Genomic DNA, 446645 nt, shown 5'->3' with positions numbered 1-446645 from the left:
TCTAAGGATATTGTCTCTTTTGCATACTCGTCATCTTCATTCTGGAAGATTAATAACTCTAAATTTGTTGCATGTGGTGCTGCGATAGAGAAATTAACCCCGTCAAGAGTAACTGAGCTACCCAAAGGCCATGCTGAACCAACTTTTACTTTTCCCAATTGTGTTTGTCCTTTACAAAAATAATCAAGTAACTTTCCCTACAAGTTAGGTGGTTAGTTTGTTTTAACAAGTTATAAAAAACGAAATTCAATCTTAAAAGAAACTTGTATTAGGCATTTGATGCTTTTAAAAATGAATACTAAATAGTTTTGGCGAGAGAACTTCGTTAGTTTGATGCAATATGGTTTTTTAACGGAGTTCAAAGAGATTCTTACTCGAATTGAAAATCAAAATTTTAGAGCTTTTAGGGATTAACGCTTCAAAATGGATGTCCTAGAGCTAGAAAATAATCTGAATTTTCATTTATTATTCTCTTTTTTAGAGTAGGTATTATTTTGTAATACCAATAAATGTGCTGTTCTGCAGACCTTTGTTAATTCATGAGAATTTAATGAAATGTCTGATTTGTGGTAAGAAAAATAATTAATTTCACACTTCAGAGATCTTCTTCAGAATCAATGTGGAAATACATTATTCAAGAAGTCTTTCCCTGACAAGCTTCTGGAGGGAAATAGAAAACTTGCATCTTTCTTAAGCTATCTAGTTCGAATCTTTGAAAGATTATTTAATGAAACAAAAATGCAGATATATTTTTTAGAAAGCTTACTGTCACAAGCCCTTTGGGTTGCAGGTAAGTGATTTGGTCCATACGATTAGCAAGATTGAGTTTTTTGGAAACTAATTCCATATTGGTTTCCCTCCTCTTACTCCCTGCTACATACAATCCTTCCAATGAACAAAGCAGATTTAGTCAACCTGGTTGCTGCTCGTACAGAGCTAACTAAAACAGACGTCTCTCTGGTAGTTGATGCCGCCATAGATACAATTATTGATTCTGTAGTGGAGGGTAAGAAAGTCTCCATTCTGGGGTTTGGCTCGTTTGAGCCCCGCGATCGTTCTGCTCGTCAGGGACTAAACCCTAAAACTGGAGAAAAGATAGCAATACCTGCTAAGCGAGTCCCTGCCTTTACAGCTGGGAAATTGTTTAAGGACCGTGTTCAGGGATGAGTTTTTAAAAAGCTGTTTTGCTTACTTACCTTTTGCTTTTTTATTAGGGACTCTTTAAAAATGGGTCCCTTTTTTGTGAAAATCTAAGCTTTGTATGACTAATAAAATAAGCTTTCTTTTTATTCACTCAGGTATTGTTAGTAATACTCAAACAATTATCAACACATTTTATTGGAGATTATGTTTTGATTAGTTATACATTTAAAAAAATTAAATTCGTACTGCTTCTTTATATATATATATTTATTCCTTTAAATCCATTGATAGCAAAAGAATCGAAAGAATATCGGGAAATTGATTTTTTGGTATTGAGCTGTTATAAAGAAATTAAATCATGCAAGGAAGCATTATTTAAAATAAATGACTATCAAAAAAGTGCTGCAAAAAATAAAAAGTTTTCTTGTCAAACTAGATTACTGGGCTTAGAGGCGAATTTAATAATGGCTATGAATTCTAATTTCAAAAGAAAAGAAGCTAAAAGTATTATTGATTCTATCAAGAAATATTGCTAAATAAAATCAATAAATTCTTCACTTGATTATTGATTTCTGACTTAGTTAACAAACTAATGTGAAAAACTAGAACAAAACATGTTTTTATTTGATTTACCTAAGTAAGCTTAGAACTATAAAGATAAAGAAATTCTTCTAACTAAGAAAATGGGCTCCAAAGCTTTTAATTCCAAAAAAACTAATGATAAGGCAACTAAGACCAATAAGGTTAAGGAAAATAAGTTTAAGAAATCAACTTCTAATGATCCAGATGTATTAGTTAACCTGCCAGCTGGCATGAAATATAAAGTCCCAGGGAAGCGCCAGAGAGTTATTATTGGCTCGATAGTAATAGGTTTAAATGTCTTATTAGTTATTAGTGTACTTGTTTACTTTTACAATCCTGCATTTCAAGAGTTTGTTTATAATTTTGGACGATGATAGCGGTTTAATAAACCTAATATTTGAATAATTAGGAACAATTCAGTGAAATTTCTAAAAATAGGAAAATATTACTAATAAAAAATAAAAGTAAAGTTTGACTAAGAATTTGTTTTTGAGTTCTTCGATAGAATCTCTATATTTTAATGTTTTATTAGATAAATTTACTAGTAATGGTCCAAAAAAGAAGCCAGGAGAACAACGCGAAAAAGATCCCTCAACAGCGAAAGACAACTCTTAAATGGGGAACTAATGGAGAGCTTTCAGCACTCGATATGGTTCGGATATTGGATCGTTTAAATGATCAAGACTTAACTGAATGTGAGATATCTTCAGAAACAGTAAAAGAGAAAAAATTATAAATTCTTTTTTTTATCTACGAGAAAAGCTAATATATCATTAATGATTGATTAGCTTTTATGAAAATAAGTATTGCGTTAATTTCTTTAATTGCAATAATTCTTGGATATTTATATTTTTTTACTGGCTATAAATCCGCTTTTGAAGCTGATCAGCAATGTCATTATGAATTACGATTGCAATCTGTTGAACTAGAAGGCTTGGGTTGTGATCACGATCTAGAAACTAATCAATGGATTCTTTATCAGAAAGGAATCAATGAGAAGCCTGCTCAAGTAGTTGAACGTTATCGTTATTAACTTATGAATTTATTATTTATAGTCGGGAAAAAATATATGGCAATCATTGAAGAGAGAAAGGCTGTAATTATAAATGTTGCAAACTGCCCTAATGAACCTGGAAGATATGTATTTTGAAGGAAATAAAAATCAATAAGTGATCCAATTGTGCCCCAAATAATCACCCAAGCAGATACATATGAAACACCAACTAATGTTTTTTTATTCATAGCTTTTAAAAAGAAAGTAAATTAATGGAATAAATATAATATATAGATTTGGTTTCTAGCTGATTCCAAAAATTTTTAGCGTTGCTGGTTCGCCACCAAAAGCTAATTCAGTGAGTATGAGCATTAAAAAACCGATCATAGCGACTCTGGCATTAACGAGTTCCGCATTCTCATTAAACCCAAAAACTTGTTTTACCTCTTCACCTTTATTGTTTATCCATTTAGGGTATAAATTGAGGTTTTGAGTAGGATCAATCCGTTTTGGATCATTCTTGGTTTGGATTGTTTCTGTATCATCTAGATCTGAATTGATACTTTGATTATTGGTTTCTGAATCATTCTCGGACATTTTAGTTTAAGGCTTGTTCTATTATTTAATTATAATCTATTTTTATTTGAGTTTTGTCTTTTCGATATGTGGCCATATCTTTTAGATTTTTTGAAATCATTAACTTTAAGCATCATTTATGAAATAATCTAAATTTTTAATGAGAATCAGTAGAAATAATAATATTCTAATTATTAGAATATTATTATTTCTAAGTTATAAGTATTAGTAGTTTATATTCCTTAAAAAAAGAAAAGAGTTATTTAAATGTGAAAAAGATCTTATTTTATTCCTTATTAAGTTTTGTTTGACTATTAATAGATAGCTTGTTTTTGATTCATTTTTTTGCTAGAAAAATATTATATGGTTTTCCAAAATGAAAAGCACCACTCCGATTAGTATTATTTTAGATTCAGCTTGCTTTTTTCTTCTTTATTCTCAAGAACTAATAAAAGACCTTATGTTTGTATATAGAACCAGGCTTGTTTGATAACTATGTTGTTAAATCTCACTTGGCTCATTCCTGGGATACCATTAATTGCATCTTTTTTTATAGCTCTGCTCTTATTAAGTTTTAGCAAAACAATGAATAGGCTTACGAAGCCAGTTTCGTATTTTATTATTATCAGTTTAGCCTTTTCTGAGATATTTAATTTTATTTTATTCAAAAAAAATATAGTAGGAAACGATCTTATTTTTAGAAGTGATTTTCAATTAGTTGTTGATAGCTCAGCTTTACTTTTTTCCTTATTAATAGGTTTAATCTTCTTATTGATAATGCTTTTTTCAGTTACTAGATTAGAAAGAAGAAGTGGCTATGTTAGGTACTTTGTTTCTCTAGGCCTTTTAAGTGGATTAGCTTATTTATTCTCTTTTAGTGGCAGTTTATTTCACAACCTTTATGATCCGTTAATATCATCTATAGATAAGATAGATATTCCTTTTTAGGGAACTTATTTGATAAGCTATTGAGCTTAGGGAAAAAATAATTTAAGTATGAACAACTCAAGATTTTTTTCTATCTTGTCATAATTTCTAAGTTGTAATAAAATAAAAATAATTCTTGGATTTAAGGATTTTACTTTGAGCGTAAATTTATCTTTAGATCTTCCAAGAAATATTGCATTAGTTCATGAGTGGTTTACTCCAAGATCGACAGGAGGTGCTGAGAATGTTGTTCAGATAATTGATGATTTGTTAACTGAAATTGCATCACAGCCAGAATTGTTTTCTTTGGTTAATGAAGAGAGGTTAGAAAAAAATAGCTGGTTATTTAATCGAAAAGTAAAAACTAGTTTTATCCAAAAATTACCATTCGGGATCTCACATGTTCAGCAATATTTACCCCTTTTGCCTTTTGCAATTGAACAACTCGATTTAGAGGGATATCCATTGGTTTTAAGCAGTAATCATCTTGTCGCTAAGGGTATTTTGACATCGCCTGATCAACTTCATATTAGTTATGTCCATACACCTGTTAGATACGCTTGGGATCAAATGAATATATATTTGAAAAGATCTTTTTTAAGAAGAATTGGTTTAGGGCCGCTAATTAGATGGCAATTGCATACTCTGAGGCAATGGGATCAATTAAGTAGCTCAAGAGTAGATTACTTGCTGGCCAATTCTAATTTTACTGCAAAAAGGATTTGGAAGTATTGGAGAAGGCGTTCAGAGGTTCTTCATCCACCTGTAGATATAAATCGTTTTGAATGGAATAGGCCTAGGGAAGACTTCTATTTAAGTGTGTGTAGATTGGTTCCTAATAAAAGGGTTGATTTACTTGTTAGGGCTTTTAATAGGCTCAAACTACCTTTAATAGTTGTTGGCGACGGAGTGGAAAAGGAATATTTAAAAGAGCTTGCAGGTCCAACAGTTCAAATTATTGGTTTTCAAAGTAAAGAGAAGATTGAAAGTCTAATGAGCAGTTGTAGAGCCTTTGTTTATGGTGGTATTGAGGATTTTGGAATAGCTCCTGTGGAGGCGATGGCCTCAGGCGCTCCTGTGATTGCTTTTGGTAAGGGAGGGGTTTTAGATACGGTGAAATGTTTTCATTCTGATTCTGATAAAGGAGCAACTGGCCTTTTGTTCCCTTCTCAGACAGTAAAGTCCTTGGTTGAAGCAATCGAATTTTTCAAGGAAAAGCAACTTTGGAGAGATTTAAATCCTGAGTTAATTAGAGATTGGAGTAATTCTTTTTCTCAAGATTCTTTTAAAGATAAATTTACCAAAACCATAAATAGAGCTTGGAGGGAGCATGTCAATTCTTGTGACATTGCTACTAGTGACCTTAGTTCTTCATTATGAAAATCTAATTAAGTATGGTGTGAATTTATTCGAGTCTTGAGCTTACTACCTCAATAATTTGTGCAAACTAATCCTAGAAAATCTTTATTACGATGGTCTGAGTTCCGTAAAGGTTCTCCAACCATTCCGTATGAAGTCATCTCAAAAGAACCTTCTTCTTTGCCTGCTGTAGAAATAATAAGAAATCAAAGTCGATCTGGGCGCACATTGAAAAGGATAGGAGATATTGTTTTTTCTTTGATTGTTTTAACCTTAGGCTCACCAATATTTATCTTGATTGGAATATTAGTAAAGTTTAGTTCTCCCGGATCAGTTTTTTATATACAAAAAAGAGTAGGTAGAAACTATAGAGAATTTGGATGTATAAAGTTTCGTACTATGTATAAAGATGCTGATGATTTACTACCAAACTTATTAGAAAAATATCCGCTTATGAGAAAGGAATTTGAAAAAGATTTTAAATTACGTCAAGATCCAAGAATAACAAAATTAGGAAGATTTCTTCGACGATCTAGTTTAGATGAATTACCCCAATTCTTTAACGTTTTAAAAGGGGAAATGAGTGTTGTTGGGCCAAGACCAATAGTAAGTAATGAGATTATTAAATACAGTCTTTTTATGGAAGAGGTTATATCAGTTAGACCAGGACTTACTGGACTATGGCAGGTTAGTGGTAGAAATAATCTTAGTTACAAAAAAAGGGTTGAATTAGACTTGTTTTATGCAAGAAATAGAAATTTTATACTTGATTTAGAAATCATTATTCTTACGTTAGGCGTTTTACTCTTTCCGATGGATAGAGGTGCTTTTTGAATTTATAAATTTATAAGTTTTATTATCAAGTAAAAAGCTAGAAGCCAAAACAGCTCAAGTCTAAGACTCAGTCCAAGTATTTTTCTGACTGAATTAATACTTGCCATAGGATATGTTTCTGCAATTATTGGCTTTATTCTTTTTTTTCCTTTGTAATAGTTTACCCCCCCCATTTTTACTTCGGCACAATAAGCAAAAATTGCTTCAGAAATTCCTGAGTTTGGAGAAGTATCAACAATTCCATCTTTCCAGGAATCTTTTATTGTTTTAAAAATTGACTGCTTTGGTTTGCAGCAAAAAGGAAGCGTAATTAATACAATTCTTGAAGGTATCCATACCATTAGATCATCAAGCTTCGCACCAGTAAAGCCAAGCCACTTTAATTTACCCTCTTTGTAGCCAAGCATTGAATCAATGGTGCTAGATGCTTTAAAGATCCATGCCATCGCCAATGGGCCTGGCATGGATTTATTGAATTCCCAGAAAATAGTTCCTAAAAACATCCAAAACAATGGAGCAAATATTCCATCCACAGAATTTTCACTTGCTGTTTCAGCTAAAGCTCTAAGAATTTCATTGCTATCTAGATTCTCAACATCTCTACCAACTATAAGGCTTAATTTTTGTCTTGAATTACTTAAATTGTTTATAGTATTTTCTTTGCTTATTATATCTAAAATTTCAACAATACTTTTATTTAGACTCCTTGAAGCAAGAGAACTACTTATAATCAGACCAAAAATTAATGTACATAAAATAGGATTTTTTATTTCATAAAATAAAAATAATCTTTCTATAATCCATCCAGATATTCCACTTAATGATACAACTGTAAATGTAATTATTAAGCCTCCTATATATAACTTTGATTTATTTTCTTTCGCAATCTTCTCTGTTAATACTTTTGAAAAACTAATAACCACACCCATGAACTGGACAGGGTGTGGCAAGCTTCTTGGATCACCTATTAAGAGGTCAAGAATAACAGCAACTAAGATTAAGTGAATGATATTCAGTCTGATTTAAGCCAACTAAACATCGAGCGAAGTGTTTTGCCTACTTTTTCTATTGGGAGTTCTGAGTCTTTTTGGCGAATTCTCTTCATTTCAGGTTTTCCTGCATCACATTCTTTTACAAAGTTTTTAGCAAAAGTACCATCTTGAATATCGGCAAGAATATGTTTCATTTCTTCTTTCGTCTCTTTGGTTATTAATCTTGGACCGCTTACGTAATCTCCATATTCAGCTGTATTTGAAATTGAATCCCTCATTGCAGTTAAACCTCCTTTAACCATAAGGTCAACAATTAGCTTGACTTCGTGTAAGCATTCAAAGTAGGCCAATTCTGGTTGATATCCTGCTTCAACAAGAGTTTCAAAACCAGCTTTGACTAACTCTGAAAGGCCTCCACACAAAACAGCTTGTTCTCCAAAAAGATCTGTTTCGGTTTCTTCTTTAAAGTTCGTTTCTAAAATACCAGCGCGTGTTCCGCCTATACCTTTTGCATATGCCATCGCAAGTGCTCTTGCATTGCCTGAGGCATCTTGCTCAATAGCAAATAAAGCAGGAACCCCTTGACCATTTTGATACTCCCATCTGACAGTGTGACCTGGTCCTTTTGGGGCAATCATTACTACATCGACAAATTCAGGTGGTTTTATTAATTCAAAGCGAATATTGAAACCATGAGCAAAACTTAGTATTTTTCCAGCTTTTAAATGAGGTGCTATCTCTTTGGAGTAAACATCTTTTTGAAATTCATCAGGCAAAAGTATCATGATCCAATCTGCTCTTTCAGAAGCATCCGCCACGCTTAAAACTTCCAATCCATCTGATGTTGCTTTACTTGCTGATCGACTTCCTTCATAAAGCCCAACAACAACTTTGATGCCACTATCTTTTAAATTCAATGCATGAGCGTGGCCTTGCGATCCATAGCCAATAATTGCAACGGTTTTATTCTGAAGAAGACCTAGGTCTGCATCGGAGTCGTAAAAAAGTTTTGCCATGTGAGTGGGTATTTCAGAACTGAATTAAGGCTGAGCTTACGAAATAGAGTGCTACTGAAACCATTTTCATTGATATATTTTTTTGACTATCAAGACAATTTAATTGATAAGAACGTCGAACTTTTTAATTTGCACTTTCACTTGGATGTGTAATTACTCGATCAATTAGACCGTAATTTTTTGCCTCTTCCGCGCTCAAAAAGTAATCACGATCAGTGTCTTTCTCTATCTTTTCAAATGTTTGTCCCGTCATTTCTGCCATCGATTTATTGAGCATTTCTTTAATTCTAAGAATTTCACGTGCTTCAATCTCTATGTCACTCGCTTGTCTTTGCGCAGTACCGCCAAGTGGCTGGTGAATCATAATTCTGCTGTGGGGTAGTGCAAGCCTTTTCCCTTTTGTTCCTGCAGAAAGTAAAAAAGCACCCATCGAGGCCGCTAACCCAACACAAATAGTTACTAGATCGCTTTTTACATATTTCATTGTGTCATAGATTGCTAAGCCTGCGGTTACGGATCCTCCAGGACTATTGATATACAAATAGATCGGCTTGCTACTATCTTCAGAATCAAGATAAAGCATTTGTGCTACTAGGCTATTTGCAATTCCATCGTTTACTTCTTGACCAAGAAATAGAATTCTTTCCGCACCAAGTCTTGTGTAAATATCAACCCATCTTTCGAATTGACTTCCTGGAAGACGGTATGGAACGCTTGGAGTACCTATTGGCATGGTTAATTTGTGTTAGTAGTTGAGGGTAATGATTTTAAAAATTTGTAAAAATAATTTGTTTATGCAGGCAATACTTTTTCACCTGGCAAGTCTTTTCTACTAGTAAGAACGCGATCTATGATTCCATAATCAACTGCTTCATGAGGGTTCAAATAACTCATTCGATCTGAGTCTTTGGATAATTGATCTACTGATCTGCCAGTGTTATGACTAAGGATTTCTAGCATTGCTTTTTTATTGTGAATAACCTCATTCGCTCTGATTTGAATATCAGTTGCTTGGCCTTGCGCCCCACTTCTAGGCTGATGAAGGACAATAGATGCATGAGGTAATGCCGCGCGTTGCCCTTTCGTTCCTGCTGAGAGTATTACTGCTGCTGTTCCCATTGCTTGGCCTATGCAAATAGTATGCACGGGAGGCTTGACGTATCTGAGCGTATCGCAGATTGCAAAGGCTTCAGTTTCAAATCCGATGGCATCTCCTGTATACCAGCTCGTTCCAGTTGAGTTTATATAAAAATAAATAGGTTTTTCAGAATTATCAAATTCCAGAAAAAGAAGTTGGGCAATAATTAATTCAGTTACATCCATTCCGAGTTGCCTTTTGGCATCATCATCGGAAAATAAAGGCAAGCCTAAATAAACTATCCTTTCTTTTAGAAGCAGTGAGGGTAAATCAGGAGGCGGAGTTCTCATTACGGCAGAGTCGCCATAATATGGGGAAGATGCTGTCATATGGAGTTAAGTCTTCTTGGTTTCGAGCCTAGCTAGATCTGGCTTTAAGATGCTTTTGTTTTTTCATATTTGTTCGGGGGCTGATCATTTGAAGCTTTACTAAAAACCATTCGGCCCGTCGGTGTTTGTAATGCTCCAGTCACAACTACTTCTATTCTTTTACCGATCCATTGGAGACCCTGCTCGATAACTACCATTGTTCCATCTTCAAGATATGCAATACCTTGTGAGTTTTCCTTCCCTTCTCTAACTACTTTTAAACTTAACTTCTCACCAGGTTGAACTTCAGGCCTAACTGCAAGTACTAAATCACTTAAGTTAAGAACTTTTATTTCTTGGACTAGAGCTACTTGAGATAAGTTGTAATCGACAGTGATTAATATTCCTGAAATGTCTGAGGTTAATTTTAAAAGAATTTCATCAGTTCCTTCCCCTTCATATCTTGTACTGTTTATAACTAATCTTCTTCCATAACTTTCTCTTAATTGGTTAAGCAATTTTAGACCTCTTCTTCCTTTACCTCGTTTTTCGTTGTTACTTGAGTCAGATAGTTTTTGTAGCTCATCAATAACTGATTGGGCTACTATTATTTGCCCTTCAATAAGTCCAAATCTGAGGAGGGACTGAATACGACCATCAATGATTACACTGGTATCTAAAACTTTTGCACTGGCTGGAGTTAGAATCCCATCAGCCATTAATAAAGATTCAGTGCTATTGGGATTGAAAAGACGTAATACCGTTCGACCGTGAACATCAGCAAGGTTATATCCAAGTACTCCAAAAAAAATGTTGCTAAGTACAGCAAAAATAGGCTTTACAAAAAATAATTCAGCGGGTAACGGTAAAAGAAGTACAGGTACTAATAAAAGGCTTGCTATGACAAGTCCAAGAACTATGCCAACAGATCTACTAAATAGTAGATCCGTTGGCATAGTTCTTATTGTCTTAGTTAATTTATTTCTAAATTGTTGAAAAAGGAATGCTATTAAAAGGCCTAGAAGAGCGGTTAATCCTGATAAAGCAATTTCTAAATTTCTTAGATTAGTTATATGAGCTAAAGTCTCTTCAGGTAACCAATTCACTCCGATCCATCCGGTGATTGCACCTGATATAAGAAATAAAACCAGAATAACTAAGTCTGCCATATATTTAGGTTATGCTTGCTTTTTGCTTTTTACTAAAGCCTTATTTATTTTCAAAGATTTGGATTGTGAAAGTGACCATTTATTTGGGTTTGTATATCTAGAGCTCAAATGGTAGCCCCACCAAGAAGTGCATATTTGCATATACCTTTTTGCCATAAAAGATGTTTTTACTGTGATTTTTCCATTATCCCTTTAGGTGATAGCGCTCAAGCTCCGGATAGTCCAGGGATAAATTCTATTAACGCATATTTGGATTTACTTCATAGAGAGATTTCAATTGCACCCAAAGGTCCTGCCTTATCAACAATCTATTTTGGTGGTGGCACCCCTTCTTTATTAAAAATAAATGAGGTGGGTGATTTATTGAAGAACCTTCAAAGAAAATTTGGATTTCAAGATGGTGCCGAGATAACTATGGAGGTTGATCCAGCAACATTTTCTGAAAACGACCTGAATGGATACATAGGAATTGGAATTAATAGATTTAGCTTGGGAGCTCAGGCATTTGATGACATTACTTTGGCTTCAATTGGCAGAAAACATAATCGATCACAATTAATTGAGGCTTGTAATTGGATAAATAACTTATTTAAAAAAGGAATGCTAAGAAGCTGGAGTCTTGATTTGATTCAAAATCTTCCAGGATTAAATTTGTCCAAGTGGATTAAAGAGTTGGAACAAGCGGTTCTTACGGAGGCCCCTCATTTGTCAATTTATGATTTAACTATCGAACCAGATACTGTTTTTGGAAGACTACATAAAAAAGGGAAGTTGAATATCCCAATTGATTCTGAAGCTCAAAAAATAGATCTTGAAACCAATAGATTACTCAAAAGTAGAGGTTTCGCTAGATACGAGATTTCAAGTTATTCATTGCCTGGTCATGCATCAAGACATAATCGTATGTATTGGAGTGGTTCTGGTTGGTGGGGTTTTGGAATGGGGGCAACAAGTGCTCCTTGGGGGGAAAGATTCTCTAGACCAAGAACAATCGTTGGTTATAAAAAATGGCTTAAAAAGCAAGAGAGTCAGTTTTTAGAAAAAACATTGTCTAATGAAAAGTCAAACCCAATTCCATTGGATGAACTTCTGATGATTGGTCTCAGAAGACGTGAGGGTGTTCATCTGGAGGAACTTGCTAAAAATGCCGGATGGACACAAAAAGAATGCGATAAGAATTTAAAATCATTGGAGAAGTTTTGGCTAAATTCTATAAATGAAGGATCTCTATTAAGAAACAATGGTAGGTATTTTTTAAGTGATCCTAAGGGGATGCAACTTAGCAATCAGATTTTGATTCAGATGTTTTTGTGGTGGGATTCACTTTATAGGGATCAGTAGAATTAATCCATTCTTTTAGGGCATCGATAAAAAGTTCTCGTCCTGCAAGTAAAGGTTTTGCAAAAGGAGGCTGCGCAATTGAAAGACCAAGAATATCAGCTGTAACTCTTACTTGCCCATCACAATCACTGCCAGCTCCAATGCCAATTACAGGAATATCTATATGTTTTTTTAATCGACTAGCAATTTCTCCGGGGATATGTTCTATGACTATTGCAAAACATCCTGATTCTTGAAGCATTTTTGAATCTTTAAAAATTTTTTCTTGACTATCTTTATCCCTGGCTTGTGATTTATATCCAAGTTGATGAACTGACTGCGGAGTTAGGCCAAGATGACCCATCACTGGGATGCCCATTCTAATAAGTCTTTTAATTACTAACAAAGTCTCAGGTTCTGCTCCTTCAAGTTTCACGGCTGAAGCAGAGGAGTTTTTCAGGAGAGTACCAGCAGCTTCAACAGCCTTGTCTTCTCCGCATTGATAACTTAAAAAAGGGAGATCACAAACTACTAAGGGTTGTTTTGAAAGAGGTTTACAAAAACCTCTACAAACAGCCTTTGTGTGGTGAAGCATTTGATCAAGTGTTACAGGAAGTGTCGTTGAATGTCCCAAAACAACCATTCCAAGTGAATCTCCTACTAGCACAACATCAGCTCCTGCGGCCTCGACAATTGAGGATGAGATAGCATCCCAAGCAGTTAATACAGTTATCTGTTTGCCCAACTTTTTAAAACGAACCAATTCTGTGGTTTGCATTTAATTCTTAATAACGTGTTTATGTATTGCTAGAATATTAGAGACTCGGCCCCATGCGGCTGTGACGCTCAAACCTGGTCAGGACCGGAAGGTAGCAGCCATACGGGATGCTCAAAGCAGGCGTGGACTCCGGGTCACCTTAATCGAAGTAAGTTGATAAACCTCAACGATTTTGTCTTAGACGTAAAAACTCAGGAATTGAAGCACCTGCTTCCCTGGCTTCTGGTTGTTCGTAAAGTGATTGAGGAGAGAGTCTAGCTCTATTTCTTTCATTTGAATAAATTTGATTACTGTCGAATCCAGTAGCAATAACAGTTACCTGAATCTCCCCCTCAAGTTTTTCATCAACAACTGTACCTACAATGATATTTGCCTCTGGATCTACAACATCAGATATGACCTCAGATGCAGATGTCATATCTTCCAGAGTCATATCTTTCCCTCCAGTTATATTTATTACACATCCTTTTGCACCATCAATTCGAGCTGCTTCTAAAAGAGGACTATTGATTGCTGCTTGAGCTGCTTCAAGAGCTCTTGACCTTCCAGAACCTAAACCAATTCCTAGAAGCGCACTACCAGCTTCCGTCATAACAGAACGCACATCAGCAAAATCTACATTCACCAATCCAGGGAAAGTAATTATGTCGCTTATTCCTTGAACTCCTTTCATGAGAACATCATCAGCGCTTCTGAATGCTTCTTGCAAAGGTGCTCCTGAAATTACGTCTTTTAATCTGTCGTTTGGAATAACAATTAAGGTATCAACATTCTCTGCAAGCCTTGCTATACCTTCATCAGCTTGTCTTAAACGACGCTTGCCTTCAAAGCTAAATGGTTTGGTAACTATTCCTACTGTTAAAGCTCCACTTTCTTTCGCAACTTGAGCCACAACAGGGGCTGCTCCAGTTCCAGTTCCTCCTCCCATGCCAGCGGCGATAAACACTAGGTCAACGCCTTCTAAGGCTTGTTGAAGATCAGCTCTCGATTCTTCTGCAGCCTTTTGCCCAATACTTGGATTGCCCCCGGCCCCAAGACCTCTAGTTAGGCTTTGGCCAAGCTGGACTCTATGAGTAGCAGATGATTGGATAAGAGCTTGAGCGTCTGTGTTAAGCACCCGATATGTGACTCCATCAAGGTCACTATTAATCATTCGGTTGACGGCATTACTTCCACCACCCCCAACGCCAATTACCTCAATACGTGCAGATTGACTGGGTAGGATTCCTTCGTCCATGTTGAAACTAGATTTGTTTCCCATTCCCATCACCATATTCAGGATTAGAACTCGTTTTGGGCATTATGAACATCATCCATGAATTCTGTTGGCTTATAGGTTCAAATTGATTTACAAATTAATTTCCAGGATTGACCCACAATTGACCTGGATATATTGAAGATCTCTAAAGAGTCAAGTTATTGCAAGGGTTTCACCTCTCATCGTTCAATATTCTTTCTACTTTTAATTCTGGTTTGGTCGGATCTTTAAGATCCACGATTTTTACTTTTGTGTTGATTAAAAGATTTGGTAATGATTTTTGTAGCTGGTTGAGTTTGTTAATTTGCTCGATTAAGCGATCAGTTCCTGAGCCTATAAGGACTAAATCGAAGTGCTCCGTTTTTAGGCTGATTTCTTGAAGAGGATTTATTTTGATTTTTTGAAGAGGGCTTTGAAAAATAAATCTATTTTTTATTATTAGTAAGATTTCTTTTTTTTTATTTGGATTCCAGTTCTCAATAGATAATTTTATTTTATTTTGTTTTGATTTATTTACAAATTGAAGTGGTATCCAAGATCCTTCAATATCAATCATTCCTTTTTCAAAATTGTTTGAAAAAACTCGACTTGCAAATGCGATTGGCTCTCTTTCTAAAATATTTAGGTGAATTTCTGGAGGGAAAAATGTTCGGCTTACTGAAACTCCTTTAATAGGAAACTTTTTTAATAAATAAGATTCAACTTCTTTTGGATTTATTTCCAACAAATTTTTAGGATAAAAAATACTTGTGGTTTTTTTGATATCGTTTTTTGTTATTCCAGATAAACCTGTGATTTTAGTTTGATCAAAACTTATTGGTTTCCAAGCTTGGTTTAAAAATGTAAGAATTAGAAAAATTGAAGTGCTTGTAAAAAAAAGTAATTGCCAAAGTTCAGTTAAAAAGTTTTTATTTTGAGTAAAAAACGAGAATTTTTCAGTTGATATTCGATTGTTTTTATGTGATGTTCTTTTTTTTCTTGTATGAGATTTCAAAGGTCGCATCTTGCTCGGGACATAAGTTTTTCCATCCATTGACGAGCACGTTCAGCATCTGAAAAAGGGACATCTATTTCTCTCCCTGAACCAACAAGTCTTAATCGGCAACGTCCTTCAGATTCTTTTGTTAAAGGAGCTTCACCTGAACTGAGAGCCATCAGCTCAACCATTTCTAATTTCTTAACTTCGAAAGTTGCTTCCTCCTTAAAGCTTCCAGCCTCAAAGCTGCTCCAGCATAAAATGCCAGCTTTTAATCGAGCAGCTCCTGTGCCATCAAGCTTGGCCAGCTCAGAACCTTTAGCCCAAACCAAGTAGAGATTCTGTCGCCTTCTCTCTATCCATCCAAGGGAGGCTATGAGGATAAAAGCCATCAGTAATGGCAACCAAAGGAGACCGTGAATCATTTTTTGAGAAAGATATCTAAAAATGTCATGGTTAATTCATTCTTTAGCTGTTTCTATGAGACTAGCAACAAGTTTTTCTAGTTTTAATCCAGAAGCTTCCCACAATGTCGGATACATGCTTGTTTTAGTGAAGCCTGGCAAGGTATTAACTTCATTTATATAAATCTGTTGAGTACTCTCTTGATAAAAAAAATCGACTCTTGCTAAACCATAAGCATTAATAGCTTTGCAGGCCTCGATAGCTAGTTTTTGTATCTTATTAGCTATCTCTACATTTAAATCAGCTGGGATAATTGTACTGCTTAGATTCGCGTTATATTTAGACTCATATGTATACCAATCAGTTCGAAATTTAACTTCCCCAACAACAGATGATTTCATGATTGATTTCCCTAAAACTCCGCATTCAAGTTCTCTTCCTTCTATACTTTTTTCAACTATAATTCTCTCATCATATTTTGCAGCAACTTCTATTCCCATAATAAATTCTTCTTTTGAATAAGCTTTAGTTATGCCGACAGAAGAACCTAGATTTGCAGGCTTAATAAAACAAGGATAACTAATTATTTCATTTATTTTTTCATAAATAGATTTCATATACAAGTTATTTTGTATATCAGCTTTGTTTAAGCTTATATAAGGAACTTGAGGTAAATAATATGATTTAAATACTGATTTCATTGCTATTTTATCCATACCCAATGCGGACCCGAGAACACCCGAACCTACGAATGGTTTTCCAGTTGATTTAAACAGTCCTTGGATTACACCATCCTCTCCATTTGGTCCATGAAGACAAGGGAACCAGACATCAATATCTTCCATTCTTGATAAATTGGTGAGATTAACTCTTTTTTCTTCAAAGAATAAATGATCTTTTTTATCAAGTAAAATGGATTCTGAAAATATATAGTCATGCCAATAACCGGATTTATCTATGTAAATTGGTCTTGCTAAATAACGTTCCTTGTTACTTAAATGTCTTAACGCATTATAAATAGTTTTTGCGGATTTTATAGAGACTTCATGCTCACTAGATTTACCTCCAAAAACAACTCCTATAACAGGCTTATTGGATAACATATGTGATGAATTTATTTTGTTAATTTTGTATGATTTTTGATATGTAACATCTTTTCAAAGTAATTTGGCTGTTAAAGAAAAAGGACGAACATCAGTAATCTTTACTTTGATTAGTTCACCGGGTTTGTTTTCTACTCCATTTTCTGATGATCTTGGGAAGAAAGTAAGACGATTTGTACGTGTTCGACCCATTAATTGAAAACTATCTTTTGGATTAATATCCTCAATAAGTATTTCTTGAGATGTATTTTTATATCTTTGATTTCTTTCTTTAGCTATATTTTCAACCAAATTATTTATTTCTCTAAGTCTCTTTACTTTTATATCTTCGTTCAATTGTCTAGGCCACGTAGCTGCTGGCGTATTTGGTCTAGGAGAGTATGCGGCTGTATTGACATGATCAAATTTTATTTCATCAATTAATGATAAAGTTTGTTCATAATCCGTTTCACTTTCTCCTGGAAAAGCTACGATTGCATCCCCACTAATTGCTGCTTTAGGTATATGATCCTTGATGTAATTAATAATATTTTTATAGCTTTCAATTGTATAGCCCCGCCCCATATTCTTTAGAATCTTATCACTTCCACTTTGAAATGGGATATGAAAGTGTTCGCAGACTTTTGGCAGTTCTGAGCAAGTATCTATTAATTCCTTAGTAAAGTAGCGAGGATGACTCGTTGCAAATCTAATACGTTCAATCCCTTCAATATTATGAATATACTTTAATAAATAAGATAGTGTTATTTGTGTAGAACCTTCTTTCTTTGGACTTTGAAAGTCTCTGCCATAAGCATCTATATTCTGTCCCAAAAGAGTTATCTCTTTATAACCACTTTTGGCTAAATCTTCTATTTCTGATTTAATAGCTTCTGGTGTTCTTGATTGTTCTTTTCCTCTCACAGAAGGAACCACACAATATGTACAGCGTTCATTACATCCGTAAATAATATTTACCCATCCGCAAATAGAACTATCTCTTCTTGGAGTTGTTATGTCTTCAAGTATAAATTGTTCTTCAGTAGCAAGTACTTGTTGGCCACTATCAACTTGATTGAGCAAACTTTCTAGACGATTGCAATGTTGAGGTCCCATTAGAAGATCTATTTCCGGAACTCGTCTTAAAAGAGATTCTCCTTCTTGCTGTGCCAAGCAACCTGCAACGATAATTTTTAGATTTGGTAATGATCTTTTTCTTATTGCTTGTCTCCCTAGGTAGCTATAAACTTTTTGCTCAGCACTATCACGAATAGTACATGTGTTGTAAAGAACTAAATCTGCTTTAAGTTCTTCTTTTGCAGGGTAATAACCCATATATTCAAGTATCCCTGACATCCTTTCTGAGTCAGCTTTGTTCATTTGACATCCAAAAGTTGTAATCCAATAGCTACCTTTTGGGGCCTTATTTGGATGTTGATTTGTTTTTTGGAGTTGAACTGTTGTCATCGTTAAGCTATATATTTTTTCTTTGAACTAAGATTATTCTAAGAAATTTATTCAAAAGGAATTTAAATAAAAAAAGAATTTAAGGGCGGATGAGGGGATTCGAACCCCCGGATGGCGGCACCACAAGCCGCTGCCTTAACCACTTGGCGACACCCGCCTAGAAATGAGAATTTATCAAACTTTTGTCATTTTGAAATCTCAAAATGATTCAGCGGATATATTCTCTGAACATTCTAACTTGGAAGTTTCTAGAATTATCACTTTTTGTATGTTGATCACAACGCATTTCAAAGATATTGAAGTTACTCTGGATTTGTGTGGCCTTAAAAACAGGCTTTTGACTTGATGATCGTAATTATTAAGTGACTTTCGAAAAAGAAGAATCCAATTTATCTACAAAAGCATCAGGTCGTATTGATGTGTTGGTACCCAGATGCTTGATTGGAGAGGGTGCAAATATTTTGGGAGTAACAGTTGACTTTGAGGGGTTATGTTCGCTTCAAGTTGAGTGGAGACATGGGAAAATCTGCTCAATTAAAGGTTTAAAAGATGCTTCAAAAGTTCCTAATGAAATCCTTTTACCTAGATTTTCTGAACCTCATGCTCATTTAGATAAAGCATTTTCATGGTCTCGAGCTCCCAATTATAAAGGGAGTTATAAAGAAGCTTTAGTAGCCAATTTAAATGACTATAAAAGTAGGTCTCAAAGCCAATTGTTTTTTAGTGTTGAAAAATCTCTGAACCTAGCCCTTGTTAATGGTATCCGTGCAATTAGATCTCATATAGACAGCTTTGGAGTAAATGTAATGAATGATTGGGATCTATTAGATGATGTTAGGAAAAAATGGCGAGACAAAATTTTCTTACAATTTGTGGCTTTAGTCCCATTAGAATTTTGGCAAACGTATGAAGGTGAGCTTTTAGCGCAAAGAGTTGCTTTGAATGGAGATCTCCTGGGAGGAGTCATAGCGCCTCCTTTTAATAAAAAGAATACAATTAAGTCTTTATTACACTTAGTTCAACTTGCAAATAGACTTAATTGTGATATTGATCTTCATATTGATGAGTCTCAGTCTTGTCCTGCTGCAGGGGTGAAATTGCTTCTTGAAGTATTGGGCCGTATTAAAAATGAGATATCAATAACTTGTAGTCATTTGAGCAGTATGGCTTTACTAAGAGAAAAATCGATTTCAAATTTGGCAAAGGAAATGGCTGAAAACAAATTAAATGTTGTTGCTTTACCACTTACGAATTCTTGGCTGCTCGGTAGAAATGATCGATCTACTTTAATTAAAAGACCTCTAGCTCCAATATTTCAACTTCAAAAGGCTGGGGTTGTTGTATCTGTAGGAGGGGACAATGTAAATGATGCATGGTTTCCATGCTCTAATTTTGATCCAATAAATTTAATGGCTTTTTCAATGCCAATTGCTCATTTAGCTCCCTGGGACAGATTGGGCCTTTCTCCATTTACCTCCTCCGCATCAAGTATTCTTAAGCTTCAATGGGATGGCGTTTTACAGAAGGAAAGTCCTGCCGATTTTGTTTTGTTAGATTCAAATAGTTGGGTAAAAGCTTTGTCTGAAAGACCTAAAAGAAGAGTAGTAGTTAATGGCGAATTCTTAAATGAATTACCTAAAAACAAAAAATCAACATTCAACAATTCTCACCAATGACTAATACAGAGAAAGTAGAGTTACTTTTAAGTGAACTAAAATCAATACCCGATCTAGAGATCTATCAAAAAACTAGTGATTTAAAAAGGTTCTCTAAAGACTTCTTTGATTATTCTCCAATATTAATTGATGAATTAAAAGATTGTTTGGCTGACATAGTTGTTCGACCGCTTTCGGTAGATGCAATTATTGTTGTGGCTCAAATGTGTAATAAGTATTCAACTCCGTTGACTCTTAGAGGCTCTGGAACAGGAAATTATGGTCAGTGTGTTCCACTTAACGGTGGAGTCGTTATGGTTATGTCTGGTCTTAGGAAAATTAGAAATTTCGATTTAAAATCAGGTGAAATTACTGTTGAATCTGGTTGTTTACTTAGAGATATTAATGATGAGTTAGTCAAGCATGGCCGTCAGTTACGTTTGCTTCCGAGCACATGGAGAAGCGCTTCTATTGGTGGCTTTATTGCCGGCGGTTCAGGCGGAATAGGATCTGTTCGTTGGGGCTTCCTCAGAGATCCTGGGCATTTGCAGGCCTTAGAAGTAATAACGACTGAGGATTCACCAAGAAAACTTGAATTGAATGCAAACAATTCCGAAGCTTTAAATCATGCTTATGGAACCAACGGAATTATTACTGCATTGAAATTAACAACTGCTCCATATGTAGAATGGCAACAAATAGTAGTCGATTGTTTTGATTTGGATCAGGCGGTTGACTTGTTAAGCAAATTTAGTTGTGCAGCACTTGAGCTTTATTTAGGAACTTTGTTAGAGAAAGAAATTGTTACTTGCCTTCCCTCTGGGTCCGGTCAACCTTCAAGTAAACATAGGATTTTACTTTTGGTTTCACCTGATGGTGTTAGTACCATTGAGCGACTTGCGAAATCTGCTGGCGCAGATTTTGATGACTTAGGTCCAGAAAATCTTAAGGCAGGGACAGGCCTTCGAGAGCTTTCTTGGAACCACACGACTTTACATATGCGTGGCATCGATCCTAATTGGACATACTTGCAAATGCTTCTTCCTCAGCCTGAGTTAGAAATGATGAAAAAATTGAAATCCGATTGGGGATCAAATCTTTTATGGCATTTGGAATGTGTTCGTCAAAATGGAGTTCAAAGATTAGCTTCACTTCCTCTTGTTAAGTGGCAAGGTGAAGAAGCTATGAATCAATTAATCAGTCAATGCAGAGACCTTGGTGCAGTGATTTTTAATCCGCATACAATCACTGTTGAAGATGGAGGTCTAGGTGTGATTGATTCTGATCAAGTGCAAGCCAAGAGTAACTTTGATCCAAAAGGGATTCTCAACCCAGGTAAACTCAAAGGGTGGAATCTAAAATCCAATTGATTTAATTGCTACAGTTTTAATCAATTTAACTTGTCAATATGTTCCTTTGAAAAAGGTCACCTATTAAATATAGCGATCCTGAAATGATTGGTGGTGGAGATGGCCATCTATGTTGTTTTTTAAGTGTTGACAAAACTTCTTCTACACTAAATGCTTCTTTGATTTGGTCTTTGTATTCAGGGCAAAAACTTAAAATTTGATCTTTTGACCAGCTTTGTTGGCCAGGGACAGGAACTATCCAAGCTAAATCTTTCTCTCTGACTAGTTTATGCAAAATGCCTATCATGTCTTTTCTTTTTTGAATTCCTAGTATCCAAATAACTCCACTTTCTTGATTAGTCCATGTGTTCCTTTCAATTGATAATTGATTAGCCGCATGAGGATTATGTGCACCATCGACAACTATGGGCATCCCTTCCCATTTTGTTGTTTGAAGTCTTCCAGGCCATTTAGCAAGAGATAAGCCTTCTCGAAGTTGTCCTTCAGAAATATTCCAGCCAATATTTTTTAAGGATTCAATAACCCCTTTGGCTACAGCTGCATTTTCTTTCTGTATTACTCCTGATAGGCCGAGTTCCCAGTCTGATGGAATTGGATCTACCCAATGAATGACTGCTTGTTTCCTCTTGGCAGTCTCTTCTAAAACTCTTTTTACAATATTGTCTTGAGTAGCTGTAATGACAGTGCTCTTTGTCGTTATTACGGCTGCTTTTTCAATAGCTACTTTTTCTAGACTATTGCCTAAGTATTCACAATGATCAAGCCCAATAGCTCCAAATGCAATAATAGGTCTATATTGATGCGCGGTTGTCGCATCAAGTCTACCTCCAAGCCCTACTTCAAGGATAAGAAGTTCAACTTCCCTTAAAGTAAAATATTTAAGTGCTATTGCAATTACACATTCAAAAGGAGTCAAGCTATATTTTTTTGCAATTGGAGAAAGAGACAGGCTTAATGATTTAAATTTTTCTTTTGATATTGGAGTCTTATTGATACATATTCTCTCAACCCAATCAACCAAATGGGGAGAAGTGGTAACTCCAGTTTTGATATTTACTAAGCTAAGAACACTATTAATAAAAGCGCCAATAGAGCCTTTCCCATTTGTTCCTGCTATGTGAATAGCAGGTTTTTTTTTGCAGGGATCTCCCATGGCATTAATAGCCAATGACATACGATCTATGCCCAGATTCATATCTTTATATTCTTTGCTCTTGCTTTCAGAAATGAAATTCGATTGTGCTATGAAAGTTTCATCAGACATTTGTCTAGTCTCGATAAAAGCTCGTTGATTTCTTTTTTTGTAATAGTGAGAGGAGGGACTATTCTTAATACTTTTACACCAGCTGATACTAGAAGTAGTTTCTCTTCTAATGCGGATTTGACAATATCAAGAGATGTTGTTTTGATATTGTCTTTTATAACGAGACCTTGAATAAGCCCAACGCCTCTAGTGGAAATAAAAATGTCTGAATATTTATTTGATAGTTTAATCAATCCTTCTTTTAATTGAGCTCCTCTCTCAGTGACTTTATTTAGGAGGTCTCTTTTTTGTATTTCTTTCCCAACGGTTAGAGCTGCTCTGCAAGCGAAAGGATTCCCTCCAAAAGTGCTGGCATGATCACCGGGCTGAAAGACATCAGCCAATTGATTAACCAATAACGCTCCAATGGCATGACCTCCACCAAGTCCTTTGGCTAGTGTGAAAACATCAGGTTCAATACCTAGTTGTTCATATCCCCAAAGAGTACCTGTCCTCCCCATTCCAGTTTGTACTTCGTCAAATATCAATAAAACATTGCTGTGAGTACATTTTTTTCTTAAGAGTTCAAAAAATGATTTTTTTCCAATATTTATTCCTCCCTCACCTTGTATAGGTTCAATAAAGACAGCTGCAATTTGTGGACCTGTTTTTTCTAAAGTATCAAATAGATTTTCAAAAGATTCACTGTCATTATAAGAAAAAAACTGAAATCCCTGAACCATGGGCTCGAAACCTTTGTGGTATTTCGTTTGGCCTGTCGCACTTACAGCGGCGAGTGTTCTTCCGTGAAAGCTTTCCTTTGAGCAAAGAATGACTGGGTTGTCGATATTACGTTCAATATGCCCATATTTTCTTGCCAATTTAATTGCAGCTTCGTTTGCTTCAGCACCGCTATTGCAAAAAAATACACTCTTGGCAAAACTTTGTGAAGTTAACCATTGAGCTAATTCTTCTTGCTCTGGTATTCCGTAAAGGTTAGATACGTGTTGAAGTCTTTTTAATTGTTTTGATAAGGATTTGATTAATGCTTTATCACTGTGGCCTAGTGAACATGTTGCAATTCCAGCCACAGCATCAAGATATTTTCGGCCTTTTTTATCCCACACCCATGAGCCTTTACCCCTAATGAGATCTAAGGGAAAACGATTGTAAGTTTTCATCAATGAAGTGGGAGCGGTCGGACTTGAACCGACAAACCCGAAGGTGCCGCATTTTGAGTGCGGTGCGTCTACCAATTCCACCACGCTCCCATGTGTTTATTTTATGTCAAAACTAGCAAATATATGAAACTAAGCTGCATTTTTTTGAGTATCAATATTGTCTTCACTAATTATTTTGTTAGAGAAAGAACTATGAGATGTTATTTGATCAAATTTTCTAGAAATAATAGAACCTGCATTCGTTAATTTTTCTTCTAATTTTTCATAGCCTCTATCTAAGTGTTCGAGGCCCGTGAAAATACTATTTCCTTTAGCAGAGAGACATGCAAGGATAATGGCAGCAGAAGAACGTAAGTCTCCTCCCTCTACATTTGAACCTACAAGTTGTTTTACTCCTTTTATATAAGCAGTATTGTTTTCTAGATAAATACAGGCGCCCATTTTATTTAGCTCTAAAACATGTTGCATTCTCTTCTCAAAAACTCTTTCTTTGATTTTGCTTGACCCCTTAGCGGTGGCCATTAGTGACATAAATGGAGCCTGAAGATCAGTTGGGAAGCCAGGAAATGGACTTGTTGTTATGTCAACTCCTGAAATCTCTCTTGGAATGATTTTTAAATGATGAGTCCCATGTTGAGATATTGAACAGCCACATTCTTTTAATTTTGAAATAACAGCGCTCAAATGACTTGGGATTACTGGACCAATAATGAGAGGCGATCGTGTTATTGCTGCAGCAATAAGAAAAGTTCCTGCTTCTATCCTGTCGGGGATAACAGAATGAGAAGTCCCGCTTAAAGATTCAACTCCAAGGATTGTGATTCTTTTCGTTCCTGCTCCAAAAACTTTTGCTCCCATTGAATTAAGCATTTTTGCGAGATCCTGGATCTCTGGTTCTCTAGCTGGATTCGATATTGTTGTTTTGCCTAAAGCTAAGCAAGAAGCCATCAATATGGTTTCCGTGGCTCCAACGCTGGGATATTTAAGAGTAATATTCGCTCCAAGTAATCTTTTGTCTTTGGTTGAAACTTTAGCTTTTACAACATCATTTATAACTTCAACTTCCGCTCCTAAAGCTTTTAGACCATTGATATGTTCATCAACAGGTCTTGCTCCAATATTGCAACCACCAGGTAAAGGAATTTTTGCTTCTCCAAGTCTTGTAAGTAATGGGCCAACACAGAAAAAGCTTGCTCTCAAGCTATGAACTAATTCATACGGTAATTCAACATTATGAATGGACTCTGAATTAATTTCTATAGAATTATTTGTTTTAGTTAACTTTGCGCCCAAATTACTGAGAATCTCTGACATGACTTCAATGTCCGTAAGTTGTGGGACATTTTGTATGAGGAGTTTTTCTTTCGTAAGAAGCGCCGCAGCCATTAAAGCTAGTGAAGAGTTTTTTGCCCCACTAACTTTTAAGATCCCACCAAGCCGACGCCCTCCTTTTACCTCCAGATGTGGCGGAATAATATTCCTTTTAATTGTCGCCACACTACTCATATTGGAGCGAACTGCTTACCCAGCCATAATGCCAAGTGGATTTCAAATAGTCCAGTAAACCTTATTGAAAATTGATGGGTTCAAATTAAATTATTGATAATGTTGAAAGTTTGAATAAAATTTTTATATAGTTTTTATTGAATTTAATAAGAAAATAAGTGGTCTTTAATGCAATAAAAGTTTCTGCTTTTCAAAAATTAAATAATTTGAGGTTAGAAAATTAATAATTCATATTCGCCATTGATTACAAGTAAAAGAAACCCTTTGGTTCGAAAATTAAGGGGTCTTTTGAAGAAAACTGGACGTGAAGAGCATTCTTCTCTTTTGCTTGAGGGGTCTCATTTGTTAGAAGAGGCTTTGAAAACAAATTTTTTGCTAACAGAAGTTATTGCAACTCCTGAATGGTGTGATCAGCATGAGGAAATTTTAAAAAAAATAGCTTCAAGAACTTTATTAACCCTAGTAACCAAAAACGTTTTAGAAACATCTTTGTCAACAGTCACACCTGATGGTGTCGCAGCGATATTCCCAATGCAAGGGTTACCAAAATCGGGGAAAGCCCCTAAACATATTTTGGCTTTGGATAGGATTCAAGATCCAGGTAATTTGGGAAATTTATTTCGATCAGCTCTTGCTGGTGAATATGAAGTTATGTGGTTAGCTTCTGGAGCCGATCCACTTAATCAAAAGGTTTTAAGATCCTCCGCTGGCTCAGTTCTTCATATGCCTTTTGAACGGATTGTAGATTCATCCTCTTCAAGTATTGAAATGCTTGTTTCAAAACTCAATATTGCAATTGATGATAATTACCAAGTAGTAGGAACAATTTCACCGAATAAAATTACTGATAAGAAAGTGAAACCTTATTGGGAATTAGACTGGGATCTCCCTACAGTATTGGTTCTTGGTAATGAGGGTTCAGGTGTTCATGCTTCAATTGAAGCATGTTGTACAGACTTTGTTACGTTGCCTCATAGCTCATTAGTTGATTCACTTAATGTGGCATCTGCTGCAGTTCCTCTCTTGTTGGAGCGACAAAGAGTAAAAATGGTTAAGGGTATCCAAAAAAAATCGTGAGTGAAATTTCTTTTGACTTTGACTTGATTGTTGTCGGAGCTGGATATGGAGGTTTTGATGCGGCTAAACACGCGGCAGAGGCTGGCTTAAAAGTGGCGATTGTCGAATCAAGAGATATGGGTGGGACCTGTGTTAACAGAGGCTGTGTCCCCTCTAAAGCATTACTAGCTGCCAGTGGTAAAGTTCGTGAGCTTGCAGATGTTCCTCATCTTGCTGAATTTGGGATACATTCGGCTCCGGTTAGATTTGAACGTAAAAAAATAGCCGAACATGCAAAAAAATTAGTCGAGACAATTCGAAAAAATCTAACTAAAACATTGGAAAGATCTGGAGTTGAGATACTTAGAGGAGAAGGACGTTTAGAAGGCAATCAAAAGGTCGGTTTAAGAGAAACTAATGGAGTTGATAGAATTTTTTCTGCTAGAGATATTATCTTAGCTACAGGCTCAGACCCTTTTGTACCGCCTGGAATTGAAATTGATGGACGAACTGTTTTTACAAGTGATGAGGCTATTAATTTAGAATGGTTGCCAAGATGGATTGCAATAATTGGTAGTGGCTATATAGGTTTGGAATTCGCTGATATTTATACAGCTTTAGGTTGTGAGGTAACCATGATTGAAGCTCTTGATAAAGTAATGCCTACTTTTGATCCAGATATCACGAAAATTGCTTCAAGAAACCTAATTGATAAAAGAGATATTGAAACTCGAGCTGGTGTGTTCGCTACTAAAGTTAAGCCAGGTTGTCCCGTCGAGGTCGAGCTTACAGATGCAAAGAGTCGAGAAGTAATTGAGGAGTTGCAAGTTGACGCTGTTCTGGTCGCAACAGGCCGAGTACCGTCGACTGAAAATCTAAATCTACAATCCGTTGGAGTTGAAACAACTAGAGGTTTTATTCCAATTGATGATCAGATGAGAGTATTGGTAAATGAAACACCGGTTTCTAATCTATGGGCAGTCGGAGATGTTACGGGTAAGTTGATGTTGGCCCATACCGCTGCAGCACAAGGGAGTATTGCTGTAGAAAATATTTTAGGAAAAGCAATAGAAATTGACTACAGAAGTATTCCTGCAGCGACTTTTACTCACCCTGAGATAAGTTCCGTTGGACTCTCGGAAGAAGAAGCAAAAGATCTAGCGAAAAACCAAGGCTTTGAACTTGGAATTGTTAGAAGTTATTTTAAAGCGAACTCTAAGGCCTTGGCTGAATTAGAAAGTGATGGAATTATGAAGTTGATTTTCAATAAAGATACGGGAGAGGTCCTTGGGGCTCATATTTATGGATTACATGCGGCTGATCTCATACAAGAGGTTTCTAATGCAATTTCTAGAAGACAACGAGTTAATGACTTAGCAAAAGAAGTTCATACTCATCCAACATTAAGCGAAGTTGTAGAGGTTGCTTATAAGCAGGCATCTTTACAAATAAAGAAATAGTAAATCAAATTTTATCTTTATAGATCATTAATTATTTAAATTATGGAAATTAGAAGAAGACCTCCTAACCCAAGTATAAAAGTAGCTAATTTAGAGTATGCAATTCCTCACCCAGATTCAAAACCTAAAAATATTTTGGAGGAAATTGTTTGGGAAAAACATCTAGAAGTTGAGATTGCAAGAAAAAAAGTTTCGCTTGAAGATTTAAAGAGAAAGATCAAGGATTTACCAAAAACAAAAAATTTCATAGATGCATTAAGAAATAGTAATTCGAAACCAGCACTAATCTCAGAAATAAAAAAGGCTAGTCCAAGTAGAGGGATAATTAGAGAAGACTTTGACGCGAAAATGATAGGTAAAATGTATCAAGAGGGCGGTGCTAACTGCATATCGGTCTTAACAGATAAAAAATTTTTTCAAGGTGGTTTTGATGTCTTAGTTGAAGTTAGAAAGGAAATCATAATCCCAATCCTATGTAAGGACTTTATCCTTTACCCCTATCAACTTTACCAAGCAAGAGCTGCTGGTGCTGATGCTGCACTTTTGATAGCGGCAATCTTGACTGATTCTGATTTAAAGTACTTATCTAAGGTCGCTGAACATCTGGGACTTACAATATTAGTAGAGGTTCATGACTCAGAAGAACTTGAACGAGTACTAAATATTAATGTATTTAATTTAATAGGTATTAATAATAGAAATTTAAAGAGTTTTAAAACTGATCTTGAGGTTACAAAGAAATTGGCTAAGAATTATGCTAACGAAATCAAGGAAAATTCTATTACTTTGGTAAGCGAGTCAGGTTTATTTAATCGTGAGGATTTGGATTTAGTGAAGAGTTATGGAGCTGATGCTGTTTTGGTTGGTGAATCTCTTATGTCACAGGAAGATATATTAGCTGGAGTTAAAAAGTTAATTGGTAATTTATAAATTAGGGAAAATATCTTAGCTAATCTCATAAGCCTAGTTAGAGAAGATTTTGTCTACTTTCCCAATGATTAAATCTAATTCAAATAAACCCAATTCTCGACTATCAGTGCTTGACAATGAGTTGTCTCCCCTTAAATCAAATTTATTTTGATAAATCCTATGAATTCTTTTAATTATTAATTTATTTTTTGTTTTTGGATGAGAGGCAACGACGATATCGCCAATCTCTAAGTCAATATTTCTTGGGTTTAACTTTTTATATGTTACTAAATCGCCCTCTTTAAGAGTTCTTTCCATAGAAGTACCGACAACACGTAAATGTTGTCGGTAACCGATTATTAAAGTAAATAAAGTAAATAAGTCTGGCTTGTGGAAAAGACTTTTATCAGCTTGCGGTAACCCAGCTATCACTTCTACCTTTTGATGACCAAAACATCGAGTGAATCTTTTGTACAGCTGCTAATAATTCTTCTGCCTTGGTTTGATCAATATTTACCTTGCATGCACTACAAAGCTTTGCTGCTTTCCAAAAAGTGTCATGAAGATCTGGATATGTAGCTAAGTGCTCAGGCTTGAAGTAATCAGTCCAGAGGATTAGAAGTTCTTTTTTGGCCTTTTGTGATTCTTCTTCTTTAATCGCAACGAAGCGAGAAAAAGTATTGTTATAAGCTGAAATGGAAGCTTGATCGTTACCAGCTGGAGCTAGAGCAATAAGTTTTTTTGTCATAGACAAAACTGCTTCTGCGGCAACTCTTGCTGAAGCAGGGTCGTATACACCGCAAGGTCCGTCACAGTGAGCGTGAACAGATTTTGCTGGAAGCTTGTTAAAGATTGATGTAAGTGTTTCGCTCAACATCTGAGAATAATTTGTGAACATTTTTTTTTACATTTATGGCGTTTGTCAACAAACGCCATAACTTTATCTAGAGCTTTCTGAATAATTTAAGAAACTCACTTAACACCTAATAATTCCACTTCAAACGTTAAAACTGAATTAGGAGGGATTGGACCTATCCCTCTGCTGCCATACCCCAATTCTGGTGGAATGACTAATTTTCTTTTTCCTCCAACTTTCATTCCTGCGACTCCCTCATCCCAACCCTTTATCACCATCCCTGCACCTAACGAAAATTCAAAAGGACCTCTTCCATAACTGCTGTCAAATTCTTTCCCATCATCAAGAGTACCTTTGTAATTTACTGAGACACTTGTTCCTGGGGTAGCTTGTAGACCATCACCTAAAACTAATTCAGTAATTTTGAGCCCACTTGAAGTTACTTGTGATGCTCCTATCTCAGCTCCTCCTAGAGGAGCGTTACTTGCACTGGTTTTATCTGAAGCCATAGTAAAAAGTGATGGATTTGGGTCTTCTGGGTCTAATTCAAATGGATTAGTTACAGACTCGCTGGTTTTTGTGGATTGCCTTACATCCGCTTGGATTGGTTGGTCAATTTGTAAGGCATTCGTTGGGGTAGGTGAGATGATTTGGCTAATCACTGCAATCATCAAGCAGCTAAGGCAAACAGAAAAGCTAATTAAGATTTCTCTCACAGCAATATTACGTACTCGGAAATATTCTTGCAGATTAATACCCAAATTACATCTATTTAAAAGATAACTAACCAGAGAGCATGAATTTGGTCGGAGTATATTTAACTAAATTGGATTTATGAATAATATCTATTCTCTTTTTATTAAAGCTTTCGCTGGTGGAGCTCTAGCAGGAATCTCCCTAAGTGAAGGCAATTATATTTTCATGCTTTTGGGAATATCTTTACTTTGGCCGGCTAGTAAAAATCCATGGGGAGGCTTTTGTTGGGGTGCGATGGCTATTTTATGGAGTCATAAGTGGTTGCTATCGTTGCATCCAATTAGTTGGGTAGGGATAAGCTCAAATTTAAGTTTACCAATAACCATTTTTATATGGCTTTTTTGTGGAGCCTTTGGAGGCGGGCTGGTTTTTATTTGGTCAGCTTTGAATGGCTTTTTGGCTCCTGGAAGACTTCGGTTTTCTAAATTAGAAAATAAGTTTATTTATGCCGTCTTATTGTCAACAATATGGGGGCTTTCTGAAGAACTACTATCAAGAGGCCCTTTGTTTTGGATGGGTGTAGGGCCAAGCTTATTACCACAAGATAGATATTTGGCTGGATTAGCAAGATGGATAGGTTCGGGCGGCTTGGCCTCTATTCATCTTTTGGCGGGATGGTGGATATGGCAACTTTCAATTGCGTTTCAAGCTAGAAAAAAACTTAAGAAATTTATTATTCTTGGCGTTGCTTATTTTTCGTTAGCTCATTTAATTGGATTTATCTTGTTGTTGGATTCTCCAACTGATTCATTAGAAAAGGTTGCGATGTGGCAAACAAATATTCCAATAAGACAAAAATTTAGTCAGGAAGAGATAAATGCATTGCCCTCAAAAGTAAATAGAGCATTAACTAAAGCTTTTGAAATGAATGCATCTTTTTTAATTGCTCCAGAGGGAACGTTGCCTCTGGATAGATTAAAGATCCGAGATTTTTCTATTAAATTTCTCTCTGGAGGTTTCAGGAAAATAAATGGTTCTCTACGAAGTTCAATATTGGTTTTTAATCCTGGTGAAGAGTCTTTTTCGGATGTATTGGACAAATCTAGATTAGTTCCGTTGGGCGAATGGATTCCCGAATTGCCTAACTTTTTGAAAAATGGCCTCTCGGCAGTAGGTGGAATTGAAAGTGGAAATCCATCAAGATTTCTTGATTGGGAGGGGCCCTCTTTTGCAGGTGCTATTTGTTATGAATTGAGTAATGGAAAAGCTATAGCTAAAGCAGTAAATCAAGGGGCAAAATGGATTTTAGTGATTGCAAATTTAGATCCCTACCCTATTTCTTTGCAGAGACAATTTTTATCTATTGCTCAATTAAGAAGTATTGAAACATCAAAAAATTTAATATCTGTCTCTAATACTGGACCAACATCTTTGATTAAAAGTAATGGAAGAATTGATACCCTCCTCAAGCCAAATAAAGAATTAGTGCAACTAGCTGATCTGGAATTAAATGGAAAGAAAACACTGTATACATTAATTTATGATTCACCATTGATAGCAGTCAGTCTAATAAGTTTAATAGGTGTTTTGCGATTACGATAAGTATGGTTGATATTAATACTCTTTTGTAATAAGTCCCCCTCCTAATACATAATCACCCATGTAAAATACTGCTGCTTGCCCGGGAGTAATTGAAAATTGATCTTCTTCAAAATGAATGTGACATTTCTTGCAATAATTTTCTTTAGTACTATCAAAAATTGGTATTAACTTTGCTTTCACTGCTTTACTTCTATATCTAATTTGTACCTCAACTTCAATTGGATCTTGAGGTGCTTCAATTGATACCCAATTTAGATCTTTTACAGTACATTCTGACTTGCCAGAATCTTCTCTTGGGGCAACAATTACTCTGTTTAAAGAGGCATCAATTTCAACAACATGTAAAGGCACTTCCCAAGCAATACCTAATCCCTTTCGTTGTCCTATTGTGAAATGCTGAATTCCATTATGGGAGCCTATAATTTGACCATTTTTAAGTACAACATCTCCTTTATTTTGAGGTAAATACTTATCAATAAATGCATTCATTGATCCGTAATGTTCAGCAAGACAAAGGTCTTGGCTTTCTGGCTTTTCGGCAGTTTTTAATGAATGTTTAAAAGCTTCGATTCGTGTTATCTCTTTAGTTAATTCTCCAAGTGGGAAAATTGTTTTTCCTAAAATTTCTTGAGGGAGATCATATAAAAAATAGCTTTGATCTTTGTTGAGATCTTTACCTCTTAAAAGCTTATGTCTTTTAATTCCATCACTCGGAAGATCATTCTCATTGAAAGATTCGTTTGAGTATCTAATCCTTGCGTAATGCCCGGTTGCGATCTTTTCGATATTTTTATTTTCTTTTACCCATTTGAGCATTTCTGAAAACTTGACTGATTTGTTGCAGCGCGAGCAGGGCAAAGGGGTAATTCCTTCCTCATATCCTTTTAAGACATTATTGATAATTTCTTTTTGAAAGATTTCTTTTGAATCAACTATGTGATGCTTGATTCCAAGTTGATCACATATCCCTGCAGCATCAACTAAACCATCAGAGCAGCAAGAACCTTTTCCTTTCATTAGCCACAAAGTTAATCCCTGTACATCCCATCCAGCTTCACAGAGTAGAGCAGCCGTTAAGGAGCTATCTACCCCTCCGGAAAGCCCCACTACAACTGAATGATTCCCAGAAAGTGTTTGCAGCCTTTTTAATGTTTTCTCGACTGTTTCTTCTGAAGGCATATGATTTAAAACTTTTTTTGTTTCTCTTGTTTCCACATTCATGGGCATTAATAGTAGCTTCTGTTCATAGTGGGTTTGGTCGCTTTTTGATTTTGAATTGGCCTCAATCTGATTCGGAACATTTGATGGTTTCTTCAGAGCAGATGCAAAACATAGAAAAAGAAATGTTTTCTATGGGTATGCCTGTTGAAGCTCTGATGGAAAAAGTGGGGATTGGTATTTCTTCATGGATATTAGACAGACAAGGGTTGATTGAAAATGGTGCAATTGTTTTGGTAGGGCCCGGTCACAATGGAGGCGATGGACTTGTTGTTGCGAGAGAACTTTATATGGCAGGCGTTGATATCTCTATTTGGTGTCCATTTCCATTGAAAAAAGAATTAACACAAAAACATTTTGATTATGCAATGCAGATTGGGATTAAAAACTTGGAGCGTAAACCCGATTCAAATTCTGATTTATTATGGATTGAGGCTTTATTTGGATTAGGACAATCAAGAATTATTTCTGATGAAATACTTCGCCTATTGAATTCGAAGAAAACATTTAGTCCTGATAAGTTAATTAGTATTGATGTCCCAGCAGGATTAGACTCAGACAACGGAAATATAGTATCAAATACATCATGCAAAGCTAGTACTGCATTAACTTTGGGTTTATTTAAGTCGGGATTAATACAAGATTCAGCTATTGATTATGTAGGTAATTTAGAAAGAGTTGATATCGGAATTCCGGCTAAGATCTTAACTAGTTTTCCTGAAACCCAGCCTCTAAGGATTTCTTTTTCAGATTTATCTACTTTTGTTTGGCCCATGCCAAGTAAAAGTAAAAGTAAATACCAGAGAGGAAGAGTCCTGGTGATTGCTGGAAGTGATAAATACAGGGGAGCAGCATCCCTTGCTTTGAATGGAGCTTTGGCAAGTGGGGTAGGCAGTGTTAGCGCTTTTCTGCCTGATTCCATTTCATCTGCTCTTTGGACTACTCACCCTGAAGTCTTGTTACTTGGAAATCTAAATACTTTTCAGGACGGTTCTTCAGATTTTTCAAATGTTTTCAATGAAGTTGATTTAAATAGGTTTGATTCGATTTTGCTTGGACCTGGATTAGGAAATAAAGAAGAAAAAGATTGTTTTGGCTCTGACTTGCAGGATTTCAAAGGCCTACTTGTTCTTGATGCTGATGCAATCAATAGGCTGTCGATAACTTCGAAAGGTTGGGAATGGCTAAACGATAGAAAAGGACCTACTTGGCTTACTCCTCATCTTGAAGAATTTAAGAGGCTTTTTCCTCTAATTGATTGTTCCAACCCATTGAAGGCTGGAATTGAAGCTGCAAAAATTTGCAGTTCTTCTGTTTTATTGAAATGTGCTCATAGTGTTATTTCTGATCCAGAAGGGAAAACCTGGCAAATAGGGCAAGTGAATTCAAGTGTTGCAAGAACTGGCCTTGGAGATGTTTTGGCTGGGTTTGTTTCAGGGATTGGTGCTGCAGGACTCGCAAGTGATAAAAAACTGGACACAAGTTTGCTTGCTGCGTCAGCCTTGATTCATGCATATGCAGGGGCTTTTTGCATAAAAGGGAGCACAGCGAGCGCTATTTGCACTTTTCTTGGTGAAGTAATAAAAAAGGAAAGCTCTTGAAATGTTTTGAAACAACCATTTAAAGGGCCTTAGATGGTGGGTTTGGTGTCATTTGTTAACTAATCGTCAACAGAATCTGAAGCCTTCATGAAACCCAGGCATCTTTTATGATTTCTGTAGGAAAGTCTTATCACTTTGAAGTACGGGGCCAAGAAACAATGGTTTCAACTGCACCCAAGCCTGCTGAATCTCAGAAACGACGCAGCAGTGATCCAATTAGTTGGTATCTTTCCTCTATTGGAAGAGTTCCTCTCTTAACTCCTGCGGAGGAAATTGAACTTGGTAATCAGGTTCAAACGTTGATGAGTCTTACCGAGGATGGCCAGATTAAAGAGCAGAGCAAAAAATTTAATTCTCATCAAAGAAGATTGATTCGAATTGGAAGAAGGGCAAAGGAAAGAATGATGAAGGCCAATCTTCGATTAGTTGTAAGCGTTGCAAAGAAATATCAGGGAAAAGGTCTTGAACTTTTAGATTTAGTTCAGGAAGGTTCTCTTGGACTAGAAAGAGCTGTAGAAAAGTTTGATCCTACTCGTGGATACAAGTTTTCTACTTATGCCTTTTGGTGGATAAGGCAAAGCATGACTAGAGCTATTGCTTGTCAGTCAAGAACAATTCGATTACCTGTTCACTTAAGCGAGAGATTAGCAACCATAAGAAAAGTCAGCTTAGATTTGGCTCATAAGCTCGGTGCAATGCCTAGTCGTATTGAAATAGCTGAGGCAATGGAAATAGAGTTGGAAGAACTTGATTCGATTTTGAGACAAGCTCTTACTACAAGCAGTCTTGATGCACCCGTTAATGGAGATGAAGGTCGTAGCTTTTTAGGAGACTTAATAGCTGATGGTTCCGGAGAAGAGCCGCTTGATAAGGTTGAACAAAAAATTCATCAAGAGCAACTTGGAAGGTGGCTAAGTCATCTAAGCGAACAAGAACAACACGTTATTAGGCTAAGGTTTGGCCTAGAAGGTAATGAAAGACATACTCTTGCTGAGATAGGCAGATTATTACAGGTATCACGCGAGAGGGTCAGACAAGTTGAGCTAAAAGCTTTGAGGAAATTGAGAAATCTCACGAGGAAGCTTCCAAGTGGAATTTGATCTATTATCTGATTTTAGTTATCTGCCCAGATATATTTCGTCAACTCACTAGGCTCAGGCTCTGGGGCATTTAAAGCAAATTCAACAGCATCGTTAACTTCTAGATCAATTTCTTTCTCAATATTCTTTAATTCTTCATCAGAGATTAATCCAGAACTAGTTAAATCATTTTTTAGCTTTTTAATTGGATCTCTTTTAGCCCAGAATTCCTTCTCTTTTTCAGATCTAAGCTCGTCCGGGTCGGCCAATGAATGGCCTCTGAATCTGTAAGTGAGACATTCTATGAGAGTTGGCCCCTCTCCAGCCCTTGCCCTTTCTAGAGCCCTCTCGGCAGCACCTCTTACTGCTAAAACGTCCATGCCGTCAATCTCCTCTCCTGGCATGCCAAATGCTGAAGCTTTTCGCCATATTTCAGTCTCACTAGTTGCTCTGTCATGGGCCATTCCAATTGCCCATTTATTATTTTCGACTACAAATATGATCGGTAATTTCCATAACTGGGCCATATTTAAACATTCATAAAACTGACCAATGTTGCAAGTACCATCCCCAAAAAATGCTGCAGTTACAGAATCACTATTTTGTTTAAGGGCCTCTCTTTTGTATTTACTGCTGAAAGCTGCACCAAGGGCAACTGGAATACCTTCACCAATAAATGCATAACCTCCAAGTAAATGATGTTCTTTAGAAAACAGATGCATAGATCCACCTCTGCCTTTACTGCAGCCTGTCTCTTTACCAAATAGCTCGCTCATAACCTCTTTCGCAGGCACTCCAGCACTCAAGGCATGAACATGATCTCTATAGGTACTGCAAAACCAGTCATGTTTGCGTTGCATCGCCCCAATAACACCTGTACTTATTGCTTCTTGCCCGTTGTAAAGATGAACAAACCCAAACATCTTTCCTCTGTAATACATTTCAGCGCATTTATCCTCAAATCGTCTTCCCAAAGTCATATCTTTGAAAAGATTTAAACCAATTTCTCTATTAAGTAGAGCTGGTTTGGTGTTGCCAAGATTGCTTAGTCTATCGGCGTGTTCCCTGTGCTGAATAGGGTCTTGGCCTGTTTTGTCCTGGTTGTGAGACATGATTTCGTTCATATTCACTTATCAATCCTTTTTAGACTTTAAGCGTCAATGGATGCAAAATGGTTAAAACCCCTTACGATGCCTAGAGCTTTTTTTTCTGATTACCTAGTAGCGATTGGAATTACCTATTGATCATTTTCGCTTATTGGGGGTTAGCCCTTCTGCAAATGCTGAAGAAGTCCTAAGGGCTTTTCAGCTAAGGCTAGATCGTCCTCCCAAGCAAGGCTTTACTTTTGAAGTTTTAGCTCAGAGGTCTGAGCTGCTAAGGCTTTCTGCTGATCTTTTATCCAACCCTGCCGAAAGACAATCTTACGAACTTGCTCTTATTGAGGGTTCGTCTGGACTTGAATTATCTTCAAATAGGGAAGTTGCTGGTTTGCTTCTCTTGTGGGAATCAAATTCTTCTTTGCAAGCTTTTAAGCTTGCAAAAAAAGCGTTACAACCTCCACAAGCCCCAGCCTTGGGAAGTGGTAGAGAGTCAGATTTAACATTGATAGCAGCTTTAGCTTGTAGAGACGCTTCTATTGAGGAGCAAGCTTGCAGAAGATACGCTTCTGGGGCGGATTTGCTTCAGGAAGGCATACAGTTATTGCAGAGGATGGGTAAACTTGTTGAAGAAAGGAAAACCCTTGAATCTGATTTAGAGATTCTACTTCCGTATAGAATTCTTGATTTATTAAGTAGAGACAAAGAAGATGAACAACCTCATCAGGAAGGCCTGACGTTGTTGGAAGACTTTGTTAATAAAAGAGGAGGGCTCGAAGGAAAAAGAAATTCAGAGAAAATAGCAGGGTTAAATCAAAATGATTTTGAGCTATTTTTCCTCCAAATCAGAAAATTTTTAACTGCCAGAGAACAGTCAAAAATTTATGTAAATTGGTATCGACGGGGGTCAGAAGATGCTGGCTTTCTTGCTGCGTTTGCCTTGATTGCGTCTGGCTTTTCTTATCGGAAACCAGAACTCTTGCAAGAAGCTCGAAAATATCTTCGAAATATCAATATTCATGGCTTTGACCCTATGCCATTAATTGGGTGCCTAGATCTTTTGTTAGGGGATGTAACGCAAGCAGAGTCGCGTTTTCGAAGCAGTTCTGATGAAAAATTAAAAGACTGGTTAGATAATTACCCTGACGAGACATTAGGAGCTCTATGTGACTACTGTAGAAATTGGTTAAAAAAAGATGTATTGGTAGGTTTTAGCGATGTTGAGATACAAACTGTAAATCTTGATGATTGGTTCGCTAGTCAAGAAGTACAAGTTTATGTAGAGCAGTTGGAAGCGAAAGGGGCATTAGGTATTGCAAAAGCTGGATTCTCCTTCTTATCGTCATTGGCCCCTGAACAACAAATTGAGAAAAATTCATTAAGGAACCTGGAGGAACAGGCAGATTTGCCAATGCCAGGTGGGGCGTTAGATGAAAATATTAAAGAAAGGTCTTTAAAATCACGATTAATCACTAAAGAATTTTTCTTGAGATCTGATTTGGTTAAAAAGATAATTTCTAAATATTATTTAACATTTGAATTGATAAAAAACTCAGATTTCAAATCTTTCATATTAAAACGACCGATATATACAAGTTCTTTAGCATTTATTGGTTTATTTATTTTTGGAATCAGCTTAGGAATCCTGACTCAAAGAAAACCATCTCAAAATAATGATCTCAATAATATCTCAAAGTCTGAGTTCGCTAAACCAGAAGATATTAAAAATAGAGATAACAGATCAAGTAAAATAGAAGATGAAAAAGAAAAATTAGATTTCAATAAATTAATTCCTCTTACTTCAGTAGACCCCTCAAATCAAGAAATTAAATCTCTTGTTGAAGCATGGTTGGAGGGTAAAGCGGAAATTTTGAATGGCGCAGAAAGTCAGTTTCTTTCTTCTGTTGCGAGAACCTCTCTATTCAATAGAGTTATTGAACAGAGAAAGAAAGATAAACTATTAGGACAAAGACAGATTATTGATGCAAATATAACTTCAATCAATATTGTTCAAAAATCTGATAGGAGAATTGCAGCAGATGTTGAATTAAACTATCAAGATAAAAGGATTAGTTCTTCTGGTGAGATTTTATCTGAAACGGTTATTCCTTCTTTGAAAGTTAAATATATAATAGGTAAGAATAAAAAAAACTGGCTAATAGTTGACTATATTAGTGGAAATTAAAAAATAACTTTTTAAATTATTTCTGAAACTCTAAGAAAATGTTTGAGGAACTTACTAATCAATTTGAAGATGCTGTAAAGGCATTTAAAGGTGAAGCTAAAATTTCAGAGGAAAATGTTGATGGAGCACTTAAGCAGGTCAGACGAGCTTTGTTAGATGCAGATGTCAGCTTGTCTGTAGTAAAAGAATTTATCGATGAAGTAAGAGTAAAGGCCGTTGGAACAGAAGTTGTCAGAGGTATAGACCCTGGTCAGAAATTCATTCAAGTAGTTCATGAAGAACTTGTGAATGTTATGGGAGGAGAGAATGATCCCTTAGCAAATTCAGAGGAACAACCAACGGTCATTTTGATGGCTGGACTTCAGGGGGCTGGAAAGACAACCGCTACAGCTAAACTTGGATTGCTTCTTAAAGAAAAAAATAAAAAGCCATTACTTGTGGCTGCCGATACTTACAGACCAGCAGCTATTGATCAATTAGTAACTTTGGGAAACCAAATTGATGTAGAGGTTTTTAATTTAAGTTCTAATTTAAAGCCGGAGGAGATTGCTAAAAAAGGCTTAGAAAAAGCTAAAAACGAAGGGTTTGACACTGTTCTTGTTGATACGGCTGGGCGGCTTCAAATTGATACCGACATGATGGGAGAGATGGTTCGAATTAAAGAGGCCGTTCAACCAGATGAAGTTTTGTTGGTAGTTGATTCAATGATTGGTCAAGAGGCCGCAGACATTACCAGAAGTTTTCATGAAAAAGTAGGAATAACAGGCGCTGTACTTACGAAGCTAGATGGAGATTCGAGAGGTGGAGCTGCTCTTTCTATTAGAAAAATCAGTGGAAAACCAATCAAATTTATAGGTACCGGAGAAAAGGTTGAGGCATTGCAACCTTTTTATCCCGAGAGGATGGCTAGCAGAATCTTAGGGATGGGCGATGTATTAACTCTTGTCGAAAAAGCACAGAAAGAAGTTGAAATTGCTGATGCAGAAATTATGCAAAAGAAGCTTCAAGAAGCAACTTTTGATTTTTCAGATTTCGTAAAACAGATGAGGATGATAAAGCGAATGGGCTCGTTAGGGGGGCTGCTGAAAATGATTCCTGGGATGAATAAAATTGATGATGGAATGATTAAAAGTGGAGAAGATCAACTTAAAAAAATCGAGGCAATGATTGGTTCAATGTCAGCAGAGGAAAGGAAAAAACCTGAATTGTTGGCAGCGCAACCATCAAGACGTAGAAGAGTTGCAAGTGGGAGTGGACATAAGCCAGCAGACGTTGATAAGGTTCTCGCGGATTTTCAAAGGATGCGAGGCTTGATGAAACAAATGTCTACTGGAGGAGGCCTCCCTGGTATGGAGGGAGGTCTGCCTGGAATGGGTGGACTCCCTAGTATGCCTTCATCTGGTGCTAATCCATATCAGTCTAGAAAAGGAAAAGGAGGCCCCGGTTTGGCGCCACGAAGGCAGCGCCCAATTAAGAAAAAGAAAGGTTTTGGTGATCTTTAGAGATATCAAAAGGCTAAATTAATCATTCGTGGAGTATTATCAATATGAAGAACTTTTGAGTTCAATCCACTTACAAATAAATCGAAGATGATCAAGCTCCGCCTTAAGCGGTTTGGTAAAAAGCGTGAAACCAGTTTTCGTCTAGTTGCCTGTAATAGCACTTCAAGGCGAGATGGTCGCCCACTGCAAGAACTAGGCTTTTACAATCCAAGAACCAAAGAAACCAGATTAGATACAGAGGCTTTGAGAACTCGACTAGGACAAGGTGCTCAACCCACTGATGCCGTAAGAACTTTATTAGAAAAAGGAGGCCTCCTTGAAAAGAAAGTCCGACCAGCTGAAGTCCTAGGTAAGAAAAAACAAGAAAAAGAAAGATCAGCAAAGAAAAAAGATGCAGCGGCATCCGAAACTTCTGAATAAGAAGTTTTGATGAGTATCAATAACTTCAAAAAAATTTATGTCTGAAGCAACCACTGAAGGTCGCTTTTGTATAGATCTGCCTGATTCCGATGCTGCTACTGCCTTAGCAGGATCTGGTCAGTCAACACTTCATAGATTAGAAACCATTACAGGCGCTGCTTTTGCTTTAAGAGGATTGCAACTCGAAATAAAAGGAAATTCTAACCAATTAGAGAGAGCTGCAGCAATTGTTGAATTAGTTAGACCAATTTGGGAAGAAGGACAAATTGTCTCGCCTGTTGATTTACATGCCGCCGCTAAAGCATTGGATAATGGTAAAAAAAATGATCATGCCAAATCAACAAATAAAGTTTTAGCGAGAAGTCAAAGAGGAAATCTTTTAAGACCAAGAACAATTAGACAAAAATTTTATGTAGAAGCTATGGAAAAAAGTGATCTTACTTTTGCTTTAGGTCCAGCAGGAACAGGAAAAACTTTCTTGGCAACTTTATTAGCTGTGAGAAAGCTAACTGAGAGAAAAATTGAGAAAATTATTTTGACAAGACCTGCAGTTGAAGCTGGTGAAAGATTAGGATTTTTACCTGGGGACTTACAGCAAAAGGTTGATCCTTATTTAAGACCTTTATATGATTCTCTCCACTCTTTACTTGGACAAGAAAAAACTAATTTACTTATAGAAAAAAACGTAATTGAAGTTGCTCCTCTGGCTTATATGAGAGGAAGGACTTTGGAAGAATCTTTTGTCATACTTGATGAGGCTCAAAATACGACACCAGCGCAAATGAGGATGGTTCTCACTAGGTTAGGTGAGAGATCAAGGATGGTAGTAACTGGCGATGTAACCCAAGTTGACTTGCCATATGGACAAATGAGTGGACTTATTGAAGCTGCAGACTTACTCGAAAAGGTTGATGGAATTTCAGTTTGTAGGCTTACTTCAGCAGATGTAGTAAGACATCCACTTGTTCAAAGCGTAGTTGATGCTTATGCAGAACTTGATAAAAAAAGACGATAGGGTGATCCGCATTCACATTCATGAAGACTTATTTTTTTTGTGCCAGAATAGGTATTAATAATTACCTGGTGCGTTATGCCAGCAAACAGCAATTTTCAACAAGCTATTCGTGAAGCACAATCTAGTGCACTTATTGGCCCAAATGTAGTAAACAAAGCCTTGCCTTATGTAGGCGGAGGAATGGCATTAACAGGTTTAGGTGTTTTAGGTGGACTTTCTTTACAAGCAACTAACAATCCTTTATTCGGCCCTTTATTTATAGTCGCATTTATTGCGGAAATAGTTTTATTTTTTATGGCAAGTAGTGCTGCCAATAACGCAAATAACTCCAAAGCTCTTCCACTCTTAACTGGATTTAGCTTGCTTACTGGCTTCACTCTCAGTGGGATTGTTGGCTTAGCAATTCAAGTTGCAGGAATGGGCGCGATAGGAACTGCTGTATTTGCTACTGGAATTACCTTCGTAATTGCTTCTTCGGTTGGCAGAAAAATGAGTGATAACGTTGGCCAAGCTTTGCAAGGTGCAGTTGGTCTTGGATTGCTTGGTTTGATTATCGCTATGGTTTTCCAATTTGTTGGAGGTTTATTCGCTCCAGGAATGTTTGGAGGCAGTGGATTCGAATTGATGATTGCTGGTTTTGGGACTGTTCTTTTTGTTGCAATGTCTTTTGTAGATTTCTACACAATGCCAAGAAGATATAACGACGAGCAGTATTTAGCTGGAGCATTAGGTATGTACTTAACTTACATAAACTTATTTGTTTTCGTTCTTCGTCTGATCATTGCTCTTCAAGGTGGTGGAAGAAGAGATTAATTCCATAACCCAAACATAAAAAAAGAGCCGTAAGGCTCTTTTTTTATGTTGCAACTTCATAGATACTTTCTGATATTGCATTGATTTGTTTATCGTTAAAATCCCATTTGTTAAGAAACTTCAAGTCCGTTCCATTCCCTTTTGTTGCTTCAAGTAAAACATCTAAACGTTTTTTTACCTGATTTGAATCTAATAGTTTAAGTAACTCTATACATCGAATTTTTATTCTCTCTGACTGGATTTCTTGTGAATCATTATTATCGTGATGTGTTATTACCATTGCTGAACTCATTGCAAGATTTTTTACGGTTAAATCAACAATAATATCTCCAGAACTTCTTAATTGAAAAATCAAAGCATCTGGGAATCTATCCATTAATGGACAATCTATTGAGAGACTTACAACAAAAAATCCTCTTGCACCTTCCACCGTTTTAATAAGCTCGCCAATTCGATCAGAAATAACTTCGTCACTTATTTCATCATTTTCCCAACTTTTGCACCAAATCATTGTTGCTTCCATTGCTTCTTTAAAAGTTGGTTTCTGCTCATTCATGGTTTTATTGCACTTTTATAGTAAGGCTATAGATAATCGTAGAGAAAGGAAATGTCTTTGGGAGATTTGAGTAAAGAGGATTTTAAATCAGGGTTTATTGCATTAATCGGTAGACCCAATGTAGGCAAATCAACTTTCATAAACAAATTTATCGGTGAGAAAATAGCAATTACATCTCCAATTGCTCAAACCACTAGAAATCGCTTGAAAGTAATACTCACGAATGAAAAGTCTCAGATTATTTTTGTAGATACTCCTGGTATTCATAAGCCACATCATTTATTAGGTGAAAGACTTGTTCAGAGTGCCAAGAGGTCTATTGGAGATGTTGATGCAGTCTTAGTTATTTTTGAAGCCAGCTATTCTCCAGGGAGGGGGGACGCATTTATTTTGAATTTGATCAGGAATTTAAAAATCCCTGTCATTGTTGCCTTGAATAAATGGGATCTTATAGCGTTGAGTCAATCTAAAGAAAGAAAGAAAGAATATTTAGAATTTTTAGATGGTACTAATTGGCCAGTCTTTTGTTGTAGCGCTCTTACAGGTCAGGGATGTAATGAGTTAATTAGTGAAATAGAAGAAACACTACCTTTTGGACCTCAGCTATATCCAAGTGATATGACTTGTGACCATCCTGAGAAGTTTTTGATAGCTGAATTTATAAGAGAACAAGTTTTAATAAATACACGCGAAGAAGTACCTCATAGTGTTGCAGTCTCTATTGATAAAATTGAAGACATACCCTCGAAAAAAAAATCTGAACAGAGACCAAGAACTGGAATTCTTGCAACTATTTGTGTTGAGAAAAAAAGTCAGAAAGGAATTTTAATAGGTAAAGGGGGAAGCATGTTGAAGAAAATTGGCCAGGAATCAAGAATGCAAATTCAACCTTTAATTAATGGAAATGTCTATCTAGAACTGTTTGTTAAAGTTGTGCCTGACTGGAGAAGTAAATCTTCTCGGCTTAATGAGTTTGGTTATGAAGGTAGCTAATTTATATGAGTAAATTAAGATTCGATGTCGTAAGCCTTTTCCCAGAAGCTTTTAAAATTTTTTTTAATCATGGACTAATAAAAAAAGCATTTGAAGAGAAGATTGCATCAATTTATATACATAATCCTCGTGATCACGCTATGGATAATTATCGAAAAGTTGATGATGAACCATATGGCGGAGGCGCAGGAATGGTCTTAAAGCCAGAACCCTATTTTTCGGTTTTTGATCAAATTCCAAAGCTCAATAAAAAAAGAATACTTTTGATGACTCCACAAGGTAGAAAAATATCTCAATCTGATTTTTCTAGATGGTCAAAAGAAGATCAACTCATATTGATATGTGGTAGCTATGAGGGATTTGATGAAAGGATTAGGTCTTTAGCTGATGAAGAAATTTCAATTGGAGACTTTGTTCTTACGGGTGGAGAAATTCCTGCAATAACTCTTATTAATGGAGTTGTACGTCTATTACCGGGAACTTTAGGCAGTCCCGAATCATTAGAAGAAGAAAGTCATAATGAGTTTCTTTTAGAACATCCCCAATACACCCGACCCGCAGAATTTAGAGGTGTGAAAGTTCCTGATGTCCTTTTGAGTGGTAACCATAAATTAATTAGAGAATGGAGGCAGAAGCAAAGAGAAATCAGGACGCAGTCACGTAGACCCGATTTGTTCGAACTTTGGAAGCTCGACCAATTATCATTTATTAAAAGAAGTTCATTATTGAAAACTGAAGTGAACTTACGAATAGGCAACGGTTATGACATGCACCGATTGGTTTCTGGAAGACCTTTAATTCTTGGAGGGGTAGAGTTAAACCATCCAGAGGGTTTAGGCCTTGATGGGCATAGTGATGCAGATGTTCTTACTCATGCAATTATGGACGCAATATTAGGTGCGTTATCATTGGGCGATATTGGAAAGTATTTCCCTCCAGATGACCCGAAATGGAAAAATGCAGACAGTTTAATTCTGCTTGGACATGTCATCGAATTAATTGAGAAGAAAGGTTGGCAAATTCAAAATATTGATTCAGTTATTGTCGCTGAAAGGCCAAAATTAAAACCTTATATTGACTTAATGAAGGAGAAGATATCTAAGAAAGTAAGAGTGAACATTGATGATGTAGGAGTTAAAGCTACTACAAATGAGAAATTAGGTGCGGAGGGAAGAGAAGAGGGTATATGTTGTCATGCAGTTGTTTTAATGAAAAGGAATGAAAACTCTTAGAACTAAATTTTTTAGCGAAAAAATATATAGTTTCCTTTTATTAAGTGTGATTTTTATTTCAACTATTTTTGGAAACGTGAAAAATATTCAAGCTGAGTCTTTATTGAAAGTGAATTTTCCAAAGGAATCTATTGTTGAGCACCTTAAGCTTGATGTTCCGAAAAAATTTAAAAATGCTTGGTTAAAAGCTGAAGAAGGAAGTTGGGAGCCCTGGTTGTTAAAACAAGATGGTTTTTTAGGACGTCAACTTTTTTGGGATCCTAAAGAAGAGGAAGCAACCTTATTAATCGGGTGGGAGTCAAGAGCCGTTTGGAAAAGCATTTCGCAGACAGAAATAAATTTTGTCCAGCATGACTTTGAAAAGATTGCCAGAAAGGAAACAGGTGAACGAAGTGGAAATCCTTTTCCATTGATCTTTGAGGGGGAATTAAATCCAGAGTAAATAATGAATGAATCAATTATTGATTTTCAGAGGCGAACTCGACTCGGCGTAGTTGAGGCCATATGGGGGGAGCATAAAACAATTAAACAAATATCTGAAATATTGAAAAAATATCAACGTGAGTGTGAAACTGCTTTAGTGACAAGACTAACTAAAGAAAAGGGACAAAAACTTTTAGTTGAATTTCCTTCTGCAGAATTTCATGAAATATCTGGTTGTCTAACTTTGGGGGGATTTAAGGAATGTACTTCTTCTGAGGAAGAAGTAATTATTTTGACTGGAGGAACCAGTGATGTTGGAGTGGCATCAGAAGCAGAAATAGCTTTGAACTTGCATGGAATAAAAACTAAATTGTTGATTGATGTTGGCGTAGCAGGACTTCACAGGTTGCTAGACAGGCTTGAAGAAATAAAATTAGCAAAAGTAGTTATTGCATGTGCAGGGATGGAGGGGGCTTTGCCTACGGTGCTGGCTGGGTTAATCCCTCAGCCAATTATTGGACTTCCTGTCTCAGTTGGGTATGGGCTTAGTGGTGGTGGTAAAACTGCCTTGGAGGGAATGCTTGCAAGTTGTGCACCTGGATTAACAGTAGTGAATATTGATAATGGTTATGGAGCCGCGATGGCTGCTTTGAGAATTTTATCAACCTAATTTTGATTTTATTTTGTCAAGGATTTTTGTATGGATTTTTCGGAGTTTATTTCTAGAACCTGCTCTAACCATAGTTTCATTGAGTTAGGAAGTAGACCTTTCTCATAACGGAATATTGCTTCAGAAAGAACAGGTGTGTTTATCCATTGAATAGTCTTTCTTCTCATAAAACTCGCTTCTTTCTCTTAAGTTGAACTATTAACTTGAGGAGCGCAAGGGGGTATTTATAGTCTTAAGATTCTTCGTCATATTTGCTGCTAAGTCTTGTTAGCTCATCACTATTGTTGCTCGATTCAACATCTAGAAGACGAGTTACTAATTCTGATAAATCTCTTTGAGCTAACTCTCCCGAGCTTTCCCATTTCATTGAGCGAGGTTCTGGTTGTGAAGAGGCCGACACTACCGTAGTTGATAAATATGTGAGCGAATCCTAACTGCTATTTACGCAAGAATTGACTATTGTTTACGTAAATAAGATGAAAAAAATATAAAGAAATCCGTTTTTTGGTTATTTTGGACACTGACTTTATAAATGTTTAAGATTTGGGTATTGAATTATTAGTTCTTCTTCTCTCAGAGTCTCTCCTTCTCCGTCAGGTTGCCAAATAACTTCTAAGGCAATTAAGTCATTTGATGATATTGACCCTAAGATTCTTAATGCTTCTGTGATGACTTCGTTATTTACGGAATTTTGAAGTCTTAAATCCTTTTTTGTTGCTACGAGAATCGTTATGGCGATGTATTCATTTGTCGAATCAGAATCTCCAGGATTGGATTGTTTATTTGTTGAGCTAGATATTTGACCAGAATAGTTTGATGTGAGCTCAGCCTTTAGTTTGCTTCTTTCAGTTATTGATATCCGATTAAATGTTGATTCTGCTGAGGCATATGGAACAGAACCTGTTTCTATATTTGAATAGACCCATAATTCAGGCTGCCTAAGTAAGGACAGTGTTGTGTCTTGAAGAACTCTTTGAAGGCCAGATGAAGTTGAGGTATTTGAGGAGGCGGCAAGCTCCCTTAGACTCACTTGAATTTCTTTTGCACTTGCTAGTAAGCCAATTTGAAATTGAATTAAAGAAACTTTGGATGGGTTCGTTGATTGAGAAACTATTGAGTTATTGCTTGCGTTGGAGAAATTTGAAGAGCTTTTAAATGAATTAACAATCACACCAACGATTGACATAAGTATTAAAAACCCAAAGATCCCACCTCCGCCAAAGCCAAATATTGGCAATAAAAAAGGAAAACCAATACCACCACCTCTATATCCACTTCCATAACCTCGAAAGTTATTACCTCCATAGCCTCCGTAATTTTGTCTTCGTGGTGATGAAGAAGGCGCCTGAAAACTTCCTCCACCTATTCGTCCTCCACTAGCTGCTGATGCAGTGTTGGGACTGGTAAATAAAGAAAAAAAGATTATTGTTGAAACAACCAGAAAAGAAAAAATCTGTTTTCTTTTAATCCAACTTAAGCGAGTAGTTTTGAACACTTATCTATTCAGGATTAACTAACTGTAGGAACCTCCACCAACAATTGTCACAACTTCTAAGCAATCGCCATGATTGATTTTTGTATTTGTCCAAACTTTTGGGCTAATAATTTCACCATTTAATTCAACTACAACTAACTGAGGTTTGTAGCCTAAGTTTTCAAGCAAAGTTTCCATTAGTAATTCTTCATTGGAGTTGTTAATGGTTTTAATTTCGCCGTTAATTTTTAATTGCATTTTAGAAGTTGGATAAGTTCATCAGTTGTTGAAAAGGAATCATTTGAATTAATGATTGCATTGGATACAGCTATGCGAAGATTATGGATCTGATTTAATTTTGTGATATTTGATTTATTGATTCCCCCAATAGCAAAAGCAGGTAGAAGAGTTTCACTTAATCCTTTTTTTAGGTAGTCAATTCCAATGGGATTTAGTTGCTTTTTTGTTTCAGAGGAAAATATTGGTCCCATACCAATATAATCACAGCCTTCTCCTTCGGCGTTTTTGATGTCTTCAAGACAGTGCGTGCTTTTGCCAATGATTTTTTCAGCCCCTAGGAGCTCTCTCGCGATTTTTGTTGGCATATCTTCTTGTCCCAAATGAATCCCATCGGCGTCAACGGCGAGTGCAATATCAATGCGGTCATTGACTATAAATAGTGAATTGAATTTTTTACAAAGAGAGGCTAAAGATTTAGCTTGTGAAATTTTTTCATTATCATTTAGAAATTTCTCTCTGTATTGAACTATTTTTACACCAGCTTTTAGAGCATGAAGAACAACCTCTTCGAGATCTGTCCTATTTGAGGTTATTAAGTATAAGGAACAATCTTTTAAGGTTTGTCTTTTATTTATGCCTTCTGTCGAATTAAGCACCTTTACCTCGATCTCATAAGTTTCATATCTAATTTTGCTGGCTATTTCACAAAGATTTGGATCTGTTGTTCGAGTAAATTCCTCTATTACTCTTAGGGCTTCTTGAACTCTGGATGAGTTCGCAATAAATACAGCCTCTGGGGTTGATCTGCCTTTTTGTAACGGATGTGAAATGCCCATAGCTGGATCGTTGGATGTAAGCCTTTCTTTTCGATAAATATTGTGGTGATGTACTCCTAATTGTTGCCTCCAATCTTTGATTTGAATCGAAAAATCACTCCTCTTTAAACCAAATCTGCACCAATCTTCCATAACTCTAAGCCCTTCTCTTGCACGATCAAGGTTCGCGTCAATTAATTGAGCAATACGATTATCAGACGGAGGGGTGACAGGCATTGATTTCATGTCATCCTTTATTTGATGATGTGTATTTAAATTTTATTGTGGAAAATGATTCTGAGAACAATATGAATGTGCTTCTTTGGGGTGTTTTTTTGTTAGGAGGCATAGGTTTATTTGTAGTTTGGGGATTATCCAACGCTTATCCCACAATTAATTAGATCAAAGTTTTTTTGTCAGTATTTCTTTTGCCAATATTGCATCTAAACTTATTTGTTCGCTCAGCGCATCGATGTTCTCAAACTTTTTTTGTAGTCTAATTCTTTGCACTGGTTCGATAATTAATTCATGTCCTAATAGATTGATTTCTTTGTCTAGAAGGTGAACTTCTACTGCTGATAAAGAGTTTGGATCAATAGTTGGTTGAGGGCCCATATTCATAACTGCTAAGAAACGTTCTTTTTTGTTTGCTATGGAGGCCCAAGCGGCATAAACCCCCAATGATGGAAGGAATTTTCGCCCATCTATTTTTAAATTTGCAGTTGGCCATCCAATTTTTTTTCCTAAACCTCTTCCTTTCTCCACCGTCCCTCTAAAGGTGTAAGGACGCTTCAAAAGATATTTTGCATGCTTTAAATCACCGTCGCTGAGTGCTTTTCTTACTCTGCTACTACTAAGTCGACCATGATTGTCTTCAACAATAGGAACAATAGAAATTTTTATACCTAGAGAGGCACCTATCTTTTCTAAAGTAGAAGTGTCACCTTCTCGGTTGCGTCCAAACCTAAAATTCTCTCCAACCGCTATGTGTTTAGCATGAAGGGTTTTTGCTAGAACTTCTTCTACAAATGTTTCAGCACTTTTTGAGGCAAGATTTTTATTAAATGGAACCAAAACTAGTTGCTCTATTCCTAGAGGTTCAAGCAGGAATGTTTTTTCATTTGGTAAATCCAATCTTAATCTTGATTCTCCAAACAGAACCTCACGGGGATGAGGCCAAAAACTGACAACTGTAGGAACACCAATTGGCTCTTTTAATATGGCATTTATTACTTTTTTATGACCTAAGTGAAGACCGTCAAAACTACCTAAGGCTAGTGCTGTAGGTAGTTTTGCATTTTCAGGAGCACAGAGAGGAATCAAGATAAACGTGCAATTTTTGTGCTTTGATGGCAAGTTTGGTTTATCGCCTTATTCATCGTGATGGCAGATCAACGCGACTTTCAATTGCTTTCTCTGGGATTGAGAAGAATTGGTTGGCTTCGGTTTTGGATTCAAACAATTTTAGGTGTAGTGGTAGTGGGTGTTTTGTTGTTCAACAATGTTGGAAGTAGTTTAGCTAGAAACTCCGAGAGAGCATTGGGCTTAGGGCCAGGTTTGTCTCTCACGACATTGGCATTTATATTATTGCTATTTAGCCTTTGGCAAGGCTGGATGATAGTAAAGACTGGTAGAGCATTAGGCAGTGAGGCGCGCCCAAGTAGGGGTGAAACAAGTCGCTTACTAAAGAGAGGATTGATTGTCGATTTAGTTGGATTGGTTTTTTCGTCGATCGGATATCAATCTTTAGCAGGAGCTTTGTTCGTTCAGGCTTCAATGCAAGCTCCTGGCATTTCCATTGGAACAGGTATGAGAGCAATGGAAAATTATCCAATTACTTCTCTAGAAATGCTCTCTGTTTTGAGTAATACTCAAGTTTTGTTTGCCCATTTGATTGGTCTGATTTTTTCTTTATGGTTATTGCAAAGGATTTTTAGGAAAAACTAATTTTTATATTAAGCTTGGCAAATCATCTAAATTGCCTCTCCAAAAAAGATCAGGTTGAATTGGTGTTAATGAGGGAGAGCATAAAGCTATTTGAGAAACATCACTTGGCCATTCCTTAGGCCCTTCTCCAGCCGATTGAAGATCTTTTACTGCTTCCCCAGCCATCCAAAAATAGGTATTGCCTCTTGGATCGACTCTTCGAATGAATTGCTCCTCGTATTGTCTAATTGAAAGTCTTGTCCAAACCAAATCACCCATTTCTTTTTCTTCACAAGGAGGAATATTTAAATTTAGAAGTAAGTTCTTGGGCCAATTTTGTTGAATTGCTTTCTCTGCAATATCTAAGGAAAGTTTTCCAGCGAAATTAAAATTTTTCCATTGAAAACTTGCAATGCTTACAGCAATTGATGGAATCCCATCTAAGGTCCCCTCAAGTGCAGCAGCAACAGTTCCTGAGCAAAAAATATCCGTACCAAGATTAGGCCCATGATTAATTCCAGAAAGGATTAAGTCTGGCTTTTGATCAAGAAGTTCATTAAGTGCGAGTTTTACACAATCAGCGGGGGTTCCACTACATCCCCAAGCTTTAATACCTTCCCCAAATAATTCGTCAGCTTTTTCAGCGCGTATTGGCGAATGTAAAGTTAATCCATGACCAGTTGCTGATCTTTCTTGATCTGGACAAACAACAGTAACTTTATGTCCTCTGCTCGCTGCAGAAGTGGCAAGTGTTCTTATTCCTTCTGCAAAAACACCATCATCATTACTAATTAAAATTTTCAATGGGTTCATTTTTTTGCTATTGGTTTTTAGAACTGGGACAGGTTGCCGATTAAACTAGTACTCGAGATGGAAATTCATTGAGTTCAACATTATCCCTAAAACAGCTCATCGGTGAGCTTGAGATTCTAGAAAGCGATGCGGCAAAAGAAATTGCTTCTGCTGAAAATTCTGAATCAATTGAGAAATTAAGGTTAAGTTTCCTTGGAAAAAAAGGAAAACTCTCACTTCTTTTGGGAGGGATGAAAAATCTTTCAAATGAGGAAAGACCTTTAATTGGTCAAAGAGCGAACGTTTTAAAAACTCAATTGCAAGAATTAATCAAGGAAAAGCTTGAAGTTTTAAAAACTCAGGCTCTAAGTCAGATACTTATAAAGGAAACTATAGATGTTACAGCGCCTCCAACAGGTATTCCTCAAGGACATCGGCACCCCTTAATAACGACTACTGAACAAATAATTGATCTTTTCTTGGGTCTTGGATACCAAGTTTCTGAAGGTCCTGAGATAGAGAATGATTACTACAATTTTGAGGCACTAAATATTCCCCCTGATCATCCTGCAAGGGATATGCAAGATACTTTTTATCTTGGAGGTGAATACCTTTTAAGAACTCATACTTCGCCTGTTCAGATTCGATGCCTTGAAAACAAAAAACCTCCTGTAAGAATTGTCTCTCCTGGTCGGGTTTATCGAAGAGATGCAGTTGATGCAACTCACTCGCCGGTGTTCCACCAGGTTGAGGTCTTAGCAATTGATGAAAAACTTGACTTTAGTCATTTAAGAGGAACAGTAATGGCCTTTTTAAAAGCGTTTTTTGGAGATCTTCCTATTAGATTTAGAGCTAGTTATTTCCCATTTACGGAGCCATCAGCAGAAGTTGATGTGCAATGGAGAGGTAAGTGGTTAGAAGTTATGGGTTGCGGAATGGTAGACCCTGCTGTCTTAGAAGAATTAGGGATTGATCCAGAAAAATATAGTGGATTTGCGGCTGGACTTGGGGTTGAAAGATTTTGCATGGTTCGTCATGGTCTAGATGATATTAGAAAGCTATATACAAGTGATCTCAGATTTTTAGAACAATTTTAAAGTTGAATATTTTTGAATTAACTTTTAATTTATTAAACAAATAATATTGACAGTTAATTGCTAAGCTTGATAAATAGTTTGTGAAGTATGATCGGTGCCCCGAGTTGGACTGATCGTTAATGACGGGAAAGAGCTTGCTGTCAAGACAGCAAAAACTTTTCAAAAGAAACTCGAAGATTCTGGTTTTGAAGTCGTCAGAGTAAGTAGCGCAGGTGGTTTATTAGGTTTTACTAATCCTGATCAATATATGAGTTCACAAGGATACAACTCATGTATTCCTGATGGTTTTGATTCTTCGATTATGTTTGCCGTTGTATTGGGAGGGGATGGGACTGTCTTGTCTGCAGCAAGACAAACTGCACCATTGGGCATCCCCATACTCACTATAAATACTGGACATTTAGGCTTTTTAGCTGAGGCGTATCTTTCAGATATAGATAAAATTTTCAAACATTTAGTTGCAAGGCAATGGAATATTGAGGAGAGAACAAGTCTGGTGGTAAGCGTTATGAGAGGTGATCAATGTAGATGGGAAGCTCTTTGCCTCAATGAAATGGCATTGCATAGAGAACCTATGACAAGTATGTGTCATTTTGAAATTTCTGTTGGTCGGCATGCGCCCGTAGATATTTCTGCAGATGGTGTAATTCTCTCTACTCCTACTGGCTCAACTGCTTATTCACTCAGCGCAGGGGGGCCTGTAATTACTCCCGATTGTCCAGTCTTACAGCTTACCCCCTTATCTCCTCATTCATTAGCATCGAGAGCTCTTGTCTTTAGCAACGAAGAGCCAGTGACTGTTTTCCCTGCCACACCTGAAAGATTAATGATGGTGGTTGATGGTAGTGCAGGCTGTTATGTATGGCCAGAGGATAGAGTTTTAATCAGAAAAAGTGATCATCCAGTTAAATTCATTAGACTTTCAGATCATGAGTTCTTTCAAGTCCTAAGAAATAAATTAGGGTGGGGACTCCCTCACGTTGCGAAACCTGATAAAACATAAATATTATTTAATTTCACCCTTCAAAATGAAAACAGGATTTATGGGAGATAATCTTATATCTTCTCCAATACTTACACCTCTATACGATTGATGTTGACTGATAGATAAATTGTGGACTTTAGGCTTTAAAATCGACTCTAATTTTGATATGGATTTTAATGATATTAATGGTATTACTATTATACAATTACTATTTATTAGATTCAAAATTTCTGCAAGAATTAAATGTGAGTCTGAGCCACCACCTCCCATGATAACTCTATCTGGATGTAAAAGATTAGATGTTATTTTATTTTGTTTGAATATATTTAATGCTTCATCCTCTATTACCAATGATGCTTTAACACCAAGTCTTCTCGCGTTTTCCTCAATTATATTTTTACTGCCAACTCTTTTATCAATGGATACTAATTCTAGTTTAGGGGATATTCTTAATGCTTCTAAACCTATACTCCCAACTCCACTTCCAATGTCCCAAATTACTCCTTGCTTTGGGAGATTAAGTTCAGCAAGAAGTTGAACTCTAACTTCTCTTTTTGTTATTAGCCCAGGGCAGTCTTCATTTTGAAGAAAAACCGAATCAATAATTCCAAATAAAGGTAAATCTTTTGATTGTATTAGAGGCTTTTCTTTCTTAAAAAGAATAACAAGATGTAATGGATCTATGCTGGTTGGGAAATCCTCAATGGAATTAATTTCGATTATTTTTTCATTACTATATCCAAGCCTTTCAAAAATCCAAAATTCATATTTCCCTTCAAGTCCAAGTGAATGGATTAATTGATAAACCTCTTTAGCACCCCCTCTTTTTGAGTCAGTTAATACGACAAGTGAGGAAGGAAGCTTTTTAATTGCTTTTTCAAATGGAAGCGGGTCTCTTCCATGAAGACTAATCCATTGTGTATTTTGCCAAGGCTTGCCAAGTCTGGAAAAAGCTAGCTGGAAAGAGGTAGCGGCTGGCTCAAAATAAAGTTTTGATAAAGGAAAATTTTGAATTAATAATCTACCAATCCCAAACCAAAGAGGATCACCACCGGAAAACACTATTGTTTTTTTATCTCCTTTTTTTAATTGAGCTATAAAGTCATTTAGTTTGTCAGTTGCCATGAACTCAAACTTATGATTTTTTATATTTTTTTCCTTTAACCAATTTTTGAATGAATCTAAAATTCTTTGTGGACCAAAGATTCTTTCAGCTTTAAAAATTGGTTTTTTTTTAGCTTCAAAAAAACTTTCAATACTTGAAGTATCAATTCCTATTACGTGTATCTGCTTTGACTCGTCAGGCATGGTTTAAATGAATGGACTTAGAAAAATTTCTTTTTTATAGCTTTACTATTTTTTTGATGAAAATCAACTAAAACTTCAATAGTTAGTTTGAAAGTTTTGTGAATCTTAAAAAAAAGGAAGCGGAGGAATTCTTAACTAGAAGATCCCGCCTGCATGAAATTTTGATAGCGCTGATTAAGCAACAAAAAGATTTAGAATTAATGGACGATAATGTCCAGGTTTTTGAAAACCCTATTAATTATTCAGAAAAATATGACCCTTCTAAAATAGTTGAACGTAATCAACGTATCATTAAGAAATATCAGTCTCTCGTTCGCTCAGCAATTGCATTAGATGCACTACTTGAATCGGAAGATTACGATATTAGTGATGGAAAAATTGCGTAATTCATTTCGCCTGATAATTTCTTGTCTTTTGATTTGTTGTTGTTTTTTTACTAGTGCTAATAGAATTTATGCAGATTCAAAAGTCACTTTAAATGATCAGAAAAAAGAGATTAAAAGAAGCTTAGAGAGCCTCCAAGACTTGGATTACCAAACTTGGCAAATTATCGTTTATCCAAGTTCCAAAGAGTCCACGAATTTAATTTTAAGAATTGTGGGTTATCCAGGTTCATTAAGGATTGATCATCCAACTAGCTTGATAGTTAATTCGGGGAGAAAGACTTGGGCTTTAAAAGACATTTCAAAAAACAGTAAAATCGATTTTGAAACTTTGAATGACTCTGCAGCCGAATTTGACCTGAGAACTTTGATTGCTGAGTTGGATAAAAACAGACCTTTGAGAATAAGCTTGCCTGGATTGATAAATGATTTGCCAATCCCGCCTTACCTAGTAAGTGAATGGAGATCATTGGCTGAATTAAAATGATTAACTTGTCTGAAGATCAAAAAATATGGGTGCCATGGATGAGACGCTCAATCCAACTGGCGTTATTAGCAGAAGGTAGGACTAGCCCAAACCCTCTAGTAGGATCTATTGTTTTGGATTCGAACGGAAGACTTGTTGGAGAGGGATTTCATACAGGCGCAGGGAATCCTCATGCTGAAATAGAAGCACTTTCTCAGGCTGGAGAGAAGTCTGTTGATGGAACAATTATTGTAACTTTAGAACCCTGTTGCCATCAGGGCTTAACACCTCCCTGTACAGAAGCAATAATAAATGCAGGTCTAAAAAAAGTTGTTATTGGGATGGTCGATCCTGATCCAAGAGTTTCAGGTAATGGAATCTCAAGATTGAAAGACTCCGGACTTGAAGTCATCGAGGGGGTTTTGAGTCAAGAATGTGAATCAATTAATCGCGAATTTAGTTTTCGAGTTCGTCATGGACGTCCTTGGGGAATTCTTAAATGGGCAATGAGCTTAGATGGAAGAATTGGCTTGCCAAATGGTTGTAGTAAGTGGATTACAGATATTCCTGCAAGGCATTCGGTTCACAGAATTCGATCTAGGTGCGATGCAGTGATAGTAGGAGGAGGAACAGTTCGGGCCGATAATCCTTTTTTAACTTCAAGGGGTAAATCAAATTATGAGCCGTTAAGGGTTGTTTTTTCAAGAACTTTGAACTTGCCTAAATCTGCAAAACTTTGGGATACAAAAATCGCTAGAACATTAGTTGCATATGGACCAGAGGGTGATGAATCTTTCTTTTCTGAGTTGCCAGATGGTCCAGAGAAATTGAGATTAAGTTCGGACAATCCATCCGAATTGCTCTCCTCACTTGCCAAAAAAGGCTGCAATAAAATTCTTTGGGAATGCGGGCCCCAACTTGCTACAAGTGCAATTGAAGCAAATTGTGTTCAGGAATTAGTAGTTTTTGTCGCACCAAAACTCTTAGGAGGGATGTCTTCAATGAGTCCTTTGAGCGATTTTGGATTTGAAGCGATTCAGTCTACCTACAAATTGCAACATTCTTTTTTCGAAAGAAAAGGGGAAGATCTTTGCTGGAGACTACTTTTTTAAGAGGTTAATTTTTTAGGATTATATATTCGTTCGGATCTCCCTCCAGTTAAACAAGTCGATTTTGGTTAAAAGTTGATTACCTTGGTATGAATTCAGTTTTTGCTAATGCCAATACGACAGGATGAGAATCAACCTAATAGACGCTTTGGAGTTATAAATTTAATTTTAATTGGTTTTGGGGCACTTCTTCTATTTAGTAGTTTTTTTCCAAGCCAGAACACACAAGTTCCTAGAGTTCCTTATTCTCTCTTTATAAACCAAGTTGATGATGGTGAAGTTAAGCGTGCCTACATAACCCAAGATCAAATCAGATACGAACTCTCTACAGTAGAAGAAGGAGCTCCTTCAGTTCTGGCGACAACTCCCATCTTTGATATGGAGCTACCTCAAAGGCTTGAGAAAAAAGGTGTTGAGTTTGCAGCAGCACCGCCTAAGAAACCGAATATTTTTTCAACTATTCTTAGTTGGGTTGTACCACCCCTTATTTTCATCCTCGTTCTTCAGTTTTTCGCTCGAAGAAGCATGGGCGGCGGCGGCGCACAGGGAGCGCTCAGTTTTACCAAAAGTAAGGCTAAAGTTTATGTACCTGATGATGAATCCAAGGTTACTTTTGAAGATGTAGCAGGGGTTGATGAAGCAAAAGATGAACTTACCGAAATAGTCGATTTTCTCAAGAAACCTCAAAGATATACAGATATTGGCGCAAGAATTCCAAAAGGTGTTCTATTGGTTGGACCTCCAGGAACTGGTAAAACCCTTTTATCTAAAGCTGTAGCAGGTGAAGCAGAGGTTCCTTTCTTTATTATTTCAGGTTCTGAGTTCGTTGAATTATTTGTCGGTGCTGGTGCTGCAAGAGTTAGAGATTTATTTGAACAAGCTAAGAAGAAAGCTCCTTGCATAATATTTATAGATGAATTAGACGCCATTGGTAAAAGCAGATCAGGTTCAATGGGTGTAGTTGGTGGTAATGATGAACGAGAGCAAACTCTTAACCAATTACTCACAGAGATGGACGGATTTTCCTCAACTGATAAGCCAGTAATTGTACTTGCAGCCACAAACCAACCCGAAGTGCTTGATGCTGCTCTACTTCGTCCCGGTAGGTTTGATAGACAAGTCCTTGTGGATAGACCTGATCTTTCTGGAAGAAAGACTATTTTAGAAATTTATACAAAAAAAGTAAAACTTTCAGAAAAAATAGATCTTGATCGAATCGCTCAAGCTACTAGTGGATTTGCAGGGGCTGACATCGCAAACATGGTTAATGAAGCTGCTCTTTTAGCGGCAAGAGCTTACCGCCCTGAAGTTGAGCAGCAAGATTTAAATGAAGCTATTGAAAGAGTCGTTGCTGGTCTTGAGAAAAAAAGCAGAGTTCTGCAGGACGACGAGAAAAAGATAGTTGCCTATCACGAAGTAGGCCATGCAATTGTGGGACATTTAATGCCAGGTGGTAGCAAAGTTGCCAAAATTTCAATAGTACCAAGAGGTATGAGCGCTTTGGGTTATACCCTTCAACTTCCTACGGAGGAAAGATTTCTAAATTCCAAAGAGGAACTTCAAGGTCAGATTGCTACTCTCCTTGGGGGAAGATCTGCAGAAGAAATAATTTTTGGCAAAGTAACTACAGGTGCTTCTAATGACTTACAAAGAGCAACGGACATTGCTGAGCAAATGGTGGGTACTTACGGAATGAGTGATATCTTGGGTCCATTGGCATATGACAAGCAAGGAGGTGGGCAATTCCTTGGAGGCAACAATAATCCTAGAAGAGAATTAAGTGATGCTACTGCTCAAGCTATTGATAAAGAAGTAAGAAGTTTGGTAGATGATGCACATGAAAAAGCTCTGAATATTCTAAAAAATAATCTTTCATTACTTGAAGATATTTCTCAGAAAATTCTTGAGAAAGAAGTAATAGAAGGAGATGATCTAGTTAAAATGCTTTCAAATAGTGTAATGCCTGAAAAAATTTCTAATTAAATCACTTGACTTTATATCCTTTATCCACGATAAAGGATATTTGAGGCTTATTTATGGCTTCAGTATCTTCAAGCTTAGCTGCTAAATTATCTTCTTTTAGTAGATGCAACTTCCTTTCTTCCTCTGATTTAAATAGAAATCAAATTTTATCTTTATTTGAGTTAGCTAAACAGCTAAAAGCTGCTAACAGAAGAATTGACCTTGGGAATAGAGTTCTCGGATTGATATTCAAAAAATCCTCTACTAGGACAAGAGTAAGTTTTCAAGTGGCAATGGCAAGATTGGGAGGTCAAACTGTTGATTTGAATCCTCAAATCACACAACTAGGCAGGGGCGAACCTATTAAAGACACCGCAAGGGTTTTGAGTCGCTATTGTGACGCACTAGCAATTAGGACTTTTTCTCAGAAAGAAATAGAGGAGTATGCAGAATGGTCCTCTATACCTGTCATTAATGCATTAACTGACCTCGAACATCCTTGTCAGGCGCTTGCTGATTATTTAACAATTCAAGAAAAGTTTGGGGAGCTGAAAGGGATAAATCTTTCTTATGTTGGAGATGGCAATAATGTTGCCAACTCATTGATGATATGTGGTGCAATGTTGGGAGTTAATGTGAAAATTTGCTCTCCAAAAGGTTTTGAAGCGGATTCTCAAATTGTAGAGAAGGCGAAATCGCTCTCGGAATTTGGTTCGGAAATATCTATTTCTAATGATCCTTCAGAGGCTGTAAAGGAAGCTCAAGTTATTTATACAGATGTCTGGGCTTCTATGGGGCAAGAAGAAGAACATTTGAAGAGGAAAAAAATTTTTGAAAACTATAAAGTTGATCAAAAATTAATAGGACTTGCAGATGATGACGTAATCATTTTGCATTGTTTGCCTGCTCATAGAGGAGAAGAAATCACTGAAAAGGCTTTAGAGAGCGAAAACAGTCATATCTTTGATCAAGCTGAGAACAGGCTTCATGTTCAGCAAGCCTTGCTCGCCGTCCAACTGGGAGGTATCTAGGGTTGCGACTTTGAAATATATTAGGTACATATGTATTGAAGGACAAATGTACTTAATCCATCCGAATGCCAGAAGAAGCTCTCACTATTGCACAGCAAGAACTCTATGACTGGCTTGTAGATTTTATTGGAGATCATCATCACAGCCCTTCAATTAGGCAAATGATGCAAGCCATGGGATTGAGATCTCCCGCGCCAATCCAAAGCCGTTTAAGACATTTACAGCAAAAAGGGTGGATAAAATGGCAAGAAGGGCAGGCAAGAACACTCCAATTAATAGAGGAGAACATCTCAGGTGTTCCTGTTTTGGGATCGATCGCTGCAGGTGGGTTGGTTGAAACTTTTGATGATGTGCAGGAAACTCTAGACTTAAATTCAGTTCTTCAATTAAAGGGACTTTTTGCCTTGACGGTAAATGGAGATTCAATGATTGATTCTTTTATTGCAGACGGAGATATGGTTTTAATGGAGCCTGTGAATGATCCAGCTCGTCTGAGAAACGGCACTATAGTTAGCGCTATGGTTCCGGGACTGGGTACTACTTTGAAACATTTTTTTCGTGATGGAAGTTTAGTTCGTTTAGAGGCCGCTAATACATCTTATGAACCTATAGAAATTGATGCTGAACAAGTACATGTTCAGGGAAAATTAGCAGCTGTGTGGAGGAAAACTTAACGCTATTTCTAAAACTAATTAGAAATATTAATTCTTTTTGATTTCCAAGAGTTGAATAAAAAATTTCTATTTTTGTCTTCACTATGAACTAAATCGTCTGCTGCAGTCAATGGACTTTCAGTTGCTAATAAAGGTTTTCTTATGAGAACTCCCAGTCCTTTTGCTTCTATGTAAATACCACCTTCCATATGTACTATTTGAAAGGTCCAATTTTTATTCCAATAAATGGAGAAAGGATTATTCATACAATCACTATGAATCTAAATTATCTTCTGCTGGCTTCAAAGTCAGCAAAATAAATTAATTTATTAATTAAGCGGCTAGTTTTAAACTTTCAACATAAATAATTTTTATCAGGGCATAATTTTCTTTGAAAAACTCTTTATGTCATGACACCATCGAAGTTTTTGGCTTTAAAATAAGTAACGCTTTTGAAAAGGAATTAGAATTGTCAACTAAAGACTTAGAAGAAGAGAAAACTTGCTAGAGCTATAATGTATACATCTGCTATAAGCAAGTTATTTCTTTAGCTGAATTTTTTTCTTTTTGCCGTTAAAAAGAAAAACTATATCTAGAAATTATTTTGATGGTCTTTAAAAAAAAGATTAAGAATTACATGCATTCAATGCGGGTTTTCCACTTTTCCACAAAATTCATGATTTGAAAAAAAATCTCAATAGGGGGCATGTCAATTGAATAAGTGGATTAATTACAAAAAAATGATCGATCACCTCAATCATAGGTATTGCAGTAGCTCTCAAGGGTTTCGTATCTCTTGATACATTAAAAAGTTCTTGTCAAAAATCTCGGACAAAACTTTTTGTAATGTGAGGAAAAAGAGAAAATGTGGAAAAGTATCATTATGAACAACTATCTCTCGAAAGAGAACTTTTTACGTTAGATATCGATTGATTTTGACTTGTTTTAAGTTTGGTGATGCTTTTCTTTGTGAATTTTTGTGATGAATAATTTTTTTTACACAACTCCAAAAGAACCATTAAATTCTTTGTCTACTTGCGACTTTAACTCTGTTAATGAAGAAGCCTTTCACATCTAGAAAAACAAAACCATCTTTTGAAATTAACTGGAAGATTCGCGAAATTTTTTCAGAAGCTGCTAGGGCTAGTTTTTGTTATGAGATAGATAGTAAATACATTGCTATTAAGAAAACAAAGATTAACTCTTGACTTCAGTTAGGAGCTCGCAAACTATATTTTATATGACTTGTAATTATGAACTTATTAAGTTGGATTTATGCTGTGAACTACAATAAGTGCAATTAATGAGATTAACTGCATACCTTTTAATCTCAGCAATATTGGGGCCATAGCTCAGTTGGTAGAGCACCTGCATGGCATGCAGGGGGTCAGCGGTTCGAATCCGCTTGGCTCCATTGTTTTAAAGTTAGATATGTATAGATTTGGAGCCTATATCTGAAAGTTCTCATGCCCCATACCAGCTAAATTTAGTGCTTATAGATAGATGAATCTCAATCAAATTGTTAAAGATAGTTTATTAAAATATCTTTTCCACGAATCAATGAATGAGATTAATGATTTAGATAATGCACTAAGATTATTATCTAAATTGAGAAGTATTTTAATAACTAATACTTATATAGAGAATCAGCGGTGAAAAGTTTTTCGAAGACTTTTTAAAGGTATTAATTCTCTAGGATAATCCTCTGAGGCCTGTCATGTCGAAAAGTGATAAAGTACATATGAGCAACTACTGCATAAGAATTTAGAAAAAATAATTTCAATTAATTATAATTAATGTTGGTTCTAAGTAAGCGTATTATTCAGTTGGCTTGGCTAAGCATTCCAATGAGATTTAAATAATAGCTTTCGACATAAATAAAGAGGCTTAAAAGACTTGTAAAGATTTTGCTATTATTAATTACAAAAATTCTTATTTAAATAACTTTGATGGTAAGCTTATTATAACTTATATGAGATATTTTCAAAAATAAATGATATTATAATTACATTAATTACATCTAAATCTTATTTCTAAATCTATAAAACAATTTAATAATCTTTATTTCCTGATCTCTTTAATTTTGCTTTTTTAAAGATTCCTGGTCTTTTGATAGATAATAATTTTTAAATTCCGTAATCCCTTTTTCTCCTAAAAGGTTTATGGGATATCCACATTTTTCAACAACTGAAATAGCTATTTCTTCTGCTAGTAATTCTTTGTTAATATTATTAATCTCTTTTTTCTTCTTAAATACTTGTTTATTTTCTTCTAAGGAAAAGTTCATAGCACTTTCTTTTGAGAGTCCAAAACCAATTGCATTGCAAAATTTTTTAGTATAGGACTTTGAGACTTTTTTTATAAAAACAGAGGGATCAATTTCTGCAGCTGATAAGACTTCTGTATGAAAAACAATTAAGGATGAGCACAATAAAAGAAAAAAGGTAAAGAGTCTGAAAGTTATTTTCTTGAATTTCTCTTTCATCGTTTGTTTGAAATATCCTAAAATAGTCTACTAAATTAAATTATTGACAATTTTAAAAATATTTGTAATAGCCTCAACTTATTTCAATAGAATCCTATTAAGTAAGAGTTGTTTCAATTGAAATAGATTGGATCTTGTGTGATTCGATAATCATTTATTCCAATCAAGTTAATTCTTGTTCTCTAAGGGCTAAGCTTCACTAATCCCTCACTGTGATTTATGATTCTTAATAATGTATAGATTGATGAGGAAAGGTGATTTTGCTAGGACTAGTTTTTCCAGCTGATTTATTGCAGTCTGCTTCTGTTGCGTATATTCATTATTTGAGCTTTATGCTTTGTTTTGGAGCATTGGTATTTGAACGTATCTCATTAAAGATTAATCCAAATAGGAAAGAAGCAATATCTATGGTTGTTGCAGATATTATTTATGGAGTTGCTGGGATTGCTCTTTTGGTAAGTGGGATTTATAGAGTTATAAAGTTTGGACAGGGCTCTGAATTTTATACAGAAAATCCTATCTTTTGGACTAAAATAATAGTCTTTGCTTTAGTCGGTTCTTTATCTCTTTATCCGACAATTACATACGTCTTATGGGCAATCCCTCTTAGAAAGGGGAATCTTCCTCAAGTAACCGAGAATCTGGTTTCAAGATTAAGATTAATAATTAATATTGAACTAATTGGTTTTGCTTCGATACCTTTTTTAGCAACACTTATGGCTAGGGGAATAGGATTAATTCAGAATTAATTAGATTAACCATTAAATCATTTTGTATTTTGATATATCTATTCAATTAATTTCTACTATAGTAACTATTATTTAGTAATTTATAATTGTCTTAGATAAATTTTAATTAACTACGTTTAACCCAGAACTGGTACATAGAGATAAAAATATTTGGATATTTATTTTCAAAATCTTCCCAGTTGTTTAGATTTATCATTTTTCTATCATTTGGATAAATTTCTTTGTATTTGGCTTTTAGTTCAGAAGGTAAACTAAACCCTAGGAATTCAAGAGAGAATTTATTAATTATATTTTTGATTTCGGAAATACTAAATCTATGCTCCATTGCATGAAAGCAGAGATCTCTACACATTGAAAGAGAGTAAAAATCCTGGAATTGTAGTAATTTTTTTATTTCTTTAAACTTGTCTTCAAAGATCATTTTTCGGAAATATCTAATATCTTCAGGATTAGAAGAAAGATTATTTGAAGAAATTATATCTTTTGCTTTGACTATATCCTTTCTTGCTAATTCACTATATAAAGCTAATTTTATAAAACCACCTTCATTAGTAATATCAATTAAAGATTTTAATCCTTTTTCAAGATCTTCCATATGATGAAGTACACCACAGCATTCAACAATATGGTATTTTTTATTTAGTTTATGTAGATTTAAAATATCCATTTGAATTAATTTTATATTGCTAATGTTTAGCTCATCGAGTTTTCTTTTTGCGTATGATAAACTAGTTAAACTAATATCTATACCGGTTATATTTGACCCTTTATATTTTTGACATTGGATTAAGTGATATCCTGTCCCACACCCTGCTACAAGTATCTCCGTATTTTTAGTTTTTTGATAATTAATTCTATTTGGGAATATTTGATTATTTATTAAGTCATAGCTCGTTTGTTCTAGTTTTTTATCATATACTGAATAATTCCACCTAGGGTAAGGGTTGGACTCATATTGTGATTGTACTATTTTTGAAGTCTCATCAGAAATATCCCCGAACTTTTCTATTTTCTTTGATAGTTCGTATTCCTTTATTGGCTCTTTAATTTGGGAATTTAAAATATTATTAAATTCATTATCTTCTGTTTCGTAATCTAATAAAGAAGGTATTCTATTAATAATCTTTATTAATGGGTAATAGCAGGCAATAAGTGAAATTACTCTTTCATTTATTGCCTTTTCTTTAGATGAAGAGATTAAATTATCAATCATCTCTTCTTCATCCTCAGTATAGCAATAAATATATTCATTTAAAAAACACTGCTGTGCAAGTGCTTTAAGAAATGAAGAGGGATATTTACAATTATTGATTGATTCTGAACTAACAGTTTTACAAAATTCTTTCCTAATCCTTGTTAAAAGTTTTTCCCATTCTGCATTCTTGAATATTAGCTTTGGTAAAGAATTTATAATTACACTATCTTTCATAAAACTTATTAAGTGGTTGATATCTGTTGAAAAATCTGATTGATGAAGAAGGCGTCTGACTTTTTCTTTATTTATATTATTTATTATAATAAATAAGCTATTATGATCTATTTCTTTTTCTCCAAGAATTTTATTTAATAAATTATTTAATTTATCAATTGATATGCCACTCCCGTTTGTTCTTCCTATTATATTTATTAAAGCATGAGCAATAACACTATTTCCATTAACAAGCTCATAAGCCTTTTGAATACTAATTGATGCCTTCTCTAAGTTATTAGTTTGTTGATATAAAATGGCTAGATTATAATATCCTTCATATCTATTTTTATCTAGTTTGATTGATTTTTCATAAAAATAGATTGCTCTTTCGATCTTCCCCTCTGATAGATAGATATTCCCAAGGTTTGAATAAATGAATGGATCAACTGAATTTCTATTAATGGCTAAAATGTAGAGTTTTTTTGAATCTTCAGTATTCCCTGCTTTATGAAGACTGAGGGCTTTTTGTTCTAAATACTTTAAATTACTGATTTTTGAACTATGATTGTTCTCTATCTTTTTACTTTTTTTTCTTCCAAATCCAACCATAATAACTTAATTAAAAATAACTTTTTTGTGAGTGTCTATTTGTCAAGTTACTAGACACACTCTAATCTACCTTAATGGTTCATCGCGATGTAAGCATATTTAAAATAAATGTTATTTACCTATTCTTATAATTCGCGTTTATTTCTTTCGTATGATTTAGTTTGTAAATGATACTCGAATTTTAATTTCTTCGATACGTTCAACTTTTTACAGTAAAAATATAACTATATATTAGTTTTTTGAGTAAGTCTGATTTCTATCTTCTGTTTTTGAGTCTATATTCAATAGTATTTAGAAGATTAATACAATGATGCTGAAAATGATTGTCTAATAAATTTACATGTGCTTTCATCTATAATCAAAAGTTAAAAAGTGATTAATGTAGGCTTAGAAAAAATTATTTATCTTAAATCAAAAAGGAATAGAAGTGTTTTCTTAATGGATTTATTTTTTCCTTTTATTCTTTTAATATGTTTTACCGAAAGCAATGCTAGTGTTTCTTTCTTTTTTAAATTATTTAATTTAGTTTCTATTGTACTTATTAGGTTATGATCTTGATTAACCAAATTTTCTATTAATTGATTCTTTGATTAGCTCAGTCGCTTCATTGTTTTTTCTTTGTCTATATGAGATTAGTTTGTTAAATAATTCTTTATTATTTTCATATGTTTTTGACTCTGGACTTAATCTCAGAAAATTGCAAAGATAATTAAATTCAATTTCATGTATTGTTAGACTTTTGTTTGCGTTGATAATCTTTTCTTCTCCAATATCTAATTTATTTAGTTTGTTAACTGGTATTATTTTATTTAGGATTGTAAACCCTAAATACGGACTGATAAAATCTTCAAACTTAATAATAGATATATTAGATGAATGTTTTCTTTTGAAACGTTCAATTAGATTAATTAAGTCAAAAATATAAATATTACTATACCAATGATTAGATACTCTGTAATATCCATTTGTCATAATAATTTTATAAAGTTGATAAAATTCTAAAATTAATCCATATTTTGATAATTCTGAATAAAGAGACTTTAGATAATTAAATGAGTTTCTTTTTACAAATATCCATTCAATTTCGCTAAAACCGACTTCTTTTGAAATTGATTCAAAATAATTTGCCATATACTCGTCAACAAGTATATTCTCGAAATCTTCGGCACTTATTAGAATTGAATTGCATTTTTTTCTTTTTGCATTTACATAGGCATTAATCAGAAACTCTTTTATTTCGTCTATTTCTTTTAATTGTAGATACCAAGCCAAAAAGTTATGCTGAATGGAAAGATCATAAACTTTCATTCCTCTTGATTGAGCAAAATTGATTATTTTGCTCTTATCTTTAAATTCAGGAATGAACAATCCCTGTTCACATAAATCTTCCTTTTTTATAAAACATAATTTTTGAAAACTTGTTGTAGCAGTTTTATGTGTTCCGGCATGAATATATATTTTCATTTTTAGTAATGTTATTTCAACGAAGATAATAGGGACTTTGTATGTCTTTGGCTACTTCAACTATATGGTTTTTGTTTCCATATAGCAGCTATTTATCCCCATTTAGAGAAAGAGTTCTTTTGTTTACTATCCTCTTCAATTAATCAATTGCCTTTAAAATCTTAATCTGATTGGCTGTTTTCCACCCAAGATCCTACATTTAGGTAGATATTGGATTATAAGGCTCTAATACTTACTTTATCTTAATCGATACTTTGGTTTGGCCTCTTTTTTCTCTGAAGCTCACAATAGCTCTCAGCGAGAAAAAAATTAACATTTTTTTTTCAATAATTTTTATAATTTTTCGCAGATTGTCATAATATTAGCTTTCATTTTGTGCCCGCAATGCTTTTAGAGTTCACAAATTAGTAATATTTGAAATATTTAGCTATCTATAGATATTGAACGCTATGTAGCATTTTTTATTCAGAATTAATGTAATTACTTGATATAAATTGTGTTCGAATCCACTAGGGATAGTAATAAAACTAGTTATAAAAAGATTTAAAAACTAGCTGAATTTACTGACAATTTTAGATTAACCCGAATCACATATGTTTTATCTAGAGATTTATAAATTTATTAAAAAAAAGCAAAAAATAGATTCTTCAACTTAACAAAACAAAAAGTTTTGATAAAATTTCAATCAATTCAAAAGGACTCTATGATCAGTTTGAACTTTAAAGTTGGTCCCAACTAATTGCCATGGGATTAACATTGCGAATGCAACATCAGCGAACTGAAGTATCCGATCAGCAAAAGGAGTTGGATCAATAAGCATCGAACCTTTAACGTATCCGTTCCATGCTATTTCTTCTCTCTGCCTTTTAACTGGTTTAAATTCATCTAAGTAATCTACTAATTCTGTCTTTTTAATAAAGTTAATTAATTCATCTCTAAATAATTCAAAGTATTTAGGATCTATACTTTCTAATTCAGAAGCCAAACCTTTTAAAACATTTGATATATCAACTTTTGTTGAATAATTTTGTTTTTCCATCCAGTATTTATTAAAAAAATAAATACATAGTGTAATTGAATTAGGAACATATATATCTTTTGGACCACCCTCTAATGAACCAGCCTCTTTATACCAATTTTCCATGGCTTTAGTTTTTTTGAGATAATCTATACCTGCAGCACTATTAGATTTAGGACAAGATCCTAATATTGAAAAGGGACGTTCTAAAACAACAAATTTTTCGGTACATAAAAGAGCGTTATAACCCGCATCAAAATCAACCGTTTGTGCATCAAATAGCAAACCATTATTTAAGTCCTTAACCTTGTTTATTAAACTTCTTTTCCAAAGTCCATGATAAATACTTGGTCCACATCCCATTGTTCTTTTGGGCTTAGTCCAACTCAATATATTTTCTAAATAATTTTGAGATATAAGCCCTGTAATTTTACTTCCATCGATTGGAATACAGGATGGATTACGTCTTCCATTAATATCAACTCCCATCCAACTAAAACTTATTGCTCGCCATGAAAATGCTTCATATTCTAATGAATCTGGGAATTTTGCTAGGAAATTCCTAAGAAAAAAAATTAAATCAGGTGAAATAATATCATCGTCTCCAATAATTGAAACCCACTCCCCTTTTGTCTCTGCAACACCCCTTTCCCAATTATCTTTCATCGATAAAGTTGAATTTTGCGATGGAAGAATTTTCAATCTACTATCAAACAAAAAAAGTTTTAGAGCTTGAAATATTGAACGTTTATTATCTGAATTGTCAGCTATAATTATTTCTCCTAAGTCCTCAATATATTTTAAGTAATATGTAACTGCATCGACCACGAAATCTTGTCTATTACGAGTAGGAATTACCAAAGAATGAAAAACACTCATTGCATTAATTAAAAATTGAAGAGTAGAAAAGCCTATAAATAAAAACTGAAATCACATTCGCGAGGGCTGAAAAGTATATTAATTATATTTAGTATATACGAATGTCGAAAAGTGCTTTAAATCTAGAAAGAGGCAAAAGAGGGTATATAAATATCTAATAAGTCAGGGATGTCTTGCTTTGAGCCCTGTATTTCATACATAATAGATAGTGCTTACATCTGTTTCATCCTTACTACAACCTCCTTTCTAAGTTGTTGAAGAAGAAAGTTTCTAAGCTTACTTCTAATTTTTTGAACACTTATAACCTATTTGTACATTTCTATTATTTTTATTTTTTTATAAAGGAGATTAGACATTTGTCTTATGTCTCATTTCCTTTATAGGTATTTTCTTGTTCCATTTACTCTCGTTTAGATGTCATCCTTTTCGATGCCCAACAGCTTTAAGCAATTTGAAACTTCCTTGAGATCTCTCTCTCTCTCTCTCTCTGATGTTTTCTTCTTGTCTCAATTCAGAACCAATTAAGGCTTCCCTACCTGAAAAACTGTATTCACTTTCAACCCAAGCCGATAGCTTTTCCATAAAAGGATGTTCCATTTGAATCGAACTGATTTAAAGGTGCAAATAGTAAATTTTTAGCCTCAGTGAGAGATAAATTTCTCTCATTTACGAGCGGTTTTATGTCCTGAATTGAGTTCAAAATTTCAATATTATTGCCCTTTTTCACTCAATATCCAACATGCCGCTCGACCTAGGATTGTTCTCTCCTAATCCCTCTTGATGTCTCAAAGTGACTTGAGTTTTACCCCTTACGCTACGAATTTTGCAAGAGCTTCCTCGCTGTAAGAAATCAGCGTCTTTTCCAGAAATTTTCTAATTGTTTGCAGATTTGCTTTCCTAATCAGTCGCCATTTTGAGTTTGCGCTAGTAGAACCGTTCACAAAATAGCAATAATTAGTTATATCCTGCTATGGCAGCATAGGCAGTAGTTCTTCGTGGAATTGATGAAGTCTCCTGTTATTACTTGAGTTTGAATACGCTCCCTGCTGGATTCGAACCAGCGGCCCACTGCTTAGAAGGCAGTTGCTCTATCCAGCTGAGCTAAGGGAGCCAGAATAGATCTTTAAGATAAAGACGACAAAACACGCCTTGAGTTCAAAAATCAACTCTTTAAGAGTACATACTCATGTAGCCCACTACAAGCAGAATTAAGCAGACCAACAATAGATTGGCCAAGGCTTGCTTGATATGGAGTCTTTTTCAAAGATAAGAAAATTAAATTTATAGCGTAAGAATTAAGTAGATATTTAGAGTTTTAGTGATGATTTCTTTAGCTGGCTAAATTTTTGTAGGAGTTTTTATAGGTTGAGAATTTTTTTACTACTTCTTATGATTACGTCTTATCTTGGATAAATAGAAATAATAGAGATGATTTCAAGAAGATTGACCAAGACGCAAAAAGCTGAAATCCTTGAGTCTTATAGGGATGGAGATAATACCAATGCCCTAGCAGAAAAATATCATTGCACTCCAAATACTATAAATAGAACAGTCAAAAACCTTTTATCTGAAAGTGAATATACACTCTTAAAGAAAAAAAGATCAAAGATTAGCAATAAAAAAGTGAAATTGGTTCATAATGAAAAGGTTAAACCAAAAGAGGAAGATTTAGCTCAGACTAGCTCGTTAATCTCATTTAAAGAAAAAGTTAAAGAAGAAGATCAATCTGTAAAGGTAAATGAAGAATCTCATAAGTTTGATGTTGATGAAATTGCTTCTTTAGATCTTGAGGATACTGATGAATTTGTAGAAGATCAATATTCGGTTAGTCAAAAAATAAAAGATTATGATAAGGATAAAAATCATCAAAACTTTGATGAAAATTTCGAGGAAATAGCCCCCCTTGTTTCTGGATTTGATTTTGACATACAGAAGCAAGAATCAGATTTTGAGATACTTGATTATGAATGTCTTCCAGAGAGCGTTTATATGATTGTTGATAAGAAAGTCGAGCTAGAATTACAACTTATTTCTGATTTACCAGAATGGAGCTTTTTGCCAGAGAACGAATTGCAAAGAAAAGCAATTTTATTATTTGCCAATCAACGTTCAGCAAAAAGAATATGTTCTAGAAGTCAAAGGGTTATTAAGATCCCAAACACAAGTGTTTTTAAACTTTCAAAGTCATATTTAATCTCAAAGGGTATCACTAGATTAATTCTTGAAGACTCAATAATAGGATTGGATGATTAGTTATTAAATGAATTTTATCTTAGGTTAATCGTTATGATTATTTTTAATCATTAATACTGAAGTTAGGCCTCCAGAAAATAATCCTAAGGTAAATGATGTACCTATTAAGAAACCAATTGGAAGATCTACCGTTTTATTAATTAGCAGATCTAAACTATATTTTTTTCCTAGATTTTGAGATCCAAGGCAAAGAAACAAAATTAGTAATATTGCTGTGGAAATATTTAGAGTTAGAAGTTGTAATCTAAAAAACATTTAGAAAATTTCTCTAATTTAAATTTATCTTTTAAATAGCATCAAGTGAAAAAGTTTATTTGTCAAGCCTCTTATGTAATTTGGAGTAAAGCCATTTTTTTTTATATCCTGTTTCTTCCGCGACTTTTTGAGCTGCAATATTAGATTTTTCTCCTTGATTTATTAATGCATTGAGCTGATTTAATGCTTCAGATTCACTTATTTTATTCTGTTGCTTATTATTATTTCCTCCAAGTACTATGGTGAATTCTCCTTTTGGTTTATTTGTAATAAAATAGTTTGTTACCTCTTCTATTGTCTTTCCTATTGACTCTTCGTATCTTTTTGTAAGTTCTCTCGCGATTTGAATAGGGCGTTCTTTTCCGCATGAAATAGATAAATCCTCTAAAAGTTTGATTAATTGATGAGGTGACTCATAGATTACAGTTGTTCTTTGTTCTTGAGAAATATCTTCCAAACGTTTTTTTCTAAGGCTTTGTTTTTTCGGGAGAAATCCTTCAAAGCAAAATCTTTCTGAGGGTAATCCACTTATTACTAATGCTGTAGTTGCTGCGCAAGGTCCCGGTATGCAAATCACTTCATAACTATTAGACCTTGCAGCTTGAACAAGTTCTTCTCCTGGGTCATTTATCCCTGGCAAGCCAGCATCACTAATTAAGGCAAGACTCCCACCACTTTCTAGGATTCCTAGTAATTGTGATTGACGACTTTTGAAATTATGTTTGTGATAGCTAAGTAGTGGTACTTCAGATTTTATTATTTTCAACAATTGTCCACTTCTACGTGTATCTTCACATGCTATTCGTGAAACATTCTTAAGTATGGACTTTGCCCTTGGTGATAAATCGCCTAAGTTACCTATTGGCGTCCCTACTATGTAAAGAGTTCCTGGGCAGGGTTCTGATCTTTCTTGTTGAAGGTGTTGTTGTTCATCAATTAAATCCATTATGTCTATTGATCTTGTTGTGCCAAAAGAGGTCGAATTGCCGACTTTATTGGATGAGCTTAGAAAGCTTAGCTGGGCTTCCGCTGATGTTTTGATGGCATATGCAAGAGGTGAAGAACCTCCCTATGGCTACCCTAAGTCTTTAACTGTAGAGGAAGGTGGGGACGGCCCAGTATCTGCAGCTGACATGGCAGTGAATGAATTATTGATCTCTGGATTGAAGGATAATTTCACATTCAAACAATGGGATATTTTAAGCGAAGAAACTTCTAAGGAGAAAACTTTTCAGCAGAATAATTATAAAAATGATTGGTGTTGGATTCTTGATCCATTAGATGGGACAAAGGATTTTCTTCAAGGATCTGAAAACTATGCAGTTCATATTGCTTTGGCATACAAACAAAAGCCAAAAATTGGGATAGTTTTGATACCTGAAAAGGATGAATTATGGTTTGGAATTGTTGGCATTGGAGCATGGTTTGAAAATCGTGATGGGACTAAAAAACACTTTTCTTTTAGTGAGAGAGTAGATATCTCGAAATTGATACTAGTTTCAAGTAAAAATCATCAACAAGCAAAACTTAATAACCTTCTGTCAACTTTGTGCTTTGGTGAGACAAAAAAAATAGGCAGTGTCGGTTGTAAAGTTGCTTCGATTTTGAGGGGAGAAGCAGATGTTTATATCTCTCTATCTGGAAAAACTTCACCTAAGGATTGGGACATGGCTGCTCCACAGGCTCTTATCGAGGCGGCTGGTGGTATGTTCTCTCATGCAGATGGAAAAAATTTAATTTACCAAGAAACAAACTATTCTCAATCTGGTTGCTTAATTGCAAGCCATGGAAAATCTCATCAAGAAATTTGCCAAAAAGCTATGGAGTTTTTCTCTGTAAAAGAACCTAAATACTTCGTCTAATTATTAATTAAGGGGAGCAACAGGAGTAGGAGTTGGCTCAGGGTAGTTGTTCATTCCACCATTTTGAGAGACTCCTCTTAAGGTTAAATTAATGCGCCCACGATTATCAATTTCTCTTACCCTTACAGTTACTTGATCTCCAACTTTTACAACGTCTTCAACCTTTTCAACTCTTGCTTCAGATAATTGCGAAATATGGATCATTCCTTCTTTACCAGGAAGGATTTCAACAAAGGCACCAATTGGAATGATTCTTGTGATTGAGCCTGGGAAAATTTCTCCCTCATGTACTTTTCTCGTCAAACCTTCAATAATCCTCTGAGCTTCTTCTGCCGCTGCTCCATCATGAGATGCAATAGTGACAATTCCTCCATCTTCTATATCAATTTTTGTGTTAGTTCTCTCTGTGATCCCTTTTATTGTTCTTCCTCCAGGACCAATGACAGTTCCTATAAGCTCTGGATCAATTCTAAAGCTTAATAGTCTTGGGGCATGAGGAGATAAGTTGTCTTTTGGCGTTTCTATTGCCTCTAGCATTTTTCCTAATATGTGTGTTCTAGCAGGAAGTGCTTGATTAATAGCTTCTCCAATTGTCTCAATTGGAAGTCCAGTTATCTTCATATCCATTTGCAAGGCTGTAATGCCTTTTTCTGTACCTGCAACTTTAAAATCCATATCTCCTAGAAAGTCTTCAATGCCTTGTATGTCAGTTAGTATCCTTACTTCTTTCCCTTCTTTGATCAAACCCATGGCTGCCCCCCCTACTGGGGCTTTTAAGGGGACTCCCGCATCCATGAGTGCAAGGGTGCTTCCGCATACTGAAGCCATAGAAGTAGAGCCGTTTGAACTCAAGACTTCGCTAACAACTCTTAAAACATATGGGAAAGTATCTTTTGCCGGTAGTACAGGTATTAACGCCCGTTCTGCTAAAGCTCCATGACCAACTTCTCTTCTGCCCGGAGTCCTCATAGGTCGAGTCTCTCCAACTGAGTAAGGTGGGAAGTTGTAATGATGTATGTAGGTTTTATCAGTATTAGGGTTTAAATCATCCATTTCCTGAGCATCACTTGGAGTTCCCAATGTTGCAGTGGAGAGTACTTGAGTTAAACCTCTTTGGAATAAAGCTGATCCATGAACTCTGTTAGGTAAAACTGCCGCATCAGCATCAATTGCTCTTACTTCATTTAAATCTCTTCCATCGACCCTTTTTCCTTCTTTGATTATCTGATTTCTCATTAACTTTTTGGTTAAAGCCTTATAACTATTCTCTAGTAGTTTGTTATTTAAAGAAAGAGATTTTTTTACAGCATTATCATCTTTTAGGCCATCTATTTTTGCGGAAATAGTTATCTTTATTTCTTCAATTTTATTGTCTCTCTCTTCTTTTGTTTGATCAAAGTTTTTTAGGACTTCACTAATTGATTTTGTACAGTTTTTATCTAAATAGGTTGATATTGTGTCATCAATCTCAGGAGCTTTAGGCATCTCTTGCTTGATTCCGGATTCTTTTAAAACTTCTTTTTGAGCATTGATTAATTCAGTTATGGCTTCGTAGCCAAAATCAATGGCTTCAATAACGTCTTGTTCTGAAAGTTGATTGGCTCCTGCTTCAACCATCACTACACCATCTGGAGTCCCAGCAACTACCAGGTCAAGATCACCTCTTTCAATTTCTCTATAACTTGGATTAAGAACAAAGTCATCGCCTAAGAGCCCAACGCGAACAGCAGCCATAGGTCCTTGGAAAGGAATACCTGCCATTAATGTTGCCATTGAAGCTCCAGTAACAGCTAAAACATCTGCTGGAACTCTCTCATCTAAAGATAGGCATGTAGCAACTATTTGAATATCGTCTCTCATCCAACCAGGGAAAAGAGGTCTCATTGGACGATCAATAAGTCGTGAAATCAAAGTTGCTCTCTCAGGAGGACGCCCTTCACGACGCATGAAACTCCCTGGAATCCTTCCTGCCGCATATAGTCTTTCTTCGTACTCACACATTAAGGGTAGGAAATCAACCCCCTCTCTTCCTGTCGATGTTGTTGCAGTTACTAGGACGGAGGTGTCCCCACACTCAATCAATACTGAACCCCCAGCTTGTGGAGCAAACCTCCCTGTAGTGAGCTTTATCTCTCTACCATCGAAAGAAACGGATTTTGTCTGACCTTGCACGTGCCTTTATAGCTTTTTGTCTTTAGACATTCTTACACTTAATGGGACTAATTGAGTAGAAATTTCGATGGATTTGTTTCCTAGAGGAAACATTTACAACAATTATTGAAACTATAAAACTAAAAAAAGTGGGAGATATAATCTTTCCCACTTACCACACATAGGTATAAATGAATTTCCTGTTAGTTTTTATTAGTTTTTACCAACTGGATTTTACTACTCCAGGTAATTCTCCGTTATGAGCTCTTGATCTAAGTTGATTTCTGCAAAGTCCAAAATCTCTATATACTCCTCTCGGCTTCCCTGTCGCCCAACAGCGATTTCTCATTCTATTTGGAGCACAATTTCTAGGCAAAGCTTGAATTTTTCTATGAATTTCTAATCTTTCCATAGGATCTTTGGCTGATTTGAAAGCATCAATTAGAGTTTTACGCTTCGCTGCGTATCGTTCTACTAGTTTCTTGCGCTTTACATCACGCGCTATCATTGACTTTTTGGCCATTAAGGGGCTTATTTAGCTTGTCTGGGGAGTATTTTAACTCCTTGCATGATTGTTTTAAGAAATTGCTGTAAATTTATTTTCAAATTATTTTGTTAACTGAAAATAAAAAATAGTTTGAAGATATTATCTGTGAACAAACTGTTGAACTAAAGATAGCTGAGTAGTATCTCGGATTATCAAAACAACACTTAATCCTACAAGTAAAACAAAGCCTGATTGCATAAAAGCTAATTGAATTTTTTCAGGAACAGGTTTTCCTCTGATACTTTCGAGAATTAGAAGAAGAAGTTGTCCTCCATCTAGAAGTGGCAACGGTAACGAGTTAAGAACTGCAAGGTTAATTGAAACCAAAGCAGAAAAGAGTACAAGACCTGAACCCCCTTGCTCTGAAAGCTGAGCACCAATTTCAACAATTTTGACTGGTCCACTTAACTGCTGAGCCGTTGAAGAGAAATTAGTAATCAAGCTTTTATAACCAATAACTGTTCGACTTAGTAATTCATAAAATTGTGAATTTGAGCTATAAACTATTTCTCTAATATTTGTTGCTTTCGATACTTCATTAGGAAGATTAGGTTGCAATTGAGCTCCTATCCTTCCATTTCCTTCATTTTCAGATGGGATTATCGAAATTGTTTCGTTTCCTCCATCATTAACTCTCTCAAAAAGTAATTCTTTCCCCGATGAATTTTGAATGATATTGACTAAATTCATAATCCCTTCTTTACCGCTGCCTAATTCTTTACCGTTAACGCTCATTATTCGATCTCCAGCAACTAATCCCGAATTAAATGCAGGCTCATCTGGTTGGATCCCCATGATTATTACTCCTGGCTCAGGTTGATTGGGAATTCCTACAAAGCTTGCTTGACCAATAAGTACGATCCATGCAAGTAATAAATTTGCAATGACCCCAGCTGAAATAACTATTGCTCTTTGGTGAATTGGTCTATTCTTTAAAAGATCTGGGTCATTAGGTTGAACTAGTGAATCAGTTTCTTCATCAGGAAAAGAAACGAATCCACCTAAAGGAAGCGTTCTAAGTGAATAAGTAATCCCATTTATTTCCTTTTTCAAAAGAGCTGGTCCAAAACCAATTGAAAATCCACTGACTTTTATTTTTTGAAGTACTGCTGCTAAAAAATGACCAGACTCATGAAAAAAAATCAGAAGGCCAAGTACAGCTATGGATAAGAGAACGTTCATTAATTAGATTTTGATTGGGTTATTCTGGCTGTAATTTGTTCGAACCGAAGTAAGGTATTAAGGCTTTTGGTAAATTGATACTTCCATCACTTTGTTGACCATTTTCCAAAATCGCAGCCATAGTGCGACCTATAGCCAATCCACTTCCATTTAATGTATGCAAAAGTATATTTTTTTTATTGTTATCTTTTGTTCGTATTGATGAACGTCTAGCTTGAAAGTCTCCACAATTACTGCAGCTAGATATTTCTCTAAAAGTATTAGCACCTGGAAGCCAAACCTCCAAATCATAAGTTTTTTTTGCTGAGAAACCTAAGTCTCCTGTGCAGAGTTGAATTACTCGATAAGGTAGTTCAAGTTCTTGCAACACAGATTCTGCATCAGATGTGATTTGTTCTAGAGCTTCTTCAGATCTTTCTGGAGTAGAAAACCAATATAGTTCAACTTTATTGAATTGATGAAGTCTGATTAGACCTCTAGTATCCCTTCCGTAACTTCCCGCTTCTCTTCTGAAACAAGGGCTATAAGCAACGTACCTTAATGGTAACAAATCTCTAGGGATGATCTCTCCACGATGGAGAGATGTTATTGGAACTTCAGCAGTAGGAGTCAGCCACAAATCATCATCAGCACATCGAAAACTTTCTTCTGCAAATTTTGGTAACTGTCCAGAACCAGTAAGACTGGCTGTGTTAACAAGAGCTGGAGGAAGAACTTCTAAATAACCTTTTTTAATATGTAAATCAAGCATGAAATTTATAAGTGATCTCTCAAGTTTTGCAGCGTGCTTAAAAAGGGTTACAAATCGACTTTTTGCTATTACAGAAGATCTCTCACTATCCCAGAGGTTCAATTGATTAGCAATTTCCCAATGCTCTTTTAAAGTATTTCCTGAAATAGGTTCTCCCCATCTTCTTAGTTCCTTATTATCTTTTTCGTTTTTTCCTTCCAGAGAATTCTTCTCTGGAAGATTAGGTAAGCAAAGGATTTGTTCATTTAATTTATTTGAAATTGATTTCTCTTCCTCTTCAATTATTCCAACTTGTTTTTTGATTTGATTGCCCTTAACACGAAGATTTGAAATCTCCTCAGAATCATGAGGAAGTCCTTCTTTTATTTTTTGTCCAACCTCTTTTCCAATTGAATTCCCCTGTGCTTGTAGAGAATTTCTCTTTTCTTCTAGGTCTTTAAGATCTTTGCAGAATTTTTGTAGAGATCCTAAGTCAACATCCATTCCTCTTGATTTAAGCCCTTCCGAAATTAAGTTAGGATTTTCTCTTAGAAGTCTCTGATCTATCACTATCTAAATGAGGAAGTACTTTCAGCCTAATCGTTAATTGTTCCTAAATTAATCACACTTGTTAAATTCTTTCAAATCAAGGACTTTTTTAGATTAATTAAAATAAAAACAACAAGAAAATTCTAAAAAAGTTTTGGAGATGAAGCTCTTGCTCTTCCGCTAGAAGCCCATTCTCTTAGAGATTCAAGTTGTTCTCTTGCAGTTCTTGAAAGAGGAACTAGTTGACTTGTGGCGAGAATTAAATCACCTTCAACAAGCTCTCTTTTCTCTGCAAATGCAAAGTACATTGCCTCGATAACGGATTGTTCTAATTCTGCACCAGAGAATCCCTCTGTTCTATCCAAAGCAGCATTTAAATCAATTTTCAAATTAGGTCTTCGTTTTTGAAGATGAAGTTCAAGAATGCTATGTCTTTCATTCCTAGAGGGTAATTCCAGCATAAAAATTTCATCAAACCTTCCTTTCCTAAGTAGTTCAGGAGGAAGTTTATCTATTCCATTTGCAGTGGCTACAAGAAAAACAGAAGAAGTTTTTTCTGACATCCAAGTGAGAATATTTGCAAGCACTCTCTGACTGGTGCCTCCGTCACTCCTCCCATCTCCGCCAAAAGCTTTGTCAATTTCATCAATCCATAAAATGCAAGGTGCCATAGCTTCGGCTCGCTGAATGGTCTCCCTTGTCCGTGCTTCACTGGCTCCTACTAATCCAGCAAATAATCTGCCTACATCAAGTCTTAACAAGGGCATAGACCAGCTATTCGCTATTGCTTTCGCTACTAGAGTTTTTCCTGTCCCTTGAGGACCAACTAATAAAACACCTTTAGGTAAAGGCAATCCAAAATCTTTTGCTTCTTCGGAGAAGGCTTGTTTTCTTTGCTTCAACCAATCTTTCAATATTTGTAAACCACCAACGTCATTTGGCGACTTATTTGTTTTGCAATATTCCAGCACTTCACTACGCGCAATAGATTGGCGTTTTTCTTCCAGTACTTCTATTAAATCTTTTTTACTAATTTGACCTCTTTGCGCAAGAGCCCTAGCGGCTACTTTACGGATCCTTGATTCACTTAGACCCCCACATGCATTTGTAAGTTCCTTAAGAACGTTTTCGTCTAATTGAGAATTACTAGCTTGAGCAATATTTGATAAAAGAGTCTTGATTTCATTTTCCTTGGGTAGTGGAAGATCAAGAATCGTTAGATCTTCCTCTAAATCATTTGAGGGGCTCCATAATCCAGAACTTATAATTATTGAATGAGGCTTGGAACGAAGATTAATAGTTAAATTTTTTAGCATTCTTAGAATGCCTGGATCTTCGCAAAAATGATGAAAATCCTTAAGTAAAAGGATAGTAGGAGAACTTTCATCCAGTTTTTTAAGCCATTCAAGGACGGCCATTGGCTGCCTTGACCCAAGATTATTGGAATTAAGAACATTACTGATTCCATCAATGTAATCCCAAGTTGCAAGTCTTCTTGGAGAAAGCCTTTTAGTAGAATTTTGTAAAAGAGTTTCAACTCTTTCTTCTTCGTTACTCCTTATCCAAATAATTGGAGTTCTAGCTCGAATTAGTAGATCAAGTTGTTCGTCCCAATTAGACATCAGTTATTGATTTGATTCTCTATAATTCTGAATTTACATAATAAGTTGCTTTTAAAATTATTTATTACTTTTTGGTTCAAAGGGTAACCTATCGGAATCAGAAATTACTTCTGAAGCAATAGAAACAGTTGATTTATCTTGTTGGTTTAGTTGATCATCAAGTATTTTTTGCAAATTATCTGGTAGGGATTCTCTGCTAAGGAGAAATGTTTGTAACCCTTGAAAAATATTTGCAATGACCATATAAAGCAAAACACCAGCAGGCAAAGGGAAGAATAAAAACATTCCAGTAATCATTACCGGTGTGATTTTATTCGCTGTGGATTGTTGTTTATTTACAGGCATTCCTCTTCCAGAAAGCACTTGAGAAATAACGAGTGTTAAACCAAAACCTGCTACTAAAATTGCAATATCCCAATGAATGGCGCCATCTACATAAAAACCAACATTTCCTAATGCTTTTATAAACAAGAATCCGCTTTTCGCTGCTAAACCGGGGATCTTCGCTTCTACGGTCGCATCTCCAGGATTAAGTGCATTCACAGTCCCATCAGAAGAGACTTTTACAATATCTTCCCCTTTCGTGACTTTCCAAGAAGGAGAAAATTTCGATCCATTTTCATATTTCTGCAATTCGTTTACATATGAATCTCCATTCATGGTTTGCAGATTGATTTTAACTGAATCACCTGAACCGATTTTTGTACCACCAGGAAGAGCTGCGATAACAGGGAAATGATTCTTTTCAGTTATAAATATGGAGTGTTTTGCGGTCTTGAAAGGTTTGGGCTCTACAGCGGCTATTTGGTCTGATGGAAGAACTTTGATATTGACAAGATAAGGTACATCAGCAAAAGGTGATCCTCTTAGAGTTGCGAATAATGCGAATAATATTGGCATTTGAACAATTAGAGGAAGGCAACCAGCTAAGGGACTTCCAAATTCACCCATTAATTTTCCTAATTCTTCTTGTTGCTTTTGAGGATTGCTTGCATAGCGGCTTTTTATCTCAGCTTGTCTTTTTTGCATGACAGGTTGAGCTATCTTCATCCTTCTTGCACTTCTAATAGAGCCAGCGCTAAGAGGAAAAAGTGCTAAGCGGATAACTATGGTTAATGCGACAATCGCTAGTCCATAGCTTGGAACTAATCCGTAGAAAAAATCTAGGATCGGGATAAGTAGATTGTCAGAGATGAACCCGATCACGGTTTTAAAGGTAGAAAGTTTAAGGTTGTTAGGCCAGTTTGCCTTAGAAGATGTGTTCTTGTCTCACATTTTTGTGAGGGCTCATTAGTTTGAAAAGCCTTGAACCTCTTTATCGGGGTTATTAGTGGGTGATTTTTCTATTTTTTCAAGTATGTAGGATTCTGTTTCTCTAAAATTAGGAAGCGATCTCATCTCAAGGCGAGCTCCATCTTTAAGGACTAAAACCATATCACCATAAGATCCTAGACCTCTTGGAATAGCTCTTATCTCAGAAATTTGACTGTAAACAACTTGAGTTTTATCCCTACCTAGCCATCCACCAGTAACGGATATTCTACGAGTCGTTATTTTGTATCTAACCCACAGGGCTCTAACCAGGGCTCCAAAAGTAAAAGGGAGACCAATAAGTGTTATCCCAGCCATTAAATTTATTATTAGGTCGCTGCTCGCAGGACCACCTTCGTAAAAAATGTCTTCGTTGGGACTAATTGTCATTTTGTTATTCCAGCCTTAGTGAGTAGTTTGTCACACTCCTTAAGCAAAGTGCTGTCGGAATTTTTCATGCAAGAGGGCTTTAAAGAAATAAAAGCCCAAATCTCTTTATCACTGGTCATATTAGAAAGTCTTAATGACAAATGATGGTGGAATAACCGTCGAAGCTTATTTCTCGTAACTGATTTTTTACTTACTTTATTGCTTATTGATATGGCACATTTTATAGAGGGCCTTGTTTTTGATTTATTTCCTTTGACTTGAGGTTTTGTCTTTGCATTTGTAACTCTGAGAACCATTGAGGAACTGTAGAACCTTGAACCCTCCTTATAGATGAAGTCAAAGCATCTATGACCTTTGAGTCTCATATGTTTTGGCAAAACCATTAGAAGAAACTTTTGTTGTAAGTATCTTTATTTGAGAGCTTCTTTTTAGACAGTTAAACGTGATCTTCCACGTTTTCTTCGAGTCCTTACAACTCTCCTTCCAGTATGAGATCTCATTCTCACTCTGAAACCAGAAACTCTTTTTCTTTTTCTACTCGTTCCTCCAAAGGTCCTTTTTGTCATTTCTATTTATGCTCGTATTGGTTAGATATGAAGGTTAATTTATCAGTTCACTGTACGTCTATGTTCCAAGTCCCTAAATATGTTGAGATAGGAATTTCATCAGTATTTTGGGATAACGCTCGGAATTGAAACATACCTCTTTTTCTGGGATTGAAAATTTTCATTACTAAAGCGTAATTATCCTTATTGTATGGAATCGGTTTTTCTGGGAGGATTTCAATAATAGTTTGTTTATCATTAACTTTAAATATAGAAGGAATATTTTCAATGCAACGAGTCCTGGATGTATAGCCACCAACATTTACTTTGCAGAAATTTAATTTTTTTATCTTGATTTTTGCTTCAAAATAATCAGGAACTGCAATCGTCAATTTTTTAATATCTTCTTTTCTTTCTTGGCCTCTAAGGAAGAAGTAATAAGTAGATCTTTCATTTCTTTCAGAGGATGATTGATAATATTTAAGTCTTTTATATCCAGGCTCTGGATCCCATTGGTATTCAAAGAAACCTGGGGATGCCGAAGCTTGTGGAGCTAAAATAGAAGACCCTGTTCCAAATAAAAAAGCTGAAAATCCAATAAAAAAACTTTTCTTGACAGCGGATAATAATTTTTTCTTGTACATAACTTGAAGTTTTAGAAATATTAATCACTTGAAAGTTTTCAAGTGCATTTGCATGATCTTGAATGAATATAAATGGTTGTTGGAAAAAAATCTTGATTTATCTGTCTGGACGCAAATTTTTTGCTTTACCAAGATAAGGATTTTTGGGTATTTGCTCGTTTGGTAAAGAAACATAAGCAAGTAGACGAATACATTTTGGTAAGTCGTCTTTAACAAACATTTGCTGGCAGTCTAAAAGAGCGATTTTTTCCCAGCCAGTGTTTTTTCTAGCAATAGAAGCGGGGAAACAAGCATCTAAGTCTGATGTTACGGAGAAAGTAATAGAAATAATTTGATCTGGGATCAAATTATTTCTAGAAACTAATTCAACTAGCAATTCCTCTACCGCAGTAGTGATTGACTCAACAGAATTGTTTTCACAAGTCGTTGCACCCCTCAATGCACACAGATAAGTCAATTCATTTTGACAATTCATGGCTTAAAGAGCCAAAGGATCTGTCCATTCCCCTCCAACTCAAGGTTTAATGCATTTGCAAGATTGTGGATTATTTTTCCTCCAGGTAAAAACCCTAATAATTTCTTTTTGGTTTTACCAAATGTTATGGGTTTTGTTTTTTCATCTAGGTTTGCAATTTTTATAGCAAGTAGTTTTGCATCATTCTCATCACCTATTTCATCTACCAACCCAAATTCTTTAGCTTGCTCTCCAGTAAAAACTCTTCCATCGGCAAAACTCTTAACCACTTCTGGGGTTAAATTTCTTCCTTTTGAAACTGCTAAAACAAATTGTTCGTAACTGCTATCAATTAAAGATTGTAGAAGAGCTCTCTCTTCTGTTGATAAAGGGCGATCAGGGGAAAGAATGTCTTTATAGATTCCACTTTTTACAGTCTCGAATTTAATACCAACCTTTTCTAATAACTTTGATAGGTTGTTTCCTCTTAAAATCACACCAATAGATCCTGTTATTGTTCCTGGGTTTGCAACAATTTTTTCAGCACCTACACCTATATAGACTCCACCTGAAGCTGAGATATTGCCAAAACTAGCTACAACATGACAACCTTTCTCTCTTAGCCTCAAGAGAGCACTATGGATTTCTTGGCTATCACCAACTGTTCCCCCAGGGCTATCAATGCGAAGTAATAGTGCTGGAAACTCTCTTTCCTCAATTTGCTTTAATGCTTTTAGAACAATTTTCCGAGTTTCTGAATTGATAGGACCTTCAATACAGATTCGTGCCATCCTCTTTTTGGATTTTCGTCTCAAGGGCCAAATCATTCAATTTATGCATAACTTTATTGATCTTAAAAAGGAGATTGCTTTCTGACCTTATGTTTGTCATTTGGAATTGGTTTTTGATGATTTTGCCTTTCGCTCTTTGGGGGACCTCAATGGCGGCGATGGCACCTTTGGTTAATACCGCGGGACCTGAGATTGTAGCCTCACTAAGGCTTTTGCCTGCTGGTCTAGCAGTTTTAGCTTCAGTTCCTTTCTTGAAGAGGAGTTGGAATATTTCAAAAGATGATTTGGTGTGGTTTTTAGTATTTACTTTGATTGACGCAACCCTTTTTCAGATTTTTCTAGCCAAAGGGTTAATGGAAACTGGCGCAGGATTGGGTTCTGTTCTTATAGATTCCCAACCTTTGATGGTTGCTTTGTTAGCAAGAATTTTGTTTGGAGATGCAATTAATCCAATTGGATGGATTGGCTTGGTGCTTGGCTTGGTTGGAATAATTTGTCTTGGAGTACCTACTGAGTTACTAGGAAATTGGTTTTTACTTGGCAACTTTGAATCAGGAAGTAATTTTTTAAGCCATGGAGAAGTATGGATGATATGCGCAGCAACCTCGATGGCTTTAGGGACGGTGCTTATTCGATTTGCTTGCAGAAACAGTGATCCTGTTGCTGTAACTGGATGGCACATGGTTCTGGGAAGTGTTCCTCTTATCGTTTGGCATGTTTTCGATAAAAACTGGCCATTGTTTCCAGACTGGTCTGCTTTTGAATGGACTTTGATGTCTTATTCAAGTTTGTTTGGTAGCGCATTGGCCTATGGATTATTTTTTTGGTTTGCAAGTCGAAAAGAATTAACAAGCTTTAGCACCCTTGCATTTTTAACGCCTGTATTTGCCTTGATTACTGGCGGTATTTGGTTGGGAGAGAGACTTTTTCTCCTTCAATGGATTGGAGTAGTTTTGGTTTTAATATCAGTACTATTTGTAAGTCAGAGACGAAGATTCTGGGGGAATAAAAGTGATAATGAATTAATAAAAGAGGCTTAGTTTAAGTGATAAAAAAGCAATTAAAACTTATTCTTGTAAGTACACCTATAGGTTATCTGGGCAGTGGCAAAGGTGGAGGAGTTGAACTTACTATTGTTTCTCTTATAAAAGGATTAATTTCATTGGGTCATAAAATTATTTTAATTGCACCAAAAGGTTCAAAATTACCTTTCGAAAGTGAGTTGCTTGAAATAAGATTAATAGATGGAGTTGATCAACCTAGTTGGCAGCATCAGAATAGAGAAGATCCAGTTTTAATTCCTTCTAAAAGTGTCTTACCAAAATTATGGGAAGAGGTAATTGATATCGCAAATGAATCCGACGCAGTTATTAATTTTGCATATGATTGGCTTCCATTATGGTTAACAAAAACACAATCAATTAAAATATTTCACTTAATTAGTATGGGCGCTGAATCAATAGTAATGAAAGAAACTATTAGTGAAATAAGTGAATTATTTCCTTTTCGGCTGGCTTTTCATACTAAAAGACAATCTAAAGATTATTTTTTAAAAACTGATCCAATTATCGTTGGAAATGGTTTTGATACGGATGATTATTTATTCAATAAAAATGAGAATGGACCATTAGGTTGGGCTGGAAGAATCGCGCCAGAGAAAGGTTTAGAAGATGCAGTAAAAGTTGCGAATGATTTGGGTGAAAAATTATTAGTTTGGGGACTTATAGAAGATAAAGAATATGCATCAAAAATTGAAAATACCTTCACAAAAAAAATTATTGAATGGAAAGGATTTCTTCCAACGAAGAAATTTCAGGAACAACTAGGAGGATGTAGAGCGTTGATAAACACGCCTAAATGGAATGAAGCCTACGGCAATGTTATTGTTGAAGCGATGGCTTGTGGTGTTCCTGTAATTGCATATGATCTGGGAGGACCAGGAGAATTGATCGAAGATGGATTCAATGGCTTTTTGGTTAAACCCAATGATATTGAAGGATTGATGAAAGCAACAAAATCAATCTCAGAAATCAAAAGAAAAAATTGTAGAGCTTGGTTTGAAAAAAAAGCCACTAGCAAAGTCTTTGCAGAAAGAGTGGAGAATTGGCTTTATAAAGGCTTAAATAAGAAAATCTCAGCAGACTTTAAAGATTAATTGAAAAGCTTAACTAAACCTTTTTACCCAACTTCAATACAAAGAAGACGTGGTCTTCTTTGTATTTTATTTATTGGATTAATAATTTTTGTTTGGCAATTAGGGACAACAGGTTTAGTTGATGAGACACCACCTTTGTTTGCTGCAGCCAGTCGAGCCATGGCTGAAACGGGTAATTGGTTTACTCCTCAAGTAAATGGATTACCTCGATTTGACAAGCCTCCTTTGGTTTATTGGTTGATGGGACTGGGATTTTCAATCCCAGGGAATATTTCTTGGGACCCTTTAGGGACATGGGCTGCAAGGCTTCCTTCTGCATTATCAACAATTTTTTTAATGCTTGTTTTAGGGGACACAATGATGAAATATCCCCAAGAAGAAAATAATTTCAATAGAAGAACCGCAGTTATTACTGCGCTGGTATTTGCGTTGTCGCCTTTGGTAATAATTTGGGGAAGAATTGCTGTAAGTGATGCACTCCTTTGCAGCACTTTAGGAATTTGCTTAATTCTTAAATGGAGAAGATTCGCTAATCCAGAAGGAGAAGCTTGGTGGTTGTCTTGGATTTTTTTGTCATTTGCAGTTTTAACTAAAGGTCCTGTCGCTTTGGTTTTATCAGCATTAACAATTTTATTTTTTTCCTTATTTCAAAATAATTTGCTCGGAATTTTAAAAATATTGAAAGTAATTCCAGGACTTTTTCTTGTTTTTATTATTAGTTCTCCTTGGTATTTAATTGAATTATTAATAGAGGGAAAACCCTTCTTAAATAGTTTTTTTGGGTATCATAATCTTCAAAGATTCACATCAGTAGTAAATTCTCATGGGGAGCCTTGGTGGTTTTTTTTAATAGTTTTATGTATTGCTTCTTTACCACTTACTCCATTTTTATTAATAAGTATTTGGAAGAATTTTTACAATGTATCTAAATGGTCTAGAAGAGTTATTAAAAAACCAGAAAAGTCATTATTTGAGTTTTCATTTTTTTGGTTAATAGCTGTATTTGTTTTCTTTACTATTTCAGCTACCAAGCTACCGAGCTATTGGCTTCCTGCTACACCGGCAGCATCAGTTTTAATATCACTTTCCTTAACCAATAATGTTAAAGAGGAATTTTTAAAATCTTTGGCTTGGAAATTTACAATATTTTTATCAATACTCTTTTCCATATTTCTCTTCTCTTCAAAGCTATGGATTCAGCTTCTTAATGATCCTGAGATTCCAAACTTCTCAGAAGAATTAACCAATAGCTTTTTAATTGAAAAGTCTGGTTTTATTTTTCTTTTACTTGCTGTTCTAGGAATCATATTTTCCTCTAGAAAAATATATGGAAAACTATTAATTTTGCAAATCCCTATAGCTTTATCTCATTTCCTGATTGTGTTACCAACTTTTGATTTGGCAGATAGATTAAGACAACTCCCCTTAAGACAAGCTTCAGAATTACTTTTAAATTCCCAAAATAGAAACGAGCCTTTAGTAATGGTAGGAGCTATGAAGCCCTCAATTCATTTTTATACTAATCAAGTAATTGTTTTTGAAGGTAGATCTAAAAATGCTTTTGTAAATGTTTCAGATCGACTTAAAAACGAGAAGAGAAGAGGCTGGAAAGGAAGGCCAATATATGGATTCAATGGCTCAGAAACTACACTTTTACTTATTGATAAAAGATCAGTGGAAAAATCTTATTGGCAAGGACTTAATCCAGAAGTCTTAGGTAAGTTTGGTGTTTATAGCGTTTGGAGACTTGATAGAGAAATTATTGAAAGACGAGCTAACTTGTTGAAAACAGATGGTGTTAGATCTACTTGGAAAAATCCTAGACCAGAGAGATTTTAAAAAAAACGTCAAATACCTATTGAATCGAATTTATTAAATCTTGTTTGCTACATCTTTCAGGGATAATAACAATGTCTAGATCATCCTGAAGCCTCTCTAAATCAATTACCGAGTCTTCAGTTATCGAGCTTATTACATCCTCAAGACTTGCTCCCATATCATTTGCCATCTCTACCAACATTCGCAAAGTCTCATTTTTTAAAGAGAGATTTACGTTTATAGAAATGTTTTGGCCTGAGCAATTATTTGAGTTCATAAAGAAAACATTAAGATATTGTCGGGCTCTTTGGGGCATTTTCTTAAATAGCTTCAGAAAATGACTTTTTTAGGGATATTTTTAATTTAACTTTTCTGAATTTTTAATCTAATAAAAAATGAACAAAAAAATCTTCCTAAGCAATTACCTAGGAAGATCTAGCAGTTTATGTCTAAGGCTTAAAACATTTCGCCTTTTAGTTTTTCAGCCCATCCTGAAAGCCTTTCGTCAGTCATGTCTGATTCACTGTCTTCGTCAAGAGGTAACCCACAGAATTCTTCTCCAACTACACTTTTTGACTCGTCAAAAGTATAGTCAGTTTTTGCAGTGTATCCAACCATTGAAGCACCTGCTTGCTGGAAGTATCTATGAAGCTCTTCCATTGCATCGCAATAGTTTTCGGTGTAAGTAGAAGAATCTCCTAAACCAAAAATTGCAACTTTCTTACCACTGAGATCTAGCTCCCCAATGTCTTCAAGGATTGAGTCCCAAGCAGTTCCTGATCTCTCAGAGTCAGCACCTGTGTTCCATGTGGGGATGCCACAAATAACCCCATCATGTCCAGCTAATTCACTAAGGTCATCGACGTCTGAAATATCCTTTGGACCTTCAGCAGAGTCAAGTAATCCGTGCAGCCGTTCAGCTATATCTTCGGTTTTACCTGTTGTTGTAGCGAAGTAGATTCCTACAGTCATGGAGCAATTTAAAATCAAGGATATTTTAAAGCAGCTTTGCACATTTAGAGTGAATTTGGTTTTTTTTAAATTTTCTTGTCTATTCAATATTGATTTTTGATACACAAATAAGTCAATATTTATTGCTTTTCTCTCTAGAAAATTAATTTCTCAGATTGTTCTTAATCTCTATTACGATTCTTAAATCTAGTGCTCAAAAGGCTTTTAAAGGATAAACCTTCAAAAGTATTAGAACAAAAGATAAATTCCTATCGATTTTTAATTAACTTTAAAGAAAAGATTTGAAAATTATTCAAAAAGGGCGTTATTAAAGATCTTTATCTGAAAACATTTGTATTGGTTGTATTTAAGGCTCTTATGTACTTAGAAAAATTAAATTTTGCTGACTATTGCTGTCTTTTTTTTATTCAGATGGTTTATAAGTTTGGTCCCATCATTCCGAATCCACTTTGAAGTCCAAAGGAAATTATTACAAAGGTACTGATAGCCAAGCCAATTAAAACTGAAGTGTAAAGCCTATTAACTCCATAACCAGCTTCAACAGGATTGAAATCAGCAACTACAAAAGATTTCTTGCTGTATTTTCCTCTATCGCTAAGACCTATTGCTCCCATTGCTGTCTTAGGTGTAAGTGTGCCACCTTCGTCATCAAGGAACCAAGGCTTGTTGGGACTATTGTTCTCAGGGGCTGATTGAGCTTCTGAGATGACTGAAGTTGCTGAAGAAGCGCTATTGATTCGACTTGTATCTTCTCTGAAGAATCTTGGGAACATATAAGTATGCCAGAGGCCTATTACTCCAGCCCAAGCAATCATGCTTACACCAGCTAACCCAAAAAGAATTTCTTTAAAACCGAATTCCATAAATTAAACCAATTAATTTACGCCTGTTAGGGCAATGATTCCACCATATCAGAAGTAAAGCGAGTCAACTTAGAGAGTTATCAAAGCTTCTAAAATCGGACCAATTTGTTACAGAATTCATAAGGTCAATCAATCAATCAGCCTTTTTGGCTCTGATATGCCAAGATTTATTGGATAAATATATAGATGGATGATCAACCTCAAATTACTCTTGGTATTAACACCAGTCATTTTTTCAGTTGCCTTTACTGATTATTGGTTGAGAAGATGGGGAGTATTTGTATGGGATAACGGTCCTACTATTCAAAACCAGCAAGTTTGGGAAGATACTGCAATTGTTGCAGATAAAGGAAGACCCGGAGATGGATATCCTGTATTTACCGTTAGAACTTTGGCAGTGAATGCATTAGGTATACCGTCTGTATTCTTCCTAGGTGCAATTTTTGCAATGCAATTTATCCGCCGCGGAGTGATAAACGCATAAAAAATAATAGTTATCAAAATTTCTTTTTAAAAATTAACTGTAAAAAAGACCTAATTAATATTGGGTCTTTTTTTAATGGTCATTGTTACCAATAAATATTAAATTATTGCTTTAATACAAAAATAATCAATTCATCTTATAATTATTCCAAATTTTAAGTTTTTGATGGATTCTGAAAATACTGTAGTTGATTTTCCAACTGACCAAGAGCAAATAGCTTCAATTATCGAAGATTCATTCCCAAAGAAAAATAGTGATAAAGACCTGGGAAATCCACAATCTGATGCTAATAGATTAGGGTCTCGAATCTTTTTCTTATGGGTTTGGCCAATTATTGCGGTAAATAAATTTAGAAATTTATTTAGTAGAATGGATTTCTTGAAGCCTTATGAATCTGGTATTAATGATTCTTACAAGGTTAGCGATACTGAGACTGTTTATACAATGACTAAAGATGCTTTTGCCGGTAAAGGTGGAATGAAATTTATGGGAATTAGATTTATGTCTATTTGGGTTTTTCCTGTTGCAATAACAGGAGCTGTTATTGAGTTCCTTTTCGTTGGCCCAATAAAAGGTACCAATCCATTTGGTTAAAAGTTAATTCAAGAATATTCTTTAGGTTTTATAGCTGTTGAAAGTTAGATATATTTTTAGACGTTTCTAAAAGGAAAAAATGGAGTAACTTTTTTAGTGGGGTTGCTACTTGCAATAGCTTTTCCTCTAATGTACATAAATAGACCAAGTGTGATTATCATTACGGGTGGATGCAGAGCTAAAGATCTGCCAATAAGTTGAAGTTCCTCTCCTGACATTTAATTAGTTTAATTCTTAATTAACTATACACTGTATGGAAGGTGAAAAAAAATAATTTAATATATATAAAAGAAACTACTTATTATTTTTTTTATTATAACTAAGCTTTAAAATTAAGATCATAAAATTAAAAATAAAGGTAACAATATTAGCGACTAGAATAGGAATTGAATGGATTTTTAAACCGTAAATAATCCAACAAATAAGGCCTGTTATAAATAAAATCAACATAACTAATGAAACATCATCAGCTGATTTTGTTTCCCATGTCTTATATAGCTGGGGTAAGAAGGCGATAGTAGTTAGCAGAGCAGCTGAAAAACCAAATAAATCTATATAATTAAAGTGACTCATTCTTTTTTTATAAAAATAGTTATTGATAAAAACTATATAGTAAATTATTATATAGTTCTATCTTGCATTAATAATATCAAAATCTTATGAGTGATCAGTCTGAATTTAATGATGAGCTTTTAAAGGATAAATTGGAAATTTTATTAGATGAAGATAATGAGATTAAAAAATGGAATGAAGGCCTATTAATAAAATCACTTATAGTTTTGCCAATAATAATTTTTATAGTAGGTTTATTTATAGTGAATAGACCAGAAACACTAATAGATATATTATTTTTATTTCTTTACCCTTTAGCCCTAATATTGATAGGTTTGATACTCCTATTTGTTATGAGAAGCAAATTAAAATAGAAGATATTAATAGAATCTTTTTGCTTTAAATCTGTGTTTTCATGTAGCCAATAAGGTAGTCCCACTGTAAGCTATTAGTAATTAAACATTAATATCCAATGGCTGGCGGACCATTATTGCAACTTTGGGAAAACCTACTACCCTTTGCTAAGGATCTAAGAATTCGCTTTGCAATAGCAATGCTTGGTAATGTTCTAGCAATATTATTTATTTTTACCCTATGTAAAATGTTTATTCCAGGATTGGAAGAGCAACTATTTAGTTGATTTCCTAGACCAGAATTGATACATTTCTCTAAAAGAATTAGGATTTAATTTTTCAAATTTATCCCATAATTCTAAATTTTTTAAAGAGTCTTTATCTTTATTATCTATCTGATATTTATCTCTAATTTCTTTTGAAAGAGTAAAACCTAGGAATTCCAGATTAGATACTTTTAACATGTTTTTAATTTCGATTAGCGTGTAACAGTTTTCGTGGGTATGAAAGCAAAGATCTCTACACATTGAAGTTGAGTAGAAATCTGACCAATTACTTATCTCATTTACCTCTTTAATTTCTCCATTCAGAAGATCATTTCGGAAGTTTCTTATTCCATCAATGTTTGGTTTAATATCTTTTTCTTTGATTAGTTTTCTTGCTTTTAGGATTTCTTCTCTTGCATACTTGCTGTACAAACCTAACTTTAAAAAGCCTTCTGGTTCTAATACGTCAAATAGATTTGATAATCCCTTACTAGGCTCATTCATATGGTGAAGAACACCTGAACATTCTATTAAATCAAATTTTTTATTTAGCGATTTCAATTCAAGTAAATCCATTTCTATAAAATTGATATTTTTTAATCCATATTCATCGACCTTTCTCTTTGCATATGAGATACTCGAATTGCTTAGATCGATTGCTGTTATTTCACAATTACTATACCGAGATGCTTCAATTATTTGAATACCCGTTCCACAACCGGCTATAAGAATATTTATTTTTTTATTTGTTAATTGAAATGAATTAGGTTTAATTGTATTTGGTAAAATTTCAGAATTAATAACTGATAAAAAGTTCTGTTTGTTTTCTTTAGCGTATGAATTGTATCTCCATCTAGGATATGGGTTTAATTCATACTGGTTTTTCACTTCTTTAGATGTTGAATCTTTTATATTTCCTATCTTTTTAATTCCTTTTGAAATCTTTTTTTCAGCATTTAACTCTTTAAATTGTAAATTAAGAAGATTATTTAATTCTTTTTTATTTGGTTTATAAGTATTTAAATTAATTATTTGATCATTTATTGAAGATAGAGATTGGTAGCAAGAGATTATTGCTAATTCATAGTCTTGATTTTTATTATTATTGATTATCTTTTTAAGTTCTTTTAGTTTATCCTTTTCTTCTTTAGATATGTAATAGACATACTCATTTAAGAAACATTGTGATCCAAGCCCTATTATAAAGTTGAAAACACTATTACTTATTTTATCTTTGTCTGAATAGTTTAAAAGAATATTCTTGCGTATATTTCCTAAAACCTTTTCCCATAATGGAGAGCAAAATATTAGTAAAGAAAGTGCTTTTACTAATTCCTTATCCTTAATTAAAATATTAAATTTATTGTTTTCATACATCTTCGATTCTAAAATAGATAATTCTTCTAATATTTCTTTGGAGATAAGGCTGTTTATATTCCCAAATAGTTCTCGATGAGATATATCTTTTCTATTTAATAAATTTTTTAGTAATTCTCTATTATCTTTCTCCGATGTGTTTAATGCTTCTCCTTTTTTGATTAATTCACTTATAAGTTGATAACTTAACTCACTATGCTTATGCAATAAAAGTTCTTTTTTTGTAAGTGATAGTGATTTTTTATAATCTCCAATTTGGTTATATATTGTAGCTAGATTTAAATAACAGTTTTCTAATTTATTATCTATCTCTATTGCCATCTTTGTATGAAAAATTGCTTTATCTAGATCTTGTTTCTCTTTGTAGCATGCGCCTAGATTCAAATGAGCGATAGCAGATTTATTATTAATTTCTAATGCCTTCAAATAATATTCTTCGGCTTCATTATATTTATTAGAATCTTTGTTCAATAATCCTAGATTGATATAAGCATCAAAGTAATTCTTATCTAGTTCGATTGCTTTCTCAAGTGATAATCTTGATTCATCATATTTATCTAAACCTTTTAAAATCAATCCTCTAATACAATGCCCATTGGGCAGGCTTGGCTTTAATTGAATTGCTTCTTCAATTATTATTTCTGCTATTTCTAAATGATTTAATTTATAATATAAAAAAGATAAATTTAATTTTGAGTAAATATGATTTGGAAAACTTTTAGCACATTTTTCGTATAATCTTATTGCTTTCTCATTTTCTCCTTTTTCTTCACATATGAGAGCATAATTTGAAATTATATCTGCATCAGAATAACCATTTCTTAAAAAAGCTATATACCCTTTCTCAGCTTCATCTAAATTCCCTTTAATATGATTATTGATTGATTTTGCTTTCAGATCCTTTTCTGAAAGCTTTTGGAGTTTTTTAGAAGAGCCTTTATTCTCTTTTTTCTTTTCCCCGAAACCACTCAATGATTTTTATTTAATTAATATGATTATACAAAAAGTTAATAAACTAATTATTTTAGCTTAATAAATCTATAGTTTCCAAACTGTAGTTAATAGTAATTTATTTATAGATTATGGAGTTAATACACTTTTATTAATTCTTATTCCCTCCAATAAGCCCTAATTTTTTATATAATGTTTTTTATATATTTTAGGATGCAAATGCCTTTAAAGTTAGGTGATCAAATACCTGATTTCTCACTCTCTGATCAACTAGGAGTTTCTAGGACGAATAAACAAGCAAAAGGAAGGCCACTAGTTTTATTTTTTTATCCCAAAGACGATACGCCTGGTTGTACAGCTGAAAATTGTGGTTTTAGAGATAAATACGATCTTTTTAAACTATTTGGGGCTGAAGTTTGGGGGGTAAGTGGTGATGATGAAGCAAGTCATAGATCTTTTGCAGACAAAAATAAGCTACCATTTCCATTATTGTGTGACACAGAAAATTCTTTGAGAAGAGCGTTTGGCGTTCCTAAAGTTCTTGGTTTACTTGATGGTCGAGTAACTTACATTATTGATTCAAAAGGTGTTATTAGGCATATTTTCAATGATCTTTTAAATGGTCCTGCTCATGTTAATGAGGCACTTAGAGTATTAGGCGAGATAAGAAATTAACTTTTAAAACTGTTGATTATTTTTTTCTTAGTAATTATCTAAAAAATAATCAAGATATTAATTTACTACTAACTTCTTTTGCTTGTAGTTTTTCTACTACAGTCTCAGAAGAAATTTTTGCAACGTCATTTAATCCGTTTGCATCAAACCAAGGAGCTGTTGCCCAATCGAAGCCTTTCCCAAAAGTATTGTCTGGTGAGACAATGTACCAATGACATGCCGTGTCGGGGACGTCTACGGCGCATTTTGACCAATTATCGCTCCATTGAGGTACTTGAACCCAAAGTAGAGTGGAGAAAAACAATGAAAATATTGAACTAAACATTTCTTTAGATTTTTTTTATTTTAGCGCTATTAAAGCATGAATGAGGATTTTAATACTCTTTTTTTGCAAGAGAACCAAATAATAATTATAAGTTAAACTAATTATTCTTTCTATCATTTTTTAAGTACCTCAGGCATAGGATTTCCTGGCTCTCTTCATTCTCTCCAGAATTTAAAATCCATTCTTTGAATTCTTGATAAAGAACTGATCTATCTATTTTATTTATTTCAGTCATCCTAATTAGGGTACAGCTAAGAGTTACTGAAACAATTTCTTCAATAGAAGGGCTATTCTTCAATTTTTCTTTTTTATATTAATAAGTTAATTTAATTAAAAATCCATTCTGCCGAGTCTTTTGGTCAATAATTTTATATTCAATTTATCTATTGAATATAAATATGGAGAAATCACAGGGATTTAATAAATATTATTTTGAAACTTTTTATTGTTCGGATATACTACGTTTCTAATCTATTTTTCAATGGAAAGAGACAGTAGAAATAAATCTTTATTTATTTGGATTGAAGAGATTTGGGAAGAAATAGAGGTTCAATTTTATGGAATAATAGGTGCAATATTCTTCTTCGTTCTAATTTATTTTATTTTTCAACCTCTTTGGATGAGAACTGTAATTGATCTTTTTTTGAAAACTAAATTACTTGTAGGTTAAATCCTCAACTAATAGAGAATTTATTACCTATTAATCTCCATGCTGAATTATTAGTGATCTAAACTTTTCTCTTTGGCAACTAATTCTATAAATTTCCATACAAGGGCATGTTTATAGTCGTCCTTATTTGGACAAGCCGAAACTACTTCTTGCCATGAGAAATTATCTTGATCTTTATTATCATTTAGTGGTGAACCAAAATCTCTTGCAAGATTAGATAGAAAATTGTATCCGAGTCTTTCTGAAGTGTATTTGATGATCTCATCTGAGTAACTCATATAGAGCAAGAGAGTGTCAGCTTGATAGTTATGCCTTGTGCAGGCCCCCTCAGAGCAGCCACTACTGGCAATTTCTAAGCATGCTTTATGGTCGTAGGTTTCCTTGATTAACTCAACTAATGTTCCCATTTGATTCTTCCAGCAACACTTGTGTTATAGCTAATAAAAAAATTAATTACGTAATCAACTAAATAACCAAACAAAATTTAGAAAATGACTAAATATTATTTTTGCTTTGATTGCGATTAGGTAAATTTACTAGTTTTTTTATAGTTTCTCAAACGAAAGCAAAAAATGAAAATGCTTAGATTCTTGTTAGGGAATAAAGCAAACTCTTATGAAAGATAATCAAAGAAAGAGAAATGATTGGAAATTTCTCTATGATTTTTAAAAATAAAAATTATTTTAATCCACAAATCTTGAATATAACCATCTAAAAAATGTCCCTATGACTGGAATATTTCCAAATGTTCCAGAACAAAAATCAAAATAATCCCTATGTTCTTTAACCTTACCTTCTTCATCAAATATCAATCTTGTTGTCCCATCGTATAAAAATTCGAGACCTTTTATTTTTAACCCCATTGTCCATTCAACAAAAGCAATATTCTTATTGATGGCAATTGAGTGTGATTCTAGATAAATATCATCACATCTTTTGATTAATCCATCTTGGGCTTTGATATATGCATCAATTCCATTTTTTTCTTGGGTTGGATCTATGAATTTAACTTGTTGATTGTATAAGGATTCCCATTCTTCCCTAGATGGTGCTTTCTCTCCATAAGATAAATTGAAGAATTTTTTTAATTCTTTCTCTTTGATGAGCATTGGATATAATGTCAATGCTTGCAATTTAGATTATTTAAATAGACATCGCGTTAAAGGAGTGTGATGAAGATAACTCAGAAATAGCTTAGATTTAGAATCTATTCAATTAGCTCATATGAACAAGAAGAACATTCTTATTTCTATTGGTGTCCTTGGTATAGGAATAATCCTCTATAAATTGCTTTTAGGACTTGTCCTCCCAATAGCTTTGTTTGTCTCTCTTGGATATGTTTTGAAATTTTTACTTAAGGACTCCGAGTCTGATTCGGTTAAGGAGGTTTCTCAGATTTTTACAAGCAGCGAGTCTTCTTCGTTTTCGTCAATTGACAACATAGTTGAAATTAAACCGATAGAGGAAGATAAGCCTGTTGAGGAAGATAAGCCTATTGAGGAAGATAAGCCTATTGAGGAAGATAAGCCTGTTGAGGAAGATAAGCCTGTTGAGGAAGATAAGCCTGTTGAGGAAGATAAGCCTGTTGAGGAAGATAAGCCTGTTGAGGAAGATAAGCCTGTTGAGGAAGATAAGCCTGTTGAGGAAGATAAGCCTGAGGAAGATAAGCCTATTGAGGAAGATAAGCCTATTGAGGAAGATAAGCCTATTGAGGAAGATAAGCCTTCGTAAGCCGTTAGTATTGGATAGCTTTAATCATTTCTCATATTTCTTTAATGGATACAAATGCAAAAAAAAGTTTTTGGGATTCAAAGCCTTATTGGTGTCAACCTTGGTCAATTATTAGCTTTGGAGTTTTAGTTCTAATTTTCAGTTTTAAACTTTTAAATAACATTATAATCACTTCTGTTTTAGGTTTTTTTATTCTTGTTTGGTGGATAGTATTTTTAATCCTTGCTCCGAATTCGTATCAAGTAAATAATGATAAATGACAATCGTTATTTATTAATTTGTTTTTTGTAATAGCCTTAATAATAAATTATTTACTTAGATCAAAAAAAGGAAATTTTAAGTTCAGTTTTTATTTCTCCTGGTCTCTATTTATTTTTGAAGGGAAGCCTAAGTAACCTCCAGAAAATCGCTTTCGATTTGTCCAGTAAAATTCAACTAACTCTCTTGTGGAGCTTGTTATGAGCGCTTCTCTTCCAATTTCTAGTCCGCTTGAAAGCTTTAGGCTCTTTGTCGATACCCAGCTTGAAGTGCTTGAAGATTCCATTAGATACTCCAGTTGATTGGTTGATTAAATACGCGAAGATTTCCCTACCTCTGTTAGCTGTTTCATTACTCATGCTTAGTAAATTAAATGATTTTGTAAGAGTGGCTGAAAGAAAATCGAGATTCTTCGATACGATAGGAACGTTTCTTTATAGTACATTAGTACTGAATAATGTCAATTTTCTTTCCTTTATTGCTTAATGTGAACTTGGCTATTTGATTCAATTATAAAAAAAAGATTATTTTAACTTTAAAAAATAGTAACAAAAAATAAATAATAAATATAAATTTTTACTATTTTTTCAGCTAAATTTATAAATATAGAGAAAACTTTTTTTAAATTCTTAGATATTTTAAGTTTTAATCTATTATACTTGATTTATTAATCAAAAATATATTTCTTTATAGATTTTTTAGCTAAACTAAAATTTCTAGCTAAATGTAAACTTATCTATTACTAGAATCTCTTGCTTTGAGAAATCACTAGCAGATATGCAATTTATCCATTCTTTATACTCTTGGGCAATTGCTAATTGATCCCTTGGGCTTACCTCTACTGTTCTTTTTAAAATATGAGATAAACCTTTAACTAATAAATCTTCTATGCTATTTGGATCTTCTTGCATTTACTTTTTGCATGTATCCCAGCTTACCTTTAACAAATTTGTTTGTAAATAGAAAAAGGGTTTGCAATCAATTATTTAGTATAGATATTTATATATTAAAAATATATTATGCTGCATTAGTATTATTTTCCTTATCTATTGATGGTATAAATCCGAATTCTTCTATTTCTTCAACTAATGTAAGTTTGGTATCATCTTTACTTGATTTGATACTAACAATATTGGAATTTATTTCCTTATCGCTTTTATTTAACTCCTTAGGTTCTTTTATTGTATCCAAATTTTTAGTTAGAGATCTTTTGAGATTATTAATCATAGTAATATTTATTAAATATATTGACAATGTAATGCTAATTAGAACTAGAAAAATTTTATGTACAAAAAAATATGAGAGAATCAATGTCGGAGATAAATACTCTAGCACCTGATTTATTTTAGTTTTTTTCATAATTAGGCGACATCCTGTTGAGTTCTCTTGTTTTGTCTTTCTATTAAGGTCAGATCAAAGGAAGATTGTATTTGATTGTTGTAATCTAAATCATCAATGAATCTTGATATAGATGCTTTATTTTGCATCCATTTATGCCTTATTGTTTTAGGTAAATCAGGCAGGCTGACTTCTTGCTTGCTTAGTGACTTTATATATCTTTTTCTTTGTCCACTATCTATTGTAGATGTATAGCTTTCATCGTATTGAGAGAGATGCTTTTGGCTGTCTCTTGACTCTGTAATCGCCATTAGCTCCGAAAGGCTTCTGATAAATGGAATCATGCTGCATACCTCTCCTTATTTCTTTTGTTTAGATTATTTTTTAAACTTTCATTTTTTTTATAGGCGTTTATATAGTGTACATCGTAAGATCCTAATCCTTCTTCATGGGGGTTGTATAAATGGATGAATCCATTTCTTGATTTTAAATTCTTATTCATAATCTTAAGCTACCCCCCTTTGAACTTTCTTTTCGCTCAAAGTCTCTATGTTGCAAAGAACTTTAGGCTTGTATTTTTCTTGAAGTACCTTCGTTATTCCTTCCTCTAAGTTGTTGATTTCTTGATTTTTTGATTTTATTTGTTTATAGATTCTAGTACTGAATTTGATGCTTTTCATTTTTAATAATAGTAGTAGGAAATGCTTTTGGTGGCAATCACTAGACAAGTGACTCAATTTTCTCTCTATTTGATAGTAATTTACTTAATTTCTTGTTTTCATCTTGAAGGTTGTTGATGACTTTTTTGTAAGTCTCGATCTTTTCTTTTAGTGATTTGATCTTTTCGCTTTCACTTTTCTGGGATGATTTACTAGCTTTTTTCTTGCTTCCTTTTACTAAGCTTCTTACGGCCGCTTCTGTCATTCTTTCGCCGTTCCCTACGGCTTCGAATACCTTTTGTCGCTCCTTATCGGTCACTCCTTTGCTTCCCATTAACGCTAGCGATCTAGGTGTTAGCGATGCAAGCATGTTGTCGTCTATATCGGAACCACCTAGCCAGTTCGTGTATGCACTTACAAGGTCAATTGCAAACCTTTCTGAGCAGTTAATCGCTCCGGATTTCAAGAAGGCTCTCCAATTGCCAGGCTTGATGTTGCTCTTTATGTCGGAGAGGTTGGCCGCCACGGCTCTTAGCGATTGCCCAACGCAGCTCAGCTCTTCGTTGATTTCGACGACAGATTCTTTGACGTACTCCACCTGTGCAGGTACAAGTCCCTTTGTGACTTCGCTGTTGAGCGGAATATTTGCTAAGTCAACCACCTCCGTAGGCGATAGTTCCATAGGTTTAGCTAAATACGGATTTAATATACGTCTTGTGACGAATCGGAACAATGGATACTGGTGTACTATCTTTTTCGCTCTTGACTCTATAATGTCTTGTTATGCTCGAAGGCGTTTGACTTAGTATAAATTATAGCGAACGCAAGGTATAAAAATATTTTTTTGTAGAAAATAGGGTTTTATGTCTCTCAACTAATAGTTATCATGGTCTACCCCCTTAATATATATTAATACTTCAAATATTATCTATTGTTTTAATCATAATTTCGATAAATACTCTAATTGCTCCTTCTTCTGTGTCTCTAGTTTAGTAAGTGTATTTTTCCTTTCCTTGCCTAATGAGTGTATATACTTATTTTTTTTGGGTTTTTCCTCGTCTAAATACTCAGCTTTAAATGCTAGATAGTTGATTTAGAATCTAACTGATTTTCTCGGTTGAGCTAATTTAAGACGAGGGGTACTGGAGTTACTTCTTTGTTGTAAGCCCTGCCAAGTTAAGCTGATTACCTCTAACTCCAGTTATATCAACACTAATGTACTTTCAGCGCAGAAGCTTATAACGCAGTCATAGCAACTATTCTTGGCTCATGTTCTTTTCTTGTTCGTTAGAGTCTAAGAGGTTCCCTAGCGCTGTGAGGTCGCAACCTCATTCGTTCCATTGATAGAAGAACTCTGTTGAAAAACAAAGTTTCTCGATGTTCATTTATGTATCTTCTGGCCAATGGAATTAATTTTATTAAGGAGTATTTGTTTCATTTTCTAGATTTTATATTTTAGCTAGTTACCCTCTAGTATGTTGATTTCTTTGCAAATCATGGGAAGCTTTAAAGTAAGAATAATTTTACAAATAATACTTTTATCTTTGTTTTCATTATTTAATTTTCAAGAAATTAAGTCTGAAGAAACAAAGAAATTTAAAGTTAATTGTTCCTCTATAGTCCATAGAGATAAAGAATATTGTAAAGGCGAAAATGAATATAAAAGTAGAGAAAAAATAGATGAAAAAACAGGCTTAAAAGTAATTGAATTAGAGAAAGATATCGATTGGAAGGCCAAGAAAGTTAAACTTCCTTGGTCTAGGATAGTTAAGAATATTTCTCAGCTTGATGGCTCTTATGAATATGCAATATATGATAGAGATAAGAAATCAGATTTCAGTACAGGATATACCAAAGCTTTTTTTACTAAATGGACTACAGATTACCTTAAAGGTTATTTCTATACTTCAGGTGGTTGTGGGTTTTGGGTATGTTCATATGAGCCCTTAAGTGTTTATGACTTCCCAAACTTTATAGAGCTATATTTAGGGTCAAAGAGTTATAGAATTTATGGTAATAATGGAGAATTTGTTTTACCTCAGGGATTTATTAATAAGGTTAAAAATGCAGGAGATTCAACTACTTTAAGTCTAAGAATGAAAACTAATGCTGGCTATGAAACTGTTCCTATTGGCGAAGAGACACTACAATCTTTGAAAAGCCTATTCGGAAAAGTTATACAGACTTGGGATAAATTAAATATAAATATAAATATAAATCCTCAATTAGTATCTAAAGTTAATTTAGATGTCGAAATAATAGCTAAAAATACTTTACCTTCTGTTGTTAAACTTAGAAGTGATGAGGGCTCTGGAAGTGGTTTCTTTATTGATAACCAAGGACTTATTCTGACGAATAGACATGTGGTCTCTAGCGGCGATAAACAGTTTCAGGTGATTGCTAATGATGGTACAAAGGTACAAGGAAAAGTCGTATATGTAGATAAGAAATTAGATTTTGCATTAGTCAAAACTCAAAATTCAAGTAATACAAAACCTCTACCAATTTGTTATGCCAAATATCCAAACCATGGTCAGAGTGTTGTTGCACTAGGTTCACCTCTAGGTCTTGCTGGAACAGTTACAAGAGGGATAGTGAGTGCAATTCGTTATCCAAGCGGAGAGTTGCTTGAAGACATCGCTCCTAATTATGTGACCCTAATCCAAACTGATGCTTCCATCAGTCCAGGAAATAGTGGAGGTCCACTTGTGAATTTAAAAGGTGAAGTAATTGGAGTGAATACCTTTAATATTCCTGGAGGTGGAAATGCTCAGAACTTAAACTTTGCAGTTTCTATTGTCGATATTCTCAATGAGTTAGATGTAGATAAACCAGGAGAAATTAATTTTCCTAATGACTGTGGAAATAATCAAGGTTTTCTTTGATTCTAGTTTGCAAGTGTCGTGATCTGTTTGATTGTTCATTGATATTTGCGTGTCATTCATTACACAAATAGATAGGATTAGTTGAGTGAAAGAAATAGGAGAACAAATCCAAATTGATGATTATGTTCTCTCCTCGTTCTTCTGACACATCACTCATCTGTTCTCCTGAGTTCGTTTTGAATCCCTGTTCTCCTATTGTTCTCCTAAATCTGAGCTATGAAAACATTGGGAGGACTGAATAGTGTACTTTCAGGACATAATTTCTACCCTCAATAATTTCTGGAGTGAGAAAGGTTGTTTGCTGCTTCAGCCATATGATTTAGAGAAGGGCGCAGGGACGATGAGCCCTCATTCTTTTTTAAGAGCGATAGGTCCTGAACCTTGGGCTGTAGCTTACCCAGAACCTTGTCGGCGACCGACTGATGGTAGGTATGGAGACAATCCAAATAGAGCACAGCATTATTTTCAATATCAAGTTCTTATCAAGCCTTCTTTAGACGGTATACAAGAAATTTATTTATCTTCTCTCAAAAGCTTGGGGATTTCACCTGAAAACCATGATATCAGATTCGTTGAAGATAATTGGGAATCTCCAACCTTAGGCGCATGGGGAGTGGGTTGGGAAGTTTGGCTTGATGGGATGGAAGTTACCCAATTTACTTATTTTCAACAATGTGGAGGTCTTGATTGCAAGCCTGTTTCAATTGAGATCACTTATGGTTTGGAGAGATTGGCAATGTATCTACAAAATGTTGAAAGTATTTGGGACCTTTCCTGGAATAAAAAGACTAAATATGGTGATATCTGGCTTCCTTTTGAGAAAGGTCAATGTAAGTATAATTTTGAAGAATCTAACTCGGAAAATTTAAGGAAACTTTTTGAAATTTATGAGGAAGAGGCTCATCAATTAATCGCTAAAAAATTACCTGCACCTTGTCTTGATTACGTTTTAAAATGCAGTCATACATTTAACTTATTAGAAGCAAGAGGGGTTATTTCTGTTACTGAGAGAACTAAAATTATTGCAAGAATTCGATCTTTAGCTCGTAAGGTTGCTGAAGCTTGGCTAGAGGAAAGAGAGCACCTTGGCTTCCCTCTTTGTGCCGAAAATTAATTAACTCTAAGTAATAATTTTAGATTAATTCGCTAACAAATAGTTCGAATAATATAAAGCGAAGTATCAAAAGATACTTAAGAATGATTAGCCCCTTTAATGTCTTATTGAATACATTATTATTGGCTGGAAATATTTGTGTGAGGACACAATGAAGCTTTTTCAGCGTTTGCTGGTGGCTCCTGCTGCTTTAGGACTTATGGCTCCATTAGCGGCTAATGCCGATGTTAGTGGTATCTCAAAAGACTCAGCCCCTAATATTGAAGTCATCCAATTACAAGTTGATGAACTTAAATCTCGATTAAGCCAACTTGAGGACGCTTTGGATAAGGCGACTCCAGAAGGCAGTGTTAAGCAAGAAGTTATTCAAGCTCGTGTCGATGGCGTTGAAGCTCAACTCGGCGAAGTAATGGCTGGTCAATTCTCTTCATCTACAAAGATGAGCGGAAAGGCTGCTTTCATCACCGGTTACGTTGATGATGACAATGAGACTGATACAGACAGTATCACAATGGAATACATGTATCAGTTAAATCTGAATACAAGTTTCACTGGTGAAGATAACCTTTATACCCGTATCAAAACTGGTAACGTAAGTGACCATTTTGGTGATTCAAGACAAGGTACTTATTTATCAGCTGCTAATAAAAATGGCGGCACATTAAAGGTAGATAAGCTTTGGTACCAATTCCCTGTTGGAGATTCTCTTCAAGTTTGGGTTGGACCAAGAATTGAAAACTACTACATGCTAGCTAGTGCTGCTTCAATCTATAAGCCAATTACTAAGCAATTTGCTAATGGTCCTAATGGCTCTTCTTATGGTTCAAGCACAAGCCCAGGATTTGGTGTTGCATGGACACAGGAAGTTGATGATCCTTCTGCAGCTAGATGGGCTGTAAGTGCTAACTACACCGCAAAAGATGGAGCTACTTCATCAGGTGATAAAGGTATGTTTGGCGAAAACACCAGAAGTTTCTGGTTGACCAAAATTGAGTATGGCTCACCTCAGTGGCAAGTTTCTCTTGCAACTTCATTTAAAGAAGGAGCTGATACTTATGATGGTTACTATCACACAGCAGCAGCAGACGTTAATGCTGACGTGACAGCATATGGTCTAAGAGCTTACTGGAAGCCAGATACAACAGGAGCTATTCCTGAAGTTCAAATTGGTTATGAGTCAGCTACTATTGATAACGCTGCTGTTGGACAAGCTGAAGATACAGATGGTTGGATGGTAGGTTTTAATTGGAAAGATCTCTTTGTTGATGGCAACAGAGCCGGTGTTGCAATTGGTTCAAGACAGGCTGCATCTAGTATTAAAGGTGGTACATCTGATCCATCTGAGGACAATACAGTTTGGGAAGCTTATTACGAGTTCAGAGTTAACGACGGCGTAAGCGTAACTCCTGCTATTTTCGGCTCAACAGATGTTGAAGCAGAAGGCAAGGACATAAATGGTGCAGTACTTCTTACAGAATTTAGATTCTAAATTCTCAAGAATTACACCATTAAAAAACGCCCCTTTAGGGGCGTTTTTTTTTGTTCAATTTGAAAAAAAATCTTACCAGCAGTTTTCGCCTTCCCCAATAGGAATGCAAACGTCAGCTTTTTTAGCTTTATCAGCAGCTTTTTGAGCAGCCTCGTCAAGTTTTCCATCCTCGTCTGCTTCTTGATCTGTAGTCCATTCTTTTAAACCGCCCATATCACCATGATTATCTCCAGCGATTGAATGATCAGGAATAATTGCGTTGGTTGATAAAGCAGCAGCTGCAGCTAGGAATATTCCTACAGGAGATTTTTTAGGCATATGTAATTAAATTTTTTTGTATTTTGATACCTAAAGTCTATTAATGAAAGTTCTTTTTTTGCTTTTTCATGTATAAAGTGATTAGTTTAATCTCCTAGTCTCCTGAGGATATTGCTGTATGACTGGAAAATTAAATCTAATTCGTCCGATCTTCCATGTTTAGCTAGTAAACCTTTGGCTCCTGCATCTAGTCCGAATAAGAAGTTTCTATCTTCATTATTTTGTACATAGCTTTGAATCCAACCTACGCAAACAAAACGTTCTCCATCTTTAACTTCAGCAACAGAATGTAGTTGAGTGCTGGGATAAATTATCATTTCTCCAGCGGATAATTTGACCTTTTCAGTTTTATTGATCGTCTGTATACATAATTCACCACCTTGATAATCCTCTGGGTTGTTTAAAAATAATGTAAAAGATAGATCACTTCTTCCCGAGGGCATGTAAGGGTTGTCAATATGTGACCCATAGCGATGTCCAGCTAGGGATTGAGTAAACATGACTCCATGAATAAGACTAGGTAATGTAAAACTTTTTAGAAGAGGATTCGAAATTATTTTATTAACAATTATATCTCTAAGATTTATTGATAATTTTGAATTTTTATCTAATTGAAAATTAGATTTTATTTCTGCAGCATGACTTCCTGCAGTCTTTTTACCATCTTGCCAGGATGATTTCTCTGCTTTTAGCTTATTGACTATTTGAAGAGCTTCTGATTTATCTATTAGAGAATGAGTTAAATATTCCATCTTTGATATTTAGATTTAATTTCTATCATAAACTATAAATAAGATATCAATTTATACTTCAATACGTATCAAAGTTGCGAATCTATTTTTAGCAGTATCTTCTTGCCTAGTCTATGCAAAGTTATTAATCCCTTCCCTAGATAGGTTAATGAATTTAATTAAGCGTCTTTTTACTTCAGTAATAGCAGGTACTCTTTTAGTCTCTTCAAGTTTTAATCATGTAAAAGCCTCTGAGAGAGAAGTAAGAATTTATTCTGGCAGACATTACAACACCGATAAGCAGATATATAAGCAATTTGCAGAGGAGACTGGGATAAAAATCCGATTAATCGAGGCTACAGGAATTTCTCTAGTTGAAAGATTGAAAAGGGAAGGATCAAATTCTAAAGCCGATGTGATTCTTCTTGTTGATGCGGCTCGAATTAGCAATGCTGCTAAAAGTGGTCTTCTTCAGTCTTATAGGTCTTCTAACTTAGATAAAAATGTTCCAGTGGAATATCGAGATCCTCAAGCAAGATGGTATGCCTTAACAAGAAGGGTGAGAGTAATGGTTGCTAATCCGAAGAAAGTTGATATAAATTCAATCAAAGATTATTCAGATCTTGCTAATCCTTCTTTAGAAGGTCTTGTCTGTGTGAGAAAAAGGAGCAGTCCATACAATCAATCTTTAGTCGCTAATCAAATTGTCAATAAAGGAGAAGCCCAAACTAAAGAGTGGTTAAAAGGGATGATTTCAAATATCTCTCAGCCTTTTTTTCCTGGTGATATTGGTGTTATAAGAGCTGTTGCTCAGGGTAAATGTGGCGTAGGTATTGTTAATCACTACTATGTTTCAAGAATGCTTGCAGGTGTAAATGGTCGAAAAGATCAAAGGTTGGCTAAAAAAGTAAAGGTTCTTACTCCTAGTCCTGCTCATGTAAATGTCAGTGCAGGTGGAATTGCTAAATATGCTGAAAATAAAGAAGAAGCAATTCAACTCCTGGAGTATCTTGCTTCTCCTGCTGGGAGTAGTGGGTTAGCTGGCCCAACATTTGAACACCCTTTAGTTGGTTTTAATAAAACCAATGAGGTTGCTCAATTTGGAGGATTTACTCCTGACAGTGTGACCATTGATCAATTAGGAGCAAATAATAAAAAAGCAATACAGCTTATGAGAAATGAAGGTTGGGATTAAATATCTATGAATTAGATTTTTAATTCTGCTTATTCTTCAATGGAACTAGAAGATTGCCTTAAACTGACTTCTAGGGAGAGGTGGCTGAGTGGTCGAAAGCGAACGACTCGAAATCGTTTGATAGCTAAAACTATCCGTGGGTTCGAATCCCACCCTCTCCGTGTTCTCAGAAAGTGAATTTTTCCTACATATTTTCTTGAAGACTTTTAAACTGACTGTATTGAATGTGCTTAAAATAAAGAAGAGGTGTAAATCATTTGAAAAAATTACAAGAGCCTTCATCTTTTTATTATGAAGCAATTAATTTGATTGATTTAGATGATTATGATGGGGCTATTAACTCTATAAAAAAGAATATTGATAGTCTTGAAAATCCAGATGATATTGCTTTAGCATATTTAAATTGTGGTTTCTTGAATGATAAGTTAGGAGAAAATGTATCTGCTATTGATGACTTCTCAAAGTCAATTTTTTTTGAATCTAAAATAGATATTATTAAAGAAAGGTCTAAAGATATTTCATTTAGTGGTAGAAGTAACTCTAGATATAAAACTGGAGATTATCAAGGAGCAATAGATGATAAAAGAAAAGCTAAAAAAATTAGATTATTGGAAATTGATAAATCCAATGAATTAGGTAACACTAAAATAGATTATAAAAATATTTTGTTAGGTACATTTAAAAAAACGGATCTAGAACCTAAATATAATGCTCTGATTAAAGGTTCAGATATACGAAAAAGTAAATATGATTTAATATCAGATTATAAAAAAGTAATTAGTCAGAAAAGAAAAGAGGAGGTGATAGAAAAATTAGAGCTTATTAGCGAGTCAAAGTATAAAATAGGAGATTATAAAGGTTCTATTAAAGCTATTAGAAGAGCAGAGAAATATTATTGATTATCAAAAAGTTGGATTTATTTTTTTTACCAATAAGGATCACTAAAAAATCAACATTCAATTCTTTTTTGTTTGTCTGAATGATTCACTCTTTTATTTTATTGCAACTCAAATCTTATAGAGAAAAATAAGAGTGATAATATCTATTTTATTAGATACATCTTCATTTTGAATTCTGAACATTTATCTAGTAGTTTATGTAAGCAATTAATAGATTGATGAGCGGTAAATTTAATCCCAAGATAATATAGAAATTCTTTATAGCGAATAAATTAAATCAATAAAAAAAAATGATTTTTTAAAAATAGTTGAATCTTTATAATAAAAATTATAAAGATTCAACTATTTTTAATTCATAAAGATATAATCATCTCTCATAGTATAAGACAATCTTTTTAAGCTTTAAATCATATGCGATCTTCTCCTTGCCGAAATTTAGTAACTGGAGGAGCAGGTTTCTTAGGATCTCATTTGGTTGATCGTTTAATGAAATCAGGAGAGGAAGTTATATGCTTGGATAATTTTTTTACTGGTAGAAGAACAAATATTGCTCATTGGATTGGTCATCACTCCTTTGAATTGATTCGTCATGATGTTACTGAGCCAATAATGCTTGAGGTTGATAAGATATGGCACTTAGCCTGCCCTGCATCGCCGATTCATTATCAATTTAACCCTGTTAAAACATCTAAAACTTGTTTTCTTGGAACTTATAACATGCTTGGATTAGCAAGAAGAGTAGGGGCGAAAATATTGCTTGCAAGTACTAGTGAAGTTTATGGAGATCCTGATATACATCCTCAACCGGAATACTATAGAGGTAATGTTAACCCCATAGGGATTCGTAGTTGTTATGATGAAGGAAAACGTTTAGCTGAATCATTATGCTATGACTACATGAGAATGAATAATACAGAGATAAGAATAGCTAGAATATTTAATACTTATGGACCAAGAATGTTATTAGATGATGGTAGATTAATTAGTAATTTTCTTGTTCAATCAATTCTTGGAGAGGACTTAACAATATATGGAGATGGAACACAAACCAGAAGTTTTTGCTTTGTTGATGATTTGATAGAGGCTTTGATTCTATTTATGAACTCATCCAATTCTGGACCTTTGAACTTAGGTAATCCTGAAGAATTATCTATTATTGAAATAGCAAAAATGATTAAAGACAAATCGAAAAAAAATATTAGGTTAAAGTTTTTAGATCAACTGGAAGATGATCCAAAAAGAAGAAAACCTTTAATAGACCTTGCTAAGACTGAGTTGAATTGGGAACCAAAAATCCCTTTTAAAAAAGGATTAGAAATTACAAGAGATTATTTTAACGAAATTCTCAATTAAATTTTTATTTTATGTAGTAATATGTTCTTAGCTTTGCGTTTATTATTTTATTTATATGATGATTTTAGAGATTTAAACTTTTGAAGACTTCTATTGGTCTATATTTAGAATATCAAGCTATTGCAAGTATCGAGATTGGTACAACGAAACAAAAAAATCATATTAAAAGCGAATCTTAGTTGTAAGGATTTATTTTTTGTCCCTTTTTCTCTTGATAAAATAGCTGAAAATTCTGTTTTTTATACAAATAGTTCTATTAAATTTAATAAAGAAGAAATCATAACGCAGGCAAATAGCTCAATGATAAAAGGAAATTACTTAGAAGCTTCTAAATATTATCAATTATTTTTAGATCAAGGTTATTCCGATCCTAGTGTTTTCGCAAATTATGGAATTATTTTTCAGACGTCTGGTCAATTAAATAAGGCAATCGAGCTCTATCTAAAATCAATTAACTTATATCCCCAAAGCCCTCATGCATATTCTCATATAGGAACGATTTATAAAGATCTTGGCAAATTAAAAGAATCTGAAAGTGTATTAAAAAAAGCTATTGAATTAGATCCTTTTTTTACAGATGCATACTTTAATTTGGCAAATACTTTAAGGGCTTCAGGTGATTACCCTGAGGCAATATTCAATTATAAAAAAGCTTTAGAATTAAATCCTGATTTTGCAAAGGCAAAGTCCGTGTTAATTGAATGTAAAGCACAAATATGTGATTGGAGTGATTTAAATAATCAGAATTATTGGCTAAAAGATTTAGGTATAAAGGGTGGTTCAATTGAACCGATGAGTACAATGTATGCTGAAGATAACGCTTCTAAGCAATTACAAAGATCCCAAAATCTTTATAAAAAAAGATTTGCTCGACAAGAAAAACTTATTAAAAATAAAAAACATAAAAAAATTCGTATCGGTTATTTTTCTGCAGACTTTAAAGATCATCCTGTGATGCATTTGATATATAGGATTTTTGAATTACATGATAATTCTAGTTTCGATATATATATATATTCATTTAATGCTGAAGAAAATAAATTCACAAAAAGTTTAAAAAAATTTGTATTTTCATTAAAATATTTATATGGGATAAGTGATTTAGATGTAGTTAAATTAGTTCGAGATGATCAAATTGATATAGCTGTAGATCTCATGGGATATACAAATAATAATAGGATGTCTATTTTTTCTTATCGTATTGCTCCTATTCAAATTAATTATCTTGGTTATCCAGGTACACTAGGATCAAGTTCTATTGACTATATTATAGCTGACAATATTATAATTCCCAAAAAATATGAAAAATTCTATTCAGAAAAGATAATAAGAATGCCACATTGTTACCAATGCAATGATAATAAGAAAGTAATTTCTAAAGATAAATTTAAACGTACAGATTTTCAACTTCCTGAAAAAGGAATAGTATTTACTTGTTTTAATGCAACAAAAAAAATTACATTCAAAGAATTCGATATTTGGATGAGGCTTCTTAAAAAAGTAAAGGGAAGTGTTCTTTGGCTCTACAAATCTAATAAATGGTCTGTTGAAAATTTATATTTAGAGGCAAAAAAAAGGAATGTAGATCCTCAAAGTTTAGTATTCGCTGATAGGTTGCCTTTAGAAAAGCATCTTGCCAGGCATTCACTTGGAGATATTGGCTTAGATACATTTAACTATAACGGACACACAACAACATCCGATGCCCTTTGGTCAGGGCTGCCAGTCTTAACTAAAATTGGCGAGAGCTTTGCTGCAAGAGTATCTGCTAGCTTGCTTACATCTATTGGCTTACCAGAACTTATTACTCATAGTGAAGATGAATATGAACAATTAGCGCTAAATCTTGCAATGAATCCAGATAAAATTAAACTTTTAAAAGATAAACTAAGGAATCAAAGAGAATCATCAAATCTTTTTAATTCTAAATTATATACTAAAGAATTAGAACAGAAATTAAAAGAGTTACTGTCTTGAAACTATTAGGAAAGAATATTTTTGTACTTTCCTTATATATTTTTTTTAATCTTAATCCCAGATTATAAAAAAGTTATTAGTGAAATAAGAAGAGACGAGGTGATAAATGAATAAAGCTTATTAGTGAATTAAAGTATAAAATAGAAGATTATAAAGATTCTATTAGAGCTATTAGAAGAGCATAGAAATAATATTGATTATCAAAAAGTTGGATTTTTTTTTTACCAATAAGGATCACTAAAAAATTCAACATTTAGTTCTTTTTTGTTTGGAACATTAGCAATACATGCACGTACAACTTCTCCGTTGACTTCTATTTCGCAAGCACCGCAGCTTCCTCCTAGGCATCCAGTAGGAATCTCGATATCAGCTTCATAGGCAGCTTTTAACCAATCATCTCCAGGAGAACAATTGCTTGATTTCTTATTAGGCCAGTTAATTTTTACAGTATTCATTGTTTAAATCATTTGATTAAAATATCTATATTTATATTTTTTTCGAAGGCATCAGTTAATAAATCTAATAATTTTTCTCTTTTATCATTATTATTCTCTTCATCAATTCTTAAATGATTTAATCCCTTTTTCTGTCTTATTTTATTGATCCATTGCCTACGCCATTCATCATTTTCAAAAATGCCATGTAAATAAGTTCCTCCAATAAAACTTTTATCTTTTTTTTCAATTACCCACCCTAAAGAACTGTTTTTAAATAGTGAAATAATTTCGGAATCTTTATTATTGATCAACTTACTTTCCCCGTAATGCATTTCAAACCCCTTTATATTCTGAGAACCTGGCCATGAAACTTTTTCTTCTCTTTGAGAGGTGTGCTTGCTTTCTCCAAAAGTTGTTTTGATTGGCAAAAGGTTCATCCCCATATTTGAAGATGCACTTATTTCATTAATACTTTCCTGCTTGTGTGGGTCTTCCAATGTTTTTCCTAGCATTTGTAACCCTCCACATATGCCAAAAATATTTCCCCCTTTTTTGGCATAATTTTTTATTTGATTGCTCAAACCAGTTTTATTTAGACTTTCTAAATCTTTAATTGTTTGTTTGCTTCCAGGAATTATTAATACATCTGGATTACCTAGGTCTTGTCCAGGTTCTATCCATCGCATTTGAATACTTGAATCGCTAAAGAAAGGATCTAAATCAGAAAAATTGCTAATCCTAGGTAATTTTATTATTGCTATTTCTATTTCTGCACTTTGATTTATTTGTTTCCTTTCAAGTAAGTCAAGGGAATCTTCAGGTGGAAAAATCTCTTTTAGCCACGGTAATATTCCTAAAACTGGGATTCCTGTTTCTTTTTCTATCCATGTGACGCCTGATTCGAATAAGGCTTTGTCACCTCTGAATCTATTAATAATTATTCCTTTAATTAATTTTTTTTCATCAGGTTTCATCAATGCAATTGTTCCAATGATCTGAGCAAAAACGCCTCCTCTTTCAATATCTGCTACTAAAATACAATTTGCATTTAGAAATTTTGCTAATTTCAAATTTGTAAGATCTTTATGTTGCAAATTCACTTCTACGGGACTTCCAGCCCCTTCAATAATCAGTCTTCCGTCGGTTTTACTCTTTAATAATATTGCTAGGCCTTTTTTAATAGCCTCCCATCCTGAATCGAACCAGTCTTCGTAATAATTGATCGCTCTGCTAGTGCCGACACTTTTGCCTAGATGAATTACTTCACTTGTACAATCCCCTTTTGGCTTTAGAAGCACAGGATTCATTTCAGCACTTGGCTCTAAGCCTGCAGACCAGGATTGAAGGGCTTGAGAATATGCCATTTCTCTTCCCTTCGTATCAACCCAAGCGTTATTGCTCATGTTTTGGCCCTTAAAAGGTATTGGCTGTTCCCCTTTCCTTTTTAAGCATCGACAAATAGCAGTAGCTATGAGCGTTTTACCTGCGCCACTTGAGGTTCCTAAAACCATGAGTGGAGTCCTTTTGAGATCTATGTTCATCTCGGTGATAATTGATACTTTAGGCATTTAATTAATTTTTTTATAAGCGATAATCTTTTAGTAAATAAATCTGCATGGCTTTCTAGTACTTTTCTTCCTGTTGGTGTAATACGAACTTTTGAAGTAAGCCCTTGGCCATCAACTTCCCTTCTTAATACACCAATTTTAATTAATTTAAGAAATTCATTCTCGATGAATAAAGAACTATTGATAAACATAAATTCCTGTCTCAAATATTTTGATTTATTTTCAAAAACATCTTGAGCACTAAGACTCTCTTTTTGAAGACTTTGAAAAAGAAGTAAGTTAAAGGGACAATTCCTAATCCCTTTTTTTGCTCTTCTAAAGATTTTTTGGTCAATCAGCAACATTTAATTAAAAGGATTTATTTTTTAAATAGAAGATCAATAATGATCGTAAGTATTAAAAAATTTAGTTTTCTATGTTTGTGCTTGCCTCTGCATCCAAAGCACGTCAAAAATTACTTGATCAAATAGCTTTGAGGCACAAAGTTATTGTAAGTGATTTTGATGAGACACAGCTTCAGGAACCAGATCCAATTTTGAAGGTCAAATTATTAGCCAAGGGTAAAGCTGACAGTGCATTAAAAAAGTTGATAGAAGAAAATCATGTCTTAAATACTTATCAAGCTTTATTAGGTTGTGATTCTTTGTTTGAGTTTAAGGGGGAAATTTTCGAAAAGCCAATTAATAAAGAGCAATTGATATCTAGATGGCAAAGAATGTCTGGTCAATCTGGTTTCTTACATACTGGTCACTATTTGATTTCGTTGGATAATTCTAAATCTGATATGGAAAGTATTTCACAAAATAATAGTTGCGAGGGAGTTGTGAGCACAAAAATTGAATTTATGAATTTATCCAATTTTGAGATTAATAAATATGCCTCAACTTCAGAACCATACAATTGTGCAGGAGGCTTTGCCATTGAGGGAAATGGAGGACTTTTTATTAAAAAAATAGATGGATGTTTTAGCAACGTTATTGGTCTTAGCTTACCTTGGTTAAAAAATAATTTAGAAAAATTTGGTTTATCTCGCTTGCTTTTAGATAGATAAATAATTTTAAGGTCAAATATTTTTAACAATAAAAAAAGCCCTCTTATTAGAGGGCTTTTTTTATTTATTAAGAGATCTAATCTAGATCAGGCATTGAAAGAGCAGGCTCTTGTGAACGACTGATACCTTTTTCAAATCCAGCTGCAGCGGCTCTAGCACGACCAGCATGCCAAAGATGACCTACAAAAGTAAACCAACCAAGGAAGAATTGAGCACCTGCTAGCCATTGACGCAAGTTAACAAAGTTAACAGCATTAGGCTCAGTAATGATTCCACCAACTGAGTTGATAGAAGCGTTTGGAGCATGTGTCATGTATTCAGCAGCACGGCGAACCTGCCAAGGCTGAATATCATTTTGAATCTTCTCAAGGCTGAGACCATTTGGTCCTCTAAGAGGCTCAAGCCAAGGTCCTCGGAAATCCCAAAAACGCATAGTCTCTCCACCAAAGATGATTTCACCAGTAGGAGAACGCATTAGGTATTTACCTAAACCAGTCGGACCCATTGTTGAACCTACATTTGCTCCAATTCGTTGGTCGCGAACTAGGAATGTAAAACTTTGGGCCTGAGAAGCTTCAGCGTTTGTTGGACCGTAGAACTCAGATGGATAGGCAGTGTTGTTAAACCAGATGAAACATGAGGCAACAAAACTTGCGACACAGATTCCACCTAACGCATAACTTAGAAGTCCTTCACCGTTCCAGATAAAGGCTCTCCTTGCCCATCCATAAGGCTGAGTGAAGATATGGAAAAGACCACCAATTATTTCAATCACTCCCAGGTAAACATGTCCTCCGACAATATCTTCCATTGAGTTAACACCAACCATCCAACCACCACCACCCCAAGGGGTTGATAGTAAATATCCAAAAATAATTCTTGGATCGAGTGTTGGGTTGATCAACCTAACTTCTCCTCCACCAGGAGCCCAAGTGTCGTATGCACCACCTATGTACATCCAGTTAATGGACCATAGAAGAGCACCAACGCCTAGAACAACCAAATGAAAACCAAGAATGTTGGTCATTTGGTTTTTATCTCTCCAGTCAGTTGAGAAGAATGGGAAATCTTCTTCAAGTTTCTCTGGACCTGCGAGGGAGTGAAAAACACCACCAAAGCCAAGGATTCCAGATGCAACTAGGTGAATAACACCAGCAATGAAGAAAGGCCATACATCTGTGACTTCTCCACCTGGACCAATGCCGTATCCAAACATGGCTACGTGAGGCATACAAATTAAGCCTTGTTCCCACATGGGTTTATCCATGGTGAAGTGACTTACTTCGAAAAGCATCATCGCGCCTGCCCAGAACACAATTAGTCCTGCGTGAGCAATGTGAGCGCCTAAAAGTCTTCCTGAAAGATTGATTAGCCTTGCATTTCCTACATACCAGGCGTAACCAGTCTCTTCAAGACTTTGATTAGGAGCGTTGAGTAAACTATTAAAGGGCGTTTCCACGTGGGAGTACCTCCTCAGGGAATACAAAGTTTTCGTGTGGTTGGTCTACAGAAGACATCCATGCACGCATACCTTCATTAAGAAGGATATTTTTTGTGTAGAAAGTTTCGAATTCAGGATCTTCAGCAGCTCTGATTTCTTGGCTAACAAAGTCGTAAGCACGAAGGTTTAGAGCTAATCCAACGATTCCAATTGATGCAGCCCACATACCTGTTACTGGTACGAAGAGCATCAAGAAGTGAAGGAAACGCTTATTTGAGAAAGCAATTCCGAAAATCTGACTCCAGAAACGGTTTGCTGTAATAAATGAGTAAGTTTCTTCTTCTTGAACTGGATCGAAACCTCTAAATGTTGAACTCTGAGCTTTACCTTCAGAGTACTGACTTGAATCTTCATAAAGAGTGTTCTGAACTGTTGCACCGTGAATAGCACAAAGAAGAGCACCACCAAGAATTCCTGCTACTCCCATCATGTGGAATGGGTTAAGCGTAATGTTGTGGAATCCTTGAATGAAGAGGATGAAACGGAATATTGCTGCAACTCCAAAAGAAGGAGCGAAGAACCAACTGTGCTGTCCTAATGGATAGATAAGGAAGCAAGCAGTAAATACTGCAATAACTGCTGAGAAAGCAAGTGCGTTATATGGACGGATACCAACTAGTCTGGCAATTTCGAATTGACGAAGCATGAAGCCGATAAGACTAAACGCGCCGTGAAGAGCAACGAAATTCCAAAGGCCACCAAGTTGGAACCAACGTGTTAAATCGCCCTGAGCTTCTGGTCCCCAAAGGAATAGAAGACTGTGACCCATGGCATCGCCAGGAGTACTAACAGCGGCTGTGAGGAAATTGCATCCCTCAAGGTAAGAACTGGCTACACCATGGGTGTACCAGGAAGAAACGAAGGTTGTACCTGTAAACCATCCACCAATAGCTAGGAAAGCCGTAGGGAAGAGTAGTAGTCCAGACCAACCAACAAATACGAATCGGTCGCGCTTTAACCAGTCATCGAGGGCGTCAAACCAACCTCGTTCTGTTGCGCTTCCAACAGCGATCGTCATGGGAGGAGCGTTGCTGAGCTTTTGTATACGTCGAGGACTTTAACAACGATGACGGGGTTTGTGGGTAAATCTTTAACTTGATGAAATCCCTTGTATTGAAATGAGATAAAATCAATTTTTTTTATTGCTACTTATTAATAGTCAAAAACTTAGTCTCTATAATGTTTTGAAAGGGATGTTCTTCCCAATTTCATTAGATTATGTCATCTGAATCAAAGCTAAGCCAATCAGAAAAAGAGTTATCTGGTTTGGTTCTGGAACAGAAAATTAAAGGTTCGCGTAAGGTTTCGAACTATCTTGTTGCTTCGATGCTAACTATCGGCGGGGTTGGTTTTTTGTTGGCTTCATTCTCTAGTTATTTTGGAAGAGACTTTTTACCACTAGGAAATCCTTCTACCCTGATTTTTGTTCCTCAAGGATTGGTTATGGGTCTTTATGGTGTAGCGGCTTTCTTATTGGCTATTTATTTTTGGAGACTTATAAGCATCGATTATGGTTCTGGCATAAATAGATTTGATAAAAATAAAGGAGTTTTATCTTTGTCTCGGAGAGGTTTATTAAGGAATATCGAAATAGAAATCCCCATTGATGAGATTAAAGCTGTGAAATTAGAGGTAAGAGAAGGTTTTAATCCACTTAGGAGAGTATCTTTGAGAATTAAAGGTAGGAAGGATTTACCAATATCCAGAGTTGGATCTCCTAAACCATTATTAGATTTAGAGAATGAGGGTGCTGAAATTGCGAGGTTTTTAGAGGTTAATCTTGAAGGAATTTAAAAACAAAATTATAAGACTTTCAAATAATTCAATTTTAACTTATAAGATTTTTCAACCAGTTTATATCTTTCTAGTTGTCAATTTATTTTTAATATCAGGATGTTCAAGTATAAATAAAAGTGAAGATATAAATATATGTTCTAAGACAAAACTCCCATGCATAGATTCAAATGAATATGTTTTATTAATTACTAATAAAGGAAAGATAACGCTAGAACTATATGGAAAATCTGCTCCAATAACCGTTGGAAACTTTATAGATTTTGTAGAAAAAGGTGCCTATAATAAAACAATTTTTAATAGGGTTATTAACCAACCTTACCCTTTTATCGTAAGAGGCGGAGACAATACTTCAATAGGAAATCAAAATAAGTTTATAGATACTAAAACAGGAAGGAAAAGATATATTCCCTTGGAAATAAAACTAAAGACGAAAAATTTACCAATATATGGAAAAGAAATTGATGCGCCTAGTCAAATAAATAATATTGAACTTAAGCATAAAAGATCATATTTATCTATGGCGAGGTCTAAATCAGTAAATTCAGCAAATTTGCAGTTTTATATTTTACTAAAGTCTTTACCTGAACTTGATGGAAGGTATGCTGTCTTTGGAAAAGTGATTAATGGTATGAATGTAGTTGATATAATTCAAGAAGAAGATTTTATAATTGAAGCTAAAAGAGTTGAACCTTGAGGGAAACTATTAATTTTTAGCTTTTTAACATTTCTGTGTTTACACCTGAGGCCCTCTTAAGAGCAACTTTACCTGTTCTCGCGATTTCTAAAATTCCATAAGGCTTCAATAAATTTTCTAGAGCAACAAGTTTGCCTGGATCTCCAACAACTTCAAGTGTCAGAGCACTATCCGAAACATCTACAACTTTTGCTCTAAAGACTTGAACAAGATCTAATATTTTTCCTCTGTTTTGAGATGATGCCGAGACTTTCAAGAGCATTAACTCTCTTTCTACAGCAGGTAAAGTTGTTAAATCGAGAACTTCTAAAACATTTATTAATTTGTTGAGTTGTTTGGTCATTTGTTGAAGCGTCGATTCGTCACCTTGAACGACCATTGTTAATCTAGATATCCCTTTGGCTTCTGCAGGACCAACAGCAAGGCTGTCAATATTAAATCCTCTACGTGCAAAAAGGCCTGCAATCCTGCTTAATGCTCCAGACTCATCCTCAACTAAAACTGAAAGTGTGTGCTTCATATTTTTACTTAGAAGTTTTTAAGCTCTTAAGCCATCTCATAACAATTTGATTGAAATGTTCCGGTAATTCATCGTGGGGACAATGGCCTGATTCATTAATTACCGTTAATTTAATCCAAGGATGGAGCTTTATTAGTTTTTTTGCTAAAAATATAGGTATCAATTTATCCTGTTTGCCCCAAATTAATAAAATTGGTGGACGATTTGGTAGGTTTTGAATTTTGTCAATAATAGACGGACCTTTTGCAGAATTTGGTCTATTGCTCATTCCTATGCACATAGCTCTAAGAGCTTTGGAGGCATTGACTCTCCTGGCAGGGACTGTAACTATCCTTTTTAGTGCAGTGTCATTTGAAATTGTGCGAAAATAGGCGCTTTGAAGAGCAAAAGTAATTAATTTTGTTTTTGATATTAAATTTACTAAGGCTTTAAGTGGAAATAAATGAAATACAATCTTTATCAAAAAACTTTTAACTTTTAAAAGCCAATTTGGAAAATAAAATTTAATTGGATTAACAAAAACTGGCTCTGGTAGTGGTGCTGCAATTATTGTTTTTATTAACTCTGGTCTGTTAGAGAGAATTGTTATTGCTGTTAAAGCTCCCAATGAATTTCCAATCAATATAACCTTTCCGTTCTTTTGAATGTCTACAATTTCATCAAGAAAAGAAGCTAATTGATTTGCCCAAAATTGATTATCTAAATGATTTATTTTTCTTGGAAGATTTTGCTCTGATTTCCCAAAACCAATTAAATCTATTCCGAAGACCCTAAAACCTTCTGATGCAAATATTTCTGCATTATTTCTCCAGTGATCACAGCTAGCTCCAAACCCATGAACTAAAACTATGGGAGGATCAGATTCCTTTCCAGTCTCTCTGAAGTGAACCCTAAGATCTTTGTAGCTCCAATATTTAGACTCACCCCAATCTGGAGATCCCATTAAAGACTCTTTATTAAGAATATTTTGCTGCATTTAGATCAAAAATTACTTTAACTTTGTTTTTTATTATTTATAGTTTCATTTTAAGTTTATTTTAAAAATTTGCTCATGCCTTTCGATTGTGGCCTGAATGTAAGGTCTTTAGGTTTTAATAGTAATGAGTTAAGTTATCTGAATGGCATCAGAAATTTTTGGAATCGCTGCAGTCTTTTGGGTTTTGATACCCGTTGGGCTTTTAGGAGGAGTCCTTCTCTTGAAACTTCAAGGTGATTAATTTCCACAATCCATAGTTTGCCCATTTAAGCTCGATTCTTGTAATGAATTCAACTATGCAAGTTCTGGTGATTGGTGGCACAGGAACTCTTGGTCGCCAAATAGCCAAAAACGCCATAGATGCAGGGCATAAAGTGCGCTGTATGGTTAGAAAACCAAAAGCTGCTTCATTTCTTCAAGAGTGGGGATGCGAATTGACTCGTGGAAATTTAATAAATAAAGAAGATATTGAGTATGCACTTGATGGCGTTGATGCTGTTATTGATGCAGCAACCAGTAGACCTGATGATCCACGCAGCGTCTACGAAACGGATTGGGATGGAAAATTAAATCTATTTAATGCTTGCGAAGAAAAAAATGTAAAAAGAGTAGTCTTCTTATCATTGCTAGCAGCGGAGAAGTATAGAGAAATTCCATTAATGGATATCAAATACTGTACTGAAGAATTGCTGGTAAGTTCCTCCTTGGATTACACCATTCTTCAAGGTGTTGCTTTCATGCAAGGAGCCATAGGTCAATTTGCTATTCCCATATTAAATAATGAACCAGTTTGGATAAGTGGAAATCCTACTGATATTGCTTATATGAATACGCAGGATATTGCTCGATTTGCTGTTGCAGCCTTAGATAGGCCTCAAACCATAAAAGGAAGATTTCCAATAGTTGGACCGAAAGCATGGAGTGCTAAAGGATTAGTTGATTTATGCGAAAAGTTCAGTGAAAAAAAAGCAAGAGTATTAAAAGTTTCCCCAACAATAATTTCTATTGCTCAGTCAGTTGTATCGTTTTTCGAACCAACATTGAATGTTGCAGAGAGGCTCTCTTTCTCTGAATTGAGCGGCAGTGGAGGGAAGTTGGATGCTCCGATGGAAGATACTTATACAGCTTTTGGGTTGAATCAAGCTGATACAACAACAATGGAAGGTTATATAAAAGAGTATTACGGAGTCATATTGAAAAGGCTTAAAGATATAGGAGTTGATCTTGATATTGAAGAAAAAAAGAAATTCCCAATTTAAGCTATTGCAAAAAAATAGTTAATATGTACTATTAGAAAAACAACCTTCTGCGATGTCTATTAGTCAAATTAAGAACCTGAATAGAAGATTAGAAAATCTATCTAAAGAAGCGTCTTCGGAACTAGATAAGTTATGTGGTAATGAATTATGGAAAAGTATTGGTTTTGAAGCTTTTGATGGTTTAGCTGATGCAGGCTTAAGAGCTTCTGCGAATTATTATTATGGACAATTTCAAACTGCTAGAGAGTTGCAAGACATTTTTAGTTAAATATACATTTATTGGTTAATTAAAGACTTTTTAGAATACAATCATTTTAGTTAATTAGTGATGCAAAAAAAAACACATGATTGAAACATCCGGCGTTATTGAAAAAGAACAAGGCAATGGATTTTATCTTGTAACTCTTGAACAGCCCGCTGGACATCAATGCTTATGTAGGGCAGCAGGAAAATTAACAAAATTCAGAATAAAATTGCTTGCAGGAGATAAAGTTCTTGTTGAAATCAGTCCCTATGATTTAACACGTGGACGTATTACATATAGAGAAAGAAACATAGGCCCTGGAGGAGGAAGGCAAGGTGGCAATAGACCAGGAGGGCCACGAAAAAGATAGACCTTGAATTGCTAATTAATTAGTTCATCTAATGCGGCTTTATATTCACTTCTTGCTTTAACGCCTTTCCATTGTTTTTTTAATTCCTTATTTTTAAAAAGTTGAACCGTTGGAGTCCCGCTTACTTCCGCTTGTTTGGCAATATCTTGGTCATTTTCAATATCAATTTCAACACCTATAGCGTTCCCTTTTGACTCGTTAAGAACTCTATGAAGTTGGGGCTTGAGAATGTGACAAGGGCCACAACTGCTGGATGTATAAACTACGAAGAGAGGTTTTTCTGTCTCGTGATACAACTTTCTTAATGCATAACTTCCCTTTTGCCATGTCTTGTCGGGGTCAAAATTTACCTCGTTACTAATTTCTAAAGTTTTTGTTGTCTCAGCTTTTGAGGGCTCTAATTCAACTCTTTTTATAAGTGTTGCTAAGTTGTTTTTTGTGAGCCATCTTTCAGCAGCTAAAGCTGCTTTGCAACCGCTGCCTGCCGCAGTAACACCTTGTCGCCATTCAGAATCAGCAACATCTCCAGCGGCATAAACACCTTCTAATGAGGTTTCAGGTCTTCCAGGTTTTGTTAGTAAGTAACCTTTTGAGTCTGTTCTTAACTGGTTGGTAAATAAAGAGGTGTTGGGAGTATGGCCAATTGCATAAAAAAGTCCCTTAGCTAAAATTTCATCTTCTTGGTTAGAGTCTCTTCGTTTAACTTTTAATTTCTCCAGCCAATCATTACCGATAACATCTAAAAGCTCTGTCTCCCAATGAATCGTAATGTTGGGATTTGCTTCTACTCGATCGGCCATTGCAGCAGAAGCCCTTAGTTTTCTTGATCTGACTAACAAATGTACATGGCTTCCATATTTTGTTAAATATTCGGCTTCTTCACAAGCCGAGTCCCCTCCTCCAATTACGGCAAGTTCTTCGTTTCTAAATTGAGGGGTTGCTCCATCGCAAATTGCACAGGCACTAATACCTTTACTCCAGAATAATTTTTCATTTTTAAGACCTAGACGATTGGCGCTTGCTCCGGTGGAAATAATTAAGGAGTTTGTTTTGATTTTTTGGGTAGTAGTAACAATAGAAAAGGGTCTTTTGCTTAGGTCAATTGATATGGCATCTTCTTCAATTAGATTTGTTCCCCATCTCACAGCTTGTGCTTTTATTAAATCCATCAATTCTGGGCCTTGAACTCCATTTGGAAAGCCTGGGAAATTCTCTACAAATGTTGTTGTCATTAATTGACCACCTGGGATTCCACCTTTCTCAAACCCAGTAACAATAAGTGGTTGTAGATTCGCTCTAGCCGCATAGATGGCAGCTGTATACCCAGCGGGTCCTGAACCTATAATTACTAAATTCTCAGTTTTTAATTCTTTTTTCTCGGCTGGCATGCAATACCAAATCAGACAGAATTATACGATATTAGAAAAATCGTGAAAGTGTATTTAAAGCATTAATAAATCAGATTATTTTTTTAAATCTCAAATTTATTTAAAATCAACGTTCTAAAAGTTCATCAGCGTCAAAATTTTCTCTTTGGAAATCAGGAACCTTTAAAGTTGAGGCTTTTATTCCCTCAGGGTAAGTGTTTATACAAGTAATCCATTCACAAAATTCTTGGCTGATAGCGTAACTATCTTCATATCTTTCCACGCTATCAAGTAAAGCTATTCGGCTGGCAGCCCAACAGCTCGCAATACTTATTCTCTTATTGAAAGAAGCATTCATGATTAATCCCCAACGAGCACACCTTTACATGCCAATGGGTGGTTAACTTGTGTTTTTTGGTACAAATTAGCGTTTTGTCTGGAAAACGAAATTATCACTTAAGATTTTAGATTTCCTTAATAATTGAAAAATGATATAAATATGCCTCTATCGATAGAAGTATTGATAGTTAATCTAATAGGATATATTATACGAATTAAGGGCTGATTACACTGCCTCTGTATGATTTATCAATAATTTTTCAACATCGTTTATACCTTCAATAGCTGCATTTTTTGCTAATTCTAAGTCTCCGTTTGCTTCTTCTTCCAATGCCTTAGCAATCTTATTTGTTAATTCTTCTTTCTTTCCTTCGATCATTACTATTATTTCATTTTCTATTACTTTCCTAACCGCCTTAGATGGCAATTTGTCATCCTTTGCTTCAGCAAACGTTCCTTGTATAAGTTCTTGGATAAATAAGCGATGAACTTCACTGCTTCTCAAAAAACTTTCAGTAGCATTAATTATTCCCTCAACCAGCGCTTCATCAGGCTCAGATTCTTTATTCGCTAGCTTGAATTCCCAGTCAAGATGTTTTCTTTGCCATCCAGATGAATGAAGACTAGGCATGACTGTCTGAGAAAATGTGTCTACAGACATTTCATAAATTCGTTCTGCTAAGCGCTCGCACCACTCTTTCCCATGACTTTGAAGATTCTTTTGCATGGCTGTTCTTGGAACAGCATGGCCACCGTGATGGCTATGACACACACCATCTGGACATTCGATCGCGGTAAGACTCATTTTTTCTGATCGATAACTTTTTGCTCAATTACTTCATAGCCAAGAAAAACTATTACGAAAACCTTTCTTAACTAAAAATGCTGGTATTAAAACGTTTACTCCTCTAGTCGTTTACTCCCCTAATCTTTAAGAGGATAAATTTTTTTACCTTGGTCAGTTTCTTAATTCCATTTGAATCAGCTTTAGGAGAAACACGCGTTTCAGCTACTCCAGAGACCGTTAAAAAGTTTTTGGACTTAGGCTGTAAAGTGTTTTTTGAAAAAGGAGCAGGAAAGGCTGCAGGCTTTTTGGATGCTAGTTATGTAGACGCTGGGGCTGAATTAGTTGAAATAGACAATGATGAAGTAAAAAAACTTGTTGATATTGTTCTCTGTGTGCAGCCTCCTAATGAAAAATTTCTTTCGCATTTAAAACAGGGATGTTTTCTTGTTGGTCTTCTTAACCCTTACGGAAATATATTGTTAGCCGAAACATTAAAATCCAAAAAAATTACTGCAATAGCATTGGAGTTGCTCCCTCGAATTAGCAGAGCTCAATCATCTGATGCGTTGTCTTCTCAGGCAAATATTGCTGGATATAAATCTGTACTTTTAGCTGCGAGTGCTCTTGACCGATATTTTCCAATGTTGATGACTGCTGCCGGTACTATTCAGCCTTCGAAAATTGTTGTTTTAGGTGCTGGTGTTGCAGGGCTTCAAGCTATTGCAACAGCAAAAAGACTTGGTGCTGTTGTTTATGTGAGTGATATTCGTGAGGATGTAAAGGAGCAAGTTGAATCACTAGGAGCAAGATTTATTGAACTTCCCAAGATTGACGAAACCCCATCAGAGTCAGGTGGATACGCAAAACAAGTCTCTGATGAATTTATAATCGCGCAAAGAAAAGAATTGGCAAAGCAATTATCTGAAGCTGATGTAGCAATTTGCACTGCTCAGGTGCCTGGTAAAAAAGCCCCCAAACTAATTGATGAAAATATGTTGGATGAAATGCGTCCTGGTTCGGTAGTGGTTGATCTTGCTGTGCTTAGTGGTGGTAATTGTGCATGTTCAAAATCAGGAGAAACTATTGTTAGAAAGGGGGTCAAGATTGTGGGTGCTTCTAATCTCCCTTGCTCAATACCAAATCATGCAAGTTCTTTATATTCGAGAAATTTATTGTCTCTTCTTCAGCCAATGTTTAAAGAGGGTAAGTTTTTAATTGATAACGATGATGAGCTTATTGCTGGTTCTTTGATTAGTAAGGATGGAGTAATACTCAAATCAGAGATTATTGAGAATGGAGGAACTAGGTCATGAGTTTTTTTAGTGAAGCTCTTTGGGTGCTTCTCCTTGGAAGCCTTTTGGGATTAGAGCTTATAGGAAAAGTACCTCCAACTTTGCACACTCCACTAATGAGTGGGGCTAATGCAATTTCAGGCATCACGATGCTTGCCGCTTTAACTTTAATAATAAAATCTGGAGATAATTTACCTTTACTAATAATTGGATCAATATCTCTTGGATTTGCTTTGTTTAATGTGATTGGTGGCTTCCTTGTAACAGACAGGATGCTTGCAATGTTTAGTCGTAAAAAAACTCGTAAATAGGATTATCTCTTATGACTTTTATTGCCCCCGTTAAGTTTGCTATTGATCTCCTGGCAGTTTTATTGCTTGCTTTAGGTATCAAAGGCCTTTCAAAAGTTAGATCAGCAAGAGAGGCGAATAGGCTTGCCGCCATTGCAATGATATTGGCTGCTTTTGGAGTATTGCTTAACTCTCAAGGAACCATAGGCATTACTATTAACTCTTGGATTTGGATAATTTCTGGAACTTTAATCGGAGGTCTTTTAGGTGCCTTAACTGCTAAAAGGGTTCCAATGACTGCGATGCCTGAGATAGTAGCTTTGTTTAACGGTTGTGGGGGGATGTCATCGCTATTGGTGGCACTTGGTGTGGCTTTGTTCCCCTCGACAGATGGCTCAGATGGTGTGGTCGGTGAACTTATTAGAAATTTCTCCATAGTCGTTTCACTTTTTGTTGGAGCCATTACATTTTCTGGATCAATTGTGGCAATGGCCAAGCTTCAAGGTTGGCTTTCTACACCAACTTGGACCCAAAGCAAAGCTAGGCATTTTTTCAATATTCTTTGTGCTGTTATTGCTTTGATAGGTGGAATCTATCTTTCAATCGATGGACAAAATGGTCTATTTCTTATTGTAATTGCTTCAACCTTGCTGGGTATTGGAGTGACTCTTCCTATTGGAGGAGCCGATATGCCTGTAGTTATATCCTTGCTAAATAGCTACTCAGGAGTTGCAGCAGCAGCGGCAGGCTTTGTTGTAGGTAGTCAACTTTTGATTGTAGCCGGTGCAATGGTTGGAGCTGCTGGATTAATACTTACTCAAGTGATGTGCGATGGTATGAACAGATCTTTAGTTTCTGTATTATTTGGGGGTGCACTTGGAGCTAGTTCTGTTGCTTCAGGAGGTGGAGGGGGAGAATATACAAATATTACTAGTTGCAGTCCAGAAGAATGTGCACTTACTCTTGAGGCGGCAGAGAGAGTCGTGATTGTTCCTGGTTATGGTCTTGCTGTGGCTCAGGCTCAGCACACACTTAGAGAGGTCACCAGAGTTTTAGAAAACGCCGACATTGAAGTCGCATATGCTATTCATCCTGTTGCAGGAAGAATGCCTGGTCATATGAACGTTCTGTTAGCCGAAGCAGATGTTCCTTATGAGCAATTAAAAGAAATGGATGTAATCAATCCTGAATTTCCTGCGACGGATGTTGTATTGGTTTTAGGAGCGAATGATGTGGTTAATCCTCAGGCCAAGTATGATCAGACCTCACCTTTGTATGGAATGCCAGTTTTAGATGTTCAAGAAGCTAGAACTGTATTTGTTGTTAAGAGAGGAATGAGTGCTGGATATTCAGGAATAAAAAATGACCTTTTTGATTTGCAAAATACCTCTATGGTTTTTGGAGATGCAAAAAAGGTTCTTGGAGATCTTTTATTGGAATTAAAGGAGCTTGGAGTTGGGAGTAAAGGATAATTTAACAAAAGAAGATTTACTCTCAGAGCTAGGAATAAGCCCTTTTAAAGAGCGTCTCCCTTGGATCGGTCCTGACCTTCAGACACTAAGAGATACCTTTGCCTCAGATGAATTGCCTGATGCCTATTCATCTGAAATTCGTATAAAGGTCCCACCTCTAAAAAGTAGAAAGGAAGGAGGAGGCTTCTTGGTTGCCTACTTGGATAAGCCATCAAGTGTATCGAGCATTAATGGTTTAGTTCTTCTTCTCCATGGTCTTGGTGGTTCTACTCGCAGAAGAGGCTTGACTAGGATGGCGAGTGCTTTGGTGCAATCAAATTTCGCTGTATTGAAGCTTAATTTGAGAGGTTCAGATCCATGTAGGAATTTTGTTGATGGTACCTATGCTGCTGAATGCAATAGTGATTTGATTCCTGTATTAAGGCGTGCCAGAGAGATTTCATATCAATTAACTGAAGACTATCAATCTTCAAAAAATGTTCCTGTCTTTGGAGCTGGGATTTCTTTGGGTGGAACTATTCTTTTAAATGCTTGCATGTGTGATGAGTCTTTATTGGATGGATTGGTATGTATAAGTAGTCCTTTGGATTTGAATGAATGTAGTTCTTCTATTGAAAGGCCAAGAAATTTTATTTATCAAAAATGGTTGTTAAATCGTTTGATTAGGCAAACTTTAGAAGATCCTTTTGGAATAGAAGAGACGGAAAAGAATGCATTGTTAATAAATAGAAAGGATAAAGAAAGAAAGATAAATGATATTAGATCTTTTGATAATTTGATAACTGCTCCAAGGTGGGGATATAAAGATGTTGGAGAATATTATGCAAAAGCATCTCCCTTCTTCTCTCTTATAGAAAATAAAAAATCTCTTCCTAAAACATTATTTATTCAATCCAAAGATGATCCTTGGGTGCCTTTTTTAGCTGCTGAAAAGCTAATGGAAAAAATGAAATCTTCTAATAATCAAATAGATAATCAATTTATTTTTACTGAGAAAGGAGGACATAATGGATTTCATGGTGTTCAAGGTTGTTGGGGCGATCAAGTTGTTTCTAAATGGTTTTTATCTTTGAAAACTATTTAATCTAAAACTGCATCTTTGTAATATTTTTTTCTGAATAATCTAAAACTTCTTCTCTTGCCCAGTTGTCAATTTCAAGAATTTCACTGAGGCTTGGATTTAGATTTAGGTCGCATTTATGTTTCTCGCAAATCGCCTCAATTACTTTTGGAATATCGATAAATTTAAACCTTTCTTTTAGAAAAAGTTCTACTGCTTTTTCATTAGCTGCATTAAGCACTGCTGGCATTGTCCCCCCTAATTTTCCTGCGCTGTAAGCAAGTTCCATACATGGATATTTTTTAGTATCTGGTTCTGTAAAAGTTAAATTACCTATTTCAGTAAGCTTTAATCTTGGCCATGGTGTTTTAAGTCGACTAGGCCAACTTAAGCAATACAAAATAGGGAGCTTCATATCTGGCCATCCCAATTGAGCTAAAACTGATGAATCATCCAATTCAACCATCGAGTGAATGATGCTTTGTGGATGGATAATGATTTCGATTTGCTCATATGAAAGACCAAAAAGATAATGCGCTTCAATGACTTCGAGTCCCTTATTCATAAGGGTTGCAGAATCTACAGTTATTTTCTTTCCCATGCTCCAATTAGGATGGCTAGTCGCATCCTCGACAGTTGCTTTGACTAAATCTTCAGCTTTCCAATCTCTAAATGCTCCTCCTGATGCGGTTAATTGTATTGATTTAAATCCTGGAGTAGGCACTCCAGTTGAGAGTCTTGCATTGTCAGCCCATGGCGTTCCTTGGAGACATTGAAATATCGCTGAGTGTTCAGAATCTGCAGGCAAGAGTCTACTTCCACTTTTTTTTAAAGCAGGAATGACAACTGGTCCTGCTGCAATCAAAGTTTCTTTATTTGCTAGAGCTAGGTCCTTCCCTGCTTCAATAGCTGCAAGTGTTGGTAGGAGGCCTGCACAGCCAACTATTCCAGTTACAACAAGATCTGCACTTTCCCAAGCTGCTGCAGTATTAAGTCCTTCGGCTCCCGCCATTAATAAGGGCTTCTTTAATATTTTTGAATCTTCATTGAGACTATTTATTCTTCTAGACAGTTCTGGCAAAAGAGACTCATCGGCTAGTGAAACGACTTCAGGTTGATGAGTTTCAATTTGTTTGATTACTAAATCAAGATTCTTTCCTGCTGTTAGTGCAACAATTTTGAATTGATCAGGAAACTCTTCTGCAATTTGAAGGGTTTGAGTTCCAATAGATCCTGTTGATCCTAAAACGCTTATGGCTTTCACATTGTGAAGTCAAGTATGACCAGTCTCCCATTTAAAGGTATAACCCAGTTATATATTTACCAGTTTCTTCTGGATTTTAATAGAGATTTATTATGCAAGAAAGGGAACAATGGAGATCAGGACTGGGATTCGCGCTCGCTGCGGCCGGTAGTGCTGTAGGCCTTGGAAATCTTTGGGGCTTTGCTTATAGGTCATCTCAAGGCGGTGGACTTGCCTTTCTTATCCTATATGTATTGGTAGTTTTAGTTGTTTGCCTACCTGTCTTAGTTGCAGAGATGGTCTTGGGGAGAAGCACTGCAAGTAGTCCTTTTCTTGCTCCAATCAAAGCTGCTGGAGAGAATTGGAAGCCTCTAGGTTGGTTATTTGCAATAGCTTCTTGTGGAATTCTTTCTTATTACGCAGTGATAATGGGATGGACAATTGATACTTTTTTCCATTCCTTATTTATTGGCCTACCCTCAGATATGACTGAGGCGGGAGAATTTTTTGGTAAAATTAGCAGTGGCAATAGTGTATTTGTAGGTCAAATAATCAGCTTATTGTTAACTGCTTTTGTTGTGGTTGCAGGTGTTCGCGGAGGTATAGAAAAACTAACAAAATGGGCAATGCCATTTTTATTTGGACTCCTTTTGTTGTTAGCTATATGGGCTGCAACTTTATCTGGTGCATGGGAAGGATATACATCATTTTTACTTAAATGGGATTCATCTCAACTTTTTGATAAAAACACAATAAGTAATGCATTTAAACAAGCTTTCTTTTCTTTAAGTTTGGGTATTGGAATTATGGTTGCCTATTCCTCATATCTAAACCGTAAAAATCATCTTCCTAAAGAAGCTTTGAGAGTTGCAACTTTGGATACTGCTGTGGGCTTACTCGCAGGGCTGATTACATTCCCTGTAGTTATGAGTTTTGGTTTGAAAGATGTTATCAGTGAATCAACTGTTGGGACTTTATTTATCGCTCTTCCAACTGGATTTGCAAATCTTGGATTGTTTGGGAGATTGATTGCTGCCGTTTTCTTTGGATTGGCCTTTATAGCTGCTATTACTTCTTCTATTTCATTAATGGAAGTACCAGTATCTTCTTTAATGGACAGGCTGAATTGGAGTAGAAAGAAGGCCGTTTGGACTTCAACATTAGTGATCTTTTTGATTGGAATACCGTCTGCTATTTCTACAGACTTTTTAGGCAAGTCCGATGCTATCTGTAATACACTCTTGATATTAGGTGGTCTTCTAATTTCAATTCTTTTGGGCTGGATTGTTCCAAATCGTTATGATGAGGATCTTGCAAATTCTAATGCTAATTTAAGAGTTAGAAGGTATCTAAAGTTTATGCTGCGCTGGGTGTCTCCACCAGTTATTGCTATTGGACTTTATTTAACAGTCTTATCTACAATAGAAACATTTGCTTAATCTGAAAGTTGTTTCCATTCAGTAACCCCTTTAGGTTTATCAATCAAATCAATTCCAATATTTTTCAAATCAGCTCTTATCTTATCAGCGAGTAAAAAGTCTTTATTAGCTTTTGCTAAGGATCTATTCTTTATAAGTTCTTCAATTTTATTAGTGTCAAGTTCAGGATTGTTTTTTGGTTTTTCTTGATTTAAATTTACTTTTAAGCCCAGAACTCCTGCTAACTCAGTGAGTAGTTCCCATTTATTAAAAACTTCATTTAAAAGATCTTTGTCAATTTCACTGATATCTTTTCCTTTTAATAAATTTAGGCATTTTTTAATAGGTTGAGACAATTCAAAAAGTATAGATAAAGCTCCAGATGTATTTAGGTCGTCATCCATATAGTTTTCAAAGTCTGATAATAATTTAAATGAGTCTTTATCAAGTTTACTGTTGGCAGATCTTTTTATCGGATTATCCAGGTTGATTTCGTTTTTAACTTGATCTTTAATTTTATAAATATAACCAAAAGACAGGCAATTATTTAATCTATCCCACCCTTTTGAAGCAGCTTTTAGCGCTTCTTCAGTAAAATCTAGTGGCTTTCGGTAATTAGTTTGTAACACAAAAAATCTCAAAGTCATAGGTGAAATATCTTCATCTAATAAAGACCTAATGGTTGTAAAATTCCCTAGAGATTTACTCATTTTTTCACCCCCCACATTAACCATTCCATTGTGTAGCCAGTATTTTGCTAACTCTTTCCCATTACAGGCTTCAGATTGAGCTATTTCATTCTCATGATGAGGAAATATAAGGTCTGATCCGCCAAGGTGAATATCAATACTTTCTCCTAATTCTTCTTTAACCATTGCTGAACACTCAATATGCCAACCTGGCCTGCCATTTCCCCAAGGTGAAGAGTAACTAACCTCATCTGAGTTGGACTTTTTCCAGAGAGCAAAATCAAGCGAATTCTTTTTACTTTCTTTTTGATTTGTTTTTAATCTCCCGGCTGCATTATCTATCTGATTCTCAATTTCTCTTCCACTAAGTTTCCCGTAATTTTTATGTTTATCTACTGAAAAATAAACATCACCATTTGATGAATAAGCTACTTTTTTTTGTTCTAATTCTTTTATGAAATTAATAATTTGATGGAGGCATTTTGTTGCTCTTGGCATGCTAGTTGGTCTAAGAATGGAAAGAGTATCCATATCTTTGTGGAATTCATTAATATTTCTTTCACTTAATTCATCAGTAGAACATCCTTCTTTATTTGCTCGATTAATAATTTTGTCATCAATATCAGTGAAGTTTTGTACAAATTTAACTTCAAATCCTTTCCAAATTAAAAACCGTCTTAATACATCCCAATTAAGATAACTTCTTGCATGACCAAGATGACAAAGATCATAAACAGTTACACCACAACAATATATTTTAACTTGATTAGGATTTATAGAAATAAAATCCTCTTTCTTTTTGGATAAGGTGTTTGTGAATTTTAGGGACAATTTCTTAGATAAAAATGTGAGAAATTATTGAATTTGTCAGCAACTATTTTGCCTCCATCCAATTTACTCCAACGCCAGTTTCAACGATAAGAGGGACACTAAGCTTTACAGCATTTTCCATAGTGTTTTGGACAAGAAGTTTTGTTTCCTCCAAATCTTTGGGATTAACTTCTAGCACGAGTTCATCATGCACTTGAAGTAGAATTTTCGCTGCCAATCCAGTCTTTTTTAAAGTTGAATGCAACTTAATCATTGCTAGCTTAATTATGTCTGCACTTGAGCCTTGAATAGGTGCGTTTGCTGCGGCTCTTAATTGTTGTGCTTCCATCCCTGCTCTTCTGGCAGTAATTAAATCAATTTCATTTGGTGGTGTTCCCAGAAGTCTTCCAAGCCCATTTTTATTGAAATGAAAATATCGTCTTCTCCCTAGCAATGTTTCAACAAACCCTTGGCTTAGGGCAAGTCTTTCTTGATATTCTAAAAATTTAAAAATGGCTGGATAACGTTCTTTGAATTTAATTAAAAAATATTTTGCTTCTATTAATGAAACGCCCGTTGATCTTGCAAACCTCTGAGCCCCCATACCATAAATAACCCCAAAATTTATTGTTTTTCCTATTCTTCTTTCATCGGCGTCAATAGCATCTTTTTCAAATAAAATTTTTGCTGTTAAAGAGTGGACATCTTCATTTTTTAAATAAGCATTTTTTAGTACTTCCTCACCTGAAAGATGTGTGAGTATACGAAGTTCAATTTGTGAATAGTCTGCGCTTAGAAGTTTCCAATCTTTTTGCGGAAGAAAAGCTTTTCTTATTCGTCTACTAAATTCAGTTCTGACAGGGATATTTTGCAGATTTGGATTGCTGCTACTTAATCTTCCAGTAGCGGTTACGGCTTGATTAAAATCTGTATGTACTCTTCCCGTTTCTTTTTCAATAAGCTGAGGCAAAGCATCTACATAAGTATTAAGCAACTTGCTTATAGTGCGATGTTCAATGATCATTTTTACTATTGGATGGTCTGATTCCAGTTTTTCCAATACAGCTGCATCTGTACTCCACCCTGTTTTTGTTTTTCTTGATTTTTTCCTATCTAAATCAAGTTTCTCAAAAAGTAATTCACCTAACTGTTTAGGTGAAGAAAGGTTAAACTTATTTCCTGCAATATTATAAACTTCTTTCTCGATAGTATTTAATGTTTTTGTTAACTCTAAAGATAAATCTTTTAGATAAGGTGTATCAATAATGATTCCTGTGGATTCGATTTCTGCTAAAACCTGCTCAAGTGGTTGTTCAACTTCTTTGAGTAGGTTTATCAATTTTATACTTGTTTCTTTTAATCTATTAATATAAATAATTGCTAATTTTCTTGTTAAATAAACGTCCATCCCGCAGTACATACTGGCAGACTTAATGTCCACATAAGAGAAGTCTTCTCCTTTTTTGACAACATCAGAAAAACTTTTGGGCTTAAATCCAAATTCTCTATAAGCAATTTCATCTAAACTATGTTTAAGGGTTGCATCACAAATATAATCTGCAAGTAAAGTATCAATCACAACGCCATTTAATATAATTCCGTGTCTTAGCAAAATCAGTCTGTCGTATTTTGCATTCTGTAGGGTTTTAGGATTTTCATTGCTAGAGAACCAATCCTGAAGTGCAAAGATAACTTCTTCAATCTTTAATTGATTTAATTGATTAATTTCTATTAAATCGTCCTCTTTATTTTGATGTCCAATTGGTATATAAACTATATCTTTTAACGATTCGCCAAAACAAAAACCTAAGCCAACAAGTTCAGCTTTAAAAGGGTTTAAATTGGTTGTTTCGGTATCAATGGCTATTGGTTTTGTCGCATCAGTATGTTTCATTATTTGCGCAACAAAAATATTAAGTTCTTCCAGATTATCTATAATTTTAGGCTCTATCTGAGGAATGTCTTTTGTTTCATTAAGCCTAGTTAGTTCAATATTCTCAATCTTATTATTAACGATCTTAGTTTCTTTTAATGAGCCACTTTTGTCTTGCTCTAATAGTCCTTCTTTAGAAAATATAGCTTTAAAAGTTGAAACTTGTTTTAATAAACTATGCAACTCAAGTTTTTTAAGGTTTTCAGCTAGCTTTGATTCATTAATTCCTTCTAAATTATAGTTTACTTTTGGTTCAATGGGAATTTTAATTAATATCTCTGCAAGCTTTCTTGAGAGATAGGCATTGTCTTTATCTGCTTTTAATTTTAATCTAACTGCTCCTTTTATCGCTCCCCGTTTAGCTTTCTCACCTTCTTTTTCTAACTCTTGGAGTGATTTATAGACTCCATCAAGATCAAGGTTCTCATTTAAAAGATTTATTGCTGTTTTAGGACCAACTCCTTTAACACCTGGGATGTTGTCTGAGCTATCACCAGTTAAGGCTTTCAGATCAACAACTTTGTTTGGATTGACCCCAAGTTTCTCCCTTACGCCTTCTTCATTAATCAGTTTAGGACTTCCACTTTTTGCATAAGGACCTCCACCCATGTACAAGACAGCTATGTCTCTTTCATCATCCACTAATTGGAATAGGTCTCTATCTCCAGAAAGGATTCTGACACTCCATCCTTTTTTAGCTGCATCATTTGCGAGTGTTCCTAAGACATCATCTGCCTCATATCCTGGGGCTTTGCAGATTGAGAGATTCAAGCTTTCTTTGAGAATCTCTTCAAGTTGATCTAAATCTTGAAAAAATATATCTGGTGCGACATCTCGATTAGCTTTGTAGTTTGGATCTTCCTTGTGGCGAAATGTTGGCTCAGCAGTATCAAAAGCAATTGTGACTCCTTTCGGTTCGATAGATTTACAATTATCTAAAAGGCTTTTTAGAAAACCATAGGTAACACTTGTGGGGAATCCATCTTTTGTGGTAAGACCTCCTTCACCGCCTTTGCTAAAAGCATAAAAACTTCTAAAAGCTAATGAATGGCCATCAACCAATAATAAAGTTGGCTTTTTTATTTCTGTCATAAATCAGTCGAAGTGTGATTAATCTATTAACTCTTTCTTTTTTTAGCCCAAGAAGGAAGATCAATAAAAACTCTCTCTCCAGGTTCTAATCCAGATATTATGGCAGTCTTACTGCCACTGCTTGTACCTAATTCAACTTTTTTAAATTCTGGTTGATTGTTATTGCCTACTATTAGAACCCCTGTTCTACCTTCTTCAGTAACAATTGCCACTGTTGGGATAAGCGTGCTGATTTTGGTCGCTCCAGTTTGAAAGTTGATATCAGATGTCATGCCAAGGCGTAAATCTTCGGGCCTATTGTCCAACAACAACGTAACTTCAAATGAAGTTACGTTGTTGTTCTTGATTGCACTTGGAGAGATTTTGGAAACAACTGCTTTAAAACGCTTATCAGGAAAAGCATCTACTCTGATACGTGCTTCTTGACCTGTTTTTATTCTTCCAATATCACTCTCAGGAACTTTCGCAACTATTTCAAGACCTTGAGAAAGTCTGACTATTGATGAACTTGTGGCCCCACCTTCCCTTGTGGAAGAAGCAGAGGTCGTAGGAGTTACGAATGCGCCTGGGACTGCGTATCTGCTTGTTATGACTCCTCTGAATGGGGCTCTAATGCTTGTGTCATTTTCTTCGATTTCTATTTGTTTGAATTTGGCTTTGCTTTTTAAAAATCTATTTTTATATTCTTCATACTCTTCAGCACTTATGGCCCCTTCTTTAAAAAGCATCTCCCTTCTTTTAAAGCTTGCTTTTTGAGTCTCATAATTAGCTTTTAACTCGTCAATTCTAAATTCCAAATCTCCGAAATCCATTTTCGCAATTAGATCACCTTTCTTAACCTGATCTCCTTCCTCTACGAAAATTTCGTCAAGGATTCCTTGTCTTTTTGGGCTTACATTTACGCTTTTATTTGCTTTTAATTCACCACTTGCTGTTATTAAACCAGGCAAACTGCCGCTTTCAGCAGCAATAGTGAATTGATTTATGTCTTTGTTCGATGCATTGTCTTGTGAAATTTTAAAACTAATTCCACCAACACTTAAGACCGAAAAAGCAATAAGGCCTATAACTTTTTTCTTTTTCAAATTTTTCCAAATCATTTTGTAAAAATCAAGTACTCAAGAGTTTTAGAAGTTTTAACGATGTTAAGAAAAAGCTTAGAAACTTTCCTTAAGAGATTTATAACAATATTTTCGCTGTTAATGGGCATGATTGGGTTTAATTTAGTCAGATTAATCAGCTGGGTTCCTTTAAAGAACCATTTCAATGCTTAAGGCCGGAATTGTTGGACTCCCTAATGTTGGAAAGTCCACTTTGTTCAATGCTCTTGTTGCGAATGCTCAAGCTCAAGCAGCCAACTTTCCTTTTTGTACGATTGAACCCAATGTAGGCTCTGTTTCTGTACCTGATCAACGCTTGAATTTGCTTGGAGAACTTAGTAATAGTAAGCAAATTATTCCAACGAGAATGGAGTTTGTTGATATTGCTGGTCTTGTTAAGGGAGCAAGTAAAGGGGAGGGACTGGGTAACAAATTTTTAGCAAATATAAGGGAGGTGGATGCAATAGTTCATGTGATTAGGTGCTTTAGTGATGATGATGTTATCCATGTTTCTGGATCAGTAGACCCATCAAGAGATATTGAGATAATAAACTTAGAATTAGCGTTATCTGATTTAAATCAGATAGAAAAACGTAGAGCTCGCTTAAAAAAACAAATAAGTACTAATAAGGAAGCAAAGTTAGAAGATGATGTGTTGGAACAATTAACCGAGGCACTTGAGAATGAAAACGCAGTTAGGACTGTTTCATTAACTGATGAAGAAAAAAAATTAATTAAACCATTAGGCTTATTAACTGAAAAACCAATTATTTATGCAACTAACCTTGGGGAAGATGAACTTGCGAATGGTAATTCCTATTCAGAAGAAGTAAATACACTGGCAACGAAAGAAGGCTCTGAATGTGTGAAGATTTCAGCGCAAGTTGAGGCTGAGTTAATTGAATTGGGGGAGGAGGAAAGAGATGATTACCTTAATGGTTTGGGAGTTGAAGAAGGAGGCTTAATCAGCCTTATTAAGGCTACATATCGATTGTTGGGTTTAAGCACTTATTTCACCACTGGAGAAAAAGAAACTAAAGCTTGGACTATTTCTGATGGGATGACAGCTCCTCAAGCAGCTGGGGTAATACATACAGATTTTGAAAAGGGATTTATTCGAGCTCAAACAATCTCATACAAAAAACTACTTGAAGCAGGATCTTTAGTAGAAGCTCGAAATAAAGGGTGGCTAAGAAGTGAGGGTAAAGAATATGTAGTTAATGAAGGAGACGTTATGGAGTTTTTATTCAACGTCTAGAAAGTTAGTCATACCAAGGGTTCTCAGGGGTTAGAAGAGGTGCTATTCTAGCTTTTGCAGTCTATACTTTTCTATTAGCATGAGAAATTAAAAAGTTGAGGAGAATTTATTAATGTCCTCTTTGAGATTTCTCATGGTTTGGCCGAATAGCCTAATTGATTGTTATTTTTTGTTTTAAAGGATTATTAACTAATCAAGAACATCATTGATTTCATTTAATTTGATTTCGGCAAGTCCATAAAAAATGTGAGTTCCACCTCTTTCGATTAATTCTGGAGTATTGAATTGTCTATTGGCAACCGTGCTAACCATTCCAGGATCTCTACCTGGACTATCATTCCCTTCATATAAATTGAAGATTGTATATTCTTCTCCTTTTGATAAACCATCTGTATATTCTCCAGGTCCCCAGAAGTTATACAATTGTTCCTCTCCTGCAACGCTTACATAATTACCAGTATCGTTCAATTTTTGTCCCAGCCATACTGCTCCTCCTTTATCGGTCAGATTTGAACTTGCCTTATCATTTCCCCAAAGTTCATCTACTAACCAATCATTTTCTTCTTCATCATTAATGGTTGCTAATGTTCCTCCAAGTTTATTTGCGTTTTCAAGAGCTTTTTCCCAGGTATCACCTTCGACAATTACATATATAGAATCACCTCTTTGATAGTAATTGTTCTCCAATGTGATTCCATCAGAAACAGCTTGGTTAAATCTATTTTCAAATGTATTCATATCAATATTGAAAGCAGAGGTATCGCCGCAAATCACCCCCAAGCAATCTGTGAAGTTTGTACCTGTTCGCCCTCTAAAACTAAACGTCAACACATTATTATTAGTCGCCAATAAGAAAGTAGGCAATTGACTCGTATTATTAGGTATAGCACTAATAACGCCTGTACTTTGTACACCACTACAGCTGTTAGATCCATCGGATTGGATTTGATATGAGTTGAGATTACCTGTCAAAAAGGTACCTGAGCTTCCTGTACTTGTTGTATTAACAGCACATTCAGTTTGTATTTGTCTCATGGCAGCTAATGCTGTAGATGCTTTGGCTTTTCGTTGAATACAGGTAAATTGTGGAATCGCAATTGCGGATAAAGCAGAAAGAACAGCAATGACCACCACTAATTCAATCAGAGAAAACCCTTCCTCTTTTCCCTTAAGTAGTTTATTGATTAGTGGTAATCGACCTGAGCTTTGCATAAGGCTCAATAAACTTATGTTTTTTATAGTTTATTTAGAAAACTAGATCAAAACATCCATCTCCGCCGAATTGAGACCTAGTAGCTGCGTTCTAACTTCGTTCTACTCTTCTAACTTACGTCTAACCGTGATTTTTACTTGTAATCAATTGGCATCACTGGATGCTAAGGAGTTTTTATTCAACGTCTAGAAATTCATTCATACCAAGGATTCTCAGTATTCTCAATAAGCTTCTAATCTAACGTTTGTATTAATATGCTGCTTCCAAATGGTTTAGTTTTGTCAGGACTTTGACCTCTCAAGATTACAAAATAGTTTTTTCAAGTTATAAAAAATTACTTGTTAGTAGATTTTGATTGCAAAGCTTCCTGATCTTGATGAATGGAAAAAATACTTTTTACATAATGAAGGTAATTTTCAGAAGATAACATGGAGTGATAATCACTTTTTATCAAAAGAAGAAAAAGAGTGTATCTCAATCTCTATTGCTAAGTTTCAGCTAGGAGAGTATTCAGAAGGAAAAAAATTAATAGATTTTTGTGAGAATTACGCTCAAAGGTATAAAGATAAAACAATTAAAAAAATAACTAATCTTTTTATTAGAGAAGAGCAGGCTCATTCTTATATTTTAAAACGCTTTATGGACTCCAATAATATTGCAATCCTAGAAAAACATTGGACAGACAACTTATTTAGATCAATTAGAAGCCTGGCTGGTTATGAATTGTCAATTACAGTTCTCATAACTGCTGAAATCATTGCCTTAACCTATTACGACGCTCTGTCTAAAGCCACGCAGAGTAAGTTGTTAAAGAATATTTGCTTGAAAATAATTGAAGAGGAAAAAAAGCATGTTTTGTATGAGTCGATGCTGTTAAAAAGTTTGCGCAAGCAAAAACTACCGCTATATAAATTTGTCATTGAGCTTGGACATAAATGTTTATTCTTTTCCTCACTTTTGTTAGTGCTACTTGATCATAGAGCTGTCATTTTAAGAGGCGGATTTACTTCTTATTCTTTTTGGTCTCAAAACTGGGAAGAGTTTTATAAGGTTTTTGATTAGTTATGTGCTTTTATGATTGTCCATGATATTAGAGCTGAATTTGTTCTAACTTCATTCTTCTCTTCTAACTTAAGTCTAACCGCGATTTTTGCTTGTAATCGATTGGCATGACTGGACGTGATGGAGTTTTTGCTCAACGTCTAGAAAGTTAGTGATACCAACAGTTTTCACGAGTTAGACTAATGTCTAGTCTAACTATTTGAGAAGGAAACCTTGGGTTTTGAGACTGACTGGTTTTAAGAGTCCAGCTTCGATAAGATCAGCTTTGCCTAATGTTTTGCTTAAAACAATTTTTTGATTAGGAAATAACGCTAAATGATAACCAAACACAAAATTTCGATAACTAATCTATAATGAATTTTTATTTCTAAATGCCAAAAGTAGTCAATAAAGTAGTAACTGTAAACGTCAAGACAAGCAATCATATCTATAGCGATAAAGGTTCTGCAAAAGGCTATTTTATTAATGGAATAGAGTCTCCACGCCTAAACTTACTTTCAGATGTTACTTATAGATTTGATCAATCAGACATTAGTAATCTTGGTCATCAAATATTATTTTATAAGGATTCAGAAAAATTAACTCCCTTCAAAAGCAATGTAATTAATAATGGTATTGCAGGTTCTGAAGGAGCTTATACAGAGATAACTCTTCCTGCTAGTACTTCAATTAAGTTGTTTTATCAATGCAAAAATCATGCCTTTATGGGAAATTCTTTGCAGAAAATTAATAGCTCTTATGTAAGTGGAGATGTTGTCTCAACGAATGAAACATTTGGTGTATGGTCAAAATACATAGATGTATATGGCTTAAGAATATTTTGTTTAGGCTCGTTTAGCAGAATGCCTGCAGTGGATGATGAATTTATAAAGAAAACTGCAGAAACTGTTAAGTTAATGATGAATCCTAGTGGTGAGTTAATAGATAAACAAGCACAAGAGAATGCTATCAAATATATGAAATCAAAAAGTACTATTCAGAGGGTTGGTATTAATACCTTTGGTGCATATCAAAATCCCAGTTTAAACGATGCGCCTAAGGGTTATGATGAAATTAATAACTTATATAATTCAGTTGATTTCATATGGAAGCTTAATGACTCACCAATTCAAAGAAATCAAATAACACAACAATTAGAGCATTTACTTCATACTTTTACAGACTTTGCTTTGCCCGGAGCTTTTCCTTCACAATTTAACTTGATTGAAGGTAAAGGAATGCTTTGGGATGCGGCAAAAGAGGCAATTGATAATGGGGTTTATAACGATAAGGATTATATCAAATTCAAAGGTGATAATCATGAGATATATAGTGATTTATATAAGTCAATGGTTATGAGAGAGTATCTTTTTTGCCTTACTTATTCTATGTGGGGTTACATAACAAAATATACCCAAGATGGAAGCTTGGATGGTGAGTGGAGTGATAACTATCTAACTTCAGATAGTATAAAAGAAGCTAATCCACTAGGATATGATCTTTATACTAATTATATAACTAAAGTGATAACTAAGCCGGAAAGTTATAGACTTGAGGAAATATACAAAGATAACCATGAAGGAGTATCTGGATATCAATCTGATACCGATACTATCTCAATAGATGAGACAATAATATCGAGTAATACTAATAAGAATAATAAGCAGTTTAGAGGATCAAGTCTGAATTATAACTTTATAAACAAAGGAGATAATAACTATGAAATATTACCAAAGAATAACTTTGATGAAATAACTGGCCAATTAGTACAAAAAAAATATTTCTCAGAAAAAGATATCATTAATTCCAATGATCTTGAGTCATTTGCCTTGCAATTTACTGATAAAAAATTAGATTTAATTGATGATGTGAAAGGTGTTTTTGATCAAGTTACTGGTTTAAATACAGATTCTGGGAGAATGTTTCGGTTATATAATGCCGCTTTTAGACGTTTCCCTGATAGTAGTGGACTCAAGTATTGGATTGATCAATTTAGTTCAGGAGCGAATGATATTAGGACTGTTTCCTCTTCATTTTTGGTGAGTGATGAATTTAAATTGCGTTATGGAGAGAATATTTCTGATAATCAGTATGTGAAAACACTATATATAAATGTTTTGAATAGAGAACTAGATCAGAGTGGATACGACTACTGGGTAGGAAATCTGAGTAACGACATTGAGCAGAGACATGAAGTTCTTTTAGGGTTTGCAGAGTCAGCTGAGAACAAAGCACTCTTCACTGAGATGACGGGCTTCGGATAAGGAAAGAATTTTCTAAACAAAATACTTTTGTCTCTCGCGTTAAGAGAAGATCTATACGTTCTTGCATGTCTCAAAAATGGTCTAACATTTTGTTGTACAGGTCTAACACTGAATTTTGCTTAAAATCTATTGGTATTACTAGTCTGTATTGGGTTCCTATTCAACGTATAAAAAGCTTGTCATATCAATCATTTAATGTTCTATATAGATGTTTATTTAGTATTTTTCTTAGCTCTGGCTATCTTTTAACTAATCTATAAGAGTATGGATAGTTAAGGAGCTATTAGAGACTTTAAGTCTTTATTTATTGTCATACACAACCAAATCACATTGGACCAGGTATAAAATTCACATAATTAGGTTTTAATAGATTATTCGTAACTTGATATGGATAAGATAGGTGACAAGGAGCAAAGAAAAAAGGAAGTCATTGGAGAAAATATATTCTCAGTTCCATTTAATTTAGAAGAAATCCAAGAAAATCTTACTATTAATACAAATTCCTCTGATAAATTTTCTAAAGAGCAATTAATTAACAATGCAGTTAAATTGTATTCAGAAAGTAAAATAGAGGAAGCTGCAAAATGTTATCAGGATCTTCTAGATAAAGGCTTCACCGATCAAAAAATATTTTATAATTACGGAATAATTTTAAAAGAGCTTGGTAATTTAAGGAAAGCTGAAATATTGACTAGAAGAGCTATTGAATTAGAATCTAATTCGAGTAATTCTTATACTAATCTTGGAGCTATTTTAAGAGAAATTGGTAAGTTAGAAGAGGCTAAAACTTATACGCTTAAAGCTATCGATATTGATCCAATGGAAGCTATTTCGCATGTTAATTTAGGTGCGATTTTAAAAGATCTTGGTCAGTTAGAAGAGTCAGAATTATCATTTCGCAAGGCTATTAGTCTTGACTCTGATTTAGTAATAGCTTATTTTAATCTTGGAATAGTACTGAAAGATCTAGGTAAAATAGATGAAGCTGATAATTACATGAGAAAATCTATAGAAATTAATCCAAATCTAGTACAAGCTCATTACCATCTTAGTATATTACTTTCGAAAAATAACAAATACCAAGAAGCACTTTTTCAGATTAAAAAGGCAATAGAAAAAGATCCTACTAATCATGTTTATCAAGGTGAGAAAACACGTATTCAATTAATACTTAAGATATAACTATTAATAAGTTAAATTTGTTAATTATCATTCAGTTTTAAAATAAAATGATTTATTTTGCACATAAGTTTCTAAATGATGAAACTCATAAAGATTTGAGAAAGAGATTATTAATTTCAAGTGATTGGCAAGATGGTATTTATTCAGCTTTAGGTAATGCTAAGGAAACAAAGAGAAATTTGGAACTTGCTCCAGGAGAATCACATGAAAACTTTTCAAATGAGATAATTGAGGCGTTCATAAAAGATGATTTTTTACAATTTGAGGTTTTCCCTTCTAAAATATTTGGTCTTTTATTCTCAAGGACTGGACCAGGAATGTATTATAAACCTCATGTTGATGCAATATATCAATATGGAGGAGAAGGAAGGAGAGATCTTTCTTTCACAATTTTCCTAAATCAACCAGATGAATATAAGGGCGGGGAGTTAGTACTTAACATCCCTCCTGAAAAGAAGAATATAAAACTTAATGCAGGTGAAATGATTATTTATCCTACTAAATATCTGCATGAAGTAAAAGAAGTTATAGAAGGAGAGAGGATGGTTTGTGTTGGATGGATAGAAAGTCAAATTGCAGATAACGAAGATCGAGAAACCCTCTCAATGCTAAGAAAAGGTTTTAATGAGATAGTTCAAACCCACGGCATATCATCCTCAACAATGAAACTTATGATTGCAATAAATAATATTCATAAACGTTTTATTAGTTAAATATAAATAAATCAAAAATATCAATATAAAAGATAATTTGTTTTTTATATAATAAAATTTGCACTAAATATAGCCTCCTTGAATGAAGTGTTTTTATTTTTGAAACCAGAAAATTGATATTTGAGATAATAAAGTGGCTTATATTTAAAGAAGTAAAATTAAGAAATCATATAAGACCGATAAAAAAAAACCTTTAGATTTTAATTTAAGTTTCTGATGGCTTTTAGAAAATTAATAGTCGAAGGATGAAAAAGTTCATTATTTAATTTAACCTATGGGAATATTGGAATCTACATGACAGGATAAAATATAACTAATAAGAAAAATAAGTTAGAATAACCCCCTCTAATTTAACCATAAATGATATTAGTAATCCTGTATTATTTCAATTAATTCTTGCGCTCTTCTTTCCCAATTATTATTTAACAAAAAGTAATCAACTTGATTTCTTAATTTCCTATCTAAAAAACAATCATCACCTTTAAATAATTTATATGTTTTATCTATTTCATCTATGAAATTTTTTTTATATTGATCTGAACCTGGTTTGCCTTTTACTAAAGATGCAAAACCTGAACTTGTTTCAGGAAGAGCACCTAACTCACTTGTTACGACAGCACATCCACTGGCTAGTGCCTCCATGACAGATATACATGATGTTTCTTCAAATGAATTAGGATAAGCTAATATACTGGCTTTTTTTAAATGAGGTGCCAGTTCCGACTGAGATAAAGATCCTATGTATTCGACCCCATTCATTGCTTCACATTGCTTATAAAGATAAAGATAATTATCATTATCTTTATCTATTTGATATGTTTTTAAACAGGAAAATACTTTCAATTTAACCTTAGGTAATTTTTTTTTTATAGAAGGAAATACATCAATTAATATATCCAGACCTCGAAAAGGTGTACTACTATAAAAAATAGTATCTTCTAATTTTTTTGATTTAGAAATAGATTCTTTTTTATCAAATAAATTATAAATCAGAGGGGATATAGCATTTCTAAGTATAAAAGTCTTGTTTTTTTCTAAAGCGAATACAGAACAAAATTTATCCCTTTGCCAATTACTAACAAAAATATATCCATCCCATGATTTCTTTACTTCACTCGAATAAAGACTTTCTAGTACTGGCTGATTGTAGGAATGCTGACACCAAAGAAAGAATTTAACTTTACCAGTAAATAGAGATTTAAGTCCATTTACTAAAGATGGAAGAGCAATAACTATACAAATATCAGAACTATTAATAATCTCTTTTAAATATTCATCATTACTTCGAACATTTAGGCAATTAACACCATTTATCTCTTTGGAATTGCTAATATTGTTGATAAGATATACTTGATGTCCTAATTCTGAGAGAGCTGTTGACAAATAACATACAGCCGATTGTGTACCTCCTAAAGGCTTTTGGTATGGTGTAACAGGACTATAGTCCCAATGAACAGGATCAAAAAAAACTATTTTCATTGTCTGATAACTAACGAAGAATCTGATTGTGGATTTGGAAATCAGTAATTTAAAAAATAAAAAACTGAGCTAAGGTCCACAAAAGAAGTGACTTAATTATTGTTGCAGGAAGACCAGCAATGTGGAAAACTTTTGTCGTTCTGAATTTTGCAAAAAATGTAGCTCGACTGCATGATATTCTGATTTGTGTTTTTAGCCTAGAGATGAGTAAAGAATTCTTTGAGTGAATTAATCATGGATATATCTTCTCAATTATGTCTCTTTGAATTGCTCTAACTTTCGTTTAACCGCGATTTTTGCTCTTAAGCAATTGATATCAATTGACGTGCTGGCGTTTTTATTTAACGTATAGTGGGATATTTAGATCAAGGTTTCTCAGCTTTCTTAATAAGATTCTATCCTAACCTTCGAATTATTTTAGAAATCTTTTTTAGTTATTTTCTCTCTAAACATGCATAACCTTTAGTTCGATCAATGCTTCAGATCCTTGAGGAAATAAAGGAAGATCATGCAAGAACTGTACTTAAATATACTTAAATCATTAATTAGAGATATTTAAATTCTTTTTTGTATTTTTAGCTACCTGAATAATTGCTGGCTTGATTCATATTTAATTAACTAATTGGAGGTTGATATGTTTACAGATTATCAACCTAAAAAGGGATATGATGAATATTTTTCTTCTGAAGATTTTTCTCCTAGAAAATCCCTTGAGCCTCTTCTTTCATCTTTAAAAAAGATAGGTTTAGATCAGTTAAATGTAAGTCATGAAATTGCTAGAAAATTACTTCTACGTCATGGAGCAACTTTTCGTCTTAACGACTCCGGTAACAAAGGTTCTGAAAGGATTCTTCCTTTTGATCCTTTGCCGAGAGTAATTGGTGCCTCTGAATGGTTAGAGCTAGAAAGAGGACTTGTACAGAGACTTGAAGCGATAGATTTATTTTTATCTGATGTTTATGGCAAACAGCAAATAATAAAAGATCGGATTATCCCAATAGAATTTATAGAGAGTTCTGATGGTTGGCGGCCACAAATGCAGGGATTTGTGTTGCCATTAGGGAAATGGTGCCATGTGTCTGGCTTAGATTTAATTAGAGATGGAAAAGGAGACTGGCTCGTTCTAGAGGACAATCTTCGGTGCCCTTCAGGAGTTGCATATTTCTTGGAGAATAGATTAGTTATGAAAAGAATTTTTCCTAGCCTTTTTGCTGGCAGGATTGTTAGACCTATTGATGATTACCCATCATATTTATTGAAATCACTTCAGGAATTGGCAGTTTGGACTGATAATCCAAAAGTTGTTTTATTGACTCCTGGAGTTTTTAATAGTGCATATTTTGAGCATAGTTATTTGGCTCAACAGATGGGAGTTCAATTAGTTGAAGGAAGTGATTTAGTTTGTCAGAATGATAATGTTTATTTGAGAACCACCTCAGGGATAAAAAAAATTGATGTTATTTATCGTCGAATAGATGATGATTTTTTAGATCCTAAATTCTTTAGAAAAGACTCAATGCTTGGAGTCCCAGGTCTTCTTGATGTGATGAGTAAGGGTAGAGTGGCTGTCGCAAATGCTCCTGGTACAGGATTAGCAGATGATAAATTAATTTATACTTTTGTACCAGATATGATTAGATATTATTTAAAAGAGGAGCCAATAATAAATAATGTTAAAACATATGTATGTGCAAGGGAAAAAGATCTTGATTATGTAATTAAGAACCTCCGTTACCTAGTTGTTAAAAGCGTTTCTGAAGCAGGCGGATATGGAATGTTAATAGGTCCACATTCTTCTCAAATAGATATTGATAAATTTTCAGCTAAAATCAAAGCTAATCCAAGAAATTATATAGCTCAACCAACTCTAGATTTGTCTACGGTCCCATCACTAAGTGATGGTGAAGTATACCCATGTCATGTTGATTTAAGACCATATATTCTTAGAGGAAAGAATACTTGGGTAAGTCCTGGAGGCCTAACAAGGGTCGCTTTAAAACGTGATTCTTTGATCGTTAATTCTTCTCAAGGTGGAGGGTGTAAAGACACTTGGGTGGTAATCCAATAGTATAAATGTTACTTAGTAGAGTTGCTGAATCACTTTATTGGATTAATAGATATTTAGAACGTGCTGAAAATATTTCTAGATTTGTTGAAGTTAGCGAGTCTATGGCTCTAGACTGTCCGCCTGGTAGTGCAGAACCCTGGTTGCCTTTAATAGATGCTAGTGGTGATAGAAACGAATTCGATAAGAGTTATAAGAATAAAACTTCAAGTGATGTAATAAGTTTTCTTATTAAAGATAGAGAGAATCTAAATAGCATTGTTAGTTGCATTTATATGGCAAGAGAAAATGCGCGCCAAATTAGAGATGTTATCACTTCTGAGATGTGGGAACAAATAAATAGTTTATTTTGGAGTATTCAGGAAGGTGAGGTCATATGGCATCAACCTGCTCAAGAACAATTATTTGAAATAAGAAGAAGTTGCCAGTTATTTTATGGAGTTACAGATGCTACTTTTAGTCATGATATTGCATGGCATTTTAGTAAATTAGGAAGGTTGATTGAGAGAGCGGATAAAACTTCTAGAATATTAGATGTGAAATATTTTTTGCTTTTACCAAATCTAAATGAGCTTGGAGGAGCCTTAGATGAACTGCAATGGATTTCTTTATTACGCTCAGCGGGAGCTTATCAAATGTTTAGAAGATCTGAACAAGGATCAATAACTCCTAATGCAATTGCAAGTTTTTTACTATTAGATCCTATTTTTCCCAGATCTGTGAGATTTTGTCTTGAGGGCATTAAAGAATCTTTAGGTAAGATTCAAAATTCCCCTGTTTCTCAGAAGCCAAATGATCTAGAATGTTTAATAGGTTTATTACTATCAAAATGGAGTTTTGTAAGAATAGATAACTTAATTAAAAATGGTTTACATGAGGCTATTGATAGCCTTCAAATTGACTTAAATAAATTAAATGATCTTATACATAGCTTTTATTTTATAAATGAAAAGGGATTTGATTTTGATTCTTTAGAAGAATGAAAAAGAAAATAATTCACAAACTATTTTATTCTTATGAAGAACCCGTCTCTCTTCGCGAGCATTTGATTTGTATGAAACCCAGGTCTGGGGGTTTCCAGAAGTTAAATTATTTTAGTCTTGAAATTAATCCTTACCCTCATTTAATATTTCCTTTAATCTCTGAAAATGGAGATGATATTTTTAAGGTGTTTTTTAAAGATCCTACTAATTCTCTTCTTATTAAGGCAGAAAGTGAAATCGAGACGCAGATTCATCCAGATTTATATAAATTAAAAAATGATAATGACCTAAGTTTACCTATGAAAATAGAAGCAGAAAATAGCTCACTTAATGGATTTATTCAAGGTTGGTTGCTTAATGGACAACATGATCCAGCAGCAATTCAAATTGCTCAAGAGGCATTAGTAGGGATCGAAAATAATGTATTGGACTTTTTATATAAATTAATCGCTCTAATAAAAGATAGGGTTACATATACACCTAGACATCTTGGACCTGCATGGACTGCAGCAAGAACTCTTAGAGAGAGAGTTGGTTCTTGCAGGGATTTGGCAATTTTGTTAATGGAGACTTGTCGATCCGTTGGCATACCTAGTCGTTTCGTTAGCGGGTATCAATTTATGGACCAACCCCCAGAAAAATATGAACTTCATGCATGGACTGAGATTTTTATACCTGGTTTTGGATGGAGAGGATTTGATCCAAGCGGTTGTGGTTTGATTAATAGTAAATATATAACCCTAGCCTCTTCTTCTAAGTCTGAACTTGTAGCACCAGTAAGAGGAAGTTTTACTGGTGCTCCTGACTTGAAAAGTGAATTACATTGGAATATTGAAATTATCTGAATTGTATAGAAATTATTTGATGGACTCACTCTGAAGTGCTAGGAAAAACGCTTTCCTAACCAATTTTTGTAATGAAAATAATTCATCTCTGAAAACAAAGGCCTTTTTACTGTAATAACAGGTTTTGCTTAATGATTTTGCTTGATAAATTCAGGGGTTTTGGCTTATTAAGGAATGAAATGGGATTTTCTCCGAAGACAATTTGACTTTTAGGAGAGCTTCAATCTCGCAAAACTTTCTATCCTTTAACTTTATTCTCCAACCAAGATTTTGCTTTTAATGCATTGGTATGGCTATATTTTTATGAGTTATTATTCAACGCACAAAAAAAGCTGCAAATTAATTGCAGCTCAGACTAAGAAGTTTGATTTATTCGAATTTTGTCAAAATCACAGGATTTCAACAGTTAGCTAAATAAGGCTGAAGCAACACCAGCTACTGCTATTACTATCCCTCCCCATTTAATGATTGCCTGATCCTTGTCATAGGTGTTTGAAACAAGAATTGCAGCGAGAAGGATTTCTACAAGGTTCTCATTAATCATGGGTCGAAGCCAGAAATGTATTTGTTGATACTTTCTTTAGCTGACCTTTTTCCGATGGGCAACATATATTAAGTTATTTCTTAATCAAGTTAATATTTTTTTATAGGAATAATTAATCCTCGTAGATGTTTTCAATAATCCAAAATTGCAAAAAAAAAGCCCTCTAAAAGAGGGCTTTAAAAAATCAAGTTAAAGACTTAACCGATTGCAGGTGCAACAAGAGCTACAGAAGTAGACTCAGCAGCTGCTAGGTCAAGTGGGAAGTTGTGAGCATTACGCTCGTGCATTACTTCCATACCAAGGTTTGCACGGTTAAGTACGTCACCCCAGGTTGGTACAACCTTGCCTGAAGTATCAACTACAGACTGGTTGAAGTTGAAACCGTTCAAGTTGAACGCCATGGTGCAGATGCCCATAGATGTCAACCAAACACAAATCACTGGCCATGAAGCCAAGAAGAAGTGAAGGCTACGGCTGTTGTTGAAGCTTGCATATTGGAAGATCAAACGACCGAAGTAGCCATGAGCTGCAACGATGTTGTATGTCTCTTCTTCTTGTCCAAACTTGTAACCGTAGTTCTGTGAATCAAGTCCTGTGGTCTCACGGATAAGTGATGAAGTAACCAAAGAACCGTGCATTGCAGAGAACAAAGCACCACCGAACATACCTGCTACACCAGCCATATGGAATGGGTGCATCAAGATGTTGTGCTCAGCCTGGAAAACGAACATGAAGTTGAATGTTCCAGAGATTCCTAGAGGCATACCATCAGAGAATGAACCCTGACCGAATGGGTAAACAAGGAATACAGCGAAAGCTGCTGATACAGGTGCTGAGTAAGCAACACAGATCCATGGGCGCATACCTAAACGGTATGAAAGCTCCCACTGACGTCCCATGTATGCAGAGATACCAATAAGGAAGTGGAAGATTACAAGCTGGTAAGGGCCGCCGTTATATAGCCACTCATCAAGAGTTGCTGCTTCCCAGATTGGGTAGAAGTGAAGGCCGATAGCGTTACTTGAAGGAACAACAGCACCAGAAATGATGTTGTTTCCATACATGAATGAACCAGCTACTGGCTCACGGATACCGTCGATATCAACTGGAGGAGCAGCGATAAATGCAACGATGAAACAAGTTGTTGCCGCAAGAAGGCAAGGGATCATCAATACACCGAACCAACCGACATAGATACGGTTGTTGGTGGAAGTAACCCACTCGCAGAATTGTGGCCAACCTTTGAGCAACGAAGAACGCTGCTGCTGAATAGTGGTCATGAAAAGAGCGATAAGTATTTGCTCGAAAGAGCAATAAATAAGATCAGATAAAATCTGACAGACAGAATTTAGCTTCTAAATAAGATATCTAGGATGGGTAAACTCACCAAGATTTGGCAAATAGCAATCAGTAAATCTATTGGTATGAATAATTTGTTCTTATCTCATAAGTTGCTTTGCGAACTGGTCGATTAATCAATCAGTAATGAAGAAGCATTAATTACAATTTACTTCTACTATTCAAACTATTTTTACTAGTAGAAATAGTTTGAATAGTTTAAATAGTAGGTTCTTATTCTCGTGTTGGGATAATACTTTTTCTTTTTTCCTATTTTGCTATTATTAAACAAATCACTATAATTGGCTCAGTCATGACTGAGGAAAAATGACTAAAAGTCAGTTTAATATAAAAATCTCAAAAGACTTATTGACTAAAGTTAAGCGACAGGCGACTATGTCAGGCAAAAGTCTGACCGAACACATAACTGATTTAGTTTCAAAGTCATTGTCTGATAATGATATTCTAAATACCGATTTGTCTTCTGTTGATAAGATTAAGGCTTTAGAAGAAAGGATATTGTCTCTTGAATCAATAGTTTCTAATAGGGAATACTTAAGTCAAAAGCTAAAACCATTTACTAATTTGGAAGCAGTTAATTGTACAAAATTTATGAGAGGTGTTTTTGATAAAGAATTAGAAAAAAGAAATTATGAAGATAAATCCAAGGCATTTGATGATTTACTTCAGTCAGTACAAGTTTATGAGAGGTTAAGTAAGTCGTTTTCTGATCGATTTAAAGAAATAATGCTTGATGGTAAGGCAACTCCTTGGACAGGTGGTGAACTCAATGAATTAACTGGTGAGAATAAATGTAATTGTCCAATTAGAAAAGGCTTAATTCATTGGACTGGAAAAATAGAATGTCCTTCTCAACAAGAAATATGTGATAGAGGAGAAGAATTACTTCCTTTGCTTTGAGAGGATCTCAAACATCTTTTATTAGCGTTTCGCTTATTGCCCACAATTTTTTTCTTGAAGTTTGATTTAATGCCTCTGGAGCATTTTTACAGATTTTTGGGAACCCTCTAAAGTTAAATCTAGGTCCATATTGCTCTCCTCCAATAGCGTTAGATAATGTAGCGGCTGCTATTTGAGGCAATGCTCCCATTTTCGCGCTTTGAAACATGGGATCCATCAACTTGTAAGCAAGTCCTTCTTGCCATGATTGATTAGCCTCAACAGATTTTGGCTGCAAATTTGTTCGTGCAAATCCTGGATGAGCTAGTAGTGAAGAAGTTTTTGAATTGCTTTCTTTAAGTTTTGAATTAAGTTCCAAGCCAAACATTACGTTTGCAAGCTTGCTCTGCGCATAGGAAGCCCAACGATCGTATTTAAGATTTCCTTGTAAATCCGCCCACTGAATCTTTCCAAAATATTGGACACCTGAGGTTACTGTGACAACTCTAGAATTATTTTTTTCTTCAAGCATGGGTAATAGTTCTAACGTTAAAAACATATGTGCAAGATGATTAACTGCAAACTGTATTTCAAAACCTTGCTTGCTAAAAGTCTTTGGTGGAGCCATTATCCCAGCATTATTGATTAAAACATCTAAGTAATCAAATTTATTTTTTATAGATTCAGCAAATTTTTTAACGTTTATTAAATCGGATAAATCTAATTCAACTAGTTCGATCTTTCCAGAAAAATTAAATTTTAAAAGTTCTTGTTTGGCTTTCTCTCCTTTGATCATGTCTCTGCAAGACATGATTACTGTTGCCCCCCTTTCTAAAAGGAATTTTGATGTTTCATAGCCAAGACCACTATTGGCTCCGGTGATTAAGAATACTTTTCCGTCTTGCATCTTGATTTCATTTAATCTAACCATAACCCTTTGAAAATGTTTATTTACTATAATTATGATTTAATTTAATTGTGGTAGACGTGGATGATCTGTTTGTATTGACTTAATAAAATTAATAAGATTTTAGATCTTATTAATTCTATTAAATGAAGTCTTAAATTTGTAAAATCCTGAATTTGCATAATTCCAATATTTAAGGTCCTCTTTTCTATATATATAATTAAAAATGATTTGATTTTGATTAGCAAATTTATTTATTAGATCTAGATTATGCCCAACTCCTGGGTAGATAACATCAATAAAACTGTGACCAGACAAATTAATTCCTAGGTCAGTTGATTTTAATACTTCTGAGTTTGGGATTAACTTATTTATTTTATCAATTAAACCTCGTTTGAATTGAATCACGGTCTCACTTAGATCAAATTCATTATTTGTGGCTATATTATGCAATATATAAACCTTTGAGTATGAATTAAATAACGTATATCTGTTCATGATATTCATATCATTATCAAATATTATTAGAATATTACTATTAGGAAAACTTCTTTGAACTGGAAGTTTATTTGATTGATGTTGACTATCTTTTATGATATTAATTTTGCTCGAAATGCTAATGGGAGTATCTCTAAATCGATTAACTGTGTACTTATTGATGTTTTCTTTAGATGCTAAGTAAGGCTTCTTATTTGTGTGCATACCAGCCACCCATCTCCAGCTAAGGGTGTTCGATGCAGCATCCCCATCTAGTAGATGTTTCATGAACAGCCTCGCTCCTAATTGCCATGGAAGTCCTAGAGTGAAAATCCATATACTTGCGAACCACATCCTTGCGTGATTATGCAAATAGTTATTCTCTCTAAGCTCCTCTATCCATTTATCAAAGCAATCTATACCTGTCTTACCATTAATAGCAGAACTAATTAAGTATGAACTTTTTGAGTTTTCTTTGAAATTTATATATTCATACCATATGGATTTGTAATTTTCAAGGTAACCCCTCCAATAGATCCTCCAAAGGATTTCATCAGTGTACTTTTGTTTCTTATCATACTTTTTTAATTTTTCAATTATGTCAAATTCGTAAAGGATTCTATGTGATGTATATTTAGAAATTTGAGAGACATTAGTCCTGTTTTCGATACCATAATCGTAATTTCTTAGTTGATGGTATGAACTAAGGTGATTGAAAATGAAATTATCTAATAAATCATTAGCCTCATCAAAAATATTCACAAGAGTATTAAATTTATTATTGAAGTTTTTTTAATGCTTTTATAGCTTCTTTTATATGAGCTGGACCATTTAGAAGGTCTTCAAAAATATGTTTTATTACTCCTTCAGAATTTATTATGTAAGTTACTCTTCCTTCTATGAATCCTAGTTTTTTCGGTACTCCAAATTGATTTCTAAGAATATTGTTTTGGTCGCAAAGTAATGGATACTGAAGTTTATTTTTATTTGCAAATCCTAGATGACTTTGAGGACTACCATTACTTATTCCCCATACCTCAGCACCTAGAATTTTGAAAAGATCATATTTGTCTCGGAAGCCACAAGCTTCGACAGTGCAACCAGGTGTATCGTCTTTCGGGTAAAAAAACAAAACCAGAGACTTTTTCAAATTATTTGATGTTCTGATATTCCCCTTTTGATCTTTTAGAGAAAATGAAGGAATCTGATCACCAATTTTCAGCTTCACTCTAATTAATCAAATCACTATTATACTCAATTCACTTCCTCTCGAGAGTGCTCTTCTGGAGTAAAAACAACACCTAGACAAAGTTTATAGAAATTTTTTTGTTCTAAATATCTCAGTTTAAATTATTAATTTAGTTTAGACAAGAATTCATTAGCATTACGTCTGTGGTTCATTTTTTTATTAGGGTCCATTTTTTCTAAATTCCTTAAAATCATTGACAAACGATATTGGTCCTTGAACTTATTTTTATAATCATCTATAAATGTCCAAAAAAGACTATCCCAAGTTGAGCACCAATCTTCAGATTTATAGTTAGACATTTTTCGAATATAATTAGAGCCAGAAATATATGGTTTGGTTGTAAATAGTCCTCCATCTGAAAATTGACTCATTCCATAAACATTTGGAACCATAACCCAATCATATGAATCTATAAATAATTCCATAAACCATTTGTATACTTTATTTGGATGAAATCTGCATAGAAGCATTAAATTTCCAACTATCATTAGTCTTTCTATATGATGAGCATACCCTGTCTCTAAAATATTTTTTATTGAGTCATCTAAAGGCCTTATTCCTGTTTGACCAGTGTAAAAACTTAAGGGTATTGGTTTGTCCTCAAAATCCCAGAAATTTCCATTTCTTAGTTCTAAACTATTTCGTTTATACATTAATAGGATAAATTCACGCCAGCCAATAATTTGTCTAACAAATCCTTCATAGGAATTAATCCCAATATTGTTTGATTGATAAAACTCCCATGATTTATCTATTATTTGTCTCGGAGTAAGTAATCCGGAATTAATTAATGGAGAAAGAACACTATGCCAAAGTGTCCTATGATTTGAATGTATTGCATCTTCATAATCTCCAAATAAATTAAATCTTTCAATTAAAAAATTATCTAACCATTCTTCAGCATCTTTATGAGACAATGGATAATTAAAGTTTTCTGTGCTCCCGTAATAATCTTTATAATTTATAGAAACTTCTTTCTTAGCTTTATCTAGTAATCTGCTTGTTTTTATAGTTGTTATTCTAGGAACTTCAATTGAATTTGGAAGCTTCTTTCTATTCATTTTGTCAAAACTCCATGTCCCCCCTGTTGGCGAACCATCTTTTTCGATAAGTATATTTAGGCTTTTTCTTTGAATCTTATAAAATTTCTGCATTCCATAAATTTTTTTTTGATTAAGTATTTCTTCAGATATATCTTGACAAGTTAAAAACATATCATTTTTTCTTATTTTCAACTTTATATTCTTTTTCAAAGAGAAATCCTTAATTCTTTTTTCTAGCGACCAATCAAACGCTTCATAAGTGATGAAATAATTAAAACCTTTTTCTGAGAGATAATTGAGATTATCTTCTGTTCTGCTTTCTCTTTGATGTTTTAAATAAATTACATTGAACCCCTGAGATCTGAGATCTTCTTCGTAAGAGTCCATAGTAGCTTTGTGGAAAATTATTTTTTGACAATGAAACTTTTGTTGCCATTGAGAATCACAACCAAAAAATAAGCTATCTTGGATCAGAGCAATATGACTAACGTCACTAAATTGTTTTTTTATTTTGAATAATTGATTTGGAAAAATCAGGAAAATCTTTCTCAATTTAGTCGATTAATAAATTTATTACTTCTCAAAAAAATTTAAGAAGTTAATTTTATAAAATAACTGGATTCTTTTTTGAGTGCGAAAAAACTCAACATGGTTAATTTTGATTTTTCCTTCTTCTACATCTTTCTGAACAGTAAATGACTTTATCCCACTCTTTAGCCCATTTTTTTCTCCATTGAAAATCTCTCAAGCAAATCGGACAATTTTTTATCAATTTGAATTTCACTTTTGATTGGTTGACTTGAACCTTGTCTTCTTGTCAGGAAAGCCATGCTTAAGTTTCCTTCCAGTAACCCTCTTTCTCCACATTTTAAAAGAAGATGTTTTTAAATTAGACCTCATTAAATGAATAACTTCTTTCTCTTTGAGATTGAATTGAAATTCGATCGCATCAAAAGGTGTCCTGTCCTCCCAGGCCATTTCGATAATGCGATCAACCTCAGCTGAAGTTAGCCTTTTAAGTACGATTTGTATTGCCAAGAAACTGGACAAACCTTAGAAGAGATTTTCATTAGTATTGGTACGTATATCCCTAAGAATTTTCTTTGATTTATAAAACTCCATTGCCAATCAATTTGTTTTGGATATATGAAATGAATTATTTGTTCTCACACTCATGATTGATTTTTGTTATGACAGTCTCTGTTGATAGGAATTGAAGTCGAAGTTCGTTTCTCTGTCAACATTGGAAGGGCGCTTGCGCTCTTCCAACAGTAAAAACGGTATTAATAGTTAAGTAGAACTTATCTATTTATGTATTTTGAGACACTAAACTTATAGTGACTTTTTTGTATAATTAGTCACTAATCTTACTGTTAAGTTTTACTTATACACGAGTATAAAATGATGTTTGATTATTAATCAATGCTTGTTTGTTTTGGTTTTTTATAGTTAAAAAGTCTACTAACTTGTAGTCTGTAAAATATATATTCCCCCTGTTTTATATGCAGACCTATGGAAATCCAGATGTCACCTACGGGTGGTGGGCTGGTAATTCAAGGGTTACTAACCGCGCTGGAAAGTTCATTGCAGCCCATGCTGGTCATACTGGCCTAATTTCATTTGCTGCAGGAGCTAGCACTCTTTGGGAGCTAGCTAGGTTTGATCCTTCTATAGCCATGGGGCACCAAAGCTCTATCTTTCTCGCTCATCTTGCATCTATTGGAATTGGATTTGATGATGCAGGTGTTTGGACTGGAGCGAATGTTGCTTCAGTAGCAATTGTCCATATTATTGCTTCTCTTGTTTATGCAGGAGGAGCTCTTTCTCACTCTCTGCTCTTTGATGGGGATTTGGCTGATGGGCCAGGACCTACTACTCAAAAATTCAAGCTTGAATGGGACAATCCCGATAATTTGACATTTATTTTGGGTCACCATCTTATTTTCTTTGGGGTTGCTTGTATTGCTTTTGTTGAATGGGCCAGAATTCACGGAATTTATGACCCAGCAATAGGAGCTGTTCGACAAGTTGAGTACAACCTTAATTTGACCAATATTTGGAACCATCAGTTTGATTTCTTAGCTATAGATAATCTTGAAGATGTTTTGGGCGGCCATGCGTTTTTAGCATTTGTTGAGATAACTGGTGGTGCTTTCCATATCGCAACTAAGCAGGTAGGAGAATACACAGAATTCAAAGGAGCTGGGATCCTCTCTGCCGAGGCTGTTTTATCTTTCTCATTGGCAGGTATTGGTTGGATGGCGATTGTCGCAGCATTCTGGTGCGCAACAAATACAACTGTTTATCCTGAACCTTGGTTTGGAGAGCCTTTGGCTTTGAAATTTGGAATTTCTCCCTATTGGATCGATACTGTAGAGGTAAGTGAGAGCACTGCACTAGCAGGTCACACCACAAGAGCTGCTTTAACAAATGTCCATTATTATTTTGGATTCTTCTTCTTACAAGGTCATTTATGGCACGCTATTCGTGCATTAGGCTTTGACTTTAGGAGAGTTACAAATGCTGTAGCTGGTTTAGATAGGGCGCAAATCACTCTTAATGACTAACTAATTCAATTGATTGGATAATCTCTGAAGCCCCGTAATTTTTGCGGGGCTTTTTTTATTAAAATATTGACTGCTATTTAACTAGGATTCTCAAATCCCTTTTGATACTAGTTTTGTAAGCAAAATCAATGAATAATTAAAGCTCTTCTATTGATTATTTTTGTGCATTAAATAAAGACCTTTTACGATTTCAAGCAAATTTATTGCACTAAATGTAAGGTAGGTCGAATTTCGACTTCAATTTCCTCAATTATGCAGTCCTACGGAAACCCAGACGTCACCTACGGGTGGTGGGTTGGTAATTCTGTCGTAACAAATAAGTCAAGCCGATTTATTGGCTCGCATGTTGCTCATACAGGATTGATTTGTTTCGCAGCTGGTGCCAACACACTTTGGGAGCTCGCTAGATACAACCCAGATATTCCAATGGGACACCAAGGAATGGTGAGCATCCCACACCTTGCTTCTATTGGTATTGGATTTGATCCAACTGGAACAGTATTCGACGGAACATCAATTGCTTTTATCGGAGTATTCCATCTGATTTGTTCAATGGTTTATGCGGGTGCAGGTCTATTGCACTCACTGATTTTTAGCGAAGACACCCAAAATAGTTCAGGTTTGTTTGCTGATGATCGTCCTGAACATCGTCAGGCAGCAAGATACAAGCTTGAATGGGATAATCCAGATAATCAGACTTTTATTCTTGGTCACCATTTGATTTTCTTTGGTGTTGCATGTATTTGGTTTGTTGAGTGGGCTCGAATACATGGGATTTACGATCCTGCAATAGGAGCTGTTCGACAAGTTGAGTACAACTTAAACTTGACCAACATTTGGAATCATCAGTTTGATTTCTTGGCTATTGATAGTCTGGAGGATGTTATGGGTGGTCATGCATTCTTAGCATTTGTTGAGATCACAGGTGGTGCTTTCCATATCGCAACTAAGCAGGTAGGAGAATACACAGAATTCAAAGGGAAGAATATTCTTTCTGCTGAAGCCGTTCTTTCCTGGTCTCTTGCTGGTATTGGTTGGATGGCAATTATTGCCGCTTTCTGGTGTGCAACCAATACAACTGTTTATCCAGAGGCTTGGTACGGAGAAACATTAGCTCTTAAGTTTGGAATCTCTCCATATTGGATTGATACTGCTGATATGACTGGTGTCGTTAGTGGTCATACTTCAAGAGCTTGGCTTGCGAATGTTCATTACTATCTTGGTTTCTTCTTTATTCAAGGACACCTTTGGCATGCAATACGTGCTCTAGGCTTTGATTTCAAAAAGGTTACTGATGCAATTAGTAATCTTGATGGAGCAAGAGTTACTCTCACTGATTGATTTTCTGAGTCTTTCAGCATAAAAAAGAGTCTCGTCTTTTGACGAGACTCTTTTTTTATTGAAAAAAATTAAAGAGGTTTTAACTTTCTTTAGTTTTTGTAGTTGTCAGGCTTAGCCCAAGGATCGATCCTTTTTGAATCATCAGAATAGTAGAAGAATTGAGACGCTCCAAAAACTGCTCCAAGTCCACAAAGAGCTGCGGCTATATTAAATCCACCGGATGGTTTGATTAAACCAATATCTGATGGGTGTGGAAGCTGAGTGGCAAAATCAAGAAGGTGAGAAAAATCAATCATTGAATAAAAAAATTGTTTTTATAGTTAACCCAGGTGGCCACTATGCCAAACCCGTGTTTGAGGATATTACATTAATTTGAGAACTAACATTGAAAAACAAAATTTTCTTAGTCATTTAAAACCCTTTTGCACGAGATTTCTTCTCAGTGGGAGAAACCTCATCAACTTTTCTTTTGGATGCTGAATTTTTCTGAAAAAGATAAAAAACCACAGCTAAAAGAGAAACTCCAAGCAAAACAAACCAAATTATTGTTGCTATATAAGGAAGTCCATGAAGATCTTGTAATTCAAGTTGTAAAGCAGATTTCATTTTTGATATTTAAATTTTTCTTGAGTATTTCCATGAAAACCTAGTTTAGTTGGGGTTTGAGCCAATTTGAAGAAAAAAAACTTTACTACTTCTTTATACGCCTTATGACTATTGGTAGTTTTTGAATTCAGGTGCCTGTAAGGTGTGCTCACCGTATTACGCCAAAAAACTTAAATCATGCAGACCTACGGAAACCCGGATGTCACCTATGGTTGGTGGGCTGGAAATGCTGGGGTTACAAACAAATCAGGTAAATTCATTGCTGCACACATTGCTCATACTGGCTTGATAGCCTTTGCAGCAGGTGGAAGTACCCTTTGGGAACTAGCGAGATACAACCCTGAGATTCCAATGGGACATCAGAGTTCGATCTTTCTTGCTCATTTAGCTTCAATTGGTATCGGCTTTGATGAGGCTGGTGCTTGGACAGGGGCAGGAGTTGCCTCTATTGCAATCGTACATTTGGTTCTTTCCATGGTCTATGGAGCGGGTGGCTTATTGCACTCGGTGCTATTCGTTGGCGATATGCAAGATTCAGAGGTCCCTCAAGCAAGAAAGTTCAAACTTGAGTGGGACAACCCAGATAATCAGACTTTTATACTTGGTCACCATTTACTTTTCTTTGGTGTTGCATGTATTTGGTTCGTTGAATGGGCAAGAATCCACGGAATTTATGATCCTGCTATAGGAGCTGTTCGACAAGTTGAGTACAACCTTAACTTGACCAGTATTTGGAACCATCAGTTTGATTTCTTGGCTATTGATAGTCTTGAAGATGTTTTGGGAGGCCATGCTTTCTTGGCTTTCTTGGAAATAACAGGTGGAGCTTTCCATATCGCTACTAAGCAAGTTGGTGAATATACCAAGTTCAAAGGAGCTGGTCTTCTTTCTGCAGAAGCAATTCTTTCTTTCTCTTGTGCAGGTCTTGGTTGGATGGCTGTTGTTGCTGCTTTCTGGTGTGCACAGAACACAACCGTTTACCCAGAAGCTTGGTATGGCGAAGCATTGATCTTGAAGTTTGGTATTGCTCCTTATTGGATAGATAGTGTTGATCTTTCAGGAGGTCCAGCTTTCTTTGGTCATACGACTAGGGCGGCTCTAGCAAATGTTCATTATTACTTTGGATTTTTCTTCCTTCAAGGACATCTATGGCATGCTTTAAGAGCTATGGGATTTGATTTTAAGAGAATTCTTAAGGAGCCTCTTCCTGCTCAGCTTTACGAATAAACAATTAAAAACTTGTTTTTTTATAGAGAGGATTTAATCCTCTCTTTTTTTTGTTTTTTTTCACTTGGTGGAATAAATTCTTTCGAAGCATTGATTTGATAAAGCTAATAAGACTTGGCTTCTCTCTTAATTATCCGGAAAAAAGAATTTCAAACATAACGACCTTTAACTATTCTGCACATATCAATTGAACAGAGTGTAATCTGCACGCATATTTCCCTGATTCGCTTAGACATTATGCAGAGCTATGGAAATCCAGACGTTACTTACGAGTGGTGGGCTGGTAATTCTGTGGTCACAAGTCGTTCTGGTCGATTCATAGCCTCCCATATTGGGCATACAGGCTTGATCGCATTCGCGGCTGGAGGAAGTACCCTTTGGGAACTTGCTCGCTACAATCCAGAGATCCCCATGGGGCATCAAAGCTCCTTATTCTTGGGGCATCTTGCCGCTTTTGGCGTAGGTTTTGACGAGGCTGGAGCTTGGACTGGTGTTGGTGTAGCAGCCGTAGCCATTGTTCACTTGGTTTTGTCAATGGTTTACGGAGGTGGTGCTTTATTGCATGCAGTTTATTTTGAAGCTGATGTTGCAGATAGTGAGGTTCCAAGAGCTAGAAAGTTTAAATTGGAATGGAATAATCCAGATAATCAGACGTTTATCCTGGGCCATCATTTATTCTTCTTTGGAATGGCTTGCATAGCCTTTGTTGAATGGGCAAGAATCCACGGCATATATGATCCAGCTATTGGTGCGGTAAGACAGGTCAATTACAATCTTGATTTGACGATGATATGGAATCGTCAATTTGATTTCATCGGGATTGATAGTCTCGAAGATGTAATGGGTGGTCATGCATTTCTTGCTTTTGCAGAATTAACCGGCGCAACTATTCATATGGTTGCAGGTTCAACTCAATGGGAAAACAAGAGACTTGGTGAATGGAGTAAGTACAAAGGAGCTGAATTGCTTTCTGCAGAGGCAGTCCTTTCATGGTCTCTTGCAGGTATAGGTTGGATGGCAATTGTTGCTGCATTCTGGGCTGCTACCAATACAACCGTTTATCCAATTGAGTGGTTTGGTGAGCCTTTGAAGTTACAGTTCTCAGTTGCTCCATATTGGATTGATACAGCAGATAGCACTGGCATAACAGCTTTCTTTGGTCACACAACTAGGGCTGCTTTAGTTAATGTTCATTATTACTTTGGATTTTTCTTCTTACAGGGTCATTTCTGGCATGCTTTACGTGCGTTAGGATTTGACTTCAAGAAGGTTTCCGAAGCAATTGGTAATACTGAAGGGGCAACAGTCAGGGTTGAAGGCGCTGGTTTCAATGGAAGAGCTCCAAGATAGATTAAAAAAAAACAAAAATATCCCTCTATTATGGGGGGTATTTTTTTTGTCTATTTTTAAATAAATAGAGCTTTTTTGGTAAAAAATGGTAGAGACCTATAAAGACCTCTAACTATTCTGGTAAAAACAATTCCAAAAAGTGTAAGGTAGCCAAAATTTCGACTTTAATTCCTTAATTATGCAGACCTACGGAAACCCAGACGTCACCTACGGGTGGTGGGTTGGCAATTCTGTGGTGACCAATCGCGCTGGTCGATTCATAGGGTCACATATCGGACACACAGGCCTGATTTGCTTTGCAGCTGGTGGAAGTACCCTTTGGGAGCTTGCTCGCTACAACCCAGAAATACCAATGGGACATCAAAGTTCCATTTTTCTTGCTCATCTAGCATCTCTTGGCCTCGGCTTTGATGAAGCTGGAGTATGGACCGGAGCTGGTGTAGCAACAATTGCTATTTTCCATTTGATTTTTTCAGCTGTATATGGAACAGCTGGATTAGCTCATTCACTCTTATTTGATCCGGACTTGAAAGATGGTCCAATTCCTACCACCAAGAAATTCAAACTTGAATGGGACAACCCAGATAATTTGACATTCATTCTTGGACATCACTTGATTTTCTTTGGGGTTGCAAATATTTGGTTCGTAGAGTGGGCAAGATGGCATGGAATTTATGATCCAGCCATAGGTGAAATCAGAACAATCTTCCCTGGATATGGTGACTTTGGAATGGTTTACGGGCATCAGTTCGACTTCCTTACCATTGACAGCCTTGAAGAAGTAATGAGCGGTCATGCATTTTTAGCATTCGTTCAAATAAGTGGTGGTGCATGGCACATCGCTACAAAACAACTAGGCGAATACACTGAGTTCAAAGGTAAAGGATTGCTTTCAGCAGAAGCCGTTCTTTCCTGGTCTCTTGCTGGTATTGGTTGGATGGCAATTGTTGCTGCATTCTGGTGCGCACAAAATACAACTGTTTATCCAATTGACTGGTATGGAGAGCCTTTAGCTTTGAAATTTGGAATTTCTCCTTATTGGGTAGACACGGGAGATGTCTCAGATAGCACTGCGTTTTTAGGCCATACAACTAGAGCTGCATTGTCAAATGTTCATTATTACTTTGGATTTTTCTTTATTCAAGGTCATATTTGGCATGCTCTTAGAGCCATGGGCTTTGATTTCCGTCGTGTTGTTGGATCAGTAGCTTCTCTCGCAACAACTGAGAGTTAGTTGATTCAAACTTAAATTTCAATAAAAAAGCCTCATCAAATTTGATGAGGCTTTTTATTGGGAAAAAATCTAAAAAAATTACTCCGTTTTTATATCAATATTTTCGTCATCAATTGAATTTTCAGAAGTTGCCTCAGGTTCAGTAATTACCTCAGGTTCAGGCATTACCTCAGGTTCAGGAGTTGCCTCAGGTTCAGAAATTACCTCAGGTTCAGGAGTTGCCTCAGGTTCAGAAATTACCTCAGGTTCAGGAGTTGCCTCAGGTTCAGGAGTTGCCTCAGGTTCAGAAGTTACCTCAGGTTCAGAAGTTACCTCAGGTTCAGGAGTTCCTCAGGTTCAGGAGTTGCCTCAGGTTCAGGAGTTGCCTCAGGTTCAGGAGTTGCCTCAGGTTCAGGAGTTGCCTCAGGTTCAGGAGTTGCCTCAGGTTCAGGAGTTGCCTCAGGTTCAGAAATTACCTCAGGTTCAGGAATTACCTCAGGTTCAGGAATTACCTCAGGTTCAGGAGTTGCCTCAGGTTCAGGAGTTGCCTCAGGTTGCGACTCTGTTGATTCATCTTTCAGCTGAGTTGGTCCTTGATCTAATTTTGATTGAATTAGCTCTTTAACTATCAAAAAAAGCTTTTTAAAATTTGAGAAGAGTTCTTTAAAATTTTCATATATGTTTTTGAGAGTGCTTTTGATCTCTTGAGCTTTCTCCCCTTTATTGAAGAAAAGCAAGGCGGAAATTACTGATACTGAGATTAATATGAAAATAAATAGTGCACCCATTTTTTTTATCAGTTAGATATCATTAAGATCGCTCTTATTTGTGCTGCTATCAAGTGTTTATTTACATTGAACAACGAAGATATCCTTTATGTCTTAAATAAAGCTCTTAAAAATTTTGAAATTTTTTATGAATACAGCGAAGCTTACTATTTTTTTTGATGGAGGATGCCCCTTATGCAAAAGAGAGGTTGATTTCTTGCAATCAAGAAATCAAAAGGGATACCTAAGTTTTATTGATATAAATACTTCTGATTTTTATTTAGATCTTAAATATGGCATTACCTATAAACAAGCGATGGAGAGAATCCATGCTTTTAAAAGTGATGGTTCATTAATTAAGGATATTAAGGTTTTTCAAGAGGCTTATACGTTGATTGGATTGGGTTGGATTTATGCACCAACAAAATTGCCCATTTTTGATAAATTTATTGAGTTTATTTATGGGATATGGGCAAAATACAGATTAAAATTAACTTTTCGACCTTCTATTGAGAAATTATGTACTGAAAAGGGTTGTGAACTCTCTTAGTTAATGAATAGTTGGTTGATTCAATTAAGATATTTTCAACAATGATTAAAAAAGATAATAAATTTCCTATCCAAATGTTGAACCATTGAATCCCCAATTTGAGGCTTTAACGTCGAAAAATTCAATATAAATTCTATTTGTATTTATATTGGTTTTAGATGCAATTAACTCGCACAAAGCCTTGCTCATCGAGGATGGGTTTAGTGAGCCAATTGATTGAACCTTGATGAAACAGCATGGTTCATCGGATCCAGCAAATGTCATTTTGGCATCTTTTTGGATCATCGTCATTACGTAATTTTCCGGTTTTCCGGTTAAAACAGCAATCATTTTTGAAATATCTTTTTGGAGCAAATCATCATTTTCTACAACACTTTTTGAGGATGCGTTGATTTGAATGAATGGCATAAGTGAATCAGTCTTTGACAGATATTAATACTTGAATGGGAGATTGATTTTTAAAAAGATAGAAAGATCTAAGCCTCTTTTCTCCAAAATTATCAACAGAAATATTTTTCAAATCTTAAACAAATAGAAAGATCCTGTTAATTCTCCTGTTAGAGCCTCATTATTTCTTTTTTTCTAGTAACTTGGTCGGGTCTTATTGCGAAAAATGAACCAGAATTTTCAAGCCATTGTTCAAAACACAAGAGAAGATAATACTTCGAATGATCAGACCTTTTTACTTGGTGGTGTTTTGATAGTTTTTAATGTTTTTGTCATGTTATTTGTAGGTTTATATTGGATGAACCCAGTAATGCATGAGTTTATCTCTGGAAGACCTCTTTTGTAATAACCACTTGATAATCCCTTTTACATTAATTTGTCTTATCAATGTACTTAAAATTCTTTAATAGGAGAGATAATTGCATTAATCAGGTGGATTATCATTTTTACTCATGAAATTTGATCTTCTTTTTTCAAAAATTATCAAATATGTACTCAGCTTTTTAATCATATTTTTTGGGGTGACTCCTGTATTTGCTGGTGCCAATGTGGCAGTTAAGGGTGAAGGAGACGAAGTTCCAAGTTATGTTCGTTCTGATATCACAGGATTCGATTTTCATGGTGAAGACTTACATCTTTCCTCTATCGCTGGTGCAATGGCAAGAGATGCTGATTTCAGTAACGTCGATCTTCATGGAACAACACTAACTTTGTCAGACCTCAAAGGTTCCAACCTTAATGGTGTAGATCTTACTGATACACTTTCGGACAGGGTTAATTTTCAGAAGACCGATCTTAGAAATTCCATTTTAGTAAATATGATTGCATCAGGTAGTAGTTTTGCTGGTGCTCAAATTGAAGGAGCTGATTTTACATTTGCGATTCTTGACAGTGAAGATCAAAGAAATCTCTGTAAAATAGCTGACGGTGTGAATCCAACTACAGGAGTTTCTACTAGGGCTAGTCTTGAATGTAAAGGAGATAAACCTTCTATACCTGCAGCGTAAAATCTAAGAATCGATCGAAATTATTTGTTAATAAAAAAGAGGATTACTTGCAATTCTCTTTTTCTTAGTTTTCTTAAAAAAAGAGACTTTATTTATCGTGAAGAATTTTTGGCCACATCGATCTAGGGCAAAAGGCTTCTCAATTCAAAACCTTGCTCGTAAATATCGTTTAAATATCTCCAGCTCCAACGTTTCTTTAAATGAGCCTTCAAATCAACTTATTGATGAAAGTAATTTAATATCTATGAAAGAAGAATGTGAAAAGAACTCGATTGCTAATCTATCTATCAAAAAAATACATTGGGCTAATAGAGACTTTTCAGAATATAAGAAGGCAGCTTGAACTCTATTTTTTTGAAGAAATATTTTTTGTAAGAGGAATTGTTGATAAAACAAAAGATACTACGAATAATACTGTAATAGCAACAAGGCTCCAAAAAGTTAGATTAGATAGCTCTAATTCTCCAAATGAGACTGTTAGGTAAAAATTCAATTTACTCATGATTTATCTTTTTAAGTTTAGCAATAATTAGATTTTTTTTAATTATTAATTTTCGTCTTTCAAGATTTACACATATTTTTTCTTTCCATCTCCACTTATCTTGTAAATCCCTCCTTTTGGTCCAACATATAGCATTTCGCCATTAATTTTTGATTTACCAAATTTACTTAATCTAGATCTATGAATATCGGCTTTTTCTCTTAGCTCATCCTCTGAATACCATGTACCTAAAGGGATGTTTTTGTAAGGATCAAGTAAAAGAGAATTTGTAAATTCTTCAGATATCCTTTCTCGACGAACATTGATATTCTTGAACCTTTTCTTGAATCTTTCTATTAAAGTCTTTCTATTTGACAATTTTTTTCTCTTTTTTAAAGTTAAGAATATATAAAAAAAGAATACTATTATTAATATTGGAATCAATTTCACTATTGATTATTATGATCTTATCTAATTAAAGCAACTTCTAGGAATAAAGCCAGTCAAATGAAGATTGTCAAATTGAGTTCTCTTTCATTTGTTTCTTTATTTTCTCTTGATTATCAAGTCGAAGCCTAGATCTGTTTTCTTTGAAAGTATTTCTTTTTTTAAAATACCTTTTTTAAATAAACTGATAATGGTTATTATTGACTCAACAAAAAGAGAAATAGTTGAAATAATTAGGATTATAAAATTATATGTAATAGAATTATTATTGTTTTTTTTGGAATCTTTATACTCTCGCTTTTTCATTTTAGTAAGGCCCGTAATGAGTTGAGCATTCAGCACCGCAATATGCACCTATATTAATCGCTTGCTCTAAATTTAGCTTTGCTGAGAGAGCAGTAGTCACAGCCCCCGCGAAACTGTCCCCACAACCATAGGTGTCTATTTCTTTAGAACTAGGCGTAATGGGCTTGTATTTAATATTTTCAGGAAAAATTGTTCCACCTGAGTCTCCTTTTGTTGAAATGTATATGTCTGGTTTAGGTTCAAGTTCTTCGTAATTTATCTTTTCACCAGGATCAAGACCACTGCCAATCAATGCATTGAGTTTTACTTTTGAATCCTTTAGGGTTTGTTGACCTGTTCGGGGAGTTGCAGAGAGGAATCTAGCTTTCCTAGCGAATCTTATTCCTTCTTTGTCAGTAGCGGTAATGAAAACACCATCGTAATTTTTCAAGTCACTCCAAGGTAAATTATCAGAACCGATTGGCTGTAATCTTTCTCCAATAACTGTAATTGCTCTTTCTCCCTCTTTGCTGATTAGGCTAATACCTTTTCTGGTTGGTTTCTCTCGCCAAGCTACTTTTAAATTTAAACCAAGTTTAGTAAGTCTTTCGTAGCATTTTTCACCATAATTGTCTTTGCCCAATGATGTGATTAAGTCAACAGGGTTATTTATTAGCCTTGCCATCTGAACAGCTGCGACTGCCGCACCACCTGCTGCTTCTTCAAAGCAATCTTTTGCATGCGAAATTTGTCCCGCTAATGGGAGCTGATCAACCTTTAGGAATGTTACCCATTCGACATGACCGATCACCGCTAATTTAAGGTTAGGAAGGCTAAGTATTTCTTTAGGGGCATCAATTTTCATTCGCAATATATTATATTATTTCTAATATAGTAAGTTAGTTTCATATGTAGAACTATGATATTTTTTTATTCATAAAACAGACAAACTTTATAATTCTTCTGATATATTATTTCTTATTAAATTAAAAATTACTTATGGTAAGACAGATTAAATGGTTGAAATGGATTTATTTGTTTTTGGCTATATTAGGAGCCGTTTTGCCTACACTTGCAAATATTGAATTTGCAAAAAGCTATGGACCTGCTTTTGATATTCAATTATTTATAGAGTTAGCTAATAATAATCCAGCTTCTCAGTCATTATCTAGAGATCTTTTTATAGGGTCATCAGCTGTATTCGTTTGGATAATTTCTGAATCAAAGAGATTAGAGATGAAAAATCTATGGATTGTAATATTGACTACATTTACAATCGCATTTGCTTTTTCAGCTCCTCTTTTTCTATATCTAAGGGAATTAAGAATTGAAGAGATGAATAGGAATTAAATTAAATATTTTATTATTTAATATTTTTAGATATTGGTACTAAAAGTATACAAAGAATACTAACAATTAACCATAGTTGAAGGGCAGTGTCATAGGTGTCAATTAATTTTCCTGCCATCCAACGTACTGTTAAAGAACTAATGCCAAAACATTGTGAATATAAGGCTATGGCTGACCCTTGATATTTAATGGGAGCAGAATTTATAATTGCATCTGAAGCAGAGGGTAAAAATATACATAGAGATATTGTTAGTGGTATGAAAGCTATAAGTATTAATAGATATCCGTCAAGTAAGAAATTTGAAAGTGACAAAAAAATAAAACCTATGAGTAGAGATATTAAGCATAATCTGAATTTAAAAGGTGAATTTTCGTTTCTTAAAAAATAACCCACTGGCCATTGAAAAAAAGCAAGTAAAATGAGTTTAATTGTTAATAATGTAGCCACTTTTTGGTCTGTGAATGGTGGCCTTATTATACCTCCGTTCGCTAAATCTATAGGAAGGATGCTTTGTAATAAACTCATTATTCCTGTTACAAATAGAGTTATTAATAATAAAGGTAGTAAACTTATTATCCATTTAAGATTGTATTTTTTTTCAAGAGATTTATATTTAACATTTAAATCGTCTTTGATCTTGAAAGCAATTTGGTTTCTACTTGTGTCTAGCTTATTTAATAATATATTTAATATATATAACATGCATAAAATATCTATTAAATATATTATTCTTGGGAATTCAAAATAAGATCCTATAGTACCAAGTAAGACCCCTAATGTGACTCCAATTGCATCAGCACTTCTTGCAAGAGAATAACCTTCACTTGATTTTATTTTGGTATTGCAATTTGATGGAATAGCTAATTCCGCAGAAGGCCAATATATTCCAGCTGCAGCTCCTAAGAAAAACTGACCACAAAGGAAAGCTAAGAAATTTTGCGAATAAAAAAGTATAAAATCCGATAAAATTGCAAATAAACATGCAACTTTAATTGCTTTTATAGAGCTAAATTTTTTGTCAAGTAAATATCCCGTCCCAAATCTTGTCGTTATTCCAGCAAATGCAGCTGTGGTTATTCCTCTTCCGATTTGCTCTGCTGAAAAACCTAAACTATTGAATATTATCGGACTTAAATACAATACCCCTCCTGCTCCTATTGCTGTCCATAAACGAGCTTTTATGATTAGTCTTAGAGATACAGGGAATTTCTCCCAATAATTGCTAACACTAGAAGTTGAGAACAAATTCATTCATTAAAAAATTAGTTGTTCTTGGAACAGTTGGAAGCTTACTAGCTCCTTATTGTTTTTATCCAAAACTTCAAGCAGCAGAGAGATTTGAAATTCATTTCGATGGAATGTCCATCCCAATTTCGATAAAAGAATTGATTGATTGGAGTAATGGTGCAGAGGAAAAAAATTCTGAATTAGCTAGTTGGCTTAATTTACTTGGCTTTAAGGAAAGGAAAGGTTTGGCAAAGTTTTTAAGTACACCGTTGGTAAGAGATAAAAGTATGGCAAGACAAATTTTGAGAAGTTGGTCAGGACGAAAATTGCTTGATGAAGTAAGTGATCTAATACTTATGGATGAAGACAGCTCAGGCGAAAGTGTTCTCGATACTCTAGAAAAACTTTTAAATGAAAAAGATGAGGTGACAACTTTTGATCTTTTAAATGCTCTCTCTGTTAAAGCAATTCACATTGATTTGGATGGGTGGATTGAAGTAGCTAATAATTGGAGAAGTGAGTTAAAGAAACAACAGAAACTCATAACTGATTTAGTCTCAATTAATGATTTATCAGTTAAGAGAGAGACAATGAATGTTTTACCTCTTGAAATAAAAGAAACCGAATATGAATTAATTTCCTTAACTGTTTCTCATCGAAAAGAGCCTTTAATTTTAGAGGTTTGGAACCCATCTTTTAGGAAGAAAAATAGAAAAAATTGGGTTCTTTTAATGCCTGGTTTAGGAGGAGATCGTAATCATTTTAATTGGCTTGCAAGAAGTCTTAGTCACAATGGTTGGCCTGTTGTTGTCTTGGATCATCCAGGTAGTGACTCATTAGCATTGGAAGCCTTGGTGAGAGGAAGACTACCTTTACCAGGTGCTGAAACAATTCCTGAACGTTTGAACGATATCGATAGTATCCTCAAGGCAAAAAAATCAGGAACAATTGATTTATTGGCAGAGAATGTTGTCTTGATGGGGCATTCGTTAGGAGCCCTCACAGCTATTTTGGCTTCAGGAGTAAAAATAGATGATCAACTTGAAAATAGATGTCAGGAGGTACTTGATAATCTTTCTCTTTCTAATTTATCTTCACTTTTACAATGTCAACTAATAGATATTACTTTGTCAGATACTAATGGTATAGAAAATCTTTCAGCTATTGTTGGTATGAATAGTTTTGGGAGTTTTTTGTGGCCAAAAAATTTAGAAAATAAAATAAATATTCCTCTTTTCCTTACAGGAGGAACTTTTGATTTAGTTACTCCTTCTATTAGTGAACAACTAGGATTAATGCTTGCTTTGAGTTCAAGCCCATTAAGTAGAGTCCTTTTAATTGAGAGAGCTAGCCATTTTTCACCTATTAGAGTAGAGGGACAAATGAATCAGTCTAGAGGTAAGGATTTATTTAATCTAGGAGAATCAATAGTTGGATATCATCCACTTTCTGTTCAGAGCTTATTAGCTTTTGAGATCATCAACTTCCTAGAAAAATTAGAAGAGAATAAAACAGTCCCTTTGAACATGAATTTAACTAAAGGCGAGCTTAAGTTTCATATCTTAGACAGTAATATAATTGAACAACTTATCAATATTCAATAACTAACCCTTGGATCAATATATGCAATAGCGATATCTATACAAACACTAATCATTACAACAAGGCTAGATATTACAACAACTATTCCTTGTACAACAGGATAATCTCTTTGATTTATAGCTTCTTGAAGTCCAAGAGCTATTCCAGGCCATGAGAATGTTATTTCAATTAAAAGTGCTCCACCAACTAAAGAAGAAACTGTTAAGCCAGTAATTGTCAATATGGGGAGAAGAGTATTTGGTAAGGCATGTTTAACTAATACTCTGGAGTTATTTATACCTCTACTTTTGGCGGCTTCAATGTAATCTTTTTTTAAAACTTCTTCTAGATTTAATCTTAATGCTCGACTAAATATTCCGCTTAATAAGATCCCTAGAGTGACGGAGGGTAATATTAAATGTTGAATAGAACTAAAAATGATTTCAACGTTTTTATCTAAAATACTATCTAAAAGTAAGAAACCAGTGATTGGGGGCGGAGGAATAGCTCCAGGAGGTAATCTTCCACCAATGGGTAACCAACCTAAAAAAACAGCGAAGATAATTTGAATTAACATTGCTGCCCAGAAAGGGGGGAGAGCATAGGTTCCAATGCCAAAAATCCTTCCTGAAAAATCTATTTTGCTTTCTGGCTTAACTGCTCCTAAAAAACCAATTAAATAACCTACTAATGATGCTATTAATATTGAAAATATAGCTAATTCCAAACTTGCTGGAAGAGCCTTTGAAATAATTACTTTTACAGGTTCTTGTGTGTTTAATGAGATTCCTAAATTTCCATGAATTAATTGATTTAAATATTCAATATATTGATTAATTAGAGGCTTATCTAATCCAAGTTTAATTCTTAGGCTTTCCCTTGCAAATTCATTCGCTCGAGTGCCTAGAATTGCATCTACCGGATCGCCTGGAGCAATTCTTAATAATATAAAAACTAAGCTCGAAATGATCCAAAGCATTATTGGCAATAAAGTTAATCTTGAAAGAATATATTTGAAAAGTGACTTTTTAGTTGACAAAACTAGTCTCTTTCTAAGTTTTTCAGGATAATTACCCCATCTTTTGAAAATTCTGGTTGGCTTATATCTTTTAGAGACCAAGCTTTAGGATTAACGAGCCAAATTGGTAAGTAGGCACCTCCTTGTGCTGCAAGTTTTTCAACTTTTATTAAATTATTTAGTCTGTTTTCTCCATCTAGTTCTTCACTTTTCTCCAAGAGTTCTTGTAATTTTTTATCACCCCAAAAACTACCACTGAATACAGCTTCACCCTTGAGGCAAGAATTATTATTTAGTTCATTACAACTTAGTAAGGGAGTTAAATATGCTTCTGGGTCAGGATATGCCCCAGTCCAATCTAATATAACCGCTTCAAAAGCCCCTTCGGAAAGTTGTTTGTAGACTGTGGTTGACTCAATTCCATTTAAAGTTATTTCTAAACAATCAGATAAATCTCTTTTGATTTGATCTCTCCAAGTAAGGGCAAGTAATTTATCTGCAGGTACATTAGATCTAAATGTTAATGGAATAGAAAGAATCTCTGTTCCACAGTAGCCTTCTTTTTTTAATAAAGATCTTGCAGTATTAGGATTATATTTAGGCCATGGCTTAAATTCTTTTTTATGTAGTTGAGGAGGCACAATTGATCTTAGTGGTTCTCTTGTTCCGAAACTTACTTGTTGACTAATTAATTCTCTATCAATAGTGTAGGAAAGAGCCTTCCTAACTACTTTATTTTCTAAAGGTAATTTATTGCTTTTAAATGTAATGTATCCTATCTCTATTGGATCACCCTCTCCGGATTTTAGTTGATCTTTCTTAGCCATATTATTTAATGTTAATCGTTGCAAATCATCTATAGAATTTGAGATGAGGACGTCAACTTCCTTTGTTTTTATAGCTCCAAAAAGAGTACTAGAATTACTATAATTTATAAAGTTAATACCTTTATTTAGGGGTTTTTCTCCCCAATAATTTTTGAATGGCTTTATTATTTGTTGACTTGAGTTGAAACTTTCTAAGAAATAAGGTCCTGTCCCTACAAACTTTTTATTATTGAAACTATCTTTATAGTTTGAATATGAATCAGGAGAGACAGGAGTCAAATTTACTGATGTTAAAAGACTTGCTAATGAACTCGATGGTTTTTTTAATTTTATTCTTAAAAGAAATTTTCCTTTGACTTCAATATCCTCTATTTTGTCATTTAATAGGTAATTTAAAGTTCCAATTTTTCTGAATCGATTAAGACTAAATGCCATCGCTTCTGCATTGAAAATACTTCCATCGTGAAAAGAAATATTTTCTTTGAGTGGAATATCTATTAGCAAACCATTCTTACTTACTTTTGGTAAATCTTTAGCTAAGCTTGGTGATAGATTCCCTTCCTTATTTATTTTGTATAGAGTATCTCCAAGAGCGCTTAATATTTGTAATGTCCTGAGTGTATTTGCTTGAGCAGGATCAAGTGATTCAATTTTACCTGCACTTGCAACAATAATATTTTCTCTTTTCTTGTTTTGGGCACAAGATAACTGTAAAAGTATTAGGAGAATACTTGATATTTTTAAAATATTTTTTATACAATTTAACATTAACATTTAGTATGAGTTTTTATAATTAATTCTACATGAGTAAAATATTTATTGATTTGGAGATACTTGTTTAATTGATATCTCGAAGACAGGGGATCCATTAGGATTAAGTGGCCATTCTCTGACCCAACATTTTTCGTAGGCATTATCTATACCTAATACTTGAAAAAGTTCTTCTTGATTCTTTATATAAACACAATCTCCTTGATTAATATTTTTTTCTGTTTCTTTTCTGGTTTTCTCAATTACGTTTTTGGATGTTTTCATGGTTTAGTTTCGAAAAGAAATTTAAGTTAAAATTTCTTTTGTTCTTTTATATAATTAGCAACTTAATTTCGATTTGACTAGCTTTCGTTAGCTAAAGGCAACCCATCTTTGCTGCAATTCTCTTGACTTGTGGCAAGTTTTCTATATCTAAAAGAGCCTCTTCAAGTTTTCCTTGATTGATTTTGTGAGTAATGACTACTATCTCTGCTTTTTTATCTTTTGCGTCAAATTGCACAATTGATTCAATAGATATTTTCTTCTTTCCAAAAATAGTCCCGATTTCTCCAATTACACCTGGACTATCTTCTGCGATAAGCCGTATGTAATTCTTTTTAGTTATTTGTTCCTTTTCTGCTATGTGACAACTTCTCCAACCTTTTGCTGATAGAAGAGGATCTAAGCTAAAGATTTTGTCTTCACTCATAGACTGAATACCGGCAATGTTAAGTATGTCTGCAACAACAGCTGATGCCGTTGGGCCGGAACCTGCACCTGGTCCGAAAAACATTACTTGGCCAATGGGATTTCCTTCTACAAGAATTGCATTGTTAACTCCATTTACGCCTGCTAATGGATTGTCTTCAGGTACTAATGTTGGCTCAACCCAAACGGAGAGTGGTTGACTGTATTCTCTGCTTGGTTGAGTTTCTCCTTTCTCAGATATTGCTAAAAGCTTGATTCCATAACCTAACTTCCTAGCATAGCTAACATCTATATCCTCTAGTAGGTTTATTCCAGTTGTTGGTATTTTAGCTCTATTAATCGCTCCTCCAAAAGCAAGGCCACTAAGAATTGCAATTTTGTCAGCTGCGTCTGATCCCTCTACATCAGCCGCAGGATCACTTTCTGCATATCCAAGGACTTGGGCATCTTTTAAAACTTCAGAATAATTAACTCCTTCTTTATCCATTCTGGTGAGTATGTAATTAGTTGTTCCATTTATTATTCCGCTTACTTTTGTTATCTGATTCCCTCCTAAAGATTGTTTTAAAGGCTCAATTATTGGAATTCCTCCTCCAACTGCTGCTTCAATGAGGACATAAACCCCAGAGGCTTTTGCTTCATTTGAAATCTCTTCACCATGTCTTGCAATTACTGCTTTATTAGCAGTAACAACAGATTTACCTGCTCTTATCGCTTGGATAATTAATGATTTGGCTGGCTCTATACCGCCCATTACTTCAACAACTATTTGAATATTGGGATTATTAATTATTTCAGTTGGGTTTGTTGTAAGTATTGAATCTGGGATGGATATATTTCTTTTCTTTTTGAGGTTTCTTACTGCGACACTTACAAGTTCAAGTTCTCCAACCAAAGGATGTCTATCTTTTGGTTGGCTTATGATATTTGCGACACCCTGGCCAACAGTTCCTAGGCCAAGTAAACCGATACCAACTTTTTTCATGTTCTTATAGAGCGATAATTTTGTTTAAATCTTATTTATTCATTGTCAGAGCTAGGTATTGAGAGTTTTTTGGCTTGAGCTTTCATCTTAAGGAATATGTTGAGAAAACCATTCGCTCTCGATGGCGTTAAGCTTTTATTTAATCCTGTCATCTCAATAAATTTCTCATCTATAGAGAGTACTTCAAAAGGTGTTAGATCATTCAGACCTTTTATCAGAAAAGCTAGCAACCCTTTAGTTATGAGGGCATCAGAAAATCCTTTCCACTGGATTTTTCCATTTAAAAGAATTCCAAGAACATACACTTCTGAAATGCATCCTTTTACTTGAGTGGATGCTAGTTGAAGATCTTCATCTAGTAACGGCAAACTTTTTCCTAGCCATAAAATATATTCGTAGCGTCTTTTGGCATCTGAAGTTGATTGTAGACGCTCTATAAGATTGTCTAATGAATCACTCCCATAAGTATTGATGAAAGATTTTTCTTTGATTTCAGTCACCTCTTTAGATCAATCAATTTACTTATCCTAAAGCTTAACTAATTAATTAGTTGCTTCAATTTGATGTAGACCTTTTTCGCTAATCCAACCATTAAATGGCACGTCCCATTTTTCTCTGGGTAATGGTTTTTTAGATATGCAATTATTACTGATGACTAGAAATGATGGTATTGAAAACCACAAATCTTTCTGTCGAAGACGATCAAAGTATCCTCCCCCATAACCTAATCTGTAACCATCTCGATCTATCGCTATTGCGGGAACAAATAGGATAGACATATCATTAGGGTTAATGGCATTATTTTTCGTTGGTGCAGGAATACTGTTTGAATCTATTTCTAGTTGATTGTTTGACCAATGATGATAGCTTATACCACTGCTTTTAGCACTAGAGGGTAAAGCAACTTTTAAACTATTAATTTCTTTGATAAATCTTATATCCACTTCACCTTTTAATGGCCAATAAATTCCTATATATTTCCCTTCAACATGATATTTATTTAAAAGTATATTTAATGCTGATTTGACATTTAACTTTATTTCCTCATGAACTAAAGGTGGATTTGAGTTACGGATTAAATTATATTTCTTTCTTAAATTCTTTTTTCTTGATTTAACCTCATCATAAATATTTTTCATAAAAAGTATATTTTAACTACAAATTAAATTATTTAAGATAAATTCCGGTAAGAGCTATTGCTAGTGCATCTGCGGCATCATCTGGCTTTGGTGGTGAAGTGATACTGAGTTCATTCATAACAGAATTTAACACCTCATTCTTGTCGGAATGACCATAACCAGTGATAGCAAGTTTGATTTGCATTGGGGGGAATTCTTGAATCGAAAGCTTGTACTTTCCTAAAGTCATCATTATCACTCCGCGAGCCTGAACAACACTAATTGTTGTGCTAGAGCGGTAGAAAAAAAACTTTTCTACCGCTGCAGAATTGGGATTCCATTTTTTTATTATTGAGCTCAAATCATTTGAAATTTCTACAAGTCTTTCTTCTTCTTTTTGTGTTGATTTTGTCTCTATAATTCCGCAATCAATCATTATTTTTTTTCCTTCTATTTCGTCAATAATTCCGTAACCTACCCTTGCTAGCCCTGGATCGATTCCTATTATTCTCACTTAGTTAGCGGTGGCTAGTTCGAATTCAGATACATCATCACTTTCATTCCTTTCAAATACTTTGCAAAAAGCTTTTATTACTCTATCTCCAGAATCAACTTGTTCAAGAGGATCTTTTCGAAGCCTATGTCTTAAAGCTGTCGACACGACACGAGCAATATCTTCTTCAGTTACTTCTTTTCTCCCTTCAAAGGCAGCAAGGGCTCTAGCTGCTCTATTTGTTACGATATCTCCTCTAAGTCCATCAACGTCAAGTTCACCACAAACTGCTGAAATCCTTAGTCTGAGATCTTCATCGATAAAAACCTCGTTAAGTATATTTTGAGCATCAACAACTTTTTGTTGAAGTGATGCTTGTTTCTCCTGAACCGAATCGCTAAAAGATTCAGGATCATTATCAAAGGCTGTACGTTGATCAACTACTTGAACTCGAAGTTTTGCCTCCCTTACTGTTCTTACTTCTACACTCATCCCAAAACGATCAAGTAACTGAGGCCTTAATTCTCCTTCCTCAGGGTTGCCTGAACCAATAAGTACAAACCTTGCAGGATGTCGAACCGAAATACCTTCTCGTTCAACTGTATTCCACCCTGATGCGGCAGAGTCTAAAAGTACGTCAACAAGGTGATCATCTAGCAAGTTGACTTCATCAACATAAAGCAACCCTCTGTTTGCTTTGGCTAGCAGTCCTGGTTCAAAAGCTCTAACCCCCTCACTAAGGGCCTTTTCAATATCAATAGTTCCGCAAAGTCTATCCTCAGTGGCACCTAAGGGTAGATCAATCATCGGAACTTGTTTTTCACCTTTTTGAATGTCACTACCACTGTCTATTCGCTCCCTGACATCATTGCTTTGAAGGTCTGGATCCTCAAGAGAGCTGTTGTAGGGATCTCCTTCAACGACTTCAATCGCAGGTAATAGATCTGCAAGTGCTCTTATGGTTGTGGACTTTCCCGTACCTCTATCACCCATTATCATTACTCCGCCAATTCTCGGGTCAATAACATTTAAAAGAAGCGCTAGCTTCATTTCTTCTTGTCCAATCACTGAAGTGAATGGAAAAACTCTGCGTTTTCTAGTTGAACTCACTTTCTTATTACTGGTAAGAAGATTGTTTCATAAACAGGCCTCTTTAGATTGATAAAGTTCAAAAAAAAAAATGATAATGAATTGCAAAAGTTTTTTTTAAGTCGGTAAAAAATCTAATTTGGATTACTTGATTTCTGATCTAGGCTTAGAAAAGGAACTAACTCTGCCGATAAATTTCTTATCAACTCAGTTGATCTCGGATCATTAAATGGACCTTCAACTATAAAACTTGCGAAGGCTCTTGAATTATTAGGAGTTTGAATTAGAGCAGTATCTGAATATGAGATACCAATATCACCAGTTTTGTTGTGAACTAGATAACCTTTTAATGAAAGATGATAGTCTGTGTCTTTAGATTCTTTCCCAAGACCTCTTAAGATTCCTGAGGGTATTAATGTATTTGTTTTTGATTTGCGCATTATTTCTCTGAAAATATCTCTAGAACTAACATTAAGTAGATAACCATTATCAACAAGAGCCATTGCCAAAGATAGATCCTTCGTTGATGTGAGATTCGTGCCATCTAGATCAGGAAGATAGTTATTTATTTGTGTATTATTTAATCCAATTTCTTTCAATTTTTGATTCACTATTTTGATACCTCCCAATCGTTTTATTAGTAGATTAGTTGCTGTATTATCGCTAACTCTAATCATTTCTGAGGCTACTTCATAAACGGGGAAATTCTTACCAATTTCTTCATATGCCATCCAGCCTGATCCACCACCGATTAAATCTTCTGAAAGTATCAACTTTTCATTCCAAATTATTTCTTCACTCTCTAGCATTCTAAGTAAAACAATTAGAATAGGGACCTTAATACTGCTTGCCGCAGAACGCCTTATGTCAGATTTTATTTCTGCATAGACTTGATCATCTAATGATATAAAAAAAGCACTAACTTCTAAACCTGGGTTTTTGACTATATGGGTTTCCCATTTATTAATTAATATTTCTAGTCTTTCAAAATTTTCTAATTTATCATTGTAAAATGATAATAGATTGGATTTTCTAGTTAGTAATTCTTTTTTAACTGACCTTTTAGATTTCCCAGTTATATTGATTCCTTTGTTTATTTTATGGCTTTGATTAATGGGACCTAATATTCTTAGAAAACTACCAAGTAAAATTGATAAGCCTATGCTTGTTAAAAATATATTCGTTATTACTTTGAGCTGCCTTTTCACTTTAAAATGAAAGAATATAAATCTTTGCTATTTATTGTAGCTTGTTATTTTGATTAATCATTTTTATTTTTAATCTTCCATCTTACTTGGCTAATTATCCCTCTAATTAGTGCAACTTCATCATCTTTTATCTCACCTCTTAAGAGTAATTGTTTGATTTTCGTCATTTTAGCTTTGTAGGTATGTTTCATCAAGAAACCAATATCAAGCAAAAGAGTACCTGCGTCATTAATACAATCTTCTAATTTAATTAAATTCGCAGGAGTTCTTGTTTTGCTATTGTTTTTTAATAAATCAAGATCATTTAATTGATTGAATTGATGAAGAACAATTGCTACTGCATGTGAAAGATTTAATGATGGATAATGCTCACTTGTATTAAGACTAACTACTTTATTTGCTTTTAGAAGCTCTTCGTTAGATAAGCCCCTGTCTTCTCTTCCAAAAACTAAAGCTATTGTCTCTTCTCTTTCTGATCTAAGAGCCCAACTCAATGCATCTTTATTTGAATTAAGTGGGATTTCTCCATGTTCTTTTCTACCGCAAGTGGCAATAATTCTTGAGCAGTCTGAAAGTGCTGTATTTAGATCTTCATACACTTTTGCATTCTCTAATATCTTTAATCCTCTTACAGCCATCTTTTTTGCTTCTTGAGCTAAATAATCGCATTTAGGTGAAACTAGTCTTAATTCATGAACACTAAAGTTTTCACATAGTCTTGCAACACTGCCAACATTTATTGGCCCTGCTGTTTCTACAAGTATTACTTTTAGGTTTTTATTTATAGCCAAAATTAATTGAGTGAATGCATATACTCCAATAAATCAGCCATTGATTGAGGCTCGATTTCAAAACTTGGCATGGGTGGAGTCAATCCTCGAATAACTTGATTAATAATCTTTTTATCACTCATCTCTTGAGTAACTTCATGGAGGTCGGGCCCTACAAATCCTTGAGCTGAGATCCCATGGCATCCGACACAATTGATTTTAAATAATTTACTTCCTGATAAAGCTTCACCTTGAATAGATAAAGTTTCAGTTATGAAAGGATCTTGCTTGAAGTCCCCCATTCTCCAAAAAAGAATTAATAGTACGAGAGTGACAGTAGATAATAAAAATATTCTCCAAGAGCTGATTTCTTGGCCCTCCTTAATTAATGCTTTTGATGACGGAATATTCACTAAAACCTCTTTGACATGAAAGAATTGTTTTTAGTAATCATGAAGATGCGAGCCAATGATTGAGCCTCTGCTATGTGGGATTGTTCTTGGACTAGTTCCCATAACATTATTAGGCCTTTTTGTTAGTGCATGGAATCAGTATCGTCGTAGCAGTTCAATGCCTGATTGGGAATAAGAAAAATGAGAGAGGTGCTTCCATAAAATTTCTCTTTATTTAATCTCCACCCATTATGTATTCTTGGCATTGATTTTGACGAGCATTCGCATATCAAAGTAGATGATTCTTTAATCCATTCTTTAGACAATAAAAGTTCTTGAGTAATTTCATATAATTCTGATTCGTATGGAGGATCAAGAAAAACAAAATCAAACTTTTCAGGGTTTTGGCAATCTTTAACAAACTGAATTTTTCGATTTTTTGGACCCTTTTTGAGAAATGAGATCAATTCATTGCATAAGACTTCAATATGTATTGATTGATGCATAGTATTTGATACATCGATAAGGTTTTTTTTGCATATTTTTGCAGTTTCCCTCTGCTTTTCAATTGCAAGAACCCTCTTTACTCCTTTTTGTAGAGCCTCACATGCTACTGCTCCACTTCCACTACAAAGATCTAGCCAACTTGCTCCTCTAAGCTTGTTCCCAAGAATATTTATTAATGCCTCTCTTACTTTTGAGGAGGTCGGTCTTGTCTTTTGGCTTAAAGGACTTTCTATCCTTTTCCCAGACATTAGTTTCAATTTCCCTTTCAAACTAAAATTTGTTTTTTTTCAACCAATTAATCCAATTAAAAATAAGTTTTTGTCCTGCAACTCCTGATTTTTCAGGATGAAACTGACATGCACCAGTATTTTTATGCCAGACCATAGATGATACATCAGTTTTACCAAATTTTGTTATGGCTACTGTGTTTTTTGGTTCTAAAGGACATGCTGAGTAGGAATGGACGAAATACATCCAATTAGAATCAGGATAATTCTCTAGAATAGGACATTCATTTGTTTTATATATTGGAGACCAACCAATATGAGGAATCCTTTCATCTTTTTCTTGAGGTAATCTGCGAATATGACCCTTGATAACTCCTAATCCTTCTGAAGTCCCCTCGTCACTAGTCTCAAATAAAAGCTGTAATCCTAAACAAATACCAATAAGTGGTTTGCCATTATTTATCCAGTCAATGATTGAAGGTACTAGTTCAGTTTTTTTTAAATTCATCATGGCAGGATCATAAGCACCAACTCCGGGAAGAATTAAAGCATCACAAGACTGGAGTGTTTTGATATTAGAAATAATATCTAAAGGCTGATGAAACCTTTTAAATGCTTGTTGAACGGAAAAAAGATTACCCATTCCATAATCTATTAATCCAATTTTTGTCAAAAGATTTACCTTTGAATCATTTGAATTGGGCTCTAAAAATTCTAAATTATGAGTTTAGAGATGTTTGGAAATTGTTCCTGAGAGGGTGGCTTTTGGGACTGCTCCCACAACAGTATCTACTTTCTGACCTCCTTTGAAGATCATCAAAGTTGGTATGCTTCTGATCCCATACTGACTAGCAACATTAGGATTCTCATCGGTGTTCAATTTAAAAACTTTTATTTTCCCTTCAAAATCTTTTGAGATCTCTTCAACAATTGGAGCAACCATTCTGCATGGTCCGCACCAAGGGGCCCAGAAATCAACCAAAACAGGCACATCGCTCTGGAGGACTTCTTGTTCGAAAGAGGAATCAGTTACTGCAGAAGCTGTTGACATACCTTAGAAATCTTTAGAGCTTGATCATAACAATTGTATTTTGACTATAAAAAGTTTTGCTGCCATTTTTAAACGAAGTTTGAATATTGATTTGTTTCCTTTTGAAAGAAAAAACCCGAACAAGTCGGGCATTTTTAAGTGTGAGGAGTGTGAGAGTAAAGGCTCTCACTACCCAATTCTAGTCATTATTTTTAAATGTGAAATCTTTCGGTAGCTTTATTTTCCCATCCCAAGCTGTTGTGCTTTTTGGTAAACCTTTCCTTCTGTTAACAAAGAAGGTGCAATAACTACCTCAACATTTTGCATTTCCTTGATATTCCTAGCTCCTAGGGTCCCCATTGAGGTTTTTATAGCTCCTAATAAATTGTGGGTTCCGTCATCAAGAATTGCCGGTCCACAAAGAATACTTTTTAAAGAACCAGTTGTTCCAACTTGAATCCTAGTACCTCTTGGTAGAACAGGACTTGGAGTTGCCATACCCCAATGAAAACCTTTACCAGGAGCTTCCTCAGATCTTGCGATAGGGGAACCAATCATCACTGAGTCGGCACCACATGCAATGCATTTACAAATATCCCCACCAGTGATAATTCCACCATCAGCAATAATTGGAATGTATTTCCCGCTTTCTTTTTGAAAATCATCCCTTGCAGCAGCACAATCAGAAATAGCAGTTGCTTGAGGGATCCCAACCCCTAATACTCCTCTTGAAGTGCATGCGGCTCCAGGGCCAATTCCAACCATTACAGCTGCTGCTCCTGCTTTCATAAGCTTTAAAGAGACTTCATAAGTAACGCAATTACCTACAGCAACGGGTATACCAATGTTTTTGCAAAGATCATAAAGGTCAAGGTTTTGACTACCCTCTTCACCCAGATGTTCTGTTGAAACTACAGTCGCCTGAAGAAAAAATAAGTCTGCATCTGAAGCTTTGACTAAATTTTTATACTTAATAGCGGCTAATGGGGTCCCGCTTACAGCAGCAATACCCCCACTATTTTTTATTTCTTTAATTCTTTTTAAAATTAATTCTTCTTTGATCGGCTTCTTGTAAATTTCTTGCATTAGAGGAACAAATTCCTCTTTCCCGATTGATTGGATTTTTGTTAGGACTTCTTTTGGATCTTCATATCTTGTTTGTACGCCTTCTAGATTTAAAACACCTAGGGCTCCTAATTTTGACAGGCCTACTGCCATATTTACATCTACAACACCATCCATTGCACTTGCGATTATTGGAATATCTCTCTTGATTCCACCAATTTCCCAGTTGGTTTTTGTGATTCCAGGGTCAACTGTTCTTCCTCCTGGAACTAATGCAATTTCATCAATCCCGTAGGCTCTTCGAACAGTTTTGGTGCGTCCTAGTTGAATATTCACACCTAAATTTTGTAAGTTCTCGTCAAACTACCAACTGAAGTGCCAAATTGAGCAAATGTTGGGAATAGATAATCAAGATTTTGCTTGTTTTTCAAATTTACTAGATGATTTCGAAATGCTTTGATGGGCATTTATATCATTTTTATGTAATTGTTGATTTTGTTGGAGGTGATTTACTTTCAGATATATGGTTATTCACTTTAAAAGGTTTATTAATGCTCAGATGCTCTTATAATTGGTAAAACCTTTAAGTATGGCTGATCCATTGGGACCTAATAGTACTGGTCCTGGGGAATCCGACGATCGGATCATACAGACTGACTTGAGAAACGAAATGTCGCGTTCCTACTTGGAATACGCGATGAGTGTAATTGTTGGGAGAGCTTTACCTGATTCGAGGGATGGACTTAAACCAGTTCATAGAAGGATTCTCTATGCGATGTATGAACTTGGCCTAACTAGCGATAGGCCTTACAGGAAATGCGCACGTGTGGTTGGAGAAGTTTTAGGTAAATTCCATCCTCATGGTGATACAGCCGTTTATGACGCCTTAGTCCGAATGGCGCAAGATTTTTCCATGCAGATGCCTTTAATTGATGGGCATGGGAATTTTGGATCTGTGGATAATGATCCTCCTGCCGCAATGAGATATACAGAATCCAGATTACAATCTTTAACCACTGATAGCTTGCTTGAAGATATTGAATCTGAAACAGTTGATTTCGCCGATAACTTTGATGGATCTGTACAGGAACCAACAGTATTGCCGGCAAGAATTCCACAATTGTTATTAAATGGATCGTCAGGAATAGCTGTAGGTATGGCGACCAACATACCTCCACATAATTTGGTCGAATTGATTGATGGATTGATGGCTTTAATTTCTAATCCTGAGTTAGAAGAAATAGAGTTAATGAATATAATTAAAGGTCCAGATTTTCCTACTGGTGGGCAGATACTTGGCAGGAGTGGAATTAAGGAAACATATCTTTCTGGTAGAGGTTCAATCACCATGCGTGGAGTCGCTGAAATAGAAACAATTGAAAATCCAGGTAGACCAGATAGAGACGCAGTGGTAATTACTGAACTTCCGTATCAAACAAATAAAGCAGGATTAATTGAACGAATCGCTGATATGGTTAACGATAAAAAACTTGAAGGTATTGCAGACATTAGAGATGAAAGTGATAGAGATGGTATGAGAATTGTTGTTGAATTAAGAAGAGATTCTTATCCTCAAGTTGTTTTAAATAATTTGTTTAAACTTACTCCTTTACAGACTAATTTCAGTGCAAATATGCTTGCATTAGTTAATGGTGAGCCTGTTATATTGTCACTTAGAAAGATGTTGCAAGTGTTTTTAGATTTTAGAGTAGAAACTATTGAAAAAAGAACTAAATATCTCTTAAAGAAGGCAGAGAGCAGAGATCATATATTATTAGGATTATTATTAGCTTTAGATCAGCTGGATGAAATAATAAGTCTTATCAGATCAGCTTCAGATTCGGCTACTGCTAAACAGAAATTACAAGATTTGCATGGCTTAACAGATATTCAGTCTGATGCTATTTTGCAGATGCAGTTAAGAAGGCTGACCGCTTTAGAGGCAGATAAGATAAGACTTGAACATGAGGATTTAGTTAGAAAAATAATAGATTATAAAGATATTTTGAATAAAAAAGAAAGGGTACTTGAAATAACAAAAATAGAATTAAATGAAATAAAAGAAAAATATAATATCTCAAGAAGAACAGAGATTCTTGATCTTGGTGGAGGCCTTGAAGATATTGATTTAATTGCGAATGAAAGGTCAGTCGTCTTGTTGACCGAGACAGGATATTTAAAGAGGATGCCTGTTAATGAATTTGAAGCAACAAGTCGAGGGACTAGAGGTAAAGCAGGAACCCGAAGCCAAGGAGAGGAAGAGGTGAAAAAATTTATTAGTTGTAATGACCATGACAGCCTCCTCCTTTTTAGTGATAGAGGCATTTCCTATGCTCTACCTGCTTACAGAGTTCCTCAATGTAGTAGATCTGCAAAAGGTACTCCTATTGTTCAATTACTTCCAATTCCACGGGAAGAAGCTATTACTTCATTGCTTTCTGTGAGCTCATTTGATGATGAAAACTACTTATTGATGCTTACTAGGGGGGGGTATATAAAAAGAACACCTCTTTCAGCTTTCAGCAAGATCAGAGCAAATGGACTAATTGCAATAGGTTTAGAGGATGGTGATGCTTTGACTTGGGTTCGACTAGCTGAGTCTGGAGATAGTGTTTTGATTGGTTCCAAAAATGGAATGACAATTCATTTTAGATTAAATGACTCTGAATTACGCCCTTTAGGCAGATCAGCAAGAGGAGTTAAGTCAATGAATCTTAAGTCTGGAGATTCCCTTGTAAGTATGGATGTTTTGTCTACTGAGTTGGCTGATCACGTTGATAAAAGTGAAGAAGATGAACTACAGGATGAATCTTCTGAATCTGAAGGTCCTTGGGTACTTGTTGCTTCTGGAAGCGGACTAGGAAAAAGAGTTCCTATGACACAATTTCGCTTGCAAAAAAGAGCAGGAATGGGTTTAAGAGCCATAAAATTCAGAAAAGATGGAGATGAACTTGTAGGTTTAAGGGTTTTAGGCAAAGGAGAAGAATTATTATTAGTCAGTGAAAGAGGAGTAATTGTTAGAACTAGCGCAGATAAAATCTCACAACAATCTAGAGCTGCAACTGGAGTAAGAATACAGAAGCTTGATAATGGCGATAAGTTATCGGATGTTGTTTTAGTTCCTCCCGAACAAATTAATGATGATGATAATGAAAAAGAATCATCCACAACTAAGGAATCAATAAATACCGATCCAACGTCAAAAAATTGAAATTGAATAATGTCGCTGATGTATTAGTTTTGGGAGCAGGACCAGCTGCTCTTTGCATCGCTGCTGAATTGGTTCAACACGGACTTGATGTTCAGGCAATAGCTTCTAAGTCTCCTTTAGAACCTTGGCCAAATACCTATGGGATCTGGGCCTCTGAACTTGAGTCTTTAAATATGCAAGAATTATTGAAATATAGATGGAATGATACTGTTAGTTTTTTTGGAGATGGATTAAGTAAAAAGGGTAATAATTGTACAAATCATTATCTTGATTACGGCCTCTTTAATTCAATTAATTTTCAGGAGGCTCTTCTTGAGAGATGTAATGGACTTTCTTGGCAACTAGAAACAGTCAATAATATTGATTTTAGTGAAAGAGAGACAGTTGTTATTTGTACTTCTGGCAAAAAATATGTTGCTAGGCTCGTAATTGATGCAAGTGGTCATAAAACTCCTTTTATCAGGAGGCCGAAGCATGATCAAATAGCTAAGCAAGCGGCCTATGGGGTAGTTGGAAAATTTAGTTCTCCCCCTGTAGAGAAAAATCGTTTTGTGTTGATGGATTTTAGATCAGACCATTTAAATGGCAAGGAATTAGAAGAGCCACCTTCTTTTCTTTATGCTATGGACCTTGGAGATGGGAGTTATTTTGTAGAAGAAACATCTTTGGCGTGTGCCCCACCAATTTCATTTGAATCATTACAAGCCAGATTAAATTTACGACTTTCTAATAAAGGTATTCGAATTGACGAAATCTTCCATGAAGAACATTGTCTTTTCCCGATGAACTTGCCATTGCCCTATAGAGATCAACCTCTTTTGGCCTTTGGAGGCTCGGCCAGCATGGTTCATCCTGCTTCGGGATATCTTGTTGGATCCCTTTTAAGGAGAGCACCCTCATTAGCAAGCGAAATAGCAAAAGTAATTAAAAAAGACCCTCTTATGCCTACATCTCAGATAGCTAGAAGAGGATGGAAAACTCTATGGACATCTGAATTAATTCAAAGACATCGTCTTTATCAGTTTGGACTTCAAAGACTAATGAGCTTTGACGAAACCTTATTAAGGTCTTTTTTTGATACTTTTTTTAAATTACCCAAAAAAGATTGGTTCGGATATTTAACTAATACACTTCCTTTGCCAAGACTGTTTATTGTTATGCTTAGATTATTTTATATTGCCCCATCCAAAGTCAGATTGGGAATGATTGGTTTCCTCATAAACAAGCGATAAAAAATTTAGCTTTTCTTTTTCCAATCAATATGAGAAATTAAAGGAAATATACAATCCTCTTTTTCTATTTCCTTAAGAGTTTTTTCATTGATATTTTTATTATCTTTTATTGCATTGAATAACATCCAAAATCGTTTTAGATGCAAATTTATTCTTTCTCTTGCCAGTTCGGTAGTAGTTCCTGCCTTAAGAATGAAGCTCCAGTCTGAAGACTGACATAGTAAAAGTTCTCTTCCAGCTTGATTAATGATTCTGATATTTGATTCTTCTATTAAACCTTCTGAACAAATATCTACCATTGCTCTTCCAGCTTTACTCCATTCATTAACAATCCATGCATTTGATTTGTTTAACCAATAATTATGAAAACCACCTTGTCCCCAACTAGATGGAGAAGGATTGCATAATTGGATTTTGGGTGTCGATTGAAGAGACTCCTTTAAAGTAATTAATTTAATACCTTCTTTTTTGGATTTGATAAATAAATGGGATAGGAATTTCGGCCCCTCAAACCACCAATGACCAAAAAGTTCTGCATCAAAAGGAGCGATTAATAATGGCTCTATTTGAATTGATTTTTCAAGTTTTATAAGTTGTTTCTTTCTTTCCTTTAAATAATTATCTGCATCTTTTTCAACACTTACATTTGCAGCTTCTGGGTCATATTTTTGTTTATTTTCTAAAGATGTATTTTGAGATGTAATTTTAAATAATTTGATCCCTAAGGGTCTTTTATCCTTGATTCCTATCTTTTTTAGGTTTTCTATTGATAAATCCCAGCCCAGGTCCCTATGAAATTCCCTGTAATTTGGATTGCCTGGGTAGCCATCTCTTGCTGACCAGACTGGAAGAGTTGATTCACTATCTCTACCAAAAAAAGCTACTCCTTTTCTTGTGCAAATTGGAGCATACAGACCATATCTTGGCCTTGGATCTGCATTCAATAAGCCATGACCATCAAGAACTGCATATCTCAATCCTGATTCAGCCATTATTTCATCTAAGCCTTCATAATATGCACATTCAGGTAACCAAATACCAAATGGAGCGGTCATAAAAAGACGCTTATGTTCAGTTACTGCTGTTTTTAATTGAGCCCTTACTGCTTCAGGATTTTCTCTTAAAAGAGGTAGATATCCATGTGTAGCTGCACAAGTGAGAATATCAACCACGTCTGATATTTGTAGTTTTTTAAATCTTCCTATTAGATCTCCTTTACAACTCTTCCAGCTTTCTAGTTGGCGTTTTAAGTGGTCTTTGAGATGAAGAACTGCTTTTATGCAGTCTGTTTCTAATGTATTGAGAACTTCTAATCTTATAGTTACCCATTCTTCAAATCGATTTTTCAGTACTTCATCTCCCAAAAGCGAAAGTAATGTAGGAGATAATCCTATTGTTATCTTAGGTGCCTGATCTTTTGATCTAGAGGCATTTTCAAGTGTTTCTAAAAGTGGTAAATAACATTCCGCTAAAGCTTGAAAGAACCAGTCCTCCTCTAATGAACCAGGTTCTTCTGCTCTTACGTAAGGTAGATGGGCATGCAGGACTATGGCGAGATTGCCTTTAGTCATTAAAACTCCCAGATTGTTGGATTTGATCCTTGGATACTTATACTCTTCAAAAGCACAAGTAAAGAAAAACTTTAAGTTATAATTTAAAACTAGTAGAATTTTATACTTTAAATATTGTATTATTTGTAATTTTTATTTGAATTTTAAATTTAATAAACAGTTTCTGTAATTATCTAACTATAATAAGATGAACTAAATAGTTAAAAATCTAATAGTTTTTGTATAAAATTAAGAGAAATATACTACAATTAATTCAATTCATATAGATCCTAATCAGGTCTAGTTATCTTTATATATTTCATGCTATGGCCAAAGATCCGGGCCGAGTTTTAATTTTTGACACCACGTTAAGAGATGGTGAGCAATCTCCTGGCGCGAGTCTTAATTTAGAAGAAAAGTTAGCAATTGCTCAACAATTAGCAAGATTAGGAGTTGATGTTATTGAGGCAGGATTCCCTTTCGCTAGCCCTGGCGATTTCGCTGCAGTTCAGAAAATAGCTGAGAACGTAGGAGGAGAAGAAGGACCGATTATTTGCGGACTATCAAGAGCCTCTAAACCGGATATCAAAGCTTGTGCCGATGCGATTGCTCCAGCACCAAAAAAAAGGATTCATACCTTTATTGCAACTAGCGATATACATCTTGAATATAAATTAAGGAAATCCAGAAAAGAGGTGCTTGATATTGTTCCAGAGATGGTTGGCTATGCTAAAAGTTTTGTTGATGATGTTGAATTCTCCTGTGAAGATGCTGCAAGAAGTGATTTAGATTTTCTGTACGAAGTAATCGAATTAGCCATATCCTCAGGGGCTAACACAATAAATATTCCAGATACAGTTGGTTATACAACCCCTTCTGAATTTGGAGATTTGATATTAAATATCAACAAAAATGTTCCAAATATCAATGAGGCAGTTCTCTCCGTCCATGGTCACAACGACTTAGGACTCGCTGTCGCAAACTTCCTTGAGGCTGTCAAGAATGGAGCAAGACAACTTGAATGTACCATTAACGGAATAGGAGAGAGAGCAGGAAATGCTGCTTTAGAAGAATTAATTATGGCTCTTCATGTAAGAAGATCATATTTTAATCCGTTTTTTGGCAGGCCTCCTGAATCCCCTACTCCTTTAACAGCAGTTAGAACTGAGGAGATAACCAAGTCGTCTCGCTTGGTTTCCAATTTGACTGGGATGGCCGTACAACCGAACAAAGCAATTGTTGGAGCAAACGCTTTTGCTCATGAATCTGGAATACACCAAGATGGGGTATTGAAAAATAGGCTTACGTATGAAATTATCGATGCACAAACAGTAGGGTTGACCGACAATAAGATTTCTTTAGGAAAATTAAGTGGTAGGAGTGCTGTTCGATCAAGATTAGAAGACCTTGGATATGATTTAAATAGAGAAGATCTTAATGACGCTTTCGCTAGATTTAAAGATTTAGCCGATAGAAAAAGGGAGATAACAGATCGTGATCTAGAGGCCATTGTTAGCGAACAAGTTCAACTGCCAGAAGCATTGTTCCAATTGAAATTGGTCCAAGTAAGCTGTGGAACTTCTTTAGTGCCAACTGCAACAGTAACTGTTGTTGGAGAAGATGGAGAGGAGAAGACCGCCGTCTCCCTTGGTACAGGTCCTGTTGATGCAGTAGTACGGGCTTTGGATTCCCTAACAGAAGAACCTAATGAATTAATTGAGTTCTCAGTAAAGTCAGTTACTGAGGGGATAGATGCTTTGGGTGAAGTTACTATTAGAATAAGAAGAGATGGAAACCTCTTCTCTGGACATTCTGCAGATACTGATGTTGTTGTTGCAGCGGCTCAAGCATATATAAATGCGCTTAATAGATTAGTAGCTGCTCAGGGAAGGAAATCCATTCATTCTCAATTTGATTTGGCTAATGTAGATAAAAAATTGGTTCAATAAACTTAGCTTTCATAAAAAATCTTTTTAAAGGTTTCCGTAAATTTTTTTTAGTTAAATCGCTTTAATCTATAAATCAATGCTTAATATGTTGTGTGACAATTAGATATGTGCACATAAATGGCTTTAAAAAAAAATCTTTATCGACTTACAGGACTTGATGGATTCCCCCATCATGTCCTAGATGCACCATATGAAAGTATTGATGCAGCACTTAAAGCGGCGAAATTGTGGTGCACTGGTCAAGGGTTGAGTTGCACAATTAAAGAAAGAGGCATTGGTGTACAAGTTCTTGCAGGAAATGGAACTTGGAGAACCGTTTGTTATCCACCTAATTGTTTACAACATTCTCTCGCTTAAAATAAAATATTAATATAGATTTTATGATTTTTTTTGAGAGAATAATTTTTTAAGGAGATTCAGGAATGCGCGGTTACTGGACGCTTGCTTGGTTTGGTTTGATCTCAAATACACTTGCGATTCCTTTTATTGCATATGTTGTTGGATCAGGCCCTCCACTTCAAACAGCCAATATCACTCTTGCTATTAGTCTAGCTTGGCCATCTGCAGTGACTGGAATTGTTGCTTCAGCAGGTCTATTTGTTCAAAGAGGATGGGGTGTGATTTTATCAATAGTTGCTTTATCAATGACTCTTGCAGGAACTTTGCCCTATGGGATAATCAGGCTAATTAAAGTGAATGATATTTTTGGGATAAGTGGTTTGACATTGCTAATCGCGTTGCTTAATTTATTAGCCTTAATCTACTGGTGTAGAAGAGGTCATAGAAGAATAAGGCTCTAGCTAATATTGAAGATTCCAATAAGTCGTTTGATTTTTATCTTGCGTTGAAGCTGGGATATTTTAATCTTCTGTGACGCATTCTCCTCCATACAGAAACAAAAGCTCTAAGTATTATTTCTATTTCTGCTCTCGTTAAACTACTCTCTTTTAATTGGCCGTCAATCTGACGAGATTGAATTATTTTTCTAACTGTTTTGCAAGCATCTTTGTCTGAAGAGGAAGAGTCAAGAGCTCTTAATGCTGCTTCGCAACCATCTGCAAGCATGAGTATTCCAGTTTCTTTTGAATGAGGAATAGGTCCTTTGTATCTAAAACGTTTTTCAGAGGCTGAAGGATCACTTTCTCTAGCTTTGTGAAGAAAATATCCCATCTTTAAAGTACCTTGATGTTCTGGAATGAAATCAGCAATAGGTGATGGAAGTCGATATTTCCTAGCAAGCTTCAATCCTTCATCTACATGGGCTTGAAGAATATCGGCACTTTTGTATGGGTTTTTTATTTCATCGTGTGGGTTTAATCCATCTTTCTGATTTTCAATAAACCAATTAGGAGCATGCAATTTGCCTACATCATGGTAAAGAGCTCCAGTTCTTATTAAGTCAACATCAGCACCAATGACTCTTGCTCCTTCCTCGGCGAGGCTCAAAATTGTTAAAGTATGTTCAAATGTTCCTGGTGCTTCTCTAGATAATCTGCGAAGTAAAGGACGCTCTTGATCAGCAAGTTCCATTAATCTTGCTCTGGTAAGTAATCCAAATGTATTTTCTAAGATTGGAATAATTAATATTGTCACCATTAATATTGAACTAATAATAAGTGTCTCGTTAAAAAGAGAGTTAGGATCAATAGAAAGATTATTAAATTCTATATTCTGTTCTTTGATTACTTGATTGAGAATAAACCATTGCCCTAATAATGCACCAAAAGGTATAAGTAGAGCTATTTGAAGAACCTGTGCCCTGCTTCTCATCCTTCTGCCTAAAAATGCAATAAATGAACCAGCGATACATGCGATTAATAGCCTAACTTCACTTAATCCAGTAAGAGATGATGGCCAAATCAGGCTAGCAGCAGCCATCCAAGCTAATGATGTTACAGTCCCTATTCCTTGTGAAAGAAGCAATGTAGGAGGTAATATTAACTGCATAGGACTTGCTAACGGTCCAAGCCAATCTTTTGTTAATTGAACTACGAATAATAAGGTTAAAGACAGTAGTCCATGCCTAGCCTGAAGCCTAGGCCTTTCTCTTCTCATAATCATAAGAAGTAATCCACAACTTCCCATAGCTTCTGAGAAAGTAATTAACCATTTTAAGGGCTTTGGACTGCGACTTACTTTATTAAAATGTTCTAATATAGTAAACTCTTGTGATGTTATTATCGTCCCTTTTTTTGATATTATGCTGCCTTCTCTAACATTAATTGTATTTATGCCATTTTGGTTTATTAGATTTTCGAGTAATATATTGGTTTTTAGTTTATCAACTTTTAAATTACTTTTTTGATGAAAACTACTCGATAATATTTTTGCACCTAATGATCTGTTTGGTGAATCTTTTTCACCTAAATTTATTAATTGAAGTGAAGAAGCTTCGTTAAGTTGATCAAGTGCAAGTGTATTAATAATTCCCTGAGAAAGCATTTTTTTTGAAACATTTTTTATCTCTTCTTTCCATTCTTGCCATTCATTATCTTTAACATTGATTAGCCAAACTTTCTCTGAATTTGTTAAATTAAATTCGTTTAAATCTATTTGAAAATTTTTATTTTTTAGGGTGCCAAGTGTATTGATTTTCTTAAAAACAGTCTTTTCTAAATTATTTGATTTTTTCTTGTCCACTGATTGAACAAAACTTTCTTTTAAGCCTTTTTTCTTCTCTTTTAAATCAATTTTATCTATTACCTTTGCATCTCTAGGGGCTATTACATTGACTTGGGCAATATCTCCTGGTTTGAGATCGGGAACAGCAAGTAACTTATAACTTGAAAATATTGCTACTAATAGACAGACCATTAGTAGACCTAACTTGTCAGTGGCTGACCATCGAAGTATTGGACGTCTGGGAGATTGACTCCCTAACCATATCCTCCAAATTTTTTGTGGACTGGGTAATTTAGCCAAAGAGTTCCTCACCTAACCTGACGCTAGGTTTAATGGGTTGATTAATTGAAATTGTATTCATTTTATTTATGCCAAAAATTTTAGATGGAAAAAAACTAGCTAAGGAGATTGAACTCACACTCCAACAGGCTATCGAATCTGACATGAAAGTTGCGAAACGTCCTCCTGGTCTGGCTGTCCTTAGAGTTGGGAATGATCCTGCCAGTGAAGTTTATGTCAATTACAAGGAAAAAGCATGCGATCGAATAGGTGTTAGAAGTTTTGCAAAGCATTTAAAAGAAGATATTTCATTGGAGGAACTTACAGAAATCATTAAAAGTTTGAATGAAGAAAAGAATGTTGATGGAATTTTATTGCAATTACCATTACCTGCTCACCTTGATGAGGCTGTCTTGCTGAGGAGTATTGATCCTGATAAGGATGCCGATGGTCTACATCCTTTGAACCTAGGAAGATTAATAAAGGGAGAGAAAGGCCCAAGATCATGTACACCTGCTGGTGTTATGTCTCTGCTTGAACGAAACCAAATCAAAATCGAAGGGAAAAGAGCAGTAGTTGTTGGACGCAGTATTCTTGTTGGGAAGCCAATGGCTTTAATGCTTGAAGCTGCAAATGCCACCGTCACAGTTGCTCATTCAAGAACTAAAGATTTACCTTCTTTGACCAGGGAGGCAGATTTACTGGTAGTAGCAGCTGGCAAGCCATATTTGATTGGGGAAAATCATGTAAGTGAGAATTGTGTGGTTATTGATGTAGGAATTCATAGACTTCCGAATGATCAAGAAAATATGAAAGGACTCAAAAAGACTAAACTTTGTGGAGATGTAAAGATATTTGAAATTGAAGATAAAGTAGATGCTTATTCTCCTGTACCTGGCGGTGTAGGGCCTATGACAGTAACAATGCTTCTAGCAAATACCGTCGATAGGTGGCAGAAACATTGTGGATTACCTTTAACTATTAGTCATTTACTTCCATGAATCACAATGTCCTGAGAGAATTGGTAAGAATCGATTTTTTGCATGCAGGAAGCAATCGCTTCTTTTGACTTCGCTGAGTATCTAGAGAAAGCTAGAACTCGGGTTGAAGATGCGCTGGATGCGTCTCTGGGCCCTGAAAAGCCAGAAAAATTAAGAGAGTCTATGCGCTATTCCCTTTTGGCGGGAGGGAAGAGATTGAGACCAATACTTTGTCTTGCAGCCTGTGAACTTGCTGGGGGCGAAGTTGAAAAAGCATTGCCAACAGCAGTTGCTCTGGAAATGATTCATACAATGTCTCTTATCCATGACGATCTACCTTCAATGGATAATGATGATCTTCGTCGAGGGCGTCCAACTAATCACAAGGTTTATGGAGATGCTGTGGCCATACTCGCTGGAGATGCTCTTTTGACAAGAGCTTTTGAGATGGTCTCAATTCGAACAGAGGGAATACCGTCAGAGAGATTATTGAAAATAATCGGCGAGCTTTCTTTAGTGGCAGGGGCTCCTGGACTAGTCGGAGGACAAGTAGTTGATCTTGATTGTGAAGGGAAAGAGGTTGATTTAGAAACCTTGGAGTACATTCACCTTCATAAAACAGGAGCTTTGCTTAAGGCATGTGTCACTTGCGGGGCTTTGATTGGAGGAGCTGATGAGAATCTCCTTGAAGCACTAAGTGTTTATGCGAGAGGGATTGGCTTAGCATTCCAAATAATTGATGACATTCTTGATGTAACAGCAAGTAGTGAAGTATTGGGCAAAACAGCAGGAAAGGATTTAATTGCAGATAAGACTACTTATCCCAAATTACTTGGTCTTGATGAATCAAGAAGGAGAGCAGATCTGTTAGTCGCTAAAGCAAAAAATGCTCTTGATCCTTGGCCAGGAAAATCAAAACCTCTTCTTGCATTGGCTGATTACATTACAAGTAGAGATAGATGAATCCTAATCCAAGTTTAGAATTTCAATTCATTTATATTCTTGATAATGCTGTATTGGCCTGGGGGCTAGCAGCATGTGGACTTGCTCAGTTTTCTAAATTATTATTCGAATTAATTTTTAAGCAACGGTGGAGACCGTCAGTACTTATTGAAACAGGAGGCATGCCCTCCAGTCACTCGGCTTTAGTAACAGGAACCGCGGCAGGAGTTGGACTTCAGCTTGGCTTTAATGATCCAGTATTCGCTTTGGCTTCAACAATTGCTTTTGTTGTGATGTACGACGCTTCTGGAATAAGAAGGTCGGCAGGCTTAACAGCAGCAAAAGTCAATCAAATTTCAAAAAATAATTCTAATGAATTGTCTTCAGACACTACTTTAAAAGAATCTTTGGGGCACACAAAAATCGAGGTATTGGTAGGAAGTCTTCTTGGCCCAATTGTGGCTTTACCAGGTATTTTTTTCATTGGTTCCCCTTTGCATATTTTGCAAATGATTGGATTAGTTTCTTTGTGAAAGAAGTAAAAGCAAAAGAAGATTGTGTTGTTTTAACTAAGGATCAAGAAAAATCTCTTGAATTATTCTGTGAATGGCTTAATACCCCATATTCCTTTAAACCCTTTGTAATGAAAGGCTTTGCAGGTAGCGGAAAAACATATTTATCTATGAAATTATTAAAAAAGGTCGATGAGTTAGGTTTGTGTTGGACTGTAGTTGCACCAACTCATAAGGCTGTAGGTGTATTAAGGGAGGGTTTGAAAAGGGAAGCTATTCAACCAACATGGTTTCCATCGACCATTCACCGTTTGCTTCGACTTAAGTTGAAAAGACAGGCGGATGTAGAAATATGCGAAAAAACAGATCAAACCGAGAACTCTTTGGAGAACTTAGGACTCGTTTTAATTGATGAAGCATCAATGATTGATTCCAAATTATTGGAGATAACTCTTGAATGCGCAAGATCTACTTCGACTCGGTTGGTTTTTGTTGGTGATCCCGCCCAACTCCCACCAGTGGGAGAAAGTTCTAGCTCAGTCTTTTTAATGAAAAGAGCAGTGAATACTGAACTTAGGGAAGTCGTTCGTCATCATGGGCCTGTTCTCAAATTGGCAAATATAATTAGAGATGGGAAAATCCCTTGTAATCAGCCACCAATATTGCCAGTTATTAAATCTAAAAAAGGTAATGTTGGAATATTAGATAGAAATAGCTGGCTTGAAAGAGCTAAATCATCCTTGAGCTTATCTTCCTTAGAGGATGATCACGATAGAGCAAGAATTTTGTGCTACACGAATCGAATTGTTGATAATTTAGTTCCTCATGCAAGAAGAGCTATTCATGGTGAGATGGCAGATCAATATCAGGTTTTACCAGGAGAGGTTTTAATTAGCCGTAAAGCTGTCATGGCAAATGCGTCATTAAATGAGGATGAGCTTGGAGAAGAACCAGACATTCTAATTAGTTCCAATAGAGAGATGGTGGTAGAAGATGTAATTCCAAATAGCTTTGACTTGGCCTCTTTGGGGATTCACCAAGATTTTGAAAACCCTTTACCTGTTATTCAAACTCAGATAGCTAAAGTTGGCTGTGATGAAAAAGAATTTTCATTAAGGTTAATTCCTCAAATAGGTTCTAAATCTCGTGTTGACTTAGACCTTTCTTTGAATGTATTGAGCAATCTGGCAAGAGAGAGAGGAAAAAAAAATAGTGCTTCGATTTGGAAACTTTTCTTTTTCATTAGAGACTCATTCGCTTCTTTAGGTCCTGCTTCAGTCCTTACGATTCATAGGAGTCAAGGAAGTACGTTTGGAGAAGTGTTCATAACTTCTGATGTCTTTTGGCCTAAAGATCTTGCATTTAGAAGAAGACTTGTATACGTTGCTGTAAGCAGAGCGAGCAAAGGAGTATGGATTGTTGGTGATGATAAAAGCAAAACGAATCAAGCTCTTTTAGAGAAATTATTAAGAGAGTAATTTGGAAAATGTTATTTTTAAAAACAGATTTATTTAGGCATAGTTAATAATACTTCTTTTCCAATTTTCTACAATAAGAGGCGAACTTGCCCAATGCAAATGTATCCAACTTGCATGAATTAAATGATTACAAAAACCCTCATTTTTACTTTCCAAATTCCATCCTTTAATATCCCATAGAGGATTTATTTTTGAATTATAGCTTTCATAAATTATTTCCCAGCGATGAAATTCATGTCCAATTAGTTTATCACCAGGAGTGGTAATAGGACTTTTATTTTTACTTATAGCTTCTCTATAACCAATTTTCAGATTACCCTTTTTAGCTTTAAAAGGTAGTATTCCAGCCATTGAATATTCCCTCCCTTCAAGATCAAATATACTTTTACCTAATAGCATCATTCCTCCACATTCAGCATATATAGGAAACTTTTTCGAAAACAATTTTATTGAGTTAAGGCTTATTTTTGAATTACTCAATTGGTTAGCGTGTCGCTCCGGAAAACCTCCAGGTATAATTAATCCTTTTGCTTCTTTTGGTATCTGTTCGTTTTCAAGAGGTTTCCAAGTAATAATTGGCATTCCATTTTTCTCTAATAATTCTTTTGTTTCTTGATACCTAAAATGGAAGGCCTCATCCTCAGCGATAGCAATTGGATGAATAAATTCTGTTTCTTTCCTTGGGAAAAAGTTAATTATTTTGTTGTTAGATTCTGGAGGTGATAAAAGCTTTCTAAAACTTTCTATGTCTAGATAATCTTTGGCTATTGATGCCCACTTTTTAACTTTAATATCTAAGTCGAAAACTTCATGAGCAGGAGCTAAACCTAAATAACTTTCTGGAAGATATAAGTCTTTGCATGAAGGAAGAGAACCCAATAACTTCATATTGATTTGATCAAGAACCTCCAATAATATTTTTTCATGTCTAGGAGTTTGAACATTATTGAGAACAACGCCTGCAATTGTTAATTCCTTATCGTGCTCTCTAAATCCTTTTATTAAGGCTGCTAGTGATGCAGCCTTCCCTCTGGCATCAACAATAAGAACTACTGGCAGGCTTAAAACCTTAGCTAATTCAGCGGTGCTCCCTTTTGAACTACTGCCAATTCCATCGAATAATCCCATTACTCCTTCAACAAACGAATAATCTGTTAAGCCTCCGTGGTGATTAAAAGTTTCTTTAACCCAACTTTCACCAGAGAGAACTAAATCAAGATTGCGACAAGCTTTTTTTGAGACAGCAGTGAGTTGTTGAGGGTCTAAATAATCAGGTCCAACTTTAAAAGTTTGAACTGTTTTATTTATACTTTTTAACCAAGAAATTAAAAGAAGACTTAAAAGAGTTTTACCACTGTTACTCGATATTGCAGAGATTACGCATGCCATCTAATGACGATATTTATTTGGCTTGATTAACTAAATCAAGCATTTCTTTTGCTATTGGAGTCGCACTCGCAAGTAAAGGACTCGTATTACCTCTACTACTGGAAAGTAAACGAGCAACATCATTTTCTAAAGAGTTCTTTTGAATGGGAACGACTTGTTCAATAAGTTCCATTCTTGCCATACCTCCCGCTTCTAATCTCATGCATTCTCCAGATTCTGACGCGAGGATTACACAAATATCGCTTTTTTGTTTGTTCTTCGCTTTTGCAATTAATCTAAGACCAACTATTTGACCAGGATTTATGCTTGGCTTACCTATTGGTAGAGAAGTAATACCAACTTGAACAAGAGTTTTGTCAGGACTAATAAAATTTACTTTCAGTTGATCTTTTTTTGAGGAGATGCGGCATTCAAGTTTCCAGTTGAGACGATCGGCAATCCATGCAGCAAGTAAAAGACCTTGAACTGTTTGTGAACCCTCAATATCGATATCAATTTTTTGTAAATTATCAAGAGCATTTCTTCTTTGAAGAGGATCAAATACCATCGCTAAGGTTTCTCTCCAACCTCTAAGGCGAAGCCAATTCAGGTCGTTAACAGCTTGTCCAGATTGAATTCTTTGAAGCAATAAATTTAAGCAGACTATTGGTTCACCTAATGCAGTATCAATAATTAATCTTCGACTTGGTAGCGCTAGAGCATTGAGGAATTCGGGGGCCTCATCAATTCTTCCATTCCACCACAACCAAGAAGGAAGTTCATCAGGGACAAGAGTTTCAACAATTTCAAGCCCATCATTGATTGCGGTTTTATTACCTCTTAAAACAATTACGTCTCCACAAGCTGTTTTTCCTCCGCTCTCTTCAGGGAGGGGACAATAGGCTGCTACTAAAGTTTCTAAATTATTTTCTTTATCAATTGTGGGTGCAATTGTTATTAATCTTCGTGGTTGCAAATTACTAATTGAGGTGTCAATATTTTGCCCTCTGAGGTCTTCTACATTTTTAATTGATTCTTTACATTGAATTGAAGATTGAACTCTGAAATCAAGTGGTGAAGTACTGTTAGGCAGATCTCCTTTTAGAATAATTTCTCTTGCAGCTTCTATAAGATCATTCCTTTGACTCCCTACTACGGGCCCAGATATTTTTCCAGCTTTGACTAGTTTTTGTTCAATCCAAGCCGGTTGCCAGACAATTAAACAAAAAGTGTTAGCTCCTTTATCTCCTCGCTCATCATGAGACCATAGTTGCTCAAGATAGGTAGGAATTTCAGATGGAGGTAACTGAAGGGGGGTTTGTAGGGTTAATTGAGGAGACATTTAATTTTGTTCAAATAAAAGAATTGGATTCAATGTTTTCAAGGTCTTCTCCATAAAAGTTGATCTTTGCCAATCAGTAAGTCTGATTCAGTAGGCCCCCATGTCCTTGATTCATATGGATAAACAGGCAATTCCCAAGGAGAATCCTCAATCTTTTCAAGTAGTGGAGTATATAAACGCCAAGCAGCCTCTACTTCATCACTCCGAGTAAACAATGTGGGATCTCCAAGCATTGCATCAGCAAGGAGTCTCACATAGCCTTCATCTGATGGCTCCCCAAAGGATTCGTCATAGGAAAACTCCATATTTACAGGTCTACTTCTCATCCCAGACCCTGGAGATTTAACCTCAAAACTAAATTCAGCACCTTCGTTGGGTTGAATTCTAAGAATTAATTGGTTTGAAGTTGGGCATCCCCCTGCTGCATCAAAAAGGTGAACAGGTGCTTCTCTAAATGTGAGAACAACTTCACTAAGCCTTTTGGCTAATCGTTTCCCTGTCCTTACATAAAAAGGTACCCCCTGCCATCTCCAATTATCTATAAACAGCTTCATGGCTACATATGTTTCAGTTGTGCTGTTTGGATTAACACCTGGTTCATCTCTATAACCAAGGAGTGGATCTTCATCGCTACCTCCCTTTGAGTACTGACCTCTAACGCAACATTCCCAGGGCTTTTCTTCATTCGCAAGCTTAACTGCCTGAAGAACTTTAGCTTTTTCATTCCTTATGGCTTCTGGATCAAAATGCCCAGGTGGTTCCATTGCTGTTAGAGCAAGCATTTGAGTTAGATGATTTTGAACCATATCTCTTAAAGCTCCTGAAGATTCGTAATATCCAGCTCGGTCTTCAACTCCAACTGTTTCAGAACTAGTAATTTGAACACTCGATATATAATTTCTATTCCAAATAGGTTCAAAAATTGTGTTTGCAAATCTGAGAACAAGAATATTTTGAACAGTTTCTTTTCCTAAATAATGATCTATTCGAAATATTTGACTTTCTTGGGCACACCCCTGAACTAGAGAATTGAGTGACTGAGCGCTATTAAAATCTCTGCCAAAAGGTTTTTCGATTACGACCCTACTACGTTTTGGATCTTTCAATAATCCTGCTGCAGCTAAAGCTCTACATCCACTTCCATAGAACTTCGGAGATACTGAAAGGTAAAAAGTTCGATGACCGTGAGTTGCTCTTAGCTTGTCAATTATTTCAAGTCTTTCTCCAAGTTTTACTAGGTGTTCGGGTTGTTGGAGATCTACGGGCTCATAGAAAAGATTTTGAGAAAATAATTCCCATTCTTTTGGACTTTCGTTGATTTGAGAAGAAAGAGCTTCTTCCATTTTTTCTTTAAATATTTCATCAGTCCAAGGTCTTCTAGCGCAGCCTAAAATGGCAAACTCACTTGGTAATCTTCTTTGCTTAAAGAGCTCAAATAAAGCAGGAACAAGTTTTCTGTGAGTTAGATCCCCTGAAGCCCCGAAAATAACCAGACATTGAGGAGGAACTACTCTCTCTTGTCGAAGACCTATTCTTAATGGGTTTGTTACTGGCATGCTCATTGATAAATTCCTTGCCAATCAGATGAGAAATATTATCCAAGTTGCTTCTAATCATTCCGCCATTTTTGTCGGATGTCCAAAAACAAAATTGATATTGATTGATTAAATATAGAAAAAATATCTCTAAAGTAATTAATAATTATCGCTTTCCAGACTTTTTATTCTTTTTAGTAAGTCTCAGCATGCCATCTGCCTGCTTTTCTAAGCTTAGGTCTAAGTTCAGACCAATCTAAACCTTTTGCAGAAGCCGCTGTTGACATAGCCTCATCTATACCTGGTTCCATTCCTTTTAGTCCACATAAGTAAATGTGAGTTTTAGGATTCTCAATCATATCGAATATTTCTTCAGCATATTCAAGAACCCTGTCCTGGATATACATTCTTCCTCCTTTTGTATTCTTCTGCTCCCTGCTGATTGCTTTTGTATATCTAAGATTTTCTGGGAATTTGGATTTGTAGTGTTCAAAATCTGCATCGTATAGCAAATTTGCTGTCTTTGGTGCGCCCATAAATAACCAAGCTTTTCCTTTGAAATTCCATCGATGCTTTTCAATTTCTGTAGGCTCAAACATTCTTCTTAAATACGCTCTCATTGGAGCTATACCAGTACCTGTTGCGAGCATTATTATATTAGAATCCTCTTCCTCAGGAAGAAGCATCTCTTTGCCTACTGGTCCACTAATTTTTACTTTATCTCCAGGAGATAAGTTACATAAATAGGTGGAGCAAACACCATTAATGGTTTCACCATCTTTTTCATACTGAAGTTGTCGAACACATAATGAGAGTGTATTTCCTGCAAAGTTATCTCCGTATCTCGTGCTAGCAATTGAATAAAGTCTTGGCCTATGAGGCTTCCCTTTTGCATCTTCTCCTGCAGCAAGTATTCCGCAACTTTGACCTTCAACATATTTAAAGTCTGGGTCTCCTCCAGATAAATCAAAAGTTATGTGTTGAACTTTACCTATTGCTCCTTCTTTTAAGGCTGAATAATTTTCAGTTACTGTCCCTGTGAATGGTGCTTTTGGTTTGTAAGTATTTACGGGTACATCTGCATGAGGTTTAGGTTTCTTTGCAGCCGCAGCTTTGGAAGGTGCAGAGGGGGTGGATTCAGCCAAAGGCTTGATAGATTCAGGTTTTTTAGATGCAGCAGCAGGTTTAGCAGATCCAGCAGAAGTTTTAGCAGGTGCTGCTTTGACTTTGTCGCTTAAAGCATTTTTACTAGTTCTCAGCAAGGCACCAAATGAATATTGCCTTTTTATCAGGTAGAAAAAGCCAATTATTATGGGAATATGTGCAAGACCACCAAGTACTACTTTTGTCTCTGAGTAAGCCATAAAAACTTAAATTAGAAAGTGAGATTACCAAGAAGAGGTAACTTTTAGCTGTTTTATCTTGAGATTACTAATTTTTAAGTTCACCTTTTGAGACCGTCACAAGATCATTTTTTTTCTTAGATCCCAATACTCAAAAGAGTTTTAAGGGTTAGTTCTTCTTTTCTGATCAACAGAATATTATTTTTTTATGTAATGTTTCAAAGGAAAAAGCAATTATGAATAGCTGCTCATATATTTCAAGGGACAGTAAAAAATCAAATGTTTTTGCTCTAATAGAAAATTTTTAAATTTAAAAAAATTTTATTTATAGCCCCAAGGGGATTCGAACCCCTGTCGCCTCCGTGAAAGGGAGGTGTCCTAGGCCTCTAGACGATGGGGCCAGATGCAGTGATAAATCACTCAATAAGTAATCTTTATCACAGATAAAAGTTACGGGCCCGCCTTGCCACTCGTCAAGGCTTCTTGAACCTTATCTTGGCCACGCCATACAGGAACGGTGAAATAGAAACACGCTCCTTCAGTTGGTTTAGAAACTACCCAGATCTTGCCTCCATGAACTTCAACAATTCTTCTACAAACTGAAAGACCAATGCCAAAGCCAGTTGTCTCTTGAGAAGTTTGTGGAAGCCTCACTCGATCAACAAATATTCTTTGTTGCTCTTCTTGGGGGATACCAGGCCCATTATCTCGAACAATTACTTCAACCCATTGATTTGTTCTGTGAAGCATTGTTATAAAAATTTCACCTTCGTCTTCGGAAAATTTCAAAGCATTTTCAATAAGGTTCAACATAACCTGCATCATTCTTCTTTGATCTGCGAAAACTGATGGTAAATCAATTGGGATATCGGTGTTTATTTTTATTTTGCGACTAAGCCATTGCTTTTCAAGCTCGAGAATTGCTTCAGCAGATATGCTTGCAAGATCAACTTTTTGAGGATTAAATAACTTTTCCCAGCGAGTACTGCCAACCTCTAATAAGTCCTTAGAAAGTATTTCAATTTCTTCAAGCCTTCTCTTAAGGACGTCTTGAAACTTACGCATGCTGATTTGACCAAGTTTTTGGCTTTGAAGAGCTAAACCAGCGGCGGTTAATGGGGTTCTTAATTCATGAGCAACCATTCTCAGGAGGCTTTCTTGCGAATGTATTTTTTTAGTGAGAGTTTCGTTCTCTTGTCTAAGAACTAGAAGATCATCCTCTAGAAGAAGTTCTTTTTGTGTTTGATCAGATTCAATTGTTTTTCCTCTAAGACTTACTCCTGTGCTGTTGTTAAATCGTTCGTGTTGCCATCTTGGCACCCAAGTTTTAACTTGTTCAAAAATTGAACTCCCTGCAAATGTTTGTCTGGGCGAAGGTTCTAATTTTATTAGTGCAGGAAGAGCTACTAGTCTATAAAGTTCAAGTAATTCTGGATTATCAGTTGGATCTGAAAAATTTAGAGTGACATTAAATCCACAATCTTCTCTTTCTAAATATTCAATTAACGAACGAATATCTCTCCTTGAGAGATGGTGGCGAGATACCACAAGCAACAGTTTTAACTGCCGTCTGTCATTAGCTTCGGCACTATCCACAGTGTCGAGCAATCTTAATAATTACGCATACCTTAAGGTAATGAGACTCGTTTTAGGTATTAGCTAATAATAAAGAGATAACTTTTTAATTTTCTCAGTTCCAGAAAATGGCTATTTCTCATACATCTGGTATTGGAAGAACTACAAAATCTTCAGTAGGTATTGATAGACTTAGAATTGATTTTGATAGTAATCTAAGGCGATGGTTTGGTCGAAATATTGGGTTATGGCACTCTAAAAGACAATATTTTTTTGATGAAGAAAAGGCTATTAATTTGGAAATGTACATAAATATCAGCAAGTTAATTCCAAGTGATTTGGAATTTGAAAGCTATCGGTTTAATTGGTGGTGCAAAGATCAAAAAGATTTTTTTATTAAAAACCCAACCTATAAAAGTGAGGGAGAAATAACTGCTCGATTACAAGGCCATCAATTAATTCGTGATTGTTCTTATTTATCTAATTCTTCAGGTATATCAAATATTAGGCAAGTGGATGAACATGAGTTGATCTTTGAGTCTAATTACGATAATTGGCACATATTAGAACATACGCGCTTAATAGACCAAGATAAATTTAGATCCAGAACTATTTATAGTTGGTTTAATGATAAGTTGAAGATAGTTGAAAATCACCATGAAATAAGGATTAAGAATCCCAACTAATGGCTTTATAAAATCTATTTATATAGAGCTTAATGTATGATATATATATTATCTGCAAGTAAAGATTTTTTTAAAAATTTTTTTTTACATCAGATGTTTTTACGGACTAAAATTAATTGAGAAAAATGAAAAAATCTCCAAGAAAAACAATCTTAGCGATGTCTTTTTTTATCGCTTCAATACTTTTATCGAGTTGTAGTTCCTCAATAAAGTCAGAATCTAATCCAACTAAAATTAGCGCAGATAAGAATGAAGTTAGCTTTATTCCTGCTAGTGATGAAGATATCTTTTTATACAGACAAATAGGAATTAGCTATTTATGTATGGCAAGACAGATTGAAGTTGAATTTCCAAAGGCTATTTCCTTGGCAGCAAAAAATTATGCATTGCTTATTTCTAGTAGACATGGTGGGCTTATTAAAGAATTAGGCAAAGAAAAAATTCCAGATAAAAATATTTATAATGGAGCGGTTTTACAGCTTCTTGATGGAGCTATGAAAAATTGTCCTGATATGGTCCCAGAAGAAGATAAGAAAAAATTCTTAAGAACTGTTGAACAATTAAACCAAAATAAATAAACCTAATTTGAAAAAAAATTATTTAACATGTCAACTCAGAAATCTATTAAATTATCAGACTATGTTGAATATCCTTTTCTAATACCAAGTATATATTTAGATTTTGATATTGGTTCGGATTATGTTGTTGTTCAATCTTCAATGATAATTAAGCCAAAGAAGAAAGAATCTTCAAAGCTTATTCTCCAGGGTAATCAAATTAAATTATTATCAATATCAATAAATGGAAAAGAATTGAATCTGCCTGAATATTCTATTTCCGATAAAGTCTTGATTATAAATAGTACTCCAGTCTCAGAATTTGAATTAAAAATAATATCTCAAATAGATCCTTTTAGAAATACATCGCTAGAAGGATTATATCTAAGCTCAGGAATGTTAACTACACAATGTGAGGCTGAAGGATTTAGAAGAATCTGTTATCATCCTGATAGGCCAGATGTTTTAAGTAGATATACAGTAAGATTAGAGGCAGACAGGAATTTGTATCCTATATTATTGTCTAATGGGAATGAGAAATATTCAGGTAACTTAAATAATAATAGGCATGAAATTATATGGGAAGATCCCTTCCCAAAACCTTGCTATTTATTCGCTTTAGTTGCTGGTAAATTAAATTCAGTCTTAGATTCATATCTAACAAATACTGGAAGATTAATTGATATTAAAATTTATGTGGAAAAAGGAGACGAAAGATATATAAAACATGCTTTAAACTCTCTAAAAAAAGCAATGAAATGGGATGAGGTTAATTATGGTCTTGAATATGATTTAGATGAATATAAAATTGTTGCTGTGAGGCATTTTAATATGGGAGCGATGGAAAATAAGGGGCTAAATATTTTTAATTCAAAGTTGGTATTGGCTGACTCAAAGACTGCGACTGATGATGAATTAGAGAGAATAGAAAGTGTTATAGCTCACGAATATTTTCACAATTGGACTGGCAATAGAATTACATGTCGCGATTGGTTTCAGCTTTCATTAAAAGAAGGCCTGACAGTTTTTAGAGATCAATCTTTTACCTCAGATCTACATAGTAAAGGACTAAAAAGAATAGAAGATGTTTCCTTACTTAGGAATTTTCAATTTGCTGAAGATAAGGGTCCTACCTCTCATGCGGTGAAGCCTAAAGAGTATGTAGCTATCGATAACTTTTATACAACAACAATATATGAGAAGGGTGCTGAGTTGATAAGAATGCTTGAGCTATTGCTAGGGAAAGAAAAGTTCTTTAGAGGTATTAATCTCTATATTAAAACCTTTGATGGTAGTGCAGCTACAACTGAGGATTTTATTAATTCATTAATAAAAGGTGCTTATTTGGAAGAAAAAAACTGTCCTTTTGATTTAGAAAAATTTCTTAATTGGTATTATAAATCAGGTACTCCAAAAGTTCTGATAAATCAATCTTGGGATTCAAAACATTCAATTTTGAATGTCTCTTTTGAGCAGAAAATAGATAGCGAAATTAATAGTGGAAATACGGAAATGGTTATACCAATTCTTTATTCCTGTTATAGCAGAGAAAAAGGAACTACACCTATAGTTGAAGATAATTTATTTATTTTAGATAAAAATAAGAAGAATTTAAAAATAAATACTCCCCCAGGTGAGAAAGAAGCTCCGGTTTTATCACTTTTTAGAAGATTTTCTTCACCTGTTGTTTGGGAATCTGATTTGCTTTTAGATGACTATCTTTTCCTTTTCTTAAATGACAATGATTATTTTTCTAGGTGGGACTCTGGTCAGTATTTGATGCGTGAGATTTTGAAAACTAGGCTTAATAATGAAGCCAATTATTCTTTGGAAGATAGGTTTATTAATGCTATTAAACAAAACATTAAATCTTTAGAATTTAATGATCCTTTTTTCTTAGCAACTCTTTTAAAAATACCTGGTTTTGCAGAATTGGAATCCTTATTCAAAAAAGTGGATCCAATAAGAATTTATAGAGAGTCAATAGATTTCCAAGTTTTAATTGGTAATGAAATTATTCAAGAGCTGCGAATAATAGCTAAAAATTTATTAGTTAATATTGATCTTCAATGGCCAATGGGTAAAGGAGAGAGAAAACTATTAGGAACCATATGGTTTTATTTATCTCTTGCAGGCGATAGAAATGTGCAAAGAAATTGTGTTGAATCAATTAGTCATTCTTCAATGACAATATCAAGAGCGGCTTTAGGAGCATTAAAGCTACTCGATAACACTTTGACTGAAGAAGGTTCAAATTTGTTTTATAACCTTTGGAAAGAAAATCCAGTAGTCTTAGACTCCTGGTTTGCTTATGAGGCCTCAAGACCTCATAGGGTAGGAATTGATAGGATTGAAAAATTACTTTCACATCCTAAATTTGATTGGAAGGCTCCAAATGCCATTCGAGCTGTTCTCGGCGGATTTAGTAAAAATATTGATTTGTTTCATTCTCTAGATGGACAAGGTTATTTATTTATGGCTGATAAATTAATAGAGGTAGATAAAATTAATCCAATAACGGCTTCAAGAATGGTAAAAGTTTTTAGTAAATGGAAAACTTATATAGATAAAAATAAGAAAGGGATGTATGAATCACTATTAAAATTAAATAAAGCAAATTTATCTTCTAATACAAGAGAAGTCGTGGAACTGATTTTGAAGTAAATTTGAAAATTTATCTGAACATTGAGCTAACAGAACTTTCTTCATGAATTCTCCAGATAGCTTCTCCAAGCATATTCGCAACTGATAAGACCTTCAATTGTGAGAAATCTAAATTACTTGGAACAGGAATACTATTAGTAACAATAACTTGTTCAAAAAGGCCTTCTTTTGAAAGTCTCTCGTAAGCAGGTGGAGAGAAAACAGCATGAGATGCACATGCAATAACTTTTTTAGCCCCCTCTTTCCTAAGTAATTCAGCTCCTGCGCAAATAGTACCTCCAGTGTCAATCATGTCATCAATCAATATTGCAGTTTTGCCAGAAACTTCCCCAATCACTGTAAGGCTTTCGGCAACATTATGCCCTGAGCGACGTTTATCAATAATGGCTAGAGGTGAGTCCTTCATTTGCTTCGCAAAAGCTCTGGCTCTGGCTACACCACCTACATCCGGCGAGACGACTACGATTTCATCAAGCTTCATGGTTGATAAATAATCAACTAAAACAGGTGAACCATATATGTGATCGCAGGGGATATCGAAATAACCTTGAATTTGTGCGGAATGTAAGTCCATTGCGAGGACTCTATCTACTCCTGATTTGACAAGAATATTTGCGGTTAGCTTCGCAGTTATGGACTCTCTACCTGCTGTCTTTCTGTCTGCTCTGGCGTAACCAAAATATGGAATTACAGCTGTAATTTGTCTAGCAGATGCTCTTTTACAAGCATCCACCATGATCATAAGCTCCATTAAGCTGTCATTAACAGGAGCACAGGTTGGTTGTATTAGAAAAACATCACATCCTCTTATTGATTGCTGGATTTGAACATAGAGCTCTCCATCTGCGAACCTTTTTGAAACAAGAGGTACATTGTTTACCCCCATATAAGTCGCAATTTCTTTAGCTAATGCTGTATTGGATGTCCCACTAATTAATCTGAGTCTATTAGTGTCATGCTCGAAACTACTAGGCTCAGGATTCGCTGCAGTAATAAAACTGGTCACGGTTCCACAGCAAGCGATAAATGATATTTACTAATCTACCTTTATGTTGAGACATGATCATATAAAAGTTTTTTTATATTTTTTCTTTTAAGTGAAAAATCTAATGTTTTGAACTAGGAATCATTGGCCTGCCTTTTGTTTGAGCTGACCATGTGAAAGTAATCTAATCTGAAGAATTTTCTTTTGAAAACATATATAATTTGACTTCCGGTAAAGGCTTAAAGATTTCTAACGGTAATTTGGTCGAAAACACAAAGTTAGAGAGAGCTTGATTTATGTAATGAGGTCTTTAAAAGCAAGCTTTTGTTTAGAATGAAAAATATAAAGTCTCAAATTAAATTTTTCCTCGCTTGGATGGGTTACTTCAAAATCTTATTAAACCGTTTATCTAAATAATACTATTCTTGGAAAGAAATAATTTAAGGATCTTAATTTAACGCAAGAAAAAATCTGGCTTTTCTAAATTAAATTTTATATTGTTAATTAATTTGTTAATATAAAATTGCTAAAGTTATTTTTTTGATATTTAAGAAGAATATTTCCAATCTAAATGGAATTCATTTTGAATTTAATAAAAAAATAGCATTATTAGTATTTCTTTCCTATTTTTTATACATAACAAAAAGTGAAATTGGAAAGAAATTCAGGAATCCTTCTACATCCAACCTCATTACCTGATAGTCCTGTCTGCGGTAGTTTTGGTAAACCTGCTAGAGAATGGCTTAATGAACTTGCTGCCTCTGGAATAGGTGTGTGGCAATTTTTACCTCTTGCTCCTACTGATTCATTTGGATCTCCATATAGCTCTCCATCAAGTTTTGCTTTCAACCCGTGGTTCCTTGATCTAAATGATTTAGTGAGGGATGGATTCTTAGCTAGTAATCTAGAAGATTTTTCTTCTACAAATGATTGTTTTGAAAATAGAGTTGACTTTCATTTAGCAAACTCAAAAGTTAAGTCCTTACGTTTTTCTTTGGTTGATTATTGGGACAAACAGAATAAAACTATTCAAGAAGAATTTGAAATGTGGTGCTCCAAACAATTTTGGTTAGATGACCATTCCATATTTATGGAACTAAAGATTCAAAACAATGATCTTCCATGGTGGGAATGGCCAGACGAATATGCAGATCGAGACAAGAAAGAATTAGAAAATTGGAAAAAAAATAATCAAAGAGAATTATTAGGCCATAATCTTCTTCAGTGGCATTTAGATAGGCAGTGGAAATCAATAAGAGAGCTTGCTAAAAATCTAGAAATTTTTTTATTTGGAGATGTCCCTTTTTATGTATCAAAAGATAGCGCTGATGTATGGAGTAATCGGTCATTATTTTCTATTTTAACTAATTCAGATACATTCCTTCAAAGTGGTGTCCCGCCTGATTATTTTTCTGAAACCGGTCAGCTTTGGGGGAACCCTGTTTATCGTTGGAGTAGGCACAAAGCATGTAAATATAGATGGTGGAGAAAACGAATTTCAAGACATCTAGAACAGGTTGATTTTTTACGCCTTGATCATTTTCGAGCTCTCGAAGCTTTTTGGGCAATTCCCGGTAAAGATAAAACAGCTGAGAATGGAATTTGGTTACCTTCTCCAGGGAAAGAGATACTAAGTTTAATCAAAAAAGATTGCGGCGGCTCACTCCCTTTAGTTGCTGAAGATTTAGGGCTCATAAACTCAAAAGTTGAAAAGTTACGTGATGATTACCAATTAGCAGGAATGAAGATACTCCAATTTGCTTTTGATGGAAATTTAGAAAATCCTTATTTGCCTGAGAATATTAAAGAGGAGAATTGGATTGTTTATACGGGAACCCATGATAATTCAACTTCACTTGGCTGGTGGAAAGAAATGGATGAAGGTAGAAAAGAACAAATCAGAGAAAGGATTTTTGATTATGAGAATTTTACTTCTTGGGAATTGATTCGAATAGGAATGGAAACCAAAGCCAAATTATTTGTAGCACCTATGCAAGATATATTAAATCTCGATGATAGCTGTCGATTAAATAAACCTGGCACAGTAGAAAATAATTGGTCATGGAGATTACCGAAAAATGATTTAAATATTAGAGAAGCTTTAAAAAAATATGGTGATTTAGCTCAAGCAAATAAAAGATAAAGTTAATTTTCTTTTTGCTTATTAATTATATTTTTATCCTCTATAAAATTCTTTTCTATAATAATGGGTTCTGTGGAAATACTATTTATTTTTATAAGATATTTTTGCTGACTATTAAGAGCTAATATTGATAATAGCATAATAATGAGATAAAATAGGCTTCCAATCCAGCTATTAAGAAAGTCTATATTTATAAAATTAAATTTAAATCTAGAGACAGTATTAGTAGTGCCTTTTTTTGTTGATAAACCATTTAGACTACCTATTTCTAAATTGAGCTTAAGCTCAAGAGTTTTGATCATTGAAATTAAATAGGTTTTTTCTGGTAAATACTTTTCCCATCCATTTTCAATAGCTATTAATACATTCCTTGAAATTTTGGTCTCTTTTGCAAGTGTCTCTAATGAAATTCCAACTTTCATTCTTTGAGCTTTAAATAAATTAATTGCCTTATAAAATTCATTTTCAACGCGAGTTTTATCATGAGAATCAGATAAAACCGATGAGGATTTTTTAAAGGGAATGTTTAATGCCATAAAACACAAATGTTTTAATTAATAATTGAAATCCATTCCGTTGTCTTTAGTTCTCGCCACTTACCTTCTTGTAAGCCATTTAAATTTATATTTGAGATCGATATTCTTTGCAAATCTTGAACTGGATGTCCAAGAAGAGTTGCTATTTTGCGAATTTGTCGATTTCGTCCCTCTTTTATAATCACTTTAAGAAGAGTCTTTTGATTAACTCTATCCAAAACTTCTATTCTTGCTGGCATTGTCATTTTGTCATCAAGTAAAATGCCTCTTCTCCAATGATCTAATATTAATTGTTTTGGCTGACCACTTACCCAAACCAGATAAGTTTTTGTGTGGGAGTATTTGGGATGTGTAAGCCTTAAAGTTAAGTCTCCATTATTGGTAAGCAGAATGGCTCCTCTGCTATCAAAATCTAACCTCCCAACAGGATAAATCCCACAACGTAAATGTGATGGGAGAAAACTTAAAATTGTTTTTCTTCCATGATTATCTTGGCAGCTAGATATGACCCCATAAGGTTTGTTTAGTAGAAAAACTTTATGGTTTAGCTTCTTTGGTAAATCTCTCCCGTCGACTAAAATATGGTCAGAGTTAGGATCTGCTTTCTCTCCAATAATAGCTTGCCTTCCATTTAATGTTACTCTGCCTTGTTTTATTAGTAATTCAGCCTTCCGTCTTGATAAAAGACCAGATTGAGATATTATCTTTTGTAATCTATTAAGTGACATTATTTCTAAACTACATATTTAATATTATTTGAATTAGGTTTGAAAACAGTAGATAGGATCGAATTTAATTAGAAAAAATCATCTATTTCTTTAACTGTTCCAGCTTTTACTTGGATCAACAAATCTTTAATGGCTTTCCACATGCTGACGCCAAAAAGAATTGAGATTAATGAAGAAAATATTAGAGATTTTATAATAGAAAAGTTTATAATGCTTAAGGCGCTTACGAAAATAATTGTTAGACCCGTGAAAAATGAAAACCAACTAGATATTGTTCTAGGGTCCTCTAGCGGTAGGGGAGATATCTGTTTTGATGACCATTTATTTAGTTTTGATTTCATAATGTCTGCAAATATCAATCCAGACATTAGACAAATAAAAGCACCACACGAAAGCCAAAAAATTGGATCTTCAATTGGCTTTATTTGTTGATAATCGGAAATGAATTCATCTATACCTTGTAAATCTGCATCATCTAAACTGGCTGTCATTAATGTGATTATATTTTGAATACTAATATTTATCATGTTTTTAATCTTTATTATATTTTATGGAAATCATCTACGCAACTTGTGTCTTGTTTTGTTTTCTAAGACCTGAAGCCATTCTTAAAGGATTGAAGGTTTTCCGTACTAGTTTAATTAATTGTTTCATATCTTTAGTATCAATCCTTTCGTCTTTAATAATACTCATTAATAAATTTTTCCTTATTAATGAGCCTCTAGAGCTGGTTAGAAGCTTTAAACCTGCTCCTGCTACTGGTATTAGCTCTTTAGCTGGTGTGCTCGAGTCTTGGACTAGTACGTCAAATAGATTTTCTATTCGCTCAACTCTTAAGTGTCCATTCTGATCAAATATGACGTCTAATAGTATGTTTATCATCTCATTAGTATCTGAAGTTAATAATCTTTTAGCTACGTATGGATATGCCAAATCTATAATTTTAAAATCAGGATCTAATCGAATAGCAAGTCCTTCTTGGCTGATTACTGCTCTAATGATTAATGCAAATCTTGCGGGGACTCTAAAGGGATAATCAAACATTAATTCAGAGAATTTGTTGGTAATCTCTTTGAAATTAAAAGATGCAACATCTTTACCAATTGCACTCCCAAGCACTTCTTTTAATACAGGTACCAGAGGCTTAAGGTCTTCATCTTTACTTAGAAAACCTAGCTTTTGAAAATCTTTTGCAACAGAATGAAAATCATTGTTTATTAGGTGAACAATTGCACCAGTAAGAGTTAATCTATCTACCTCTGAAATTGAGTCCATCATTCCGAAATCTACATAGGCTATGTTTCCTAAGTCACCATTATGACCTTCCAAAGCAAACATATTTCCTGGATGAGGATCTGCATGAAAATATCCAAATTCCAATAATTGCTGTATGCCGCTGATAACACCAGTTCTTATAAGTTTTGATGGATTTAAATGATTTTGAATTAATTCATTTCTATCTTTTAGTTTTGTGCCATCAATCCAGCTTGTGGTTAGTACTTTTATAGTTGATAAATGTCTTTCTACTTTTGGTATAGTTACTGAATTATTGTTGTGGAAGAGGTTTGAAAATTTTTCAGCATTATTCGCTTCTTTTTTATAATCAATTTCGTCAAATAAACTTCTTCCAAACTCATCTATTATTTCACCTAATCCGAACCCAAGATTTAATGGAAGTATGGGCGCACTGAGGACACCAAGTATTTTTATAATTACTATATCTCTTCTAATGTTGAAAATCAGATTAGGCCTCTGAACTTTTACTGCTACCCAATAATTACTAAATAATTTTGCTTTATAAACCTGACCAAGACTAGCTGAGGCTATTGGTTTAGATGGGAAGTCTTCAAAAAGTTCATTTGCTGGTTTCCCTAGCTCATTTTCAATAATCTCAAGTGCTTTTTCATGAGAAAATGAGGGTAAATTATCTTGTAGGTTTGTTAATTCTTCCAGCCAATCTTTTCTTATTAGATCTGGCCTAGTTGAAAGTGCTTGCCCTACTTTTATAAAACAGGGGCCAAGATCAATAAGTGTTTTAAGTAGAAATTTAGCTAGTTTCTTTTGAGTTTTGTCTTCATTGCTTGAACCTTGAAATATGAGTCTTGCTAGTAGAAGTGATATTGCACCAACTATCTGAATAAATCTAGGGACCAATATCCATGGCCTTAAAATCAACCAGGTTAAATCTCTTTTGAAATCGTATTTCATGAATTCATCATAAGTTCTTTTAGCTACCCATCTAAAAAGTTCTTTTGATTTGCTTACTGATCAATTTAACTACATTGATTTTAGGTAAATGTTTTATTCTATGGGGCTTTTAAACTTGCTTTCTGCTAATAGAAACGAAAATCTTTTTTTACCAGCACATGGAAGAGGAAATGCTCTACCAAAAAACATAAAAACCTTATTGAGGCTTAGACCAGGTATTTGGGACTTGCCTGAGCTTTTTGAGATAGGTGGCCCGTTGATTAGTGAAGGAGCAATAGCCGAAAGTCAAAAGTCTTCTGCCTATGAAGTGGGTGTTGATAGATGTTGGTATGGAGTTAATGGTGCGACAGGTCTACTCCAAAGTTCATTGCTTGCTCTAGCTCGTCCTGGTCAAGCTGTTCTCATGCCAAGAAATATTCATAAAAGCTGTATTCAAGCATGCCTTTTTGGAGGCTTAACACCATTACTTTTCGATGTCCCTTATCTCACTGATAGGGGCCATGCCTCTGTTCTTGAGAGGAAATGGCTACAGAGGGTTTTAAAAAAAGCAAAAGAATTTGAAGAGGATATAGCAGCGGTAGTTTTAGTTAACCCCACATATCAAGGATATTGTGCAGATATAGAATCTTTGATTAAAGAGATTCATTCTCATTCCTTGCCAGTTTTGGTTGATGAAGCTCATGGAGCTTACTTAATCAGTCAAATAAGACCAGATTTACCTAAGTCAGCTCTATCTTTTGGTGCAGATCTTGTTGTTCACTCTCTTCATAAATCTGCATCAAGTTTAGTTCAATCTGCGGTTTTATGGTCGCAAGGCGACAAGGTAGATCCATTTAAAATAGAGAGAGCTATTGAGTTACTTCAAACTTCAAGCCCAAGTTCTCTCTTGTTAGCTTCTTGTGAAAGTTCAATAAAGGAACTTATTGAACCTAATGGGATAAAGAAACTGAGATCGCGTATAGATGAAGCTGAGGTATTGAAAGATTTTTTGATTAACAAAGAAGTTCCTCTCCTTGAGAACAATGATCCACTAAAAATAATTCTCCACACGTCAAAATTTGGTTTAAGTGGTATTGAAGTTGATAAAAGCTTTATGAAAAAAAGAATAATTGGAGAGTTGGCTGAGCCAGGAACTCTAACTTTTTGTCTTGGCCTCTCATCTCACAAGAGATTAGGCAAAAGATTTGTAAGAATTTGGAATCAAATCCTTTCATCTTATTGTAAACAAAAACCTTGTTTTTTCAAAAGACCTCCTTTCAGTATCGTCTCTAAGCCATACAAGCCATGTTCTGATTCTTGGGGATCAGATTTTGAGAAGGTAAATCTAAAAGATTCTATTGGAAGAATTTCTGTTGAGATGGTCTGCCCTTATCCTCCTGGAATACCTTTATTGATTCCTGGTGAGATTTTGGACGAAGCTCGTGTTGATTGGTTGATAGAGCAAAAAAGCTTTTGGCCTGAACAAATTTCTGATTTTGTAAGAGTTATTTCTTGATTAATAATATCTACTCATCAGCTATAATAAAATTTATTATTAATAACCCCTTTTAAGTATGTTTTATAAACGAAATCTATATTTTTTCACCTAATTTAATGTTTTTAGCTGTTTCGAAAAAGAGATTATTAAGTGGACTTATCGTTGGAGCTTTTGGTTTTTTAATAGTTTCTCTTGGAGATTGGTGGTTTTCTGTTGCAATAAGTTTAATTGTTCATTTGGCTCTTCTAGAGTTCTTTCGGATGGCAGAATTTACTGGGATAAGACCAGCTACTAAGACAACATTGTTAGCATGTCAAATATTACTTTTCTTCACTCAATTATCTTCTAAAGGATATATATCTATTGAAATATCAGATGCTATTTTGCCATTATCTGGTGCCGCTATTTGTGGTTGGTTATTACTCCAACCTGTTACTGGTTCCATTGCTGATGTAGCAGCATCAATATTCGGATTATTTTATTTAGGTTTCTTGCCAAGTCATTGGATTAAGTTAAGAAATCTTTTAGAGACTGATTTAACAAATAATTTTAACTTGATTCCCACTGATTGGTCATCATCTATTACTTTTGGGATGCTAATAACTTTTTCTACATGTTTTATGATAGTTGGATTTGATATAGGCTCTTATTTTGTTGGTAAGAAGTTTGGTAATCACTCATTATCACCAATTTCACCTTCTAAAACTATTGAGGGAGTTATTGGTGGATTATTATTCTCAATATTTATAGGAGCCTGTTTCGGCTATCTACTTAGATGGGAATTTGGAATATTAATAGGAATTTTTATTGGTGTTTTAGTAGCCTTATTTTCTCTAGTTGGAGACCTTACAGAATCAATGTTGAAGAGGAATGCAGGCTTAAAAGATTCAGGTGATTTTTTACCTGGTCATGGAGGCATTCTCGATAGAATAGATAGTTATTTATTTACTCCAGCCATTGTATTTTATATAGTGTTATTACTATCACCATTAATTATATCCTGAAATAACTAAAAACTAATAGAAGAACTTGCGAAAACATTAATTAAGTTATTTTCTATATTTATATTTTTAATATAAATTTTATCTTCAATCGGTATTTGAATTTTCTTATTATATGTTTTATTTTCTAAATAGACTTTACCTTTCTCTGTTTTAATGTTAATCTTCTCATCTTGATTTATATCAATATCCTTTTTAGAAGCTCTCATTAACAACTGAGCATTCTTTATTTTTATATCTATTAATTTTTCTTTGTTTAATATTTCCTTGCTAATGTTATCTCCAATCCAATTCCAATTTTTTGATAATAGAATTTTTTTAAGTGAGTCTTGAGACCATGAGATTTTGAATTCAATTAAAGGGTCATTTGTGAAAAATAGTTCTTTAGTTGTTAATTTAAAATTAATATTAAGATTATCTGATTCTAGGCGAAGTTCATCAAAAAAAACATCTTTATAATTAATATCCTCAGCGGAAATTTTAATTTTTTGTATTTCACCTTTAATGATTTGAGTGGAAGTGGACGTAATATCTATTTTAATGTTTCTAATCTTTTTACATTCTTTTATCAGTAAGATTTTTATACCCTGCTCTAATAATTTAGTAAAAACTCCTTTCTCTTTAGTCCATTTGGCTATCAATTTATTTCTAAAATTTTGCCCAAGCATCCGCAACTAATTTTGGTTCTTCCAAGTGTGGAAGATGTCCTGAATTTAAGGCTATTTCTATGTTTGAATGATAATTCCTGAAGGTTTCTTCCTTTTCGTTGTTAGGAATGATTCTGTCATATTTACCTAAAATTATTTTTAGTGCTTGAGTTGGTTTTGGGAGTCCACAGCCAGATACTCCACCATCTGCGGCGAAGTCTGCTAGTGATGATTGCCAACCAGGAACTTTTAAATGTATTGAGGCGATTTGTTCTTCTGCAGGACCAACACTATTTGTTGGATCAGCGAATGCCTGTTTACACAATCCTCTTCGGACAAAAGGTCGACTAAGGAAAAAGGCCCCCAAATGATTCAATGGCCATGGGATCTTTGGGTTTTTGCCTGCTAAGCCTGCTGGTGATAAAAGTAGTAATTTATTGATCCTCTTTGGGTTTTGTCTCGCTAGTTCTAGAGCTAAAGCTCCTCCCATTGAGGCACCTATTACTCCTATAGGTTGATTATTTGAAAAATAATTTAAAATAGAATTCAAGTGTTTCATTATATATTTAAACCCATACTTGTTACCACTAGATCTAGGGCAAAAACCAAATCCATATAGATCTGGAATGATTAATTTATTTTTCTTTTTTAGAATAGGTATTAGACGTCTATATTCAAGAAAGCAGCTATCAAAGCCATGAATAAGAATGATTTTCTTTCCTTTACCTGTTAAAACTGTTGGAAATAAATCAGATTTATTTGATGAAATATTCTCTAATTCTATCCATTTTAAATCTTCAAAAAGTTTTCTAGCTTGATTGTCTATAATTTTATTTCGTATTTCATTTATATATGCCTTTGTGGCATTTGATGCATCTATATTTTTCTTTACTTCTTGATTCAAAGCTCTTAAGTATTATTTATTTATATTTTGGAGCCTGTTGGCATGGATTTTAAACTTTGAATAGCCCCTAAAAGGTCTTTTTCATTTACTGGGAAAGGTAATTTATGAATATCAGAGTCATCATTACAGGTAAATTCACATGCTTTATATAAATCATTCGAGGTAATATTTCTAAAACAAATAGACTCAATTGAAATAGGAAGATTTAGTTGCGAGAAGAAATCTAAAAGTTGTGTCTTAGCTTGTTTTGGTAATTGGCTGTTTGAATTTTTTTCTTCTAGATGTAATTGTACGAGCAAGCCAAATCCAACAAGTTCTCCATGAAGTGGTTTGTTTGTGTATGTAAGTTGCGTTAATCCATTGTGTATAGGATGCGCTGCTGCTGTTCTGCATCTAGAGCCACCAAGCCCTCCTATTATCCCAGCAGTTAAAGCACATCCTTCTGCAACAGTTTCCCAAGAATTGCTTAATGGATCTAAGAAAGCTTTGTGACCGTTTAAAAATAATTGATCGCGTAAAACCCTAGCCATCTGAACTGCTTGCTGAACAAAACCATCTTGACTTGAACTACTTGTTAGGGATGACTCGTACCATTTCGCGACAGCATCTGCCATCCCGCTGGCAAGTGTTCTTGGTGGGGCGGCTCTAACAATTTTATGATCAAAGATCAATAAGTTTGGGCAGCTTTTTAAAGTTACATCTTTTACGAACTTTCCATCGGGAGTATAAATATTAGATAAAGCAGTCCATCCAGCACATGTGGATGCACTTAATGGAACAGTTATGCAATTAATGCCAAGTAAATCGGCTATTAGTTTCCCTGCATCAAGTACTTTCCCACCTCCTGCAGCAATAATCCCATCACAGTGATTGTTTTTTGAAATTAGATATGCATTTTGGATATCTATTTCACAGCAATCATACTCTAGATCGATAGAGATTGATTGAAGGCCTTTTAATAGAAGATCATTTTTGAATGAGGTTCTTATTTTTTTGGTAGAGCTACTTCTGCCAATTATTAAAGGCTTTTTGCATAATTTAGCTATTAGATCTAATGATTTAAGCCATGCACCCTCCCCTCTAATGACATTTGAAGGTGAAATGCTGTGCTTAGTTGTTAACATATTAATTTTCTGTTTAAAAGTTAAACAGCGGCGCTTGCTAATTCTGGTTTAGAACCATTTTTCCCAAGATGCTTAACAATTACTTTTTTACTTTCATCTATATCTACCTCAGCTTTGTCTCCGTCTTTTATCCTCCCAGATAACACTTCTTCAGCAAGGCTATCTTCCAATAGCCTCATCACTGCTCTTCTTAAAGGTCTTGCACCATAAGAAGGATTGTATCCTTCTTCAACTAATCTTTCTTTGAAATCCTCTGAAACAGTTAAAGATATACCTTTCTCTTTTATCCTTAAGAATACCTCTTTCAACATTATTTCTGCGATGTCTTTAACTTCGTCTCTGGAAAGCTGTCTGAATACAATTATTTCATCTAATCTATTGAGGAATTCAGGGCGGAAATATTGCTTTAATTCTTCATTTACCAGTGATTTAATTCGATTATATTGAGAATCTTCTAAGTTTTCACCAGAAAATTCAAATCCCAATCCGCCGCCACCTTTCTCTATAACTTTAGATCCAATATTAGAAGTCATTATTATTAAAGTATTTTTGAAATCAACAGTTCTTCCTTTTGAATCTGTTAATCTCCCCTCCTCCAGTAATTGAAGAAGAAGATTGAACACATCTGGATGAGCTTTTTCTATCTCATCGAACAAAACTACTGTATAAGGTCTTCTTCTTACAGCTTCTGTTAATTGTCCACCTTCATTAAAACCTACGTAACCAGGAGGAGATCCTATTAATTTACTAACAGTATGTCTTTCCATGAATTCAGACATATCTAGACGTATCATTGCTTCTTCACTACCAAAGAAATACGCTGCTAAAGCCTTTGTTAATTCAGTTTTCCCCACTCCCGTTGGACCAGAAAAAATGAAGCTGGCAATAGGTCTGTTTGGGTTCTTGAGGCCCACTCTTGCTCTCCTGATTGCTTTTGAAACAGCTTTTACAGCTTCGTCCTGACCTATCAGTCTTTGATGTAATGTTTCTTCCATATTTAGAAGTTTGACTGATTCACTCTCAGTTAATTTCTGAACAGGAACACCAGTCCATGAAGCAACAATATGAGCAATGTCTTCTTCATTAACTACTGGTTGAGAAACCTTTAAGTCTTCAGACTGAGTAATAGTTTGCTCGGATGCATCATTATTATCCTGTGGAATATTATTAGTATCGGGATTCTCATTTGATGAGGGTTTTTGTCTTATATTCTGCAATAGATTTCTTATTTTATCTCTAAGTTCAACTTCTTTTTCTCTTAGCTCTCCTGCTTGGGTGAAATTTTGATCTCTGACTGCTTCTTCTTTACTTTTTTGTATTTTTCTTAATTCTTTATCAACTTCTTTAGCTTCAGGAGGCAATTTGGAGTTGAGTAATCTGACTCGGCTTCCTGCTTCGTCTATGAGGTCTATAGCTTTATCAGGTAAAAAACGATCAGAAATATACCTATCACCAAGATTAGCAGCAGCATCGAGAGCTTCATCCGTAATCTTCAGTCTGTGATGTTGCTCATATCTCTCTCTTAAACCTTTAAGTATTTCGATTGTGTCTTTAATTGAAGGTTCTCCAATCATTACAGGTTGGAATCTTCGCTCTAATGCAGCATCTCTTTCAATATGCTTTCGATACTCATCAAGAGTTGTAGCTCCAATACATTGAAGTTCTCCCCTCGCTAGAGCAGGTTTTAATATGTTTGCAGCGTCAATTGCTCCTTCAGCAGCACCTGCTCCTATCAATGTATGAACTTCATCAATAACAAGAATTACGTTGCCAGCCGATTTAATTTCTTCCATTATTTTCTTTAATCTTTCTTCAAATTCGCCTCTATATTTTGTACCCGCTACAAGTAGACCAATATCAAGGGTCAATACTCTTTTTTCTTCAAGAATGTCAGGAATATTTCCTTGTTGAATTCTCTGTGCAAGTCCTTCAGCTATAGCTGTTTTACCTACTCCTGGTTCTCCTATTAAAACAGGATTATTTTTGGTTCTTCTTCCAAGTATTTGAATTACACGATCAATCTCTGAATGTCTTCCCACTACTGGGTCAAGCTTTGATTCACTAGCTAGCTGAGTAAGGTTTGTTCCAAATTCGTCAAGTGTTACCGTTTTCGTTGATCCTTTTGACGAGCCTGATCCTGTCGTAACTTCTGCGGTTTCACCAAGCATTCTGACAACTTGAGTCCTGACTTTTGTTAAATCAACACCAAGATTTTCAAGAACTCTTGCAGCTACTCCTTCTCCTTCTCTTATGAGACCAAGTAATAGATGTTCGGTACCTATATAGTTATGCCCTAGTTGACGAGCTTCTTCTAATGAAAGTTCAAGTACTCTTTTTGCTCTTGGTGTGAAGGGAATTTCTACTGCAACAAATCCTGAGCCTCTTCCTATTATCTTTTCAACTTCTACCCTTGAATCTTTTAGGTTGACCCCCATTGATTTGAGAACTTTAGCTGCTACACCAGTACCTTCACCTATCAACCCGAGAAGGATTTGTTCTGTTCCGACAAAATTATGCCCAAGGCGTCTTGCTTCTTCTTGGGCAAGCATAATAACTTTTATAGCCTTTTCTGTAAACCTCTCAAACATTTAGCTTTTACCTTTACTATTTAATCCAATTTATCAGGGTTAAGTGTGAAATGTGTACGGTTAAGTTTTTTTTTATAAAGGGTAAATATTAAGTGTTCGTTGAAAAATAATTAAAAGTATTAATTGATGCAAAGAAATCCCTTTTTATTTGTTTTTGTATTTCGGTAAACCGTACTTAAGCATTGATTTTATGATTTGATATTGGTTTCTTTTTTCAAAATAAGAGCATCTCTTCCATCTTTATAAAAATTAGATCTATTACCGACCATTTTGAAGCCCATGTATTTGTAAAAAGCTTTAGCTGGCTCGTTATTGTCTTTAACTTCTAAATGTATATGATTTGTTTGAAGTGATTTTGAACGTTTGATTAAGTTTGACAAGAGAAATTTTCCTAGTCCCTTTCTTTGCTTCCTGGGATCGACAGCTATAAAAGTTATTTGTAATTCGTCTATTACTAACCAAGCAGAACATAAACCTAAAAGTTTTTTAGTTTCGAACTCTATTACTCCTAGACAAATCCTTTTAGGGTCAGTAAGTTCTAGTTCCCATTGAGATTTTGTCCAAATACCATTTAATGATTTTTGGTCTAGATCCATGCAATCATTCAAATGCATTATCCCAAGTTGAATTATTGTGAGATTCATATCCAAGTATTACTAAATTAATTAATCTTTTTTTTTTTTATAATACTAATTTGTTGATTGATCTCTAGATTAGCTAAATATTAAAGTGAAAATTTCTATGGAAGGATCAGATGCTTTTGAACCCAATAAGGATATAGATAGTCCAAATCGAAATATAGCACCGATCTCTTCTGAAATTAATGAGAACAAAAAATTAGTTGTTGGGGGATGTCAACTTAGTGAACTCGCGAAAAAATATGGCACACCTCTTTATGTTTTTGATGAGTTGACCCTTAGGCGTGCATGCAAAACTTATATTTCTTCTTTAAAAAAACATTACCCAGGAGACTCACTTCCTTTATATGCTTCAAAAGCAAATAGCTCAATGGCTATTTGTGCGGTTATTGCTTCTGAAGGATTTGGACTTGACGCCGTCTCAGAAGGTGAATTGCTTACTGCCTTAAAGGGTGGAGTAAAAGGGAAAGATATCGTTTTCCATGGAAATAACAAATCTCAAGATGAATTGAATTTTGCCTACAAAAATAACGTAACGATTGTTTTAGATAATTATCACGATATTGAGTTGCTAAAAAATATTGCCTCTGAGAAAAAACCAGCAAAGTTAATGTTGAGGTTTACTCCTGGCATTGAATGTCATACTCATGAATATATTAGGACTGGACATTTAGATAGCAAATTTGGTTTTGACCCCGATGAGCTTAAGTCTGTTTTACTAGAATTAAAAACATATAACTGGGCAAATTTAACTGGTTTACATGCTCATATAGGATCTCAAATTTTTGAGGTTCAACCACATATTGATCTTGCTGGTGTTATGGCTGATGCTTTAAAACTTGCACAGGAAATTGGTCACTCAATAATTGATCTAAATATAGGTGGTGGTTTAGGGATTAAATATGTTCAAGAAGATAATCCCCCCTCTATTGAAAAATGGGTTGAGGTGATTGCTGGTGCTGTTGTTAAGGCCTGCAACGATAGAAATTTAGATTTGCCAAGATTGATGTGTGAACCTGGAAGATCTCTTGTCGCTAATTCGGGGCTCACTATTTACCAGATAGGATCTAAAAAAGTTGTTCCTGGTGTTAGAACTTATTTATCTGTTGATGGAGGTATGAGTGATAATCCTCGCCCAATAACTTATCAGTCTTTATATAGTGCCTGTTTAGTAGATAAACCATTAAATACAAATTTTGAGAAAGTTACTATCGCTGGTAAGCATTGTGAGTCCGGAGATGTTTTATTGAAAGATTTTCTTCTTCCGTCTTGTGAGAGTGGTGATTTTCTTGCTGTGTTTGGAACAGGTGCATACAACTATTCAATGAGTTCCAACTACAACAGAATACCTAGACCTGCGACAATTATGGTTGGGAAAGGTTCGGCCGAGTTGACTCAAAGAAGAGAACTCCCTGAAGATCTATTGCAATTAGATGTATTACCTGATCGCTTTATTCCCAAGAATTAGGTAAGTTTAAGTAACATCGGGGTGCAGGAGTGAATTTCTGGTGGATTATAAACTTTCGTGTTTTCCTTGATGTCTTGTTTGCTTCATCTCTTGGAGTGCTTCTTTTTACAAGAGTTAAAGAGCAACGGACATTATGGCTTTTGAGAGGTTACCTCTTTTTAGTTTCATTAGCGTGGTTCGTTCAGAGGTTTGCAAATTTACCAATCACTTCAAAGCTTGTTGATGCCTTGGTTTTAGCTTGCTCATTATCTTTAGCAATTTTATGGCAAGGAGAATTAAGGAGATTAATGGAATTATTAGGTACTGGACGATTAGCTGTGATTCTTGGAAATACTCAAAAAGAATTTCGGGCAAGTTCTAATACTTTCGCTCAATTAACTGAAGCCGCAGGTCGTTTATCGCAGAATAGAAAGGGAGCATTAATTGTTGTTGATATGGGAAGTGACTTGCGCCCAGAAGATTTCCTTTTCTCTGGAGTACCGATTGATGCTCATTTATCGTCTGAATTGCTATTAAATCTTTTTGCGGGTGACACCCCTTTGCATGATGGGGCCGTTTTAGTGAAGGGAAATAGAATTATTTCAGCAGGGGTAATTTTGCCCCTCTCAAGGCAAGGAATTAGTAGATACGGAACCAGGCATCTGGCAGCTCTTGGGATAACTGAACGATTTGATCGATGTATTTGTGTTGTAGTTTCAGAAGAATCAGGTACTTTATCCTTAGCCAATCAAGGACGACTTGAAAGACCTATTACAAGCAGTCGATTACTTGACCTTTTGAAGGAATTGTTGGATCCTGCAAATGCATCTGGATCTAAGTCCAACAGCATTAATTCTTCATTGAAAACAACTTCCTCTAATATTGAAACTAAAGTTGCTCAATCCAGAGTTAATCTTGTGAAAAATAATGACAGCAAGGAGTCTTTGAATTGACTTACCCTTCTGTAATAAGCACCGATAATTCTAGAAAGGTATCGCCATTACCTAAAGATTTGGACCGTCTTCGTATGCCTGATCATATTGCGGTAATTATGGATGGAAATGGTAGGTGGGCAAAAGAAAAGGGTTTACCAAGGACGATTGGACATACCGCTGGGGTTGAGGCTTTAAAAACTACTTTGCATCTATGTAGTAATTGGGGAATAGGCGCATTAACAGTTTATGCGTTCTCAACTGAAAATTGGTCCAGACCTAGTGAAGAAGTAAATTTTTTAATGACACTTTTTGAAAGTGTTCTTAAGCGGGAATTGACTAATTTAAAACTCGAAGAAGTAAAAATAAATTTCTTGGGTGATCTTGACCCATTGCCTATTGGCTTAAAGGACTTAATTAAAGAGTCGGTTGAATCAACTTCTAATAGTAAAGGTATTCATTTTAATGTTTGTACAAATTATGGGGGAAGACGGGAATTAGTACGAGCTGCTCAAAAGTTGGCAGAACGTTCGGTAAAAGGCGAATTAGATCCTTCATTGATAGATGAAAATGTATTTGCTTCTGAGTTGTTTACAGCTAGTGAGGTTGATCCAGACTTACTTATTAGAACTAGTGGAGAAAAAAGGATAAGTAATTTTCTTTTGTGGCAATTAGCTTATGCTGAAATCCATATCACAGACGTATTATGGCCAGATTTTAACGCCGATACTCTTACCAAGGCATTACTTGACTATCAATCTAGAAGAAGGAGATTTGGTGGTGTATAACTAAATTAATTGAATATCTTGAGTTATATGATTTTTTATAGATTATCGGCTAAAACTAAATAGCAATTAAATTTTTTCAGATACAAAATCTTTTATGACTCTAATTAATCCTAATATTCAGGAATCTAATAAACTCAATTTCAAAGACGAATCATATTTAGATTTTAATTTCATAAAGGGTGGAGATATTAGACATAATTGGTCTTTAGAGGAAATCAAAGAAATACTTGGTTTGCCGTTAATGGATTTGTTGTGGAGAGCTCAAATAGTTCATAGGTCTTTCAATCCCGGTTATAAAGTTCAGCTTGCTTCTCTTCTAAGTGTGAAGACAGGCGGATGCTCAGAAGACTGTGCATATTGTCCCCAATCTGTTCACAATGAAACAACGGTTCAACCTAATCCTGTAATTGAAGTTGAGTCAGTTCTTGATAGAGCAAGAGCGGCAAAAGATGCAGGAGCAGATAGATTTTGCATGGGTTGGGCTTGGCGTGAGATCAAAGACGGAAACGCATTTGATTCAATGCTTGAAATGGTAAGAGGTGTTAGAGAGCTTGGCCTTGAGGCATGTGTCACCGCTGGAATGATTACTGATTCTCAAGCCTCTAGATTGGCGGAAGCAGGTTTAACAGCCTATAACCACAATTTAGATACTAGTCCTGAGCATTATTCCAAAATCATTTCAACAAGAACATATCAAGATCGACTTGAAACATTGAGAAGAGTACGCATGGCTGGGATTACAGTGTGCTGTGGTGGGATTATTGGCATGGGAGAATCTGTTTCCGATAGAGCATCTTTACTTAAAGTTTTAGCAACTTTAGACCCGCATCCTGAAAGTGTACCTATTAATGCGTTGGTTGCAGTTGAGGGGACACCCATGGAGGATTTGTCTTCTATTGATCCATTAGAGATGGTTCGTATGGTCGCGACAGCAAGGATTGTGATGCCTAAAAGCAGAATAAGACTTAGTGCAGGAAGACAACAATTAGGTAGGGAAGCTCAGATTCTATGTCTACAATCTGGAGCTGATTCTATATTCTATGGAGATACCCTCTTGACTACAAGCAATCCGGAGGTGGAAGCAGATCGTAAACTTCTTGAAGATGCTGGAATTACGGCTAATTTCTCTCAAGAATAAGTAGGTATGAAAAAAGACGATAGCCTAAAGAAATTTAAATATAAAGTTGCTGCGTTTTACAATTTTATATCGATTATTGATCAAGAAATTCTTTTAATTAAAGAAGAATTAACGAATTTAGCAACGAATCAAAAAATAAAAGGCACAATTTTATTAGCTTCTGAAGGTGTTAACGGTACGATTTGTGGAACTGAAAATGCGATAGTTGAATTCATTGAAACATTAGTGAAACTTTTAAAGGTATCGGAAATTAATGTCAAATATAGTTGGTGCGAAAAACAGGCTTTTCGCCGCTTTAAAGCTCGTAAGAAAAAAGAAATAGTTACGATTGGACTTAGACAAATTAATCCTACTAAATCCGTTGGTAAATATATAAAAGCTAGTGAATGGAATCAGTTTTTAGAAGATCCTGATAGTGTCGTTATTGATACTCGTAATGAGTATGAAATAAAAATTGGAAATTTTGCAGGAGCTCTAAATCCTCAGACAAGCTCATTTCGTGAATTTCCTGCATGGGTGCAAAAGCATTTAAAACCTTTAATCGAAGAGAATCCTTCTTTAAAAATAGGAATGTATTGTACGGGTGGAATAAGATGCGAAAAAGCAACCTCTTATTTGATAGAAGAAGGCTTTTCCGATGTACATCATCTTGAGGGTGGAATACTAAAATATCTAGAAGATGTTTCCTCTGAGGATAGTTTATGGAATGGAGAGTGCTTTGTTTTTGATCAACGCGTCTCTTTAGATCATGAGCTATTACCTGGTTCACATCGGATGTGTCATGCTTGTGGATTACCCATCTCTCCGGAGGACTTGAAAAAGCCGACGTATATTAAAGGCTTGCAATGTGATGCTTGTGTTAACAAATTCACAGATAGCGATAGAGCTAGATTTGCAGAAAGACAACGTCAAATTGATGAAATAATGAAACGTCTACCTGAAAATTCTATATGGCCATCTTCATGACTAAACCTAATTTAACTTTATTAGAAAAAGAAGCATCTGAAAGAGGATTGTTGCTGCGAATACAAGTTCGGAGACCTCTAAATATTTGGTCGTTTAAGCTGGTTGTTGGCGAAATAATCAGTAATACTAAAATTCAGTTGTTGGGTGAAATGAAAGGATGGGCATATCAAAATACTAAAGGACTTCAGCTTGATACGATGAAGGTTGGCAAGAACGCCAGCTCTAGTGTAGGTGATTTAATATGGGCTTCAACTATGGCCTGGGCTTTAGAGGAGACTCCCTGTAGTAGTGCAAGATTATTGGCTATTTATGATGAAAATAATCAACATGAAATCTTGCAACGTTATTTCCGTAGGCGTGGATTTAATACTGTACGTAAAGTTGGATCTTCTCCCTTGGATTTACCTTTGAGACTTGTTTGGGGAGGTGCAGGTACGTTAATGGTAGGTAATTGTGAGAAAGTATTTGAGAGAAGTTATAGGGGTTGGTCGGAGTAGTTAGATTTTTTTAAGGAGGCTAATCTAAGCTCTCATTTGCATGGTAACTGCTTCTAACTAAAGGACCGCTGTTTACTTTCTTAAAACCTAATCCCTTTGCTATTTCTGCAAAATCATTAAATTTTGTTGGTGACCAATAATGAGAAACTGGAATGTGAGCAAGTGAAGGTCGTAAATATTGACCGATAGTCAAATATTGACAGTCTACTTTCCTAAGGTCTTTAAGGGTTTGAATTATTTCATGAAATTTTTCTCCCAATCCAAGCATGATTCCTGATTTTGTAGGAATTTTTGGATCGATTTCTCTAGCAAATTTGAGAAGATTGAGTGAGTGTTCGTAAGTAGCACCTCTCCTGACTTCTTTTTGAAGTCTTTTGACAGTCTCAAGATTATGGTTAAAACAAATAGGATTAGCAGAAAGAACTAGCTTAAGTCGCTCTCTTTGCTTTTCGACATTGTCCTTGTTGTTTCCACCCCAGAAATCTGGTGTTAATACTTCAATTGCGACACTAGGATTCAATGATCTAATTGCATGCATTGTTGTCGTGAATAGACTTGCACCGTGATCCGGCAAATCATCTCTTGCGACTGCTGTTAGTACCACATATTTGAGATTCAATACCTGAACAGCATTTGCTACTTTTTCTGCTTCAAAAATATTTACTTTCTCGGGCGACTTTCCTTTTTCTACTTGGCAAAAGGCACAGCTCCTTGTACATATTGAGCCGCCTAATAAAAAAGTAGCCGTTCCAGCGGCATAACATTCCCCTCTATTTGGGCATCTACCTTCCTCACAGATCGTATGTAATCTGTTCTCCTTTACGAGCTTTTGAACTTTCTCTAGTTGAGTTGCTTTACCTATTGATGGTTTGATCCAATTAGGTAAACGCTCTTCTGGGGGGAAGCCACTGTATTTTGTTGTTTTTCTTGTTGTTGTTGTCATATGCTTGATGGTTAATCTAAATCTCTACGACCTTCTAAAGCACGTGAGAGTGTTACTTCATCGGCATATTCCAACTCACTTCCCACAGGAAGTCCATAGGCAATACGAGTGACTTTTGTGAATGGTTTTAATAATCTACCTACATAAAGACTAGTCGTATCCCCTTCAATACTTGGTGTTAGTGCAAGGATGACTTCTTTTATGTTTGCTTTATCGACTCTTTTGATAAGACTTGATATTTCAAGCATTTCAGGTCCAATCCCATCCATCGGAGAAATTAACCCACCTATTACATGATAAAGGCCTTTGTACTCTCTAGTGCGCTCAAGAGCCAGTAAATCTCTTGACTCAGAAACAACGCAAATGAGTTCTTGATTTCTTTGTTTGTTTAAACAAATTTCGCATTGTTCTCCTGCGGTTAAATGAAAGCACGTCTTACATTGACCCACTTGACTTTTCGCATTAAGCAGAGCTTCTGAAAACAATCTAATTTTGTCTTCTGGCTGACGCAAAAGATGAAGAGCTAATCTTTGAGCAGTTCTAGGACCGATACCGGGCAATTGCTCAAACTGATCAATTAATTTTGATAATGGTTTAGTGAAGCCGCTCAGAGTTCAGAAGCAATTAACTTGAATGTAGTCAGAGTTTTATCTGGGTTGCACTAATTTAAAGAAGATTACCGTCAGTTAAATTAGAAATGTATCAAAATAGTGATGCTTGAGTCTTCAAAATGATCAAACTTTTTCGAACATCTTTTAAATCCCTTCTGGCTATAGCATTGGTCTTGACGCTCGGAGCTTGCTCTACAGGGGGAGCAGCAGGCTTGGAACCTTTTAAAAGTCAAGATGGACGCTATGGTTTTCTTTTTCCAACAGGGTGGACGAGAGTGGCCGTCGATAATGGACCAGAGGTCGTTTATCATGACTTGATTAACTCCGATGAAACTCTCAGTCTTGTTATTTCTAAGTTGGAAAATGAAGTGGATTTAGATGATTTGGGTGGAGCGGATGCTGTAGGGGAAAGACTATTCGGTGAGAAAAATAGTAATAATCCTATTCAATTGATTGATGCTTCAGAGAGAGAGGTTGATCAACGCAAATTCTATGACCTTGAATACTCTGTTGATTCAGAATTAAACGACAGGCACGAATTCGCTACTGTCGTAGTTGATAGAGGTTATCTATATACGCTTGCAGCTAGCACTAGTGAACAACGCTGGTCAAAAATGCAAGATACTTTTAAAAGAGTAGTTAGTTCTTTTACTTTCTTCATCTGATTTAAGTATTATTTCCACCAGCTTGAATTTTCCAAAGGTAGTAATAGAAATTTCTATTTTTTAGAAGAGATTGATGTGTGCCTTTCTCTATAATTTTACCTTTATCTAAAACTATGATTTCGTCAGCATCTATTACTGTGCTTATGCGATGTGCAATAACAATTGTTGTACAACTATCTGTTATCTTCTTTAGAGATCTTTGAATCGCGGCTTCAGTTTCATTGTCTACAGATGCTGTTGCCTCATCTAAAACTAAAATTGGGGCATTTTTTAAGATTGCTCTTGCGATAGCAATTCTTTGCCTTTGGCCACCAGATAGCTTTTGTCCTCTTTCTCCAACTATTGTGTTTAAGCCTTGTGGTAGTTGAGTAATAAATTCAGTTGCTTCAGCAATATCTGCAGCATTTTTAATTTTTGATATATCAATATTTTGTGATCCATAAGAAATATTTTCTTCGATTGTGCCTTGAAACAAATATGTTTCCTGGCTTACTAATGAAATACAACGTCGTAGACTTTTTAAATCCAATAATTCAATTGAATTTTTATCAATTTCTATGGAACCTTTACTAATTTTATACAGCCTTAATAATAGTTTTATAAGTGTACTTTTGCCAGAACCAGTAGCACCTACAATACCTATTTTTTTCCCAGGACTAATATCTAAACTAAAGTTTTTAATAACTTGAGAGCGTCCTTCATATGTAAAATCAATATTGTTAAATGTGATTGCACCTTTAACATTTTTTGGATCTAGTTTGACGTTCCCAGTTTTAATTTTAATTGGAGTATCTATTAAATCTAGAACTCTATTTGTTGAGGCCATTGACCTTTGATAGTCATCTAAGATATGACCTAATGTCGTTAAGGGCCATAATAATCTTTGAGTTATGAATACTAAAAAACTATAAGTTCCCACAGGCATTAATCCTTTCCAAGATTGAAAGCCTCCAGCAATTAATATTGCAAGGAATGCAAATAGTATCGCGAATCTAATTAAGGGGATAAATGCTGCTGATAACTTAATTGCCTTTCTATTACTTTCTTGATATGAATTGCTATCGAGTCTTATTCTTTCAAGTTCCCAATCTTCAGTAGCAAAACTTTTAATAGTAAGCATTCCACTGAGATTATTATTAAGTCTTGAGGCTAGATCTCCTGCCCTATCTCTGACTTCACGGTAACGAGGAGCGAGGTTTTTCTGGAATTTAATCGAGCCCCAAAGAATAAATGGAATAGGAATGAATGCTAGCAATGCAATCCCAGGAGCTAATAAAATCATTGCCCCTCCAACAATAAAAACAGTAATTATTAATTGAATAATTTTATTAGCTCCTTCATCCAAGAATCTTTCTAGTTGATTGATATCATCATTTAGTACAGTCATAAGCCTTCCTGTATTGTCTGATTCGAAGAATGTCATCTCTAATTTTTGCAAATGGTCATATGCTTTGATTCTTAAATAGTGCTGTGTTTTTTGAGCTAAATTTCTCCACATTAATCCATATAAATATTCAAAGAATGATTCAGCTGTCCAGATCAAAAAGGAAGCGATTGAGAGTGCAACTAACTGATCTGGGACAGTATTAAAGCCAATTGACCCAAGCCATGAACTTTCTTTTCGTACTACTACGTCAACAGATATTCCAATTAGCACAGGTGGTGCAAGATCAAAAAATTTATTTAATGTAGAGCAAATAATAGCTGAATAAATTAGACGCTTTTGACTTTTAAGATTACTTAAAAGTCTTGCTAATGGGCTTTTTTCTTTTTTTGATTTAGATTTATACATCTTATTTTTGAGTGTGATTCTTTTAGAGATTGTATTTATCTGCTGTTTTATGTTTGCAGTAAATACGAGATTCTTTTATGGAATTGCCAGAATTAAATTTTTCTAAAAAACACTCACAGGTGAAATGACTAATTTCATCTATCAATTGTGCATCATTAAAATCAAGTTTTGATTTTAATGATGCAATGCAGAATTTATTAATCAGAGTATTTTTATGCCCTGCTTGAGTCTCTGAGGAGTTACTCATCTCTAAGATAAGTAATGTAATTATGCTGCTTAATATTAAGTTATAGAGCATCTCTGGTGCTTTTAGTCTGCTCTATTTATCTGTAATTCTCTATTCATTACTTTGACTTTCTTTAGCGCTTGGAAAACTTTATCAGGCATTTGTTTTGGTAGATCTACTAGGCTGTAATTTTCAAATATTCTTATTCTTCCGATCGATCTCCCTTTTAGTCCGGCTTCGTTGGCAATTGCCCCAACTAGATTTCCAGGCTTAACTCTATCTCGGTGCCCAACTTCAACCCTGAATCTGTCCATTTCATCTTCAAGTCTGTTGTTATCAAAATCACCTCTTCGACGTTGCTTGAATTTATTATTATCCCTGCGATCATTTCTTGTATTCCTTTGAACTGATTGTCTTATCCAATCCTCATTGCCATTCTCAAGGAGTGCGTTAAAGCCAACTGCCAAATTTAATGCGGCAAGTGTTAAGTCTTTTGGATCTATATCTAATTCTTTTTCAACATTTTTTATTAATTCTTCTAAAATAATAGCCTCTTCAGGGTTGTCTCGCTTTGTTGAGGCGGCTTTTATTAATCTTGCTTGTAACTTCTTAATTCGGTTATTGTTGATAAGGTCATTGTCTGGAATATCCATTTTTTCAATTGGCTGACCTACAGCTCTTTCAAGATTACTTAAAAATGATCTTTCCCTTGGATTAACAAAAAGAATTGCTTCACCATTTCTTCCAGCACGACCAGTTCTGCCTATTCTATGAACATATGCTTCGCGATCAAATGGCATATCGTAATTTATTACTAAACCAATTCGATCTACATCAAGACCTCTTGCTGCGACATCTGTAGCTACTAAAATATTGATAGATCCCTGTCTTAATCTTTCAACAGTTCGTTCCCTTTGATTTTGAGGAATATCTCCATTTAAAACTGCTACGTTATATCCGTATGATTCTAATTTTTCAGCTACTACAATTGTAATAGCTTTTGTTCTAGCAAATATTATTACCCCTTCTTCTGATACAGCTTCAAGTACTCTTTGAAGTGCATTAACTTTATAAACATTTTGAACGCTTATATACCTTTGCCTGATAAGCCTTTCTTTTAATTCAGTTGCTTTTATAGTTATTTCAGCAGGGCTATTTAAATATTTTTTTGATAATCTTCTGATCTCAGATGGCATTGTAGCTGAGAATAAAACTAGTTGTCTCTCCTCTGGTAATTGTTCTAAAATCCACTCAACATCATCAATGAACCCCATCCTCAACATTTCATCAGCTTCGTCTAGAACTAAACAACTCAGATGACTAGTATTGAGAGTCTTTTGACGCATGTGATCCATGACTCGCCCCGGAGTCCCTACGACTACATCGACTCCCCTTCTGAGAGTGTTGATTTGATTTCGGAAATCAGAACCTCCATATATTGCAAGTACTTTGAAATGCGGATGACCTGCCGAATAGGTTCGAAATGATTCAGCCACTTGCATAGCCAACTCTCGGGTTGGAGCTAGTACTAAAACTTGTGGATGTCCAACATTCTTTTTCAGTCTTTCTAGGATTGGTAAAGCAAATGCAGCTGTTTTTCCTGTACCAGTTTGAGCTTGTCCTACTAAATCTCTACCAAGAAGTAATTCCGGAATCGCAGCTTTTTGAATCGGAGTAGGTGATGAGTAGCCTTTATCAGAGATTGTTTGAATTAGTTCTTCACTAAAGTTAAATTCAGAAAATCCATTTTCTGAATTTTGTTCACCTTCATCTAATATTTCCTCAGTAGATTCCTCGAGAACATCTTGTTCTACTGGACATGAGGAATCCTCATGTAGATTCTTATTTGTCATCTAATAATGGTTGCCTTTTTGTCCTTCAAATTAGGCAGACAACTTCCGATCGGTGTATAACCGTGCTTTGCTGACTCGCCTTGTTAAAGGGATATAAGATTTATTTTATCATTTCAAAAATCCTTTTAGGAATTAGTTGACCACATCTTTAAAAGTCTTCTTCTTTAGTGGTAATTACCAGTAATTGTTTTTTTGCACGAGTTATTGCTGTGTAAAGCATTCTTTTTTCATGATCATAAGAATAAAATTTATTGAAAGTCTTCTCGTGTGAAACTTTTGAGCTTGTTGGCCAAAGTAAAAGAACTTGATCTGCTTCACTCCCCTGTGCTTTATGAATTGTCATTGCATATGCCGCATCATATATATTTAACCTTGATGGATTTATTAATCGAGTTACTAGTGTTTGTTCCTCAGAAAAAACATTAAATAAAAAACGTCTTTTCTCGCCGTTGCCAATAATTATCCCAACGTCTCCATTTGCTAAACCTATTTCAGGTTGATTACTTTTTGCCATGATGGGTGTTCCCTCCTCCCACTTGTGCACTTCCTTCTCAAATCTCTTTCCTAAAAGGAACTCGTGGATTTTTTTTACACCCCAAGGTCCATATCTTTGCGGACAAAGTATAAGAAGATTATCTATGAATTTAAAGAGTTTTTGTATCTCAACTGTTTGATCTATCTCAATCATGCTTGATTGCCAGGCTTCTTCTGGAATATGAGTGATACAATTTTCTGTTAACTTTTTAAGCTTCTTTCTATAGCTTAGAAGAGTCCTTACTACCGGATCTGGAACACTTTTTAGGGATGAAAGGTAATTAAGTGTATTTGTTGAATCTTTTTTAATTGAAAGGAGCTGCCAAAAGGCATCTACTCCTTTATCTTTTAGTGTATTTCTTAATAAAGCGATATCTCCTTTATTTCGGTATGACTTTGTTAGTTTGACTGAGTTAGTTTGAAAGTTTGTTTTCGTTTCTTTCTCTTGTAAAATTTGCCATATACCACCACTTCCTATTGGTAATAATTGGTCAGGATCACCTACTAAGATTATTTGACATGATTTTGTTAATGCATCGAGCAATCCATTAATGGTTGATAAATCAACCATTGACATCTCATCTATGACTATTAGGTCTAATTTTAATAGACGTTGAGAGTTTCTTCTGAAGCCATTTGGTCCTGCTTCTAACCATTTATGTAATGTTTTAGAGGGAATGTTAGCAAGCTTATCCTTTATAGGATCATCAAAACCTTTAATTCCCGCCTGAATAGTATCTTTTAGTTTTTTTGCGGCTTTCCCTGTTGGAGCAGCCATTGCAATTCTAAGAGTTGGATTTCTTGTTAGTGCTTGTAAAAGCATTTGAAGGATGGTACTAGTCTTGCCTGTGCCTGGGCCACCACTTAATAAGATGATTTTTTCACTTTTAACAAGGTTAACAGCTTCTACTTGTTGAATATTTAGATGCTCTAAATTCTTAGCTTCAATTCGAACAGATAATTCTTTAGATAGGTTATTAATAGTTTGATTCCTTAAGTGTATTTTATTTATGGTCTCAACAATCTCATTATGTGTTCGACGCCAACTTATAAAATCCCCATTTAAAACTATTGGGGAGTTATCTTCTTTAGTCCAGCCACTCTCTAATAAGGCTTTCATATGAAAGCTGGGCCAATCTTTATATTTAAGTTCAAGATTTTTAGGGATTTCTTTCATGTCTATATAAACATCACCTCTTGATAATCCATCCATTAGTACATTTACAACATCAATTAAGGCTTCATTAAACTCTATGGGTGGAAAATAGCGAATTAGAGTAGCTAATAATGCTTTATTTAAATCAGTTGGAAATTTTTTTTTCAAGGGTTCTCTCGTTTAAATTCTTTTAATCAATAAATCTAATTTTTGAATTCTTTTAATAGGAGCAGGTTCTACGATTAAGCCTGGAGTCCTTTGAGAGAAACTCTTTTCTTCTAAATCTCCTTTATCTGGAAGTCCTCTCAAAAACACGTAAATGTAACCTCCAAGATGTTTTTGAGGTGAATACTCGGGGAGTCTCCAATTTAAAAATCTATGTAAAGCAAGTAAATATATATGAGCTTGAAGTGGATAGTGGTGATGGTACATTTCTTCATCCATTCTGGAAATTGAATAATTAGAGGGACCACAAAAAGATCCACCATCTTTTGATAGTGGACTTCCTATCCAGTTACTTTTCCAATCTAAAACCCACCATTTAGCAATTTCATGATTTGGGTTGTCTGCAAAAATGTGGTCTATGGATCCGGTTAGGAAACCGCTGCTATAGATATTTAGATTCATAAGTTTATTTATATAGTCTGTACCATATTTATTTTGGGGATCTTCTTTAAATATGGATGATAATTCTGAAGTATTAATTGGATTAGCTTTATGACAAATTGGAATATCAAATTTTAATTCTTTGATAGAGCTTTTAGAATTTAAATCTTTCATCTTTAATTTACCTAAAGGACCACCTAAAGGAATATTTGCAATTCTCTTTAATAAAATATTTATTGGTTCAATAAATGAATTACTTATATTAACTGTATTTAATTCTTCTTCTATTATAGCTGAAACTTTTAGTTGATTTTCAATATCATTGAAATCTATTTTTTCAAGTATTTTATGAAGACAAGTCCCTGCTATAGGACCTCGGGGGAAATCACCAATAGGACTTTCGATCGATAAAACCTGATCTTCTGATTTGTCAATACTTTGATCGTTCTCTATCAATAATTGATCAATTTTTTGGAGAGATACATCCTCAATTTCATCTTTAAATGCATGATCTTCATTTAACTCTTCTGAAAAGTCTTTCAGAATTAATTCGTCATCTTTTTGTGATATCCATTTTGAAAAACTATACCTTCCCCAACTATTCTCAAACTGATGTTTAGGAGTTTCTCCAAGTTGTAATTTGACTTCATTTTTCGGTTGAGTCCATGTTTTATTAGTTTCAATTGCTTTTATATCCTGAATATCAACTCTTAGTTCCCTTCTCTTGAATGACTTTTCCATCATTGCTTTTGTATGCTCTTCTATTTTTAAATTTATTGATTCAGATCCAAATAAAAATCCTGAAAGAGGGTTCCCTTCTTGATCAGCAGCCTTTGCCCACAGGACTATTAATTGTTGCTTGGCTCTTGTAAAAGCAACGTAAGCTAACCGCTCTGCTTCATTTAATGATTCTTTTCTAATGAAATTTTGATATGAACAATATTTTTTATGCCATTTATACTTTTTAGAAATTAATAGATTTTGATTATCTTTCCATAAATGACTTTTTTTATCTGGAGGTCTTTGCCATAAGTATGGACAGATTACTATTTTAAATTGAAGTCCTTTACTCTTATGGATTGTAATGATATTTACGGAGCTATTACTAATGGCACTATTAGGTTGATACTCTTCAGGTATTGACTCGATGGGCTGGAATCGTTGCGAGCTAAGCCATTGTGATGCTCTTAAAGCATTCAATTGCTGTCGATGGATCTGTTCGTCTACTAACTGAGAGCTTTGATATAAATCACCTAACAAAGTTCCTCTTTGAGAAAGGTCAGCTATTGATTTACCTTCTAGAAAGTTTGATAAACACCCTAACAATCCAATCTTTGGAAATAATTTGGCAAGTTCATTGAACTTCGAAGATAATGAATCAAAATCCCCATTAATTTTTGATTCAATAAGTTTTTTCTTTTTCCATTGCATTAGCTCAGAACAAGCCAAAATGGAAATTTTTTGTTGGTTGTATGGACTGACGATGCAGTTAATGAAAATCTGTAGAATTTGAGCACCCTCTCTAGTAAAAATATTTTCATTGCTTAGGAGTTGTGAAGGGATTTTTATTTTTGATAAATAGCTATTGATGTTGGTAGCTTGATCGTGTCTATTAACTAGTATGCAAATATCTGAGGGGTTTAAATCTTTAGGATTATTGCTTAATAGTTCTAACAGATAAGATCCAATAACTTTCGGAATTTTATCCTCGATTCTGCTTTTTGATTCTAAGTTTACTCTTTGTGCTTTTTCCTCTTGATTGTTATCTATTAGATTTATTATCTTAAATGGTTCTTTTATACCATTCAGTTTTAATAGCTCTTCTTGTGAACATGGATTAAGTTCTTGAGTCGATAGATTTGATCTAATTAAACCATCAAGAAATAATTTATTAAGAGTTAAGATTAGGGATTTTGTACTTCTATAATTAGCGTTCATCAAATCAATTCGATCACAAGCTTCTCGGGCTTTTAAGTATGTATTTAAACTCCCACCTCTGAAACTATAGATTGCTTGCTTTGGATCTCCAATCATTAGTAATAGATGCGTTGCACTGTTACCAAAGGCTTCTTTTAGTAATCTTAACTGGACTGGGTCAGTATCTTGAAACTCATCGATTAAGGCTACTTTATATCTAGATTTTAAGTTTTTATAGATATTATTAGGTTTATATTCATCTTTAATTTTTTTACTATTGAGTTTTTTAGGGTCTAATAATTTAAGTAGATCAGAATAATTTATCAGACCCTTCTTAGATTTTCTTTTCTCAAGCTCTCTCTTAGTAAATAACAAAGCATGTTCCCAAACTAATTCACCTGGACTATCGTATAAAGCTCCTATGATATCAAGTGTTTCCTTCATTTCTTTTGAACAAGAATTTATTTTATATTTCATATCTAATTTGTAAATATTTTTAGGATGAAAATATTTATTTATAAGGGTTTGATTTTGAATATCCTCATATGATGGTCGTTTTTTCTCTTTATATTCTTCAATCCAGTTACTTAAAAGCTGATAACGATTTTTCCTAGGCTTGGATGAGTATGGCTGTGTCCCTGTAATACCCTGAGATTTTAGATCTTTCGCAATTTCTATAAATCCCTCTTCAAGCTCTTGGCCCTTTTCTTTCCATATAGTTTTAAATTCTATCCATAATAAATCAATTAAGTTGTTTAATTGACTTGAAAGACTTTCTTCTATTTGTAAGTCATTAAATGTTTGTTTGAAAATATTATTTGGATCATTATCCAATGAACTAAGAACTTGAATTAAATTCTTACGATTAAAATTAGTTTTAAATATCCCTTTTAATTCTGAAATCTCTATTTCTAATATTTCTTTTATCCAATATTCTTCAACAATTTCATTTATTAGTGAATTTGAATCTTTTTCAATGGTTGGGTTTAAATTATTACCATTCTCTATAGCTTCTCTACGAAGAGTTTTACTGCAAAATCCATGAATTGTTGTGATATCTGCAGTGTCAATTCTTTCTAATGCTTCTAATAGCAGGGAAGCTATATATAAACCCCTTTCTTTGGATGTAATATTTAATTCAATCCATTCATTTAATACGTCGTCAATTTGATATGGTTTTACGTTTGTATTTATTGATTCAATTATTTTTAATGCTGAAATTAGTCTTTCAATGATTTTTGCTTTTATTTCTGATGCTGTAGCTTCTGTAAAGCTAACAACCAGTATTTCGTTTATCGAATACTCTTTTTCAGTCAATAACCTTAAGACAAGATGAGAAAGAGAGAATGTCTTGCCTGTACCAGCACTTGCTTCTATTAGGCGCATTCCATTAGTTAAAGGATATTTATTTGCTTGAAATAATTCAATATTATTCATATCTATTTCATATTTACAATCATAAAATAACAACTCATTAGTTCTCTCTTCTTTTCACCTTGATGCTGATGTTTTAAATTACTTATAATTATCATTTCAAGACCTCCAATCTAAATATTTTATTTTTTCGATAATAGCTGGTACTTCTTTGATATATTCTTTGTATTCAGGGAATTTAATTTTCAGTCTTTCTTCTTCCTTTAAAGCTTTTATTTTTAAGATGTAAGCTAATGATATGAGCAAACATAGATGTATTAGACTCAATAAAAAAATACATATTCCTAATGAAATAAATAATAATCCCTTATAAAGGGGATGTCTAACATTTTTGTATGATTTATTTTTTATCAGAATCGATTCATTCATTGGATAAGGAAGCGGTGTAAGATTTTCTCCTAAATCTAGGAATGCGTTGATAACAATGATTAGACCTTGAATTGAAATTGCTAATCCAATAATTTTAATAAAAATATTTATTGCAAATTCTGTATACTCTATTTTTGGGTAGGGAACTATAAAATGGAGGAGTATTAGTAGTATTTGAGAAAATAAATACCACTCCCCTTTTGAATTATTTAATAGTCCTTGCTTGCTAAATCCCCATCTTGATAAGACAGTTATAATTTTCTTAAAGTTTTTGTTTAGCCTCATTTTAGTAGATGTTTTTCAGTAGTGGTTCATAGAGACTCATTAATATATCGTTAAATGATTTAACGTCTAGAAAAGTAGAGGCTTTGCATTCTTTCCCAAAGCAAAGTTCCATTGATAGTGATTCTCTTTCTCCATTCCTATATAAATCACCTTCCCATTCCTTTTGAAATAAATCTTCCTCATTCTTATTCTTTTCGTTCATAGCAAGGGCATATGCCAGGCCACTTTCAGGTGGTATGGGCCAACAACTTTTTCTTCCTGCGGCTGCTAATAGGTGGATCTCTCTTAGTGTTTTAGTTGCTTCTTGGGTATTGATTGGTAATATTTCCTTGCTTATTTCAAAATTTATTTTTTTACTATAATCTATTTTTTTAGATATTATCAGAGTTTTGGAATTAAAAGAACTATTTGCAGATAAATATAAATGATTTAGCCACCCTTTCATAAGAGTTTTATATTTTAAAATTCCAATTTCAATCTGTATTAAATTCTTCCCGCTAAAGTAAAATTCACCTTCTAACTCTTGCATCTCAATACTTCTTTTCGTGATTTCACCGGTAGCGTATATTGCGGATATTAAATTATTCCATCGCTCTTCAAGAATATCTTCTTCTATTAATCCAGAGCCTTTTGGAGGAAAAACACCTTTGCCAGAAAAGTTTTCTTCCCAGTAGTTTGAATTGTTTTTTGTGTTGTTAATTTTGCTGAGATCACTATTCTCTAGTCGATATTTCAGCAGCTTATATTTTTCTAACTCTGAAAGCTCAAGTGAATCATTATCTTCAATAAGATTGACAAATTCTTTAGATTGGATTTCATTCTCTTTCAACCATGTTATTTGTGGATTTAGTAACCATTCTTTGGTTTCCTCGAAGGAAAAAGATTTTGATTCACTTTCGTTTATTCCGTTCCATTTTATCGGTAATGCTAGTGAGATATCTTTAGTCGGAATCGCTTTTTCAAGCCATTTTCTAGCTTCTAGATTCTTCATGTCAGAACTCATGATTTGTGAATTTTCGGTTTTTATAAAGTTGAAATGATCAAGAGGATTTGCTGGTGGCTCAATGAGAATATCTTGATAGGTGTTGGCTCCTAATTTGATTTTTAAGTAATTCAGCCATTGTTGAATAGGACTTGGAGGTTCAAGATCTTCTCCTGTCTTTTCATCTTTGGAATTCCAAGAAAGTAAAAGATTTTGACGAGTTGAGATTAAAGCTTCTAATAATGAATAGCGGTCTTTGTCATATTGGTTAGGGTCTCCAAGTTCTCTTTTTCTTTCTAAGAGATTAAAACTCCTTCTATTATCTATTCTTGGAAAAGTTCTACTTTCCAGTCCCATAACGATGATGACTTGATGAGGGATTGCTCTCATTGGTTCTAAGGCGCTGATCGTAATCTTGCCTGTCCTATGACCAAACTTGCCATTCGTAGAACTTAATGCTTTGGTAATAATGTCTTTGACTACTAAACAATCAATTTCTAATTCACAATCATCTGTTATGAGATGCCAACTATTAACAATAGTTAGTAGTTGTTGCTCTTCCCATGCCCATTCCCCACCATCCCCGAATAAATCCTTAACCAGCGATGTTATAAGTTTTATCCATTCTTTACATGAACGATTACTGCGAATCGCATCGATATAATTGCAGAGTTTTGAAAGTATCCCCCATGCTTTTATAAACTCTGTACTTGAAATATTCGCGGAATAAGGGGAGATATTGCTTATTCCATTAACTGGATTGTTTGGTAAAACAAGACCAAGTAGAAATCTTTCTAGACACCAACAGAGACTATGAGTTTCTTCCCCAAATCTTTCTGAAGAATCAAGTCCCCAAGTAAAGCCAGCGGATTGAAGACTTTTGATTATCTCACTCACCTCTTCAATACTTATATTCTGTTGTGTTTGGAGTGCTGGATTCGTTAATAAGTTTTCAAAAATTGAAGCGGTTAGACGAGAGGCCGAAATCTCTAACAGATCTAATACAAAATGTATTAAACCTACTTTATCTTCTTGACTTCTATCTGTTATTACCCAAGGTAGCTGAGTAGTATTATGATCGATATTGTTAAACACTGAGGCAATTATTGGTGCATAACTATCCACCTGTGGTGTCATTATTAGGATGTCTCTGGGTTGAAGTTCTTTGTTATTGGCGATGAGCTGTAATATATGGTCCCGTATTAATTCCACTTGCCGATACTTCCCTGGAGATTTAAGGAAAAGTAGTGATTTGTCAGATTTTTCTTTGGTTAAAATACTTTCACTTTTTGTTGATAATAATTCTTGTTGTAGTTGTTCTAATAAATTTGGTTTGTTCCCTTTGTTAGTGGCGATATCTGCTGTAAGAGAAAAAATATCTTCCTCATTTCTATTCCCCAATTGATATTCACCACTCCCCTCTAGCAACTGTTGAAATTCAGCCCCCATCCTCCCAAGGAAGGCTTCAAGTCTTGGAGATTCTAGTAACCATTGCTTGTCAGGTGGAGTATTCCATGTGTTTCTAAACTGCAGTCTTCTTGCTTCACATCTTTGCCAAAGATCATTGCAAGGGGAAATTAGATAAATTTTTATATTGATTACTTTTGAAAATGCTTGAATTAAATCTATTTGCAATGGTGCCAGACTGCTGATTCCATAGATGTATAGATTTTTGGGATAATCTAATTTAGAAATATCATCTTTCTTCAAACGTTTAATAGCTTTTTCGACTTGGATGCAAAAAGGATCTTTTTTTATCTTTTTATATAATAAATTAAATAATATTTCTTGCCAATGGATATTTTTATCAACACTAAATTCTCGAAAATCTTTCTTTGCTTTCTTGCTTAACCATTGCTTTATAATTTCTGGTCTATAAAGTATGTAATCGTCAAATATCTCTGCAATATTATTTGCTAGATCCCATGAATTAAGATTAATATTATCATTTTCTTTATCGCTTTTTTCTAGCCATGATTGAATTATCTCTGCTTCTTCTTCTTTCATTAATTCTGGCAATAATTCTAGAATATTCCAAACAAGATTATTCTTTTCCCATGGATCTTTTTCATTTGGATCAATACCAATAATTCTCTTTACTAACCTTTTTAAATATGTACCAGGGAATGGGTACTTAACTAATGCATTGATATTATTAATTATTGAAAGTCTTTCACTTAGCCATCTGCTTGATGGCCATGTATTTACGATAATGTTAACTTCTTCAGTTATTTCAGGAGGATTTAATCGAAGTTCCTGTCCTAGCAACTCTGCTAACCATTCAGCTTTATTACTTCGATAAATTGTTAGCAAGAGTCCAAATGCGATTTGCAGATATTTTCAAAGTTAGAAGTTGTCTTTTCTCGGATTGATAATTAGGCTTTTCATTTCTTTTACTGCCTGAGATAGACCTACTGAAAGGGCTCTAGATATAATTGTATGTCCAATATTTAATTCTTCAATCCCTTCAATAGCTGCAATCGGTTCAACGTTTTGATATGTCAATCCATGCCCTGCGTTTACTCTCAAACCATATGATTTTGCTTTAGCTGTGCTCTCTTTAAGAATAGATAATTCTAGATTTCTTGCCTGGTTTTTTGTGATTGCATATTTACCTGTATGCAGTTCAATCCATGCGGCCTTAACTTCAGCACAATTTTCTAATTGAGCTTGGACTGGATCAACAAAAAGACTAACCGGAATATCCGCATCTGAAAGACGTTGAATTATTTCCTTTAATTTGCTTTTGTTTTTAGTGACATCGAGTCCTCCCTCTGTCGTGACCTCTTCCCTTTTTTCAGGAACTAACGTAACCATATCTGGCTTGAGATTCAGTGCTATTGAAGTCATTTCTTCAGTCGCAGCCATTTCAAGATTTAGTCGAGTATGCACAGTCTCTTTTAGAAGATTTAGATCTCTATCTTGAATATGCCTTCTATCTTCTCTTAAATGAACTGTTATACCGTCAGCACCACCTAATTCCGCTAAAAGAACCATTTTTACTGGGTCAGGTTCAAATGTCTTACGAGCTTCTCGGACATTTGCTATGTGATCAATGTTTACGCCAAGACTTGCCATAGGTATTTAAAATGTACTTTGATTGTATTCATCAAAAGCAAAATAAGGTTTAGCCGCTGGAGTAACTGCCCAGTCCGACCGTTAATAATAAAGCTTTCGGAGTTAACTTCATTACATAGTTTGATAAAGAGGGATTTTTTGCCCCTTCTTCATAGAGAAAAAAAAATATGCCTCGGGGTTGACCCTTTCTGGAGTCGATTAGCGATGTTTGCTACCCAAGATTTTGCGTTGAACAATTTTTTTCGAAGAAGAATAGTTATGGGTGGAGAAAATTTACCTTTAAGTGGTTCTGTTGTACTTGCTCCCACTCATAGATCTAGATGGGATGCTTTGATGTTGACTATGGCTGCTGGGAGAAGGATTACAAATAGAGATTGTAGATACATGGTCACCAGATCAGAAATGAGAGGTTTACAAGGTTGGTTCTTAAACAGGTTGGGTTGTTTTCCAATTGATCAAGGAAGACCTTCTTTAACTACTCTTAGGTATGCAGTGGATTTGTTGATTTCAAGTCAGCAATTAGTTGTATTCCCAGAAGGAAAGATAAATCGATTTAGCGAGCCTGTGAAACTGAAAAAAGGCCTGATTCGTTTAGCTCAACTAGCCTCTAACAAAGGGTTGGAAATTAAAGTTGTTCCAGTAGGTTTGGCCTACAGCGATGTTATCCCAAAGTTTTATGGATCTGCATCAATTTGTTTCTCTAAACCAATAATTATTTCGAGGGATTTTAAGCAATCTACAAATGACTTCAATCTTGAACTTTCCAAAAGTATGAGAAGTGCTGAACAATCGGCTTTGTTAGCTGTTGGTAGAAGATAATATGATTTTGCTTAGTTAAATCCTTAGCCCTCACATTTAATTTATCCCTCTAAATTCACTTTAAATTTCTTATTTGCAAATGATTACAGCCAAAGAAGTTACTCTCCTAATAAAGCAATCACTTCCTGATGCTCAAATTGATGTTAAAGATATGGGAGGAGGTGATCACCTTGAAGTCAATGTAGTATCTGCAAAATTCTCCGGTTTATCTCTTGTACAGCAACATCAACTTGTTTATGGTTCGTTAAAAAATGAATTGAAAACCGAAACAATTCATGCATTGGCCTTGAAAACCTCAACACCTAATTAATTTTTCCATCATGGATCCTAACACTCGCTCAAAGATTGAATGCTTAATCAAGTCAAAACCAATATTTGTTTTTATGAAAGGCAATAAGTTAATGCCACAATGTGGTTTTTCTAACAATGTTGTTCAAATTTTAAATTCATTGGGAATGAGCTTTGAAACGTTTGATGTGCTTTCAGATATGGAAATTCGTGAGGGTATAAAAGAATATTCAAATTGGCCGACCATACCCCAAGTTTATTTAAAAGGAGAATTTATGGGTGGTTCAGATATATTGATAAGCATGTACAACTCTGGAGAATTGAAAGAAAAGTTAGAAATTGCACTAGCTTCATAACTTGTGACTTTTTGCTTTTTATCCAGGTTCTTTTTGAAAAAAGAGATTATTCATATCACCATCAGGACCAATAAAGCTTGAAGGATCCATAATCCATCTATCAATTAATGCTTCTAACTTCTCTTGATCCCTAGAGTCTAATCTCTTGCAATTCCTGAGAGAATGTAAATATCCATCTGCATAGATCCTCAACTCAGATGGACCGTAGTATCGACTTGTTAACTCTTGACAGGCATCACAAATTGATTGGAAGTGTTTTATTGCCTCTGGAGAATCAAAAGATGTCATGGTTTGCTAAGACAAGTACTAATCTTGATAGTGAGCGAACAGTTTGCTTTATTATCTTCTCCAGTCTAAGGGTCTACTTTTCTAAGTTGTGACATTAATACCTGCAGATCAGCTTGCTACTGAGCAAATCCAAGGATCCTCCTCAGGTTCTTCTCCTAATCAAGGAGCCACACAATCACCCTCCAAGGTGCTTGTTGTAGAACCACATCCAACTCTCAGAACTGTTTTGGTTCAGAGGCTCAGGCAAGATGGACAGCTGGCCGCAGCAGTGGGTTCTGCTGAGGAGGCAGTTGATCTTTGTCGAGACCAATCACCTGATTTATTAGTTAGTGCTGAGCTATTAGAAAAAAGCTCAGCGCTTCGACTTGCACAACAACTGGGATGTTCAGTGATTGTTCTGACTGCAAGAACAGGAGTTGAACCCGTTGTTGGACTTTTAGATGATGGAGCTGATGATGTTTTAAGGAAACCTTTTGGCTTAGAAGAATTAGCTGCTAGGTGTAGGACTTTACTTAAAAGGGGAAGAATTGGTTTACAGGAACGTGTCGCGGTTGGTCCTCTTGAAGTTCATCTCCTTCTCAGGCAGGTCACCTTGCGAGAGAAACCTGTAGAACTAAGTCCAAGGGAATTTGCTTTATTGTGCGCCTTGTTGATGCCACCTGGCATGGTAAGGAGCCGCCATGAGCTGCTTCGAATGGCCTGGCCACCATTTAGTGGCGGTCCTCGTTCAGTTGATACACAGGTTTTGACGCTTAGAAGAAAACTGGAACAAGCAGGGCTTGGTGATGGTGGAGGAATTACAACTGTTCGCCAGCAGGGTTATAGGTTTAGCCTTGATAACTTGCCTTCATGATTTAAAGCATTTTTTTTGTAGTTATTCTGGAAGCTCCCATTTGTTAATCCCAAGCTTTGTGCCGATTTTGTGAGCACAGGCATATCCGCTGAAAGCCACAGCATTTAAACCTTGACCGGGGAAGCACGAATCTCCAACACAATAAAGCCCATTAATCTTTGTAGTGTTAAATGGCATGGGTAGAAGTCCAGGCAATCTTATTGCTGGAATTGGTCCATAACTTCCTTTGTTTCTTGAAAGGAATCTTTTATGTGTTCTTGGGCTTCCTATCTCTTTGTGAAGGATATTTTGACTTAGGTTAGGAAATAAATTCTCTAACTTTGAAATAAGTTTATCCCCATCTTCTTTTTTCTTTGCAAGATATTCTTTATTGCTTAATCCATCCCAGTTATCCATTGAAGAAGGAGTAAAAGCATGAACTATATGGCTACCTGAAGGTGCCAATGCGGGATCTAAGAGAGTTGGTATTGATACGAAAGTAACTCCCTGTTCTTTCTCCATTTCTTCCCATTTGTCGAGAAGTAGATGATGGCAATGGGTGTTAGCAGGTATAGAGTCTTCATTTACTCCCAAGTGTAGAGATAAGAATGAAGGGGAGGGTCTGTATCTGTTTTCCCATTTTTTCTCAAACGTTGGTTTTCTCTCTGTTTCTACAAGTGGATTCTTAATCCCCTGACCACCAAATGTATCCCATCTTGTTGCATTAGAAACCACTGTTTTACTAAAAATTTCTTCATTATTTTCAAGGGAAACACCTATGGCATTTTCTTTATCAAAAATTATTTTTTTTACTCTTGATTTATATCTAATTTCTCCCCCCAGATTTTTAATTCCCTTCACTAGCTTTTCTGCAATAATTCCTACACCTCCTTTGGGATAGTTAATACCTCCGTAATGTCTATCAGAAAAGACCATTCCAGCATTTATCATAGGAGTCAAGTCGGCAGGCATAACTGACCAGCAGAAACATTCAATATCAATAAATTTCAATAGATCGGGATCTTTGATATATCGCCTAGCAACATCGCCGGCATTTACTGGCAACCATCTAGCCAGTCCAAGACAAGATAAAGGTGATTTAAAAAAAACTTTCATTAGATATGCAGGATCCTCTATTGAAAGTAAAGGCATTGAATCTAGACAATTAAAGACATCCCAACATTTTTCGTAAAAATGTTTTATTCCTTTCTCTTCATGGGGAAATAAATTTATTAGCTTAGTAATGAATTTCTGATAATCTCTATCAACTGAAATTTCTAATTGATTGGGTAGATGATATGCCAATTGTGTTGGGTCAGGAATCGTTTCACATTCTTGTCCAACATCTTTAAGAGCTCGCGTTAGTAAATTTGTGTATCCTTTATCACCAAATCCAAAGATCATTGATGCTCCAACATCAAAAGTAAAGCCTTTTCTTTTAAATGATCCCCCACTTCCACCAGGAATTTTATACTGTTCCAGCACAAGAACTTTTGCACCTTTGCTTGCTAGTTGACTTGCAGTTACTAATCCACCAAGACCGGAACCAATAACTATCGAATCCCAGTTGCAAGCATCTTTAGTTTTATTTGATAATTGAGTCATGATGTTCAAAAAAATTTAAATGGTCGTGGGGTAAGAGCTTTTATCCAATAAAGTTTCGCGTACCTTTTTTATTTGATTCAATGCTCTGTCTCGGTATTCTTTATACCTTTCGCGTTTGTCGTGAACTCTGTTATGGAGTTCAGGCAGTAATCCGAAATTAGCCGGCATTGGTTGAAAGTTTTTTTTATTTTTTACTCGTAAACTTGCTTGACTGTTGCTTATAAAATTTGTCAATGCTCCAATCATTGTAGACGATGGCAAAGTAATCGTATCTAATCCCTTTGCTAATAATGCTGCATTGGTTCCAGCTAACCAACCTCCCGCAATAGCCGCAGCATAACCTTCTGTGCCAGTGAGTTGTCCAGCAGCAAACAAAGTTTTTCTATTTATGAACTGAAGCGTTGGTTCTATGAGCTTTGGAGATTCAAGGAAAGTATTTCTATGCATAACTCCAAAACGAATAAACTCTGCTTTTGATAAGCCAGGAATCATCCTGAATATACGTTTTTGCTCGCCCCATTTTAAATTTGTTTGAAATCCAACGAGATTCCATAATTGACCAGACTTGTCTTCTTGTCTTAGTTGCACGACCGCATGGGCTCTCCTAAGCCTCCGGACACTTTTGTCGTTGACATCACCCCATCTTGGATCCCAAAGCCCTATCGGCTTTAACGGCCCATAACGCATAGTCTCTATTCCCCTTTTTGCAAGTTGCTCTATAGGAAGGCAACCTTCAAAAAATTGAGCAGATTCTTTTTCAAAATTCTTTAATTCAGCTTGTTCAGCTTTGATTAATTCAGAGTGAAACTTTAAATATGAATCTTCATTCAACGGACAATTAACGTAATCAGCATCGCCTTTGTCGTATCTACTTGCCCGAAATGCTGTTGAAAAATCAATACTTTCCCCAGTAATTATTGGACTAGCAGCATCAAAAAAATGACATTCTTTTTTACCTGTAAATTCTTTGATGTCTTCTGCAAGTAACTCGCTTGTTAAAGGACCTGTGGCTAAAACTGTTATTTGGTGGGCCTTCGGTAGAAAAGGACACTCATCTCTAATGATTGTTATTAGGGGATGAGAAGACAGTTCATTTGTTATGGAAAGACTGAATTGACTCCTATCGACTGCAAGCGCCCCTCCTGCAGGAACAGAGTGTTTATCAGCCTTGTTGATAACAATTGACTTTAATGTTCTTAACTCTTCTTGTAGAAGCCCTGCGGCTCTGTCGCTACTAAGCGCTCCAAAGCTATTACTGCAAACTAATTCTGCAAATTCTGATGAGTGGTGAGCTGGGGATTTCTTTTTTGGGCGCATTTCGAAGAGAGTTACATTTATTCCTGCGCTTGCTATTTGCCATGCTGCCTCTGACCCTGCCAGACCAGCGCCTATTACCGTTACCGATGGATATTCTTTCAAACTGTGGTTTTTTTTATACAAGCTTAATTAAATAGTATTCTCATGTCCCTCAGCTATTTATTAAGACTTCAGAAATATCTAAAAAATCAATGAGGAAGGAAAAAAATATCTTTAATATTGTTTTATAGTCCTCAAAAAGGAACATTAAGGTCATTAATGCTTCGCCAACGTGATATTTTTCATATTGGACTATTAATATTGGTCTGATAGGGGTCGCTAGCTCAGTGGTAGAGCATCCGGCTTTTAACCGGCTGGTCCTGAGTTCGAATCTCAGGCGACCCATTTTTTTTTAAGACTATTGCTATATAAGCTGTGGTGATAAGCACTTCTGGGTTTTTGAAGAACTATTTATTTCGAGCGCTCTTGATTTCCTGTATTACTACATCAGTAAATGCTGGGTTGAATAAGTTTACTAATTTGATCTTTGTTGAAGATTGGCTTGTCGAGAGAAAGGTTGATTTAACAATTAATGAAATACTATGCAGAGCCTCAATCCCTTCACATGCAACCTGGTTTGGAGCTCGCGTTAGACTTGGACCCAAAAATGAATTAATACAACCTATTTGGATCTCTGTAAAGGCCAACCAAGTACTTGAATCGAAATTAGTTAAAATCAGAGAACTTCTTGATGATTGCAGGTCAGGACTACTTTTCCTGCCTGAAAACCTATAAAGATTAAGGACTAATGTGTTGATGAGAATATAAATACTTTCTCAAAATTAAGTTTGTTGCTGAATTATAAATATAGTAATTTACTTTTGTATGAAAAAACTTACAGTAGGAGCTGCAATTGCAATTAATTTATCTTTGTATTTTTGGGCTTTAATGGATTTACCCTTTAAATTTTGATTAGGAAAGAAGGATAAAAATTTTATTTATATCTCTATTTTTTTTAATTTTTTAAGAACTTTATTTTTTAGATTTCAACATTTTTCTGATGATTGTAGTTAGATGATAATTTATTTTTAAAATAAGAAATTTGTTTTGATTATCAAGCACTTTTTTAACTTTCATTTTTTTTTTGCAATTTCAATCCTTTTTTCTTGCCTGTAGCGGTTAGGGTCTATGTGAGGCATCAAATGCCTCTTCGTTTTATGGGAATGGGGGTATGGTTAAGAAATCTTCTTCGATCACAAGATCCAATTCTAATTGGTTATGGAGGTGGGCAGAACCTGAAAGCGAACTCTCAGTTATTCCAAAATCAAAAACTAAACGTTTGGCCCAACAGGCAAAGTTGGCAAATGTTGATGCAGAGAGAGCCGTTGCAAGGGCCTACCAAATTGAATTATCAAGAACGAGGGCAATTGGAGAGGCAATGTTTAAGTCTGGAAAAGCTTTGAGGTTTACTCTTTCTAGTTCCGGAAGGCAGTTAATACTTAGAACACAGGCAGCACGAAGGCAGTTTGAACCTGGTTTTAGAGATAAAAAATAATTTTCAGATAGAATAAAAGTCCTACGAAAAATAAAAAATGCAGCTGTATATAGTTACTTGGAAATTCGAATCTTCTGAGGATCAAAATTATTCATCGGAAGCATTTGTAGATTATGTTGAAAGTGGAAAATCTGAAGATCTTATTGATGGCTATGAGAGAATTACTTGGGCACACACGCCACAAGACGGAACAGGAGTAATCATTTGCAGAGCTTCAAGTGCATCAATTTTATTTAAGGTTTTTGGATCCTGGAGAGATAAATTTGGAATGATTTGGGAGTATAAGCCTGCTTTAACTACTGAAGAGTTTGTCAGTTTAATAAAAGAAAAATAGATATAATTATGTTTTTATTCTTAGATTTAATTTATATAAAAAATAAACTTCTGTCTAAAAATCTTTCAAGATTGTCCTATTCAACTTAGTCTTTTTAAAAGTATCTTTGCATTTAATGATAACTCATTTATTCTTTGCTTTGACTGCTAGTGAAATGGGTCTCAATCCAACAATACTAGCTTTGATAGTAGTTTCATCTATCGTTTTTATTGTCGGCTTTGCAAAAAGCTCAAGAGAGAATGAATACAAAAAATTGATGGATTCATTTATTGAAAGGAAAGAGGAGTCTGATTAATCATTTATTTATTCATATTAGTAAGAAGATCTTCTTACTAATATGAATAAGCATGTCTAATAAGGCAGGATGGTAGAAGCGTAGTTTTGAAATTGAAAAATTTAATGGTAAAGGAGAGAATCGTCTCTCCTTCCCGCGATGTTATTGCTGGTCTTGTTGTTGCATTCGCAATGATCCCAGAGGCGATAGCTTTTTCTGGTATTGCAGGCGTTGATCCAAGAGTTGGGCTGTTTGGTGCTTTTTTGCTTTCTGTCACCCTTGCAATTTTTGGGGGCAGAATGGCCATGATTACCTCAGTGACTGGTTCAACTGCTCTTTTGATGACCGGGATTGTTCAACAGGGTGAAAATATTAGCCCTGGCCTTGGTCTGCAATATCTTTTGGCTGCTGGATTGCTTACGGGAGTTCTTCAGATTGCTTGGGGGTATTTAAGGCTTGCTCATCAGATGAGATTTGTACCTCAACCGGTTATGGATGGCTTTGTAAATGGTTTAGCAATATTGATCTTCCTTGCTCAATTGCCTCATTTAGGAATCGACCTAGCACATTCTGAGAAAGTTGTTGCTGCAGTCCAAGTACCTGCTGTTTGGGGCTTGACCATACTTACATTGTTAATTATCTATTTGCTACCTAAATTTACTAAGCTTTTGCCATCTGCATTGGTCGCGATTTTTATTTGTACAGCGATTTCAATTTTATTTAAATTAAATGTTCCAACTGTATCGAATTTAGGAATTCTCCCAAATGGATTGCCTAGCTTTGGTATTCCAAAAGTTCCATTTAATTTTGAAACACTTGGTTTGATACTTCCAACAGCACTAGCAATTTCTTTGGTTGGCCTTATGGAGACATTCCTGACTCAAGATATTCTTGATGATATGACTGATAAAAGTACTAATAAAAATGTTGAGGCTAGAGGGCAAGGTATGGGAAATATTGTTAGTTCGCTTTTTGGAGGGATGGCTGGATGCGCCTTGGTTGGACAATCGGTTATGAATGTGGGTTATGGGGGAAGAACTCGTCTTTCAACATTAAGCTCTGGCGTTTGTTTAATAGCGATGATTCTTGCGGCTAAGGATTGGGTAAATCAAATACCAATGGCAACATTGGTTGGGGTTATGATAATGATTGCTATAAATACTGCTAATTGGATATCAATTAAAGATATTCGCCGAATTCCTCGAAGCGATAGTTCAGTTATGATATTGACTGTATTCGTAACTGTTATTACACATAATTTAGCTCTTGGTCTTCTTTCCGGTGTTGGACTTGCAGCAATATTATTTAGTAGAAAGGTCGCAAAAGTTATTAAGGTTGAGTCTTCTTTGAATGGTGCAGATCACAGGATTTATAAAGTTTCAGGCCAATTATTTTTTGTTAGTAGCATTTACTTTAGACAAGGTTTTGAACTACATGAACATCCTAAAAAAATTACAATAGATATGGCAGAAGCCCATATTTGGGATCAAAGCGGCGTTACGGTTCTTGACCAAGTAATTAGAAGAATAAAATTAGGGGGGTCTGAGGTTGAAGTTATTAATTTAAATGATGAAAGCTTGAATTTATTTTCTCGAATAGGACAAGCATCAGAAGCTGGGGGAAGAGGTGGGGAATTTAAATCGGCACATTAACTGCACATTAAATTTTCCTGATCTATTACTTGAAGTTTTTGTAGATTTTTTTAAAAGCTTGTATCAAAGGCTTATAAGGATTCATTTCCATTTAATTAAACTTTGTAAATTAATTTATTAATAATTTATAAGTCAGAGCTGCAACTAATCAAGCCTCATAATAGACGATCATAGAAGCTATAAGTTTTACTAATCTATCTTACTATTTTGATTGTCTCTGTGAGGTCCCATTTTATCTATATTTTCATAGATTTTGTAATGGATTTTGAGGTATTTTTTGGCAAATGTATATAAAAAAATTCCACCAAGGTTAAAACTCTTGATGGAAGAAAGTTCTGTTAAAGAATTGGATTCCCTAGATAGATTTTTAAAATCTAAAAATATGTCTATTTGGGAAGCTTAGCAAAAGCTTTTTGAAATAATGGCTATCTCCCTAAGCTTCAGAATCAAATTTAGAAAGATTTGGCCCAGCAATTACACCAACAAGTCCAAAGAGAACTAGGGATCCAACACCGACAATTGTTGCTGAGAGGCTTCCCCCTCCTAAAGCAAAGGTTAAGAATGGCAAATGAAGCATTTTTTTTTAGATGCAGGTATATATATAAACCTAAAATTGCCCAAATTTAATGAAGTTGTAGCACCTTGATAAATTCGGACATTTTTAAAAGGCTTTTTAGAGAGTTAAGCGGTAGGGAAATCGTTTGGAAACATTGAATCCAAGTCGTCTTTAGTTGCCTTGGATTCCCACTTAAGCCAGTCCTTTACTCCGTTTGGCTTGACGGTCTGAGCGCTACGGGCAGCAAAAATAATTACATGAAATGGAATTACAATCGCAAAGAAGAAAAAATGAAGTAAGTACAAATCCCAGGGAATACCCTGATAACCATAATCAGGGAAAAATATTGCAGTAAGAAAAGGAAGCACCATGTTGTTCAAATTTTTTACTGTATTAATCATTATCCATAAAGCATGAATTCTTTCGACAAGGTCGGATATTTTAACTTCTAGAAATGCTATGGATTTTATGAATGAATAAAATTAGGTACTATTCTTGATTTTATGAAAATAATTTTTTGAATTCGTAATTGTCTGATTAGATTAGAATAAATTTATAATCGCCAAATAAATTAACTATCTATTCATAAAACATAATTCCTCAATAATCTTAAAAAAAGATATAAATATTTAATCAATAAGGCTTTCTATTAATTTAACTAACCTGAAACTGAAATAGATACTTAATATTATCCATGTAGGAAGAATTATATTCCATGCTTTTTGATGCTTTAAAAGGATAATCTTTTCTAACAAATAAGCTCCTGAGATAGGAATAGATATTAATAACGTCATTTTTAGAAAAATCTCAAGAAAAGCTAGCGCTGCTATTGGATTTATTAGCCATGCTATTAATATTCCACTAAGTAAGTAGCCACCATATTGTCCTAGCTTCCTTACCATCATCAACAGAATCTCTTTCTTATTAGATTAACTCATTATATCTAAAAAATACTTCTAATATTAAAAGATATATATTTGATGACTTTGCTTTAATATTAAAACAACATAAGTCACTTTACACAAAGATCTAATATTCTAAAAATCTGTTTATTTATAGTCTAAAATTTAATAAATACAATATCATTTTTTAGTTAATTAGAAGAATCTTTTGGATTTGGATATAGTTTATTAATAGCATCAGCTTGTCTCTTTTTAGTTTTCTTTATCTGTTTTAATTCATTAATCCTTCTAACTAAAATTCCTGGAATGAACCAAATAACTATTATGAGTGCAAAAATGAAAATAGGATTATTTATCGTCATATCAAGTAAAATATTCTTTATTAAAAGGAAATATATATTATTAATGAATAATAATTGATAGTACATTTTTAATTAAATTGAGAGTTTCTGTTTTTTTATAGTTTAATTTAATAGGTTTCACTCATAATCTTGACTTGATTGTTCGTCTAAAAAGCATTTTGACTCGTCAGCAATTATTTTTAGATAGTTATCATGCTTTTTTAATGCTGAAATTTCTTTTGATTTACTGTATTTTATTTTTATATCTTTGCTAAACCATTCCGCTTGATTCTTGAAAAGATTTCTCTTTGCCGAATAAAAAACTTTTTTGAAAACAAAAAAAACCGTTAAAAGGATTAAAGAAAGAAGCAGAAATATTTCCATTTTATTAGTTCTTTACTTTAATATTAACTTCTTTAAAGGCTTTTTTAGATTTATGAAAAAAAATACATATAAAGACATGTTAGACAAATACCTTATATTTCTGTACATACCTTGTATTTCCTATTATTGACTTCTGCCTTCTCTTAATAGGTTAGATTATTTATAGCTTATTCATTTACCCTTTAATGAGTTTTGACTTGAAAAATTGCCATTAGCTTAATTATTTGCTAAAGATAGATATATATTTATCTTAGAAAATGTCTTCTTGGCTAAATTATAGCAGAGTTATATATATTTTTTCTAATCTTCTGGTTTTGCCTGCTACATTTATTCCATTAATTGACTTGATTTCAAATATATCTTTTTTTATTGCCTTCATTTTATTTTTGAATGAGAATGTTTTGGTATCATTAGTTTTATGTGTCGTTCTTCTTGTTAAAAATAATTCAAATTATAGATTTAATCTTTTATTAATTCACAAAGGTGAAGAAGTCTCAAAGACAGATTATCAATGTGTATATTTATATGCTTGGTGTACATTGTTAAGATATTTTCTAATTGGATTAGCGGTAAATCGAATATTTCTATTTCTTGAATAAGTTTAGAGTTTGCTTATTTGCTAAAGAGGTTTAAAAATTTTTTCTTCTCCTGTTTTTCAGAGGGATTAATAATTCCAGTATCTGCGTTTAATCTTCTTTTGATGTCTTGAATTGTTTTTTGATGTTGCGCCTCATCTTTGTCTGGATCTAAAGAGTCAAACCAATTTTGTAAATCCCAAGACTGATGTCCATCTTTATTTACTTCTACTTTTACGAATCCCTCTTTGCCTGAAAAGAAATATATACCCTCAGGGAGCTTCTCGAAATCAAATTCTCCTTGCTTTTCCTTTTTGATGTAACCCATTGTTTTTTAAAGAGGTCTTTATCGTTAAATATTCTATTACAGGCTTTCATTTAAATTGATGTAATTCCTTGTTTTGCTACTTAATTATTCTATCTAAATATTTAGGAATTATAATATTCAGTTGCTTTTAGCCCTGGTAGTGTGAATGATTGAAAAAATTGCATAATCTCCATGTGCCCTTTTAGTAAGGAATTCTCTCTTCTTGCGAAAACATTTGAGTACTCAGATTACCTTGAAGATTCAGATTGGAAATTTCAAAAATATAACTTGGTAAATGCCTCTTGCTACTCTGATCTTTTGGAAGATACAGAGTGGGGAACGAGATCGGATGATTTAACTATTGCTTGAAACTTCTTTATATAAAGCTTTTCTATATTTTTAATCTGCGAATGTAAGTTCAGAAATGAATTCTTCGCTTATCCATTCAAGTTGGTGATCTTCATTTTTATTCCTGCCTAAAATAATTATTGGTATAAGAATTTCTTTGCTTTCAATAATATTTCTATATCCAGTTATAAGTTCAGCGTATTTTTTGAATGTCCATCCATTATTTCCTTTTAATTTCCACTCAGAAGAGTTTCTAAGGGATCGATGAAAATCTTCAATTCCAAATTCGTTCCAACATTCTTGAATTGCAAGTAAATGATCGTGACCATCATTGAGTAATTGTTGATATTGAATTATTTCAGGTGCTTCCTGTGAATTGTCTGGTTTAAGTTCTTTGGCTAAATCATAAAGGGTAATTTTTTTGAGCCTGAACCAATCTCTATCAAAAAGAAAAACTGGAAAGTTTAATGACCATATGTTTCCTCTTAAACTTTTGAAAGTGGTAATGAATTCATTCGTGTGCTTTTGGAGAAACTTATATTGTTTTTTCATAAATACCTCCCCTTATGTAATTACTTTTGGTTTTTAACTTTTAGAATTAACGTAAAGCTTTAGCAGCTAAGAGTCAAACCTTATATGTATAAGTATAATATATTGATAGTATATTAATTAGATTTAATGGCTACCGGTAATAAGCGGCCTGAGTGGCTTAATTGGGTTTACCTAGGGATATTTTTATACTCTTCGTATTTTCTATTTAATTATTGGTATGCAATTTTAGAGAAATAATATTAAAGTTAAATAAAAAAAATTTATTTAACTATATTCGTATTGAATTAAAATAAAGTTGAATACTATTTTCTTTTTTTTTCTTTATTTAAGTTAAAGGGCAATATCTTTTGTTTGGAGAGATTTTTGGTTTTGTTGTAATTATCCAGCAAATACTGGCAAACCAATTGTTGCTGTGCTTACTAGTGCTCCGGCGAAAATAAGGAAAGGAATCAAGGGATACTTATTAATCATGAAATTCAAATGTTTAATAACTCATAAGTAATTATACCATACCTAGGTATTTATACCCCGGCCTGGGCTGAAAATAGTCATAATTGCTTGTTCGTTCATACGAGGAGTTGTTCGTCTTTTCACGTCTTCAATTGCCTTTTTGTAGTATCGATATTTTTGTTGATGATCACTAAAGATTTTTATAACACGCCATTTGTCCACAGGGAATCTCTTTTTTACTTCTTCAGCAAGTTGTCTTTCTTCGTTATTTAAATTTTTTTTCTTCAGTTTGTACTCTAGGTTGATCCAATTGAAGAGTTTTTCTAAGTCGCATGTGAGTTCTCCTTTACTTATCAATTTCTCGATGTACTTTTCATCGCCTTCTTCAATAAAAAAGCATTTTTCAGCCGTTGGTAATTTTACGTCATGCAGCAATTCAGCAAAATTTGGTATCAGTTTCACTGACTAACTTAAATAGATACATTTATTATGAAAGGATTTTCCCTTTTCTGTGATTAAAAAAGGAGAGAAAAATGACTAATTTTTTAAATGTGTTTTAATGAATCTATAAAATTATCCTATTAAATATTTTTAGAGAAAAAACATTTTTAAAATCAAATAAATAACTTCATTTACTTATATTAATGCTATTACAATTAAAGGAGATATGAGCTTTTCCTACCTTTTGAGCAATTTTATTTATCAACTTCCTAAAAACTATTAAACTAATCTTTAATTAATACATCTGTTTCTCGAGTAAAAGTTTTTTATTTGTTCACTTTTCAGCTAAATATTTTACCTCTAATTTGATCTAGAGATGGACCCCTCTTTTTCTCCTCGTTATTCAAAGGAATCCAGTTCCAGTCACAACTAACAGTGAGAAGGTACCCTACAAGTAAGTGCCAAGTAAATACTAAGAAAGGGTGATCTAAATGAGGGGCCAAAGGATTCACTGTTAACAGTTTTAATCTTAGCTATTGGGAGGAATTACCACGAGTTCATAGTTTTTTGGGCTAAATTTAAATGTGTCAGGTTTTTTCTGATTTTTCTAACTGCAATGCTCAAACTTACCAAGAAGAGAACCTGACTAATGCTTTTTACACGGGTGTATTTGGTTGTGTTTTTTAATTCTTGTACTTAAGCATCATTGAAGCCTTAAGATCAATTTCGTAAGTTAGGCGTTGCGCAGCTTGGCAGCGCGGATGCTTTTGGAGAGCTAGACCGCATGTTTTAATCTTGTCCTTCTGATCATTCGGTTTTGATAAATTCGACAGATTGATTCCCAAATAACTTCATAAGTAAAAACTTAAAATAATTTTGCCAAGTTTTTAGGCTTTTAGGTGACAATAATTTAATGATTATATAATTTCTAGCTTAAATAGTTTAATTATTTAAATTTTTAGCCAGAATTAAAGTTAATAAATAAGTTTGATTATTTCCTAGTCCTAATGATTATGAAAAATGAATCAGAAAAAGGCTTTTCATTAATTGAGCTAGTAATTGTAGTTTCTGTGCTTTCTGTATTATCTGCAATTGCAGTACCTACTTTCAATTGTTTTCAGCGTAAGTCAAAAGCAACTGCTGCTTTAGCAGCGATTAAACAAATTCAAACTGAGTGTGAAATTAATAAAGCTGATACGGGTATCGAAGGTACGTTTACTTCAAGCAATTTAAATTCTTATCAGATTCAATCAGATGGAACTAGCAGTAACAGTTGCGGAGGTGTCTCGGAAACCGGACTGATTAGTGCAATACCAAACGATACAAACTTATTACCTACTTTCATATTGGCTATTAACAATAGTCAACTAACATATAGCTTTAAAGGGGAGACAGGAACTGATTTCTCGAAATGTTTAAGTATGATTTGTTTTAATGGAAATGCTGGGAGTACAACGGAATTTCAGACTGAATTAGAATCCTATGAATTTGTACAAAAAGACACTTTTTTCAAGAGAAATAATTCATGCTATGTCTTAGTTGACGGACCAAAGTGGAGTGATGCTCAGGCGAATGCAGTAGCAATTGGAGGTAATTTGGTCACAATTAATGATGAGGCAGAGGATAGATGGATAGCTGAAACCTATCTAGAGATTGGGCAAAATATCCCACAGGATTCATGGGGGGTTAGAAATATACATATTGGTCTCACAAGAAGCGGTGATACAGGCGAGAAGCTTCAAAATGCTGCAGGTCATTCAGACGGTTGGGTCTCAGGGGAAAGTTCTTCTTATCGCCCTGGCTTCTGGGGCATAGGTGAAGGAATGGACTGGGATGGTAATTTCAGCTCACTTGTAATACAACAAAACGGAGACATCACATGGAATGACTTCCCTGCTACAAGACATGATGGACAAGGAATGGTAGAGCTAGCATGTAATTAAAAGCCATATTTGATTTGCATAGGGAACGCTAGGTCGCAGTTCGAAATCACTATCTGTCAAATAAAGGATTTATTAACTTATTCACTGTTTTTAGTGCCCAAGGATTTCTTGATAGTTGATAGAGGCCAGAGTCTCTAGTTTGTAAAGCTATAAATAGAACACGTTTTGTATAGATATACTATAAATGTTAGTCGACATTTTTTTATTTAGCCAGAATTAAAAACAATACATTTAATGCCTTAGATCTATTATCCAATGGTTTTAAAGAATCACTTAAAAGAAGAAGGATTCTCTTTGATTGAACTAGTAGTTGTTGTTTCTGTACTGGCAGTCCTATCTGCGATTGCAATCCCCACGTTTAGCTGCTTCCAGAGAAAAGCTCAGGCGACTGCTGCATTGGCAGCAATGAAACAAATTCAAACTGAATGTGAAATTAATAGAATTGATACGGGTAACGCAGGTACATTTACTTCAAGCAATTTAAATTCTTATCAAATCCAATCTGATGGTTCAAATAGTTGTAGTGGTAATCAATCAAATGGATTAATTAGCGCTACCCCAAGCAATTCATCGGTTTTTCCTTCATTTATTCTTGAGGCTAGTACAAATCTTTTGTCATATTCATTTAAAGGGTTAAGTGGAATAAACTTTAATGCTTGTTTAAATGCAATTTGTGGTTCTTCTGATGACCAGTCTCTTGAAGGATTGATAATCAAAAATGCTGATGTCATAATGCCCGACTCTTTATCTAAAAGAGGGTGTTCGGCTTATGTTTTAATCAAAGGTTCATCATGGACCGAGGCTAATGATAACGCCCAGAAATTAGGTGGCTTTTTAACGACTCCAAATAACACAGATGAGAATCAGTATTTAATAGATACTTATACAGATAAGTTGTCTTCGCCTGATCCTAACTGGGGAGATGGACTTCGTGCAGGAGCTTGGATTGGATTGAGTTCAGATTCTGAAGGTGATTTTAATTGGGCTAATGGTAATGATTTAGATGAAGATTTTGAATCCCCCTATGGGGCAGGGCAAGGTGGCTGGAATAATCAATATCATCAGAGTGGACAAGCAGGAGGTTTCCATTTGTTAATGAAGGATCCCTCTGGTCATGCAGAAAGACATGGGGGATTAAATGGATGGTGGCAAGAACCAGTCAACCCTAAAGAATATTATGGATTAGAAGATGATGCTTATTGGCCTTACAATTGGGGTATTGCAGAAGTCCCTATATGTAATTGATCAGAATTTGTCTTAGTATTCCTCAAAAAATAGTTCTTGGAATCTAAAAAAAAACTATATTTTTTTAGATGTTTATAAATATTGTTTTGTAGGAAAGCTTGAAAAATAAGGTCAAAAAATCATTGCAAAATTGTAATTCATTATTATTAGTCAAAATTTTTGAGAATTTATTTTCTATTGGCAGCTATCAGTGGCTACGATCTTAATTGACAGGGCGTGGAGCAGCTCGGTAGAGCGGGTGCTTTGGGAGCGGAATTTTAGACAAGCAACAGCCCTGTAGTAGCAGGGCTTTTTTAATGCGACAAACCCTTAATGAGTGATAGCGAGTGATAAGGAAATATTAAAATGGGGTGCTTATAAGATATTCGGTTGCTTTCTTAGCACCCTCACTTCTGCATTACTTCGCTGAGCTTCTATAAGTGCTTCTTGCTTCTCTGGAGATGGATATTCGGTCAGCTTGGTCATTAGTTCCAAAGTTGTATGCTGGATGATTTCGGAGTAAATAAACGTCCTATCTGGTGTAGGTGGCATCTAAATCATTACGAATATACACTGAGGATAGTGTTACTGGATATCTTTGGTACATGATCTTTACATGAAAATCTGGAAATCCTTAAGCAGTTCCCTTCTCGAATGAACAGATGACTTTCATAGTCTATTTTTTATAAGAATATTCACGTTCATAGTCTCGCCGTTTTAATTCGTCTTTATTGGCTATTCATTAACTTTCTTTAGATAGATAGCGAGTGACAAAACTCTCTAAATGATTCTATTTGATCATTATTGAGTCAAGCTTTAGGGAATTTATATTTTCTTAGCAGCTATCAGGGGCTACAATCTTGGTTGACGGGGCGTGGCGCAGCTTGGTAGCGCGGGTGCTTTGGGAGCACTAGGTCGCAGGTTCGAATCCTGTCGCCCCGATCAGTCATAGACAGGTTTCCCAGCCTGTCTTTTTTAATGGGAAATTGTAGTTTGGGAAAAAATTGGGAAAAGCGTCTAGTGACAGCCTGAATTCTTCTAGTTTTTCCCAAGACTTTTAAATATGTTGTTGCAGATTGGAATTTATCAAGCTAGCTTTTGGCCAAGATTAGATTTCTAATTTCAAGCACCCCTACGTTTGGGTATCAAAAGGAGTTCACTCTCTTCCCAAGCAAAAACAAAAGATCAGGAGAAGCGGAAGTTCTGCCTGTGAACCAAGTGAAGGTAACTGACTTTCGTGTTTCTGGATTAGGTGTCGGATTAGCCCCAGAAGCTGGATTGACCAAATGATTTTAAAAAGAAGAGAGACTTCCAGATCTAATTAGATTTGGCTCCACGGAGGAAAAAGGGCGGGTCTCAAATAATCGGTACTACTTATTTAATAGTGATTTCTTGGTTTGGAAAATCTCAAGCATCAAAAATGCTGGGAATGTCTGAGGCAACTTTGTGGAGCCTCAAAAATACTTGTGAATTAGAAGCTGGCAAGCATTGGTTGTATAGCACTGGCAAAAAAGCTTCAACTGTTTTGTTCAATGTTGACGAAATTAGAAATTGGCAAATTGAGCAAACAAAAATTACTGAAGAGGCTCCTCTTACAGCAGCCGAAGGGATAGCCACCTATCAAAAAATGGGTGCTTGAAAATGACATCACAAAAAAAAGGCCCCTCGTCACAAGAAAACGAGAAGTCCGAATACCCTGCACCAATCCTAACCAATCTGACTGTTGAGGATTTAAAAAATTACTTAATGAAAAAGTGGAGCAAAGCTGATTTCAATTTCGTTATTGAGCATTTAGCCGAGACAACCGCTCAGAATTATTCGCTAGTTTCACAAATTCAAGAATTACAAACTGGTTATACAGCTCTAGCCGAAGCCAACCTCAACAGAAAGAAAGAGTTAATCAAGATCACTTTTGAACAGCACCGAATACACGAGCAATATGCAAAAAATCTTAGTGACGTAATTGATCGAATTGAAGCAGTGGGGTTGTAAAAATGATTGAAGAAATTCAAGTCTTTGGACAAGAAGAGTCAGAGATTTTCCCTGACCCAAATAGACCAACATATTCAACTAATCCAATTGTTGGTTGGATGTGGGGTTGGATATCTTTGGGAAAAAGAAGAAAGTTACACGCTGGTGATTTTTGTACTCTTCTCAATAAGCACTTTGGAGCGAGGCTGGCATGGAATGAATTATCAATGGAGCCAGAACTTGATGGACAGAGAATAGAACCAGTATTCAGCGATAAATTATCAACACATCTGTCTGATCGTGGTTTTAAAATTACCAGTGAAGCCGCTGTCGATGCTTTTATTGTTGCCTGTCAAAAAAATCCATATCATCCAATAAAAAAATACCTTCTTGATTTATTAGCTAACAATCACCTATTTGAAGCGGACATTAATACTCTTGCTGAAGAGTATTTGGCAATAGATAAAAATCACAAAAGCAAATCTTTGTACAACAGAATGTTGGCCAATTGTTTGGTAGGAGCAGTTTCAAGAGTTTTTAAACCTGGAATTAAATTCGATACCGCACTGATACTTCAGGGTCCGCAAGGTCTTAACAAATCTGCTTGTTTTAAAACTCTTGTTGGTGAAGATTGGTTCTCTGATACCACTATTGGTGAGGGGAAGGATGCTTACCTGCAACTTCATCGAGGATGGGTTCATGAAATTCAAGAACTAGATCACCTCACCAATAAAAAAGATGCGGGTAGCTTAAAAGGCTTACTTAGTAGTTCCTCAGATACATTCAGAGTTCCATATGGAAGAAATGTTCAACTTTTCCCAAGGCCCAGCATCCTTGTAGGCACATGCAACCGATTGGATTTTCTCGTTGATCCAACTGGTAATAGACGATTCAATATCATCAGCCTTCCAAACCAAAAGATTAATCTTGAAAAAATAGAACAAGATCGTGATCGAATTTGGAAAGCTGCTCACCTCGCTTATCTAAATGGCTACAAGTGTTATCTGTCTCCTGAAGAACATGCTCAATCAGAGTTGAATAATAGTGACTTTGAAGCTGAGCATCCTTTTTATTCAAGCTTGTATGAGTGGGTAAATAAGCAAGGATCAGATGGATTCTCTGCAGAAACAGCTCTCCACTTAAGTGGTTGCAGAGATCGTGGTCGTATAACAGCTCACGATTGTAAGGAAGCTGGTAACGCTCTAAGAGAATTAGGTTTCGTCCAAGATAAAAATCAAAAACGAATTAATGGAGTCAAGCAACCAAGACTATGGAGAAAGTCTGCCTCAGAAGCCTCAGTAGATTTGGCTTCTTCCGAGGCGGGGTAAACCTGTTCTGGTGGTTGGGCTTTAGCCCTTCCGCCTCAGTGTCTCAGATAATAAAGTTGAAGGTAGTAATTTATAGATAGATAACAATACTGGGAAAGGTATAGAAAATGCCGAGACACCTGAGGCACCGAGACAGCATTAATTATGTATCGAAATTGAAATATGTATTTAAGCTGTTTTAAGACATTTTTAGTCGTTTTAACATTAATTAAGAGTTATTAGTTGGCATATAATACTATTTAGTTTTTAATTTCATTTACCCACCAAAACAACAGCTATACCAATAGTTTTTACAGATAAAATATATTATTCGCAATATTTTATGACTCAGCTTTTAGTTGATGACGACACACCAAGAGTGTGCAAACACGTCCTAGATGATGCTCTTACTTCACCAATGAGAAGACGTTATCTGCAATTACAAAAAGAGGAAAGGAATGACTACAAAAACCGTTGAAATCAAAAGGAGATTTCTTCCCATGGATGCTCAAACAGAACGGGATAATCTCACTTTTTCATTTAGTAGTGAGCAACCAGTAGAAAGATATTTTGGAGAGGAAGTACTCGACCATGATGAGGAATCTGTTGATTTAACTCGTCTAAATACAGGTGCAGCTCCACTATTGTTCAACCATGATCCCAACCAAGTTTTGGGCAAAGTCACCAAAGCTTGGATCGAAGACAAGAGAGGCAAAGCCACTATTAAATGGGCGACTAATCCAAGAGCATTAGAGATTAGAAAAGATGTTGAAAATAATATTCTGGAAAATATTTCTGTTGGATATCAAGTCAATCAAGTAGAGCAAGACGAAGAAATAACAAGAGCTATTTCATGGCAACCAGTTGAGTTGAGCATCGTTTCAATCCCTGCTGATCCATCTATTGGCGTTAATCGTTCCACATCAATTCCTGCTAATCAAATGACAACAACTCCAGTTTCAAACTACGAACCAATCAACACATCTATTCCAGATGAGTTTGCAAGAGAATCAGATAATTTCTCTATTATTCAAGCTGCAAAAGGTATCGCATCTGGCAGAGGTTTATCTGGAAGAGAGTTAGAAATAAATACAGAACTTGAAAGAGTTAATGGCAAAAGAACTCAAGGCTTCTTCGTCCCTTCTAACGGTTGGTCTACAAGGGCTTATGTGGCTGGCACTGCTGCTTCTGGTGGCAATCTGATTGCGACTGAACATCTTGCAGATCGATTTGTAGATAGTCTCAGAAACAGCCTTGCTGTAGCTGAACTTGGAGCAACAATGCTTCCATCATTAGTGGGCAATGTCGATATTCCTACTCGTAGTGGATCAGCCAGTGCCTATTGGATTGGTGCAGACAATTCTGACTCAATTACTGAGTCAACTGGAGCTTTAGGCAGTATTGCAATGACACCCAAAACCATTGGTGCATATAGCAAATTCAGTCATTTAATGGATCTACAGGCAACACCAGAGATAGAGGGTTTAGTAAGAAGTGATTTCCTAGCTGTTATTGCAGAGGCAATTGATTTAGCTGCTATTACAGGAACAGGATCATCTAATCAACCTAGAGGAATTCTCAACACAAGTGGAATAGGTAGCGTTGCAGGTGGAACAAATGGTCTTGCACCAACAATTGATCATTTACTTGAGCTAAAAAAAGAAATCTCTATTGATAACGCTGATGTCTCAACGGCTGGCTATTTAACTAATACCAAAGTTGAAGCAGCACTATCACAACTTAAAGACGATCAAAGTAATTATCTATTAAATCCTTATGGTGCATCTTTAGGTGATTCAAGGATCAGCGGTAGACGTTTAGTTGTTAGCAACAATGTTCCAAGCAACTTATCTAAAGGCACTGGATCAAATTTAAGTGCAATTATTTATGGAAACTTTGCAGACTTAATGATTGGAATGTGGGGTAACTTAGAAATTCTTGTTGATCCATATACAGACTTTGCAAAAGGAACAACAGGTATTAGAGCCTTACAATCAATCGATATAGCTGTTAGGCACCCTCAATCATTTGCTGCAATGGTTGACGCCATTGCTACCTAATTCTTATTACTAAATAATAAATTGGGGGGAGTTTCAGGAGTGTTTCTCCCCCCCCTTATTATTGTCTATATATGGTGTGATGGATCTTCTCTGGCCGTTTTGATGAGGTTACTTTCGGGGCCCAAAATTCCAGTAAGCACAGGCCACTAAATATGGACACGGTTTTACACGGATCTTTAACAGAAAAGCCGAGAAGTATAGCATTAACTACTGTTTACGCAAATGTAAAAAACGTAAGATGAAACAACAAACAAGAACCTTCGAAGTTTTCACTATCTCCCAGACAGCACGATTATTAGGATATAAATCTACTAAAACCCTCTATAGATTGTTAAATAAGGGTAAACTTGATGATTATGTAGTCGAGTCAATTTCAGGAAGAGTATTCTTCCAACTCCAACCTCAAGGATGTATACCTTTAGAACAAAAAATTAGAAGAAATATTCAAAGAAGAGTTTATAACGTGCTTTAAAAAATACACGTCTCAACCAAAACCAGTCATCTCAGTAAAGAGTGCTTTGTTTTCTGCTGCTTCTGCAAAGCCTAAAAGGAGTTCATATCTTGTTTCAGTACCTGCATTTAAATTACCTAGCCAATAGTTATAACCATCTTGGTCATAGTCCCTACCAAGGACATTTGTATAAAGAGTCTCAACATACTTTGCATTAGAAACGTTCTCTCCGTATCGCTCCTTAAATTCTGCAGAAACTAAGAAAGAAGATGCAACTGCTCTTGAATCATTCTCTCCAGAACTATATTTACCAATCCAATACTTCAACCCATCAGGATCTGGAAGGCGTTTGAAAGAAGCGTTATATAAACGGAACATCTTTGCATCGTCTGTGTCTAAACCAGTGACTTGGTCAAATGTCCCTTTGATATCAACAATGGCACTTACATCACGGAAGGAGCTAGTTGTTGCTTCTCCTGTAAATGTTAGTAGAGGATAGCCAGTGATATCGTCATAGCCAGAATCAGTTTTGATCTCATATTTACCATTACCTTTGTTGTAGAACTTATAATCGCTAAAATTACCGCTATAGGTTTTAACTACGTCTACTTTTGATTCTTCTACTGTTTGATCAGTAAATTGAATGTATTCAATATTTTTAAGAGTATCGGTTCCATCGGTTGTACCTGTCGTACGTTGATCGGCTATTTGTAGGGTGTCTGTGCCACGGGTAAAGGAATAGTTGGAGAAGCTGGCGGTATAAGTAACTGTATCTGTACCACCTAGCCCATCGATTGAATCGTTACCACTCGTACTTTGTAAACTATCAGTGCTGGATGTTCCTGAAATGGTTGCGGTGAATTCATCGATATCATTAACAGAAAGCGTGAATGTTTTGGCGTAGGTTTCACCACTACTATCAGTTGTTTGTAAGCGAATGTTGTAGGAAGATTTTGTCTCGTAATCAGGAGAAGCTTTGATTTTTAAAGATGAACCATCAATGGTGAATGAATCATTATCGGTATCACCTGAGCCAGTTACTAAGGAGTAGGTATGCGTATCGGATGAATCAGCATCCGTCGTTGAGAGAGTTGCGACCGTAGAAGCTGCAGCAATATGCTCATTAAAGGAAGAAGATGAGAGGCTGATATTAGATGGAGTTTGATTAGTTAAAGAGGTGTCATTGATTGGAATGGTTATACTTTCTTCATCAATAGAAAAAATTAAATTTTCTATTCCTTCAGTGAGTGCATCAGATTTTAAGCCAAAAGTTATAGTTGTATCTCCATCTGAATCAACTGTGACCGATCCATTTGTTGAGCCAGAACTTAAATCTGAATCTGAAATACCAGAAATTGAATAATTATATGTAGCCCCACCAACAATATGATCAGTGTCTATATTTATGGTGATTGATTCGCCTTCATCGGCTCCAGTTGAAACGACATTATTATTTGCAGATAATCTGACAAATTTTTCAGCCCATTTGTAGATTTCCCATCCATAGTCTGCAAGAACAGCTAGGTCTAAATTTGTTATTTGATACTTCGCTCCCGATTTTCTTTCATACATAAGATTATGTTTTGAATCTCCTAATGCATGATGTGCTTGGGTCAGGTTCCAAGGCATTGAAGTGCCTAATACCTTATTGATATTGGTTCCAGTGACATAGCCATTGTCACCAATAATGTCGAAATCAAAGGGAGAGAAGGTAGGGTTATTTATTGCCCAGAATCCTAAGCCATGAAAAATTTCATGAACCATCACGGCGAAGAAATTCATTTCTCCTGAATTAGATATTGTTGGATTTTCCTCGACTGCATCAAGAGAGTAACTATAGTCATCAACTATGTATGCTGTTTCATCTCCATATCCTTTCCAAAGAACATCAGTTACCCAACTTGAAATCCATGTTCCCGCATCTATTTCCCTTCCATTACTAGCTGTTGTATCTATACCAGTTGTTGCTTCAACATATGCAGCTGTCCTGTATTCTCCTGATTTACTATCGAATACATGTCCTCCATGACAGGCATATGCATTGCCAGTTTCCTCCCAATTCTTAACTGTATTGTTGATATCAAATTCAATACCAATATCTAGTGTTCCCTGCCATTTGAGATATTCTCCAATATATTTAATTGCAGCTTCACCATTTAGGGCTAAAAGGGATTCGCTTACGTTTAAATTTGCAGGTCGATTGATAACTGAGACTGTATATTTGCTTCCAGATGCAGTAACACCACTCAGAGTCATATCAGTCCGATTAAGTGTATAGTTTTTATATTTTTACTATATCAACTTGTCTGAGCCTTTTAGTTCTTAATTGATAAACCCATATCAAAAGTTAAAAAATCTCTTAGTTGCTTCTTTATTTAATCAAGAGTTTTAGCTCAATGTTTTTTTAGTCAGACATCAATCCTTCAAAGCCAATGCCCAATTAGGTGCAACTGAATTAACACCAAGTCTTTGTTTGGCTGCTCCAGACGCAACTTTGACGACAATTCCGTCACAAGGAAGATTCTCAAATAATTCACCAGCCAACCATTCTTTATGCCATTTTTTAACTTGCTTTGGATCTGCAGTTCTATTTGTTGGCGGAATTTCAAAGAACCACGATTCTAATTTTTTAATATCATCAATTTCATTTTGAGTTGATCCAAGAATTTCATAAGCCACGAAAGAAAGCCCCATACCTGTGGGAACTCGCTTTCTTAAATGACCAGCTGCTAATGCTTGGCTTTTAGTTCTACTTAAATTTGGCCCATATAATTCGCCTCTAATTTCTACTGGACTTTCACTTACTGACTCACCAAGTTCAGGCAGCTCCAGAGGAATATTTGCAATAGTTCTAGCTGCCTCGGTTACATCTTTCCCACTCCTAGTAAAGGCTCCTACTAATGTTCCAGATTGGTATCTAAGGCCAAGAGCGCAGCCATCAAATTTAGGCTGAACAATCATGGTTTCATTTCTAGCTTTCTCAGCCCACCATTCGGAAAAGCAGCTATTACCAAGTGAAAGAAGTTTCATACCTTCTGGATTAATTGCAGGATGATTAGGATTTCTTGCTTTGAGTTGTTTAACTAGCTGATCAAATTCAACATCAGATATTTTGGCCTCTCCTTTCCTGTAGCAATCATCAAAATATTGAATTTTTTTGGCTAGGTCTTTGGTGTTCATGCTGCTATCCCTTCAAAGGCAGCTTTATACATTTCGGTAGTTCCATCTGGTTGAAATCTTGCATAATTTTCGAGGTGGACTTCGGCTGTGTGTCCCATTGCTTCAGCAATGTTTTTGATTGGAAAACCCAAAGCATGACTAGCTTTTGCGTATCGATGCCTAAACGTATAAGGGACGAGAACCTCATCGATTTTTGTTGCCTCCTCTCTGTATTGCTTCCATAATTTCCATCCTCTTAGATGGGTTCTAAGTGCCATAGCTGTCTCACCTTCACGCCCTAGAGGTGGCATTTCTTCACCAAGTTGGATTCTTTTTATAAGGTTGAATTCAATGGCTTTCCCATCAATATTTTTTAAAGGAATAGGTGATAGTTTTCTACGTTTTGTTTTCTTACCTTTCTTCCCACCCATGCTTTTCCCGTAAGTACACCAAAGTTCACCATCAATAATTCTTAGATATTTTAATTCTGCTGGCCTTAATCCAAATACCGCTAAAAGTTGGTAGACATATTTCCATTTATCATCCGGTTCGTTTTCTATTAACGAAAGAATCTGAATATCACTTAAGGCATAACCAATTCTTTTATCATCTCTGATCTCTGGAATAACAGCAGGCGGAGCGAAATTCGCGGTGAGCTTTGCATTTAATACTGCCCATTCAAGAAATCCTTTTAATACTCTTCTAGAAATTTGCCTTGCTCTTGATCCTTGTTCCCAAGGCTCCAACGCCTGCATCATTAATTCAGTTCCATTTGTAGGCTTTTTCTTTTTCGCCATCAATCTTTCCACTTGATTTAAAACAGGCGGTTTTATTGCTTTCTCTAATTGCTCAGATGTCTTGTAATAACTTTTTCCCCATGTTTTGGCAGAGGCTTGCGGTACAAATTTTTTATAAGCAGTAAATAGTTCTTCCCAGTTAGTCTCAATTGTTGAATTGGATGCACTGGTGATGTCACAAGCACCAGCAAGCGTTGTTGTTTTTCCAGTATGGAACCTTTTAAATATTTGCTTGATTTCCTCTACTCCAACAGCAAAGCCAGATTTGCTCCATTTATAAGGAAGAGTTCTACTTTCCTTTTTTCCATTAACAAGAACTTCTAATTTAATATTTCCAGCACTTTGCGATACATACCAACCAGAACCTTTGCCAAAGAATTCTTTTAGTTGGTCTTTGTAGTGCTTAACCCATTCTTCTTTTTGCTTGGTTTGTGGCACTTATCAAAACGTTGTAGGCACTAGGTATATTATTGGGAAAAACTTGGGAAAAAGCAACCATATTTTAGAAAGTATTAGAAAGTATTAGAAAGAAACTGTAGATATAATTAGAGTTATAGCTTTAAAGACAAGTTATAGCTTAATCAAACCTATCGCTTTGGGAGCACTAGGTCGCAGGTTCGAATCCTGTCGCCCCGATCAGTCAGAGACAGGTTCCCCAGCCTGTCTTTTTTAATGCAAAAATGAGACTGGGATCTCAGCGGGATCTCCCGAGTAGTTACTTGTCTTTAGTGGCAATGGTTTTGACCTCTCTGTGTTGGTTAGCCCTACCTCAACCGGCCTAGAGGAATAATGAATTTCTAGTTATGTTCCTTGAACATTGGTTATCAGTGAGCATTGATCCAATGAGAGTTAAGGAAGGTGTACTGCATAGCAACTTCCTTTTCTCGCTAAACCTTTTCTCTAATTAGAAATGACTTCAAGTAATAAGGCTGATAATCATTGGTCTGATTATTCCAGAGGATCAAAATTTGGAAAAATAATTGCATACGGCATTGGTGCAAAGCTAACTATTCTTGCAGGATTCCTTTTTTATATGATGGCCAACTAATAAAAAAGGACTGAGCTAAGTCAGTCCTGAGTATTCATCCAAAAATGATTTCAACTATAGATAAGTCAATTATTTAAGATGCGTAGATTTTTTTCGCAGTAGTAACAAATTGCTCGTCTGAGAACACAGCCTCTACTTCGCACATACATCCAAACCCTTTGATCCAAGGAGCAGCGTGTTCCCACATCTTGCTGATATCAGTTGCTTCAGCGACGAAGCTACCTGTTCCATTAAGTGGGTTGGTTACACGCCAAAGAATTTTAAAACCTTCAGTTTCGTCAGCTGGACCACCAGCTTCAAGATATTCAAGAAATTTTTCTCCTCCTGCAAATGATGATTCCTGAGTAGGAAATGCCCAGTCAAGTTTAAAAAGAGCCATTGAAGAAAAATATATTTGAATTTGATTTTTAACGAAAATCGAGATGAAAGATGCAAAAAGTCTTCCAATTAACATCAAGTAACTTTCGAGGTGGCCTCCCGACGGATGAATTTGTGTAGTATTTTCCGTCAACTACATTCTTATCTTCTGTGAGAATATTTAGTGAAATTTTTTAGTGATAATTATGGATGCTCCCGTTCAACACATAAATTTATTCAATGCAATGCTTGCTTTATATGTAATTGGTTATCAAATAACCATTTGCGTTGATTGGAGTTGGATTCCTATGAATAAAGAGGATTACCAACTTCCTTATCAAGATAAATGGAGTGTTAATCAATAATGACTCCTGATATTTTTAATCAAGCAGCAGCTGAATCAAAACAATTTGGCCTTTGGCTTCCGGTAATAGGAGTCATCATTGTTTTTTTAGGAATGAATATGAGAGTTGAAATTAAAATCCAGAAAGAAGAAGAATTTGATAATAAGGATTGACTGAGTCATTTCATTCCTGCGTTTTCGATAGCAATCGGCGGTCAAACGGTGGAGGAATAATCTTATTTGGGCCGTTTTTTAATACCAAACATCTCAGCCATTTTTCCAGTTAAAGCAAAGTATCCAATTGCTCCAAGAAACAAGCTAAAAGCAATAAGGTTCGGAACGATGCCACCAATGATCTGAGCTTCTCCAAAAGTTAGAAAAGTAATCACAACAAAAACCCTGGCCCAGTTATCAGCGAAACTCATTAGGAGGATCGAAATAAATTAAAAATGACTGAAAGAAGCAGGCTGATGGCAATACAGCTAACTACTGGAAAATAAAAAGATGAGTTTTCACTTCGAATAATGATGTCCCCAGGCAATCGTCCTAACCCTATTCGTTTTAAGTAAGGATATAGAACACCTATTGATGCGATCAGTAGTCCTACTGTGATTAGCATTTTTTGCATTAATAGTTCCTTGCAGTTAGGTCGACTGGTAAGAGAAATTCTTTTCTCATTAACCCTTAATCAAGTTCTCTTGTTGAAGTGATTGAGGTGTGATCCTCTAAATATTCTGCTAATTGCATGAAGTCAGTTCTTGGAGCACTTCTATTAGCAACAGATTTGAAAGCTAATTGAGGTGGAGATCCATCGACAAGGTGATACCCCCAATATCGAAGAGCTCTACTTTCTCTAATCTTCACATAATCAGGATGTATAAGTTGACATTTTGGATCGTTCTTTTGATATTCCTTGATTGGCTTTTCAACCAAGGCTAATAGATGTTTATTTCTTTCTTCGTATGATTGAGCTCCGCTATATGAGTTGATCAAACAAAACATTTCAGCCTTGTTATTCATTTTTCTAATATGTTTGAAAGTTCTTGTGATCACATCGCCATTCTTTGCGATACCAAGAGGATTAAGGGTTGTGGGTATTACGCAATAATCAAATTTTCTTATTAGATACTTAGGATTTTCGGAAAGGACAGGAGAGCAATCACAAATAACGACTTTTTCGGAATATGACCTTTCATCCCATTCGTCGGCATTTAAGACAGTGATTGTTGCTCCTGAAAAACCTTTTTTATTGGGGGGGATATACAAAGAAGCATCTTCATCAGAGTCCTGATCTTGAAGAAACAATTTCCTCAAATTCCTGTCAGGATCAAGATCTAGCAGGATTACGTCATAACCCATTATTGCGAATGCACCAGCCAGATGAGCTGCAACAGTCGTTTTCCCAACACCTCCTTTACAAGTGAAAATTCCAAAATATTTGACTGCTTCATCTTTTACATTCTTTTCCTCTATATCCTCTTCTTTCTCTTCTTCAGGGCTTTCTCCTGGGGCTAAATCAGGGTCATAATTCCATTTGATTCCTCTTTGTGAGGAAGTTCCTAGCTTTAGATTTGGCTCTCGATCTGCTTCAGCAAGAGCTAAAACATTTTTGCTATATCCACTTTGCGAGATAAACCATCCACTAGTGAAATTTGAAGCTATTGGAAGTTCTAAAAAAGCAACAAACTTTTTGTATTGACCTGTGTTTTGCTTTGCTTTATGACATTTAACTTGTACAGCGATTCTTTCTTTCCCTTTAATTAATTCAATGTCGTATCCGGGATTGTTTTTTGTTGGCATTACGACTTCGTAGCCCAAAGTCATACATTGTCTTGCTACGACTTTCTCGAAATCATCAGGATCAGTGATTCGTAAGTCTGGCTTCATTTAGGACTCTTTCTGTATGAGGAATATAGATCTCTATACCTTTCTAGCTGATCTAGTTAAAACAAATATCACATAAAAACTTATTCAATTTTCAAACCATACTCTTTAAGCCTCTCAAATAATTCTTTTTTCAAATTACGATCAATTCTTTCTTCAACCTCATTCCAGAGAGCTTGTTCTTCAGCAGATAATTCCTGAGATTTCATGTGAAGTTTTTGAAGGATTGTGGTATGTGTCCTTTGTGAATATTTTGGTTTTTAGCCTTTGCAAAAATAATTAAACAAAGCAGCGTTTTCCATTTGATCGACTTCTTTGCTGTTCCCGGGCAGATCAACTAATTTGCCTTTTTTGATCTCGTACTTTGTCATAAACCAGCCTGGACCAACTTTGTAATAGTTAGTTGGTCCCGTTGTTCTCCCTTTATAAGTTGTTGGACCATGCTGAACTATTTGATCTTTGCAATTGATTTTTCTTTCAAAAGGGTAGGAACCAGAGAGATAAACTTTTTGACCTGTTTTTTGAACGGTGACCTCGGCAAAGGTTGATAGGGCGTTTCTTATAGCTTTTACAGAAAACCAGTCTTCATCTTTTCTGATGGATTTATTTTCTATCATTAATCGATTTGTTTTTGGCTCTCTATTAGGTGACAATTCAGTTGTTACAGTGAGAGTAGTCCATTCTTTATTCCCTTTGTTAACTTGTATTTGACTGTAAGTTTCTCCATATTCAAATTCAAAAGGCGGGAATGGTCCTTCAATTGATTTTGGTGGTAATGGGAGATTCGCAAGTGTTTGTTTATTAATTGCCTCTTCATCAATAATTGGATTTTTTAAAAACTTTGTTATTTGCTTATTCCCGATAGCAAAGTTGAGTCCCTCTGTCCCTTCACCAGATTTGAAGGTAACAACACCAATCGCACATCCACCATTATTAAATACAGGACCACCGCTGTTGCCAGGATTTACAGGGGCATCAATTTGGACAAAATTCTCTCGATCTCTAATTTGACTAACAACACCTCTTGTCAGACTAAATTCGAGACCACTAGGTGCTCCAATCACGACGACATCAGAACCAACTTCTGGCGAATTTTTACTAAGTTTTATTGGTGTTCCTTTCGTTCCAGCGACTTTAATTAATGCAAGATCTCTCTCAAGTTTATCCCCCCCCAAGTTCCCAACTACTTCTGCTCGATCAACTTCTCCATCATTCCATTTAACGTCTACTCGTTTTTTATTACCGACAACATGAGCATTGGTAAGTATATAAGAATGACCTTTGCGTCTTTCAACTACAAATCCACTCCCTTGACTTCCTTCAGAGGTGATAACAACGACGGAATTTACTTTCGATTTAAATAATTCAGCTGGTGTGTATTTGTTCGCATTGCAGTTATCACTTAATACTCCAAAGGACTTAGCTTCTATGAAGAATATTGAGGGTAGAAGAGAAAGAAAGAGTAATAGCCTTAGTTGCATAAACATCATTACTTCTTTCTACCTTTCTAGCTTATCTAGGCCATTCAGACATTAATTATCTTTCCACCTTCAAGAGCATTTATAGAGTTTCTAATCTCTTTGAGTTGCTCAGCGTTCTCTCGATCTGTAATACCTCGATCAATAATCCTAAATAAACTCTCAACAGCTTGAACAACTACATAACCTCTATTGCCCTCGTCATTAATTACATCGATTAATCTTTGTGCCGCTGCAGGTGCTGCAGCAATGAGTTTGCTATGGCTTTGATCTAAAGCGTCTTGTGTTTGACGTTCCAGGAACTCATTTGCATCAGGATGATCTCTGACGTATTTCCTGAGTGTTCGATAATCCATCCCTACTGATTCAGCAGCATCTTTCCATGACGATCCATTGCCTCTGAGAACAAGTGCTCTTTGTACGTGAGGAGGCAGAGGTATCTCTTCTATAGAAGGTCTTCCTTTTCTTCTTGGTTCGAAATCAGTCAAAGTCATTTATTTACTCTCCACTGTTATGGGTAAATCCCATACGGTTAGATCTATTGGAATTATTTCATCTTTAATCATCACCATACGAAGAGTCGGTGGTGCTTGTTCAATCGATATCTGTTGTACCCGTTGACGTAGACGTTCCAGTTCTCTTTCGAATCTCACAGTGCTAGAAATTTTTCTGTAGTTATTTTAGGGTTTTTAAGTTAGAAAAAATCATTTAATTTATGTGTCTACACTTTTAATTTGTACGAACCAGCAAGCACTTGTGGGGTGTTAGTTTTTTGTCATTTATTATTATTGTATCTTTCTCTTCTATTGCACTGGAACGTATTTGGGGATGACATTTTTAATTTATGACATTAATCACACACCCCGCATATTGCAAAACGGTATTCATACTTGGGACGTCCAACGTGTCCTGATTCAATTGGTCTACGTTCTATACCTGTAGCAGCAGCATGAGTAAATAAATTTGCTAATTCTCTTTTTATTGATCTGTCATCTGCTTTAGGCGTAAAGGTTTTTAGAGTTGTAAATGGTAGCCATTCCCCTGCTTTTGATTTAAGTCCTGAATGAAGTTGACTACGAATAGTGTTACGAACGTCGAGCTCTTTAACTCCACCCTCGTCACCAAATAGAGAGTATCTATAGGATTCTTCAGATCCTAGTAGGTTCATAACAAAGCCATTTTCTATTAATCCAGAATTATCTTTGAGATACTTCAATCCATAGATGGGCGATCCATCAAGATGTTCTCCTTTTTTCCATAAACCCCAAGCATCTCTAATTCCATTAACGATGTATGACGAACCAAAGAAGTCTCCTAAAGATGGTTTCCATTTCGCTGCCTCCTTAGTATTCTTATGTGTCCTTTTTTTTAGATGATGATTTACCACAATTGCTGCTCCAGTATCCGCGGCAATACTGTTTAGTTCATACATGTAGAGTCCAATTTCAGCATCATTCATAGCCTCATTACCACCAAATAAAACTCCAAAAGAATCCATTTGGACAAGGCCAAAACCATTGTTATCAATCCACTGTCTTAGGTCTGGAAGTTGGCTTGCAGTCCATTTCCAACACAATTCCCATTGAGCTGGATCGGGTTGCAAGTTCATCCTTTTCCATTTTGTTTGTGCATTAACGTGACTCTCATCACCTTGGATTAATAGACATTTTCTTTTCTTAGTAGTGAGTCTTCCAAATAATGGCTTACCTGTCGTAACTGACTCTGCTGTTTGATAGAGCAACGAGGTTTTACCTGAGCCCCCGTCCCCTGCAAGCATGGATACTGTCCCGCTCATGATGAAATTATCTACAAGTGTCTTCTGGTTGAACTCACCTGACATGACAGCATTGAAGTTGTTTAGTTTTTGATTCTTAGATGACTTCTCCACTTGCAATTCATAAATAAGAGAGCTGAGCTCTTTGGGATTCATCTTCAACTCTTTTTGTAGCTGCTTTAGTCCTAAACGCCTTTGACTAGGTCTAGGGAGTAGTTTTATCTCATTCCAACCTTTCTCTAAGATCGTTAAAGAGTCTTCTGTTTTTGTTGTTATTGAGGGTGGATTTAGTGGAACGTGATTTGTTTTGAGCCACTTGATATGTTCCATGGGTGTTAAATAATCCTCTATATCTGGCTTGTCTTTTCCCTCAATAAGTCTATAAACCACACCAGCTTTCATTTTTATTAGAAGTAAGCGCGCTTCAAATTCTTCAATAGGCTCAATTTCTGCGACGTCGTTTAGATGAATCATCCTTTCGTAAATGGAATAATCTTCCCCAGACGCCTTTGCTTCTTGGATATTGCACTTCATTCGATAATTCCACTTATGAAAATAAGGGTCTTGATGAGTTTGTAGTGCTCCCCAAAGTAAACCAATTAGATTCCAATAATTTCCTAGATAGTCAGGGTGGTCTAAATCAAATAAATAATATTGAGATTCAAGTCGACAATATTTTTTATAGGCTGATCCAACTCTTGGTGGTTCGAAGTCATTTTCGAATAGTTTTTCAATACTTATGGGTTCAAGAATCTCTTCACCTTTAAATGCATCTAGATCTTCATAGTTTGATAGCACTAAGTATTCGGCTTCTCTACACCACTGCTTGAAATGACTAAAAGTACATTCTCTTTTGTTGGACCACTCTTTTGTAAAGTCGTCCGACTTCGCTTGTGTTGGTGCTTTATTGATAGATGTATTTTTCATTAGATGGACCTCTTAGGAGCTTTCCATTTGCTGAGTAATTCCTCAAGTGCATCTAATTTCCATAAATAAGAGCAATTCTTCGTTTGCCCTGTTCTTATGTAATGGATGTTGGGTTTTAAGAAACCATCTTTTTCTAGCTGTACTCTTTTTCGGAGAAGAGTTACAGGATTAAGTCCTAAGGCCTTTGCAGCATTAGAAGTCGATACCCATTGGGACGTGGACATTATTCATTAGTGGTAAAGATTATTATTTGGTGAGGGCTTTCCGCTAGCTCTGCTATTTGAGTTCGGTGTCTTAGTTAGCGTTGCAACTAAAAGCTTTGTCCGATTTAGCTCAAAAACGTGCCTTCTCTATTAGTGGGAGAGTATCCACATCTATAGAAAAGTGCAACCTATTATCTACAAATTATTTTTAGTTAGATTGTGCATGAGAAAGAAGTAGCTATGTCTCAATCGATCAAACTATGATTTTTGAAATGTGAATTGTTAAATAATTAATGTTTGTTGGAAGTCTTTTTCTCTAACCTCAAAAATAACTAATAAAAGGATTAAAGACATGACTATTCAAGTTACTCCTATCTATTCTCGAAGGTATTGGTCGGATCATGCGGACAAAGTTATTACTTCATATAACTCTAATATTGAATCACTGATCATTGAAGACTCTCAGGAAGGTAATTGGAAAATCAATGGGAGACTTGTTCCTTATCGGAAAGACCCTGCAGATGCACATACAACAATAAAAAAACAATGGGGAGTTTTAATCCATAATGACATCTTTCGTATTTGTAGTAGTAAATCTGAAGCTGAAGAATTTAAAGAAAAACTTCTTAGAACAATTGAACAAATTAAATCAATTGGAGATGAAGAATCTATTTCCTATGCGAATCTTTTTAAACTTAGTCAAGGACAACTAGAAGTAAAACCAACAGTTAAAAGAGTTGATTTAGATTAATTGACCACTTGCGAACCCTCGAGGATGTTCCTGAATTTTATAGCACGTTCCATTGATCTTTCTAGCATAGTTTCGGTGCTCCACTGAGCATAGCGAGCGTTATGTACAGGGACACTGTGACCCATAAAAGCTGCAACTTCTGTATCACTTAATTTGTAAATTTGATGTGCCCGCTTGCTATAGGAATGTCTAAAGCTGTAGGGCACAACACCTACATCTGATTTTAATTTTTTCCAGACCTCATTAAAACGTAGGTAATTCCTAAATGCATCACCTGCACCAGCTTTCATTCTTGGTAAAGGATCTCTCTTTTTAATACGTTCCAATAAATGCCATTTCTTCTCCCATTCGGGATGGATCGGCCATAGTCTGCGAGGCCTGGTAATACCTCCCCCAGACTTTTTGCAATAGGTGCAGAACATATATTCCTTGTCATTCTTTTTGATCGTTAGATGCTCATGTCGTACTTCCTCAGGACGTAGGCCATAAGTAATTGCAAGCTTTAGAGCAAAGTCCCACTCCATTGCACGATCTCTTAATCGATGCCTTTTCTCTTCTTTGTCTATGTCTATGGGTAGTGAGCCTAATAGCGCTAAAAGATCGTCATCTTCAATCGCAACTGTTGGACTAGAAGTTTCTTTCTTTTTCTTGGCTGACTTAACTCCTACGTAATCATCGATTGCATTCCTTGGTGGCGCAGACCAATTCTCTGGATTTAGTAAATAACCTGATTTTTTTGAAGTTGCCCATCTTAAAAAAGCTGCAACATGTTGAACTCTGATTTGCCTGCTACGACTTCCAGCTTCTAAAGGCTTAATAGGTTCGGGCTTTTTATTTTTATCTTCGTAGTCACCAATTTGGATTAATAGTTCATTAGCATTGGTAGCCGTTTTCACTATTTGCTTAAACCTTAAATATGTTTTCCCTTTGTCCTTTGGCCTTGGAGGGTTGATTTTTGTATTTGGTCTCCCTCCATATTCTTTATTCCAATTCGCTTGAGTGACATCCCCTTTTTGTTTCACCTTGTAGTGTTCGTATTTTTCCCATGCGGCAAGAAGAAGCATTGGATTTGCCCTGTCTGCTGCACTAGGAACTTCTGTATTGGCTTTGTTGATTCGATCAATAGCTTCGTCTAGTCCGCATATCTTTTTCTTGACCACTAATTCATGTACTTCAAGAACAAGCTCTTGGATCTTCGCTTGCTGTGCCCTCTCCCATAAGACAGGGAGATTTTTAAAGACTCTCGTTCCATCGTCAAACCTGACACCTAAACAAGCCCTTCTCCTGCCTTTTGTTGTGACCTGCCAGTTTGCTCCAACCTCCCCCCTAAGAAAGATCCTCATGCTTTGAACCCAATCTGGTGCTTCTGAACGAGCTTTCATTAAGGATGAAGTCTTTAAAGCGGGATCTCAGCGGGATCTCCTGAGTAAATACAAGTTAAAACAAATAGATATTCATTTCAATTGTTAGTCTCAAACTCATTACAATAGCTAGAATATTTTTAGTCAGGGATTAGATCTTTATACCAGTCTCATGTGTACAACCGATTGCTTTGGGAGCACTAGGTCGCAGGTTCGAATCCTGTCGCCCCGATCAGTCAGAGACAGGTTTCCCAGCCTGTCTTTTTTAATGGGAAATAATAGCGTGGGCAAAACGTGGGCAAAAGAACTTTCTGGCTTGGTCGAAAAGCTAGATGTGGCCTACAGATCGGGCAATGCTCAAGTAAGTGACAAGCAATTTGATCAGTTAGAAAATAGGCTTAAGGAAATTGATCCTCAGAATTCATATTTCCAGCAGAAAATGAAGTTACTTAGTTTGGATAATTATTGCTTTAGCGAATGGTGGGCAGAGAAAGCCAGAAATGAAACCATGATTGTTCAACCAAAATTTGATGGCTGTGCTTTAGGTCTTCGATACCAATCTGGAACCTTAGTAGCAGCATTCACTAGAAGTGGAAAAGATGTACTTGAAGCGGCTAGAACTATTTGCAATCTTCCTGTGGAACTTCCAGAAGATGGAATTGCAGTTTCAGAAGAACCACTTGAGATCCGTGGCGAACTCTATGGGCCAAATCTTTCTAGAACTAAATCCCAAGCTTTGGCTGGAGGACACCTAAGAAAGAAAAACCCAACTGGTGCTGGTCTTAGTTTTGTGGCGTATGAAATTCTTGGAAGTACTGCAGATGAAATTGAAGATATAAAAAAATTAGAATCATGGTTCTTTGAAATTCCGCCAACTAATAGAACTGCTGATCCTCTCCAAGTTAAGAGATGGCATAAAGAATGGCTTGCTGGTGAACTTTTCGAAAATCTCCCAACTGATGGAATAGTCGTCAAAGTTAATTTTGGGAAAACAAAGAAGAGACTTGGAGTAAATTCAAAAGCACCTAATTGGGCTATAGCGATGAAGAATTAGTTGAAGAGCCTTTATTTTTAAAAGTTAAATGCGGTGACGCTGTTCTTTATGAAAAGGACCAAATTGGAAAAGTTCTTACTTTTGTTGGAGGCTCTCGTGATACTGATGCACCCTCACTCTTTCAAATTGCCAACGTAGATTCTGGCGAAATTCGCTGGATTCATGGTGAGGAAGTTACCGAGATAGTTAGCAAATATCAAAAAAATACAATGCTGACTTAACTGCGAATTAAGTATTGCTTATCCAGTAATTAATCTTCCTTAGCCATAATCAAAAAGCAAGGTACCAATCTAAGCAGTGGTCACCAAGCTAAGCAAGGAGGAGTCGTTACTACGGGAAGTCCGGCTCTCTTTGCTTATTTTTCTCCATCACACATTGATTTCTGATACCAGAGATGATGAGACATCTTTTGATCTTTAGTTCTGATTATGTTTAATTGAATCTGAGCTAATACTTGTTGAAGATGATTACTGTCTGCAAGTGGTTTCATTATAAGAATTTAATTATGTTATTTTCTAGCATTTTTTCAGATTTTTTCGTGTAGTCGAAATCACCTATCCACTTTTAGCTATTGCAAGTAGTAAGGCTACAAGCTGGTAATCTGTTCACGCAAATCACCAGCCATTTTTAACTTATCAGAATATCTCAATAACCTGTGTAATCTTTAATACCTGAAGCTAATGAAACGAGTGCTATGTTCTGATGGATGGCTGATTAAATATTGATGACCCGTTTATTTTTATTAATCTTATTTATTGTTTTGATAAGTGCTTGTACAAAGACTTCAACAGAAGTAGGTACATATAAAGCAAAGCCCATTTCATCGACACAAAAACAAAGAGAGACTTGTCTTGATTGGTATGCCTATAGAATTGATACTGCTAAAACCATAGAATTACTCAATCTGAAGACAGAAAAAGAATCAGATTTAATGGTTTATTGTGAGTTCTTTAAGAATGTAGCCGATACGAATTAATTTCTTAAGGAAGTAGATGAATAGTCAGCCCTAAGCTTAGAAAAATCTCCTATTTAAATTCCAATAACTTGTAGCTGAAGAAAGAGCTTCTGCTGATCGTTCTATGCAAACTATTCTTTCTAGCTTAAGTTAAGGTTTGATTTCCATTTATTAACTTTCTCTTATCTTAGAGTTAACAATAGATTAATTTTAAGAAGTTCGACTTCACAAGCACATGTCAAAAAAAGCGAAAGTTTCCAAAAAGTTGAAAACATTATCAACAGTTGTTGGTGCAGTTAGCCTAGCTGTAATAGCTTTCTCTGGCTCTGCTGATGCTTTTTCTCCTACATCTATAAACTTAGAAATAGAAAATCAATTGCATGATTGATAGACACTTGTACTAAGATGTCTATTTTTTTATTCACTATTATTTGGAATAGTCCTCGGAATTTGAATTGAGGTCTTCATATCCATCAGCAATAGCTCTTAGCAAACCTGCGGCATACTCTTTAGGACAACCAAGCTCTTCAATCATTGCGTTCATATCTTCTCTAACACAAATCAAATAATCACTAATGATGTCAATCGCGTGATCATCAGTGGGTTTCCACTTCTCAGTTGGTAATTGTTTTTGGTAGCGTTTTGATTGAGCGCTTTGCAATGGGTCTTCTTTTAGAGAAATGCACCTATTGGTGGTGTCATCCATAGTATTAGTGATTCGAAAGCGTAGAACTTGTTGGTTCTCCATCGACATTATCAAGAATTTTTCAAAACTAAATGTGACCTCCTTTACATGCGCTTGGGCATAGCTTTGTGCTGTGCAAACAATTTTTTAGTTTGTTTTTGAAGGTCTTTTCAATAAAGAGATTCCAGTGCAAAGAAGTACCAAAGTTGACAGTCCTGTTAATGGTGAATAAATAGACTGCAAATTTATAAATCCAAAATTACCTGTATGTAATTTGATCAACCAAAAAGCATCTATACCAAAAGCTAATAAAATGGGGTACAGAGAACCACTTGAAATAGTTAAAAATAATGGAACCGCAAGAATTACTGCAAATCTTCTATGCCATTTCCGACTTGAATATAGTTTTTTCATTATTGATTCGCTCGACGTTTCTTATGTAGCTCTTTTTCGTTTTTACATGGAAGCCATTTATCTTGATTTTTATGTATTCCAATGCAACCAAGTTCAAATGATTCTTTTTCAGCTTCTTGCTCAGAATAAAATGTACCCTTCATATGAGCTTGAGAATAAAGATTGAAAGGAAGAGTTAAGAAAAAGAAAAAAGTGAGAATTTTTAACTTCCTAAGAACAAAACTCATTATTAACATAATAAGTACTTGTCTTAGGGATAAATTTTGTCGAATATTTTTGTTTTACCACTATTACTAAATGAAACTACTTTATAACTTTCATAATTATCGTGAGAATGTGATTCGTGTGAATGTAATTCCATTCCAGGAGAACCATGAGGCATACCAGGAACAGCTATCCCAGAGATACTTGGTTTCTCTTTGAAAAGTTTTTTGATTGATTCAATCGGCACATGTCCTTCAATCTTGTACTCACCTATTTGAGCAGAGTGGCATGATCTTAAATTATTGGGAATTTTATATTGTTTTTTTATTGCTGAGACATCTTCAATAACGTTATCAACAACTTCTAATCCATTATCGCGTAGATGGTTAACCCATTTCTTGCAACAACCGCATGATGCTGATCTGTAAGAAACAACTTTAGGAATATCTATGCTTTTTTGACTTTCAGCACTAATCCCTTGAGGGTTCAATGTATTTACGAAAAGAACACCAGAGAAAGCAAGAGAATTGAGTAAATTCTTCCTAGAAAATAATTTCTTAGATTCCATGCAGATAAAGAATTTTTACCTTCTAATATATTAATACTCTAATTAAATTTTTTTTAAATTGCGTCAAACAAAATCAAACTGCTCTTTATTGCCATTATTAAAAGATTCTCAATAAAACCACTTTCTATTATCCGTACAAACCCAGTATTACGCTAGCTTAACTATGAATTAAGTATTGATTATCCATTAATTAATCTTCCTTACCCATAATCAAAATGCAAAGTACCAATCTAAGCAGTGGTCACCAAGCCAAGCAAGGAAGAGTCGTTACTACGGGAAGTCCGGCTCTCTTTGCTTGTTTTTACTAGCTAATAATTAGATATTAGGTCGCAATATGTTAGGCGTTTGTATTAAGAGTCGCCAATCATATTTAGGCAGCATCATCATTAATTTGATCTTCAACTAATTCCCAACCATTGCTAATTAGCTCTCTCCAAGTTTCTTCTGCACTATTCAAATCTATTCGTCTTGTATTTTTTAACTTTGTTGGACTTCCTTCGATAGTGCAATACCAAAGTTGACTCAGCACACTTGGATAACCTACGGATGATTTGGGATCACGAATAAAGAACAAACAAAAATCTCTTGTTGGAGCAACTAACCAACCTGTAATTGTTGGCAATGCTTCTCTTTTTGGTTCTTTCATAGAACTTATGCATGATACCTATCTCATTGAAAAGATAAAACTATATTGAATGAATCAAACGTGCCTATAGAAACATCATTAGTTTTTCTAATTAAAAACAAAAAAACCGCCCAGTTCTGTTAGGGCGGTTTGATTGTGAGATCAGGCGCAAGTGTTTCCTTGTTTCCACTGCGGAGGATCTCTACTCCTCACAAATTAAAACTATTTGAAAAATCTAGATGTCTCAAGTATCAGTAGATGAGTCTCTTAACTGTCACATGTGCATACTTTTAAATAAGACATTAAAAAAGCACCCTGCCCTGCTTACTGAGTGGATGCTCTTTTGATACAGAACGATGTGCGAGGAGTACTTCCGTTCTGTATTTGATTTATACAACGATCTTTCCTTTGTTGTCTTCAAGAAATGGTTAAGAATCTAAACCTGATTCTTAACCTAATTGAGAAAAATTACATTAACGCCTTCAGGCGTTGGGAAATAGGTTAATTCCAAGTCGAGAGGTCTGTAGTTCCTTGAGATCTTTGCATCCAGGAAATTTTCCAAGTGCCATCAATTTTCTTGAAAATCAATGAATAACTAGATAAATCATTGTTTCGCTCACCTTTGTAGCTAAATGCTTCTTTCAATGTGAATGCAGCAAAGCCCCAATCAGAATTAGCTTCTAATCGATGAATCTTTACTAATTCGGAAAGCTCAATAACCAAATCTGCACTGTCATACATTCCTGCAAGATCCTCTGCGGTTATGGGGTTACCACTTGGCCTGATAGCCAAGAAATCATTTGTAGTGTTAGCGGGTAAAAATGTCTTGTTTTGAGCCCTATCGGTAAAGCCTTGAATAAGTGCTTCTAGTTGCTGTGAATCTGAGGACAATGTTCTTAATGTATTTCGCTAGAGCTTCTCATAATTAGAATAATCATGATGTTTTATTTGATTTATTTGAGCAAATCAGAAAAAGCTAAATCAGCTATAGCTTTTAGCTCTAGGAGGAAATAAATAATCATTATTGTTAACAATGCCAACCAAAGATAGCATTACTGGCACTTCAACTAAAACACCAACAACCGTCGCAGTTGCGGCACCTGAATTGACACCAAAAAGACTTATTGCGGTAGCAACAGCTAATTCAAAGAAATTGGAAGCCCCAATCATTGAAGCTGGACCTGCTATTGATTTTTCTTGATTAAATATTCTCAAAAGAATTGCTGTAATAAAAAAGATCAAAAAGGTCTGCATAATTAAAGGGATAGCTATTAATAAGATTTGGAATGGGTTATTGATAACCTCACTAGCTTGTACTAAAAATAAAAATAAAACAGTTAAAACCAAGCAAATCCCAGAAATTGGCTTCAAAAAATTATTTATCGTATAAATTTTTGCTGCATCATTAACAATTTTTTTGATCAATAAGCAGAATAAAAGTGGTGTAAATACATAAATCAAAACAGAGTTAAATATAGTCCATAAGGGTATTTTGATTTGATTAACACCAAGCAAGAAAGAAGCAATAGGTGCAAAAGCAAATAATAAAATAAGATCATTAATAATAACCTGGACCAAAGTATAGTTAGAGTTCCCTTTAACAAGATTACTCCAGACAAAAACCATTGCTGTGCAAGGAGCAACTCCTAATAGAATCATCCCAGAAATATATTCTGAAGCTTTACCAGCATCAATCCAAGTTGAAAATATATTATTTATAAATAATATAGCTATACCTGTCATAAGTATTGGTTTGATTAACCAATTCACTATTACCGTAATCAAAATCGCCTGTGGCCTATCCTTGATTTTGATAATAGAATTAAAATTTATTGATAACATCATTGGAATTATCATTCCCCATATCAAAAAAGCTATAGGTAGATTGATACCTGTTAGTTCTAAAGAGGAAATATAATTAGAAAAATTAGGAAAGATAGATCCAATAGAGACCCCTAGAATCATGGAAACAGCGATAAAATAACTTAGGTATCGATCTACAAAAGACATTCACAAATTCTAAAGTTAATACTACTGTAAACAACAGCATATAAAGTTTGTTTATGATAATAACTATTTGAAATCAATTTAGATATTTTTTGCATTAATTTCAATGTTAAATATAGTTTCTATATTTAAAAAATAAAATTAATAATAGAAAGTCTAGCAACAATCTTTTGTAGACCCTTGCGAGTTCTCCTTAAGAAGAACAATCCAATCTTGCAAAGAATTTAGAGCTTCAATATTTAAGTGATAATAAACCCATCTTCCGCTATGCCTATCAATTATCAATTCAGCCTCTTTCAAGACTTTTAAATGAAACGATATTTTTGACTGAGCAAGTCCCATCTCTTCAATAAGATCACATACACATTTTTCGCCTGAAGACAAAGCCTCAATGATTTGAAGCCTAAGAGGCTCTGAAAGAGCTTTTAGCAGTTTCTTTGTCTTGTCTGAAACAATTTCGCTGTCAACCGCCGAACTCACAGACAAAAGAGTAAAAATATGAACTCATAGTACAAGAATTTCCAAAACCAATCAACAATGGTTGATATATCAACCATTGTTGATATATGCTGTGTATGTGCTCTATTGTGCGGAGTTTTATGCGCATTGGTATTAATGGTTTTGGTCGTATAGGACGACTTGTTCTTAGGGCACTCTGGGGTAGAGAAAATATAGAGATTACGCATATCAACGATCCATTGGGTGATGCAAAGGGAGCTGCGCATTTACTTGAATATGACTCAGTTCATGGTCGTTGGAACAAAGCAATAAGCAACGATCAAAACAACCTGAATATTGAAGGTCACCCAATATCTTTTTCACAAGAAAGTGATTTCACAAAAGTGCCATGGAAGGAAAAAGGTACAGAGTTAATTCTCGAATGCTCAGGGAAATTCAAAACCCCTCAAACATTAAATCCTTATTTCGATACTCTTGGGATGAAAAGAGTTGTCGTTGCATGTCCAGTAAAAGGAGAAATCCAGGGAGAGGATGCTCTAAATATCGTCTACGGTATTAATCATGATTTATATGAGCCCAATAAACATCGCTTAGTAACAGCTGCATCCTGCACGACTAATTGCTTGGCTCCCGTTGTGAAAGTTGTTAATCAAGCTTTTGGTATCAAGCATGGAAGCATCACAACACTCCATGACCTAACAAATACACAGGTAATCGTTGATTCATTTAAATCAGATTTAAGAAGAGCAAGGAGCGGATCACAAAGCTTAATTCCAACAACAACAGGATCAGCAAAAGCGATAGGGATGATATTCCCTGAATTACAAGGTAAATTAAATGGTCATGCAGTTCGAGTTCCTCTCCTCAATGGATCTTTAACTGATGCTGTATTTGAATTAGAAAAAGAGGTCACGCAAGAAGAAGTCAATCATGTGTTCAAAGAAGCTTCAGAAGGAGAACTAAAAGGAATACTTGGTTACGAAGAAAAACCACTTGTATCAATCGATTATGTCAATGACTCGAGAAGTTCAATTATTGATGCGCCCTCAACCATGGTGATCAACAAAACTCAACTGAAAGTCTATATTTGGTATGACAATGAATGGGGGTATAGCTGTCGAATGGCTGATCTCGTATCACATGTAATCAAGCTAGAAAAAGAATAAAAATAAAAACATGCGATTAACGGCATTGCAACAATATGGAATCGTAACGACCAACTATTGGGCATTCACACTGACAGATGGTGCTCTAAGGATGCTAGTGATTTTTCACTTTCATAGCCTTGGATATACAACGTTAGAAATCGCATTCTTATTCCTTTTTTACGAGTTCTTTGGCGTTATCACTAATCTCTATGGTGGATGGATTGGAGCAAGATATGGATTACGTCTAACATTATGGGTCGGGACTCTTTTACAAATCGGTGCCTTATTGATGTTGATACCAGTTTCGAGTGGTTGGTCGAAACTTTTGAGTGTCATTTATGTCATGGTTGCTCAAGCGATTAGTGGTATAGCAAAAGATCTCAATAAGATGAGTGCTAAAAGTGCCATCAAAACTGTCGTTCCAGACTCCTCAGAAGAAGATGGTGGAAATAATCAATTATTTAAATGGGTAGCTATCTTAACTGGTTCAAAAAATGCACTCAAAGGAGTTGGCTTCTTTCTTGGTGGATTGTTGCTGACCAGTTTTGGTTTTAATAAAGCAGTTGAATTAATGGCTATCGGATTAGGTGTTTCGTTTCTATTGACATTGATTTTGCCTGGAGATATTGGAAAGATGAAAAGCAAACCCATCTTTAAAGACTTATTCTCTAAATCTCAAGGGATCAACGTCCTCTCTTTTGCACGTTTTTTTCTCTTTGGGGCAAGAGATGTATGGTTCGTCGTAGCACTTCCTGTTTTTCTTGAAACGTATCTAAATTGGAATTTTTCTGAGATTGGAGCGTTCCTAGGCTTGTGGGTTATTGGTTATGGCTTTATCCAAGCTTTTGCACCGTCTTTAAGAAATTTATGGGGAAAGAAAACAAGTCCAGGAGTTTCTTCTGTTCAATTTTGGAGTGCTGTCTTAACTGCGATACCTGCGCTAATAGCAATAGCACTATGGCGACAAAGCAATCCAGAAATAGCAATTACAGCTGGATTGATATTATTTGGGTTCATTTTTGCAATGAACTCATCAATACATTCCTATATGGTTCTTGCTTATACGGACAAGGAAAACGTGAGCCTAAACGTCGGCTTCTATTACATGGCAAATGCGGCAGGAAGACTGATTGGTACGCTCTTATCTGGTGTCCTATTTATGCTTGGAACTAATGCCTCTATAGGAATGCAACTATGTTTATGGTGTTCAAGCCTATTTGTATTTCTCTCATTGTTGACTAGTTTACGACTACCACCAGTTTCAAGTGCTATAGCTATTGAAAAAGCCTAATATTCTTATACCAAAAGATTACCTTATCTTTTTCTATAGGATATTTGTTTAGTGATAGTGAGCCCAACATTTTCTGAACTGAGTTCAACTTTTCTGAAAATAGGAGTCTTTAGTTTTGGCGGCCCATATGCGCATATTGCAATGTTTAAAGACGAGATCATCATTCAAAGGAATTGGGTTTCCGAGCAAGAGTTTGACGAAGGATTGGGTATTTGCGAAATACTACCTGGGCCGACATCAAGTCAATTAGCAATCTTTTTAGGGACAAAGATAAAGGGTTTTTATGGAGGATTAATAAGTGGGATATGTTTTTTATTGCCTGGATTTTTCATCATTTTACTTATGAGTCAACTTTGGAGACAAGGACAATCAATTGATAATTTTTCAGATTTTTTGTCTATTCCTCAAATAATTGTAATTTCAATAATTTGGGGGTTTGCTTTAAACCTATTAAAAAATCGTAGTCAAGTATGGCAATGGACAACGGCTAGTTTTGTATTTATTGGGTCAATTATTGATCGATCAACTTCACTACATCTACCTATCACATTGCTTTTATTGTTGGCTGGAATTTTCGGAATCTATCAAAGTAATTCTAAGAGATTCCTGAGCTTTTTCTTTATTCCTTATGGCTTTGAGCATTCTTATTTCGATCTAAAATTATTTGGTTTTCCAAGTTTTTTAACAGCTCCAATATTTCGAGAGGATATAGGCAATTTATTATCGAACTCTTTGAAGTTATTTTATGTATTCTTTAAAGCAGGTTTACTGGTTTTTGGTGGAGGGTTAGTAATTGTTCCACTCCTACAAACCCAAGTAATTGAGATGGGTTGGTTAGATAGTCGTAGTTTTATTGATGCTATAGCCATCGGTCAACTCTCTCCAGGGCCAGTAGTTCTTTCAAGTGCATTTATAGGCTTTCAAGTTGGAGCAAAAGAAGGAACTATTCTTTTAGGAACATTTTTCTCCCTCATCTCAACATTCGCGATATTTTTACCAAGTTTTATATTTATTCTTTTAGGGGAACCTTTAATAAAAAGAATCAAAAATAAAGTGATGATAGATAACTATATTAATGGAGTGTTATCAGGCATACCGGGTGCAATTCTTGCTGTAGTCATACCTATGACGGGTAAGGTTATCGTTGGCAAAGATATCTTTCAAACTTGTATTTATAGTCTAATCTTTTTTATAAGTCTAATCCTTAGTTTTAAACAATCCATAAAGCCTTATAAATTAGTTGCCATATCTATTGTTCTAGGGATGGCAATCCAAATTTTATTTTTGTAGGCATTTAAAATAGGGTAATTTTTTCGCTTTCATCCTATTTATACATTCATCAATTTTATCTAATTCTGTCTTTGATTGATTGGGCTCGTTTGATTTGAGTTTTGTGTTTGACTTAGTAAAACTCCCTTCCTTCTCTTTAACTGCAGTTGTAGTTGTTGGAGTTGATTTGGAATCAGTGGATTTTTTTAAATCTTTTCCACATTCTAAAATAGGCAAACCTTTAGCTTTTTGATCATTAATACATTGATCCAATTTCTCTAACTCTGTTTGATTCATATTTTTAAGTTGATCTTTTTCTGGACAACCCGTTAATAAGAAAAGAAATAACGGAGAAAGTAGAAGCAATCTTTTCATTTTTTCTCTTGTATCTAAAGTAAGATTATCAAATTGTTTTTAAGTTTAATTTAAGAAAAAGATTTTAAAAATTCGTTCAAACAACTGCTAAATAAAATAATCATCTCACCTCTGACTCTCGATCATATTCAAGACCAGCTTCATTCATCCAAGCTGCTTTTGTTTTGCAGTTTTTACCATGCTCCGCGAGATGTAAGCCCTCAATCGAACTAAATAAAACTAGCAGTGACACAGGTATCCACCAGATAGGTGATCCAACTATTTCTTTCCAATTATTTAGTTGCATACTAAAAACTTAGGTTAATAAAAACTTAAACTACTTTTTTTAAGTAGTGGTTAAGAGTGAACAGGAAATAAAAAAAGGAGACTTAAAGTCTCCTTTTCTGATTGTATTAAAAGCTAAGTTTTACTTACCAATACGCTTTACTGCAGCGCGTGATTTTTTAAGAATTTCACCTTTAAGAGGTACGAATCCAAGAGAAGGAGCCTTAGCCTGGGCTTTATCACTTAGCAAGTAGTTAAGTGATTTTTGAATAGCTTTAGTATTTCTACCATTGCCTTTTTCATAAGCAAGAATCCATGTCAACGTAGCGATTGGGTATGCACCCTTAGCTGTTGGGTTAGGGTTTTTACCTGCTAAGTTTTCATCTAAAGTAATTCCATTAAGAGCTTTAGCTCCTGACTCAGTAGATGGCTTTAAATACTCTCCAGATAAGTTTTGAAGAGCGGCAGCCTTGATTTCTCCTTTAATGTATGACTGGTTTACATAACCAATTGCACCAGGAGTATTACGAATTACGCCTGCAACACCTGCGTTACCTTTTCCACCAACACCAGCAGGCCAAGCAATAGATTTACCTGTTCCTAAATTCCATGTCTTAGAGAAAGCTTGCATGGAGTTTGAGAAAGCCTTGGTTGTACCGGAGCCATCAGAGCGATGTGCCCATGTCATTTTTCCTGCAGGACAACCAACTTCTTTCCAATTTGAGATTTTACCCATAGCAACGCGAACAGCTTGCTCTTGAGTCAGCTTAAGGTCGCAATCGTAGTTATAACCAAAGGCAATTGTGCCTCCAACCATTGGGATTTGAACTAATCCACGAGTAACTTTTGCAATATCCTTTGCTTTCATTGGATCATCAGAAGCACCGAAGTTAACGGTTTGGTCAATGAAAGCTTTACGGCCAGAACCTGAACCAACAGCTTGATAGTTGACTCGAGGTCCACCTTCTTTGGCTAAATCAGAAAACCAACGTGTGTAGATTTTAGCGGGAAAGGATGCACCTGCTCCACTAAGACGACTAGCTGCATTTGCGGACATGCCTGCGCCCACTGCAAGCAAAGAAGTATAGATGAGGGCCTTCTTGGCGAAGGTCATGAGGCCTAATAAAAAAACTGGCTCTTATTTCATAGCATTTAATTGATCTAAATATTTATCTTTAAAATTCAAATTAGCAATTCATCAATTTTCCTTGATCTGTTCTTAACCTTTTGATTATCCAAGTTTAATTTTTATTTTTTTTAAGCTCAAGAAATTTCAAAATGACGATTTTTACTCTAAAAAAAATTAATGTTTACTTCGTTGAACCTTAACCAAACCATTACGTAACTTTAGTCACTCCTAAACCTGCATCTTATACCTTTCATTTGGATGTTAAATCCATTACCTTTTTATCTTGTGTGAGGACACGATGAAATTTTTTAAGAGCTTATTAATAGCTCCTGCAGCATTAGGCCTTATGGCTCCTGTTGCTGTTAATGCAGATACTGCATTTAGCCCAACTACAAAATTAAAAAGCAGTGTAAATTTCACTGTTGGTTCTAATACAGATTCAGCAGATGGAGACGAGCTTCATTCTTCATATGAAATGAAGTGGAAAGCTACTACTAGTTTTACTGGTGAAGACAAGCTTGTTGGAAAATTTGAAATTGGAAGTGGTAAAACCTTAGCTGGGGGAATCGATCCTCAAAGCAGTAAGGGCGACGGTAAAACACCAACTCTTACTGATCTTTATTACCAATTCCCTCTTGCGGAAGATTTAACAATAAGCGTCGGACCAAAGATGGATGGAGATCAAGGTCTTGCTGGTACTACATCTATCTATGGTGAGCCAGTTCTATTGGCAGTTGATGGATACTATGCTCTTGCCGGTGAAGGTGGAACAGGTGCAACTATCGCTTATGCAGGAGATAATGGCTGGAATGCTTCTCTTAACATGACAGCTGCTGATGGTGATGATGCAAGTAAGGGAATCTTTGGTGACAATACTGAAGACTATGTAACTGCTCAGCTTGGTTTTGATGGAGATGGTTTTGGTGGAACATTTACATATAGTGATAGCAGTGATACATACACTGCATACGGTATTGGTGGCTATTTCCAGCCAGAATCAATCCCTGTTACCGTAAGTGCTTATTTTGATTCAATGGATCCTGAAACAGGTGAAGAAGATGAAAACTGGGTTGTTGGTGTAGAAGCTGATGCAGGTCCAGGTACACTTGGCGTAGGCGTAGGAACTCAAAAGGGAACTGATGAGAAGCTTACATACGAAGCTTGGTATGACTACAAGATTGCTGATGGCGTCAAGATCACTCCAATGATCTGGACATCAGAAGATGCTGGTGTCGGTGGAGAAGATCTATCTGGCGCAGCTGTTAACGTTAAGTACAAGTTCTAAACTTCTTACTTAAACTTTTCAAAAAGGCCCCTACATTAGGGGCCTTTTTTTATACATAGTTGTTAAACGCCTCTTAACTTGTTGCTAATCAAATTTTTAATTGAAAAAGTTTTTCTCTTAACTTCAGTCAGCTAATAATTAGATGTCTGATTTTTACTCAATGAAAAAAAGGGTTGTACTAGCATGTGGCTCAGCAGTGCTAGCTCTCTTAGCCTCCTCTAGCACAGCAAGTATTGCAGGTTGGCGGGATGCTTCAAATAAGAATTTCAATAGAGTTTCTTCTTTCGCTATCAATAGGAATCTTCCATCTGGTGTAAAGTCCACAACTAAAACATCTGCAGAGACCATCACAGCAACTAAGGATGGAAAAACACTTATCTACACTGATAGTGATCTTGGTGTTGTAGGAATAATAGATATTACCGATCCATCAGATCCTAAAGCTGAAGGGATTATCGAGTTAGACGCAGAACCAACATCAGTTATGGAGCGTAAAGGTAAAATCTTTGTAGGTATTAATACATCTGAAAGCTATACAAATCCATCAGGATCAATAACTTCATACGATCTAAAAACAGGTATTAAGTCAAAAGAATGCAACGTTGGTGGTCAACCTGATAGTGTCGCAATTGCCCCAAGCGGAAAATTTATCGCAGTTGCGATTGAGAATGAAAGAGATGAAGAATTTAATGATGGTGTGATTCCACAAATGCCTGCAGGTAATGTAGCTTTTGTAAAGCTAAAAGGAGGAGATCTTGATTGTGATTCAATGTTCTTCGCAGATGTCTCTGGTCTTTCTGAAATAGCACCAAGTGATCCTGAACCAGAATTTCTAACGATTAATAAAAAAGGTGAAACAGTTGTTTCACTGCAAGAAAATAATCACTTGGTGGTACTAAATAAAAAAGGTGAAGTTATCTCCCATTTTTCAGCAGGTCTAGTAAGTCAAATGGCAGGAATGGATACTAAAAAAGATGGAGCACATACATTCAAGAAAAAGCTAAAAAACGTTAGACGTGAACCAGACGGACTAACTTGGATTGATAACGATCATTTTGCGACAGCTAATGAGGGAGATTACAAGTTAAAGAAAGAAGGTCAGGCAAAAAGAGGAGGTTCTAGATCTTGGACGATTTGGAATAAAGATGGTTCTGTTGTTTATGAAGATGGAAACAGACTAGAAAGAGCTATTGCACAAATTGGTCATTTTCAAGACGATCGTGCTGGAAAGAAAGGAGTAGAACCTGAATCAGTGACTTATGCGAAAATCAAAGGTACTCCTTATATGTTTGTAGGAGCTGAAAGAGCTGGAGTTGTAGCTGTATATGATGTATCAGATTTAAGTCAGCCAACACTCCTTCAACTATTACCATCTGGTATTGGACCAGAAGGATTTGTCGCAATTCCTAAACGTGGTTTAATCGCATCTTCTAACGAAAAAGATTACAACAAGAAAGAACCTGGCTTGGCTTCACATGTAATGACTTACGAGCTCCAAAAGGCAGATGCAATTTATCCACACATCACTAATGAAGGTGGATATGACTTTGTTAGTTGGGGATCGATTAGCGGAATGGTTGATGGAGGCGATGGAAAGATTTATGCCGTTAACGACAGCACATTTTCGTCACAGCCAAGAATTTATGTGATCGATACGAATTACAGCCCTGCCATACTTGATACTGCAATAGACATCAAGTTAAAAGGAAAGACTGCTCCATTTATGGATATGGAGGGAATTACACTTGATGGTAAAGGTGGTTTTTATGTTTCCACAGAAGGATTCAAAGAGAAAGGTGGTCCAGGGATAGAACAAGCTCCAGCTGCTGTTTATCACATCAGCTCAGATGGTGAAATTCTTGAAAAAATAGATGTACCCTATTCCCTTATTCAATATCAAACGAAAGCTGGCTTTGAAGGGATAGCAAAAGTTGGAGATACTCTTTACATGGCACAACAAAAGCCATGGGCGGATGATCCATTTAATACAACAAAAATTGTTACTTACAACTTAGAAAGCAAAGAATGGGGAGCTGTTAACTATGTATTCGAAAAGCAAGGTAGAAAAGGTGGCGTAGGAATTTCCGAATTGACTCATCATGACGGATACCTTTATGCAATTGAAAGAGATAGCAATTACGGTGCAAAGGCTAAATTAAAGTCTATTTTCCGTATCAAAGTTTCTGATATCAATCCTGATCCAATTTCGAATGATACTTCTACACCAATTCTATATCCATTGGTTAAGAAAGAGTTCGTTAAGGATTTGAGATCAGATCTAACTTCAACAGGTGGATTTATTCTTGAAAAAGTTGAAGGCCTAGCTATCAAGAAAGATGGTACCGCTTACATATCAACTGACAATGATGGAACTTCAAAAAAATCAACTGGAGAAACCTTATTCCTAAATATAGGAAAGCTTTAAATCAATCAACTAAGAGAGAGGGTACAGCATATAGATGTTGTACCCTTTTTTTTTTATCCATTAAATTCGATGTATTTAAATTCATGAAGAGAAAATATCTTTTAGCTATTTTTAGTTATCTATTTTTTTGCTTGCTAGAAACATCAAAAGCAGAGGATAAATACTTTTGGCAAGCAGCAAGATACTACATACATAATGTAGAAGAAATGAATAAGGCATGTGATGATATGAGGTCTGAAAATGAATACGGTGTTTCAGCCTTTGTTGATTTTTATATGCCATCACTCCCAGATAGATTCTGGTCTGCAATTGGTAAAAGACAAACTTATTGGTACGAAGAAAATGATGGTAGTTATCTATTAACTGGTGATGCTGTTCGAGACTTGAAAAGACTTATAGCAAGAAAAAACTGTCCAGATATTTACTAAACAATCTGTTTTTGTAGAGGTAATTTGATTTTCATCAAAGTACCACCATTAGTATCATTAGAAGCTTCAATAGCCCCTTTGTGATTAACAACTATTTGTTGAGCTATTGAGAGACCTAAACCACTACCTATACGTTTGTTTTTATACCTAGATGGATCACCTCTATAAAAACGTTGAAACATATTTTTCAGATCATCTTTACTTAACCCTGGCCCTTCATCTTTGATACTTAAAATTAGATGTTTATCATCTTCATAAATTTGAGTATTGATGTTAGCTGAATCAGGGGAATATCTAATTGCATTATCAAGCAAATTAAAAACAACCCTATATAATTTCTCAGAATTACCCTCTATTAAAGAATTAGTTTTCGATGTATTAACTAAATTTAATTTTTTCTTATCTGCCAGCGGCTTAAGGGTATTCCATGAACTGAGTATAATTTCTTCCATATTAATTTTTTTTGTAAATTCATCCTCAACTGAAGATGCATTGACTAATCTCGACAACTCCAATAAATCATTCACCATCAACTTAAGTCTTAAAATTTCTTTTCTTAATCTCTTTATTAAAGGCCTATCCTTTTTCTTAACCAAATTATCCAATCTATCACCAAGTAACATGAGTGCAGTTAATGGGGTTTTCAATTCATGAGCGGCATCACCTAACATTCTCTCTTGTAATTGACGCTGATATTCTAGAGATCTTTTATTAGTTAAAAGTATTAGCGTAGTGGATTTTGAGCTTGGCATTATAGAAATCTCAAGCTCTTTTTCATTAAAGAAATAAGAAATACTTTTAAATGTCTTTGAGCTATTAAGCTTTTGAATTTCTCTTTTTATCTCGTCTGAGATTTTGAGTTTATAGAGGGATTTCCCTAATATTTTTGAATCCTTTTTAATAGACAATAATTTCTTAGCTTGCTTATTGATATACATGATTTTGTTCTTAGACGTAATAATAATCCAACCCTGATTAATATCATCTACCCAATTTAAAAGTTGAGTGACATCAACTTCTTGTTGACGATTAAACCATTTTAAAAAATTCTTTGTGGTCCTTCCAACTCTTCTAATACTTAGAATCTTTTTTATTAATCTAAATAGTTTTTTAAATGTTTTTTTTAACATAATTCGCCATTACCCAAATTTGTAGCCAAAACCTCTAACGGTTTTTATATAGCTTGGAGCCGATGCATCTTCCTCTATCTTTTCTCTAATCCACCTAATGTGTACATCTACAGTTTTAGAATCTCCCACATAATCAATCCCCCAAATTCGTTCTAAAAGTTGATCACGACTCCACACCCGCTTAGGATTCTGCAGAAACAACTCCATGATTTTGTATTCCTTTGGGGCAAGATTTATTTCCTTATTGTTTTTAGTGACTCGGTATTCCTGTTTATATAAGGAAATATTTTTAAAGCTAAGGACTTGGGAAGAATCTTGAGTTTGATCATGATTAGTTTCAGACCTTCTTAAAATTGCACGACACCTAGCAATTAATTCATTTAAGCCAAATGGCTTTATCAAATAATCGTCGGCTCCAACTTCTAAACCCAATACACGGTCTGATTCGCTGTCTTTTGCACTGACAATAAGAATTGGTGTTTTTATATTGTTTTTTCGGACTCTTCTACAAAGCTCAATCCCATTCAGGTTGGGTAACATCAAGTCTAAAACAACTAAATCAAGATTTTGGCTTGTGTCGAACTGAGAAAAAATTCTTGTCTGAGCTTCATCACCAGTCTTACAAACTTCGACTGCATAACCTTCTGCAACAAGAGCTTCACGGAGTGTTTCACGAATACTTTTATCGTCTTCAACAATAAGAAGCCTTTTTTTAGCCTTGGATAGCTTGTCAGAGACAGGACTGATCACAGGTATCAAACTAATATCCTTGATTATATCAAGTATAGTTGATTTATAAGGAAATTGAATGAAGCGAGCTGATCTTGAAAAGAATACTTATATAGTTGATCGCTGTGTTAGTACGTATTTGCTTCTTTCAAGTATTAACCATTTTGATTCTTTCAAATCACTCATTATTCTTGTAACTGTAACTCTAGTTGTTGATAATAAATTAGCTATTTCTTGATGTGTAAGGCGAATATCTATAACAATTCCATCTTTACATTCTCGTCCATATCTCTCAGCTAAAAATATAAACAAGGACTTAATTCGGTCTTCCATTCGTCTGATTGACTTGATGGATAAAAGCATTTCTGTTTGCTGATAAGTTTTCCTGAGTGCATTAAAGATGGATATAGATAATGTTGGGTTTTGTTCAATTTCAATCAAAGAAATTGGTAAAAGATCACAGTTGCCCATTGCATAAGCTTCGTATGGATTGGATGTGGATAATGTTTCGCCAAAAACATTATCACTACTGACTAAACCTAGTATTGATATTTCTCCATCTAGATTTAACGTTTGTATTTTTATAACACCTCTTACAACTAACCAAATATAACTTTTGCTTAATGATACTTTTTCTCCTGAAGGAATATTAACTATATGACTCGCATGATACATATTTTCTAAAACTTTTATAAATAATTGACTTTCTTTGGATAAGGATTCCTGATAAGATGAAGTCATCAACTTATAAAAATTTTTCCAAACCTAGCATCCGTTTGAATGTGACAATTAAAGGATTTATTTAATTTACTTTAAATTTTATTTAAGAATAGTTTAAGAAGAATCAATAATGTGAATATTAAGTATTCACATGAATTAATAAAAGATAATAACCGTTTCTTAAACTCTTCATAAACATACAACAGATGACATCGGCTAATATTTTTATGTGATTAATTTTTGTTATGTTAATTACTGAAGAATTATCAATAAAGTCAATATATTTAATCAGCTTAGGCTTAGCACTTTTACTTTTATTAAATATTTCTTTAAGTCTCATTAATGCTACCTCTGACATGAAAGAAAGTAACACTACAGATCATATGTTTCTGGATTGAAAATTTTATTAATTTACGAATAATATATGAAAATTCTATTTGTTACTATACCTCTTTTAGTTTTGATTAGTGGCGTAAGTAAGAGTTCGATAGAAGTAATAGAATCTAAATCAAAGACCGTATATGCTGAAAAATTAGCAAGAGAATTGTGTCTTGATTGGCATTCAATTTCAATGGAAGAACTGCCATTAAAAGTCCCAAAGAAAATGATAGAAATTGCTGCTAGTGTGGCTTGTTTTCACCAGAGTGTGAATTGATATAGTTAATATTTTTTAATTAAAATAAAATGACTAGAAAAAGCTCATGAATCAAGTAAAAGCTGTATTCCCATTTTTAGCGGCACTTGTTGTTTAGCGTCAACCTCTCAAACTTGTAGACAATTGACTTACACGTCCATATAGTTCATCTTTCTAATTGGGTTACTTGGCCTCCATTGCAAGATTCCTTTGAGATATTGATCTAATGGTTTGTGATTTCTTGGGTGCAAATCAAGATATTTTCTCCCTTCAATACTGACTTCATAAGGCTTTAACCAACCATCTTTGCGCACTTTATAGAGGGTTGACCTAGAAGAATAACCAAGGATTCGTGCGGTTTCGCTATAGGTGCAATACGGCATGGTTTGTAACTTGTAGACAAATAGAGAGAAGTTGTTACAACTTCTTCAAAAGCTTGTGCTAACTACTCTTATAACTTAAAAAAGCTGTTTAAAACCATTAACTGTCCATACTTTTTATTTGATAAGCCTAGGAGAATTTTGCGATCCGAAATTACCCATGAATCTCAACCCAAGAAGGACCCAATGAAACTCAGCAACTCAGTAACTCAGCAACTCAGCAACTCAGTAAATTCCTATAACTTACTTATGTAGTCAATATTATATTAATTAACCTTTTATAAATTATTAGTGAGTTAGTGAGTTAAAAATTCATAAGAGACTGCACTGACTGGCTTTTAGGGGAACTCACTGGATTTGGTTTGCTGAGTTGGTCTGAGTTGTTTTCTGGTTTAGTCCATAATCTAGAGCGATCACCTTTCTTGTTTTTCCAGCCGAACATTTCAGCCATTTTTCCGGTTGAAGCAAAGTATCCAATCGCTCCAAGAAACAAACCAAAAACAATCAGATTGGGAACGATATCTACAATGATCTGAGCTTCTCCAAACGTAAGAAACATAATCACAACAAATATTCTTACCCAGTTATCAGCGAAACTCATTATGACGATCGGAATAAGTTAAAAATGACTGTAAGTAGCAGACTAATGGCAATACAGCTGACCACTGGGAAATAAAATGTTGAATTCTGACCTCTAAGAATGATGTCCCCAGGTAATCTTCCCAAGCCTATTTGTTTTAAGTAAGGATATAGAACACCAATCGAAGCGATTACAAGTCCAAGTGTAATTAGTATCCTTTGCATTATTAGTTATTAATTAACCCAACTGTAGTAATACTTGGGTGATAGCAACATTTTCAATTATTACGTTTTCAATTAAACCTTTCCTAGGGTCTCTGCCTACACTTTGAGTACTGGCTCAGGCTTTAGGGAGGTTTAGATGCCTCCCGCAAAAAATGCAAGATAAAACAGTAATTTATACTGATTTGATTTTTAGATCACTTTGATTAGAAAAGAATTATCAGAACTTTTATTTTAAGACTCGGTTCTGATAGTAGAGGGGAAGGCATTCAAAGTCATATTGGATGGAATGCCTCCCCAACATTTTTAGGAGGACTTATTATGTCTTGTGGAAATCCATTTAATCATCTACTAAAGAATGTCAAAGGATCTTTTCTGAACCATGAGTTGTTTTCCACTTCCAAACCTAAATATGATGATGATGTGATTGAGTGCATGCAATTTGGTATTTGCTCCTCTAATCCTCCTCGTCTAAAAGATATTCCGTATTTTCATTTTTAACTAGTTATATTTAAATTTCAAAGAGCCTTTAAAAATAGGAGTAGCTATAAATCAAGTGGACGGCATATATTAGAAATTGATAGCGCATATTGTTTAAATTTAGTGTAGGGAACATCCAAGAATGAAACACTTACTACTTCCTTTTATTTCTGCTTTTGTATTGCCGCTCACTGTAAAGGCTGAAGTCTCAGAAGAGATTCACAAACGTTGCCTAGAAGCTAGAGATTACTCAGGTTGCGTAATGACTAACCGGGGGAAAACTCCAAGTATCAAAAGAGAAATAACTGGTATTGGTATAACGCTTTTTCTGAATAGTGATACAGCAGAATTAACAATTCAATCAGTTATTAATAGCTCTCCTGCCAGTGATGCCGATATGGAATCTGGTGATGTAATCCTAAAGATAGATGGAAAGTCTACGAAAGGAATGGGTTTAAAGGAGGCAATTAAATTAATCAAAGGTCCTAAAGATAAGCCAATTAAATTAGTCATTGGTAGAACTAACGAAAAAGGTAAAAGAAAAAAAATTGAGGTGAACTTGATTCGAGATACATTTGTTATTACTGAACGAGAAGCTTTGAATCAATTAAACATAAGAGAATTTTTTAAGTATGGTTTTCCACGGGATCTACAGCCAATGAATCCACAAGGTTACCCTCCTGAGTCAAATAAAGAATTATTCCCCAATAACCAAATCTAATTCAATTGCTAACTCCATTTTGCACTAATTAATAGTAAAGAGTTTTGTATAAGACTTATCTGTAATTTATCGGTATACCCAACCAGCTAGTAGTATCAACCGATCTTGGTCGTAGAGGCCGTATCAAATTCTTCGGTTTGCAACATTTTAAATTCCAAGTAGTCGAGTCAAAGTAGATATGTCCTTTGAAATGAATGTAATGTATTCCTCTTTATTTGATGCTGTATTCGCTGATTCTTTCTTCTCTCCAATGAGAACAGTTTATGTTGTCTCTGATAGTGAGCTAGAAGAAATCAAGAGAACTCAAAGAGAAGAAGAACTCGCAAATATCGAGGCTTCTCGTAAGAGACTCGAGGAAAGTTATCAATCTCGAGTCAAGGTTCTTGATGATCGAGAGCATGAACTACAAGAAGAGATCAAAGCTCTTGCTCCAGCGAAGAAGGAGAAAGAGAAAGTCACTGCTTCGTAAATATGGTCAGCGGATGAGAGACGATCATGAGGGGGCAATAAGCTCCCTTTTTTTTTATTGCTTTCTTTGTGTGATTGCTCTGAACGGCCCCTTAACGATTGAAAAGTCTGCAGATCAATGATTGATTCATTATTAAGCCCTAATAAACTGATATAAAAGGGATTCAGGATGAGACGAGGTTAAAGAGCCTTGATTTTTAGGCATTAAGACTCATTGATATTCTGTAGCCGTTGATACAAAAATAACATCCCTTTAGAAATGGAGCATTTGCGATGCCCCTTAGAAAACCACTCCACATAACACCTCAGGGTGGATCAATTCTTTGTTTAGAGGGCTTGTCTGGAAGAATTTTTAGAGCTTGTTCTTTGAATCAATGCACTTATACAGGTAATCTTCACGGTGCAAAATCGTTTTTAGACTTTATCGAAAACAAAACTAATAAATTTCTTCCTTCTAGAAAAAAGAACGAAAAGATCCCGTCTCAACGTAAAACAACTCTTAAATGGAATGAAGACGGAAGTCTATCTTCTATTGATATGGCAAGAATATTGAATCGTCTTGAAAAAACAAATTTGACCGAATGTGATCTTTCTTGCGAATGGGGAACTTCGAGTTTGTAGGTAATTAGCCTTTCTTTATCAATTAATCAACTAAAAGAATTTTAGTTGTAACTTCTAGTCATCATCACGGAGGTGCAAGTTATGTCCGTCAGAGACCCCTTCCCTACACGTTTTATTGTCGTAGGCAAAGAGGCGATAGCTCGAATTTACACCGCATGTTCAATAGGCGATGATGGCTTGCGATGCATCTTTCATACCGTTGAAACAAGCCTGCAAAGGAGGCGTTATGAAGATTTCCCAGAAGCTCGTTAAAAATCTGAAAAAAATATCGTGTCATCTTCTTGCTGTTTTTACATGCGTAATGGCATGGCTTTGTGCTGTGCTTATGTTTCCACTAATGCTATTTATCTGGGCATTAGATACTAAGAAAACAAGAATTAACAGATATAGAAGTTATGAGTGGACCTGGAACAAGATTGCTGGAATTTATGGATAAGTCCTACAACTGTGAGGCGGTGGTCAATGGCTTAAAAATTAGAGTTTTACCAAGTAGGAAATAAACCAAGCGGCAAAAATAACTTTTCCCAAAATGAGATATGGAACAAACTTAAAAGCCTTCTTTTCGAATGCTGCTTTATCAAATGCTGTTTTATCAGCTGAAGTCATGAGAAAGAAGCAACTGAATTTCTAGCGGGGTTAAATCACTATTTTCTATTCCCCAAAGCTCTCCTTTGTCTGAAGCTTCAAGGATAGATTCGTAAAAATCAGGTGAGAATTTTGAAGGCATTGTTCTAATTAAACGATTACGGAAGAAGCAACATCAAACGAGCCTGATGCAAGTAGTAGCGCAGGGATGCAAAAAAGAGCTAGGAACTTAACTGCTGAAGAATTATTGATTGAAGTCATGGCAAGTAGAGATTAAAAATTTACAGTGAAACTCAGTTCTGAATCACTGTGTGAAAAATATAAAAAGTATCCAGTTACTAATGACGTTCGGTTGGAGTAGGGCTAACCGTGGAATAAATTTTTCTTATGTATCATGCATCTCTTTTTGAACAGATTTAACTTTCAGGGTGTGGTCTATGGCTTAAACGACTAGGCAAAAGAAAACCTCCTTTTTAGGGGAGGCTCTCTATTTCTTAACCTGAGCTAGCAGTTGCTAGCAGAGCTAAGTCTTAACTTGATGAGTTGATTCTAACCTTTTTTCTTTTTATTACGTGAGCGTATTACACCGTCACTTTTGTAACCGGATGAACTATTTGAGTAATTTTATTCATTTACAAACGATTATCGTTTTCGCTTGAGTGGTTTATATATCCGTACTTCGACTATGGGTTCTTTTCCAAAAGCTACGCATAAATATGCTTTCGCAATGGTTGAGGCGGCTAGGAGAATGCCAGTAGATAAGGCAGAAAAACTAGATCACATAAAGCAATTAAGATTCGATGTTCAATTTAAAGCTCTTAAAAAAAGAATTAATAGAAGGATCACTTAGAAATTAACTTTTTATTAAACTTTTTGTAGTGTTCTCCTACTCCCAATAAGTAAACAGAAGGATTAGACCAAAGGTGTAGCAAGAGGAGGTCTTATGAGACTATTCACCCCCTTCACTATCCCCAAAAAAGATAACTGCGATCTTTGCAGGATTAGAAAGAATAATCATAAGAGGTGCAAATAGCCTCAATCTTCTCTGAACACAACAGTAAAGGAGGATTTGAAATGCGTTTAAATTTTGTTCCTACTCACGTTTTCCGTGAGACACCTCAAGTATCTTTCTTCGATGCAGGAGTAAAAGGATGTAATGGCTCTGATGTCGTCATTCATCACGGCAATGCAATTTCACCACCAGATGATGGAGATTTTGAACAGTATTACGTACATCGACATCAAATTGATCACAATTTAGTCATTGAAGGTAGTCGTGTTTTTACTTTGATCAATCCTGAATGGGATGAACCTCATCACATTATTTATTTAAATCGTGCCATGGGCGCACTTCAAATTACTGCCGGAACATATCATCGATCAATCTCTAATAAAGAAGGAAGTATTGTTCTAAACCAAGCCGTAAGAGATGAAAAATTTAATCCTGAAAATGAATTTATACCAGTTAGTTTAAGAGACAGAAAAGATCTGCAAGAAGCTCAAAAGAAAAATCCTGTTTACTGGGTTTGGGAAAAAGATCAGATTAAAAGGATTAAGCTCGATCCAATTAAATCTAAGAAAAAAGCTCTAAGTAAACTTTAGAAAAATCTAAGAGCAAATTTAAAATCCAAGATAAGTTCAACCCTTTGAAAGAAAGTAATATTATTTGACAGCCAATTACTCATCTAAACAACTAGGGGTGATTCAGGTCAGTCCTTTTATATGACTATTCTGTAGTTTTGCCAATTAATACATTTTTAGAACAAGTGTTTTCAAAGCTGAATATCTCCAGTTTTAGTTACTCATAGTCTATAAAGCACTAAAAAAGGCCTCTTCCGTAATGACAGAGAAGAGACCTTTTTTAATTTGATTTAAAAGCTAGTACTATACGATTCCTGGAATGATCCAGCCTGTTAATCCGTAGTTAATCACAGCAGCAAAGAAGCCCATCATCGCAAGGCGGCCATTCATTTGCTCGGCTGTTTTCCAGTAGTTAGTTTCTTTGTTCATTAAACAAAACCTGGAATGATTTGACCTGTTGTTAGGTATGCGCCAATAAGGGCTAAGCATCCAACAGAGGCAGCTAGACCATTGAGTCGTTCAGCAAACACTTTGCCTTCTTCTACTCTTGGTGTTTCAGTGGTTTGATTTTTCATTAAACGAAACCTGGAATAATTTGACCTGTTGTTGCATAAGCACCAACCAAAGCAATGCATCCAAACAAAGCTGCATAACCGTTAAGTCTTTCAGCAGTTACCTTTTCAGGATCGATATTTCTGCTGTTGTTGTTGTTTTCAGTAGTCATTAAACAACACCTGGGATAAGTTGACCGGTTGTTAGGTAAACACCTGTTAGTAGAACGAATGCCATCATGGCTGGTCTGCCGATGCTTCTTTCTAGGATTGTTTTGTTAGATGGTTGCATTGTTATTAGTAGTTATTGGTTTAAAAAATTCCAGGAATGATTTGACCTGTTGTTGCATATGCACCGAAGGCTGCTACGAAGCCAAGCATTGCTGCCCAACCGTTAAACTTTTCTGCTTCTGGAGTCATTACTTGAATTGCGTTGTTGCCATAAACATAAAGTATTAACTTTGTTGATCAAAGATACGGTCAGGTACGGCTTCTTCTAATACTTCATAGAAATATGTCTAAAACCCTAATGACAGAAACTAATTAGAGAGATCTTGATCCAATGATTAGATCTATTGATAACCCTTATAAGTATAAATAGCCCGAACTGGTTAGCCCTACTTCAACAGTCCTACTGCAATTGAGAGCCTCTATTCATATTTGTCAAATATTTATAAACCAACTAGATCCAAACTTTTAGTCATGCTTGCACTCAACAAATCTACAGCTGCAAAACTAATTGTTCTCTGGAATCTTCCTGCGCTTTTTTTATTAGCTGGTGCTTATGAAGTTGGTACTACCGTATTTGCTTAACTAACAATGACATCATCTGATAACAGCCCAAAGAATTGGTCCGAGTGGAACAACACAAAGCATTTCACTGATTATTCAAGAGATTCAGGTACAGGCAAATTTGTTCGCTTTACCATTGCTGCCTTACTCTTCGTTCCAGTTGGCTTTCTTGCTTACATGACTACTATCTAAGAAAAAATTCAGCCGGAAAATATTAATCTAATACTATTTGGGATGCTTTTTATAGGCCTACAACTTTGGTTGCTTATTCCAATTACAATTAAGAGCAACGAGTTAAAGAAATACAATTTTAATCTGCAAGAAGAAAGGAGTCAACTTGAAAAACTATATAGAAAATAAATATTTAACATCAAACAAATTTAAGAAGAATAAAAATAAAATAAGCAAACCTAATCACGTATTAATCCCTATATGTTTTTTATTAAGATAGGAGTAAAAACAATATTCATAAGTAGGATTATTTATGTCTTGCGGAAAACCGTTAAAACATGCACAAGAAAAAGCAAAGCCAATAACTAGTAATTTCAATTCATTTCCTTTCGAGAAAGAGGGAATAGTATCTTTTTACCAAGATCCATTTAATTCTATCGATTGCAAAAATGAGGTCCTGCAACTTGGCAAGGCTAAGCCGATTGATTAGATCATAAGAATTCATTGATTTGCATAATCAATTTAAAAGTAAATACCTACAACAAGCTAAGCATGCAAGAAATATTTTTTATAACCATTACTAATTCTCATTCTTGAGATGAACCTCAACACATCTTGTTGTACATTCAACCCCCTCATCATCAAGTGAGCAAGCTGTCACACAGGCGAAGTACAACTCAATTGCATCTCTTTCTTCTATGCTTTGACTATTAACAGAAGAACTAGAAGACATATCTCACCTCATGCATAGAACTTACAACTATTTAGCACCAATGTTCGTCTTATTTGCACTTCACTACTTTATATAAATACCTATTTTATACATCCAATTGAATATTGATTACTTGCTAATTATAAAATCTAAATAAGTAAATAAAGCTGTGTGGTTATAAAAAGAAAAAAGTAACAATAAAGCTTTTGATTGCACAATATTCGCAAAACTTCTAATAATTCTTTAATTATGAACTCGGTTTTTTAATGGGAAGACGTCAAAGGTACCGCAGTGCTCCCTTTTGAGTATCGCTACTTAGTGATTGTGGCTTTTATTTCCTGACCCAGCAGAACATTTAAGCCATTTCCCCAGTTGAAGCAAAGTATCCAATCGCTCCAAGGAACAAACCAAAAGCAATCAGGTTGGGAACGATCCCACCAAAAATTTGAGCTTTAGCTAAAAGAATTATTTTTATTGATGATGAGGTACTTTCTCACCTCGCCTGACTTTTGCTTTTCTGGTTTGATCGAAATAAATAATCACCCCACAAAAAAATGCTAATCCAACCAAGTTTGGAATAATCCCACCAATAATTTCGAACTCATCAAAGAACTCCATTTATCTGATCAGCTATTGAGCGAGAAACCCCACTGTAAAACTAATAAAAATAAAGCAGTGGTTACAAAGGGTGCAGCCGGGTATTGACTCTTTAATTTGTTAATCGAAAATTGTGACCATGAGAACTGACTATCGTTAGTTCTTGTTTTCTTTTCTTTTTTGGCTTTTGGAGGTAAACCAAGTTCTCTTCTTCTTTTTGCTTCTCCCATTCTGATCTAGTAAAAGCAAGATAATAAAAGGTGCTTTTTCTTACTGTGATTTTAATAGATCATTCTTTTTTAAGGGCTGTACTGAGTTCCCCCCCCCCCCTTTTAACTTCGATAGCAATCAGAAACGACAATAGTAAATACTTAAGTGGTCTCCATATAGATTTTTAATAGCTTCGGGAGTAGAAATGAATTATGGATCTTCAGGAGGTTTAGTTATGACCTGCGGAAACCCCTTCAACCATATGCTTAAAAATATTATGGTTGAAATGTTCGATTCACCTTATTTGTGGAAGATCAGGGACGATAAAGAGTTGGAGTGCCTAACGTATGGTTTTTGCTCTAGGCCTGAATCCTTCCCACGGCCTAGAAGAGTAGTCCTTTAGGAGGTTTTAAATGAAATTTACTGAACTGCTTTTGATTTTCTCATCATTGTCTATGACGTTCTTAGGCTTTTCATTCTTATAGACTAAAAGCTTGGTTGACAGTCGATTTATTTGGGGGGCATTGGCCCCCATTTTTTTTACGAGCAAATACAACAACAACAGCAGCAATAAAAAAATAGAAAGGTTTTGTCCTTTAATAGAAAATCAGCCGATTCAAGGAAATGAAAAAACTTTTCTCTTTTGTTCTTGGTCTTCTTTTGTTTTTCTGCCCTCTTTCAGTTCAAGCGGAAGATGATGAGCTAATACCCCAAGAGGAAATAGCTGAAGCACCTGCTCTTGAACCAATGACGGAAGAGCAACTAAACGATTTACTGGGTGAGGAAATGTATTTAGGTACTCTTGATTTGCGAGGCAACAAGGTTGATACCAAGCGTGATTACAGCAAGAAAAAGAAAGAATAGATAGGAAAGCCCTACTTCATATGACTGAACCTGAAGTCCATCCAAAGAAATATTTTGATCAAATAGAGGTGTTTGGCTCCATGGAGAAGCGTTCATGGATCCATGGTCCAAAGTCTCCAAAGAGATTCTTTATAAATGAACCCAAATGCCCTGTAAGAAACCCCTTCGACAGAATCGATGGAGTTGTAAGGGAAGAGGGAATAAAACTATTCGATAATTTAGTTTGGCAGCAATGGCATGAAGATCGACAAATGCCTAAGAGTGCAAAAAAGTGGTTTGAAGCACGAGTGAGAGAGTTTAAATCTAGAACAGATATTGATCTTGTTTGTAATTGTCGAAGATTTAGAGGTCAAGATGATGCTGTATGTCTACAAGCTAAATACCCTTGCGATTGTCATGGCTATACATTAAAAAAATATATTGAATTTTTAGCTAACAATTAGGAACACTATTTTCTCTTGCCTAGTCTTCAAGCCATAGACCACCGCCTAACAGAAGATAGTAAAAAAGACTGGAAAGCCCTACCTAAACCGAACAGCACTAGTGGAGAAGTTCTTTTTATGTTTATCTAACGCAAGAGCGAGTATCGAATTGATGCTTTAGCTCTAGTCAGAGAAGGGGACAGTCGCTGAAATCCTGTTCCTTTGCTCGCAAATCACAAAAAGTTCATTAGGTCTGCACTTTTTTTGGTAAACAAAAACTTAGGTTAAGCCTTGCATTTCCTACATACCCAGCATGACCAGTCTCCTCAAGATATTGATTAGGCGCTTTGAGTAACTATTAAAGCTTGAAAACCCTCCCTCAGAAGAGGTTTTTTTGTGTTTAGCCTTCAAGTCATAGAACACCGCCTAAAAGTTAAATCCGTTCAAAAAGAGAAGCATGATACATAAGAAAAATTTATCCCACGGTTAGCCCTACCCCAACCGTACGTCATTAGTAACGTGATACTTTTTATATTTAATTCATCAGTGACTTACGTCTGAGTTTCGCTGAAATTTTTTTAATCTTTACTTGCCATGACTTCAATCAATAATTCTTCAGCAGCTAAGTTCCTTGCTCTTTTTTGCATACCTGCTCTAATCCTTGCATCAGGTTCATTTGATGTTGCTACTTCAGTAATCGTTTAGGACTAAAAATGGACATGAATCCTTTTAAGCCGTTAATTCAACATTGCGAAGATTTCTACGGAAAAATTCTTTCTATTAAAGATCCAATAAACAACTTTTATTTAAAACTACGTCTTAGCAAAGCCAACGCTTAAAACTTATGCACGGAGTAAACGTAATCATCATCATTGCAAGCTTGGCTATACCTGCTGGTTTGTTCATTGGCTTTTCAACAATTCTTGTTAAAAGACTTCGCCAGTGTTTGTAATGACCATATCTACTCAAGCACAACCAAAGAAAAAGTCATGGTTCGGACTAGGTGAGTTTATTGGTGGGATTCTGTTTGATCTTTACGCTCGTTACTAATCAATAGACCAACGCCTAGCAGTAGTTGGACTCACTCCATAAATCCCACAATTTTTAACTCCAGCCGTAATTTCTATATATGTTATTTCTTGTTTTTTTAGCCAAACATCTCAGCCATTTTCCCAGTTAAAGCAAAATATCCAATCGCTCCAAGAAACAAGTTTAAAGCAATCAGATTTGGAATGATATCTCCAATGATCTGAGTTTCTCCAAACGTAAGAAACATAATTACAACAAATATCCTTGCCCAGTTATCAGCGAAACTCATTATGACGATCGGAATAAGTTAAAAATGACTGTCAGTAGCAGACTAATGGCAATACAGCTGACTACTGGGAAATAAAATGTTGAATTCTGACCTCTAAGAATGACGTCCCCAGGTAATCTTCCCAAGCCTATTTGTTTTAAGTAAGGATATAGAACACCAATCGAAGCGATTACAAGTCCAAGTGTAATTAGTATCCTTTGCATTATTAGTTATTAATTAACCCAACTGTAGTAATACTTGGGTGATAGCACCATTTTCAATTGAACCTTTCCCAGGGTCTTTGCCTACACTTTGATTACTGGCTCAGGCTTTAGGGAGGTTTAGATGCCTCCCGCAAAAAATGCAAGATAAAACAGTAATTTATACTGATTTGATTTTTAGATCACTTTGATTAGAAAAGAATTTAGAGCAGAATTAAATTAATGTTTTGATATTCCATGATGTTTTGTCAATAACCTTATCTGTAATTTTTTCTCTATATGAGAATGTTGCCCATTCAAGTTCTTCAACAGTAAGAAATAAAAAAATAAAGGCCAAAATAGAATTAACAATAATAAATCTGATTCCTTCTATTAAAGTCTTAAGATCAAAAATTTGTCTGTCGCTATAGCTATATGCCGTCGCAAAAGTCATCTTTTAAAAATCATCAAAAACTATAGAAAAAGAATAAGAAATTCATATTAAATGTCAAGAGAAATGAAGCCAATCATCACCGACTAACAGTGGTAGGACTAACCACATATATTTCTGCGATCTTTTTCCAACTCCACCCTTAAGAGCGAAATCTATTGATCCTTGTCCGTTTAGTTTCTAATGTCCAGACAAAAAGCATTATTGGAATTAACAGCAGGGCTACTCAATATTTAAAGACATTTATGTAAATTCAATCTAGATTGACTAGATGGAGCAAAGTTTAAAGCTAAAACTCTTCAGGAAGCTCTTGAGTAAGCAAGGTGAGGAAGGTTTTTCTTTAATTGAACTTGTAGTTGTTGTGTCAGTGCTTGCAGTCCTGTCTGCGATTGCAATTCCCACGTTTAGCTGCTTCCAGAGAAAAGCTCAAGCGACTGCTGCATTGGCAGCCATAAAACAAATTCATACTGAATGTGAAATTAATAAATCTGATACAGGTAACGTAGGTACATTTACTCCAAGCAATTTAAATTCTTATCAAATCCAATCAGATGGATCTAATAGTTGTGGTGGAGCATCAGGAACAGGATTAATTAGTGCAATACCTACCGATACAAATATATTGCCTACTTTTATATTGGCGACTAATAGTAGTGAATTAACGTATAGCTTTAAAGGTCAGACAGGGACAAACTTAACAGATTGCCTAGGGTTTATATGTCAAACAAGACAAGGGAATGAACTACAAGCGAGAATTGAGTCAGAAGAGTTTGTGGTAGAAGGCTCATATCTTGAACGTGGTTGCTCTGCTTATGCTGTTGTTGAAGGACCAACTTGGGAAGAATCTGAGTCTAACGCTCAAAAACTTAATGGCCATTTAGTAACCTTAAATGACTTGGAAGAAAGTGAGTGGATTGTTCAAAATATAAAATGGGTACATCCTGAAAATAATACAGCTGGTGCTACAGCATATTGGGTTGGCCTGACTGATGCTGATAATGAAGGTGATTTAAAATGGGCAGATGGATCGGAGGTTAATATACCTGTTCAATCTAGTGATAATAATGGAAGTGAAGATTATTTCTCTTTAGTAGATAGTGGGGGGTTGAATGACCTAACACAAAACCCAGGGGATTGGAGTATGGGGCATTGGCAAATGCAATATGGAATAGCAGAAATATCAATTTGTAACTAGAAAAGTTTAATGAATCGTTTCTATATTTAAAGCACTAATTCGGTTGTCAACGTTTTGAGGGTGATATTTATTGAACCAAATTAGTTCTATGTGTCATAATAAATAATAATTTGTTGGAACCTTTTAAATGGGGAGAGGTCCTACTGATAAACGAGCCTTCGAATTTTTTCTTATTGAAAAAGGGTTAAGTGCGAAAGATATTGGATGGATACTATCTAAATTAGATAGTCAGGAATATGTTTTGGATGATTGCCATTATATGGCACGAATACTTAGCAAAGAGTCTGAAATTAAGGCAAAAGAAATTTTTATTAATCGTTATTTTGTTTTAAATGTGAGAGGTGTTATTAGTGAAAATAATCCTAATGACCTCTTCCAAGAATGTATAGATAAAAAGAAAATGTGGGTATTGCTTGAAAAGAACTTCGGCGCTACTTGTATAAAGCTTCCAGATGCAAGTGTTGATGTGGATACATATTTATTTGTTTGTGGCCCTAATAAAAAATGTCGAGAGGTAAGCAATGCTCAGTCATTAATGTTCTTTTCTCCGAATGAGATTAAAGAACCCAAAAAGCCTAATCCATTAGAAATGAGCTCACTTCGATTGGCTGGATAAAGTAGACAAATGAATCTTAGGATTAATACTAAGCTTGAAATACCAGGTAATGAAATAAAGTGGAGATTCTCTAGATCATCAGGAGCTGGTGGACAGAACGTAAATAAGACAGACAGTCGAGCTGAAATTGTATTTAACGTATCTGAATCAAAAACTTTAACTCCATACCAGAAATATAGAATCTCAATTCAGGATGAAGTCAAGCTTTCTAATGGTTGTATTTGCATAGCTGTTCAAGATAAAAGAACACAATATCAAAATAGACAATTAGCTTTAATTAGACTTACTTCAACCTTACGAGAGCTTTTAAAGCCACCTCCAAAGAAAAGAAGGGAGACAATCCCTACTCGCTCATCACAGAGGAGGAGAATTGAGTCAAAGAAGAAAAGAGGTGAATTAAAAAGGAATAGGCAATCAAAAATAGATTATTAAAACCTTAGGAAGGAAAATAACAAAATCGTTTAAAATAACAGTTATAGATGAAATTCAGGAATAGATAAGATTTTCAACTTAGTCCTTATATCGGTTTAGTCTGATTCACCATTTATACATATAATTGTTTTTAGTCCTTACTTCTGTATTCGAAGGTTTGTTTCTTTGCCTTTTTTATAGGGAGAAGAAAAAGTTTATCAATAGATAAATAGATAGAGATTTATATCTGCTAACCGATAGGTTTGGATATCATCTTTTGTAGGTGATAAGTGTCCTGAGCTTGCGAAGCCTAAATTACAGAAGAGACATATCTTGCACTGTTCAACGCCTATTCAATTCATGTCTCTTGTTAATAAAAGTAGAGTTTCTTATTGTTTTTATGCTTAGTTTGACAGTTGAATTATCTTGAAGCATCAGACCTTTTTTTACTAAATATGGGAGAAGCCAAAAGAAGAAAAGTTTTGGGATTACCTCCTAGAGAAAAGAAGATAAAGCAAAAGGAAAAGAAAGCTGGTTTTATAAGCAATCTCTCAGCCAAATATCCTTTTTTGCCCTTTATTCTTGGAGGTGTTCTTTTAGCTGTTCTTATTGTTGATCTTGTGAATTACTACAAATAAATGGATAGATTGAATGGTCTCTTGCAGTTTGTTGACCGAGTGTGATCAAAAGCTTCGAAACTTTTTCAGCACAGAACTGCAAAAATAAATATTTAACGGTTAAATATTTAGAGCAAATAAGTTCATACAGAACTGACTAGGAATTTGGTGATATTGACTGGAATGACTGATTGAGCATTAAGACTTATTGTTTTTTTGTAATGGTTGATACAAAAATGCTTGTCATTCTAGGAATGGAGTATTAGCTATGTCACTTAGAAAGCCATTCCATGTAACTGTTAATGGTGGATCAATTCATTGCTTGGATGGATTGTCGGGACGAATCTTTAGAGCTTGTTCTGCAAATCAATGCACTTACACTGGGGACCTACACAGTGCTAAATCGTTTTTAGATTTTATCGAAAACAACACTATCAAATTTCTTCCTTCTGGACAATCGAAGGACAACATTCCATTTCAGCGTAAAACTACTCTCAAATGGAATACTGATGGAAGTCTCTCCTCTGTAGACATGGCTAGGATATTAAGTCGTCTTGAACAAACAAATTTGACTGAATGTGAACTCTCTTGTCAATGGGGAACCGCCTAAACAAAGAGATTTAAACAGTTTATGAACGTTTTCTTTTAAATAGTAATTAAATCCTTATCTGTTACGACTAGTGCAAATAATGTGAATTCGAATAAAAAACTAGTCCCAATAATATAAATCAATTGATCTAGGTGAGCTAACTAATAACCTAGATAGTAGTCATGTAAGCGAGGAATCCAACTGGAACGAAGAGTAAGGCAGCAATGGTAAAGCGAACAAATTTGCCTGTTCCTGAATCTCTTGAATAATCAGTGAAATGCTTTGTGTTGTTCCACTCGGACCAATTCTTTGGACTGTTATCAGATGATGTCATTGTAAGTTAAGCAAATACGGTAGAACCAACTTCATAAGCACCAATTAATAGAAGTAGTGCAGGAAGATTCCAGAGAACGATTAGTTTTGCAGCAGTAGTTTTGTTGATTGCAAGCATGACTCAAAGTTTGATCTGGTTGGTATAAAAAGATGATTTAAATATAAAAGAAGCCCTCAATACGAGTAGGACGGTTGAAGTAGTGCTAACCAGTTCGGGCTATTTATACTTATTAGAGTCATCAATAGATCTAATCATTGGATAAATATCTCTCTAATTAGTTGTTGTATTTAGTGTTTGAGGTTTAGAGCTATTAAGGATGAGAAGAAGCCGTACCCGACCGTATCTTTGATCAACAAAGTTAATACTTTATGTTCATTCACATCAACGCAATTTCAGTAATGACAAGTTCATCTTCTTCTCAGGTAATCACTGAGTACGGCAAGCAAAACATCTTTGGCCGTGAAACACAGCCACAGCTTGTAGAGGACTACACCAGCTATCCAGAAGAAGCAGAAAAGACAAATGGCCGTTGGGCAATGATCGGAATGGTCAGTCTTTTGGTTTCATACTTCACAACAGGTCAAATCATTCCTGGAATTTTCTAAACCAATAACTACTAATAACAATGCAACCATCTAACAAAACAATCCTAGAAAGAAGCATCGGCAGACCAGCCATGATGGCATTCGTTCTACTAACAGGTATCTACCTAACAACCGGTCAACTTATCCCAGGTGTTGTTTAATGAAAAAACAAACGACTGAAACTCCAAGAGTAGAAGAAGGCAAAGTAATTGCTGAAAGACTCAATGGTTACGCAGCATTTGTTGGATGCTGGGCACTCATCGGTGCATATCTAACAACAGGTCAAATCATTCCAGGTGTTGTGTAATGAACAAAGAAACTAACTACTGGAAAACAGCCGAGCAAATGAATGGCCGCCTTGCGATGATGGGCTTCTTTGCAGCTGTGATTAACTACGGAATAACAGGCTGGATCATTCCAGGAATAGTTTAATTCTGATTCTTAAGATCTAATCAAAAAGGACCTCTTCTCTGTCATTACAGAAGAGGTCTTTTTGATTTCATTAGGTTGATTTATTTTTTTACAATATTCCCTCTTTCAAATTTCTTATAAATCAAATAACCAATAAGAAATAGAACAATAAGAGAAAAATTCTGATTAAAGATCTCAATTATTAGATAAGCAAATACTGGGATTAATAAAAATCTTTTGGCCGATAGCCTTTCTTCAGATGTTAAATGTTTCCACTCCAAATACCTTCTCCATTGAAAGACTCTTTTCATCTCTCTTCCTTCAGGTTTTGCTCTATTGAAGAAGCTATTAAGCAAAGTTCTTAGATCATCTAAACGGTTCATGAACTCATCATGCCACTTTTTTTTCGATACATCAGATTGGCTGTGATTATTGGTGATTTTAACTATATATTTTAAAATAGTTTACAGATCTAATACTTTTGGATTCCTTGGTTTGTCCCATATATCAATTGACTTTTTGTCAAAACTATTCGCATCTTCATCTCCTAGGGACAAATGAGCATCTCTCATAAGTTGCACATACTTGAGCTTAAGTTCATCCATCCTTATCTCTTGATCTACATTATTTACAGAAGCTTTTTTCTTGTAAGGTCCCCGAGAGAAATATCACTCGCTGTTATGCTCGCTGTGCATTCAAAATAATTCTAAAATAGTTGTATCGAGAAGTGAGAGGGTGTTATGCAGGAGTCCCCTTCAATCTCTATTAGGAGTTAAACCGACTCTTGTCTAATCTGTCTTGAAGGTTTCAAGAGTGTGTTTGATGTTTTTTCGATTTTAGGAATTATGTGATTTTTTTTGGTCATCTCGAGTTGTTTATGATTGTTTATCAGTTGTGATGAAATTTGTTAATTTCAAATCTATAAAATAAATATGAGAATAGGGGTAATCCACTTGAACCTCAATTAATTGCTTCCAATCAAAAGATTGGTCTAGGTAAGACAACATAAATGCTGATAAAAGTTCTAATTTTGAAAGGATTAGATACTTGTTATTATCACAATAACTTTGAGTATTATTAGAGTTGACTGGATTATCTCATGATTAGAGTGTAAAATAAATAATATGGGGTTTAATTTTTTAAAATGCCATTAAAGAAAAAGTCAGCATCAGTTCCATGGGAGCTGAAAGAGGGGGAAGATAATTATTTAAAAGAGCCTTGGATTCTTAAGAAAGGAAAAGAGATTATTACCATCGAGACAAATAACAATAATAGAGGAAATTTTTATCTTCAGAAAGATGATGAAAAACGTCTCTCTTTAAGCGCTTTGCAAGCTAAATTGACATATCATCAACTCATTGAGTTTGGTTATAAGCTTAAAAAAACAAAGAGGAAAATTATAAAAACGAAAGAGGTTACTGATGAATCATTCTAGATGAACAACTATTCTGTTTAAGCAAGAAATACTGATTTTTAGATTAGATTTATTAGCTACTAAAGCTATCTTTACTTTTAACGAAAATTTCTTTAAAGTTTTTTCATATCTATTAGAAGATGTAGATCAAGCTTTTAGTAAAAATATTAAGGTGATTTGAATGAATATTGCAAAAGCAGTTATTACTAACCAAAGAAATAGTAAATCTCAACTCTTTTGAAAATGAGGTTGGTTTATCTTCTTATGACTTAGCCTTGATTTCAATTAAAAAATCACAACAAAACCAAATCATATTTTATTGATTCTTCAAAAACTTTTTTTGATCTAAGGCAGAGTTCAAATCGTCTACTTTATGGTGGTATGAAGGCAAGCAATTATAAAGTAGCTATTTATTTGTGTATAGCTGTAAGAACTAATACTAACCTTATCAATATAAGTCTCGTAATTTAATTCAAATAATTGGTTGTTAATCTTTATTTAATTGCTTAACTAATGAAAGAAACAATTACTGAATTGTCCTCTATATTCAATTCAGACAAAGCTCAAAATATGACGGCCGTGTTGCCATGATTTGAGTCATCTATGGCATCTGTGCAGGTGCAATTATCGACAATTTATTCCCATTGTGTTCTGGTTCAAGTAAATACATTCCTTGCGATGAGAAGAGGTTGTGATAATTTTTACTAAGTAATGAATAAAATTAATAGAATGGCCTTATATGCTTCGGATTAATCGATGAGAATTTATGCTAACTAATTTATTTGCTTCTGCATTCCCATGGCTCTGGCTTGCTGGAACAGATCTTGGGATAAATCATTTCACTACTGACTTAATCCTTGTTGTTTCATTTGCAATTTTGACAGCTCTACCCATGTCATTCCTAAGACCAACAATTAAAAAGTGGGAACAAGCTGGAGTAAAGAGTTCTCTTTTTACAAAGTAGATTTTTGAAATTAAAAGCTGATTTCTCTAGGGGGCATTAGCCCCTTTTTTTTTGAGCTAATACAACGGGTTGAATTTTTTCTCTCATTCGATTTAATTGAAACAAACTTTTCGATTTTTGTTCCATCACAGCTTTCTTGAAGAAAAGATTTCTAAAATTAAAAAAGATTTGATGTTCAAAAAATTCCAATGAGGATGGAGAAAAAACGGGAAACAATGGCTTATTTGAACAAGATTTAAAACGAAATAATCAAGTTATAAGCCTAATTTATTAATAAGAAAGTAGGGTGGTTTTAGTTAAGGTTGCCGTTATGACTGCTACTGCTGCTCTAAGAGTAAAAGATCAGGAATTAATGCCATTTGGATCGGTTGAATCAGCAAGAGTAAATTCATTCGGAGATTTTGTTCCATCAATTTTGAACGAAACGGAAGCAAATGAAGAAAAGGCAAAAAATGATTTTGTAAATATTTTCATTTGTCATTTAATTTTTTATGCAGTTTTTTGCATTTCTCTTGTTTTGCACATCCTTATTGATCTTGGCCTTGGATCGTTCGTAAAAAATCAATTTCTTCAGTTGATTGAAAATTCAAATAATAAATTTTTTGAGAAAAATCCTGCTTTCGCTTGATTAAAGAATGTTTATAAATTAACTATGCTCTGCAGTTAATTCGAGGTGTGTTTTTAGATTTTTGGCAAACTATTTGATGCCATATGAGATTGGCTTCTTTTGCTAAATCCATATATTCATTTCTGCCTTCAGCATTCTTCATTCTCAATAATGTGAATGCGTACCTATAGGTTAGTTTTTTGGTCATAATCATCAAGTCGATAGATAGAAGGATGTATCCAAGGATCAAAATTGATTGTATTTAATGTAACAGAATGAACTTTTTATCTCGTAACACCAATCATTGGAACTATTTATCTAGCCAGTTACTTTTTATCTCATCTTCTTGTTTATATGGTATGTGAGACAAAATGACAGATTTCATTCTGGAATTTTTTGAATTAAGATTTGAAAAATTTGAAATAAGTCGCCTTGGCTGAAGGCTATTAAACTTTTCCATATTAAAGGCGGAGATAAAAGGAGAACAGATCATATGTTGCCTCTTAGGACAATTAAAAAAGGAGGAATTGCCAAAACATCATCCAAAAAACATGTCTAGAAATTAGACATAGTCTATTTTTGTGGTTGTTGAGGTGACTGTTTTTTGATTTTTTATTGGTTGAGTATTACAACCAATAAAAATTGAATTCAACTTATTTATTAAAGTGTTTTGCCTATTTCTGATAAAGTTGGAATCCCAAGAAGACAAATTACCATCTATTAAAATCAAAGAATAAATTTCAACTCTTATGGGAGATAAGAAGAAAAAGAAGAAATGCAAAAAGAAGAAATGCTCTGCTTGGAAGGGGGGTAAATGTATTTGTCATGGTCAATAAAGACAATCATCAATAATCCGGCCGAGTTGTTCGACACACCCTTTTAGGATAGTCAAAATCTTAATTTGTGGAATGTATGTCTAGGTAGGCCACTACCTCGCCCAAGCAATGTTGAGAGGAATGTTGCCTTTAAGTTGTTATGGCAGGCTAACTAGATGGAAATCATTTTAACCATAATTGTTCAACCAACTTAATTAGTTAAAAATGACATCGTCTATGAGCCAAACAAGTGAATCTGATCGCTTTACGATTTCTGTCTTGCTGCTTTTTCCTGTTGGTTTTCTCTCTTAAATGACAACTATCTATATTTTTGATATTTCTTACTGGTTTTTAAGGTCAATTATCATTTTCTTTCTAGTTTTTCAACCTAGTTGTAAATGCATCACCTTCAACAAAAATCTTTTTTCGATTAATACCTGCTGGCAAAGCAAAAATCAGTACTATAGACAGGAAAACAATTAAATCTAGTGGGAACCTACCAATTCCCCACTCTGAGAAAGCCAATGCTAGAGGTGTGATTTGCATCTTTAGTTTTTGTTAGTCACCCAAAATTTATATGAAGTTATTAAATTTTAAATATCGGCTTAGCAAAAGTTATTGATAGAGATTGGAATCATTAATAACTACGTCACAACAGTCACTGACATATGTCAGTGTTTTTGAGAATCCGCAGCAAGGTATTGGAAAAGTCCCAATTACTCCAATAAACTTGCTAAAAACTTTGACCACCATATCCTTGTGAATCGTAAGTTAATTTTAATTGTGTAATTATTTATTCAGGTTCAAATACTACGTCAACTCATGGGCATAAATAAATAGTCAGGTAAATAGCTATTTAAACCAATAAGGATGACTGCAGTGCTTGAAAGCCATAGTGTTGCAAGAACAGGTGCGGATCTAAACCATTTTGTACGAAAGATTTTAAACATTGAAAATTTGAGTGTATGTAAGACAAAGTTTTTGAGTTTTTCGAAAGCATTTGAGTTAAACAATATCTTTCCTTGTGTAAGGAAAGGAGTAAAACTTAATGACAACTCTTAATTATGTGTAGTTATAAATCCTCTAATTAACTAGTGGGGGTAGGAAAACACTACTTTGATAGTTTAATAAGTTTTGGTGCTCGAATTAAATCCGTTGGGTAATATCAAAAAGTAACTAAAAAATATCGTGACTTCGACTCACGTACTAAATGGTTAAACTGTTAATCTCACCTCTGCTAATCGTAGGATTATTGTCTCCAGTTGCTACAAAGGCAGAAGTATATAATGCCTTATGTGATATTGACCAATCCACTTCAAGTAATGACGACTCAAGTATTGAGGTTTCTAATTGTCAAATAACTCTTTCAGAGGAGGGGTTTTTAGGACCAACCGATTTTATCCCTAAAGATAATATTTCGCAGTGGTACTCGGTCCGACAAGAAGATAATCTTCTCCTCGGTGTTGCTGGTGCCGCTGGCGGGACCTATACAGGAGCATTTGTGGGCATTGCAGTATGTGGTGCAAGTGCAGGAATTTTATGTATACCAGCTCTCCTTGGAGGTGTTTATGGAGGAGGTCGTCTAGGATCTCAAGTAGGAAAAGGTAAAAATTTCTTATTTTCAGTCATTGGTCAGAATTCTGAAGGGAGTACCGTTGCTCAGAATTTTAGAATGCTTAAAAGGAAAACTTCCAAAAAGCTTAAAAAGGATTTATATGAAATTACTGGTTTAAAAATGGGGCAAGTCAAAATTGTTGGCAAATGAAGTGTATTTTTCTAAAACCATTAATTCTCAAATAATATTGGTATTAGAAGAAATGGTGGGTGCTATGAAAAGTTGTGTCTATATATAGTTTCAGTTCATCAAATAAATAACTCTAAAGCTGATGAGTAAGAAAAAGAAGGCAAAAAAAACAAATACCAAAAATGTTCAAAAAGTTCTTGAACAACAACCTGAAAAAAACAATACTCTTGTTTTTGGTGGGATTCTACTTGCAATGAGTTCCATAGGTCTTTTGATTTTTGTACTTAGCGATAAGGTGTTTCATCTGAGTTAAGCCTTTCTGTGTTCATTAATAATTACTTTTGAGAGAAATATCTTTTAATTTTTTGCTTCCAGTGCAAATTATCAAGGGGTTCAGACCCCTCTAACTTTTAAGACTTTGATTGCTAATCCAACTCTTTATGAACAGCAAGATATTCACTATCAGTAAGAACAGGAATGACCTCAACATCATTCCCAAATCCTTTACACCAAGGCTGGCACCATTTCCAAACTGCTTTGTGATCTGATGCTTTGACAATCGCCCATCCACTAGCTCCTTCAGGATTTACGACTCTGTTTATGACCTCAAAACCTTCAAACTTGTCTGATTCGCAACCACTTTCAACATATTGAGCAAAGACGTCAGCCCCTTTCATATGTGCTTCTTGATCAGGAAATTGCCAATGAATTAAATAAGTTTGCATTAACTACTAAGAAAAAATCATTACTACTCATTTTTAATAAAAAAATGTTAGCTGATCACTAATCATGTTGATAAGCTAATTAGCTTCATTAAAGCTATCTCTTGGTCTGGCTGAAGGTAAAAATGTATAGCAATGAATAAATCAAACCGAACCATGTAAACCGAATATCACTCCCGCACACTTTTGTTTGAAGTACCACATAATAAAAAATTAAACATTTAGCAATGACTTACTTCAATAGGGTCTCATTAGAAGAAGTATTAGAAGAGGATATTTTCTTCAACTACGAACAATATTCAAATTTTTTAGAAGATTCTGAGTGGTAATGAAAACAACTGAATTACTTTTGATTTTTTTCTCATTGTCTTTTTCTTTTTTAGGAATATCTTTGCTTGTTTTTTATTAGATATTATTCATCCTTTTTTACACGGCTGACTTTTATCGGATTAATTACTTATGTTCATTAGATTTAAAAAGTGCTTTTATATTGAATAAGTAATCACAATCTTAGCTTTCGATTTTACCTGATGGAAGATCAAATTATTGCTGCCGAAAAAAGCACATCTATTTCCGCCGAAATATGCCATTGGTCAGGAGCTGTATTTGGTGTTTTGTTTGGTTTAGGTTTCTTCTTGGCTGAAATTCAAAAGAATGACTTAAAGTCTTTACCTTGGTGGAAGCCAATCTCTGCCCTTGTGGCTGGAGCAGCAGTTTCAGCTCACGGTAACAATGTTGCTAATAATAAAAGGACAGCAGAATTAACGGCTTTGTTGGTGAGATCAACAAATAGCGCGTCCGAGTTGCCGATAGCAAAGTCTTCAGAATATTCTGATCTTTTGGAGGACTCTGATAATCAATGACTTACTAATCTATTCAGCGATAGAATTGTCAGTCTAATATTTTATAAGGTTTCTTCTTTGTTAAATAGCGAGAAAAGAGAAACCTAAAAACGTCAATGACAATGATGAAAATATTAAAAGTAGTTCAGTGTATTTCATTTGATGACCTCTAGAAATTTACTCTTTGTGGTTGAACTTGATAAGAACAGATACCAAATTGCAAACACTCCATTTCTTCATCGTTATTTGATGGATGTTTTGAAAAGCTGAGTCTTTCAGATAGTTGACTAAGAACAAGACGAGCAGCATTTTCAGCAGCCTCTGTAGTCAATTGAGCAAATCGATTTCCGTAGGACATAAACACGCTCGAAGATCCACGTTTTATTTCTACTCCTATTGGGTGAATGATACCTAGAGAATAAACACTTAAGTATTTATTCTGTTTCAATAATCAATAGTTTTTTCTATCAAGATTTTTAAATTTTAGCAACTTGTTTTTCTTGAAATTATTTGAAGATTTCAAATTAGGTATACAACATTTTAATAGCTGTAGGGATTGGCTTTTTTAGATTATTAGGTTTAATAGATTTAAAATTTAGTTGAAATTGATTGATGAGCGGTGATACCCTGCTTTCTCATTTGCCAGTAAAATTTTATTCTGATGAAATGACTGAAACCAAAAAGATCATTTATTTAGAACGAAAATTTCATGAATTAGATGAATTTATTGAAAATATTCCTGAAGTGGCATGATGTTGGATTTATTTTTATCCAAAATACAACTCCTCTGGTCTAGGTGAATGGGCTTGAACAGCACAAATCCCAAACTGTAAACATTCCTGTTCATCGTCCTTTCGTTGCTTTTCAGTTTGAATATTACTGATGAATATTGCTTGGATGTTGTGAATTAGAGGTTTGAATGGATTAAAAGACATAATTAAACTCCTTAATTACTCTTTACATTTCTACTCTAATCATGACTCAAAAACTAGAGAGTAAACCCCAAAGTATTTATACGCCTTTACAGGGTGTGAAGAGGCCGTTTTAAGTATCAAATGATGTGCCTAGATTTAACAATATCTAAATTTACCGAATGATCAAAACAATAATAAGAGCGATGTATTCTGCTTTTATTTCTATTGTCTTAATCTCAATTATTCTGGCTGGCTGGATTTGTTTTGCATTTATTGCCCAACCCACAAAATCTGGGGAAATAATTAATTTGATACAAGATATGTATGAAGGTCAGAAGTCGGTAATCATAAACGTTGTTGATCTTTCGAAATTACTAATAAAGGATAATAGTGAAAGAATAGCGAGCGAAGATAATAATCTTTTAAAAGAATCAGAATTACTGATTGATCAAGAAGACAAGTCACTATTAGATGAGCCCTCAATTCTAGAAGACAGTGGTGATAATCCTCTCGGGATAGTTATTGAACCATCTTTACCTGAAGTAATCGAAGAAAATTTGCCTGAAATTAGTGAAGGACCATTAGATAATGATCAGAGTGAGGTTTCTATGAATGAAATGGAAATAGAAATGGATATGAATTAACTTAGTTAAACGAACTTTCTGAAAAGGGTTTAATATTGATTTGTTTCTTATTTGTACTTATGAATAAAATTCTTCCTTTAATATTAGTCTTTTCTTTTACGACAGCTCCTGTTTTGGCATGGGGTGAAGGTGGATGCTCATTATCAAATAAGAATAAAGCAAGTCAAGATGAGACTGTTGAGCAAGTTGATAGTTCCGATTCTTCCGATAGGTGATTTCATGAGAATGAATGACTCATTGCTATTCAGACTTGTTTCTTGCTCTCTTGGTCTTCTTTTGATTGTCTGTCCTGTTGCTCTTAATGCAGTTGAAATAGATTTATCGCTTAAAGAGTCAGATTCAAGTGAAATTGTTCAAGCTCCTAGCCAAATGACAGAAATGCAGATGAATGATCTTTTTGGTGAAGATCCTTATTTAGGTCAAACTTCATACCTTCAATCCCCTGATGGCTTTACTCAAAGAGATAAATCAAAATAGTGGAACTTTTTATTTATTGAGAAAGCTAGAGTAAAGCGTGGAGAAAAAATGACTTCGCATCAATAAAACATTTTTTTTTAAACAAAGCACTAGATAATTGACCTCCATATATTGAATTAGTTTTCCTTGATTGTATAAATACTTGAGTGTTCCTTCCTATAGATTTCTTAAACCAAAATGAGTAGAAATTAAAAAGGATGTTTAGATGTCTAATCATGCCATTTTCAAAGCAATTGTTTGATAATTTTTCTGGAGCTCCTATCCAGGAGAATGAAATGTCTGAGTTGTTTTCTAATTACAAGCCAAAATATGATGATGATGTGATGGAGTGTTTGCAATTTGGGATCTGTTCTATACGTTCAGCTCCTCCTAGAGAAATACCTTATTTTCATTTTTGAATAATTTACATTGGTTATATAAGTTTTCACTTGTTCTAGTAATTAATTAAGCTAGTGGGCTAGTGTTAGCCAGCGTAAAATTATTAAAATCAAAACAGTCGTAACTAAAGGGAATGCTGGGTAACGAGTTTTAAAATTAGCAGGAGGCCAAGGAGACCATGAGATAAGCCTTCCTTTTGGTTCTTTGAGTAACTCCTTCTTTTCTGAAGTCTTAGAGGTCTTTGGGATGAATCCAAGTTTTTTGTTTCTCTTTGCTTCTCCCATCGTTAATTTATTTAAATCAAAATATTAAAAGGTCAATTTTGAGAGTGTGACTTTGAGGAGAACTATGTTGGTCTTATTTTTTGATTTTTTTAATATAATTTGTCCACGAACATATCCTGAGTTTGACTAGTATTTTAATAGTTGTTTTGGTGCACTCTTCACTAAAGAAGCCTTAGCCTTAAGAATTTCTCGTGCAATGTTTAATGAGAGAAGAAGTATTGAAAGTTTTAATGCTTATCAATGTATTCGTAGCTATCTCGTTGATTTATCAATGCAAGAGTTGATTGAACTTGCTAAAGACTATGGAATCGAAGTAAGTAAAGCTTCTAATTTGAAAAATATTGGAGGTTAACCCTACACGCGGTTGATAATATCCCTTCGCAGAATAATTATTCATAAATCAGAAACCAAGATTTAGTTAAATGAGTAGACACAATGTTCGGGTGAAAGTTAGATCTACGCATGGCTTCATAAAGAATGTAGTCAATAGCAAAGTAGACGATCAACATGAAAAGCTTCATATGTTTACCAAAGTTGTCATGGAAAAGCAGGCATTGAGAGAGAGGTACATTAAGTTAATGAATGATGCAGAAAAAGCGGTTGGAAGAAAAGAGGCTATCTATCTCCTCAGAGATGCCGAAATTATTTGGGATAAAATTAATAGTTAAATGATTGCTTTTTGACTTTCGGAAGTATCATTTAATTATTTGTGTTTTGTCATACCTACAATCCTAATTACCTAAATTCATAGAAATAAATTAGAGTTTCGAGGTTAATTATTGCTCTTGAGTTTTTTCTGCCATTAAATCAACAAGGTCATCAATTATCTCATCTTCATCCTGGCCGATAATTGTCTGTGTCCCTAGGTCAAAGGTAGATTTTAAATCAGAAAGTAATTCTCTATCTTTATGGTTTAGAGGATTTATTTTATCGAAGTCTTGCATTATTTATAAACAGAAGGATCGAAGTTGATCTCAAGTTGATTAGTGTTATTGGAAAATTGATCAAGTCCCCACAACTCACCTCTCTTTGAAGCCTCAACTATTGATTCATAGAACTCAGGGATATGTGATGACATAGTACTAAATGGATATTGGTGAGATACCAGCTGAGAGTTGATGAAAATTGATCACTCCAAAAGAAATAAGAGCTGGGATGAACCAACTAAATGGAAGAAAAATTCTGATTTTAGACTTTGTTTCTTCAGACATAGTTTTACCTCAATCAATTAATGATGTTTCAATTATTTATTTAGCGAGAGCTTGTTTTGTTCGGTTATCTATATAAAAAAGCCATCAAAAGAATCTTTTTATGCTTGCTTTTCCTATTGAGGATAATTAAGCTTTTTTTTAATTCACAACCCTTGCTACGTAGAATTTGAATTTTGGTTTTATTTCATGATGAACAGCTGTAATGGGAAACCCCCCCAGCTCCAAAGAATTTCTTGGGCTTAAGTCTGTCATATTTTTTCTGTATTTCTAATGATTGCTCCTCGTAAGGTTCATCTAAAACAGCTTGTAGCTCTTTTATGAGGCCATAATCGCCTTCCTCTGCCTTTTCGTATGCTGGTGTAATGAGCCATTCCCGCCAAGTGTATTTAGGATTAATGCTTTTCATCTTTGCCGAAATTTCATTTTGATCACCTTTGCTTATTACTTGCTCCCGCCATCTTTGTAGCCAACTGATCCACTTGCTCTCAGTCTCTTCTGAAATTGGTAGATAGAAACTATCTTTTAAGTCCGTAAGTTTGTTTGGAATACTTGAAAGTTTTCGGAAAAAGATTGTGTAGTCCACCTTTGTGTGAACCATGAGCCGTAGCATTTCATTTACTAAAGGTGCGTCATAGGTGACTAGGCCTAGTTTCTTTGCCCACATGTTCTCCATTTTTTGATTCATGACTGTAGTAAATCCATCACGGATACTATCGAGCCTTTCCAGTGACTCTGCGTTGCCATTAAGCAGAGGTCGAAGAGCCCCCCAAAACATTTGATAATTTGCTTCGGCAGCAACTTGTTGGTTAAAGAATGCAAAATGTTCCCCACCTCCTGTCCAAGGTTGGAATCTCGGATCGAAGAGTTCGCAAAATCCAAATGGACCGTAATCGAGGGTGAAACCACCTGCAGCACAGTTGTCACTGTTGAAATTACCTTGGCAATAGCCGATCCGCATCCAATTAGCTACTAATGATGTGAGTCGTTCTCGGAATGAATTTGCAAGCTCAACGACTTGATTGCTAAAGCTAAGAGTCGGATCAATTTCTTTCTTATAATTTCTTATGATTAAGTGCTTCACAATCATCTCGAGCTCTTTCATTGCATCTTGATGCTCATTGTTGCGTACTCGACGTGCAAAGAGTTCTATCTGACCAACCCGTAAAAATGATGGTGCAACTCGTGTTGAGATTGCGGCTGGGGTCTCTACCAATATGTCTGGATTGATTGAATTTGAGTCTTTTGTATACCAAGGCCTGCGGACTGTTTCAGATCTAGAGGCATATAGTGTGAGAGATCGTGATGTTGGTACTCCAAGTGACTGCATATAATCCTGCGCCAAAAACTCACGAACACTTGAACGTAGCACTGCTCGTCCGTCAGCTCCTCTGCAGTATGGTGTAGGCCCTCCTCCCTTAAGTTGCATCTCCCATCTTTTGCCATTAAATATACCTTCAAATACTGAAATTGCTCTACCATCTCCATAGCCGTTACCTGTCCCAAATGGACACTGTTGAGTATATTCAGTTCCATAGATCGATAGTGCGTAACCAGTAGCCCAACCAACTGGTCGCATGGGTGCTGTTGCAACACTTATATCGCCTGAAAATAGACGACGAAAAAGTTCATCTAGAGCAAGTTCTTGACTCAGGCCTAATTCGTTAAATAATGTTTTACTGTGCGTGACATATTCTGGCTTTGAAATCGCTGTTGGAGTGACAGGTACATAGTGACCAGAAAAGACTTCTCGTGTTAGGTGGTCGTCACCATCCTCAGTTGCCTGAGGGTCAGCTTCGAGTGAATCCATGAGTGAGTAGTCAGCCTGTTTCGCAAACTCAGAAAAAGTTCTTGTTTTCGGCATAGCTTCAGTACTGCTCATTCAGACCTATTGGTGGTTAGTTAAGTCTTTAAATTTGATGATTCTTTCATTTATATTTCTAGCATAGATCCGTAGCTTTAATGCTGAAAAATTTTATTTGAACCAGTAGATAAGACTTAAAAAATTTGGAGTGTAATATTGTTGATTCAGTTATGTCGATGAGAAAGTTGCAAGACATAAAAGTAGATGGCCAATATAATTCGTTTTAAAAATTAATTCGTATCAGCTACATTTTTAAAAAACTCACAATAAACCATTAAATCAGATTCTTTTTCTGTCTTGAGATTTAGGTCTGAGATTGCTTTTTCCGTTTCAATTCTGTAGGCATACCAATCTAGGCAAAGATTTCTTTGCCTTTGAGTTTCAGAGATTAAATTTGTTTTTAAGGAACTGACTGGAGATGTGTTCTTGGTACAGCCACTCATAAATGCAGCAAATACAATAATAGAAAGAAAGTGTTTCATCTTTTAATTAATTTTTGAGTAACTTGTGATGACGGTTGAATCATAAATGAAGCCGACTTCATTAATTAAAGGTCTTCCTTCATGATTAGAAAACATTGTGATTGATTTACTTTCTCCAGCTTGCTCTAATAAATTGGCAGTACAACGATACTCTTTCTTTATATCTCTATAAAGACAAATATTTTTTTCTTCTTTCATAAGTTTTGTTCTATTCACTTTCATAGACTGCTGTCTATTCTTTAGACGGAACATAAATCTCGAAGCTGAATAAGCTTGTCTCAAGAGACTCTTATTAGATCGAATAATTAGAAATTAAAAAGATTTTTCCATATTCTTATTTAGAATTCTGTCGCATTAGTCATATCTTCAGCCTCTTTTTACAGAACTAAGTTATTTGAAATATAAGTACTTCTCATTTTGCGAATTGGTTGCTTATCTAAAAAGACCTGTTTTTTTCTTTTGAGTTTTTGCCTCTAGTTGTTCTTCTACGGCTAATGTTGCTTTCTTATGAGCAATTTTAGCCTCAATCATTGTGGTGATTGAAATCAAAAATAAGCCTCCTATCCCAATTAATTGTTGAGATTTTGTTGGCTCTGTATCACCATTCAAAATGGCACCTAAAACGAACCAAGCTGTAGCGGCTCCTCCAGTTGCAAAGTAAGGAATCCAGCGACGTTGGTAAAGGTATCCAGCACCTAATCCTGGAAGAAAATTTAATGTTGTAGCTACCCATCCACTGGATGATGCAAGAATTTGTTCCTTCGAGGGATTATCCATGGAAATCTTAAAAAATTAATTATGTCTATATCAGTTGTTTTCTGTGGACTGAACTTGCAGTTGTGAGTTACACCACACAATTAGAATCCCTTTTTTTTGTTTTAAGCGGATGACCAGACTCGAACTGGCGACATTCAGCTTGGGAAGCTGACGTTCTACCACTGAACTACACCCGCAGATGTTTAAGTTAGCGAAGTTGAGGAGCCTATTCCTATCTTTAGACACTTTCTGAAATGAGAGCCTAATCAGTTCTTTGAATGCCTATATGTCTGTTTTTACTGTCTGCTTCAATTTCTTTCTTGATCATTTCGTAAAGGGCCAATTCTTCTGGATCATCTGAACCAAGTCCATAGCCCATCGTTGCAGCAAGATAAATTTTGTGTTGTCTATGAGAACTTAGACTCATTAGCTTTTAAACAATAAACTAAGTTAGGGGTTGAATCATCTTATCTAAGAAGATAACTGCAAATGTAATTTAAATAAATCACAGTGATCTAGAAGTTGATCAATATCTGATTAAGCAGAAATGATTTCTTTTTTTCTTGATCTCTTTAAAACTGCGTAAAAAGTTAAAACACTTATCGTTCCAGATGGACCTATAAATACATGCCATATTTGTTCACCTGAACTTGAAAGTAGAATTCCGAAAAAAGTAGTAAAGATTACTCCCGTGATCGGATAAATAAGGAAGACCCAATCTTTAAAGCAGCTCCACCATTGCGATATAAGTAGAATACTTATCAATACTTGAATTAAAATAGTTGTTGACTTGCCTAGAAACCAATAAGAAAAAACCGCGGCAATTATTAACAAAATATTACTAGTTATGATCGACTTGTTTTTAGCTACTGAAATAGTAAAGAACGATAATCCAATAGAAAGAAATGAATAAAACAGCCAATTGTATATTGATGAGTGATCTACATATATCCAATCCGTAGTCGTATGATCGAACATCTCAAACATTGAGGCAAGACCTAGTGAGATAAAGGCAAAAGGGGTTAGCAAAGGAAATCTAATTTGCTTGAATTTGTTCCTGGACTTAATTCCAATAATGATTGGGATGAGAAAAGCTTGTAGATGTGCTAATAACAATAATGATCTGAAGGTCAATTAAATTAATTTTGAGCTAATACGAAATTAGCAACTTTATTGAAATCTTCCTAACACGATAGCTAATGTTTTTTAAAGAAACTTACTAGAGATTGAAACTGGGTTTGTTGTTTAGCAGAGAAAATCCGAGGACGGACAATTCGAATATTTGGACGTTGACCGCACATTCAAAAAATATTAAAGAGAATATTCATATTCAAGCTAATACTAAGATAAAAGCAACAAGTAAAGCTGCCAGAAGATATGCACTTTATTTCTCCAAATTCACTATCAAGATTATTTGCTGTAATGGCGGTGACAGTTTATGAGATGATGGGTTTTTTTGCGGTTTTAGATCCTTTAATTAAAGGCTTTATCCAAGTTGCTCTTGTAATTGGACCATTGAGTCTTGTCGGTGTGATTTTGTTACTTAGAAAAATTGAAAAAGATCATCCAGAACGTATACGCTGGAAGTAATGAGAAAAGAAGACGAATTCAACTCTGATTCGAATTATCCAGAAAACTTTTGGCCGAAGATATTAACTCTTCTTTGTATTGGGGTTTTTATTTATTGGGTTATGACTTCTCAAAATGCTGATAAAAATCTGGATAAATATCTTTTTGACCCAATACACAGACTTTTTGACAGAATAAAAATAAATGAGTTTTTCGTAAATGATTAACAGACTTATTTCAAGTGAAAGATCAAAATGGATTTTTGTGATTGGAGTGGTTGCAATTGGTGCAGGATTCACGGCAAAGAATGTGATCTCCTATCCAACTGAATGTATGAGTGAAGAAGTTGTACAAAAGTTTGTTACACCTAAAGGAATTACTAGGAATTTCACCATTTTCTAGTTTTTTTCCTCGATAAGTCCAAAAAGCCTCTACATTTGAAGAAAGAAATTTTAAAATGTTTTTTTTTAATCCTTTTTGGCCTTTAACAGCTTTAAGAATCGCTTCGTTAAAAGCAACTTCAACATTACTTTTACTTCTTTTAATTAAATCAAACCTTCTTCGTTTGAAAGGTGGCCTCATAGGAGGACTTGTTGCACTCACACTTATTTCTGGATTGATTGTCTCCACTACAGTTGCAGGCGGAGCTGCTTACTATATTTTTCAAAATAAAAAATCAAATGATGATGACGTAAACATGTCTGACGATGATGTAATTAATGCTGAAGCAGTCTCAGTTTGATATTGTTTTGCAGTTACGTCTCAAAGATTGATAACTACTCAAAACTAACCAATTGTTTTAACTACCTTTCTGACATATTCAATTTAGAAATTTTATATAAATATTTTTTTTGGACAATTGAGAAATTGTAAGAATTAAAAAATTGAATTATTTAATTATCTATTGGTTTATGAACAAATTTAGGGTTTCATTTTTTAAATTGTCCATCGATTTAATTATCAAGTCTGCACCTGCTTTTTTTAACTCTGCCTCATATCTGAGACGTTTCTCTCTACTTGAATCTACATGTAAGTGTGGGGGGGCAATCGCGAGACTGATAAATTTCTGATCAGGGATCTTAATTCGAGCATTTATAACTGTTTTAACGTCTGCAACAGTATCTCCAATATATGCAATTGGGGGATTGGAAAAACCTAAGGGCTTTTTTGAAAGTTTTGATGATAATGAAATAAAACCTGTTGGATCAGGTTTTTCTGGTGCTTCACCCATTGCAATCAAGGGAGCAGAGGCTAAGCCGAGCCTTTGCTCTAAAACAAATTTCGCTGATGGTAATTCAGCTCCACTTACGAAACCCCAACCAATTCTTCGCTGAGTTAATTCCTCAAAAAATGTTTTTTTGACTAATAACGTCTCATCTTTAATAAAGCCTGACCATTCACTAGAGTCATGATTTGGATCTCCACCAAAATAAAAGTTTTCAAAGCATTCAATTAAAATTTTTCTAGACGGAGCTGAAAAAGAAAGATTGTTTTTTTGTACATGTCTGTTAATCATTTCTAGGCTCAAATCCCAATCGTTGTTCCAACAGCCTTCACTTTTTATAGAATCAATATCTTCTATTGAGGGTCTCCACCCACTAAAAAAATTTACAGTTTCTTGGATAGCTAATCGATAGCTGTTGGTCACGTCACGAATAACCCCATCTATATCAAGTAAAATTAGGCCAATATTATTCATCATTGAGTTTTCTCTCTAATTACAAAAGTTCAATGGAATTTATTGTTTAGGTGAAGCTTAAGTTCTAACTCACGATCTTTGAGTACTTTTTCATTTTTAATAATTCGATTACCAAGCCACGCAATACCCACACCAATTACCGCAGGTAAACCAATTGCCGAAAATCTTGTAATACTATTCATTGGTTTAATAAAAATGCAAGAGATTTTGTTTCAGTCTTCTTTGAAGTTACCAAGCAATTTTAAAAATTAAAAATTTAAGTTAATTTCAACTTGTTTTGGTTCTTCTTAAATCCCTCCATAAACAAGCCATCAAATAGAAATAACCTGCCATGGAAATTATGAAAAATGATGTCATCAGCTTTGTTCTGCTGTGGACATTTGAAAAATTGAAGCAGAACTAACTACTAAAAGTATCGCGAACAAAATTATGTGATAAGGAGTAAGCATGAATAATTCAAAAAGACTCTATGAATTTAAACAACTGTTAATGCCGTTGTTGTAGTGCAATGCGAAGTTTTTTAGGGTGGTTACACCAATATTTGAGAAAATGAGGTAAAACCATATTGAACAAATTGTATGCAATGGTTAGTTTCCTTTTCTTAATACTTAAGCCAGTGCTCTTTTTGATGTTGAAAAAATTTTTTAAGAAGCAAATGAAAGCTTTTATTATCAGCGCAATTGAATGGCTCGTTCTTCAAACAGATAATGATCTAGACGATAAGATTCTTGCGAAGGTGAAAAGTGGAATGAAATTAGGTGTCGTTTGAGCAAATGCTTGAACATGTGGTAAATGGATTTAATACATTGACTCTATGGAAAATACATTTATGGTCTTGTTGTTGGTGACTGCAAACTATGACTGAAAAATGTGAAACGAAGTGGTCACCCACTGAAGATCAAATCGATAAAATCATTATTCCAGCAATGCAGGGAACTGCTCAGCAATACGCTAAGTATGCTAGTGAGCTCCAATGTCCTCCTGCTTTTATCGCGCTAATGCTTCGAGATATTGCTGATACTTTTGAAGAAAATGCAATTACATCCGAAAAAGGTTGTGATTGTTGTTAAAACACCTCAATTCGTTTCCAAATCAAAAGTCAGTTAGTTAATTATCCAGTTACCCCTATTAGGCATTGGTTTTGATACTTTTCCTTATTTGCCAATTAAGCACAAGTAACGAGGAATACCCGAACTTTTTTTGTACTCCTTACCTTGTTCCTCGCATTGCGACATGTTTTTCATTTCTATTTTTTCTATACCGTAGGTGCTGTTTTGAAGGATCAACCAAAAACTTTCAGCTTGTGCATTCTTAGCTGTAAAAAATAAAGCTGATGTGAAAAACAGCAAATAGTGTTTCATAAATCTTCTTCTCATAACTAACTCTATCTAGAATTAAGCCCTGCTTGAGGAGGGATTTCCTCTTTTCACCCGTACTGGTTAGCCCTACCAGAACCGACCTGTAGTAATGGATAATTCTTGTTAGTTTCTTACCAATTTCTCGATTTAAACCAAAAAGATTTTAGCTATGCCAGCAATTAACAAAATTACTGCAGCTAAACTATTAGTCTTAATAAACCTTCCCGTTTTTCTTTTAATAGCAGGTGTTTACCAAATTGGCTCTGCGGTAATAGTTTAGATAACTACTTTACATAATATTTTTTATTAGTTATGGGCAAATGGACTCCGTCACAAAAGCAAAAGTCAGGTTTAATTAGCAGAACATTCGATTTCTTTATTGATGAATTAGCTGAATTGCAGGAGGAACTCGATTGCCCAGATGAATTCATATGTGATTTTCTTGAAATTGTCAAAAATCGTTGGTCACCAGATAGTTGTCATTCAAAGGCAAGACAGCATAAAAGAGATAATCCAAGCTCCTACTAAAAATGCAACATGAAAGTTGGCTTGTGAAGAAAGATCGTGTCTGGGCAATGAGGTTTTTTCAAGACAAACACTCTGATGAAGACGGAACTACATATATGAGGGTTCACTACGCTAGCTGTAGGCTTGGATTCCTACACGGTATTACTCCTCATGTTGAGTTACATGAAAGTGAGAAATTAACTTATGAAAAAGCAAGAGACCTATGGAGGTCTTCAGTGGAAACAGAGTGGGAAGTTTCTGAGAAACCTTTATGGAAGACCCTTTAGAACTGATGAAAAAATATTTTTAGTCTAATTCTCCGTTAATTTAGATATGCACAAAAAAATTAATGAGAAATTTGAGTACATACCACTAGATGGTTTTGTATCGTGATGAACTACATGGGCCATCTATACGTAACATAATATTTTTTGTAGCAACCGCTACCAAAACGTTCAACTCGCTACATTGCGAGCCGCATCTCGATTTAAGCCAAGGAACGGGGACTTAAATCAACATTCGGAGTATGGATGATGACAACTCTTCTTTATCGTGGACAAAACTATGTCCAGCACAAAGAGCATAAAGCACAAAAAGATTGTGTTGAGCTCACTTACAGGCGTAATCACTACAACACATGCAGAAGTGATGCTAGATCTGAGCTGAATTCCCAATTGTCTTATCGTGGTCACCGATATCAGCATTAGCTAGAAAACTATTTTTATGAGGCCCTGTTTCGCAGGGCCTTTTTTTTTGCCTAAATGAATCTTCTTTCGATCTAACAGCTATTAACTTTTACAGCGTTTCCTTTTTGTTAGCCCTCATAAAATTTGCAAGTGGATGCTGTTGGATGGCTTATACATTCTTTGTCCCAGAACTCTTCTCTCGTTTCATTGGGAACCGTGTAAGAGAAGTCATGCATTGTACGAATATCACTTAAAGCATTTATGATCATGTTGATAGGAGTTTTAAGTTTCATAATCCTCCATGTGGATAAATACGTTCTAACCTACCTTGCTGATTTTATACACTTCGGCTTTTACTCAAGTTGAATTTACAGGTATTTAATTAGTGAATTTAAGATGAATTTTGCATCAAAGGATATGCTCATAGATTTACTAAGTTGTTGATCTGTACTGCACGCTTCATATCACTCAAAATAATCAATTAATTGCCTTATCGTCTATGGAGTTGCGATGAAATGAAAACCTTGGTCTTTTTCTTGCTCTAGTAAATGAAACCATCGAACATTAGTCCTAATAATTAGAGGCAACTGATTAGCTCTCTACATTGTTTAGAACTTTGAAAAAGACATTAACTATTACATGTGTTTTGAGAACGAGATCAGGAAAAAAACGAATGTAATGTAATTGCACTAATTACATTTTTAAGATGGGTGAATCATTATGGAAAGCATTTTTCGGTTTCATTGCTCTGGGTATCTCTCGTATAGCTATTGTTTTGATGAGTTTCTCTTATTATAAGTAACTTGATTTCATACTCTTTAGTTGGCAAATGAATTTTATTACTTTAATAACTAAAACAAATCGTTGTATTAATTGAGATGGCTTAGTAAATAATCAAAAAAGTGACTTCTTTTTAAAACATAAAAATTTCTAAGATGCTTCTTTTTTGAAATCAGAGTGATAGTATATATTAATAGACATAAAGGTGGTGAAGAAGTCACATTCATAATTATGAAAGCTATCAAAAAAATACTCACCTTGAAAATAAAAAAGTAATAGTGCAAATATTTCTAGTTCCATTATGTGCTGGGAAGATTAAAGAAAATTCTTCTTTTTCTACCAGTAATTCAAATCAAAAAATAAAAGAGCAAGCTATTCTTTTCCATAAAAAAGGGGAAATTATAAAAGCAATTAAGTATTATCAATATCTTATTGATTCAAATTTTAAAGATCCACGTGTATTTTCTAATTATGCAATTATATTGTACGATATTGGTAAATTAAAAGAAGCTGAAGAATTAGTTCTTTCAGCTATTGAAATTAAGCCGGATTTGGCTGAGGCTCATAATACTTTAGGAAATATATTCAGAGATCAATCCAAATTAATTGAAGCTGAAAGATCATTTAGAAAAGCTATTGAAATCAAGCCAAGTCTTGGTGGTGCTTATAGTAATTTAGGCAATGTATTGAGCGATCTGGGGAAACTAAAAGAAGCAGAATTAAATACAAGAAAAGCTATTGATTTAAATCCTAATTCTCATACCGCACTTTCCAATCTGGGAAGTACCTTGATTGATCTTGGCAAATTAAATGAAGCAGAAAAATCTCTTCGAAAAGCTATTAAAATTGAACCTAGGTTTGCAGAAGCTTATTTCAATCTTTCTTTTATTGAACTACTAAAAGGTGATTATAAATCAGGTCAAGAACACTATGAATTTAGATTCAAAAAAAAGAATCCTTCCTATCTATACGCTAATCCGATAATTAAAAGATTAGATGATACAAATTTTAAAAAAGAAGAAAAACTTCTAGTTGTTAGTGAACAAGGTTTAGGAGATACACTTCAATATATGCGATATATTCCCTATCTTAGAAAATCAGGCTTTGAGATTAGTTTTTGTGCTCAACCAAAACTTCATACATTGATTAAAGCATCAAATATTGACGCCAATCCATTATCCCCTGAGGAAGCAAATAAGGTTTCAGAAGGATATTGGCTACCTTTATTATCAATACCAATGTATTTGAAAGTAAGCCCAAAAAATCCAATCATTTCTAAGCCATATATCTATCCTAATGATGAATTAATAGAAAAATGGAGAAATCTAATTAATACAGAAACAAAACCAATAATTGGTATTAACTGGCAAGGCAATACAGAAACAGAAAAAACTTATCATGGACGTTCAATCCCTTTAGAGTTTTTCTCGAGTTTGCTTAATAATAATGATATTTTAATGCTTTCTTTGCAAAAAGGATTTGGATCAGAACAAATAAAAGATTGTTCCTTTAAAGATAAGTTTGTAAAGTGTCAAAAATTAATCGACTCAACTTGGGATTTCCTCGAAAATGCTGCAATTATTTCTAATTGTGATTTAATAATTACATGTGACACTTCAATTGCTCATTTGGCTGGAGGGATGGGTAAGAAAGTATGGCTTCTTCTCAGAGAGCGACCTTTTTGGACTTGGGGGTTACGTGGAGATAGAACTTTCTGGTATCCTTCCATGAAATTGTTTCGACAAAAACAAATGCATAATTGGCCTGAATTAATGTTGAGAGTTTCAAAAGAGTTGAAGAAAGAAATTGAGGAAAGAATTTGATTTCAAAAGATAAAGATTTTTTTAATTTGTTTATTCCTGCCTCTGTGGGAGAACTAATAGACAAAATAACAATTCTAGAAATTAAAAGAGATCATATGACTGGGATAAAGCTTAAGAATGTAAATAGAGAACTGGAGTTGCTTAGATTTATTCTTAAAGATAAAGATATTTCTATTGCTAGTGAACTAGTTTCTAATCTCAAGAGTGTTAATAAAAAACTTTGGGATATAGAAGATAGAATTAGACTTAAAGAAAAAAGACAAGAATTCGATAAAGAATTTATAGAAATAGCTAGATCTGTTTATAAAGAAAATGATATTAGGTCATCTATAAAAAAAGACATCAATAGAAAGTTTAATTCTGAAATTATTGAGGAAAAATCTTATAAATATTAATAACTAAAAATTAAAATTATAATATAAATACAAGAATAATATGCTTAAGAAATTGATGCATATCTACTTTTAAATAGTCACGGGAGCAACCATATTTTTTTTCAGCTAACAGATCAAAAGCAATTTGTTTTTTTTGAGTAACCTTGCAAGTAACTATCTGATCGGCAACGACCTTTCTGATAGGACGCTCAACATCAAGTAATGGCATAGATCATGATGTAGTTCTTTATATTGTTATTCAGCTCTATAAGCCATGCTATCAATGGGTTATTTGGATCTAGCTATTTAGGTAAAAAAGGGTATTCTAAATCATCTCCTTCTTGCTCTTCATAGAATTTACCTACTTCATTTCCATATAGATATTTTGATATCTTGGTGAAGAAATTTTGCATTGAAAATAAAAAACGGTCTGTGCAGACTCAGACCGTTGGTGTATTTCTTCTTATCTATTTAAATACATTATTCAAGTTAGTGCGATTGTAAGGAATACCCAAATAAATGATTTAAAGACTAACTTAGTTTGTATTAATGGGAAAGAGAACTGATAAGGAAGGTATTTCAATTTTTTTTTGGACTTTCAACCATCTATTCACTTTATTTTTTAAAAAGAAACCAAAACCTAGATCAATAAAAACATATAGACATAGGGAATAGCAGAAAATCACATAAAAAATTGAGTGACATATAAATGCATCTATAAGCTTGGATTTTTTTTCATCAGTTCTTAGTTCTACAACACTTTCCTTGGGTGACTTGAAATCACTTATTGAATTAGTCGCTATTGACTCCACCCATCCAAACTGAGCTAGTTCTTGATCGATTATTTGTTGCGCTGAAGTCATAAAAAGGGATAATTTTCAATTACTACCCTTTTTATCGCTTAGAAATTTAAGTTCTAGTTTAATGTTACATTTTTTGGTTTTTATCTTATTTTGCTTGAAGACGAACACAATGATACAAGTTAATTTTTGCCATTGCATCTTTGAACTGCAAGCATATTTGCTTCCGCATGATTTTTTTCTAATTTCCAAATCTTATTTGAAGTTTGTCCAATACAAACAACTTCAGCTGCATTTTTTATTCCAACTGGTACTTGAGTTAAAGCTAAGACCATTAAGGCAAAACCAGTTCCAGGGGCATGTATATTCAACCGAAAGCTTTTGAGCCAATTTTTCTTAGGCATTAATCAATTCCTTATTGATAATCCTTTATAGCTAATTTTGTTATGTATGCTTGAGTTGAATGACACAGCGTATTAGTAAAAGACGAGTATTTAATTAAAAATGTTATTTCCGGAAATAGAAACTAACGAACAAGGGATATTAAATGTCAGTCCCCTACACTCCATCTACTGGGAAAGAAGTGGTAATCCAAATGGTTTGTCTGTCTTGATTATTCATGGTGGCCCGGGAGGAGGTAGCAGTCCTTCCTATCGAAGATATTTTGATCCAAAAAAATTTAATATTGTTCAATTTGATCAAAGAGGATGTGGTAGATCTACTCCTCATTCTGAGTTAGAAGAAAACACCACTCATCATTTAATTGAAGATATTGAAAAGTTAAGAAAGCTTTTAAAAATTGAATCATGGCATGTCTTTGGGGGCTCATGGGGGTCCACCTTAAGCTTAATTTATGCCATTCAACACACAGGAAAAGTTTTAAGTCTTACTCTTAGGGGTATATTTTTGTGCAGAAAAAACGAATTAAGTTGGTTCTATCAAAAAGGTGCAAGTGAGATTTTCCCTGAAGAATTCGATCTTTATCAATCTGTTATTCCGCCAGATGAGAGAGGGGATTTGATTAATGCTTTCCATAAGAGATTAACAAGTCAAGATAGATCTGAGAGAGCTAAGGCGGCATATGCTTGGACTAGATGGGAAATGTCAACTAGCTTTCTCACGCCAAGAGAACTATCAATTAATAAATCTACTAATGATAATTTCTCCGACTCTTTTGCGCGTATCGAATGTCATTATTTTATTAATAATATTTTTTTAGAGGAGGATTATATTCTAAAAAATATTACTAAGCTAAAAGGTATTCCTGTTTCGATTGTTCAGGGAAGATATGACGTTGTTTGTCCAATGAGAAGTGCATGGGACCTTAGTAATTCATTACCCATGTCGAAACTTTATGTAATCGATAATGCAGGACACTCAATGAAAGAAATTGGAATTTCTAAAACATTAATTGAATTGACGAATAAGTTAGCCAATTCTTTCTCAAATCTCTAAGGTTTAGTAGCTGTTATTAGCCCTTGATAATATTTATAAAATTCTTCAAGCATTAAAAATTTAAGAATATTTTTTTTTAATTCCCTTCATTAATTTAATCTTGCTTGTTCTTTTGATTAATATCGCCAATAGCTTTTACTTGGAACTTTTTAGCCTGTCTCCATACAGCTACTATTATTAAAGCAATGAAGGCAATTACTGGTAAAAATCTCAGGACTTCCATCGTGGAAGGTTCCACAACTAAAGATTTAAAGGGATCACTAAGAGATACTGGAACGACTTCGTACGAATTTACTAGCTCATTTAGATCTACTTGCATTTTCTTAGAAAGTTATGTTTAACTCTATAAAAAAAATGTGCATATTTTTATATGACTCATTCGTTTGTGACTCGTATGTATAAAATAAACTTATAGCAGTAAATAACGTTAATCCTTTAAGTGATTTAAGTTACCTCTCTCGCTTTCCTTGATTCACTAACATTCGGATTTGTTCCATATATGAACCTCTCATTTTTTGAGACGATTATTTGTTCAAGACTTAATAGGATTAACCAAGAAGGAAAATCCTATTAAGTCCACCTGTTTAAGATATTGCGATAGCTTTAAAATATCTCAAACTTTTAAAATGTTTTATTTAGTCTTGTTATTTTATGTGGTTTCTTTGTAAGAGACTCCTAATTTACTCTTTCAGCAAAGTCTTAGGAAGGAGAACTGTCATATTCCTTTCCCTTAATCACATGAAGTCATCTTTTGATACGGCTTTTATTCTTTCTCAAAAGGTTAAAGCAAATCATGGGCTATTTTAGAGATTTCTTTACTAGTAGTGGGCGCGTTTGCATTTTTACGGATTAATAAATTGTTTGGTATAAATTTGAGTAATAGGTATTTAGGTGATTCGCTTTCTTTGAATAAGATTTTAAAGTTCTATACTTCGTACCATTTTCAACTATCTATCTAATACTACAGTGGTTTTGCGATATGAAAGCTCTGCGGATTTATTTTTATTAAGTTTGTATGTTTTGTACTTGATTGGATGTCAATGGATTTATTTACCGATTGATAAAACTTTTTCAGAAGCTAAAAAAGTATAGTTACATGTTTTTATGACGAGAGCTCAATTTGCAGCGCTACCTTTACCCAAATGCTCGACTGAAGTGAAAATCATTGAACGAAGTTGGGGGATTGAAAGGTGCTTCGTAACACCAGATGGTGAAAAGGTATGTACACCTGCTCCTTTTTTGACAAATCATCGAAACCTAGATTGGACTTGCTTAGCTTAAATAGCTTCTAGTCAAAAATAATTTAATAACTGTTTAAATCAAATTTAGATTTTGATACCTTTGTTTGATTTTTGCTTAATCTGTTTTGTCCTTCTGACATATGAAAAATCGATGCAGAACTGGTTATCAGTAAAATTCCAAACATGATGGCATGATAAGGAGTAAACATTTTTTAGATACAAATGTCATTAAACTAGCTACTTCTACTAATAGTATTTGGTAGTGCAATGCGAATGTTTTTAGGGTAGTTTCACCCATGCATTGTCTCTCTGAGCGACCTAAAACTTATACATGTATTTGACTAATCCAAATTATGAAATTGTTTACCCCATTCAGTATTCCGAAGGCAGGTATGACAGCCCTTCCTAAACGAAATAATAAAGCTTCATCCAAAAAGACACACTAGAATTATCAGCAATATCCAATAGAGTTGTATTATTCAACTATTACCTCGGGCGATAATATGAAGCGTGAAGCTTTGATTAGCGAATCAAGTGAGCTATAAATACTTTGGTTTCGGTATGATAGGGAGAGTTAAGGTCTAAACCTAAATGTTTGGAACGAGAGGGAAAGGCTTGAATCAAATGGATTCCAAATTCTAATGAATAGCAATAGGATAAATAGAGCATTGGCAAAAAAGATATTCAGGTAATGATTGTTAACCGGATAGAGCCGTGTAGACCCACAGTAAGATTAAAATCAAATTAATAAATTTTTAATAGGATCTAAGTTGATTTTGTTTAATTTCGTTTTTAAGCTCAAAAATAAAAGATAATCAAACTGTGAGTTTTTAGACTACTTAATGTATAGATTTTGAACATCTTTCACTATTTAAAAGTAATTTAATTAGATTAGATTCTTAAATAAGAAAGTAAGCATGACATCAGACATTGAATACTATAAGCAACTTTCTAAAAAGGTAAGTACGAATCAAGATAAAATTAGTTTCTTTGATCAAAATCAAAAGGCATTTTACGTAGACATTTATTCTGATAGTTGGTCAAAGATGATGGAGGCATATGCTAAAGCAGAGAACTTAAGTTCAGAGCAATTAAATAAAATTGAGGAAATGAAATGGAATGAGATGCCTGAAATTTTGAAGATTTTTGCTTATGATTATTGTATTCTTAATGGTTTTGTTTTTACTGGAGTTGGGAAGTGAATGATATTGATCAATCCACTATTAAAAAATATTTTAGGCACTTATTCATGTGAATAATTTACCTCTTTATGTTCTTAGTAGATTAATTTTTTTATTTTTATTTCTTTAGTAACTCGTCATATGCTTGTCGCCTCTGGGCTCGTTGATTTCTAATTGCTATATGTACAACTTGATTTATATAGGGTGCAATTTAGTTTTTCTTTTTAGTCCTTTTGCTTTTGGACGCAAAACCATCTTTAAAGTCAGAACCGGATTTGTTAAACCAAGCCAAGAAGGCTGCAATAGATGTTCCAATTAAAGCAGCAATTCCCCATTGAGATATTTCATCCATCAGCAAAAGATTTTCCTTCCAGTGGCAGAGTAATAGTAGCAACTACCATCAGCCCCAATATAGAACATACGGTTTTTGTATTTTGATTTAGAAAAGTGGTCAAGTCTTCTTTCATGCATATCAAAGTTTTTTGTATTTAACTCTGGATTCTTTTCTCTTTGTTCATTTGTTCCCTCTTCTGCATTCCATGCCAATTTTCTTATGAGCCAAATTGTGGCAATAATAAAAACAATAACTAATACATTCATTTATTTAGTAGACAAAAAAAATTTAGCAATAGTCCCTCAACTCTCTCCATTTATCAAGTCCTGCTTGAAGATTCTTCATTTGACTTGCGGATCCATTTGTTTTAAATGCTTTAATTAAAGACTCTGTAGCTTCTATTCCATAGCTAGCAGCTTCCCTTTGCCTTGCACAAACTCTGTCTCTGGATCCGTCTTTTAGGTCTATTTCGATTTCTTTCAGTATTTTGCTTGCTTTCTCTTGTTTTTGATAAAAATCACTCAAATATAGTTCAAATTCAGACTCAGCACTGACAGGTATGACTGACGAAAACAAGAGAACAACAAATATCAGTGATAGAAAAAATAAGCTTTTCATATTTTTATAATGGCGAACTTACTAACCTTTACAACTTATTTATATGCAATGTCATATGGGAACTCCAAGCCGGAGTATGCATAAAAATTTAGAAAATTTAAACATGAATACACGCATTCTTAAGGTTTTGTTTTCACATGAAAAATATTGAAAATCTTGCTTTTTTAATTGTGTTTCTTTGGAATGCCATGCAAGTTGATATTTATCTATATCAAAGTACCTACTGAACTATTCCCAAGCCCTTAAAAATGACATCTGCATTTGTGGTTTGTACTTTCATCACTGATTCGGTGTTGGGCAGTTAAGAAAGAAGACGCCTTCGATAAGTATTAAGAGAGGAATATAAATATTTGATTGAAGCTTGTGAAGGAAAAACACAGGCTCCTGTTATTTATATGAATAAGATAAAATCTATTACCTAAAAACATTCATTAAAAAGGGGGCATTAATTACCCCTTGATAATTAGTCTGACAATCAGAAATTTACTGGCTGTTTTTGATCTCTCAAGCAGCCAATAGTTCATCATCAGTTGGTAATAATTCAAGTGATGACTCGTCTAATTCATCACTTCCTTTTATCTCTAAAGAAATAACCTCTCCTGATTCTGGAATTAGTCCGATATTTTGCTCGGATACTACTTCGAGATTGGGTTCTAGTTTTGCTGACGATGTGACTTCAGATAGAACAACTTGTGCTACCTCAGCTTCTTTAACAAATTGAGCCCATGGGTTTACTGTTGCTGCAAGGAAGTGCCGATTAGCTTCTGTTTTGTCTCCACGAGTGATAAGTATTAAAGGAAGTGCAACGGTAAACAGACAGAAAATGGCTAGCGAAAAGTTGGCGATGGCCATTTCTTTACCAGGTTCAAATGCTGCTAGAAGCATAAAAAGAAAAGCAATTTGTATAAAAAATCACTTACTTTTTATTCTTAAGCCATACCTTCGCAAACAAACTTAATCGAAAAATTTAGTATGTTCAAAATCAATGACTTTACCTAGGTGCTTTGAGTCGTTGATTTTGATGATTTAGTTAGTGTTATCTCTTTCTGTCATTAGACGATAAGCAAAATCATCAACTCTCTTCTTGTTGACTCCATTATCTCCAATTCCAACTCTTGATTCTGATCTGACTTGAATAATACCTTTCTCTGGAATTGCTTTGAGGAGTAGATCATCGGTATATCTTCTCCATTTTGTCTTTGCTTCAGCATGAATATATGAATCAGTCTTCTCAATTATTTTTGTTCTTGGTGTTTCTGAAACTATCTTGTAGGCTTTTTTAAAAGCATTTTCTAAATCACTAACTTTAAAGTCTTCTCTCACGCAGTGAGTTAGAACAACACAATCAGGAAGATCATTTGTCATTGCATTTACTTTATAGGGAGTAAGTGTAACAACAAACAAAATTGAGAGAAAGCATGTGATAACTCTTTTAAGCATCAATAAAAAAATCTCGTAAAACTTATCCTATACAAATAAATATATCCTAAGAAAAAAATTGTGTGAATTAACTTTCGATTTTAATAATCTTTAGGATGGAAAGTTAGAGCTATAAAACTTATGAACAAAAATATGTATTAAAAAACTTTGCTAAACCTATTTGAACATACTTTTTAACTAGCTAATTCATTTCCCCATTCTTTATGTTTCCTATCTAAATCTATTATTGTGTTTTTTTGAGCATTAAGTATTAGCAAGTGATGAACTAGCTGGATTTTGGTTTCAGTCACCTCATCTGAGTAAAACTTTAGAGGTTGCTCTCCGAGCAAATTGTCGCCACTCATTACTTTAATCATTTTAAATCACTAGTTTTTTTAGGATGAAATAGGTCATAGGCATCGTTTTTTAACTTTTTTTTTCTTTTTGCTTTACATCACTCTTGCTGGTTCTCACTACCTTATCCATCCACTTGCCAAGAGTGGAAGTGGTTAAAATAACTATTAGTTTTCCTGTTAACGCTTGTTATTTACAAGCATATTACGGTGAAAATACTTTTACATAGGAATATTCTATCCTTTACCACTCTGGCTTGTTCCTTCCAAATTTGTTTTTCAATTTCTGTTTCAGTGACCAATGCACCCTGTTTTTCATTCTGAGTTTATAGGACTTGATTGGCCTGTCCTTTTTCTTGGTCACATCATTATGTTTTGGTCTTTAACCGTTAGATTTGACTGGTCTTGGATTCCTTTAACTGATCACGAGAAATTATGTGGTGATAAAGGAGATGCCTACAGAGCTCAAGTGAGTTCATTGGAGAGAACTTTTCAAAATAGCTGAAATTATAATGAAATTTCTAATTGTTTTGCCAGTAACTTTGACCTTTTTGTTCCCTACAAAAATGTATGCATCAAGATCTTCTCAGGTTAATGTTGTTTGCCAAAGTTTTGCGGCGGGCAAAATAGATGCCCTCAAAACCCTTGAAGCATTAGATTTGAACATTAATGATTACTCAATAGGTGTTACCAACACTGCAAAAATATTTTGCGCGTAGTTTCTGAGTTCTTTTATATATATCTAATAAATGTAGATAATTCTTGATCTTTAACTGAAAAAAATTATTCAGCTAATCATTTGATGTTTATTTGACAAATACGAATTTCGACACTAATGAGTATGCTATTTTTTCTTACTAAGTAATATTCTTAACTCGATGTGGGACAAATATCAATGAAAGAACAGCACTGCCATCTAATTTTAGATGGACCCCGCTTAATGAAGCAGATCTATACACTTGTGAAATAACACTTGAAAATGTAGAGCACTGGTGTGAAAATTGATAGTCTGATTTGTGTAATTGTTGATTATCTATTTCTCCTTAACTTTCGTTTCGTTAAATTCGCATGAATATCGCTCAATCATCACCCTTGTATGAATATTGGAATTCTGAGCAAGACGAGAATGATGAAAAGCAGAGACTGTTAAAGCTTAATCCAAAGGAACCTGCTTCTAATCTTTTTAGTAGTGAACCCTACAAGTGGGAGAATCTCTATCAAAGCGTTCTTAGAAACGTTATCAGTGGAGATGAATCATCATTAAAAGGATTGATGGTTTTATTATCTACAATCAGTAAAAAGGAGAAAGTTATAGTCCTTAAATCTCTAGAGACTTTTTTAAATAAGCATACAATTTATAAATTGAAAAATGAAAAATATCAGGATTTAAAGTCCAGTAAAAATTTTTATACTACCTTAAGAATATTGTTGACTATTTTTATCAATCCATATGATTTAGAATTAAAAAAAGAACCAAAACATCTTTATGAGAAAACTGGAATGTTTTTTTATAAATTTAGAAAGATGGTTTTATCAAATAAGTGAGATTTCAATTGCTGATGAAAGATTTTAAATCATAAAATATCAATTCCAGCGAAGGATAACTAATGGAGAGAAAATTTTTCTATTAATTTTTTAAGTTTTTCTGAGCGAGAGCTTTTTTGTGGTCTTGTGGCATCAAGTATTACTGCACAACATAATTGCCATGATGAACCATCTTTTAATTTCAATTCTTTTGAAATCTTAATTGGAGCAGAGGTTAAGGAAGTTACTTCATCAATATGCTCGAGTGTTTCCCAAAGTTCACTCTCTAAGAAATCTAGTTCCACTTTTGAGAGGAGTTTTGTTGCAATAAAATCTTTTACTATTTCTGTTAATTCTAATGACATTTTAATTTAATCTAATTGACAAATTCATAAGTTTAAAGGAAAAGCAGTTTGTAAAAAGTTAGTTTCTTTTGAGGTTAGCACTTATCTAAATTATTTATTTACGAACTGATTTTCAAATTTCATCCCTAAAGAGTTAATTCAGAAAACTATGATATGAGAAAGAAATAAATTATCGAAAAATAAATGAGCATGGAGATTACAACCGAATCCGCAAAAAAGGCACAAAAAGAAGCTGAATGGGCATATAACAAGGCGATGGAAAAGTTCTATTATTCAATGTTGGAGGTTGTTTTCTTAAAAATTAAAAGTCATCTATCTACGCAGGGGCTCCAGAAAGTGGTGGAGATAGATAAAAGAAGAGCTAACAACGAAAATCTGGGAGTTGAATTTAGTCAAAAAACTTGGTCGGTATTAGCTGAAGCATGGACAGGTGCAGAGGGCTTGGCGATGACAAAGATCGCTGAATTATATGGGCTGGAGATATCTGATTTGGACATATCCAAAATTCAATAGCTTGATGGAAATGATGGTTCTCCAAAATGCACTAAATCAAACTAACTTTGATGTACATTGAATCTGTCCTGAATATTTTCACTGATTGATTTGAAGTTGCAACAACTAAAAAAATTCTTGAAAGAAAGAAAAAAGCTACTTAAAAAGGAATATCTTAAGAAATTTGTTGAAAAAAACAAACAAGCTTTGACTTGAATTGGTGGTATTTATTCCTATGTCGTATTAGTCTAGGTATATGACATATTATGCAAAGCCAAATTATATTCAATATGATGAATGGTTTGATAACAATATTGATCCGTGCGAATTAGAGTATGAGAAGGAAAAAAAGTTTAGTGATTCTGTTCACGAGATGTTTTATAAAATGTCAAAACATAATTTAATTATCGGTGGATCGGAGTCTGTTGCAGATTTAAATAAACCTGAGAGATGTTCAGATGGCTTTTGCTCATTAACCGATGAAGAACTTAAGCAACTCTAATTAAATGACAAAAAAAAATTATGAATTTGGATGATCGGTTATTTATTTATTTAGAAGCTTTTACTTTCTTTCTTTTGTCTACAATGTTTTTTCTTTTGTATAAAAGCAATAAGTGGTTCCAACGCTCTAGAGCATTCTCTAAAAAAGATGATTGAATTATTCCTATGAAATATTTACTACTATTACCTGTATTTTTCGTACTAATCACTCCTTCGGAAGCTGTTACTACCAGAATGTTTAAAGTTCTAGATACTTGCGCAAGATATAGGCTGAAAGAGAAAACGGCTTTAGTCGCAATAAAAGATCTCAAACTCAAATATGATGGTAAAGATGAAAGTGAGGCAGAGCTATTCATCAAATTGTATTGCTCAGTTTTTACTCCAAATGAAAATGTAGATTTTTAATTTATTAATGAGTCGTTTACTTGTTCTCCAGCATTTAGCTCGCGAGCGACCTGGACTCTTTGTCAAAGTTGCGAAGGAAAGGGGGTTTACTGTTTGTACTTTTCGTTTGGACCTTGGAGACTCTCTTCCAGAACTTATGAATGGAGATTTGCTTTTGGTTTTGGGTGGACCTATGGGTATAAGTGATTTAGGAACTTCAACTTATCCATGGCTTATAGAAGAAGTTGGTCTAATAAAAGAAGCCTTAAATCAAAATATTGGGATAATAGGTGTATGCTTGGGAGCACAGCTTTTAGCTTATGCAGCTGGTGGTGATGTTGAAAGGCTTCAGGATGAGGTATCTAATGAACCATTAGCTGAAATTGGGTGGGATAATATCTTTCCTCAATCATTAGACAATAACTGCAATCTGAAAACTCTTTTAGGTCGCTCTTTCCCTGTCCTGCATTGGCATGGAGATAGAATCTTATTGCCTAATACTGCAGAGCTGATCGCTAGTAGTTGTAGATGTAAGGAGCAATTATTTAGTATTAATTCATTAGCTTATGGGATTCAATTTCACGTTGAGATAGACAATGAGATGGTTAATACCTGGATTACAGAAGATCAGAAATTTATTTCTTCCGCATTAGGGACTGATGGTCAATCCATTCTTAAACAACAACAAAAAGAATTTGGTCGTAAAACATTAGACTCCAGATTAGAATTTTTAAATATATTGTTTGACCTATTAAACTGATAGATTTTATTTAACTGCTTAAAATATTCTGAAATGATTGATGACTTCACATTGGAGCAGTGCAGAAAAGATAGAGAAATTCTTCAATTAAAAATTAAAAATCTTGAGCACGGTATCAATGAAGCTGAAAAGATGATAGCTGAGTCACATATGAATGATGAAGCATTAACTTTTTTAAGAAGAAAAGTCGCAGAATCTAACCAAGATTTAGCAATTCTATATTTGATCTAATAATTTCAAGTTAGTTGAAATTATTGTAGAAAGTAACTTTTAGATTTTAATAAAGTGAATTAGCCGTACCCGACCGTATCTTTGATCAACAAAGTTAATACTTTATGTTCATTCACATCAACGCAATTTCAGTAATGACAAGTTCATCTTCTTCTCAGGTAATCACTGAGTACGGCAAGCAAAACATCTTTGGCCGTGAAACAAAGCCACAGCTTGTAGAGGACTACACCAGCTATCCAGAAGCAGCAGAAAAGACAAATGGCCGTTGGGCAATGATCGGAATGGTCAGTCTTTTGGTTTCATACTTCACAACAGGTCAAATCATTCCAGGTTTCGTTTAATGAACAAAGAAACTAACTACTGGAAAACAGCCGAGCAAATGAATGGCCGCCTTGCGATGATGGGCTTCTTTGCAGCTGTGATTAACTACGGAATAACAGGCTGGATCATTCCAGGAATAGTTTAATTCTGATTCTTAAGATCTAATCAAAAAAGACCTCTTCTCTGTCATTACAGAAGAGGTCTTTTTTAGTGCTTTGGCAGCACTAGGTCGCATGTTCGAATCCTGTCGCCCCGATACGTTATAGACAGGTTTCCAGCCTGTCTTTTTTTATTGAAAATTCCCAAAGGTCCCTCACGGGTCCCTCTTAGGTATGTACTCGCTAGTTAAAGCTTTATTTCTTGTTTTTCCAGCCGAACATCTCAACCATTTTTCCTGTTGAAGCAAAGTTTCCAATCGCTCCAAGTAACAAACCAAAAGCAATCAGATTGGGACGATTCCACCAATTATTTCAGATTTAGCAAAGAGAATCATTTTTATTGTTGAGGGGGGACTTTTCTCCTCGTATAACTTTTGCTCTTCTCGTTTGATCGCAATAAATAATCACCCTACATAAAACTGCTAAGCCAATCAAGTTGGGAATGATGCCGCCAAAAAATTTGAACTCATCAAATAATTCCATATATATCTTTATCGACTCCAGATTGACTTATTTAGATTAGAGACTTAAAAAAGCAATTGCCTAGTCTTGCTTCTCTTCTTCTTGGTTAAATTTAAACCAATCGTTTTCTTTCATTCCCCTTTTAATAGCAGTAACAAGTGCTCCAAGGAAAAATGATCCTAATCCAGCAAATATTGCCAAAGTCAGTAGAGGCCTAACTCCGTATACGGCAGTATCTTGAAGAGCAGGATCTAACGGATCCATTAATTTTTTGTTTTATTAGTCGTCATAAACTTTGCATGTTGAAGAAGTTGGGTGAATTTCACATTCTTCTTTCCAAAACTCCTCTCTGGTTTTAACAGGGATTTCGTAATTGAAATCATGCATAACTCGAATATCACTCAACGCGTTTTTGATGACTGAAAATGGGGTTCTGATCTTCATAAACCTCCTGTTCGGATGAATATGTTCTACTTGATTTCTTGTGATTTAAACACCTCGGCTTTTACTTAAGTACTACTTCCTATTCATTCGATAGGGAACAAAGAAAGGGGCCGACCTAAGTCAGCCCCACTGGTTCCGATAGCAATCGGCTGTCAACCATTTTTATTTTGACAGGTTTAGGAGAAAACTCTTTGGTATGGAGTTTGTCCGTTCATTAATGATGTGTCTATTGGCTTGCAGATATTCATTAATGCATTCAGTCCAAAACCAGGCCCTGTTGGACCATCAATGAATTCCTGGAATTCTTCTATGGAAATCCCTTCTTTTGTTTCCCAAATACAGTAGACAGGACCATTTGCAGTAACAGCATTAGCTGAATGGTTGAAAAACCCTTTTTCTTTGTTGGCTGCTACAGCCTCATCCCATCCTCCACCAGGAGCCATTGCTGCATAAGCAGTTTCCCACCACTTAGAGGAAGTACCAGCCCTGAATTCGTGATGAACAATATAAAAGTTAGATGCCATTGAGAATTTATTTTGCAGGATATTTTTAACTTAAAAAACGATTTTTCAGTTGATTCATCCTGCTTTCATGACTTTTATGTTGTTAAAGGTAAAAATTAATACATGCATTAACTATCGCCTATGGATAGCTATAAACAAGGAGTAAATGATTGAAACCTATGTCTAAGAGAACATGGATGAGCGGTTTTAAATTAAATATTCATGCACCAGGGACTGGATTTGCACTGATGCTTTTAGCTATAACTCAAGTTCCAGTAGCAATTAAAACCACAGCGGAAATTTATTGTATGGAAAAGCTAGGTCAGAAATATAATTCAGCAGTCGTAGCGATTATTCAATGTAACGGTGGTAAATGAATCTATCTCAATAATTAATCCTGTTATTAGCTGTTTTTATTTTACTAATATCTACTTATTGGGTATTTAGAACACTTAATGAAGGGAGAAAAGTCGTCGTTCCATTTCGCTAGTAGCAAGTTTTCTTCTCGTTGCTCATGATCCGAACGCCTACCCATGCGAGTCCTAATCCAATCGCAGCTGGTAATCTGATAGTTGTGATCTTTATAAGGTTGTTCATTATATCTACTAAGTGGAAACTTATTCTTATACTTCAAAAAGAATCTATAAAGGCCCTTCTAGCCGATAAACAATATCTTTGCAGTTGTTAGCTTTGTCCCATTCCCTAGCGAAAGGATTATCGAGGATTTTTGCAAAAGCTTCTAAACTTGTGACGTTATAGAAAGAATGTGATTTATGCTCATTGATTTTGTTTAACTCATAGTCAATAACAACACCATTTCCATATTCTTTGACAAACTTTTCTATAGTTTCTTCGTAGTACTCAAACGAGCAGTCAAAAGTACATACAATAAATAGTTTTTCCATTTAATTAGACCCTGCTATAGCCAAGCTTGCTTTCAAAGATTTTTAATGGCAATTCAGTTGCTTCCATAGCTGCTTTACATTTATCTCCAACTGTTCCATAAACTTCCATAGTGAAATTATTGCCAAGTTCTGCATGACCTTGTAAATATTCTCCTACAGGTGGATTTGATAGATGAGCAAGGAAAGCCTCGTCATTTTTATAAACTTCGGACCAAACAAAACAAAGAGGATCTTCAGGATCTTGATCAAAAGTATGGTGAATCATTCCTGGTTCTGAATCTTCAACAGCCTTATCAGTTTTAGCTGCAAGTAATAAGTATTCTTGAACTTTATCTGGCTTAACTTGAATACGAGCAAGAAGAATAAAGGGTGTCTCAGCTCCGAATGACATTAATTTATTTCAGTTCAAGCTCACCATTGCATATTTCTCTTAAAGTTTCAGTACAGAAGGCCATCTCTTCAGGCTCTTCTGACAAAAGCATTTTTCAAACTAATGACACCTTTTACATGTGCTGAGTCAAGGTAAGCTATTGCTTACGGCATGATTGGTATATGGCTATTAGGAATGTTCTTCGAATTGGTCATCCTGCATTGCGTACACGCGCGGCGGAGATTCCTGATGATTGGTTCGGCAGTCAACGTCTGCAGCAGCTGATAGACGACCTGTTCGATACAAAATTGGCTTGCTCTGGGGCAGGGCTAGCGGCACCGCAGATCGATGAACCTTGGAGGATTTTTGTTGTCGGTATGGGGCATAACCCCCGATACCCCGATGCTGATCCTTTACCTGAACGTGCGCTGATCAATCCGGTTATCAAATCAATTGGAGATGAATTAAGTTCTGGTTGGGAAGGTTGCCTCAGCGTGCCTGACTTGCGTGGTGAGGTGGAGCGATGGCAACGTATTCACCTGAAATGGCAAGATTTAGAAGGGGCTTTTCATACAGAAGAGTTGCTAGATTTCCATTCACGAGTCGTTCAGCATGAAAACGATCACTTGGATGGTGTGCTTTTCCCTGATCGTCTTACCAGCCCACTAGCTTTTGGATTTCAGGATGAGCTACAGGCTCATGGACGGATTCCTTAGTTGTCTATTTATGGAAAGTTGATGCTAGATAGCAAATTCCCTTTCAGATTACCCACATCATCCCGTCAACCAAGGGCCCTGATGACAGCTTGTTATCTCAATGACTTTCCATTTTGCTGCAACATCGGGTCTAAGTCTGATGGTAACTCTCGATTAAACCATTCTCTTAGCTTCATTTGATTCAGATATTCGTTATTTGGAATTTCAAAAGTATCTCTAACCAAGCGAATTTTAATTTTTTTCCTTTTTCCTTTTTCGTTTGTTCTTTCAAGAACTAATTTTACTGTCTTATTTTTTGGTCCTTTTATTAATTCAATTGCTTCTTCTATGCCCATTCCTTTAGTTGACTTCCCATCTATCTCAAGAATTACATCACCTGATTCAATATCTGCATTAGAGGCAGGAGTTCCATTAATAATTGATTGTATTGTTATTTCAGAATTTTCAGTATTTAGGAAAAGATTAACGCCTATACCAGTAATTTCTTTTTTGAGCTTATGAATTGAACTCTGGTTTGTTCTTACGCAGCCTGAATAATCTCTAGCATCGAGACAGCGTTTATGAATTTCATTACTTATTTCAGCCTTTACCGAAATAGGTGAGAGAAGCCCAGTGCTTAGGGCGAGGAGTAAAAAGCGTTTCATTTTAATTCTCTTAAAACAGCTCGTGAGAAATCAAAAAAAACCTGAACGAGCACCTTTGAATAGACGGAAGTAATTGCTAATGTCCAATAAACCAATGGAATAATAAGGAGAATCCACCAAATCCTGAAAATATTTGACCAGATAAAATTTAAAGTTGGTATAACTCCAACAAATACCAAGCTTAAAAGAAAAGCAAATATCAATACAAATTTCTTACCACCTTTCGTCTTGATAAATGTCAGTAAAGGTCTTATATATTTTTCAGGTAGCAAATCTCCCCAACGAGATGGTCGATACTTTATCCAAAAGCCCATATCTTTTCTGATCTGTCTGTCATAGGCTGCAAGAATTTCTTTTAGTGTCTTCTTATTAGTCAAGCTGTTCATCACCAGAGTCTCCTTTTACCAGTCCAGTTATATAGCAACCAAATTACAAACCCCACCATAAATAAAGGCATAAAACTATCCAGTAATAAATAGGCTGAATAGACGATTAATGGAAAGAAGATGACACGTTTTATATTGAGACGTCTACCTCTAGATAGTTTTTTGAATGGCTTAAGGAAGAAGTTGTTCATTATTATCCTTTTAGTAATCCATAAGTACACAAAATTGGGTTTGCAATTAGAACAACCCAAAACGGTGGAGGTGGACCAGCATCAACAATAACTCCTGCATTAAGAGTATTGAATATTGCAACTATTAAGAGGCAAGACATTAATACCAATTCACCCAGTAAAACTTTCTTGGCAGATTCGTGATCTCTGATGGAACTAGAAATTATTAATAAGAAGCCAATACCTATATTTGTTGCTGCAACAACATCTGCTGTCCCTCTAATAAATAATAATGTTTCTACTGAGACTGATGTGGCAATGGTATCAATAGAAAAGATCAACAGGTTTATTAGCAGTACACCTAATAACAAGTGAAGAGAGCCAACAGTTTTTAGGATTGTTTTTATTTTCATTAATAGAATCCGAAAGTCGAAGTCGCAGGGCATGAACCCTCACTCGACATAAATGCATTCTTTCAAACTAATGATACCTTTCCATGTGTTTGGGTATGACTTTGCGCTGTGATCATGGTTCCTCTTATGATATTTTTTTGGCATTGGATATAAAAAAACAGAATCAAGAGATATAGAATTTACGGCTGGAGCTGGAAAACAATTGCTGGAATATATGGAGTTTCAGCAACAACAGTTAGAAGGTGATCAATCGCTTGAAAACTAGGCAAAAGTTAGAGTTGCAACAAGTAGGAAATAAACCAAGCGGCAAATATAATTTTTCCCAGAATAAGAAATGGAAGAAACTTAAAAGCCTTCTTTTCTAATGCTGCTTTATTAATGGAGTTCATATAAGAAATCCCTCTCAGCGGAGGGTTAACTAAAACTGTGTGAGAAAGCTTTGCGAAGAGAGGACAGGATTTCGGCGACTGTCCTCTGATCTAATTTGATCACGCTTCTTAGTACGCCATCAATCTAAAATTTAATCTAAAAGGAAATTTTCTTGAGCTGATGTTCGGTTCAGGTAGAGCTTTCCAGTCTTTTTTACTATTTTCTGTTAAGAGGTGGTCTATGGCTTGAGCAAGTGTTTTATGAGCGGAAAGGCTTCGACACTTTTGCGTAATTTATTTTTTCATCCTTTAGTCGCATTGCTGACTGCACTATTGGTGGTGGTGGGACTCTATCTGACGGATTCAAGATGCCAGGAACAGCAATGGAATATACCTGTGACGGAATAATACCATCAGCACATCATATACATTGTGATAGAGGTGAACACCCTGATCTCTGTAACTGCTAGGAGATTGGCAATTTAAGTAATTTTCTTCATAGACAAATGGTTATCGTTTTCGCTTGAGTGGCTGATATGTCCCTACTTCGACTATGGATTCTTTTCCCAAAGAGACTCATAGATATGCTTTCTCATTGGTTAAGGCAGTAAGGACCATGCCTGTTGATATAGCAGAAAAGCTTGATCACATAAAGCAATTAAGATTCAATGTTCAACTAAAGAAATTAAGAAAAAGAATTAATAGAAGGATCACTTAGAAATTAACTTTTTATTCAACTTTTTGTGGTGTTTTCCTTCTCCTATTTATGTAGAGCTGAATTTAAATAACGTTAAGGAGACGATGTAACCGATTCAACCTATTTAAATACTCTCTATCAGAATGTTCTAGGTCGTGATGCTGATACAGGAGGCTTAAACTATTGGCTAGGCCAATTGAATAGTGGAGCGGAAACAAGATATGAAGTACTCCTTGGACTTGCAGAATCAGCTGAGAATAAAGCACTCTTTACTGACATGACTGGGTTCGGTTGGTAGTCGTACTATGCACGAGTCCCTTTAAAAGAAACCTTTTACGGGTTTATTCGCACCGCGGTTTTTATTTTGCGTCACCGCTGATAAGTATGGAGATTTTTGCTTAACAAATCCAAATTAGCGAGGGATAGAAACAATTTAATTAAGTTAACTAGTCAACCAATGGTTATCAATTATGGCACTCTTAACTTATACACAAGCGAGCAAAAAGTTTGCTTATAGGAGTAGATCGACGCTATACAAACTCAAAAGAGATGGATTGTTAGACGATTATCTATGTGAGGTTAAGGGAAAAGATCAGCACCTTTTAAATTCCATTGGAAAGCCAAAATTAAAAGATTACTTAGGTTTAATATTGCAATAGCACGCTAACGGGGTAATAAATAATCATTTTTAAAGTATGCACTTTCTCTATTTTTAGCTGTCCATAGGAGATTTCTTAATCTCTCTAATCCACTGGTATTACTGCTATTTCTGCAATTAACCAGTGCCTACAACTATTAGGGCCAAAGGCTAGACCGAATCCGCGCCCTTTGGATGACCTGACCCATATGACACCCCCAGTAAGAACCTAGTTATTACATATTGGTATTTCTACAAGTCCCACTCCTTCGCCTTGCCAATTAGGAAAATCATTCCAATTTGCTGATGGATTTTGATCATTAAGATCTAAAATAAAAGAAGTATGATCTCCATCTGGATCAGTTCCCATCCCACACCATTCACTGTTACAAACCCCCCAAGTGGATGGTCTATAGAGTGAAGATTCCCCTGAGATCCAACCATTACCATATGGTGCGCCCTCATCAGCTTCGACAGTCTTTGTTAGACCGATATGTAAATTAAGATGACCTTGTTGTACGGGTATATGTTTCCTTCCCTCTTCATTGAAAATATTCATTAGAAAATCATTCTCTTCTTTATCGTTAATCGTTGCCAAATTGCCACCAAGCTTTTTAGCATTTGCTTGAGCTTCTAGCCAGCTTGGACCTCCAACCCATGCATAAGCAGAACAACCTCGCTCTATATAGGTTTCTTCAATAACAATGTCTTCAAATTGATCTGAAAGGACAAAGTCTCTTGTTTGTTGGCCTCTGAAAGTATTGCAAAGCATTCCCAAGCAATCTTGAAAGTTATTTCCAGTCTGTTTTTTAAAGCTATAAGTTAATTCATTACCACTAGAAGCCAATATAAAAGTAGGCAATATATTTGTATCAGTAGGTATTGCACTAATCAATCCAGTTCCTGATGCTCCACCACAACCATTAGATCCATCTGATTGGATTTGATAAGAATTTAAATTACTTAAAGTAAACGTACCTGCGCTACCCGTATCAGATTTATTAATTTCACACTCAGTTTGTATTTGTTTCATTGCTGCCAGTGCAGAAGTCGCCTGAGCTTTTCTCTGAAAGCAGCTAAACGTGGGGATTGCAATCGCAGACAGGACTGCAAGCACTGACACAACAACTACAAGTTCAATTAAAGAAAAACCTTCCTCACCTTGCTTACCCAAGAGCAGCTTGAAGAGTTTTAGCTTTATACTTTCCTCCATCTAGTCAATCTAGATTAAATTTATAAAGGTGTCTTCAAATATTGAGAAGCCCTGCTGTTAATTTCGCTAATGCTTTTTATCTGGGCGTTAGATACCAAGAAAACAAGAATTAACAGGTATAGAAAATACGGTTGGAACTGGAAGAAAATCTCACTTGTTTACGGGGTTTCTCCTAGCACTGTTAGGCGGTGGTCTATGGCTTAAAGAGTTAACTATTTATTCACATTTTTGTAGTGTTTTCCTACTCCCTACAGGCCAAAAGAAGGATTAGACCAAAGATGTATCAAGAGGAGGTCTTATGAGACTATTCACTCCCTTCACTATTCCTCAAAAGGAAAACTGCGACCTTTGCAGGATTAACAACAACAAGAAAAAAGCAGTTGAAAATCATCTATTAGATAACTTATTTAGAAACCTTTATAGGCAGAGATTCGATTTCGTTTTTGACTGAGTGAGGCTTATATATCGCCCTGTTCTTTTAATAGATCTTTTAAAGTTTTACCGCCCTTTGAGTGGACTAGCTCTTCAAAAGTTTTCTTTGCTCGGCGGTAATTTTTTGTTTTTTCTTCTGTTCCTTTGGTCGTCTTATATCTCTACCAACCTCTAGGCTCATTTCTTTGTATTAAGCATCTCTTCTTTCCATATCTTTTCTAACTTGTTTTGGATCCATTCCAAGGAGAACAGCATCATCTTGACCTCTAAATCTTCGACAATTACAAACAAGATCAATATCTGTTCCAGATTTAAACTCTTTCACTCTTGCTTCAAACCACTTATTAGCTGGTTTTGGAATGTTGCGATCTTCATGCCAACTCTGCTAAACCAAACTATCAAACATTTTTAGGCCCTCTTCCCTTACAACCCCATCAATTCTGTCAAAGGGGTTTCATAAAGGCATTATGGTTCATTTATAAAGAATCTCTTTGGTGACTTTGGACCATGGATACATGAGCTCTTTCCCATGGAGCTAAACACCTCTATTTGGTCAAAATATTTCTTTGGATGGACTTCAGGTTCAGTCATATGAGGTAGGGGTTTCAAAGCTTTGCTTGTTTTCTATGCTGATTTCACCTATAAATTTTATTGAGGCCAAACCTCATCAAGACATAAATTGACTTCATATAGTACGAGTCAATTTAATAACCCCTTTAGTTATTGGAATTTCTAGAGGGGTTTCTTGTTGGTTATTGCTGCTGTTGCTGTATTTGCTCGTAAAAGGAAGAGAGCTTTTTGATTGTTGTTCGATATTCACTAACTATCTCGATAACTTCCTCTCCATGAATCCAGCAATTTTCTCCAGAATCTACATTTGCGCTTTGGGAGAGAGTCTGTGCGTCTGGATATCTTGATCCACCAATAAAAGTAAGAATTTTTCCTATCTGATCTTTTTCATAGAGTACAGCGTCCCCAGGTCTAACTTTTAAAAATATAGGTTCATCCAAAAGTTCATTTTGTCCAAATCCATCAAGCAATGGAAGTATCCTTTTTGACCAATCATCAGAATTTATACAAATTGGGTATTTCTTTCAGCTAGTAAAAATATTTTCCTTGGCCAATCTAGTTGTATAGAAATTTAATTGTTGTCCCGACGATGCTTTTTGCGGTTTTTTCTGGAACTGGTAATTGGGTTCCATCTTCTTCCCTTCTCTATATTATTTTGATCTTGGGGGCGCTCCTTACAGCTGGTGTCGCTATGTCAGCCTTTTCATTTTACGATGATTACTATTGGGCTGATGAAGATTTTAGAGATCAGCTTAGATTTCAACCTTCAAATAGAAATTCATCCAATCAAAAGACTCGAAAGGTTTAAACAAGATTTATAAAGTGAGTTATAGAAAAATATGAAAGCTAACTATAGATTAATAATTAGATATTTTAAATGAATTTCTTACAAAATCTTTCTCCAATTAATCAACTCGTGATTTTAGTTGCTTTTATTGGACTTTTATTTGGTTTTCTGGTGGTTTACCTAGATAACAGCAAAGACTATGCATTGAAGCGAGATTGGCGAGACAAAGATAGTAAATAATCGCCTAACAAAGAGAAAATATGAAATATACATGACATGACTCCAAAATATTGTCGATGTCCGAGAGTTTGTCTTATTTATATTGTGTGATCGTAGGGGATAGTAATTAATTCATACCAACCAAGCCTGTCTTTTGATAAATCTCGTCAACTTTGGTCATTTCTTCATCATCTTCATGAAAAGAACAGGTATACATAAGATTTATCACACGGTCCAGGTCAATCTTTCTATCTGCAACATCCTGCCAAAGTCTCTTAGTTAATTCTTCATCACCTCGGGCAAATTGAGCCTGTACTAAATCTCTTACAACCTGAAAAACTGCTTGGCGGTCATTTCTTATTCTTGCCTCTTGGGTTCCTATTGGAACCTGCGATGACTTTGAAGTGAATTTGTTTTTTAGGTTCAATGGATTTTTCCTTAATGTTTGTATCTATTTTTACAAAAAATTGATTTGTGACAATCAGTATTTATTTTGATCTTTCAAAAATTGAAATAATGAACCTAACTTTAAATACCTGGTTTTCTTGTTAAGCACCTTTAACTAGGAGTGATGTTTCGTCAAAAGCACTAGCTTGATCTTTCGTTTGGAATCTGGAATAGATCAAAAGATGAGTATCTAATGAATGAGCCATTGCATCAGCAATTAGTTTTGGAGCTTTATAACTACCATCCGCTTTAGGTCGATTGTGACCGCAGTAGGGATATCTATGCCGGAATGAATAAGCAGTTAATTCTTGACTTTCTCTGGAAACTTCTGTTCTGATAGCCTCCCAAACTTTTCTGCGACTTAAATAAGTTCTAAAAGTATCGCCAGCATTACCCTCTTTACAAATCGGGGGAAAGTCGTTTAAAACCTTCCTTTTCACATATCGCTAATTGTTCTTTTAGATGCCAGTTAATTGGACCATCAATGTCATGGACCAGCAACGGATATAAACAAACGTCTAGCCCCTGGTTTTTCTCCTTTCTTACCACCTCTCGAGTTTTCGTAATTAGTCCAAATCTCTTGACCAAAATTGCGGGTGTGGATAGTTCGGAGGTCCTAAGGTCTTAGGCCATAAACAGCCATATATCGAAAAGCAAATCTCCATTTATTTCCAATTTCATCTAAGGGGAATGAATCTAATAATCGAAGAATTTGTTAATCAGTTAAGGGATAACCAATTCTTTTTTTAGTAGTGACTACATCTTTATCTGTTACGGCTGGGGGCAACTATGTGGACTCTAACTGCTGTTCCTGAACACAAAACCGAAGAAACCCAAAAAGGGCTAGGTGCATGTGTCTTCTTATTGGTGTTCCTTGTTGCCATTGTTTAAGTGCAAGCTTGCAAAGTACTGGCCCATTTAAAGGTGCTTTGGAAGTATTTCTAGTGGCCTTGATTAGGTTCTTAAAGACAGGGTGATATTTGCTACGCCTAGTCGAATCTTTTACACGATCTTTTTAAATTCCCTATAAGTCTCGATTGTTTTTTCCAAGTTAATTTCTGTCTCACTTGAAACTGTGTGAGCAATATTGAAGCAAGTTTTTATATCTAATCTTTGATTTGATTCTTCATAAGCTTTTGCTGCTGATCTAATTCTTAAAAGTGCACTAGACCAATCTGATTCTTTCCATGCGTATGGAATTGTTAAATCTACAATTTTTTTAGCATCCTTACGAATTTGATCCCTTGTTGATTCTTTATTACCTTGCATGACTAACCAACCTTTTGGGATAGAAGCTTTAACTGCTTTTCGAAATTCTTTTACCCAACTTGGTTGATCGACTGTTTTAGTCAATTCAGGAGCACTAGGTCGCAGGTATTACTCAGGGGGCTCTGTAGGGGGCGCTTGAAAATTCTAATCCCTTTGAATATGTTCTAATTTCCTGGCCTAAAAGGTGGAAGATAAAGAATTACTGATAAAGGTCGCAAGTCTTATGACTTGGAATAAATCAAACGCTGATAAATAGACCACCTCCTAACTGTTGTAGGACTCACGCCGTAAATATCAGCAATCTTTTCCAGATCCACCCATAAGAACGAAATCGATTGATCCTTGTCCGTTTAGTTTTTAATGCCCAGACAAAAAGCATTATTCGATCTAGATTGACTATATGGAGGAAACTTTAAAGCTAAAACTCTTCAGGCAGCTCTTGGGTAAGCAAGGTGAGGAAGGTTTTTCTTTAATTGAACTTGTAGTTGTTGTGTCAGTGCTTGCAGTCCTGTCTGCGATTGCAATTCCCACGTTTAGCTGCTTCCAGAGAAAAGCTCAAGCGACTGCTGCATTGGCAGCCATAAAACAAATTCATACTGAATGTGAAATTAATAAATCTGATACAGGTAACGTAGGTACATTTACTTCAAGCAATTTAAATTCTTATCAAATCCAATCTGATGGATCTAATAGTTGTGGTGGAGCATCAGGAACAGGATTAATTAGTGCAATACCTACCGATACAAATATATTGCCTACTTTCATATTGGCGACTAATAGTAGTGAATTAACGTATAGCTTTAAAGGTCAAACAGGAACTGATCTCTCCAAAGGATTGGGTTTGGTTTGCAATGTAGCCAATGGTTACACAGGAGGTAGTACATTTCAGGCGAATATAGAAGCTAATTCTTTTGTCAGAAAAGATACTTATATCGAAAAAGGTTGCTCGGCCTATGTTTTAGTTGACGGTCCTAATTGGACCGATGCAAATGCAAATGCAATTGCCTTAGGAGGCAATCTTGTTTCCGTTACAGACCTAGAGGAAAACATTTGGATAGGAGAAGAGTTTTCTAAAGCAAAATATCAGTACTCTGATGATAATCATTCCTGGGCACCAAATGAATGGTCAATCAATCATTTTTGGACAGGTGCAAAAAGGAATCCAAACGGTAGCTGGGAATGGTCCAATGGAGACAATTTTGATAATTCTTTTTCTAATCTAGTGTTAAACAACAACATTGAAGAAGGTCCGGATTCTAATTCTGATCGATTATTAGCAATATTCAATAATCCAAACGCTTCCAACCAGAATATGTATCTCGATGATATGACTAACACTCCTATTGAGGGTAGTTACCAGGGATTGGCAGAACTTTCAATCTGCAACTAATTTTAGAAGTATGTCTTTCTCCATGACATCAATTAAGATCCCATGGAATAACTAGCTTCCCTAGACGTTAAATAAAAGCTACATTATATCTGGTCATACTAGTCGATTACAGTCGTATTTCAGGATCAGGCTAAAACACAAAAGTTAGGCAATGTTAGATAACCACAGGAGCTTAATCTTTTGAGTGGAAATATTTCCTCTGATATGACAGTCATCTTTTCTTAGAGTTTTTGTCGATTAAGTCTTCTTGTTTAGGTCTAATTCTTTCTCTGTTGAAATCACAAATTTCAATGCCAGATGGAGTATGTAAAACTCTTTTGAATTGATATGAATTTGATGGCCAAGGGTTTTTGGGTAGTGATTATAACTGTAAAGGTCAAGGTGAATCCAATTTATTGAAGTAATTTTTTCTAGCGATCAACAAGGAAATGCAAATACCTAAAATAAGCAAATAAAACTGCCATTATTTTGAAAAATGCTTAAATAGTGAGGAGTAAGAACCGACAAGTTCAATGCGTTCGACTTGATTAGTTTTGCGCCGCTTTTTATTGCTCGTCCTAACAGCAGGGATTCTCAATAATTGAAGACACTTTTATAAATTCAAACTAGATTGACTAGATGGAGCAAATTTTAAAGCTTAAGCTGTTAAGGAAGCTCTTGCGTAAGCAAGGTGAGGAAGGTTTTTCTCTAATAGAACTTGTTGTTGTTGTTTCTGTACTGGCAGTCCTATCTGCGATTGCAATCCCCACGTTTACCTGCTTCCAGAGAAAAGCTCAAGCGACTGCTGCGTTGGCAGCCATGAAACAAATTCAAACTGAGTGTGAAATCAATAAAGCCGACACGGGCAAAGTAGGTACATTTACTTTAAGCAATTTAAATTTTTATCAAATCCAATCTGATGGATCTAATGGTTGTAGTGGAGCATCAGGAACTGGATTAATTAGTGCAATACCTACGGATACGAATATTTTGCCTACTTTTATATTGGCGTCTAATGGGAATGAATTAACTTATAGCTTTAAAGGGGAGACAGGAACTAACTTCTCAGAGTGTTTAGGATTACTTTGTATTAGTTCTAATTCTAGTGGTGGAGATATAGAGGACGCACTTGTTAAACTATCCTCAGGGAATGGCTCAAATAGCATTATTAGCTGTGATGGTAATTTTTATACTGAGCGAGGAGATTGGTCTACTGGTGATGAAGGCCACGTATTTCGTGTAGATATAAAATCTGGTGAAAAAGTTTTAATAGATTCGACAAAAGATGGTACCCCATCAACAGGAGACTCAGCATTTATACAGGATCTATCATGCAATGGTAGATATGCATTGCTAAGTATTGACGAATATGGCTCAGTTGACCTGGACGGTATTTCTGGTCCAAATAGTCAGGCTGGTAATAGTGAAGGACCACAACCTATATATAGAAAAGATCTAGTGACAGGTGAAATTACTAGAGTAGATACTCTTGATAATAATGAAAAAATCCAGACGAGTTGGGGCATTGATATGGCAAGAATGTCTTCAGACGGAAGATATGTTGTATTTGAAAGTATTGATACTAGATTTGCAGGTTTAGAAAGACAAGATGGAGGGAGAGGGTTGATTTATAGAAAGGATATGGAAACAGGGGAGCTTATTGTTGTCCCTACAAAAGCAGATGGTTCTCCAGGTAGTGGTAGGACACGAGGAGGTAGCTATGCGACTAGCCAAATTGGGATTAGTGATGATGGCTCAAAAATAAGTTTTGTTTATGAAGGCGATGATTTAATCCCAGGAGCAAGTGGAACGAACCTTTATGTACAAGATATTAATACTTCAGAAATTTCACTGGTATCCTCAAATAATCAAGGCGATCAATTGTATGGATTTGGAGGAGGTGGAGGAAGCTCTATCTCTTCAGATGGTTCAAAAGTAGTGTTCACAAGCAGGGGGGGGAATGGGAATACTCAAATCATGGTCAAAGATCTGAACTCTGGAGAGTTAAATGCTATTAGTGGGAGTTCATCTGGAAATGAGGGTGATGGATGGTCACAACAGCCATCTTTTTCAAGAGATGGTAACTACGTAGTTTTTCAATCATCGGCTACAAATATTGATGATAACGATACAAATGGAATAGCTGATATTTATGTCTACAATACTTCCACTGGTCAAACAAAAAGGATACTAGATGACAAAGCTAATCAGTTCGACAGTCATCTAAGGGAGCCAGTGATAACTAGTGATGGGAAGCACATTACTTTTAGATCTGATAGTAGTGGAATATCACCAGATGGTGAGAATCAAGGTTATGAAATTTATAAGGCACAGAACCCGTTCTTTTAATGCTCAAGAGGAACCCAAACTTCAAACTATTTGAAATGAAATTGGAGAAATCAATGTCAAGACTTTTTATATAGATAAATTTCTAATCCCTTGTGCTGTATTTGCTTTACCTCTCAATATGATCGCTGGTACATGGGTTGTGACAATTGTTTCGGGTTGAGGTTTTATTGCGATGTTTGGTTTTGCTTCTGCAGGTGGAGTCTATCAAGGTTTAATAAAGACAACGCTTGAAAACTATGCCTTTGCAAGAAAAACGAGGAAGGATAATAATAATGAGTCAAGCTGAAATTGATAAATGCTTTTTTTAGAAAAGAGAGATGAAATTATTAGAAAAACAATCCTCACTTAAGTCATTCAGAATGGTCTATAAAAATAACCAGACTGAACTTCTTCCACATTCGTTCAACTTAGTAATCTAGTTTAGATATCTCTACACATACGTTTTCAATACTCATAGGAAGTTCAAACATTTTTTTTATTTAATCAATTGTCTCTAAAAGAATAACAATATTTATTTTTACAAAATTTAAGCCTTTTGAAATATATAATTTAATAGGACCTTACCTAAATAATAAAAATGTCTGAAGGGGGAAGTAAGAAGAATGGAGTTAAAATATATACAGTCGCCTCTTCTATTAGTGATTTTAGCGATAATATAACTTTAAGTTCAGAAATTTCATTTAAAGAGTCTAAAGAACAAATTATTGGAAAAGCAATAAGTTTTCATTTGAATGGTAACATTTCAGAAGCTGTCAAACACTATCAATACTGTATAAAAAATGGTTTAATTGATTATAGAGTCTTTACTAATTATGGAGTCATTTTAAATGATATTGGTAAATCTAAAGAAGCAGAGATATTGTTTCGTAAAGCTATTGATCTAGATCCAACTAAGGAAAACGCATATTACAATTTAGCAAATGTATTTAGGAGCCTTAATAGATTAAAGGACGCTGAAATTTATATACGTAAGGCCATAGAAATTAGACCTAATTTTGCTGAGGCCCATCTTAGCCTTGCAAATATATTGAGAGACCTTGGTAAATTTAATGAATCAGAAATATCTTTATGTAGTGCTATTAAATTTAAACCTGACTTTGCTGAAGCTCATCTAAATCTTGGAAATATCATGAGAGATCTAGGAAAATTAGACGAAGCTCTAATATCAGTTCGTAAAAGTATTGATATTAAACCGGGATTTGCAGAAGCTCATTTAAATCTTGCAAATATATTGATGGATCTTGGCCAATTAAATAATTCAGAAATCTCTACTCGTAAAGCTATTCAATATAAACCTAACTATGCAGATGCATTTTGTAAGCTCGGAAATATCTTTAAAGAACAAGGAAAATATGATGAAGCAATATTGAGTTATAATAAAGCATCTAAGCTTGAACCTAAAAATCCAAAATATTATTCAATTCAGGGTCTTAAAGTTTCTGATTTTTACAGAGAGAATTTATTGGAAAATATTGACCTAATTAATATCATAGAAAATTGTGATTGGGAAAATTCTAAAAAACTTTTAGAAAAAATTTGTAGAAATATACCAAAATATACAAAGGATTATGTTAATGAATTCATTAAACTCTGGTGCGATTTTGGAAAAAAACTTGTTGATCAAAGTTTAACAGACAATCTATTACCAATTTTTATACAACTTATAATAATAAATGAAAGAAATGAAGATATAATTGATCTTAGTAAATATATATTTAAGAAATATGATTTAAATAAATTACTAGGATTATTAGATGAAAAAGACAAGTTTCTTCTCATATTAGGTTATTGTGAATATAAATATACTATAAACAAATTTTCAGAAGTAGAGAATTTATCCTGTACTAATATTCAGAAATCTATGATCCTAATAAGTGATAATGAGACAGAGGATATTGGCTGGCTTGTTACGCGAAGAAGTCTTGCCCTATTTAAAGAAAATAATTTAGCTAGAAAAGCTTTAATAAATTTAATTAATACTTTACCAATTTAGGTCATGAATGTAATTGTTGGAATCAATAATAGTCATAATGGGAGTGTAGCATTGTTATGCGATGGTGAAGTAAAAGTCGCTATTCAAGCTGAACGTATTTCGCGCTATAAACGTCAGAGTCTACCTCTTGGTGATGAATTAGAACTAGCACAAAGATGTTTAAACTATTGTTTAAACTATAGTGGATTAAAATTAGAAGATATAAATGCTATTGCACTTTCTACTCCATGGAAAGTAAAGAAGATTAGTAATGAATTATTGTTCAAATATATTGGAGGAGTTCCTAAAAATTACTTTGGTACATACTACGTACCTCATCATTTATCTCATATGGAATATATTCTTCATTATGGATTTAGCAAGCCAGGAATAGTATTAGTAATAGATGGAAGTGGTTCTTTAGTGGAAGATAAAAATCATTTTAATATTAAAGAAAAATATCACTCTAAAATTATTAACTTTTCGCATTTTTGTGGTAAAGAAGTTATTTCAGCATATTGGTTTGATGGGAAAGAATCTCACCTGATTTATAAATTCAGTCCATCTATAGCTGCTATTGAAAATTACAATTCAAATTCTAAAGGATTTCTCCAGAGCATCGGTCATTATTGGGATTGGGCATCATTATATTGTTGTGGCAAGCGAAGTTCTGCAGGAAAAGTAATGGGTTTAGCCGCCTATGGTGAAGATATAGATTCTAACGAAAATGATTTACTTAGTATTAGTGATTCTGGAAAAATCACTTTAGACTTTTCCAGAATCAATCAAATATATAACAAACCTAATATCTTTAGTTTAGATCTTTCTGATAGTATACATCATATTAATTTAGCAAATAGAGTACAGTCTGAGACAGAAAATGTAATTTTAAAGTTATTAGATCTTCTTAAGTCTAAATATCCATGTGAAAATCTATATCTTTCTGGAGGGGTTGCACTAAATGTTGTTGCAAACGAAAAAATAAAAAAGAGTAATTTATTTAAATCTATCATTTTAAATGGATCTGTCGAAGACAATGGCACTGCCATTGGTGCAGCCATAGCAGTGAATCAAAAAATGAGTTTTAATCGTAAGTTTTCAGTAATAAATGATTATTATGGCATAACTTATAATGAGCAAGAAACTATAAATGAATTATCAAACTTTGATTTAAAATATGAAGTTCTTTCTAATGATGATTTATTTGCAAAAGCGTCTAACCTTATTCATCAGGAAAAAGTTATTGCTTGGTTTCAAGGGAAAAGTGAATTTGGACCAAGAGCTTTAGGTAACCGAAGTATTTTAGCCAATCCATCTTGTAGATTCACAAAATATCTCTTAGATCACTATATGAAGTGCAGAGATAGATACCGTCCTTATGCTCCTGTTGTAATAGAAGAACGTGCCAATCTCTATTTTGATATGAATGATAGTTCTCCAGTTATGATGAGGAATGTAAAGGTTCTAGATAAAAGACTCATTGCTGTTCAACATATTGATGGCACAGCTAGAGTTCAAACTGTAAATGAAAAACAAAATAAAATTTTATATAAATTGCTTATAGAAGTAGAAAAGTTGACTGGTATTCCAATTCTATTGAATACTTCTTTTAATTTACCTGGAGAGCCAATAGTTGAGTCGCCTAAAGACGCTTTATCTTCTTTTTCCAGAGGAAATTTAGATTATTTGTTTATTGGTAATCTAATAATTTATAGAAATTAAATCTTTAATGACTTCAAATACAGAAATAATCTAATGATCTATACGATAATTATTATAACTTAATTGGGCTGCTAAAAAACAACTATTTAATGTATGATGATGTCAATATATTGTTTTAAATATTGGAAACAGACAAAAATGAAGAACTAAAAACTAAAAAAGCTGCTGGAGAAACCTCTAAGGTGAAGGTTTTTTTAGTTTCTCAGTCTTCAAAAGGAGATAAGGTTTCAAATACAATAAATCCAATTACTTTGAGTAATAATTTACATACTTCTAATAAGGAAGGTTTAATTCATAAAGCAGTTAAACTTCATTTAAAAGGTAACATTTCAGAAGCTGTTAAACACTATCAATACTGTATAAAAAATGGTTTAATTGATTATAGAGTTCTTACTAATTATGGAGTTATATTAAATGATATTGGTAAATCTAAAGAAGCAGAGATATTGTTTCGTAAAGCTATTGATCTAGATCCAACCAAGGAAAACGCATATTACAATTTAGCAAATGTATTTAGGAGCCTTAATAGATTAAAGGACGCTGAAATTTCTATACGTAAGGCTATAGAAATTAGACCTAATTTCGCTGAGGCTCATCTTAGCCTTGCAAATATATTAAGAGATTTTGGTCAATTAAATGAATCAGAAATATCTTTATGTAGAGCTATTAAATTGAAACCTGACTTTGCTGAAGCTCATCTAAACCTTGCAAATATATTGAAAGATCTTGGTAAATTAGATCATGCTGAATTAGCCGCAAGGAAAGCAACTAGTCTAAAGCCAGACTCTGCAGAATATTTGTTTAATTTGAGTAGAATTTTAGAAGATCTTGGAAAGATAAATGAAGCTAAGTTGTCAATTTGTCGAGCTATCGAATTGAAGCCTGATTATGCAGAGGCTCATAACTTTCTAGGGAATTTGTTAAGAGAGACTGGGGAAATAGATAAGGCTCTTAAAAGTTATTCTGAAGCAATATCTTTTAAACCAGGTTTTAATTCTGCATTAATGAATAGATGGCAATTATTTTTTGATAAAGGAAATTTTAATTTAGCTTTAAATGATGCAGATTCTTGTAATTCGCAAATATCTCGAGTATGTGCTTTAGAGACTCTTTATGCTTTAGGAAGAATTGATGAAATTTATGACAGAATTGAAAAAACTGCTAACTTGGATGAATCAAATATAAGATTAGCAGCATTTTCTTCTTTTATAGCAGCTCAGGAGAATAAATATACTGCTAATAACTTTTGTCCAAATCCCCTCTCTTTTTTACATATTAATAATTTAAATTTTTATAAAAGTAATTCTAAAAAATATATTAATGAAATCATTGATGAGCTACAAGGAGTAAAAACCATATGGGAACCTAAGGAGAATACTACTCGAAATGGATTTCACACTCCAAATAATATAAATTTATTTTCTTACTCAACGAAGGCAATTTCACAACTCAAGTCATTAATATTAACTGAATTAGATGAATATTATTCTAAATTTATGAATCATTCTTGTTCCTTTATTCAAGAATGGCCATCTAAAAAGAATCTTTTTGCATGGCATGTGATTTTGAAGAAGCAAGGTTATCAATCTGCGCATATTCATGAATCAGGTTGGTTAAGTGGCGTGATTTATTTGAAGGTTGTCCCCCCACTTGGTAAGGATGAAGGTTCAATAGAATTCAGTTTGAATTCAAATAATTATTCAAATTTAAACTCTCCTCAATTTACTTATCAACCAAAAATAGGTGATATAGTCCTATTCCCTTCTTCTTTACATCATAGGACAATACCTTTTAGTACAGATTCAGACAGAATGGTTATAGCTTTTGATTTAATGCCAAATTCCAAATCCTGAAAGTAAATGGACTGAAATACTCCCTTACAGAAAAGAGGGATCTAATGGTGATGGTCGATAAGAAAGATAAGTTTTATCTTTTCACGATCTATGATTTGAATCTGCAAGCTTTTTTCGCGGGAAAATTTCCTCACACAATCTTTAGTTACCCATCCACAATAAGGGTTTATTTTTTCCTAATATTCTTCTTAATCAGATTGCTGGAATGATTGATTCAATTGGGAATTTTATAATCTCTGCTGATGCATGGACTGGGAATATTCAAAACGAGATGGATGCAAAATATGTAGAACAGTCATCGCTGACAAATCTTTTTACAGAGCATAAGTTTTGGGGTTGGGCTGGACTTCTTTCAATCTTCGTAGCGATTGCCGCAATATTATATTTCCAATTTCAAGAATGGGAACAAGAAGATCAGCAACAAAAATGACGAATACAAACGAAGATTCTCAATATCTAATTGAATATTTCTCAGGCATTGAAAAGGGAGATTTCTATGAGGAACCAGTCCAAGACGAGTATCCAGATTGGTAATTAAAAATACTTCTCCTGTCATATGGATTTAGTTAGAAAGTATTTATGAACCTCTATTTTTTATAAGTCAGACCTGGGGACGTTATTTTCTATGAAAAAGATCAGATAGAAAAAATGGTTACTTTTTTTGGTGGTTCACGAGATCCAGAGGCAACCACACTTTTTCAGATCGCAAATGTCGATACTGGTGAAATCCGCTGGATTCATGTTGAGCAAGTTACCTAGATAGTTTGTAGATATCGGAAAACAATCAAAAATCCCTCTTCCTTTTACGAGTAAATACAACAACAACTGCAATAACCAAAAAGAAACCCCTCTGGAAATTTCATTAACTAAAGGGGTTATTAATCGACTCGTACTACATAAAGTCAATTATGTCATGATGAGGTTTTGCCTAAATTAAATATATAGGTGAAATCAAGCTAGTAAACAAGCAAAGATTGGAAAGCGCTATTTCAAACGAACATCAGGACTAAAGAAGTTCTTTTTAGATTTCTTCCGGAATGATGACGTAATAAGTAAGCATCATCAACCCAGATCGGGGGACGGTCGTCGAAATCCTGTCCTCTCATCGCAATTCAAGAAAGATCATTTTCTCTGCACTTTTTTTAGAACCCAATGAAGGGGAATGATCAATCTTTTTCCTTCCAAAATGTTCCTAACACAGTTTTAGTTAGCCCTGTCAAAGAGATTTCTCTTTTAGTAAATAAAAAAATTAAAATGTATTATATTTTGCAAACTCTTTCAAGCTCCGAAACAGTAGTTAATTGATTATAGATTAGTTGTTTACCGTACTCTCTTAGAGTTATCATTCCATCTTCTATTGCAATATCTTCTATTTCAAGATCCGTCATTCCCTTTAAAATAGCATTCTTTATTTTCCTATCAATAATTAGCAGCTCATAAACTCCAATTCTTCCTTTATAGCCTGTACCCATACATTCTTCACAATACATTGTATTATTAATATTTCTTTTTTCTTCTGGTAAGACTGAGGCATATCTAACTAATGTATTACATTTAATACCAGTTTTATTTGAATCTTCTTCCTTTATTTCTCGTAACTCACTACAGGACTTGCAAACACAACGCACTAGTCTTTGAGCTAAAACGCCCCTAACCGAAGCATTTAATTTATACTTTGGTATCTCCATATCTAGCAATCTGGTTAACGAACTTGCAGCACTATTTGCATGTAATGTTGTAAAAACTAGATGTCCTGTTTCTGATGCATCCATGGAGGCATTCGCAGTCTCCGGATCACGTGTTTCTCCAATCAATATAACATCAGGATCATGTCTCATAAATGTTCTGAGAAGATATGGAAATGTCTGATTTTTAGCTTTATTAACTTGTGTTTGAACGATGTCTCCGCCTAAAGCATATTCAATTGGATCCTCAGCTGTAACTATCTTTATCTCTCCATTGTCTATCTCTCTCAAAGCAGCAGCAAGAGTTGTGGATTTACCTGATCCAGTTGGACCACAAACAATAATAATTCCATTTTGTAAGCTAATTAAATCCCTAAAAGAGTTTCTTACATATGACAAATTAATTAAAGTGTCTAAATCTAGCAAAAACGAATCACTTTTCAAAAGTCTTAAAACCATAGACTCACCATTTCTCACCGGAACAGTCGAACATCTAAATTCAAGTTTTTTGCCTTTATATTTTTTATAAATTTTCCCATCTTGACTAGCTCTTTTTTCAGACACATCCATATCCGCTAAATTCTTTAAACATGCCATTAATTGAACTCCTTCTAAGCTTTTTATATATATCAAACTTTGAAGTATGCCATCTTTTCTAACACGTATTTTGTAATTATTTTCATTTGGTTCAATATGTATATCTGAATAATCTTTATCATATGATTCACTTAATATGAAATCAACTCTCTCCAAGACTTGGGAACCCATATCTATATTTAATAAATCAGAGTTGTCCTTCCTATCTTTTTTACTTGTCCTTTCCTTTTCAAACGAATTAATTTTTTTATTAGAAAATAAACCTAAGGGAGATTGAGAATCATAAACTTTTTTTTCATTCTGAATGTTTATATCTTTATACTTTATATTAGTTTTACTTTCTCTGTTATTCATTTTTTCAGATTTATCTGAGAAAGGTTCCCAAATTGAATAAAAGAAACCACGATCTGATTTATCTATCTCAAAACCTTTTTCTAATCCCTTAATAATAAGAATTAGCCAAGGTAAAGCACCGATAGCATTTTCACGCGCTAAAAAGGGGGCATTAGAAATATTATTTATAGAATCAAATATTAGTGGAATAAAATCTGTAATAATAAAAAGAAGTGCTGAATATGCAAAAGCTCGCCTTCGATAATAGCTTGATTTCTTTTTTTCACTATCATTCAAAAGCTGAATTAAAAACATACAGCTTGGAATTGCAAAACACAGAAGAATCTTAAATGTGCTTGAGAGGATTGCTTCTATCAAAAAAATTTATAGGGTCTTATATGATCCTAATGATTATTAAAATCTGAGCAAATCTTATTAAAAGACTTATAAAGATTTTTTCATAATTAAAAACAGACCGAAGCACACTCACTAAATTACCTAGATGGATGTGAGCTTAAGGCAAAAACTTATTAGAAAACTATTGAATCAAGGAGGAGAGAAAGGCTTCTCTTTAATTGAGTTATTAGTTGTCATAGCAGTGCTGGCAGTTTTAATCAGCACAAGTCTTATTAAAATCTTAGATATCACACGTAAGTCCGAAAAAGTAATCGCCCAAAATAGTATTTTAAGAATCAAGTCTGAATGTGAAGCAAATAAAGCTTTAAATGAGACTCTAAATTTCTCGCAAATCAATATCCGTGGCTATGACATAGATTCCGATTATTCAAATAGTTGTAATGGCAACCCAGTTCACGGCTTTATCAATTTAATACCTACTACATATAAATCTAACCCCTCGTTTCACTATCAATTTAACAAAGGTCAAATAACTTGCAGTATTGAAAAATCGGAACTCACACCATTTCCTGAATGCCATAAGATAATTCAACTGAAAAAGAAATATAAATGTGGTGATATTGGGGATTGGTCTAAAGCACAGCAATTATTAATTGAGGGGCATTCTTATTTAGATAGAGATAATGATGGAGAGGCATGTGAGACTTTGGGGCGAAAATCAAACAAACCTGAAATCGGTTCCGTAACCATTCAAAGCTGCTATGACGGTGATACTTGTACAACCTCACAAGGCGAAAAAATTAGACTTGCCTGTATTGATACTCCAGAAATCAGAGGAAGAAGGTCAGATCCTATCCCTGCGAAAGCTGCAAGAGACTATTTAAATAATTTAGTAAAAGGGAAAGAAGCCAATATTCGTAGAGTTACGGAGGATCGGTATGGAAGAACAGTGGCAGAGCTCACAATCGATGGAATAAACTTGCAGCAAAACTTGGTCAACGAAGGTCATGCAACTATTTATAGAAAATATTCAAAGCCCTGCTCTTGGGCTAATAAATAAAGAAGAACATGATTGAGGATCGAATATATCCTCAAATTATTTCTTAAAAAGGGAGCCGTGCGTAGTACGACTATCAACCAAACCCAGTCATGTCAGTAAAGAGTGCTTTATTCTCAGCTGATTCTGCAAATCCAAGGAGTACTTCATATCTTGTTTCCGCTCCACTATTCAATTGGCCTAGCCAATAGTTTAAGCCTCCTGTATCAGCATCACGACCTAGAACATTCTTATAGAGAGTATTTACATAGCTTGAATCGGTTACATCGTCTCCATAACGTTGTTTAAATTCAGCTGAACCTAAAAAGGAGGATGCAACGACTCTGATTGTATTTATACCAGAACTAAAATTATCAATCCAGTACTTTAATCCATCCGCATCAGGAAGGCGTTTGAAGGAAGCGTTATAGAGGCGGAACATACGACCTGAATCTGTGTTTAACCCTGTGACTTGATCAAATGTTCCTTTGATATCAACGATGGCACTCACATCACGGAAGGCGCTCGTACTTGCTTCTCCCGTAAATTGTAAGGATGGATAACCCGTGATGTCGTCATACCCAGAATCAGTTTTGATTTGATAGACTCCGTCTCTTTTATTATAGAACTTATAATCACTAAATTTACCGCTATAAGTTTTAATAACGTCTACTTTGGATTCTTCTACGGTTTGATCTGAGAACTGAATATATTCAATATTTGTGAGAGTATTTGTTCCATCATTAAACAAACCGTCTCTATCTGGAGTACTACGATTCGATCCTTTATCGGTAGTTTTAAGGGAGTTTGTTGACCGTGCAAAAATATACTCTTCAAATTTTCCCGTGAGCTTGACAGTATCAATTCCTAAACCTCCATCTATAAGATCATTGCCTCCATAGGAATATATTGCGTCAGCACCAGAGCCAGAATTAATATTATCGTTATATTGTGTGCCATATATAATGTCTGATGAGTTAGTTAGATAGTTGAAATAATCTTTAGAACTCTCGTCATTACTTGAAAATGAAAGGTTTCCTTTATATGAAATCTCCTCTCCATTAGATGATACGAAACTCAACTTAGATATATTTGAAGAAAGATCTACATTGTTAGTCACTGTATTGATGGAAAAACTTCCAATCAGGTTTGCTTTACATAATTGTGTGCCATTTAAATTTATATCTATATCAATCTCATTAAAAGATATCGAACCATTGACTTCTGTTCCTATGGAGCCAGTATTATTTTCAGAGTATTCTTTAAAAGCAATATTTGTATCATATCCTGATTCAGATACAGTTCTTAAGTTGAAATCATCGCCTATAGTAAGTGTAAATGAAAGTCGAGGTAAATCGCTTAAAGCTGAGGTGTAATCAATAGTATTTTTAGCTGAATCAATTTTCAACTGATTAGGACTTTCGTCAACTAAATTTATTTCCCTTTGAATATTTTGGATATGGCTGTTCATCCATTCTATTGAATCACCAATGGAATATTCACTAGGTGTAAAAGTTACTCCTGAATTTGAAAGTGTTTTGAATGAAATCTCAGACACTATGGTTTTTTACCTGAATCTGTTAGGTTGGCAGTCTAACTTACTGTATAGATAATCTAGTAAAGCTATTTTATTAATTAATATTAATTTTCGCTTGACTTATATATATAAAGCTGCCGATTGATTCAGTTTTTTCTTATCTCTCTTCTTTAGATTTCTTCCACCACTGCTCTGCAGGACCCTGACAAAGCAAACAAAATAGACTCTATCGTAATTGGAGTATATGAAAAAGGGCCTCAAATATGTGCTCAATTAAAATTGCATAATAGATTTTAGATGTTTGACTAAACTTATATAAAAATGCATCTATTGGTATAATTATTTGCATTTGATTTATTATATTAGAAGTAATACGAAAGATTTATTCTTGCAGTAGGAAATATAGGTGATAATTTTTGAATTTGTGAATTTGTTTCTTCAACTGCATCCTCTATTTCATCCCTTACAAAAAAAGGTAATACAGAATTAGAATTATACTCCCATTCTGCATTATTAATCTTAAGATATTGCACTCCAATAGATGAGTCCAATGATATATTTTTTGTTAATCTTTTTGTCCAGCCAAGAGATAGACTAGGTATTAATTTTATAGCTTTGGGTTTAATATGTAAATCAAGAGAACTACAAGATGGACATATAACGGTTAGATTTCCCATTTGGTATTCTAATTCAGATAAATTGATTCTGGAGTATAAAGAATAATGATTTAATTCTATTCCAACTTGTGTGAAGAACCCCTGATATCTTTTAGCCTGAAAATATTTTCTATAATTAAATTGTGCACCAAAAGATAAAAAATTTAACTTAATACTTTCAGACAAACCAATATCATATTTTCCTATTGGTATCTTAAGGTAATTTAGTCTAAAATCTAGCTGATCGTTATCATTTAAATTTGTAAATATCCCTAGATATGTTCCTTTTTCATATATACCTAAATTTAAACCATTTATTGGTAATCTTTCCTCTCCATGGACTGGTTTTAGATTACATGCAGATATAACCAAAAATAATGTAAGGAAAATATTCACTATATATAAATCAGCCTAGAACTGATCAATCTCATCTTAATGCAGCAAAGTCAGCTGCCTTCATAAAGAACTCAGCAGTTTTTTTTTCTATCATCTCTGCTTGTGCGGGTGAGGCAAGGAAAAGAAGTAAAGGTGAAAGGATAAGGCGTTTCACAAACCCTTTCTAGCTATTCTAGTCCAATCAATCATCACATGTAAAAGTAAGCACGTACCACCAAAGCCTATTGAGAAACTTTTTTAAAGAGAGCTTATTTCTATCACTAAAGAATTACTTGGGATCAAATTTTGGATTGATAAGCCTTTTGCTAGTTCATACGGCATCACATAAAAAAAAGACTGACCTAAGTCAGCCCCTTTTATACAAATATCAATTTGATGGAAATCGAAAATATTTATCCTTCAACATTGGTGAGAGTAGGAACTCCTTCAGCTGCAGCAACAGTTACCCACATGACTGCTGGTACTTTCCCATTATTCGCCATGGTATGAGGAGGAGTATCAGCTGACAATACAAAAGAATCTCCCTCACGAAAAGTTGTGCTCTTACCTTTCTTCGTCTTCAGCGTTAATTGACCCTCTTCGATATAGCTGGTTAATGGTGCCTCATGAAAATGAAGGGGAACGACACCACCTGGTTGAACATCAACTTTATAAAGACGCATTTCTCCTTTACCTTCGGGATATGTAAATGACTCTCCATAAATTGGCTTTGTGCTTGTGAAAAGTTCTTGTACATCCACAGGGGGTTTATCTTCAACTGCAATAGCAATAGGTGAAAAACTCATCAATGAAAAAGCCATAAAGGCTATGAGACTAATGATCTTTTGAAGCATTAATTTTAAATGTTTGAATCTAAATCATATCCCTTGTAGAGAATTCGGGAAGTCAGAATTAATACACGATTAGCTGAACTTTTTATTTGTTCTAAGTTTTAAGGCTTGTTTTTGATATTGAGTTCTTATTTCTTGAATATGAGGTTGTTTTTCAGCCCGATCAACTGGCATTGACCTTGCTGCTTTTACTAGCTCGAAAGCATACCTATGAGTTTCTTTATGAGAATCCATAGTCGAAGTAAGGACCTGTAAGAGCATTTTGATCGCATCTAACAGTATTTGTCTAAAAAAAATTGTAAGTTGAGTATTAACGCTGTCAGGTTATTTACTTATTGCTCAAGCCGAATAGTTGTAGGTCCAAAAAAGGATAAGATCTTATTATGAGAACAAAAATGTCCGTTAGAAGAGCATGCCTTACAGCATTAATCATGTCCATACCTCCAACTCTTCTATTCGTTATTAATTCAGGAAGATTTTCTACTTTTGGAGTTCTGTTTGCATCCATACTCATTAATTGGCCTCTTATTAGATGGCTTGATGATCGTCAATGGTACAGGGAGTGGAAAAGGGAAGAATAAAGAGAGCTTTTAAATGCTTAGACAACTACCTAAATGTTGAAGGATGTTTTGCACCTAACAGCAGCAACAGCTATGAAATTTTCAACCAATTCAACTACTACAGTCTTAGATCCAAAGACAATAAAAATAAAATATCCAGAAGCAAGGATAATAGTGCTTGATGATAATTTTAATACGTTTGAACATGTAGCAAATTGTCTAGTGACAATCATTCCAGGAATGAGTGAAAAAAGATCATGGCAACTTGCAGTCGAAGTAGATAGGGAAGGTTTGGCGGAAGTATGGAGAGGCCCCTTTGAACAGGCAGAGTTATATCACCAGCAATTGATCAGCAGAGGATTAACAATGGCGCCAATTGAAAAAACATGAAATTACTAATCAATATAGAACTCTCAGTAAAACAACAAAAAAATAGATAGGAAAGCCCTACCTCAACCGAACATCAAGGTGAGAAAAGTTCTTTTTACAGTTTTTTTATGATGGCGTGATACAGAAGCATCATCATTAGAACGGTGGACAGTTGGTGAAATCCTGTCCTCTCTTCCCAAAAATTTTCTAGGTATAACCATGAACGGAGTTAACGAAGCAGTAATTATTGCAAGCTTGGCAATACCAACTGGTTTATTTATTGGATTTTCAACAATCCTCGTTAAAAGACTTCGTCAGTGCATGTAACAACTACATCTACTCCAACCAAAACTAATAAAAAGCCTTTCTTCAGACTGGAGAAATTTATCGGTGATATATTTTCACCTTCTATGCTCGTTACTAAGCTATATTCATATATCACCTCCTAACTGTTGTAGTTACAACTGCATATATTTTCCAATCTTTTTACAACTCCACATGTCGGAGCGATAGTAATCAAATCTTGTTCTTCAAGCCTGCTAATGGCTTTAAAACAAAAAATTGAAAATAAAAAGCCAAGACTATAATCATCCATCACTTAAGAATTAAATATCCGTAAACAGTAATTATGAGAAAGATTGGAATTGCTAAATAGGTGATTAAGAACCACTTAAACGTATTGTCTTTTCCCAAGATGATTTAGAAAAAGAGAATTGCAATAGCTATTCCCATTACTAAACCGATTGACCAACTAAGGCAAAGCATTTGATAGTTGCTGAAATTTAATTTTTTTTGAATACGCTGAGCTAATCGTTTATCCACCTTAATCAATCTCATTAAGACCATGTCTACAAAAAGAATATTTTCATCATCATGCCTCTTTTTGTTGCTAGTTCAATGATGCATCACATAAAAGAAGAAGGGTTTCTCTAGAAAATCGGTACTGACTTGGCTAAGTCCTTTTTATTTTTTGTTTTGCCTGTTCTCTCTTGCAATTGAATCATTTTCTAATGTTGTATTGATCAACCCTTTGAAGTCGCCAAAGGCAGAAGCAATACCAAACATCACGACAAAACTTAAACCAGCAACAATCGTTACGATCCAAGTACCTGTACCCATATTGAGTGGTACTGCAAATAATGGGTTAGGCATCCAAAAATTAATTACTTATAAAAGCACCTTAGAGAATTTTTATATAAAAACAAAACGATAAAGTCTTTATGAATAACCACATCAACTAACGACTTTCTATAAAGAATCTAAAGTTTATCCTGAACGAGTATTTATCTCTACGCAGTTGAATAGCTTTAGTTCTTACTACTTTTGAGAAATCACAGGCCCACTCTTTTTATTACTGAGCTTTAAAGGGTGGATCTGTGAATTTAAAACGTTAGTGCTCCTCCCCAGAAGCCAACTAGTTATCGTCCTCAATTAACAGTTGTCTGACATATAACTATCTCAGATAAGTTAACCATTTGAACATCTAACTTATCCACAGCTTTTAGCTCTGGTTAACCGAATCTAACCAGCAAAATGTTTTGCGATATTTGTAAAAAGAACGGCCTAGTGCAATATCGAGTGGTCAATGCTCAACAAAAAGATTGGATCATTACTTGTAAGAATTGTTGGCAAGAATCTACTAACACTGAGGGATATAGATACGGCGGAACTCGAAAAGCAAATCGTAGAAGTAAAAAATAATTATCAGCTTAAACCATTACTTTAGATCCAACTTCACAAGCACTTGCCAATAGAAGAAGTACAGGAAGATTTCAGAGAACTAATATTTTAGGTGCGGTAGATTTGTTTAATGCAAGTATGGCTAAAAGTTGTTTCTGGATGATTTGTGAAGATGTGTACAACACAAGTGTTATGCCCATATTCTTACAGGCCGGTTCAGGTAGGGCTAACCAGTTCGGGTTTTTATGTCATCCCTTTTTTAATAGATGTCTGATTGACCTAGATCAGCTATAACGAGCTGGTATTTATATACCTTTATGCGACGCATTTTACTTCTTGCACTAACAGCAGGAATTTCTATCCCAATAGTTGCCTGTAGTCCAAAGAAGCAAACATCCCTTGAACCAGTAGTAGTAGAAACTCTTATCAGTGCAACTGAATCGTGGAATGGAGATTCTTTTAGGTACCCAAGAGGGAAAGCAGAAATGAAACTTGAAAAAATAACTGCTCAACCTGGTTTTAAAACATCTCTTCATTTACATCCACAGCCTGGGATTATTTATGTACAGAAAGGAAGCATTTATTGTGAAACTAGTGACGGACAATCACTGACATTAGGAGCTGGTGAAAGCTTCGCTTCATCCCAAGATACTCCTCATTATTGTCAAAACAATGGTGATGAAGAGATGGTGGTTTTTAGCGCCTCAGCGGGAGCTAAAGGTAAAAAGACCACTGTCCCGACTGAATAAATAACCCTTTCTGATTGAATAAAGAAGGTCGACAGTCGATGGCTCTCTATATAACTAGGGCTGATTTAGATCAGTCCTTTTCCAATTTTCGTTTACGGAAAAATAGGATTAATGGTTCCAATTTTTGCAACTTCTACACAAACCAACCTGCTGATTTATGTGGGTGGTGGTGGTTTTGTTTTATTAGGAGCTTTTTACTTTGGGCGAATAGTTACATTCTTTTTCCCAAACAATCCATTAATCAAAAAAGGGAAGAAAGAGAACGAGGAACTTACTCCAAAACAAAAAGAATTTGTCGAGTTTCTCGAGAAGGCCTCAAATCAATCAAAGGAGAATAACGATGCCTGACGTGAAATTAAATTCTGGTTCGAATGATGTTGGAATGAAATTCAAGATCATTGGGATTTCAGTGACCTTTGGCCTAAACGCAATCGTTTTCATTTGGTATTTTTTCTTTTCAGGTCTTAGCTAAAACTTGTCATTAATCAATTATTTGTTTAATGATATAGAAGGGTGATATGAAAATGTGGTCAAAGAAATTACTATCTACGAATCTTTTGACGGTACAAGATTTGACTCGCTTAATGATGCCAAGAACTACGAAGAAAGTTTAAAGAATCAGGCTATAAGAGCGTTATGCAATCACGACTATGATGCATGGGAAGATTATATGTTTACTCGATCAAAAGAAACTGACTGAAAAAGAAGTTTCATTACTCCACCGACTAACGGTAGTATCTCTTAAACAGTAATTATCAGCAACAAGACTAAAAAAGAAAGGCTATTTGCCCCTCTTAGTAGTAGTTTCCCCAACCCTGCAAAGGTTAACCAAACCTCGTCATTTCAATAAAAAGAGTTTTATTCTCTGCTGATTCAGAGAAGCCAAGTAAAACTTCAAATCTTGTTTCTGCTCCACTATTAAGTTTTCATAACTAATAGTTTAGGCCTCTTGTATCAGCATCTCTCTTTAAGACATTTTTGTAGAGAGTATTCACATAGGTGGAATCAGAAACGTTATCTCCAAATCACTCAACAAATTCAGCTGAACCTAGAAATGATGATGCAACGACTCTGATGGAGTTTGCTCTAGAGCTAAACTGATTAAACCAATATGCCATTCCATCAGCATTAGGTAAGCGTTTAAATGAAGCGTTATACAAACGAAACATACGTCCTGAGTCTGTATTTAAACCAGTTCGTTGATTATATAATCAGGCATCTGAATGTTATTTTCTTGGAGTCTAATTTTTAGAAAAAAATTGCCTAGTAAACTTAGTTATCAAGATGATTAAATGATTGAGGCTTTCTTACCTAAAATCAACAATTTTTCCGTTAGGCAAAAATGATTGTTGAGCGATTGTCAATCTAACTTGATCCAATCAATCTTAGACTTTCCACTGTTGGCTTGATCTTTATATCTTTACTCCTATATCCCGGAAGTAGGAAAAGTTTTTACAATATAAACATAAATAGGTCTACCTAATTTGATCGTCTGTTGATTCTTTTTCTTAATACCTTTAATTGAACATTAAATCTTAATTGCTTTATGTGATCGAGCTTTTCTGCAATATCAGCTGGCATTGACCTTGCGGCCTTAACCATTGCGAAAGCATATCTATGAATATCTTTGGTGCAAGAATCCATAGTCGAAGTAAGGATCTATATACCCTCGCTAAAACGATAATCATTGTCTATATACTAATGACTTGGGTTGTAACTTTGTAAGATTGGCTTAAGTCAACGCCTCACATTTGGAGGAGTAATTCGTATAGATCAGCTATTTACTTAGCACTATTAATGTGTCTATAGTATTTTGAGTGAATCAATTATTCCTTTTTGTCTAAAAGTTTTGCTTTTTTTTGAGTTGTCGATACTTCCTGAAATTAAGTATCTTATTGATCTTTTTTTATGAGCTAACTTTGTTCAATATTGATTTGGTTGGCATAAAGGACATGTGGCTGGTCTTTGCTGCCTTCACTTGCTTCAATCCATTCTTTGTACTCCTCTCTTAGTGCTTTTTCATTCAGTCCATCTAGCTCATTTATTCTTTTTACAGCATCATTCATTGTCACTTCAAGGACTCTTTTAAGGCTAATAGTTGGAATTTTCATACAAAACTACCTACCAAAGAATCAGCTAAATAAGTACAGACAACAAAAGCAAATGTCATTGCTATTGGCTTTTGAAATAAATCATTAGAAGAATTCATTTTATTTATTAGTAATGACCTATAGAACTAACGAAACAAGCTAATGCTCCGCAATAAACAAAAAACAAACTCATTTCGAGTGGTCTACGGGAAAAAAATGAGAGATAAAAGTCAGATGATTTCATGAAGCTGGATAAATGGTTTTGAACATGTTTGTATGCTTTTTCTTTGTCGGCTTTTGTTACGTCAAAGATCAGTCATTTTTGATTTAGGAATGCTGGAGAAAGTAAACATTTTCAAATTTTTCATACACGTTAACTTTCTAATCGATCTGTATGTCCTGTCGGTGTGTAGAACTCCCTAAAAAAAAGTCGTATTTTTACTACAACGCACTACCTCCTTAACTTCTTATCTTCACGCGGGGATCTGCACCATTATCTTTACTCCACATCACGCAATAATGTTTGGAATACTCTTAGTTATTAACTCTGCCTCGATCTTTCAAATGTCTACTCCAGAACAATATTAAATATAGATCAGTCAGTTAAAAAATTGCAATTAAGCTTCCTTATTGATACCAGTTTTCTCCTTGTGTAGACTATACAATTTTGACTAGCATATCTAAAAAGATACACTTTTTTGCTGGGCTGAACTGTTTTAATCTTAGTCTCATCAGCCGCAATATTTTTTGTCGATTTTCGATTATTGGAACAAGAAGATCAAGAACAAAACTATATATGATTTAGTTTATCCTCCCTGCTAGACCTTTGGTCTACTCCTCCTATCTGTGGAAGGGCGTGGAAAGCACTACCTCAACCGAACATCATCATTTCAAGAGTACTTTTTATACTCAACTCATCGGTGAATGTAATGTTCAATCCCTGTATTACCGAAAAATTATCTCCCTCTACCTGACATGACTTCAATCGATAATTCCTCAACAGCTAAGTTCCTAACTCTCTTCTGCATCCCTGCTCTTCTACTCGCATCAGGTTCATTTGATGTTGCTACTTCTGTAATCGTTTAATTAAAACAATGCCTTCAAATTTTTCACCTGATTTTTACGAATCCATTCTTGAAGCTTCCGACAATGGTGAGCTTTGGGGATTAGAAAATAGTGATTTAACTCCGCTTGAAGTTCAATTAATTCTTTCTCATGACTTCAGCTGATACCTCCAAAACAAGAGATGGTTCAAGTTTTGGAAAAATAATCGCTTTTGGCATCGCTGCAAAGCTATCTATACTTGCAATATTTGTTGCTTCTAAATTCGGCTAATTAATTTCTGTTTTAAGAACATCTCACGTTTTAAATAAATTAACTATATTTTTTTGTTATTGATTTTTCATATAAAGGTTTTTATTTTCTGGTCATTCTATAAGTGACATAAAGAAAAATTCCAAGGACTGCAAGATTTGTAATGGCATATAGTCTAACCCTTCAAAAAAATGATCGGCTTTAGCACTGTAAAATCTCTCTGCGTATTTATTTGCAATTATTATTTGGGATTTATCTAGGATCGATTCATTTTGAAAACCATGAACTTGTGATGAAAGTGCGATAAAGATAAAAAGAAATGCTATGGCATAACTAAAAAAAACTTTTCATACGTCTATCATGTCAACCTTGATGAGATGTAAACATTAGACCTTTGTCTATTCTTTACGAACTAATTCTTCATTTACTTCAAGGGTTACTTCAGGACCTGTAAACACAGCCCATAAAAACATAATAGTTACAGGGCATAGAACTATCTGAACTAGAGGAGCAAAGTATTTGAGCGACTTGAGTCTTTTTCCATATTTATGCGACCCTCGAGTTGCGCTTGGCATACAGATCAGCCGTACCGTTTGGAATGTATCTTGCATAACTTTGATGATTCACTTCTGTGGTGTGATCCATAACAGCCTCGATCTTACTTAGTGGAATCCCACCAGCATATGAAGCATTTACATCACGATGCCTTGATGTAATTAAGAAACAAGATTGTGTTTCATTTTTTCTAGACTGTCTTTAGGTATAGGAGCGAAAATGAAATATATATTTTTCAAGTCTGAGACAGTATATGTTCATGTCATCTGCTGATTGTATTTTCTTTAAGAGTCGAGCGGAGTGTTTTAGTAATAGTAAGCTTCATGCTTTAGATAGATATTGGAGTATTAACAATTCACACCCTATGCATGAGCAAATGCATGAAATCATAGAGGACATTTTAAATACCAGAGGTGAAAAGACTATCAAGGAGTCAAGATTAGATTTAGTTAGGAATTTTGAAAGATCTTTATCAATCTCAACTCCTATGGGACGCTTGAGTGCAAATATAATTTCTTTTATTTCATGTTTTGTTATGTCTATGGTTAATTCAACTAAACGATGAATATCCAAAATGACTAGACAATATAAATCTTTAATTGTAGCTAGAGATCAATGGCAGAGTGATATAAAAATGTACAAGGATTTTTTTAAAGGAGAAACTAAAACCTTTTAAGGAAGATACGGTGCAGAAGAATATATTTCTATGGCTAAAAATAGATTGCAAGATATAAACCTAAAGTTAAAGGATATTGAACAAGAAAGTTTGACGGATGCGTTATGACTTTTTATTTCCTATCCAGTCTTCAGGCTTTTTCATCATCCAATTCATAATTCCATCACTATCCATATTCTTTGAGCTAAGACCAAAGGCAACGATAAATAAAATGCTAAAGGAAATTATTATGGCGACTAATAAAGGACTTATTCCCATTTCTGAAAGAGTAAGACCAAAAAGATATTGCATGATTTGCTAAAAAAAGATTTTTTAAATTCTAAAACCCAACTGTGTGAGTTTGATTATCCATGCCATAAAAGCTCAGATAATTCACTTTTTTCCATTGAGATGAACTGCTGAAACATTGTCTCTTCGTACAACCTTCTAAGTTCATTTTCATTTGCTTTGTCTGCCATAGCCTTTGCTAAATTTCTCGCTATTTCTTGATGATTAAGCTCCTGCCCCATTTGCTCAGAATAGATTTAATTATCCCTTTCTAGAATTAATTATTTGTTTTACTTAGAGAGTATTCACATAATGTATTTCGCATGTATAAAATTTGCTAATTAAAAAAATGTTGGTGGCGCTGAAAATCTATACGAATTACCAATACCAATAAATTTGGATAAAGGAGAACTAGGTTGAGTGAATGCTTAGAAAATCAAAGAGATTGTCAATTCATATCACTAACCAGAGCACTATCTGCAAAAAAACCTCCTTTTTAGGGGAGGTCTTTTACTTCTTAGACCTGAGCTAGCAGTTGCTAGCAGAGCTAAGTCGTTAACTTGATGAGACTATTGTAGTCTTTTTTTAGCCCTCTTCGCTTTCTACTTTTTCAGCAAGTTCTCTAAGCATCTTGGCAATTACATCTTTTGACCAACTGAACTCTTCTTTCAGCCCATCCACGCAATCTAAAACAGATTCCCATACGGCCTCATATTCTTTTGGGTAAACTTTTTCAGTCATGCTTAATGAATGATTTTTTTTATTAAACCGTCTAAATCTTTTTAAGCCAAAGACCAACTCCGATTTATCTTTAGAGGATTACGTCCTCTTTTTTTATGGGAGAAGCTAAAAGAAGAAAAGAACTGGGACTCCCTCCAAGAGAAAAACCAGTTGAGTTAAAGTTGCCTGTACTTGATAAAGAAAATATTCAAAAAAAAGTTAGGTCTTTTTTGTATAAAAATCCAATAGTTCCATTTGTTTTTTATGGCCTTGTCCTTGGAGCTTTTGGATGGGGGCTATATAACCTCGTGAAAGGCTATCAATTAATTAAGTCATAGACAATTAACTAGCAATCACACATGTTGGGGTGTTCACCTGTCTCGCAATAGAATTCAGCATATTGGCAAGAAGCACCATCACAAGTGAAAGTTCCTGGTTGACCAGAAAAAGATGGATTCCAACCTGCTGGATAGCTTCCTCCAGTTCCACCTCTAGAAGTGATGCATCCTGTAAGTAATACTGTCAGAGAGAAAAAAGTAAATTATGTAAGAGTGTCGAAGCTCGCCCGCATATTTAAACACTCGTCTAACAAATAAACCATTGCATAAAAGTTGTTGGAAAACCTTAATCAGATTTTTGTGCTACCTAAATAAAACTTCTTTTCCGTATTAACCACTTGAAAGTATCGGGCTTGTGGTTATAACGAACACAACTTGAAAAGTTTTATGGCTTTCCTTTCTCGTTTGATTAACAAAAGCATCTCTATCTTAATTAATAAATTTAATGTTTCAACTAAAGTTGTTGAACAGTTTGAAAACGACTACCCACTTGATGGTATGGGGGATCATCATAGGTTTTTGCTTTAGAAATCACTATTGCTTTTAGAATCGAGGGTGAGTTCGACAGTCAGGCAAGATTTATCTCGTCCGGTAAAACTGATCTTTAATCCCATAAAAATTCAACAGGATAAGCAATATGATGGTTTTATGAAATATAACTGGAAGGATCTTTTAGTAGATGATTCGATTGTGGCTGTTGTTCTTGGAGTGATGGCTCTGATCATTGGATCATTTCCTGCAACCTTCAGCAAATTTCTTCCTTTTCTTAAATAGGAATGGATATCAACTATCACTTGCTTGTTGATATTGCCCTTGTCTTAGGGGCACTATCTTTTGTCTTGATCGCAAGGAAATTTAAAAAGAATGATATCAATCCTTGAAGTCTCTAAACAAGCAAACCAACTCATCTATGTTGGTGGAGGTTGATTCGTTTCACTAGGAAATTTTTTTGATCTATTAGTCACGTTCTTTTTTCCAAAGAAACCATTAATCAGAAACGGAACAAATGAAAAAGAGGGATGACCATAATTCTTAAAAGTTAAAATTGGAGATACTGTTCTTGTTGGAGAAGATGATATTGCGAAAGTTTTTTCATTTGTTGGAGGAGCTAGAGACCCAACTCCCCCCAAACCTTTTCAAGTCGCAAACCTTTATTCAGGCGAAATCAAATTTGTTCATGGTGAGGAAGTGATACAAATTCTGTCTGGGCATGAAAAGCGGCTAAAAATAATGTTTGAAGTTCTTTTTACCAAATGCCCCTAGATAAACCTATCCCTGATTCTGTGATTAATTATTGGAAAAATGTATTCAATAGTTTTTGGTTGAAATTCAGTGATACTAAAAAAGCCAACTAGTTATGGATCCAATACAAGTTTTAGGTCTCAAGGATCTTAGGAGGGAGGTTCAAGTTAAAGATGAAAATACTGCAGGACAGTTGTTAGTTAAAAATACACATGCAGAAGAACGGTATGTAAGAGGGATGTCTAAGACTGCGATAAAACACTATATAAATAGAAAAGATTGTCCTGTTAAAAATCATTTTCTTGGTCTACCAAAGTGGAGCAGAGAGGATGCTGTAAAAGCTTTTGATACTTATCTATGGTCTCAACATCAAAAAGATGCAATAGAGAAACCTCTCAAGGATTGGTTTAATGCCAGAGTGAAGGAGCTAATGGCGGGACATAATTTAGACCTTATTGATGATATTGATTTTGTAAAAGGTAATGATGATTCTCATGGTTTTACTTTGAAAAATTATATTGAATATTTAGCTAAATAAATTTATTGAAGACAGCTCCTTAAAATTCATTAGGAACTAATAAACTTTTATATGTGATCTATTTTTTGACTTGTAAATGCTTATTTATAAGTCAGAAAAAATAAAATTTTTAAGCTGCATGATCGGATTTATAAAGCTATTCTTTTTTAGGCTTGCATATATAAATTAAAAATAAAGGAAAAGAGCTTTTAAAGGATTCTTCTCAATGGGTCATTATTTTTGGAGAGCTTTGTTTGTTGGATTTTTTACAACTACGTTGAAGTGAAAGAGATTATGAATCATAAGTTTAACTAATTCTCGAAAACCCCACCTTTAAACTGTCACGTGTCTGGGTATTTGTTCTTAATTTTATAGTATCTTTCCACATTCACCTGCGAGTACAAGGTCAAATGGCTCAACGAATTAACGTTGCATTAAATTCAATCCCATCAGGATGCAGAGATTTAGCTGAATTTGTTTTCTTCTGCGGAGTTGGTTTCACTTTTGGGAGCTTAGGTCTTATATGACTTCAAATACGAAAGCATTAGCTGAAACAAGAATCAAAAAGTTTATTCCTTACTTTGTCGTCGGAAAACTTGCTATTTTCAGTGGATTTCTTGTTTATATGATGCAGGGTTAAAAAGTTTCAGATCCATAAGAAAAATTTATTCCACGGTTAGCCCTACCCCGCCCGAACCTCACTCAAACTAAGTATTTTCTTATGATTGGACTTTCAGAGATTCAGGTCTATCTTTCTCTGAAGTTATTCCTTCCCCAAGTCAAAATGACTGCAGCAACTTATAAAAAAACTGCTTTGAAAGTTCTAGTCCTTTGGAACCTTCCTGTATTACTGCTCTTGGCCGGTGCATTCCAAATTGGCACTTCAGTAATCGTTTAGTTATAGGACAATCCAATGGATATGAACCCTTTTAAGCCGCTGATTCAAAATTTTGATGAATTCTACGTGAAAATTCTTTCAGTAAAGGAGCCAATAAATAAGTTTTATCTAAAGCTGCGCTTAACTAAAGCCACTACTTAAATTTTTTTAAGTTAGTATTTCCAAAAATCTAATGGAGATCAAAGAATTTAATAATTATGGGTTAGATAGCCTAGGTATTCACTGGATGCAATATCTTTCAATGACATTAATTTCTTTATTGATATTTCTCATCGGGCTAGATAAGGCATCTCCAACCTTTCATCATTTTGTTTTATCTCTCTTATTCAAGCTTCAGTGCAGCGGCTTAAACTGTAATGGTGTGAAAATCAATTAGTCATAGCTTCTTAGCTATAACTGCAGAATCAAGAGTCAGCTAGAAATTTATAAAGTTAATCTGATATTTCCTTTGGAAAAAATTGAATTAATATTGAAAATCTTATTGATAAGTGGTTCCTACTCTTCTTTTTCTTATCTGGGAGTTGGATTACACGACTTGATTTGGTTTGAGCAATGAACTTTCAAATCATGATTGCTTTATGAAACGCTCGTTATTGCTCGTAATAGTCTTGATTCTTTTCTCTCCTCTGAATGCAGATACCTTTGATAAAATAGAGGCTAGAAAAGAATGTAATAAATGGGTTCATGAAGGAGGCACTTATCTCATTTGGAAAAAAGACTGGAAAAAAGTTGTTGGTGGTATGCAAAGGAAATGGAAAATAAAAAGAGTTTCCAAAAGAGTCTGTCAAATGGATCAGTTAAGCAATCAACTTTTTGGATTAGAGTACCAAGTCAGAAATGGAAAAGTTCTTTCAAAAAGCGAGATAATTGGGATGAAGCATCAATTAATAATTAAAAGGACTTTTCTCTTTAAGCCATAGATCGTTTTGAACAAATTAGATTAAAATCATTCAATCTAATGGAAGAAGAGTTTCACCTAGATGACTGAACAAATTGAAGTGCTTGGACAATTTGATGTCAGAAGAGATGATGTCGCTAATGAAAGTGAAACTGAACTGACTGTTCAGATATCAATCGATAAAGCGCGAATAACCAATACTTTTGGAGGAGATCAATTAAACGCTGCTTTGGACGCAGTAAATAATAAAAAAACATATGTTAGAGGCTATGAGAATCAAGCTAAAAAGTTTTATATCAGCAGAAAAGACTGTCCAGTAAGAAATTTTTGTGAGGAGCTGGCAGGGCCAAATAAAAGAGCAGAAGCAATACAAATGTTTGATGCACTGTTCTGGGGGTCATGGATTGCTTGTGATGAGATGCCAGAGCAAGCAAAAGAATGGTTAGATGCGAGAGTGAAGGATTATAAAGATGGAATAAAGATGGACTTTATATGTGATTGTCGAAAATTTAGAGGTAATGATGCTGATAAGACTCAGGCAAGCGAGATGACTAGGGCTGAATATCCATTTGATTGTCATGGTTATACCCTTAAAAAACACATTGAAGAAGAGGCAAATAAATAATTGACGTTCAATAATTTATTTTCTTTTAAAAGAATTCGATGTTTTAAGTTTCAATACTTTGCTGGTTTAAAGAATTAGCAAAATAGTTCTTTTTATTTTGGTGATTCCAATTAAATAAATTTCCCCATAACTATTAGCTTGTTTTTGGAGGACTTGATATCTAGTCCTAATCCTTCCGCCATAATCATTCAGAGATAGGTCTCTATTCTGCCTTGAAGTCAATGACCTAAGAAAACCAGAGTCCACCATTCTTGCTTGCTTCCAAGAAACACTTGTTTTGCTCGGCAATATCTGTAATCAGCTTTTTGGACTTGTTTAATTCAATTTCTTTATTTTTGATGGGCTTTTCTGTCACAGGCCATAGCCTTGAAAGCAATGATCTTGTTCTTGCTCTAGCAAATGAAACCATCGATCAACAGTCCTATAAATTAATTGAAGCTGTTTAGCCTCCTATGTTTTTTATAGCCCTAAAATTGAGATTACATATTACATTTGTTATGAGATAAAGATCAGCTAGAAAGGATTAATGAAATTCTATTTACCTATTTACCAAGACCTTAATGATTACTTTGCTGTAAGAACTAAGACCATATCCCGTATAGCTATCGCTGACATTATGGATAACAGTATGCTGATCAGGTGGTACAGCAAAATTTTTGATAGCTATTTACTCGTAAAAGACTTGAAAGGTTTTGGATATTTTGAATCTGATTACTCACATGGATATGTCCAAGCCACCTTTCGATTTAACAAGCTTGCATTGGAGGTAATACGTTTTCAATTAGACCTGCGTGGACTTACTAGAAGAAACACCAGAGAGATTTCTATCATCGAAGAGGCCATGAAATTCTAATGAAATTCACCAACCCATACTTGTAGAGCCGAAAGTATTAATTATCCTGATATGTCAGAAGAGCCTGAAGAGATATCATTCCCAACAGAAATTTCAAGGTAATTGTGCAACGCTATTATCAATAAGTTTTAATGAATACTTTTATCGTTTCTACCTTTAGCTGTACTTTTGATTCTTTTGAAAATGACGTTAGTAACTTATTTCTTGAAGATCTTTGTAGGGAGTTTGTGGATGCTTATGAGTTAGTGAAAGTTGACGAGCATAAATCACATTTACTTATGAATGTCTTAGATATGGAAAAACTTGGAGCGGCTATGACTTGTGATTTTGCTATCGAATGGGATAAAAGGAATAATTGTTAAGATACAGTTTATAAGATTGAGCTTGCCAAATAAAAATGAATCAACATCACTCAATTGATAATGAAATTAAAACTATTTCTGTTGAGGGATTCAAACCGAATGAATGAATTTGAAATTTCCATCTACAATCCAGAGGCGATAATTTTCTTCCTTTGTGATTGACACTAACGATTTAGAAGTAAAGTTCAAACTTTGTACAAGTTTTATAGTTAAGGAAGTTATCGCATTAGATCCACTGGCAAGGAGACAATGGCTTTTTACCTACAAAGGGATTATTCAATACGCTGATTCTCATGGAAGCGAACTTACTAAAGAACAGATAGTAGGAGCAAATATCTACAGAGACCTTATTAAGCAAGTAGAAGAGTTAATTAAAGAAGAAGATTTTGAAGGGCAAAATTACAACGCATATAAAAGCCGTGATCCAGATTACGAAACTATTTACAAAAAACGTTTAAAACAAATACGAGAAGATTTTCCAATACCTCATCAATTTAAAGAAAGAACTTCTTAAAGACTCCAAAGAAAAAAACAAGATGGCTATTACCTCCTTTCTCTGGGTTAATCCGTTGTAGGGTTAACCGTGATCTACTACCGTGAAAACCCCTGCCATATTATATTCAGATCTTTTAGAACATAATGGCAATCTTTAGGTTATTATGACTTCTATTCCTACCTATTCTTTCCCATCTTTTTCACCAATTTTAGTAGTTGGATTTTTAGGTATAGCTGTCTCTCTTTACACTCTTTATACCGTTAATAAAGCATACTATAACTCTCCTTTTAGAAGTTAGTTTTATCTAATAAGATCGGAAAAAGAGATCATGTCAAAAATAACCCTAAAAAAATTTCATACTTTCATTAGTTCAAGTAAAGCCAGTGAAAACTATTTCACCCTCTTTACTTCATAGAAGTAGATTTTGATCAACTTTATCTAATAATCAATTAATTAAATCATGAATAACACATCAAAATTAATAGAAACTCTTGAGCAATCGCCAAAATCAAAAAAAAATTTGAGAAGTTGATTAAACTATCTGAACAGGATTCTTCTCCAGACATAATTAAGCAATTGGGCCATCTTAGAGGCGTATGGGAATTGAGATGGAGTAATTCAAAATCTCCTGTTCTAAATTATTCACCGTTTTTACATAATCTTCAAATATTAGATTTAGAGAAAGGCAGAGGACTTAACTTCCTGAGTCTTAAGGGATTTCTTGGAAAAGCCTTATCGACGAATATTTTGGCAAAGTTGGATATTATTGATCAAAAACGAATAAACGTAACCTTTGAAAAAGCAGGGATAATAGGCCCTCAGTTGTTTGGAAAAAACATTGTCTTTTTATCAGAAATTAAAAATGACTCAAACGGGTTGGCTAGATACAACCGTATTGACTGATAAATTGCGAGTATGTAGAGGTTATAAGGGGACAACATTTGCTTTACTAAAAAGGAAGAATTTTTTGGTAGCCGATTTTTTTAAGCCAATCAATAATTAAGTATGTCTATCTTTTGATATACGTTCATCAAAAAACATGTTGCCTAAATTTTTATCGTTCGCCAATTGCTAAAAAACATTATCTGTAGGGTTTGCTTTTACCTCTTTCAATTTGACAGCTAGGGCAATAATCAACTTTCCTTTTCCCATACCATTTCCTTTCTATACGATCCTTGCAATTTAAACATTCATATTGGTGTCTCCTGAAAACCGCATGTCTATTGGATCTTCTTGGCTCTCCATTCTCTTTGTTTCTATCTGCTAATGATTTCGAGACTGTAAAACCTCCAGTTTTATACGCTAACTGTGAGATGTTTTTTATTGATTTTGCCCATTCGGTAATTCTCGTTTTATCAAGATCAAACGGTCTATCATCTGGATGTATTTTTGCATCGAATAAGATTTCTGAGCGAAGGTAGTTCCCTTATCCAGCAAAGACAGCCTGATCCAGCATCAAAGTTGAGGCTTTCTTTTTATGGAAACTTTTCGACGTTAATCTTTCTTCTATTAATTCTAAACTACATGATTCATTCAGGACATCGGACCCAATTTTTTTTAAGAATGAATGTTCACTTTCTTCATCGGTTGGAATAAGTTCAATATCTGTCGCTGACCACAATCTGACAGTATGTTTATTTGTTGTGAAAGCTACTCTAAGAGCTCTTCTTGATTTGATATTTGTTGTATTAGAATTGACTGTCCATCTTCCAAATAACTGATTATGTCTATACATTGACTAATCATTTATGAAACGAATAATCATTGCCTTTCCTCTAGTTGTTATCTCTTTGATATTTTTGTTTTTGACTTTCCCCTCTTTCTCTTTTATCCCTTCATAGTAAAAATTACTTTCAATAATTTCTTTGCCAATTAAAACTTTACTAATCCTATCTGCTGCGCGTCTTATCTCTGGTCCTTCGGGCATTTAAAATTCAATTGTAAGCAGTATTCAATTTAAATGCGTGCAAATAGAAGTTCATACAAAATTCATGAATGACTTTAGTGATTAATCTGAACTTCTTTACTTATGAATGCAATCTTTCAACCAAAGCACGACTTCACCTCCTTGACCTCTGGCTGAAAGTAATTCGTCGTTTTCTTCTAATGCAATCAAGGCAAAAAATGACTTCTCCTTTTCTTTCGGTTCTTTAAGAGATCTTTTCAATAAAATATTTGAACCTGATTTGAGTTCAATTAGATTTAAACAGAATGCTACTAAAGGTTGTTTTCCTTTTAAATAACCAGTTCCTGAAAAAACAATGCTGAAAATACCAAATTGAATTGAGGCGATAACAGAGAATTCAGTTGAATTTTCAGTTAAAAGGTCTCTTTTGAACTCTATTTTTGCATAGAAGACTCTAAGCAATGAACTAAATACAGGATCTTCCTCGTCGATGTCTTTTTTCCATATTGATATAAATTTCCAAATTCCAATAATTGAATCGCATTCAATTCCACTACCTTGTTTTTTTGCGAATTTTTCAAGTTCTATAAGCTTTTCTTTGTCAGGGAGTTTGCATGAGGCTTTTCTCAATAAATCTTCTTTACTTGAACTTCGTAAAAGTGGAGATTTTCTTTTGCCACCTGAAACAAAAAATAGAAGTGGGATTGCTGCAATTACTAATACAGCATCAATTAATAGGAATTTTGATATATTCATTTCGCGGAGCTACGTGAAGATAAGTAGTAAACAGTTGTTTCTTTATAAACCTCTAATAGGTTTTGCATAGAGGTTGAGATATAGGACTTAACAGTTACAACTCCATATAAAGAATTTCTTGTTGCCCTCCTTTTATTTTTATTAAATCCAAAATTGCAAAAAAAAAGCCCTCTAAAAGAGGGCTTTAAAAAATCAAGTTAAAGACTTAACCGATTGCAGGTGCAACAAGAGCTACAGAAGTAGACTCAGCAGCTGCTAGGTCAAGTGGGAAGTTGTGAGCATTACGCTCGTGCATTACTTCCATACCAAGGTTTGCACGGTTAAGTACGTCACCCCAGGTTGGTACAACCTTGCCTGAAGTATCAACTACAGACTGGTTGAAGTTGAAACCGTTCAAGTTGAACGCCATGGTGCAGATGCCCATAGATGTCAACCAAACACAAATCACTGGCCATGAAGCCAAGAAGAAGTGAAGGCTACGGCTGTTGTTGAAGCTTGCATATTGGAAGATCAAACGACCGAAGTAGCCATGAGCTGCAACGATGTTGTATGTCTCTTCTTCTTGTCCAAACTTGTAACCGTAGTTCTGTGAATCAAGTCCTGTGGTCTCACGGATAAGTGATGAAGTAACCAAAGAACCGTGCATTGCAGAGAACAAAGCACCACCGAACATACCTGCTACACCAGCCATATGGAATGGGTGCATCAAGATGTTGTGCTCAGCCTGGAAAACGAACATGAAGTTGAATGTTCCAGAGATTCCTAGAGGCATACCATCAGAGAATGAACCCTGACCGAATGGGTAAACAAGGAATACAGCGAAAGCTGCTGATACAGGTGCTGAGTAAGCAACACAGATCCATGGGCGCATACCTAAACGGTATGAAAGCTCCCACTGACGTCCCATGTATGCAGAGATACCAATAAGGAAGTGGAAGATTACAAGCTGGTAAGGGCCGCCGTTATATAGCCACTCATCAAGAGTTGCTGCTTCCCAGATTGGGTAGAAGTGAAGGCCGATAGCGTTACTTGAAGGAACAACAGCACCAGAAATGATGTTGTTTCCATACATGAATGAACCAGCTACTGGCTCACGGATACCGTCGATATCAACTGGAGGAGCAGCGATAAATGCAACGATGAAACAAGTTGTTGCCGCAAGAAGGCAAGGGATCATCAATACACCGAACCAACCGACATAGATACGGTTGTTGGTGGAAGTAACCCACTCGCAGAATTGTGGCCAACCTTTGAGCAACGAAGAACGCTGCTGCTGAATAGTGGTCATGAAAAGAGCGATAAGTATTTGCTCGAAAGAGCAATAAATAAGATCAGATAAAATCTGACAGACAGAATTTAGCTTCTAAATAAGATATCTAGGATGGGTAAACTCACCAAGATTTGGCAAATAGCAATCAGTAAATCTATTGGTATGAATAAAACCCTCTTATTCAATCAATGTTTTCTCTTTTTTTGAGCTAATTGATAAGATTGACCTATATTAGTCATCCTTATCATTTTTGTATGAAGCTTCTAATACTTTGAAAACAATAGGAGATTTTCTATTAACTTTGGATTAAGTATTATTTCTATTGTTACTTTTTTCTTTTTATAACCACACAGCTTTTTTACTTAGTTAGTTTTTGAAATTAGCAAGTAATCAATATTAAATTGAATGTATAAAATAGGTATTTATATAAAGTTTTGAAGGGTAAATATGACGAACATTGGTGCTAAATAGTTGTAAGTTCTATGTAATAGGTTAGAAATGTCTTCTTGTTCTTCTGTTAATAGTCAAAGCATAGAAGAAAGAGATGCAATTGAATTGTACTTCGCCTGTGTGACATCTTTTTCACTTGATGATGAGGGGGTTGAATGTACATCAAGATGTGTTGAAGTTCATCTCAAGAATGAGAATTAGTACTGGTTATAAAAAATATTTCTTGCATGCTTAGCTGGTTGTAGGTATTTACTTTTAACTTAGATTATGCAAATCAAGAATTATTATGATCTAATCAATCGGCTTAGCCTTGCCAAGTTGCAGGCCCTCATTTTTCCAATCGATAGAATTAAATGGATCTTTGTAAAAAGATAGCATTCCCTCTTTCTCGAAAGGAAATGAATTGAAATTATTAGTTATTGGCTTTACTTTTTCTTGTGCATGTTTTAACGGTTTTCCGCAAGACATAAATAATCCTACTTATGAATATTGTTTTTTACTCCTATTTTGATAAACAAAAAGAATTAATACGGGATTAGTTTTGCTTATTTTATTTTTATTCTTATTGAATTTGTTTGAGATTAAATATCTATCTTCTATATAGTTTTTTAAGTTGATTCCTTTCTTATTGCTGATTAATAATGTATTTGTTTAACTCGTTGCTTTTTCTTGTAATTGGAATAAACCACCAAACTTGCAGACCGATAAAAAGTATTAGATCAATACTTCCCGGCTGATTTTTTGCCTAGATAGTAGTCATGTAAGCGAGGAATCCAACTGGAACGAAGAGTAAGGCAGCAATGGTAAAGCGAACAAATTTGCCTGTTCCTGAATCTCTTGAATAATCAGTGAAATGCTTTGTGTTGTTCCACTCGGACCAATTCTTTGGACTGTTATCAGATGATGTCATTGTAAGTTAAGCAAATACGGTAGAACCAACTTCATAAGCACCAATTAATAGAAGTAGTGCAGGAAGATTCCAGAGAACGATTAGTTTTGCAGCAGTAGTTTTGTTGATTGCAAGCATGACTCAAAGTTTGATCTGGTTGGTATAAAAAGATGATTTAAATATAAAAGAAGCCCTCAATACGAGTAGGACGGTTGAAGTAGTGCTAACCAGTTCGGGCTATTTATACTTATTAGAGTCATCAATAGATCTAATCATTGGATAAATATCTCTCTAATTAGTTGTTGTATTTAGTGTTTGAGGTTTAGAGCTATTAAGGATGAGAAGAAGCCGTACCCGACCGTATCTTTGATCAACAAAGTTAATACTTTATGTTCATTCACATCAACGCAATTTCAGTAATGACAAGTTCATCTTCTTCTCAGGTAATCACTGAGTACGGCAAGCAAAACATCTTTGGCCGTGAAACACAGCCACAGCTTGTAGAGGACTACACCAGCTATCCAGAAGAAGCAGAAAAGACAAATGGCCGTTGGGCAATGATCGGAATGGTCAGTCTTTTGGTTTCATACTTCACAACAGGTCAAATCATTCCTGGAATTTTCTAAACCAATAACTACTAATAACAATGCAACCATCTAACAAAACAATCCTAGAAAGAAGCATCGGCAGACCAGCCATGATGGCATTCGTTCTACTAACAGGTATCTACCTAACAACCGGTCAACTTATCCCAGGTGTTGTTTAATGAAAAAACAAACGACTGAAACTCCAAGAGTAGAAGAAGGCAAAGTAATTGCTGAAAGACTCAATGGTTACGCAGCATTTGTTGGATGCTGGGCACTCATCGGTGCATATCTAACAACAGGTCAAATCATTCCAGGTGTTGTGTAATGAACAAAGAAACTAACTACTGGAAAACAGCCGAGCAAATGAATGGCCGCCTTGCGATGATGGGCTTCTTTGCAGCTGTGATTAACTACGGAATAACAGGCTGGATCATTCCAGGAATTGTATAGTCTTACCCTTTAAATTACTTTAAAGTGATTATTGGGTGAATAATTATTCAAATATTAATTAACTAACAGTGATAATTATCAACTTTATGTAGCTATTCTATTTAATTCTTGTATCTAGAATCAGTATATCTTCAATTTTGCAATTACCATTAAGCCATTCTCTGAATTCTTGAGTAATTGCCAACCTTTCTCTTTGAGGTAATTTTTCTGCTCTAATCAAGAGCATTACCATAGAATCTGCAATTAATTCTTCAACATTGGGTTTTTCTTGCATTTACGACAATTACTGTTTCTCTTTTAAATTATCTCTATGTTTGAATGATTACTTCAGGCGTAAGAATATAAATAGAATTTACGAATACTTAACCATTAAGAAGGAAATATAAATTATTCGTTCCATAATGAGATATCTGATTGACCTGAAACTCTTTGCATCCATGCTACTTTCCATTTTTCTTCAATTTTTTATAAATCGAAGTGTCTGTCAAAAGCTCATCGTTTTGAGTCCCTTCACAAGTAAATTTTGAGCCAAGAGCGAAAACGCATATTGCTGAAGTTCAACCTAAGAGTTCAAATTTGTCGACCTTTGTGATTTCGACGCTTTTCAATAGAAGATCTCCTGAGGACCACATGTCTAGAAAAACCTTTTGCATCTATAGGCATTTCCAGTTGGTGTTATAAACAGAAAGTCGGGCTTGGATTGTCTCTAGATATGAGTCAATTCTCTCTGTGGAGGAAAAGCTTTCCAATAGAAAGGATTTCATCTTTGGATGACATTGATAGTTTAAGTTCAGATTTCAATAAAACATATTTCAGTATGTAATGTTGCTTTGAAAGTAGCTTTTCTTTTTCTACTGAAGAAATACAAGATGATCCTATATTATGTTTTAACAGTTGAGTTTATTATATTTAATTAAATATTTTATTATGAAAATGATTAAGAAAACAATAGCTCCTTATTTACCATTGATTAGCCCATTTGGATTTAAAGTCTTAAATCCATTTGAGTCCATCATAATTTCTTATATATTTATCTTCAGTGATTTTATTTTAAACCCTTTTTTTGGTTTAAAAACAAACCAATTAATAGCTGGATTGTTATTTACTATAATAATTAATTCCAGTATAATCATATTAATATTAAATTCAATTCTGAGAATTAAGAAATTAAATATTTTTTTATGCATATTTGAGTTTGTTTTGATTGTCTATATACCATTCTCCTTAAAGAAAATTATTTTATGTTTAGCTAGTCTTTACTCTCTTTTTTAAGCATACTAGTCATTGATATATAATTTTAATATATTTTGATATCAATTTTCTATATAAATATCATGCATGGATTATTTGTATTAATTCTTGGAGCTTGTGTAGGAAGTTTTTTAAATGTTGTTATATTACGGCTCCCGAAATTAGAGCCTTATATTCTTAAAAGAAGTTATTGCCCTAAATGTGGAGAAAAACTTAGTTTTTTTGATTTATTTCCTATCCTTAGTTGGTTGTTTTTAAGATTTAAATGCCGATATTGCAACTTGTCTATTCCTTTTCGATATCCTTTGATTGAAATAATTACATCTTTTTTATTTCTATTATGCTTTTATGATCGAAATTTTTATAACAATCTTTCCTATGAATTATTTTTACTGGTTTCTAGCTGGATTCTAGTTTCTTACTTAATTGTTCTTACGGTAATTGATATTGATGAGATGATTCTTCCTGACTCATTAACTTTTTCTGGATCAATAATTGGTTTTTTACTAATTCTCATTACAAAGTTTTTCTATTTTGATTACAACAGTGTCAAACTAGAAGATCATTTTTTTGCCTATATTTTTTCAATAATTGGATTTTTTATTTTTAGTAAGGTAGTTTTCGTTGCCTTCAATAAACCTGCATTTGGAGGTGGTGATATTAAACTATTTGCAATGTGTGGAGCATGGCTTGGAACAATTGGTTTAGAATTAACTATTGTTTTATCATTTTTAATTAGTGCAGTTTATTCAGTAATAGCATTATGTTTAAATTTAATTAGAAGAGGAGATTATATTCCCTTTGGACCATTTATATGTGTTTCAACTTTTTTAGTATGGATTCTTGGTGACGAATTCTGGATTAAATCACTTGGAAATATTTTATGGTGGAAATATCTTTGAGAATATCTTTTTTTAACTAAAAATGTTTAAGTCTTTTTAACTAAATTACTAATATTTATAATATTCTGACAATTGAATATTTATTGGTAATATCAAATAAAGTTATCATTTTTATACTTGATTAAGGATTCTTCTATTATTAACAAGCATTATTTATTGCTTCTTTTCTTAACTATTCCTCTGATTAGCTCTTGCTCTTCAAACAATACAAATTTATCAGAGATAATAAAGCCACCTGTTTTTCCGAATGAATTTTCTTCTATTCCTGAAAAAACAGATGTTCCAGAATTAGAAAATCTAAAATCTTCTGAAGAATTAATAGACAATCTTTCAATAGGAAGAAATAATCCATTTCTACCTATTGATGTAATCGAGGGAAATGTACTGGTAATTCCAGAAAGCTTTAAATTTACTGGTCAAATAGCAGAGAATGACGTGATAAATGTTTTTGTTACTTACAATGATCAATCAGGAACAGTTCAGGTCGGAGATATAGGAGGAGAGAGTACTTCTTTATTGCCAAATGGTTGGGTAGTAGAAGGTATTGATATTGATACAAGAGTATTAAGACTCAAATATAAAGAGAATTCAGCTGAAATTAAACTTTTTGAAACTGAGAATATAAATGAATCATGATTCATTTCATTTAGTTGTCTAATGGGAAAGATATATATAAAGTATATGTAATATATCAATTTATTAGTTTCTAATGAATTTGTTGCAAAATTACCTTTCTAGCTCAAAAGTTAAAAAGGTTTTATCTTTGAAACCAGGTCAAAAAGGTTTTTCTCTAATTGAACTTGTTGTTGTTGTTGCTGTATTAGCTGTTTTGTCGGCTATTGCAATTCCACAGTTTACTAAAATTGCTAGTAAAGCAAGAGCTGCTGCTGCTGCTACTACTCTTGCTACAACTGTTAAAGAATGTGCAGCAAATATGGCTGACCAAGGTTCAGGAACTTACATTCCTTCGATAAGTTTGGATGGATATAGAGACGGTACCAAAAATGGAGCTGGTTGGTATCAAACTGTTTTCAACAATCAAGGCCAAGGAACTCTGACAAGATCAACATCTGTAACACCACTAACTTGTACTAGTTCTGGTTTAATGGAAATTCGTTCAGAGAATACTGCTGAATATCCAAGCTTTGTATACAACCTTGGCACTGGGGCTAAAACATGTACTGCTAGTGGTGATGCTGTGGAAAGAGGATGTAGAAATTCAGTTTGGTAGTTAGAAATTAGTTAATAATTTCTGATGAATTTAATACAAACTATTAATAAGAAACCCCCTCATCTGATTAGTTCAGAAGAGGGGTTTTCTATAATAGAATTAACTTTTGTAGTACTAATACTTGGAATTTTAGGTTCATTAGGTATAGGAAATATTACAAAATGGACAAAACTCGCAAAGATTGATGAGGCAATGACAATTATGAATAATTCTCTTATCGAATGTCTTGCTTCAACAAGAAGTGGAACTGACCCAGAGACAGTTAGTCCTCCCTCATCTGTAATAGATAACAATCGACTTTCACCAACAGGATATAAAGTTAAAACTGATAAAGATAAATGTTCAGAATTTTATATAACACCTATAAGTTCTGATGAAAAAATTCTGTTTGAAATGGGATATGAAATTACTTCCAATAATCAAGTTACAAAAATATCTGACCCAGCAGATAATCAAGCTAGCCTTAATAGATGTAAAAGATGGGGTGGTCCTAATTGTGGACCAAGTCAACTTCAAAAAGATAAGTGGGCGTATCAAAAAGAGTATGATAAAAAATCTAAAAAATGTGAAACGGACTTTAGTAATTTTAGATTAGGTCCTCCTAAAGGTTCAGGATTAAGAAATAGATGGGATGTAAGTATTGATACACAAGGATGTACTCTTGCCACATGCTCTACTGAATATTGCTCAGTTGAGACTTGGTTATACAAAGGAGATATTGTTTCTAATGAAGATGAATATAAACAAAAACAGGAAGAAGATTTAGGCAAGGAATGTAGTGCTGCAATCCTTGCACAGAAAGCCACTGAATTTTCTGGAGCAATGTCAAGTAGTCAGTTAAATAGTTGTGTCAGAGCAGGTCAACCCGAGGTAACATATTATTTTTGTTTAGGCGATAAAAAAAATGATGAAGATGACATGAATGCATGTATTAGTGCTAATGAAGCCAAAATAATTCAACAACAAGAAGATGAATGTTCCTTCAATAGAAATGAAGCAAGATTGGCCAACCCAAAAGCTCATGATGGGAAATATGGTCCTCATCCAGGTCCAGGCACTTGTGGAGAAACCTTCTGGATGTGCGATGAAATTCAATACACCACCGAAAGTGAATACAATAATTCTAATTGTGCTAATACTGGTGGAGGCAATGGTGGTGGAGGCAATGGTGGTGGAGGCAATGGTGGGGGAGGCAATAATTGTGCAGGCGATTGTCCGACGCATGCTCAATGTTTAGCTAAATCAGATGGACCGAAATTTCTTATTAATATGTGGTGTAAACAAGGTAGTGGTTTATCAAATGATCCACTCTGTCATGGAAGCGGGTATAGGTCCTGTATGGGCTTTTAAGATGTAGTTATATTTATGTCTGATACCTATCAAGTCACTCAAATAAGATCTCTTATTGATAAACATTTATCTCTTCAATGGTGTAGAGAAAATGTAGTTGTACCTTTAAAAATTGAGCCAAGTCTACCCCCTAAAGGTCAAGTAATAACAATAGCAGTTGGTAATATCTCATATCTTGGAACTATTGGAAATACAATTAAGCAAAGAATTGCAAGTAATGGATATGAATGTGCATTTATAGAACTAGCTCCCGACAAAATTCAATCTTTGTTGGATCAAGCCTCAGAAGAAAGGATATTTAATAGTGAAGGTTTAGAAAATTATGATTTTTCAGAAGACGATGTAATTCAAACTCTACTAGATGTTTCTGTAGATGATTCGTCTGATCAAGTTGTTGGTTTTGATTTTGATGATAGTGATGAAGATATAGAGATTGAGGAAATAGATTTATCTACGGAAATGCTTGGGAATAAAATTCAAAGAGCAGCTGCCACGGTTTTGATAGATGCCTGTAAGAAAGGAGCATCAGATATTCATATAGAGCCTCATGAAAAACAAATAAAAATTAGAATTAGAAGAGATGGAGTTCTTCAAAGTTATGTATCCATTCCTAAACTTCCTGGCTTAAAATTAACAGCTTGTCTAAAAAATATGGCCAAGATGGATATAGCTGAAAAAAGAGCTTCACAAGATGGAAAAATTCGAAGGACTTGGGAAGGTAATTCTCTTGATTTTAGGTGCTCAACGGCTCCAGGAAAATATGGTGAAAAAATGGTTCTTAGGTATCTAAATAACGATACTGATGTTCTTGATCTGGATATACTTATTCAAGATGAAAATGTTAGATCACAATTTAGAAAAATTATTAATCAAGCGAATGGGATTGTTATCGTTTCTGGTCCAACTGGATCAGGAAAATCAACTACTTTGGCTTCAGCTTTGAGAGAGAAAGATAATGGAGAATTAAATATAGTGACTGCTGAAGATCCGATTGAATATGATATGGGTGGAGATATTCAACAATTTCCTGTACTTAGAGCAAAAGGTCAAACATTTGCAAATCTGTTAAGAACTTTTCTTCGCCAAGACCCAGATGTAATTCTAATTGGTGAAACTAGAGATCCTGAAACAGCGGAATCTTCAATGGATGCTGCTGAAACAGGGCATTTAGTTTTTACTACTTTGCATGCAAATAGTGCTTCTACTTCTTTAACAAGATTATTAGATATGGAAGTTCCTCCATATAAGTTAACGGCTTCTCTAAGAGGTGTACTAGCTCAAAGACTACTAAGAAAAGTATGCCCAAGTTGTAGCGTTGAAAGACCATTATCTATTGAAGAAGCAGACTTTACAGGTTTAAATAGAGGTACTCCTGTAAGAGTTGCGACATGTTTAACAGCTGAAGAGAAAAGTCAAAGAAAAAAAGAAGGAATTCTTTGTAATAGATGTAATGGTATCGGCTACAAGGGACGAGTTGGTTCTTATGAGTTGTTAAGAATTACAAGACCTATTTCAAATGCTATAAAAAAACAACTTTCTACCCAAGAGATCGAAGAAATTGCTGTTTCAGAAGGAATGATTACTTTAAAGTCTTACGCTGTGAAGCTTATAGAGAACAAAATTACAACCGTTTCAGAATTAAGCAAAATCTGTAATGATGATCATAATTAAATTACATATATATATACTTAATTTACTATGTCTGTAGCAAGACAAATAGTTGCATATGCGATAAAACATGATTCTTCTGATATTCATCTTGAAGAAGATTCTCAAATTGCAATCAGAGTAAATTCCGATATTCAATTAGTAGATAAAATACTTGGTAAGAATGATATGGATCAACTCCTTAGTGAGCTTTTGGACAAGGAAAAATTAGATCAATACAATCAAACAGGAGATTTAGATACCTCAATTGGCCTAGACGGACTCTCAAGAATAAGAATTAATGCATATATTGCAAATGAAAAAAGATGTCTCACTTTGAGAATTCTCCCTGATCAATTACCAAAATGGCAAGACTTAGGTTTACCTAAACCATTCATTGAATTGACTACAAAACATAGAGGTTTAGTCCTATGTACTGGTCCCACTGGCTCTGGTAAATCTACTACTTTGGCATCATTTATTAATTGCATACTTGAAACACAAAAGAGACATATTCTTACTATTGAAGATCCTATAGAGTTTGAATTTAATCATTCTCAAAACTCAATAATTCATCAAAGAGAAGTTAAACGAGATACTAAAAGTTTTACTTCGGCTTTGAAAGCGGCATTAAGAGAAGATCCTGACATAATTTATATAGGTGAGATGAGAGATTTGGAAACAATACAACTTGCTATAACTGCAGCTGAGACTGGTCATTTAGTACTGGGAACTCTTCACACTTCCTCTGCCGCAAAAACAGTTGAGAGAATTGTAGACGTATTCCCAGCGGATCAGCAAGAACAAGCAAGACTCCAGGTTTCAACATCTCTATTAGGAATTATGTCTCAAACTCTTTGCAAAAATAATGTTGGAAAGAGATCTCTTGCATATGAATTACTTATCAATACTCCCGCGATTTCAAACCTTGTTAGAGAAAGAAAAGTGAGTCAAATATATTCACAATTACAAACAGGTAGTAAGGATGGTATGAATACATTAGAACAATGTCTTAAGGATTTGATTGATTCCAATATTATTTCGTTAGAGGAAGGTTTAAGTAAAGCATCAAATCCAAAAGCCCTAATTAACAATTAAACAACTATGCCTTCCTATGGTGAAAATCAGTTAAGTGATTATTCTCGATTGAATAATTCAAATATAAGATCACAAAAATCAAATGTTAAATTCAATCCAAAAGATTTCAAGGTCTCTCAGAATGATTTATTAGTTTTCTTTAGACAATTAGCTGTAATTATTCAAAGTGGTGTTCCTTTAGCTCAAGGTATTGAATTACTTTCTGAAAATACTAGAGATCAAAAATTTAGCTCTCTTCAAGTTCAGATATCTAAAAGATTGAGTGCTGGAGAAGAATTATCAACATGCTTTGCAAAATATCCAAAGGTTTTCCCTTCTTTAACAGTTGGATTAATTGAGGCAGGTGAAGCAGGAGGTATTCTTGATCAAATTTTAGACAGAATTGCTTCTCTTATTGAACAACAAGCTAAGATAAAAAGCCAAATACAAGGAGCATTGATTTACCCAGTAATTATTCTTGTATTAGCATTAACTGTTAGCCTTGGATTATTAATTTTTATTGTACCTACCTTTGATAAAATGTTTACTGATATGGGAGCAGAATTACCAGCAATAACAGAATTTATGCTAACATTATCTCAAATTGTAACTTCAATACAATTTTTTATATTTACGCCAATTATTCTAATAATAACATCTTATTTATTTAGTTCATATTATAAATCTAGATCAGGAAGATTTCGTGTTGATAGTTTAATTTTAAAAATCCCTCTTTTTGGCTCATTGATTCTACGTTCAGAAGTAGCCTCCTTATGTGAAACATTATCTACTTTAATTGCTTCTGGAATACCTCTTGTTGAAGCAATTCAAAGGTGCATTTCAGCGAGTTCAAATGATCGAATGAAGAGATGTCTTTCTAATGGCATTCAAAAAGTTAAAGAAGGGCAAGAGTTATCTTCCTCATTAGATAGTTATGATGTCTTTCCTAAATTAGTAAAGTCGATGTTGAAAATAGGGGAGGAAACTGGGAGATTAGGATTTATGACAGAAAATCTAGCTAATTTTTATAAAAGAGAGGTTGAAGAAGCTGTTTCATCTCTAACAAAAGCTATGGAACCAATGGTGATAATGGTTGTAGCTGGAATAGTTGGAACAATTGTAGTTTCTTTATATTTACCAATGTTCAAAATGATTAATGTGATGGGTTAATTAATTATTTAGATTTCAGGCATTTTAAAATCCGTATTATTATTTATATCTTCATTATTTTTTGATGGTAATGATTGCGATGTATTTTTGTTACTTTCTGAACTTTCTTTTAATTCTAATTCATTAGATTTATTATTCTTAAAATCTAATTCTTTGTTTATATCTTCTGAGGTTACTATTTCATTGAAACTATTAATTTCATTTTCGTTGTTTACTGGTTCTTTGGAATCTGATTTAGTTTTTATTTCTTTGTTGCTATCTAGTTTACTTGATTCTTCTAGAATAGTATTAATTTTTTCTGAATTATAGTTAATAGTATTATTTTTTATTTCTTGCTCTTCTTTTGTATTGATTTCTTTCTTAGGTTTATTTAATTCAGTCCTTTCTATTTTGCTATTATTAATATCTAATGAAGAATCTTTATTAATAAGAGTATCTATATTCTGAACCATAGTTTTGTTAATTACTTCATTGATATTTTCTTTAAGAACATCGTTGTTATTATTAAATTTTTTAGAAGCTTGTTCTAGAAAAGATTGATTAGTTTTATTTGATGATTTCTTCAATTCTAAAAATTCTTCAAATGATAATTTGTTAATATTTTTTCTATTAGTATCTTCAATATATTCCTCAAATGATTTATCACTTGCTCCCTTGTTTGTATTATTAGTTGAATTCTCTATATTTAATAAGTTTGGATTTGAAGTCAGTTTATTATTATTATCGATTTTTAATTTACTAATATCATTGTTAGATTTATTTAAATTTTTACTAATAGTCTGTATATCTATCTCTTTCAAGTTCGACTTAGGAAGATCACTATTTTCAGTTTGTATAATACTTAATCCAAGTCCTATCATTCTATTTAGATCTTGCATGCATATTGGTTTTGAGAGATTTATATCACCTATATCTTGAGATGTTAAGGATCTTAAAATACTAGTTGTAATTTTAAATTTTTTTTCAAAAAAATCTTTAATATTTGGATGACTACTATTTATACCAGAAAGTTTGATTTCGGATATTTCTAGTGAATATGCAGAACGAAAATTATCGATTTCTCTTTTTATTTCTGCAAAAAGAACCTTAAGATCCATTTCTGAAATTGGTAAATAATCTTTACTATTGATTATTGCCTCTTCGATAGAATCTTCACCCTCATAATTCTCAAGTAGATTAAAAGGTTTTATAGCAGCAAGCGAAGAAATATAAATTGGACCGCTTTTACAAATTATATGAAAATGACTACATTCATTTGTTAATTCTATAAGTATAAAAACTTCTTTTTCTTCTAAATTTTCTATTGTAGATAGAGCTAATCTCTCAAGTGATGATGATGCGATATCAAGAGAATGTAATTCCAGATTTGCTTTTTCTAATGTATTAATAACGTTGTCTATAAGCTTCTTTGGAATGCTACTAAGTGAATAAGCTCTACTATTATTTTTTATGTTCAGGGGAAGATTGTTAATGGGTATAAGATCAAAATCAGTTTGTTCTAAAGATATAGGAAATTGAAACCCAGATGATGAGCTGCTTACATATTCTTTAGCTCCCAAGTGGTTTAGTTCTGCTGGTAGGTAAATTAGCTTTGTTAAAGATGCCTCTGGTGGTAGTGTAATTGCTATACGACGAGCCCAAATTTTTTCTTCATCAATTATTTGTCTAAGAAATGATGCCATTTTTTCAGCATCCTTAGGTGTTCCTCTTTCAATGGCATCTTGATCTATAGAAATATGATTGATTTTTGTACAAAATACTTGATCATTTGTAACTCTTGCTTCACCATATTTTAAATAATTAGTTCCAAATTCAAGTAAGAAATACCTTTTAGATATTTCTCTCCTAAATGCGAAAAATTGTTTTTTAAAAATAGATATATCTAATCCAAAAAAAGTTTCATTTTCAGTAAGTTCTAATGCCATGATAATTAACAGAATGGATGTGGCCTACAGAATAGTTTTCGCATTGGTAATGCATTAAATGATACTTCATCTGGTAGGGCTAACAAGAAATATAAACCTGTTTGAGCATTAAGCATATTACCTTGTGATTTAGAGATTAAATCTTCTAAAGAACTTTCATTAATAGATGTTGATTTTAAGCAAATTACATAGCCAGCATTAGAAGGCTTCCAGTCAATTCCAGCTATCGGTTTTGTACTTACTGGTATATTCCATTCAATATTTGGAGATCTGCTACATCCAACAGGGAGCCCAGAAAATGTTTTATTTTTTATAATATCAATATCATTTGATGTTATACCTGGTTGAGATAGAAAATTAATATATTTGTCTAATGTCAATGACATATAGTGGTGATCTATTAGGAGTCCATTTGATTGATCTAAATTAGTTACCTGTTTATTTGTAAACCTGGATGCGACCTCAACGAAACCAGCATAAATCGTAAATAATAGTGATAATAATGTTATTGAAATAATAAATTCTACCAATGACATTCCTCTGCTCTTGTTAATAAAATTTATTCCATTTAATATATTTTGTTTTTTCTTTTTAAACATAACTGATCAATACTCTTTTGGAAGATTCTCAATATCTTTTTTTAAAAGATTTATATTCTCATCTGTATTTAAACCTGCTGTATTTATTATGTCAATTTCATATTTTGTTAATGAGTGTTTTCCAGCTCTTCTATAGGACTTTTCAATTGACTGAATTGACAATATAAGCGCAGTCATTGCCATTGATGATATTAATATGCCAATAAATGAGGTTATCATCAGTTTTTAATTAGATAATTCAAAAATACATTTAGGTTCTGTATTAATTATGCACGAATATAAGTTGTATGTATTTATATCTGTAGAGTTCGGGACTATAATAACTCGATGTGAATCTTTTACTAAGTCACACCCACCGATAAATCTTGAATGATTAGTATTTGATTCAATTCCAGGTTCATAAATATTCAATTCTGAGTATTTAGATAGAATAGTGTAATTGGTATCTAATTTATCTGTGAATCCATTTTTTATATTCTGACATATTTCATTACCCGAACCAAGTGATACACCACTCATTTCATTTAATAGTTGAAGAAATTTTTTATCATTTGGTTTCCTCAAATTGAATTCATTTGGATCTAACAATTTTTTATCATTTATATATACTTTTTTATTTAAAATCATTGAAGTTTGAAGCATTGCAAAAATTGTGGTGAACATTCCGAATCCAATACCAACATAGAAAAATAACATTTAATTATAAATTTTTATTATTTTGTTTAAAGCTATTTATTGATCCTTTTCTTGCATAAGTACTTAAGTCAAAACTCATTCTTAAATTAATAGTGTTTTTATCATTAATTTTATTTGTATTATCAGATGATACAAGTATATTAATATTATCTGAAATTACAATAGTCTGAAGTAGTTCTAAATCTTTAAGGAAATCAATTAGACCATTAAATGAACCTTCTAAATTAATTTTGAAGACATGTTTCTCTACTTTAGGGATTAAAAAAGGATCATTTTTATCTTTACTATTTGATTGGTTAACTATTTCTTGAGGAATAATAGAAAGTATATTTATATTATTTTTTATACAAAGTTTATTTATTTGAGCGAGTATTGTATCTAATTCATTTGGATCAGAAATTAAGTCAACTAATCTCTTTTGCTGATTGCTTACCTTATTTCTTACATTAGAGATATCTTTAATATATCTTTTGTAGATTGGTATGTATGAAACCTTAGTTTCATATGTTTTGATCTTTGCTTCTTCTACGTTTAATTTCTTTATTAAAGGCCTAAAGGCAAATGTCATTAGAGATACAAAAATAATTAAACCAACTAATATAGGCGTGAATAGTAGTGTTCTTTCAGGTGTAATAAACTTTCTTTTTAGTTTATTAGAGGATAAATTTGTCATTTTATTAGACCCTCTTGTTTTAATAACTGAACACGTTTAAGTAGTCCATAGGTTTTAAGACTTTCGTAATTATCTAATATTGTTGATGTAGATGGATTTGAGAATTTTGATGATATAAGGAAATTTAGGTTGTTTTTATTTTGATCTGATCTACTTATTCTTGACAAAAAAACTGATTGATCATTAATTAAGAACGAATTTGAAATTTGAACTTTAAATGAATTTATATGGTCAAGTCCATAAGGTTCTTTTACTTTGCCAGTCAATATTAGATTATTATCTTTTACTCTGATTGATGTTATCTGAGTGGTTTTTGGCAATATTCTTTGCAACTCTAATAATAATGATGAACCAGACCTAGTTCCAATAATACCTTTTGCGATTCGATTATTAATACTATAAATAATATTAACTTCCTTCTTTAATAATTCAAATTTGCTTTTTAATACTTGATATTCTTTTGATTCTAAAGCTAATTTTTCTTTAAATTTTATTCTTCTATAAGTATGAAATAAGCCTAATGAAAAAATTAATATTCCTATTCCTGCAATGAAACAACCACCATAATAACCCAATTTGCGAAGTTTTTTTGTATTGGTAAATGTAAGTTGAGTACTGCTACTTTTATTTCTTCTTTCCCATAGTAGATCTAATTTATAACGTGAATTGTATTTCATTTGTTTTTAAGGAAATTTTTTGATTCTTCATTACTTGGATCAAAGCCGACTTCTGATGTGTTTGATACTGAATCGTTTAGTATTCTAGGGGTAACAAGAATTATTAATTCCCCTTTTCTTTTACTACCTGCATTTGATCTAAATATTCTTCCAAGTATTGGAATGTCTCCTAATATGGGGGTTTTCGTTACGACCTTTGAATCTCTGTTTGATATAACACCTGTTAAAATTAATGTCTGAGAGTCTTTTACTCGTAAAGTTCCTGTATCTAAACGCCTCACACTTAGAATATTTATTGCACCACAACCAGGTATATTTATTATTTCTGAAATCGATGTTAATTCTGGACTTAATGAAAATGTAACGTAGCCATTATCGTCTATTTTAAATACTCTGGCACCAAATGTTAAACCCGCAGTAGAGAATGAAGCCTCACAACTTGTCGAGCCACCTTCTTTACTTGTAGACGTTTTGTAGTCAGTAATGACTTTTGTTCCAAGAGTGACAAATGATTCATTTGCATATGGTCTTCCTATTGTCGCTTGACCAAGTCCTTCATCTCCGGTTACTTCGGCTCCTCCTTTTATAGCCTCTGAATTTTCACTTAAAATCAAAGTTGGATTTGCTAGAACTTTAGTTGTTGATTTTTTTATTTGAGCTACTAAAAAATTATATAATTCATTAGCTGTATATTGAAATCCAGGGTTAGGTGTAACGCTAGTAGTTATAGCCTTAGCAATTGAAGATTCAGTAGATGTCATTCCATCTACTGTAGTCATTGTTTCAGTAACTGATTTAGATTGTGAGGGACTTGTCGTACTTAATTTTGGAGGGATAAAATTTCCAAATGCACTAAATAATTTGCCTGATTCATTTACAATAAATGTACTCCCAGATCTAAAGGCAAAATCATTATTCAGAGAGTCACTATCAGTAAACTCAACATCAAGTATTTTGACAGATAGCGCAACTTGTCTTTGCCTAAGATCAAGTTGCTTTAAATATTTTTCAGCTATAAAAATTAGTTCTGATGATCCTATTAAGGTTATTGTTTGTAATCTTGAATCAGTTGTACCTGTTAGTCCAATTAGTGGTCCTGTTGAAGCTGAGTATGTATCTATATATTTGAAAGATTTAGTATTGCTATCTGGACTTCCTTGTTTATTAGAAGCTCCAGCAATTGTATCAACCTTGCTAATTGATGCACCTAAGCTTGCTAAATAATCTGCTGCTGATGATGCTGATGACTGATTTAGTCTATAAACCTTAGACAATTGCGGACCAAAACTCTTTCCGATAACATTTTCACCAACAATAATAAGATTATTGCTTCGTTTAGCTTGCAATCCTGAAGCAAGTAAAATGCTATTAAAGGCTATGGAATAATCCTCGTTATCAAATGAAAGAGTTACTTTGGGTCCGGCATTTGCTTTATTTTCCGAATTGTTGATATTATTTTTTTTGCTCTCTTCATTATTAGTTAGAACCAATCCATATCCACCCATTTTTGCAAGCTTCATCAATGCATCTTTAGCTGATGAGTCGTTCAAAGTTAAACTTACTTCTGGACCCTCTAATTTTATAAATCCTCTGTTTTTAAGAACTACACTACCAACTGCAATATCACCAAGAGGTGGAGCCTTTGCTTCATTTTGTTCGTTAAATGGCGATTCTGTCCTTTTTAATCTATTGAAGAATGGAAATTTGAAGGAATTTTTATTTTTTAATGGAGATATTATAAATTTAAATTCTAATTTTTCCCCTTTATTTAATATTGGTTTATTAATCTTGTATTTTGAATTCTCGGCTAATTTTATTATGTAAAGTGACTTATTTAATTGATCTATTTTTATGTTTGAAAAATATTTACTTTTTTTATGAAACTTGGAGCGATCAATAATAATATCTTCTGGAAGGTTGATAATTATTTGCCAGCCTGATTCTAATTTCGAAATATCATAACTTTTTAGGTTTTCAATATTTATTAATTTTAGTGTTAGTTCTAAGTCTGATTCTGTTGCTACTAACCTACCTTTTTTTAACTCATTCTTATTTTTTATAATAAGTTCTTCGTTATTGAGATTTTTTTGATTCGTGATGAAATCTTGTTGTAAATTTCCTGACGATTCATTTATATATTTATTTGCTTCTTTTGTGCTAATTGCACCATTTTCATGCAGATGTTTTATGTTTTCATAATTAATATTAATTTTTTTTTCAGAAATTTGAGGGTAATTATTTACTCTATTAATTTTATTGTTGGATGCTAATACTGTGTTAGGTAAGAAATTTACTAGGATAATGCCAAATAATATACCTTGTTTAAATTTTAATTTGCTTTTCACTTCGATATTTTCTCTAGTAAAGATAGAATAGCTAGTTTTGCATATAACGCCACACAAAGTTAGCGCTATTGGAACATTTATGTTGAAAATTTAAGGATTTGTAAGATTGTTTATTGGATAATATAAATTAAAGGGCTTAATAGGTGCTTTATAATCAGATATATGTTGGGAAAATAAATAGAATTTTTATGAATCCAGCTTTTTTTCATCTTTATTGTCAATTTTTCTTACGCTGCTTCATTATTTTGATCATTTAGGCATAAGGATATGAGCTCTCCTCTTGGAGTTTTGTAGATCCTTTCAATAACGCTACCTCGACTTATAATCACCTTTGTGTTTACTGACCCACTAGGTAAAGTTCTGATTGCAGGAACTATTGCTGTTTTTAAATCGGGGTATTCATCTAAATTGACGAATTCTTTAATTTTCGTTCTTTTACTCATCTTTAGTTGTAGGTATATTTTTTTTAACGCATTTTTTTCTATAGTAAAGTCTTTTTTTGAATAATTAAGTTTAATTAAATACGCCCTATGAAATATATTCATATGATTTTGTTTGAAATTATTTTCTATTGGCTCTACTGAGCTTATTATCCATGATTTCTGATGCTTGTTAATTTCTTGCTTATGTTCTCTTTTTTTTGCACCAGAATTCACATTTTAGTTATAAAATAATTAATACTATTATCTTCCTGTAAATATCATTATGAATTTATTTCCAAAAAAAATAATGCTTTTAGGTAGTGGAGAATTAGGCAAAGAGGTTGCAATTGCAGCAAAAAGACTAGGATGTCATGTTATTGCATGTGATAGATATAATAATGCTCCAGCGATGCAGATAGCTGATCAATTCGAAGTGTTTAATATGAACAACGCTTCTGAATTAAAAGAAGTTATATATAAATTCAATCCTGATATTATTATTCCTGAAATAGAAGCTCTCGCAGTAGATGTATTAAAGGAAATCGAACAAAATATTACAGTAATACCAAACGCAAGAGCTACTGCAATAACAATGAATAGAGATAAAATTAGAGATTTAGCTTCCAATGATTTAAATATAAGAACTGCAAAATTTTGTTATGCAATGAATGAATCTGAGCTTGATTTTCGTGCAGAAACAATTGGTTATCCTATGTTAATCAAACCAGTTATGAGTTCTTCTGGTAAAGGACAAAGCTTAGTTAAAAATAAAAATGATTTAGCCCAGGCTTGGAATTTGGCTATTGAAAAATCTAGAGGTCAATCAAATAAAATTATATTAGAGGAATTTATTGATTTTGATTTTGAAATTACTTTATTAACTATTAGACAATCTAACGGAAAAACATTATTTTGCGCTCCCATAGGACACGAGCAAAAAAATGGTGATTATCAATGTAGTTGGCAACCGGCTGAATTATCTGAAAGTGTCTTAGATAATGCTCAAAAGATTGCCAAACGTGTTACTGATAATCTTGGTGGTGTAGGTTTGTTTGGAGTTGAATTTTTTATTAAGGGTGAAGAGGTGATTTTTTCAGAGCTATCACCAAGACCACATGACACAGGCTTAGTGACTTTGATTAGCCAAAATTTAAATGAGTTTGAATTACACGTTAGAGCTGTTTTAGGTATCCCAATTCCAGAGATAGTTTGCCACCATGCTTCTGCTAGCCGAGTTATTTTGGCCTCCAATGAAACTACTGACGTGGCTTATACGGGACTTGAGAAAGCCTTAAGTCAATCGGATACAAATTTATTTATGTTTGGTAAGCCGAGCTCAACGGAAGGTCGTCGAATGGGAGTAGCTGTAGCAAAGGCTAAAACAATCGATGAGGCAAGAAACAAAGTCGACCATGCAGCGCAATCAGTCCAATTCATAAATGAATAATATGAATTCAGATTGTTTATCTGATTTCAATAGGTGCAAGTCGATTTGGTTTCTATTTTTGACTGAGTTGAATTGGAATCCTAATGCAATCAACCCTCTCGAGTTAATCCCTGAATCCTTTTTGCCTGAAGTTACTGATCTGTTAATTGAAGCTCAATATATTGGTCAAAGCAGAAATTATTACCTCAGAGAGTCTGATAAATATATGGATTATTTAAGTAAGGGTGGTAGGCCTTTTAAAGGGGAATTAAAAAATTATTCATAAGACTGATAACTTCATATACATTCTTTTAGCTCTTATTTAAGTTCCTATAGATACTGGATTAATAGTTTTATTTCATTGGTTTTATTAAAAAAAACTAAATCAATAGATCATTGGAGATAGATGACCCAAAGCTTCTTTTGTCAGTTCTTCTTTTGATTAATCTAATAGTGATATTGTCTTTAGAAACTGCGCTCTTAATAACGAGGCTTTTGTTTGTTTACTAAATGGTCTACCTTCTTGAAGTGGTAAGGAATCATTTGACCCATTTTTTTAAATAACGTTAAATCTGAGTTTGGCACTTATTTACTCTGATCATTTTTGCTTTTTAGGGTTTTTTTCTTGGTGCTTGAATAATTTCTATAAAAATAGGAATCAAGGAGGCAGGTTGGTTTATGTTTAAGAATGAAAAAGAGGAGGAAAAATAGTTAACTTATCTTCCTGATTAAAGGCTCCTTTTTAGTAAGAAATGCAACTATTTCGGTAAATACTACAAAATTCACTGCTTATGTATCACAAGGAACATCATTTTAGGAAAATTTCTGTTAGTTTTAATACACGTTCAGCTAAAAACAAAGCTGCAGTAAGACTCGAGACATGGAACGGGGTCTTGGGCACTACGGGAAAGAGCAATGACTGTTCTTACTTACAGAGGAAAAGAGTATCTTCAGCATAAAGAAGTTACTCCAAAAGATGTTGTAGAACTTAGTTACAGAAGTAACGTCTACAAATCAAGGCAAGCAGATGCTAAAAAGCAGTTGCAAGCATCCTTAACTTACAGAGGTAATACATACCAAAAGTAATCTAAAGGAGATTAAAAAAGAGGGGGGCTTTAATGGCTTCCCTCTTTTTTGTGTTTATTTTTCTTCGAATATCCATCTGATAAAGAGTTTTGGTTGTATGTATTTTTGTCTGAGTTTTATTACTCTGGTTTTATGGGTGGTGTCCGATGTAGAAATAAAAATGACTCCGAAATAATCACGATGATTACTCAACAGTCATGGCCTAGCTGCAAGCTTCCTAAAACTCAAAAGGCGCTTGAAGCTATTTATTCAATGCTCTGGAAAAGGCCCAAAGTTTTTAGATGCTATTACAGGTCAAATTAATAGCTTTTATTCTAGGTAACCCGTACACGCAACTTACTTAAATGTTGTTGAGAATGTTATTCGAGCTATAAAAACTAATGCAACTATTATTTAGGCCCAAAAATACTTTGTTGGCTTTGTTTATGTTTTTACCTATTACACCGAGTATTGCTGCCATTACTGTTTTTACTCAGTCAGTATTAAATGATAGGAGTACTGAGGTAACGTCTATTTCTCATCATGCAAAGCGAGTAATTGATGCTACAAGAAACTAACAACTAGTTTTATTTATGAGCTAATGGTGAAGTTTCTTTAGTATGAAATTTCCATTATAGCTTTTATTTAAAGTCTCATTAATTTTTGTTTGATTTTAGTTTAAATACTCTTTACGACAAGAGTTTATTAGGTTACAAGTCGTACGTACAGTTATCTAATACTATGGTCTTAACGAGAAAGTTCAGGGCTTTTGATGACTCAATCTTAGAGCTGCACCCTGATTTAAAAGATGTTCTTAAACCTAATGATCAGTACCCAGAGCTAAAGCATATTCTAAAAAATAATTCTGTAAATGTACCTGTGGGATCCTTGAATACGAAATTAATTATGATTGATGGAGAAATTATCGAACGCGTGTTCAAGACACCTATGGGACAAGTGGTTTCCATATTTTCAAAACCTTCTAAATAATTATTGATCAATTTGCTTAACAAGTAATTCTTGTACAAAACATAGTTTTTTTAGAGCTAAGATCTAGTAGTCGTATATTAAACTTCTTTTGTTTTTTCATTTCTCTAGTCAGATTGCCATGAAAATCTCGTTATGGCGTACACCTCAGTTAATTTCTTCAAGAAAAAATCATGGAAATAGCTCAAGCAATTAAAAAACGAAGGACCATTCATATCTTTTCAAACAAAAGTGTGCCGAGAGAAGTAATTGAAAAGTCAATAGTTGCAGCTAATCAAGCGCCTTGTCATAGAAGCACTTTCCCTTGGCGCTTTACCAACATTGGGATGAAAAAACGGGAACTTTTATATCAACTACAGTTGACTCTTAAGTTTGGTGATAAGCCAATAGATGAATCTAATTTAAAAAAGATAAGAGACAAAATTTTAAACCCTTCCCATTTGCTTATTGCTACTCAAATATGTACGGATAATCAAGTTCAAAAACTCGAAGATTATGCGGCTTGTGCCTGCGCGATTCAAAATTTGTCGCTTTCACTAGTAGCTGATGGTGTTGGTTGCAAGTGGTCAACAGGAAAAATCACTACTGATCCTAATACCTATCAAATTGCAGAAATAAATCCCTTTGAAGAGGAAATTGTTGGTTTTATATGGATTGGATATGGAACTAAGCCGCCTCTGATCAAAAGGCCTTTAATTAGTACTATTTATAGAGAGAGGGATTAACTTGATTTAACTCATAGAAGAAAGATAATGAAACTGATAAGGAAGTGTCGATGCCACACTGAATACAATAAGCATCATCCCTGTTTTATCTAACCGTTTCATTCTGGAAATTTTTATACAAATATAATCTAAGAATATTTTTTGCGTGGGTATTTTATGTAGGGAGAACTAGACATCAGTGAGTAATAAATTTAGGAAAAACAAGACCACAGGGAGGTTAAACTTTTTGTCATGATCAATATGTGAACTCATAGGAAATATGACAGACACTAAATCAGGTCTTAGTCCATGTTTTAACCCTCTGAATTGTGTTTTCTTTCAGAAAGAATTTGAGGACGTTGACAGGACCTTTGATCAACTTGTCTCGATTGCTCAGAATTTTCCTAGAACCAATGTTTTAGAGAGTAATGAAAATTATTGGAAAGCGGTTTGTCGTAGTTTGATTTTCAGATTTCCAGATGACTTAGAGATTTTAAAAATCGGTAAGAAGATTCAAATCAAATCGGCATCAAGATATGGTGGTGGAGATCTAGGAGTTAATGGAACTAGAGTGGGAAAATTATTAACTGATTTAGAAATATTAAATAGTTAGCTAACAAAACTTTCATAAAACAATCAATTTGTTGTCGTTGAGAAATATCCTAGTTATTTTTAAATAGCTGCATTAATAAAATGAACAGAGCACAAAAATATTTTTTACATCTTCCAGAGGGGACTCATTTTGAAGAAATCGTTGATACAGAATATGGTAAAGAGAAAATCTATGTAAGCCCAGACGGCAAAAAACATTCAATACCTATGATTCCAGATACGATTTTATAAGAAATTTCAACACGGGGAAATTAGCAGTTTGGACTATTGTTTATCAATCTTATAATTTTTGTTCCTTCATAAATATGACAATAGGCTCCAACAATAGGCTTTGTTTCCGGACTGGGAAAAATATTATATAAAACATTCTCTGGTCCTTCAAACATAACCGTTGCTCTTTTAGGGCCTCCTATACATTCACCGATATAAAAAGTTTTAACAGCCATCTTGTTAAACATCGTCTGTTGCTCTGGGGCATTCATATGAGTGCAATACTCTGAATAAAAATTGCTAAGCTTGAAGTCTAAAACAGTGATTTCTGTTGACTTGGTGGGGTAAGTGAATATTAGAGGATGTATATGCCTACCATTTTAATTGACTTTCTAAAGCTTTGTTGTCTTCGATTACGTCGTACAAAGAGAATATTATCTTGTTTTTTTATCTATGCCGTTAGCATCTTGGATATCTTGTAAGAGACCTTTTGTAGCTTGGTGAAAACCATTTCTCACTAAAAAAGATTGAGCTTCATCAAACTTTTGTTGAATTTTTCTTATGTATGGAGTCATCTCATTTGGAGATAAAGTCATTTTTGTTTGATCCTCTATTTAGATAATGCTCTTTTTACAAAATGATATGAAGTGGCAATTACTACCAAAAATAATATTAGTAATAACTACTCACTCAATTAATCGAGAAAGTTAGTAGTTTTGCGTATTGCAATTGCAGCTTCTAACGATATAACTAACTCAAGTTGCATTGTGAAATTGTTTATCTTTAAACGCCTAAGCAACAGGTTCTCACTGAAAAAGATTGACAACAACAAATGTTATTCAAGATGCGTAATGGATCCTTTACCTTATGAGATTTATCAAGACATTGTTGATTTTCAATCCGATGTGAATAGACCTATAGATATTTCTATTTATAGGGAATTAAAAAAGGAAGCTGCATAAGCTCCTTTCTTTACCTTTTGCTTCTTGTTTTTTTGATTCCACTTATCTATTAACAGGGTACAATTTTTTTAATTTTCAATTTTGTTGATTAAAGCGTATTAATTTTTCCTTGAGTTATTGAATGACTGTAAGCTAGAGAGAAAGAAGTATTTAAATTTTTATTGATGGATAGCTTGAAAGCAAAGTCATTGGCTAGTGAATTAAATGAATTAGCGTGTAAAGGATGCACTGAGGGATGGCTAGAGAAACACGATGGACTATCTGATCCAATTCAAGACATTAATGAGTGTGAATCTCTCGGATTTATTACGCTTGAACGAAAACAGCGATTAATTAATGAAGTCAAAGAGATTAATTCTGAGAATTAAAAATATGGATAAAAATAAAGAAAATGGCCCGAGCAAGTTTGCTGTTCCTCCTTTCGCTTCAGATGATGAGATATGGATTAAAATCCTTGAAGTTTTGACACCATCTGAACAGTTAGAGGCTAGCCGGTCAAAATCCGAATTCAATGATCCATATGTCGGTGGTAAAGAGATTATTGTTAAACGCTCTGATTACTCCGACATAGCTGTTGCTTTACTTTCTGAAGTCAGTGATGTTGGTGATGAATGGGCAATATATAGAGAACTTTAAAATGGATGCTTATTCATTTATCGCATTGGGGACTCTTCTATTATCACTTTTGACTCTAGTTTTGCTTTCCCATTTAGTTAGAAATTTAATTAGAAAGCAAATTGATGATCAAATGAAAGATATGATTCCGATAAAATCTATTAGAGAAAGAATAGGAATAAAAATAAAGTTGAGAAAGTAGCAAAAATGTTATTTTAAATTTGATTGAGTTACCTCCAGACTTTTCTTGGTTTAATGCGGTGTATTTTTTATATCTATTATTGTGAGCTATTAATTCGATGATTTATCCCAATTCCGCCATTGGTTTTTTATTTGAATTTTGATTCATGCATCAGTATTTCTTATGCTTATAAGTTAGTAAGTAATACCGATAGAAAAAAATAAAAAGAAAGGATAGATTAACCCTAATTGTAGGAGACATTTATGAATACGATTGATGCTAAAAAAATGTCCCAAGCACAAGTTGATCCAATTGAAGATTATCTTGAGTGTGTTACATACTGTTCTATATCTAGCAGTGCTGAAGAGAACGACTGCCAAACAATATGCATGGAGAGACATTTGAAAAGCTCATATTTTTAGACCTTTTTAAAAAACAACACTAGAGAATCTTTTAGCTGTTGCAATGGTTCAATCAGTTTTTAGAATCTCGATATGAGGCCTAAATACACTCCTTTATCCTGTGAACAATTATGGTAGAAAAGTCTATGAATAATCTTGTAGGGATAAGTTCAATGGCTATGAGTGTCGCTTCATTTACTCCAAATCTTTCCATTTTTAATAAATAGGTCTAACTCCTCTAACTAATCCAACAATGTTATTGATGTAGTGAAATGAGTAATAATTTTGAATAATCTTCTCTGAAAATCTAATTTTATGTTGGGGTAATAACAAAAGGTTTAAATACTTATGAAAAAAACTGTCAAAATTGCCATCTTAAAATAGTTCATATTTAAAAATTTTGGCTCATCCCATATCTTGGTATTGGCTTGTTGGCTTTTTTCTGTGGATGGTTCATAACGTTTTAGTACTTAATCGAAAGGTCAACATTGATAAAGCACGTCATATCTCAAAGCGATTCAATGCGATCTCAAGACTTTATCCAGAAGGTACTTTCATTCCACATAGGCAATAAATAATTAGTTGATTTTAAATTAAGATCAGTCCTTCCTTAGTTGCTCTAATAATGAGGGGGCTTAGAAGTCTCTTGAGGGAAATATTCTTCAGATTCATTTTCATATTTATCACCTTTCTTTTGGAAGTATTCCTCTGATGGATCAATACCATCGTTATCTGGATTGAAGTTGTCTTTCATTATTTGAAATTCTTTCTTGGTATAAATGCTCTGGCAAGATTAGTTGATTTTTTAAAGTGCTTTATCCAGCCATCCCATTGCATATAATTCCTGCTTTGGCCATTGAAAGTAAGACAAATTGATGAAAGCTTGGAACAGCTTTGTCTAAGGCGATAAGAAATATAAGCAATGACATTGATGTCATTGAAAGATATTGCATCCAATGAATACCTGCTTTATCAAGTCCATTTTTATCAAAACTTGTACTAGTCATTTCATTAAAGCCTTGATCGGTGACATTAACGCAAAAATTTAATTTATGCTAGTTATTTCTTTTTTTTGATTGATGCCTTTACAAAATAAGTCAACTTTAGTTAGATCAAATTTATATGTTTCTAAGAACCTCTTTACCTTTTTCGAAGATCGTTTTAGCGTAATCAGTCCATTTCCCCTGTCCCCAATAACGAAAGCAGCTAGTTTCTAATAGCAAAAGGTATAGGAGTGCTTTTTGATAGCTATGGTTTTTTGTAAGGGATGGATTCTGAACTACTAAATGGTCAAATGTTTCGTGAAAATATGAACTAAGTTTAGAAATTGGTTCTAAAACATTATTGTATCCATCTTCCCAACTCAAGTCGTTAGTCCAGCTAGCTCCACTCAAAGAAAAAGATGGATCTTCCTCTTTTAATTCTTCAATTGCTTTTTTTAATGTTGTTGGTGTTATTGGTCCGGATATTTTTTCCCATATTTTGTGTTGATCGATTGCTTGTATCAATGGATAAGTATCTTCATCTACATTTAAAGTCTCTAGGTAGTTGAGGTATTCAGATCCATTCATAGCAATTGTTGGACTTATATTTGTTTTTGGGCCAATTCTTTTATACGCCTGAATAAAAGCTTTAGGAAATTCGTTCATCATAACTCCGCCATTTTCTCCATCAGCAATTTGGGAAACCAGCTTAGGAATAACATGTTGACCTAAATTTTGTTTACATAGACCAAGTGCCTCGTAATAAGGCTGCATTTGTCCAACAAGTTTAGTATCTGACCCTTGAGTTTTTATTAGTGAAAGTATAGAGATGGTGTCTCCATTACTTGCTTGAGCTTTGAGCATGTTGGGAATATATTTCTGATCGTCTCTGAGACTTGAGCCATCAGGATTTTGAACGCTGTGTTCTTGAACCATTACCCATCGATATCCGCATTCTTTAAGAGCTTTTATTAATTGAAAGAGAACATCAGGATGGTTTGGAAGATGCATCTCAGGAAGAGAAAATCCACTTACTCGACGTAATGCATCTTCTCCGAACAATGCTGAAAAGTGATGTTGCCAAGCCGTTATCTGTAATTTAAAGTCAGAAGGTGGTGTTGAAGAGGCTACAGCATGACTCCAAAAGGTTCCTAGCCATTCAACATGTGGATAAACTGTCTCATCACAGGTCAATAATTTCAACGAGGATAGAATATCCTCGCGACCCATCTGTTCAAATCCCCATAGAAGATTTCCGGAATAATCAAGCATTATTTTCGGATCATGACCATCTTTTATCAGGCTTGGAATGATTTCAGCTAGACGTTTATAGCATTGAGCAAATGGTTCGGCATTGTGATTATCTCCTTCTGAAGTGTGTTCAAACATATATTGCAAATGTGAAATGAGCTCTCCATTCTCACCTGCTGGGATTGTTGGTTGATGCATATGGAGGGCACATGCAAATCCTGAATTGACTTTCTCGAAATTTAAATTTTCATTGAATTGTCTACTATCTCTATCCCTATTTACTAATTCGTTAATTGCAAATTCATATCCACATATCGATGGTAAGTCTTTATTATTCATATTATTGTTGATATATTTAAGTTTTCCACCCTCCTGAAAGGGAAGTTATATAATTAATCAAATTATAAACAATAAAATATTTTTTTTAGCTTTAATTTGTTTTACTGTTCCTTTTCTTGAGAAATACTTTTAAACGTAAGTTGTCCAGTATGACCTTAGAAATAAGAAATATCTAAGTTTGTAAGCCTTCATGTTATTGCTAATAAACACTAATTGATTGCAATAGAAAACTTATCTTTCCAGGCTTAAAGCCAGGGTTAAGTTCACCTGGTCTACCGAATTTAGAATGTAGTAATTGAAATTGGCTTATAGAGTTTGATTTGAATTCAATTGGTAACGAGATTTTTTTTGCAAGGACAGTTGGTTCAAGACTCTCAAAAGGAACTTTGATAATAGTTGTGCCAAATCTTTTTGTATCTATTTCTGCTACCCATCTGAGCCCACCAGGTGACTTATTTAAGAAAAATTCTTTTAAGCCTAAAATTCCATACTTACAGGAAACCCCAAATTTTAAAGTTCGACCTTTACCTTCAATTTTTAATTCAAAACCTTGATAACGCGATAAATTTAGAGGAGGAGAAAATATTGGAGATTTGCAACTAACAAAACCCCCTTTTTCCTCAACTACAACACCTTCTACGGAGAGGCCTTTTGAGGAGGCTCTACAAACTGCCTTGCTTGAGCCACCCATAATAGTGTCGTTCAATGAAAACCAATCATCAAAGTCACTAGTTGAAACGACTTTTTCTAGCTCAGGCATTTTATCAACAAATTTTTGTAACTCTATAAAATTTTTTTATGAATCATGAGTTCGAAAATGTAGATTTCACCAAATAAAGAAACATATCTTTGAAGTGCTTTCAAATATTTTTAAGGCCCTTTGATACCTTTTTGCTTACCTACTAAGACTAATTGAGGAGTTTCTGATATTTAGTTATTCGCTTGAGTTGGCTTAGAGATTTAGCCAGTGATGGTTAATCATTAAAGAGAAGGCAACTCGGAGAGGATGGATTTATGGAGCATTCAGTGTCCCAAAAGCTGGCTACTTTGCCGCCTTCCAAAAGATTAATCATTGTTTCTAATTCCTTGATTCTTTCATTAGCAATATCAATTTTTCAAGGACATTTGATTAAGTTTCTTTCTTCTTTTGATTTTCCTCGCTACTAATACTATTTAACTACTTAATTGATCCTAAATCTACGATAGAATTACTGATATTTTTGTACCTATTAAAAATTGAATAAATTTTTTCAGGTCAACCCTTCTAATTTGTTTATTTAAAATCTATCTTTGGTTGAAATAGAACGAATTACAAAAATTACCAACATTGTTTGTCTCAGCTTTAAGACCTGTTTTATCAGCAATCACTTTGATCTTTTCGTTTTTTTCCTTTAATGAATAGTCATTCTGATTAAGGTACATTGTGTAGTATTCCCTGCATAAATTTGAAAGCTCTTTCTCTCTGGAAAAGGGGATACGACCTACAGCTATCACAATCAGAGCAAGAGCAATTACTCCTGTAAAAGCTTTATTGAGTGAGTTGGTCATTTGATTTGTATATTCACATTATCTAGTAACCATAGGCGTTTTTTATATGCCTAGCTCTTCAATTAGATCTCTTTGAAATTTGGATCCAAGAATTGTATTGGCGGCCACGGCACCACTGGCTGCTACAGGTGGTATTCCGATCCCTGGGAATGTACTTGAGCCACACAACAATAGATTTTTAATTGGAGTTTTATTTCCTGGAAAAAGCCCTTCTGCAGCTGATAAGGCTGGTCCATAACTTCCATTTTTTGTATTTAAAAAACGTTGATGTGTAAGTGGTGTCCCCAGCATTTTTACTTCGATTCTTTCTTCTATATCAGGTACCAATTTTTTTATTGGTTCCCAGAAGACAGAGCACCGTTTTTCTTTTGTACTTTCATATTCTTTTGTGCCAACTTTAAGGTCTTTCCATCTGTCCCACGGTTCATTCGCAGGTGTATACCCATGAAGTATGTGCTTATTTGGTGGAGACATTGTTGGATCTAATGCCGATGGAATAGAGAGAACTACAACATTTCTCTCGGCTGTAATACCCTTGGACCAATCATTAACCCATATTGAATGAAGTGGAATTTCTTCCAGTCCATCTGCATTAAACCCAAGATGTAGATGAAGAAATGACTTACATTTTGGAGTCCTTGACCTTTTCTCTCTCCACTGTTGGGATATCTCTTTTGGTATTAACTCAACAGTATTCCAAATATCTGCATTGCTAACAATATGATCTGCAAATATTTTCTCACCGTTTTTCAATTCAATTCCGATTGCTTTATTCCTTTTTATTATTATCTGAATAACTTTTGAATTTAGTTGAAGATCCCCTCCAAATGAATAAACCCCATTCAATAGTGCCTTAACGATTGATTCACTTCCTCCCTTTGGATATTCCAAGTAGGCATCGGGTTTAAACCAATCATCAAAAAGTGTTGCCATAGCTGCTGCATTTGTTTCGTCTTTAGATAAACCACTTATTAGAAAACAAAGTAATTCAACCCAATTTCTTAAAAATGGATCTTTAAGATGGTCATCAACTAAATTTCCAAAACCACCTCCAAGATATTTAAAAGATTTCAAGTGTGTGAGAAGTGTTTTACTACGTTTTAAGAGCTGAAAAACGGTTTCCTTGTTTTGACTTAGCGCTATTAAAGGAATTGCATTAGCTGCTGCACCAATAGGTTTAATAACTTGAATAAAATTTTCCCACTCTTTAATGGCATCTTTTCCGCTAATTGAATTGATCTGATCAAGAAAACGTCTATCTCCAACTCCACTTGTGTAGTCACCCTCAGGAATTTGAACATTCCAATCCTGATATTTAAATAAATCAACTTTTTGGTTAAGAGCTTTAAGGACCTGACCTAAAGGATTTGTCGTAGGCCAACTACCTATTCCACTCCAAAGAGATGGACCAGATTCAAATTTATAACCATTTTTCTCAAAACCATGAGCAGCACCTCCTGGCTTTGAGTGAGCTTCAAGAATTAGGACCTTTTTACCTGCTTTTGCAAGTAGTCCGCCGCAACATAAACCTCCAATACCACTTCCAATAACTATTACTTCAGGATTTCTCATTTATTTTTAAATTGAGAGTTTTTTTCTTCTTTAGAGTTTCTACAACAATTTCTTAGTGACTGCTTCAAACAATTGAATATTAAAAAAAATATTGACTAAATTGTTGTTTGTTTAAGAAGAGGTATTGATGGACGTATGTAAACAAACAATGCTCCGTGCATATCTCGGATGATTCTTAAATCCTTGTCCACATAGATCACGCTAATCTCACAATTTGGATTTTCTTTATTCCATGGTAGAAGTTTCCATACGGTCTTAACTGGATACCACCTTTCCATGAGAATGCTATCTAGAAAGGGGATTTTCCCCAGACCATCAACCTCTGACACCTTAGTCTTCTCTAACTCCATAGAAAGTATGTTGTCTTTTAACTGAAGTTTGTTAGCAAGCGTTATGACGCGCCCCCCAAAGGTAGGCAAAAGTTTGAACCAACCAAGGATAGGGATAGTTGTAAGACCAAAGATCGTAGTATCAAAGGTAGAGATCATTTCTCCTTTAGTAAAATTGAGATATTGACCTACTCGGCCTACTGTTGACAAACCAAATGATCCTACTTGTAAAAGATGAAGCTTGAAAAATAAATCGCTTTTTGATTTGTCGTCTAAGGCCTTTTCAATGGCTAAAAAGAATGGAGAGCTTCTAAATAACTCAACTGATGAGTAAATAAGCTCCCATTCACCTTCAATAGAACTCTGAGTTATTTCATCTGACAGTGGCTGTAGATCCTCAACCAGTTTCTTCATCTCTTCTAATTTATTTTGGTACATAGGAGCAATCATCGCGTTCATCCTTTGACCTCTATCTGTTGCTGCTGCGACTTGGTAAATAAGGGCTTTTAAATCCTTCCGGTCTTTCATTTTATTTAATTGGTTAATTCGTTCTCGAACTTCTTGACCTTAACTAAAATTTACGAAAGACTTTGTTTTTATACATAGCTTTAACAAGTAATATTTGTACGTTTCTAATTGATTTGGCTTATAACATTCATATGATTACTACCAAAACCTTACTACTGGCAATATTTGTTCCCTTGGCCTGTCTTAAACTGTTTGGCTTCTATAAAAAAATTCTCAAGGTCTCAGAACCGTCCTTAAAGCAAATTAAAGCAAAATTAGAAAGAACATTTACAATAGATAGCTAAGTTAATTGATCGATTTGTCATAAAGAATAAAGCATTAATACCTTCTTGATAGTCATTTTTGCTTTAAGTGAGACTTTTCTTTCTTTTATTTAAATAAGACTATGACTTGTTTTTTCATCTTACGCCTTATTTTGAACTTTTTTTATAGGAATTAGCAAGATGTGCATGCTATTTACATCTACATGTAAATAGATTGTTCGGTTTCGATACCCACAATGTGCTAGATGTTGTATATAGGTAATTCTTAATTCAATGTCTCAATTAAGTATCAAAGTGAGCGCTAAAGGCGAAGCCATGATCGCTACTCTTCAAAAGGAAATCTTTAACAGAAGAAGAAAAAAAGTAACAGCATCACAAGTTGTTGAAACTCTTGTAGAGAGTGGTGCTAAATCTCAATCGGATAAACGTTACGCAGCTTCTTGGAAAAACTTAATTAAGGATATTGAGAAAGCTGCAAAAGTTTCTGAAGTCCATGGTAATAAGCCTGCCAATGTTAGTGCTGATGAGTGGGCTTTGATTCTTTCTCACCGTACTCGTAAAACTACAAGAGCTAAGAAGGTTTCAGCAAAAACCTCTGCTAAAAAGACAGCTGTCAAAAAGCCGGTAGCTAAAAAAGCAATTGCTAAGAAGGCAGTAAGTAAACCTGCTCCAGCCAAGACTGCTGCTAAAGCAAAAGTTAAGACTTCTAAAGTTAAGACAGCTGTTAAGAATGTAGCTTCTGCTCAGGCAAAAAAGGCAACTTCAAGCGCTAAGTCAGTTTCAAAGGTAACATCTAAGGCTGTAGCAGGAAGACCTGCAAGGCGTGCAAGGAAAGCAAGTTCTAAAGCCGTCAAAGCTTAGTCCAAAAGCCAGATCCGTCAAAGCGGCGTGAAAAGTGCAATGTTTTTCTCTGGCTATTTTAGTAATTATGTTAATTAGTATCCCAAGCCTACATTACCTTTTGTGTAGCCTTGGCAGTAGTACTTGGCATGGTAGTAGTGATTAGTGATATTAGCTTTCTCTCCCTCTAGTCCATCGATTCTTTGCTTCCCTAATTTTAATCCTCTTGCAGCTTCTTCCCCCGTAATCAAATCAGCGCTAAGACGTCCGCAAATATCATTAACTTTGAAGTCTTTCGCTGAAGGACCTCTGACATAGCCAGCAAAAAACGCTAGAAATAATCCAAGGGTTACAAATCTTCGGTGGTTTCTCCACCATTCATAACTATTCAGATTTAGTTTCTTTTTTAATTCGATGTTCATCTATATCTAAAATAGCTTTGTTATACCCTAGGCTTTAGAACCTTATTTATTGATTTAGCTCTTGATAATCAAACATTTTAGCTTAATCACATAGTTAAAGAATTAACCTTTTCCCTTTTGTGTTGATCATATTCTCAAAGTACGATTGGATTAACGGCAACTCTTTTTTCGAATGATTGAGAAAATTTCAAAAGATGATTGGCAATATCTTGTCCCCTTTTTTGCTTGCACTATTTGCTTCATTGCAACAGATTTTTTAGGAATAATTGATAAGACTTACATTGCTTATTGGTCTGGTCGTTTGTTTTATGAGCCATACAGGATGATTACGTCCCATTTTTTTCACGGTGACCTAAATCATTTATTGGCAAATGTCTCTGGAATTATTGTGGCCAGATATTTTCTAAAATCACTAGGCCTTAAAAGTGACTATTTCTTTCTGGCTTTTGTTGCATTGATAATGCCTCTCCAAGCATTTATTTGTTGGTGCCTAGATATTTTAGTTTTAGGTAATCCTATGTCTCTAGCAATTGGCTTCAGTGGTGTTTTATTTGGTATCGACGCTTTTATTTTAATGACAACTATTTATGGAAAGAATAAATTTCTTTCAATCAGTTGCGAATTAAAGAAAGATCCAGGATTACTAAAATCTATTTCTTTACTCACAGGTGTTGGAATTATTTGGTCATTCCTCCCTGGAATTAGTCTATTTGGTCATATGTCTGGACTTTTGGCAGGATTTCTATTGTTTTGGCTCTGAATAATTAATTTTGTGTTATTGCTTGTTCAGAAAAACGTGAATATCTGATTGGTGAAAACTTCTAATTCAGCTTTAATTGAATTGCTCTCACTTCACTTGATAAACTTTTGACCTTCCATTACATTTACGTACAGCCCACTCTGTTGGGGATTTTAAACTTTCTTGTTCTACACAAATAGTTTGATAATTAGCCCATTTAGCTATTGGGCCTAATCTTATTGCAATTAGTGCAAGGCTAAACGCACATAAAAATGCACACAACAGCAAAGCAATTCCAGTAAATAGATCATTAAACTTGAACTTCATTTCAGTTAAATTAAAGTTTTTATTTTTCTGGGTTTCATTCATAGAACTAATTGGTTGAAATAAAATGTCTAAATATTGAAAGATTCATATACTGGTTTCTTTTTTATGGTGGCATAGGGAGTAAAAACTGAATGAATTTTATAGATGTATTTATTGATAGTTAACAGTTGATCGTTCTCTTAGGTTTCTTCATTTGTCTTTTCACCATTAAACATCCTGTTCTCCCCGATCACGATTGTTAACCATCCAAGTGCTAGAAGCCATCCAGCTTGATATTCTCCTTTTAGAAAATCAAATAGCGCTAGAGTACTTGCAGAAATAGCAAGAGTACGTACTGCAAACCTTCCAAAGGTAATTTTCTTTTTTTTAATAGGTTTATCCATATATCCATTTTGCAGGAACTAACTTCTTAAAACAAATTTTGCTCGGATGAGTTATTGAAATTTATTCTTTTGAAAACATCTTGTTAATAGGATTAAATCTATCATTTCTTCCTTGTCATAAGATGATTGATCCTCTTCTCTCACACCGCTTCCCTCTGTTAAACCTTGTAGTTCTAATTTCTTCCTAATCAATTTTTTTCTTTCTTCACTTGAAAGACTCCTAAAACGTTTTTTTCTCTCTTCACGGCTTTCATCATTGTTCATTCGATTCTTTTGATAATAATTTGAGTGATAAAAATGGATTAAAAATTGCTGCTCTTAGTTTAATTCATTAAATAATTGTTATGTAGAAGTGCATCAATGACTTTTGCTCCTCTTGATTTCTTACCTAGAGAGAGTGGATTAGACTTATCTAATATTGAGGCCAAGCATGTGATCCAACTACTACCTTCACATACTTGAGCAACTACGCAAATGTGTTTAGGAGCTTTTTCAGTGCAACCCTGAGTGCGAGAAAATTTAATAGATTCCAGTTGAGAATCAAGTTCTAATTCCAGCAATGATAACTCGTCTTTACTAATAGCTTCACCAAACGCATAGCTTTCGAGCAGAATTTGATAGTTCATTAATTGAAAAGTTGTTATTGATCTTGAAAATTAAGATCGAAAAAGTTTTTCTAAATCTTGCTTGGCTTTCTCTAATTCATTTAGTTTTTTGGAACTTGTTTTTTGCCCCCATTTATCTACTTCTCCAGTTCGACCATTTTTAATGGTCATCCTTATCCACCAAAATTGAAGACTCAAGAAAATTAGTCCAAAAAGAATTAGTTCAATAGTTCCTTGCTTCATCCCCAACTACAATTTTTTATAAATTTAACGTTTTTCTATAGTCAAGTTCATTTGTCATGTTTTTATTACTCATTAGGATCAACTTCAGTGATTCTAATATTTAAACCAACGTAAAGAAGAATACCTCCAATAAGTGGAGTCCAAAGACCCCATTGGTTTAAGTCATGTGATTGTAGAAATTCCATTTATTCTTCATCTCTTCTAATGGTGATTTGATTTGTTTTATATTCTGATATTACTTTATTGGCTATTTCAACAATAAATGAATTTGGACAGTGTAAAGCCTCTTGTAACTCAGCTAATTCATCAAAAATAAATTCTAGACTCCTTGCAATAATAGCTTGGTGTTCTTCTTTTGGTTCCCAATCATTAGCCATTAATTTCCTTAGTCATGGTCTGCTATTACGTTATGCATCTTTGAAATATATTTTCAGTTGGTGTTGTTTGTTCTTTTTTTATGCGGCTTTGACTTATATCCAAGCACTGTCGATCACTTCTAGTTCGTCATTTGTGGAATGCCTTCGTCAGGCACTTTAAATATGAGTTAAACCAAACATGATCCCCTTAGAGATTGCCCATCCAATACCAAGGCATATGACGACTGTAAAAAGTGTTTTTAAGAGGTCCATGTTCTTTTAGTCCCTTCCAAATGCAGTTCTTAAGTCACTTGAAAAATCGAATTGAACCCCATTATTAGATGAACCTAGGTTTTGTATTAACTTTGAACTGGCAAATCTAGATTGAGTTGATGAATAAATTGATTGAGACTTTACTGCTGATGATTTTACTGCCGCTGCTCTTTTTGTTGTTGCCTTTGTTGCTGTAGCTGAGGTCATTAAAAAAAATGTATTTCTTATAACTTAGACCGACTGAGTTAAAAGGCGATAGTTGTTAACTTTTTACAATCTTAAAATCAACAGCCAAGCTGGAATTGATATGAGTGCGATGATCGTACTAAAAACAACAAGAGAGGTTGCTTCCTTTTCATCTCTTGAGGCTGCTTGGGAGATTAATAAGATAGATATTGCTGTTGGCGCAGCTGCTTGCAGTACTAAGGCCTCTCGCATGACGCTGGGTAATCTTATTGCTGAGGAAATGATCAACATAATGACTGGCAATCCAACCAGTTTCATGATTAATGCATTTTTTAGCGATGTTATTTGGTTTTTTATTCTTGAAAGATTGGCTTTCCTTAGCCAACTTAGACGCATTCCAACAATTACCAGTGCTAGAACAATTACAACTCTTGATGGAATCCATAGTAAGTCTGTTATTTGTTCATCCCATGGAGATGAATGAATAATTAACGCGCCAATTAATCCCTTAACAGCAGGACTGCTAAATATTCCTTTTATGAAATTCTTCCAATATCTATTAGAACTTAAAACTTTTGAAGGATCTGTTAACAGTATTGGTCCGAGACTCCAAATCACTAATGTCGCACCGAGGTCAAATCCAATGCTGTAAATCAAAGCATGATCGGGAAGCAGTGCTAGTGAAACTGGTATTCCAAAATACCCTGTATTTCCAAATGCGCTCCCTAATTGAAGCGTTCTGTTTTGTATAAGGTTATTTACACTAGGAAGGCGATTTAATATAGTCATTAAAAAGCCAATAGCTACCAATGCTAATGCAGCAGATTCTATTAAGGGCAATTCTAGTCTAGACTTAAGTAATATCCCCATCAAGCTGATAGGAATTCCATAGCTAATTAGTGGACGAGAAATCGTTAGAGATAAATTTTCTTTAAATCGCCCGAGTAAATAGCCTATTAAAAGACATGGTATTAATTCAGATAAAAGAAGGATTATTTCCAACTGAGTAAAGCGAATAACATTAGTCTTGCTATGAAGTTAATAGTAGTTTTATTGATTTATTTCTTTATTTTAACTTAGGTTTATCTTTGTAAGTACTACCAATGATCTGGATATAAAGGTTTATTCTCTGGTTGAGAATTTTTTAATTTATAAGCTAGCTTATTTCTCCTTGTAAATACTTTTTTCTGAACAGCCTAATGTTTCTCCAAAAAGAATATCTGTGCACATTGCGTTGCATAAAAGATAAACGACCCAACTAGCAACAGGGACTCCAACTAAATAGCTAAATGGGTGTTTTACTTTGATGAACCCAACAATTGCAACGATTAGAACAACAATCAAGTTGATGATTCGTTTGAGGATTTTTCTTGGTATCTGCATTAGCTATTTCTAGCAGAACTTTTGCTTTTATATCTAGTTTTTACCACAACTATTAGTCAGTTTTGTTTTGTTTGGGTATTGTTTACTCATATTAAAAATCATCGATGTCTTCTACTGTCACTTCAGTTTTTACTTTTAAGGTTGAAAGCACCTTTGATGAGTGGGCTGCAATTTTCGACAGCGAAGAAGCTACCAGAAGGCATAGAGAGTTTAATATTCAGCCTTTGTACAGAGGCTGCAGTGATGATGATCCTCAAAAAATCATTGTTATCCATCAGCACCCAGAGGGAAACATTGAGAAATTTGTTGAAGCAAATGGTGACTGGATGGCGAGCCACAGAGTTGATCTATCTACAATGGAGAAGTCTGCTTGGACTTGGACTGACAACAGCAATGTGCAGTTTAAAGCTGCTTAATAAGAATACTTGCCCCGTACTTCAGGTATAACCAGATACTTTTTCCAGACTTTGATTATTATCAACCATTCAAGTCTATTAATAGCTTTAGCTATTTAAATTTCATGATTACCCTTATTGATTAAGCTATACTTAAAAGTAACTTTTTGCTTTTTAAGTAGTGATATTTCTTTTTTAAAAAATTGATGTTGAATTAGATATCTCTATGGGAATAGATATTATTCCAATAAACAAAATTAGAATCGGGAGATTCCACAATATAAGTAGCTGAATAAACTTAAATTTGGTGAATTTAAACATAGTTAGTAATCAGTACGCTTAAGTCCCCATAAATTCCCTTGCTCTGATGCTTTTACAATGGCTTTATAAGTATCTAAAGTCATGAATTTAATTAAACTAAAATAATTTTTCTAAAGTTACCTATTTACTTATTGATTGTATGTAGGGAGAAATACCAAATCTAGTTAGGAAAAATTATTTATGTAATTAGTTTTTCTAATAATTGACTTTTTAGGGCTTCGTTCTTTTTGAGTCTTTTAAAATTAATTTAAAGTATATAAAAAAGTAGTTTAAGTTACATTTTCTTGTACTTATATTCATTAAGAATTTTCTTCGGATATTCATTAAGATCTAATAAATCAAAATCTTTAACTGATTTAGATTCGGTTACCTATGCAAAAATTGTTCGGTAGATTTCTTTCGGCCCCATTTACTTATTTCTAGGATTGTGGCACAGAGTTTAAGGAAAAATGCCTTCAAGACCAATTACGTCCTGCAAACGATATGCAGTTAGCTACCGAGATTTAGCTAATAACAGACATGAGTTAGGATTTTATGCTATCGATGCTTTTGAAGCTAGGCAACTAGCAATTGAGTTCAACAAATTTGTTCGTGAGCATCCAAATTCCATTGATAGGATTTCACTCAGAAATAAAGTCATAGTTTAATGTCGTTACGTTTAACTGACTTTCTTCAAATTGCTAATATTTAGCTAGGGATCTCCCCTTTTTGAAAAATTATTCTGAAAACATATTATTCAATAACCTTGGATAATATGTTTTTTGTTTATTTATCTTGTATCCATAGAGCAAGTCCTCCGCCCTTACCTCTTGCTGACAACCATTTACCTTTTGGATCGATCGCTATTAGTGCGAAAAATGGTCTCTTCTTATGATCCGGTGTCGGTAAAGATCTCTTTAAGATAGTCAATGAAGCTACTTTTATTTGAATGCAATCGAAAGTAAATGGTAATAATGGCTGCTTTCTTTCTAAATTTGCGTACCCACTAAATCTCAGAGTTAGTAATCCAAATCTAATTGCGTTGGCAATAGTAAATTTCTCTTCTTCTGGATTCTGTGTATCCTTCTTCAACTCTAGGCTCGCTGAAAGAACCTGTAGCAAAGTGCTTGAAATTGAGTCTTCTGTATCTGATCCCTGTTTCCATACTGAATTAAATTTCCATAGTCCTAATAGAGAGTCAAATTCAATTCCACTCCCTTCTATTCTTGCGCTCTTTTCTAATTCTTTAAGTTTGTCTAGAGAAGGAAGATCCATTCTTTTTTCGTCCTTTATTTAGATAATCTTAATCAGATATCCGACGTCGAGTGGTTTTAGCCTTTATTATTTATTCAGCCATGAGAAGTTTTGAGTTAATACGTTGATTAATTGTACATTTTTTATTCATGTGTTTCCTTTCAATATTTAATTTTCATTATGTATTTTGTGAGACTTTTAAATTTTCAGGTCATAATTAGAAATCATTAAAAGATTGAGTCCTTAGTTTTGGTTAAAGAATTTAAACCAAGTACATCACTCATAACAGTTGGACTAAATTTATTTATGCTTATTTTTTTGCTTTTAGCTATTTAAGTCAGAATACTTATGATATGGACGGTGCTTATTCTTTTTGCTTTAATGGAGTGTTAATTAACTTCCCAAATGACTACTTTTAGAGAACGAATTAATTCACATCTCCCGATAGTTCTTCAATTGTTAAGCACTGCATCCTTGGTTGTGATCGCGTTGTCTGCTATTTGTGGATCTCAATCATTGAAGAGATTGTCTTCTGCCCATGAAATGCCTAGTTCGGCTGAAGTCCATCACGATCACTGATTTAGTGATTCTTGTACAACTGTCTCTAGGGCTTAGATAAGCCCTTTCTTTTTGTCTTTATTTCATAGGAACGACAATTGATTGGCATTAGGTTTGTTTATTGGCTCGGCTTCCCATTCTTCTGGGTCCCATTTAGTCATTAGTGGTTTTAAAGCTTTCAGGTCTTGAGCGTTTTTCACTGAAGCTATCCATTCTTCTTCAAGTCCATTTGGAATAATTACTGGCATACGGTTATGAAATTGTTTTACTAAATCATTTGGTTCGGTTGTTAGAACACAACAACTCTCTAGTTCACTTCCTTCTTGAGACATCCATCTATTCCAAAGTCCAGCCAACCAAAAAGTTTGAGAATCTTTTCTACGTATTAGGTGACCTTTTTCTAAAAATCCGCTTGCTGGTATTAAACATCTCTTATGCTTCCAACTAGCACGAAAAAGTTTCTTTTCTTCGACACTTTCGGATCTAGCATTAAATGGTTTTGGTCTTGTGTTGTCGAAAGGGTCTTTACTCCACTCAGAAATAAATCCCCAAAGCATTATTGATGTTTGTGTCTTGCCTTCATTTTTTAGAACAAGAATTGGAGAC

General features: G+C 34.6%; 558 protein-coding genes, 9 tRNA genes, 1 other RNA gene and 6 pseudogenes (2 of these 574 cut by a window edge). 266 read left to right on the top strand and 308 right to left on the bottom strand.

Annotated elements, in window-relative coordinates:
* Nucleotides 1-158, bottom strand: the beginning of a protein-coding gene (locus EW15_RS07965; protein ID WP_038653940.1) for a glycogen-debranching protein. Its footprint begins 1903 nt before the window's first position; only the first 158 of its 2061 coding nucleotides appear in the window; it begins with the start codon at nt 156-158; its stop codon lies off the left edge, out of view.
* A 733-nt stretch (nt 159-891) separates the two neighbouring features.
* On the opposite strand from EW15_RS07965, the gene EW15_RS07960 reads away from it, so the two are divergent.
* The 5 genes from EW15_RS07960 (at nt 892) to EW15_RS07940 (ending at nt 2758) form a co-directional block, all read left to right on the top strand.
* Entirely contained in the window at nt 892-1167 is a 276-nt protein-coding gene (locus EW15_RS07960) for an HU family DNA-binding protein (RefSeq protein ID WP_011295240.1), read from the top strand.
* A gap of 134 nt (nt 1168-1301) precedes the next feature.
* Nucleotides 1302-1679 (top strand): hypothetical protein, encoded by a 378-nt coding sequence (locus EW15_RS07955; protein WP_038653937.1) that lies wholly within the window; start codon nt 1302-1304, stop codon nt 1677-1679.
* A 147-nt stretch (nt 1680-1826) separates the two neighbouring features.
* Nucleotides 1827-2099 (top strand): hypothetical protein, encoded by a 273-nt coding sequence (locus EW15_RS07950; protein WP_038653935.1) that lies wholly within the window; start codon nt 1827-1829, stop codon nt 2097-2099.
* Between the two features lie 173 nt (nt 2100-2272).
* Nucleotides 2273-2461 carry a hypothetical protein gene (locus tag EW15_RS07945; RefSeq protein ID WP_038653933.1) on the top strand — a complete coding sequence of 63 codons (189 nt, stop codon included), beginning with the start codon at nt 2273-2275 and terminating at the stop codon, nt 2459-2461.
* A 57-nt stretch (nt 2462-2518) separates the two neighbouring features.
* Nucleotides 2519-2758, top strand: coding sequence for a hypothetical protein (locus EW15_RS07940; RefSeq protein ID WP_038653931.1), 240 nt, complete (start codon nt 2519-2521; stop codon nt 2756-2758).
* Here EW15_RS07940 and EW15_RS07935 read toward each other — a convergent pair.
* Nucleotides 2755-2967: a hypothetical protein gene (locus EW15_RS07935; RefSeq protein WP_038653929.1), complete on the bottom strand. Its 213-nt coding sequence runs from the start codon at nt 2965-2967 to the stop codon at nt 2755-2757. The two genes, EW15_RS07940 and EW15_RS07935, sit on opposite strands and share 4 nt — an antisense overlap.
* 55 nt (nt 2968-3022) lie before the next feature.
* On the bottom strand, nt 3023-3316 hold the full coding sequence (locus EW15_RS07930; protein WP_038653927.1) for a chlorophyll a/b-binding protein: 294 nt from the start codon (nt 3314-3316) through the stop codon (nt 3023-3025).
* 1062 nt (nt 3317-4378) lie between these two features.
* Here EW15_RS07930 and EW15_RS07920 point away from each other — a divergent pair.
* A complete protein-coding gene (locus tag EW15_RS07920) occupies nt 4379-5602 on the top strand; it encodes a glycosyltransferase (protein ID WP_038653923.1) in 1224 nt (407 codons plus the stop codon).
* A 60-nt stretch (nt 5603-5662) separates the two neighbouring features.
* On the top strand, nt 5663-6415 hold the full coding sequence (locus tag EW15_RS07915) for a sugar transferase (RefSeq protein ID WP_038653921.1): 753 nt from the start codon (nt 5663-5665) through the stop codon (nt 6413-6415).
* Between the two features lie 2 nt (nt 6416-6417).
* On the opposite strand, the gene cbiB is transcribed toward EW15_RS07915, so the two are convergent.
* The 5 genes from cbiB to EW15_RS07890 all read right to left on the bottom strand — a co-directional run bounded on the left by cbiB (nt 6418) and on the right by EW15_RS07890 (nt 11038).
* A complete protein-coding gene (gene cbiB / locus EW15_RS07910; RefSeq protein ID WP_071841069.1) occupies nt 6418-7413 on the bottom strand; it encodes an adenosylcobinamide-phosphate synthase CbiB in 996 nt (331 codons plus the stop codon).
* 14 nt (nt 7414-7427) lie between these two features.
* Complete coding sequence (gene ilvC / locus EW15_RS07905) at nt 7428-8423, bottom strand: ketol-acid reductoisomerase (RefSeq protein ID WP_038653917.1); 996 nt, start codon at nt 8421-8423, stop codon at nt 7428-7430.
* A 124-nt stretch (nt 8424-8547) separates the two neighbouring features.
* Complete coding sequence (locus EW15_RS07900; protein ID WP_038653916.1) at nt 8548-9156, bottom strand: ATP-dependent Clp protease proteolytic subunit; 609 nt, start codon at nt 9154-9156, stop codon at nt 8548-8550.
* 59 nt (nt 9157-9215) lie between these two features.
* Complete coding sequence (locus EW15_RS07895) at nt 9216-9890, bottom strand: ATP-dependent Clp protease proteolytic subunit (RefSeq protein WP_038653914.1); 675 nt, start codon at nt 9888-9890, stop codon at nt 9216-9218.
* 44 nt (nt 9891-9934) lie between these two features.
* Nucleotides 9935-11038, bottom strand: a complete 1104-nt coding sequence (locus EW15_RS07890) for a PIN/TRAM domain-containing protein (protein WP_038653912.1) — start codon at nt 11036-11038, stop codon at nt 9935-9937.
* 108 nt (nt 11039-11146) lie between these two features.
* Between EW15_RS07890 and hemW the strand changes: the two genes are divergently transcribed.
* A complete protein-coding gene (gene hemW, locus EW15_RS07885) occupies nt 11147-12379 on the top strand; it encodes a radical SAM family heme chaperone HemW (RefSeq protein ID WP_038653910.1) in 1233 nt (410 codons plus the stop codon).
* On the opposite strand, the gene panB is transcribed toward hemW, so the two are convergent.
* Nucleotides 12318-13136 carry a 3-methyl-2-oxobutanoate hydroxymethyltransferase gene (gene panB, locus EW15_RS07880; protein WP_038653908.1) on the bottom strand — a complete coding sequence of 273 codons (819 nt, stop codon included), beginning with the start codon at nt 13134-13136 and terminating at the stop codon, nt 12318-12320. The genes hemW and panB overlap by 62 nt on opposite strands.
* A gap of 42 nt (nt 13137-13178) precedes the next feature.
* Here panB and ffs point away from each other — a divergent pair.
* Nucleotides 13179-13275: signal recognition particle sRNA small type (ffs, locus tag EW15_RS10635), an RNA gene on the top strand.
* A gap of 24 nt (nt 13276-13299) precedes the next feature.
* Here ffs and ftsZ read toward each other — a convergent pair.
* The 6 genes from ftsZ to EW15_RS07850 all read right to left on the bottom strand — a co-directional run bounded on the left by ftsZ (nt 13300) and on the right by EW15_RS07850 (nt 18481).
* Nucleotides 13300-14397, bottom strand: a complete 1098-nt coding sequence (gene ftsZ, locus EW15_RS07875) for a cell division protein FtsZ (RefSeq protein ID WP_038655430.1) — start codon at nt 14395-14397, stop codon at nt 13300-13302.
* A 169-nt stretch (nt 14398-14566) separates the two neighbouring features.
* A complete protein-coding gene (locus EW15_RS07870) occupies nt 14567-15427 on the bottom strand; it encodes a cell division protein FtsQ/DivIB (protein WP_052041210.1) in 861 nt (286 codons plus the stop codon).
* Nucleotides 15385-15795 (bottom strand): hypothetical protein, encoded by a 411-nt coding sequence (locus tag EW15_RS07865; protein WP_011294961.1) that lies wholly within the window; start codon nt 15793-15795, stop codon nt 15385-15387. Before EW15_RS07865 ends, EW15_RS07870 begins: the two co-directional genes overlap by 43 nt.
* Before the next feature lie 36 nt (nt 15796-15831).
* Nucleotides 15832-16878 carry a D-alanine--D-alanine ligase family protein gene (locus EW15_RS07860; RefSeq protein WP_038653904.1) on the bottom strand — a complete coding sequence of 349 codons (1047 nt, stop codon included), beginning with the start codon at nt 16876-16878 and terminating at the stop codon, nt 15832-15834.
* Nucleotides 16879-16932: 54 nt separating this feature from the next.
* Nucleotides 16933-18324 carry a tRNA (N6-isopentenyl adenosine(37)-C2)-methylthiotransferase MiaB gene (gene miaB / locus EW15_RS07855; protein WP_038653902.1) on the bottom strand — a complete coding sequence of 464 codons (1392 nt, stop codon included), beginning with the start codon at nt 18322-18324 and terminating at the stop codon, nt 16933-16935.
* An 84-nt stretch (nt 18325-18408) separates the two neighbouring features.
* A tRNA-His gene (locus EW15_RS07850) sits at nt 18409-18481 on the bottom strand.
* Nucleotides 18482-18686: 205 nt separating this feature from the next.
* On the opposite strand from EW15_RS07850, the gene EW15_RS07840 reads away from it, so the two are divergent.
* Nucleotides 18687-20000, top strand: a complete 1314-nt coding sequence (locus EW15_RS07840; protein ID WP_052041209.1) for an amidohydrolase family protein — start codon at nt 18687-18689, stop codon at nt 19998-20000.
* Nucleotides 19997-21349 (top strand): FAD-binding oxidoreductase, encoded by a 1353-nt coding sequence (locus EW15_RS07835; RefSeq protein WP_038653899.1) that lies wholly within the window; start codon nt 19997-19999, stop codon nt 21347-21349. The genes EW15_RS07840 and EW15_RS07835 overlap by 4 nt, the downstream gene beginning before the upstream one ends.
* 25 nt (nt 21350-21374) lie before the next feature.
* Here the strand turns inward: EW15_RS07835 and EW15_RS07830 are convergent, their stop codons facing one another.
* The 4 genes from EW15_RS07830 to murA form a co-directional block, all read right to left on the bottom strand.
* Nucleotides 21375-22613 (bottom strand): folylpolyglutamate synthase/dihydrofolate synthase family protein, encoded by a 1239-nt coding sequence (locus EW15_RS07830; RefSeq protein ID WP_038653897.1) that lies wholly within the window; start codon nt 22611-22613, stop codon nt 21375-21377.
* A complete protein-coding gene (locus EW15_RS07825; RefSeq protein WP_071841068.1) occupies nt 22592-23773 on the bottom strand; it encodes an aspartate aminotransferase family protein in 1182 nt (393 codons plus the stop codon). The genes EW15_RS07830 and EW15_RS07825 overlap by 22 nt, the downstream gene beginning before the upstream one ends.
* An 8-nt stretch (nt 23774-23781) precedes the next feature.
* Nucleotides 23782-23863 (bottom strand) — tRNA-Leu (locus tag EW15_RS07820).
* Between the two features lie 39 nt (nt 23864-23902).
* Nucleotides 23903-25279 carry a UDP-N-acetylglucosamine 1-carboxyvinyltransferase gene (gene murA, locus EW15_RS07815; RefSeq protein ID WP_038653893.1) on the bottom strand — a complete coding sequence of 459 codons (1377 nt, stop codon included), beginning with the start codon at nt 25277-25279 and terminating at the stop codon, nt 23903-23905.
* Between the two features lie 240 nt (nt 25280-25519).
* Here murA and EW15_RS07810 point away from each other — a divergent pair, with 240 nt between their 5' ends.
* Genes EW15_RS07810 through trpC form a run of 3 tightly spaced genes read left to right on the top strand, consistent with a single transcriptional unit; the run spans nt 25520 to nt 28725 of the window.
* Nucleotides 25520-26356, top strand: coding sequence for an RNA methyltransferase (locus tag EW15_RS07810; protein WP_038653892.1), 837 nt, complete (start codon nt 25520-25522; stop codon nt 26354-26356).
* Nucleotides 26353-27795, top strand: a complete 1443-nt coding sequence (gene lpdA, locus EW15_RS07805) for a dihydrolipoyl dehydrogenase (RefSeq protein ID WP_038653890.1) — start codon at nt 26353-26355, stop codon at nt 27793-27795. Before EW15_RS07810 ends, lpdA begins: the two co-directional genes overlap by 4 nt.
* A gap of 42 nt (nt 27796-27837) precedes the next feature.
* Nucleotides 27838-28725, top strand: a complete 888-nt coding sequence (gene trpC / locus EW15_RS07800; RefSeq protein ID WP_038653888.1) for an indole-3-glycerol phosphate synthase TrpC — start codon at nt 27838-27840, stop codon at nt 28723-28725.
* A 33-nt stretch (nt 28726-28758) separates the two neighbouring features.
* Here the strand turns inward: trpC and sodX are convergent, their stop codons facing one another.
* The 3 genes from sodX to EW15_RS07785 form a co-directional block, all read right to left on the bottom strand.
* Nucleotides 28759-29136 carry a nickel-type superoxide dismutase maturation protease gene (gene sodX, locus EW15_RS07795; RefSeq protein WP_052041208.1) on the bottom strand — a complete coding sequence of 126 codons (378 nt, stop codon included), beginning with the start codon at nt 29134-29136 and terminating at the stop codon, nt 28759-28761.
* Nucleotides 29111-29602, bottom strand: a complete 492-nt coding sequence (sodN, locus tag EW15_RS07790; RefSeq protein WP_369793859.1) for a superoxide dismutase, Ni — start codon at nt 29600-29602, stop codon at nt 29111-29113. Before sodN ends, sodX begins: the two co-directional genes overlap by 26 nt.
* A gap of 74 nt (nt 29603-29676) precedes the next feature.
* A complete protein-coding gene (locus tag EW15_RS07785; RefSeq protein ID WP_038655420.1) occupies nt 29677-30276 on the bottom strand; it encodes an FKBP-type peptidyl-prolyl cis-trans isomerase in 600 nt (199 codons plus the stop codon).
* Nucleotides 30277-30394: 118 nt separating this feature from the next.
* Here EW15_RS07785 and EW15_RS07780 point away from each other — a divergent pair, with 118 nt between their 5' ends.
* On the top strand, nt 30395-31858 hold the full coding sequence (locus EW15_RS07780; protein WP_038653886.1) for an apolipoprotein N-acyltransferase: 1464 nt from the start codon (nt 30395-30397) through the stop codon (nt 31856-31858).
* Between the two features lie 12 nt (nt 31859-31870).
* Here the strand turns inward: EW15_RS07780 and mnmA are convergent, their stop codons facing one another.
* Nucleotides 31871-33085 (bottom strand): tRNA 2-thiouridine(34) synthase MnmA, encoded by a 1215-nt coding sequence (gene mnmA / locus EW15_RS07775; protein ID WP_071841067.1) that lies wholly within the window; start codon nt 33083-33085, stop codon nt 31871-31873.
* Here mnmA and EW15_RS07770 point away from each other — a divergent pair.
* Entirely contained in the window at nt 33064-34677 is a 1614-nt protein-coding gene (locus tag EW15_RS07770; protein WP_225866555.1) for an NAD(P)H-hydrate dehydratase, read from the top strand. The genes mnmA and EW15_RS07770 overlap by 22 nt on opposite strands.
* A gap of 158 nt (nt 34678-34835) precedes the next feature.
* Nucleotides 34836-35777, top strand: coding sequence for an RpoD/SigA family RNA polymerase sigma factor (locus EW15_RS07765; protein ID WP_038655411.1), 942 nt, complete (start codon nt 34836-34838; stop codon nt 35775-35777).
* A gap of 14 nt (nt 35778-35791) precedes the next feature.
* Here the strand turns inward: EW15_RS07765 and pdhA are convergent, their stop codons facing one another.
* Nucleotides 35792-36868: a pyruvate dehydrogenase (acetyl-transferring) E1 component subunit alpha gene (gene pdhA, locus EW15_RS07760; protein WP_225866554.1), complete on the bottom strand. Its 1077-nt coding sequence runs from the start codon at nt 36866-36868 to the stop codon at nt 35792-35794.
* Between the two features lie 115 nt (nt 36869-36983).
* On the opposite strand from pdhA, the gene EW15_RS07755 reads away from it, so the two are divergent.
* The 5 genes from EW15_RS07755 to EW15_RS07735 all read left to right on the top strand — a co-directional run bounded on the left by EW15_RS07755 (nt 36984) and on the right by EW15_RS07735 (nt 42788).
* The gene (locus tag EW15_RS07755) at nt 36984-39038 is read left to right on the top strand and encodes an IMS domain-containing protein (protein ID WP_038653882.1); all 2055 of its coding nucleotides are present in this window, start codon (nt 36984-36986) and stop codon (nt 39036-39038) included.
* Nucleotides 39039-39076: 38 nt separating this feature from the next.
* The gene (gene ffh / locus EW15_RS07750) at nt 39077-40540 is read left to right on the top strand and encodes a signal recognition particle protein (RefSeq protein ID WP_038653880.1); all 1464 of its coding nucleotides are present in this window, start codon (nt 39077-39079) and stop codon (nt 40538-40540) included.
* 87 nt (nt 40541-40627) lie between these two features.
* Nucleotides 40628-40960, top strand: a complete 333-nt coding sequence (rpsP, locus tag EW15_RS07745) for a 30S ribosomal protein S16 (protein ID WP_038653878.1) — start codon at nt 40628-40630, stop codon at nt 40958-40960.
* A gap of 37 nt (nt 40961-40997) precedes the next feature.
* Nucleotides 40998-41975 (top strand): PhoH family protein, encoded by a 978-nt coding sequence (locus tag EW15_RS07740; protein WP_038653876.1) that lies wholly within the window; start codon nt 40998-41000, stop codon nt 41973-41975.
* Between the two features lie 75 nt (nt 41976-42050).
* Entirely contained in the window at nt 42051-42788 is a 738-nt protein-coding gene (locus EW15_RS07735) for a Bax inhibitor-1 family protein (RefSeq protein ID WP_011294938.1), read from the top strand.
* 43 nt (nt 42789-42831) lie between these two features.
* Here the strand turns inward: EW15_RS07735 and EW15_RS07730 are convergent, their stop codons facing one another.
* Nucleotides 42832-43344, bottom strand: a complete 513-nt coding sequence (locus tag EW15_RS07730; RefSeq protein WP_038653874.1) for a hypothetical protein — start codon at nt 43342-43344, stop codon at nt 42832-42834.
* 51 nt (nt 43345-43395) lie between these two features.
* On the opposite strand from EW15_RS07730, the gene era reads away from it, so the two are divergent.
* From era to larB, 4 genes are read left to right on the top strand one after another with little or no spacing between them, the layout of a single operon-like run.
* A complete protein-coding gene (era, locus tag EW15_RS07725) occupies nt 43396-44337 on the top strand; it encodes a GTPase Era (protein WP_038653872.1) in 942 nt (313 codons plus the stop codon).
* 5 nt (nt 44338-44342) lie between these two features.
* A complete protein-coding gene (gene trmD, locus EW15_RS10630; RefSeq protein ID WP_071841066.1) occupies nt 44343-45569 on the top strand; it encodes a tRNA (guanosine(37)-N1)-methyltransferase TrmD in 1227 nt (408 codons plus the stop codon).
* Nucleotides 45556-46011: a TIGR03792 family protein gene (locus EW15_RS07715; protein ID WP_038653870.1), complete on the top strand. Its 456-nt coding sequence runs from the start codon at nt 45556-45558 to the stop codon at nt 46009-46011. Before trmD ends, EW15_RS07715 begins: the two co-directional genes overlap by 14 nt.
* Before the next feature lie 3 nt (nt 46012-46014).
* On the top strand, nt 46015-46662 hold the full coding sequence (larB, locus tag EW15_RS07710) for a nickel pincer cofactor biosynthesis protein LarB (protein ID WP_038653868.1): 648 nt from the start codon (nt 46015-46017) through the stop codon (nt 46660-46662).
* 8 nt (nt 46663-46670) lie between these two features.
* On the opposite strand, the gene EW15_RS11360 is transcribed toward larB, so the two are convergent.
* The 6 genes from EW15_RS11360 to EW15_RS07690 all read right to left on the bottom strand — a co-directional run bounded on the left by EW15_RS11360 (nt 46671) and on the right by EW15_RS07690 (nt 50514).
* A complete protein-coding gene (locus tag EW15_RS11360; RefSeq protein ID WP_197049671.1) occupies nt 46671-46829 on the bottom strand; it encodes a hypothetical protein in 159 nt (52 codons plus the stop codon).
* Nucleotides 46830-46894: 65 nt separating this feature from the next.
* Nucleotides 46895-47062 (bottom strand): hypothetical protein, encoded by a 168-nt coding sequence (locus EW15_RS10940; protein ID WP_156095773.1) that lies wholly within the window; start codon nt 47060-47062, stop codon nt 46895-46897.
* 126 nt (nt 47063-47188) lie between these two features.
* Nucleotides 47189-48157: a DUF1517 domain-containing protein gene (locus EW15_RS07705; protein WP_038653866.1), complete on the bottom strand. Its 969-nt coding sequence runs from the start codon at nt 48155-48157 to the stop codon at nt 47189-47191.
* Nucleotides 48158-48175: 18 nt separating this feature from the next.
* Nucleotides 48176-48394: a sulfur carrier protein ThiS gene (gene thiS / locus EW15_RS07700; protein ID WP_038653864.1), complete on the bottom strand. Its 219-nt coding sequence runs from the start codon at nt 48392-48394 to the stop codon at nt 48176-48178.
* Nucleotides 48385-49437: a thiamine phosphate synthase gene (locus EW15_RS07695; RefSeq protein WP_038653862.1), complete on the bottom strand. Its 1053-nt coding sequence runs from the start codon at nt 49435-49437 to the stop codon at nt 48385-48387. Before EW15_RS07695 ends, thiS begins: the two co-directional genes overlap by 10 nt.
* 156 nt (nt 49438-49593) lie before the next feature.
* Entirely contained in the window at nt 49594-50514 is a 921-nt protein-coding gene (locus tag EW15_RS07690; protein ID WP_225866552.1) for a bifunctional riboflavin kinase/FAD synthetase, read from the bottom strand.
* A gap of 60 nt (nt 50515-50574) precedes the next feature.
* Between EW15_RS07690 and EW15_RS07685 the strand changes: the two genes are divergently transcribed.
* Nucleotides 50575-51138, top strand: coding sequence for a DUF3611 family protein (locus EW15_RS07685; RefSeq protein ID WP_038653859.1), 564 nt, complete (start codon nt 50575-50577; stop codon nt 51136-51138).
* A gap of 3 nt (nt 51139-51141) precedes the next feature.
* On the opposite strand, the gene surE is transcribed toward EW15_RS07685, so the two are convergent.
* A complete protein-coding gene (gene surE, locus EW15_RS07680) occupies nt 51142-51930 on the bottom strand; it encodes a 5'/3'-nucleotidase SurE (protein ID WP_038653857.1) in 789 nt (262 codons plus the stop codon).
* Nucleotides 51931-51998: 68 nt separating this feature from the next.
* Between surE and pheS the strand changes: the two genes are divergently transcribed.
* Both pheS and EW15_RS07670 read left to right on the top strand, forming a co-directional pair.
* Nucleotides 51999-53006: a phenylalanine--tRNA ligase subunit alpha gene (pheS, locus tag EW15_RS07675; protein WP_038653855.1), complete on the top strand. Its 1008-nt coding sequence runs from the start codon at nt 51999-52001 to the stop codon at nt 53004-53006.
* A gap of 94 nt (nt 53007-53100) precedes the next feature.
* The gene (locus EW15_RS07670; protein ID WP_038653853.1) at nt 53101-54009 is read left to right on the top strand and encodes an NAD(+) kinase; all 909 of its coding nucleotides are present in this window, start codon (nt 53101-53103) and stop codon (nt 54007-54009) included.
* A gap of 3 nt (nt 54010-54012) precedes the next feature.
* On the opposite strand, the gene EW15_RS07665 is transcribed toward EW15_RS07670, so the two are convergent.
* A complete protein-coding gene (locus EW15_RS07665) occupies nt 54013-55299 on the bottom strand; it encodes a bifunctional cobalt-precorrin-7 (C(5))-methyltransferase/cobalt-precorrin-6B (C(15))-methyltransferase (protein WP_038653851.1) in 1287 nt (428 codons plus the stop codon).
* Nucleotides 55300-55397: 98 nt separating this feature from the next.
* On the opposite strand from EW15_RS07665, the gene EW15_RS07660 reads away from it, so the two are divergent.
* The 6 genes from EW15_RS07660 to lexA all read left to right on the top strand — a co-directional run bounded on the left by EW15_RS07660 (nt 55398) and on the right by lexA (nt 60924).
* Nucleotides 55398-55685 (top strand): hypothetical protein, encoded by a 288-nt coding sequence (locus tag EW15_RS07660; RefSeq protein WP_038653849.1) that lies wholly within the window; start codon nt 55398-55400, stop codon nt 55683-55685.
* The gene (locus tag EW15_RS07655) at nt 55669-56169 is read left to right on the top strand and encodes a DUF3122 domain-containing protein (protein WP_071841065.1); all 501 of its coding nucleotides are present in this window, start codon (nt 55669-55671) and stop codon (nt 56167-56169) included. The genes EW15_RS07660 and EW15_RS07655 overlap by 17 nt, the downstream gene beginning before the upstream one ends.
* Nucleotides 56166-57260 carry a bifunctional diaminohydroxyphosphoribosylaminopyrimidine deaminase/5-amino-6-(5-phosphoribosylamino)uracil reductase RibD gene (gene ribD, locus EW15_RS07650; RefSeq protein WP_038653847.1) on the top strand — a complete coding sequence of 365 codons (1095 nt, stop codon included), beginning with the start codon at nt 56166-56168 and terminating at the stop codon, nt 57258-57260. The genes EW15_RS07655 and ribD overlap by 4 nt, the downstream gene beginning before the upstream one ends.
* Before the next feature lie 105 nt (nt 57261-57365).
* A complete protein-coding gene (gene ftsH, locus EW15_RS07645) occupies nt 57366-59240 on the top strand; it encodes an ATP-dependent zinc metalloprotease FtsH (protein ID WP_038653845.1) in 1875 nt (624 codons plus the stop codon).
* A 53-nt stretch (nt 59241-59293) separates the two neighbouring features.
* Nucleotides 59294-60250 carry an ornithine carbamoyltransferase gene (gene argF, locus EW15_RS07640; protein WP_038653843.1) on the top strand — a complete coding sequence of 319 codons (957 nt, stop codon included), beginning with the start codon at nt 59294-59296 and terminating at the stop codon, nt 60248-60250.
* A 65-nt stretch (nt 60251-60315) separates the two neighbouring features.
* On the top strand, nt 60316-60924 hold the full coding sequence (lexA, locus tag EW15_RS07635; RefSeq protein ID WP_038653841.1) for a transcriptional repressor LexA: 609 nt from the start codon (nt 60316-60318) through the stop codon (nt 60922-60924).
* A 14-nt stretch (nt 60925-60938) separates the two neighbouring features.
* Here the strand turns inward: lexA and EW15_RS07630 are convergent, their stop codons facing one another.
* Nucleotides 60939-61169, bottom strand: coding sequence for a hypothetical protein (locus EW15_RS07630; protein WP_038653840.1), 231 nt, complete (start codon nt 61167-61169; stop codon nt 60939-60941).
* A 1075-nt stretch (nt 61170-62244) separates the two neighbouring features.
* Here EW15_RS07630 and EW15_RS07625 point away from each other — a divergent pair.
* Nucleotides 62245-62317: transfer RNA gene (locus EW15_RS07625), tRNA-Ala, on the top strand.
* A 663-nt stretch (nt 62318-62980) separates the two neighbouring features.
* Here the strand turns inward: EW15_RS07625 and EW15_RS07620 are convergent.
* The gene (locus EW15_RS07620) at nt 62981-63334 is read right to left on the bottom strand and encodes a hypothetical protein (RefSeq protein WP_225866551.1); all 354 of its coding nucleotides are present in this window, start codon (nt 63332-63334) and stop codon (nt 62981-62983) included.
* Nucleotides 63335-63645: 311 nt separating this feature from the next.
* Between EW15_RS07620 and EW15_RS07615 the strand changes: the two genes are divergently transcribed.
* Nucleotides 63646-64137, top strand: a complete 492-nt coding sequence (locus EW15_RS07615) for a DUF2214 family protein (RefSeq protein ID WP_038655402.1) — start codon at nt 63646-63648, stop codon at nt 64135-64137.
* A gap of 106 nt (nt 64138-64243) precedes the next feature.
* Here the strand turns inward: EW15_RS07615 and EW15_RS07610 are convergent, their stop codons facing one another.
* From EW15_RS07610 to EW15_RS07595, 5 genes are all read right to left on the bottom strand, one after another.
* Complete coding sequence (locus EW15_RS07610; protein ID WP_038653836.1) at nt 64244-66157, bottom strand: methyltransferase domain-containing protein; 1914 nt, start codon at nt 66155-66157, stop codon at nt 64244-64246.
* A gap of 558 nt (nt 66158-66715) precedes the next feature.
* The gene (locus tag EW15_RS07605) at nt 66716-67621 is read right to left on the bottom strand and encodes a hypothetical protein (RefSeq protein WP_038653834.1); all 906 of its coding nucleotides are present in this window, start codon (nt 67619-67621) and stop codon (nt 66716-66718) included.
* Between the two features lie 685 nt (nt 67622-68306).
* Entirely contained in the window at nt 68307-69518 is a 1212-nt protein-coding gene (locus EW15_RS07600; protein WP_038653832.1) for a glycosyltransferase, read from the bottom strand.
* Nucleotides 69519-69935: 417 nt separating this feature from the next.
* On the bottom strand, nt 69936-70115 hold the full coding sequence (locus tag EW15_RS10935) for a hypothetical protein (RefSeq protein ID WP_156095772.1): 180 nt from the start codon (nt 70113-70115) through the stop codon (nt 69936-69938).
* A gap of 440 nt (nt 70116-70555) precedes the next feature.
* Nucleotides 70556-70629, bottom strand: a tRNA-Arg gene (locus EW15_RS07595).
* Between the two features lie 317 nt (nt 70630-70946).
* Between EW15_RS07595 and EW15_RS07590 the strand changes: the two genes are divergently transcribed.
* Nucleotides 70947-71771, top strand: a complete 825-nt coding sequence (locus EW15_RS07590; RefSeq protein ID WP_038653830.1) for a helix-turn-helix domain-containing protein — start codon at nt 70947-70949, stop codon at nt 71769-71771.
* A gap of 24 nt (nt 71772-71795) precedes the next feature.
* On the opposite strand, the gene EW15_RS07585 is transcribed toward EW15_RS07590, so the two are convergent.
* Entirely contained in the window at nt 71796-72026 is a 231-nt protein-coding gene (locus EW15_RS07585; RefSeq protein ID WP_038653828.1) for a hypothetical protein, read from the bottom strand.
* A gap of 55 nt (nt 72027-72081) precedes the next feature.
* Entirely contained in the window at nt 72082-72972 is an 891-nt protein-coding gene (gene rsmI, locus EW15_RS07580) for a 16S rRNA (cytidine(1402)-2'-O)-methyltransferase (RefSeq protein ID WP_052041206.1), read from the bottom strand.
* Nucleotide 72973: 1 nt separating this feature from the next.
* Between rsmI and EW15_RS07575 the strand changes: the two genes are divergently transcribed.
* Nucleotides 72974-73888 carry a 3'(2'),5'-bisphosphate nucleotidase CysQ gene (locus tag EW15_RS07575; RefSeq protein ID WP_038653827.1) on the top strand — a complete coding sequence of 305 codons (915 nt, stop codon included), beginning with the start codon at nt 72974-72976 and terminating at the stop codon, nt 73886-73888.
* Nucleotides 73889-73891: 3 nt separating this feature from the next.
* On the opposite strand, the gene EW15_RS07570 is transcribed toward EW15_RS07575, so the two are convergent.
* The 12 genes from EW15_RS07570 to sppA all read right to left on the bottom strand — a co-directional run bounded on the left by EW15_RS07570 (nt 73892) and on the right by sppA (nt 84840).
* Complete coding sequence (locus EW15_RS07570; protein ID WP_038653825.1) at nt 73892-76060, bottom strand: polyribonucleotide nucleotidyltransferase; 2169 nt, start codon at nt 76058-76060, stop codon at nt 73892-73894.
* Between the two features lie 199 nt (nt 76061-76259).
* Nucleotides 76260-76562, bottom strand: coding sequence for a 30S ribosomal protein S14 (rpsN, locus tag EW15_RS07565; protein WP_038653823.1), 303 nt, complete (start codon nt 76560-76562; stop codon nt 76260-76262).
* Between the two features lie 123 nt (nt 76563-76685).
* Entirely contained in the window at nt 76686-77768 is a 1083-nt protein-coding gene (gene rseP, locus EW15_RS07560; protein WP_038653821.1) for an RIP metalloprotease RseP, read from the bottom strand.
* A gap of 19 nt (nt 77769-77787) precedes the next feature.
* The gene (gene serS / locus EW15_RS07555; protein WP_038653819.1) at nt 77788-79068 is read right to left on the bottom strand and encodes a serine--tRNA ligase; all 1281 of its coding nucleotides are present in this window, start codon (nt 79066-79068) and stop codon (nt 77788-77790) included.
* Between the two features lie 122 nt (nt 79069-79190).
* The gene (locus EW15_RS07550) at nt 79191-80669 is read right to left on the bottom strand and encodes an AAA family ATPase (RefSeq protein ID WP_038653817.1); all 1479 of its coding nucleotides are present in this window, start codon (nt 80667-80669) and stop codon (nt 79191-79193) included.
* Between the two features lie 57 nt (nt 80670-80726).
* On the bottom strand, nt 80727-81875 hold the full coding sequence (gene yidC, locus EW15_RS07545) for a membrane protein insertase YidC (RefSeq protein ID WP_038653815.1): 1149 nt from the start codon (nt 81873-81875) through the stop codon (nt 80727-80729).
* Nucleotides 81876-81959: 84 nt separating this feature from the next.
* A complete protein-coding gene (locus EW15_RS07540) occupies nt 81960-82370 on the bottom strand; it encodes a PH domain-containing protein (protein ID WP_038653813.1) in 411 nt (136 codons plus the stop codon).
* Nucleotides 82367-82753 carry a ribonuclease P protein component gene (rnpA, locus tag EW15_RS07535; RefSeq protein ID WP_038653811.1) on the bottom strand — a complete coding sequence of 129 codons (387 nt, stop codon included), beginning with the start codon at nt 82751-82753 and terminating at the stop codon, nt 82367-82369. Before rnpA ends, EW15_RS07540 begins: the two co-directional genes overlap by 4 nt.
* Nucleotides 82754-82798: 45 nt before the next feature.
* Nucleotides 82799-82936, bottom strand: coding sequence for a 50S ribosomal protein L34 (gene rpmH, locus EW15_RS10625; RefSeq protein WP_011294890.1), 138 nt, complete (start codon nt 82934-82936; stop codon nt 82799-82801).
* 47 nt (nt 82937-82983) lie between these two features.
* Nucleotides 82984-83559 carry a DUF2808 domain-containing protein gene (locus tag EW15_RS07530; protein WP_038653808.1) on the bottom strand — a complete coding sequence of 192 codons (576 nt, stop codon included), beginning with the start codon at nt 83557-83559 and terminating at the stop codon, nt 82984-82986.
* Nucleotides 83560-83656: 97 nt separating this feature from the next.
* Nucleotides 83657-84034, bottom strand: a complete 378-nt coding sequence (aroH, locus tag EW15_RS07525; protein WP_038653804.1) for a chorismate mutase — start codon at nt 84032-84034, stop codon at nt 83657-83659.
* Nucleotides 84031-84840, bottom strand: coding sequence for a signal peptide peptidase SppA (gene sppA, locus EW15_RS07520; protein ID WP_011824218.1), 810 nt, complete (start codon nt 84838-84840; stop codon nt 84031-84033). The genes aroH and sppA overlap by 4 nt, the downstream gene beginning before the upstream one ends.
* 53 nt (nt 84841-84893) lie before the next feature.
* Between sppA and EW15_RS07515 the strand changes: the two genes are divergently transcribed.
* Genes EW15_RS07515 through EW15_RS07505 form a run of 3 tightly spaced genes read left to right on the top strand, consistent with a single transcriptional unit; the run spans nt 84894 to nt 88798 of the window.
* Nucleotides 84894-85844 carry a DMT family transporter gene (locus EW15_RS07515; RefSeq protein WP_038655395.1) on the top strand — a complete coding sequence of 317 codons (951 nt, stop codon included), beginning with the start codon at nt 84894-84896 and terminating at the stop codon, nt 85842-85844.
* Nucleotides 85845-85849: 5 nt separating this feature from the next.
* A complete protein-coding gene (locus EW15_RS07510) occupies nt 85850-86959 on the top strand; it encodes a glycosyltransferase family 4 protein (RefSeq protein ID WP_038653801.1) in 1110 nt (369 codons plus the stop codon).
* A complete protein-coding gene (locus EW15_RS07505) occupies nt 86960-88798 on the top strand; it encodes a glycosyltransferase family 39 protein (RefSeq protein WP_038653798.1) in 1839 nt (612 codons plus the stop codon).
* Nucleotides 88799-88814: 16 nt separating this feature from the next.
* Here EW15_RS07505 and EW15_RS07500 read toward each other — a convergent pair whose 3' ends face one another.
* The 3 genes from EW15_RS07500 to EW15_RS07490 all read right to left on the bottom strand — a co-directional run bounded on the left by EW15_RS07500 (nt 88815) and on the right by EW15_RS07490 (nt 90612).
* The gene (locus tag EW15_RS07500) at nt 88815-89093 is read right to left on the bottom strand and encodes a hypothetical protein (protein ID WP_052041205.1); all 279 of its coding nucleotides are present in this window, start codon (nt 89091-89093) and stop codon (nt 88815-88817) included.
* Between the two features lie 140 nt (nt 89094-89233).
* Nucleotides 89234-89749, bottom strand: a complete 516-nt coding sequence (gene fldA, locus EW15_RS07495) for a flavodoxin FldA (protein ID WP_011294882.1) — start codon at nt 89747-89749, stop codon at nt 89234-89236.
* Between the two features lie 416 nt (nt 89750-90165).
* Nucleotides 90166-90612: a hypothetical protein gene (locus tag EW15_RS07490; RefSeq protein ID WP_011824211.1), complete on the bottom strand. Its 447-nt coding sequence runs from the start codon at nt 90610-90612 to the stop codon at nt 90166-90168.
* A 190-nt stretch (nt 90613-90802) separates the two neighbouring features.
* Here EW15_RS07490 and psbF point away from each other — a divergent pair, with 190 nt between their 5' ends.
* Together psbF and EW15_RS07480 are read left to right on the top strand one after the other, a co-directional pair.
* The gene (gene psbF, locus EW15_RS07485; RefSeq protein ID WP_038653792.1) at nt 90803-91096 is read left to right on the top strand and encodes a cytochrome b559 subunit beta, long form; all 294 of its coding nucleotides are present in this window, start codon (nt 90803-90805) and stop codon (nt 91094-91096) included.
* A 165-nt stretch (nt 91097-91261) separates the two neighbouring features.
* On the top strand, nt 91262-91690 hold the full coding sequence (locus EW15_RS07480) for a hypothetical protein (RefSeq protein ID WP_038653785.1): 429 nt from the start codon (nt 91262-91264) through the stop codon (nt 91688-91690).
* 56 nt (nt 91691-91746) lie between these two features.
* Here EW15_RS07480 and EW15_RS11355 read toward each other — a convergent pair whose 3' ends face one another.
* Both EW15_RS11355 and EW15_RS07475 read right to left on the bottom strand, forming a co-directional pair.
* Nucleotides 91747-91908 carry a hypothetical protein gene (locus EW15_RS11355; protein ID WP_011294990.1) on the bottom strand — a complete coding sequence of 54 codons (162 nt, stop codon included), beginning with the start codon at nt 91906-91908 and terminating at the stop codon, nt 91747-91749.
* 76 nt (nt 91909-91984) lie between these two features.
* Nucleotides 91985-92263, bottom strand: coding sequence for a SemiSWEET family sugar transporter (locus EW15_RS07475; RefSeq protein WP_038653782.1), 279 nt, complete (start codon nt 92261-92263; stop codon nt 91985-91987).
* 86 nt (nt 92264-92349) lie between these two features.
* Here EW15_RS07475 and EW15_RS07470 point away from each other — a divergent pair, with 86 nt between their 5' ends.
* Together EW15_RS07470 and EW15_RS11350 are read left to right on the top strand one after the other, a co-directional pair.
* Nucleotides 92350-92616 carry a hypothetical protein gene (locus EW15_RS07470; protein ID WP_038653779.1) on the top strand — a complete coding sequence of 89 codons (267 nt, stop codon included), beginning with the start codon at nt 92350-92352 and terminating at the stop codon, nt 92614-92616.
* A 98-nt stretch (nt 92617-92714) separates the two neighbouring features.
* Nucleotides 92715-92882, top strand: a complete 168-nt coding sequence (locus EW15_RS11350) for a hypothetical protein (protein WP_011295170.1) — start codon at nt 92715-92717, stop codon at nt 92880-92882.
* On the opposite strand, the gene EW15_RS07465 is transcribed toward EW15_RS11350, so the two are convergent.
* Complete coding sequence (locus EW15_RS07465; RefSeq protein WP_038653776.1) at nt 92871-95210, bottom strand: methyltransferase domain-containing protein; 2340 nt, start codon at nt 95208-95210, stop codon at nt 92871-92873. The genes EW15_RS11350 and EW15_RS07465 overlap by 12 nt on opposite strands.
* 198 nt (nt 95211-95408) lie before the next feature.
* On the opposite strand from EW15_RS07465, the gene EW15_RS07460 reads away from it, so the two are divergent.
* Nucleotides 95409-95864, top strand: coding sequence for a peroxiredoxin (locus EW15_RS07460; RefSeq protein ID WP_011294875.1), 456 nt, complete (start codon nt 95409-95411; stop codon nt 95862-95864).
* Between the two features lie 49 nt (nt 95865-95913).
* On the opposite strand, the gene EW15_RS07455 is transcribed toward EW15_RS07460, so the two are convergent.
* Together EW15_RS07455 and EW15_RS07450 are read right to left on the bottom strand one after the other, a co-directional pair.
* Nucleotides 95914-96189 (bottom strand): hypothetical protein, encoded by a 276-nt coding sequence (locus EW15_RS07455; RefSeq protein WP_038653773.1) that lies wholly within the window; start codon nt 96187-96189, stop codon nt 95914-95916.
* Between the two features lie 97 nt (nt 96190-96286).
* Complete coding sequence (locus tag EW15_RS07450) at nt 96287-96487, bottom strand: hypothetical protein (RefSeq protein WP_038653770.1); 201 nt, start codon at nt 96485-96487, stop codon at nt 96287-96289.
* A 183-nt stretch (nt 96488-96670) separates the two neighbouring features.
* Here EW15_RS07450 and EW15_RS07445 point away from each other — a divergent pair, with 183 nt between their 5' ends.
* Nucleotides 96671-96859 carry a hypothetical protein gene (locus EW15_RS07445; RefSeq protein ID WP_052041204.1) on the top strand — a complete coding sequence of 63 codons (189 nt, stop codon included), beginning with the start codon at nt 96671-96673 and terminating at the stop codon, nt 96857-96859.
* 50 nt (nt 96860-96909) lie between these two features.
* Here EW15_RS07445 and EW15_RS07440 read toward each other — a convergent pair whose 3' ends face one another.
* A complete protein-coding gene (locus tag EW15_RS07440; protein ID WP_038653763.1) occupies nt 96910-97266 on the bottom strand; it encodes a hypothetical protein in 357 nt (118 codons plus the stop codon).
* Nucleotides 97267-97542: 276 nt separating this feature from the next.
* Nucleotides 97543-97968: a nuclear transport factor 2 family protein gene (locus tag EW15_RS07435; RefSeq protein ID WP_038655390.1), complete on the bottom strand. Its 426-nt coding sequence runs from the start codon at nt 97966-97968 to the stop codon at nt 97543-97545.
* A 115-nt stretch (nt 97969-98083) separates the two neighbouring features.
* Between EW15_RS07435 and EW15_RS07430 the strand changes: the two genes are divergently transcribed.
* Nucleotides 98084-98590, top strand: coding sequence for a hypothetical protein (locus tag EW15_RS07430; protein WP_038653760.1), 507 nt, complete (start codon nt 98084-98086; stop codon nt 98588-98590).
* A gap of 44 nt (nt 98591-98634) precedes the next feature.
* Nucleotides 98635-98850, top strand: a complete 216-nt coding sequence (locus EW15_RS11695) for a DUF6737 family protein (protein ID WP_038653757.1) — start codon at nt 98635-98637, stop codon at nt 98848-98850.
* A gap of 89 nt (nt 98851-98939) precedes the next feature.
* Here the strand turns inward: EW15_RS11695 and EW15_RS07420 are convergent, their stop codons facing one another.
* The 6 genes from EW15_RS07420 to EW15_RS07400 form a co-directional block, all read right to left on the bottom strand.
* Nucleotides 98940-99134 (bottom strand): hypothetical protein, encoded by a 195-nt coding sequence (locus EW15_RS07420; RefSeq protein ID WP_038653754.1) that lies wholly within the window; start codon nt 99132-99134, stop codon nt 98940-98942.
* A 430-nt stretch (nt 99135-99564) separates the two neighbouring features.
* Nucleotides 99565-99759, bottom strand: a complete 195-nt coding sequence (locus EW15_RS07415) for a hypothetical protein (protein WP_038653751.1) — start codon at nt 99757-99759, stop codon at nt 99565-99567.
* A gap of 106 nt (nt 99760-99865) precedes the next feature.
* Complete coding sequence (locus EW15_RS11500; protein WP_225866550.1) at nt 99866-100039, bottom strand: hypothetical protein; 174 nt, start codon at nt 100037-100039, stop codon at nt 99866-99868.
* 170 nt (nt 100040-100209) lie between these two features.
* Complete coding sequence (locus tag EW15_RS07405) at nt 100210-100497, bottom strand: hypothetical protein (protein ID WP_225866549.1); 288 nt, start codon at nt 100495-100497, stop codon at nt 100210-100212.
* Between the two features lie 195 nt (nt 100498-100692).
* Nucleotides 100693-100866 carry a hypothetical protein gene (locus EW15_RS11345; protein WP_197049670.1) on the bottom strand — a complete coding sequence of 58 codons (174 nt, stop codon included), beginning with the start codon at nt 100864-100866 and terminating at the stop codon, nt 100693-100695.
* Nucleotides 100867-100906: 40 nt separating this feature from the next.
* The gene (locus tag EW15_RS07400) at nt 100907-101311 is read right to left on the bottom strand and encodes a hypothetical protein (protein ID WP_225866548.1); all 405 of its coding nucleotides are present in this window, start codon (nt 101309-101311) and stop codon (nt 100907-100909) included.
* A gap of 1030 nt (nt 101312-102341) precedes the next feature.
* Here EW15_RS07400 and EW15_RS07395 point away from each other — a divergent pair.
* The 3 genes from EW15_RS07395 to EW15_RS07385 all read left to right on the top strand — a co-directional run bounded on the left by EW15_RS07395 (nt 102342) and on the right by EW15_RS07385 (nt 106333).
* Nucleotides 102342-103730, top strand: coding sequence for a S1C family serine protease (locus EW15_RS07395; protein ID WP_038655387.1), 1389 nt, complete (start codon nt 102342-102344; stop codon nt 103728-103730).
* A 241-nt stretch (nt 103731-103971) separates the two neighbouring features.
* The gene (gene glyQ / locus EW15_RS07390; protein ID WP_038653740.1) at nt 103972-104844 is read left to right on the top strand and encodes a glycine--tRNA ligase subunit alpha; all 873 of its coding nucleotides are present in this window, start codon (nt 103972-103974) and stop codon (nt 104842-104844) included.
* A 151-nt stretch (nt 104845-104995) separates the two neighbouring features.
* Nucleotides 104996-106333, top strand: a complete 1338-nt coding sequence (locus tag EW15_RS07385; RefSeq protein WP_038653737.1) for an iron uptake porin — start codon at nt 104996-104998, stop codon at nt 106331-106333.
* 72 nt (nt 106334-106405) lie between these two features.
* On the opposite strand, the gene EW15_RS07380 is transcribed toward EW15_RS07385, so the two are convergent.
* Nucleotides 106406-106651, bottom strand: a complete 246-nt coding sequence (locus EW15_RS07380; RefSeq protein WP_038653735.1) for a hypothetical protein — start codon at nt 106649-106651, stop codon at nt 106406-106408.
* A gap of 86 nt (nt 106652-106737) precedes the next feature.
* Nucleotides 106738-107403 carry a Fe2+-dependent dioxygenase gene (locus EW15_RS07375; RefSeq protein WP_038653733.1) on the bottom strand — a complete coding sequence of 222 codons (666 nt, stop codon included), beginning with the start codon at nt 107401-107403 and terminating at the stop codon, nt 106738-106740.
* A 148-nt stretch (nt 107404-107551) separates the two neighbouring features.
* On the opposite strand from EW15_RS07375, the gene EW15_RS07370 reads away from it, so the two are divergent.
* The 5 genes from EW15_RS07370 (at nt 107552) to EW15_RS07350 (ending at nt 112806) form a co-directional block, all read left to right on the top strand.
* Nucleotides 107552-108577: an extracellular solute-binding protein gene (locus EW15_RS07370; RefSeq protein ID WP_038653731.1), complete on the top strand. Its 1026-nt coding sequence runs from the start codon at nt 107552-107554 to the stop codon at nt 108575-108577.
* A gap of 74 nt (nt 108578-108651) precedes the next feature.
* Nucleotides 108652-108738: transfer RNA gene (locus EW15_RS07365), tRNA-Ser, on the top strand.
* 96 nt (nt 108739-108834) lie between these two features.
* The gene (locus EW15_RS07360) at nt 108835-109476 is read left to right on the top strand and encodes a hypothetical protein (RefSeq protein WP_038653729.1); all 642 of its coding nucleotides are present in this window, start codon (nt 108835-108837) and stop codon (nt 109474-109476) included.
* A gap of 411 nt (nt 109477-109887) precedes the next feature.
* A complete protein-coding gene (locus EW15_RS07355) occupies nt 109888-110829 on the top strand; it encodes a UDP-glucuronic acid decarboxylase family protein (RefSeq protein WP_038653726.1) in 942 nt (313 codons plus the stop codon).
* Nucleotides 110830-110964: 135 nt separating this feature from the next.
* Nucleotides 110965-112806, top strand: coding sequence for a tetratricopeptide repeat protein (locus EW15_RS07350; protein ID WP_052041203.1), 1842 nt, complete (start codon nt 110965-110967; stop codon nt 112804-112806).
* A 221-nt stretch (nt 112807-113027) separates the two neighbouring features.
* On the opposite strand, the gene EW15_RS07345 is transcribed toward EW15_RS07350, so the two are convergent.
* From EW15_RS07345 to EW15_RS07335, 3 genes are read right to left on the bottom strand one after another with little or no spacing between them, the layout of a single operon-like run.
* Nucleotides 113028-113261 (bottom strand): 2Fe-2S iron-sulfur cluster binding domain-containing protein, encoded by a 234-nt coding sequence (locus EW15_RS07345; RefSeq protein ID WP_038653723.1) that lies wholly within the window; start codon nt 113259-113261, stop codon nt 113028-113030.
* 8 nt (nt 113262-113269) lie between these two features.
* Nucleotides 113270-114784 carry a cobyric acid synthase gene (locus EW15_RS07340; protein WP_038653720.1) on the bottom strand — a complete coding sequence of 505 codons (1515 nt, stop codon included), beginning with the start codon at nt 114782-114784 and terminating at the stop codon, nt 113270-113272.
* Nucleotides 114781-115155: an Npun_F0494 family protein gene (locus EW15_RS07335; protein ID WP_038653717.1), complete on the bottom strand. Its 375-nt coding sequence runs from the start codon at nt 115153-115155 to the stop codon at nt 114781-114783. The genes EW15_RS07340 and EW15_RS07335 overlap by 4 nt, the downstream gene beginning before the upstream one ends.
* 71 nt (nt 115156-115226) lie before the next feature.
* Here EW15_RS07335 and EW15_RS07330 point away from each other — a divergent pair, with 71 nt between their 5' ends.
* Nucleotides 115227-115862: a nucleoside triphosphate pyrophosphatase gene (locus tag EW15_RS07330; protein ID WP_038653714.1), complete on the top strand. Its 636-nt coding sequence runs from the start codon at nt 115227-115229 to the stop codon at nt 115860-115862.
* A 76-nt stretch (nt 115863-115938) separates the two neighbouring features.
* Here the strand turns inward: EW15_RS07330 and psbC are convergent, their stop codons facing one another.
* The 3 genes from psbC to EW15_RS11690 form a co-directional block, all read right to left on the bottom strand.
* The gene (psbC, locus tag EW15_RS07325; RefSeq protein ID WP_011824174.1) at nt 115939-117321 is read right to left on the bottom strand and encodes a photosystem II reaction center protein CP43; all 1383 of its coding nucleotides are present in this window, start codon (nt 117319-117321) and stop codon (nt 115939-115941) included.
* A complete protein-coding gene (psbD, locus tag EW15_RS07320) occupies nt 117305-118381 on the bottom strand; it encodes a photosystem II D2 protein (photosystem q(a) protein) (protein ID WP_011294855.1) in 1077 nt (358 codons plus the stop codon). The genes psbC and psbD overlap by 17 nt, the downstream gene beginning before the upstream one ends.
* Before the next feature lie 198 nt (nt 118382-118579).
* Nucleotides 118580-118624, bottom strand: a complete 45-nt coding sequence (locus EW15_RS11690; RefSeq protein ID WP_369793877.1) for a hypothetical protein — start codon at nt 118622-118624, stop codon at nt 118580-118582.
* Nucleotides 118625-118629: 5 nt separating this feature from the next.
* Here EW15_RS11690 and EW15_RS07315 point away from each other — a divergent pair, with 5 nt between their 5' ends.
* A complete protein-coding gene (locus tag EW15_RS07315; protein WP_038655381.1) occupies nt 118630-119157 on the top strand; it encodes a photosystem I assembly protein Ycf4 in 528 nt (175 codons plus the stop codon).
* Nucleotides 119144-119854 (top strand): peptidylprolyl isomerase, encoded by a 711-nt coding sequence (locus EW15_RS07310; RefSeq protein ID WP_038653711.1) that lies wholly within the window; start codon nt 119144-119146, stop codon nt 119852-119854. The genes EW15_RS07315 and EW15_RS07310 overlap by 14 nt, the downstream gene beginning before the upstream one ends.
* Before the next feature lie 16 nt (nt 119855-119870).
* Here the strand turns inward: EW15_RS07310 and ilvN are convergent, their stop codons facing one another.
* Nucleotides 119871-120374: an acetolactate synthase small subunit gene (gene ilvN / locus EW15_RS07305; protein ID WP_038653708.1), complete on the bottom strand. Its 504-nt coding sequence runs from the start codon at nt 120372-120374 to the stop codon at nt 119871-119873.
* Nucleotides 120375-120378: 4 nt separating this feature from the next.
* A complete protein-coding gene (locus tag EW15_RS07300; RefSeq protein ID WP_038653705.1) occupies nt 120379-121350 on the bottom strand; it encodes an alpha/beta fold hydrolase in 972 nt (323 codons plus the stop codon).
* Nucleotides 121351-121492: 142 nt separating this feature from the next.
* Between EW15_RS07300 and petM the strand changes: the two genes are divergently transcribed.
* The 4 genes from petM to infA all read left to right on the top strand — a co-directional run bounded on the left by petM (nt 121493) and on the right by infA (nt 123223).
* On the top strand, nt 121493-121591 hold the full coding sequence (gene petM / locus EW15_RS07295; RefSeq protein ID WP_011294850.1) for a cytochrome b6-f complex subunit PetM: 99 nt from the start codon (nt 121493-121495) through the stop codon (nt 121589-121591).
* Nucleotides 121592-121646: 55 nt separating this feature from the next.
* A complete protein-coding gene (locus EW15_RS07290) occupies nt 121647-122609 on the top strand; it encodes an NAD(P)H-binding protein (RefSeq protein WP_038655378.1) in 963 nt (320 codons plus the stop codon).
* A gap of 52 nt (nt 122610-122661) precedes the next feature.
* Nucleotides 122662-122877: a hypothetical protein gene (locus tag EW15_RS07285; RefSeq protein WP_011294848.1), complete on the top strand. Its 216-nt coding sequence runs from the start codon at nt 122662-122664 to the stop codon at nt 122875-122877.
* Nucleotides 122878-122953: 76 nt separating this feature from the next.
* Nucleotides 122954-123223 carry a translation initiation factor IF-1 gene (gene infA, locus EW15_RS07280; RefSeq protein ID WP_038653700.1) on the top strand — a complete coding sequence of 90 codons (270 nt, stop codon included), beginning with the start codon at nt 122954-122956 and terminating at the stop codon, nt 123221-123223.
* 11 nt (nt 123224-123234) lie between these two features.
* Here infA and trxB read toward each other — a convergent pair whose 3' ends face one another.
* The 3 genes from trxB to EW15_RS07265 all read right to left on the bottom strand — a co-directional run bounded on the left by trxB (nt 123235) and on the right by EW15_RS07265 (nt 125734).
* A complete protein-coding gene (trxB, locus tag EW15_RS07275; RefSeq protein WP_038653697.1) occupies nt 123235-124611 on the bottom strand; it encodes a thioredoxin-disulfide reductase in 1377 nt (458 codons plus the stop codon).
* Nucleotides 124612-124717: 106 nt separating this feature from the next.
* Nucleotides 124718-124948, bottom strand: coding sequence for a hypothetical protein (locus EW15_RS07270; RefSeq protein ID WP_038653694.1), 231 nt, complete (start codon nt 124946-124948; stop codon nt 124718-124720).
* A 207-nt stretch (nt 124949-125155) separates the two neighbouring features.
* On the bottom strand, nt 125156-125734 hold the full coding sequence (locus tag EW15_RS07265) for a hypothetical protein (RefSeq protein WP_038653691.1): 579 nt from the start codon (nt 125732-125734) through the stop codon (nt 125156-125158).
* Nucleotides 125735-125883: 149 nt separating this feature from the next.
* On the opposite strand from EW15_RS07265, the gene EW15_RS07260 reads away from it, so the two are divergent.
* Genes EW15_RS07260 through EW15_RS07245 form a run of 4 tightly spaced genes read left to right on the top strand, consistent with a single transcriptional unit; the run spans nt 125884 to nt 129854 of the window.
* Nucleotides 125884-127029, top strand: coding sequence for a Re/Si-specific NAD(P)(+) transhydrogenase subunit alpha (locus EW15_RS07260; protein WP_038653688.1), 1146 nt, complete (start codon nt 125884-125886; stop codon nt 127027-127029).
* Nucleotides 127026-127319, top strand: coding sequence for an NAD(P) transhydrogenase subunit alpha (locus EW15_RS07255; protein ID WP_011294842.1), 294 nt, complete (start codon nt 127026-127028; stop codon nt 127317-127319). Before EW15_RS07260 ends, EW15_RS07255 begins: the two co-directional genes overlap by 4 nt.
* An 11-nt stretch (nt 127320-127330) precedes the next feature.
* Nucleotides 127331-128770 carry an NAD(P)(+) transhydrogenase (Re/Si-specific) subunit beta gene (locus tag EW15_RS07250; RefSeq protein WP_038653685.1) on the top strand — a complete coding sequence of 480 codons (1440 nt, stop codon included), beginning with the start codon at nt 127331-127333 and terminating at the stop codon, nt 128768-128770.
* Nucleotides 128754-129854, top strand: coding sequence for an alpha/beta fold hydrolase (locus EW15_RS07245; protein WP_038653682.1), 1101 nt, complete (start codon nt 128754-128756; stop codon nt 129852-129854). The genes EW15_RS07250 and EW15_RS07245 overlap by 17 nt, the downstream gene beginning before the upstream one ends.
* Before the next feature lies 1 nt (nt 129855).
* On the opposite strand, the gene EW15_RS07240 is transcribed toward EW15_RS07245, so the two are convergent.
* The gene (locus tag EW15_RS07240; RefSeq protein WP_038653679.1) at nt 129856-131094 is read right to left on the bottom strand and encodes a 1-deoxy-D-xylulose-5-phosphate reductoisomerase; all 1239 of its coding nucleotides are present in this window, start codon (nt 131092-131094) and stop codon (nt 129856-129858) included.
* Nucleotides 131095-131186: 92 nt separating this feature from the next.
* Here EW15_RS07240 and EW15_RS07235 point away from each other — a divergent pair, with 92 nt between their 5' ends.
* Nucleotides 131187-132512 (top strand): sodium-dependent transporter, encoded by a 1326-nt coding sequence (locus EW15_RS07235; RefSeq protein ID WP_011824159.1) that lies wholly within the window; start codon nt 131187-131189, stop codon nt 132510-132512.
* Here the strand turns inward: EW15_RS07235 and cysS are convergent.
* From cysS to EW15_RS07220, 3 genes are read right to left on the bottom strand one after another with little or no spacing between them, the layout of a single operon-like run.
* A complete protein-coding gene (gene cysS, locus EW15_RS07230; RefSeq protein ID WP_038653676.1) occupies nt 132509-134011 on the bottom strand; it encodes a cysteine--tRNA ligase in 1503 nt (500 codons plus the stop codon). The genes EW15_RS07235 and cysS overlap by 4 nt on opposite strands.
* 43 nt (nt 134012-134054) lie before the next feature.
* Nucleotides 134055-137015 (bottom strand): DNA polymerase I, encoded by a 2961-nt coding sequence (gene polA, locus EW15_RS07225; protein WP_038653673.1) that lies wholly within the window; start codon nt 137013-137015, stop codon nt 134055-134057.
* Nucleotides 137016-137041: 26 nt separating this feature from the next.
* The gene (locus EW15_RS07220) at nt 137042-138115 is read right to left on the bottom strand and encodes an efflux RND transporter periplasmic adaptor subunit (protein ID WP_038653670.1); all 1074 of its coding nucleotides are present in this window, start codon (nt 138113-138115) and stop codon (nt 137042-137044) included.
* A gap of 166 nt (nt 138116-138281) precedes the next feature.
* Between EW15_RS07220 and ychF the strand changes: the two genes are divergently transcribed.
* Nucleotides 138282-139373 carry a redox-regulated ATPase YchF gene (gene ychF / locus EW15_RS07215; protein ID WP_038653667.1) on the top strand — a complete coding sequence of 364 codons (1092 nt, stop codon included), beginning with the start codon at nt 138282-138284 and terminating at the stop codon, nt 139371-139373.
* A gap of 189 nt (nt 139374-139562) precedes the next feature.
* On the opposite strand, the gene EW15_RS10360 is transcribed toward ychF, so the two are convergent.
* Nucleotides 139563-140585 carry a prepilin-type N-terminal cleavage/methylation domain-containing protein gene (locus EW15_RS10360; RefSeq protein ID WP_052041201.1) on the bottom strand — a complete coding sequence of 341 codons (1023 nt, stop codon included), beginning with the start codon at nt 140583-140585 and terminating at the stop codon, nt 139563-139565.
* Between the two features lie 352 nt (nt 140586-140937).
* Here EW15_RS10360 and EW15_RS07205 point away from each other — a divergent pair, with 352 nt between their 5' ends.
* From EW15_RS07205 to EW15_RS07190, 4 genes are all read left to right on the top strand, one after another.
* A complete protein-coding gene (locus tag EW15_RS07205; RefSeq protein ID WP_038653664.1) occupies nt 140938-141648 on the top strand; it encodes a hypothetical protein in 711 nt (236 codons plus the stop codon).
* 371 nt (nt 141649-142019) lie between these two features.
* Nucleotides 142020-143891: a DUF4214 domain-containing protein gene (locus tag EW15_RS07200; RefSeq protein ID WP_052041200.1), complete on the top strand. Its 1872-nt coding sequence runs from the start codon at nt 142020-142022 to the stop codon at nt 143889-143891.
* A gap of 387 nt (nt 143892-144278) precedes the next feature.
* Complete coding sequence (locus EW15_RS07195; protein WP_052041199.1) at nt 144279-145073, top strand: tetratricopeptide repeat protein; 795 nt, start codon at nt 144279-144281, stop codon at nt 145071-145073.
* 47 nt (nt 145074-145120) lie between these two features.
* Nucleotides 145121-145786 carry a Fe2+-dependent dioxygenase gene (locus EW15_RS07190; protein WP_052041198.1) on the top strand — a complete coding sequence of 222 codons (666 nt, stop codon included), beginning with the start codon at nt 145121-145123 and terminating at the stop codon, nt 145784-145786.
* A 366-nt stretch (nt 145787-146152) separates the two neighbouring features.
* On the opposite strand, the gene EW15_RS07185 is transcribed toward EW15_RS07190, so the two are convergent.
* The gene (locus EW15_RS07185) at nt 146153-147265 is read right to left on the bottom strand and encodes a glycosyltransferase family 4 protein (RefSeq protein ID WP_038653660.1); all 1113 of its coding nucleotides are present in this window, start codon (nt 147263-147265) and stop codon (nt 146153-146155) included.
* 80 nt (nt 147266-147345) lie between these two features.
* Between EW15_RS07185 and EW15_RS10620 the strand changes: the two are divergent.
* From EW15_RS10620 to EW15_RS07170, 4 genes and pseudogenes are all read left to right on the top strand, one after another.
* Nucleotides 147346-147480 (top strand): annotated as a pseudogene (locus EW15_RS10620) (DnaB-like helicase C-terminal domain-containing protein); the annotation flags it as partial.
* 419 nt (nt 147481-147899) lie between these two features.
* Nucleotides 147900-149333 carry a circularly permuted type 2 ATP-grasp protein gene (locus EW15_RS07180; protein WP_038655363.1) on the top strand — a complete coding sequence of 478 codons (1434 nt, stop codon included), beginning with the start codon at nt 147900-147902 and terminating at the stop codon, nt 149331-149333.
* Nucleotides 149334-149338: 5 nt separating this feature from the next.
* Nucleotides 149339-150313, top strand: a complete 975-nt coding sequence (locus EW15_RS07175; RefSeq protein WP_038653657.1) for an alpha-E domain-containing protein — start codon at nt 149339-149341, stop codon at nt 150311-150313.
* On the top strand, nt 150310-151158 hold the full coding sequence (locus tag EW15_RS07170) for a transglutaminase family protein (protein WP_038653654.1): 849 nt from the start codon (nt 150310-150312) through the stop codon (nt 151156-151158). The genes EW15_RS07175 and EW15_RS07170 overlap by 4 nt, the downstream gene beginning before the upstream one ends.
* A 406-nt stretch (nt 151159-151564) precedes the next feature.
* Here the strand turns inward: EW15_RS07170 and EW15_RS11340 are convergent, their stop codons facing one another.
* Both EW15_RS11340 and psbA (EW15_RS07165) read right to left on the bottom strand, forming a co-directional pair.
* On the bottom strand, nt 151565-151702 hold the full coding sequence (locus EW15_RS11340; RefSeq protein WP_197049669.1) for a hypothetical protein: 138 nt from the start codon (nt 151700-151702) through the stop codon (nt 151565-151567).
* Nucleotides 151703-151899: 197 nt separating this feature from the next.
* Nucleotides 151900-152982: a photosystem II q(b) protein gene (psbA, locus tag EW15_RS07165; protein WP_011294225.1), complete on the bottom strand. Its 1083-nt coding sequence runs from the start codon at nt 152980-152982 to the stop codon at nt 151900-151902.
* A gap of 385 nt (nt 152983-153367) precedes the next feature.
* On the opposite strand from psbA (EW15_RS07165), the gene EW15_RS07160 reads away from it, so the two are divergent.
* Nucleotides 153368-153961: a hypothetical protein gene (locus EW15_RS07160; protein WP_038653651.1), complete on the top strand. Its 594-nt coding sequence runs from the start codon at nt 153368-153370 to the stop codon at nt 153959-153961.
* A gap of 7 nt (nt 153962-153968) precedes the next feature.
* Here the strand turns inward: EW15_RS07160 and EW15_RS07155 are convergent, their stop codons facing one another.
* From EW15_RS07155 to EW15_RS07135, 6 genes are all read right to left on the bottom strand, one after another.
* Entirely contained in the window at nt 153969-154847 is an 879-nt protein-coding gene (locus EW15_RS07155; RefSeq protein WP_255327221.1) for an oxidoreductase, read from the bottom strand.
* A gap of 123 nt (nt 154848-154970) precedes the next feature.
* Nucleotides 154971-156086, bottom strand: a complete 1116-nt coding sequence (locus tag EW15_RS07150) for an FAD-binding domain-containing protein (protein WP_038653645.1) — start codon at nt 156084-156086, stop codon at nt 154971-154973.
* A gap of 16 nt (nt 156087-156102) precedes the next feature.
* Nucleotides 156103-156546 carry a peroxiredoxin gene (locus EW15_RS07145; RefSeq protein WP_197049715.1) on the bottom strand — a complete coding sequence of 148 codons (444 nt, stop codon included), beginning with the start codon at nt 156544-156546 and terminating at the stop codon, nt 156103-156105.
* A 131-nt stretch (nt 156547-156677) separates the two neighbouring features.
* On the bottom strand, nt 156678-158168 hold the full coding sequence (locus EW15_RS07140; protein ID WP_038653639.1) for a cryptochrome/photolyase family protein: 1491 nt from the start codon (nt 158166-158168) through the stop codon (nt 156678-156680).
* 100 nt (nt 158169-158268) lie between these two features.
* The gene (locus EW15_RS10615) at nt 158269-158400 is read right to left on the bottom strand and encodes a DUF2256 domain-containing protein (RefSeq protein ID WP_071841063.1); all 132 of its coding nucleotides are present in this window, start codon (nt 158398-158400) and stop codon (nt 158269-158271) included.
* Entirely contained in the window at nt 158397-158654 is a 258-nt protein-coding gene (locus tag EW15_RS07135) for a TIGR03643 family protein (RefSeq protein ID WP_071841062.1), read from the bottom strand. The genes EW15_RS10615 and EW15_RS07135 overlap by 4 nt, the downstream gene beginning before the upstream one ends.
* A 464-nt stretch (nt 158655-159118) precedes the next feature.
* Here EW15_RS07135 and EW15_RS07130 point away from each other — a divergent pair, with 464 nt between their 5' ends.
* Both EW15_RS07130 and EW15_RS07125 read left to right on the top strand, forming a co-directional pair.
* Nucleotides 159119-160183 (top strand): chlorophyll a/b binding light-harvesting protein, encoded by a 1065-nt coding sequence (locus tag EW15_RS07130; protein ID WP_011294812.1) that lies wholly within the window; start codon nt 159119-159121, stop codon nt 160181-160183.
* A 252-nt stretch (nt 160184-160435) separates the two neighbouring features.
* Nucleotides 160436-161524, top strand: a complete 1089-nt coding sequence (locus EW15_RS07125) for a chlorophyll a/b binding light-harvesting protein (RefSeq protein WP_038653635.1) — start codon at nt 160436-160438, stop codon at nt 161522-161524.
* A gap of 89 nt (nt 161525-161613) precedes the next feature.
* Here the strand turns inward: EW15_RS07125 and EW15_RS07120 are convergent, their stop codons facing one another.
* Nucleotides 161614-161820, bottom strand: coding sequence for a hypothetical protein (locus EW15_RS07120; RefSeq protein ID WP_011294810.1), 207 nt, complete (start codon nt 161818-161820; stop codon nt 161614-161616).
* Nucleotides 161821-161935: 115 nt separating this feature from the next.
* Nucleotides 161936-162130: a hypothetical protein gene (locus EW15_RS07115; RefSeq protein WP_011824131.1), complete on the bottom strand. Its 195-nt coding sequence runs from the start codon at nt 162128-162130 to the stop codon at nt 161936-161938.
* 177 nt (nt 162131-162307) lie between these two features.
* Here EW15_RS07115 and EW15_RS07110 point away from each other — a divergent pair, with 177 nt between their 5' ends.
* The 3 genes from EW15_RS07110 (at nt 162308) to EW15_RS07100 (ending at nt 165941) form a co-directional block, all read left to right on the top strand.
* Nucleotides 162308-163357, top strand: a complete 1050-nt coding sequence (locus tag EW15_RS07110) for a chlorophyll a/b binding light-harvesting protein (protein WP_011294808.1) — start codon at nt 162308-162310, stop codon at nt 163355-163357.
* A gap of 237 nt (nt 163358-163594) precedes the next feature.
* Complete coding sequence (locus EW15_RS07105; protein WP_011824130.1) at nt 163595-164707, top strand: chlorophyll a/b binding light-harvesting protein; 1113 nt, start codon at nt 163595-163597, stop codon at nt 164705-164707.
* A 178-nt stretch (nt 164708-164885) separates the two neighbouring features.
* Nucleotides 164886-165941: a chlorophyll a/b binding light-harvesting protein gene (locus tag EW15_RS07100; RefSeq protein ID WP_011294806.1), complete on the top strand. Its 1056-nt coding sequence runs from the start codon at nt 164886-164888 to the stop codon at nt 165939-165941.
* Nucleotides 165942-166249: 308 nt separating this feature from the next.
* On the opposite strand, the gene EW15_RS10695 is transcribed toward EW15_RS07100, so the two are convergent.
* Entirely contained in the window at nt 166250-166708 is a 459-nt protein-coding gene (locus EW15_RS10695; protein WP_225866547.1) for a hypothetical protein, read from the bottom strand.
* Between the two features lie 127 nt (nt 166709-166835).
* On the opposite strand from EW15_RS10695, the gene EW15_RS07090 reads away from it, so the two are divergent.
* Nucleotides 166836-167237 carry a DUF393 domain-containing protein gene (locus EW15_RS07090; protein WP_038653630.1) on the top strand — a complete coding sequence of 134 codons (402 nt, stop codon included), beginning with the start codon at nt 166836-166838 and terminating at the stop codon, nt 167235-167237.
* Nucleotides 167238-167303: 66 nt separating this feature from the next.
* On the opposite strand, the gene EW15_RS07085 is transcribed toward EW15_RS07090, so the two are convergent.
* On the bottom strand, nt 167304-167645 hold the full coding sequence (locus EW15_RS07085; protein ID WP_038653627.1) for a phenylpyruvate tautomerase MIF-related protein: 342 nt from the start codon (nt 167643-167645) through the stop codon (nt 167304-167306).
* Nucleotides 167646-167850: 205 nt separating this feature from the next.
* On the opposite strand from EW15_RS07085, the gene EW15_RS07080 reads away from it, so the two are divergent.
* The 3 genes from EW15_RS07080 to EW15_RS07070 all read left to right on the top strand — a co-directional run bounded on the left by EW15_RS07080 (nt 167851) and on the right by EW15_RS07070 (nt 169034).
* Nucleotides 167851-168030, top strand: coding sequence for a hypothetical protein (locus EW15_RS07080; protein ID WP_225866546.1), 180 nt, complete (start codon nt 167851-167853; stop codon nt 168028-168030).
* A 106-nt stretch (nt 168031-168136) separates the two neighbouring features.
* Entirely contained in the window at nt 168137-168691 is a 555-nt protein-coding gene (locus EW15_RS07075) for a pentapeptide repeat-containing protein (protein ID WP_011824125.1), read from the top strand.
* A 97-nt stretch (nt 168692-168788) separates the two neighbouring features.
* A complete protein-coding gene (locus EW15_RS07070; RefSeq protein WP_038653624.1) occupies nt 168789-169034 on the top strand; it encodes a hypothetical protein in 246 nt (81 codons plus the stop codon).
* Nucleotides 169035-169259: 225 nt separating this feature from the next.
* Here the strand turns inward: EW15_RS07070 and EW15_RS07065 are convergent, their stop codons facing one another.
* Together EW15_RS07065 and EW15_RS07055 are read right to left on the bottom strand one after the other, a co-directional pair.
* Nucleotides 169260-169550, bottom strand: a complete 291-nt coding sequence (locus tag EW15_RS07065; RefSeq protein WP_225866545.1) for a hypothetical protein — start codon at nt 169548-169550, stop codon at nt 169260-169262.
* Between the two features lie 376 nt (nt 169551-169926).
* Nucleotides 169927-170769, bottom strand: coding sequence for a PfkB family carbohydrate kinase (locus tag EW15_RS07055; RefSeq protein ID WP_038653616.1), 843 nt, complete (start codon nt 170767-170769; stop codon nt 169927-169929).
* 134 nt (nt 170770-170903) lie between these two features.
* On the opposite strand from EW15_RS07055, the gene EW15_RS07050 reads away from it, so the two are divergent.
* Complete coding sequence (locus tag EW15_RS07050; RefSeq protein ID WP_011824119.1) at nt 170904-171254, top strand: DUF2834 domain-containing protein; 351 nt, start codon at nt 170904-170906, stop codon at nt 171252-171254.
* 13 nt (nt 171255-171267) lie between these two features.
* On the opposite strand, the gene EW15_RS07045 is transcribed toward EW15_RS07050, so the two are convergent.
* Nucleotides 171268-172506: an MFS transporter gene (locus EW15_RS07045; protein WP_038653612.1), complete on the bottom strand. Its 1239-nt coding sequence runs from the start codon at nt 172504-172506 to the stop codon at nt 171268-171270.
* Between EW15_RS07045 and EW15_RS07040 the strand changes: the two genes are divergently transcribed.
* Nucleotides 172491-174086, top strand: coding sequence for an alpha/beta hydrolase (locus EW15_RS07040; protein ID WP_038653609.1), 1596 nt, complete (start codon nt 172491-172493; stop codon nt 174084-174086). The genes EW15_RS07045 and EW15_RS07040 overlap by 16 nt on opposite strands.
* Here the strand turns inward: EW15_RS07040 and EW15_RS07035 are convergent.
* The 11 genes from EW15_RS07035 to EW15_RS06985 all read right to left on the bottom strand — a co-directional run bounded on the left by EW15_RS07035 (nt 174080) and on the right by EW15_RS06985 (nt 183442).
* Entirely contained in the window at nt 174080-175102 is a 1023-nt protein-coding gene (locus tag EW15_RS07035; RefSeq protein ID WP_038655355.1) for an ABC transporter permease, read from the bottom strand. The genes EW15_RS07040 and EW15_RS07035 overlap by 7 nt on opposite strands.
* Before the next feature lie 2 nt (nt 175103-175104).
* Complete coding sequence (locus tag EW15_RS07030; RefSeq protein ID WP_038653606.1) at nt 175105-176682, bottom strand: ABC transporter substrate-binding protein; 1578 nt, start codon at nt 176680-176682, stop codon at nt 175105-175107.
* 42 nt (nt 176683-176724) lie between these two features.
* Nucleotides 176725-176943, bottom strand: a complete 219-nt coding sequence (locus tag EW15_RS07025) for a hypothetical protein (RefSeq protein WP_038653603.1) — start codon at nt 176941-176943, stop codon at nt 176725-176727.
* Nucleotides 176944-177034: 91 nt separating this feature from the next.
* Nucleotides 177035-178351 (bottom strand): homoserine dehydrogenase, encoded by a 1317-nt coding sequence (locus EW15_RS07020; protein WP_038653600.1) that lies wholly within the window; start codon nt 178349-178351, stop codon nt 177035-177037.
* Between the two features lie 35 nt (nt 178352-178386).
* Nucleotides 178387-178851, bottom strand: a complete 465-nt coding sequence (locus tag EW15_RS07015; protein ID WP_038653597.1) for a SufE family protein — start codon at nt 178849-178851, stop codon at nt 178387-178389.
* Between the two features lie 42 nt (nt 178852-178893).
* The gene (locus tag EW15_RS07010) at nt 178894-179490 is read right to left on the bottom strand and encodes a 5-formyltetrahydrofolate cyclo-ligase (RefSeq protein WP_038653594.1); all 597 of its coding nucleotides are present in this window, start codon (nt 179488-179490) and stop codon (nt 178894-178896) included.
* A gap of 28 nt (nt 179491-179518) precedes the next feature.
* Nucleotides 179519-179983 carry a crossover junction endodeoxyribonuclease RuvC gene (ruvC, locus tag EW15_RS07005; protein ID WP_038653591.1) on the bottom strand — a complete coding sequence of 155 codons (465 nt, stop codon included), beginning with the start codon at nt 179981-179983 and terminating at the stop codon, nt 179519-179521.
* Nucleotides 179984-181072 (bottom strand): magnesium chelatase ATPase subunit I, encoded by a 1089-nt coding sequence (gene bchI / locus EW15_RS07000; RefSeq protein ID WP_038653588.1) that lies wholly within the window; start codon nt 181070-181072, stop codon nt 179984-179986.
* 113 nt (nt 181073-181185) lie between these two features.
* Nucleotides 181186-182259, bottom strand: a complete 1074-nt coding sequence (locus EW15_RS06995) for a serine hydrolase (protein WP_052041197.1) — start codon at nt 182257-182259, stop codon at nt 181186-181188.
* A 53-nt stretch (nt 182260-182312) separates the two neighbouring features.
* Nucleotides 182313-183050, bottom strand: coding sequence for an RNA methyltransferase (locus EW15_RS06990; RefSeq protein ID WP_052041196.1), 738 nt, complete (start codon nt 183048-183050; stop codon nt 182313-182315).
* A gap of 2 nt (nt 183051-183052) precedes the next feature.
* Nucleotides 183053-183442, bottom strand: a complete 390-nt coding sequence (locus EW15_RS06985) for a cytochrome c (protein ID WP_038653582.1) — start codon at nt 183440-183442, stop codon at nt 183053-183055.
* A gap of 55 nt (nt 183443-183497) precedes the next feature.
* Between EW15_RS06985 and petG the strand changes: the two genes are divergently transcribed.
* A complete protein-coding gene (gene petG, locus EW15_RS10605; protein ID WP_011294783.1) occupies nt 183498-183617 on the top strand; it encodes a cytochrome b6-f complex subunit V in 120 nt (39 codons plus the stop codon).
* Here petG and rsmD read toward each other — a convergent pair.
* The 4 genes from rsmD to EW15_RS06965 form a co-directional block, all read right to left on the bottom strand.
* Nucleotides 183565-184176 carry a 16S rRNA (guanine(966)-N(2))-methyltransferase RsmD gene (gene rsmD / locus EW15_RS06980; RefSeq protein ID WP_038655349.1) on the bottom strand — a complete coding sequence of 204 codons (612 nt, stop codon included), beginning with the start codon at nt 184174-184176 and terminating at the stop codon, nt 183565-183567. The genes petG and rsmD overlap by 53 nt on opposite strands.
* 22 nt (nt 184177-184198) lie before the next feature.
* Nucleotides 184199-184828 carry an imidazole glycerol phosphate synthase subunit HisH gene (gene hisH / locus EW15_RS06975; RefSeq protein WP_038653579.1) on the bottom strand — a complete coding sequence of 210 codons (630 nt, stop codon included), beginning with the start codon at nt 184826-184828 and terminating at the stop codon, nt 184199-184201.
* Between the two features lie 54 nt (nt 184829-184882).
* Complete coding sequence (trxA, locus tag EW15_RS06970; RefSeq protein ID WP_038653576.1) at nt 184883-185206, bottom strand: thioredoxin; 324 nt, start codon at nt 185204-185206, stop codon at nt 184883-184885.
* 216 nt (nt 185207-185422) lie between these two features.
* Nucleotides 185423-186586: a GuaB3 family IMP dehydrogenase-related protein gene (locus EW15_RS06965; RefSeq protein WP_038653574.1), complete on the bottom strand. Its 1164-nt coding sequence runs from the start codon at nt 186584-186586 to the stop codon at nt 185423-185425.
* Between the two features lie 253 nt (nt 186587-186839).
* Here EW15_RS06965 and gyrA point away from each other — a divergent pair, with 253 nt between their 5' ends.
* Nucleotides 186840-189461 carry a DNA gyrase subunit A gene (gene gyrA, locus EW15_RS06960; RefSeq protein WP_038655346.1) on the top strand — a complete coding sequence of 874 codons (2622 nt, stop codon included), beginning with the start codon at nt 186840-186842 and terminating at the stop codon, nt 189459-189461.
* The gene (gene crtL, locus EW15_RS06955; RefSeq protein WP_038653571.1) at nt 189458-190693 is read left to right on the top strand and encodes a lycopene beta cyclase; all 1236 of its coding nucleotides are present in this window, start codon (nt 189458-189460) and stop codon (nt 190691-190693) included. The genes gyrA and crtL overlap by 4 nt, the downstream gene beginning before the upstream one ends.
* A 5-nt stretch (nt 190694-190698) precedes the next feature.
* On the opposite strand, the gene EW15_RS06950 is transcribed toward crtL, so the two are convergent.
* Nucleotides 190699-192264 (bottom strand): glycoside hydrolase family 57 protein, encoded by a 1566-nt coding sequence (locus EW15_RS06950; protein WP_038653568.1) that lies wholly within the window; start codon nt 192262-192264, stop codon nt 190699-190701.
* A gap of 305 nt (nt 192265-192569) precedes the next feature.
* On the opposite strand from EW15_RS06950, the gene EW15_RS06945 reads away from it, so the two are divergent.
* The 3 genes from EW15_RS06945 (at nt 192570) to EW15_RS06935 (ending at nt 194992) form a co-directional block, all read left to right on the top strand.
* Nucleotides 192570-194192 (top strand): 2-isopropylmalate synthase, encoded by a 1623-nt coding sequence (locus EW15_RS06945; RefSeq protein WP_038653566.1) that lies wholly within the window; start codon nt 192570-192572, stop codon nt 194190-194192.
* Nucleotides 194193-194309: 117 nt separating this feature from the next.
* Nucleotides 194310-194549, top strand: coding sequence for a hypothetical protein (locus tag EW15_RS06940; protein WP_038653563.1), 240 nt, complete (start codon nt 194310-194312; stop codon nt 194547-194549).
* Between the two features lie 65 nt (nt 194550-194614).
* The gene (locus tag EW15_RS06935) at nt 194615-194992 is read left to right on the top strand and encodes a hypothetical protein (protein ID WP_038653560.1); all 378 of its coding nucleotides are present in this window, start codon (nt 194615-194617) and stop codon (nt 194990-194992) included.
* A 34-nt stretch (nt 194993-195026) separates the two neighbouring features.
* On the opposite strand, the gene EW15_RS06930 is transcribed toward EW15_RS06935, so the two are convergent.
* Nucleotides 195027-197114, bottom strand: a complete 2088-nt coding sequence (locus EW15_RS06930) for an HDIG domain-containing metalloprotein (protein ID WP_038655343.1) — start codon at nt 197112-197114, stop codon at nt 195027-195029.
* A gap of 68 nt (nt 197115-197182) precedes the next feature.
* On the opposite strand from EW15_RS06930, the gene folD reads away from it, so the two are divergent.
* The 4 genes from folD to EW15_RS06910 are packed head-to-tail and all read left to right on the top strand — an operon-like array spanning nt 197183 to nt 201005.
* Nucleotides 197183-198094, top strand: coding sequence for a bifunctional methylenetetrahydrofolate dehydrogenase/methenyltetrahydrofolate cyclohydrolase FolD (gene folD / locus EW15_RS06925; RefSeq protein ID WP_038653557.1), 912 nt, complete (start codon nt 197183-197185; stop codon nt 198092-198094).
* Nucleotides 198095-198136: 42 nt separating this feature from the next.
* Nucleotides 198137-199036, top strand: a complete 900-nt coding sequence (gene crtE, locus EW15_RS06920; protein ID WP_038653554.1) for a geranylgeranyl diphosphate synthase CrtE — start codon at nt 198137-198139, stop codon at nt 199034-199036.
* Complete coding sequence (locus tag EW15_RS06915) at nt 199033-199548, top strand: divergent PAP2 family protein (RefSeq protein ID WP_038653551.1); 516 nt, start codon at nt 199033-199035, stop codon at nt 199546-199548. Before crtE ends, EW15_RS06915 begins: the two co-directional genes overlap by 4 nt.
* Nucleotides 199545-201005 (top strand): ATP-dependent RecD-like DNA helicase, encoded by a 1461-nt coding sequence (locus EW15_RS06910; RefSeq protein WP_038653549.1) that lies wholly within the window; start codon nt 199545-199547, stop codon nt 201003-201005. The genes EW15_RS06915 and EW15_RS06910 overlap by 4 nt, the downstream gene beginning before the upstream one ends.
* Before the next feature lie 33 nt (nt 201006-201038).
* Here the strand turns inward: EW15_RS06910 and EW15_RS06905 are convergent, their stop codons facing one another.
* From EW15_RS06905 to EW15_RS06880, 6 genes are all read right to left on the bottom strand, one after another.
* A complete protein-coding gene (locus tag EW15_RS06905; RefSeq protein WP_038653546.1) occupies nt 201039-202394 on the bottom strand; it encodes a cobyrinate a,c-diamide synthase in 1356 nt (451 codons plus the stop codon).
* Nucleotides 202395-202407: 13 nt separating this feature from the next.
* Nucleotides 202408-203715 carry a glucose-6-phosphate dehydrogenase assembly protein OpcA gene (locus EW15_RS06900; protein ID WP_038653543.1) on the bottom strand — a complete coding sequence of 436 codons (1308 nt, stop codon included), beginning with the start codon at nt 203713-203715 and terminating at the stop codon, nt 202408-202410.
* A gap of 38 nt (nt 203716-203753) precedes the next feature.
* Nucleotides 203754-205277 carry a glucose-6-phosphate dehydrogenase gene (gene zwf / locus EW15_RS06895; protein ID WP_038653540.1) on the bottom strand — a complete coding sequence of 508 codons (1524 nt, stop codon included), beginning with the start codon at nt 205275-205277 and terminating at the stop codon, nt 203754-203756.
* Nucleotides 205278-205444: 167 nt separating this feature from the next.
* Nucleotides 205445-206614 (bottom strand): FAD-binding oxidoreductase, encoded by a 1170-nt coding sequence (locus tag EW15_RS06890; RefSeq protein WP_038653537.1) that lies wholly within the window; start codon nt 206612-206614, stop codon nt 205445-205447.
* Nucleotides 206615-206921: 307 nt separating this feature from the next.
* A tRNA-Glu gene (locus EW15_RS06885) sits at nt 206922-206994 on the bottom strand.
* A 49-nt stretch (nt 206995-207043) separates the two neighbouring features.
* Nucleotides 207044-208189 (bottom strand): histidine kinase, encoded by a 1146-nt coding sequence (locus EW15_RS06880; RefSeq protein WP_038653534.1) that lies wholly within the window; start codon nt 208187-208189, stop codon nt 207044-207046.
* A 107-nt stretch (nt 208190-208296) separates the two neighbouring features.
* Here EW15_RS06880 and EW15_RS06875 point away from each other — a divergent pair, with 107 nt between their 5' ends.
* The 3 genes from EW15_RS06875 to pepN all read left to right on the top strand — a co-directional run bounded on the left by EW15_RS06875 (nt 208297) and on the right by pepN (nt 212075).
* Nucleotides 208297-208854 carry a hypothetical protein gene (locus tag EW15_RS06875; protein ID WP_038653531.1) on the top strand — a complete coding sequence of 186 codons (558 nt, stop codon included), beginning with the start codon at nt 208297-208299 and terminating at the stop codon, nt 208852-208854.
* 125 nt (nt 208855-208979) lie between these two features.
* Nucleotides 208980-209432, top strand: coding sequence for a hypothetical protein (locus EW15_RS06870; protein ID WP_038653528.1), 453 nt, complete (start codon nt 208980-208982; stop codon nt 209430-209432).
* A gap of 27 nt (nt 209433-209459) precedes the next feature.
* Nucleotides 209460-212075, top strand: a complete 2616-nt coding sequence (gene pepN, locus EW15_RS06865) for an aminopeptidase N (protein WP_038653525.1) — start codon at nt 209460-209462, stop codon at nt 212073-212075.
* Nucleotides 212076-212085: 10 nt separating this feature from the next.
* On the opposite strand, the gene EW15_RS06860 is transcribed toward pepN, so the two are convergent.
* A complete protein-coding gene (locus EW15_RS06860) occupies nt 212086-213081 on the bottom strand; it encodes a ribose-phosphate pyrophosphokinase (RefSeq protein ID WP_038653522.1) in 996 nt (331 codons plus the stop codon).
* Nucleotides 213082-213706: 625 nt separating this feature from the next.
* Here EW15_RS06860 and malQ point away from each other — a divergent pair.
* Nucleotides 213707-215203: a 4-alpha-glucanotransferase gene (gene malQ, locus EW15_RS06855; RefSeq protein WP_038653519.1), complete on the top strand. Its 1497-nt coding sequence runs from the start codon at nt 213707-213709 to the stop codon at nt 215201-215203.
* Nucleotides 215204-215205: 2 nt separating this feature from the next.
* Here the strand turns inward: malQ and EW15_RS06850 are convergent, their stop codons facing one another.
* The 4 genes from EW15_RS06850 to EW15_RS06835 all read right to left on the bottom strand — a co-directional run bounded on the left by EW15_RS06850 (nt 215206) and on the right by EW15_RS06835 (nt 218675).
* On the bottom strand, nt 215206-215739 hold the full coding sequence (locus tag EW15_RS06850; RefSeq protein ID WP_038653516.1) for a helix-turn-helix transcriptional regulator: 534 nt from the start codon (nt 215737-215739) through the stop codon (nt 215206-215208).
* Between the two features lie 14 nt (nt 215740-215753).
* Complete coding sequence (locus EW15_RS06845) at nt 215754-216467, bottom strand: pseudouridine synthase (protein ID WP_038653513.1); 714 nt, start codon at nt 216465-216467, stop codon at nt 215754-215756.
* Nucleotides 216468-216535: 68 nt separating this feature from the next.
* A complete protein-coding gene (locus EW15_RS06840; RefSeq protein ID WP_225866544.1) occupies nt 216536-216958 on the bottom strand; it encodes a hypothetical protein in 423 nt (140 codons plus the stop codon).
* Nucleotides 216959-217028: 70 nt separating this feature from the next.
* Nucleotides 217029-218675: an AarF/ABC1/UbiB kinase family protein gene (locus EW15_RS06835; RefSeq protein ID WP_038653507.1), complete on the bottom strand. Its 1647-nt coding sequence runs from the start codon at nt 218673-218675 to the stop codon at nt 217029-217031.
* Between the two features lie 100 nt (nt 218676-218775).
* Between EW15_RS06835 and EW15_RS06830 the strand changes: the two genes are divergently transcribed.
* Both EW15_RS06830 and EW15_RS06825 read left to right on the top strand, forming a co-directional pair.
* Nucleotides 218776-220170 carry a lysine decarboxylase gene (locus EW15_RS06830; RefSeq protein ID WP_038653504.1) on the top strand — a complete coding sequence of 465 codons (1395 nt, stop codon included), beginning with the start codon at nt 218776-218778 and terminating at the stop codon, nt 220168-220170.
* A gap of 98 nt (nt 220171-220268) precedes the next feature.
* Complete coding sequence (locus EW15_RS06825) at nt 220269-221156, top strand: phosphatidate cytidylyltransferase (RefSeq protein ID WP_038653501.1); 888 nt, start codon at nt 220269-220271, stop codon at nt 221154-221156.
* A 5-nt stretch (nt 221157-221161) separates the two neighbouring features.
* Here EW15_RS06825 and EW15_RS06820 read toward each other — a convergent pair whose 3' ends face one another.
* The 5 genes from EW15_RS06820 to rimI form a co-directional block, all read right to left on the bottom strand.
* The gene (locus EW15_RS06820) at nt 221162-221821 is read right to left on the bottom strand and encodes a hypothetical protein (protein ID WP_225866543.1); all 660 of its coding nucleotides are present in this window, start codon (nt 221819-221821) and stop codon (nt 221162-221164) included.
* On the bottom strand, nt 221802-222704 hold the full coding sequence (locus EW15_RS06815; protein ID WP_052041195.1) for an alpha/beta fold hydrolase: 903 nt from the start codon (nt 222702-222704) through the stop codon (nt 221802-221804). Before EW15_RS06815 ends, EW15_RS06820 begins: the two co-directional genes overlap by 20 nt.
* A gap of 20 nt (nt 222705-222724) precedes the next feature.
* Nucleotides 222725-223828, bottom strand: coding sequence for an iron-containing alcohol dehydrogenase family protein (locus EW15_RS06810; protein ID WP_038653499.1), 1104 nt, complete (start codon nt 223826-223828; stop codon nt 222725-222727).
* Nucleotides 223829-223848: 20 nt separating this feature from the next.
* Complete coding sequence (locus tag EW15_RS06805; RefSeq protein WP_038653496.1) at nt 223849-226416, bottom strand: ATP-dependent Clp protease ATP-binding subunit; 2568 nt, start codon at nt 226414-226416, stop codon at nt 223849-223851.
* Between the two features lie 188 nt (nt 226417-226604).
* Nucleotides 226605-227060, bottom strand: a complete 456-nt coding sequence (rimI, locus tag EW15_RS06800) for a ribosomal protein S18-alanine N-acetyltransferase (protein WP_038653494.1) — start codon at nt 227058-227060, stop codon at nt 226605-226607.
* Nucleotides 227061-227157: 97 nt separating this feature from the next.
* On the opposite strand from rimI, the gene lysA reads away from it, so the two are divergent.
* The 6 genes from lysA (at nt 227158) to EW15_RS06770 (ending at nt 232822) form a co-directional block, all read left to right on the top strand.
* Nucleotides 227158-228522, top strand: a complete 1365-nt coding sequence (gene lysA, locus EW15_RS06795) for a diaminopimelate decarboxylase (protein ID WP_038653490.1) — start codon at nt 227158-227160, stop codon at nt 228520-228522.
* A gap of 29 nt (nt 228523-228551) precedes the next feature.
* Nucleotides 228552-229454 carry a diadenylate cyclase CdaA gene (gene cdaA / locus EW15_RS06790; protein ID WP_038653487.1) on the top strand — a complete coding sequence of 301 codons (903 nt, stop codon included), beginning with the start codon at nt 228552-228554 and terminating at the stop codon, nt 229452-229454.
* The gene (locus EW15_RS06785) at nt 229451-230221 is read left to right on the top strand and encodes an isoprenyl transferase (RefSeq protein ID WP_038653485.1); all 771 of its coding nucleotides are present in this window, start codon (nt 229451-229453) and stop codon (nt 230219-230221) included. The genes cdaA and EW15_RS06785 overlap by 4 nt, the downstream gene beginning before the upstream one ends.
* A 94-nt stretch (nt 230222-230315) precedes the next feature.
* Nucleotides 230316-231359, top strand: coding sequence for a biotin synthase BioB (gene bioB / locus EW15_RS06780; protein ID WP_038653483.1), 1044 nt, complete (start codon nt 230316-230318; stop codon nt 231357-231359).
* Between the two features lie 6 nt (nt 231360-231365).
* Nucleotides 231366-232325, top strand: a complete 960-nt coding sequence (locus EW15_RS06775) for a rhodanese-related sulfurtransferase (protein ID WP_038653480.1) — start codon at nt 231366-231368, stop codon at nt 232323-232325.
* Nucleotides 232322-232822: a hypothetical protein gene (locus EW15_RS06770; protein ID WP_038653477.1), complete on the top strand. Its 501-nt coding sequence runs from the start codon at nt 232322-232324 to the stop codon at nt 232820-232822. Before EW15_RS06775 ends, EW15_RS06770 begins: the two co-directional genes overlap by 4 nt.
* Nucleotides 232823-232841: 19 nt before the next feature.
* On the opposite strand, the gene lipA is transcribed toward EW15_RS06770, so the two are convergent.
* Nucleotides 232842-233765, bottom strand: coding sequence for a lipoyl synthase (gene lipA / locus EW15_RS06765; RefSeq protein WP_038653474.1), 924 nt, complete (start codon nt 233763-233765; stop codon nt 232842-232844).
* 11 nt (nt 233766-233776) lie between these two features.
* A complete protein-coding gene (gene recR, locus EW15_RS06760) occupies nt 233777-234376 on the bottom strand; it encodes a recombination mediator RecR (protein WP_071841061.1) in 600 nt (199 codons plus the stop codon).
* 119 nt (nt 234377-234495) lie between these two features.
* Between recR and psbP the strand changes: the two genes are divergently transcribed.
* On the top strand, nt 234496-235041 hold the full coding sequence (gene psbP, locus EW15_RS06755; protein WP_038653471.1) for a photosystem II reaction center PsbP: 546 nt from the start codon (nt 234496-234498) through the stop codon (nt 235039-235041).
* Nucleotide 235042: 1 nt separating this feature from the next.
* On the opposite strand, the gene EW15_RS06750 is transcribed toward psbP, so the two are convergent.
* The 8 genes from EW15_RS06750 to EW15_RS06715 all read right to left on the bottom strand — a co-directional run bounded on the left by EW15_RS06750 (nt 235043) and on the right by EW15_RS06715 (nt 249273).
* The gene (locus tag EW15_RS06750) at nt 235043-236833 is read right to left on the bottom strand and encodes an ABC transporter ATP-binding protein (RefSeq protein WP_038653468.1); all 1791 of its coding nucleotides are present in this window, start codon (nt 236831-236833) and stop codon (nt 235043-235045) included.
* A 22-nt stretch (nt 236834-236855) separates the two neighbouring features.
* Nucleotides 236856-237080 (bottom strand): hypothetical protein, encoded by a 225-nt coding sequence (locus EW15_RS06745; protein ID WP_038653465.1) that lies wholly within the window; start codon nt 237078-237080, stop codon nt 236856-236858.
* 62 nt (nt 237081-237142) lie between these two features.
* Nucleotides 237143-238912 carry a DEAD/DEAH box helicase gene (locus EW15_RS06740; protein WP_038653462.1) on the bottom strand — a complete coding sequence of 590 codons (1770 nt, stop codon included), beginning with the start codon at nt 238910-238912 and terminating at the stop codon, nt 237143-237145.
* Nucleotides 238913-239060: 148 nt separating this feature from the next.
* The gene (locus EW15_RS06735; RefSeq protein WP_038653459.1) at nt 239061-240770 is read right to left on the bottom strand and encodes an AAA family ATPase; all 1710 of its coding nucleotides are present in this window, start codon (nt 240768-240770) and stop codon (nt 239061-239063) included.
* 12 nt (nt 240771-240782) lie between these two features.
* Nucleotides 240783-244562, bottom strand: a complete 3780-nt coding sequence (locus EW15_RS06730; protein WP_038653456.1) for a UvrD-helicase domain-containing protein — start codon at nt 244560-244562, stop codon at nt 240783-240785.
* A gap of 96 nt (nt 244563-244658) precedes the next feature.
* Complete coding sequence (locus tag EW15_RS06725; protein ID WP_038653454.1) at nt 244659-245213, bottom strand: isoprenylcysteine carboxylmethyltransferase family protein; 555 nt, start codon at nt 245211-245213, stop codon at nt 244659-244661.
* A 1-nt stretch (nt 245214) separates the two neighbouring features.
* Entirely contained in the window at nt 245215-248508 is a 3294-nt protein-coding gene (locus EW15_RS06720; protein WP_038653451.1) for an exodeoxyribonuclease V subunit gamma, read from the bottom strand.
* Nucleotides 248509-248541: 33 nt separating this feature from the next.
* Nucleotides 248542-249273, bottom strand: coding sequence for a pyridoxine 5'-phosphate synthase (locus tag EW15_RS06715; protein ID WP_038653448.1), 732 nt, complete (start codon nt 249271-249273; stop codon nt 248542-248544).
* Nucleotides 249274-249411: 138 nt separating this feature from the next.
* Here EW15_RS06715 and EW15_RS06710 point away from each other — a divergent pair, with 138 nt between their 5' ends.
* The 3 genes from EW15_RS06710 (at nt 249412) to grxD (ending at nt 250736) form a co-directional block, all read left to right on the top strand.
* Nucleotides 249412-250092: a 1-acyl-sn-glycerol-3-phosphate acyltransferase gene (locus EW15_RS06710; RefSeq protein ID WP_038655336.1), complete on the top strand. Its 681-nt coding sequence runs from the start codon at nt 249412-249414 to the stop codon at nt 250090-250092.
* A 79-nt stretch (nt 250093-250171) separates the two neighbouring features.
* On the top strand, nt 250172-250402 hold the full coding sequence (locus tag EW15_RS06705) for a BolA family protein (RefSeq protein ID WP_038653445.1): 231 nt from the start codon (nt 250172-250174) through the stop codon (nt 250400-250402).
* Between the two features lie 10 nt (nt 250403-250412).
* Nucleotides 250413-250736: a Grx4 family monothiol glutaredoxin gene (gene grxD, locus EW15_RS06700; protein WP_038653442.1), complete on the top strand. Its 324-nt coding sequence runs from the start codon at nt 250413-250415 to the stop codon at nt 250734-250736.
* A gap of 18 nt (nt 250737-250754) precedes the next feature.
* Here grxD and EW15_RS06695 read toward each other — a convergent pair whose 3' ends face one another.
* Nucleotides 250755-251024 (bottom strand): DUF6761 family protein, encoded by a 270-nt coding sequence (locus tag EW15_RS06695; RefSeq protein WP_038653439.1) that lies wholly within the window; start codon nt 251022-251024, stop codon nt 250755-250757.
* Between the two features lie 88 nt (nt 251025-251112).
* Here EW15_RS06695 and EW15_RS06690 point away from each other — a divergent pair, with 88 nt between their 5' ends.
* The gene (locus EW15_RS06690) at nt 251113-251877 is read left to right on the top strand and encodes a response regulator transcription factor (protein WP_197049668.1); all 765 of its coding nucleotides are present in this window, start codon (nt 251113-251115) and stop codon (nt 251875-251877) included.
* Between the two features lie 21 nt (nt 251878-251898).
* Here EW15_RS06690 and crtH read toward each other — a convergent pair whose 3' ends face one another.
* Both crtH and trmFO read right to left on the bottom strand, forming a co-directional pair.
* Nucleotides 251899-253461, bottom strand: a complete 1563-nt coding sequence (gene crtH / locus EW15_RS06685) for a carotenoid isomerase (RefSeq protein WP_038653436.1) — start codon at nt 253459-253461, stop codon at nt 251899-251901.
* Nucleotides 253462-253476: 15 nt separating this feature from the next.
* Entirely contained in the window at nt 253477-254880 is a 1404-nt protein-coding gene (gene trmFO / locus EW15_RS06680) for an FADH(2)-oxidizing methylenetetrahydrofolate--tRNA-(uracil(54)-C(5))-methyltransferase TrmFO (RefSeq protein WP_038653433.1), read from the bottom strand.
* Between the two features lie 210 nt (nt 254881-255090).
* Between trmFO and EW15_RS06675 the strand changes: the two genes are divergently transcribed.
* The 6 genes from EW15_RS06675 to EW15_RS06650 all read left to right on the top strand — a co-directional run bounded on the left by EW15_RS06675 (nt 255091) and on the right by EW15_RS06650 (nt 258572).
* Nucleotides 255091-255162: transfer RNA gene (locus tag EW15_RS06675), tRNA-Lys, on the top strand.
* 81 nt (nt 255163-255243) lie between these two features.
* Complete coding sequence (locus EW15_RS06670; protein ID WP_225866542.1) at nt 255244-255552, top strand: hypothetical protein; 309 nt, start codon at nt 255244-255246, stop codon at nt 255550-255552.
* 436 nt (nt 255553-255988) lie between these two features.
* On the top strand, nt 255989-256312 hold the full coding sequence (locus EW15_RS06665; RefSeq protein ID WP_038653428.1) for a hypothetical protein: 324 nt from the start codon (nt 255989-255991) through the stop codon (nt 256310-256312).
* Between the two features lie 37 nt (nt 256313-256349).
* The gene (locus tag EW15_RS06660) at nt 256350-256646 is read left to right on the top strand and encodes a DUF3303 domain-containing protein (protein ID WP_038653425.1); all 297 of its coding nucleotides are present in this window, start codon (nt 256350-256352) and stop codon (nt 256644-256646) included.
* Nucleotides 256647-256761: 115 nt separating this feature from the next.
* The gene (locus EW15_RS06655; RefSeq protein WP_225866541.1) at nt 256762-256941 is read left to right on the top strand and encodes a hypothetical protein; all 180 of its coding nucleotides are present in this window, start codon (nt 256762-256764) and stop codon (nt 256939-256941) included.
* Nucleotides 256942-257045: 104 nt separating this feature from the next.
* Nucleotides 257046-258572 carry a SulP family inorganic anion transporter gene (locus EW15_RS06650; RefSeq protein ID WP_038655330.1) on the top strand — a complete coding sequence of 509 codons (1527 nt, stop codon included), beginning with the start codon at nt 257046-257048 and terminating at the stop codon, nt 258570-258572.
* Nucleotides 258573-259005: 433 nt separating this feature from the next.
* Here EW15_RS06650 and EW15_RS11335 read toward each other — a convergent pair whose 3' ends face one another.
* From EW15_RS11335 to EW15_RS06630, 5 genes are all read right to left on the bottom strand, one after another.
* The gene (locus EW15_RS11335) at nt 259006-259149 is read right to left on the bottom strand and encodes a hypothetical protein (RefSeq protein WP_197049667.1); all 144 of its coding nucleotides are present in this window, start codon (nt 259147-259149) and stop codon (nt 259006-259008) included.
* A 104-nt stretch (nt 259150-259253) separates the two neighbouring features.
* Nucleotides 259254-259499 (bottom strand): hypothetical protein, encoded by a 246-nt coding sequence (locus EW15_RS06645; protein ID WP_225866614.1) that lies wholly within the window; start codon nt 259497-259499, stop codon nt 259254-259256.
* 258 nt (nt 259500-259757) lie between these two features.
* Nucleotides 259758-260033, bottom strand: coding sequence for a hypothetical protein (locus EW15_RS06640; RefSeq protein WP_225866540.1), 276 nt, complete (start codon nt 260031-260033; stop codon nt 259758-259760).
* 188 nt (nt 260034-260221) lie between these two features.
* Nucleotides 260222-260392, bottom strand: coding sequence for a hypothetical protein (locus EW15_RS06635; RefSeq protein ID WP_225866539.1), 171 nt, complete (start codon nt 260390-260392; stop codon nt 260222-260224).
* A gap of 117 nt (nt 260393-260509) precedes the next feature.
* Complete coding sequence (locus EW15_RS06630; RefSeq protein WP_038653410.1) at nt 260510-260755, bottom strand: hypothetical protein; 246 nt, start codon at nt 260753-260755, stop codon at nt 260510-260512.
* A gap of 257 nt (nt 260756-261012) precedes the next feature.
* Here EW15_RS06630 and EW15_RS06625 point away from each other — a divergent pair, with 257 nt between their 5' ends.
* The gene (locus EW15_RS06625; protein ID WP_225866538.1) at nt 261013-261354 is read left to right on the top strand and encodes a hypothetical protein; all 342 of its coding nucleotides are present in this window, start codon (nt 261013-261015) and stop codon (nt 261352-261354) included.
* Nucleotides 261355-261367: 13 nt separating this feature from the next.
* On the opposite strand, the gene EW15_RS06620 is transcribed toward EW15_RS06625, so the two are convergent.
* The 3 genes from EW15_RS06620 to EW15_RS06610 form a co-directional block, all read right to left on the bottom strand.
* Complete coding sequence (locus tag EW15_RS06620; protein WP_038653407.1) at nt 261368-261658, bottom strand: hypothetical protein; 291 nt, start codon at nt 261656-261658, stop codon at nt 261368-261370.
* 378 nt (nt 261659-262036) lie between these two features.
* A complete protein-coding gene (locus tag EW15_RS06615) occupies nt 262037-262537 on the bottom strand; it encodes a hypothetical protein (protein WP_038653404.1) in 501 nt (166 codons plus the stop codon).
* Between the two features lie 513 nt (nt 262538-263050).
* Entirely contained in the window at nt 263051-263449 is a 399-nt protein-coding gene (locus tag EW15_RS06610) for a hypothetical protein (protein WP_038653401.1), read from the bottom strand.
* 986 nt (nt 263450-264435) lie between these two features.
* On the opposite strand from EW15_RS06610, the gene EW15_RS10350 reads away from it, so the two are divergent.
* Together EW15_RS10350 and EW15_RS11495 are read left to right on the top strand one after the other, a co-directional pair.
* Nucleotides 264436-265371, top strand: a complete 936-nt coding sequence (locus EW15_RS10350; protein WP_052041193.1) for a prepilin-type N-terminal cleavage/methylation domain-containing protein — start codon at nt 264436-264438, stop codon at nt 265369-265371.
* Between the two features lie 255 nt (nt 265372-265626).
* Complete coding sequence (locus EW15_RS11495) at nt 265627-266616, top strand: prepilin-type N-terminal cleavage/methylation domain-containing protein (RefSeq protein WP_052041192.1); 990 nt, start codon at nt 265627-265629, stop codon at nt 266614-266616.
* A 354-nt stretch (nt 266617-266970) separates the two neighbouring features.
* On the opposite strand, the gene EW15_RS10930 is transcribed toward EW15_RS11495, so the two are convergent.
* Nucleotides 266971-267147, bottom strand: a complete 177-nt coding sequence (locus EW15_RS10930) for a hypothetical protein (protein WP_156095770.1) — start codon at nt 267145-267147, stop codon at nt 266971-266973.
* A 316-nt stretch (nt 267148-267463) separates the two neighbouring features.
* Here EW15_RS10930 and EW15_RS06590 point away from each other — a divergent pair.
* From EW15_RS06590 to EW15_RS06560, 8 genes are all read left to right on the top strand, one after another.
* Nucleotides 267464-267537, top strand: a tRNA-Pro gene (locus EW15_RS06590).
* A 156-nt stretch (nt 267538-267693) separates the two neighbouring features.
* A complete protein-coding gene (locus tag EW15_RS06585) occupies nt 267694-267885 on the top strand; it encodes a hypothetical protein (RefSeq protein ID WP_038653396.1) in 192 nt (63 codons plus the stop codon).
* A gap of 94 nt (nt 267886-267979) precedes the next feature.
* Nucleotides 267980-268234 (top strand): hypothetical protein, encoded by a 255-nt coding sequence (locus EW15_RS06580; protein ID WP_038653393.1) that lies wholly within the window; start codon nt 267980-267982, stop codon nt 268232-268234.
* A gap of 2 nt (nt 268235-268236) precedes the next feature.
* Complete coding sequence (locus tag EW15_RS06575) at nt 268237-268587, top strand: hypothetical protein (protein ID WP_038653390.1); 351 nt, start codon at nt 268237-268239, stop codon at nt 268585-268587.
* A 2-nt stretch (nt 268588-268589) separates the two neighbouring features.
* Nucleotides 268590-269894 carry a VapE domain-containing protein gene (locus tag EW15_RS10340; protein ID WP_052041191.1) on the top strand — a complete coding sequence of 435 codons (1305 nt, stop codon included), beginning with the start codon at nt 268590-268592 and terminating at the stop codon, nt 269892-269894.
* A gap of 322 nt (nt 269895-270216) precedes the next feature.
* Nucleotides 270217-270351 carry a hypothetical protein gene (locus EW15_RS11640; RefSeq protein ID WP_255327220.1) on the top strand — a complete coding sequence of 45 codons (135 nt, stop codon included), beginning with the start codon at nt 270217-270219 and terminating at the stop codon, nt 270349-270351.
* Nucleotides 270332-271933, top strand: a complete 1602-nt coding sequence (locus EW15_RS06565; RefSeq protein WP_038653387.1) for a phage major capsid protein — start codon at nt 270332-270334, stop codon at nt 271931-271933. The genes EW15_RS11640 and EW15_RS06565 overlap by 20 nt, the downstream gene beginning before the upstream one ends.
* Nucleotides 271934-272171: 238 nt before the next feature.
* The gene (locus EW15_RS06560; protein ID WP_038653384.1) at nt 272172-272405 is read left to right on the top strand and encodes a hypothetical protein; all 234 of its coding nucleotides are present in this window, start codon (nt 272172-272174) and stop codon (nt 272403-272405) included.
* Nucleotides 272406-272417: 12 nt separating this feature from the next.
* On the opposite strand, the gene EW15_RS10690 is transcribed toward EW15_RS06560, so the two are convergent.
* From EW15_RS10690 to EW15_RS06545, 3 genes are all read right to left on the bottom strand, one after another.
* Complete coding sequence (locus EW15_RS10690) at nt 272418-274640, bottom strand: DUF4214 domain-containing protein (RefSeq protein WP_225866537.1); 2223 nt, start codon at nt 274638-274640, stop codon at nt 272418-272420.
* 159 nt (nt 274641-274799) lie between these two features.
* The gene (locus EW15_RS06550; protein WP_052041190.1) at nt 274800-275564 is read right to left on the bottom strand and encodes a hypothetical protein; all 765 of its coding nucleotides are present in this window, start codon (nt 275562-275564) and stop codon (nt 274800-274802) included.
* Nucleotides 275561-276778, bottom strand: a complete 1218-nt coding sequence (locus tag EW15_RS06545) for a hypothetical protein (RefSeq protein ID WP_038653381.1) — start codon at nt 276776-276778, stop codon at nt 275561-275563. The genes EW15_RS06550 and EW15_RS06545 overlap by 4 nt, the downstream gene beginning before the upstream one ends.
* Nucleotides 276779-277250: 472 nt before the next feature.
* On the opposite strand from EW15_RS06545, the gene EW15_RS11320 reads away from it, so the two are divergent.
* Nucleotides 277251-277388 (top strand): hypothetical protein, encoded by a 138-nt coding sequence (locus EW15_RS11320; RefSeq protein WP_197049664.1) that lies wholly within the window; start codon nt 277251-277253, stop codon nt 277386-277388.
* Nucleotides 277389-277461: 73 nt separating this feature from the next.
* Here EW15_RS11320 and EW15_RS06540 read toward each other — a convergent pair whose 3' ends face one another.
* Nucleotides 277462-277767 carry a DUF3303 domain-containing protein gene (locus EW15_RS06540; protein WP_038655309.1) on the bottom strand — a complete coding sequence of 102 codons (306 nt, stop codon included), beginning with the start codon at nt 277765-277767 and terminating at the stop codon, nt 277462-277464.
* Nucleotides 277768-277951: 184 nt separating this feature from the next.
* Here EW15_RS06540 and EW15_RS11315 point away from each other — a divergent pair, with 184 nt between their 5' ends.
* Both EW15_RS11315 and EW15_RS10925 read left to right on the top strand, forming a co-directional pair.
* Nucleotides 277952-278110 (top strand): hypothetical protein, encoded by a 159-nt coding sequence (locus EW15_RS11315; RefSeq protein WP_197049663.1) that lies wholly within the window; start codon nt 277952-277954, stop codon nt 278108-278110.
* Nucleotides 278110-278262: a hypothetical protein gene (locus EW15_RS10925; RefSeq protein WP_156095769.1), complete on the top strand. Its 153-nt coding sequence runs from the start codon at nt 278110-278112 to the stop codon at nt 278260-278262. The genes EW15_RS11315 and EW15_RS10925 overlap by 1 nt, the downstream gene beginning before the upstream one ends.
* A gap of 62 nt (nt 278263-278324) precedes the next feature.
* Here the strand turns inward: EW15_RS10925 and EW15_RS06535 are convergent, their stop codons facing one another.
* From EW15_RS06535 to EW15_RS06510, 9 genes are all read right to left on the bottom strand, one after another.
* The gene (locus tag EW15_RS06535; protein ID WP_038653378.1) at nt 278325-278513 is read right to left on the bottom strand and encodes a hypothetical protein; all 189 of its coding nucleotides are present in this window, start codon (nt 278511-278513) and stop codon (nt 278325-278327) included.
* Nucleotides 278513-278716 carry a DUF2905 domain-containing protein gene (locus EW15_RS10600; protein WP_071841060.1) on the bottom strand — a complete coding sequence of 68 codons (204 nt, stop codon included), beginning with the start codon at nt 278714-278716 and terminating at the stop codon, nt 278513-278515. The genes EW15_RS06535 and EW15_RS10600 overlap by 1 nt, the downstream gene beginning before the upstream one ends.
* A gap of 56 nt (nt 278717-278772) precedes the next feature.
* Nucleotides 278773-279975: an AAA family ATPase gene (locus tag EW15_RS06530; protein WP_052041188.1), complete on the bottom strand. Its 1203-nt coding sequence runs from the start codon at nt 279973-279975 to the stop codon at nt 278773-278775.
* Between the two features lie 80 nt (nt 279976-280055).
* Nucleotides 280056-280181, bottom strand: a complete 126-nt coding sequence (locus EW15_RS11635) for a hypothetical protein (protein ID WP_255327219.1) — start codon at nt 280179-280181, stop codon at nt 280056-280058.
* Between the two features lie 51 nt (nt 280182-280232).
* On the bottom strand, nt 280233-281462 hold the full coding sequence (locus tag EW15_RS10335) for a S1C family serine protease (protein ID WP_081930467.1): 1230 nt from the start codon (nt 281460-281462) through the stop codon (nt 280233-280235).
* A gap of 35 nt (nt 281463-281497) precedes the next feature.
* Entirely contained in the window at nt 281498-281944 is a 447-nt protein-coding gene (locus EW15_RS06520; RefSeq protein WP_038653375.1) for a hypothetical protein, read from the bottom strand.
* On the bottom strand, nt 281945-282103 hold the full coding sequence (locus tag EW15_RS10920) for a hypothetical protein (RefSeq protein WP_156095768.1): 159 nt from the start codon (nt 282101-282103) through the stop codon (nt 281945-281947).
* A 197-nt stretch (nt 282104-282300) separates the two neighbouring features.
* The gene (locus EW15_RS06515; RefSeq protein ID WP_038653372.1) at nt 282301-284151 is read right to left on the bottom strand and encodes an AAA family ATPase; all 1851 of its coding nucleotides are present in this window, start codon (nt 284149-284151) and stop codon (nt 282301-282303) included.
* A complete protein-coding gene (locus EW15_RS06510) occupies nt 284151-284375 on the bottom strand; it encodes a hypothetical protein (protein WP_038653369.1) in 225 nt (74 codons plus the stop codon). Before EW15_RS06510 ends, EW15_RS06515 begins: the two co-directional genes overlap by 1 nt.
* A 331-nt stretch (nt 284376-284706) precedes the next feature.
* Here EW15_RS06510 and EW15_RS06505 point away from each other — a divergent pair, with 331 nt between their 5' ends.
* Nucleotides 284707-285105 (top strand): hypothetical protein, encoded by a 399-nt coding sequence (locus EW15_RS06505; protein ID WP_038653366.1) that lies wholly within the window; start codon nt 284707-284709, stop codon nt 285103-285105.
* Here the strand turns inward: EW15_RS06505 and EW15_RS06500 are convergent.
* A complete protein-coding gene (locus EW15_RS06500) occupies nt 285102-286487 on the bottom strand; it encodes a hypothetical protein (RefSeq protein ID WP_038653363.1) in 1386 nt (461 codons plus the stop codon). The genes EW15_RS06505 and EW15_RS06500 overlap by 4 nt on opposite strands.
* 247 nt (nt 286488-286734) lie before the next feature.
* Between EW15_RS06500 and EW15_RS06495 the strand changes: the two genes are divergently transcribed.
* Together EW15_RS06495 and EW15_RS06490 are read left to right on the top strand one after the other, a co-directional pair.
* On the top strand, nt 286735-287520 hold the full coding sequence (locus tag EW15_RS06495) for a hypothetical protein (RefSeq protein ID WP_052041186.1): 786 nt from the start codon (nt 286735-286737) through the stop codon (nt 287518-287520).
* Nucleotides 287496-287741, top strand: a complete 246-nt coding sequence (locus EW15_RS06490; RefSeq protein WP_038653361.1) for a DUF3104 domain-containing protein — start codon at nt 287496-287498, stop codon at nt 287739-287741. The genes EW15_RS06495 and EW15_RS06490 overlap by 25 nt, the downstream gene beginning before the upstream one ends.
* Nucleotides 287742-287875: 134 nt before the next feature.
* On the opposite strand, the gene EW15_RS11630 is transcribed toward EW15_RS06490, so the two are convergent.
* The gene (locus tag EW15_RS11630; RefSeq protein ID WP_255327218.1) at nt 287876-288010 is read right to left on the bottom strand and encodes a hypothetical protein; all 135 of its coding nucleotides are present in this window, start codon (nt 288008-288010) and stop codon (nt 287876-287878) included.
* Between the two features lie 234 nt (nt 288011-288244).
* On the opposite strand from EW15_RS11630, the gene EW15_RS06485 reads away from it, so the two are divergent.
* Together EW15_RS06485 and EW15_RS10915 are read left to right on the top strand one after the other, a co-directional pair.
* Entirely contained in the window at nt 288245-288496 is a 252-nt protein-coding gene (locus EW15_RS06485) for a hypothetical protein (RefSeq protein ID WP_011823820.1), read from the top strand.
* Between the two features lie 214 nt (nt 288497-288710).
* Nucleotides 288711-288863 (top strand): hypothetical protein, encoded by a 153-nt coding sequence (locus EW15_RS10915; protein ID WP_156095767.1) that lies wholly within the window; start codon nt 288711-288713, stop codon nt 288861-288863.
* A 39-nt stretch (nt 288864-288902) separates the two neighbouring features.
* On the opposite strand, the gene EW15_RS06480 is transcribed toward EW15_RS10915, so the two are convergent.
* From EW15_RS06480 to EW15_RS06445, 8 genes are all read right to left on the bottom strand, one after another.
* Nucleotides 288903-289181 carry a hypothetical protein gene (locus EW15_RS06480; protein WP_038653357.1) on the bottom strand — a complete coding sequence of 93 codons (279 nt, stop codon included), beginning with the start codon at nt 289179-289181 and terminating at the stop codon, nt 288903-288905.
* A gap of 126 nt (nt 289182-289307) precedes the next feature.
* Nucleotides 289308-289574: a hypothetical protein gene (locus EW15_RS06475; RefSeq protein WP_038653354.1), complete on the bottom strand. Its 267-nt coding sequence runs from the start codon at nt 289572-289574 to the stop codon at nt 289308-289310.
* On the bottom strand, nt 289574-289717 hold the full coding sequence (locus EW15_RS06470; RefSeq protein WP_038655297.1) for a DUF3721 domain-containing protein: 144 nt from the start codon (nt 289715-289717) through the stop codon (nt 289574-289576). The genes EW15_RS06475 and EW15_RS06470 overlap by 1 nt, the downstream gene beginning before the upstream one ends.
* A gap of 107 nt (nt 289718-289824) precedes the next feature.
* A complete protein-coding gene (locus tag EW15_RS06465) occupies nt 289825-290346 on the bottom strand; it encodes a DUF411 domain-containing protein (protein WP_038653351.1) in 522 nt (173 codons plus the stop codon).
* A gap of 370 nt (nt 290347-290716) precedes the next feature.
* Nucleotides 290717-290992: a DUF1651 domain-containing protein gene (locus tag EW15_RS06460; RefSeq protein ID WP_038653348.1), complete on the bottom strand. Its 276-nt coding sequence runs from the start codon at nt 290990-290992 to the stop codon at nt 290717-290719.
* 480 nt (nt 290993-291472) lie between these two features.
* On the bottom strand, nt 291473-291862 hold the full coding sequence (locus tag EW15_RS06455; protein WP_038653346.1) for a DUF3804 family protein: 390 nt from the start codon (nt 291860-291862) through the stop codon (nt 291473-291475).
* A gap of 90 nt (nt 291863-291952) precedes the next feature.
* Nucleotides 291953-292981, bottom strand: a complete 1029-nt coding sequence (gene arsB / locus EW15_RS06450) for an ACR3 family arsenite efflux transporter (RefSeq protein ID WP_038653343.1) — start codon at nt 292979-292981, stop codon at nt 291953-291955.
* Nucleotides 292982-293134: 153 nt separating this feature from the next.
* Nucleotides 293135-293458, bottom strand: coding sequence for a helix-turn-helix transcriptional regulator (locus EW15_RS06445; RefSeq protein WP_038655294.1), 324 nt, complete (start codon nt 293456-293458; stop codon nt 293135-293137).
* 119 nt (nt 293459-293577) lie between these two features.
* Here EW15_RS06445 and EW15_RS06440 point away from each other — a divergent pair, with 119 nt between their 5' ends.
* The 3 genes from EW15_RS06440 to chrA are packed head-to-tail and all read left to right on the top strand — an operon-like array spanning nt 293578 to nt 297166.
* Nucleotides 293578-294603, top strand: coding sequence for an ArsJ-associated glyceraldehyde-3-phosphate dehydrogenase (locus EW15_RS06440; RefSeq protein ID WP_038653339.1), 1026 nt, complete (start codon nt 293578-293580; stop codon nt 294601-294603).
* 10 nt (nt 294604-294613) lie between these two features.
* Nucleotides 294614-295876, top strand: a complete 1263-nt coding sequence (arsJ, locus tag EW15_RS06435; protein WP_038653336.1) for an organoarsenical effux MFS transporter ArsJ — start codon at nt 294614-294616, stop codon at nt 295874-295876.
* Between the two features lie 51 nt (nt 295877-295927).
* On the top strand, nt 295928-297166 hold the full coding sequence (chrA, locus tag EW15_RS06430; RefSeq protein WP_038653333.1) for a chromate efflux transporter: 1239 nt from the start codon (nt 295928-295930) through the stop codon (nt 297164-297166).
* Here chrA and EW15_RS06425 read toward each other — a convergent pair.
* The 3 genes from EW15_RS06425 to pstS all read right to left on the bottom strand — a co-directional run bounded on the left by EW15_RS06425 (nt 297155) and on the right by pstS (nt 298898).
* Nucleotides 297155-297520: a hypothetical protein gene (locus EW15_RS06425; protein ID WP_038653330.1), complete on the bottom strand. Its 366-nt coding sequence runs from the start codon at nt 297518-297520 to the stop codon at nt 297155-297157. The two genes, chrA and EW15_RS06425, sit on opposite strands and share 12 nt — an antisense overlap.
* A gap of 100 nt (nt 297521-297620) precedes the next feature.
* Complete coding sequence (locus EW15_RS06420; protein WP_038653327.1) at nt 297621-297806, bottom strand: hypothetical protein; 186 nt, start codon at nt 297804-297806, stop codon at nt 297621-297623.
* Between the two features lie 120 nt (nt 297807-297926).
* Nucleotides 297927-298898, bottom strand: coding sequence for a phosphate ABC transporter substrate-binding protein PstS (pstS, locus tag EW15_RS06415; protein WP_038653324.1), 972 nt, complete (start codon nt 298896-298898; stop codon nt 297927-297929).
* Nucleotides 298899-299211: 313 nt separating this feature from the next.
* Here pstS and EW15_RS06410 point away from each other — a divergent pair, with 313 nt between their 5' ends.
* The 3 genes from EW15_RS06410 to EW15_RS06400 all read left to right on the top strand — a co-directional run bounded on the left by EW15_RS06410 (nt 299212) and on the right by EW15_RS06400 (nt 303051).
* Nucleotides 299212-300198 (top strand): hypothetical protein, encoded by a 987-nt coding sequence (locus EW15_RS06410; protein ID WP_038653321.1) that lies wholly within the window; start codon nt 299212-299214, stop codon nt 300196-300198.
* A gap of 142 nt (nt 300199-300340) precedes the next feature.
* Entirely contained in the window at nt 300341-302623 is a 2283-nt protein-coding gene (locus tag EW15_RS06405; RefSeq protein ID WP_225866536.1) for an esterase-like activity of phytase family protein, read from the top strand.
* A gap of 83 nt (nt 302624-302706) precedes the next feature.
* Entirely contained in the window at nt 302707-303051 is a 345-nt protein-coding gene (locus EW15_RS06400; protein ID WP_052041185.1) for a hypothetical protein, read from the top strand.
* Here EW15_RS06400 and EW15_RS06395 read toward each other — a convergent pair.
* From EW15_RS06395 to EW15_RS10910, 4 genes are all read right to left on the bottom strand, one after another.
* A complete protein-coding gene (locus EW15_RS06395) occupies nt 303048-304181 on the bottom strand; it encodes a cell wall metabolism sensor histidine kinase WalK (protein ID WP_038653315.1) in 1134 nt (377 codons plus the stop codon). The genes EW15_RS06400 and EW15_RS06395 overlap by 4 nt on opposite strands.
* Before the next feature lie 9 nt (nt 304182-304190).
* A complete protein-coding gene (locus tag EW15_RS06390; RefSeq protein ID WP_038655288.1) occupies nt 304191-304931 on the bottom strand; it encodes a response regulator transcription factor in 741 nt (246 codons plus the stop codon).
* 87 nt (nt 304932-305018) lie between these two features.
* On the bottom strand, nt 305019-305651 hold the full coding sequence (locus EW15_RS06385) for a Crp/Fnr family transcriptional regulator (RefSeq protein ID WP_038653312.1): 633 nt from the start codon (nt 305649-305651) through the stop codon (nt 305019-305021).
* 118 nt (nt 305652-305769) lie between these two features.
* Entirely contained in the window at nt 305770-305988 is a 219-nt protein-coding gene (locus EW15_RS10910) for a hypothetical protein (RefSeq protein ID WP_156095766.1), read from the bottom strand.
* 66 nt (nt 305989-306054) lie between these two features.
* Here EW15_RS10910 and EW15_RS06380 point away from each other — a divergent pair, with 66 nt between their 5' ends.
* On the top strand, nt 306055-306285 hold the full coding sequence (locus tag EW15_RS06380) for a hypothetical protein (RefSeq protein WP_038653310.1): 231 nt from the start codon (nt 306055-306057) through the stop codon (nt 306283-306285).
* A 128-nt stretch (nt 306286-306413) separates the two neighbouring features.
* Here EW15_RS06380 and EW15_RS10905 read toward each other — a convergent pair whose 3' ends face one another.
* The 3 genes from EW15_RS10905 to EW15_RS10595 all read right to left on the bottom strand — a co-directional run bounded on the left by EW15_RS10905 (nt 306414) and on the right by EW15_RS10595 (nt 307448).
* Nucleotides 306414-306647, bottom strand: a complete 234-nt coding sequence (locus EW15_RS10905) for a hypothetical protein (protein ID WP_156095765.1) — start codon at nt 306645-306647, stop codon at nt 306414-306416.
* 301 nt (nt 306648-306948) lie between these two features.
* Nucleotides 306949-307245: a hypothetical protein gene (locus EW15_RS11490; protein WP_225866535.1), complete on the bottom strand. Its 297-nt coding sequence runs from the start codon at nt 307243-307245 to the stop codon at nt 306949-306951.
* Nucleotides 307245-307448, bottom strand: a complete 204-nt coding sequence (locus tag EW15_RS10595; RefSeq protein WP_071841059.1) for a DUF2905 domain-containing protein — start codon at nt 307446-307448, stop codon at nt 307245-307247. The genes EW15_RS11490 and EW15_RS10595 overlap by 1 nt, the downstream gene beginning before the upstream one ends.
* Before the next feature lie 318 nt (nt 307449-307766).
* Here EW15_RS10595 and EW15_RS10590 point away from each other — a divergent pair, with 318 nt between their 5' ends.
* The 5 genes from EW15_RS10590 to EW15_RS10900 all read left to right on the top strand — a co-directional run bounded on the left by EW15_RS10590 (nt 307767) and on the right by EW15_RS10900 (nt 309987).
* A complete protein-coding gene (locus EW15_RS10590) occupies nt 307767-307946 on the top strand; it encodes a hypothetical protein (RefSeq protein WP_071841058.1) in 180 nt (59 codons plus the stop codon).
* Nucleotides 307947-308067: 121 nt separating this feature from the next.
* Nucleotides 308068-308646: a S41 family peptidase gene (locus EW15_RS06370; protein WP_052041184.1), complete on the top strand. Its 579-nt coding sequence runs from the start codon at nt 308068-308070 to the stop codon at nt 308644-308646.
* Nucleotides 308647-308836: 190 nt separating this feature from the next.
* Nucleotides 308837-309115, top strand: a complete 279-nt coding sequence (locus tag EW15_RS06365) for a hypothetical protein (protein ID WP_369793856.1) — start codon at nt 308837-308839, stop codon at nt 309113-309115.
* A 272-nt stretch (nt 309116-309387) separates the two neighbouring features.
* Entirely contained in the window at nt 309388-309735 is a 348-nt protein-coding gene (locus EW15_RS11685; protein WP_038653304.1) for a hypothetical protein, read from the top strand.
* 81 nt (nt 309736-309816) lie between these two features.
* Complete coding sequence (locus EW15_RS10900) at nt 309817-309987, top strand: hypothetical protein (RefSeq protein ID WP_156095764.1); 171 nt, start codon at nt 309817-309819, stop codon at nt 309985-309987.
* A gap of 222 nt (nt 309988-310209) precedes the next feature.
* On the opposite strand, the gene EW15_RS11625 is transcribed toward EW15_RS10900, so the two are convergent.
* Nucleotides 310210-310341: a hypothetical protein gene (locus tag EW15_RS11625; protein WP_255327217.1), complete on the bottom strand. Its 132-nt coding sequence runs from the start codon at nt 310339-310341 to the stop codon at nt 310210-310212.
* Nucleotides 310328-310462 carry a hypothetical protein gene (locus EW15_RS11620; protein WP_255327216.1) on the bottom strand — a complete coding sequence of 45 codons (135 nt, stop codon included), beginning with the start codon at nt 310460-310462 and terminating at the stop codon, nt 310328-310330. The genes EW15_RS11625 and EW15_RS11620 overlap by 14 nt, the downstream gene beginning before the upstream one ends.
* A 543-nt stretch (nt 310463-311005) precedes the next feature.
* Here EW15_RS11620 and EW15_RS11310 point away from each other — a divergent pair.
* Together EW15_RS11310 and EW15_RS06350 are read left to right on the top strand one after the other, a co-directional pair.
* Nucleotides 311006-311170: a hypothetical protein gene (locus EW15_RS11310; protein WP_197049662.1), complete on the top strand. Its 165-nt coding sequence runs from the start codon at nt 311006-311008 to the stop codon at nt 311168-311170.
* Nucleotides 311171-311394: 224 nt separating this feature from the next.
* On the top strand, nt 311395-311922 hold the full coding sequence (locus EW15_RS06350) for a hypothetical protein (RefSeq protein ID WP_038655279.1): 528 nt from the start codon (nt 311395-311397) through the stop codon (nt 311920-311922).
* A 282-nt stretch (nt 311923-312204) separates the two neighbouring features.
* On the opposite strand, the gene EW15_RS06345 is transcribed toward EW15_RS06350, so the two are convergent.
* From EW15_RS06345 to EW15_RS06325, 5 genes are read right to left on the bottom strand one after another with little or no spacing between them, the layout of a single operon-like run.
* On the bottom strand, nt 312205-312330 hold the full coding sequence (locus tag EW15_RS06345; protein WP_011294351.1) for a chlorophyll a/b-binding protein: 126 nt from the start codon (nt 312328-312330) through the stop codon (nt 312205-312207).
* Entirely contained in the window at nt 312330-312476 is a 147-nt protein-coding gene (locus EW15_RS06340; protein ID WP_038653298.1) for a high light inducible protein, read from the bottom strand. The genes EW15_RS06345 and EW15_RS06340 overlap by 1 nt, the downstream gene beginning before the upstream one ends.
* Nucleotides 312476-312625 (bottom strand): high light inducible protein, encoded by a 150-nt coding sequence (locus tag EW15_RS06335; RefSeq protein ID WP_038653295.1) that lies wholly within the window; start codon nt 312623-312625, stop codon nt 312476-312478. The genes EW15_RS06340 and EW15_RS06335 overlap by 1 nt, the downstream gene beginning before the upstream one ends.
* Nucleotides 312625-312744: a high light inducible protein gene (locus tag EW15_RS06330; RefSeq protein ID WP_011295030.1), complete on the bottom strand. Its 120-nt coding sequence runs from the start codon at nt 312742-312744 to the stop codon at nt 312625-312627. The genes EW15_RS06335 and EW15_RS06330 overlap by 1 nt, the downstream gene beginning before the upstream one ends.
* Before the next feature lie 20 nt (nt 312745-312764).
* Nucleotides 312765-312872 (bottom strand): high light inducible protein, encoded by a 108-nt coding sequence (locus EW15_RS06325; RefSeq protein WP_011125327.1) that lies wholly within the window; start codon nt 312870-312872, stop codon nt 312765-312767.
* 399 nt (nt 312873-313271) lie between these two features.
* Between EW15_RS06325 and EW15_RS10895 the strand changes: the two genes are divergently transcribed.
* Both EW15_RS10895 and EW15_RS10890 read left to right on the top strand, forming a co-directional pair.
* Complete coding sequence (locus EW15_RS10895) at nt 313272-313436, top strand: hypothetical protein (RefSeq protein WP_156095753.1); 165 nt, start codon at nt 313272-313274, stop codon at nt 313434-313436.
* A gap of 292 nt (nt 313437-313728) precedes the next feature.
* Complete coding sequence (locus tag EW15_RS10890) at nt 313729-313905, top strand: hypothetical protein (protein WP_156095762.1); 177 nt, start codon at nt 313729-313731, stop codon at nt 313903-313905.
* Nucleotides 313906-313995: 90 nt separating this feature from the next.
* Here EW15_RS10890 and EW15_RS11305 read toward each other — a convergent pair whose 3' ends face one another.
* The 3 genes from EW15_RS11305 to EW15_RS06320 form a co-directional block, all read right to left on the bottom strand.
* Entirely contained in the window at nt 313996-314148 is a 153-nt protein-coding gene (locus EW15_RS11305) for a hypothetical protein (RefSeq protein WP_197049661.1), read from the bottom strand.
* A 450-nt stretch (nt 314149-314598) separates the two neighbouring features.
* Nucleotides 314599-314745 carry a hypothetical protein gene (locus EW15_RS11300; protein ID WP_197049660.1) on the bottom strand — a complete coding sequence of 49 codons (147 nt, stop codon included), beginning with the start codon at nt 314743-314745 and terminating at the stop codon, nt 314599-314601.
* Nucleotides 314746-314753: 8 nt separating this feature from the next.
* A complete protein-coding gene (locus tag EW15_RS06320) occupies nt 314754-314954 on the bottom strand; it encodes a hypothetical protein (protein WP_038653291.1) in 201 nt (66 codons plus the stop codon).
* Nucleotides 314955-315558: 604 nt separating this feature from the next.
* On the opposite strand from EW15_RS06320, the gene EW15_RS06315 reads away from it, so the two are divergent.
* Entirely contained in the window at nt 315559-315798 is a 240-nt protein-coding gene (locus EW15_RS06315) for a hypothetical protein (protein ID WP_038653288.1), read from the top strand.
* Nucleotides 315799-315818: 20 nt separating this feature from the next.
* The gene (locus tag EW15_RS06310; RefSeq protein ID WP_052041183.1) at nt 315819-316241 is read left to right on the top strand and encodes a hypothetical protein; all 423 of its coding nucleotides are present in this window, start codon (nt 315819-315821) and stop codon (nt 316239-316241) included.
* A gap of 1126 nt (nt 316242-317367) precedes the next feature.
* On the opposite strand, the gene EW15_RS11295 is transcribed toward EW15_RS06310, so the two are convergent.
* The 3 genes from EW15_RS11295 to EW15_RS06305 form a co-directional block, all read right to left on the bottom strand.
* The gene (locus EW15_RS11295) at nt 317368-317538 is read right to left on the bottom strand and encodes a hypothetical protein (RefSeq protein ID WP_197049659.1); all 171 of its coding nucleotides are present in this window, start codon (nt 317536-317538) and stop codon (nt 317368-317370) included.
* Nucleotides 317538-317741, bottom strand: coding sequence for a DUF2905 domain-containing protein (locus EW15_RS10585; RefSeq protein WP_071841057.1), 204 nt, complete (start codon nt 317739-317741; stop codon nt 317538-317540). The genes EW15_RS11295 and EW15_RS10585 overlap by 1 nt, the downstream gene beginning before the upstream one ends.
* Nucleotides 317742-317952: 211 nt before the next feature.
* The gene (locus tag EW15_RS06305; protein ID WP_038653285.1) at nt 317953-318171 is read right to left on the bottom strand and encodes a hypothetical protein; all 219 of its coding nucleotides are present in this window, start codon (nt 318169-318171) and stop codon (nt 317953-317955) included.
* A gap of 268 nt (nt 318172-318439) precedes the next feature.
* Here EW15_RS06305 and EW15_RS10325 point away from each other — a divergent pair, with 268 nt between their 5' ends.
* From EW15_RS10325 to EW15_RS06280, 5 genes are all read left to right on the top strand, one after another.
* Nucleotides 318440-319363, top strand: a complete 924-nt coding sequence (locus EW15_RS10325; protein WP_052041182.1) for a lectin-like protein — start codon at nt 318440-318442, stop codon at nt 319361-319363.
* A gap of 127 nt (nt 319364-319490) precedes the next feature.
* Nucleotides 319491-319979 (top strand): hypothetical protein, encoded by a 489-nt coding sequence (locus EW15_RS06295; RefSeq protein ID WP_038653282.1) that lies wholly within the window; start codon nt 319491-319493, stop codon nt 319977-319979.
* A gap of 9 nt (nt 319980-319988) precedes the next feature.
* Nucleotides 319989-320411, top strand: coding sequence for an alternative ribosome rescue aminoacyl-tRNA hydrolase ArfB (gene arfB, locus EW15_RS06290; RefSeq protein ID WP_038653280.1), 423 nt, complete (start codon nt 319989-319991; stop codon nt 320409-320411).
* A 434-nt stretch (nt 320412-320845) separates the two neighbouring features.
* A complete protein-coding gene (locus EW15_RS06285) occupies nt 320846-321028 on the top strand; it encodes a hypothetical protein (protein WP_038655270.1) in 183 nt (60 codons plus the stop codon).
* A 247-nt stretch (nt 321029-321275) separates the two neighbouring features.
* Nucleotides 321276-321617, top strand: coding sequence for a hypothetical protein (locus tag EW15_RS06280; RefSeq protein WP_038653277.1), 342 nt, complete (start codon nt 321276-321278; stop codon nt 321615-321617).
* Between the two features lie 148 nt (nt 321618-321765).
* Here EW15_RS06280 and EW15_RS10885 read toward each other — a convergent pair whose 3' ends face one another.
* Nucleotides 321766-321930: a hypothetical protein gene (locus EW15_RS10885; protein ID WP_156095753.1), complete on the bottom strand. Its 165-nt coding sequence runs from the start codon at nt 321928-321930 to the stop codon at nt 321766-321768.
* 398 nt (nt 321931-322328) lie between these two features.
* Here EW15_RS10885 and EW15_RS06275 point away from each other — a divergent pair, with 398 nt between their 5' ends.
* From EW15_RS06275 to EW15_RS06260, 4 genes are read left to right on the top strand one after another with little or no spacing between them, the layout of a single operon-like run.
* Entirely contained in the window at nt 322329-322535 is a 207-nt protein-coding gene (locus EW15_RS06275) for a high light inducible protein (RefSeq protein ID WP_038651323.1), read from the top strand.
* 20 nt (nt 322536-322555) lie between these two features.
* On the top strand, nt 322556-322675 hold the full coding sequence (locus EW15_RS06270) for a high light inducible protein (protein ID WP_011294968.1): 120 nt from the start codon (nt 322556-322558) through the stop codon (nt 322673-322675).
* On the top strand, nt 322675-322821 hold the full coding sequence (locus EW15_RS06265) for a high light inducible protein (protein WP_038653026.1): 147 nt from the start codon (nt 322675-322677) through the stop codon (nt 322819-322821). Before EW15_RS06270 ends, EW15_RS06265 begins: the two co-directional genes overlap by 1 nt.
* Entirely contained in the window at nt 322821-322946 is a 126-nt protein-coding gene (locus tag EW15_RS06260) for a chlorophyll a/b-binding protein (protein WP_011294605.1), read from the top strand. The genes EW15_RS06265 and EW15_RS06260 overlap by 1 nt, the downstream gene beginning before the upstream one ends.
* 80 nt (nt 322947-323026) lie before the next feature.
* Here the strand turns inward: EW15_RS06260 and EW15_RS06255 are convergent, their stop codons facing one another.
* Both EW15_RS06255 and EW15_RS11480 read right to left on the bottom strand, forming a co-directional pair.
* Complete coding sequence (locus EW15_RS06255; protein WP_038653274.1) at nt 323027-323308, bottom strand: hypothetical protein; 282 nt, start codon at nt 323306-323308, stop codon at nt 323027-323029.
* Nucleotides 323309-323389: 81 nt separating this feature from the next.
* Nucleotides 323390-323530, bottom strand: coding sequence for a hypothetical protein (locus EW15_RS11480; RefSeq protein WP_225866534.1), 141 nt, complete (start codon nt 323528-323530; stop codon nt 323390-323392).
* A 539-nt stretch (nt 323531-324069) separates the two neighbouring features.
* Between EW15_RS11480 and EW15_RS06245 the strand changes: the two genes are divergently transcribed.
* The 3 genes from EW15_RS06245 to EW15_RS06235 all read left to right on the top strand — a co-directional run bounded on the left by EW15_RS06245 (nt 324070) and on the right by EW15_RS06235 (nt 325931).
* Complete coding sequence (locus tag EW15_RS06245; protein ID WP_038653271.1) at nt 324070-324360, top strand: hypothetical protein; 291 nt, start codon at nt 324070-324072, stop codon at nt 324358-324360.
* A 745-nt stretch (nt 324361-325105) separates the two neighbouring features.
* Nucleotides 325106-325303: a hypothetical protein gene (locus tag EW15_RS06240; RefSeq protein ID WP_038653268.1), complete on the top strand. Its 198-nt coding sequence runs from the start codon at nt 325106-325108 to the stop codon at nt 325301-325303.
* 286 nt (nt 325304-325589) lie between these two features.
* Nucleotides 325590-325931, top strand: a complete 342-nt coding sequence (locus EW15_RS06235; RefSeq protein ID WP_225866533.1) for a hypothetical protein — start codon at nt 325590-325592, stop codon at nt 325929-325931.
* A 22-nt stretch (nt 325932-325953) separates the two neighbouring features.
* Here EW15_RS06235 and EW15_RS10880 read toward each other — a convergent pair whose 3' ends face one another.
* The 3 genes from EW15_RS10880 to EW15_RS10575 all read right to left on the bottom strand — a co-directional run bounded on the left by EW15_RS10880 (nt 325954) and on the right by EW15_RS10575 (nt 327675).
* On the bottom strand, nt 325954-326118 hold the full coding sequence (locus EW15_RS10880; protein ID WP_156095761.1) for a hypothetical protein: 165 nt from the start codon (nt 326116-326118) through the stop codon (nt 325954-325956).
* A 982-nt stretch (nt 326119-327100) separates the two neighbouring features.
* A complete protein-coding gene (locus tag EW15_RS10875) occupies nt 327101-327271 on the bottom strand; it encodes a hypothetical protein (protein ID WP_156095760.1) in 171 nt (56 codons plus the stop codon).
* 269 nt (nt 327272-327540) lie between these two features.
* Nucleotides 327541-327675 carry a Photosystem I reaction center subunit IX gene (locus EW15_RS10575; RefSeq protein WP_071841055.1) on the bottom strand — a complete coding sequence of 45 codons (135 nt, stop codon included), beginning with the start codon at nt 327673-327675 and terminating at the stop codon, nt 327541-327543.
* Between the two features lie 260 nt (nt 327676-327935).
* On the opposite strand from EW15_RS10575, the gene EW15_RS06225 reads away from it, so the two are divergent.
* Both EW15_RS06225 and EW15_RS11290 read left to right on the top strand, forming a co-directional pair.
* A complete protein-coding gene (locus tag EW15_RS06225) occupies nt 327936-328490 on the top strand; it encodes a hypothetical protein (protein ID WP_038653264.1) in 555 nt (184 codons plus the stop codon).
* A gap of 121 nt (nt 328491-328611) precedes the next feature.
* A complete protein-coding gene (locus EW15_RS11290; protein WP_011295011.1) occupies nt 328612-328782 on the top strand; it encodes a hypothetical protein in 171 nt (56 codons plus the stop codon).
* A 112-nt stretch (nt 328783-328894) separates the two neighbouring features.
* Here EW15_RS11290 and EW15_RS06220 read toward each other — a convergent pair whose 3' ends face one another.
* Nucleotides 328895-329194, bottom strand: a complete 300-nt coding sequence (locus EW15_RS06220; protein WP_038653261.1) for a DUF3303 domain-containing protein — start codon at nt 329192-329194, stop codon at nt 328895-328897.
* Between the two features lie 527 nt (nt 329195-329721).
* Here EW15_RS06220 and EW15_RS06215 point away from each other — a divergent pair.
* Nucleotides 329722-330054, top strand: coding sequence for a hypothetical protein (locus tag EW15_RS06215; RefSeq protein ID WP_038653255.1), 333 nt, complete (start codon nt 329722-329724; stop codon nt 330052-330054).
* Nucleotides 330055-330202: 148 nt separating this feature from the next.
* On the opposite strand, the gene EW15_RS06210 is transcribed toward EW15_RS06215, so the two are convergent.
* Nucleotides 330203-330391 (bottom strand): hypothetical protein, encoded by a 189-nt coding sequence (locus EW15_RS06210; protein WP_156095759.1) that lies wholly within the window; start codon nt 330389-330391, stop codon nt 330203-330205.
* 254 nt (nt 330392-330645) lie between these two features.
* Between EW15_RS06210 and EW15_RS11285 the strand changes: the two genes are divergently transcribed.
* Nucleotides 330646-330786, top strand: a complete 141-nt coding sequence (locus EW15_RS11285) for a hypothetical protein (protein WP_181414053.1) — start codon at nt 330646-330648, stop codon at nt 330784-330786.
* Nucleotides 330787-330800: 14 nt separating this feature from the next.
* On the opposite strand, the gene EW15_RS11280 is transcribed toward EW15_RS11285, so the two are convergent.
* On the bottom strand, nt 330801-330968 hold the full coding sequence (locus tag EW15_RS11280; protein ID WP_197049658.1) for a hypothetical protein: 168 nt from the start codon (nt 330966-330968) through the stop codon (nt 330801-330803).
* Between the two features lie 158 nt (nt 330969-331126).
* Between EW15_RS11280 and EW15_RS06205 the strand changes: the two genes are divergently transcribed.
* The 4 genes from EW15_RS06205 (at nt 331127) to EW15_RS06185 (ending at nt 332466) form a co-directional block, all read left to right on the top strand.
* Complete coding sequence (locus EW15_RS06205) at nt 331127-331591, top strand: hypothetical protein (RefSeq protein WP_038653249.1); 465 nt, start codon at nt 331127-331129, stop codon at nt 331589-331591.
* Between the two features lie 59 nt (nt 331592-331650).
* Nucleotides 331651-331806, top strand: coding sequence for a hypothetical protein (locus EW15_RS06200; RefSeq protein WP_225866532.1), 156 nt, complete (start codon nt 331651-331653; stop codon nt 331804-331806).
* Between the two features lie 10 nt (nt 331807-331816).
* Nucleotides 331817-332068: a hypothetical protein gene (locus tag EW15_RS06195; protein ID WP_225866531.1), complete on the top strand. Its 252-nt coding sequence runs from the start codon at nt 331817-331819 to the stop codon at nt 332066-332068.
* Between the two features lie 215 nt (nt 332069-332283).
* Nucleotides 332284-332466, top strand: a complete 183-nt coding sequence (locus EW15_RS06185) for a hypothetical protein (RefSeq protein WP_038653235.1) — start codon at nt 332284-332286, stop codon at nt 332464-332466.
* 51 nt (nt 332467-332517) lie between these two features.
* Here EW15_RS06185 and EW15_RS06180 read toward each other — a convergent pair whose 3' ends face one another.
* Nucleotides 332518-332730 (bottom strand): hypothetical protein, encoded by a 213-nt coding sequence (locus EW15_RS06180; RefSeq protein ID WP_038653232.1) that lies wholly within the window; start codon nt 332728-332730, stop codon nt 332518-332520.
* A gap of 196 nt (nt 332731-332926) precedes the next feature.
* On the opposite strand from EW15_RS06180, the gene EW15_RS11275 reads away from it, so the two are divergent.
* Nucleotides 332927-333082, top strand: coding sequence for a hypothetical protein (locus EW15_RS11275; protein ID WP_197049657.1), 156 nt, complete (start codon nt 332927-332929; stop codon nt 333080-333082).
* A 70-nt stretch (nt 333083-333152) separates the two neighbouring features.
* Nucleotides 333153-333398, top strand: a complete 246-nt coding sequence (locus EW15_RS06175; protein WP_038653229.1) for a hypothetical protein — start codon at nt 333153-333155, stop codon at nt 333396-333398.
* Nucleotides 333399-333506: 108 nt separating this feature from the next.
* Here EW15_RS06175 and EW15_RS11270 read toward each other — a convergent pair whose 3' ends face one another.
* From EW15_RS11270 to EW15_RS06145, 10 genes are all read right to left on the bottom strand, one after another.
* The gene (locus EW15_RS11270; RefSeq protein WP_197049656.1) at nt 333507-333674 is read right to left on the bottom strand and encodes a hypothetical protein; all 168 of its coding nucleotides are present in this window, start codon (nt 333672-333674) and stop codon (nt 333507-333509) included.
* A complete protein-coding gene (locus EW15_RS11615; RefSeq protein WP_255327215.1) occupies nt 333674-333808 on the bottom strand; it encodes a hypothetical protein in 135 nt (44 codons plus the stop codon). Before EW15_RS11615 ends, EW15_RS11270 begins: the two co-directional genes overlap by 1 nt.
* A gap of 4 nt (nt 333809-333812) precedes the next feature.
* Nucleotides 333813-333941, bottom strand: coding sequence for a hypothetical protein (locus tag EW15_RS11610; protein ID WP_255327214.1), 129 nt, complete (start codon nt 333939-333941; stop codon nt 333813-333815).
* Between the two features lie 184 nt (nt 333942-334125).
* Nucleotides 334126-335820, bottom strand: coding sequence for a YdiU family protein (locus EW15_RS06170; RefSeq protein WP_038653226.1), 1695 nt, complete (start codon nt 335818-335820; stop codon nt 334126-334128).
* A gap of 212 nt (nt 335821-336032) precedes the next feature.
* The gene (locus EW15_RS06165; RefSeq protein WP_038653224.1) at nt 336033-336284 is read right to left on the bottom strand and encodes a hypothetical protein; all 252 of its coding nucleotides are present in this window, start codon (nt 336282-336284) and stop codon (nt 336033-336035) included.
* Between the two features lie 3 nt (nt 336285-336287).
* Nucleotides 336288-336506, bottom strand: coding sequence for a hypothetical protein (locus EW15_RS06160; RefSeq protein WP_038653222.1), 219 nt, complete (start codon nt 336504-336506; stop codon nt 336288-336290).
* 210 nt (nt 336507-336716) lie between these two features.
* Complete coding sequence (locus EW15_RS06155) at nt 336717-337061, bottom strand: hypothetical protein (protein WP_038653219.1); 345 nt, start codon at nt 337059-337061, stop codon at nt 336717-336719.
* A gap of 104 nt (nt 337062-337165) precedes the next feature.
* Nucleotides 337166-337237: transfer RNA gene (locus tag EW15_RS06150), tRNA-Gly, on the bottom strand.
* 65 nt (nt 337238-337302) lie between these two features.
* Entirely contained in the window at nt 337303-337467 is a 165-nt protein-coding gene (locus EW15_RS11265) for a hypothetical protein (protein ID WP_197049655.1), read from the bottom strand.
* 110 nt (nt 337468-337577) lie between these two features.
* Nucleotides 337578-338174, bottom strand: a complete 597-nt coding sequence (locus EW15_RS06145; protein ID WP_038653216.1) for a hypothetical protein — start codon at nt 338172-338174, stop codon at nt 337578-337580.
* A 288-nt stretch (nt 338175-338462) separates the two neighbouring features.
* On the opposite strand from EW15_RS06145, the gene EW15_RS06140 reads away from it, so the two are divergent.
* From EW15_RS06140 to EW15_RS06125, 3 genes are all read left to right on the top strand, one after another.
* Nucleotides 338463-338630, top strand: coding sequence for a hypothetical protein (locus EW15_RS06140; protein ID WP_225866530.1), 168 nt, complete (start codon nt 338463-338465; stop codon nt 338628-338630).
* A 198-nt stretch (nt 338631-338828) separates the two neighbouring features.
* Nucleotides 338829-339011, top strand: a complete 183-nt coding sequence (locus tag EW15_RS06130; protein WP_011294630.1) for a hypothetical protein — start codon at nt 338829-338831, stop codon at nt 339009-339011.
* A gap of 55 nt (nt 339012-339066) precedes the next feature.
* On the top strand, nt 339067-339351 hold the full coding sequence (locus EW15_RS06125; RefSeq protein WP_011294629.1) for a hypothetical protein: 285 nt from the start codon (nt 339067-339069) through the stop codon (nt 339349-339351).
* A gap of 159 nt (nt 339352-339510) precedes the next feature.
* Here EW15_RS06125 and EW15_RS06120 read toward each other — a convergent pair whose 3' ends face one another.
* The gene (locus EW15_RS06120; protein WP_038655264.1) at nt 339511-340308 is read right to left on the bottom strand and encodes a TIGR01548 family HAD-type hydrolase; all 798 of its coding nucleotides are present in this window, start codon (nt 340306-340308) and stop codon (nt 339511-339513) included.
* 29 nt (nt 340309-340337) lie between these two features.
* A complete protein-coding gene (locus tag EW15_RS11260) occupies nt 340338-340490 on the bottom strand; it encodes a hypothetical protein (RefSeq protein WP_193743128.1) in 153 nt (50 codons plus the stop codon).
* Nucleotides 340491-340873: 383 nt separating this feature from the next.
* On the opposite strand from EW15_RS11260, the gene EW15_RS06115 reads away from it, so the two are divergent.
* The gene (locus EW15_RS06115; protein WP_011294627.1) at nt 340874-341077 is read left to right on the top strand and encodes a hypothetical protein; all 204 of its coding nucleotides are present in this window, start codon (nt 340874-340876) and stop codon (nt 341075-341077) included.
* 88 nt (nt 341078-341165) lie between these two features.
* A complete protein-coding gene (locus EW15_RS06110; RefSeq protein WP_011294626.1) occupies nt 341166-341378 on the top strand; it encodes a hypothetical protein in 213 nt (70 codons plus the stop codon).
* A gap of 84 nt (nt 341379-341462) precedes the next feature.
* On the opposite strand, the gene EW15_RS06105 is transcribed toward EW15_RS06110, so the two are convergent.
* On the bottom strand, nt 341463-341684 hold the full coding sequence (locus tag EW15_RS06105; protein ID WP_225866529.1) for a hypothetical protein: 222 nt from the start codon (nt 341682-341684) through the stop codon (nt 341463-341465).
* Nucleotides 341685-341978: 294 nt separating this feature from the next.
* On the opposite strand from EW15_RS06105, the gene EW15_RS06100 reads away from it, so the two are divergent.
* The 5 genes from EW15_RS06100 to EW15_RS06085 all read left to right on the top strand — a co-directional run bounded on the left by EW15_RS06100 (nt 341979) and on the right by EW15_RS06085 (nt 345857).
* Nucleotides 341979-342194, top strand: coding sequence for a hypothetical protein (locus EW15_RS06100; protein WP_038653206.1), 216 nt, complete (start codon nt 341979-341981; stop codon nt 342192-342194).
* Nucleotides 342195-342196: 2 nt separating this feature from the next.
* Nucleotides 342197-342460, top strand: coding sequence for a DUF1651 domain-containing protein (locus EW15_RS06095; protein WP_038653203.1), 264 nt, complete (start codon nt 342197-342199; stop codon nt 342458-342460).
* A 243-nt stretch (nt 342461-342703) separates the two neighbouring features.
* A complete protein-coding gene (locus EW15_RS10570) occupies nt 342704-342880 on the top strand; it encodes a DUF4278 domain-containing protein (protein ID WP_369793855.1) in 177 nt (58 codons plus the stop codon).
* Nucleotides 342881-343917: 1037 nt separating this feature from the next.
* Nucleotides 343918-345462 (top strand): tetratricopeptide repeat protein, encoded by a 1545-nt coding sequence (locus EW15_RS06090; protein ID WP_225866528.1) that lies wholly within the window; start codon nt 343918-343920, stop codon nt 345460-345462.
* Nucleotides 345459-345857 (top strand): DUF6165 family protein, encoded by a 399-nt coding sequence (locus tag EW15_RS06085; RefSeq protein ID WP_197049654.1) that lies wholly within the window; start codon nt 345459-345461, stop codon nt 345855-345857. The genes EW15_RS06090 and EW15_RS06085 overlap by 4 nt, the downstream gene beginning before the upstream one ends.
* Nucleotides 345858-345873: 16 nt before the next feature.
* On the opposite strand, the gene EW15_RS06080 is transcribed toward EW15_RS06085, so the two are convergent.
* The 3 genes from EW15_RS06080 to EW15_RS06070 form a co-directional block, all read right to left on the bottom strand.
* A complete protein-coding gene (locus tag EW15_RS06080; RefSeq protein ID WP_038653197.1) occupies nt 345874-346065 on the bottom strand; it encodes a hypothetical protein in 192 nt (63 codons plus the stop codon).
* Nucleotides 346066-346372: 307 nt separating this feature from the next.
* Nucleotides 346373-346699: a hypothetical protein gene (locus EW15_RS06075; RefSeq protein ID WP_052041181.1), complete on the bottom strand. Its 327-nt coding sequence runs from the start codon at nt 346697-346699 to the stop codon at nt 346373-346375.
* 119 nt (nt 346700-346818) lie between these two features.
* Entirely contained in the window at nt 346819-347040 is a 222-nt protein-coding gene (locus EW15_RS06070; RefSeq protein WP_038653194.1) for a hypothetical protein, read from the bottom strand.
* Nucleotides 347041-347140: 100 nt separating this feature from the next.
* Here EW15_RS06070 and pip point away from each other — a divergent pair, with 100 nt between their 5' ends.
* Entirely contained in the window at nt 347141-348091 is a 951-nt protein-coding gene (gene pip / locus EW15_RS06065) for a prolyl aminopeptidase (protein WP_038653191.1), read from the top strand.
* A gap of 94 nt (nt 348092-348185) precedes the next feature.
* Here the strand turns inward: pip and EW15_RS06060 are convergent, their stop codons facing one another.
* Nucleotides 348186-348410 carry a hypothetical protein gene (locus EW15_RS06060; RefSeq protein ID WP_038653188.1) on the bottom strand — a complete coding sequence of 75 codons (225 nt, stop codon included), beginning with the start codon at nt 348408-348410 and terminating at the stop codon, nt 348186-348188.
* Nucleotides 348411-349195: 785 nt separating this feature from the next.
* Here EW15_RS06060 and EW15_RS11255 point away from each other — a divergent pair.
* Both EW15_RS11255 and EW15_RS06055 read left to right on the top strand, forming a co-directional pair.
* Complete coding sequence (locus EW15_RS11255; protein ID WP_197049653.1) at nt 349196-349372, top strand: hypothetical protein; 177 nt, start codon at nt 349196-349198, stop codon at nt 349370-349372.
* 877 nt (nt 349373-350249) lie between these two features.
* Nucleotides 350250-350534, top strand: a complete 285-nt coding sequence (locus tag EW15_RS06055; protein ID WP_038653185.1) for a hypothetical protein — start codon at nt 350250-350252, stop codon at nt 350532-350534.
* A 190-nt stretch (nt 350535-350724) separates the two neighbouring features.
* Here EW15_RS06055 and EW15_RS11250 read toward each other — a convergent pair whose 3' ends face one another.
* From EW15_RS11250 to EW15_RS11245, 6 genes are all read right to left on the bottom strand, one after another.
* Nucleotides 350725-350865 (bottom strand): hypothetical protein, encoded by a 141-nt coding sequence (locus EW15_RS11250; protein ID WP_197049652.1) that lies wholly within the window; start codon nt 350863-350865, stop codon nt 350725-350727.
* Nucleotides 350865-351113: a hypothetical protein gene (locus EW15_RS06050; protein WP_038653182.1), complete on the bottom strand. Its 249-nt coding sequence runs from the start codon at nt 351111-351113 to the stop codon at nt 350865-350867. Before EW15_RS06050 ends, EW15_RS11250 begins: the two co-directional genes overlap by 1 nt.
* Nucleotides 351114-351135: 22 nt before the next feature.
* Nucleotides 351136-351465, bottom strand: coding sequence for a hypothetical protein (locus tag EW15_RS06045; RefSeq protein WP_038653179.1), 330 nt, complete (start codon nt 351463-351465; stop codon nt 351136-351138).
* A 504-nt stretch (nt 351466-351969) separates the two neighbouring features.
* Nucleotides 351970-352350, bottom strand: coding sequence for a hypothetical protein (locus tag EW15_RS06040; RefSeq protein WP_038653176.1), 381 nt, complete (start codon nt 352348-352350; stop codon nt 351970-351972).
* Between the two features lie 141 nt (nt 352351-352491).
* Nucleotides 352492-352905, bottom strand: coding sequence for a DUF1499 domain-containing protein (locus tag EW15_RS06035; protein ID WP_038653173.1), 414 nt, complete (start codon nt 352903-352905; stop codon nt 352492-352494).
* Between the two features lie 173 nt (nt 352906-353078).
* Nucleotides 353079-353249, bottom strand: coding sequence for a hypothetical protein (locus EW15_RS11245; protein WP_197049651.1), 171 nt, complete (start codon nt 353247-353249; stop codon nt 353079-353081).
* 289 nt (nt 353250-353538) lie between these two features.
* Here EW15_RS11245 and EW15_RS06025 point away from each other — a divergent pair, with 289 nt between their 5' ends.
* The 3 genes from EW15_RS06025 to EW15_RS06015 all read left to right on the top strand — a co-directional run bounded on the left by EW15_RS06025 (nt 353539) and on the right by EW15_RS06015 (nt 354782).
* The gene (locus EW15_RS06025) at nt 353539-353742 is read left to right on the top strand and encodes a hypothetical protein (RefSeq protein WP_038653167.1); all 204 of its coding nucleotides are present in this window, start codon (nt 353539-353541) and stop codon (nt 353740-353742) included.
* A 7-nt stretch (nt 353743-353749) separates the two neighbouring features.
* Nucleotides 353750-353956, top strand: coding sequence for a hypothetical protein (locus tag EW15_RS06020; RefSeq protein WP_038653164.1), 207 nt, complete (start codon nt 353750-353752; stop codon nt 353954-353956).
* 349 nt (nt 353957-354305) lie between these two features.
* Nucleotides 354306-354782 (top strand): hypothetical protein, encoded by a 477-nt coding sequence (locus EW15_RS06015; protein ID WP_038653161.1) that lies wholly within the window; start codon nt 354306-354308, stop codon nt 354780-354782.
* 59 nt (nt 354783-354841) lie between these two features.
* Here the strand turns inward: EW15_RS06015 and EW15_RS06010 are convergent, their stop codons facing one another.
* On the bottom strand, nt 354842-355126 hold the full coding sequence (locus tag EW15_RS06010) for a hypothetical protein (RefSeq protein WP_038653158.1): 285 nt from the start codon (nt 355124-355126) through the stop codon (nt 354842-354844).
* 183 nt (nt 355127-355309) lie between these two features.
* Between EW15_RS06010 and EW15_RS06005 the strand changes: the two genes are divergently transcribed.
* Both EW15_RS06005 and EW15_RS06000 read left to right on the top strand, forming a co-directional pair.
* Nucleotides 355310-355639 (top strand): hypothetical protein, encoded by a 330-nt coding sequence (locus EW15_RS06005; RefSeq protein ID WP_052041180.1) that lies wholly within the window; start codon nt 355310-355312, stop codon nt 355637-355639.
* A gap of 235 nt (nt 355640-355874) precedes the next feature.
* Nucleotides 355875-356120, top strand: a complete 246-nt coding sequence (locus EW15_RS06000; RefSeq protein WP_038653156.1) for a hypothetical protein — start codon at nt 355875-355877, stop codon at nt 356118-356120.
* Between the two features lie 46 nt (nt 356121-356166).
* Here the strand turns inward: EW15_RS06000 and EW15_RS11240 are convergent, their stop codons facing one another.
* Entirely contained in the window at nt 356167-356475 is a 309-nt protein-coding gene (locus EW15_RS11240) for a hypothetical protein (RefSeq protein ID WP_197049723.1), read from the bottom strand.
* A gap of 56 nt (nt 356476-356531) precedes the next feature.
* Here EW15_RS11240 and EW15_RS05990 point away from each other — a divergent pair, with 56 nt between their 5' ends.
* From EW15_RS05990 to EW15_RS05975, 4 genes are all read left to right on the top strand, one after another.
* On the top strand, nt 356532-357263 hold the full coding sequence (locus tag EW15_RS05990; protein WP_038653148.1) for a type 1 glutamine amidotransferase: 732 nt from the start codon (nt 356532-356534) through the stop codon (nt 357261-357263).
* Between the two features lie 33 nt (nt 357264-357296).
* A complete protein-coding gene (locus tag EW15_RS05985; protein ID WP_038653145.1) occupies nt 357297-357494 on the top strand; it encodes a hypothetical protein in 198 nt (65 codons plus the stop codon).
* 134 nt (nt 357495-357628) lie between these two features.
* On the top strand, nt 357629-357835 hold the full coding sequence (locus EW15_RS05980) for a high light inducible protein (protein WP_038655255.1): 207 nt from the start codon (nt 357629-357631) through the stop codon (nt 357833-357835).
* Complete coding sequence (locus tag EW15_RS05975) at nt 357835-357960, top strand: chlorophyll a/b-binding protein (protein ID WP_011294605.1); 126 nt, start codon at nt 357835-357837, stop codon at nt 357958-357960. Before EW15_RS05980 ends, EW15_RS05975 begins: the two co-directional genes overlap by 1 nt.
* Before the next feature lie 556 nt (nt 357961-358516).
* Here the strand turns inward: EW15_RS05975 and EW15_RS05970 are convergent.
* The 3 genes from EW15_RS05970 to EW15_RS05965 form a co-directional block, all read right to left on the bottom strand.
* Nucleotides 358517-358699, bottom strand: coding sequence for a hypothetical protein (locus EW15_RS05970; RefSeq protein WP_038653141.1), 183 nt, complete (start codon nt 358697-358699; stop codon nt 358517-358519).
* Nucleotides 358700-358714: 15 nt separating this feature from the next.
* On the bottom strand, nt 358715-358879 hold the full coding sequence (locus EW15_RS11235; RefSeq protein ID WP_197049650.1) for a hypothetical protein: 165 nt from the start codon (nt 358877-358879) through the stop codon (nt 358715-358717).
* 176 nt (nt 358880-359055) lie between these two features.
* On the bottom strand, nt 359056-359403 hold the full coding sequence (locus EW15_RS05965) for a hypothetical protein (protein WP_038653138.1): 348 nt from the start codon (nt 359401-359403) through the stop codon (nt 359056-359058).
* A gap of 158 nt (nt 359404-359561) precedes the next feature.
* Here EW15_RS05965 and EW15_RS05960 point away from each other — a divergent pair, with 158 nt between their 5' ends.
* Nucleotides 359562-359759, top strand: coding sequence for a hypothetical protein (locus EW15_RS05960; protein ID WP_225866527.1), 198 nt, complete (start codon nt 359562-359564; stop codon nt 359757-359759).
* A gap of 264 nt (nt 359760-360023) precedes the next feature.
* Here the strand turns inward: EW15_RS05960 and EW15_RS05955 are convergent, their stop codons facing one another.
* Entirely contained in the window at nt 360024-360287 is a 264-nt protein-coding gene (locus tag EW15_RS05955) for a hypothetical protein (RefSeq protein ID WP_038653131.1), read from the bottom strand.
* 4 nt (nt 360288-360291) lie between these two features.
* Nucleotides 360292-360678, bottom strand: coding sequence for a putative quinol monooxygenase (locus tag EW15_RS05950; RefSeq protein ID WP_038653128.1), 387 nt, complete (start codon nt 360676-360678; stop codon nt 360292-360294).
* Nucleotides 360679-360839: 161 nt separating this feature from the next.
* On the opposite strand from EW15_RS05950, the gene EW15_RS05945 reads away from it, so the two are divergent.
* Entirely contained in the window at nt 360840-361373 is a 534-nt protein-coding gene (locus EW15_RS05945; RefSeq protein ID WP_038653125.1) for a peptide deformylase, read from the top strand.
* A gap of 92 nt (nt 361374-361465) precedes the next feature.
* On the opposite strand, the gene EW15_RS05940 is transcribed toward EW15_RS05945, so the two are convergent.
* The 3 genes from EW15_RS05940 to EW15_RS05930 all read right to left on the bottom strand — a co-directional run bounded on the left by EW15_RS05940 (nt 361466) and on the right by EW15_RS05930 (nt 362986).
* Nucleotides 361466-362017 (bottom strand): PDZ domain-containing protein, encoded by a 552-nt coding sequence (locus EW15_RS05940; RefSeq protein ID WP_038653122.1) that lies wholly within the window; start codon nt 362015-362017, stop codon nt 361466-361468.
* On the bottom strand, nt 362014-362403 hold the full coding sequence (locus tag EW15_RS05935) for a hypothetical protein (RefSeq protein ID WP_038653119.1): 390 nt from the start codon (nt 362401-362403) through the stop codon (nt 362014-362016). The genes EW15_RS05940 and EW15_RS05935 overlap by 4 nt, the downstream gene beginning before the upstream one ends.
* Nucleotides 362404-362596: 193 nt before the next feature.
* Nucleotides 362597-362986, bottom strand: coding sequence for a hypothetical protein (locus EW15_RS05930; RefSeq protein WP_038653117.1), 390 nt, complete (start codon nt 362984-362986; stop codon nt 362597-362599).
* Between the two features lie 921 nt (nt 362987-363907).
* On the opposite strand from EW15_RS05930, the gene EW15_RS11230 reads away from it, so the two are divergent.
* The 3 genes and pseudogenes from EW15_RS11230 to EW15_RS05925 all read left to right on the top strand — a co-directional run bounded on the left by EW15_RS11230 (nt 363908) and on the right by EW15_RS05925 (nt 364710).
* Nucleotides 363908-364072: a hypothetical protein gene (locus EW15_RS11230; RefSeq protein ID WP_197049649.1), complete on the top strand. Its 165-nt coding sequence runs from the start codon at nt 363908-363910 to the stop codon at nt 364070-364072.
* Nucleotides 364073-364160: 88 nt separating this feature from the next.
* Nucleotides 364161-364349 (top strand): annotated as a pseudogene (locus tag EW15_RS10870) (DUF4214 domain-containing protein); the annotation flags it as partial.
* Nucleotides 364350-364521: 172 nt separating this feature from the next.
* On the top strand, nt 364522-364710 hold the full coding sequence (locus EW15_RS05925) for a hypothetical protein (RefSeq protein WP_038653114.1): 189 nt from the start codon (nt 364522-364524) through the stop codon (nt 364708-364710).
* Between the two features lie 207 nt (nt 364711-364917).
* On the opposite strand, the gene EW15_RS05920 is transcribed toward EW15_RS05925, so the two are convergent.
* Nucleotides 364918-365901: a prepilin-type N-terminal cleavage/methylation domain-containing protein gene (locus tag EW15_RS05920; protein ID WP_038653111.1), complete on the bottom strand. Its 984-nt coding sequence runs from the start codon at nt 365899-365901 to the stop codon at nt 364918-364920.
* 69 nt (nt 365902-365970) lie between these two features.
* Here EW15_RS05920 and EW15_RS11680 point away from each other — a divergent pair, with 69 nt between their 5' ends.
* Nucleotides 365971-366105 (top strand): helix-turn-helix domain-containing protein, encoded by a 135-nt coding sequence (locus EW15_RS11680; RefSeq protein WP_225866526.1) that lies wholly within the window; start codon nt 365971-365973, stop codon nt 366103-366105.
* 418 nt (nt 366106-366523) lie between these two features.
* Here EW15_RS11680 and EW15_RS11605 read toward each other — a convergent pair whose 3' ends face one another.
* Together EW15_RS11605 and EW15_RS05915 are read right to left on the bottom strand one after the other, a co-directional pair.
* Nucleotides 366524-366658 (bottom strand): hypothetical protein, encoded by a 135-nt coding sequence (locus EW15_RS11605; protein WP_255327213.1) that lies wholly within the window; start codon nt 366656-366658, stop codon nt 366524-366526.
* Nucleotides 366659-367085: 427 nt separating this feature from the next.
* Nucleotides 367086-367373 (bottom strand): DUF3104 domain-containing protein, encoded by a 288-nt coding sequence (locus EW15_RS05915; protein ID WP_225866525.1) that lies wholly within the window; start codon nt 367371-367373, stop codon nt 367086-367088.
* A gap of 119 nt (nt 367374-367492) precedes the next feature.
* Between EW15_RS05915 and EW15_RS05910 the strand changes: the two genes are divergently transcribed.
* Nucleotides 367493-367711, top strand: a complete 219-nt coding sequence (locus EW15_RS05910; RefSeq protein ID WP_038653108.1) for a hypothetical protein — start codon at nt 367493-367495, stop codon at nt 367709-367711.
* Nucleotides 367712-367780: 69 nt separating this feature from the next.
* The gene (locus tag EW15_RS10865; RefSeq protein ID WP_156095758.1) at nt 367781-367930 is read left to right on the top strand and encodes a hypothetical protein; all 150 of its coding nucleotides are present in this window, start codon (nt 367781-367783) and stop codon (nt 367928-367930) included.
* A gap of 106 nt (nt 367931-368036) precedes the next feature.
* Here the strand turns inward: EW15_RS10865 and EW15_RS05905 are convergent, their stop codons facing one another.
* The 3 genes from EW15_RS05905 to EW15_RS05895 all read right to left on the bottom strand — a co-directional run bounded on the left by EW15_RS05905 (nt 368037) and on the right by EW15_RS05895 (nt 369709).
* Nucleotides 368037-368336 carry a hypothetical protein gene (locus EW15_RS05905; protein ID WP_038653105.1) on the bottom strand — a complete coding sequence of 100 codons (300 nt, stop codon included), beginning with the start codon at nt 368334-368336 and terminating at the stop codon, nt 368037-368039.
* A 121-nt stretch (nt 368337-368457) separates the two neighbouring features.
* Nucleotides 368458-368796 (bottom strand): hypothetical protein, encoded by a 339-nt coding sequence (locus EW15_RS05900; RefSeq protein WP_038653102.1) that lies wholly within the window; start codon nt 368794-368796, stop codon nt 368458-368460.
* 562 nt (nt 368797-369358) lie between these two features.
* Nucleotides 369359-369709 carry a hypothetical protein gene (locus EW15_RS05895; RefSeq protein ID WP_038653100.1) on the bottom strand — a complete coding sequence of 117 codons (351 nt, stop codon included), beginning with the start codon at nt 369707-369709 and terminating at the stop codon, nt 369359-369361.
* A gap of 316 nt (nt 369710-370025) precedes the next feature.
* On the opposite strand from EW15_RS05895, the gene EW15_RS05890 reads away from it, so the two are divergent.
* The 7 genes from EW15_RS05890 to EW15_RS11465 all read left to right on the top strand — a co-directional run bounded on the left by EW15_RS05890 (nt 370026) and on the right by EW15_RS11465 (nt 379649).
* Nucleotides 370026-371015 carry a prepilin-type N-terminal cleavage/methylation domain-containing protein gene (locus EW15_RS05890; protein ID WP_038653096.1) on the top strand — a complete coding sequence of 330 codons (990 nt, stop codon included), beginning with the start codon at nt 370026-370028 and terminating at the stop codon, nt 371013-371015.
* 618 nt (nt 371016-371633) lie between these two features.
* The gene (locus EW15_RS05885; protein WP_038653093.1) at nt 371634-373343 is read left to right on the top strand and encodes a prepilin-type N-terminal cleavage/methylation domain-containing protein; all 1710 of its coding nucleotides are present in this window, start codon (nt 371634-371636) and stop codon (nt 373341-373343) included.
* A 577-nt stretch (nt 373344-373920) separates the two neighbouring features.
* Nucleotides 373921-375336 carry a tetratricopeptide repeat protein gene (locus tag EW15_RS10320; RefSeq protein ID WP_052041179.1) on the top strand — a complete coding sequence of 472 codons (1416 nt, stop codon included), beginning with the start codon at nt 373921-373923 and terminating at the stop codon, nt 375334-375336.
* A gap of 3 nt (nt 375337-375339) precedes the next feature.
* On the top strand, nt 375340-377037 hold the full coding sequence (locus EW15_RS05875; RefSeq protein WP_038653090.1) for a carbamoyltransferase C-terminal domain-containing protein: 1698 nt from the start codon (nt 375340-375342) through the stop codon (nt 377035-377037).
* A 122-nt stretch (nt 377038-377159) separates the two neighbouring features.
* Entirely contained in the window at nt 377160-378890 is a 1731-nt protein-coding gene (locus tag EW15_RS10315) for a tetratricopeptide repeat protein (RefSeq protein ID WP_052041178.1), read from the top strand.
* 205 nt (nt 378891-379095) lie between these two features.
* Entirely contained in the window at nt 379096-379320 is a 225-nt protein-coding gene (locus tag EW15_RS05865) for a hypothetical protein (protein WP_052041177.1), read from the top strand.
* A gap of 218 nt (nt 379321-379538) precedes the next feature.
* Nucleotides 379539-379649, top strand: a complete 111-nt coding sequence (locus tag EW15_RS11465) for a DUF3104 domain-containing protein (RefSeq protein WP_225866524.1) — start codon at nt 379539-379541, stop codon at nt 379647-379649.
* 25 nt (nt 379650-379674) lie between these two features.
* On the opposite strand, the pseudogene EW15_RS11675 reads toward EW15_RS11465, so the two are convergent.
* Together EW15_RS11675 and EW15_RS05855 are read right to left on the bottom strand one after the other, a co-directional pair.
* Nucleotides 379675-379737 (bottom strand): annotated as a pseudogene (locus EW15_RS11675) (GGIII-like transmembrane region-containing protein); the annotation flags it as partial.
* Between the two features lie 412 nt (nt 379738-380149).
* Nucleotides 380150-381820, bottom strand: coding sequence for a GspE/PulE family protein (locus tag EW15_RS05855; RefSeq protein WP_052041176.1), 1671 nt, complete (start codon nt 381818-381820; stop codon nt 380150-380152).
* Nucleotides 381821-382007: 187 nt separating this feature from the next.
* Here EW15_RS05855 and EW15_RS11220 point away from each other — a divergent pair, with 187 nt between their 5' ends.
* Complete coding sequence (locus tag EW15_RS11220) at nt 382008-382922, top strand: thermonuclease family protein (protein WP_081930462.1); 915 nt, start codon at nt 382008-382010, stop codon at nt 382920-382922.
* A 73-nt stretch (nt 382923-382995) separates the two neighbouring features.
* Here EW15_RS11220 and EW15_RS05845 read toward each other — a convergent pair whose 3' ends face one another.
* The 5 genes from EW15_RS05845 to EW15_RS11215 all read right to left on the bottom strand — a co-directional run bounded on the left by EW15_RS05845 (nt 382996) and on the right by EW15_RS11215 (nt 386551).
* Nucleotides 382996-384456, bottom strand: coding sequence for a DUF4214 domain-containing protein (locus EW15_RS05845; protein WP_052041175.1), 1461 nt, complete (start codon nt 384454-384456; stop codon nt 382996-382998).
* Between the two features lie 341 nt (nt 384457-384797).
* Nucleotides 384798-385487, bottom strand: a complete 690-nt coding sequence (locus EW15_RS05840) for a hypothetical protein (RefSeq protein WP_038653087.1) — start codon at nt 385485-385487, stop codon at nt 384798-384800.
* A 31-nt stretch (nt 385488-385518) separates the two neighbouring features.
* Nucleotides 385519-385641 (bottom strand): hypothetical protein, encoded by a 123-nt coding sequence (locus tag EW15_RS11600; RefSeq protein ID WP_255327212.1) that lies wholly within the window; start codon nt 385639-385641, stop codon nt 385519-385521.
* 238 nt (nt 385642-385879) lie between these two features.
* Nucleotides 385880-386320 (bottom strand): cupin domain-containing protein, encoded by a 441-nt coding sequence (locus EW15_RS05835; RefSeq protein WP_038653085.1) that lies wholly within the window; start codon nt 386318-386320, stop codon nt 385880-385882.
* Between the two features lie 69 nt (nt 386321-386389).
* Nucleotides 386390-386551, bottom strand: coding sequence for a hypothetical protein (locus EW15_RS11215; protein ID WP_011295103.1), 162 nt, complete (start codon nt 386549-386551; stop codon nt 386390-386392).
* Nucleotides 386552-386712: 161 nt separating this feature from the next.
* On the opposite strand from EW15_RS11215, the gene EW15_RS10845 reads away from it, so the two are divergent.
* Together EW15_RS10845 and clpS are read left to right on the top strand one after the other, a co-directional pair.
* Nucleotides 386713-386898, top strand: a complete 186-nt coding sequence (locus EW15_RS10845) for a hypothetical protein (RefSeq protein ID WP_156095757.1) — start codon at nt 386713-386715, stop codon at nt 386896-386898.
* Between the two features lie 72 nt (nt 386899-386970).
* Nucleotides 386971-387267, top strand: coding sequence for an ATP-dependent Clp protease adapter ClpS (gene clpS, locus EW15_RS05825; protein WP_038655231.1), 297 nt, complete (start codon nt 386971-386973; stop codon nt 387265-387267).
* A gap of 942 nt (nt 387268-388209) precedes the next feature.
* Here clpS and EW15_RS05820 read toward each other — a convergent pair.
* Entirely contained in the window at nt 388210-388398 is a 189-nt protein-coding gene (locus EW15_RS05820; RefSeq protein WP_038653078.1) for a hypothetical protein, read from the bottom strand.
* Nucleotides 388399-388831: 433 nt separating this feature from the next.
* Here EW15_RS05820 and EW15_RS11210 point away from each other — a divergent pair, with 433 nt between their 5' ends.
* The 3 genes from EW15_RS11210 (at nt 388832) to EW15_RS05810 (ending at nt 390023) form a co-directional block, all read left to right on the top strand.
* A complete protein-coding gene (locus EW15_RS11210; protein ID WP_197049647.1) occupies nt 388832-388972 on the top strand; it encodes a hypothetical protein in 141 nt (46 codons plus the stop codon).
* A gap of 271 nt (nt 388973-389243) precedes the next feature.
* Nucleotides 389244-389675 carry a cupin domain-containing protein gene (locus tag EW15_RS05815; RefSeq protein ID WP_038653075.1) on the top strand — a complete coding sequence of 144 codons (432 nt, stop codon included), beginning with the start codon at nt 389244-389246 and terminating at the stop codon, nt 389673-389675.
* 111 nt (nt 389676-389786) lie between these two features.
* Nucleotides 389787-390023, top strand: a complete 237-nt coding sequence (locus EW15_RS05810; protein ID WP_038653072.1) for a hypothetical protein — start codon at nt 389787-389789, stop codon at nt 390021-390023.
* Nucleotides 390024-390499: 476 nt separating this feature from the next.
* On the opposite strand, the pseudogene EW15_RS11460 reads toward EW15_RS05810, so the two are convergent.
* From EW15_RS11460 to EW15_RS05805, 4 genes and pseudogenes are all read right to left on the bottom strand, one after another.
* A pseudogene (locus tag EW15_RS11460) lies at nt 390500-390685 on the bottom strand (DUF4214 domain-containing protein); the annotation flags it as partial.
* A gap of 15 nt (nt 390686-390700) precedes the next feature.
* On the bottom strand, nt 390701-390844 hold the full coding sequence (locus EW15_RS11455; RefSeq protein ID WP_081930461.1) for a DUF4214 domain-containing protein: 144 nt from the start codon (nt 390842-390844) through the stop codon (nt 390701-390703).
* A gap of 310 nt (nt 390845-391154) precedes the next feature.
* Nucleotides 391155-391319, bottom strand: a complete 165-nt coding sequence (locus tag EW15_RS11205) for a hypothetical protein (RefSeq protein WP_197049646.1) — start codon at nt 391317-391319, stop codon at nt 391155-391157.
* A gap of 269 nt (nt 391320-391588) precedes the next feature.
* Nucleotides 391589-391786, bottom strand: a complete 198-nt coding sequence (locus EW15_RS05805; RefSeq protein WP_038653069.1) for a hypothetical protein — start codon at nt 391784-391786, stop codon at nt 391589-391591.
* 1073 nt (nt 391787-392859) lie between these two features.
* Between EW15_RS05805 and EW15_RS11595 the strand changes: the two genes are divergently transcribed.
* The gene (locus EW15_RS11595; RefSeq protein WP_255327211.1) at nt 392860-392994 is read left to right on the top strand and encodes a hypothetical protein; all 135 of its coding nucleotides are present in this window, start codon (nt 392860-392862) and stop codon (nt 392992-392994) included.
* Between the two features lie 483 nt (nt 392995-393477).
* On the opposite strand, the gene EW15_RS05800 is transcribed toward EW15_RS11595, so the two are convergent.
* Nucleotides 393478-393654, bottom strand: coding sequence for a hypothetical protein (locus EW15_RS05800; protein ID WP_156095756.1), 177 nt, complete (start codon nt 393652-393654; stop codon nt 393478-393480).
* Between the two features lie 239 nt (nt 393655-393893).
* Here EW15_RS05800 and EW15_RS05795 point away from each other — a divergent pair, with 239 nt between their 5' ends.
* Nucleotides 393894-394199, top strand: coding sequence for a hypothetical protein (locus EW15_RS05795; RefSeq protein WP_225866523.1), 306 nt, complete (start codon nt 393894-393896; stop codon nt 394197-394199).
* Between the two features lie 213 nt (nt 394200-394412).
* Here EW15_RS05795 and EW15_RS05790 read toward each other — a convergent pair whose 3' ends face one another.
* From EW15_RS05790 to EW15_RS11195, 3 genes are all read right to left on the bottom strand, one after another.
* Nucleotides 394413-394601, bottom strand: a complete 189-nt coding sequence (locus tag EW15_RS05790) for a hypothetical protein (protein ID WP_038653060.1) — start codon at nt 394599-394601, stop codon at nt 394413-394415.
* Nucleotides 394602-394654: 53 nt separating this feature from the next.
* Nucleotides 394655-394819, bottom strand: coding sequence for a hypothetical protein (locus EW15_RS11200; protein ID WP_197049645.1), 165 nt, complete (start codon nt 394817-394819; stop codon nt 394655-394657).
* 343 nt (nt 394820-395162) lie between these two features.
* Nucleotides 395163-395318, bottom strand: coding sequence for a hypothetical protein (locus tag EW15_RS11195; protein ID WP_197049644.1), 156 nt, complete (start codon nt 395316-395318; stop codon nt 395163-395165).
* 95 nt (nt 395319-395413) lie between these two features.
* Here EW15_RS11195 and EW15_RS05780 point away from each other — a divergent pair, with 95 nt between their 5' ends.
* The 6 genes and pseudogenes from EW15_RS05780 (at nt 395414) to EW15_RS05755 (ending at nt 399815) form a co-directional block, all read left to right on the top strand.
* Entirely contained in the window at nt 395414-395635 is a 222-nt protein-coding gene (locus EW15_RS05780; RefSeq protein WP_011823953.1) for a DUF2839 domain-containing protein, read from the top strand.
* A gap of 555 nt (nt 395636-396190) precedes the next feature.
* Nucleotides 396191-396409, top strand: a complete 219-nt coding sequence (locus tag EW15_RS05775; protein WP_038653053.1) for a hypothetical protein — start codon at nt 396191-396193, stop codon at nt 396407-396409.
* 267 nt (nt 396410-396676) lie between these two features.
* Nucleotides 396677-396898 (top strand): annotated as a pseudogene (locus EW15_RS10525) (hypothetical protein); the annotation flags it as partial.
* Nucleotides 396899-396992: 94 nt separating this feature from the next.
* Nucleotides 396993-397415: a hypothetical protein gene (locus tag EW15_RS05765; RefSeq protein WP_038653046.1), complete on the top strand. Its 423-nt coding sequence runs from the start codon at nt 396993-396995 to the stop codon at nt 397413-397415.
* A 1455-nt stretch (nt 397416-398870) separates the two neighbouring features.
* Nucleotides 398871-399212 carry a hypothetical protein gene (locus tag EW15_RS05760; RefSeq protein WP_038655228.1) on the top strand — a complete coding sequence of 114 codons (342 nt, stop codon included), beginning with the start codon at nt 398871-398873 and terminating at the stop codon, nt 399210-399212.
* A gap of 60 nt (nt 399213-399272) precedes the next feature.
* Nucleotides 399273-399815 (top strand): hypothetical protein, encoded by a 543-nt coding sequence (locus EW15_RS05755; protein WP_038653044.1) that lies wholly within the window; start codon nt 399273-399275, stop codon nt 399813-399815.
* 66 nt (nt 399816-399881) lie between these two features.
* Here EW15_RS05755 and EW15_RS10835 read toward each other — a convergent pair whose 3' ends face one another.
* Nucleotides 399882-400103: a hypothetical protein gene (locus EW15_RS10835; RefSeq protein ID WP_156095755.1), complete on the bottom strand. Its 222-nt coding sequence runs from the start codon at nt 400101-400103 to the stop codon at nt 399882-399884.
* Between the two features lie 328 nt (nt 400104-400431).
* On the opposite strand from EW15_RS10835, the gene EW15_RS05745 reads away from it, so the two are divergent.
* The 5 genes from EW15_RS05745 (at nt 400432) to EW15_RS11590 (ending at nt 402529) form a co-directional block, all read left to right on the top strand.
* Complete coding sequence (locus EW15_RS05745; RefSeq protein ID WP_225866522.1) at nt 400432-400668, top strand: hypothetical protein; 237 nt, start codon at nt 400432-400434, stop codon at nt 400666-400668.
* 131 nt (nt 400669-400799) lie between these two features.
* Nucleotides 400800-401030 carry a hypothetical protein gene (locus EW15_RS05740; RefSeq protein WP_038653035.1) on the top strand — a complete coding sequence of 77 codons (231 nt, stop codon included), beginning with the start codon at nt 400800-400802 and terminating at the stop codon, nt 401028-401030.
* A gap of 154 nt (nt 401031-401184) precedes the next feature.
* The gene (locus EW15_RS05735) at nt 401185-401544 is read left to right on the top strand and encodes a hypothetical protein (protein WP_038653032.1); all 360 of its coding nucleotides are present in this window, start codon (nt 401185-401187) and stop codon (nt 401542-401544) included.
* A gap of 510 nt (nt 401545-402054) precedes the next feature.
* Nucleotides 402055-402429, top strand: coding sequence for a PAP/fibrillin family protein (locus tag EW15_RS05730; RefSeq protein WP_255327210.1), 375 nt, complete (start codon nt 402055-402057; stop codon nt 402427-402429).
* Nucleotides 402389-402529: a PAP/fibrillin family protein gene (locus tag EW15_RS11590; RefSeq protein ID WP_255327209.1), complete on the top strand. Its 141-nt coding sequence runs from the start codon at nt 402389-402391 to the stop codon at nt 402527-402529. The genes EW15_RS05730 and EW15_RS11590 overlap by 41 nt, the downstream gene beginning before the upstream one ends.
* 423 nt (nt 402530-402952) lie before the next feature.
* Here EW15_RS11590 and EW15_RS11450 read toward each other — a convergent pair whose 3' ends face one another.
* The 4 genes from EW15_RS11450 to psbA (EW15_RS05715) form a co-directional block, all read right to left on the bottom strand.
* Entirely contained in the window at nt 402953-403261 is a 309-nt protein-coding gene (locus tag EW15_RS11450; protein ID WP_225866521.1) for a hypothetical protein, read from the bottom strand.
* Between the two features lie 3 nt (nt 403262-403264).
* Entirely contained in the window at nt 403265-403453 is a 189-nt protein-coding gene (locus EW15_RS11445; RefSeq protein ID WP_225866520.1) for a DNA-formamidopyrimidine glycosylase family protein, read from the bottom strand.
* Nucleotides 403454-403549: 96 nt separating this feature from the next.
* Nucleotides 403550-404188, bottom strand: coding sequence for a hypothetical protein (locus tag EW15_RS05720; RefSeq protein WP_038653029.1), 639 nt, complete (start codon nt 404186-404188; stop codon nt 403550-403552).
* A gap of 205 nt (nt 404189-404393) precedes the next feature.
* Complete coding sequence (gene psbA / locus EW15_RS05715) at nt 404394-405476, bottom strand: photosystem II q(b) protein (protein ID WP_011294225.1); 1083 nt, start codon at nt 405474-405476, stop codon at nt 404394-404396.
* A gap of 480 nt (nt 405477-405956) precedes the next feature.
* Here psbA (EW15_RS05715) and EW15_RS11190 point away from each other — a divergent pair, with 480 nt between their 5' ends.
* Entirely contained in the window at nt 405957-406109 is a 153-nt protein-coding gene (locus EW15_RS11190) for a hypothetical protein (RefSeq protein WP_197049643.1), read from the top strand.
* Nucleotides 406110-406199: 90 nt separating this feature from the next.
* Here the strand turns inward: EW15_RS11190 and EW15_RS10830 are convergent, their stop codons facing one another.
* Nucleotides 406200-406376, bottom strand: coding sequence for a hypothetical protein (locus EW15_RS10830; protein WP_156095754.1), 177 nt, complete (start codon nt 406374-406376; stop codon nt 406200-406202).
* 277 nt (nt 406377-406653) lie between these two features.
* Complete coding sequence (locus tag EW15_RS10825) at nt 406654-406818, bottom strand: hypothetical protein (RefSeq protein ID WP_156095753.1); 165 nt, start codon at nt 406816-406818, stop codon at nt 406654-406656.
* 398 nt (nt 406819-407216) lie between these two features.
* On the opposite strand from EW15_RS10825, the gene EW15_RS05710 reads away from it, so the two are divergent.
* From EW15_RS05710 to EW15_RS05695, 4 genes are read left to right on the top strand one after another with little or no spacing between them, the layout of a single operon-like run.
* The gene (locus EW15_RS05710) at nt 407217-407423 is read left to right on the top strand and encodes a high light inducible protein (RefSeq protein WP_038651323.1); all 207 of its coding nucleotides are present in this window, start codon (nt 407217-407219) and stop codon (nt 407421-407423) included.
* A 20-nt stretch (nt 407424-407443) separates the two neighbouring features.
* Nucleotides 407444-407563 (top strand): high light inducible protein, encoded by a 120-nt coding sequence (locus tag EW15_RS05705; protein ID WP_011294968.1) that lies wholly within the window; start codon nt 407444-407446, stop codon nt 407561-407563.
* Nucleotides 407563-407709 carry a high light inducible protein gene (locus EW15_RS05700; RefSeq protein ID WP_038653026.1) on the top strand — a complete coding sequence of 49 codons (147 nt, stop codon included), beginning with the start codon at nt 407563-407565 and terminating at the stop codon, nt 407707-407709. The genes EW15_RS05705 and EW15_RS05700 overlap by 1 nt, the downstream gene beginning before the upstream one ends.
* Nucleotides 407709-407834: a chlorophyll a/b-binding protein gene (locus EW15_RS05695; protein WP_011294605.1), complete on the top strand. Its 126-nt coding sequence runs from the start codon at nt 407709-407711 to the stop codon at nt 407832-407834. The genes EW15_RS05700 and EW15_RS05695 overlap by 1 nt, the downstream gene beginning before the upstream one ends.
* A gap of 97 nt (nt 407835-407931) precedes the next feature.
* On the opposite strand, the gene EW15_RS11185 is transcribed toward EW15_RS05695, so the two are convergent.
* Together EW15_RS11185 and EW15_RS11440 are read right to left on the bottom strand one after the other, a co-directional pair.
* Nucleotides 407932-408108, bottom strand: coding sequence for a hypothetical protein (locus EW15_RS11185; RefSeq protein ID WP_197049642.1), 177 nt, complete (start codon nt 408106-408108; stop codon nt 407932-407934).
* Nucleotides 408109-408221: 113 nt separating this feature from the next.
* A pseudogene (locus EW15_RS11440) lies at nt 408222-408466 on the bottom strand (DUF3804 family protein).
* Between the two features lie 702 nt (nt 408467-409168).
* On the opposite strand from EW15_RS11440, the gene EW15_RS05685 reads away from it, so the two are divergent.
* From EW15_RS05685 to EW15_RS05655, 7 genes are all read left to right on the top strand, one after another.
* Nucleotides 409169-409987 (top strand): A24 family peptidase, encoded by an 819-nt coding sequence (locus tag EW15_RS05685; protein ID WP_052041174.1) that lies wholly within the window; start codon nt 409169-409171, stop codon nt 409985-409987.
* Between the two features lie 156 nt (nt 409988-410143).
* A complete protein-coding gene (locus EW15_RS05680) occupies nt 410144-410623 on the top strand; it encodes a hypothetical protein (RefSeq protein ID WP_197049641.1) in 480 nt (159 codons plus the stop codon).
* Nucleotides 410624-410696: 73 nt separating this feature from the next.
* Nucleotides 410697-411218 (top strand): prepilin-type N-terminal cleavage/methylation domain-containing protein, encoded by a 522-nt coding sequence (locus EW15_RS05675; RefSeq protein ID WP_038653017.1) that lies wholly within the window; start codon nt 410697-410699, stop codon nt 411216-411218.
* 24 nt (nt 411219-411242) lie between these two features.
* Nucleotides 411243-412568, top strand: a complete 1326-nt coding sequence (locus tag EW15_RS05670) for a type II secretion system protein (RefSeq protein WP_038653014.1) — start codon at nt 411243-411245, stop codon at nt 412566-412568.
* A 15-nt stretch (nt 412569-412583) separates the two neighbouring features.
* Nucleotides 412584-414239, top strand: a complete 1656-nt coding sequence (locus tag EW15_RS05665) for a GspE/PulE family protein (RefSeq protein ID WP_038653011.1) — start codon at nt 412584-412586, stop codon at nt 414237-414239.
* 27 nt (nt 414240-414266) lie between these two features.
* On the top strand, nt 414267-415313 hold the full coding sequence (locus EW15_RS05660; RefSeq protein WP_038653008.1) for a type IV pilus twitching motility protein PilT: 1047 nt from the start codon (nt 414267-414269) through the stop codon (nt 415311-415313).
* Nucleotides 415314-415319: 6 nt separating this feature from the next.
* A complete protein-coding gene (locus tag EW15_RS05655; RefSeq protein ID WP_038653005.1) occupies nt 415320-416462 on the top strand; it encodes a type II secretion system F family protein in 1143 nt (380 codons plus the stop codon).
* Nucleotides 416463-416470: 8 nt separating this feature from the next.
* On the opposite strand, the gene pilM is transcribed toward EW15_RS05655, so the two are convergent.
* The 8 genes from pilM to EW15_RS11435 all read right to left on the bottom strand — a co-directional run bounded on the left by pilM (nt 416471) and on the right by EW15_RS11435 (nt 424033).
* Nucleotides 416471-418387 (bottom strand): type IV pilus biogenesis protein PilM, encoded by a 1917-nt coding sequence (gene pilM, locus EW15_RS05650; protein WP_038653003.1) that lies wholly within the window; start codon nt 418385-418387, stop codon nt 416471-416473.
* Between the two features lie 5 nt (nt 418388-418392).
* A complete protein-coding gene (locus tag EW15_RS05645) occupies nt 418393-418986 on the bottom strand; it encodes a prepilin-type N-terminal cleavage/methylation domain-containing protein (RefSeq protein ID WP_038653000.1) in 594 nt (197 codons plus the stop codon).
* A gap of 6 nt (nt 418987-418992) precedes the next feature.
* Nucleotides 418993-419205 (bottom strand): hypothetical protein, encoded by a 213-nt coding sequence (locus tag EW15_RS05640; RefSeq protein ID WP_038652997.1) that lies wholly within the window; start codon nt 419203-419205, stop codon nt 418993-418995.
* A gap of 6 nt (nt 419206-419211) precedes the next feature.
* Complete coding sequence (locus EW15_RS05635) at nt 419212-419682, bottom strand: hypothetical protein (RefSeq protein ID WP_038652994.1); 471 nt, start codon at nt 419680-419682, stop codon at nt 419212-419214.
* Between the two features lie 4 nt (nt 419683-419686).
* On the bottom strand, nt 419687-420355 hold the full coding sequence (locus EW15_RS05630) for a GspMb/PilO family protein (RefSeq protein ID WP_038652991.1): 669 nt from the start codon (nt 420353-420355) through the stop codon (nt 419687-419689).
* Entirely contained in the window at nt 420352-421032 is a 681-nt protein-coding gene (locus EW15_RS05625) for a hypothetical protein (protein WP_038652988.1), read from the bottom strand. Before EW15_RS05625 ends, EW15_RS05630 begins: the two co-directional genes overlap by 4 nt.
* Nucleotides 421029-423377, bottom strand: a complete 2349-nt coding sequence (locus EW15_RS05620; protein WP_052041173.1) for a type II secretion system protein GspD — start codon at nt 423375-423377, stop codon at nt 421029-421031. The genes EW15_RS05625 and EW15_RS05620 overlap by 4 nt, the downstream gene beginning before the upstream one ends.
* Nucleotides 423378-423604: 227 nt before the next feature.
* Nucleotides 423605-424033, bottom strand: coding sequence for a hypothetical protein (locus EW15_RS11435; protein WP_225866518.1), 429 nt, complete (start codon nt 424031-424033; stop codon nt 423605-423607).
* A 49-nt stretch (nt 424034-424082) separates the two neighbouring features.
* On the opposite strand from EW15_RS11435, the gene purT reads away from it, so the two are divergent.
* From purT to EW15_RS11180, 8 genes are all read left to right on the top strand, one after another.
* Complete coding sequence (purT, locus tag EW15_RS05610; RefSeq protein ID WP_038652986.1) at nt 424083-425246, top strand: formate-dependent phosphoribosylglycinamide formyltransferase; 1164 nt, start codon at nt 424083-424085, stop codon at nt 425244-425246.
* A 58-nt stretch (nt 425247-425304) separates the two neighbouring features.
* On the top strand, nt 425305-425511 hold the full coding sequence (locus tag EW15_RS05605; RefSeq protein WP_225866517.1) for a hypothetical protein: 207 nt from the start codon (nt 425305-425307) through the stop codon (nt 425509-425511).
* Nucleotides 425512-426140: 629 nt separating this feature from the next.
* Nucleotides 426141-426311 carry a DUF4278 domain-containing protein gene (locus EW15_RS10510; RefSeq protein ID WP_071841053.1) on the top strand — a complete coding sequence of 57 codons (171 nt, stop codon included), beginning with the start codon at nt 426141-426143 and terminating at the stop codon, nt 426309-426311.
* Nucleotides 426312-426416: 105 nt separating this feature from the next.
* Nucleotides 426417-426614: a hypothetical protein gene (locus EW15_RS10505; RefSeq protein WP_225866516.1), complete on the top strand. Its 198-nt coding sequence runs from the start codon at nt 426417-426419 to the stop codon at nt 426612-426614.
* 77 nt (nt 426615-426691) lie between these two features.
* Entirely contained in the window at nt 426692-426868 is a 177-nt protein-coding gene (locus EW15_RS10820) for a hypothetical protein (RefSeq protein WP_156095750.1), read from the top strand.
* A gap of 582 nt (nt 426869-427450) precedes the next feature.
* Nucleotides 427451-428002, top strand: a complete 552-nt coding sequence (locus EW15_RS05595; RefSeq protein WP_038652977.1) for a nitroreductase — start codon at nt 427451-427453, stop codon at nt 428000-428002.
* A gap of 259 nt (nt 428003-428261) precedes the next feature.
* The gene (locus EW15_RS05590) at nt 428262-428594 is read left to right on the top strand and encodes a DUF1499 domain-containing protein (protein WP_038652974.1); all 333 of its coding nucleotides are present in this window, start codon (nt 428262-428264) and stop codon (nt 428592-428594) included.
* Between the two features lie 80 nt (nt 428595-428674).
* Nucleotides 428675-428824 (top strand): hypothetical protein, encoded by a 150-nt coding sequence (locus EW15_RS11180; RefSeq protein WP_197049640.1) that lies wholly within the window; start codon nt 428675-428677, stop codon nt 428822-428824.
* A 20-nt stretch (nt 428825-428844) separates the two neighbouring features.
* Here the strand turns inward: EW15_RS11180 and EW15_RS05585 are convergent, their stop codons facing one another.
* Both EW15_RS05585 and EW15_RS11175 read right to left on the bottom strand, forming a co-directional pair.
* Nucleotides 428845-429159 carry a DUF3764 family protein gene (locus EW15_RS05585; protein WP_038652970.1) on the bottom strand — a complete coding sequence of 105 codons (315 nt, stop codon included), beginning with the start codon at nt 429157-429159 and terminating at the stop codon, nt 428845-428847.
* A 78-nt stretch (nt 429160-429237) separates the two neighbouring features.
* The gene (locus EW15_RS11175) at nt 429238-429399 is read right to left on the bottom strand and encodes a hypothetical protein (protein ID WP_197049639.1); all 162 of its coding nucleotides are present in this window, start codon (nt 429397-429399) and stop codon (nt 429238-429240) included.
* A 530-nt stretch (nt 429400-429929) separates the two neighbouring features.
* Between EW15_RS11175 and EW15_RS05580 the strand changes: the two genes are divergently transcribed.
* Entirely contained in the window at nt 429930-430133 is a 204-nt protein-coding gene (locus EW15_RS05580; RefSeq protein ID WP_225866515.1) for a hypothetical protein, read from the top strand.
* 4 nt (nt 430134-430137) lie between these two features.
* Nucleotides 430138-430401, top strand: a complete 264-nt coding sequence (locus EW15_RS05575) for a hypothetical protein (RefSeq protein WP_038652964.1) — start codon at nt 430138-430140, stop codon at nt 430399-430401.
* A 1180-nt stretch (nt 430402-431581) separates the two neighbouring features.
* Here EW15_RS05575 and EW15_RS11585 read toward each other — a convergent pair.
* The 7 genes from EW15_RS11585 to EW15_RS05540 form a co-directional block, all read right to left on the bottom strand.
* Nucleotides 431582-431716: a hypothetical protein gene (locus EW15_RS11585; protein ID WP_255327207.1), complete on the bottom strand. Its 135-nt coding sequence runs from the start codon at nt 431714-431716 to the stop codon at nt 431582-431584.
* A 61-nt stretch (nt 431717-431777) separates the two neighbouring features.
* The gene (locus EW15_RS05565) at nt 431778-431969 is read right to left on the bottom strand and encodes a hypothetical protein (protein WP_011294591.1); all 192 of its coding nucleotides are present in this window, start codon (nt 431967-431969) and stop codon (nt 431778-431780) included.
* 111 nt (nt 431970-432080) lie between these two features.
* Nucleotides 432081-433535, bottom strand: a complete 1455-nt coding sequence (locus EW15_RS05560; protein ID WP_038652959.1) for a glycosyl hydrolase family 57 — start codon at nt 433533-433535, stop codon at nt 432081-432083.
* 199 nt (nt 433536-433734) lie between these two features.
* Nucleotides 433735-434295, bottom strand: coding sequence for a CIA30 family protein (locus EW15_RS05555; protein ID WP_038652956.1), 561 nt, complete (start codon nt 434293-434295; stop codon nt 433735-433737).
* A gap of 524 nt (nt 434296-434819) precedes the next feature.
* Nucleotides 434820-435083: a hypothetical protein gene (locus EW15_RS05550; RefSeq protein ID WP_038652953.1), complete on the bottom strand. Its 264-nt coding sequence runs from the start codon at nt 435081-435083 to the stop codon at nt 434820-434822.
* Nucleotides 435084-435125: 42 nt separating this feature from the next.
* Nucleotides 435126-436655 carry an NAD(P)/FAD-dependent oxidoreductase gene (locus tag EW15_RS05545; RefSeq protein ID WP_038652950.1) on the bottom strand — a complete coding sequence of 510 codons (1530 nt, stop codon included), beginning with the start codon at nt 436653-436655 and terminating at the stop codon, nt 435126-435128.
* Between the two features lie 95 nt (nt 436656-436750).
* Nucleotides 436751-437512, bottom strand: a complete 762-nt coding sequence (locus EW15_RS05540; RefSeq protein ID WP_038652947.1) for a PAP/fibrillin family protein — start codon at nt 437510-437512, stop codon at nt 436751-436753.
* Between the two features lie 536 nt (nt 437513-438048).
* On the opposite strand from EW15_RS05540, the gene EW15_RS05535 reads away from it, so the two are divergent.
* Nucleotides 438049-438636, top strand: coding sequence for a hypothetical protein (locus EW15_RS05535; RefSeq protein ID WP_038652944.1), 588 nt, complete (start codon nt 438049-438051; stop codon nt 438634-438636).
* Nucleotides 438637-438710: 74 nt separating this feature from the next.
* Here EW15_RS05535 and EW15_RS05530 read toward each other — a convergent pair whose 3' ends face one another.
* Nucleotides 438711-439037 (bottom strand): hypothetical protein, encoded by a 327-nt coding sequence (locus EW15_RS05530; protein ID WP_011294584.1) that lies wholly within the window; start codon nt 439035-439037, stop codon nt 438711-438713.
* A gap of 172 nt (nt 439038-439209) precedes the next feature.
* On the opposite strand from EW15_RS05530, the gene EW15_RS05525 reads away from it, so the two are divergent.
* Complete coding sequence (locus EW15_RS05525) at nt 439210-439797, top strand: rhomboid family intramembrane serine protease (protein ID WP_011823847.1); 588 nt, start codon at nt 439210-439212, stop codon at nt 439795-439797.
* Between the two features lie 87 nt (nt 439798-439884).
* Here EW15_RS05525 and EW15_RS05520 read toward each other — a convergent pair whose 3' ends face one another.
* From EW15_RS05520 to EW15_RS05480, 9 genes are all read right to left on the bottom strand, one after another.
* The gene (locus EW15_RS05520) at nt 439885-440145 is read right to left on the bottom strand and encodes a hypothetical protein (protein WP_011294582.1); all 261 of its coding nucleotides are present in this window, start codon (nt 440143-440145) and stop codon (nt 439885-439887) included.
* A gap of 137 nt (nt 440146-440282) precedes the next feature.
* Nucleotides 440283-440486, bottom strand: a complete 204-nt coding sequence (locus EW15_RS05515) for a hypothetical protein (RefSeq protein ID WP_011295106.1) — start codon at nt 440484-440486, stop codon at nt 440283-440285.
* Between the two features lie 51 nt (nt 440487-440537).
* Entirely contained in the window at nt 440538-440750 is a 213-nt protein-coding gene (locus EW15_RS05510) for a hypothetical protein (RefSeq protein WP_038652941.1), read from the bottom strand.
* Between the two features lie 59 nt (nt 440751-440809).
* The gene (locus tag EW15_RS05505; protein WP_036904289.1) at nt 440810-441112 is read right to left on the bottom strand and encodes a hypothetical protein; all 303 of its coding nucleotides are present in this window, start codon (nt 441110-441112) and stop codon (nt 440810-440812) included.
* Between the two features lie 30 nt (nt 441113-441142).
* Nucleotides 441143-441334, bottom strand: a complete 192-nt coding sequence (locus tag EW15_RS05500; RefSeq protein WP_038652938.1) for a hypothetical protein — start codon at nt 441332-441334, stop codon at nt 441143-441145.
* Between the two features lie 185 nt (nt 441335-441519).
* The gene (locus EW15_RS05495) at nt 441520-441711 is read right to left on the bottom strand and encodes a hypothetical protein (protein WP_036904284.1); all 192 of its coding nucleotides are present in this window, start codon (nt 441709-441711) and stop codon (nt 441520-441522) included.
* 258 nt (nt 441712-441969) lie between these two features.
* Entirely contained in the window at nt 441970-442170 is a 201-nt protein-coding gene (locus tag EW15_RS05490) for a hypothetical protein (protein WP_011294577.1), read from the bottom strand.
* 63 nt (nt 442171-442233) lie between these two features.
* Complete coding sequence (locus EW15_RS05485) at nt 442234-443151, bottom strand: AEC family transporter (RefSeq protein WP_038652936.1); 918 nt, start codon at nt 443149-443151, stop codon at nt 442234-442236.
* A gap of 159 nt (nt 443152-443310) precedes the next feature.
* Nucleotides 443311-443532 carry a hypothetical protein gene (locus EW15_RS05480; RefSeq protein ID WP_011295049.1) on the bottom strand — a complete coding sequence of 74 codons (222 nt, stop codon included), beginning with the start codon at nt 443530-443532 and terminating at the stop codon, nt 443311-443313.
* Between the two features lie 104 nt (nt 443533-443636).
* Between EW15_RS05480 and EW15_RS05475 the strand changes: the two genes are divergently transcribed.
* Together EW15_RS05475 and EW15_RS05470 are read left to right on the top strand one after the other, a co-directional pair.
* Complete coding sequence (locus EW15_RS05475) at nt 443637-443948, top strand: DUF3764 family protein (RefSeq protein ID WP_038652932.1); 312 nt, start codon at nt 443637-443639, stop codon at nt 443946-443948.
* Nucleotides 443949-444697: 749 nt separating this feature from the next.
* Nucleotides 444698-444895: a hypothetical protein gene (locus EW15_RS05470; protein WP_011294574.1), complete on the top strand. Its 198-nt coding sequence runs from the start codon at nt 444698-444700 to the stop codon at nt 444893-444895.
* A gap of 118 nt (nt 444896-445013) precedes the next feature.
* Here EW15_RS05470 and EW15_RS05465 read toward each other — a convergent pair whose 3' ends face one another.
* On the bottom strand, nt 445014-445502 hold the full coding sequence (locus tag EW15_RS05465) for a hypothetical protein (protein WP_038652929.1): 489 nt from the start codon (nt 445500-445502) through the stop codon (nt 445014-445016).
* A 384-nt stretch (nt 445503-445886) separates the two neighbouring features.
* Between EW15_RS05465 and EW15_RS11170 the strand changes: the two genes are divergently transcribed.
* Nucleotides 445887-446060: a hypothetical protein gene (locus EW15_RS11170; RefSeq protein WP_011294572.1), complete on the top strand. Its 174-nt coding sequence runs from the start codon at nt 445887-445889 to the stop codon at nt 446058-446060.
* 62 nt (nt 446061-446122) lie between these two features.
* Here the strand turns inward: EW15_RS11170 and EW15_RS05460 are convergent, their stop codons facing one another.
* A protein-coding gene (locus tag EW15_RS05460) for an SOS response-associated peptidase (protein WP_038652926.1) crosses the window boundary here: on the bottom strand, nt 446123-446645 show its 3' portion. Its footprint extends 116 nt past the window's final position; only the last 523 of its 639 coding nucleotides appear in the window; the start codon falls outside the window, past its right edge; its stop codon occupies nt 446123-446125.

The sequence above is a fragment of the Prochlorococcus sp. MIT 0801 genome, assembly GCF_000757865.1.
Lineage (GTDB): Bacteria > Cyanobacteriota > Cyanobacteriia > PCC-6307 > Cyanobiaceae > Prochlorococcus_B.
The sequence above is the reverse complement of the archived record's forward strand: the minus strand, read 5'-3'. Positions and strand labels throughout refer to the sequence as shown.

Coding starts and splice junctions, on each gene's coding strand:
- EW15_RS07160 (WP_038653651.1), top strand. CDS start 153,368: ATGACTAAAAGTCAGTTTAATATAAAAATCTCAAAAGACTTATTGACT.
- EW15_RS07345 (WP_038653723.1), bottom strand. CDS start 113,261: ATGAATACTGTAAAAATTAACTGGCCTAATAAGAAATCAAGCAATTGT.
- EW15_RS05635 (WP_038652994.1), bottom strand. CDS start 419,682: ATGTTATTTTTCTATGTTGGTATTGGATTCGGAATGTTCACCACAATT.
- EW15_RS06225 (WP_038653264.1), top strand. CDS start 327,936: ATGGTTAAACTGTTAATCTCACCTCTGCTAATCGTAGGATTATTGTCT.
- EW15_RS06950 (WP_038653568.1), bottom strand. CDS start 192,264: ATGACTAAAGGCAATCTCGCCATAGTCCTGCATGCCCATCTACCTTAC.
- EW15_RS06185 (WP_038653235.1), top strand. CDS start 332,284: ATGCCATTTTCAAAGCAATTGTTTGATAATTTTTCTGGAGCTCCTATC.
- surE (WP_038653857.1), bottom strand. CDS start 51,930: ATGAACCCATTGAAAATTTTAATTAGTAATGATGATGGTGTTTTTGCA.
- EW15_RS05555 (WP_038652956.1), bottom strand. CDS start 434,295: ATGCCTGAGCTAGAAAAAGTCGTTTCAACTAGTGACTTTGATGATTGG.
- lysA (WP_038653490.1), top strand. CDS start 227,158: ATGGAAGGATCAGATGCTTTTGAACCCAATAAGGATATAGATAGTCCA.
- EW15_RS07685 (WP_038653859.1), top strand. CDS start 50,575: ATGGCAGATCAACGCGACTTTCAATTGCTTTCTCTGGGATTGAGAAGA.
- EW15_RS05565 (WP_011294591.1), bottom strand. CDS start 431,969: ATGACTAGTACAAGTTTTGATAAAAATGGACTTGATAAAGCAGGTATT.
- EW15_RS06575 (WP_038653390.1), top strand. CDS start 268,237: ATGACATCACAAAAAAAAGGCCCCTCGTCACAAGAAAACGAGAAGTCC.
- EW15_RS05835 (WP_038653085.1), bottom strand. CDS start 386,320: ATGCTTCAAAAGATCATTAGTCTCATAGCCTTTATGGCTTTTTCATTG.
- EW15_RS11180 (WP_197049640.1), top strand. CDS start 428,675: ATGAACAGAGCACAAAAATATTTTTTACATCTTCCAGAGGGGACTCAT.
- rseP (WP_038653821.1), bottom strand. CDS start 77,768: ATGAACGTTCTCTTATCCATAGCTGTACTTGGCCTTCTGATTTTTTTT.
- EW15_RS06385 (WP_038653312.1), bottom strand. CDS start 305,651: ATGACTTCATCTTATCAGGAATCCTTATCCAAAGAAAGTCAATTATTT.
- EW15_RS07530 (WP_038653808.1), bottom strand. CDS start 83,559: ATGTACAAGAAAAAATTATTATCCGCTGTCAAGAAAAGTTTTTTTATT.
- EW15_RS05765 (WP_038653046.1), top strand. CDS start 396,993: ATGGATCCAATACAAGTTTTAGGTCTCAAGGATCTTAGGAGGGAGGTT.
- folD (WP_038653557.1), top strand. CDS start 197,183: ATGCCAAAAATTTTAGATGGAAAAAAACTAGCTAAGGAGATTGAACTC.
- EW15_RS10570 (WP_369793855.1), top strand. CDS start 342,704: ATGATGACAACTCTTCTTTATCGTGGACAAAACTATGTCCAGCACAAA.
- EW15_RS05490 (WP_011294577.1), bottom strand. CDS start 442,170: ATGACCTCAGCTACAGCAACAAAGGCAACAACAAAAAGAGCAGCGGCA.
- EW15_RS05720 (WP_038653029.1), bottom strand. CDS start 404,188: ATGAATATATCAAAATTCCTATTAATTGATGCTGTATTAGTAATTGCA.
- EW15_RS05655 (WP_038653005.1), top strand. CDS start 415,320: ATGCCTTCCTATGGTGAAAATCAGTTAAGTGATTATTCTCGATTGAAT.
- EW15_RS07440 (WP_038653763.1), bottom strand. CDS start 97,266: ATGGGAACATTAGTTGAGTTAATCAAGGAAACCTACGACCATAAAGCA.
- EW15_RS11625 (WP_255327217.1), bottom strand. CDS start 310,341: ATGACTTCAGCTGATAAAACAGCATTTGATAAAGCAGCATTCGAAAAG.
- ychF (WP_038653667.1), top strand. CDS start 138,282: ATGCTTAAGGCCGGAATTGTTGGACTCCCTAATGTTGGAAAGTCCACT.
- EW15_RS11215 (WP_011295103.1), bottom strand. CDS start 386,551: ATGGATTCTCATAAAGAAACTCATAGGTATGCTTTCGAGCTAGTAAAA.
- EW15_RS07340 (WP_038653720.1), bottom strand. CDS start 114,784: ATGAACATAGATCTCAAAAGGACTCCACTCATGGTTTTAGGAACCTCA.
- EW15_RS06845 (WP_038653513.1), bottom strand. CDS start 216,467: ATGTCACTTAATAGATTACAAAAGATAATATCTCAATCTGGTCTTTTA.
- EW15_RS05805 (WP_038653069.1), bottom strand. CDS start 391,786: ATGAAAATTCCAACTATTAGCCTTAAAAGAGTCCTTGAAGTGACAATG.
- EW15_RS07130 (WP_011294812.1), top strand. CDS start 159,119: ATGCAGACCTATGGAAATCCAGATGTCACCTACGGGTGGTGGGCTGGT.
- EW15_RS06915 (WP_038653551.1), top strand. CDS start 199,033: ATGAATCCTAATCCAAGTTTAGAATTTCAATTCATTTATATTCTTGAT.
- EW15_RS11310 (WP_197049662.1), top strand. CDS start 311,006: ATGGGTTCTTTTCCAAAAGCTACGCATAAATATGCTTTCGCAATGGTT.
- psbA (WP_011294225.1), bottom strand. CDS start 405,476: ATGACCACTATTCAGCAGCAGCGTTCTTCGTTGCTCAAAGGTTGGCCA.
- EW15_RS05495 (WP_036904284.1), bottom strand. CDS start 441,711: ATGGCTAATGATTGGGAACCAAAAGAAGAACACCAAGCTATTATTGCA.
- EW15_RS11210 (WP_197049647.1), top strand. CDS start 388,832: ATGCTCAACAAAAAGATTGGATCATTACTTGTAAGAATTGTTGGCAAG.
- EW15_RS07445 (WP_052041204.1), top strand. CDS start 96,671: ATGGAAAGAGACAGTAGAAATAAATCTTTATTTATTTGGATTGAAGAG.
- EW15_RS05745 (WP_225866522.1), top strand. CDS start 400,432: ATGGATAACAGTATGCTGATCAGGTGGTACAGCAAAATTTTTGATAGC.
- EW15_RS05810 (WP_038653072.1), top strand. CDS start 389,787: ATGGTTCCAATTTTTGCAACTTCTACACAAACCAACCTGCTGATTTAT.
- EW15_RS06315 (WP_038653288.1), top strand. CDS start 315,559: ATGAAAAAACTTTTCTCTTTTGTTCTTGGTCTTCTTTTGTTTTTCTGC.
- EW15_RS07605 (WP_038653834.1), bottom strand. CDS start 67,621: ATGAAAATATATATTCATGCCGGAACACATAAAACTGCTACAACAAGT.
- EW15_RS07590 (WP_038653830.1), top strand. CDS start 70,947: ATGATTTCAAGAAGATTGACCAAGACGCAAAAAGCTGAAATCCTTGAG.
- rpsN (WP_038653823.1), bottom strand. CDS start 76,562: ATGGCCAAAAAGTCAATGATAGCGCGTGATGTAAAGCGCAAGAAACTA.
- EW15_RS06805 (WP_038653496.1), bottom strand. CDS start 226,416: ATGTTTGAGAGGTTTACAGAAAAGGCTATAAAAGTTATTATGCTTGCC.
- EW15_RS05505 (WP_036904289.1), bottom strand. CDS start 441,112: ATGAACTATCAAATTCTGCTCGAAAGCTATGCGTTTGGTGAAGCTATT.
- EW15_RS11220 (WP_081930462.1), top strand. CDS start 382,008: ATGGATGTGAGCTTAAGGCAAAAACTTATTAGAAAACTATTGAATCAA.
- EW15_RS10880 (WP_156095761.1), bottom strand. CDS start 326,118: ATGACCAAAAAACTAACCTATAGGTACGCATTCACATTATTGAGAATG.
- EW15_RS10695 (WP_225866547.1), bottom strand. CDS start 166,708: ATGGGTGCACTATTTATTTTCATATTAATCTCAGTATCAGTAATTTCC.
- EW15_RS06475 (WP_038653354.1), bottom strand. CDS start 289,574: ATGAAAAAACTATATTCAAGTCGGAAATGGCATAGAAGATTTGCAGTA.
- EW15_RS11345 (WP_197049670.1), bottom strand. CDS start 100,866: ATGAAAAGCATCAAATTCAGTACTAGAATCTATAAACAAATAAAATCA.
- EW15_RS06650 (WP_038655330.1), top strand. CDS start 257,046: ATGGTAAAGGAGAGAATCGTCTCTCCTTCCCGCGATGTTATTGCTGGT.
- EW15_RS06200 (WP_225866532.1), top strand. CDS start 331,651: ATGAATAAAATTCTTCCTTTAATATTAGTCTTTTCTTTTACGACAGCT.
- EW15_RS10575 (WP_071841055.1), bottom strand. CDS start 327,675: ATGTTTAAAATCTTTCGTACAAAATGGTTTAGATCCGCACCTGTTCTT.
- EW15_RS07115 (WP_011824131.1), bottom strand. CDS start 162,130: ATGAAATCTGCTTTACAACTTGAATTACAAGATCTTCATGGACTTCCT.
- EW15_RS07870 (WP_052041210.1), bottom strand. CDS start 15,427: ATGGATGGAAAAACTTATGTCCCGAGCAAGATGCGACCTTTGAAATCT.
- EW15_RS11615 (WP_255327215.1), bottom strand. CDS start 333,808: ATGTCATCACATATCCCTGAGTTCTATGAATCAATAGTTGAGGCTTCA.
- EW15_RS05795 (WP_225866523.1), top strand. CDS start 393,894: ATGTCATCTGCTGATTGTATTTTCTTTAAGAGTCGAGCGGAGTGTTTT.
- EW15_RS06745 (WP_038653465.1), bottom strand. CDS start 237,080: ATGAGTAACTCCTCAGAGACTCAAGCAGGGCATAAAAATACTCTGATT.
- EW15_RS05575 (WP_038652964.1), top strand. CDS start 430,138: ATGGATAAAAATAAAGAAAATGGCCCGAGCAAGTTTGCTGTTCCTCCT.
- EW15_RS06330 (WP_011295030.1), bottom strand. CDS start 312,744: ATGCAACCATCTAACAAAACAATCCTAGAAAGAAGCATCGGCAGACCA.
- EW15_RS06505 (WP_038653366.1), top strand. CDS start 284,707: ATGACTATTCAAGTTACTCCTATCTATTCTCGAAGGTATTGGTCGGAT.
- EW15_RS05625 (WP_038652988.1), bottom strand. CDS start 421,032: ATGAAATACAATTCACGTTATAAATTAGATCTACTATGGGAAAGAAGA.
- EW15_RS07335 (WP_038653717.1), bottom strand. CDS start 115,155: ATGTTGCTGATTGACCAAAAAATCTTTAGAAGAGCAAAAAAAGGGATT.
- rimI (WP_038653494.1), bottom strand. CDS start 227,060: ATGAATCTCACAATAATTCAACTTGGGATAATGCATTTGAATGATTGC.
- EW15_RS06175 (WP_038653229.1), top strand. CDS start 333,153: ATGAGTAGACACAATGTTCGGGTGAAAGTTAGATCTACGCATGGCTTC.
- EW15_RS07950 (WP_038653935.1), top strand. CDS start 1,827: ATGGGCTCCAAAGCTTTTAATTCCAAAAAAACTAATGATAAGGCAACT.
- sodN (WP_369793859.1), bottom strand. CDS start 29,602: ATGTTCACAAATTATTCTCAGATGTTGAGCGAAACACTTACATCAATC.
- EW15_RS07715 (WP_038653870.1), top strand. CDS start 45,556: ATGAAAACTCTTAGAACTAAATTTTTTAGCGAAAAAATATATAGTTTC.
- EW15_RS06750 (WP_038653468.1), bottom strand. CDS start 236,833: ATGTATAAATCTAAATCAAAAAAAGAAAAAAGCCCATTAGCAAGACTT.
- EW15_RS07655 (WP_071841065.1), top strand. CDS start 55,669: ATGGAAAAATTGCGTAATTCATTTCGCCTGATAATTTCTTGTCTTTTG.
- EW15_RS05890 (WP_038653096.1), top strand. CDS start 370,026: ATGGAGGAAACTTTAAAGCTAAAACTCTTCAGGCAGCTCTTGGGTAAG.
- EW15_RS07740 (WP_038653876.1), top strand. CDS start 40,998: ATGTCTGAAGCAACCACTGAAGGTCGCTTTTGTATAGATCTGCCTGAT.
- EW15_RS06245 (WP_038653271.1), top strand. CDS start 324,070: ATGCCATTAAAGAAAAAGTCAGCATCAGTTCCATGGGAGCTGAAAGAG.
- rpsP (WP_038653878.1), top strand. CDS start 40,628: ATGATCAAGCTCCGCCTTAAGCGGTTTGGTAAAAAGCGTGAAACCAGT.
- EW15_RS11335 (WP_197049667.1), bottom strand. CDS start 259,149: ATGCTTCATTTGCCATTCTTAACCTTTGCTTTAGGAGGGGGAAGCCTC.
- crtH (WP_038653436.1), bottom strand. CDS start 253,461: ATGACTCAATTATCAAATAAAACTAAAGATGCTTGCAACTGGGATTCG.
- EW15_RS05910 (WP_038653108.1), top strand. CDS start 367,493: ATGCTTTTTGCGGTTTTTTCTGGAACTGGTAATTGGGTTCCATCTTCT.
- ilvN (WP_038653708.1), bottom strand. CDS start 120,374: ATGAAGCACACACTTTCAGTTTTAGTTGAGGATGAGTCTGGAGCATTA.
- EW15_RS06870 (WP_038653528.1), top strand. CDS start 208,980: ATGAAAAAATCTCCAAGAAAAACAATCTTAGCGATGTCTTTTTTTATC.
- EW15_RS07960 (WP_011295240.1), top strand. CDS start 892: ATGAACAAAGCAGATTTAGTCAACCTGGTTGCTGCTCGTACAGAGCTA.
- bioB (WP_038653483.1), top strand. CDS start 230,316: ATGACTCTAATTAATCCTAATATTCAGGAATCTAATAAACTCAATTTC.
- EW15_RS06035 (WP_038653173.1), bottom strand. CDS start 352,905: ATGCTTAAAAGAGTTATCACATGCTTTCTCTCAATTTTGTTTGTTGTT.
- EW15_RS11170 (WP_011294572.1), top strand. CDS start 445,887: ATGACTACTTTTAGAGAACGAATTAATTCACATCTCCCGATAGTTCTT.
- EW15_RS06125 (WP_011294629.1), top strand. CDS start 339,067: ATGTTTTTTTTTAATCCTTTTTGGCCTTTAACAGCTTTAAGAATCGCT.
- EW15_RS07175 (WP_038653657.1), top strand. CDS start 149,339: ATGTTACTTAGTAGAGTTGCTGAATCACTTTATTGGATTAATAGATAT.
- EW15_RS11265 (WP_197049655.1), bottom strand. CDS start 337,467: ATGAGTCTAAGTTCTCATAGACAACACAAAATTTATCTTGCTGCAACG.
- EW15_RS05675 (WP_038653017.1), top strand. CDS start 410,697: ATGAATTTGTTGCAAAATTACCTTTCTAGCTCAAAAGTTAAAAAGGTT.
- EW15_RS06285 (WP_038655270.1), top strand. CDS start 320,846: ATGGGAGAAGCCAAAAGAAGAAAAGTTTTGGGATTACCTCCTAGAGAA.
- EW15_RS06775 (WP_038653480.1), top strand. CDS start 231,366: ATGAAAAAAGACGATAGCCTAAAGAAATTTAAATATAAAGTTGCTGCG.
- EW15_RS05520 (WP_011294582.1), bottom strand. CDS start 440,145: ATGAATGAAACCCAGAAAAATAAAAACTTTAATTTAACTGAAATGAAG.
- EW15_RS07030 (WP_038653606.1), bottom strand. CDS start 176,682: ATGTTAATGTTAAATTGTATAAAAAATATTTTAAAAATATCAAGTATT.
- EW15_RS10885 (WP_156095753.1), bottom strand. CDS start 321,930: ATGACATCATCTGATAACAGTCCAAAGAATTGGTCCGAGTGGAACAAC.
- EW15_RS06935 (WP_038653560.1), top strand. CDS start 194,615: ATGCGCGGTTACTGGACGCTTGCTTGGTTTGGTTTGATCTCAAATACA.
- EW15_RS05960 (WP_225866527.1), top strand. CDS start 359,562: ATGTCTAAGAGAACATGGATGAGCGGTTTTAAATTAAATATTCATGCA.
- EW15_RS06080 (WP_038653197.1), bottom strand. CDS start 346,065: ATGCCATTACTTGATGTTGAGCGTCCTATCAGAAAGGTCGTTGCCGAT.
- EW15_RS05920 (WP_038653111.1), bottom strand. CDS start 365,901: ATGGAGGAAAGTATAAAGCTAAAACTCTTCAAGCTGCTCTTGGGTAAG.
- EW15_RS05660 (WP_038653008.1), top strand. CDS start 414,267: ATGTCTGTAGCAAGACAAATAGTTGCATATGCGATAAAACATGATTCT.
- EW15_RS06695 (WP_038653439.1), bottom strand. CDS start 251,024: ATGACATCTTTTGATTCTCCAGAGGCAATAAAACACTTCCAATCAATT.
- EW15_RS06655 (WP_225866541.1), top strand. CDS start 256,762: ATGATAACTCATTTATTCTTTGCTTTGACTGCTAGTGAAATGGGTCTC.
- EW15_RS07890 (WP_038653912.1), bottom strand. CDS start 11,038: ATGGCAGACTTAGTTATTCTGGTTTTATTTCTTATATCAGGTGCAATC.
- EW15_RS06205 (WP_038653249.1), top strand. CDS start 331,127: ATGATCAAAACAATAATAAGAGCGATGTATTCTGCTTTTATTTCTATT.
- EW15_RS05630 (WP_038652991.1), bottom strand. CDS start 420,355: ATGACAAATTTATCCTCTAATAAACTAAAAAGAAAGTTTATTACACCT.
- EW15_RS11465 (WP_225866524.1), top strand. CDS start 379,539: ATGGTTACTTTTTTTGGTGGTTCACGAGATCCAGAGGCAACCACACTT.
- EW15_RS07930 (WP_038653927.1), bottom strand. CDS start 3,316: ATGTCCGAGAATGATTCAGAAACCAATAATCAAAGTATCAATTCAGAT.
- EW15_RS06480 (WP_038653357.1), bottom strand. CDS start 289,181: ATGGATGACACCACCAATAGGTGCATTTCTCTAAAAGAAGACCCATTG.
- EW15_RS06630 (WP_038653410.1), bottom strand. CDS start 260,755: ATGGAAATATTTCTGCTTCTTTCTTTAATCCTTTTAACGGTTTTTTTT.
- EW15_RS07255 (WP_011294842.1), top strand. CDS start 127,026: ATGAGTTTTTTTAGTGAAGCTCTTTGGGTGCTTCTCCTTGGAAGCCTT.
- EW15_RS11200 (WP_197049645.1), bottom strand. CDS start 394,819: ATGGGGCAGGAGCTTAATCATCAAGAAATAGCGAGAAATTTAGCAAAG.
- EW15_RS11185 (WP_197049642.1), bottom strand. CDS start 408,108: ATGCAAGAAAAACCCAATGTTGAAGAATTAATTGCAGATTCTATGGTA.
- EW15_RS06565 (WP_038653387.1), top strand. CDS start 270,332: ATGACTACAAAAACCGTTGAAATCAAAAGGAGATTTCTTCCCATGGAT.
- EW15_RS07050 (WP_011824119.1), top strand. CDS start 170,904: ATGGTAAGACAGATTAAATGGTTGAAATGGATTTATTTGTTTTTGGCT.
- EW15_RS06835 (WP_038653507.1), bottom strand. CDS start 218,675: ATGAAATACGATTTCAAAAGAGATTTAACCTGGTTGATTTTAAGGCCA.
- EW15_RS06270 (WP_011294968.1), top strand. CDS start 322,556: ATGCAACCATCTAACAAAACAATCCTAGAAAGAAGCATCGGCAGACCA.
- EW15_RS07405 (WP_225866549.1), bottom strand. CDS start 100,497: ATGGCGATTACAGAGTCAAGAGACAGCCAAAAGCATCTCTCTCAATAC.
- EW15_RS07735 (WP_011294938.1), top strand. CDS start 42,051: ATGCCAGCAAACAGCAATTTTCAACAAGCTATTCGTGAAGCACAATCT.
- EW15_RS10875 (WP_156095760.1), bottom strand. CDS start 327,271: ATGCAAATCACACCTCTAGCATTGGCTTTCTCAGAGTGGGGAATTGGT.
- EW15_RS07430 (WP_038653760.1), top strand. CDS start 98,084: ATGAACAAGAAGAACATTCTTATTTCTATTGGTGTCCTTGGTATAGGA.
- EW15_RS11495 (WP_052041192.1), top strand. CDS start 265,627: ATGGTTTTAAAGAATCACTTAAAAGAAGAAGGATTCTCTTTGATTGAA.
- ilvC (WP_038653917.1), bottom strand. CDS start 8,423: ATGGCAAAACTTTTTTACGACTCCGATGCAGACCTAGGTCTTCTTCAG.
- EW15_RS06015 (WP_038653161.1), top strand. CDS start 354,306: ATGAATATCGCTCAATCATCACCCTTGTATGAATATTGGAATTCTGAG.
- EW15_RS05780 (WP_011823953.1), top strand. CDS start 395,414: ATGGGAGAAGCTAAAAGAAGAAAAGAACTGGGACTCCCTCCAAGAGAA.
- EW15_RS05935 (WP_038653119.1), bottom strand. CDS start 362,403: ATGAACAGCTTGACTAATAAGAAGACACTAAAAGAAATTCTTGCAGCC.
- EW15_RS06130 (WP_011294630.1), top strand. CDS start 338,829: ATGATTAACAGACTTATTTCAAGTGAAAGATCAAAATGGATTTTTGTG.
- EW15_RS06470 (WP_038655297.1), bottom strand. CDS start 289,717: ATGAAGGGTACATTTTATTCTGAGCAAGAAGCTGAAAAAGAATCATTT.
- EW15_RS07945 (WP_038653933.1), top strand. CDS start 2,273: ATGGTCCAAAAAAGAAGCCAGGAGAACAACGCGAAAAAGATCCCTCAA.
- EW15_RS07895 (WP_038653914.1), bottom strand. CDS start 9,890: ATGACAGCATCTTCCCCATATTATGGCGACTCTGCCGTAATGAGAACT.
- EW15_RS07455 (WP_038653773.1), bottom strand. CDS start 96,189: ATGTTTAGTTCAATATTTTCATTGTTTTTCTCCACTCTACTTTGGGTT.
- EW15_RS11695 (WP_038653757.1), top strand. CDS start 98,635: ATGGATACAAATGCAAAAAAAAGTTTTTGGGATTCAAAGCCTTATTGG.
- EW15_RS11585 (WP_255327207.1), bottom strand. CDS start 431,716: ATGAAAGACAACTTCAATCCAGATAACGATGGTATTGATCCATCAGAG.
- rpmH (WP_011294890.1), bottom strand. CDS start 82,936: ATGACAAAAAGGACCTTTGGAGGAACGAGTAGAAAAAGAAAAAGAGTT.
- EW15_RS06905 (WP_038653546.1), bottom strand. CDS start 202,394: ATGGCATGCGTAATCTCTGCAATATCGAGTAACAGTGGTAAAACTCTT.
- purT (WP_038652986.1), top strand. CDS start 424,083: ATGAATTTATTTCCAAAAAAAATAATGCTTTTAGGTAGTGGAGAATTA.
- EW15_RS11195 (WP_197049644.1), bottom strand. CDS start 395,318: ATGACTGAAAAAGTTTACCCAAAAGAATATGAGGCCGTATGGGAATCT.
- EW15_RS11290 (WP_011295011.1), top strand. CDS start 328,612: ATGAGTAAGAAAAAGAAGGCAAAAAAAACAAATACCAAAAATGTTCAA.
- EW15_RS06170 (WP_038653226.1), bottom strand. CDS start 335,820: ATGAGCAGTACTGAAGCTATGCCGAAAACAAGAACTTTTTCTGAGTTT.
- EW15_RS06220 (WP_038653261.1), bottom strand. CDS start 329,194: ATGCAAACTTATTTAATTCATTGGCAATTTCCTGATCAAGAAGCACAT.
- arsJ (WP_038653336.1), top strand. CDS start 294,614: ATGCGATTAACGGCATTGCAACAATATGGAATCGTAACGACCAACTAT.
- EW15_RS07110 (WP_011294808.1), top strand. CDS start 162,308: ATGCAGACCTACGGAAACCCGGATGTCACCTATGGTTGGTGGGCTGGA.
- EW15_RS05800 (WP_156095756.1), bottom strand. CDS start 393,654: ATGCCAAGCGCAACTCGAGGGTCGCATAAATATGGAAAAAGACTCAAG.
- EW15_RS11260 (WP_193743128.1), bottom strand. CDS start 340,490: ATGAATAGTATTACAAGATTTTCGGCAATTGGTTTACCTGCGGTAATT.
- EW15_RS07235 (WP_011824159.1), top strand. CDS start 131,187: ATGCAAGAAAGGGAACAATGGAGATCAGGACTGGGATTCGCGCTCGCT.
- EW15_RS06260 (WP_011294605.1), top strand. CDS start 322,821: ATGAACAAAGAAACTAACTACTGGAAAACAGCCGAGCAAATGAATGGC.
- EW15_RS07500 (WP_052041205.1), bottom strand. CDS start 89,093: ATGCCCCAAAGAGCCCGACAATATCTTAATGTTTTCTTTATGAACTCA.
- EW15_RS06620 (WP_038653407.1), bottom strand. CDS start 261,658: ATGGGTTACATCAAAAAGGAAAAGCAAGGAGAATTTGATTTCGAGAAG.
- EW15_RS10930 (WP_156095770.1), bottom strand. CDS start 267,147: ATGCCACCTACACCAGATAGGACGTTTATTTACTCCGAAATCATCCAG.
- EW15_RS10890 (WP_156095762.1), top strand. CDS start 313,729: ATGTCTTGCGGAAAACCGTTAAAACATGCACAAGAAAAAGCAAAGCCA.
- EW15_RS07355 (WP_038653726.1), top strand. CDS start 109,888: ATGCGATCTTCTCCTTGCCGAAATTTAGTAACTGGAGGAGCAGGTTTC.
- EW15_RS06665 (WP_038653428.1), top strand. CDS start 255,989: ATGGTTAAGAAATCTTCTTCGATCACAAGATCCAATTCTAATTGGTTA.
- EW15_RS05700 (WP_038653026.1), top strand. CDS start 407,563: ATGAAAAAACAAACGACTGAAACTCCAAGAGTAGAAGAAGGCAAAGTA.
- EW15_RS05530 (WP_011294584.1), bottom strand. CDS start 439,037: ATGAACATCGAATTAAAAAAGAAACTAAATCTGAATAGTTATGAATGG.
- clpS (WP_038655231.1), top strand. CDS start 386,971: ATGAAATTTTCAACCAATTCAACTACTACAGTCTTAGATCCAAAGACA.
- EW15_RS06370 (WP_052041184.1), top strand. CDS start 308,068: ATGAAACACTTACTACTTCCTTTTATTTCTGCTTTTGTATTGCCGCTC.
- EW15_RS06010 (WP_038653158.1), bottom strand. CDS start 355,126: ATGTCATTAGAATTAACAGAAATAGTAAAAGATTTTATTGCAACAAAA.
- EW15_RS07630 (WP_038653840.1), bottom strand. CDS start 61,169: ATGAATAATCCTTTCTCCATTTATTGGAATAAAAATTGGACCTTTCAA.
- EW15_RS06380 (WP_038653310.1), top strand. CDS start 306,055: ATGAAAATTCTATTTGTTACTATACCTCTTTTAGTTTTGATTAGTGGC.
- EW15_RS05580 (WP_225866515.1), top strand. CDS start 429,930: ATGGATAGCTTGAAAGCAAAGTCATTGGCTAGTGAATTAAATGAATTA.
- EW15_RS06180 (WP_038653232.1), bottom strand. CDS start 332,730: ATGGGAGAAGCAAAGAGAAACAAAAAACTTGGATTCATCCCAAAGACC.
- EW15_RS06000 (WP_038653156.1), top strand. CDS start 355,875: ATGACATATTATGCAAAGCCAAATTATATTCAATATGATGAATGGTTT.
- EW15_RS11175 (WP_197049639.1), bottom strand. CDS start 429,399: ATGACTTTATCTCCAAATGAGATGACTCCATACATAAGAAAAATTCAA.
- EW15_RS06660 (WP_038653425.1), top strand. CDS start 256,350: ATGCAGCTGTATATAGTTACTTGGAAATTCGAATCTTCTGAGGATCAA.
- EW15_RS10820 (WP_156095750.1), top strand. CDS start 426,692: ATGCAACTATTATTTAGGCCCAAAAATACTTTGTTGGCTTTGTTTATG.
- EW15_RS11270 (WP_197049656.1), bottom strand. CDS start 333,674: ATGCAAGACTTCGATAAAATAAATCCTCTAAACCATAAAGATAGAGAA.
- EW15_RS06210 (WP_156095759.1), bottom strand. CDS start 330,391: ATGTCCTACGGAAATCGATTTGCTCAATTGACTACAGAGGCTGCTGAA.
- zwf (WP_038653540.1), bottom strand. CDS start 205,277: ATGAGCATGCCAGTAACAAACCCATTAAGAATAGGTCTTCGACAAGAG.
- EW15_RS07830 (WP_038653897.1), bottom strand. CDS start 22,613: ATGTCTGATGAAACTTTCATAGCACAATCGAATTTCATTTCTGAAAGC.
- EW15_RS06365 (WP_369793856.1), top strand. CDS start 308,837: ATGAATGTAATGTATTCCTCTTTATTTGATGCTGTATTCGCTGATTCT.
- EW15_RS11450 (WP_225866521.1), bottom strand. CDS start 403,261: ATGTATAGACATAATCAGTTATTTGGAAGATGGACAGTCAATTCTAAT.
- EW15_RS05970 (WP_038653141.1), bottom strand. CDS start 358,699: ATGGATCCGTTAGATCCTGCTCTTCAAGATACTGCCGTATACGGAGTT.
- EW15_RS07435 (WP_038655390.1), bottom strand. CDS start 97,968: ATGCTCATCAAAGAGAAAGAATTAAAAAAATTCTTCAATTTATCTTAT.
- trmD (WP_071841066.1), top strand. CDS start 44,343: ATGAGTAAATTAAGATTCGATGTCGTAAGCCTTTTCCCAGAAGCTTTT.
- EW15_RS06060 (WP_038653188.1), bottom strand. CDS start 348,410: ATGCAAGTAGATCTAAATGAGCTAGTAAATTCGTACGAAGTCGTTCCA.
- EW15_RS06500 (WP_038653363.1), bottom strand. CDS start 286,487: ATGAAAGCTCGTTCAGAAGCACCAGATTGGGTTCAAAGCATGAGGATC.
- EW15_RS06050 (WP_038653182.1), bottom strand. CDS start 351,113: ATGAATGTATTAGTTATTGTTTTTATTATTGCCACAATTTGGCTCATA.
- EW15_RS07185 (WP_038653660.1), bottom strand. CDS start 147,265: ATGAAAATAGTTTTTTTTGATCCTGTTCATTGGGACTATAGTCCTGTT.
- EW15_RS10925 (WP_156095769.1), top strand. CDS start 278,110: ATGACTCCTGATATTTTTAATCAAGCAGCAGCTGAATCAAAACAATTT.
- EW15_RS11255 (WP_197049653.1), top strand. CDS start 349,196: ATGACGAGAGCTCAATTTGCAGCGCTACCTTTACCCAAATGCTCGACT.
- EW15_RS05470 (WP_011294574.1), top strand. CDS start 444,698: ATGCCTTCAAGACCAATTACGTCCTGCAAACGATATGCAGTTAGCTAC.
- EW15_RS06400 (WP_052041185.1), top strand. CDS start 302,707: ATGAAGAGAAAATATCTTTTAGCTATTTTTAGTTATCTATTTTTTTGC.
- EW15_RS06295 (WP_038653282.1), top strand. CDS start 319,491: ATGGGGAGAGGTCCTACTGATAAACGAGCCTTCGAATTTTTTCTTATT.
- ribD (WP_038653847.1), top strand. CDS start 56,166: ATGATTAACTTGTCTGAAGATCAAAAAATATGGGTGCCATGGATGAGA.
- EW15_RS06730 (WP_038653456.1), bottom strand. CDS start 244,562: ATGAATAATATTGAATTATTTCAAGCAAATAAATATCCTTTAACTAAT.
- EW15_RS10865 (WP_156095758.1), top strand. CDS start 367,781: ATGAATTTCTTACAAAATCTTTCTCCAATTAATCAACTCGTGATTTTA.
- EW15_RS07900 (WP_038653916.1), bottom strand. CDS start 9,156: ATGCCAATAGGTACTCCAAGCGTTCCATACCGTCTTCCAGGAAGTCAA.
- EW15_RS05480 (WP_011295049.1), bottom strand. CDS start 443,532: ATGCAGATACCAAGAAAAATCCTCAAACGAATCATCAACTTGATTGTT.
- EW15_RS11315 (WP_197049663.1), top strand. CDS start 277,952: ATGGATGCTCCCGTTCAACACATAAATTTATTCAATGCAATGCTTGCT.
- EW15_RS05475 (WP_038652932.1), top strand. CDS start 443,637: ATGTCTTCTACTGTCACTTCAGTTTTTACTTTTAAGGTTGAAAGCACC.
- EW15_RS10915 (WP_156095767.1), top strand. CDS start 288,711: ATGTCAAAAAAAGCGAAAGTTTCCAAAAAGTTGAAAACATTATCAACA.
- EW15_RS05500 (WP_038652938.1), bottom strand. CDS start 441,334: ATGAAGCAAGGAACTATTGAACTAATTCTTTTTGGACTAATTTTCTTG.
- EW15_RS05560 (WP_038652959.1), bottom strand. CDS start 433,535: ATGAATAATAAAGACTTACCATCGATATGTGGATATGAATTTGCAATT.
- EW15_RS06005 (WP_052041180.1), top strand. CDS start 355,310: ATGAGCATGGAGATTACAACCGAATCCGCAAAAAAGGCACAAAAAGAA.
- EW15_RS06715 (WP_038653448.1), bottom strand. CDS start 249,273: ATGGCAAGTCTTGGCGTAAACATTGATCACATAGCAAATGTCCGAGAA.
- EW15_RS07170 (WP_038653654.1), top strand. CDS start 150,310: ATGAAAAAGAAAATAATTCACAAACTATTTTATTCTTATGAAGAACCC.
- EW15_RS06550 (WP_052041190.1), bottom strand. CDS start 275,564: ATGAACACCAAAGACCTAGCCAAAAAAATTCAATATTTTGATGATTGC.
- EW15_RS06830 (WP_038653504.1), top strand. CDS start 218,776: ATGGGGCTTTTAAACTTGCTTTCTGCTAATAGAAACGAAAATCTTTTT.
- pip (WP_038653191.1), top strand. CDS start 347,141: ATGTTATTTCCGGAAATAGAAACTAACGAACAAGGGATATTAAATGTC.
- EW15_RS05985 (WP_038653145.1), top strand. CDS start 357,297: ATGATTGATGACTTCACATTGGAGCAGTGCAGAAAAGATAGAGAAATT.
- EW15_RS06425 (WP_038653330.1), bottom strand. CDS start 297,520: ATGAAAAGATTGCTTCTACTTTCTCCGTTATTTCTTTTCTTATTAACG.
- pdhA (WP_225866554.1), bottom strand. CDS start 36,868: ATGTCTCACAACCAGGACAAAACAGGCCAAGACCCTATTCAGCACAGG.
- mnmA (WP_071841067.1), bottom strand. CDS start 33,085: ATGCCCATGAATGTGGAAACAAGAGAAACAAAAAAAGTTTTAAATCAT.
- EW15_RS05875 (WP_038653090.1), top strand. CDS start 375,340: ATGAATGTAATTGTTGGAATCAATAATAGTCATAATGGGAGTGTAGCA.
- EW15_RS05820 (WP_038653078.1), bottom strand. CDS start 388,398: ATGCCTAACCCATTATTTGCAGTACCACTCAATATGGGTACAGGTACT.
- EW15_RS06350 (WP_038655279.1), top strand. CDS start 311,395: ATGCGTTTAAATTTTGTTCCTACTCACGTTTTCCGTGAGACACCTCAA.
- EW15_RS07540 (WP_038653813.1), bottom strand. CDS start 82,370: ATGACAATTAGTCCCAACGAAGACATTTTTTACGAAGGTGGTCCTGCG.
- EW15_RS06075 (WP_052041181.1), bottom strand. CDS start 346,699: ATGACTTCAGCGCAACAAATAATCGATCAAGAACTAGCTCAGTTTGGA.
- lipA (WP_038653474.1), bottom strand. CDS start 233,765: ATGACAACAACAACAAGAAAAACAACAAAATACAGTGGCTTCCCCCCA.
- EW15_RS10590 (WP_071841058.1), top strand. CDS start 307,767: ATGTCTTGTGGAAATCCATTTAATCATCTACTAAAGAATGTCAAAGGA.
- EW15_RS07370 (WP_038653731.1), top strand. CDS start 107,552: ATGAATTTAATTAAGCGTCTTTTTACTTCAGTAATAGCAGGTACTCTT.
- EW15_RS07395 (WP_038655387.1), top strand. CDS start 102,342: ATGGGAAGCTTTAAAGTAAGAATAATTTTACAAATAATACTTTTATCT.
- EW15_RS11620 (WP_255327216.1), bottom strand. CDS start 310,462: ATGCCTTCAAAATTCTCACCTGATTTTTACGAATCTATCCTTGAAGCT.
- EW15_RS06215 (WP_038653255.1), top strand. CDS start 329,722: ATGGAAGATCAAATTATTGCTGCCGAAAAAAGCACATCTATTTCCGCC.
- EW15_RS06195 (WP_225866531.1), top strand. CDS start 331,817: ATGAATGACTCATTGCTATTCAGACTTGTTTCTTGCTCTCTTGGTCTT.
- EW15_RS11240 (WP_197049723.1), bottom strand. CDS start 356,475: ATGAATAGCTCTGCCTCACTTTCATCTTTACCATCATATTTGAGTTTG.
- EW15_RS06340 (WP_038653298.1), bottom strand. CDS start 312,476: ATGAAAAATCAAACCACTGAAACACCAAGAGTAGAAGAAGGCAAAGTG.
- EW15_RS05865 (WP_052041177.1), top strand. CDS start 379,096: ATGATTGATTCAATTGGGAATTTTATAATCTCTGCTGATGCATGGACT.
- sppA (WP_011824218.1), bottom strand. CDS start 84,840: ATGATTTGGCCCTTGAGACGAAAATCCAAAAAGAGGATGGCACGAATC.
- EW15_RS06940 (WP_038653563.1), top strand. CDS start 194,310: ATGGCTTTAAAAAAAAATCTTTATCGACTTACAGGACTTGATGGATTC.
- psbA (WP_011294225.1), bottom strand. CDS start 152,982: ATGACCACTATTCAGCAGCAGCGTTCTTCGTTGCTCAAAGGTTGGCCA.
- EW15_RS06105 (WP_225866529.1), bottom strand. CDS start 341,684: ATGAGAAGAAGATTTATGAAACACTATTTGCTGTTTTTCACATCAGCT.
- EW15_RS10335 (WP_081930467.1), bottom strand. CDS start 281,462: ATGATGTTTATGCAACTAAGGCTATTACTCTTTCTTTCTCTTCTACCC.
- EW15_RS07055 (WP_038653616.1), bottom strand. CDS start 170,769: ATGAAAATTGATGCCCCTAAAGAAATACTTAGCCTTCCTAACCTTAAA.
- EW15_RS07550 (WP_038653817.1), bottom strand. CDS start 80,669: ATGTCTAATTGGGACGAACAACTTGATCTACTAATTCGAGCTAGAACT.
- EW15_RS07470 (WP_038653779.1), top strand. CDS start 92,350: ATGAGTGATCAGTCTGAATTTAATGATGAGCTTTTAAAGGATAAATTG.
- EW15_RS07865 (WP_011294961.1), bottom strand. CDS start 15,795: ATGATTCACGGTCTCCTTTGGTTGCCATTACTGATGGCTTTTATCCTC.
- EW15_RS10905 (WP_156095765.1), bottom strand. CDS start 306,647: ATGCCGTATTGCACCTATAGCGAAACCGCACGAATCCTTGGTTATTCT.
- EW15_RS07105 (WP_011824130.1), top strand. CDS start 163,595: ATGCAGAGCTATGGAAATCCAGACGTTACTTACGAGTGGTGGGCTGGT.
- EW15_RS10830 (WP_156095754.1), bottom strand. CDS start 406,376: ATGTCTTGCGGAAAACCGTTAAAACATGCACAAGAAAAAGTAAAGCCA.
- EW15_RS10845 (WP_156095757.1), top strand. CDS start 386,713: ATGTCCGTTAGAAGAGCATGCCTTACAGCATTAATCATGTCCATACCT.
- EW15_RS10340 (WP_052041191.1), top strand. CDS start 268,590: ATGATTGAAGAAATTCAAGTCTTTGGACAAGAAGAGTCAGAGATTTTC.
- EW15_RS07300 (WP_038653705.1), bottom strand. CDS start 121,350: ATGCAGCAAAATATTCTTAATAAAGAGTCTTTAATGGGATCTCCAGAT.
- EW15_RS07090 (WP_038653630.1), top strand. CDS start 166,836: ATGAATACAGCGAAGCTTACTATTTTTTTTGATGGAGGATGCCCCTTA.
- EW15_RS06280 (WP_038653277.1), top strand. CDS start 321,276: ATGTCACTTAGAAAGCCATTCCATGTAACTGTTAATGGTGGATCAATT.
- EW15_RS06540 (WP_038655309.1), bottom strand. CDS start 277,767: ATGGCTCTTTTTAAACTTGACTGGGCATTTCCTACTCAGGAATCATCA.
- EW15_RS05760 (WP_038655228.1), top strand. CDS start 398,871: ATGAAACGCTCGTTATTGCTCGTAATAGTCTTGATTCTTTTCTCTCCT.
- EW15_RS06560 (WP_038653384.1), top strand. CDS start 272,172: ATGAAACAACAAACAAGAACCTTCGAAGTTTTCACTATCTCCCAGACA.
- EW15_RS06070 (WP_038653194.1), bottom strand. CDS start 347,040: ATGCCTAAGAAAAATTGGCTCAAAAGCTTTCGGTTGAATATACATGCC.
- EW15_RS11295 (WP_197049659.1), bottom strand. CDS start 317,538: ATGAGTTTCGCTGATAACTGGGCAAGGATATTTGTTGTAATTATGTTT.
- EW15_RS07080 (WP_225866546.1), top strand. CDS start 167,851: ATGAACCAGAATTTTCAAGCCATTGTTCAAAACACAAGAGAAGATAAT.
- psbF (WP_038653792.1), top strand. CDS start 90,803: ATGATCAACCTCAAATTACTCTTGGTATTAACACCAGTCATTTTTTCA.
- EW15_RS06040 (WP_038653176.1), bottom strand. CDS start 352,350: ATGCTTCTAGCAGCATTTGAACCTGGTAAAGAAATGGCCATCGCCAAC.
- larB (WP_038653868.1), top strand. CDS start 46,015: ATGAATGAATCAATTATTGATTTTCAGAGGCGAACTCGACTCGGCGTA.
- EW15_RS11480 (WP_225866534.1), bottom strand. CDS start 323,530: ATGGATGAACTTAAGCTCAAGTATGTGCAACTTATGAGAGATGCTCAT.
- EW15_RS07025 (WP_038653603.1), bottom strand. CDS start 176,943: ATGAAAACATCCAAAAACGTAATTGAGAAAACCAGAAAAGAAACAGAA.
- EW15_RS07385 (WP_038653737.1), top strand. CDS start 104,996: ATGAAGCTTTTTCAGCGTTTGCTGGTGGCTCCTGCTGCTTTAGGACTT.
- EW15_RS05710 (WP_038651323.1), top strand. CDS start 407,217: ATGACAAGTTCATCTTCTTCTCAGGTAATCACTGAGTACGGCAAGCAA.
- trxB (WP_038653697.1), bottom strand. CDS start 124,611: ATGCCAGCCGAGAAAAAAGAATTAAAAACTGAGAATTTAGTAATTATA.
- EW15_RS07475 (WP_038653782.1), bottom strand. CDS start 92,263: ATGAGTCACTTTAATTATATAGATTTATTTGGTTTTTCAGCTGCTCTG.
- EW15_RS07375 (WP_038653733.1), bottom strand. CDS start 107,403: ATGGAATATTTAACTCATTCTCTAATAGATAAATCAGAAGCTCTTCAA.
- EW15_RS06635 (WP_225866539.1), bottom strand. CDS start 260,392: ATGACGATAAATAATCCTATTTTCATTTTTGCACTCATAATAGTTATT.
- EW15_RS07730 (WP_038653874.1), bottom strand. CDS start 43,344: ATGAATGAGCAGAAACCAACTTTTAAAGAAGCAATGGAAGCAACAATG.
- EW15_RS05685 (WP_052041174.1), top strand. CDS start 409,169: ATGCATGGATTATTTGTATTAATTCTTGGAGCTTGTGTAGGAAGTTTT.
- EW15_RS05670 (WP_038653014.1), top strand. CDS start 411,243: ATGAATTTAATACAAACTATTAATAAGAAACCCCCTCATCTGATTAGT.
- EW15_RS05640 (WP_038652997.1), bottom strand. CDS start 419,205: ATGATAACCTCATTTATTGGCATATTAATATCATCAATGGCAATGACT.
- EW15_RS06850 (WP_038653516.1), bottom strand. CDS start 215,739: ATGGCATTAAACATTCCCTTTAAAAAATCCTCATCGGTTTTATCTGAT.
- EW15_RS10690 (WP_225866537.1), bottom strand. CDS start 274,640: ATGACTCTGAGTGGTGTTACTGCATCTGGAAGCAAATATACAGTCTCA.
- EW15_RS05550 (WP_038652953.1), bottom strand. CDS start 435,083: ATGACCAACTCACTCAATAAAGCTTTTACAGGAGTAATTGCTCTTGCT.
- EW15_RS06840 (WP_225866544.1), bottom strand. CDS start 216,958: ATGACAGCCAGTTTAGATGATGCAGATTTACAAGGTATAGATGAATTC.
- aroH (WP_038653804.1), bottom strand. CDS start 84,034: ATGAATTGTCAAAATGAATTGACTTATCTGTGTGCATTGAGGGGTGCA.
- EW15_RS11205 (WP_197049646.1), bottom strand. CDS start 391,319: ATGGATTCTTGCACCAAAGATATTCATAGATATGCTTTCGCAATGGTT.
- EW15_RS11350 (WP_011295170.1), top strand. CDS start 92,715: ATGGCTGGCGGACCATTATTGCAACTTTGGGAAAACCTACTACCCTTT.
- EW15_RS10595 (WP_071841059.1), bottom strand. CDS start 307,448: ATGCAAAGGATACTAATTACACTTGGACTTGTAATCGCTTCGATTGGT.
- EW15_RS06100 (WP_038653206.1), top strand. CDS start 341,979: ATGGGCAAATGGACTCCGTCACAAAAGCAAAAGTCAGGTTTAATTAGC.
- EW15_RS06770 (WP_038653477.1), top strand. CDS start 232,322: ATGACTAAACCTAATTTAACTTTATTAGAAAAAGAAGCATCTGAAAGA.
- EW15_RS11250 (WP_197049652.1), bottom strand. CDS start 350,865: ATGGATGAAATATCTCAATGGGGAATTGCTGCTTTAATTGGAACATCT.
- EW15_RS05975 (WP_011294605.1), top strand. CDS start 357,835: ATGAACAAAGAAACTAACTACTGGAAAACAGCCGAGCAAATGAATGGC.
- EW15_RS06740 (WP_038653462.1), bottom strand. CDS start 238,912: ATGACAAATAAGAATCTACATGAGGATTCCTCATGTCCAGTAGAACAA.
- EW15_RS06155 (WP_038653219.1), bottom strand. CDS start 337,061: ATGGATAATCCCTCGAAGGAACAAATTCTTGCATCATCCAGTGGATGG.
- EW15_RS06705 (WP_038653445.1), top strand. CDS start 250,172: ATGATTACAGCCAAAGAAGTTACTCTCCTAATAAAGCAATCACTTCCT.
- EW15_RS05705 (WP_011294968.1), top strand. CDS start 407,444: ATGCAACCATCTAACAAAACAATCCTAGAAAGAAGCATCGGCAGACCA.
- EW15_RS07045 (WP_038653612.1), bottom strand. CDS start 172,506: ATGAATTTGTTCTCAACTTCTAGTGTTAGCAATTATTGGGAGAAATTC.
- EW15_RS05955 (WP_038653131.1), bottom strand. CDS start 360,287: ATGGAAAAACTATTTATTGTATGTACTTTTGACTGCTCGTTTGAGTAC.
- EW15_RS06945 (WP_038653566.1), top strand. CDS start 192,570: ATGGCCAAAGATCCGGGCCGAGTTTTAATTTTTGACACCACGTTAAGA.
- EW15_RS05540 (WP_038652947.1), bottom strand. CDS start 437,512: ATGAAAGACCGGAAGGATTTAAAAGCCCTTATTTACCAAGTCGCAGCA.
- EW15_RS06510 (WP_038653369.1), bottom strand. CDS start 284,375: ATGTCCACGTCCCAATGGGTATCGACTTCTAATGCTGCAAAGGCCTTA.
- EW15_RS07195 (WP_052041199.1), top strand. CDS start 144,279: ATGGATAAGATAGGTGACAAGGAGCAAAGAAAAAAGGAAGTCATTGGA.
- hemW (WP_038653910.1), top strand. CDS start 11,147: ATGGTAGCCCCACCAAGAAGTGCATATTTGCATATACCTTTTTGCCAT.
- EW15_RS05695 (WP_011294605.1), top strand. CDS start 407,709: ATGAACAAAGAAACTAACTACTGGAAAACAGCCGAGCAAATGAATGGC.
- pilM (WP_038653003.1), bottom strand. CDS start 418,387: ATGGCATTAGAACTTACTGAAAATGAAACTTTTTTTGGATTAGATATA.
- EW15_RS11685 (WP_038653304.1), top strand. CDS start 309,388: ATGCCCCTTAGAAAACCACTCCACATAACACCTCAGGGTGGATCAATT.
- EW15_RS05535 (WP_038652944.1), top strand. CDS start 438,049: ATGTCTCAATTAAGTATCAAAGTGAGCGCTAAAGGCGAAGCCATGATC.
- ftsZ (WP_038655430.1), bottom strand. CDS start 14,397: ATGGGAAACAAATCTAGTTTCAACATGGACGAAGGAATCCTACCCAGT.
- EW15_RS06160 (WP_038653222.1), bottom strand. CDS start 336,506: ATGAAAGTGAATAGAACAAAACTTATGAAAGAAGAAAAAAATATTTGT.
- EW15_RS07765 (WP_038655411.1), top strand. CDS start 34,836: ATGGTTTCAACTGCACCCAAGCCTGCTGAATCTCAGAAACGACGCAGC.
- pstS (WP_038653324.1), bottom strand. CDS start 298,898: ATGACCTTCGCCAAGAAGGCCCTCATCTATACTTCTTTGCTTGCAGTG.
- EW15_RS07180 (WP_038655363.1), top strand. CDS start 147,900: ATGTTTACAGATTATCAACCTAAAAAGGGATATGATGAATATTTTTCT.
- EW15_RS06725 (WP_038653454.1), bottom strand. CDS start 245,213: ATGAGGCTAAACAAAAACTTTAAGAAAATTATAACTGTCTTATCAAGA.
- EW15_RS06465 (WP_038653351.1), bottom strand. CDS start 290,346: ATGGAATCTAAGAAATTATTTTCTAGGAAGAATTTACTCAATTCTCTT.
- EW15_RS11355 (WP_011294990.1), bottom strand. CDS start 91,908: ATGTCAGGAGAGGAACTTCAACTTATTGGCAGATCTTTAGCTCTGCAT.
- EW15_RS05940 (WP_038653122.1), bottom strand. CDS start 362,017: ATGAAACGCTTTTTACTCCTCGCCCTAAGCACTGGGCTTCTCTCACCT.
- EW15_RS05665 (WP_038653011.1), top strand. CDS start 412,584: ATGTCTGATACCTATCAAGTCACTCAAATAAGATCTCTTATTGATAAA.
- murA (WP_038653893.1), bottom strand. CDS start 25,279: ATGAGTAGTGTGGCGACAATTAAAAGGAATATTATTCCGCCACATCTG.
- EW15_RS05930 (WP_038653117.1), bottom strand. CDS start 362,986: ATGAAAATAAAAACAATCCTAAAAACTGTTGGCTCTCTTCACTTGTTA.
- EW15_RS11590 (WP_255327209.1), top strand. CDS start 402,389: ATGACTCAAACGGGTTGGCTAGATACAACCGTATTGACTGATAAATTG.
- EW15_RS07285 (WP_011294848.1), top strand. CDS start 122,662: ATGTCTATTAGTCAAATTAAGAACCTGAATAGAAGATTAGAAAATCTA.
- EW15_RS06305 (WP_038653285.1), bottom strand. CDS start 318,171: ATGACTTTTGCGACGGCATATAGCTATAGCGACAGACAAATTTTTGAT.
- ffh (WP_038653880.1), top strand. CDS start 39,077: ATGTTTGAGGAACTTACTAATCAATTTGAAGATGCTGTAAAGGCATTT.
- EW15_RS06110 (WP_011294626.1), top strand. CDS start 341,166: ATGACTGAAAAATGTGAAACGAAGTGGTCACCCACTGAAGATCAAATC.
- EW15_RS10825 (WP_156095753.1), bottom strand. CDS start 406,818: ATGACATCATCTGATAACAGTCCAAAGAATTGGTCCGAGTGGAACAAC.
- EW15_RS06310 (WP_052041183.1), top strand. CDS start 315,819: ATGACTGAACCTGAAGTCCATCCAAAGAAATATTTTGATCAAATAGAG.
- EW15_RS11230 (WP_197049649.1), top strand. CDS start 363,908: ATGGATTCTTTTCCCAAAGAGACTCATAGATATGCTTTCTCATTGGTT.
- EW15_RS10895 (WP_156095753.1), top strand. CDS start 313,272: ATGACATCATCTGATAACAGCCCAAAGAATTGGTCCGAGTGGAACAAC.
- EW15_RS05945 (WP_038653125.1), top strand. CDS start 360,840: ATGGCTATTAGGAATGTTCTTCGAATTGGTCATCCTGCATTGCGTACA.
- EW15_RS05790 (WP_038653060.1), bottom strand. CDS start 394,601: ATGCAATATCTTTTTGGTCTTACTCTTTCAGAAATGGGAATAAGTCCT.
- EW15_RS05645 (WP_038653000.1), bottom strand. CDS start 418,986: ATGTTTAAAAAGAAAAAACAAAATATATTAAATGGAATAAATTTTATT.
- EW15_RS05990 (WP_038653148.1), top strand. CDS start 356,532: ATGAGTCGTTTACTTGTTCTCCAGCATTTAGCTCGCGAGCGACCTGGA.
- EW15_RS06520 (WP_038653375.1), bottom strand. CDS start 281,944: ATGACTTTGACTGATTTCGAACCAAGAAGAAAAGGAAGACCTTCTATA.
- EW15_RS07265 (WP_038653691.1), bottom strand. CDS start 125,734: ATGAGTCTTACCGCGATCGAATGTCCAGATGGTGTGTGTCATAGCCAT.
- EW15_RS07515 (WP_038655395.1), top strand. CDS start 84,894: ATGTTTGTCATTTGGAATTGGTTTTTGATGATTTTGCCTTTCGCTCTT.
- EW15_RS06460 (WP_038653348.1), bottom strand. CDS start 290,992: ATGAAAGAACCAAAAAGAGAAGCATTGCCAACAATTACAGGTTGGTTA.
- EW15_RS10325 (WP_052041182.1), top strand. CDS start 318,440: ATGGAGCAAAGTTTAAAGCTAAAACTCTTCAGGAAGCTCTTGAGTAAG.
- EW15_RS11455 (WP_081930461.1), bottom strand. CDS start 390,844: ATGTTTCGTTTGTATAACGCTTCATTTAAACGCTTACCTAATGCTGAT.
- gyrA (WP_038655346.1), top strand. CDS start 186,840: ATGGCTGATCCATTGGGACCTAATAGTACTGGTCCTGGGGAATCCGAC.
- EW15_RS05545 (WP_038652950.1), bottom strand. CDS start 436,655: ATGAGAAATCCTGAAGTAATAGTTATTGGAAGTGGTATTGGAGGTTTA.
- EW15_RS07835 (WP_038653899.1), top strand. CDS start 19,997: ATGACTAATACAGAGAAAGTAGAGTTACTTTTAAGTGAACTAAAATCA.
- EW15_RS05965 (WP_038653138.1), bottom strand. CDS start 359,403: ATGGCATCTAACTTTTATATTGTTCATCACGAATTCAGGGCTGGTACT.
- rsmI (WP_052041206.1), bottom strand. CDS start 72,972: ATGGATTTAATTGATGAACAACAACACCTTCAACAAGAAAGATCAGAA.
- EW15_RS10350 (WP_052041193.1), top strand. CDS start 264,436: ATGATTATGAAAAATGAATCAGAAAAAGGCTTTTCATTAATTGAGCTA.
- EW15_RS07610 (WP_038653836.1), bottom strand. CDS start 66,157: ATGGTTGGATTTGGAAGAAAAAAAAGTAAAAAGATAGAGAACAATCAT.
- EW15_RS05515 (WP_011295106.1), bottom strand. CDS start 440,486: ATGGATAAACCTATTAAAAAAAAGAAAATTACCTTTGGAAGGTTTGCA.
- EW15_RS07490 (WP_011824211.1), bottom strand. CDS start 90,612: ATGGAATTCGGTTTTAAAGAAATTCTTTTTGGGTTAGCTGGTGTAAGC.
- EW15_RS06820 (WP_225866543.1), bottom strand. CDS start 221,821: ATGCTTGGGCAAAATTTTAGAAATAAATTGATAGCCAAATGGACTAAA.
- EW15_RS07220 (WP_038653670.1), bottom strand. CDS start 138,115: ATGATTTGGAAAAATTTGAAAAAGAAAAAAGTTATAGGCCTTATTGCT.
- EW15_RS05855 (WP_052041176.1), bottom strand. CDS start 381,820: ATGTTTTTAATTCAGCTTTTGAATGATAGTGAAAAAAAGAAATCAAGC.
- polA (WP_038653673.1), bottom strand. CDS start 137,015: ATGACAGAAATAAAAAAGCCAACTTTATTATTGGTTGATGGCCATTCA.
- crtE (WP_038653554.1), top strand. CDS start 198,137: ATGCAGGAAGCAATCGCTTCTTTTGACTTCGCTGAGTATCTAGAGAAA.
- EW15_RS07935 (WP_038653929.1), bottom strand. CDS start 2,967: ATGAATAAAAAAACATTAGTTGGTGTTTCATATGTATCTGCTTGGGTG.
- EW15_RS05595 (WP_038652977.1), top strand. CDS start 427,451: ATGGAAATAGCTCAAGCAATTAAAAAACGAAGGACCATTCATATCTTT.
- EW15_RS07200 (WP_052041200.1), top strand. CDS start 142,020: ATGCCAAAAGTAGTCAATAAAGTAGTAACTGTAAACGTCAAGACAAGC.
- EW15_RS05525 (WP_011823847.1), top strand. CDS start 439,210: ATGATTGAGAAAATTTCAAAAGATGATTGGCAATATCTTGTCCCCTTT.
- EW15_RS05465 (WP_038652929.1), bottom strand. CDS start 445,502: ATGGATCTTCCTTCTCTAGACAAACTTAAAGAATTAGAAAAGAGCGCA.
- argF (WP_038653843.1), top strand. CDS start 59,294: ATGGCTTCAGTATCTTCAAGCTTAGCTGCTAAATTATCTTCTTTTAGT.
- EW15_RS10900 (WP_156095764.1), top strand. CDS start 309,817: ATGTCCGTCAGAGACCCCTTCCCTACACGTTTTATTGTCGTAGGCAAA.
- EW15_RS07940 (WP_038653931.1), top strand. CDS start 2,519: ATGAAAATAAGTATTGCGTTAATTTCTTTAATTGCAATAATTCTTGGA.
- EW15_RS06625 (WP_225866538.1), top strand. CDS start 261,013: ATGTCTTCTTGGCTAAATTATAGCAGAGTTATATATATTTTTTCTAAT.
- EW15_RS06255 (WP_038653274.1), bottom strand. CDS start 323,308: ATGAACCGTTTAGATGATCTAAGAACTTTGCTTAATAGCTTCTTCAAT.
- EW15_RS06165 (WP_038653224.1), bottom strand. CDS start 336,284: ATGAAACACTTTCTTTCTATTATTGTATTTGCTGCATTTATGAGTGGC.
- EW15_RS07585 (WP_038653828.1), bottom strand. CDS start 72,026: ATGTTTTTTAGATTACAACTTCTAACTCTAAATATTTCCACAGCAATA.
- EW15_RS07460 (WP_011294875.1), top strand. CDS start 95,409: ATGCCTTTAAAGTTAGGTGATCAAATACCTGATTTCTCACTCTCTGAT.
- lexA (WP_038653841.1), top strand. CDS start 60,316: ATGCCAGAAGAAGCTCTCACTATTGCACAGCAAGAACTCTATGACTGG.
- EW15_RS06045 (WP_038653179.1), bottom strand. CDS start 351,465: ATGAAAAGCTTATTTTTTCTATCACTGATATTTGTTGTTCTCTTGTTT.
- trxA (WP_038653576.1), bottom strand. CDS start 185,206: ATGTCAACAGCTTCTGCAGTAACTGATTCCTCTTTCGAACAAGAAGTC.
- EW15_RS07085 (WP_038653627.1), bottom strand. CDS start 167,645: ATGCCATTCATTCAAATCAACGCATCCTCAAAAAGTGTTGTAGAAAAT.
- EW15_RS07250 (WP_038653685.1), top strand. CDS start 127,331: ATGACTTTTATTGCCCCCGTTAAGTTTGCTATTGATCTCCTGGCAGTT.
- EW15_RS10935 (WP_156095772.1), bottom strand. CDS start 70,115: ATGGAACATCCTTTTATGGAAAAGCTATCGGCTTGGGTTGAAAGTGAA.
- EW15_RS06890 (WP_038653537.1), bottom strand. CDS start 206,614: ATGGCTTACTCAGAGACAAAAGTAGTACTTGGTGGTCTTGCACATATT.
- rnpA (WP_038653811.1), bottom strand. CDS start 82,753: ATGGTTTTGCCAAAACATATGAGACTCAAAGGTCATAGATGCTTTGAC.
- EW15_RS11190 (WP_197049643.1), top strand. CDS start 405,957: ATGTCTTCTTGTTCTTCTGTTAATAGTCAAAGCATAGAAGAAAGAGAT.
- psbD (WP_011294855.1), bottom strand. CDS start 118,381: ATGACGATCGCTGTTGGAAGCGCAACAGAACGAGGTTGGTTTGACGCC.
- EW15_RS05925 (WP_038653114.1), top strand. CDS start 364,522: ATGGCACTCTTAACTTATACACAAGCGAGCAAAAAGTTTGCTTATAGG.
- EW15_RS11490 (WP_225866535.1), bottom strand. CDS start 307,245: ATGAGTTTCGCTGATAACTGGGTAAGAATATTTGTTGTGATTATGTTT.
- EW15_RS10910 (WP_156095766.1), bottom strand. CDS start 305,988: ATGTCAGAGGTAGCATTAATGAGACTTAAAGAAATATTTAATAAAAGT.
- EW15_RS05815 (WP_038653075.1), top strand. CDS start 389,244: ATGCGACGCATTTTACTTCTTGCACTAACAGCAGGAATTTCTATCCCA.
- EW15_RS11635 (WP_255327219.1), bottom strand. CDS start 280,181: ATGAAATCTCAGGAATTATCTGCTGAAGAACAAGCTCTCTGGAATGAG.
- arfB (WP_038653280.1), top strand. CDS start 319,989: ATGAATCTTAGGATTAATACTAAGCTTGAAATACCAGGTAATGAAATA.
- EW15_RS06485 (WP_011823820.1), top strand. CDS start 288,245: ATGACCCGTTTATTTTTATTAATCTTATTTATTGTTTTGATAAGTGCT.
- EW15_RS06535 (WP_038653378.1), bottom strand. CDS start 278,513: ATGAGTTTCGCTGATAACTGGGCCAGGGTTTTTGTTGTGATTACTTTT.
- EW15_RS06530 (WP_052041188.1), bottom strand. CDS start 279,975: ATGAAGCCAGACTTACGAATCACTGATCCTGATGATTTCGAGAAAGTC.
- EW15_RS06640 (WP_225866540.1), bottom strand. CDS start 260,033: ATGATGGTAAGGAAGCTAGGACAATATGGTGGCTACTTACTTAGTGGA.
- trpC (WP_038653888.1), top strand. CDS start 27,838: ATGGAAATTAGAAGAAGACCTCCTAACCCAAGTATAAAAGTAGCTAAT.
- arsB (WP_038653343.1), bottom strand. CDS start 292,981: ATGTCTTTTGTAGATCGATACCTAAGTTATTTTATCGCTGTTTCCATG.
- EW15_RS06120 (WP_038655264.1), bottom strand. CDS start 340,308: ATGAATAATATTGGCCTAATTTTACTTGATATAGATGGGGTTATTCGT.
- EW15_RS11235 (WP_197049650.1), bottom strand. CDS start 358,879: ATGAAGATCAGAACCCCATTTTCAGTCATCAAAAACGCGTTGAGTGAT.
- ftsH (WP_038653845.1), top strand. CDS start 57,366: ATGCCAATACGACAGGATGAGAATCAACCTAATAGACGCTTTGGAGTT.
- EW15_RS06810 (WP_038653499.1), bottom strand. CDS start 223,828: ATGTTAACAACTAAGCACAGCATTTCACCTTCAAATGTCATTAGAGGG.
- EW15_RS07020 (WP_038653600.1), bottom strand. CDS start 178,351: ATGAAAAAAGTTGGTATCGGTTTACTTGGCCTAGGAACTGTTGGCCAG.
- petM (WP_011294850.1), top strand. CDS start 121,493: ATGGCATCAGAAATTTTTGGAATCGCTGCAGTCTTTTGGGTTTTGATA.
- EW15_RS11630 (WP_255327218.1), bottom strand. CDS start 288,010: ATGAAACCACTTGCAGACAGTAATCATCTTCAACAAGTATTAGCTCAG.
- EW15_RS05980 (WP_038655255.1), top strand. CDS start 357,629: ATGACAAGTTCATCTTCTTCTCAGGTAATCACTGAGTACGGCAAGCAA.
- EW15_RS07860 (WP_038653904.1), bottom strand. CDS start 16,878: ATGTTATCCAATAAGCCTGTTATAGGAGTTGTTTTTGGAGGTAAATCT.
- EW15_RS11445 (WP_225866520.1), bottom strand. CDS start 403,453: ATGCCCGAAGGACCAGAGATAAGACGCGCAGCAGATAGGATTAGTAAA.
- EW15_RS11680 (WP_225866526.1), top strand. CDS start 365,971: ATGCTTTTTATCTGGGCGTTAGATACCAAGAAAACAAGAATTAACAGG.
- EW15_RS11340 (WP_197049669.1), bottom strand. CDS start 151,702: ATGATTAATGAGAACCTTGTAGAAATCCTTCTCGCTGCAATTCTTGTT.
- pepN (WP_038653525.1), top strand. CDS start 209,460: ATGTCAACTCAGAAATCTATTAAATTATCAGACTATGTTGAATATCCT.
- EW15_RS05590 (WP_038652974.1), top strand. CDS start 428,262: ATGACAGACACTAAATCAGGTCTTAGTCCATGTTTTAACCCTCTGAAT.
- EW15_RS11275 (WP_197049657.1), top strand. CDS start 332,927: ATGTTTAATGAGAGAAGAAGTATTGAAAGTTTTAATGCTTATCAATGT.
- EW15_RS07825 (WP_071841068.1), bottom strand. CDS start 23,773: ATGAAAACTTACAATCGTTTTCCCTTAGATCTCATTAGGGGTAAAGGC.
- EW15_RS06140 (WP_225866530.1), top strand. CDS start 338,463: ATGGCGGTGACAGTTTATGAGATGATGGGTTTTTTTGCGGTTTTAGAT.
- EW15_RS11305 (WP_197049661.1), bottom strand. CDS start 314,148: ATGTCTTCTAGTTCTTCTGTTAATAGTCAAAGCATAGAAGAAAGAGAT.
- EW15_RS07695 (WP_038653862.1), bottom strand. CDS start 49,437: ATGAAATCAATGCCTGTCACCCCTCCGTCTGATAATCGTATTGCTCAA.
- EW15_RS07125 (WP_038653635.1), top strand. CDS start 160,436: ATGCAGTCCTACGGAAACCCAGACGTCACCTACGGGTGGTGGGTTGGT.
- rsmD (WP_038655349.1), bottom strand. CDS start 184,176: ATGTCTGGGAAAAGGATAGAAAGTCCTTTAAGCCAAAAGACAAGACCG.
- EW15_RS06345 (WP_011294351.1), bottom strand. CDS start 312,330: ATGAACAAAGAAACTAACTACTGGAAAACAGCCGAGCAAATGAATGGC.
- EW15_RS06900 (WP_038653543.1), bottom strand. CDS start 203,715: ATGTCTCCTCAATTAACCCTACAAACCCCCCTTCAGTTACCTCCATCT.
- EW15_RS11300 (WP_197049660.1), bottom strand. CDS start 314,745: ATGGAGTTCTTTGATGAGTTCGAAATTATTGGTGGGATTATTCCAAAC.
- EW15_RS05950 (WP_038653128.1), bottom strand. CDS start 360,678: ATGTCATTCGGAGCTGAGACACCCTTTATTCTTCTTGCTCGTATTCAA.
- EW15_RS06825 (WP_038653501.1), top strand. CDS start 220,269: ATGTTTTTAGCTGTTTCGAAAAAGAGATTATTAAGTGGACTTATCGTT.
- thiS (WP_038653864.1), bottom strand. CDS start 48,394: ATGCAATTAAAAATTAACGGCGAAATTAAAACCATTAACAACTCCAAT.
- EW15_RS07665 (WP_038653851.1), bottom strand. CDS start 55,299: ATGCCTGACGAGTCAAAGCAGATACACGTAATAGGAATTGATACTTCA.
- EW15_RS05885 (WP_038653093.1), top strand. CDS start 371,634: ATGGAGCAAATTTTAAAGCTTAAGCTGTTAAGGAAGCTCTTGCGTAAG.
- EW15_RS06615 (WP_038653404.1), bottom strand. CDS start 262,537: ATGAAAAAACAATATAAGTTTCTCCAAAAGCACACGAATGAATTCATT.
- EW15_RS07600 (WP_038653832.1), bottom strand. CDS start 69,518: ATGAGTGTTTTTCATTCTTTGGTAATTCCTACTCGTAATAGACAAGAT.
- EW15_RS06495 (WP_052041186.1), top strand. CDS start 286,735: ATGGGAAATAATAGCGTGGGCAAAACGTGGGCAAAAGAACTTTCTGGC.
- grxD (WP_038653442.1), top strand. CDS start 250,413: ATGGATCCTAACACTCGCTCAAAGATTGAATGCTTAATCAAGTCAAAA.
- EW15_RS06265 (WP_038653026.1), top strand. CDS start 322,675: ATGAAAAAACAAACGACTGAAACTCCAAGAGTAGAAGAAGGCAAAGTA.
- EW15_RS10600 (WP_071841060.1), bottom strand. CDS start 278,716: ATGCAAAAAATGCTAATCACAGTAGGACTACTGATCGCATCAATAGGT.
- EW15_RS07420 (WP_038653754.1), bottom strand. CDS start 99,134: ATGGAATCTTCAAGCACTTCAAGCTGGGTATCGACAAAGAGCCTAAAG.
- EW15_RS06275 (WP_038651323.1), top strand. CDS start 322,329: ATGACAAGTTCATCTTCTTCTCAGGTAATCACTGAGTACGGCAAGCAA.
- panB (WP_038653908.1), bottom strand. CDS start 13,136: ATGCAAACCACAGAATTGGTTCGTTTTAAAAAGTTGGGCAAACAGATA.
- EW15_RS10510 (WP_071841053.1), top strand. CDS start 426,141: ATGACTGTTCTTACTTACAGAGGAAAAGAGTATCTTCAGCATAAAGAA.
- EW15_RS06515 (WP_038653372.1), bottom strand. CDS start 284,151: ATGAAAAATACATCTATCAATAAAGCACCAACACAAGCGAAGTCGGAC.
- EW15_RS11360 (WP_197049671.1), bottom strand. CDS start 46,829: ATGAGAAGAAAGACTATTCAATGGATAAACACACCTGTTCTTTCTGAA.
- EW15_RS05510 (WP_038652941.1), bottom strand. CDS start 440,750: ATGAACAATGATGAAAGCCGTGAAGAGAGAAAAAAACGTTTTAGGAGT.
- EW15_RS06240 (WP_038653268.1), top strand. CDS start 325,106: ATGCTAACTAATTTATTTGCTTCTGCATTCCCATGGCTCTGGCTTGCT.
- era (WP_038653872.1), top strand. CDS start 43,396: ATGTCTTTGGGAGATTTGAGTAAAGAGGATTTTAAATCAGGGTTTATT.
- EW15_RS07380 (WP_038653735.1), bottom strand. CDS start 106,651: ATGCCTAAAAAATCTCCTGTAGGAATATTCCTAGCTGCAGCTGCTGCT.
- EW15_RS06410 (WP_038653321.1), top strand. CDS start 299,212: ATGAAATTTTTTAAGAGCTTATTAATAGCTCCTGCAGCATTAGGCCTT.
- EW15_RS06325 (WP_011125327.1), bottom strand. CDS start 312,872: ATGACTCCAGAAGCAGAAAAGTTTAACGGTTGGGCAGCAATGCTTGGC.
- EW15_RS07155 (WP_255327221.1), bottom strand. CDS start 154,847: ATGCAAGACGGAAAAGTATTCTTAATCACCGGAGCCAATAGTGGTCTT.
- EW15_RS06645 (WP_225866614.1), bottom strand. CDS start 259,499: ATGGTGCTTCCTTTTCTTACTGCAATATTTTTCCCTGATTATGGTTAT.
- EW15_RS11245 (WP_197049651.1), bottom strand. CDS start 353,249: ATGAGTGGCGACAATTTGCTCGGAGAGCAACCTCTAAAGTTTTACTCA.
- EW15_RS06055 (WP_038653185.1), top strand. CDS start 350,250: ATGACATCAGACATTGAATACTATAAGCAACTTTCTAAAAAGGTAAGT.
- EW15_RS06320 (WP_038653291.1), bottom strand. CDS start 314,954: ATGGGAGAAGCAAAAAGAAGAAGAGAACTTGGTTTACCTCCAAAAGCC.
- EW15_RS11640 (WP_255327220.1), top strand. CDS start 270,217: ATGACTCAGCTTTTAGTTGATGACGACACACCAAGAGTGTGCAAACAC.
- EW15_RS06420 (WP_038653327.1), bottom strand. CDS start 297,806: ATGCAACTAAATAATTGGAAAGAAATAGTTGGATCACCTATCTGGTGG.
- EW15_RS06875 (WP_038653531.1), top strand. CDS start 208,297: ATGGCTATTTCTCATACATCTGGTATTGGAAGAACTACAAAATCTTCA.
- EW15_RS11595 (WP_255327211.1), top strand. CDS start 392,860: ATGCCTTCAAATTTTTCACCTGATTTTTACGAATCCATTCTTGAAGCT.
- EW15_RS11285 (WP_181414053.1), top strand. CDS start 330,646: ATGAGCGGTGATACCCTGCTTTCTCATTTGCCAGTAAAATTTTATTCT.
- EW15_RS06405 (WP_225866536.1), top strand. CDS start 300,341: ATGTCTGATTTTTACTCAATGAAAAAAAGGGTTGTACTAGCATGTGGC.
- EW15_RS06335 (WP_038653295.1), bottom strand. CDS start 312,625: ATGACTACTGAAAACAACAACAACAGCAGAAATATCGATCCTGAAAAG.
- EW15_RS11320 (WP_197049664.1), top strand. CDS start 277,251: ATGACTTCAAGTAATAAGGCTGATAATCATTGGTCTGATTATTCCAGA.
- EW15_RS07415 (WP_038653751.1), bottom strand. CDS start 99,759: ATGCAAGAAGATCCAAATAGCATAGAAGATTTATTAGTTAAAGGTTTA.
- EW15_RS07290 (WP_038655378.1), top strand. CDS start 121,647: ATGCAAGTTCTGGTGATTGGTGGCACAGGAACTCTTGGTCGCCAAATA.
- EW15_RS06025 (WP_038653167.1), top strand. CDS start 353,539: ATGCACCCTGTTTTTCATTCTGAGTTTATAGGACTTGATTGGCCTGTC.
- EW15_RS06395 (WP_038653315.1), bottom strand. CDS start 304,181: ATGTTAAAAAAAACATTTAAAAAACTATTTAGATTAATAAAAAAGATT.
- EW15_RS07120 (WP_011294810.1), bottom strand. CDS start 161,820: ATGATTGATTTTTCTCACCTTCTTGATTTTGCCACTCAGCTTCCACAC.
- EW15_RS11280 (WP_197049658.1), bottom strand. CDS start 330,968: ATGTCTTTTAATCCATTCAAACCTCTAATTCACAACATCCAAGCAATA.
- EW15_RS07270 (WP_038653694.1), bottom strand. CDS start 124,948: ATGAATGCTTCTTTCAATAAGAGAATAAGTATTGCGAGCTGTTGGGCT.
- EW15_RS07100 (WP_011294806.1), top strand. CDS start 164,886: ATGCAGACCTACGGAAACCCAGACGTCACCTACGGGTGGTGGGTTGGC.
- EW15_RS07480 (WP_038653785.1), top strand. CDS start 91,262: ATGGATTCTGAAAATACTGTAGTTGATTTTCCAACTGACCAAGAGCAA.
- EW15_RS06095 (WP_038653203.1), top strand. CDS start 342,197: ATGCAACATGAAAGTTGGCTTGTGAAGAAAGATCGTGTCTGGGCAATG.
- EW15_RS06020 (WP_038653164.1), top strand. CDS start 353,750: ATGAAATTTCTAATTGTTTTGCCAGTAACTTTGACCTTTTTGTTCCCT.
- EW15_RS07575 (WP_038653827.1), top strand. CDS start 72,974: ATGTCTATTGATCTTGTTGTGCCAAAAGAGGTCGAATTGCCGACTTTA.
- EW15_RS07190 (WP_052041198.1), top strand. CDS start 145,121: ATGATTTATTTTGCACATAAGTTTCTAAATGATGAAACTCATAAAGAT.
- EW15_RS07075 (WP_011824125.1), top strand. CDS start 168,137: ATGAAATTTGATCTTCTTTTTTCAAAAATTATCAAATATGTACTCAGC.
- EW15_RS06440 (WP_038653339.1), top strand. CDS start 293,578: ATGCGCATTGGTATTAATGGTTTTGGTCGTATAGGACGACTTGTTCTT.
- EW15_RS07780 (WP_038653886.1), top strand. CDS start 30,395: ATGAATAATATCTATTCTCTTTTTATTAAAGCTTTCGCTGGTGGAGCT.
- EW15_RS10360 (WP_052041201.1), bottom strand. CDS start 140,585: ATGCAAAGCTCAGGTCGATTACCACTAATCAATAAACTACTTAAGGGA.
- EW15_RS07010 (WP_038653594.1), bottom strand. CDS start 179,490: ATGAAAAATATTTATGATGAGGTTAAATCAAGAAAAAAGAATTTAAGA.
- infA (WP_038653700.1), top strand. CDS start 122,954: ATGATTGAAACATCCGGCGTTATTGAAAAAGAACAAGGCAATGGATTT.
- EW15_RS05755 (WP_038653044.1), top strand. CDS start 399,273: ATGACTGAACAAATTGAAGTGCTTGGACAATTTGATGTCAGAAGAGAT.
- EW15_RS05740 (WP_038653035.1), top strand. CDS start 400,800: ATGAATACTTTTATCGTTTCTACCTTTAGCTGTACTTTTGATTCTTTT.
- EW15_RS11610 (WP_255327214.1), bottom strand. CDS start 333,941: ATGTCTGAAGAAACAAAGTCTAAAATCAGAATTTTTCTTCCATTTAGT.
- EW15_RS10320 (WP_052041179.1), top strand. CDS start 373,921: ATGTCTGAAGGGGGAAGTAAGAAGAATGGAGTTAAAATATATACAGTC.
- EW15_RS07330 (WP_038653714.1), top strand. CDS start 115,227: ATGTTTGTGCTTGCCTCTGCATCCAAAGCACGTCAAAAATTACTTGAT.
- fldA (WP_011294882.1), bottom strand. CDS start 89,749: ATGACTGTAGGAATCTACTTCGCTACAACAACAGGTAAAACCGAAGAT.
- psbP (WP_038653471.1), top strand. CDS start 234,496: ATGATCAAACTTTTTCGAACATCTTTTAAATCCCTTCTGGCTATAGCA.
- petG (WP_011294783.1), top strand. CDS start 183,498: ATGATTGAGCCTCTGCTATGTGGGATTGTTCTTGGACTAGTTCCCATA.
- EW15_RS10585 (WP_071841057.1), bottom strand. CDS start 317,741: ATGCAAAGGATACTAATTACACTTGGACTTGTAATCGCTTCGATTGGT.
- miaB (WP_038653902.1), bottom strand. CDS start 18,324: ATGACAACAGTTCAACTCCAAAAAACAAATCAACATCCAAATAAGGCC.